Below are 452,957 nucleotides of genomic sequence, written 5' to 3'. Positions count from 1 at the left end.
GAGCAGAGCGTCTCGGGCCTGCAGAGCATTGCGATCCGGAGATGCCTCGGGAACGTAGCGTTCGTCGCTCCACCAGAAATGCACGCGCGACCAGTCGACGAGCTCGACCCCCGGATGGCCCGAGATCGCGGAGAGAACGCTGACCCCCGCACGTCCACCGGTGATCGAGACATGCACGAGAGGGCGTTCGACGCTCAACACGGCAAGCTTCTCGACGATGCGGCGCGCGACCGCGGCGAAAACCGTGTCGCGGTCCGCGCTGACGATGACGCGACGGTCGGTGAGGTTCTCAGTCGACATGCGGCTCCCGGCTGACGGGCGGGTCCAGAAGCTCCCAGCCCTCGGTGATCACACGACCATACAGCAGGTCGGGATCGAGCCGACGAAGCTCCTCGGCGAGGCATTCCCGCAGGGTGCGTCGCGGCAGAACCAGGTCGTGCTGCGGCTGACCCTGTTGCGTCAGGCAGGCGACCGTCGGGGAGGAACGTTCGAGCAGGATGTCTCCGCCCTCGCGCTGCAGGTCCACCGACTTGATACCGTCCACCCACTCGTCGGGCGGCATGTATTCCCAGGTCACGGGGACGTTCAATTTGAGACGTAACCACGCTGCGAGGAGTGCCGTCGAGGGCGACGTGCTCGCACCTCGCACGACGGCACCCGTGATGGGGGTGAAAGGCGGTTGGTCGAGAACCGCGGCGAGCTGCTCGCGCCAGTGGGTGAGACGGGTCCACGCGAGATCGGTGTCTCCCGGAGCATGGTTCGCGCCCAGGATGGAGAGGCGATCGGCGGCCTGCGGCGCGGTCGAGGCATCTGTGATCCTGCGCTGAGCCATCCGCCCGAGCGGCGAATCCGACGGCTTTCGCGGCGGCTGATCCGGCCACCACACCACCAGAGGCGCGTCGGGCAGGAGCAGACCGGTGACGAGGCTCTCTTCGTTCGACGCCGCGGCCCCCGAGGCGCGCAGCACGATGACCTCGCTCGCCCCGGCGTCGCCGCCGACACGAATCTGCGCATCCAGTCGAGGTTCTCCCTGAGTGTCCGCCATCAGCACGATGACCCGCATCGGATGCTCGCGCGAGGCGTCGTTCGCAGCCTCGATGGCGTCTTCTTCGAGACCGTGCCGCGTTGCGATGATGAGCGTGAGTACACGGCCGAGCGCGACCACACCGCCCTCTTCGCGGGCGTTGACGAGGGCCTTGGCGATTTGACTGACGGTCGTGTCGGGCATCTCGATGATCATGGGCGTCTCCAGACTCGTCCATCGCGGGCCAGGAGTTCTTCCGCGGAAGCGGGGCCCCACGACCCGGGACTGTACTGCTCCAGCGGTCCACCCTGGGCGGCCCAGAACTCCTCGACGGGGTCGAGGATGCGCCACGAGAGTTCAACCTCTTCGTGACGCGGGAACAGCGGCGGCTCGCCGAGCAGGACATCGAGGATCAGGCGTTCGTATGCCTCGGGGCTCGCCTCGGTGAAAGCATGCCCGTAGCCGAAGTCCATCGTGACGTCGCGCACCTGCGTGCCGGCGCCCGGAACCTTCGAGCCGAATCGGATGGTGACGCCCTCGTCGGGCTGGATCCGGATCACGAGGGCGTTCTGCCCGAGTTCGAGGGTCTGGCTGCGCAGGAACAGATGCTGCGGCGCCCTCTTGAAGACGACGGCGATCTCGGTGACACGACGGCCGAGGCGCTTGCCCGTGCGGAGGTAGAAGGGAACACCTGACCAGCGGCGGGTCGCGATCTCGAGCTTGATCGCCGCGAACGTCTCGGTCGTCGACGCCGAGTCCATGCCGTCCTCTTCCAGGAACCCGGCGACCTTGTCGCCGCCCTGCCATCCGCCGGCGTACTGACCGCGAGCGGTCGCCTCCGCGAGATTGGCGGGCAGCTGCACGGCAGCGAGGACTTTCTCCTTCTCCGCGCGCAGGTCGTGTGCCGACAGCGAGATGGGCTCCTCCATCGCGGTCAGGGCGAGCAGTTGCAGGAGGTGGTTCTGGATGACGTCGCGTGCCGCGCCGATCCCGTCGTAGTAACCTGCGCGGCCACCCACGCCGATGTCTTCGGCCATCGTGATCTGCACGTGGTCGACGTAGTTGCTGTTCCAGAGGGGCTCGAACAGCTCGTTGGCGAACCGGAGGGCCAGGATGTTCTGGACCGTCTCTTTGCCGAGGTAGTGGTCGATCCGGAAGATCGAATCCGCCGGGAACGCAACCTCGAGAGCGTCATTGAGCGTCCGCGCCGAGGCGAGGTCGTGCCCGAACGGCTTCTCGATGACGACACGGCGCCACGCGTCGTCCCCGTTCGCATTCTCGTTGACCAGTCCCGAGTCCCGGAGCTGCTTCGCCACCATCGCGAAGTCTTTCGGGGGGATGGAGAGGTAGAAGGCATGGTTGCCCATCGTCCCGCGTTCGATGTCGAGTCGTTCGACGGTCTCGCGCAGGCGACGGAACGCATCCGCGTCGTCGAACTCGCCCGAGACGAATCGAATCCCCTGCAAGAGCTGTCGCCAGGTCTCTTCGCGGAACGGCGTGCGCGCATACTGCTTGACGGCCTCGTGGACGACGTTCGCGAAGTCCTGGTCTTCCCAGTCGCGACGCGCGAACCCCACCAGGGCGAACCCGGGCGGAAGCAGGCCGCGATTGGCCAGGTCATAGACCGCCGGCATGAGCTTCTTGCGGGACAGGTCGCCTGTCACGCCGAAGATGACGAGGGCGCTCGGACCGGCGATGCGGTTCAGACGACGATCGTCCGGGTCGCGCAGCGGATTGTGCCCGCGCGAGATCTCGATGGGCATACGGGTGTGCCTCTCTGGTGTTACTGGGCGGCTTCGAAGAGCGCCATGACTTCGACCGACGGGTCGGTGAGCGTGAGCGTCACGACCGGTCGCTTGTGGTCGGCGAGCACGGACGCGTCGCCCGATGCCTGCGCTTCGATCAGCTGGCCGAAGGTGAAGGGGAGTCCCGGGATCTCGAGGTCGACATCCGTGCGCTCGGTGATCTGCAGGAAGACGCCGACCGCGGGGCCACCCTTGTGGAACTGCCCGGTCGAATGCAGGAAGCGCGGTCCCCATCCGAATGTCGTCGGGCGACCGCAGTCGGCGGCGACGAGTTCGCGGAGCCCGGAGAGCTGCGGGATCGACAGGCGATCGACGTAGGCCTGCACGGCGACGTAGCCGTCCGCGGGCAGCCGCGACCACAGCGCGTCGAGGACCCCGGCGATCGTGCCGGATGCCGCGAGCTCGGGGTCGCTGACGCGCACCTCGACGCCGTCCACCACGAACGCCGGCGGAGCGGGTTCGGGACGCGCCTCGAGCAGGGCGCGCGTGGCGATCTTGGCCGACTCGACGTCGGGCTGATCGAACGGGTCGATACCGAGAAGGCGACCGGCGATCGCCGTCGCGTACTCCCACACGATGAACTGCGCGCCGAGCGAACCGCTGACGAGAACCTCGCCCGGGTGCCGCTCGAACAGGTGGAAGTGCTGGGCGTCGTCGACGAGACGCACGATCTGCAGATCGGGCAGGTCCTCGTCGAGTTCGGGCGAGACGGGCAGGAGGACGACGGGCAGGATTCCCGTGCCCTGCTTGCCAGTCGACTCGGCGACGAGCTGCTCGATCCAGTCGGGCAGCCCCACGATGTGGGTTCCATCGCTGATCAGGCCCATCTTGTCGCGTCGGGGGTTCGTGCCGGCGATCGCGGCGGCGAGAACCAGTGCGGGGTTCTCGGGGCTGTCGATCGCGACCTCGAGGAGGGTCGCGTCGGCCTCGTCGAGCAGCTCGCCGATGTCCACACCGGCCAGACCCGAGGGGACGAGTCCGAAAGCGGTGAGGGCCGAATAACGTCCGCCGACGTTGGGGTCGGCGTTGAAGACGCGGTAGCCCGCGGCGCGAGCCGAGGCATCGAGGGGCGACCCCGGGTCGGTCACGACGACGATGCGCTCGGCGGGGTCGATGCCGAGGTCGCGGAAGGCGGCCTCGAACGTGCGGCGCGCGGAGTCCGTCTCGACCGTGGAGCCCGACTTGGACGACACGATCAGCGCGGTGCGGTCGAGGCCACCGGTCTCGGAATCGCCGTCGAGCGCCGCGAGCACCTGGCCGGGGGCCGTGGAGTCGAGGATGACGAGGGGCACCCCGGACGTCTGCGTGATGACCTCGGGTGCGAGCGACGAGCCGCCCATTCCGGCAAGCACGAAGCGGTCGACACCGCGGGCCAGGAGATCAGCGCGGAGCGCCTCGATCTCGGCGACCAGCGGACGCGAGACCGTGACGGCCTGCACCCAACCGAGACGCTTGGATGCCTCGGCCTCGGCGGCCGGACCCCACAGGCTCGCGTCACCGCTCGTGATCCCGGAGGCGACGAGGTCGGCGACGAGGGTCGGCACGACGCGTTCGACGGCCTCTCTCGGCGCACCCGAGACGTGGATCTCGAAGCTCATCGGGCCGACTCCGGGGCTCCGGCGAGGGCCTTCGCGACGGTCTCCTGCAGGTCGTGCCACGATGCGATGAACTTCTCGACGCCCTCGTCCTCGAGGACCTGCGTGACGTCGTCGATGTCGACGCCCACGGTCGCCAGCGCGTCGATGACCGAATGCGCGTCGGAGTAGTTCGTCGTGATCGTGTCGCCGGTGACGACTCCGTGGTCGAAGGTCGCCTGCAGCGTCTTCTCCGGCATCGTGTTGACGGTGCCCGCGGTGACGAGCTCGGTTACATAGAGCGTGTCGGGCAGGGCCGGGTCCTTGACACCCGTCGAGGCCCACAGGGGCCGCTGTGCGTGCGCGCCCGCTTCGAGCAGGGCCACCGCGCGCTCGGACGCGAACTTCTCCTCGTACAGCTCGAAGGCGAGTCGGGCGTTGGCGATGCCGGCTTTCGACTTGAGGGCGAGCGCCTTATCCGTGCCGATGGCGCCGAGGCGCTTGTCGACCTCGGTGTCCACGCGCGAGACGAAGAACGAGGCGACCGACTCGATCGACGCGAGGTCGATCCCGGCCGCCCGGGCCTTCTCGAGCCCGGCGAGGTACGCGTCGATGACGTCGGCGTAGCGCTCGAGGCTGAAGATCAGCGTCACGTTGACCGAGATCCCCGACCCGATGACCTCGGTGATGGCCGGAAGCCCGGCCTTGGTCGCCGGGATCTTGATGAGGGCGTTGGGGCGGTCGACCGCCGCCGACAGCTCCTTGGCCTGCGCGATGGTCGCGTCGGTGTCGTGCGCGAGGTCGGGGGATACCTCGATCGAGACACGGCCGTCGACGCCGTTCGTGGCGTCGAAGATCGGACGGAAAATATCGCACGCGTCGCGTACGTCGGTCGTGGTCAGCGAGAGGATCGCCTCGTCTGCGGTGGCACCGGCCGCGCGCTGCGCGTCGATCGCCTCTTCGTAACCGATTCCGGCCGAGATGGCGCCCTGGAAGATGGTCGGGTTCGTCGTCACGCCGACGACGTTCCGCGTGTCGATCAGTTCCTGCAGGTTTCCGGTCGTGATGCGCTGACGCGACAGGTCGTCGAGCCAGATGCTGACGCCGGCGGCCGAGAGATCTGCGGTGGGGGTGGTCATGCGTTCTCCTTGAGGGTCTCGCGCGCCGCTTCCACGACGGCCTCGGCCGTGATGCCGAACTTCTGGAACAGGGTCTTGTAGTCGGCCGATGCACCGAAGTGCTCGATCGAGACGGAGCGGCCGCGGTCGCCCACGATGCCGCGCCAGGGCAGGGCGATGCCGGCCTCGACCGACACGCGCGCGGTGACGGATGCGGGTAGGACGCTCTCGCGGTACTCCGCATCCTGCTCGGCGAACCACTCGAGCGACGGGGCCGAGACCACGCGTGCGTTGACTCCCTCGGAGGCCAGCGTCTGTCGTGCCGCCACGGCGAGCTGAACCTCGGAGCCCGTGGCGATCAGGATCACATCGGGCGTACCGCCGGGCGCCTCGGCCAGGACGTAAGCGCCGCGCGTCGCCAGTTCGGCCGACGCGAACGTGTCGCCGGATGCTTCGCCCGCACCGCGTTCGAACACCGGGATGTTCTGACGTGTCAGAGCGATACCGGCGGGGCCGGCGTGACGGCGCAGCAACTCGAGCCAGACGACGGCCGTCTCGTTGGCGTCGGACGGGCGTACGAGCGCGAAGTTGGGGATCGCCCGCAGCGTCGCGATCTGCTCGATCGGTTGGTGGGTCGGGCCGTCTTCGCCGAGCGCGACGGAGTCGTGCGTCCAGACGAACAGCGAGGGAACGTTCATCAGGGCGGCGAGACGCACCGGCGGGCGCATGTAGTCGCTGAAGATCAGGAACGTGCCGCCGAACGGGCGCGTCGGGCCGTGCAGCACGATGCCGTTGATGATCGCGCCCATCGCGTGCTCGCGGATGCCGAAGTGCAGCACGCGGCCGTACGGGGATCCGGTCCACTCGTGAGTGGACCATTCGGCGGGGATGAAGGACTTCGCGTTCTTGATGGTGGTGAGGTTCGACTCGGCCAGGTCGGCCGAGCCGCCCCAGAGCTCGGGAAGCTTCTCGGCGAGGGCGTTGATCACGAGACCCGATGCGGCGCGCGTCGAGACCTCTTTGCCGGCCTCGAAAGCGGGCAGCGCGTCCGCGATGTCGGCGGGCAGTTCGCGCGCCTGAAGACGGTCGAGCAGCGCCTTGCGGTCGGGGTTCGCGGCGGACCAGGCATCGAACGCGGTCTGCCATTCGGCGTGCGCTGCGGCCCCTCTGTCACGGAGTCCGCGGGTGTGGGCGATGACAGCGTCGTCGACCACGAAGTTCTTCTCTGGGTCGAATCCGAGCACCTTCTTCGTGGCGGCCAGTTCGTCGGCGCCGAGCGCCGAGCCGTGGATCTTGCCGCTGTTCTGCTTGCCGGGCGACGGCCAGCCGATGATCGTCTTGAGGATGATGAGCGAGGGCTTGCTCGTCTCGCCCTTCGCCGCCTCGATCGCCGCGTACAGCTCGGCGACGTCTTCGACGTACTGGCCGGTCTTCTTCCAGTCGACCGTCAGCACCTGCCAGCCGTAGGCCTCGTAGCGCTTCGCGACATCCTCGGTGAAGGCGACGTTCGTGTCGTCCTCGATCGAGATCTGGTTCGAGTCGTAGATCGCGATGAGGTTGCCGAGCTCCTGGTGGCCGGCGAGCGAGGATGCCTCGCTCGTGACGCCCTCCTGCAGATCGCCATCACCGGCGATGACGTACACGAAGTGGTCGAAGGGTGAGGCTCCGGCCGCGGTCTCGGGATCGAACAGCCCGCGCTCGTACCGGGCCGCGTACGCGAACCCGACGGCCGAGGCCAGGCCCTGGCCAAGCGGGCCGGTCGTGATCTCGACGCCATCCGTGTGGCCGAACTCGGGGTGTCCCGGGGTCTTCGAGCCCCAGGTGCGCAGGGCCTCGAGGTCTTCGAGTTCGAGGCCGAAGCCGCCCAGGTAGAGCTGGATGTACTGCGTGAGCGACGAGTGCCCCACGGAGAGGATGAAACGGTCGCGCCCGAGCCAGTGCGGGTCGGCCGGGTCGTGTCGCATCACGCGCTGGTAGAGGAGATACGCCGCGGGGGCGAGGCTCATCGCGGTTCCCGGATGGCCGTTGCCCACCTTCTCGACCGCATCTGCCGCGAGCACGCGGACGGTGTCCACGGCCTGCTTGTCGATCTCGTCCCAACGCAGTTCCGACACCGGACCGCCCTTCGTCTTGGGGAGCGCCTCAGCCGCCTCTCGAGCACACGCCGAATCGTTTTCGGGGGTGTTCACGGGGGAGGGCGCGAGGGCGCATGTCATGTGGTTCCAGCATAGCGAAGGGGCATCCCCGCGCGGCGGGTCGTGCGAGGCGCGGTGTTGCCGTGCCGCTGCTCGGGGAGGGACGCCGCGCCGATGCCATAGACTCGAGGCGTATTTGCGAGCGCCGAGCGGGGAGCGATGGACATCACGACGACGCCTGACATCCGGGCATCCGACGCCCCCGCGGCTCCGCGATCCTTCGGTCGCGCGCTGCGTGCCTACGTCGCTCTGACGAAGCCCCGCGTCCTCGAACTGCTGCTCGTCACGACCGTTCCGGTCATGATCCTGGCTCAGAACGGGCTCCCCAACCTGTGGCTCGTCCTCGCCACGGTGATCGGCGGTTCGCTGAGCGCCGGGTCCGCCGCGGCGTTCAACATGTACCTGGATCGCGACATCGACGCTCACATGCAGCGCACCGAGAACCGGCCGCTCGTGACGGGCGAGGTCTCGCCGCGCGGCGCTCTCGTCTTCGCCTGGTCGCTCGCGGTGTTCTCGACCCTCTGGCTCTGGGCGACGACCAACGCCCTGGCCGCGATCCTGTCGGCGACGGCCATCTTCTTCTACGTCGTGATCTACACGATGATCCTCAAGCGTCGCACCGAACAGAACATCATCTGGGGTGGGATCGCCGGGTGCTTCCCGGTCGTGATCGGCTGGTCGGCCGTCACCGGTTCGCTGAGCTGGACCGCGCTCATCCTGTTCGCGCTCGTCTTCCTCTGGACGCCGCCGCACTACTGGCCTCTGTCCATGAAGTACAAGGCCCAGTACGACAACGTGGATGTGCCGATGCTCGGTGCCACCCGCAGCGGGGCTCAGGTCGGCCTCCAGGTCATCCTGTACGCCTGGGCGACGGTTGCGTGCTCGCTGCTGCTCATCCCCGTTGCGAACATGGGGATCGTCTACACGGCATCCGCGCTCGTGTTCGGCGGGTGGTTCATCTACGAATCGCACCGGCTCTACAACCGTGCCGTACGCGGCACCGAGCCCGCGCCGATGCGTGTGTTCCACGCGTCCATCACGTACCTGACGCTGCTGTTCGTCGCGATCGCGGTCGACCCGCTGCTTCCGTTCTAGCCGCAGAACGCCGATCGCCGGGCCGCTGAAATCCTCAGCTTCCCGGCGATCGGACGTGCGGCGCGCCCGCGCTCAGTTCTTGGGCGGGGCGACCTGTTCGCCGGGCACGGCGGCCGGGTCGGCCTGCACGGCAGCCTCGTCGGCGGTCACACCGTCGACCACGACGGTTCCGTTCGGGCCGGGCTCGACCTCGTCGACACCGTCGTCGAGCGTGTCGGCGACGATGACGAGAGGCTCATCACGCTTGACCAGTGATGCGGCGACGGCGAGCGTCAGCGCGAACGCGAGGCCGATCAGGCCGGCTCCGATCAGGACGGATCCGAGAACGGCCCACGACTGACCCGCGTAGACCTCGACGCCGGTTGCGCTGCCATCGAGGATCGAGGAGGTCATGACGCCGAGCTTGTCGAGGGTGAGCCACAGACCGACACCGCCGGCTGCTACGGAGCCGACGATGAGGGCCCAGTAGGGAATGCTGCGGACGAGGCGGGGACGGGCGGTCATAGGTTCTCCTTGTTCGAGGCGCGGCGTAACGAGCCGCGGGAGAGACTATTCCGGGCTCGGTCGTGCGGGACCTATCCGAAGCCTATGTGTTCGCTGTGCGTGCGACCGGGTCTGCGACGGGCGTGCGGCTCTATCGCGCGGATACGGATGTCGCGGGCGCGGCCTCGTCGGCTGCGATACCCGCCCCGCCCGATACCTTCAGGTGCATGATGACCGCGGTCATCGCCGCCACCAGCAGCACCGCCAGCACCATGTGGATGTTCACGAGCGCGACCGGAAGGCCCGTTCGCGCCTGCCACAGGCCGACGGCGATCTGTACAGCTTCGACGGCCAGCAACATCAGAACCCAGCGCCGCAGCGGAAGTCGCCAGCTGCCCACCAGCAGGAGCAGGGTGAGCGCGAGGGTCGCGTATGCCGGCCAAGAGTGCAGGTGCTGCATGAGCTCCGGGTCGAGTCCGTTGCGCGCGGCACCCGCGTCTCCGGCGTGCGGTCCGGCGCCGGTGACCACGATCCCGACCAGCACGGTGACGAGCACGACCACCGAGGTCAGGTGGGCGAGCATCGCGAGCCCACGAGGCACGACGGGTATGCGTCGGCCGGGCGTCGAATACACGCGGACGACGAACACGGTCGCGAAGGCGACCAGCACGACCGACGCGAAATAGTGGAGGCCCACGACGTAGGGGTTGAGGTTGGTCAGCACCGTGATGCCGCCGATGACAGCCTGGATCGGCACGTACAGACCGATGATCAGCGCGAGCCAGAACAGGTCGGGCCGGGCGCGACGCATCCGAACGACGAACAAGAATGTCACGATCGCGACCGCCACGAGCACGAACGTCAACAGGCGGTTGCCGAACTCGATGATCCCGTGGATACCCATCTCGGGAGTGTTCACGAACGACTCGGGCGTGCAGCGCGGCCAGGTGGGGCAGCCCAGCCCCGAGGCGGTCAGCCGAACCAGACCGCCGGTACCGACGATCGCGACCTGCACGACGAACGTGGCCCAGGCGGCGACGATGACGCGCCGATCGACGGTGTCGGGGAGCATCCGCCAGATTTTCTGCGCGCGACCGGGTTCCTGCGACAAGCGGATCGCCTCCTGGGGGCATGCCGCGTCGGGTCGGGCGCGGGCGGTGGTCGGCCCGCCGGTCGGGTCGACCCTGTAGAATCGAGGGGTTGCGGTGCGCGTGCGAAAGCACTCGACGCGCTGCCAACAGTTTAGGCGCGCGAACCGTGTGCCCCTGAGCCTGGCCCGGAAACGGCGGACCCCGTTCTCGCACACAGAGAACGAATGGATCGCCGGGGCGGATGAAACCGTTGCGGCCAAGAGGAGAGTGTGACCATGTCTGACGTCCTGATCGATCGCCCCGAACTGGCGGGGCTCGGAGTCTACGAATTCGGCTGGCACGATCCCGACGCTGCGGGGGCCGCCGCCAAGCGCGGCCTCAGCGAAGCGACGGTGCGTGACATCTCGGCGCTCAAGGCCGAACCCGAATGGATGCTGCAGCGCCGTCTGAAGGCGCTCGAGCTCTTCGGCCGCAAGCCCATGCCGACGTTCGGCGCCGACCTCAGTGAGATCGACTTCGACAACATCAAGTACTTCGTGCGCTCGACCGAGAAGCAGGCGCAGTCCTGGGAAGACCTCCCGGAAGACATCCGCAACACGTACGAGCGCCTGGGAATCCCCGAGGCCGAGCGCCAGCGCCTCGTCTCGGGTGTCGCGGCGCAGTACGAGTCCGAGGTCGTGTACCACCAGATCCGTGAGGACCTCGAGGCGCAGGGTGTCATCTTCATGGACACCGACACCGCGCTCCGTGAGCACCCCGAGATCTTCGAGGAGTACTTCGGGACGGTCATCCCGTCCGGCGACAACAAGTTCGCGGCGCTCAACACCGCGGTGTGGTCGGGTGGCTCATTCGTCTACGTCCCGAAGGGCGTGCACGTCGAGATCCCACTGCAGGCGTACTTCCGCATCAACACCGAGAACATGGGCCAGTTCGAACGGACCCTGATCATCGCGGACGAGGGCAGCTACATCCACTACATCGAGGGCTGCACGGCTCCGATCTACAAGAGCGATTCGCTGCACTCCGCCGTCGTCGAGATCATCGTGAAGAAGAACGCCCGCGTTCGCTACACGACGATCCAGAACTGGTCGAACAACGTCTACAACCTCGTCACCAAGCGTGCGGTCGCGCACGAGGGGGCGACGATGGAGTGGATCGACGGCAACATCGGCTCCAAGGTGACGATGAAGTACCCGGCTGTCTATCTGATGGGCGAGCACGCGAAGGGCGAGACGCTGTCGGTCGCTTTCGCCGGTCCGGGTCAGCACCAGGACGCCGGCGCCAAGATGATCCACATGGCCCCCTACACGCAGTCCTCGATCGTGTCGAAGTCGATCGCTCGTGGCGGCGGACGCGCGGGATACCGCGGTGAGGTTCGCGTCGACGCGAATGCGCATCACTCGGCCAACACGGTCCGGTGCGATGCCCTGCTGATCGATACGATCTCGCGCAGCGACACGTACCCGGCCATCGACATCCGCGTCGACGACGTGCAGCTGGGCCACGAGGCGACCGTCTCGAAGGTCAGCGAGGAGCAGCTGTTCTACCTGCAGTCCCGTGGCATGGCCGAGGACGAGGCGATGGCCATGATCGTGCGCGGATTCATCGAGCCGATCGCCCGCGAACTGCCCATGGAGTACGCCCTCGAGCTGAACAAGCTCATCGAGATGGGCATGGAAGGAAGCGTCGGATGATTCTTCGACCGACGACGAAAGGACGAGTCGGAGCGTGACGACGACAACGACCACCCCCCGCCAGGTGCCCGGAAACGTGCCCCACACCGACGGAGGATGGGGGCAGACGACTGCGCGCACCATCCCCGTCCAGACGCGCTCCGCGCGCCCCCGTTCGTTCGTGCCCGCCGACTTCTCGCGGCCCACGGGCCGCGAGGTGAACTGGAAACAGACGCCCGTCGCGCGCCTCGCCGCGCTCTTCGACGACGTCGCCGGTGACGAGGGCGCCGTGGGCATCACCGTTACGGGTCCGCTCGCCGCCGCCGGGCTGAAGGTCGGCCAGTCGCCCCGCGGCGAGGTCTTCGAACCCGAAGACCTGCCGAGCGCCATCGCCTGGTCGCGTACCGCCGAGGCCCTCTACCTCGCGGTGCCCGCGAACGACGAGCTCGCCGAGCCCGTCGTCGTGGAGTTCATCGGCGCCGGTGCGGGCCTGCGTGCACACGCGCACGTGGTGATCGAGGCGCGCGAGAACTCCAGCGCGACCGTCATCCTGCGCCACGAGGGCTCCGCGGCGTTCGCTCAGAACGTCGAGATCATCGTGCGCCAGGGCGCCCGGTTGAACGTCGTGTCGGTGCACCGCTGGGACGACGATGCCGTGCACGCCGCGGCTCACCAGGCGCGCGTCGAGCGCGACGGAAGCCTGCGGCATTCGGTCGTCAGCTTCGGCGGAGGCGTCGTGCGCGTCAACCCGTCGGTCGACCTCGCGGGCGCAGGCTCCGAGGGCGAGGTCTACGGTCTGTCGTTCGCCGACGCCGGCCAGCATCTCGAGAGCCAGGTGTACGTCCACCATCGCGGACCGCAGACGCGCGCTGACGTGCTCTACAAGGGCGCGCTCCAGGGCGTCGGCGCTCGTTCCGTCTGGATCGGCGACGTGCTGATCGGGCCGGATGCCACGGGCACCGATTCCTACGAGGCCAACCGCAACCTGGTGCTGACCGAGGGCGCGCGCGCCGACTCGATCCCGAACCTCGAGATCGAGACCGGAGACATCCAGGGCGCCGGGCACGCGAGCGCCACCGGACGTTTCGACGACGAGCAGCTCTTCTACCTGCAGGCCCGCGGCATCAGCGAGGACGAGGCGCGGCGCCTCGTGGTCATCGGCTTCCTCGCCGAGATCGTCCAGAAACTCGGTGTCCCGGCCCTGGAAGAAGAGCTCACCGCCGCGATCGAGGCGGAGCTCGCCGAGGGCGTCGCGTGACACTGCAGCGCGCCTGCGCCCTGAGTGAGCTCGAACAGGACACGGCCAAGCGCGTCGAACTCGACGGCGTCGCGATCGCCGTCGTCCTCGACGGTAATGGCGAAGTCCACGCGATCGGCGATGTCTGCACACACGGAGACATCTCGCTGTCGGACGGTTTCGTCGAGGGTGAGACGCTCGAGTGCTGGGCCCACGGCTCGGCGTTCTCGCTGCGCACCGGCCGTCCCCTCAACCTTCCGGCATACGAGCCGGTACCCGTCTTCGTCGTCCAGATCGACGGTGACGACGTTCTCATCGATCCCGCTTCCACCGTGGCCGTCTGACCGGCCGAGTCCGTTAGGAACCCCTTCACATGTCTGTCCTCGAAGTTCGCGACCTGCACGTCACCGTCGAAACGGATGCCGGCGTCACGCCCATCCTGAACGGCGTCACCCTCACCATCCGCACGGGCGAGACCCACGCGATCATGGGCCCCAACGGCTCAGGAAAATCGACCCTGGCGTACACGATCGCCGGACATCCGAAGTACACCGTCACCTCGGGTTCGATCACGCTCGATGGCGAGGACGTCCTCGCGATGTCCGTTGACGAGCGGGCGCGGGCGGGGCTGTTCCTCGCGATGCAGTACCCGGTCGAGATCCCCGGGGTCACCGTCAGCAACTTCCTGCGCACCGCCAAGACCGCGATCGACGGCGAGGCGCCCTCGATCCGCAACTGGGTCAAGGACATCCGCGTCTCGATGAAGAACCTGCGCATGGACCCGAAGTTCGCCGAGCGCAACGTCAACGAGGGCTTCTCGGGCGGCGAGAAGAAGCGTCACGAGATCCTGCAGCTCGAGCTCCTGAAGCCCCGCATCGCGGTGCTCGACGAGACCGACTCGGGCCTCGACGTCGACGCGCTCAAGATCGTGTCGGAGGGTGTCAACCGCGCCAAGGCCGAGACTGATCTCGGCGTCCTGCTGATCACGCACTACACGCGCATCCTCCGCTACATCGCGCCGGACTTCGTGCACGTGATGGTCGCCGGTCGCATCGTCGAAGAGGGGGGTCCCGAGCTCGCGGACCGCCTCGAGAACGAGGGTTATGACCGGTTCCTGGACACCGCTTCCGAGCCCGCCGCACCCGCGGGCGCTTAGGATATATCCATGACCGCGACGCTCGCTCCCGAGAAGTACGACGAGGTCTCCGAGGCGCTCAAGGACGTCATGGATCCCGAACTCGGGATCAATGTGGTCGACCTCGGCCTGATCTACGACCTCGGCTGGGACGACGAGAACGACGCCCTGGTGATCCACATGACGCTCACGAGCGCCGGATGCCCGCTGACCGATGTGCTCGAAGAGCAGACGGCGCAGGCCCTGGACGATGTGGTCGAGCGCTTCCGGATCAACTGGGTGTGGATGCCGCCCTGGGGTCCCGAGAAGATCACCGACGACGGACGCGACATGATGCGCGCCCTCGGGTTCTCGATCTAGCCGTACCTCGCTCGGCCGCCTGACGGCGCGCCGCGCCGCGGTCGGTAGGCTCTCAGGGTGACCGTCGTGCCCCTCGAAGCGCTTCCCCTCGATCGGTTGCGCGAGCGTTCGAGCGTCAAGTGGCGCCGCTACCCGGCCGACGTTCTGCCGATGTTCGTCGCCGAGACGGACTATGCGCTCGCTCCCGCAATCACCGCGGTGCTTTCGCGGGCGGTGGAGCTGGGCGACACGGGGTACACGTCACCGGCTTCGGGGATCCGCGAGGCGTACGCCGCCTTTGCCGCACGTAGATTCGGATGGGATGTATCGCCCGACGCTATTCGCTCGACCGGTGACGTGATCATGGGTGTCGTCGAGATCCTGCGCCGCTCGATCTCGCCCGGTGACCGGGTCATCGTAACACCGCCGGTGTACCCGCCTTTCTATGAGGCGATTCCCGAGGCCGGTGGCGAGGTCGAGCGTGTTCCGCTGCTGCAGCGCGACGGGGGGTTCGAGCTGGACCTGGCCGGGATCGAGGCGGCACTACGCGACGGGGCGCGGGCCGTGTTGCTCTGCAATCCGCACAACCCGACTGGCACAGTCCACTCGAGGGAAGCGCTCGCGCGCCTCGCCGAGATCGCCGAGGCGGCCGGAGCCATCGTCGTGAGCGATGAGATCCACGCCCCGCTCACCCAGCCGGGCATCGGTTTCACGCCGTTCCTGGACGCATCCGATGCCGCCGCCCGCGTCGGTTATGCGGTGACGAGCGCGAGCAAGGCGTTCAACCTCGCCGGGCTGAAATGCGCACTCATGATTGCCACCGATCCGCGGCGATTCGACGTCGTTCGGGGACTCCCGGAGGAGGTCGAGTGGCGTACGGGTCTATTCGGGGCACTCGCGGGCGTGGCGGCATTCCAGCCCGAGAGCGATGCCTGGTTGGATAGCCTGCTCGCGGCGATCGACCAGAACCGGCGCTTGCTCGCCGCGCTGCTGGGGGAGTACGTGCCCGGCGCGCGCTATGACATGCCGGCCGCCGGATATCTGGCCTGGGTCGACCTGTCAGAGCTCGGGTGGGGCGAGAATCCCGGTGTGAAGATCCTGCGTGACGCGAAGGTCGCCCTGCATTATGGACGGGCGTTCGGCGCGGAGGGTGCAGGGCGCGTGCGCATCAACATCGGCTGCTCACCCGCGGTGCTCACCGAGGCCCTCCAGAGGATCGGAGCTCTGATCGAGAGGTGAGCGGCGCGGTCCCCACCCCGCCGGTCGCTGCAGAGCCGACTTCGATCTGGCATCCCCGTCTCGTCTGGGTCACCCTCGGCGCCGTTGCGCTCATCTTCCTCGCGGCGACCCAGTCGCTCGCGATGACGACGGTCATGCCGATCATCAGTGACGACCTGTCCGGCGACTCGCTGTACGCCTTGGCGTTCGCGGGGACTCTCGCGACCGGGGTGATCGGGATGGTCGTGACCGGGGCGTGGTCGGATCGTTCGGGGCCCAAACCCGCCCTCTACGCCTCTATCGCTCTGTTTCTGATCGGCCTGATCGTGGCGGGCGTGGCGCCGAACATGCAGACGCTCGTGGTCGGGCGTCTGCTGCAGGGACTCGGAACCGGGGGACAGACGGTCGCGCTCTATGTCGTGGTCGCCCGCATCTACCCGCCTGCCATTCACGGCCGGGTGTTCGCCGCGTTCGCGGCAGCATGGGTCGTGCCCTCGCTGGTCGGGCCGCTGTTGGCCGGCGCCGTGACCGAGCACCTGCACTGGCGCTGGGTCTTCTTCGGTGTCGCGATCTTGACGGTCCTCGCCTTCACGGCCGTCGCCCTCCGTCTGCATGCGCTGGATCTGCGAACGCTGCAGCCGACACGCATCGGCTTCCTGCGGCGGCTCGGTCTTGCGCTGCTGGTTGCGGCATCAGTGCTGCTGCTCGGTATGTCGGGCGGGTTCGGGGTCGCGAGTCCGTTCGTCGCCATCGCCGCCGCCGTGGCGATCGGTTTCGCGGCACGTCCGCTTCTGCCGCCCCGGACGCTTCGTGCGGGACGCGGCCTGCCCAGCGTGATTCTGCTCCGCGGCCTGATCGCCGGGGCGCTCTTCGGCGCCGAGATCTATGTGCCGTATCTGATGATCGACCGCTACGGGTTCTCGCCCACGTGGGCAGGGCTCGGGCTCACGACGGCCGCTCTCGCATGGGCTATCAGCGCCGATATCCAGGGGCGCTTCGGTGATCGCATCGGAAATCGCCGAATCGTGCTCATCGGTAGCGCGCTGCTGACGGTCGCGACGGTCACCGCTGCGGTCTGCGCCGTGACGTTCGCGCACCCCGCCATCTTGATCGCCGGATGGACGTTATCGGGTGCGGGGGTCGGTCTGGTCTATTCGCGGCTCACAGTGCTCACGCTGGCTTACTCGAGTCCGGGGAACCAGGGCTTCAATTCGTCGGCGCTGTCGATATCGGATTCGACGGGCGCTGCCGTCACCATCGCCGTGATGGGACTCGTGTTCACCGGACTGTCGGGCACGGGATGGGAGTTTCCCGCGGTCTTCGCGTTGGCGGCGGGGATCGCGGTGTTCGCGCTGGTTCCCGGGTTGCGTCTCGACGCGCGTGATACAACCGGCGAGGACTCGCTCCCCGTCGGCTCTCCCGTCCGGTAACGGGGTGCGCGCGAGTTCCGGCTCGTATCCGTCTCAGGGGGGAGGCGGTCGGTCGTTGGAAACCCGAATAATCGGAGCATGAGCAAGACGATTCGCACGCCAGGAGCCGACGTGCTCACCACCCGGGGACGCGGCACAGTCGTCGATGTTCGGGCTACCCCTTCCGGCCAATTCGTCATCGGGGTCGAAGACGCAACCGGCGAGGTCGGTTACTTCACAGAGAGGGCGCTTCGTCTCGCGGACTGCTAGGACGTGGCGCCGACACGGAACTTCGGGCCGGGACGGGTCCGCGGTCGAACATCCCCTTCTCAGAAGGGTGGTGGGTCGGTGTTGGGGGTGAAGTGGACGGCGGGTGGTGGTTTGTCGATGTAGACGTGGCCGCCCGGGGAGGTCCATTCGAGGATTCCGCCGCCGAGTTGTCGGACGGTCCAGCCTGTTTCGCCTTTCAGGGTGTGGTGTCTCTTGCAGAGGCAGGCGAGGTTGCAGGCATCCGTGGGGCCACCCAATGCGTAGTCGTGGGTGTGGTCGCGGTCGCATCGGTGTGCGGGTTGCCGGCACCCGGGGAACCGGCAGTGCCGATCCCGTGCGCGCAGGAACCGTTTCATGTCCGCCGACGGTGTGTATCGGTCGACGGCGAGAACGCATCCGGTGATCGGGTCGGCGAGGACCCGTTCCCACCCCGTCGCGTGTCCCGCGAGCTGGCGGGCGGTGGCGGGGTCGATCGGGCACCGCCCGGCGAGCTCGGCGGGTTCATCGGTCACCCCGGCCAGAGCGAGGGCGGGGACGGTGACGTTCACGATCCCCCGGATCGCCCCCAGCCCACCGAACCCGTCCGACATCCCGGGCCCGGTTTCGACGGTCGGTGTGGTGGTGAGCAGCATGTCCGCGACGAGGTCCGCACGGATCTGATCCAGGGTCCGGGCGTCGGTCGGGTCGGCGTTCTTGATCGCCCGCGCTTGTTGTGTGATCCGGTCGTGCATCGCATGCGCCAGCACGGCGGGTTGGATGGTGCTGAACTCCGCCATCCCGTCCCCGAGGTCCCGCACACACGCACCCCGCGACGCACGCGCCTCCCGGTGACGCTCCGTCAACGTCCTCGGCTGCAACGATTCCGCGAGCCGCGCCAACGCAGACCCCAAACGGCCGGGCGTGGTTCCCTCCGCCCGGACCAACGCCTCGCGCTCGAACACGGCCCGCGCTTCGGCATCCGTGAGCGGCAGTCCGTGTTCCATGATCACCGCAACATGCCCCGCACCGATACGGCCTTCGTCCCACGCGTCGAACGTCGCGGGAAACGCCTCGGCAAGGGTCGCGGCGTCGTTCATGCGGCGTTGCACCGTCCGGTCGGACATGTTCGCCGCGACACCCAACTCCGCCGCCAACGCCCGCACCGGCAACTCCGCCTCACGCGACGAGACCGACACCAGCTCGGCAACACGGCGCATCCCGAGGCCGGCCGCATCCGCCAACACCCGCGCCTGCGCGGCCTGCGCCCGCGCCACCGCCCGCGACGCCTCTGCGAACCGCACCGCGAGATCACGCGCGGCAACATCGACATCGTCACCGGACGCGACACGTATGTTCGAATGCATGTTCGAAACTCTACGGACGACCACCGACATCCAACGCCCGAAAAGCACCGAAATCACGCCAAAACCGAGCGCGAAAGATGAGAGTCTTCACATGCTCAGACACGCCCGGCCGTGTCTCCGAACACTCGGAGCACACGGTGGCCCGGCAGCGAGGACGGGCCGTCAGCCGCGCGTGCGACGATCCGCGGCGCGCACGAGCATCCACGCGGCGGGAACCAGCAGCGCGGCGAAGGCCGCCTTGATCAGGCCGGGCACGATGAACGGCAGCACTCCCGCGCCCATGATCGAACCGACGGACACGTCGGCACCGAGGACGGTCGCCAGGATGAGTGCCATGTACGGCACACCGATCAGGAACGGGATGATGCTCGCCGCCACGAATCCCACGAATGCGAGGACCGGACGACGGTCCCACGCGCGCTGAGCGAACCATCCCGCGACGAATGCCGCCGGGATGAAGCCGACGATGAACCCGAACGAGGGAGCCAGCACGTAGGCGGGACCCGCGATCGGCCCGGCGAAGATCGGCAGGCCCGCGAGGCCGAGCAGCATGTACGACGTCAAGCTCACGGCACCGCGCCGGGCGCCCAGGGCGGCGCCCACCAGGATGACTCCGAGCGTCTGGCCCGTTATCGGCACCGGGCCGATGTAGAACGACACCTTCGCGAGCAGCGCGACGACGGCGACGCCGGCCAATACCAGGGCCGCGTCCATCGTGAATGCCCGCGCACGGGTCGAGGGACGGGAGATGATGTCGGCGAGGACGCGGCGAGATCCAGCGGCGGGGGCGACGGCGGTCATGAGGACTCCTTATGCAACGGAACGACAGGGTGCAACGGAACGACAGGACGACGGCGCGTCGGGGCGACAGTGACTCTCGTCGTCTGGGCGGTGGTGCTCGATCGCGATGGGTGCGCGCTCCCGACTTATACTAGGGGGCTGGCACCTCTGCCCCCTTTGTACCCACCCCACCGACGGAACGGACATCCGCTGTGCTCGCCGTGCACGATCTCGAGATCCGCGTGGGCGCCCGAATCCTCATGTCGGGCGTCACCTTCCGCGTCTCTCCGGGCGACAAAGTCGGGCTCGTGGGACGTAACGGGGCGGGCAAGACGACGCTGACCAAGGTTCTCGCGGGCGATCTCCCGCCCGCGGACGGACGCGTCGAGTCGACGGGCGAACTCGGGTATCTGCCGCAGGACCCGCGCTCGGGTGATCCCGACATGCTCGCCCGCACCCGCATCCTCGATGCCCGCGGCCTCGGCACGCTCGCGATCGGCATGCACGAAGCCACGCTCGCGATGGCGGACGAGGATCCGGATGTCTCGGCCCGAGCGATGAAGACGTACGGCCAGCTCACCGAACGTTTCGAGGCTCTCGGTGGCTACACGGCCGAGGCCGAAGCCGCGACGATCTCGCACAATCTCTCGCTGCCGGACCGGATTCTCGACCAGCCGCTGCGCACCCTGTCAGGCGGTCAGCGTCGCCGCATCGAGCTCGCGCGCATCCTGTTCTCGGATGCCGAATCGATGATCCTCGACGAGCCGACGAACCACCTCGACGCCGACAGCGTGGTGTGGTTGCGCGAGTTCCTCAAGAACTACAAGGGCGGGCTGATCGTGATCAGCCACGACGTCGAGCTCGTGGGCGAGACCGTCAACCGAGTCTTCTACCTGGACGCGAACCGCCAGGTCATCGACGTCTACAACATGAACTGGAAGAACTACCTGCGCCAGCGGGTGGCCGACGAAGAGCGCCGCAAGAAGGAGCGCGTCAACGTCGAGAAGAAGGCGACGGCCCTGCAGCTCCAGGCCGCGCGCTTCGGTGCGAAGGCCTCCAAGGCCGCGGCTGCGCATCAGATGGTCGCCCGTGCCGAGAAGATGCTGTCCGGCCTCGACGAGGTCCGTCAGGTCGAGCGCGTCGCGAAACTCCGCTTCCCGAAACCCGCGCCGTGCGGCAAGACGCCGCTCATGGCATCCGGGCTCTCCAAGTCGTACGGTTCGCTCGAGATCTTCACGGATGTCGATCTGGCCATCGACAGAGGGTCCAAGGTCGTCATCCTCGGCTTCAACGGCGCGGGCAAGACCACGCTGCTGCGAATTCTCGCGGGTGTCGACAAGCCCGACACGGGACAGCTGGAGCCCGGCCACGGGCTGAAGATCGGCTACTACGCCCAGGAGCACGAGAATCTCGACGTGAACCGTTCGGTGCTCGAGAACATGATGTCGGCGGCGCCCGACATCACCGCGACCGAGGCGCGCAAGGTGCTCGGATCCTTCCTCTTCACCGGTGACGACGTGTTGAAGCCCGCGGGGGTGCTGTCGGGTGGTGAGAAGACACGCCTGTCTCTCGCGACGCTCGTCGTCTCATCCGCGAACATGCTGCTGCTCGATGAGCCCACGAACAACCTCGATCCCGCCTCGCGCGAAGAGATCCTCGGCGCCCTCTCGCACTACGAGGGCGCGGTCGTGCTCGTGTCGCACGACGAGGGAGCGGTCGAGGCGCTCAACCCCGAACGTGTGCTGATCCTGCCCGACGGGGTCGAGGACATCTGGAACCGCGAATACGCGGACCTCGTCTCGCTCGCCTGACGCTCAGCGCGAGGCCGAGTCGAGAATCGCGTCCTCGGCATCGGAATCGGCGTCGCGTCGCCGGGCGGGAGCGCGCGGGGTCCGGGGCGACGGGGGAGCGGATGCATCCGGTTCCGCATCCTCACGCGCGATATCCGCGCGGTCTTCGCGACGCTGCGCGATCTCGGTCTTGATCACATACCCGATGAAGATGAAGCCCATGATGGCGAAGAGGATCCACTGGATCGCGTACGACAGGTAAGGCCCGGGATCCTCGGTCGGCGAAGTGAGTGGCGTCGGCCGTTCGGCCGGTGCGGGGTCCTCGGAGATCATCAGACCGTAGGCGGCGGTAATCGTCTCGCCCCCGGTCTGCTCGGCGATCGCGGGGAGGTCGATCACGGGCACCTGCCCCTCCGGCGCACCACGACCGGACGCAGGCGTCGGCTCGCCCGGACGCAGACGCACGGTCACGCTGACCTCACCGGACGGGGGTGCGGGCACGACCGCGGGATCCGAGCTGTCGGAAGCCGGCGGAACCCAGCCCCGGTTCACGATGAAGATGCGTCCGTCCTCGAGCCGCAATGGCGTCAGCACCTCGAACGCGCTCGTCCCGCCGTGCGGTCGGTTTCGCGCGAGGAGCTGCTCGTCGGGCAGGTACCGTCCCTGGAGCAGGACCGGCAACCACTCGGTGCCGGGGTCGAACTCGGTCGTGCCGGAGAGCACGGATGCCACCGGCACCGGCTCGGCGTCGTAGTTGGACTCGATCAGCGCCAGATCGGCGGAGCGCTCTTGATTGCGCGAGAACTGCCAGTTCGACAGGAATGCGCACGCGATCGCGAAAACGACCGCGAGAGCGACATAGATGGCCCAGCGGCCCGCGCGAGGCAGGTTCTGCATGCTGCGGTTCTGTGCCATCACGGGCCCTCGATGGAAACGGGCGAGCTTGGCGCGTGCTCTGCATCCGCGGGGAACGGGGAGAGCTCGACGGGGAAGTCGCGCGCGGCCAGATAGTCGCGCAGGTATTCGGCGTGCTCGTCGCATGCGAGCCAGATCTTGCGGCGGTCGGGCGCGTGGATGCGCGGGTTGCGCCAGATGACCTGCCACGAGGCTTCGGTTCGGCAACCGGCGCGCGAGCAGGGATCAGAGCCGGGCTCGAGCCCACCGCCCAGCATCGACATCAGTTCGTGTCCTCGGGACGAGGAGTTTCGGTGAGACGGATCACGCCCGGTGTCGTTTCGGCGGGCGCGGATCCGGCCGCGGCGGCGGGGGGAACCGGAGCCGGCAGCATCCGCTGCACGGGTTCCGCCCGTGGGCTCGTGTCGAAGCCGACGTTCGCAACGATCACGGCGATGTACGGCAGGAAGATCGCGCCCGCGGCGAAGACCCACGTGTACCAGCCGTAGGGGGTGACGACGGCCATGAGCACGAAGCACGAGATGCGGATCGCCATCGTCCACATGTACCGCCGCACCCGTGCGGCCGCCTCGTCGCGCGGAGCGCGCGGCAGAGAGGTCGAGGACAGGGACGCGGCGGGTTTCTTCACGGTGCTTCCAGCGTACGCCGCTGAAAGCGTGCCATGCCCGTTCAGGACACGCTGGAGGAGTACTCGATCGCCGTCAGGAAGAACGGCAGGAACGCCAGCAGCGCGATGACGCTCAGGACCGTAAGTCCGATGCCGACCCAGCCGATGATCGTGCCCGCGAGCGCGAGGCCGCGTCCCTGCTCTCCGGACTGCTTGAGCTGGTTGAGCGACATGTGACCGGTGATCACCGCGACGATCGACGCGATGAACGGAATCAGGACGAACCCGACGATTGCGCTCACGAGAGAGACGATCGCGAGCGTGTTGGTCTTCGCGGCGGGCGGGTACGCACCATAACCCGGGGCGGCCGGGTATCCGCCGGCCGGGGGAGCGGCCGGGTACCCCTGCGAGACCGGGGGTGCGGGCGGGTAGCCCTGCGACGCGGGGGGCGCGGGGGGATAGTTGCCGGGTTCGCCTGCGGGCGGGGTGGAAGTCATGGGAAAGCCTCTCGTCGGTAGTGCTCAGACTCTCAGCGGTGCCGCCCGCATGTCAACGCGACGAGCGGTGGGTAGGGTGGAGCGGTCTCATCCCGACCCTCAGGAGTGCCATGACCACCGAACGTGTCGTCCTCGTCACCGGCGGAAACCGCGGAATCGGTCGCGCCATAGCCGAGCGATTCGTCGCCGAAGGCCATCGCGTCGCTGTGACGGCCCGATCGGGCGAGGGGCCGGAAGGGACTCTCACGGTTCGCGCCGACGTCACCGACGCGGCCTCGGTGGATGCCGCGTTCACGGAGGTGGAGGCACAGCTCGGTCCCGTCGAGGTGGTTGTGGCGAACGCGGGCATCACCAAGGACACGCTGCTCATGCGGATGTCGGAGGACGATTTCGACTCGGTCGTCTCGACGAACCTGGGCGGCGCGTTCCGTGTCGTCAAGCGGGCGTCGAAGGGCATGCTGCGCGCGCGCTGGGGTCGGGTCATCCTGATCTCGAGCGTCGTCGGACTCTATGGATCTGCCGGGCAGGTCAACTACGCCTCGTCGAAGAGCGGACTCGTCGGTTTCGCCCGCTCGCTCACGCGCGAACTCGGCGGCCGGGGAATCACCGCGAATGTCGTCGCCCCGGGGTTCATCGAAACCGACATGACGGCGGCGCTTCCCGATGAGACGCAGGCCGAGTACAAACGCAGCATCCCGGCGGGCCGCTTCGCCACCCCCGACGAGGTCGCCGGTGTCGTCGCCTGGCTCGCCTCCGACGATGCGGCCTACATCTCGGGTGCGGTCATTCCCGTCGACGGTGGTCTCGGGATGGGCCACTGACGCTCGGTTCGGTCGACGCGATCAGCGTGTGATGGAGTCGAGGATCGCCTGACCCAGAGCAGCCGGCTGCGTCACCTGCGGCCAGTGCCCGGTGCCGAGGTGGACGACGCGCACGTCCTCGATCGCGTTGAATTCGGCGCCCCACTCCGGCCATTGCTCGAGCATCGCGCGCAGGGTGGCCTCGTCGTTCGCGCCGCTCAGCACGGTCATCGGCCGCGCGCGGCGGCGAGGATCGTGCAGATGGATCGGATCCATCGGCACGCCCCGCGGCACCGGCAGGGCACGTGCGGCCCAGACCTGCCGCGTGGCCTCGTCGATGTCGGCGACATCGGGTTCGTCGAAGGTGTCCCATCCGGGGAAGGGGATGACACCATCCACCACCTCGAACTCCGAGATGATCGAGCCATCCGGTGGCGGTACGGTGTCGACGAGCACGAGGTGCGCGACGCGATCCGGTCGGGCGTCGAGAGCGCCGTAGGCGACGTTGCCTCCGCCGCTGTGACCGACGAGCACGACTTCTCCGGGTAGCGCGTCGATCCGGGCGACGACCGCCGCGACCCAGTCGGCGATGCCGATGTCGGCGGATTCGGTTCCGGGGGACCCGGTGCCGGGCATGGTGAGCGCGTGGGTTCGGTGGCCAGCCTCACGCAGGGCGGGAACGACGTCGTCCCAGGAGGACGCATCGAGCCAGAGACCGGGTACGAGGATGATGTCCATGCCGCGACGCTACGCCGTGGTGCCGGCACGGCGCGAGCAGGTTCCGCCTATCGCGGCAGGAGGGGAATGACCTCGCGCAGGTCGACGCGCCCGATCACCAGCGGCGCCGCGGCGCGGACCGCGGGCTTGGCGTTGAAGGCCAGCCCCAGCCCGGCGGTGGCGAGCATCGCCAGGTCGTTGGCGCCGTCGCCGATGGCGACCGTGCGCGTGAGCGGCACCTGGTGTTCGGCGGCCCACTCGCGTAGACCGGCCGCCTTCGCCGCGCCGTCGACGATGGGTCCATCGATCGTGCCGGTCAGCATGTCATCCGCCTGCACGAGGCGATTGGCGCGCCACATGTCGACGCCCAGGGCAGGCGCCACGGTGTCGAGGATCTCGTGGAAGCCACCCGACACGACGCCCACCAGGCCGCCGAGGGCGTGTACGGTCTCGATCAGCTCGCGTACGCCGGGAGTCGGTTCGATACGCGAGATCACGCGGGAGAACGCCGAAACCGGCACCCCAGCCAGCGCATGGACACGCGACCGCAGGCTCTCGGCGAAGTCCACCTCGCCCCGCATCGCTGCTTCGGTTGCGGCGGCGACCTCGGGCCCGCGGCCCGCCTCGTCGGCGAGCAATTCGATGACCTCGTTGCGGATCAGCGTGGAATCGGCGTCCAGGACGACGAGCAGGCGGGTGACGTCTGAACTCACCTCACGAGGTTAGCGCGGCCAGCGCGCACCGCTCGGCAGCGCGAGGTCGGGCGCGGGCCCGGTCGAGCGGGTGCCGGTCACGGGCATCCCAGATCACGCGTCGACGCGGACGTTCTTGCCGACGACCGTCAATCCCGAATCGGTCACCGTGAACCCGCGCGCAAGGTCCCGCTCGCGATCCACCCCGACGGTGGCGCCGGGGGCGAGCTCGACGTTCTTGTCGAGGATCGCGCGATGGATGCGTGCGCCCGAACCCACGCGGACGTAGTCGAAGAGCACCGAGTCGGTGATCGTCGAGCCACCGCCCGCGAGTGCCCAGGGTCCGACGACGCTCCGCTCGAGGTGAGTGCCCGAGAGCACGGAACCGAGCGACAGGATGGAGTCGATCGCGTTGCCGATGCGTCCGACCGAGTCGCGTACGAACTTCGCCGGCGGGGAATTGACCGTCTGCGAGTGGATCGGCCAGTCCGTGTTGTAGAGGTTGAAGATCGGCAGCGTCGAGATCAGATCCATGTGCGCGTCGAAGAACGAATCGATCGTCCCGACGTCCCGCCAGTAGGCGCGGTCGCGATCGGTCGAGCCGGGCACGTCGTTGCGCTTCATGTCGTAGACGCCGGCCTCGCCGCGGCCCACGAAGTAGGGCACGATGTCGCCGCCCATGTCGTGGTTCGACGTCGTCAGCTCGCCATCCGCCTCGACGGCCTCGATCAGGGCATCCGCGTCGAAGATGTAGTTGCCCATCGAGGCGAGCACCTCGTGGGGCGCGTCGGAGAGACCCTCGGGGTTCTGGGGCTTCTCGAGGAAGTCCCGGATGCGCGTCGGGTCGGCCTTGTCGACGTCGATGACACCGAACTGGTTGGCGAGCGCGATCGGCTGGCGGATTCCGGCGACCGTCGCCCGGGCGCCGGACTCGATGTGCGCGTCGAGCATCTGACGGAAATCCATCCGGTACACGTGATCGGCGCCGATCACGAAGACGATGTCGGGCTTCTCGTCGTTGATGAGGTTGAGGCTCTGCAGGATGGCGTCGGCCGACCCCGAGAACCACCGTTTGCCCAGGCGCTGCTGTGCGGGAACGGAGGTCACGTACGAGTCGAGCATCGGCGACATCCGCCAGGTCTGCGAGATGTGGCGGTCCAGGCTGTGCGACTTGTACTGCGTCAAGACGACGAGTTGGCGCAGTCCCGAGTTCACGAGATTCGAGATCGCGAAGTCGATCAGTCGATACTGCCCTCCGAAGGGCACGGCGGGCTTCGCGCGATCCGCCGTCAAGGGCATCAATCGCTTGCCCTCGCCGCCCGCGAGGATGATTCCGAATACCTTCGGCGGTGTAGCCATGCCGACAGACTATGCCCGACTTCCTGCGGCGACTAGCGTTGCACGCATGCGCGTCGACATCGTCACCAAGGAATATCCGCCCGAGGTATACGGGGGTGCCGGGGTGCATGTCACGGAGCTCGTTCGAGCCCTTCGAACGCGCATGGATGTGCGCGTTCGCGCCTTCGGCGCCGAGCGCGACGAACCGGGCACGACGTCATATTCCGTGCCGGGTGAACTGGCCTCGGCGAACCCTGCCATTCAGACGATGGGAGTCGATCTCGCGATCGTCGGGGATGTTGCGGGCGCGGACGTCGTGCACTCCCACACGTGGTACGCCAACTTCGCCGGCCATACCGCGTCGCTGCTGCACGGCATTCCGCACATCGTCTCGGCCCACAGCCTCGAGCCGCTCCGTCCGTGGAAGGCCGAACAGCTCGGCGGTGGGTATGCCGTGTCCAGCTGGATCGAGAAGACGGCCTACGAGTCCGCCGCCGCGGTGATCGCGGTCAGCGGGGGTATGCGTGCCGACATCCTGCGGAGCTATCCGGCGCTCGACCCGGCGAAGGTGCACGTCATCTACAACGGCATAGACGTCGACGAGTGGGCGCCGCTCGATGACCCCGATCTCGCATGCAGCCTGGGCCTCGATCCCGGCCGCCCCTCGGTCGTCTTCGTGGGGCGGATCACGCGTCAGAAGGGTCTGCCTTACCTGCTGCGTGCTGCCGCGCTGCTCCCGCCTGAGGTCCAGTTGGTGCTGTGTGCGGGTGCGCCCGACACGCCTGAGATCCTGGCCGAGGTCGAGTCGGCCGTGCGGGGTCTGCAGCAGGAACGCGGTGGCGTCGTCTGGATCGATCGCACGCTGTCGCGGCGTGAGCTTCGTGCTCTGCTGAGCGCTGCGACGACGTTCGTATGCCCATCGGTGTACGAACCGCTCGGGATCGTCAACCTCGAGGCAATGGCTTGCGGTGCGGCGGTCGTCGGAACCGCGACGGGTGGTATCCCCGAGGTCGTCGAGGACGGCGTCACCGGTCGCCTGGTGCCGATCGAACAGGTGCAGGACGGCTCGGGCACTCCCGTCGACCCCGATCGCTTCGTACGCGATCTCGCCGACGTGCTGACCGAGGTCGTCAGCGATCGGGCGCGCGCCGCCGACTACGGGCGAGCGGGTCGCGAACGGGCTGCGGCATCCTTCAGCTGGGATCGGATCGCCGCCGAGACGCATGACCTCTACACGCGCGTCATCGCCGGGTAGATGGTCCCGGGTATCGCCGCCGGGCCGGTTGTCGCTGCCCGACAGTGCGCGGCTGGCCCGATAGGCTGGGGCCATGGCCGGGGTCCTGCAGTTCCATGATGTAGTCGTACGCAGAGACGGTCGCGACATCGTCGATCACCTGAACTGGAGCGTCGACGACGACCAGCGTTGGGTGGTTCTCGGCCCCAACGGCGCCGGCAAGACGACTCTGTTGCAGCTCGCCGACACCGTGATGTACCCCACCAGCGGTGAGGTCCACGTGCTGGGGGAGCGCCTCGGGCGGACGGATGTCTTCGAGCTCCGCCCGCGCATCGGATTCGCATCCTCGGCGATGGCCCGTCGGATGCCCGCCGACGAGCGCGTGATCGACGCGGTGATGACCGCCGCTTTCGCCGTGATGGGCCGCTGGCGCGAAGACTACGAAGACATCGACGAGCGCCGCGCCCTGCGCGTGCTCGCCGAGTGGGACCTCGATCACCTGGCCGACCGCACGTTCGGAACGCTCTCGGATGGCGAGCAGAAGCGGGTGCAGATCGCCCGGGCCGTGATGACCGATCCCGAGCTGCTGCTGCTCGACGAGCCGACCGCGAGCCTCGATCTCGGCGCCCGCGAAGAGTTGCTCACCCTGCTCGGTGGCTACGCTCAGGCACCGACCACGCCCGCCATGGTCATGGTGACCCACCACGTCGAAGAGATTCCGGTCGGATTCACCCACGTCCTGTTGATGCGGGATGGCTCGGCCGTCGCCGCCGGCCCGCTGGAAGAGGCTCTCACGGCCGAGAACCTCACCGAGACTTTCGGTCTGCCGATCACCCTCCGTTTCGAGGAAGGTCGGTATACGGCCCGCGCCGCGGGCTGATGCCGCCGGCTCAGACCAACTCTGATAAGATCGGTCCTTGGTGCCAGCGCAGGATCGGCGCACCAGAGACTTCTTCTTCCGCAATCGCCGCAAGGAACACCCCATGAAGACTGCTATCCACCCCGACTACCAGGCCGTCGTCTTCCGCGACCTCGCATCGGGCGAGACCTTCCTGACCCGCTCGACCGTTACGAGCGACAAGAGGATCGAACTCGACGGCGTCGAGTACCCGGTCATCGACGTCGAGATCTCCTCCGCTTCGCACCCGTTCTACACGGGCAAGCAGCGCATCATGGACTCGGCCGGACGCGTCGAGAAGTTCAACCAGCGCTTCAAGGGCTTCGGCAAGTAAGCCGAGATCCTTACCGACGAAAGGCCCCGCTTCGGCGGGGCCTTTCGCGTCGTGGTCATCACCCCGCGGGGGAGCCACAGGGTCATTCGCAACCCGTCTTCGGGCAGGTGCAATACCTCGTAGCGACGAACGGTCGTGCCGCCATCCGCAGCGCGAAGGTGTGTGTTCGCGGCGCGACGTCGTTCGACGATGTGCTCGCCCCACCAGTCGAGGAACTCCGGGCTCGCATCGCTCAGCTCCGAGACGAGGGCCTGCAGGGCCGGGTCCTCGAGCGTGCCGGCGTTCGCTGCGCGAAGGTGAGCCACGGCGCCGCGCGCGATCTCTTCCCATTCGCCGAAGACGGCACGGGCTCGGGGGTCCAGCATGAGGTACCGACAGGTGTTCCGCTCTCTCGGGGCGAGATCGGCGAAGCCTTCGAAGAGAGCGAGCCCTTCGGGGTTCGCCGCGATCATGTTGCTGAAGCGGTCCAAGATGTACGCGGGGTTGGGTCTCACGGCCTCGACGATCGCCGCCGTTCGCCCGCTGGGGAGAGCTTCGTCTCACTCCGGAACGGGACCGTCGGCAGGATTCGCATCGCGCAGGCGGCAGAGATGCTGTGTGGCGTCAGGGGTGAGCCGGAGTGCTCGAGCGAGCGCGAAGCCCACGGATCGTCTGCTCGACGTCGGCGCGGGCGCGGGGACGATCACGGTGGATCTCGCGGGGATCGTCGCCGAGGTCACCGCGACGGAGATCGGGTCCGAGGGATTGGAGCTGACACGTTCGACCGTCGCGGCACGAGGCGTGACGAACATCGAATTGCGGGTCGCTGATATTCATGCGCTTCCGTTCGACGACGCGACCTTCGACGTGACCCACGCGCATCAAGTGCTGCAGCATGTCGCCGACCCTGTGCAGGCGCTTCGCGAGATGGCCCGCGTCACGCGGCCGGGCGGGATCGTCGCGGTACGCGACAGCGACTACGGCGGGTTCACCTGGTGGCCGCGGATCGCACGTCTGAACACGTGGCTGGATCTCTACCGATCCATCGCCTTTGCGAACGGCGGTGAACCGGACGCCGGGCGCCGCCTTCTGTCGTGGGCCCACGCCGCCGGACTGCGGGATGTCGTTGCGACGTCGAGTACCTGGTGCTACGCCGACCCGGTCTCGCGCGCGTGGTGGGGAGGGATGTGGGCGGACCGCATGGTCGACTCGGCGATCGCTCAGCAGATCACGACGTCAGGACGCGCGACCCAGGAGGATCTGCGGAGCCTGAGAGACGCATGGCGCGAATGGGCATCGGATGAGGACGGGTGGTTCTCGGTGCCGCATGGTGAGATCATCTGCCGCGTGCGGTGACGCCGGCTGAGAGCCGCCACGCAAGCCGCGTCGTCAGCGGATGGGCCAGGCGCCGTCGAGGGTCTCGGTCGAATCCAGCCGACCGACCTTGATGAAGTACTCGGTCAGGCTCTCGGCCTGAGCGCGCGCCCAGGAGATCTGGCGCGTGTGCAGTTCGTCTTCGGTGCGCGGCAGGCGATCGGCGTAGCGGGCGGCAATGGCCTGCGCGACGCGCCCCGCAGCGATGGCGTCATCCGCCGCCGTGTGCGCGGCCTCGAGGAGCACGTCGTAGTGCGCGGCGACCGCATCGAGGGTGCGCTTGCCGCGCCGGTAGCGATCGAACGTCTTGTCGACGACGAGGGGGTCGATCACGGGCGATGGTGCCAGGATCGGTTCGATGCCGTTGCGCAGGGCCTCGTACTTGAGCAGGGAGAAGTCGTACGGCGCGTTGTACGCCACGACGGGGATACCGGCGGCGAAGATCGCGCGGAGTTCGGTGACGATCTCGGCCACGACCTGCTCAGAGGGCAGGCCGTTCGCCCGGGCGAAAGCGGTCGTGATGCCGTGCACGGCGGTCGCGCCCTCGGGGATCTCGATTCCGGGATCCGCTATCCACGACCGCTGCCGCGTGACGGTGCCGCTGGCGTCCAGCACGCCGACGTGGGCGGTGACGATGCGGTCGGTCTCGACATCCACGCCCGTCGTCTCGAGGTCGAACACGCCGAGCGTGTTCGACCAGCGGGGAACCTCTGGTGCGAAGAAGTCGTCGCCGAAGAGCGGCTCGGGAAGGACCTGCGACATGTCAACACGCTATGGCCCAGCGCCGACATCGCGCGCCAGGCGCACCGCGGGGCATCCGTAGACTCGCAGGGTGACCGCCCCGCAGCCGTACGCCGAACTCCTCGCCGCGACCCCCGTCGTGCGACGCGAGGTGCCCGTGGGCGGCGGCGTCACCGCGTACTGGGAGTACGGCCCGGCGGACGCCGACACCAGCGTGATCGCGGTGCACGGTTTCCGTGGCGAGCACCACGGTCTCGAGCCCGTCGTCGCGCACCTGCCGGGCATTCGCGTGATCTCGCCCGACCTGCCCGGCTTCGGCGAAACGCCGGCGCTTCCGGGACTGACGCACGACCTCGACGCCTATGTCGGGTGGTTGCGCGGCTTCGTCGCTGCGGTCGCTCCGGGCGCCATCATCCTCGGCCACTCCTTCGGTTCGATCGTCGTCTCGGCGGCCGTCGCCGAGGGGATGCCCGCGCCCCGGGTCATCCTCGTCAATCCGATCGGCGCCCCGGCCCTCGAGGGCCCGCGTGGCGTGCTGACGCGCCTCGCGATCTTCTACTACTGGGCCGGCGCTCGTCTGCCGGAGCGACTCGGCGACGCGCTGTTGCGCAACAAGGCCATCGTGCGCGTCATGAGCATCTCGATGGCGAAGACGAGGGATCCGGTGCTGCGGGCGTTCATCCACGATCAGCACGACACGTACTTCTCGCGGTTCGCGGACCGCGACATGCTGCGCGACGCGTTCGTGACCTCGGTCTCGCACGATGTGTTGGAGTTCGCCGAGCGCATCGCGCAGCCCACGCTGCTCATCGCGGCCCAGCGCGACGACATCACGCCGATCGAGGCCGAGCGGCGCCTCGCGAAGCGGTTTCCCGATGCCGAGCTCGTCGAGATCCCGGACGTCGGACACCTGATCCACTACGAAACCCCGGCCGTGGCGGCCGAGGCGATCAGGCGCTTTGTCGCTCGGCCTGACGCTTCCGATACGCGATGACGTTCATGCGGTTGCCGCAGTTGCCGGTGTCGCAGTAGCGCTTCGAGCCGTTGCGCGACATGTCGATGTAGACCGATCGGCAGTCATCCGCGTCGCAGAGGCGAACACGCGCGTACTCGTCCGAACGGATGACGTCGACGAAGGCCATGGCCGCCTCGACCAGGATCCGGGTCGCGAGCGGCGCGTCGTCGGACGTCGCGTGCACGTGCCAGTCGTAGTCGTCGTGGATGACGAGCCGGGGGAGTGCGCCGCCATCGTGCAGCATGGCGTTGACGAGGGGAACGGCGCCCGCTCGATCGACGTCCCACAGCGCGCGCAGCCGACCGCGGATGTCGCGCATCTCTTCCAGCTCGCCCTCGTCGTGGCGAATGCTCCCGGTGTACGGGTGCACACGAAGGAAGTCGTCGAGGTCGGCCACCGTGGTCAGGGCGTCCGCGCCCTCGCTCGATGTGCTCGGGTGGGTGTTCACCAGGTCCACGGTGGCGAGGAGAGCGGATCGGGTGTCATGGATGAAAACCATGTTGACTCCTGACGGTATTGTCTGAGAACATCAGTCAACCTCGTCATAAGTGTATGGCAGGTTCACTCCTGACACTCCTTTCGCGAATCGGACGCACATGGTCCAGAGTCTGACGGCCCCCCTCCCGGCGGCACACGCCGACCACCGCGCGATCGGCATCGTGACGGGTCTGGCATCCGCCCTCGCCTTCGCGTCGAGCGGGCCGCTGCTCAAGCCGCTCATCGAGGCCGGCTGGTCGACGGGGGCCGCGGCGTCGGTACGGATGGGCGGGGCAGCGCTGGTGATGCTGCCCATCCTCATCCTGGCGCTTCGTCGCGACCCGGGCATCCTGCGCCGCAACGCGGTCATCATCGTGGGATTCGGGGCGACGGGTGTCGCCGGGTGCCAGTTGTTCTATCTCGCCGCCATCCAGCGGATGCCGGTCGGCGTCGCACTTCTCGTGCAGTACCTGGCGCCGGTTCTGCTCGTCGGGCTGGCCTGGGTTCGGACGCGTCGGGCACCCGGCCGCCTCGTGCTGCTCGGCTCGGCCGTGAGCATCGTCGGACTCGTCTTCGTGATCGACATCGGCGGAGCGACGTTCGACGCCCTCGGTGTTCTGTTCGCCCTCGGCGCGGCAGTCTCCCTCGGCGGCTATTTCCTGCTGAGCGAACGCGCGGGCGACGGCCTGCCCCCGCTCGTCCTCGCGGCAGCGGGGCTCGTGGTCGGCGCAGTCTTCTCGGGGGGTCTCTCGCTGCTCGGAGTGCTGCACTTCGTGGCGCCTCCCGTCGATGTCATCCTCGCCGGGGTGACGGTCGCCTGGTATGTGCCGCTGGTCTGGGTCATCGTGATCGCCACCGCACTCGCCTACGGATTGGGGGTGCTCGCCGTGACGCAGATCGGCTCGCGCGTCGCCTCGTTCGTCGGACTGTCGGAGGTGCTCTTCGCGATCCTGATCGCGTGGCTCGTGCTGGGCGAGCAGCCGACGTTCGTGCAGGTTATCGGCGGCGCGCTGATCGTGGCCGGTGTCGTGTTCGTTCGTGTGGGAACGCCCGCGACGGTCGTGCCGGTGCCTAACGTGCCTGTCGTGCCAAGTCCATGAGCGGACGCAGCCGGTAGGGGATGACCTCGCCCATGACGAGGGATGTCTCGGTGCGCTCCACGCCAGGAATCGCGAGAATGCGCGCGTCCACCTCGAACAGGTGGCGGGCGTCGCGACACGCGACGTGCACCAGCAGATCGACCTGACCGCTCAGGCCGTATGCCTGGATGATCTCGGGAATCTCGACGAGCCGCGGCGCGATCTCGGGCAGCTCCTTCTGGCGCAGCATGACCGAGATGGCAGCCTGCAGGGGGTATCCGATGGTGTGCGCGGCGATCGTGCGCTCGTACGAGAGGAAGACGCCAGCCTTTTCGAGCTTCGTCATCCGGGCCTGAACGGTGTTGCGCGACAGGCGGAGGCGCTCGGCCAACGCGACCACGGTTGCGCGCGGGTCGTCGGCGAGAGCGCTGAGGAGCGCGAGGTCGGCGTGATCGAGCTTGCCCATAGACGGTGACTTTACCCGAATCTGGCGACGGGGTTTACGCATCCTGCTCAGCCGCCTCTGGTGGGGCTGAGCTAGCTGACAAGACGATCGCGGATGAGTGAGCTAAGCCTCCGACGGGATCTTCGGGTAGAAGAGCCCGAGACCGTGCGTCGTTGCGACGCGATAGGCGTCCGCGTATGTCTCCGGCTCGGGTTCGGAGCCGTCGCCGTATTTCGCGAGGAGCAGTCCGAGCAGCCCCTTGCCGGGAGGGCTCAGCGGCTTGCCCTTCTGCGAACCGTGCGCCAGGTCTTCGAGCTCCTCCTCGTCGATCTGGCGCGGCAGATACATCGGATGCACCGACGGCCAGGACCGCGGATCGCGCGGCACGTCGAGGTTCACGACGGGGAAGAGGGTGTTGGCACCCGCATCGCGCCGCGTCAACGGCTCGAGCCCGTGCAGACGGCACAGTGTCGCGATGACGGATCCGTGGTGCATCTCGTCGTGGACGATCGTCCCGGAGCGGGTGTAGGCAGACACGGCGATCGCGGGAACACGCGCGCCGAGTCGGTCGAAACGGAAGCCCATCTCGCCCTCCGGCGCGTCGGCATCCGGGGGAGTGGCCGCGGGGGGCGGCACGTGGTCGTAGGTGCCCCCGTGCTCGTCGAACGTGATGAGCAGGAGCGTGTTGAGCGCGTTCGAGCCCTCGGGGGTCGCGCTCTTCTTGATCGCGTCGTACACGTTGGCGACGAGCGCCTCGCCCGCGCGAACGTCGGAGACGGCGGAGTCGACGACGGGTTCGCCGTCGACCTCGCTCGCGCGCAACGCGCCGAACGGCGGGTGGAAGTCGTTGTGGTTGTAGATCATGCGCGGTTCGATGAACGCGTACGCGGGAAGAGTGCCGTCCTGGGCGTCCTTGTAGAACTCTGACATGTGCGCGAAGTGCTCGGTGCGCCAGTGCGACTCCAGCACGGGTGCATGCATGACGCCCGTGAGGGAGACGAGCTGCATCTCGTCGAAGTAGATCTTCCAGCTGATGCCCGCCTTGTCGAGGTGGTTGAAGATCGTGTCACGGGGCGCCGCATCCAGCCACTTCTCGTAGCCGCCCCCGCCGCGGTTCGTGACGAAACCGTGCGACGTCGACGCGTGGAAGAACGAACGGTTGCAGTAGGTCTGGCTCGGGACGGCCGCGAACCAGTGGTCGAAGACGGCGAACTCGCGGGCCAGGGTCGACAGGACGGGCAGCATCTCGGGCGAGAAGCCGCCCATGATCTGGTTCGCCTCGTCCGGCGTCGGCTTCTTGCCCCGATGAAGCTGCTGGTAGTTGACGTGGTAGTCCTTCAGAAAGCCCTCCATCGTGGGCTTCGCCCCCGGCTTCGGCGCATTGAAGGGCGCGCTCATCTGGTTTCGCCAGAGTTCGGCGTTCGTCGGCGGATCGACCGTCCCGAAGAGCTGGGTGTTCACGTGCGGGAAGGCTTCGCCCGGATCGGGGTTGGGTTGGCCCATGATCACGTCGGTCGGACCGGAATAGACGTGCGCGGCGACACGATTCCCCTCGGGATCGGGGTTCGAGTAGTTACCGAACGCGAGGCCCTCGAACGTCTCGCCCGCGGGGAGGTTCTCGGGCGTGTACAGCCAGCCGAGCAGGTTGTCGAACGAGCGGTTCTCGCCCATCAGGACCACGACGTGATCGAAGCCGGGCACCTCGCGCGGGTCCAGCGAACCGAACTCGTTCTGCGACTTCGCGATCGAGCTGCCGATCGCCGCACCCGCGGCCCCGCCGGCGACGCCACCGACGAGGAACCCGGCGGCCGCGATCCCGCCGGCACGCAGGAAGTCGCGTCGACTCCGGCCACGGTTCTCGGGTGCGGGGTCCTCGGGTGCGCTCCCTTCGCGTGCACGATCCGCGGGAGCCCTTGCGTCTGGCAGGGGGCCGGGCTCGCTCTCGGGCTCGCGGGTGTCAACAGAATCGGTCACGGGATCCTCCGCGTTCAGGCTATCGGCGGCCGTGCCGTTCCCGGCTCAGACGAGCGTCGCGCTGTGGAATCCGTCGAGCGAGGTGCCGGCGGCATCCGTTGCGAGCTGGATCGCCGCCGGGCCGAGGCGGAACCGGAATGGGTAGCCGTTGGGGATGCGTGCGCCCGGGAGGGGGAGCGCACCCTGGCTCGCGTGGCGTACGATCTCGGCGATGAGCGCCCCGTGGGCGACGGCGACGACGGCTGCTCCGGGCGTTTCTCGCGCGACGTCCGCCGCGATCTCGTCCAGCGTGCGCAGGGCGCGTTCCCGCAGATCGACGGATGATTCGGCGCCGGGGATGAGGTCGCGCTCGGCCGAGCCGAAGAGAAGCGGGACCTCGTCCACCAGTGCTCCCTCGGCCTGGCCGTAGCCTCGTTCGCGCAGACCGGGATAGTGACGCGGCCCGGACGATCCGAGTGCCTCGGCGATGATCTCGGCCGTCTCGATCGCCCGCGACAGGTCGCTCGAGACCATGACCACGGGTCCGCCGTTCGCGAGTTCGACGCGCAGGAGCGCACCCGCCTCGCGTGCCTGCGCCCGGCCGGTGTCGTTCAGGGGGATGTCGCTCAGGCCCTGGATGCGCCGCTCACGGTTCCAGTCCGTCTCGCCGTGGCGCAGCAGGATCAGTTCGGTCACGCCTCCGAGCCTACGGGCAGTCGTCAGCGGGCAGACGCGAGCCCGGACGCGAGGGCTCCGAGCACTTCGCTGGTGCCGGCGTCGATCTTGATCGTCGCACGGTTGTCGGCGCGTGTGACGCCGCGGTTCACGATGATGACCGGGAGGCGGCGCCGTCGCGCTCGCTCCACCAGGCGGATGCCGGAGTTGACGACGAGGGAGGAACCCGCGATGAGCAGCGCCTGGCTCGTCTTCAGCAGCTGCTCGGCCTCGCGGAACTTCTCGGTGGGGATGAACTCGCCGAAGAACACCACATCGGGCTTGAGGAGCCCGCCGCATACCGAGCAGTTCGGCACGATGAATCCGTCGGTCGACGACGGCAGCACGTCGCCGTCGGGCCCGAGCGGAATGTCCTCGGGCACCGCGACCCACGGGTTGTCGATCTCGATGCGCTCCGAGATGTCGCGTCGGTCGAAGACCTGGCCGCAGTGGGTGCAGAAGACGCGACGCATCGTGCCGTGCAGTTCGACCACGCGCCCGCTGCCCGCGCGCACGTGCAGCCCGTCGACGTTCTGGGTGATGACCCCCGCGGCGAAGTCTTCGGATTCGAGCCGCGCGATCGCCTCGTGTCCCGCGTTCGGCTGGGCGCTCGAAAACGCCTGCCAGCCGAGGTGTCCGCCGAGCCAGTAGCGGCGGCGGGCGGACTCGTCGGCCAGGAATTGCTGCGCCGTCATGGGCGAGCGCACGGGGGCGCCATTGCCGCGATAGTCCGGAATCCCGGAGTCCGTCGAGACGCCGGCGCCCGTGAGCACGGCGATGCGGCGGCCGCTCAGCGTCGCGACCGCGCGGTCCACCAGCGCGGTCGTCGCGGAATCCAACTCCGAGACAGACGTCATCGTGCCTCCTCGCCGCAAGTGTAGGCGCCGCGGTTTTCCGGGATGTTACGCGGGCGGCCTCGGACGAACGACCGCCCGTCATCCGGCGCGGTGCGAGGATGGATGTCGTGAGCACAAGCACCTCGGATGTGAACCCCGTCGTCCCCTACGCATCGCCGGCCGCGGCCGATGGTCCGGAACACGTCGAGGTGCCCGTCGCCTATGACGCCCTCCTGCTCGCGAGCTTCGGCGGTCCCGAAGGTCAGGATGATGTGATCCCGTTCCTGCGCAATGTGACGCGCGGGCGGGGCATCCCCGACGAGCGTCTGGAAGAGGTCGCGCACCACTACCGCCACTTCGGCGGGATCAGCCCGATCAACGCCCAGAACCGCGAGCTCAAGGTGCAGATCGAGGCCGAGCTCGCCCGGCGCGGCATCGACCTGCCCGTCTACTGGGGCAACCGCAACTGGGCGCCCTACCTCGACGAGGCCGTCCTCGCCGCGGAGGCCGCGGGCAACCGCACTCTGCTCGCCCTCGCCACGAGCGCCTACAGCTCGTTCTCGAGCTGTAGGCAGTACCGCGAGGACTTCGCCCGCGTGCTCGACGAGACCGGTCTCGGCGGAACGGTCACGATCGACAAGATCCGCCAGTTCTTCGACCACCCCGGCTTCGTCGCCCCGTTCGTCGCCGGCGTGCGCGACGCGGTTGCGGGCTTCGTCGCCGACGGCATCGCGCCAGCAGACATCCGTGTCCTGTTCTCCACGCACAGCGTCCCGATGGACGACGCCCGCCGGTCCGGTCCGCGTGATCGCGAGTGGGGCGATGGTGGTGCCTACGAGGCGCAGCATCTCGCCGTCGCCGCGTACGTCATGTCGCAGATCGCCGAGGACGTCCCGGACGCCGCCGATGTTCCGTGGCAGCTGGTCTATCAGTCCCGCTCCGGACCGCCGTCGCAGCCGTGGCTCGAACCCGATGTGTGCGACGTGATCGAGGGCCTGCCCGCCGAGGGCGCTCGAGCCGTCGCGATCGTTCCCCTCGGCTTCGTGAGCGACCACATGGAGGTGCTCTGGGACCTCGACACGGAGGCCATGGATGCGGCCGCGGAGGCGGGACTCGTCGCCGTACGGACCCCGACCCCCGGAATCGATCCCGCATACGTCGCAGGGCTCGTCGATCTGATCGAGGAACGCCTGAAGGGCACCCCCGCCGCGGATCGCCCGCACGTCACGAAACTCGGACCGTGGTTCGACGTGTGTCGCCCGGGCTGCTGCGAGAACGTGCGTGCGGGTTTCAAGCCCGCGGCATCCGGAATCGCGCCGTGACTCAGCCTCGCTCGTCCCGCATACCCGACGCGTGCCCCGACCATCGCGAGCGTGTCCTGACCCGTCCCTAGGATTGAGTCCATGCGCATCCATATCGCCACAGATCACGCCGGCCTGGAGTTCTCCACCCGCCTGCAGCACCACCTGAGCGACCAGGGCCACGAGGTCGTGGACCACGGGCCGCTCGAATACGACGCGCTCGACGACTACCCGGCGTTCTGCATCCGTGCGGCGCAGGCCGTCGTGCGTGACCAGGCGTCCGGCGTGGAGACGCTCGGCATCGTGTTCGGTGGCTCCGGAAACGGTGAGCAGATCGCGGCGAACAAGGTGCAGGGCATCCGGGCCGCGCTGGTCTGGAACGTCGCGACCGCGGAATTGGCCCGCGAGCACAACGACGCCAACGTCATCGCGATCGGTGCGCGTCAGCACACCTTCGACGAGGCCGCGAAGTTCATCGACATCTTCATCGCCACCCCCTTCACGTTCGAAGAGCGGCACGTGCGACGCATCGGCCAGATCGCGGCCTACGAGGCGGATGGATCGCTGCTGCCCGACCCGCGCGCGACCCCGCCCGAGGACGGGCGCGCGGTGGGCCACGGAGGCGAGGACGTCGACGCGTTCGATCCCGAGGCGGGCTGATGCCCGAGGGGCATTCGGTCCATCGCATCGCACGCCAATTCGAGCGGAACTTCGTCGGTCAGCGCGTTTCGGCGTCGAGTCCGCAGGGCCGTTTCGTCGAGGGAGCCGCGGTGCTGGATGGGCGGACCGCGACGGATGTGCGGGCGGTCGGCAAGCAGATGTTCCTCGACTTCGAGGACGATGTGTGGTTGCGGGTGCACCTCGGCATGTACGGAGCGTGGGACTTCGCGGGAGAGATCGTCGTCGACCCGACGATCGCCGCGGCGAACGGTCGCATGGGACAGACGAATCAGCGGGGAACCGACCTCGACGCGCCGCTGCTGGACGTCCCCGTTTACGATGCCGCCGGTGAGAACTCGCTGACCTCGATCGGAGCGCCGCGTCGTGCCCGCGTGCACGTTCGCATGTCGGAGCAGACCACCGGCCTCGCGGATGACGGATCGGAATGGCCACCGCCGGTCGTCGGGCAGGTGCGCCTGCGCCTTCTCACCGAGACCACCTGCGCGGATCTGCGTGGCCCGACGGCATGTGCGTTGCAGACGCCCGACGAGGTTGCGGCGACGATCGCGAAGCTCGGCCCCGATCCTCTCGTGGACGATCTGGCGGAGGGCGAGGAACGTTTCGTCACCGCGGTCCGCCGGAAGCCCACGCCGATCGGACTGCTGCTGATGGACCAGTCGATCGTCAGCGGAATCGGCAACGTGTACCGAGCCGAGTTGCTCTTTCGCGCTCGTCTGAACCCGCACACCCCCGGCCGCGACGTGCCCGAAGAGATCGTGCGGGGGCTCTGGCGTGACTGGGCGCACCTGCTCGCGATCGGCGTCGAGACCGGCCAGATGATGACGATGGACGACCTCGACCCCGAGAGCTACCGCCGCGCGATGGCCCATCGCGACGACAGGCACTGGGTATACCACCGCGCGGGTCTGCCGTGTCGGATCTGCGGCACCGAGATCGTGGTCGAAGAGGTCGGGGGCCGCAAGCTCTACTGGTGCCCGAAAGACCAGCGCTGAAGCCATCCGTACCGCTTGATCGTAGGCTGGGCGGGTGCGCCAGAATCCTTCCTTCGCGATGACGGATATCGGCGAGCTGCGCCGACTGATCGACCGTAATCCCTGGGTGACGCTCGTCAGCGATACGCCGGACGGGCTGGTCGCGTCGCACTACGCCGTGATGCCCGATCCGGCACGTGACGACCTGACGATCGTGGGCCACGTCGGCAAGCCCGATGACCTGATCCACGGCCTGGGGGAGCGCGAGCTGCTCGTCGTGGTGCAGGGACCGCACGGGTATATCTCGCCCTCCTGGTATGGCAGCGTTTCCTCGGGACCTGTCGCGAGCGTCCCGACCTGGAACTTCGTCTCGGCGCACCTGAGCGGTGTTCCCGAGCTGCTCGACACCGACGAGAACCTGCGGGTGCTCGACGCGCTCGTGGAACGCTTCGAATCGCGGATGCCCGAGCCTCGCGGCATGTGGCAGGCTCCGAACGACGCGGTCTTCATCGAACGACTCGAGCGCGGCACGGTCGGGTTCCGTCTGACGCCGACGCGCGTCGTGGCGAAGCGCAAGCTCAGCCAGAACCGCCCGGGCGACGTCGTCGACACGATCATCGCCGAGCTGTCGGCGGACGGCGCACACCCGAACCCCCCGCTCGCGGCCGAGATGCGGCGCGCGCGGGACGCCCAGATCGCGGCGGCCGCCGCTGTGAACGGCGCGAACGGCGGATCCCAGCCGTGAACGTCGGCGAGACGGTCGGGATCATCGCCAACGTGCGCATCGTCGGCGCCGCGATGCCGCTCCCGGTGGGTGACGAGCCCCACGACGTCGTCCTCGAGGGTGGACGCATCGTCGACATCGCCCCGGCCGGAGCGCTCCGGCATCCGGCGTCTGCGGCCGTGCTCGACGCGGACGGCGGATGGCTCATGCCCGGGCTCTGGGATCACCACGTGCATCTCACCCAGTGGGCGCTCCGGGCCGCGCGAGAGCCGCTCGACCACGCGCGGTCGGCGACCGAGGCGGCGCGGATCATGTCGTCGGCACCGGTGCATCCCGATGGGCGCCGGGTGGGCACGGGGTATCGCGACGCGCTCTGGGCCGACGAACCCGCACGCCTGTTGCTCGACTCCGTTACCGGCGACGTGCCGACCTATCTGATCAACGCCGACGTGCATTCGGTGTGGCTCAACACCGCGGCACTGCGCCGCGAGGGTCACGACCCGTTCGGCTCGGGCGTGCTGCGCGAGTTGCCGGCTTTCGAGATCTCGCGGCGTCTCAACGCGATCGACGCGGATCGCGGCGATGTTCTCGTCGCCGCGGCCGCGCGGGGTGCCGCAGAGCGCGGCATCGTCGGGCTCGTCGACCTCGACATGGCGTGGAACGAGGATGCCTGGGCGCGCCGTCTCGCGGCCGGGTTCGACACGCTGAGGGTGCGCTTCGGCATCTACCCGGCCGATCTGCCACGCGCCCTGGCCGAGGGGCTCCGCACCGGCGATGTCGTCCGGGGCGCTGCATCCGATCTGGTGCGTGTCGGTCCGTTCAAGGTCATCACGGACGGATCGCTGGGTACGCGCACGGCGGCTTGCTCGCATCCGTACCCGGGGACGCACGGCGACCACGGCGTGATGACCGTCCCGCCCGAGGAGTTGCTCGCGTTGATGACGAGCGCAACGGCCGGGGGCCTGGAGTCTGCGGTGCACGCGATCGGCGACGTCGCCAACTCGCACGCGCTGGACTCCTTCGCCCGGACGGGTGCGGTCGGCACGATCGAGCACGCCCAGCTGGTGGCGCACGCCGACCTGCACCGTTTCGCGCGACTCGGCGTCGCCGCGAGCGTGCAGCCCGCGCACGCCGTGGATGACCGCGATATCGCCGACCACGAGTGGTCCGCACAGACGGCGCTGGCGTACCCGCTGCGCGCGCTGGCCGATGCGGGCGCCGAACTGCGATTCGGATCGGATGCTCCGGTCTCGCCGCTCGACCCCTGGACCGCGATCGCGGCCGCCGTCTACCGCACGAACGATGACCGGCCCGCATGGCACCCCGAGCAGGCGGTCGCCTTCGATCTCGCGCGCGCCGCGTCGACCGAGCGCGGGTCCGGCGCGGATGCCGTGGGCATCGAACCCGGGGTCGTCGCCGACCTCGCCTTGTGCGAGTCCGACCCGCGCGCCGCGGACGCCGTCGGGCTGCGCGGGATGCGCGTCGCCGCGACGCTGATCGAGGGCCGGCTCACGCACCGGGCCTGAGGCATCCGCTCGCCGTCTCGCGTTCGCAACCTCATCGAACGGTCGCGACTCGCCGTGCCACCTCGCGCGTGCACGGCGAGTCGCGACCGTTCGGTGGGGTAGCTGACGACGTTCGTCGGGGTAGGTAGCCCAGGCACGAAGAAGGGCCCCCGGTTTCCCGGAGGCCCTTGCATCTGCGCCAGAGCGCGGGTTCTACTCGCTGACGTGGGCGAACAGGAACCAGCGGTCCTTCTCGAGGCCGCGCTTGATCTCGATCGCGACGTCCTGGCTCGTCAGGTCGACCTCGTCGAGGCCCTCGATCGCGGCCTGCACGTCGAGCAGGATGGCGTCCATGTCGGCGATGATCGCGGGGATCACGACATCCGAGTTGGCGAACCCGGCGGGAACGCCGGTCGCTCCGGCCTTGGTGGCGACGGATGCTACGCGCGCATCGATCGGCAGACCCAGGGCGACGATCCGCTCGGCGGCGAGGTCGGCCCAGCCGCCCGCGTTCGACACGACGGTGTCGAGGAGTTCGTGGACACCGATGAAGTTGCTGCCCCGCACGTGCCAGTGCGCCTGCTTGCCGTTGATCGTCAGGGCCTGCAGGCCGAGGACGACGGGAGAGAGGAACTGGGCGGCGGCAGCCGACACATCGGGGTCGCTGACGGTGGTGGAAACGGTCTGTGTCTTCGTCATAATGGTCCCTCCGGCCGCGATGTTCGCGGCGACTCTGGGGTAAACGCTACTCAGACTCAGACATTCCGCAAGCAAGCTGAGGCTCGGCTTAGTGGCGGAATCACGCGGCAAAATCACACGACGATGCGGGCATCCCGCGCGCGAGCGGGTAGCGTCGTCTGGTGCCCTCCGCAGACCATGAACTCGGCCCGCAGAATCTGGGCGCCCCCTCGCAGATGCTCCGACGCGAACGGCGTGATCGTTCACCCGAACACGCGGAGCCCTCGCGCTTCATCCCGCACGTGCAGGGGCTGCGCGCGATCGCGGTGCTGTTCGTGGTGCTCTATCACTTCTGGCCCGGTCGCCTGTCGGGCGGGTACGTCGGCGTCGACGTGTTCTTCGTCATCTCCGGGTTCCTGATCACGGGGCACCTCATGCGCGAGCTCGAGGCGACGGGCGGGGTGCGTCTGGCGCAGTTCTGGGCTCGCCGTGCCCGACGTCTGCTCCCTGCCGCGCTGCTCGTGCTGTTGTTCAGCGCCGTCGTGGTGGCATCGCCCTACCTGTTCCCGCTGTCGGCGCTCCCGAACGAGGTGCGCGAGATCATCGCGTCGACGTTCTACGTCGAGAACTGGTACCTCGCGTTCTCCGCCACGGACTACCTGGCTCTCTCGGGTGAGCCGACCACGGTTCAGCACTACTGGTCGCTGTCGCTCGAAGAGCAGTTCTACGTGCTGTGGCCTCTCATCATGCTGCTCGCGGCATGGATCGGCGTGAGGTTCTTCCGGGGTGGACGTCGCCGCGCGATCATCACGACGCTCGGTGTCGTGACCCTCGCGTCCTTCGTCTTCTGCGTGATCTTCACGATGACGAACCCCGCGCCGGCCTACTTCGTCACGTTCACGCGCATGTGGCAGTTCGGCGTCGGCGCGATCATCGCCCTCCTGCCGATGCTGCGGATCCGCAACGCGATCGGCAGCTTCGTCCTCGGGTGGGCCGGTATCGCCGCGCTGCTGTACGCCGCGTTCCGCTTCGACGGGCTCACGCCGTACCCCGGCTACATGGCGCTCGTGCCGACGCTCGGTGCCGCCGCCGTCATCGCCGCGTCCAACACCGCGCGCTGGTGGTACCCGACGCGCATCCTCTCGATCCGTCCCGCGCAGTTTGTCGGCGACATCTCGTACAGCCTCTATCTGTGGCACTGGCCGCTGATCGTGATCGCGCCGTCCGTGCCGTTCTGGGGACTGACGATCTACCACCGTGTCGCGTTGCTCGCGCTCTGCTTCGTGCTGGCGTGGCTGACCAAGAAGTTCGTCGAGGACCCGGCCCGTGCCTGGAAGGTCCTGACGACCCGTCCGCCGCGCGTGACCCTGTGGGCCTCGCTCGTCGCCATGATCCTGGTCGGAGCGACCGCGGCCGGCGCCTGGGCGATCAACGCGCCCGCGTACCGCGAGGGCGTCGCGGCGATCGAGCAGCTCCGGTCCGACCCGCCCGAGTGCTTCGGCGCGGCGAGTGTGCTCGATCCGGCCTGCGCCGATGTCGACTTCGGCGACCAGGTGCTGCCCGCGCCCGGTTTCGCCGCCGCAGACATGCCGTCCGATGAGCAGTGCTTCGTGCAGCTCAACGACTCGCGCGCCGTCACGTGCGAGTTCGGATCGGATGCCGCGGATGCTCCCCGCGTCGCCCTCATCGGCGACAGTCACGCGTTCCAGCTGCTGTCGACGTTCCAGCGCATCGCGGACCAGAACGGATGGCACCTCACGACGCTCTTCAAGGGCGCGTGCCCGTGGAGTACGACCCCGCTGTCGACGCCGGGCGCGTTCGGTGAAGCGTGTGCGCAGTGGCGCGAGAATGCGGTCGCGGTGCTGGCCGACGGCGACTTCGATGTCGTCTTCACATCGGGGCTCTCGACGACGCCGTACTCGTCCGCGGGCTTCGATAGCCGCCACGACGCCGCGGTGGCCGGATATCGCGAGGCCTGGAGCGGGATGCTCGACCGCGGCATCCCGGTCGTCACCGTCGTCGACAACCCGGTGTGGGAGAACGACCCGAACAAGTGCCTGCGCACGAAGGGCGTCGGCAACTGCGACGGTGCCCGCGACGAACTGCTGACCGACCAGGATCCGTTGAAGGATGCCGCAGAGGGCATGGCTGGGGTCACGCTGCTCGACTTCACCGACGTGTTCTGCGACGACACGACGTGCTTCCCGGTCGTCGGCGGGGCCAACGTGTACCGCGACGAAGATCACCTGACCGTGTCGTTCCTGGACTCGCTCGTACCGCAGTACACCGTGGCGCTGCGGGATGCGATCGCGGCAGGTGTGCCGGGGCGGTAGGACCCGCGGGCCCGCGAGCTGGGCTCGGGGGTCATAGGGTCGGATTCATGACCGTTTCACCCGAAGCATCCGTCCTGTCCGTCGCGGGGACCACCCCCGCACTCGATGAGTCCGCATTCGTCGCGGCTGGTGCGCGCATCGTCGGCGCCGTGCGCCTCGAAGCCGGCGCGAGCGTCTGGTACAACGCGATCCTGCGCGGCGACCGCGACAGCATCACGATCGGCGTGGGAAGCAACATCCAGGACAACGTCTCGGTACACGTCGACCGCGGGCATCCGGTGACGATCGGACGTGACGTCTCGGTCGGTCACAACGCCGTCGTGCACGGCTGCACGATCGGGGATGGCTCGCTCATCGGCATGGGCAGCGTCGTGCTGTCGGGCGCGGTGATCGGCGCCGGATGCCTCGTCGCGGGCGGCGCTGTCGTGCTCGAGGGCATGGAGGTCCCGGATGGCTCGCTCGTCGCGGGTGTGCCGGCCAAGGTTCGACGCGCGCTGACCGACGAGGAACGCGCTGGACTCCGGCGGAACGCCGAGGTGTACCTCGAGCTCGCCGCGGAGCACGCGGAGGCCGCTCCGGCCTGAGCAGGGCCCCGGTCGTTGAGCCGGCAGTCACGGTCGCTGAGCCTGTCGAAGCGACGCGCCGTCACGCGATGGCGCCAGTTCTCCGCATCCGCGCCACCGATCGACGTAGCGGATGTCGGGGAGGGTGGCCGACGCGTCCCGTGGACAGGTTCGACAGACGGGCACGGAGGCAGCGGCCCGGAGCAGTGGGCCGAGCAGACGCATATGGAGGGGCTGACGAGAATCGAACTCGCATCATCTGTTTGGAAGACAGAGGCTTTACCACTAAGCTACAGCCCCGAATTTCAGCGGAATGACGCCGAAAACGGTGGATTCAGTTGTCGGTCGAGCACACGCGGCGAGCCGCGGCATCCGAAAGTCTAACCGAATCTGCGGCCGCCCCCGAAACGGGCGTGCGCGGCGGTCGTGCACATCGTCGCAAGCGTGGCGCGGCTCGGTGATGCCACGCCGCGCAGCGGGCCGGCGGAGCAAGGATGTGCGTCGTTGTGCACGGCGCGACGGGCTACGGCGCCGCAATCCGGGTCGCGACGGCGCGGCGAGCGACTCGGCTAGACTCTTGGGGGTCGTTTCGTACCCGCGCTGACGCGTGGGGCCACCCGGGGCGTAGCTCAGCTTGGTAGAGCGCCCGCTTTGGGAGCGGGAGGCCGCAGGTTCAAATCCTGTCGCCCCGACGGACGATCCACACAGACCCTGACCCGCAGCGCAATCGCGCGTGCGATCAATCACGAGGAGAACAACCAGCATGGTGAATAGCACCGTCGAGCAGCTCAGCCCCACGCGCGTGAAGCTGCACATCACGGTCACGCCCGAGGAGCTGAAGCCCAGCATCTCGCACGCCTACGAGCACATCGCCGAGGACATCCAGGTGCCCGGCTTCCGCAAGGGCAAGGTGCCTGCTCCGATCATCGACCAGCGCGTCGGTCGCGGCGCGGTCATCGAGCACGCCGTGAACGAGGCGCTCGACCGCTTCTTCCGCGAGGCCGTGACCGAGAACAACGTGCGCGTCGTGGGTCGTCCCTCCGCCGACATCATCGAGTGGCCGAGCGACAAGGACTTCTCGGGAGACCTCAAGGTCGAGGTCGAGGTCGACGTCCGCCCCGAGGTCACCCTGCCCCCGCTCGAGGGCATCACGCTGACGGTCGACGCCGTCGAGGTCGACGAGTCCGCCATCGACGAGGAGCTCGACCGCCTGCGCGGCCGCTTCGGCACGCTGATCACGGTCGACCGTCCTGCCAAGACGGGTGACTTCGTCGAACTCGACATGGTCGCCACGATCGACGGCGTCGAGATCGACCGCGCCGGTGGCGTGTCGTACGAGGTCGGCTCGGGCGAACTGCTCGAGGGGATCGACGAGGCCATCGATTCGCTGACCGCGGGTGAAGAGACCACCTTCCGCTCGAAGCTCGTCGGCGGCGACCACGCCGGCGAAGAGGCCGAGGTCGTCGTGTCCGTCACCGCCGTCAAGGAGCGCGAGCTGCCCGAGGCGGACGACGACTTCGCGCAGATCGCGAGCGAGTTCGACACCATCGCCGAGCTGCGCGAGAGCCTGAGCGAGCGCGTCGGTCAGCAGTCGGCCTTCACGCAGGGCTCTGCCGCGCGCGACAAGCTGCTCGAAACGCTTCTCGACCAGCTCGACATCCCGGTCCCCGCTCAGCTCGTCGAAGACGAGGTGCACGCGCACCTCGAGGGCGAAGGCCGCCTCGAGGACGACGCGCACCGCGCCGAGGTGACCGAGGCCAGCGAGAAGCAGTTCCGCACCCAGGTCGTGCTCGACAAGCTCGCCGAGGACGCCGATGTGCAGGTCTCGCAGGACGAGCTGAGCCAGTACATCATCCAGTCGGCCGCGCAGTACGGCATGGCCCCTCAGGACTTCATGCAGGCGCTGCAGCAGGGCAACCAGCTGCCCGCGCTCGTCGGTGAGGTCGCGCGCAACAAGGCCCTCGCGGTCGCGCTCGGCAAGGTCACCGTCGTCGACACCAACGGCAAGTCCGTCGACCTGTCCGGCTTCATCGCCGTCGACGATGAGGACGACGAGCTCGAGGCCGAGGAAGAGGTCGTCGAAGAGGCCGAAGAGATCGCGGATGCCGCCGCCGAGGCGGACGTCCTGATCGAGGCAGAAGAGGCCGAGGCAGCCACGAAGCCCGCCAAGAAGGCGCCGGCCAAGAAGGCGCCCGCGAAGAAGGCCGCGGCCGACAAGGCGTAGTCGCCGAAGCGTTACGAAGAGGACGGATGCCCCGCAGCATCCGTCCTCTTCTGCTTTCTGCGCCCTTTCCGCGCTACCCGGGGTGTCGGGGTCCCTGTGGGGCGCGGAGTCTCACGCCCCACCCGCGATCCGGGGCGCCGGAGAACCGTTCGGGCACGGAGTCCCACACCCTCCCCGCGACCCGGGGCGCCGGGGAACCGTTGGGGCGCGGAGTCCCACGCCCCAACGGGATCGCGACGCCCCAACCGATCTGGTGCGGTGAGGCCGGCGGCAGGGGTGTCTGCATGGACCCCGAATCGACCCGTTCGGGCGGATGCGGGGGAGCGCTCAGCGACACCCGCTCTGCCGAGGGCGAACACGGGCGAAGGCGCCGATCCGCGCCGGTAGATTCGTCGCAGACGTACAACGAATGGGAGCAACGATGGCCGAACCATTGATGGCAACGAGTGTCTTCGACAGGCTGCTGAAGGACCGCATCATCTGGCTGGGATCCGAGGTGCGCGACGAGAACGCCAACGAGATCTGCGCCAAGATCCTGCTGCTCGCCGCGGAAGACCCGGACAAGGACATCTTCCTCTACGTGAACTCGCCCGGCGGATCGATCACGGCAGGCATGGCGATCTACGACACGATGCAGTTCGTCCCCAACGACATCGTCACGGTGGGCATCGGCATGGCGGCCTCGATGGGTCAGCTGCTGCTCACAAGCGGCACCAAGGGCAAGCGCTACATCACGCCCAACGCCCGCGTGCTGCTGCACCAGCCGCACGGCGGCTTCGGCGGAACGTCGAGCGACATCCAGACGCAGGCCCAGCTCATCGTCTCGATGAAGAACCGCCTGGCCGAGATCACGGCGGCCCAGACGGGCAAGTCCGTGGAGCAGATCAACGAAGACGGTGACCGCGACCGCTGGTTCACCGCCGAGGAAGCCCTCGAGTACGGCTTCGTCGACCACATCCGTGCGCACCTCTCCGACGTCACCGGCGGCGGCGGAACGGCCAACTGAGGCTCGAAGGCGAAAGACAAGGAAGCATGACTATGGACATCCCCACCTTCGGTTCAGCCGCGGCAGAGGGTCTCGCGCACCGCGGACTCCAGGCCCCCGGATCGCGCTACATCCTGCCCCAGTTCGAGGAGCGCACGGCCTACGGCTACAAGCGCCAGGACCCGTACAACAAGCTGTTCGAGGACCGCGTCATCTTCCTGGGCGTCCAGGTCGACGACGCCTCGGCGGATGACGTCATGGCCCAGCTCCTCGTTCTCGAGAGCCAGGACCCCGACCGCGACATCATCATGTACATCAACTCGCCCGGTGGATCGTTCACCGCGATGACGGCGATCTACGACACGATGCAGTACGTGTCGCCCCAGATCCAGACCGTCGTGCTCGGTCAGGCGGCCTCGGCCGCGGCCGTGCTGCTCGCGGCCGGCGCGCCCGGCAAGCGTCTCGCCCTGCCGAACGCCCGCATCCTGATCCACCAGCCCGCCATGGGCGAGGCCGGTCACGGGCAGGCGTCCGACATCGAGATCCAGGCGGCCGAGATCCTGCGCATGCGCACCTGGCTCGAGGACACGCTGGCCAAGCACAGCCACAAGACCCGCGAAGAGGTGAACCGCGACATCGATCGCGACAAGATCCTGAGCGGGCAAGAGGCCGTCGCATACGGTCTCGTCGACCAGGTGCTGACGAGCCGCAAGCGCGTTCCCGCGGCACTGACCAAGTAGTCCGTAACCGGCTCGCCCCGGCACCCTGTCAATACGACCGGATGTCGGGGCGAGTTGTTAGGCTCGCACTATTGTCCCGCCCGGTCGTCCGGGCACGCATGAGGAGGAGCCCGATGGCCCGCATCGGCGAAAGCGCAGACCTGTTCAAGTGCTCCTTCTGTGGCAAGAGCCAGAAGCAGGTCGTGCAGTTGATCGCCGGTCCCGGCGTCTACATCTGCGACGAGTGCGTCGAGCTCTGCAACGAGATCATCGAAGAACGGATGGCCGAGGCCGGCACCGGCGTCGTCTCGGACTTCGACCTTCCCAAGCCGCGTGAGATCTTCTCGTTCCTCGAGGAGTACGTCGTCGGGCAGCAGGATGCCAAGCGCGCCCTGTCCGTCGCCGTCTACAACCACTACAAGCGGGTCCGCGCGCACGGCACGATCCAGTCGGCCGAGCAGCGCGCCGAAGAGGTCGAGATCGCGAAGAGCAACATCCTGCTCCTCGGCCCGACCGGTTGCGGCAAGACGTACCTGGCCCAGACCCTCGCCAAGAGACTGAACGTGCCGTTCGCCGTCGCCGATGCGACCGCCCTGACCGAGGCCGGGTACGTCGGAGAAGACGTCGAGAACATCCTCCTCAAGCTCCTGCAGGCCGCGGACTTCGACACGAAGCGCGCCGAGACGGGCATCATCTACATCGACGAGGTCGACAAGATCGCCCGCAAGGCCGAGAATCCGTCGATCACACGGGATGTATCGGGTGAGGGTGTGCAGCAGGCGCTGCTGAAGATCCTCGAGGGCACGGTCGCCTCGGTCCCGCCGCAGGGTGGACGCAAGCACCCGCACCAGGAGTTCATCCAGATCGACACGACGAACGTGTTGTTCATCGTCGCGGGCGCTTTCGCGGGTCTGGAAGACATCATCTCGTCGCGCGTCGGCCGTCACGGCGTCGGCTTCGGCGCCCGCCTGCACGAGAAGGACGACGACCAGAACCTCTTCAGCGAGGTCCTGCCCGAAGACCTGCACAAGTTCGGTCTGATCCCCGAGTTCATCGGACGTCTGCCCGTCGTGGCATCCGTTTCGCAACTCGATCGCGAGGCGCTCATCGAGATCCTCACGGGACCGCGCAACGCGCTCGTGAAGCAGTACCAGCGGATGTTCGAACTCGACGGTGTCGAACTGGACTTCGAACTGGACGCGCTCGAAGCGATCGCCGAACTCGCGGTCGGCCGCAAGACGGGTGCCCGCGGGCTGCGCGCGATCCTCGAGGACGTGCTCGGTCCGATCATGTTCGACATCCCCTCGACCGAGAACGTGAGGAAGGTCATCGTCACCCGCGCCGCGGTGGACGACGGAGCGGCCCCCACGCTCGTCATGAACCGGGCGAAGAAGAGCGCCTGACCCCTTCCCGGCAGAGCGCGACGGCACTCAGTTCACCGTGATCAAGACCCCGGCCGCCTAGATACGAGCGAGCGCTCCGTCGCGCAGGTGCACGACATCGTGCATCGTGGGTGTCAACGACAGGTCGTGCGTGACGAGCAGTGTCGCCGTCGAGCGCTCGGCGGTGAGGTCCGCGATGAGCGCCATGATCTGCGCACCGCGTTCCGAATCGAGCGCGCTCGTCGGCTCGTCGACGATCAAGACCGACGGATCGTTCATCAGCGCCCGCGCGATGTTCACGCGTTGGCGTTGTCCGCCCGACAGCTGGTGCGGCCGCTTGCCGCGGTGCTCGGACATCCCGACGGCGTCCAGGAGCGACGCCGCGCGCTCGCGCCGTTCCGTGCGAGCGTGTCGTCCACGCTCGGCGCTGCGACCATGCTCGGCACGACGGCCGCCCAGCTCACCCATGACGAGCAGCTGCTCCTCGGCGGTGAGCGAGGGCAGCAGGTTCGACTGTTGGAAGACGATCCCGATCGAGGTGCGACGCAGCTCGGTCGCCTCGTCGTGCGAGAGAGCGGATGCCTCGACATCGCCGATCATCACGCGCCCGCTGTCCGGGCGGATCAGCGTCGACGCGATCGCCAGCAGGCTCGACTTGCCAGACCCCGAGGGGCCGGTGATCCCGGTGATGGTGCCTGGCTGAACGACGAGCGACACATCGTCGACGGCACGGACGCGCGAGGTTCCGTCGGGGAAGGTGAGGGTGACGTTCTGCATGCTGATCATCGGTTGCTCCCGAGTGCGGTGAGGGGGTCGGAGGTGGTGACGGTGCGGAGGGCGAACGCGGCGCCGATCACGCCCACGACGACCATGAGGATCGCAGGGGCGACGGTGGTCCACGGGCTGAGGAGGAACGGTAACGATCCCGAGACGGCGATACCTGCAGCCACGACGATCCCCGTGCCGAGCGCCGTTGTGGCGATGAGCACCACGAGGGCCTGGCCGAGCGCGTCGCGAACCAGGGCGCCCGTCGTCGCTCCGAGCGCCTTGAGGATGGCGACGTCGCCACGGCGCTGCATGGTCCATACGGTGAAGAAGGCCCCGATGACGAGCGCGGAGATACCGAAGAGCAGCGCCACGATGAGCAGCAGGGATCCGATCTCGGATCGGAACGCCGGCAACAGGGTGAGAGAACCGAGGGTGGACGTGGACACGGTGCCAGCCTCTGCGTCGAGCGCCGACCAATCGGCGTCGCCGGACACGAGCAGTGCCGTTACAGCATCCGCTCCGCCTCCGACCTTCGACTGTTGCGCCTGCCAATCCGCGAGCGTCAGCCAGACGACGGGAGTGTGGCTGTACCACTCGTCGCCACGGATCCCAGCGACGTGATACGGGGTATCGGCGATGGTCACGGTGTCACCCACGGCCGCCTGGAGTGCCGTCGCGGCCGGCGCGGACAGGGTGATCGCGCCCGCCGCGGTCGGAGCGCCCCGTTCGCCGGGGGTCGTCGCAAAGATCGCCACGGCCGTGCGGTCCGCGTCGGTCTGGGCGCGGGTTTGCGACAAGCCGAACGGGATGGCGGAGGTCACGCCCGAGGAGTCTTTCCACTCCTTCTGCTGAGCGGGGGCAACGGAGGAGTCCGCGAACGTTGGTGTGGCACCCGCGACACTCGGTCCGAGCACGATGCGATCCGCGCCGAGGTTCAAGACGCCAGAGACGTTCTGCTGCGCGAGCCCGCCGGTCAGGCCGCTGAGAAACCCCACGAGCACACTGATGAGTGCCACGACCGTGCCGATGAGGGCGAAGCGGCCACGAGCGAATCGAAGATCGCGCCAAGCGACGAACATGAGGGGTCCTTTCGTGGAATGAGTCCAGCCTCGTTGCAGCCCCGCACGGGAGCATCCGCGCAGCGGATGGTTCTGCGCGCGAGAAAGGTGGAGCGTCCTCTCCACCTTTCGGACGACGTGCGCGCCGCCGGGGGCGCGTAGCGTGAGGAGCGTCATGTCTGCTCAGCACCCGCCCGTCAACCCCATCGTCGTGGGCCTTCAGGTCGGGCTGCAGGTCTTGTTCGTCGCCCTGCTGGCGTTCTCGGTCGTCATGGGGTTGCTCGTCCCGGGCGCACCCGCCCCCGCCATCCTGATCCTGGCCATCGTGATGATGCTGACCTACGGCGTCGCTCTCCTCGGCCACGCGATCGCCGACGCTCGCCGACGCCGCGCGCTGCAGTGGGCCTGGATCGCGATCCTCACGGTCGAGTGGATCGTGCTGATGAGTCTCACGCCGTTCGCGGCGTATCTCGCTTTTCCGCTCTTCTTCCTGTACCTCGATCTGCTGCCCGAGCCCATCGCGACCGCGTCCGTCGGGCTCGCGACGATCGGTGCGGTTGTCGCTTTGGGAATGCACGGTGAGTGGACCGTTGGTGGCGTGATCGGGCCGATCGTGGGGGCGGGGGTTGCGATATTGATCGGCCGCGCTTACCGGGCGCTGCGGGTCGAGAGCGCGGAGCATCAGAGGCTCTACGAAGAACTTCTTGCCGCGCAAAGTCGGCTTGCGGCCGTGGAGCGCGAGGCCGGCATGATGTCGGAGCGCGAGCGGCTTGCCCGTGAGATCCACGACACGGTGGCGCAGAGCCTATCGAGCATCACGCTGCTGCTGAACGCGGTCGAACGGATGGACCCCGACGCTCAGACGATCACCCAGGTGCGTCTCGCGCGCCAGGCCGCCACGGAAAGCCTCTCCGAAACGCGCAGGTTCATCCGCGAGCTGACACCGCCGCTGCTGGATGAGCGCAGCCTCGGCGGAGCGCTGAGACGCCTCGCCGAGACATGGCGACGTCCGGGCCTGACCGTCGAGGTGCGTGCCGCAGACGCGCTCGACTTGCCCATGACCGTGCAGACCGCACTGTTGCGGGTCGCGCAGGGTGCGATGGCGAACGTGATCTCGCACGCGGACGCGACGAAGGCGACCGTATCGCTCTGGCGCGACGGCACCTCGGTGCTGCTGGTCGTCGTCGACGATGGGGTCGGGTTCCCCATCGACGAGCTCGTTCCTACGGGTGGTGGTGAGTCGTTCGGCCTGCGGGCTATTCGTGCACGGGTCGAAGAGCTCGATGGCACGCTCGACCTGCAGAGCACGCCTGGCGCAGGCACGCGACTCAGCGTCGAACTGCCCGTGGGGACCCCGTGAGCGTGCCTGCGATCACGGTGCTCATCGCCGACGACCACCCCGTCGTGCGGGCCGGGATCCGCGCGCTCATCGGCACCGACCCGGGGCTGTCGGTGATCGCGGACGCGGCGACGCCGGACGACGCCGTGCGGCTCGCCGTCGAGCTCCAGCCTCACGTCGTATTGATGGATCTGCAGTTCGGTGGTGCGCCCTCGGGCGTGGAGGCGACCGCGGCACTCAAACGTCAGAGCCCCGCGCCCGCCGTGCTCGTTCTGACCAACTACGACAGCGACTCCGACATCCTCGGGGCGGTCGAGGCAGGAGCCAACGGCTATCTGCTGAAGGACGCCCCGCCGAACGAGCTTCTCGCCGCCATCCGCGCGGCCGCGGCAGGCGAGAGCGCGCTCGCGCCGACGGTGGCCGGACGTTTGCTCGATCGGATCCGTACGCCCGCCACCTCGCTCACCGTGCGCGAGCTGAGCGTGCTGCAAGCGGTTGCCGCTGGCCTGTCGAACCTCGAGATCGCGGCATCGCTGCACGTGACGGATGCGACGGTCAAGTCACACCTGGCGCACATCTACACCAAGCTGGGCGTCCGGTCTCGGAGCGCCGCCGTCGCCGCCGGGCGCGAAAGCGGCATCCTGCGCTGAGGTCGGACGGTGCTCAGCGTTAGGCGTCGAGGCCCCGGCGCGACAGCAGCGGCTGGATGTCCGCGTCACGACCGCGGAAGTCGCGATACGCCTCGAGCGGATCCTTCGACCCGCCCACACCGAGCAGGCGCTGGCGGAACCGGTCGCCGTTGTCGCGGCGCAGTCCGCCGTGCGTGCGGAACCACTGCACCGTGTCGGCGTCGAGCACCTCGCTCCAGATGTAGGAGTAATAGCCGGCGCTGTAGCCGCCCGAGAAGACGTGGGCGAAGTACGTCGAGGCGTAGCGGGGCGGTACGGCAGCAAGGTCGAGACCGATGTTCGCCAGCGCCTCGCGCTCGAAGTCGGCCACGGAGGTCACGGATTCCGCGGCGCTCTCGGACAGCGAGTGCCAGGCCTGGTCGAGCCAGGACGCCGCGAGGTACTCGCTCGTCGCGAACCCCTGGTTGAACGTCTCGGTCGAGCGGAGGCGATCGACGATGTCTTCCGGCAGCGGTTCGCCCGTCTCGACGTGCCGCGCATAGTTGCGCAGAACCTCCGGCCACAGGATCCACATCTCGTTGACCTGGCTGGGGAACTCCACGAAGTCGCGGTGCACGTTGGTGCCCGCGAAGTGCGGATAGGTCACGGTCGCGAACAGCCCGTGCAGCGCGTGCCCGAACTCGTGGAAGAGGGTCGTGACCTCGTCCAGGGTCAGGAGTGTGGGGAGCCCCGCGCCGGGCTTGGACACGTTGAGGTTGTTCACGACGACCGCGCGCGTTCCGCGCAGGGCGGACTGCGACACGATCGAGTTCATCCACGCCCCGCCGCGCTTGGAGTCGCGCGTGTACAGGTCGAGCACGAAGAGCCCGACGGGGGAGTCATCGGCGTTGAGAACCTCGAACACCCGGGCCTCGGGGTGGTATGCGCGCAGATCGGGGCGCTCGACGAAGCGCACGCCGTACAGCTGCTCGGCGGCGTAGAAGACGCCGTCCTGCAGGACACGCTCTGCCTCGAACCAGGGGCGAAGCGCAGCGGTGTCGATGTCGAAGTTCGCCGTCCGGACCTTCTCGGTGTAGTACGCCCAGTCGTGGGCTTCGATCGCGAAGGGTTCCGCTTCGGCATCCGCGAGCACCTGCAGCTCGGCGCGCTCGCGTTCCGCGTTGCGCGCGGCCGGAACCGCGAGTCGACGCAGCAACTCGTGCACGGCCTCGGGCGATCCCGCGGTCTCGTCGGCGGTGATGTACGCGGCGTGGGACTCGTACCCGAGCAGCGCGGCGCGCTCGGCGCGAAGACGCACGATCTCGGTCAGCACGGAGCCGTTGTCGTTCGCGTTGCCGCGGTTGCCGCGTGAGCGGGAGGCATCCATGATCCGGCGGCGGCTCTCGCGGTTGGTCAGGAGCGAGAGATACGGATGTCCCGTGAACAACGTGAGCGTGATCGCGTACGCGCCCTCGCGCCCTCGGTCGGCTGCCGCCTGTGCCGCTGCCGAGATCTCCCCCTCGGTGAGGCCGTCGAGTTCGGCGGGTTCGTCGAACACGACCGCGAGGTCGTTGGTGTCGGCGAGCAGGTTCTTCTCGAACGTGGTGGTCAGGATCGACAGGCGCTGGTTGAGCGCGGTGAGTCGCTCCTTCGCCTGCGCGTCGAGGCCCGCTCCCGCGTGGTTCATCTCGCGGTGGTGGCGCTCGACGAGAAATCTCTGCTCGGCATTCAGATCGAGGTCCTCGATCTGCTCGAGGATCGTCGAGATGCGGGAGAAGAGCTTCGCGTCGAGCTGGATCGCGTCCTGGTGGGCCGCCATGAGAGGCGCGAGCGCGTCTTCGATCTCTTGAATCTCGGGTGTGGCGTCCGCGGACGACACCGTGTAGAAGGTCTGGGCGACCCGGCCGAGCAGCTCTCCGCTCTGCTCCAGCGCGATCAGCGTGTTCTCGAAAGTGGGCTCTTCGGCATCCGCCGTGATGGCGTCGATCTCGGCCCGCTGCGCGGCGAAACCCCGCTCGAACGCGGGCAGATAGTGCTCGGGGCGGATGGCCGCGTAGTCGGGCAGTTCGTACGGCAGAGTGCTGGGGGAGAGCAGGGGATTCGACACGTCGGAGAGCATCTAGCCAGCGTATCCCGGAGGCCTCGCCCGGGTGTCGGCGAGGGTCAGCCGAACTCGTCGTCGGGGTCGTGCCGCACGATGGCCTCGCCGTCCGCGTTCAGCTCGACGATGACGCCGGTGTCGAGCTCGGCGATCGGGCGGCCCTCGAGCCAGGTGAGAGTCCAGCGCGGTTTCGGCTGACCGGGCATGTCGCCCGGGGTCGCCTCTTCGACCTCGCTGATCGCGGGTCGAAGCGCGGCGGGAACGGCCGCGGGCGGCTGCTCTCCGGCGGTCCAGCGGGTTCCGAGTTGCATGTCAGGCCTCCGGTGCCAGTTCGATGGACGAGACGCGCGTGGATTCCCCCACGACGAACTCGATGTTTGCGATGCGTCCGACGGCGCGCAGGTCGCCCTCGACGAGTCGCAGGGCGGCGACGGTCGCATCCGTTCCCTCGATCGTCGCGTGGGCGACGGGGGTCTTCTGCGAGGCCTTCGCCTCGGTCTTGGCGCGCCGGATGCCGATCAGCGCCTCGCTCGCGGCGATCAGCACGGCGGGGTCGCCGGGGCGGCCCACCACGGTCGGCCACGCGCTCGTGTGCACCGAGTCGTCGTGGAACCACGACCATGCCTCTTCGGCCGCGAACACGAGCACGGGCGCGAGAAGGGCGAGCATCGTCTCGAGCGCGATGCGCAGGGCAAGCGCAGCGGATGCCTGGCCCTCGTTCGTGCGGTCGTAGGCGCGCTCCTTGACGAGCTCGAGGTAGTCGTCGCAGAAGGTCCAGAAGAACGCCTCCGTGAGCTCGAGCGCGCGGGCGTGGTCGTACGCCTCGAGGGCCTTTGTCGCGTCGCGGACGACCCCGTCGAGGCTCGCGAGCATCGAAGCGTCCACCGCGTGAGTGACCTCGGCGTCTTCGGGCACCGGGAACGAGAGCACGAACTTCGCGGCGTTCAGCACCTTGATCGCGAGGCGTCGGCCGATCTTGATCTGCGTCGGGTTCTGCGGATCGAACGCGGCGTCCGTGCCGAGGCGGCTCGACGCCGCCCAGTACCGCACGGCGTCGGAACCGTGCTGCTCGAGGATGTCGGCGGGCGTGACGACGTTGCCCTTCGACTTCGACATCTTCTTGCGGTCGGGGTCGACGATGAATCCCGAGATCGCCGCATCCGTCCACGGGGTACGGTCGTCCTGCAGAGCGCTGCGGAGGAGGGTGGAGAAGAGCCAGGTGCGGATGATGTCCTGCCCCTGGGGTCGCAGGTCGAACGGTGCGACGAGGTCCCAGAGCTCCGGGTCGCGCTCCCAGCCGCCCGCGAGCTGCGGGGTCAGCGACGAGGTCGCCCAGGTGTCGAAGATGTCGAGCTCGGGGGTGAAGCCGCCGGGCACGTCGCGCTGGTCGGCCGTGTACCCGGGCGGCACATCGGTGGACGGATCGACCGGAAGCTGCGAGGCATCCGGCGTCAGCACGCGGTCGTGGTCGCGCTCACCGTTCTCGTCGAGCGGGTACCAGACGGGGATCGGCACGCCGAAGAAGCGCTGGCGCGAGACCAGCCAGTCGCCCGTGAGCCCGTTCACCCAGTTTTCGTAGCGCACCCGCATGAAGTCGGGGTGCCACGAGATCTCGTTGCCGAGCGCGAGCAGGCGGTCGCGCAGCTCGGCGTCGCGGGCACCGTTGCGCAGGTACCACTGACGAGTCGAGACGATCTCCAGGGGTCGGTCGCCCTTCTCGAAGAACTTCACGGCGTGCGTGAAGGGCTTCGGGTCGCCCTCCATCTCGCCAGACTCGGCGAGTAGCTCGACGATGCGCTTCTTGGCGCTGAACACGGTCTTGCCGGCGAGCTCCGCATACGCGGCTTTCGCGGCATCCGTCGTCAGCGCGTCGGGCGCCTCGGCGATGATGCGTCCGTCGCGCCCGATGATCGTGCGGTTGGGCAGGTCGAGTTCGCGCCACCAGATGATGTCGGTCACGTCGCCGAACGTACAGATCATGGCGATGCCCGAGCCCTTGTCCTGCTGGGCGAGCGGATGCGCGAGCACCGGAACCTCGACGCCGAACAGCGGGCTCGTGACGGTCGTGCCGAACAGGGGCTGGTAGCGCTCGTCATCCGGGTGCGCCACGAGCGCGACGCACGCGGCCAGCAGTTCGGGGCGCGTGGTCTCGATGAAGACGTCGTCGCCGTCGGGCTTGTGGAACGCGAGGCGATGGTACGCGGCGGGCTGATCGCGGTCTTCGAGCTCGGCCTGTGCGATCGCCGACCGGAAGTCGACATCCCACAGCGTCGGGGCGAGGGCACGGTACGCCTCGCCGCGCTCGAGGTTCTTCAGGAACGCGAGCTGGCTGGTGCGGATCGTGTCATCCGAGATCGTGCGGTAGGTCTGGGTCCAGTCGACGCTCAGGCCGAGGCTGCGCCAGAGGTCCTCGAACGCCTTCTCGTCCTCGACCGTGAGGCGCTCGCACAGCTCGATGAAGTTGCGGCGGCTCACCGGGATCTGGTCCGCTGCCTTGCTCGACTTGTTGTCGCCGCCCTCGAACGGGGGCGTGAAGTCGGCGTCGTACGGCAGGGTGGGGTCGCAGCGAACGCCGTAGTAGTTCTGCACGCGTCGCTCGGTGGGCAGACCGTTGTCGTCCCAGCCCATGGGGTAGAACACGGTCTTGCCGCGCATCCGCTCGAACCGGACCTTGACGTCGGTGTGCGTGTAGCTGAACACGTGCCCGATGTGCAGGCTCCCGCTCGCTGTCGGCGGGGGAGTGTCGACGCTGTAGACGCCCTGGCGACCGGATGCCTCGGCCGCTGCGCGATCGAAGAGGTACGTGCCCCGTTCGCTCCACGCGGCATCCCACTTGTTTTCGAGGCCCTCGAGAGCCGGCTTGTCGGGTACTTCGGCCATGGGTGTCTCCTCGATATGTGCGGCACGGTGTGTGCGTGCCTGAGTGTGGGATGTCCGGCGAGTTTATCGCGCGGCCCGCGGCTCAGGCATCCGGTCGGTCCCATATCAGCCTCGACCCCGCCCCGCCCGACATGGGAGGAGATCCCGGTTGCGGAGGATGCTTCCCGCCGATTCCATCCTCCGAACGCGAGATCTCCTCCGAAACGGAGGCCAAGGTGGTCCCCGCAACACCTCCTCCACAATGCGACGTGGTGTGGCGCCGCGCGCGAAAGCGCGCAAACACCATGTGGGGTTCTGCGGCGGCGCATCAAACTCGACGGGTGGGTGTGGCGGACCAGGTTCGGGCGCGTGGAGGCGTGATGCGGGTGCGCGCGCTGCGCGAGCTCGGCGTCAGCGATCACGTCCTGCGTTGCGCGCTCGGAGCGGGGCATATCGAGCGAGTGCGCAGGGGCTGGGTCGCGGCGCCTGGGGCGGATCCGATGCTGATTGCGGCGGCGCGACGCGGAGTCGTTCTCACCTGCGTGACCGCTGCTCGAAGACTCGGCTTGTGGGTTCTGGATGAGAAGCAGCCCCATGTCGCCGCGCCTCAGCATGCCGGACGGATCGACATCCCGGGCGCCACCGTGCACTGGCACAAGGCGCTGGTGCCGAGGCATCCGGATGCGCTCGTCGACCCGATCGAAAACGTGCTCGCGATCGTCGCGGCCTGTCAACCTCGCGAAGCGGCGCTTGCGGTCTGGGAATCGGCGCTGCGTCAGCAACGCGTCGAACCCGAAGCGCTCAGACGGATGGCTCTGCCCGCCGCCGCTCGCGAAATGCTGGAGTTGGCGAGCCCATGGTCGGATTCGGGGCTCGAGACCTTCGTCGTGCCCCGTCTGCGGTGGCTGCGCCTTCCCTTGCGGCGGCAGACCTGGATCGCGGGCCACCGCGTCGACCTGCTGATCGGGGACCGGCTCGTGCTGCAGATCGACGGCGGGCATCATGTCGGGGTTCAGCGGGAGGAGGACATCGCCCACGATGCCGCGTTGCGCCTGCTCGGGTACCACGTGATCCGCGTCGGGTACGGGCAGGTCATCGACCGGTGGCACGAGGTGCAGGACCTCATCATGCGCGCCGTGGCCCAGCGGCTGCATCTGGCGTGAGGGGCCGGACGCGTCGAGCACGACGCGGAGCACCCGACCCATACGCGGCCCGCGGTGTCGTCCCGCGGGCGCCGCCTTCCGGCGAACCACGACGAACGCGACACGGCGAACGCCAGGTGCGGCATGTCGATTCCGTGCGAGCGGACGACGAAGCGGCGGCGCACGGTTATCCCGAGTCGGATCGCGACGTTCATCGACGCGAGGTCCGGGTGTCGCGAAAGCCCAGTCGACGCACGACCGTGCGGCTTCCCCCGCATAGCCGCGATGCCACGCGCGATGCGGCGGGCTCTGCCCCACGGATCCTCCCGGATGTTCACCTCATGGCCGAACCCAGGATGCCGAGGCCCGTTAGACTGAACCCACGAGCATCGATCCGGCCATCACCGGGGAGCTCTCGGAAGAACGGGTCCCCGGCGTCAAGTCGGGTCCTCACTAGAACCGAGCGGGGCAGGCCCGTCACAGCCGCTGTGAAAGTGGCTGCGCATAGCGGCAAGCAGGGTGGTACCGCGGCTCGTCCGGATCAGATCTCGTCACAGATGTGAACCCAGAGGGTCGTCCCGGCAGGAAGCACACGACAGCACCTGCGAGAAGCCATGACCTACCCCCAGCCCTCAGCGTTCGGACCCGCCGCCGATGCGGTCCCCGCGAGCCCCCGCTTTCCCGAGATCGAGCGCGAGGTGCTCGACTTCTGGCGCGACGACGACACGTTCCGCGCGAGCATCGCCCAGCGCGACGGCAGCGAAGAGTGGGTGTTCTACGACGGCCCGCCGTTCGCCAACGGTCTGCCGCACTACGGCCACCTGCTCACGGGATACGCGAAGGACCTCTTCCCGCGCTTCCAGACCATGCGGGGCAAGAAGGTCGACCGCGTCTTCGGCTGGGACACGCACGGCCTTCCCGCCGAGCTCGAGGCGATGAAGCAGCTCGGCATCACCGAGAAGGCGCAGATCGAGGCCATGGGCATCGACACCTTCAACGCCAAGGCGCGCGAGTCGGTGCTGGCCTACACCCGCGAGTGGCAGGACTACGTCACCCGCCAGGCCCGCTGGGTCGACTTCGACAACGGCTACAAGACGCTCGACACGACCTACATGGAGAGCGTGCTCTGGGCCTTCAAGACGCTGTACGACAAGGGTCTCGCCTACGAGGGCTACCGCGTGCTGCCGTACTGCTGGCGCGACGAGACGCCGTTGTCGACGCACGAGCTGCGCATGGACGACGACGTGTACCGGATGCGTCAGGACCCGTCCGTCACCGTCACGTTCCCGCTCGTCGGGCTGAAGGCCGAGGCGCTCGGGCTGACCGGCGTGCGCGCGCTCGCCTGGACCACCACGCCCTGGACGCTGCCGACCAACATGGCGCTCGCCGTGGGCCCCGACATCCGCTACGTCGTGCTGCCCGCCGGCCCGTCGGGCGCCGCGGACGTACACCGGACGCCGGATGGCGCGTCGGATGACCCGATCGAGGCGTCCGCGCACCGCTACCTGTTGGCGGCGGACCTGCTCGGCAACTACGCGAAGGACCTCGGCTACGAGAACGCCGCCGCTGCCTCGGAGGCCGTCGAGCGCGAGGTCGCGGGCGCCGAGCTGGCGGATGTCTCATACGACCGCCTCTTCGACTACTACGCCGACGCCGAGGTGTGGGGCACGCAGAACGCGTGGCGCATCCTCGTCGACGACTACGTCACGACGACCGACGGAACCGGCATCGTCCACCAGGCCCCGGCCTACGGTGAGGACGACCAGCGGGTCAGCGAGGCCGCCGGCATCCCGACGATCCTGAGCCTCGACGACGGCGGACGGTTCCTTCCCGCCGTGACGGATGTCGCGGGCGACCTGTGGATGGACGCCAACACCCCGCTCATCCGCCTGCTGCGCCAGGCCGGGCGGCTCGTGCGCGAGGCGAGCTACGAGCACTCGTACCCGCACTGCTGGCGCTGCCGGAACCCCCTCATCTACAAGGCCGTGTCGAGCTGGTTCGTGCGCGTCACCGAGTTCCGCGACCGCCTGGTCGAGCTGAACGAAGACATCACCTGGGTGCCCGAGAACGTCAAGCACGGCCAGTTCGGCAAGTGGGTCGAGGGCGCGCGCGACTGGTCGATCAGCCGCAACCGGTATTGGGGTTCGCCGATCCCGATCTGGAAGAGCGACGACCCCGAGCACCCGCGCGTCGACGCGTACGGCTCGCTCGAAGAGATCGAGCGTGACTTCGGCCGCCTGCCACGCAACGATTCCGGTGAAGTCGATCTGCACCGTCCTTTCATCGACGAGCTGACCCGCCCGAACCCCGACGACCCGACCGGACAGAGCACCATGCGCCGTATCGAGGACGTCCTCGACGTCTGGTTCGACTCGGGCTCGATGCCGTTCGCGCAGGTGCACTACCCGTTCGAGAACCGCGACTGGTTCGACTCGCATTCGCCCGCCGACTTCATCGTCGAGTACATCGGGCAGACCCGCGGTTGGTTCTATGTCATGCACGTGCTGTCCGGCGCGCTGTTCGATCGCCCCGCGTTCAAGGCGGTCTCGGCCCACGGCATCGTGTTGGGCAGCGACGGGCAGAAGATGTCGAAGTCGCTGCGCAACTACCCGGATGTCTCGGAGGTGCTCGACCGCGACGGATCCGACGCCATGCGCTGGTTCCTGATGTCGAGCTCGGTGCTGCGGGGCGGCAACCTGGTCGTCACCGAAGAGGGCATCCGCTCGGGTGTGCGCGAGTTCCTGCTGCCGCTGTGGAGCTCGTGGTACTTCTTCTCGACGTATGCCAATGCCGCTTTCGCTGGTGGCGCGAATGCCGCTTTCGCCGGTGGTTCGGGAACGGACGGCGAAACCGATGCCGCGGGCTACACGGCCTCGTGGCGCACCGACTCGACCGACGTGCTCGACCGTTACATCCTGGCGCTGCTCGGCGAGCTCGTCCGCGATGTCGCGACGGACCTCGAGGGGCTCGACTCGACGACGGCCGCCGCGCGCCTGCGCGACTTCGCCGAGGTGCTGACCAACTGGTACATCCGGCGCTCGCGCGATCGGTTCTGGGTGGGGGTCACCGACGACCCGGCCAGCCGCGAGGCGTTCGACACGCTATACACCGTGCTCGAGACCCTCACACGGGTCGCCGCACCGCTCATCCCGCTCGTCAGCGAGCGCGTGTGGCAGGGACTGACAGGTGGGCGGAGCGTCCACCTGCAGGACTGGCCCGACGCCGAGGCGTTCCCGCAAGCCCCCGACATCCGGACGGCGATGGATGCGGTGCGCGAGGTTTCGAGTGTCGCCAACGCGCTACGCAAACGCGAGGGCAAGCGCGTGCGTCTGCCGCTCGCGCGTCTGACGGTCGTGGTGACGGATGCCGTCGGTCTCGCGCAGTTCGACGAGATCCTGCGCGACGAGCTCAACGTCAAGTCCGTCGAGCTGATCGAGCTCGAGGCCGATACGGCCGCGAGCTACGGGATCACGCACCGCCTGACCGTCAACGCCCGGGCGGCGGGCCCGCGCATCGGCAAGGACGTGCAGCGTGCCATCCAGGCCGCGCGTTCGGGCGATTGGTCGGAGACGGGTGGTGCCGTCGTCGCGGGCGGAATCGCCCTGGAACCGGGGGAGTACGACCTCGCGCTCGAGACCACGGGCCGTCCCGAGGGGGAGGCGCTTGCGCTGCTCCCCGCCGGTGGTTTCGTGCTGCTCGACACCACGACGACGCCCGACCTCGAGGCCGAGGGCCTGGCGCGCGACGTCATCCGTGCGGTGCAGGACACGCGAAAGGCTGCGGGGTTCGACGTGAGCGACCGCATCCACCTCATCGTCACCTTCGAAGACGAGGCGGACGCGCAGGCCGTCTCGGAGGGCTTCGAGACCGCGGATGTCGCGGGCGAGACCCTCGCGGTCGAGTACCTGCTCGGCACGAAGGGCGAGACCCTCCGCGGCTCGACGCGTAGCTTCGCGGGCGACAATCCTCGAACCGACAAGGCGAAGGCGGAGCACAAGGCATCCTTCGCGGCGGGCGCGTTCGCGAACGCCGGAGCATTCACCGTGGCCGTGACCCGAGCGGAGGGACGCGCATGAGCGAGATCCAGAGCGACGACAACGGACCCGTGGAGAGCACGCCGGAGGACGTCGAACGAGCGGATGCCGTGTACTCGGCTCTGCTCGCGCGCGCGGGGGAGCGGTGGGTGCAGCCGCGCAAGGAGCGCACAGCGCGCCTGCTCGACTACCTGGGCGACCCGCAACGCACCTATCGTGTCGTGCACGTCACGGGCACCAACGGCAAGACGAGCACGAGCCGCATCATCGAGAGCCTGCTGCGCGCCCACGGGCTGCGCACGGGACTTTTCACGAGCCCGCACCTCGAGCGCTTCACGGAACGCATCATGATCGACGGGTTCCCGGTGCCCGACGCCGCGGTGGCGGACGCCTGGGACGAGATGACCCCGTTCGTCGGGCTGGTGGACGCGGAGCTCATCGAGGCGGGCGAAGAGCCCCTGACGTTCTTCGAGTTGCTGACCGCACTGGCCTTCGTCGCGTTCGCCGACGCCCCGATCGACGTGCTGGTGCTCGAGGTCGGGATGGGCGGGTCGTGGGACTCCACGAACACGGCGGACGGGGACGTCGCGGTGTTCGCGCCGATCGCGCTCGACCACGCCGATCGGCTCGGCGACACGATCGCGAAGATCGCTGAGGTCAAGTCCGGGATCATCAAGGATGGCGCTGCGGTCGTGTCTGCCCGCCAGCCCGCCGAGGCCGTTGCGGTGCTGCGGGCCGCGGCCGCCGCGCGCGGCGCGACGATCGCCTTCGAGGGAGAGGACTTCGCGCTGACCTCCGACCGGCTGGCGGTCGGCGGGCAGCTGATCTCGGTGCGTGGGCTCGTCGGCACGTACGACGACGAATACCTGCCCCTGTACGGCGTTCACCAGGGCGCGAATGCCACCCTGGCCATCGCGGCGGTGGAGTCGCTCATCGGTGGCGCCACGCAGGCGATTGCGGGGGACATCCTGGCGGATGGCCTCGGCGCCGTGACCTCGCCCGGACGTCTGCAACTGGTCGGCACGAACCCGACCGTGCTGGTCGATGCGGCCCACAACCCCCACGGCGCGCGCGCCCTGGCCGACGCCCTGCGCGCCTCGTTCGACTTCGACGAGTGGGGCGTCGTCCTCGGTGTCCTCGGCGACAAGGATGCCGCGGGCATCGTGGCGGCCCTCGCGCCCATCGCGACCGAGGTCTTCGTGACGGCACCCGATTCCGACCGGGCCGACAGCCCCGACGCACTCGCCGACATCGTCGAGGCGGCGGGCCTGCACGCGAGCGTGCACCCGAACCTCGACGACGCGGCGGAGTCCGCGCGCGCCTGGGCCGGAGAATCCGCTCGTCGCGCCGTCGTGATCGCAGGGTCCGTCGTGCTCGCGGGTGAAGCCGTAGCCCTGTCCTCGAGCGAGGGCTGGAAGTCCGGGGGCACGTCGTGAATGCAGCTCGCGAACGCCGCCCGCGCCGCAAGCGCAGCCTGACCGCGCAGCTCGCGTCGATCGTGCTCGGGTTCGAAGCCATCATCGTCTTTCTCGGCGGTCTCGTGATCTTCGGCCTCAAGGTGCTGCCGGCGGGAATACCCGACTGGGTGGGCATCGTCGCGGGGGTCGTCGTCGCGGTCGCGATGGTCGCGACCGCCGGATTCGTCCACAAACCTGCGGGCATCGCCACGGGGTGGGTGCTGCAGGTCATCGTCGCGCTGTCGGCGTTCCTGGTGCCCGCCATGCTGCTGATCGCCCTGATCTTCGGCGGCATGTGGGCGTACGCGACCATTCAAGGACCGAGAATCGAAGCACGAACGCGCGCTGCGGCGCCGGAAGGAGAAGCACAATGACCACGGAAGAGACGCTCGTCCTCGTCAAGCCGGACGGTGTCGCACGCGGCCTGACCGGAGATATCCTGGCGCGCATCGAACGGAAGGGCTACGCCCTCGTCGACATCAAGCTCGTCGAGCCGGATCGCGACCTGCTCGAGCGCCACTACGCCGAGCACGCCGGCAAGCACTTCTACGAGCCGCTCGTGGAGTTCATGATGTCGGGGCCGTCGGTCGCGATCCGTCTCGCGGGCAACCGCGTGATCGAGGGCTTCCGCTCGCTCGCGGGCACGACCGACCCGACAGGCGCCGCTCCGGGAACGATCCGGGGCGACTTCGGCCGCGACTGGGGCCTGGCCGTGCAGCAGAACCTCGTACACGGGTCGGACAGCCCCGAGTCGGCCGCGCGCGAACTCGACATCTGGTTCGGCTGAGCCACAGCCCCGAACTCGAACCGCGAACGGTCGTGACTCGCCGCGTGCGTCACCGGACGCACACGGCGAGTCGCGACCGTTCGTTCGCGTGCGTGGCGACCGGCGGCGCTCGCCCGACCGGTCGCGATCAGAACAGGTTGTTCAGCGCGTCCAGGCGCACCTGCGCGAGCACGGCGATGATCGCGTAGCTGACGACGGCCATGACCGGCACCCAGCCCATCAGCGTGTCGGCGACGCGTCGGACCCCGGATGGCGCGGGCACGAGCCCCGACCGGAAGAGGTGGAGGGTCACGGCGTAGAACGTCGGGATCGTCACCAACCAGGTGACCATGCACCAGGGGCACAGGGTGCCGAGGACGAAGATGCTCTGGCTGATCAGCCAGATCACGAATGCGATCGCGAAGATCATTCCGGCCTCGAACAGCCACCAGAACCAGCGTGCGAACCGGGCGCGCGCGAGGATCGCCACGCCGACCACGATCGGGGCGACCCACGCGCCGAGCCCGATCAGCGGGTTGGGGAACCCGAACACCATGCCCTGCCAAGACTCGAGGTTGGCGCGACACTGCACCAGGATGCTGAAGTCGCAGGACAGCGATGCGTTGGGGTCGGCGAGGAGGTGAATGCGCTCGAGGGTGAGCTGGAAAGCCGCCCACCAGCCGATCACTCCCGCGATGATGAGCCAGACGGCGAGGGCTACGGGGCGGGTGTGCGTCTGGGAGGGCGTGGGCATGCCTCGGATTATGGCACCGGAAACTGCACGATCGGCGTGCGCGCGACCGGGGATAACGCGGTTCGCGGGGCGACTCGCGGGCAACGCATGCGGCGAGGGGCCCACATTCGGTCCCGGATGATGCGATAATGAGATCTAGATGCCTCGCCGGCCGCGCCGGACGGGTATCGACGAAGACTTCGGGCGATGATCGCCCTTCGCAGCACGAGCCACGGGCCTGCTGCAGACCGAGTGAGTTCGCGGCACCGCAGGTGCGGTGCTGCACGAGAGTTCGCCGGGTGACGCGCGGATGTCGCCCGCCAGGGAGTGCGCCAGCGATGGCTGATGACAACAATGACAATGACCGCAACGACCTTCAGGAAGCGTCACCGGCCGAACCGCCGTTGACGCCGACGGGGAACGTCCCGCAGAGCGAGGGTGCACCCTCCGTTGACGAGGGTGCCGCTTTCGAGACCGAGGGTGCCGCGTCTGCGGACGTGAGTTCCGCGGCCGACGAAGGCGCGCCCGGCCTCGAGCCGCCTTCGGCCGAGCCGGAGAGCCCCGTGAGCGAAGAGCCTGTGGCTCAAGACGCTGTAGGTCAAGACGCTGCAGCCGAGGAGGCTGCGGCCGAAGCGCCGGAGTCCGCGGCTCCTGAGCCCGAGGTCTCGGCGGCAGAGGCATCAGTGCCCGACGCTCCCGAGCCCGAGGTCTCGGCGAACGAGGCCCCCGCTGCCGACGCGTCGGTGCCTGAGGCATCCGAAGCTCCCGCGTCCGCAGCCACGCCTGAACCCGAGCCGCAGCCGGACGCCACGCCCGAGCCGGACGCCGAGCCGAAGATCCCGACCGCCGTAGCGCTGGGTCTGCTGCCCGAGGTGTTCGTGTCGCAGGTCTCGACACAGCTGATGTTCTATGCGCCCGAGATCGTGCCGCTTCCCGCGGCACCCGCATCGCGTGACGACCGGGACGAGCCCGAAGAGCGCAACGCACGCGAGTCTCAGGGCACGTCGCGTCGGCGCAACCGTCGCCGCGCGGGCGAAGAGTCGAGCGAACCGCAGGATCCTTCCACGGTCGTCCGGGTGCGCCAGCCCCGCGCCGTCGAGGTCATCACCGAACCGCAGCGCATCAAGGGATCCACGCGTCTCGAGGCGAAGAAGCAGCGTCGTCGCGACGGTCGTGAGGCCGGTCGACGTCGAGCCGTCGTCACCGAGGCAGAGTTCCTCGCCCGCCGCGAGGCCGTCGACCGCGACATGATCGTGCGGTCGAAGAACGGGCGCATCCAGATCGCCGTGCTCGAGGACAACGTCCTCGTCGAGCACTACGTGGCCCGCAATCAGGACGCATCGCTCATCGGCAACGTGTACCTCGGCCGCGTGCAGAACGTTCTGCCCAGCATGGAGGCGGCGTTCGTCGACATCGGTCGCGGGCGCAACGCCGTGCTGTACTCGGGCGAGGTCGACTGGGACGCCGTCGAGACGGGCAACCAGCCGCGCCGTATCGAGCTCGCGCTCAAGTCCGGCGACCGCGTTCTCGTCCAGGTCACGAAGGACCCGGTCGGACACAAGGGCGCCCGGCTGACGAGCCAGATCTCGCTGCCCGGCCGCTACCTCGTGTACGTTCCGGCGGGGTCGATGAACGGTATCTCGCGGAAGCTCCCCGACACCGAGCGGGCGCGCCTGAAGCGCATCCTCAAGGAAGTCCTGCCCGAGTCATCCGGTGTCATCGTCCGCACGGCGGCCGAGGGCGCGACGGAAGACCAGCTGACGCGCGACGTGCAGCGGCTCACGAGCCAGTGGGAGCACATCTCTTCGCAGCTCGAGACGGTCCAGGCCCCGGCCCTGCTGCACTCGGAACCCGACCTGCTGGTGAAGATCGTGCGGGATGTCTTCAACGAGGACTTCCGCAAGATGCTCATCCAGGGCGAAGAGGCGCAGCGCACGATCGAGGCGTACCTCGAGTCCGTCGCGCCCGACCTGCTCGAGCGCGTCGAGCCGTACGAGGGCGATCGCGACCCGTTCGACGAGTTCCGCGTGACGGAGCAGATCGAGAAGGCCCTCGACCGCAAGGTGTGGCTGCCCTCGGGTGGTTCGCTCGTGATCGACCGCACCGAGGCTATGACGGTCGTCGACGTCAACACCGGCAAGTTCGTCGGCTCGGGCGGAAACCTCGAAGAGACCGTCACGAAGAACAACCTCGAGGCGGCCGAAGAGATCGTCCGCCAGCTGCGCCTGCGCGACATCGGCGGCATCATCGTGGTCGACTTCATCGACATGGTGCTGGAGTCGAACCGTGACCTCGTGCTGCGTCGCCTGGTCGAGTGCCTCAGCCGTGACCGCACGAAGCACCAGGTCGCCGAGGTCACGTCGCTCGGCCTCGTGCAGATGACCCGCAAGAAGCTGGGCCTCGGGCTGCTCGAGACGTTCAGCGAGAACTGCGAGGTCTGCGCGGGGCGCGGAGTGATCGTGCATCACGACCCCGTCGTCAAGCACCGTTCGTCATCGTCGGCGCCGTCGGGCAGCGGCGGCGGCTCCAACCGTCGCCCCCGCGGCGGCAACAACGGATCGAACGGCGGCAGCACGGGCAACGGCGGCAACGGTGGCACCCACGTGATCACCGAGGGCGTCAAGTCGGCCCTCGCGCAGATCGCCGCCTCGACGCTCGGCGCGGCATCCGATGCCGAAGCGACGGATGCCCCGGCCGCGGTCGCCGTGCAGACCATCGAATCCCTCGAGATCGTTCTGCCGGAGGGCCCCGTGGCCCCGGCCGCCGAGGGCGAGCGGACGAAGAAGCGTCGCAAGCGTCCCGACCAGCGGGGCGAGCGCCGGGACGACCGGGGCGAGCAGCGTCCCGAACAGCGTTCGGCCGCACCGAAGTCCGAGAAGGACCAGCTGCTCGACTCGGTACTGCAGGCTCTGCCCGAGCCGAAGGCTCCGGGACAGGGACGTCAGCGTCGTCGCGTCTCGACCGGGATCGTGACGGGTACGCCCGTCACCATGCCGAGCGCGGACGAGTAGGCCCTCCGACGCTCGCGCTCGCTCGATTCCCACTGGGTCGTCGAGCGAGCGCGGCGAGTCCAAACGCCGGGTGCGTCAGCTCAGCGCTCGCGGCGTTCGCGCGCGGTGACGCGCAGCCCCGAGTCGCGCAGCGCGTACACGAGCTCGCGCGCGGTGACGTGCCGCGCTCCCGCCGCGATCAGACGCTCGATGGACTCGGCGGGCACGTCGTAGTGGTCGAGATCGAATCCGCGGCGCGGGATGTCGTGGGCTGCGGCGAAGGCGTGCAGCTCGTCCAGGTTGTCGTCGCTGATGAGGTGCCCCCAGAGTCTGCCGTGGGCCGGCCACCGCGCCGTGTCGATCAGGATGGCCATCCGCAGATCCTAACTCCGCGCCGCGAGGTCGCGGCTGGCCGCGCAGAGTCCGCCCGTCGGCCCGAGTCCGCCGGTTGCGTACGGGACACAGGCGGCGGGCCCGGCGACACAGGGCGGTGTCGGCGAGGTGCGAGGCCGCGGGGCTCGCGGGGCGGGACCGCGTCCCGACGCGCGGGGCGGATGCTTTTGCCGCATCCGGTTCCGTCGGGTAGACTCGACCCTTGGTGCGTCACGTGCTGCCGCTCTGCGTGCGGCGCGACGAGAGCGAAGCTTCCGCACCGCACCACGGGTAGTTCGGAATCTCACGGGATGCCGCGCCCCGTGGAGCAGAGTCTTCCGTGAGATTAGGAACCACAAGGTTCCCCAGAGAAACAGGTGTGAAGTGGTTTACGCAGTAGTGCGCGCCGGTGGCCGCCAGGAGAAGGTCGAGGTCGGCACGATCGTCGTCCTCGATCGTCAGAAGGCCAAGCTCGGCGACAAGATCGAGCTGCCCGCGGTGCTCCTGGTCGACGGAGACAACGTCACCACCGACGCCGACAAGCTGGCTCAGGTGACCGTCACCGCCGAGGTTCTCGGCGAGCTGCGCGGCCCCAAGATCATCATCCAGAAGTTCAAGAACAAGACCGGTTACAAGAAGCGCCAGGGGCACCGTCAGGACCTCACGCGCGTCAAGGTAACCGGCATCAAGTAAGCGCGGGAGATTCGAGATGGCACACAAAAAGGGCGCAAGCTCCACCCGTAACGGTCGCGACTCCAACTCCCAGCGGTTGGGCGTCAAGCGCTTCGGCGGCCAGGTCGTCAGCGCCGGCGAGATCATCGTCCGCCAGCGCGGAACGCACTTCCACCCGGGTGCCGGTGTGGGTCGCGGTGGCGACGACACGCTGTTCGCGCTGCAGGCCGGTTCGGTCGAGTTCGGCAAGAAGGGCGGCCGCAAGGTCGTCAACATCGTCATGGCCGCGGAGTAGTCGCACGACTACCGCAGTTTAGTTTTCGGTCAGGGGGCGGGCTTCGGCTCGCCCCTTGATCATTCCCGGAAGGAGTTCACGATGGTCTCATTCGTTGACCGGGTGACGCTCCATCTGCGCGCCGGAAAGGGCGGCAACGGCTGCGTCTCGGTCCGTCGCGAGAAGTTCAAGCCGCTTGCGGGACCGGATGGCGCGAGTGGCGGCAACGGCGGTGACATCGTTCTCGTCGCCGATCCGCAGGTCACGACCCTGTTGTCGTACCACCACTCACCGCACCGCACGTCGAACAACGGTGCCTTCGGCGCCGGTGACCTGCGCCAGGGCGCGGCCGGCGAAGACGTCGAGCTGCCCGTTCCCGTCGGCACCGTGGTGAAGGATGCCTCGGGCGAGACGCTCATCGACATGGTCGAGCCGGGTATGCGATTCGTCGTCGCACCGGGGGGGATCGGGGGCCTCGGAAACGCGGCCCTTGCCTCGCCGAAGCGCAAGGCGCCCGGTTTCGCGCTGCTCGGCACGCCCGGGTGGGAGGGCGATGTCCTCCTCGAACTCAAGGTCGTCGCCGACGTCGCGCTGGTCGGATTCCCGTCCGCCGGCAAGTCCAGCCTGATCGCCGCGATCTCGGCCGCGCGCCCGAAGATCGCCGACTACCCCTTCACGACGCTCCACCCGAACCTCGGTGTCGTCCAGGCCGGTGACGTGCGGTTCACCGTCGCCGATGTGCCCGGACTGATCGAGGGCGCGAGTGAGGGCCGCGGCCTGGGGCTTCAGTTCCTCCGCCACGTCGAGCGCTGCACCGCGCTCGTGCACGTGCTCGACTGCGCCACGCTCGAGCCCGGACGCGACCCGCTGTCCGACCTCGACGTGATCCTCGCCGAGCTCGCCGCGTATCCCGTACCCGAGGACCAGCTGCCGCTTCTCGAGCGTCCGCAGCTGATCGCCCTGAACAAGATCGACGTGCCCGAGGGTCGCGAGCTCGCCGCGTTCGTGCGGCCCGAGCTCGAGTCGCGGGGCTATCGCGTGTTCGAGATCTCGACGGTCGCCCACGAGGGCCTGCGCGAGCTGACGTTCGCGCTGGGCGAGGTCGTCGCCGAGCACCGTGCAGAACTGGCCGCCAAGCCCGCCCCCGAGCGCATCGTGCTGCGTCCCCGCGGCGACAAGGAGAAGGACTACACGATCCGTGTCGAAGGCGGTACGTACGGCAACATCTACCGCGTGCTGGGCGACAAGCCGGTCCGCTGGGTGCAGCAGACCGACTTCCAGAACGAAGAGGCCGTGGGTTACCTGGCGGATCGCCTCGCCAAGCTGGGCGTCGAGGACGGTCTGGTCCGTGCCGGTGCCGAGCCGGGCTCGACCGTCGTCATCGGCGAGGGCGACGGCGTCGTCTTCGACTGGCAGCCGACGCTCAGTTCCGCCGCCGAACTCATGACCGCGCCGCGTGGCATGGACCCGCGCCTCGACATGAACACCCGCCGGACCACGTCCCAGCGGCGCGAGCGTTATCACGACCAGATGGATGCCAAGGCGGAAGCCCGCGCCGAGTTCGAGGTCCAGCGGCTGGCCGCGGCGGAACGTCGCGAGGTCGAGGGGGACGAGTGACCGCCCTGCACCGCGCCGATATCGCGACAGCGAAGCGCATCGTCGTCAAGGTCGGCTCATCGTCGATCAGCGGTGACCAGGCCGCAACCATCGACGCCATCGTCGCCGCCCTCGCCGAGGTACACACCCGGGGCACGGAGGTCGTGCTGGTTTCGTCCGGTGCCATCGCGACCGCGCTGCCCCTGCTGAGCCTCGAGGGCCGGCCCACGGATCTCGCGACGCAGCAGGCCGCGGCGGCGGTGGGGCAGAACGTGTTGATGTGGCGGTATCAGACGAGCCTCGACCGCTACGGCGTGCTCGCCGGACAGGTTCTGCTGACCGCCGGCGACCTCGAGAACTCCACGCCCCGCTCCAACGCGCGCCGGGCGATGGAGCGGCTGCTGGGCCTGCGCATCCTGCCGATCGTCAACGAGAACGACACCGTCGCGACCCACGAGATCCGCTTCGGCGACAACGACCGTCTCGCGGCACTCGTCGCCGAGCTGATCGGTGCCGATGCGCTCGTTCTGCTGAGCGACATCGAGAACCTGTACACCCGGCCCCCGGGCCAGCCCGGCGCACGGGCTATCGAGCGCGTGACCTTCGGGGATGACCTGAGCGGGTACGAGTTCGGCTCCGTGGTCGTCAACAGCGTCGGCACCGGGGGAGCGGCGACCAAGGTCTCGGCGGCCCGCCTCGCGACCGCTGCCGGTGTCGGGGTGCTCGTCACGAGTGCTGCGCGTGTCGCCGATGCGCTGAGCGGTGCCCCGATCGGCACCTGGTTCGAGCCGGACCCGCGCGCGACCCCCGTCACGCCGACCGGCCCCGTGCGCACCGCGCCCACGAGCGCGACGCTGCCCGCGAGCACCGATGCTCCCGCCGGTAGCGCCGAGCCCGTCGATACACTGGGCTGATGACCAGCACCGCCTCCCGCGCAACGCCGAGCAACCCCGCGGTGGGAGAGTCTCCCGATGCCTGGGGTGCCACGACCGCGCGCGACCGGATGCGTCTGGCGAAGTCGGCCTCCCGCAGCGTCGGGCTCCTCGGCGACGGCGACAAGGCCGGAATGCTGCGGGCCATCGCGCACGCCATCGACGCGGCATCCGATCGGATCATCGCGGCCAACGACGAAGACCTGGCGCGCGGACGTGCGACCGGTCTGTCGGAGTCGCTGCAGGATCGCCTGCGACTGGATGCTGCGCGCGTCGCCGCCCTCGCCGATGCCGTGCGCGCGGTGGCCGAGCTGCCGGACCCCGTCGGTCGCCTGCTCGACGAGCGCGTCCTGCCGAACGGCGTCGTTCTGCAGAAGGTCAGTGTGCCGTTCGGCGTGGTCGGGTCGATCTACGAGGCGCGCCCCAACGTGACCGTCGACATCGCGGCCCTGGCGCTGCGGTCGGGAAACGCCGTCGTGCTCCGCGGCGGGTCGGCGGCCGAGAAGTCCAACGCCGCGCTCGTCGAGATCATGCGGACGGCCCTGGCCGACCGAGGAATCGACGCCGAGGCGATCCAGACCGTCGACGATTTCGGTCGCGAGGGTGCGCGTGAGCTGATGCAGGCACGTGGGCTCGTGGACGTGCTCGTACCCCGGGGCAGTGCGCAGCTGATCGAGACCGTGGTGACCGAGTCATCCGTCCCCGTCATCGAGACGGGCGCGGGCGTCGTGCACATCGTGCTCGACGAATCGGCCCCGCTCGAGTGGGCGCGCGACATCGTGGTGAACGCCAAGGTGCAGCGCCCGAGCGTCTGCAACGCTGTCGAGACGGTCCTGGTCGTCGGGAGCGCCGCCGAGCGCGTGCTGCCGACGGTCGCCGCCGCGCTGCAGCAGCAGGGCGTGACGCTGCACGGCGACGAGCGGACCGCCGCTCTCGTGTCGGATGTCGTTCCCGCGACCGACGAGGACTGGTCGACCGAGTACGGCACCCTCGACGTCTCGATCCGCGTCGTCGACGACCTGAACGAAGCGCTCGCGCACATTCGCGCGTACTCCACGGGACACACGGAATCGATCATCACGGACGACGACGCCAACGCCGAACGATTCCTCGCCGAAGTCGACGCGGCCGTCGTCATGGCCAACGCATCCACGCGATTCACCGACGGCGGCGAGTTCGGGTTCGGCGCCGAGGTCGGCATCTCGACCCAGAAGCTGCATGCACGTGGACCCATGGGCCTGCCCGAGCTGACGAGCACGAAGTGGCTCGCGCGCGGCGCCGGGCAGACCCGCCGATAGTTCTCTAGACTGGGTCTCCACGCCCATACCCGAACGGAGCACGAGAATGACGCTTGTCACGACGATCCTGGCCGCGGCCGAAGAGGGTCACCACGGCAACGTCGCGCTGGAGACGGTGATCTTCTTCGTCATCGCGCTGGCGGTCTTCGCGGCTCTCGCTCTTGTGGTCTTCTCGTACCGCGACGTGGCCAACCGTCACGCGGGCAAGGCGCAGGCCTACGCCCAGAGCCACGGTGCGGCGGTCGAGCACGGGGCGGTCGAGCACGGGACGGCGAGCGGCCACTAGGTCGGGCATGACGACAGACGCAGGGGAGCGGCCCCGAATCGGGGTGATGGGCGGCACGTTCGATCCCATCCATCACGGTCACCTGGTCGCCGCCAGCGAGGTCGCCAGCCATCTGGGTCTCGACGAAGTCGTCTTCGTCCCCACGGGTACGCCCTGGCAGAAGCAGAGGGTCAGCGATAGCGAGCATCGCTACCTGATGACCGTCATCGCGACCGCATCCAACCCGGGATTCACCGTCAGTCGCGTGGATATCGACCGTGCCGGTCCGACGTACACGATCGACACGCTGCGTGATCTGCGGACGCAGCGGCCCGACGCCGATCTTTTTTTCATCACCGGCGCGGACGCGGTAGCGCAGATTCTCAGTTGGAGGGACCATGATGAGCTGTGGAACCTCGCGCACTTCGTCGCCGTGAGTCGCCCCGGACACGTCCTGGACACCGGGGGACTTCCGAGTGAGGTGGTGAGCCAACTCGAGATTCCGGCGCTCGCGATTTCGTCGACGGACTGTCGCGAGCGGGTGCATCGGGGCGACCCGGTGTGGTATCTCGTTCCTGACGGGGTCGTCCAGTACATCAGCAAGCATCATCTCTATCGGAGCAACGCATGAGCACACCCGAGCAGCCGCTGACGCGGAAGAAGCTCCGCGAACTGCACGCCACCGGATCCGTGCCCGTTCAGGGCGAGACGGCCTCCGCAGACGACGAGATCGACGAAGACACGTATGTCGCGGCCACCCCGGCGCCTTCGGCCCCGCTCGCGCGTCCCGCCACCCCCGCTTTCACCCCTCCGGCGCCCATGCCGGACGCGCACGTCGATCTGGGCGTCTCGCCCCTGACCCGCCGTCAGGCGCGCGAGCAAGAACGCATCCGCACCGCTTCGGTGCCGGTCATCACCCCCGACGTCGTCGCCGCTCAGATGCCCGTCTCGGCTCTGGGCGAGCCGACCGCTCCGCGTTACGCGCCGTCCGCGGCGCCCGCGGTTGCCGAATCGGAGGCTTCTGCGACCAAGGCTGCCGAGTCCGAGGTCGAGGGGAAGAAGTCCGGTCGTAAGAAGGCTGACGCCAAGAAGGCGGATGCCGCGAAAGCGGATGCTCAGAAAGACGAGCTCGCCGAGGCATCCGGATCTGTCCGCGACGATGCGTCGAGCGAGAACGCGCGCGGCATCGACGCGGCCCCCGTCGTGACGGTCGACCCGCAGTTCGGCGCCCACCTGTTGAAGGACGACGAGGTTTCGACGAAGCTGCCGGCATCGTTCGACGAGCTCATCGTGCGCAACGCGTCCTCCACGGGCGCGATCGGTGCGTCGAGCGCGCTGATCCTGTCGCAGACGCCGAACATGCCGCCGCTTTCGGGCCCGGTCAACGCGACGGGTGAGGTGCTCATCACGGGCACGTTCCACCTGCCCGACGGCCTCGGATCCGCCGGGGGCGACCCCCGTTCCACCGACGGCAAGGACGTCGACGCCGTGCTGGTCGACGGGGAGCTTCCCGCTTCGTCGTCCCCGACGCCGATCGCCGCCAGTGCCGCGATCAGCACCGTGCGCGGCACGGGCGAGATCATCCGTCCCCCCGCGCCGGAAAAGGGCGGTCGACTCCTTTTCTCCCTGGCGATCACGGCGGGCGTTCTGGCGCTCGCACTCGTGGGCGTCCTCATCCTCGCTTTTGTGAATGGTGCTCTCTGATGACTGCAACCGACCGGGCACGTGAACTCGTGCAGATCGCGTCGGCCGTCGCCGACGCCAAGGGTGGCGAGGATCTGGTAGCCCTGGACGTCTCGGGCCCGCTTCCGCTCGTCGACGCTTTTTTGATCGTCACCGGGCGCAACGAGCGCAACGTGGGTGCGATCGCCGACGCGATCGAAGACCGCATGCACGAGGCCGGCGTCAAGCGCCTGCGTCGGGAGGGTCGCCAGGAGGGGCGCTGGGTGCTGCTGGACTTCGGTGACCTCGTCGTCCATGTCTTCCACGAGCAGGAGCGCGTGTATTACGGGCTCGAGCGCCTGTGGAAGGACTGCCCGGTCATCCCGATCGAGCTTCCGGCCCCGGCCGCCGCGGGCGCCGAGACGGGCGTCTGAACGGCGCTTCGCCGTGACATCCGTCTCGATTCGAGTGGGCGCTCCGGATGTAGTAATCTAGCGGGGTTGCCCTCGCTCGTTCGGGGCGATGTTTGGGCCTGTGGCGCAGCTGGTAGCGCACCTGCATGGCATGCAGGGGGTCAGGGGTTCGAGTCCCCTCAGGTCCACCGAAAGAACCCTCGATACGTCGGGGGTTCTTGCTTGTTAGCACGTCGGCGCGGGGCGGACCGCCTGGGCGAGCCGTCTCGGGCGCCACGATCGGGTCGTCCAGTATGCGCCTGCTTGCGTCACGCATCCGACGGGGGTTACTATCGCGGCTCACGCGTGCCCGCGTGCGGTAGTTTTCCAGGCCTCGGTCGCAACCCACCGACGGTTGCGGCTTCCCGTCTCACAGAGGGGCTGTGCACGCGCTCATGGCACCGTTCACCCACTTCCACCCGCAGGGAACCCATCCGTCCGCAGCGACCGTGCTGGCGCAGAGGCAGGCGCGCATGGCCCTGCCGTTCAGCGATGAGCGCGATTTCGAGGAGGCGACGCGTGGCTTCATCGCGAAACCCGAGGCCACGCGCATCATGGCCGAGGCGGGCAACGTCGCGTGGGATTTCGGCGCATATTCTTTTCTGACCGAGTCCGAAGAGTTCGACAGCATCCATCCTTCGCTGCAGCGACAGGCCGTGCTCAACGCGAATTACGGGCTGTTCGAGGTCGTGCCCGATCGGATCTGGCAGGTGCGCGGATTCGATCTCGCCAATATCAGCTTCGTCCGCGGAGACACGGGCTGGATCGTGATCGACCCCTTGACGACGAAGGAGACTGCCGCGGCCGCCTTGGCGCTCGTCACCGAGCACTTGGGCGAACGCCCCGTCGTCGCTGTGATCTTCTCGCACTCGCACGGCGATCACTTCGGGGGAGTGCGGGGAGTGGTCGACGAAGAAGACGTCGCGAGCGGCGCCGCTCAGGTGATCGCACCAGCGGGCTTCCTCGAACACGCCGTCGCCGAGAACGTATACGCCGGCAACGCCATGTCACGGCGACTGTTCTACCAGTACGGCGCGCTGTTGGCCGCGAGTCCATTCGGGCATGTCGACCAGGCCATCGGAAAGAGGATCGCCGCCGGGTCGATCGGGCTCATCGCACCGACCGTCTCGATCGTCGACGACTTCGAGGAGCTCGTCGTCGACGGCGTGCGGATGGTCTTCCAGAACACCCCCGGCACGGAGGCTCCGGCCGAGATGAACACCTGGTTCCCGGACTTCAAGGCATTCTGGGCGGCCGAGAACATCACGGCGACGATCCACAACATCTACACGCTGCGCGGTGCGCTCGTGCGCGATGCCCTCGAGTGGTCCCGGCAGATCAACGCCGCGCTCTACCGGTTCGGAACAGAGGCAGAGGTGATGTTCGCCTCCCACAGCTGGCCACGGTGGGGCAACGATCGGATCCAGGAAGTCATGCGCGCGCAACGAGACACGTACGCGCACCTGAACAACGCTGTGCTCCATTACGCAAACCAGGGCGTCACCGTCAACGAGATCCACAACGTCTACCGGGTTCCCGATTCTCTCCAGCAGCAGTGGGCCGCCCGCAGCTATCACGGGTCGGTGCAGCACAATGCCCGTGCCGTCGTGAACCGCTACCTCGGCTATTGGGATGCGAACCCGACGACGCTCATCCCCCTCTCGCCGAAGGACTCCGCCCCGCTCTACGTCGAGCTCATGGGAGGCGCGTCGCCGATCCTCGAGAAGGGTCGGCAGCTGATCGCCTCTGGCGACTACCTGCTGGCTACGGAGATCCTGAACAAGCTCGTCTATGCCCACCCGGACAACGACGATGCACGCATGCTGTTGGCCGAGGCCTTCGAGCAGATCGGGTACCAGCAGGAAAGCCCCAGCGTCCGGAACAGCTTCCTCGCGGGCGCGCTCGAACTGCGCTCGGGGCTTCCGGCGGGTGTCACGCCGACGGCGACGGGACCGGACCTGGTCAGGGCGCTCACCACCGTTCAGTTCCTCGATTTCCTCGCGATCCGTCTCGACCCGACGAAGGCCGAGACGCTCTCATTCGTTGCGAATCTGATCACACCCGACACCGATCAGCACTTCGTCGTGGAACTGTCGAACGGCGCTCTCACGACGTTGGAGGGCGGACGGGCGGAGAATCCAGACCTCACGATCACGATCGACCGTGCCGACCTCGAACTCGCGATGACGGGGGAGACGACCCTCGGAGCGCTGCTGGCAGGTCGGCATGCGCGCGTCGACGGTGACATCGACATCCTGAAGCGGCTGAGTGAGCTTCTCGTCGAGTTCCCGCTGGGGTTCGAGATTCTGCCGGGAACAGTCGGGGCCGTGCCGGTTCCGGGGCGCTGAGAACGGAAGACGTCGCGGACTCGAGCGATGTCGTGTCGCTCATCCGTCCGGCTGTGGCGATCGTCGCTTCGGGCGGGGCCGTTCGCGCTAGCGTCGGGCTGTGACGATCCTCTCGAACGACGCCGTGACCCAGTTCGCCGTGCTCGACGCGCTGTTGGCGGGGGCATACGAGACGGGGATGCCGGTGGCCGATGCGCTCCGCGCCGGCGACGTCGGGATCGGATGCTGCGACCGCCTCGGCGGCGAGGTGGTGATCGTCGACGGGCGGGCGTACGAGTGCACCGTCGACGGCCCGCCGACGCAGATGGCCGAGTCGGACATCCTGCCGTTCGTCGACGTCGCGCCATTCTCGGACGCGCCGTCATCGGCGGTCGAGAACCTCGATCTGGCGGCGTTGAGCTCGTGCGTAGAAGGGCTCCTGCTGAGTCGGAACCTTTTCCATGCCGTGCGGGTGGACGGGGTGATGGCCGCGGTGCGCGTGCGGGTGACACCGCGGCAGCACCATCCGTTACCGCCTCTGACCGCGGTCACCCGCGAGCAGGTCGAGACGGTGCTGACCGATCGGGCCGGAACGCTGATCGGATTCTGGGCACCACGGATCTACCAGGGCATCGCCGTCGCGGGACTGCACCTGCACTTCTTGGCCGCCGACCGACTCGCGGGCGGGCACGTGCTGGATGTCACGATCGGCTCCGGTGACCTGCGGATGCGCGCCTTCGCGCGGCTCGACCTGCACCTGCCGGTGGACGACCTGTTCTTGCGCACCGAGCTGACCCACGACGCCGACCACCGGATCGTGGCGATCGAGGGTGGCGCCGGCGGCTGAGGCCGGGCCGCGCCGCGCCGCGCCGCGAACGGACGCGACATGCCGTTCCCTGGGCGTGTGGAACGGCGAGTCGCGCCCGTTCGGCGCGTCGTCTCGCCGCGGTCGCTCAACGCCCGTGTGGTGCGTTTCGCGTCAGACGGCGACGGTGCGGTCGAGCGGCGCGAGTGCCAGGATGCCCGAACGCGCCAACTCGATGGCTGCCGAGACCGCGCCGGTCGACACGATGTCACCGCCCAGCTGCGAAGCGACCAACTCGGGCGGCGGAATGTGCAGGGCGTCGGACAGGCGGGCACGTGCGGCGACGAGCACGTCCGCGACTCCGGCAGAAACGGCGCCCGAGATCACGATCATCCGTGGGTCGAGAAGGCTCGCGAAGACGCCGGTGACCTGCGCGAGCATCTGGCCGACGCGGTCCACGATCGCCAGGGCGAATGCGTCGCCTTCCGCGGCGAGTTCGAACACGAGACGCCCGGAGATGTCGTCGACGGGTACCGCCGCCAACGGATGCTGCGGCGGCAGTTCGCCCGCGGCGATGGCCTCGCGAGCCCACTGTGCGGCGCGATAGCCGAGGCCCCATGCGCCACCCACACCCGAGACCTGATCGAACGCGATCATCTCGCCCACGCCGCCGTGCGCGCCCCGTAAGAGCCGCCCGTCCACGACGACTCCGGCGCCGAGCCGCTCGCCGGCGAGAAGCGTCACGTAGTCGCGGCACCCGCGGGCCACTCCGATGCTGCCCTCGGCCACCGCGGCGAGAGAGGCGTCGTTCTCGACGCGAACGAGCGGTACCCAGGCGCCGAACATGTCTTTCAGGTCCGGGTTCATGCGTTGCCAGAAACCCTCGTGATGTGTGGGGGAGATGCCCTCGGCGTCCACGGGCGCCGGCACTCCGGCGCACAGCGCGATCACATCGGAACGATCGCGACCGGCGACCGCGAGCGCGGCGTCGACAGCCCTGGCCATGATGGCGCGGCGCCCGGCGACCGAGTCATCGTCCAGGGTGAGGTGCTCACGGGCCAGGACCTCGCCGCTCAGGTCGGAGACGGTGGTCGTCGCGTGGGCGCGTCCTGCGTCGAGGCCGACGACGATCCCGGCGTCGGCACAGAACTCGAAGCGGCGCGCGGGGCGACCCTTGCTGTAGTCGCCGACTTCGCGGGCGTTCGGCAACTCTCGAATGAGGCCGCGTTCGACGAGCTCATCGAGCGCGTCGATGGTCGTCGAACGGGTGAGCCCGACCGCCGGCATCGCCTCGCCCGCGGTGAAGATCCCCGCGTCCCAGGCGTAGTCGAGCAGCGCGTCGAGGCTCGCGCGGCGAGGCGCGGAGATTCGCTCAGGCGGGTGAGGCAAGGGTCTTGACCTTTCGGGTGCTTCCCTGCATTATGGTCCACGTCGAGTTGATTCGATAGATAAATCTAATCGGTCTACAAAATATGTGTACAGAGACGTACGACCGCCCACGGGCGGGAGAAGGGACGATGACGTGCCGAGACTACGATCACGGGTGCTGCGCCTGACGGCCGCCGCGCTGGGAGCCGCGTTATTGGGCGGGACACTCGCGGGCTGCTCGTCGGGCGGGCCGACCGAGATCCGTTTCCACCTGAGCAAGCCCGAGGCGATCCCGTACTTTCGTGAGTTGATCGCCGAGTACAACTCGTCGCAGGATGACGTGCGTGTCGTGTTCGACACATCCTCGAACCTCCAGGCGGGCTTCCTCCGCGGCAATCCGCCCGACCTCGGCCTGCTGAACTACAACATGGAGATGTCGCGCTTCATGGAGCGCGGTGCGCTGAGCGATCTGAGCGACATGCCGGAGGCGGACCGGATCCTGCCCGAGGTGCAGGACCTCGTCGATCAGTACGCGACCTATCCCGGACGCACGAGCGTGCTGCCGTACTCGGTGATGGCGGCATCCGTCATCTACAACGTCGACATCTTCGAGCAGCAGGGCCTCGAGGTGCCGCAGACCTGGGATGAACTCATCGCGGTCTGCGACCAGTTGCAGGCTGCGGGGATCACCCCGTTCTACGGCACCTTCAAGGACCCGTGGACCGTCGCGCAGGGATGGTTCGACTACACCGTCGGCGGCACGGTCGATGTCGCCGAGTTCTACGACGAGATGAACGAACTCGGCACCGAGGTCGGTCCGGATTCGCCCGTCTCGTTCGAGCGCACGCTGCTCGAACCCGTAGACCGCATGACCATGCTGGCCGAGACATATACCAACCCGGATGCCGCGAGCCGCGGCTACGGCGACGGCAACCTCGCCTTCGCGCAGGGTCAGGCCGCGATGTACCTACAGGGCCCGTGGGCGTTCGGCGAGATCGCCAAGACGTCGCCGGACCTCAAACTCGGCACCTTCCCGCTCCCCATGACGGATGATCCGGAAGACCTCGAGGTTCGGGTGAACATCGATCTGGCCGCGTGGATCCCCGAGGCGTCTCGCCACCAGGAAGAGGCCCGCGGATTCCTGTCGTACCTCTTTCAGAAGGACGTGATGGACGCGTACAACGCCGCCCAGCTCGGCTACGGGACGACGACGGATGCTGCGCCCGTGACGGACCCGCGAATCGTGGGCATGAAGGAGTTCTACGACGAGGCGCGCTTCTACCAGGGCGCCTCCAAGGCGATCCCGCTGACCATCCCGACCGAGAACTACATGCAGGGCATCGTGACGGGCGGCAGCGCCGAACGCACCCTGCGGGTCATGGATGCCGACTGGGCGCGTCTCGCTCTGCGTCAGTAGCCCGACACTTCACGCGAGACCCAACGAAGGGAAGCGACACACATCATGGCCACGACAACGGCGACATTGATCACGCCGAAGACTCGCGGGCGCACCGCCGCGCCCGCGCTCACCAGGAAGCGGCGCAAGGTCGAGGGGATCTACTACGTCTTCCTGCTGCCGAGCCTCATCCTGTTCACCCTCGCGATCACGGTGCCGGCAGTCATCGGAATCTTCTTCAGCTTCACCAACTCGATCGGGTTCGGCGACTGGGAGTTCATCGGCCTGATCAACTACATCGCGCTCTTCTCCGACCCCGCGATCCTGCAGAGCTATCTGTTCACCTTCGGCTTCGCGGCGGTGACGGTGCTCGCCGTCAACGTGCTCGCGTTCCTGCTGGCGGTGGGGCTGACCTCGCGCATCCGATTCAAGACGGCGCTCCGAACGGTCTTCGTCATCCCGATGGTGATCTCGGGAATCGTCATCGCGTTCGTCTTCAACTTCCTGTTCTCGAACTCGGTTCCGGCCCTCGGGCAGGCCGTGGGAGTCGGATGGCTCAGCGAGAGCATCCTCGCGAACCCCGACCTGGCCTGGGTTGCGATCGTGATCGTGACCGCGTGGCAGGCGATCCCGGGAACGCTGCTGATCTACATCGCCGGACTCCTCTCCATTCCCGGCGACGTATACGAGGCCGCCGAGCTCGACGGGGCGGGGAAACGTCAGCAACTGCTGCGCATCACGCTGCCGCTCGTCGCGGGCTACGTCGTGATCAATGTGATCCTCGGCTTCAAGAACTTCCTGAACGCCTACGACATCATCGTCGGCCTGACCAACGGCGGTCCCGGCACCTCCACCCGCAGCATCGCCATGACGATCGTGACGGGCTTCACCGGCGGCGACTATGCCTACCAGATGGCGAACGCGACGATCTTCTTCGTCATCGTCGTCGTGATCTCGCTCATCCAGCTGCGGCTGACGCGCGGAAGGAACGTGTTCTGATGACAGTCCAACCAGCCCTCATCGCCGAGGACATCGACGCCGAACGGACGCTCGCGGGCGACGCTCCGCGCAAGACCGGCCGGGGCCGATCCGCGATGGAGCGCGTCAACTGGTCGACCACGATCATCCTTCTGCTGTGCACCGTCACGGTGCTCATCCCGCTGTACGTCACCCTGTCGATGGCGTTCAAGACGCAGTCGCAGGCCGTGGATGGCAACGCCTTCTCGCTGCCGAGTCCCTTCAGCATCGAAGGGTTCGTCACGGCCTGGAACCTGACCAACTTCCCGCTGGCCTTCACCGTCTCGGTGCTCATCACGGCGGGAACCGTCGTCGGCACCATCGTGTTGGCCGCATGGGCATCGTTCGCCATCTCTCGGAACTGGGATCGCAAGCTGTTCCGCTACTCGTTCTACTACCTGCTCGCCGCGATGTTCCTGCCGTTCCCGGTCGTGGCGCTACCGCAGATCCAGCTGACGGGACTGCTCGGCCTAGACAACCCGGCCGGCGTTGCGATCCTGCACATCATGTTCCAGCTGAGCTTCAGCATCCTGCTCTTCACGGCATTCCTGCGCTCGATTCCGGCCGAGCTGGAAGAGAGTGCACGGATCGACGGCGCCTCGACGTGGCAGACGTTCTGGCGGCTGATCTTTCCGCTGCTCGCGCCGATGAGCGCTACGGTCGGCATCTTCGCGTTCCTGGCCTCGTGGAACGACTTCATGATGCCGTCGCTGATCATCTCGGATCCCGGGTTGCAGACTCTCCCGGTCGTGCAGAGCATCTTCCAGACCCAGTTCAGCAACAACTACAACGTGTCGTTCGCGTCGTACCTGATGGCCATGGCACCCGCGATCGTCGTATACCTCTTCACCCAGCGATGGGTGATGGAGGGTGTGACCCAGGGCGCCGTCAAGGGCTGAGGCCCGTGTCGCGCGCATACTGCACAACCGCATGACCGCCCCCGAAGAAAGGACTCGCTCTCTGATGAGTCACGCAGTCTCCCCGGCCCCCGAAATCCGTCGAACGGCGTCAGCCGAGGCCGCGCCCTGGTGGCGCCAGGCGGTCGTGTACCAGGTGTACCCACGGAGCTTCGCGGATCTGGATGGGAATGGGCTCGGTGACATCGCGGGGATCACCTCCCGCGTCGACTACCTCGACGAACTCGGGATCGATGCCGTGTGGTTGAGCCCGTTCTATCCGTCGGCGCTGGCGGACGGCGGGTACGACGTCGCGGACTACCGGGACGTGGATCCCAAACTCGGGACTCTCGAGGACTTCGACCACATGGTGGCGGCGTTGCACGAGCGGGGCATCCGGGTCGTCGTGGACATCGTGCCGAACCACACGTCCGATCTGCACGAGTGGTTCCAGGAAGCGCTGCTCGCGGAGCCCGGGTCGCCCGCCCGAGATCGCTACATCTTCCGTGAGGGGACGGGACCGGATGGCTCGCTCCCGCCAAGCGATTGGGTCTCGGCCTTCGGCGGATCCGCCTGGGAACGAGTACCCGACGGTCAGTGGTACCTGCACCATTTCGCGGTCGAGCAGCCTGATCTGAACTGGGCGAACCCCGAGGTGCGCGCCGACTTCGTGCGGACCCTGCGATTCTGGTCCGACCGCGGTGTCGACGGATTCCGTATCGACGTTGCGCACATGCTCACGAAGGACCTCGCGGACGTGCTGCCCACGCAGGCCGAGCTCGACGCCATGCCCCGTGATGGACAGCACCCCACGATCGACCGCGACGACGTGCACGAGGTGTATGCCGAGTGGCGGGCCGTGTTCGATTCGTACGACCCTCCGCGTACGGCCGTCGCGGAAGCGTGGGTCGACCGATCGCGCGTGCCGCTCTACGCCAGCTCGGAGAGCCTGGGACAGGCATTCAACTTCGACCTGCTCGAGGCCGACTTCGACGCGTCGCAGTTTCGCGAGATCGTGACCGCGAACCTCGAGCTGGCGCAGTCGTCGGGGTCGTCCAGCACCTGGGTGCTGTCGAACCACGACGTCGTGCGCCACGCAACCCGATACGGTCTCCCCGACGCCGAGCGAGGCGCCGATGGCCGTCCCGCGCGCAAGCACGGCCAGGAGTGGCTTCTCTCCGGGGGCACCGACCCGAAGCTCGACCGTGAACGCGGGGAGAGACGCGCGCGGGCGGCGACGCTGTTCGTCCTCGGTCTTCCGGGATCCGCATACCTGTACCAGGGCGAAGAGCTCGGCCTGCACGAGGTCGCCGAGATCGAGGACGGGCAGCGCCAGGACCCGACATTCTTCCGGAGCCCCGGTGCCGACCTCGGACGGGACGGATGCCGGGTGCCGCTGCCCTGGGAGGCATCCGGTCCGTCATTCGGTTTCGGCGCGGGCGAAGCGCACCTGCCGCAGCCGGCGTGGATGGGGGAGTACGCGGTCGAGCGCCAGGACGATGATCCCGACTCGACACTCGCTCTGTACCGTCGGGCCCTCGCCGTGCGCGCACGTGTTCAGGCGGACGAGGGCCTCGAGTGGATCGAGACCGGGCGGCCCGATGTACTCCGGTTCGCGCGGCCGAACGGGTGGCAGGTCGTGACGAACTTCGGGGATGCACCCCACGCGCTGGACGCGGCCGGGTCGTCGGTCGTCCTTTCGAGCGATCCGGGCGCGGCGCCGGGTGTGGTCCCGCCCGCATCCACCGTGTGGTTGGCGCCGTAGCACCACGTTGGGCCCGGCGTCGCGCGCCGAACGGTCGCGACACGCCGTTCCAGCAACATGTGGAACGGCGTGTCGCGACGTCTCGCGCCCGGAGGGGAGGGCGCGCGGGTCAGCCGGCGACGATGCCCTGCCAGATGCCCGCCGCCCAGCCGAGCTGAGCCGGGCCGCATCCGCCGGCCGCCTGCGTCGCACCGCGCGTGGCGGCCATGCAATTCGCGAGCAGTTCGGGGTTCTTGTTGAACAGCGTCTGGTACGACGGCGATGCGGTCATCTGCTTCCACACCCGGAACTGGTACTGGTGCGCCAGCTCGTGCGTCATGCCCCAGACCTTGGTCACGTACGGCCAGTTCGCCACCGCCGACGACACCATGATGGTCCCGCCGCTGCTCGCGCAGGCCGGGGCCGTCACGCCGCCGCAGTTGCCGTCGTACTCGACCAGGGCGTAACCGCCACCGCCGACGTTGTTCAGGATGGCGCGCATCTCGGCGAACCAGCCGCCGCCGCCCCCGCCACCGCCACCGCCCCCGGTCGACGGGGCAGAGCCCGATCCTCGGGCGATGGGCGCGGAGTATGAGCGCGCCGCGGCCGCGGCCGCCTTGCGACGCTGTTCGGCCTCGTACGCGTTGACCTTCGCGTCCACCTCGCTCGTCGCGCGCTGCACGGCCGCGGTCGGTTCGACGTAGGTTTCGGGCTCAGCGGGGGCCGCGGCGACCGTGGCCTGCGCATCGAGCGCGGCCTGGCGCTGCGAGCCCACGTCGACCTTGTTCGCGGCCTTGTCCAGCGCCGTCCGCAGGGCGCCGACCGCCTCGACGAAGGCGACTCGCTCCTTGCCCGCTTCGGCGAGGACGGATGCCTCGGCGTTCTCGCCGTCGATCGTGGTGCGCAGGTCGGTCAAGGACGATTCGGCATCGTCGATCTTCGTCTCGAGCGCGAGCAACCGTGACTCGCGGGCATCGGCCACGGTGTTGAGTTCCGCGACCTTGATCGTCCCCATCGTGATGGTGAAGACCGCGATTCCCGAAACGACGATCAGGGTCCATGACGAGGCCCTCACTGAAGAAAACCTTCCGTCGAGTCCAGTGCGGCGCGGGCGTCGTCGTTCTTGGCCTGGCGTTCTGCCGCGCGTGTGGTGAGCTCGTCGACCTGGTCGAGGTGGTTCTGCAGGCGCAACTGGAGCAGGGTGATCCGCCCATCGAGTTCGACGACCCGTGCCTCGGCGCGCGTCTGCGCGGTGACACCGACCCCGAACGCCGCAAGCGTGCAGACGACGGCGACGGCCGTCAGGAGGGCGACGAGTCGACGCCCCCGTGCGCGCCGACGTTCGCGATCGTGCGGGCGTGTCGACACGGACGGCTGCGCTTCGCGCATGTCCTTCGTCTGTTGGAACACGATTCCCCTTTTTCGTGATCTCTGCCTGCCCCTGATTCACCGGATTGCGCCGGTCAAAGCTCCCCGGTCGGGAGTCTAGGTCGGACCCTCGTGCGAATCGCGGAGGCGCGGCGGTGCACTCGTGACGTATATTCGGCGCGCTTCCGCGTCAACCGCGGGGCGTTCCGCGAGGATTTCGAGGTGGCGAGAAGTTCCGTTCAACGTGCGCTCGGCGTCGTCGTATTGACGGCTGTCGTGACCGCGATGCTGGGTGTCGCCGTCGTGGCTTTGTTACCCCCGATCTGGGTAGCGGCGACGACGCTCGTCGCGGAAGACGACACGACGACGACGATCCGTGCCGAGCAGGCCGAAGCATCCGTTCCCGTGCCCGCGGGATGGGCGATGCGGCCCACATTCGCCGACGAGTCACGCGTGACGCTCACGAGTCCGGACGGGCTGATGCAGGTCGATCTGACGCTGCGCGACGGGGGCGACCCGGTGGTCGCGCTGGGCGACATCGCGCCGCGCCCGCTCGATGCGCTCAGCCGCGAAACGACGGTCGCGGGTCAGGAACTGGTGCACGCGAACACACAGGACGGTGAACTCGTTGTGGGGGTGGTCGTCTCCGGAAATGCGCTGCTGACCTTCGTGTCGGGCCCGCGCGCGGGCTACGACGCCGAGCTCGCCGAACTTCTCGCACAGATCGACGTGACGTCCTGATGGCGCGCAGGGTTCTGGCGGCGGTGCTCGTCGCCGTGGGGGTCGTCGGATTGTCGGCATGCGCGCCCGATACCGATCCGTCGTGGACGCCGGCGCAGTGGCCGGTCGTGGGACGGATGCTGACGGCACCACCACCGCCGGTCGACCCCGCCGGTATCGCCCTGGCACCGCAGCGAATCCGGAACGACTCCGTCCGCGTGGAAGCGCGCTGGGCGTACCTGCCCGGGTCGCAGCCGCTGAACGATGCGGTCGAGGCGACGGTGCGTGCCGCGATCGGCGAACAATCCACCGCGTCCGGGGTCGGCTACGAACCACAGGTCTTCGGTGTCGAGGCGGCGCTGCGTGAGCGTGGGTGTGTAGCGGGGGTTACTGCACTGCCCGCCGCAGACCTGCTCGGGGCGGCGACCGACTCGCACACCGTCGTCGTCTGTGAGATCGTGCACGCCGCGGGATCGACGTTCGGAGAGCGCCTGCGTGTCGTTCGCGGTTCCGCCGCGGCGGTCGAGTCCGACCAGATCGTCACCCTCTATGCGGATGTCGCGACCGGCGCGGTCGGCGACGGTGCTTCGTTGATCGGCCAGAACGACCTGCTCTGGGAGGACGTCGTGTCGGTCGCGCGCCGTGCCGCGGGCGGCCTCAGCCTGAGCCAGGTTTCTCCGCCGTCGGACGAGCAGCGAGCGGCTCTGAGCAGGGCGCTCCAAGATGCGTCGTTCGTCGACGGCGAGCTGGTCGTTCCGCTGCCGGTCGGGTTCACGGCGCCCGAGCTCGAGGGGCTCGCGGGTTGGCAGACGCCCGACCCCGAGCATCCGGTGTGGGTCTCGCTGCCCCGAACGTCCTACGATCCCGCGCTCACGGAGTTCGGGCGTGTCATCGCCGATGCGCAGGGTGCCTTCGCGGGCCCGACGACCGCCGGAGCAGCATTCGACCGGACATCGTGCGATCTCGTGCCGTGCATGGCCCTGACGATGGATGACGGACCGAGCGGACTGACCGATGGCATCCTCGACGCGCTTCGGGACCGGCACTCGGCGGCCACCTTCTTCATGCTCGGTCGCAACGCGCAGAATCGGCCCGACACCGTGCGACGGGTTTCGGCCGAGGGCCACCAGATCGGCAACCACACCTGGAACCACCCCGACCTGACGACGCTCTCGGACGAGCGGATCGCATCCGAGCTGCGGTCGACGGCGGATCTGCTGCGTTCGCTGTCGGGTCAGGCCGTCTCGACCTTCCGTCCGCCGTATGGTGCGCTGAACGAACGTGTGCTCGGCGTCGCAGGCATGCCCGCGATCCTGTGGAGCGTCGACACGCGTGACTGGGCGGGCCCGTCCGATGCCGACCTGCTCGCGTACTCGGTGAGCGCGCCGCGGATCGGCACGATCATGCTCATGCACGACATTCAGGAGGGCACGTCACGCATCATGCCGCAGCTCCTGGACGGTCTGCTCGATCGCGGTTTCAGCCTCGTGACCCTGTCGAAGCTGTTCGACGGCCAGATTCCCGGCGGAATCGTCCGCTACGCCCCCTGATCCCGTGGCTCAGGAGGCGGGTTCCGGGCGCTACGGTGAACACGTGAGTTCTGCCCCGCGTTGTCCGCACTGTCGCCACTTCGTCTTTCTCGGCACGCTCGTGTGTCCCAACTGCGAGGGCGAGCTGGGTTTCAACCTGCTCGACCGCTCGTTCTACGGCATCCGTCAGGGTCGCACCGTGATCGAGGGCGTGACCTGGTACACCTGCTCGAACCGGGGGTGGGGTTGCAACTGGTTGGTGCGCGAGGATGCGCCGGCGGGAAAGTGCTTCTCGTGTCGACTCACCCGCCGCCAACCCGACAGCAACGACACGATCGCCCTCGAGAAGCTCGGCAAGACCGAGGAGGCGAAGCGGCGGCTGATCCTGCAACTCGGCGAGCTCGGTCTGCCGATCGTGCCGTGGGATCTGCGTCCGGGCGGACTCGGCTTCGACCTCGTCTCGAGCCTGTCGACGGGGGAGCGCGTCGTGATCGGCCATGCCAATGGCATCATCACGATCGATCTGGCCGAGAGTCTCGACGACCGCCGCGAGGCGCTGCGGGTGCGGCTGGGCGAGCCGTATCGCACGATGCTCGGGCACTTGCGGCACGAGGTCGGGCACTACTTCCAGAACGTGCTTCTGCAGAGCGACGAAGCCTGGGACCGTTGCCGGGCCCTGTTCGGCGATGAGCGCGCAAGCTATCAGGACGCGATCGCACGCCACTACTCGCGCGGGGCGCCCGAGGGGTGGAGCGCGTCGTTCATCTCGGAGTACGCCACGATGCATCCGTGGGAGGACTTCGCCGAGACCTTCGCGCATTACCTGCACATCACCGGAACTCTGCAGACGGCCGCGGCGATCGGCATCCATCTGGATGCGGACGTCACCAACCGCGACACCGATGTCGTGCCGCTCGAGAGCTATCGGGATGAGCCGATCCAGCGCCTGCTGACCGACTGGGACTGGATGAGTCAAGCGTTCAACCGGATCAACCGGTCGATGGGTTCGGCCGACCTCTACCCGTTCGAGCTGGTCGGTCCCGTGCGCCACAAGCTGGCGTTCGTGCACGACATCGTCACGAAGACGCCGCTGACGCTCCCCGAGCAGATCGCACTGGCCCTGCCCCGCGGCACCGAGCGCACCTGATCCAGGTCCGGTCGGATTCGTCGTCGATCAGGGATATTTCGGCGGCTGACACCACAGCACGATCAGCGCGATCCCGCCGAAGGGCAGCAGCGCCAGGAAGATCCAGGCCCAGTGCAACCCCGCGTCGCGCAGGCGTCGTACCGAGAGCGCCAGGGTCGGCAGCAGGATGCCGAGGCCCCAGACGAAGAACCCGAGCCCCGCGAGATAGCCCAGGATCGGGACGATGCTCAGGAACACGAGCCCGATCGTCACGAGCGCAGAGAACAGCGTGAAGTACCAGAACTCGGCGCGCGTGGCGCGTCCCTCGAACATCGCGTAGCGCGAGAAGACGGCGCGGATGGCGTCGCCCATGCCACGCACGAGCGGCCGGGTGTCGACCGGCGATCGCCACACACCGACGGGCGGGGGCGTGTAGCCGGAGCCGAGCTGGCCGCCCGTGCCGGGCACGAGTGGGCGGTATGCGGGCGGGGGCGATGCGGGTGCTGTCCGAGCCAGTGCGTATGGCGCTGCGACGACCGGAGCGGAGGACGGCGAGGACTCCGCGTGCAGCAGCGCGAGCGGTTGCGCGCCGGGGGCGGCGGGTGAGGGTGAGGTCTGGTTCGACCATGAGACCCCATCCCACCAGCGTCGCTGGCGAGCGTTGGAGGGGTCGGGATACCAGCCTGCGGGCGGCGGGGGTGAAACGGACATGGAGCTCCCGATTCGGTGGAGATGTATCGACTATTCAACAGCACCGCGTGGAGCGTTTCCGCCGCGCCTAAGCTGGACGGGTGAGGCACTGGCGCAGGGCCGTTTCCGCCGTGGGCGCGGTGATCGTGGTGATCGCGATGGCGGGCGTGGCGCCATCCGCCTCTGCCGTCGTCGCGCCCGCTTCCTCGGCGGCCGCGGCGTCGGCAGCCGATGATCCCTCCGCCGCGATCCGCGTCGTCGCGGGGGACGATGCTGCCCGGGCCGAACGCGCGGCCGCCCTCGTCGCCGCGATGACTCCACGCCAGAAGGCCGGTGCCGTCGTGATGGGACACGTGCCTTCGACCGATCCCGCCACCGTTCGCGCGTACATGGAGCAGACGGGTGCGGGTGGGTTCATCGTGATGGGAGCGAACGTGGCCGGTTCGGAGTCCGCTCTGCGCGCGCTCGCACAGTCGGCCACGCTCGATCCTGCGCTGCCCGCGCTGGTGGCCGTGGACCAAGAGGGCGGTGACGTGCGCCGCTTGAAGTGGGATGAGTTTCCGTCGTCGCTCACGCTCAAGTCCGCGCCAGCGGAGGCCACGGCGGTCGCGTTCTCGGGGCGGGGTTCGCTCGTCGAGCGCGCCGGCATCGACGTCAACTTCGGGATCGTGGCGGACTACACCGACGACCCCGGGTCGTTCATCTATCGCCGGTCGCTCGGAACGGATGCTGCGGCCGCAGCACCGCGCGTCGCCGCTGCTGTAGCGGGCGAGACGCCCTTCGTCGACTCGACGCTCAAGCACTTTCCGGGCCACGGTGCGGCGCCGGGGGATTCGCACCGCACCATTCCGTCGACCGACATGTCACTCGACGCATGGCGCGCGGGGGAGGCACTGCCGTTCCGGGCCGGCATCGACGCGGGCGCTCAGTTGGTGATGTTCGGGCACCTCGCCTACACATCGGTCGATGCGTCACCGGCCTCTCTGTCGGTTGCATGGCACGACATTCTGCGCGACGAGCTGGGCTTCACCGGGGTCGCGATAACGGACGACATGGCGATGCTCGAGGCATCCGGAATCGCGGCGTACCGGGACCCGGTGGCGAACGCCGTCGCGGCCCTCGTTGCCGGGAACGACATGGTGCTGGGCGTGGCGTACTCGTCGGTGGACCGTGCGAACGCGGTGATCGACGGAATCGTGGATGCCGTGGCATCCGGCACTCTGTCGTCCGAGCGACTGGACGAGGCCGCGACGCGCGTCGTGGCGCTGCGTCTCGCTTCCGCGACGCAGGGCGCCCTGCCGTGCTCGGATTGCTGAGCGGTTCGCTTGAGTGAGGACCGCGAGCGCGGGGGCGGCTTGCTGCGGACGCTCGATGCTCACGGTGTGGGTGGGCACGTTGCGCTGCGCTGCGCTGCGCTCGCTCGACGAGCACGGGGTGCGTGGGTCCGTTTTGATGGGCTCGGCGACCCGCGTGGTCAGAACGGGATGAGGTCGAGCGGGTCGAACTGCAGCTCGTCGAGTGCGAGCTCGACGTCGAAGTCCACATCGACCTCGTCGGGTGTCGCTCTGACCGCATCGAGGACGGGGTCGTCGGGTATTTCGTGTTCGGGGTCGGGGGCGAATTCGATGGTGCTGATGGGTGTGTCGGTGTAGACGCGTCCGGTGGGGCTGGTCCATTCGAGTACCCCGCCGGGGAGTTGTTTGACGGTCCAGGCGGTGTTGTGTTTGAGCGTGTGGTGCCGTTCGCAGAGGTGGGCGAGGTTGTGTTCGCGGGTCACCCCGCCGTGGGCGTGGTCGAGGGTGTGGTCGATGTCGCAGCGTTTGGCGGGTGTGCGGCAGCCGGGGAACCGGCAGTGTTGGTCTCGGACGGTGAGGTGTCTGCGTTGGTCGTGGTTGGGTCGGTATCGGTCGACGGCGAGGACCTGGCCGGAGATGGGGTGGGTGAGGATCCGGTCCCATCCGGGTGCTCCGGCGGTGAGCATGCACGCCGTTTGTGGGTCGATGGGGGAGTGTCCGACGAGGAACGCGGTTTCGTAGGGGTCGGTGATGCGTTTCTCGATCAGCGACATGACGGGGACGGTGATCTGAGCGGTGGCGCGGATCGCGCCGAGGTCGGTGGGTCTGCCGTCGTGCGTGGTGGGAGCGGCGGTGAGGAGCAGGTCGCCGAGGATGTCGGCACGGATCTGGTCCGTCGTGCGCAGGTCCGCCGTGTCGGTAGCTTCGCCATCCGTCTGAGCCTGTGTCTGCGCGGCCGTGTCTGTGTTGGACTCTCTCATGCCATCGGGCTCAACCCGGCGGGCGTCGATGACGGTGCGGGCCATTTCGCTGAGCCGGTCGTGCACGCCGTGCGCGACCACGGCGGGGAGAAGCGCGCGAAGCTCGGCCATGCCGTCGTCGACATCGGTGACCCAGACGGCGCGGTCTTCGACCGCGCGGCGGTGGCGTTGCTCGAACGTGGTTTCCGCATACCACTCCGCCCGCCGCTTCGCGAGCGGTGTCAGCCGCGTCGCGGACTGGGCGCACGCGATGTGCAACACGTCTTGTTCGAACTCGGCCCGCATCCCGGGGGTTTCGATGATGGCCCCGGCGGTGACGATCGCCCGGACGTGCGCGGCCGAGATGAGCCCCGCAGCCAAAGCGTCGAGGGTTCCCGCGTAGTCGGTGACGAGTGTTGCGGCGTCGCTCATCTGGCGTTGCACGGTGCGGTCACTGACCCGCCACGCCGCACCGATCTCCGCCGCGACCGACCGGTACGGGAACCCCGCATCCGACCCGACCCGCCCGTACTCCGCCTCGTCGGTCCAGTCCGAAGCGATCGTGTCCGACTCGGCCAGCAGGCGTGCTTCTTCCGCATCGAGGCGCGCCTTCGCGGCCCGCACCTCGATCAGTTTCGGCAACAATGCGTTCATCCGCTCATCAGCCCGAAGTCGGGCAATCAGTGCGGTTTCGGTCATGCATCCATCATCCGACCAACCACCGACATCCCCACCCCGAAAAGCACGCCGACCAGCCCTTCCCAGATGAGAAGAACATGAGAAAACCGACCCTTCTGAGTGTGTGCTCAGGCCGCACAGCCCGAGCGAGCCAGATCATCCCGCGCTGACAGATGCGAAGTGCTCGACCACCGGGAAGGGGTCGTAGAAGTGATGCAGCAGGGCTTTCCACGACTCGTATTCGCGAGACATCCGAAAGCCCTCTGTGTGCGCCTCGACCGAGTCCCACTCGATCAGGAGCAGATAGAGACTCGGGGAGGTCAAGTCCCGTGTTGTGGTGTCAATCCGGCTGCTTCCTTGATGGGTGAGGGTCAGGCGGTGAGGAACAGGTCGGGGCGCTCAGGCTCGGCGTGGTCTTGGAGTGTGTGGACGAGTTTGCGCATGGAGATGTCGGAGAGGTAGCGGCGTTCACCGTATTGCCATTCCTCGTGCTGCTCCTGCAGGACGGCGCCGATGAGGCGGGTGACGGAGTCGCGGTCGGGGAAGATCTGCACGACGTCGGCGCGGCGTTTGATCTCACGGTTGAGGCGCTCGATCGGGTTGTTGGACCAGACCTTCTGCCAATGCTCACGCGGGAGCGGCGCGAATCCGGTGAGGTCTGCTTCGGCAGCATTGAGCATGTCTGCGATCTCCGGGAACGACCCGCGGAGGGACGTGGAGACCTGGTGATACTGGGCGATCACGGCCTCGGGGGTGGTCTGCGCGAAGATCGTCGAGATCAGCGCGTTGACGGGCTTGGAGCGTGCCGATCCGAGCTTCTGGGTGACGTTACGAGCGAAGTGGACGCGGCATCTCTGCCAGCCCGATCCGGGGAGGATCGCTTTGACGGCGGCTTTGATGCCGGCGTGAGCGTCGGACGTGACGAGGGTCACGCCGAGCGGGTCTGTGTCGGTGGAGACTTTCAGACCGCGGTCGCGGAGGGAGCGGAGGAACTCGGTCCAGAAGTCCGTCGTCTCCGCGTCGCCGAGAGCCATCCCGAGGATCTCCCGACGGCCGTCGCCGCTGACCCCGGTCGCGACGATGAGGGCTTGGGAGAGAACCCGGCCACGGTGGCGCACGTCGAGGTAGGTGGCGTCCAGGAACAGGTACGGGAACCAGGTGTGATCGAGCCGGCGGTGCAGAAACTCGTGCACCACCTCATCGATCTCGGAGCAGATGCGGGAGACGGTGGACCGGCTGATGCCGGTGTCGTTGCCCAGCGCGCGGACGAGCTGGTCGACCTTGCGGGTGGAGACTCCGTCGATCCAGGCCTGGCAGATCACCGCGTAGAGCGCCTTGTCGACACGGCGGCGTGGGCTGAGCAGGCTCGGGAAGAACGACCCCTCCCGCAGCTTCGGAATCTGAATGTCGACCTCCCCCGCGGGCGTGGCGAGCGTCTTCGCGCGAGCACCGTTGCGACGCGTGGTGCGCTCCGCCGTGCGTTCGTAACGGGCCGCGCCGATCTTCGCGGTCGCTTCCGCGTCAACAAGGTCCTGCAGCCCCGCCTGCAGCATCCGACGGAACACGTCGGAATGGGCGAGGTCAGGATCGGCGAGGACTTCTGCGATCAGGGTCGTCAAGGCAGACTGATTCTGGGTCATCGTGGGATCTCTTCTTTGCTTCTTGGCGGAAACAACTGGTCATCCCACGATGGCCCTCCTACGTCAACGACGACGAGAACCCCGCAGGAATTGACACCAAGCTACGAGACGCACCCCTCGGGGATTCGATCGACCGCGACAGGGACACGGAACGGCAGCCCGGTTGGTTCGCAACGACAGGCCGCGCCTCTGCAAACGCCGCCTCGAAGTCAGCCTCGGTACCGGCGCGGACGGGAAGGATGGCGTGCTCGAGTATCACGGGGCCAGCTTCGCATGCCGTCGACCCGTCACGAACCGCTCGATCCGGACGACGGATGCAGCGGTTCGTGACAGGTCGACGGGCCGAGGTGGCGCTGGGCGGAGGTGCCCGTTAGCATCGGCGGGATGATGACCAGCCAGGCCGTTCGCGGCCGCTCCCGGATCGGCGAACTGGTCGATCGCTGATCCGCGCCCCTCCCGTCGTCTGTGCGACCTCGACCCACTCACACAGACGAAGGAGCATCATGACCGCGCGCTTCAACCACACCATCATCGCGTCCCAGGATGCGGCCGAGATGGCCGACTTCTATCGGGACCTGCTCGAAGCCGACGAGGCCCCGTCCTGGGGACCGTTCACCAACATCCTCATCGGCGACGGGGTATTGCTGCAGTTCGCGGCTCCGTCGATCGAATTCCCGCCCCAGCACTATGCGTACCTCGTCGACGACGAACACTTCGACCGCGCCTACGCGAAGATCGGCGGCAGCGGTCGTGAGCACTGGGCAGACCCGCAGCGCACCCGCCCGGGAGAGATCAATGACGAACACGGGGGACGCGGCGTATACCTGCTCGATCCGTCCGGCCGCTACCTGGAGCTCATCACGCGCCCGTACCTGTGATCCGGGATCGAACCGTTACGAATCGCTCGATACGGACGATCCATGCAGCGGTTCGTGACGGTTCGGCGGGCGGAAAGACCCTGTCGAGCAGCGGAAAATCGGGCGCACGGGCGATACGGCGTGAACGCTCAGCGTACTCCTAGGTGCCAAAGCGTACATCGAGGAGTAGCCTGTCACGCATGACGATGGCGCCAATGAAGGTCCTCGACCCCGATGCCGGGTCGCGCTCGGTCGTAGATCGCGCACTCTCGATCCTGGCCACTTTTCAAGGTACTCGCTCGCGTCAAGCGCTTTCCGACATCAGTCGCAACAGCGGCCTCCCGATCGCGACCTGCTACCGCATCGTGCAACGCCTGACCGAATGGGGAGCGCTCGAGCGCGACACGGATGGCCGCTACCGCGTCGGCCTGCGACTCTGGGAAGTCGCATCGCGTGCACCGCGCTCGGTCGGACTGCAGCGTTACGCGCGGCCCTATCTGCTCGACCTGTACGAGACGACCGGATTCGCGACCCATCTCGCTATCCGCGAGGGCATCGAACTCGTCTCGATCGAACGCTTCCACAACCCCAGAAAGAACCCGCGCCGCCCGATCATCGGCGACCGCTACCAGATGCACATCAGCGCGATCGGGCAGGTGCTTCTCGCCTACGCGCCCCGGCACATCCAGGAAGAGGTCCTGTCGGGCGACCTGCCCGCCTTCACCGCGCACACCTACACCGACCGCGAAACGCTCGAGCGGGTGCTGGTCGACATCCAGCGGAGCGGCTACGCCGTCAGCGACCGGCAGACCGACCTCGAGAACGTCGCGGTCGCGGCACCCGTGCGCGGATTCGACGGCTCGGTCATCGCCTCGGTCTCGCTCGCCTACCCGCCCGGTACGGGCGATCTCCGCGGGATGGTGCACCTGATCCGCCTGACCGCGACCTCGATCTCGCGTACCCTCGCGGCCGCGGGCTACGGCGACGCGGCCAACTGAGCCAGGCCGAGGACCCGAGATCCCGGCTAGACGAACCCCTCGGGTCGACGCGGCGTGTACGGCGCCTCGATACGCGCGACCTCTTCGGACGTGAGCTCGAGATCGAGCGCCGCGACCGCGTCGGACAGGTGATTCGGCTTGGTCGCCCCGATGATCGGCGCCGAGACCGCGGGCTTGGTGAACTGCCACGCGAGCGTGACCTGAGCCCTGTTGACGCCCCGCTCGTCGGCGATCTGTCCGACCGCGTCCGAGATCGCGCGATCGGATGCCTCGTCCTGGCGGTAGAGCTTCGCACCGGTCTCGTCGAGCCCGAGCCTCTCACTCGCCTCACCGTGCGCACGAGACAGGCGGCCCCGGGCGAGCGGGCTGTAGCTCAGCACCCCGACCCCGGTCGCGGAACAGAACGGATGCATCTCGCGCTCTTCTTCGCGCATGATCGGGTTGTACTGGTCCTGCATCGAGACGAACGGGGTCCAGCCGCCCAGCTCGGCGACGTGCTGCATCCGCGCGAACTGCCACGCCCACATCGACGACGCACCGATGTAGCGGACCTTGCCCGCCCGCACGATGTCGTGCAGCGCCAGCATCGTCTCTTCGATGGGCGTACGCGGGTCGTGGCGGTGGATCTGGTACAGGTCGATGTAGTCGGTGCCGAGGCGCGCGAGCGACGCGTCGACCTGCGTCATGATCGCTCCCCGCGACAAGCCCCGATCGTTCGGGCCCGGGCCCATGGGAATGGCGAGCTTGGTCGCGATCACGACCCGGTCACGTGTCGTGAACTCGCGCAGCATCCGTCCCGTGATCTCCTCGCTCGAACCGAGCGAGTACACGTTCGCGGTGTCGAACGTCGTGATACCGGCCTCGACGGCGGCGCGGAAGAAGGGCCGCGAGTCGTCCTCGGCGAGCGACCAGCCGTGCCCACCGCGCCCGGGTTCGCCGTAGCTCATGCACCCCAGCACGAGGCGCGACACGGTCAGACCGCTCGCGCCGAGTTTCGTGTACTGCACGATCGCCTCCTGGATGGTGAACCCTGGTGAACCCTGGTCTACGTCGGGGAAGAGCGGGTCAGCGCGTGAACGCCGACAGCCCCGTGATCGCGCGCCCGACGATGAGGGAGTTCATCTCGTGCGTGCCCTCGTACGTGTAGACCGCCTCGGCGTCGGTGAAGTAACGGGCGAGGTCATTGTCGACCCGGATGCCCTCGGCCCCGGCGATCTCGCGACCGAGCGCGACGGTCTCGCGCACACGGTCGGCGGCCCAGGTCTTCGCCAACGCGGCGACGGTCTCGGTGAGCTCGCCCCGCACCTTCAGGTCGGTCAGGCGAACCGCGAACGACAGTGTCGCTGTCGCATTGCCGAGCATGCGCGTGAGCTTCTCCTGGATCAGCTGGAAACCGGCGATCGGCCGCCCGAACTGCTCTCGACCGAGGGCGTAGCGGAGCGCCGCCTCGTACGCGCCGATCTGCAGGCCGGCCGCGTTCCACCCGATGACGTAGCGCAGCTGGGCGAGGATCGCCGAGACGTCCCGGAACGAGTCGATGCGCTGCAGCCGCTCGGACTCGGGCACCACGACGTCGTCGAGCGTGATGTCGCCGTTCCGCACCATGCGCAGCGCGATCTTGCCGCGGATGTCGGTGACGGTCACGCCGGGCGCATGGCGTGGCACCAGGAAGGCCTTGGCGGCCCCATCGGCGACGTCCTTTGCGACGACCAAGATCAGATCCGAGAGTGCGGCGTTGCCGATCCAGCGCTTGTGCCCGGTGATGCGCCACGAGTCGCCTTCGCGCGTCGCGATCGTCTGCATGCCGGCCGCGACATCGGAACCGTGCTCGGGTTCGGTGAGGGCGAAGCATCCGGTCAGCTCGAAAGAGGGAATGAGCGGATCGAGGCGCGCAACCTGCTCGGGACTGCCGCCCTCGCGCACGACCGTGCGGAACATGCCGACCTGGCCGCCGTAGAGCGTGCCGATGGATGCGTCGAAGCGCTGGAACTCGAAGTGCTTGAAGCCGATGTAGTACGGGTTCGGGGCCCCGTCCGCATCGAGGAGCGCCGGGTCGTCCTCGAGGCGCAGGGCCGCGAGCTCCGTGCGCAGGTGCGCGGGGGATTCGCCGGCCTCCCACCACTCCGCCAGGTGCGGACGCGCCCTCTCTTCGAGCAGATCGCGCAGGGCCTGCAGCTTCGCGCGTTCCGTCGTGCTCAGCAGATCGGCGGCATAGCCCAGCAGGTCGGTGGGCGGCCCGCCCCGTCGCGGTGCGGTCGCGGCAACCCGCGCCAACGGTGAGGTCGGCTCGTTCATCGGCCCAGTCCGAGCAGTCGCACGGCGTTGTCCTTGACGATCGCCTGGCGGGCCGCATCCGGGAGTTCGAGCGCGTCGAAGTCCCTCAGCCAGCGGTCGGGGGTCAGGGCCGGAAGGTCCGATCCGAAGAGCGTCCTGGCGTTCAGGTAGGTGCGGGCCGCGCGGACGAGCGAGGGCGCGAAGTACTTCGCCGACCAGCCCGAGAGCTCGATCCAGACGTTGCTCTTGTGGGTTGCGACCGACAACTGTTCGTCCTGCCACGGCACACTCGGGTGGGCCATCACGATCTGCAGGTCCGGATGCCGCGCCGCGACGTCGTCGAGCAGCATCGGATTCGACAGGCCGAGCCGGAACCCGTATCCGCCCGACAGTTGCGCACCAGCGCCGGTCTGCCCGGTGTGGACGATGATCGGCAGCGAGAGCTCTTCGATCGCGTCGAACAGAGGGGTGTAGGCGGGGTCGGACGGATCGAACGCCTGCACGGTCGGGTGGAACTTGAAGCCGCGTACGCCGATCGACGCCTGTCGGCGGGCCTCGTCGACGGCTGCCTCACCCTGCAGAGGGTCGACGCTGCCGAAGGGGATGAGGACATCCGCGTTGCGCGCCGCGCCCTCGACGATCTCGTCGACGCTGTTCGGCGCATGGTCGAGGTTCGTGCTCGCGTCGACGGTGAAGACGACCGCGCCCATCTGCCGCTCGCGATAGTAGGCCGCGGTGGCGTCGACATCCCGCGGCTTCTCGTCGCTCTTGAAGTACTTCGCGAGCGCCTCGGTCAGCGCGGGCGGCGACGCCGTACGACCGGTCGAGTCGATCGAGACGTGCACGTGCACGTCGATCGCGGTCAGTGCGTCGGGGTCGAATCCGGGGATCGGGCTCATGCGTTCGCCTCCTGCAGTTCGCGCAGCGCGTCCTCTTTCACCCGCGCGAGTTCGACCTTGCCCGTGATCGAGCGGCCGAGCGTCTCGCGGACGAAGAGGTGCCGCGGCTTCTTGAATCCGGCCAGTCGCGACGCGACGAACCCGAGCAGTTCGGCGCTGTCGATCTCGGCGCCCTCCGCGGGTGCGACCATCGCGCTGACGGCCTCTCCGAATCGCGGATGCGGCAGGCCGAATACGATCGCGTCGCCCACGCTCGGGTGCGCGAGCAGCACCTCTTCGACCTCGGACGGGAACACCTTCTCACCGCCGGTGTTGACCACGGCCGAGAGGCGCCCGAGCAGATCGATCGTGCCGTCGCCGTTCGAACGCGCCCAGTCGCCCGGCACGACGTAGCGGTGCCCGCGGATCTGGAGGAAGGTCTTCGCCGTCTTCTCGGGATCGCCGTAGTAGCCCTTGGGTAGCACGCCGCGGTAGCCGAGGATGCCGAGGGCTCCGGCCTCGAGCGAGATCTCGTTGTAGTCCTCGTCCAGCAGCACGGCGCCGGGCGTCAGCACGAGCCGGGCCGGCAGGTCGTCGACGCCCTTCGTGATGCCGAACGCGTAGGGACCGCCCTCGCTCGACGCCAGCAGGTCGATGATCTCGAGGTCGCCGATCGAGTGCAGGCGACGCTTCACGTCGTCGCTGAACCGCATGCCGGACGAGAAGATCCACTTCACGTGGGGGAGTCCGTGGTGCTGCTCCGCCATCTCGGCGAGCGGCAGCGCCAGGGCATCCCCGGCGACGATGAGCCGCGTCGCCCGGTGTTCGGTCAGCAGCCGATAGGCCTCGTCGAGGTCCATGCTCGCGAACGCGTGCAGCACGATCGTGCCGCCGAGCGAGAGCGTGCCCATCGTCATCGACTGGGCCGTGCCGTGCAGCATCGGGCTCATCGGCAGGGTCACGACTCGCGGGGTCGCCGGGTCGATGGCGATCTCGATCGCGCGCTCGAGGGTCGTCGGCGGCTCGATCCCGGTCACGGCCCAGGTGGACTGGCGGCGGGCCTCGAGCAGGGTGTCGAGATCCCACTCGACCGCCTTGGGCGCGCCCGTCGTGCCGCCCGTGTAGAGGCGCAGCACGGCGCCCGCGGGAGCCTCGGCCGGCATGGAACCGCCCGTCGCCACGATGTCGTCGTAGCGGATGGCGCCGGGGATCGAGGAGCTGTCGAACATGCCGTCCGTGTCGTCGACCAGGACGATCGGGATGTCGAGGCCCGCCGCGGCCTCGGCGGCGATCGCGCCGAACGACGCGGGCGCGAAGAGCACCTTCGAGTCCGAATCGATCAACAGCGCCCGTACCTCGCTGGCCGTGTAGCGGTAGTTGAGGGCGACCGGCGCGACACCCGTCGCCAGACAGGCCCACGTGAACGTGAGGTACTCGGGCCGGTTGTAGAGCAGCGTCGCCGCGGCATCCCCGATCTGCAGCCCGCACTCGTCGACCAGGTAGCGGGCGAGGGCACCGGACTCGGCGGCGAACCGCCCCCATGTCATGTCACCGTGACGCGTGATGATCGCCGTGCGCTCCGGCGCCTCGCGCGCGATGCCCTGCCAGAGGTCGGAGTAGTGGATGCGGATCACGTACGTCACCCCTCCGCGCGAGAGGGGGGACCGGATGTCTGCGCCTGAGGGGCGAAACGCTCCTGCCAGCTGGCGTCGATCCCTGCGGCGCTCCAGCCGCCGTCGGAGAAGTCGACATCGAGCACGGCGGGGTGCGCGTAGAGGGTCAGGCGGTCTCCGCCGATGCCGATCGCCTGCCCGGTGACCGTCCGCGAATTCTCGGAGGCGAGCCAGACGATGAGCGGTGCGACATCTTCGGGCCCGCCCAGCCCGTTGTCGCGGCGGATCTCGCGAGGAATGGGCTCGCCCGCGAGATAACGCTCGTACAGTTCCGCGTACGCGGGGATCGTGCCGGTCATGGGCGACATCGCGATCGGGATCACGGCGTTTGCCGTGATGTCGGCCCGGGCGAGCTCGAGCGACCAGGTGCGCGCCATCGCCACGAGCCCCGCCTTGACGGCGGCATAGTTGGTCTGCCCGAATGACCCGAACTGACCCGCGGGCGAGCCGATCACGATGATGCGTCCGCCCTCGCCCTGCTCGCGCATCCGGATCGCCGCCGCTCGTCCCGTCGTGAACGTTCCGCGCAGGTGAGTCGCGACCACGGCGTCGAAGTCGTCGTCGGACATCTTCCACAGGACGCGGTCGCGCAGCACCCCGGCGTTCGCGACGAGGACGTCCAGGCGACCGAAGGCGGCCACGGCGTCGTCGACCAGCTGCTGCGCGGTCTCGGCCGACCCGACCGGGCCGACCGACGCGATCGCCCGCCCGCCGCGGCCCTCGATCTCGGTCACGGCGTCGGCCGCGGAGCCCGCGTCCACGTCGTTCACCACGACCGCGGCGCCCGCGTCGGCCAGGGCGATCGCGTAAGCGCGCCCGAGGCTGCGCCCCGCGCCGGTGACGATCGCGACGCGACCGTCGAGACGAATGTCTTCGAGACCTCCCGCATTCATGCCCACGCCGCTCACCTGTAGTGCCTCAGGACGAGCTCGGCCGCGACGGCCGGCTTCGTCGCGCCCTCGACCTCGAACACGAGCGCCAGGGTCACCTGCCAGCCGCCGGGGATCTCCTCCACCTTCGCGACCGTCCCACGCACGCGGATGCTCGCGCCCGAGGGCACGGCGTTCGGGAACCGTATCTTGTTGAAGCCGTAGACGATGCCCGTGCTCGTGCCCGACACCTTGTAGATCTCGCGCAGGTGCGGAACGACCATACTGAGCGTCAGCATCCCGTGCGCGATCCGCCCGCCGAACGGTGACGTGGCGGCGGCCTCGGCATCGACGTGGATCGGGTTGTCATCGCCCGAGAGCTGCGCGTAGAGGTCGATGTCGTCCTGCGGGATCGCGCGCCAGGTCGAGGGGCCGAAAGCCCGGCCCTCGATGCTGCCGACCTCGTCGATCGTCGTGAACACCTGCAGCTGCTCGGAGGCTTCCGGCGTGCTCGCCGGGGAATTGTCGGTCATGCGGGCTTCCTTGCCTGATCGGGTACCCGTGATGGGGTACCTGCGCCATCCTGCCGTGTGACAGTCACCCTGAGACGCGGCTTTTCGAACAGTGAAACCACCGGCGGTGGCCCGCGCGGCCCTATGCGACATTGCTTGCGGCCCCCCGGCGCGGCGGGTCAGCGCTCACATCAGCGGTTACAGAGGAGTTCCACGCATGTCTGTCACGGTGTCCAGCACGCCCGAAGTCGATTCCCACGAGATCATCGACGCCGTCGAGTACTACTTCCAGAACGAGTGGACGGACGGACTGCCCGTCGTTCCCGTCACCGAGTCGTATCTCGCAGAGTTCCTGGCCACGGTCGACCGGGATCCCGCCGAGGTCCTCTTCACGGTCGCCCACCTCAACCGCAGCATCACGGTGCGCCTCGCCGCGCTCAACGCGGCTCTGGCCGGCTGCAAGCCCGAGTACCTGCCGACCGTGATCGCCGCGTGGGAGTCGGTGGCGAAAGAGCCGCACCCCGCCCGCGGCATCTGGCAGTCGACGACCGGCACGGCGCCGTTCCTCCTGGTGAACGGACCCGCGCGCACCGAGCTCGAGATCAACAGCCGCGGCAACATCTTCGGCGGGGGCTTCCGCTCCAACGCCACGATCGGGCGAGCCATCCGCCTCGGCTTGATCAACGTCTTCGGCCTTCACCCGCACGGGCTCGACCAGGCAACGCAGGGCAACCCGTCGAAGGTGACGGCGGTCATCGCCGAGAACGAGGAGCAGAGCCCCTGGCCCTCGTTCTCGGTCGAGCACGGCTTCGAGCCCACCGACAGCGTCGCGACGATGTTCGTCATCCGCTCGGTCGTGCACATCGAGGCGCGACACACGATGATCCCCGAGCAGCTCGCCCTCGACTTCGTCGACACGATCTGCCGCACGGGCGCCCTCATCCACGAGTACACCTCCACGCTGCTCGTGCTCGTTCCCGAGCACGCCGAGCTGTTCGCGAACGCGGGATGGAGCAAGGACGACCTGCGGAACTTCATCTTCGAGAACGCTGTCCGCGATCGGGCCGATCTGGCACGGGTCGGCAAAGATGCGCTGTCGAACAAGAGCCGCTGGCGGCTGCCCGCGGATCACCCCGACTCGACACCGGACACGGCAAGCGGGAGCGACACCCCCGACCGGGTGCGGCTGCTCAGTCATCCGACGAACGTGCAGATCGTCGTCGCCGGCGCAGACAACGCGGGTGTCTCGGCGGTCGTCGAGGTCTTCACCCTGAACCCGCCTCGCGCGATCCCCTTCTCATCCACCAAGGTCGACGGGTAGGGCGCCGCGGGCGGGACGCGCAGCCGCCCGCGGTGCGGATGCGGCGCCTCGGCCGGCGCCGGATCGCCGTCGGTGCTCCGGCGGTGAACTCTCGGCCACCTGGGCGTCGCGAAGACGTGGTAGACCCGAACTCATGAACGCACGCGCCACCGAGCCGCCCGTCGGGGGGACGATCGATCACATCCTCGCGGTTCTGCCGTCCCTGATCCCGAGCGCCCAACGCGCGGCACGTATCTGCGCGGAGCGCCCGGAGGACGTGGTGAACATGTCCGGCGCCGATCTCGCGGAAGCTGCAGACACCTCGGCAGCCGCCGTGACCCGGATGAGTCAGGCGCTCGGATTCCGCGGGTTCCAGCACCTGCGCCTTCTGCTCGTGCGCGACCTCGGCGCTGCGGTCAGGGACGGCGGCATTCGAGCCGAGGGCACGGCGGGGTGGCTCCATGCTCTCGCCGAGGGCGCGTCGGACGTGATCCAGACCTCGCTCGCCTCGGTCGATCCGGACGTGTTCGACGCCGCGGCGGAGGCGATCGCTCGCGCTCCGCGTTTGCTCGTCGCCGGCACCGGGGCCTCGGGACCAGCCGCTCAGTCGGTCGCGGTCGCCTTCGTCATGAACGGTCGATCCTGCGAGGCGCCCACCGATGGCGTCGTGCAGCAGCTGACGGCCAGCGTCCTCTCGCCCGGGGACGTGTGCCTCGTCGTCAGCTCGAGCGGCGCGAACGCCGCGACCCTCGCGGTCGCGGCGGCGGCGGCGGAGGCCGGAGCCACCGTGATCGGCGTGACGAGTTTCACGCGTGCGCCGCTCGCGGAGAACGCCGCCCTCCTGCTCATCGCCGGGGCGCGCTTCCAGGCCTGGGACCAGGGCATGGTCGGCAGCGGGCTCGTGCAGCACCTGGTGCTCTCGGCGCTGCAGATGGCGGTCTCGGAGCGCATGAAGGAGACGGCGGAGCGGGCTCGCGCCGCGGTCCGGGATGAGGTGCTCGGCATCGTCACGGAGGACGCAGGCGCGGAGCGGGATGTTTCCGGAGCCACCGGCATCCGTTGACGTCCCATTTCCTTGCAATTTACTTTCGCTCCCTTGAATCTGGGTGCAAGCGAATTTCACGGGAGATTCCCGAGAACTGAGACGCTTGCGGGGAGCGTCTCATGGGCACGATCCAGCTCACCGGGATCGGACGCAGCTTCCGGAACACGGCGGCCGTCAGCGACATCGACCTGACGATCGAGCGCGGCGACTTCGTCGTGCTGCTCGGTCCCTCGGGTTGCGGCAAGACCACGCTGCTGCGCATGATCGCCGGGCTGCTCGAGCCGACGACCGGACGCATCCGGCTCGACGGCGCCGACATCACCGACCTTCCGTCGAAGAAGCGCGACCTGGCCATGGTCTTCCAGAGTTACGCGCTGTACCCGCACCTGAGCGTCCGGAAGAACCTCGCGTTCCCGCTCCGCGTGCAGAAGATCTCGAAGAGCGAGATCGCCCGACGCGTACAGGAGGTCGCCGACTCCCTCGAGATCGGACATCTGCTGGATCGGAAGCCGAAGGAGCTCTCGGGCGGACAGCGTCAGCGCGTCGCCGTCGGCCGAGCCCTCGTCCGCAACCCGAAGGCTTTCCTGATGGACGAGCCGCTGTCCAATCTCGATGCGAAGCTGCGCACCCAGACGCGCCACGAGCTCACGGCCCTGCACCAGCGCCTCGGCGCGACGTTCGTGTACGTCACCCACGACCAGGTCGAGGCGATGACGATGGCGACCAAGATCGTCGTGCTGAACGCGGGGCGGATCGAGCAGTACGGCACCCCCGAAGAGGTGTACGACCGTCCCGAGTCGGTCTTCGTCGCGGGTTTCCTCGGAAGTCCGGCCATGAATCTCCTCGACGCTCGGGTGACGACCATCGACGGCACCGTGGCCGTCACCGCCGACGGTGTCGCCGGTGATCTCTGGCCCGGGACGACGGATGATCTGGATGTCGTCCTCGGCATCCGCCCCGAGCACCTCGCCGTGACGCGCGGACCGATCGACGGCAGTGGCATCACGCTCGTCGGTCGCGTCGACATCGTCGAGAACCTCGGCGGCGAACAGATCCTGACCTGCAGCACGGGCGCCGGTCGGGTACACGTGCGCACCTCGCGCGACGTCGTATGCACCCGCGGCGACGAGGTGACCCTGCACGCGGACGCCTCGCACGCCCACCTGTTCGAGCGCTCTTCGGGCCGCCGCCTCGAATGGGTCGACGAGCCCGCCCCCGCGCCGGCAATCGATCGCACGGTCGCCCTCGCCCCCTGACGTTCGAACCCAGACCCCCATCCCGAACCCGAATCCCACACCACAGGAGAAACACCCCTCATGAACACCTCCGTTCGTCGCGCCTCGATCGCCTCGCTGGCGCTCCTCGGCATCACCCTCGCAGGCTGCGCCACCGCCGCCGGAACGGATGCCACGGCATCCGGATCCCTCACCGAACTCGCCGACGACCAGCAGGTCGAGATCGTGTTCGAGTCGTACAACCTGGCGAACGTCGGCACCTGGTCGGACGCGATCAACACGCTGCTCGACGAGTTCATGGTCGAGCACCCGAACATCACCGTCGTGGGGCAGCCCAGTTCGTCCGCCAGCACGGCGGCGAGCGTGCAGCAGCAGGTGCTCGCTGGCAACCCGCCCGACGTGGCACAGCTGACCTTCAACGAGCTCGACTTCGCCGCCACGACCCTCGGGGCGCTCGACCTCACCCAGCTCGTGGGCGAGGAAGGCCTCTCGGAGCAGTTCGGCGGCGAGTACCCCTACCACGAGCGCGCACAGGTGCTCGCGGACTGGGAGGGAGCGACGTACGGCCTGCCGTACGTGTTCTCGACGCCGATCCTCTGGATCAACGAGGAGCAGTTCGAGGCGGCCGGGCTCGACCCCGCCACGGTCGACCTCTCGACGTGGGACGCCGTCGCCGAGGCCGCGGCCCAGATCACCGCGACCACGGGAGCGCCGTCCATGAGTGCGTCGTGCGTCATCACGGGCGGGAGCTGGTGCATGCAGGGACTGTTCCTGTCGAACGGTGGGCGCGTGCTGAGCGACGACCGCACGACGATCGAGTTCGGCTCGGACGAGGCGATCGACACGGTCGAGACGTTCCGCGCGATGTGGGACGACGGGATCCTCACGAACGAGGACGCCACGACGCAGTACGAGGCCTTCGCCCAGGGCAAGACCGCGATCCACGTCAACACCTCGGCCCTGCAGGGTGCCTTCATGGGCGGTGCACAGGCGGGTGGCTGGACGCTGGACGCTCGCCCTCTGCCCGCGTTCGGCGACAAGCCGGTCGTCCCGACCAACTCCGGCTCGTTTCTGGCGATGTTCGCGAGCGACCCGGCCAAGCAGGCGGCTTCGTGGGAGCTCATGCAGTGGATGACGAGCCCGAGGGCGTACGAGGTCATCTCGACCGAGATCGGCTACCTGCCGCTGCGTGCGAGCATGACAGAGGAGGGCGGCCCCCTCTACGAGTGGGTCCAGGCGAACCCCCTCGTGCAGCCGAACCTCGATCAGCTCGACGCGCTCGAGCCGTGGGTGTCGTACCCGGGCGACAGCTACGCGCAGGTCGACCAGGTGCTGGCCACCGCGATCGAGGAGTCGATCTTCTACGGCGCCGACCCGGCCGAGACGATGACCGCGGCCGCCGAGCGCGCCCAGGGACTCATCGAATGAGCGGCGGTACGAATCGAATGAGCGGCGGGACGAGTCGAATGAGCGGCGGGACGACGGATGCCCCGACCGCCGAGCAGCGGGGCCCTGTGCGCCACCACCGCGTGAGCGGCTTGTACAACCTGCGCGACACGGGCGGCTACCGCGCCGGCGACGCCACGTCTCGCTGGGGCAAGCTGTTCCGCTCCGACGCCCTGCACCGTATCGACGAAGAGGGGCGTGCGCGCCTCGCGGACCTCGGCGTCGCACATGTCGTCGACCTGCGCGGCGGCGACGAGAGGCTCACGGCGCCGAGCGCGCTCGACGGCCTCGCGGCACGGGTGCACCACCTGCCCGTGTTCGACGACGCCGCCCCGGCCCGCCAGGCCGGCGCACGGATCGGCCTGGCCGAGGTGTACGACCACATGGTCGACGAGCGGGGCGCCCATCTCGCCTCGGCGATCCGCGTGATCGCCGAGGCGGGGGACGACGAAGCCGTGCTGGTGCACTGCACCGCAGGCAAGGACCGTACGGGCCTCGTCGTCGCCTTCGCCCTGCTGGCGGCGGGTGTGGACCGCGACGAGGTGGTGGCCGACTATGCCGCCACGTCGGCGAACCTCGCGGGGGAGTGGGCGGACGCCATGCTCACCGCATTCACCGGCCGCGGACAAGAACTCACGCCCGAGATCGTCGAGCTCGTCACGGCGAGCCCGGCGCCGGTCATGGAGGCTGTGCTGGAACGGATCGATCACGAGCACGGATCGATCCGCGAGTACCTCCGCCGCCAGGGACTCACCGACGGTGAACTCGATCGGCTGACGCGCGCACTCGTCGGCTGACGCATCCGTCCACGCGCAGATCGCGCCCTCATCACACACGACAGGAGCAATCATGAACCGCATCCAGGGGCAGCACCCCGAACCCGAGCACTTCATCCTGCACGTCTCCGACACCCACTTCGTCGGCACGGGAGAACTGCTCCACGACAAAGTCGACTCCGACGTCTATCTCGCCGAGCTCTTCGACGGCTTCGCGAAGTCGAACGCCCGTCCCGAGGCGATCGTCTTCACCGGTGATCTCGCCGACACCGGACGGCCCGACGCGTACGAGCGCCTGCGCGCCCTCGTCGAACCCGCCGCGGAGCGGCTCGGGGCCGAGGTGATCTGGGTCATGGGAAATCACGATGAGCGCGTCGCGTTCCGACGCGGCCTCCTCGACGAGGACGGCGACCAGTCCCAGCCCGTCGACCGCGTGTACGACGTCAACGGCCTGCGCATCATCGCCCTCGACTCCACGGTGCCCGGAAGCCACCACGGCGAGATCAGTGACGCGCAGCTCAAGTGGCTCGCGCACGAGCTCGAGGTGCCCGCGCCCGACGGCACCCTCCTGGCGCTGCACCACCCGCCCGTGCCGAGCCCGCTCGGCCTCATCGCCCTCGTCGAGCTGCGCGACCAGGATCGCCTCGCAAGGGTCATCGAGGGAACCGATGTCCGGGGCATCCTCGGCGGTCACCTGCACTACTCCACGCACAGCACGTTCGCCGGCATCCCCGTGTCGGTGGCTTCGGCGACCTGCTACACGCAGGACCTGAACGTCGTGTACCCCGGAGCGCGCGGTCAGGACGGCGCGCAGTCGTACAACCTCGTGCACGTCTACGGCGACCGGGTGCTCCACTCGGTCGTGCCGATCGGCCAGTACCCGACGGTGTACGAGATGACGCCCGAGATGCTCGAGGCCTTCATGAAGATGACGCCGGCCGAGCAGGTCGCCGCTGTCGACGCATCCGTCGCCACGGGCGCGGAGTAACCCGTGTTCCTCGCCGTCACACCGCCCGCGCGAAGCGCCGCCGCGCACGCGACGGCGAGCACGGACGCGGATCCGGCGCCGACATCGCCCCGGCGGCGTCGGATCCGTCCCGGCACCCTCGTGCCCTACCTGTACGTGCTGCCGGGTGTCGCATTCCTCATCGTCTGGACGTACAGCCCGTTGGCACAGACCTTCGGACTGTCGTTCTACGACTGGAACCTGTTGCCGACCAGCCCGAAGACGTTCGTCGGTATGCAGAACTACGCCGAGGTCGTCGCCCTGCCGGAGCTGCACACCGCTCTCTGGAACACCGTCGTCTACATCACGGCGTTCTTCGTGTTCTCGCTCGTCTTGCCGATCGCGATCGCGCTCCTGGCACGACAGGTGCAGGGGCGGCTGCGCACGTTCTACCAGGCGCTCATCTTCGTGCCGTTCCTCATCACCCCCGTCGCCACGAGCGCCGTCTGGCGGTGGCTCTTCGCCGAGCAGGGGGCCGTGGCGACCGTGCTCGCGAGTGCCGGTATCGACATGCCCAACGTGTTCCGCGACGCCGACCTCGCGATCTGGGCCGTGATCGTCATCGTCGGATGGCAGATGCTCGGATTCGGCGTGCTCGTCGTCGCCGCCGGATTCGCCGGGATCAGCCCCGAGTACGGCCAGGCGGCGTCCCTCGACGGGGCCGGCACCGGCACGATCACCCGTCGCATCACGCTGCCGCTGCTGTCGCCGACGATCGTCTTCCTCGCGCTGATGACGATCCTCCTGGCGGCCCAGTGGACGTATCCGATCATCGACCTGCTCACCCAGGGAGGGCCGACGAACTCGACCACGAACATCTACTACCTGCTGTATCAGTTCGGGTTCCAGAATTTCGACGCCGGTATCTCCGCGGCCGCCGGTGTCATCTTCTTCGCGGGTTTCGGTGTGATCGCGTTCATCTTCCTGGAGTTGCAGGATCGCCTCAGCTTCTACGACAACTAAGGATCCCGATGTCTTTCGTCACCGTGACCGCACCCGCCATCGCATCGCGGACACCCGTCACCGACGCCCCGGTCGGAGCTGTATCCGTCGCGCGATCGCGGAAGGCAGTCGACGACCGCGCCGTCGCGTCTCGCACGCGCTCGGGTGTGGTCGTCGGGCACGTCGTGCTGGTCGTGCTCGCGCTCTTCAGCATCTTTCCCGTGTACTGGATGTTCGCGACCGCGCTGCGCGCACCCGAGAACGCCCTCGACCAGACTCTGCTGCCGTGGCCCCTGAGCCTCGAGAACTTCGCCTATGTGTGGGAAGCGATCCCGATCGGCAACATGCTGTTGAACACGTTCGCGATGTCCCTCATCCTCGCCGCAGCGCAGCTGTTCATCGCCGTCCTCGCAGCCTACGGTTTCGCGGTGTGGGACTTCGCGGGCCGCAAGCTCTTGATGTTCCTGTTCATCGGCTCGTGGCTCGTGCCGTTCCAGGTGACGATGATCCCGAACTATCTGCTGGTGTCCCAGCTCGGGCTGCTCGGCACGATCGGCGGGGTCGTCGTGCCCCAGCTCGCCGGCGCGTTCGCCGTGCTGTTGATGGTGCAGCACATGCGTGCATTCCCCCGCGAGCTGCTCGAGGCCGCCCACCTCGACGGGCGGTCGAGCTGGTCGACGCTCTGGAGCGTGGTCGTGCCGAACATGAAGCCGGCTCTTGCCGCCCTCGGGATCATGGCGTTCATCTCGGCCTGGAACGAATACCTGTGGCCGACCCTGATCATGCGTCAGGGCGACGCACTCGTCCAGGTGGGGGTGCGCAGCTTCCTCTCTGCCGAGGGCAACAACTGGGGTGCGACCATGGCGGCGGCCGGGCTCGCGTGCGTCCCGGTGCTGCTGATCTACATCTTCCTCCAGCGGTATGTGGTCGACGCCTTCGTCCGGTCGGGTTTGAAGTAGCAGGTGTGGCACTCGGACGGCGCGTCCTCCAGCCCCGGGGACGTGGATGTGTGACCGCAGCCAACCGTTCAGCCTGCGGCGGGAGGCAGACCACGACGATGGGGCCTTTCGGCCAGTGAAACCGCCGCCGCGGTTCTGCTCGCTGCTGTGCGACATTGTCATCGGCCCCCGGCGCGGTGGGCCAGCGGACGCAGAGGAGCTCCACGCATGTTTCTGATTCTCTCCGAGACGCATGACGGCCTTCCGCGCGGGACAGAATGAATCTCACCGACGAAGAGATGCGGATGCGCGACGGCGCCGAGGGTTCGGCGGTCGCCGCGGCGATGGACCTGCTCATCCGGTACGGCGAGGCGCTCGGGGCGGAGCGCCTCGTCGACACGCGCAACGTCGCCGGCACGATGACGCAGCCCTCGCCCGCGAAGGCGCAGCTCGTGCGCGAGGGAGGGTGGGCGAAGGCCTACGCGGTGATCAACCTCGACTGCGACGACGACATCGAGATCCCGCGCATGAAGGTGCCCACCTGCCAGCTGCAGCACGGATTCTCGGACGACGCGGAGGGACTCACGGCGTACTCGCCCCAGTCCATCGAGCTGCAGACGGATGCAGAGAACTACTACTCCGAGCGCGGCGTGAACATCCTGGCGACCTGCACGCCGTACCAGGTCGGCAACCTGCCCGTCCGCGGCGAGCACGTCGCCTGGATGGAGTCCTCCGCCGTCGTCTACGCCAACTCGGTGCTCGGCGCCCGCACGAACTGCGAGGGCGGCGCGTCGACGGGTGCGGCCTCGCTCACGGGCAAGATCCCGTACTGGGGCAACCACATCACCGAGAACCGGTACGCCACCCACCTGCTGCAGGCCGACGCGCGCATCGACACGTTCCAGGAGTGGGGCATGCTCGGCTACTACGTGGGCGAGCTGGTGCAGGAGGCGCGTCCGGCGATCGTCGGATCGCTCGCCCAGCCCGACCTCGCCGACCTCAAGCACTTCGGCGCCGCGACCGCGACCTCCGGCGGCGTCGAGATCTTCCACATCCCGGGCATCACCCCCGAGGCACCGACGCTGGAGGCGGCGTTCGGCGGGGGAGCGATCCCCGAACCGATCCGGTACGGCGCCGCCGAGCGGCGCTGGGTGTACGACACCCTCAACGCGCAGGGCCAGAGCGACGAGGTCGACTTCATCCTGCTCGGCTGCCCGCACGCCTCGCTCGACCAGATCGCGTTGGTCGCGCACCTGCTCGAAGACAAGCGGCTGAACGACGGCACGGAGCTCTGGGTCATGACGCCCCGGGCCCTGCGCACGATGGCGGACCGCAACGGATACACCCGCACCATCACGCGCGCAGGCGGCAAGGTGCTGACCGACTCGTGCCCGGCCATGTCGCGTGCGGCCCCTCCGGGCACGAAAGTGTTCGCGACCGACTCCGCGAAACAGGCGCACTACCTGCCCGCGATCCTCGGCATCGAGGCCTGGTTCGGCACGCTCGAGGAGTGCGTCGACGCGGCCGTCACCGGGCGCTGGCGCGGTGGGCTCGCATGAGCGCCGACGGCGACGCACAGAGCGAGCCGATCATCGAGTTGCGCGGACGAGGCATCGTGCCCGGGACCGTTGAGGCCGAGGCGCTCGTGACCCGCGATCCGGTCTCGGGCTTCGGCGGAATCGATGTCGCGACGGGCACGGTGATCGAGCCGCGCCATGAGCTCTTCGGCGTGTGCTTCACCGGCAAGGTCCTCGTCTTCCCGGGCGCGAAGGGTTCGTCCGGGTGGTCGGGATTCTTCCAGTCGACGCGCCTGATGGGTACGGCGCCCGCCGCGATGGTGTTCAACGTCGTCACGACCAAGGCGGTGCTCGGGGCCATCGTCACGCGCATCCCGACCGTCGTCGAAGCCGCACCCGATCCGCTCGATGTGATCCGCACCGGTGATCTGCTCCGCGTCGATGGAGACAACGGCGTCGTCACGGTGCTGCGCCGCGCGACGACGGCACGAGTTCACCCGGTCGCTTCCATCCAGTAAAAAGAAGCGTTTCTTTCGCGGGCTAGGCTCGGCACACTCGTTGGACCGTCCCGCACAGTCGCGGGCGGGACCAGCCGACACAGGAGTCGAAATGTCCACAGCAATGCAGAAACAGAGCCCCTGGTCTTTCCGCCGCGACATCCGGATCACGGTCACGGCGCTCGCCGCGGCCGCCGCGCTTGCTCTCGCCGGATGCTCGGGCACGGCCACCGCACCCTCGACGGACGGAGAGTCGGCCCCCGCCGAACTCAACGACATCGTCGTGGTGTCGTTCCTCCCGCTCCAGTCGTTCACTTTCACGCCCGAGATGTACGCCTACTCGTCCGGGATCTTCGAGGACTACGGCCTCGACGTCCAGCTGCAGCCCGTGCAGGGCACCTCGGCGGCGATCCAGACGCTCCTCGGCGGCGCCACCCCGATCACCCGCGTCAGCACCGTCGATGTCATGCCGGGCATGGAGTCCGGTCAGCCCATCATCGGTGTCGGCACCATGGCGTACCGCAGCAACCTGCGGGTCATCTCGACCGAGGACAACCCGATCGAATCCGCCGCGGACATGGAGGGCAAGGTCATCGGCCTCGGCTCGGTCGGCGGCACGAGCGAGAAGATGCTCAACTTCGCCCTCGATGAGGCCGGCGTGCCGCGTGACTCGGTCACCCGCCAGGCCGTCCCCGTCACGTCGGCGACGTACGAGCTCGTCAAGCAGGGTCAGCTCGACGGCTATGTCGTCAGCCTCGACACCTCGATCGGCATCACGGAGCAGAACTCGGACGCCGTGTCGAGCCCTGCCGGACTCGTGGACGCCCCCGAGCGTCAGGTGTGGATCACGACCCAGTCCAACCTCGAGAACCCCGAGCGGGTCGAAGAGATCGAGCTGTTCCTCGCCGCGATCAAGGAGGCGACGCAGGAGATCATCGACGACAGCGAGAACGACTTCGCGAACGTCCTCGCAACCCTCCGCGACAGCGGCGATTGGGACTTCGCGGCGCTGAACGACGACGCGATCGCCGTGGAGGCCCTCAAAACCTACACCTCCGAGACCTGGATCGACTCGAGCGGCACTGTCGGGCTGCTCGAGAACGACGAGGACTACTGGACGACGATCTACGACGCCTACGTCGAGGGCGGTCTGCTCAAGGGCGGCGCCGACCCGTCGGCCTGGATCACGAGCGATCTGCTGCCCGCCGACTGAACCTCGCATCCACCCGGTGGTGGTCCCGCGGACTCCGCGGGGCCACCACCTTCCCCTGAAACGAGAGCGATGATGCCCCTATGAGCACCCCGATCCCGACTCCGTCCCCCAGCGGGAGCACCCCCTCGACAGGATCGACGGACGCGGTCCCGCGTCTGAAGATCGCAGGCGTCGGGCGTGACTTCGTCACGCGATCCGGAACCACGCACGCCGTCTCCGGCGTCGACCTCACCATCGAGCGCGGTGAGTTCATCGCCCTGATCGGACGGTCGGGCTGCGGAAAGACCACCCTGCTGCGCATGATCGGCGGTCTGCTCGCACCGAGCGCCGGAACGATCCAGGTCGACGGCAACAACCTGTGGCGCGGAACGTCCGTCGACGAATCGGCCATCACCAAGCTCGGTTTCGTCTTCCAGGAGAGCAACCTGTTCCCGTGGCTTTCCGTTCTCGACAACATCGCCCTGCCGATGAAGCTGCGCGGGGCGAGCAAACAAGCCAGGCGGGCCCGTGCCACCGAACTGGCGGCGCTCGTCGGGCTCAGCGGATTCGAGAAGTCCTATCCGCGTGAGCTCTCGGGCGGGATGCGTCAGCGCGCCGCGATCGCCCGCGCGCTGTCGACCGAGCCGGAACTGCTGCTGATGGACGAGCCTTTCGGTGCGCTCGACGCACTCACCCGCGAACGGATGAACCTCGAGCTGCAGCGCATCGTCCTCGAGACCGCATCGACGGTCGTCTTCGTCACCCACGACATCCCCGAGGCGGTGTTCCTCGCCGACCGCGTCGTCCACATGACGCCGCGTCCCGGGCGTGTGCGGCAGATCCTGCCGGTCGCCGAGCCGAAGCCCCGCACGATCGACACGACGACGACCGCCGAATTCAACGAGATCGTGCGGAAGCTCCGCCACGACATCGACGAGGAGAACTGATGAACCGTCAGAAAGTCATGCGGATCCTGCCCTGGATCGTGACGCCCGTCCTCGTCGTCGTGATCATCGTGATCTGGCAACTGGTCGTCACGATCGGACAGGTCAACCCGTTCCTGTTCCCGCCCCCCGCGGCCGTGGGTGAGAAGTTCATCGGACTCTTCTCCACCCCGGGCATCTGGGGGCACACCCTCACGACGCTGTCGGAGATCCTCATCGGATTCGCGATCGCGGTCGTCACGGGTGTCGTCGTCGGCGTGCTGCTCGGCAAGCTGCCCTGGCTCGAGGCGAGCGTCCGCCCGCTCATCGTGATCACGCAGGTCGCTCCGAAGGTCGCCTTCATCCCGCTGTTCGTCATCTGGTTCGGGTTCGGCATCACGTCGAAGATCTGGCTGTCTGCCCTGCTGGCGTTCTTCCCGATCATGCTGAACATGCTGCTGGGCGTCCGCTCGGTCGAGCAGGGTCAGCGCGAGGTCATGAAGAGCCTCAACGCCACGCGCACCCAGACCCTCTTCCAGCTCGAGATGCGCAGCGTCCAGCCCTACCTGTTCGCGGGCATGGAGGTCGGCATCGTCCTGGCCACCACGGGTGCGATCGTCGGTGAGTACATCGCCGGCAGCCAGGGACTCGGATTCCTCGTCGTGTCGAGCATGAACCAGCTGGATGCCGCGCTCACGTTCGCGCTCATCCTGTGGCTGTCGCTCCTGGGACTCGCGCTGTACCTGATCGTGAACGAGCTGAAGCGCTTCTTCATCCCGTGGCACGAATCGGTCTACGGCCTGCGCAACACGACCGCGTAGGCAGTTCTTCGCGGCGCATCCGTCGACGGATGCGTTCGGTCGGCCTACTCGCCGCCGCGCACGACCCTCGGTCGGAGCGCGGCGGCGGACCGTCCCCGCAACGACGACCACCAGACACCCGCACCGTAGGCGATGTCATCGAGGCGACGGGCGAGGGTGAAGCGCACGGGATCGAGTCGCGGCCGCAGACGCACGTACTCGATGGCCGCATCGGCGAGCGCCGCGACGAGTGCGGCTCGGCGCACGCGCCGCGAGAAAAGGGCGAGGACGATCGTGAGCGGCCACCAGTGCCGCACGAGAAGCGCGGAGCCCTGCACCAGCGTCGTGACGGTGCCCTGCGCGGCGAGCAGCGCTGCGAGGCGACGCCGATGCGGGACGTGAGGGATGCTGCGGGCGATCCGCGCGGCGAAAACCGCGACGATGCCCACGCCGACCGGGAGCGACCAGCGTCGCTGTGCGAGCGTGGTCGCGAGCAGGGCGATGCTCCAGGGTGGGAGGGCGACGGGGGCGATGTCGCGGGGGTGCCGCACGCCGAGCCCGTACGCCCCGGTGCCGTAGTCGAACTTCCGCCGCATCCAGGCCCCGAGTGTCGCGCGATGCTCGTGCCGGACGATTGCCGTCGGGTCGTAGGTCACCCGATGCCCGGCGCCGACGAGTCGCCACACGAGGTCGACGTCCTCGCCGACCCGGAGCTCGGCGTCGAATCCTTTCCCGAGCGCCGAAACGCGGGCGACGAGGCACGTGCTCGAGACCCACGACACGCGGCTGCGCGGCCGGACGGTCGAGGCATCCGGACCCAGATCGAGCGAGGACCGGGCGTCCTCGTACCTTTCGAGCCAACTCTCGTGCTCGCGACGCAGTCCGCGCACGGCGGGCGCGACGAGCGCCACCTCGGGGTCGACGAGATGGCGCAGCAGGGTGTCGAGCGCGCTTTCGTCGAGGACCACATCCGAGTCGACGAAGGCGACGAACGGCGTCTGCACGACGGCGAGGCCCGCGTTGCGGGCGGCGGCCGGGCCGAGATTCTCGGGCAGGGCGACCAGTCGCGCGCCGTGCGTCGCGGCCACTCCCGCAACGTCCGGGGGATGGAGCGAGCCGTCGTCCACGACCACGACCTCGGCGACGCCCTCGGGAACGCTCGCGAGCAGACGCGCCAGCTGCGACGGACGGTCCCGTACGGGGATCACCACCGTGAGCAGGGCGCGCGACACATCGGGGAGGGAGGCCGCGACGAGTTCGCCCATGCCGGTCGCGTGCAGGTACCGGGCGAGTGCTCGGCTCGTTTCGTCCTCGACCGTGAGGTCGCGGCCATCCAGGCGCTCGGCGGCGGCGGCGCTGATGCGCGAGACACGGATGGGCGCGCCGCCCACCAGCACCCGCCCGGCTCCGCTCGAGGTCGGGCGTGAGCGCCGTGTGTGGGTGTTCAGCCGCACGACCGTGCCGTCGGGCGGGAAGGTCGGGTCAGTCATCCGCGCCGCCTTGCTCGCCCCGGGGCGCGGGGTGCGCCACCAGCAGCCCGTCGGTCGTGGGTTCGCCCGTCAATCGACGCCATGCCGCTTCGGCGATCGCCGCCAGAAGTCGCTCGCCCGCCGCGGACGATGCCCCTCGGGGGTCGCCGAGCACACCGTTCGGCGACACCGCGCGCACGCCCTCGGTGCGGAGACGGGGGAGGAGCTCGCCGATCGGTGCGGTGGCACCGGGCTCGATTCGTTCGACGCGGATGGCGGGGGCGCGGAGCCGGGCGAGCATCGAGGTCTCGTCGTAGCCCGCGTGGGCGTCGTGTGACCCGCCGTCCTCCGGCACGCAGGGCAGCCACGCGGCGTCTCGGCCCTCGGAGCGCAGCACCCGGACGGCGGCGATCAGGGCCTCGAGATTGCCGCCGTGGGCGTTGACGAACACGAGCCGCGGCGCCCAGGTGCTCGCCGACCGGCCGAGCTCGACCAACAGGAACTGCAGGGCCGCCGTGCCGATCGACATCGTCCCGGCAAAGCCCTGGTGCTCGCCGCTCGAGCCGTAGGCGATCGCGGGTGGGACGACGGCGTCGTCCCCGCTGTCGCGCACGCGTGCGGCGAGCGTGTCGGCGATCGTGACCGCGATGGTCGCGTCGACGTCGAGCGGCAGGTGCGGCCCGTGCTGCTCGGTGGCACCGAGCGGCACGAGCACGAGCGGTGCCCCGACCGTCGGCCACGTTCGGTCGACGAGGCGCACCGCATCATCCAGCGGGTGCGCGTCGAGCGCGTGTTCGTCCGGGTCGCGGGTGCCGCGCCGAGGGGAGTCGTCTCGTTGGGGGTCGGCGGGCATCAGCTGGTCGGGGTCGACGGAACCCCCAGCCGACGTTCGAAGCTCGGCGGAATCCAGAGGTCGGCGCGGCTCAACTCGTCGATCGAGGAGTGACCCAGACCGAGCACGGCCGAGTCCAGCCCGCCGCGCAGGATGTCGAGCACGTTCTCGACACCCGCCTGCCCGTTCGCCGCGAGCCCCCACAGGTATGCCCGGCCGATCATGACCGCGTCGGCGCCGAGCGCGAGGGCCTTTGCCACGTCGCCGCCACGGCGCACGCCGCCATCGAGAAGCACCTCGATCTGCGAACCGACCGCCTCCGCGATACCCGGGAGCATCCGGATCGGTGCGGGGGTGGAGTCGAGGTTGTTGCCACCGTGGTTCGAAACCGAGATCGCCGAGACGCCGGCGTCCACGGCGCGGAGCGCATCATCTATGCGCGAGACGCCCTTCAACAGGAACGGTCCGCCCCACTGCTCGCGAAGCCAGGCGACGTCTTCCCAGCTGGGCGGCGGCGTCATCATCCACTCGCCGTACGCGCCGAAGAAGGTCGGTGCCTTCCCCGATCCGACGGCCAGGTTCGGGGCCGTCAGGTCGGGGACGCGGCCGGAGCGCAGGAAATCTGCCAGCCACTGCGGCCGGACGAGCGCGTGCGGAGCGAAGCGAGCCGCCGCGCGCAGCGTCAGCTTCTCGGGGATCTCGGGGCTGCCCCAGTCGCGGCCGTGCGAGAACGACCAGTCGAGCGTCGCGATGAGTGCCTTCGCTCCGGCCGCACGCGCCCGGTCGAGACGCTCGAGCATCGTGTCGCGGGTGCCCTGCCAGTAGACCTGGTAGAGAAGGTTCTCGTTCGCGGCCGCGACCTCCTCGACGCTCTTGCTCGCGAACGAGCTCAGACCGATCGGGATCCCGCGGTTCGCCGCCGCGCGGGCGACCGCGACCTCGCCATCGGGATGAACGGCCTGCACGCCCGTGGGAGAGATGAGCACGGGCATCGCGATATCGATGCCCAGGACTTTCGTCGACAACCGTCGTTCGGCCTGGTGCCCCGCGACCTTCGGTGCGAAGGCGAGCTCGCCGAAGGCCGCCATGTTGTCCTTGTACGACAGCCCGCGCTCCGAGCCCGCGATCAGCGCACCGTAGACGGGCGCGGGTAGACGCTTCTTCGCGCGCCGTTGCGCCTCGGCAACCGACTCGAACCAGGGATTGGCCATATTCGTCTCCTGAAGGGGGGGTGTCGCGGAAGGGTGGTGCGCCGACTCAGGCCGTCGGCGGCACGAATCCGGCGAGCGGGCTCGCGGCACACGCGCTCACGGGCATCGCTTCGATGTCGTCGCGGCGGCGCAGCGTGAGCGGAACAGGCTTGGCGGATCGCGGTCGCGGGGGCGACGTGCGGTGCGAGTGATCGCCGCTCGGGCGCGGGGAGCCCGCGGGATCGTTCCGAGCCGCGAGCAGCTCTTCGCCGTAGCCCTGGACGCACTCGGGGTCGGGTCCGTCGAGCGGCAGACCCGTGAAGAACTTCGCCGCCATGCATCCGCCCTTGCACGTGTCGAAGAATGCGCAGGACGCGCAGGCTCCGCCGGTCTGCGGTGCCCGCAGCTCCTGGAACAACGCGGACTCGCGCCAGACATCGGTGAAACCGCCGGGCGTGCGCACGTTGCCGGCCAGGAAGTCGTCGTGGATCGCGAACGGGCACGCGTAGACGTCGCCGATCGGGTCGATCAGGCAGACCACGCGGCCCGCGCCGCACAGGTTGAGCCCGGGGAGGGACTCGCCGTACGCGGAGAGGTGGAAGAACGAGTCGCCGGTGAGCACCTCATCGGCGTGCGCGAGCAGCCAGGTGTAGAGCTCGCGCTGCTGCTCCTGTGTGGGGTGCAGCTCGTCCCAGACGTCGGCGCCGCGGCCCGAGGGACGCAGGCGCGTCAGGCGCAGCTGCGCGCCGTACTCGTCGGCGATCCTCTTGAACTCATCGAGCTGCGGGATGTTGGTGCGCGTGCACACGACCGAGAGCTTGAAGTTCTTCATGCCGGCGTCGCGTAGGTTCCGCATCGCCGTGATCGCGGTCTGGTACGAGCCGGGGCCGCGGATGTCGTCGTTGACCTCGGGGGTCGCGCCGTCGAGCGAGATCTGCACGTCGACGTAGTCGTTCGCGGCCAGCAGTGCGGCGCGGTCCGGCGTGAGCTTCACGCCGTTCGTCGAGAACTTCACGCCGACGTGGTGCCGGGTGGCGTAGTCGAGCAGCTCCCAGAAGTCCGATCGCACGGTCGGCTCGCCGCCGCCGATGTTGACGTAGAAGACCTGCATCCGCTCGAGCTCGTCGATGACGGCCTTGCACTCGTCGGTCGAGAGCTCGCGCGGGTCGCGTCGGCCCGAACTCGACAGGCAGTGCACGCACGAGAGGTTGCACGCGTAGGTGAGCTCCCACGTGAGGCAGATCGGCGCATCGAGTCCGCGCTCGAACAGATCGACGAGGCGTTCCGGACGCGGTGCCGCGGCGCGGGGCGGATCCAGTGTGATGCTCATGCGGCGTGCTCCTCGAGACGTCGTCGTTCGATCATGCGGGAGTCGGCGAGGGTGCCGAGAGCCCGGAAATAGCGTGGTCGATCTTCGTCGGCGACCCCGACCGCGTCGCACGCGGCGCGTGCGCTGGGGGAGTCGGACAGAGATGTGACGATGCTCAGCAGCGTGCGGTCCTTCAGGAACGACAGCTTGCGCGTGCCGAAATGGTAGAGCAGAGCGCCGAACGGCTCCGGACGCACCGAGACCTGTTCGCTCAGACTCCACCCCGCATCGGGGTCGAACACGTCAGTACACGCCGCACATGCCGTCGATGGACACTTCCTCGACGAGACTGTCGGCTTCGACGGCGTCGTTCGACGTGGCGGGCTTCACGGTTTGCGGATCCATGGGATGCTCCTTCACAACGCCACGGCTCCTTCGCCGTGCGCGGTACGCTCGACTCTAATGGCACCGAGTGCCGAATGGAAGACAGAAGGCGAACAAACACGCCGTGACGATATCCTCACGAATCGGTCGCGCTCCGGCAACGACGCACGGAGAGCTCAGCGCGATCGCGCTCGAGCTGTTCCTCGAGCGCGGCTACGAAGAGACGACCGTCGATGACATCGCCGCCGCCGCGGGGATCGGTCGCCGCACGCTGTTCCGCTACTTCCCCTCGAAGAACGATCTGCCGTGGGGTGATTTCGACGCCCTGCTCGCGATCATGCGTGCCCACCTCAGCGATCTGCGACCGGACCTTCCGATCATGGAAGCGCTGCGCGAGGCGATCATCGAGTTCAACCGCTTTCCACCCGAGCAGATCGCGCTGCACCGTGAACGGATGCACCTCCTGCTCGAGGTGCCCGCGCTCGTCGCGCATGCCTCGCTGCGCTACCGGGACTGGCGTACCGCGGTCGCCGAGTACGTCGCACGCCGCATCGGCGGCGACGTGAACGATCTCGAACCGCAGGCGGTTGCATGGGCGTGCCTCGGCCTGTGCCTCTCGGCGTATCAGGAGTGGCTGCACCACGACGGCGAAGACCTGCTGGTGCTGATCGATCGCGCCTTCCGCCACCTGGAAGCCTCGTTCGAACCGCCGGCGAAGCGGACGGCAGGATGACCGGGCCCGAGGTCGACGTCATCGTCGTCGGCTCGGGCGGGGCGGGAGCGCCGCTGGCCGCCCGACTGAGCGAAGACCCGGCGCGACGGGTGCTGGTGCTCGAGGCGGGCCCCGTGCCCCGCACCCCGCGTGATTACCCACCCGAACTCCTCGATGCGTCCACGGTTCAGGGGGCGATGCCGGGCTACCCGTACAACTGGGCGTACCTCGGCCATCTCACCCCCCAGTTGCCCTATCTCGTTGCGCGCGGACGGATCCTGGGCGGTTCCACCGCCCTCAACGGCGCGTACTTCGTGCGCGCGACGCCCGACGATTTCGCCGCGTGGGCCGAGGCGGGCGGACCCGACTGGAGCTACGAGGCCGTCCTGCCCGCGATGCGTCGGCTCGAGCACGATCACGCTTTCGGCGGCGACCCGCGCCACGGTGATTCCGGGCCGATCCCCATCGAGCGCTCGACTCTGACCGATCGGCTGGGCGCCGCCTTCCATGCGGCGGCGATCGACAGCGGCTACCCCGACGAACCCGACAAGAACGTGCCCGGCCCGCCCGGCGTCGGCCCCGTCCCCTCCAATCTCCACCGCGGCAGACGCTGGAACACCGGCATCGCCTACCTGCAGCCCGTCTTCGACCGCCCGAATCTCGAGGTGCGCGGCGATGCGCGCGTCGCTCGGGTGCTGATCGAGCGGGGGCGGGCGATCGGCGTCGAACTCGCGGGCGGCGAACGCCTCCGCGCACGCGAGGTCGTGCTGGCCGCGGGCGGCATCGCGAGCCCGCACCTGCTGCTGCTCTCGGGGATCGGACCGCGCGCTCAGCTCGAGAGCGTCGGCATCTCGGTGGTCGCGGACCTGCCCGTCGGTGTCGCGTTCTCGGACCACCCCGACATCGCGGTCGGATGGCGCCCGCGAACGCCCCTCGGCAGCCCGAGGGATCGGGTCGCTTTCCCCGCCTCCCTCAATTTCGCCTCGACCGCCGGGACCGGTCGTGCGGATCTCGAGATCCTGCTGTCGGTGAAGTCGCTCGGCTACCTGCTGACAGGTTCGGCGCATCCGCTCGGCAGCGGAGCGTGGGCGGCCCTGCGGCATCCGTGGCGAACGCTCCGCGCCCTGTTCGGTGTTTCGGCCCGACGGATGGCTTCGCAACTGGCGCATCGCGACGACCTGCAACTGATCGTCGCCCTGCAGCAGCCCGAGGGACGGGGCACGATCCGCCTGGCCAGTGCGGATCCCGATGTCGGGCCCCGCATCGACTACCGCTATCTCGAGACGCCCGGAGACCGGGCCCGCATGCGCGAGGGGCTGCGGGTGGCCGTGGGGCTGTTGCGCTCGGATGCCCTTGCGCCCCTCGTCGACCGGCTGACCGAGCTCGACGACGCGACGCTCGGCGACGACGACCGCCTCGACGCCTGGGCGCGCGGCCACCTCGGTACGGCGATCCACATGTGCGGAAGCGCACCTCTGGGGCCGGCGGGCGCGCCGGGCGCCGTCGTCGACGGGCACGGGCGCGTGCACGGCGTGCCGGGATTGCGGGTGGCGGACACATCCATCCTGCCCACGGTGCCGTCGCGGGGACCCGCGGCGACCGCCGTCCTGATCGGCGAACGGATCGCCGAGTTCATCGCGCGCGGTGACTGACGGCGCGCGGCGAACCCGGCGACCCGACTAACGCCAGATCGACTTGACCTCTTGGTAGTTGCGCACCGCCTGTGCGCCGAACTCGCGGCCGAGGCCCGAATCCTTGTAACCGCCGTAAGGGGTGTTGAAGTCGGGGCGGTAACCGTTCAGCCCGATGGAGCCCGTGCGGACCCGCCGGGCGACACCGAGGACCTCGTCGTCGGCCCCGTACACGGCGCCGGCGAGGCCGTAGTGCGAATCGTTGGCGATGCGCACGGCGTCGTCGACGTCGCTGTACGGAAGGAGCGTCACGACCGGCCCGAAGACCTCCTCCTGCACGATCTCGCTGTCCTCTGCCGCGCCGGTGATGACGGTCGGTGCGTAGAAGTAGCCGGAGCTCGGCAGCGACTGGCCGCCCGTCACGACCGTCGCTCCGGCGGCCCGGGCTCGATCGACCATGCCCGAGACGCGCTGGTGAATGCGCTGTGAGACGAGGGGCCCGAGCTCGGTGTTCTCGTCCCAGGGGTCGCCGACCGTGAGATCGCTCGCGAGAGCGACGAGCCGGTCGTGCACCTCGTCGTAGATGCCGGCCGGTGCCAGCACCCGCGACATCATGGCGCAGACCTGGCCGCTGTTGTCGAAGATGGCGTGCCGCAGGCTGGCGAAGGTCGCGTCGAGGTCGGCCGATTCGAGGACGATCGCCGCGGACTTGCCCCCGAGTTCGAGCGTCACGGGGATCAGCCGCTGACCGCCCGCGGACGCGATCTGACGCCCCGCCTCGGCCGAGCCGGTGAAGCTGATCTTGTCGATGCCGGGATGCGCGACGAGGGCCTGCCCGGTCTCGCGCCCGCCCGGGACGATGTTGATGACTCCCGGCGGCATGCCGATCGCGAGGCTCGCCTCGGCGAATGCGAAGACGTCGAGCGCGGTCTCGGCGGCCGGTTTGATGACCACCGTGCACCCCGCGGCGAGCGCCGGGCCGAGTTTGAGCGTCAGCGCGGCCTGCGGGTGGTTCCATGGCACGATCAGCGCCGCAACGCCCAGGGGTTCGTGCCGCACGATGGAGTTGCCCGTGCCGTAGATATTGGGACGTTCTTCTTCTTCGAGGTCCGGGGTGCGCGCGACCTGGGCGTAGTAGCGCAGGTGCGTGATCGGCCGCACGCTCGCCCACGGCCGCGAAACCGAGATCGGCTGACCGATTTCGGCGGTGATGAGCGCGGCGGTGTCGAGCCCGCGACGCTCCATCTCGTCGGCCAGCTTGTCGATCCAGTCCGCGCGTTCCGCTCCGGTCAGACGCGGCCACGGGCCGTGGTCGAACGCCTCGCGTGCCGCGCGGACGGCGCGGTCGACGTCGGCGGCGATCGCGTCGGGAGCCCGCCCGACCTCGCTCAGGTCGATCGGGCTCTCGATGACGAGCTCGGCGGTGGTGGCGGGCGAGACCCACTCGCCGCCCGCGAAGATGCTGTCGCGCGAGACGGAGCGAGCTGTCGGGGTGATCGTGGTCGTCATGATTCCTCCGTGGTGCGCGTCGTGTCGGATGTGGGGTGCGCGATACCGCCGCGCATGTTGCGGCCTTCGAGCAGGTCGATGTACCCCTGCCCGATGTCATCGAGCGCGTAGGTCGCCGAGATCAGCTCATCGAGCTTCAGCTGCCCGGTCTTGTACATCGCGTACTGGCGGGGGATGTCGGCGCGCGGGTTGCTCGCGCCGTAGATCGCGCCCTGGATGCGCTTCTGGAAGCGCGTGATGTCGAGCGGCGAGATCGGGATGCTGATCTCGGAGCTGGGGGCGATCGCCGTGACGACGACGGTGCCCGCCTTGCGGATCGCGTAGAACGCATCGGCGACGTCCTGGCCGCGCAGACTCCCGACCGTGATGATCGCGCTGTCGGCGCCCTGCCAGTCGGTGATGCTGCGGGCGAACTCGGCGGCGTCGGCGATGTTGTCGAACGCGTGTGTGGCGCCGACCTCGAGGGCCTTCTGACGTTTGAGTTCGACCGGGTCGACCGCGATGACGGCCAGAGCCCCGGCGTGCGAGGCGCCCTGGACCGCGTGGATGCCGACGCCGCCGACACCCATCACGATCACGACGTCGCCCGGGCTGACGTCGGCGGCGTAGACCGCCGAGCCCCAGCCGGTGCCGACACCGCAGCCGAGCAGCCAGACCTTGTCGAGGTCGGCGTCCGCGGGCAGCTTCACGGCCGAGTTGACGTCGACGACGGTGTGCTCGGCGAAGGTGCCGAGTCCGCACATCTGGCCGACCGGCGTGCCGTCCTCGAGCGAGAACCGGAAGCTCTCGGTGTCGGTGAAACGGCTTCCGCGCATCAGGAACGCGCCGAGCTGGCAGAGGTTCGTCATCCCCTCGTTGCACCAGCGACACTTGCCGCAGCTGGCGATGAACGAGAACACGACCTTGTCGCCGACCGACCAGTCGGGCGTGTTCGGTCCGACGGCTTCGACGATCCCGGTGCCCTCGTGTCCGCCGACCATGGGGAGATGCCCGGCCTCGCTGTCGCCCGTGACGAGGTGGTAATCGGAGTGACAGAGCCCGCTCATGGCCATCTTGACGCGGATCTCTCCCTGACGAGGGTCGTCGAGCAAGACATCCATGACCTCGAACGGGCCGGGCTGCTCTCGAACGACGGCCGCACGCGTGCGAATCGGCATGGTTTCTCCTTTGAAACAGGGGGTGTGCCGCACGTTCGAACCGACGTGGGGCGTCGCGACAACGATAGCTCGAAACGGCCTCAGTGCACCACTGTGCGTACAGAAGTACGCAATGTGTTGAAATGACCCCCGTCGGTGTGACACCATCGCCATCGTCGGGCAACGTCGAAATCGACCTGCGCGGCCATACCGGACGGAGTGCATTCACCCCGGGCCCGGGCTCCGCGCAGTGGCGCACGGAGCAACCCGACTGGCAATGGAGGCAGTAATGAAGTCCCTACGCACCCGAACACCCCTCACCCTGGGGGTCAGCGTCCTCGCCGTTCTCGGCCTCGCCGCGTGCGGCGCCCAGACCGACGCGGGCGGCGGCAGCAGCGCCGGCACCAGCGACGCACCGGCCGAGATTCAGCCGCTCGTCGCGGGCGTCATCCCCGTCACCGACATCGGCCCCGTCTACATGGCGCAGCAGAACGGCGTCTTCGAAGAAGCCGGTTTCGACCTGACCCTGCAGCCCGCCGGATCGTCGACCGAGATCATCCAGGCCATGCAGTCCGGCCAGGTGCAGATCGGCTACGGCGGCTCGACCGGCGTGTTCCAGGCGGTCGAGAACGGTGTCGACCTCGTGATCATCGCCGCCGCGAGCGCGACGCCCGATGACCCCGAGAACGGCATCAACGACCTCCTCGTCACGGCAGACAGCCCGCTGAAGTCCGCGAAGGACCTCGAGGGCAAGACCGTCGCGGTCAACGCGCCTGGTGGTTACACGCAGCTGCTCGCCGACATCGCGATCACGGACGACGGCGGAGACCCGAGCAAGGTCAACTACGTGCAGATGGGCGTGCCCGACCAGCCGGCCGCGCTCGCGAGCGGCGCGATCGATGCATTCGTCGCCGGTGAGCCGTTCGGCACCCTCGGCCGGGAGCAGAACGGATTCCGCACCCTCGCGAACCCGTTCACCGCGCTCTCGGACAGCGCGGTCGTCGCGGGTGTCTGGTACGCCCTCCGCAGCGATGTCGAGGAGCGCCCCGACTACTACGCGAAGGTCGCCGCCACCATCGACGAGGCGAACGCCTACGCGCTCGAGAACGACGAGGAGCTGCGCGAGAACATCGCCGAGTTCACCAAGATCGACCCCGAACTCGCCGCCCGCATCCGTCTCGGCTCGTACGGCAAGCTCCCGCTGACGGTGGACAACCTTCAGGCCATCGCCGACTGGTCGTACGAACTCGGCTACGTCAAGAACAAGGTCGACCTGGAAGAGCTCGTCTGGGTTCCCTGACCTGCTGACGGCGCTCGCGCGCTGACGGCGCTTCATCGCTGACAGTGCGGGTCCGTGGCTCCCGGATGCTCCGGGGGCACGGACCCGCACTGGTCAGCCCACCGACCACCACACCCTCACGGAGGATGCGCATGCCGACACGTGCGGCGCCCGCGGAACGCACTACCCGCATAGCGTTCAGTCAGACACGGATCTCGACACCGATTCTCGGACTCCTCGGGATCCTCGCGTTCATCGCGGTCTGGGAGTTCGCGTCCCGGCTCGAACTGGTCAATTCGACCTACCTGCCGCCCTTCAGCGAAGTGGCGGTGACGGTCGTGGAGGTCGTCTTCGGCGAGCAGTATCGCGCGCAGTTCTGGACGGCCCTCGGCAACACGATGCTCGGCTGGAGCGTCGGACTCGCCATCTCACTCGTTCTCGGAATCGCCGCGGGCCTCGTGATCGGATCGAATCGGTGGGTGCGCGAGTTCACGCACTCCACGGTCGAGTTCCTCCGGCCCATTCCGTCGGTCGGTCTGATCCCTATCGCCATCGTGATCTTCGGAGTGCGGCCCACGGCGACGATCGCGATCGTCGTGTGGGCGTGTTTCTGGGTCATCCTCATCCACGTCATCTACGGCGTCAGCGATGTCGACCCGGTCGCCGCGTCGACCGCGCGGAGCTACGGTTTCGGACGGTTCGCCCGCGCCCGTTACGTCGTCTGGCCCACCCTGCTGCCGTACCTCATGACCGGCGTGCGTCTCTCCGGCACCATCGCCCTGGTCGTCGCCATCACGATCGAGATCGTCGTCCAAGCCCCCGGAATCGGTCAGATGATCGCGCAGTACCAGTCGGCCGGCAACGCTCCCGTGGTCTACGCCCTCGCCCTCCTCGCCGGTGTTCTCGGCCTCGTCATCAACCTCGTGTTGCGGCAGCTGGAGAACTCCGTGCTCGCCTGGCATCCGTCCGTTCGGGGGGAGGTCATCCCGTGAACGCACGCACCGTCACACGACGCGTCTTCATGGCGCTGGCTCTGCCGATCATCATCATCGTGCTCTGGTGGCTCGGCACGCTCAACGAGACCAACCCCTTCGTTCCCAAACCCGTCAACATCGTCAACGACCTGGTCACCGTGTGGGCGGGCCCGCTGCTCGTCGAGCAGGTCGTGCCGTCGCTCTACCGTCTCGGTGTCGGACTCGGCGGAGCGATCGTCGTCGGCGTGCTGCTCGGCATCCTCGTCGGTATGAGCCGTTTCGCGCGCAAGCTCACGGGACCGCTCTTCGAGTTCATCCGCGCCGTGCCGCCGCCGGTGCTCCTGCCCGTGCTGCTTCTGGTGATCGGCATCGATGACCGCTCGAAGATCTTCCTGATCTTCCTCGGCTGCCTCTGGCCCGTCCTGCTGAACACGATCGACGGGGTCCGCTCGGTCGACCAGGTGCTCGGCGACACGACGCGCACGTATGGGTTGCGCGGCTGGTCGCGGCTGCGCTACTTCGTGCTTCCCGCATCGATGCCCCGCATCATGACGGGCATCCGACTCGCGCTGCCGATCGCCATCATCCTGATGGTCGTCTCGGAGCTGTACGCGGCCCTCGATGGGCTCGGATACCAGATCATGCTGTTCAAGCAGACCTTCCAGACCGGGCCCATGTGGGCCGGAATCTTCATCATCGGCTTCATCGGCATCCTGCTCGCCTTCATCTTCCGGGTGATCGAGCGGCGAGTGCTGGCTTGGTATTACGGACAACGAGAGGTGGAAACCAGTGAGCGCTGACGTGAAGGGGGCCGAGGCTCCCGTACTTCTCTCGGTCCAGGGAATCCAGAAGATCTACTCGACCACCGGAGGTCGGGGCGTCGAGGCGGTCCGTGACCTCACCTTCGACCTGCGCAGGGGCGAATTCGCGTGCCTGGTCGGGCCGTCCGGTTCGGGCAAGACGACGCTCCTCAAGGTCATCTCGGGACTCATGGCTCCGACGAAGGGTCAGGTCGTGCTGGACGGCAAGGTCGTGGATGGGCCGCCACGCAACATGGCCCTCGTCTTCCAGGAGTACGGGCGCTCGCTCTACCCCTGGATGCGTGTCGCCGAGAACGTCGAACTACCGCTCAAGGTGGCGGGCGTCGGGCGTGACGAGCGCAAGGCGCGCGTCGCCGAGGCCCTCGAGGCGGTCGGTCTCGCGCACGTGCCCAAGTCGTACCCGTGGCAGCTCTCGGGAGGAATGCAGCAGCGCGTCGCCATCGCACGCGCCGTGGCCTATCAGCCCGAGGTGCTGCTCATGGACGAGCCGTTCGCGGCGGTCGATGCGCAGACGCGTGCGGACCTCGAGGACCTCGTGCGTTCGGTGTGGGCCAAGCTCGGGCTCACGGTGCTCTTCGTCACGCATGACATCGACGAATCGGTCTACCTCGGTGAGCGCGTCATCGTCCTCTCGTCCTCGCCGACCGTCATCCTCGAGGACCTCGCCATCGACCTGCCGGCCGAGCGCGATCAGCTCGAGACGCGATCGGACGCGAGATTCGTCGAGCTGCGGCATCACGTGTACGAGCAGATCCAGAAGGCCAAGACCTACACGGGCGACACCGAGACGGTACGGACCGTTGCCTGAACCGCGTGGATGACACGCGCGACGCGACCTCGTTGCGCAACGGATGGATGCCCCCTATCTCTAGGATGGTCCCGGTGGACGCAGAGCGTCCACGCGGCGAAGGGGCAGACATGTTGGACGAGAGATCGCGCGATCGTATCCAGAGCATCGAACGTGGGGTGGAGGTGCTACGCGCCTTCAACGACCGCCAGGGGCCGCTCAGCGTCGCCGACATCGCGGCGCGCGTCGACCTCGCGCGGCCGGTCGTCCGGCGCATCCTGCTGACGTTCGCTCACCTGGGGTACGCCGAGTCGGCGGGCGGACTGTGGAGTCTGACGCCGCGCATCCTGGAGCTCGGCTCGGGGTATTTCGCCTCGTCATCACTGCCCGAGATCTCGTACGGGTACATGATGGACCTGGTCGAGCGCACGGGAGAGACGTGCAGCATCGGCGTGCTCGACGGCATGGACGTGATCCACGTCGCCCGTGTCGAGGACCGGCGCCCGCTGCCCGATTCCATCCGCATCGGCAACAGGTTGCCCGCGCACGCGACCGCGATCGGCAAGGTGCTGCTCGCGCGCCTGTCGGATGACGAGCTGGACGGTGTGCTCGCGACCGCCCCGCTCGAGGTCCACACACCGGCGACGGTCACGGATGCGGCGAGCCTGCGTGCGCGCCTCGACGAGGTGCGTGCGAACCAGTACGACATCTCGATGGAGGAGTTGCACCCCGGACAGGTCGCGGCGGCCGTGCCCATCGTGATCGACGGCAATGCCGTGGGCGGGCTCGCCGTCTCGTCCACGACGGTCCGCGAGACCGTGGAGAGCCTGCGTGACGTGATCATCCCCGTGCTCTTCGCGACGGCCGCCGACATCGCCAGCGCCTATCGCAACGCCAACCCGCAGCTGTTCCGGACGGGCGGCCGCTGACCCCTCGGCTCGACCCCGGGCTCAGGGCACGGGGACGGTGATGCCCTCGGGCAGGCGCGTGCCGAGGTACGCGCCGTCGGACTCGAGGCGCTGCTGCAGCGTCGGTACGTCGACTCCCGTCGCGGTGCCGTCGCCGGACAGCGCGAGGTCGGCCGCCGTCCCCGCCGCCTGACCCATGACCCAGCACGGGCCCGTCACGCGACCGGACGACTGTCCGCCCTGCGTCATCGATGCCGCGCGTCCCGCGACGAAGAGGTTGCCGACGACCTGCGGCACGATCATCCGGTAGGGGAGCTGGTTGTACCCGCGGGATTCGACCGGGGCGAATTTGAAGACCACATCGCCGACGACATGCGCCTCGACGGGCCATCCGTTCACGCCGATCGTGTCGTCGAAGTCACGGCACTCGAGCACGTCCTCCTGCGTCAGCTGGTAGGCGCCGACGATGCGACGCGTCTCACGGATGCCGATGGACGGGGCGATGTCGACGACGTACGAGTCCTGGAATCCGGGTGTGACCTGCTTGATGAAAGCGAACGTGTCCTTGACCTGCTGGCGTCCCTGCAGCTCGCCACGGGTCAGCTGGTCGACGTCCGTGCCGTCGATGGCGGAGCCGTCCTCGTTCGAGAGCTGCGTGAGGTTCGAGCGCCACTCGAGCGGGTTGCGCTGCGGACGCACGATCGGCTTCTTGCGCGGGAAGTGGTGCGTTCCCGCGGCCTCGGCCTCTTCCATGAGGCGGCGCACGGTCTTCCAGGCCTCGCCGGCCTCTTCCGGGTGCACGCCGTTGATGCGGAACATGAGCGAGGGGTACATCAGGTGCTCGCTCACCTCGAACGGAGCGCCCGACCAGGCGGCCAGGTCGCCGTCGCCGGATCCGTCGATGAAGAACCTGCCGCGGACGGCCGCACGCCCCGACTTCGACTCGACGATGACGGCGTCGATCGTCTTCTCGTCGCGCATCACGACATCGACCACGGATGTGTGGAAAAGCAGCTCCGCGCCGCCGGCGATCACGAGCTCGTCAGCGGCGATCTTGAGTGCCGAGATGTCGTACGACAGGGCCTGGATGCGGTTGTCGACCGAGAGATGCACGTCGTTCAGGCCGTCCATGACGCGCATCCGGTCGAGGAGCTCGTCGGCGAACCCGTGCACGGACTGGAAGTCCGTGCCGTACGCGCGCGCGTGCATGCCGCAGAAGGTCGCGAGGCCGCCCATCGTGCCGGCGCCGCCGAGGAATCCGTACTTCTCGATCAGCAGGGTCGATCGGCCCGCACGCGACGCGGCGGTCGCGGCCATGAGACCGGCGGGGCCACCGCCGACGACGACGACGTCATACTCGCCGATCACGGGGATGTCGCGCTCGGGCTCGCGGATCGTCCGCTGGTGCGTGGGGGAGGTGGTCATGCTGTCTCCTTGACGGTGGAGGGGTTCGTGGAACAGGGGCGCGCGCACAGCACGGCGCCGCACGACAGGGGCTGGACGAGTGCCTCGTACTGGTCGAGGTACCCGTGGCCGGTGTCGCGATCGACGGGCGGAACGTAGTCCGGCCGGGCGGCGAGCTCGGCCTCGTCGACGAGCAGGTCGACGGTTCCCTTCTTGACGTCGATCTCGATGAGGTCGTCGTCGCGGACGCGGCCGAGGGGGGAGCCCGGTGCGGCCGCTTCGGGCGACACCTCGCCGACGGTCATGCCCTGGTTGACGAGCCCCGAGAACTGCCCGTCGGTCACCAGGGCGACGCTGTGGGCGAGCCCGCGCGCGTGCAGGGCGAAGATGAACGCCGAGGTCAGGCCGAGACCGGGCGCACCGGTGACGCCGATACCGCGGATCACCGCGACATCGCCCTCGCGCAGGCGTCCGCTCGAGATGGCCGCGATGGCCTCTTCGCGCGTTCCGAAGATGCGCGCGGGTCCGCGGAAGGTGTGCGGCCCGGGGTCCGGCACGGGCCGCTTGGCGACGGCACCGCCCGGGGCCAGAGTGCCCTTGAGGACGCTGATTGCGGGGTCGGTTCCGAAGGGATCGTCGATCGACCGGATGACGTCTCCGTCGGCGGGCTTCGCGAGCGCCGCCTTCTGGGCGAGGGTCGCGCCGGTCACCGTGAGTTGATCGCCGTCGAGCAGGGGGAGGAGTTCGCGGATGATCGTCGCGCCGCCCCCGGCATCCTCGAACTCCTCCGTGATGCGCGGGCCGTTGGGGCGCACCGAGCAGAGCAGCGGCGTCTCGCGTCCGAGCTGGCGGAACATCTCCCAGACGTCGACGTCGAGGCCGGATTCGATGGCGATCGCCTGCAGGTGCTTGATGGTGTTCATCGAGCCGCCGATGGCGAGCATCGTGCGCACCGCGTTGCGTACCGAGCCCTCGGTGATGATCTGGCGCGGGCGGATGTCGCTCTCGATGAGTGCGGCGAGGGCATGGGCCGAGCGGCGAACCGTGTCCCACATCGGCTCGCTCAGCGCGCGGACGGGCGCCGATCCGGGCATCGCCATCCCCAGCGCCTCGGCGAGGATGTGCATCGAGTTGGCGGTGGCGAGGCCCGCACACACGCCGGGACTGAGGATGGCGTCCTCGGCGAGCAGTTCGAGGTCGTCCGTCGACTCGCCGGTCACGGCGGCCTTGGACGCGTGCAGGAAGATCTCTTCGATGTCGGCCGTGCGCCCCTCGGCGAGGCCGGAGTGCTGGTAGCCGCAGGGGATGATGATCGTCGGGATGTCGAGCCGACCGGCCGCCATGAGGTGCCCCGGTGTCGTCTTGTCGCACGACGAGAGGCAGATCATCGCGTCGAGCTTCGCTCCCTCGACGGCGGCCTCGATGTCGTCGACGATCAGGTCGCGGCTCGGCAGGATGTAGCGTCCCGCCCGTCCCGCGCTCGTGACGAAGTCGCTCGGCGCCGTCGTGCGGATCTCGAACGGGAGCAGGCCCGCATCGCGCAGCTCGTGCTTGAGTCGCGCGGCGACCTCGTCCAGGTGCGAGAAGCACGCGGCGAGGTCGGACGAGGTGTTGACGATCGCGACCTTCGGCTTCTCCCAGTCGGCTTTGGGGATTCCGAGGGCCGTGTAGTGCGCGCGGCGAGCGATCGCGAGCGCTGACGTCGGTGGCAGGTTGCTGCGTAGTGCGGGCATCGTTGTCCTCTCGTCGCGGTGGGGCGTCCGGGCATGGCCGGACGGATGCGACGCCTTCGAGTGTACGCATTGCGGACGATAGGTCGCAATGCGTAAATTGATGGCGCGACGAGGAGGTGCGCGGATGGGCACGACCGACCGACTCGGCAGAGGTCACGGTGACGGCAATGGTGACGGCGATGGTGACGGCGATGGTGATGGGAGCGCGAGCGGCGGGGGACCGCGCCTGACTCCCGGACTGCTCGTCGTGCTCTGCGTCCTGATGACTCTCAACCCGATCGTCGCCAACATGTACCTGCCGGCCCTCGGCATCATGGCCGACGACCTCGGCACGAACATCGTCGGCATCCAGCTCGCGCTGACGGCATTCTTCCTCGGCGTCGCGGTCGGCCAGCTCGTCGTCGGCGCGCTCTCCGACAGCCTGGGTCGGCGCCGCGTGCTCGTGCTCTCGTTCGTCGTGCTCACCGCCGCGAGCGCGTTCGTCGCGGCCGCCCCGACGCTCGAGGTGATGATCGTCGGGCGGGCGTTGCAGGGGCTCGGGGCGGCGGCGAGCGTCGTGATCGTCCGCGCCATCGTCTCGGATGTCGGCGTGGGCGCGCAGGTCTCTCGGGCCTACAGCATCCTGATCGGCACGCTGGCGGTGGGGCCGCTGCTCGCGTCGCTCTCGGGAACCGTGCTGCTGCAGGTCTCGGGATGGCACGCGATCCTCGTCGGCACGGTGGTCGCGAGCGTCGGATACCTCGTCCTCGCGGTCGTGGCGATCCCCGAGAGCCTGGCCGCCGCGCGGCGCGCCCCGTTTCGGCTCGGATCGATGGTCGGCGCCTACGGTCGGTTGTTTCGCGACCCCGCCTACGTGGGCTTCGCCCTCACGATGGCGTTCGTGTTCGCGGGGCTCACCGTCTACGTCAACGCGACATCCTTCGTCGCGCAGGACGTGCTGGGCCTGAGCCCCTGGGGCTTCTGGCTCATCTTCACGGCGTACGGGCTGTCGGTCTTCGCGGGCGGATGGGCCAACGCGCCGCTCTCGGCCCGGTATGGCCCGCGGCGGATGCTGACGGTAGACCTCGGGGTCGCGATCGTCACAGCCGCGGCGCTCGTGGTGATCACCGCGACGGAGTCCCTCACCGTGCCCGTCTACGCCGTGCTGATCGTCGTGAGCTGCGCGGCGGTCGCCGGTGTGATGGCGAATGCGACGACCCTGACGCTCGGCCGGGTGTCGTTCTCGGCCGGGTCCGGCGCCGCGCTCATGGGTTGCGTGCAGTTCGCGCTCGGTGCCTTGGCGGCTCCCATCGGCGGGCTCGCGGGCCCGGATACGGCACTCCCGATGACGCTCGGGATGCTCGGATGCTTCACGCTGAGCCTGGCCGCGAGCATGTTCGGTCGATTCCACGAGGGGCGAGCCCCGCGTGCCTTTCCGGCAGATGAAAATCCCCCTGCGCTGCCGGGAGCTGGCGCGGCACCGTAGAACGCGGCGACCGATGGCGGATCGCCGAGACCTACGGAGGAACCGGATGACCACCTCGACCCGCGAAGCGCTCCTCGACCCGACCGGGGCAGCCGAGGGTGCCGATGACGGCACCCTGTCGCCGCGCCCCGTGACCCTGAAGGGGTTGACGGTCGGACTGCTCGACAACACCAAGCCCAACTCGACGCTGTTGCTCGACGAGATCGCCGCCGACCTCAAGCGCGACTACGGCATCGGCGAGGTCAAGCACTACGTCAAGGACTACTTCGGCACGCCGGTCAAGGACGAACTGTTCCAGCAGATCGTGTCGGAGGTCGACATCGTCATCACGGCCGTGGGCGACTGCGGGTCGTGCAGCGCCGCGACCGTGGCCGACGGCATCATGTTCGAGCGTGCGGGCATCCCGACCGTGAGCATCACCTCCGACTCGTTCGCGATGTCGGGGCGTGCGATGGCCGAGGTCCAGGGATTCCCGGGCTTCCAGTTCGTCATGGTGCAACACCCCGTCGCGAGCCTCGACACCGAGCACATCCGCGGTCGCGCCGACCAGGCCGTGCCCGACGCCCTCCGGATCCTCGGCGTCACCGAGATGGCCTGAGCCAGAGTCCGCCGCACCCCCCCCGGCCTTCGCGCTCACCTGTCGCAAAACGCTCGATCCGGACCTCGGATGCAGCGTTTCGTGACAGGTGAGCGTGCGGTCGGGCGCCACGAGCTGTGGCAGACGATCAGTGAGTTCACAGGCATCTGGGTATCGAAACCGCCCTCAGCGACATATCGTTGACTATCGTTGGATAGGCGGCAATGGACACCGCACGGAGGTCATCATGAGCGATTCATTCGGAACGAACGGCTTCGGATTCGGCGGCGGCTCGGGTCTCGGATCCGGCTTCGGCAAGACCGGCGCGGGGATCTGGGACGCGATGGAGCAGCTGCGCGAGGAGTTCGAGCGGCGCGTCATGCCCCGCGGCGGAGCCCGCATGGGCCGCGGCGACGTGCGTGCGGCGGTCATCGCCCTGCTCGCCGAGAGCCCGATGCACGGCTACCAGATCATCCACGAGATCGAAGAGCGCAGCGGGGGCAGCTGGAAGCCGAGCCCCGGCTCGGTCTACCCGACCCTGCAGCTCCTCACCGACGAGGGACTCGTCACCGCGGAAGAGGCCAACGGCCGCAAGACCTACGCTCTCACCGAGGCGGGTCGCGCCGAGGCTGATGCCGCGGGCGAGCGTCCGGCGCCGTGGCAGGCATCCGGCACCGGAACCGGCGGCCGCGAGAGCAGCGGGCGCGCGACGGCTCTGCCCAAGGCCGGAGTCGAGCTGGCGCAGGCCGCCGCTCAGGTCGCGCGCACGGGCACGACCGAGCAGGTGCAGCAGGCGGTCGTCGTGCTCGAAGACGCGCGCCGTAAGCTCTACTCGATCCTCGCCCAGGACTGACCGGAGTGCCCTCGGCGCGAAGGCGTCACGAGGGAGCAGTGTTGGTTCGAGGTGCAGAGAGCGGCAGGGTCGTCAACAAGGCCGCTGCGTACGATGCCGGAGCCATGCGCTCCCGCTACCGGCGCATTCTGCGGTTCGCCGCGCGCTTCCTCGTTCAGACGTGGTGGTTCGAACTCGTCCTGCCCCGCATCGGCCTGACCCGCATCGCGGTGCGCACGCGCAACGCGCGCATGAAGCGATTCGCACGCGCCTTTCACGGGCTGGCCGTCGACCTCGGTGGCCTGATGATCAAGGTCGGACAGTTCATGTCCTCGCGCCTGGACGTCCTGCCGCCCGAGATCACGAAAGAGCTCGAGGGGCTGCAGGACGAGGTGCCCCCGGTGCCGTTCGCCCACATCCGCTCCGCTGCCGAGGCCGAACTCGGCATGCCGCTCGACCGGGCCTTCTCGTGGTTCGAGGAGACCCCGGTGGCCGCGGCATCCCTCGGCCAGGCGCACCGCGCCCGGCTGTCGGCCACCGACGCCGCCGAGACCGGGCTCGATGCCGTCGTGGTCAAGGTTCAACGGCCCGGCATCCAGCAGATCGTCGACGTGGACCTCGCGGCGCTGCGCAAGGTCGGCGGATGGCTCAGCCGCATCCGCCTCGTCTACACCCGCGTGAACGCCCCGGCGCTCGTCGAAGAGTTCGCGGTCACCAGTCTGGAAGAGATCGACTACGTCCACGAGGCGGGCAACGCCGAGCGATTCGCGCGCGACTTCGAGGGCGACCCGCGCGTAGCCGTGCCCGAGGTGGTGTGGGAGCGCTCGACCCGTCGGGTCCTGACCCTGCAGGACGTCACCGCGATCAAGATCAACGACTACGACGGACTCCGCGCCGTCGGTGTCGACCCCGACGAGGTCGCCCGCGAGTTCGCGTCGGTCATGTTCGACCAGCTCTTCGACCACGGCTTCTTCCACGCCGATCCGCACCCCGGCAACGTCTTCGTGACGTTGCTGCCGGATGCCTCGGGCTCCGGCGCCGGGGGAGCGGGCGTCGTGGCGGGGTCGGCTGCCGGGGTCGACGGATCCGGTTCGGTTCCCTCGTCGCCCGCCTGGCGCTTCACGTTCATCGACTTCGGGATGATGGGCGAGGTTCCGCCCGGGCTTCGCCGCGGGATGCGCCAGCTGCTCATCGCCGTGGCCTCGCGCGACGGGCGCGGGCTGGTCGACGCGATCCGCGAGGTGGGGGTGCTGCTGCCCTCGGCCGACACCGGCGAGCTCGAGCGGGCGATGACCGCCCTGTTCGCGCGGTTCGGCGGCATGGGCTTCGCCGAGCTGCAGGAGGTCGATCCGCGCGAGTTCCGCGACTTCGCGATCCAGTTCGGCGATGTGGTGCGGTCGCTGCCGTTCCAGCTGCCCGAGAACTTCCTGCTGATCATCCGCGCCTCGTCCCTCACCTCGGGCGTCTGCAGCGGACTCAACCCGGCGTTCAACCTGTGGGACTCGGTCGAGCCCTACGCCGCTCAGCTGCTGCGCGATGAACGCGGCAACATCGCCCAGGCCGTGGGCAAGGAGGCGCTGTCGATCGCGGCGCTGGCGGTGCGGCTGCCGCGTCGCGTGGACGAGCTCGTCACCCGGATCCAGGACGGCGAGATCGCGGTCGACACCCCGCGGCTCGATCGCCGGATCGCGCGGCTCGAGCGGACCGTGCGCCGGGTCGTCTCGGCGGTGCTGTTCGCCGGGTTGTTCATCGGCGGGGCCGTGCTGCGGCCGGAGGATCCGCTGTTCGGCACGGTTCTGATGTCGGTGTCGGCGCTGCCCCTCCTGCACGCGTTGTTCGCCGGGATGCGGCGCGGGCCCGGGCAGGGCTGAGGCTGCGTCACCCCGCGAACGGTCGCGACTCGCCGTGTCGCGCGGCTGGTGTGCGGCGTGTCGCGACCGTTCGGTGAAGGATTCGTCGGGCCCCGGGGAGCGCCGGCCCCAACGGGGAGGCGAGTGTTGTCGGGCGATGACACGGCTCGCTAACGTCGTGCTGTGACGACCGCTCAGCGATCCCCGTCCGAATGGCCGATCGTGGCCCGTGCCGCGCACGCCGAGGGCGCGGTGCGGCGGCTGCTCGCACGCCCCGCCCGGGCGCAGCTGATCACGGGCCCCGCCGGCATCGGTAAGACGACGCTCGCCCGGGCGATCGCCGCCGACCTGTCGCGGCAAGGACGCACGATCGTGCCGATCATCGGTGTCGCCGAACTTCGGGCCGTGCCCGCTGCCGCGCTCGCTCCCGTGCTGCTCTCGGCGTCCCGCGGCCGAGGCGAGCGGAACGCCACTGGCGCCGCTGGCGCTGCTGCCACCGCCGACACCGCGGACGTGGCGCACGAACCGATCGCGGACACGCCGGATGCTGTGGGGGAGCGCGTGCACCGCTTCGTCGCGGCCGTGGGGTCGCACGCGGGGGAGCATGCGCTCGCTGTCGACGATGTGTCACTGCTCGACGACGTCACGGCCGGCGTCGTCTACCAACTCGTCCGCGTGTTCGGCGTTCCGGCCATCCTCACCGACCGTTCCGGCCGTCGTCTACCGGGACCCATCCTGCGGCTGGTGAACGAGGGTCTGCTCGACCAGATCGAACTGCCCCCGCTCGCCACGGGTGAGCTGGTGGAGGTCGTCGAGCGATTCCTCGGAGGCCATCTGCATCCCGACACGACGACGCGACTCGAAGCGGCGAGCCAGGGCAATCCCCTCGTGCTGCGCGAACTGATCCTCACCGCCGAGGCGCGCGGATGCGTCGTGCCCGGGGCCCTCGGAATCGAGATCGACACGGTCAGTCATGCCACACGGTTGGTCGACAGCGCACGGGAGCAGCTCACCGTGCTCACGGACTCCCAGCGGCAACTCGCGGAGCAACTGGCGCTCTCGCAGCCCTGGCCAGAAGACCTGGCGTTTCGCGCCGATGAGGCGGCGCTGCGCGGACTCGTTCGCCACGGAATCGCAACCGTATCGACCGTCCGCTCGCGAACGCTCGTCCGGATCGCGCACCCGCTGCTCACGGAAGCGCTCATCGCGGACATCGGCCCCGATCGGCGAGTGGATCTCGCGCGGCGCGCCGCCGCGGCCCTGCTCTCGACGGGCGATGACGATGATCGCCGGAGGGCCGTTCACCTCCTGCCCGAAGACGAGGTGGAAGCGTCTGAGCTCGAATGGGCGGCGACCGCCGCCGCGTCCGCCGGAGACCCCGCGGCCGCTTTGCGGCTCGCGCGCGCGGCAGAACGACGGCGACCGACCGCCTCGAGTGCCCTCGTGCGTGCCGTCGCGCTGTCGGCGCTCGGGCGGGACGCGGACCAGGCCTTTCTCGACGCCGCCGAACGGGCGGAGGACGATCCGCGTCGTGCCCTGGTCGCGCTCCGGCACGGCCAGCACCTGGCGTACAGGTGCCGAGACCCGCGCGCCGCGGCGGAGCTGGCGCGCGGGGTTCGGACCGGACTCGATCCGTCCGCGACGGCTCTGCTGGACGCCGAAGTCGCCAAGTGGCTCGCCATGGTCGGGGAGTCCTCGGGCTACGAGCCCGCGGACGGCGTCCCGCCCATCGCACGTCTGGGCGGGTTCGTCACCGAGGCCATGTTCGCGACCATGGCCGGAGACGTCGAACGAGCGACGGAGGCCGTCACACTCGGCCGCCCCCTCGCCGAGGCGCATCGAACCGAGCTGCCGCACGCGGAGAGCCTGCTCGAGCTGTCGCAGTTCCTCGTGCACGTCGCCTCCGCCGACATCCGCCCGGCTCGAGAACTCGCCGAACGGGAGCGCCTCGACGGTGATGCGGATGCCGCGGGCATGTGGGCCTATACGCTCGCGCTCGTCGAGTTCCACGCCGGGCGCGCCGACCGGGCACACGATCTCGCGCGCCTCGCTGTCCGGCAGCTGCAATGGCGGGATTTCACCGGGTTGGTGGACGTGGCGCTCTCCCTCGAACACACCTGTGCCGTCGTCGGCGGAGACGAGACGGCGATCGCGCTCGTCCGGGAGCAGGCGCCCTCGAGCGATATCAAGGTCGTACTGCAGCGCGCCGAGGCCGAGGCGTGGGCGCTCGTCGGCGACGGCCGAACGGATGACGCGCTCGGGGTCGTCTGCGCCGCGGTGGAGGAGGGGCTGCGTCAGCGGCACCATCTGCTGGCGGCGCTGACGGCGACCACAGCCATCCGCTTCGGTCGCGCTCGCGCCGTGTCGACGCTGCTCGATCGTGCAGCCGACGCGAGCGGGTCACCGCTCTGCGACCTGCTCGCGCGGACCGCGCGGGCGCGGTCGCGCGGCGAGTACGGCGAGTGCCTGGATCTCGTTCCCGCGTTGACCCGGGCCGGCATGGTCGCCGTCGCGGCACGGATCGCGAGGGACGCCGCCGTCCGAGCGGGAGCGGGGGCGACCCGCACCCGGGCGCGGGTCGCCGCCGCGCACCTCGCAGCGCGGACGTTGCCGGACCCCCCGCGCACGCCCGACGACGACGAGGCGCTTTCCCCCCGTGAGTGGCAGATCGCGCGGGCCGCGGCGGCGCGCCACCGCAGCCGCGAGATCGCAACCGATCTCGGGCTGTCGGTGCGCACCGTCGACAACCATCTCGCGAGCGTCTACCGCAAGCTCGGCGTCTCCGGCCGCGACGAGCTGGCCGCCGCCCTCGAGGGGCGGGGTGATTCCCCGCCCCCATCGGCGCCCCCACCCCCGCCAGCACGACGGTCACCATCACCTGAGGTTCCCCATCCTCACGCGGCGACCGGGGACACCGTGTACGAAACCACGATCCCCTCGTCCGACGCCGTCCACCCGTAGACGACGTTCCACTCGGGCGAGGTCAGCATCGCCCCCTTGAGCTCGCCGTAGTCGGTCTCGCCCATCATGTCGAACCCGGATGCGGCCAGCTCGTCCACCACGGCACGTGCCGCATCCTCACTCGTGACCTCGATCGAGATGCTGTAGCTGTCGCCCATCTTGATGGCGGAGACGATCCGCCCCTCGGGGACCGGGAGCCCGGGCCATCCGTCCGGCAACGACGCCCCGTCGCCCGACGTGTCGACGTCGAGGTCCACGTCCTCACCGCTCTGCGCGGCAGCCTCTTCCACCAGGCCCTCGACGATGTTGTCGGGTGAGGGCACGAGCGAGCAGCCGACGAGGCCGATCACCACGAGGGGGGCGATGAGGACGAGTGGAATCGTCCGCAGGGAGAGACTACGGCGAAGACGGGCGTGGGGAGGACGGAGCATTCGGACATCCTTCGTGAAGCGACAGGGTCGCGAAGATCATCCCGACAGTCGCCCTGCGCGGGCAATGAGTAGAGATTGCTCAGCGGAGCGGATCCGGAGTGCTGCTCACCATCCGCCGCGCGTCGGGGTGTGGTCGTCCCGCGCGTCCTCGGGGATCGCCATCTCGGCACGGATGCCGAGCAGCCGCACGGGCCGGTCGGGCTCGATCTTCGCGACCAGGGCCATCGCCTCTGTCATGATCGCCGGGACATTCGTCGTCTCAGCGATCTTGCGGGTGAAGGTCTTCGTCACGAACGGGGCGTACCGGACCTTCAGGCCGAGCCCGATGACGGGTCGCGCGTCGGCCGAGACATCCGCGAGAACCTGGGCGAGCAGCGTCCGTGCCGCGTCCTCGATCTCGTCCCGCGTCTCGAGATCCCGCTGAAACGTCGTCTCGCGCGAGTGCCCGCGCGGCACGTAAGGCGTGTCGTCGACCTCAGCGGAGCCCTCGCCGCGACCGAGCTGCGCGTACCAGGGGCCCATGCGCGGTCCGAACTCGGCGGCCAGGACGGCGTCCTCTGCGGCCGCTAGTTCGACGACGGTGCGGATGCCGAGGGTCGCGAGCCGCTTCGAGATCTTGCTTCCGACGCCCCACAGCTCGATCGTCGGGCGGTGCCCCATGACCTCGAGCCAGTTCGCGGCGGTCAGGCGAAACACCCCGCGCGGCTTGCCGAACCCCGTCGCGACCTTCGCGCGGACGAGCGTGTCGCCGATGCCCACGCTGCAGTGCAGGGCGGTACGCGCGAGGACGGCGGACTGGATGCCTCGTGCGTAGCCCTCGGGATCGTCCGTCGTGACCCCGACGAACGCCTCGTCCCACCCCAGCGCCTGCACGACCGCGCCGGGTTGCGCGCGTAGTTCGGCCATGACCTCCGCCGACACGGCGTCGTAGGCCTCGCGATCCACGGGCAGAATGACGGCATCCGGAGCCTTGCGTGCGGCGATGCGCAGGGGCATCCCGGATCCGACGCCGAGCTCCCGTGCCTCGTACGACGCGGTGGACACGACGGCACGCTCGGTCGGGTCGCCGCGCCCGCCGACGATGACCTGCTTGCCGGCGAGTTCGGGGTGACGCAGCACCTCGACCGCCGCGATGAACTGATCGAGGTCGACGTGGAGAACCCACGGGGTGGCGGACATGCTGCCAGTGTGCGCCGTGTCGGCGGTTCGTGACTAGGATCACGGCATGCATCGGGTCTTCACGACGGCGGTCTCGGCCGTGTATCCGCACTACCTCACGAAGGTCGAGCGCAAGGGCCACACGCGGGCCGAACTCGATGAGGTCATCGCGTGGCTGACCGGCTACGACCGAGCCGACCTCGAGCGGATTCTGGCAGACGGGACGACGTTCGAAGAGTTCTTCGCGGGCGCGACGCTCAACCCGAACGCCGCCCTGATCACGGGGACGATCTGCGGCGTGCGGGTCCAGGAGGTCGAGGATCCGCTGATGCAGAAGATCCGGTATCTCGACCTGCTCGTCGACGAAGTCGCGCGCGGTAAGAAGATGGAGAAGATCCTGCGCCAGGCGTAACGCGCCCGCCCCGCGTTACGCCTCAACGCGTGATCAGTACCAACCGACCGACTGCGAGTGCGACCAGGCACCACAGGGGGTGCCGTAGCGACCCGAGATGTAGCCGAGTCCCCACGAGATCTGCGTCGCCGGGTTGGTCTGCCAGTCGGCACCAGCCGAAGCCATCTTGCTGCCGGGCAGCGCCTGCGGAATGCCGGTCGCACCGCTCGAGCGGTTGTACGCCTGGTAGTTCCAGCCCGACTCCTTGTTCCAGAGCGAGACGAGGCATCCGAACTGGTCATCGCCCCACCCGTATCCGGCGAGCATTCCGCGAGCCGTCGCCTGCGCCTCGGCGGCACTCGTGCCGCTCGCGGCCAGCGCGGGCGCGCCACCGGACGATGTGCGCGGAGCGGCTTTCGCGGCGGCAGCGGCCGCGGCCTGCTCGGCGGCCACACGCGCCGCCTCGGCTGCAGCGGCCTCTTCGGCGGCTTTCTTCGCGACGGCGGCGTCGAGGCTGCCGCGCAGACCCGCGACGCGCTCGTTGACGGGTGTCACCAGCTCGTTCACGTCGGAGATCAGACCCAGCACGAGAGGGGCCGGCAACAGAGTCGCGCTCTCCAGACGATCCGCCGCCTTCTGGAGCTGGACCGTGTCGATGGTCGTGACGGGCTCGCCGATGTCCAAACCGGAAGCCTGGATGTCGGTGGTGACCGTCGTCGCGGCAGCAACGGAAGCATCCGCTGCCGCGAGCGCCTCACGCATGTCGGAAGATCCCGCATCCGTGCCGTTCGCCGTGACGATCGGCGCTACCGCAGCCGACGTCGTGAACGATGCGCGCGTCATCGTGAGAGCCGTATCGGACACCCCGGATGCGCGAGATGCCTCGGCCTGCGCGGCGGGAACCGTCGCGAATCCGACGGCGCCGACGAGAGCGAGAGCGAGCCCGGCCGAGACGAGCGTGGGGCGCCGCCGAGCTCTGCGAGCGCTTCGCTCGGCGAGTCGCCGGGTGCGGCGAGCGGGCAGATCTGAAGAGGCAGAAATCGGGGCAGAGCGCATGAAGACCAGTTCCGTATCGGTGAGCCGCGCCCTCGGGTGGGCGCTTCGCATCCGCGCCTGCGGACACAAAGCAACGACTTTGGCACACCCCACCTGGATGCTTCCGGTACGTTTCCTGGACGTCCGGTGAGAACCGGACACAAGAAAAGGCCAGATCGGAGGCATCCGTAGCCGCTCGCGAAGCCCCGCAGACGGGTCCGCCCGAACCGCTCAGCGACCTCGGATCACAGTGAGGCGAAGGCCTCGAACGTCGTGTCGGCGGGAAGCACATCGAAGAACATCGCCTCGAACTGCACCTTCGTGCCGTCGCTGGGCAGCCGGTCGACGTAGGCGGATTCGGCGCCCAGGATCCGCCCATCGGGCGCCCGCGCGACGACCACCACGCTCACGAACTCCTGGTCGCTCTCGAACGTGCCGCTGACGGTTCCCGTGACGGTCGTGGAGAAGTCGTCCGAAGCCGCCGTCACGCCATCGATGAGGAACGATCCGGTCTCGTCGAACGGTGACGGGATCGCCTCAGCGGCGTCCGGCCCCCGGCCGTCGAGTTCCACGATCTCGCCCTGTCCGACGTCCGTGAAGATACCGCTGATGGCGGTCGTGCCGCTCAGGATGGTCGGGTAGCTCGATGAGGTGTCGAGGATCGTGCCATCGGCGCTCAGCGCTTCGACGTCGATCGCGGCGAAGTCGAACACGTAGTCGGTGTTCGGGTTCTCGATGATCAGGACGTACCACCAGATGGTCGGGTCGTAGGACGTGCGACCGAATGCGGATTCCACGACGACCAGGTCTTGTGCGTCTCCGGCAGGATCGGATGCCTCGTCGTCATCGACGGGCGGCTCGCTGACCCCGATGCCGGGCCCCGGGATCATCTCGTCGGTCGTGGCGTCCGCGAGGATCGCGAACGATGCGATCGACATGACGACGGAGACGATCCATCCGACGACCGAGATGACGAGCGCCGCGATGCTGAGACCGTTGGCACCCTGCGTCTTCTTGATCAGCGCGATGAGCGCCACCACGAATCCCGCGAGCAGCACGAAACCCGAGAACCATGTGACGAAGGGGATGAAGGCCATCACCAGACCGATCACCGCCAGCACCAGGGCGATGATGGCGAGAGCCTTCGGCCGACCGCCCGGCGGCGGAACCGCCCCCGGCATCGGTGGCGGCATGTGTCCCGCGCCGTACGCCGCGGTCGGCGGCGCGCCCGGGTACGGCTGCACGAGCGGAGCGCCCATCGGGGGGCCCGCAATCGGTGCGCCGCCCGGGTAGCCGGCTGCCGCCCCCGGGTACCCCGCCGCGGGGCCGGAAGCCATCGCGTACGGCGGCAGCGGGGGAGCGGATGCGGCGGGCGCGGACGGTGCAGGCCCGGACGCCGCGGGATCGGATGTTGCGGGGCCACCTGTCGGCGTCGCGGGCTCGGCTTCGGCCTCTGCCGTGGCGGATTCGGGCTCGGGCGCGTTCGCGTCGATCCGATCCGGATCGAGGGGATCTGACATGGGATTCTCCTGACGGTGGTGCCGAGCGTGCCGACCGGGAGCCGGAAAGAGGAAAGGCCTGACAAACGGATGGTATCGGGGAACCGCCCCCGAAATCGATGCGTCCCGTCGCTGCCATAATCGGCGCATGTACGGACCTCGAATCGAACGCTGGCAGAGCGCGACCGGATGGGCGCTCACGACCGCCGCCATCCTGTTCCTGGTCGCCTATGCGACCCAGATCCTCGCCGAACCGACGGGCGCGATCGCCGCCGCCTGCGAGGTGATCCTCTACGTGACCTGGGCCGCATTCCTGATCGACTATCTGGTGCGGCTCGTGATCGTCGAGAACCGGAGCAGATGGTTCGTGCGCCACCTGCTCGACTTGGCGATCGTGGTGCTGCCGATGCTGCGTCCCCTGCGTCTGATGCGGTTCCTGGCGATCCTCGCGATCATCCAGCGCGGCGCCGGCAACATGCTCCGGGGGCGCGTGGTGGTGTACACGGTCGGGGCGACGATCCTCACGGTCGTCGTCGCCGGGCTCGCGGTGTACGACGCCGAGCGGACCAGCGGCAACATCGACTCGTTCGGCGACGCGATCTGGTGGGCATTCGTCACCATCACGACGGTCGGCTACGGCGACTACTATCCCGTGACGGTCACCGGTCGGATCGTGGCCGTCGGTCTGATGATCGGCGGCATAGCCCTCATCGGCGTCGTGACCGCGACGCTGGCCTCATGGATCGTCGAGCGGGTTTCGGATGCCGCGTCGAAGCAGAAGCCGGCCGCGACCGAGGAGCACGTCGAGACCCTCCGTCGCGAGATCGCCGAGCTCAAGGAGATGGTCCGCGGTCTGATGCCCGCGAAGTGATGATTCCCCGGCCCGACCGGGGCGCGTCGTACGCTGGGCGGGTGCCCGCCTCGCCCACGCCCCGGAACGCGCGATCCCAGCTCGCCGCGTTGGCCGAGGTCGTCGCGTCCGGCAGGTTCGCGCCGCAGATCGCCGCCCGGTTCGGACCGCCCGTCAACGACGCGCGAGCGGCAGCCGTGCTCATCCTGTTCGGCGTGCTGGATGCGTTGCCGAGCGATCATCATGCCCACCGCACCGCAGTATCGCGCGACCTGGACGTCCTCCTGCTCGCGCGTGCCGTGACCCTGCGCTCGCACCCCGGGCAGGTGGCGTTCCCCGGCGGACGCGTCGATCCGGACGATGACGGCCCGGTGGGCGCGGCGCTGCGCGAAGCACGCGAAGAGACGGGCCTCGACCCGGCGGGCGTCGAGGTGCTCGGTTCGCTCGGCACGATTCCGCTCTCGTTCTCACGGCATGCCGTGACGCCCGTGCTCGGATGGTGGCGGGAGCCGTCTGCCGTGCACGCCGTCGATCATGCCGAGTCGGCGGAGGTGTTCCGCGCGCCGGTGGCGGATCTGTTGAACCCCGCGAACCGCGGCACCACCGTCATCCGTCGCGACGGTCAGGAATGGCGCGGGCCGGGGTTCCTCGTTCGGCATGCGACCGGCGAGCATCTCGTCTGGGGATTCACGGGCACGCTGCTCGACGGGCTCTTCGATCTGCTCGGCTGGACCGAACCGTGGGACGCCGCACGCGAGCTGCCGCTGGAGCCGTGATCCAGACCGAGTGCGCAAGCGGGAGAGCTCAGCGCAGGGCGCGCAGATACCGTCGCCGCGCGATGCGTTGCGCGACACGCGCGGCCGGGTGAAGGATCCGCCACGGTTGATGCGGTGCGGGGGCCGTGAGCGAGCGGACGGTGAACGTGATGCCGGCGCCCTCCGACGTATCGTCGCGACTCACGATGAAGGCCTCTTCGCCGAGCACCGGGTGTCCGGGAAGCGTGCGATAGGCGAAGCCGACGCGCGTCGGTTCGCTCACGACGGCGACCACTTCGACGGGCTCCGTGACGGTGATCCCGAGGACCCGCGCGCGAATCATCAGGCGGTCGCCGACCGCGACAGGACCGGGGGAGCCGACGACGAACCCGCTGCGGGTCTTGACCGACCAGCTCAGCACCTCTCGTGTCGTCCGGGCCCAGGTCGCGGCTCCGCGGCCGATGCGGGCGGATGCCTCGGCCCGGCGGAACCCGGGATGCGACGCGTCCGGCCAGTCCGCGAGCGCCGGGTGGGTGTGCGTCGGCGGGGTCGGCGCGACGGCCGCGACGAGGTGGGCGTTCCGCTGCCGGATGAGTCGGCGCAGGTAGGGCACGAGGACGAGACGCTCGGCGAGCACGCCGAAGATCGGTGAGCCCACCGTGAGCGTGTCGACCATGATCGTGGCGGACCCCGCAGCGCGGAACACGTGCTCGTGTCGAAATACCCGGAAGGGCCCGCGCACCTGCTCGTCGACGAAGCGATGCGGGCGATCGAGCGCCGTGATGCGGCTCGTCATCGTGAAACGGATGCCGAAGTGCCGGGCCCGCCAGGTGACCGACTCGCCGAGCCCGATCTGACCGCTCGTGACCCCCGCGACGGCGCGCTCGCCCGAGCTGCGCATGGAGTCGAGGTGATGGTCGATGCTGAGCGATGCATCGAACATCTCCTCGACGCGGGCGGTGGTCCGAGTCGTCACGGAGAAGCTGCGGGGCACGGCACGATCCTCGCAGAGGGGCCGGCCACTCGTCGCCACGGTTCGTGTGTCTGCGTTTCAGCCCTCGGTGCGGCTCGCCCGCGCCCGCGCTCGCGCCACGAGAGCAACGACGACCCGCCACCCGACCAACAGGAGGAGCAGCGTCGCCGACGCGACGACGATGAACGCGAGGGCCGTGCCCTGACCGCTGACGGCGCGCAGCAGCATCCCACCCGCGACCGTGACGACCCACACCCCGAGTCCCGTGCGCAGCGGCGCGAACGGGCGTCGCCACGCGAGGGTCACCAGCCACCCGAGGACGAGCGCGACGAGGAAGGGCCAGGATGTCTCGACCAACCCGGTTCCGCCTGGGCCGAGGACGCCCTCGTCGTGGCTCGCCCGCCCGATCGCGGCGAACACGATCACCAGGACGACATCCGCGAGAAAGGCGGCGACGACGGCGCGAACCACGAGAACTCCTCTCCGTGCCGCGAACAGGCGACGATCAAGCATCGCACCGATCCACTATCGCGCCATGTCTCTCACATGCCAGGATGGGCATGTGCCCGCGGAGCTGCACATCGTCGTCGGAGCCGGCCCGGTCGGTACTACGGTCGCGCACCGGCTTGCTCGCGCGGGACACCGGGTGCGTCTCGTGACGCGGTCGGGCTCCGGACCCGAGCACCCGCTGATTCAGCGGGTGAGCGCCGATGCATCCGATGCCGGCACCCTGGCGGCCATCGCCAAACGTGCCACCGTCATCTACAACTGCGCGAACCCGGGCGCGTATCCGCAGTGGAAGCGCGTGTGGCCGCCTCTCGCGGCGTGCATCCTCCAGGCCGCCGAGTCGTCGGGAGCGGTGCTCGTGACACTCGGCAACCTCTACGGCTACGGTCCCGTTTCGGAGCCGATGACCCGCGATCTGCCGCTGCGACCGAGCGATCCGAAAGGCGCCCTGCGGGCCCGTATGTGGGAGGACGCGCTCGCCTCCCACAACGCGGGGCGAGTCCGCGCCACCGAGGCACGGGCATCCGACTACATCGGACCCACCGCGCCGGCCCGCAGCTCGATCCTCGCCCTGTACGCCAACGCGACACTGGCGGACCGGGTCGCCTGGGTCTTCGCCGACCCGGATCAGCCGCACGCGTGGACGGCCGTGACCGACATCGCGGCGACCCTCATCACCCTCGGCACGGACCCTCGCGCGTGGGGCTCGCCCTGGATCGTGCCCTCGAGCGAGGCGATCTCGACACGCGCGGTGCTGAGTCAGCTCGCACAGATCGCTGGCGCGGGCGAACCACGGCTGCGTCGCATCCCGCGCGGCGCGCTGCAGGCGGCGGGGCTGGTGGTGCCCACGATTCGGGAGCTGTGCGGCATCCTCTACCAGTTCGACGCGCCCTTCGCCGTCGATGCGTCGGACACGATCGAGATCCTGGGCGTCACCCCGACCCCCTGGGGCAAGGTGCTCGCGCGGACGGCGCCGATCTGGCGCGAGCGTGCCCTCGTCTCCCGGGCGGCCTAACGCGCGGGTCTTCGCGCGGCGCAATGAGCCGGGCTCCGTAGCGACGCGGACGGGATTGCGCAACCCCGGTTCGGATGCGCCATGTCATCCGTACCGTTGCTCGCGTCGGACGACAGACGGATTCGCGCCGGGAGTCTTCGCACCGTGAAACGACCGGCAGGAGCTCGCGGTCCGCGCACCGTATCGAGACGTATCGAGAGGACGCACAACGCATGTCACGAGATCAATACACCCTCACGGATCCCGCCGCACTGTATGCCGACATCGAGCCCGAGAAGCAGCGGATGGCTGAGCCCGGCCTCGACGCGGATCTGACCGACAAGGCCGACCTGGGCGAAGACTCGTACCGTGGCACCGGCCGTCTGACGGGGCGCAGGGCGCTCATCACCGGCGCCGACTCCGGCATCGGGGCGGCGACCGCGATCGCGTATGCCCGGGAGGGCGCCGACGTCGCGATGTCGTATCTGCCCGAAGAGAAGGAGGACGCCGATCGCATCGCCGGAATCCTCGCCGACGCGGGTGCGACGGTCCTGCAGCTGCCGGGTGACCTGCGCGACCCGGCGTACTGCCGCGACCTGGTGGCGAAGGCGGTGGAGAAACTCGGTGGCCTCGACATCCTGGTCAACAACGGCGGTAAGCAGGTCGCCGTCGACGATCTCACCGACATCACCGACGAGCAGTTCGACGACACCTTCAAGACGAACGTCTACGCGATGTTCTGGATCACCAAGGCGGCCCTGCCGCATCTGAAGCCCGGTGCGACGATCATCAACACGACGTCGATCCAGGCGTACAGCCCGTCGGAGACGCTCGTCGATTACGCGTCGACCAAGGCGACGATCAACAACTTCACGAAGGGGCTCTCGCAGCAGCTCGCCCCGAAGGGGATCCGCGTGAACGCGGTCGCGCCGGGCCCGATCTGGACCCCGCTGCAGCCGAGCGGCGGACAGCGGCAAGAGAAGCTCCCGTCCTTCGGTGAGCAGACGCCGCTCGGACGCATGGGGCAGCCCGCCGAGCTCGCACCGGCGTACGTCTTCCTGGCATCCGCGGAGTCGAGCTACGTCATCGGCGAGACGCTCAACGTCAACGGCGGCATGCCGACCCCGTAGCGACCGTCGGATCGAACGGACGCGACATGCCGTCTGCCCCTCGTGATGGACGGCATGTCGCGTCCTTTCACGGCGCTGTGCGGCGTGGGACGACGACGGGATCGCGCGCCGCGGAGGCGTGAACGGGGGGAGCGGCATCCGCACGCCTAGGATCGGGAGCGGGCGCCCGCGTCCGATCCGGAGCCGACCGAGGAGCCACCGTGAACGACAACGATGCCCGCACGACCTGGGTGCTCGTCGATGGCGAGAACATCGACGCGACCCTCGGCGGCTCCATCCTCGGACGTCGCCCGCAACCCGACGAACGTCCCCGCTGGGATCGCCTGCTCGACTTCGCGGAACGCCAGTGGGCCCAGTCCGCGCGGGGCGTGTTCTTCTTGAACGCTTCGATGGGTATCCCGATGCCGTTCGTCCAGGCGCTGAAGGCCATGGACTATATCGTCGTGCCGCTGTCGGGATCGCCCGACGAGAAGGTCGTCGACATCGCCATCCAGCGCACCCTGCGTGCGCTGCTCGCGCGTCCCGAAGACGTCATGCTCGTCAGCCACGACGGGGACTTCCTGCAGGATCTCGGATCGCTGCTCGCCGCCGACCGCCGCGTCGGGGTCGCCGCGTTCTCGGAGTTCCGCAACGCCGGCTTCGGCACGCTCACGGGCCTGGAGAAATTCGACCTCGAGTACGACGCGCACGTGTTCGATGCGCCGCTCCCGCGCATCCGGGTCATTCCGATCGACGAGTTCGACCCGAGCGACTTCCTGCGCTGACGGGTACGCGGCAACGGTGTCTCACGCGAATCCGGTGAGCGTGTTCACCGGGCATCTGCCCGGCACTCGGGAGTACCGGCGCCTTCTGGCGGGACTGTTCTTCGCCGGCGTCGCGACGTTCGCTCAGCTCTACGCACCGCAGGCGGTGCTGCCTCAGATAGCGGCGGAAGCGGATGTCTCGGCGGCGACCGCTGCGCTGACGGTCTCGGCCGCGACGCTCGGACTGGCGGCGGCGGTCATTCCGTGGTCGATGGTCGCCGACCGGATCTGCCGGGTGCCCGCGATGGTGATCGGCATCAGCGCGGCGACCGCTCTCGGCGTCGCGGCGCCGTTCAGCCCGGACATCACGGTGCTGCTCCTCGTGCGCCTGCTGGAAGGCATCGCGCTCGGGGCGGTCCCCGCTATCGCGCTCGCCTACCTCAGTGAAGAGGTGGACGTGCGCCACGCGGCTGCGGCGGCGGGCAGCTATATCGCGGGGACGACGGTTGGTGGGCTCTCCGGCCGGATCGTCGCCGGGCCCATCGGGGATGTCGTGGACTGGCGAACGGGCGTGTGGGCGACCGCCGCGCTCTGCGCCGTCGCGGCCGTGCTGTTCGTCTGGCTCGTCCCGCGGGCGCGCGGCTTCGCGCCCGGACGATCCCGAAAACCCGGCGCGCGAGCACTCGGTGGCACGCAGTCCCGTGGCCCGGCGAGTGAGCCTCCCGGTGTCGCCTCGGCGGGAGCCCCCGGCATCCTCGTCCGCCTCTGGGCAGCCTTCCGGGCACCGGGGCAACTCGCCCTCTACGCGCAGGGCTTCCTGCTCATGGGCGCGTTCGTCGCGGTCTACAACTACCTGGGGTTCCAGCTGTCGGCGCCGCCTTTCTCCCTGTCCCACACCGTCGTGACGCTGCTGTTCCTGGCCTATCTGGCCGGCACCGTTTCGTCGCCGTGGGCGGGGGCCCTCGCGACCAGACACGGTCGGCTGCCGGTTCTGCTGGCGGGGATCGGCGTGATGGCGGCGGGCACGGCCCTGATGCTCGTGCCCTGGGCGCCCGCCGTGCTCGTCGGGTTGGTCATCATGACGGCCGGGTTCTTCGCCGCGCACGCCATCGCCTCGGGATGGGCGCCCGCGCGGGCGGATCCGATCACCCGCGCACAGACGTCATCGCTCTACTACCTCGGCTACTACGGCGGTTCGAGCCTGTTCGGCTGGTGTCTGGGGCTCGTCTTCGCGGCTCTCGGGTGGGCTGGACTCGTGGTCGGCGTCCTCATCATGTGTGCGGTCGCGGCATCGAGCGCGCTGCTCTCTCTTCGCGCGGGCGGCACGACGGATGCGGCCCGGTGAACGTCGGTCGATGCGTGCCCGGATGTCGGGTGGCGGCGGGGGTCGACGGGGTGTCAGGATGAGCACAACACCCCTATCTGGAAGGCGCTGCCATGGTTGCGTTCGCATACGGTCCCGTCGAGTTGTACCTCGTCGGTCTCGAGGATGAACGTCCCGCGCCGGGCGTCGTGGACGCGTTGGCCGAGGTGCTGGATGCGGGACTCGTGCGCCTTCTCGACCTCGTGCTGATGTCGCGCGATGACGACGGCAACCTCACGGTCGTCGAGATCGAGGAAGAGACCGACGACTACGGATTCGGGGGAGTCGAACTCGCCGCGGTCGGCATCGTCGGGGACGAGGACATCGCCGAGCTCTCGGAGCTCGTCGAACCCGGAACATCCGCGGTTCTGGTCGCGCTCGAACTCGCGTGGGCGCGTCGGCTCTCCGAAAAGCTCGCCGCTTCGGGCGGCCAGCTGCTGAGCGTCGAGCGCATCCCCGCGCCGGTCGTCAACGCCCTCATCGAATCGATCGACGAGGACTGACGGCGACCCCGGCGCGTTCACTCGACCGCGCCGATCACGAATGAGCAGATCGACCAGTCGTGTCGATCGACAGTAGGAACGGATGCTTGTGATGAGAAGAATGGGACGCCCCGGACTGCTCGGACTCGCCGCCCGCACGGCCGTCGTCGCGGGTACCGCGTCGGCCGTGAGCGGTGCGATGTCGGGGCGCCAGCAGCGTCGCGCGCAGGACCAGTACGAGCAGGACCAGTACCGGGCCGCGCAGCAGCAGGCGCAGATCGACACCGCAGCTCAGGCGGCCGCGGCCCAGGTCGCCGCGCAGGCTCCGGCAGCTCCGGCCGCCGCGCCGCCGGCAGTTGCCCCGGCAACCGCGCCGACGATCGACCTGGTGGGTGAGCTGCAGAAGCTCGCCGCTCTGAAGGACGCGGGAGTCCTGAGCGACGCCGAGTTCCAGGCCGCGAAGGCCAAGCTCCTCGCCTGAGCTCTCGGTAGACTCGCTGGTTCCCGCGCGGGCGCGGCGACCGTGCGCGCGCGGGAGCGAACGAACTCGATACGAACGAACTCGATACGAACGACGAGAGGCGACGATGTCGGACAGCACCCCCACGAACGTCCCCGCAGGTTGGTACCCCGATCCGAGGGACTCCTCGTGGCAGCGTTGGTGGGATGGCCTGGGCTGGACCGAACACGCGGTGCCCGCGGCATCCGGATCGGTGCAGCCGGCCCAGACGGACGCGGCGCAGTACCCCCAGGCACCCGCCGCGCCCAGCACACCGCTGCGGCCCGACATCCAGACCAACACGGTGTGGATCTGGCTCGTGGTGCTGCTGCCGTTGGTGATGCTGCCGACGATCTTCCTCATCGACTGGCGGGGATACCTCGAGTCGAGCCTCGACATGTCCTCGCTCGACACAGCCAACCCGATGCTGCCGTCCGTCGGCATGACGCTCACATCGGTGGGCCTGAGCATCGCGGGCTTCGTCGTGGCCGGGATCGGCGTCCTGTTCGCCTGGCTCGACTGGCGTGAGCTGAAGCGCCGCGGCATCCAGAAGCCGTTCCACTGGGCCTGGGCTTTCCTCGCCCTCGTCGTCACGAACGGTGTCTACGTGATCGGCCGCGGCGTGATCCTGCGTCGGCAGACGGGCAAGGGCTTGGCGCCGGTGTGGGTCTGGATCGCCGTCTCGGCGCTGAGCGTGATCGTCGGAGTCGTCTACGCCGGCATGATCATGGGCGAGATGTTCGACATCATCTTCGAGCAGACTGGCAACCTGCAGGTCTCCTAGTCGAACTCGCCCCGGGCGTGGGCGAGGATCATCCGAGCCACCGGATCCGGCTTCGTGATCATCGCCTCGTGACCGCGGCCGGGAATCTCGCGCATGTGCGCGCGGGGAAGCAGCCGGGTGACCTCGGCCACCCAGTCGTGCGGGCACACCCGGTCGTCGGCGCCGCGTAGCACGAGCGCATCCGCGCGCACCTCGGGCAGCGTCTGCTCGAGCCGGTGGTCGAGCATCACGCGCAGTTTGCGCAAGAACCAGCGCGGCCCGGTCTTGATGTAGTTGACGGCACCGAGCCAGATCACGCGGGGGTTCTCGTCGATCAGATCCTGAAGCATCCGCCACGCCTGGATCCGAGCGGTTCGTTCGGCGGCGTTCACCGTTGGAGCGATCAAGACGATGCGGTCGGAGACGGCCGGATGCCTCGCCACTGCCCCGCGACGACCTGCGTACCCATCGAATGCCCGACGAGCACGGGCTCGTCGATGCCGAGCTGTTCCACGAACGCGACGATCAGGTCGCCCGACTCCGCCATCGAGCGCGGGGTCGATGGCTCGGGGGACTCGCCGAACCCGGGCAGGTCGAGGGCGAACACGCGCCCGACGGTGCCGAGTTCTCTCGCGAGGCCGCGGAAGACGGTGTGACCCATGCCGATGCCGTGCACGAGGACGAAGTCCGGGCCGCCGAGCGTGCCCGTCGCCTCGTAGACGATCACCTGGTCTCCGAGGCGGACCGTGCGGTCGCGCGGCTCGGGCACGTCTTCACCGTCCGGCAGGGCATGATTCCTCGGCACCCCGCGAGCCTAGCCGCGGCCCAGCGTCGTCTGCTCGTCGCGGCTCAGCCGTCCTCGGACCGCTCGGTCGAGGCCGCGGCAGCCTCGCGAACGCGCTGCTCGGCCCGCCGCGCCCTGCGACCCTTGATGCCGCGACGAATCCCCCACACGAGGACCCCCGCCACTGCGACCACGGCGATCCACGGCAGCAGGAATCCGAGTCCGATCACGATGCCGTTCAGCGTCGCGATCAGGCCGTTCCAACCCGCGACCAGCCCGTCGCCGAACCCCGCCGGGTCTGCCGTGACGGTCTCTCGGTCAAGCATCAGCTCGACGCTCAGGCTCGACATCGCGACCTGACTCTCGAGCATCTCGAGCTGCTGCTGATACGACTCCAGCGTCGCCTGGCGCTCGGCCAACGCCGATTCGGCGGCGATCAGGTCGGCGACCGTCGCGCTCTGCGACATCAGCTCGGTCAAACGGGCGACGGATGCCTCCGCAGATGTGATTCGCGCGCGCAGATCCACGGCCTGATCGGTCACGTCCTGCCGCGAAATACTCGACGCGGTCACCTCGCCCAGCGCCCCGAGCTCGTCCATCGTCTCGGTCAGTTGATCAGCCGGGATCCGGACCTGAACCCATGCCCCGTTCGGCGACGCGGGGATCGTCGTGCCGTCGGCATCCATGACCCGGCCGTTCGACCCGACGTTCAGGCTCTCGACGTAGCCGCCGCGGGCTGCGGCAACATCGGCGACCGTGGCCGCCGCCGCGTCGATGTCGTCCACGCGCAGGCTGAGCGAGCCGGACGCGATCAGTTCGCGGGCGTCGGATGCGTCGGCGGCGCTGTCCGCGCCGCCGCGCGCGATCATGCCGCCGGATGTCGCGTTGCCGTCGACGGCGCCCTTGAGGGCATCCCCGTCGAGCGTCACGTCCTCCGCGGACTCGGGAACGACGGACATATCGCCCTCCTGGACCTGTCCGATGAGCGGCTGCCCGGCCTCGTTCGACGCCCCCGAGAAGCCCGGGAGTCCGCCCGTGATCGAGGACCCGACCAGCGCCGCGATGACGACCACACCGGCCGCCGCGCCGACTCCGGCCCACACCCGACCCCGACGAGCGCTGCGCCGACGTCTGTCCGCACCGATCTCGGCGAAGATCGCCGATTCGATCCGCGCGATGGTTTCGTCCGTCACCTCGGGAAGTGCGTCTCGGTCCGAGGCATCCTGCGTCGTGTTCATGTGGTCTCTCCGATCGCCGTCCGCATGCGCGTGCGGATTCGCGAGAGACGATTGCGGACCACGCCGTGCGGCACGCCCAGCTCATCCGCGGCGGCTTGGTAGGCGTACCCGCCCGAGGCGCACAGCACGAAGATCTCGCGGTCGAGCGGCGAGAGCCCCTCGACCTCGCGCAGGATCCGCTCGGCCACCTCGGCGTCGATGATCTGCTGCTCGACGTCGATCGTGTCCGGCAGCGTCTCGTCGGCCACGGCACCCGCGTGCTCACGATCGCGCCGACGGGCACGCATCCGATTCGCCGCCTGGAAGCGACAGATCGTGCTGAGCCAGGGCAGCAGCGAATCGCTCGCCAGTTCGAGCGCCGGCAGCTTCCGCCAGGCCACCACGAACGTCTCTTGCGTGACGTCCTCGGCGTCCGAGGCATCCTGCAGCAGGCGGTGCGCGATCCAGTACACGGGCTTCACATACGTCGCGTAGAGGGCACGGAAAGCGTGCTCACTGCCCGCGGCGGCCTGTGCCACCAGCATCCTGTCGCTCACGTCCACCATCCCGGCCATGTCGTCTCGGTGTGCCGCTCCTCGCTCCCTGCTCGTCGGCGTGGCGCGGCTGCCGCTCATTGTCTCTCACCCTGCAGGTGTCGACATCTCGCGGATCGTCTCAAAGAGATTCAACGGGGGCTAGGCTTGCCGACGCGAGAGGGAGTATCCCGACAGCGCGCATCCGTCATCACGGGCCCCGACGACGCGGCCCCGGGTGTGCGCCGCCCGGCACGATGGGGGCGAGGGAGAGACTTTCGTCTTCGAATGACCCTCCCTTTTTCTTGAAAGGCCCTCCATGGACCTGGAACTGCCCCTGTGGTTCGAGATCGGCTCGCTCGTCGCGCTGACGCTGATCTTGGCCGCCGACCTGCTGCTGATCCTCAAGCGCCCCCACATCCCCTCCACACGTGAATCGACCCTGTGGGTCGTCTTCTACGTCACGCTCGCGCTGATCTTCGCGGGGCTGATGTGGGTCTTCGCGGGCGGCGAATACGCGGGCCAGTTCGTGGCCGGCTGGCTGACCGAGTACAGCCTGTCGATCGACAACCTCTTCGTCTTCGTGCTGATCATGAGCCAGTTCGCGGTGCCTCGTCGGTACCAGCAAGAGGTCCTGATGGTGGGCATCATCATCGCGCTCGTGCTGCGTGGCGCGTTCATCCTCGTCGGCGCCGCGGTGATCGAGAACTTCAGCCCGATCTTCTACGTCTTCGGCGCCTTCCTGGTCTGGACGGCGATCCGTCAGGCGTTCCCGGGCGACCACGACGAAGAGGTCAAGCGCGAGAACTTCATCGTGCGGATGCTCCGTCGCACCATCGACATCAGCGACGAGTACGACGGCAAGAAGATCCGCACGGTCGTGAACGGCAAGAAGATCTGGACGCCGATGATCATCGTGTTCGCGGCGATCGGTGTGACCGATCTGCTCTTCGCGATCGACTCGATCCCGGCGATCTTCGGCATCACGACAAGCCCGTTCATCGTCTTCACGGCCAACATCTTCGCCCTGATGGGACTGCGGCAGCTGTACTTCCTGCTCGGCGACCTGCTGGATCGCCTGCGGTACCTGCATTACGGAATCGCGTTCATCCTGGCGTTCATCGGCGTGAAGCTCGTGCTGCACGCGATGCACGTGAACGAACTGCCGTTCATCAACGGCGGTGAGCACATCGAGTGGGCCCCCGAGATCTCGACCTGGACGTCGCTCGGCGTGATCGTCGCGTCCATGGTCGTCGCGACCGTCGCGAGCCTCATCGCCTCGGCGCGCGACCGTCGCGTCGTCGCAGCGGGCGGCGCGGGGACGACGGATGCGGGGACTCCTGCTGTCGCGGACGGGCCCGCCGGCACGCCCACCGCGGCGGCCGCGGTCGTTGCGGACGAGAAGGGCACGCCGCCCACGGTCGAGCAGCCCCCCGCACCCGACGCCCGCTGACCCGGTCGGCCCGCTGACCCCGACCAGTCCCCGAACGGTCGCGACTCGCCGCAAGCGATACACCTCAGGCGGCGAGTCGCGACCGTTCGTCATGGCTCCCATCCGCGTGAGATCAGTGCACGCCTTGTGCGGGTGGCGAGGCCGATGTCGCTCAGCTTCTTGGACGCTCGGATGACGAGCCATCCGGCCTCAGCCAGATCGTTGTAGCGCTCGAGATCATGCGCCCATTGCCACGGGTCTGTGCGGTGCTGATCGCCCTCGTACTCCAGAAGCACGCGCCACGGACGGTAGGCCAGGTCACCGTGAAGGGTGCGCCCGCGCACGGGTATCGGAGCGTTCAGTTCAGGTTCCGGAAGCCCCGCGCGCACGAGCGTCAGCCGAGCGCGCGTTTCGCGGGGTGAGCTCGAACCGGCGCGCACGAGAGTGAGTGCCTGAGCGAGATTTCTCCTGCCGCGCTGGCCCGAGGCATCGGCGACCGCGTCGTACATCTCGGTGGGTGTCGCGAGCGCCCCCGGCCGCCCGAGGAGTCGATCTCCCGCGATGACGAGTTCGTCGACGGTGAGCGGTGCGGCCAGATCCGCCCAGGTGCGGGCTGGATTCGTCACGCGGAGACGTCCGAGTAGGCGGGTGGACGGAGTTCGGCCTGTCGTGTGGCCCACTACTCCGGGCCCCCGTGGTGCACGTCCCCGCACCAGCGTGACGTGCACCCGTTCGTCGGTCTCGAGTCTCGTCGGCAGCGGGATGGCGTGGAGTCGGGCAGCGCTGAGGTGTGAAAAAACGTGCGAGCCCGACATCAGCGCGGCGTAGGCGAGGTGGGGAGGAACCCGCACCCCTCGTCCGGTCTTCTGCGAACGGTCGCGACTCGCCGCACGCCAGCGGATTCGCACGGGGAGTCGCGACCGTTCGGGGGAAGAGGTCAGGAGAAGCCCGGGGCCGCGCGCGACGCCGGGGGAGCGCGCCGCGGTGGTAGCCTGGCCGAATGCTGATCGCTCGCCTTCTCCTTAGCGGCCGCGACGAGTCCTAGTTCCAGGCCTCACTCGTCGCGGAGTCTGTCGCGGGCTTGATCACCCTCACAGGAGAGAACGACTGTCATGACAAACCCTGAATCCACGTTCACCGCGTCCAGCTCATTAGAGCCGTCGGCCGCCCAGATCGCCGCCCGAATTCCGGATGCGCCGCGCACCCTGGCCGAGAAGGTCTGGGACGACCACCTCGTCGTCAAGGGCAACGACGGTGAACCCGATCTCATCTACATCGATCTGCACCTGCTGCACGAGGTCACGAGCCCCCAGGCATTCGACGGCCTGCGCGCCGAGGGGCGCCCGCTGCGACGCCTCGATCTGACGATCGCGACCGAGGACCACAACACCCCGACGCTCGACATCGACAAGCCGATCGCCGACCTGACCAGCCGCACGCAGATCGAGACCCTGCGCCGCAACGCCGAGGAGTTCGGCGTGCGCCTGCACTCGCTGGGCGACAAAGAACAGGGCATCGTGCACGTCGTCGGCCCGCAGCTGGGCCTGACGATGCCGGGCATCACCGTGGTGTGCGGCGATTCGCACACGAGCACCCACGGCGCTTTCGGCGCGATGGCATTCGGGATCGGAACGAGCGAGGTCGAGCACGTCATGGCGACCCAGACGCTGCCGTTGAAGCCCTTCAAGACCATGGCGATCACGGTCGAGGGCGAACTCAAGCCCGGCGTCACGGCCAAGGACATCATCCTCGCGATCATCGCGAAGATCGGTGCGAACGGCGGCCAGGGCTACGTGCTCGAATACCGCGGCAGCGCCATCCGCGCCCTCTCGATGGAGGGCCGCATGACGATGTGCAACATGTCCATCGAGGCGGGTGCGCGCGCCGGCATGGTCGCCCCCGACGAGACGACGTTCGCGTACGTCAAGGACAAGCCGCACGCGCCGCAGGGCGCGGACTGGGATGCGGCGGTCGAGTACTGGCGAACGCTGCCGAGCGACGAGGGCGCCGTGTACGACGCCGAGGTCTTCCTCGACGCGAACGAGCTCGAGCCCTTCGTCACATGGGGCACGAACCCGGGCCAGGGCGTGTCGCTGAGCGACGTCGTGCCCACGCCCGCCGACATCGCCGACCCCAACGAGCGTGCCGCCGCCGAGCGAGCGCTGGAGTACATGGACTTGAAGGCGGGAACGCCGATGAAGGATGTCCCGGTGGACGCCGTCTTCATGGGGTCGTGCACGAACAGCCGCATAGAGGATCTGCGCGCCTTCGCATCCATCATCGAGGGTCGCAAGAAGGCCGACGGGGTGCGGGTCATGGTCGTGCCGGGCTCGGCGCGCGTGCGGCTCGAGGCCGAGGCCGAGGGTCTCGACAAGATCATCACCGACTTCGGTGCCGAATGGCGCTTCGCCGGCTGCTCGATGTGCCTGGGCATGAACCCGGATCAGCTCGCCCCGGGCGAGCGGTGCGCCTCGACGAGCAACCGCAACTTCGAGGGACGTCAGGGGAAGGGTGGGCGCACCCACCTGGTCTCGCCCCTCGTGGCAGCGGCAACGGCCATCCGCGGCACGCTGTCGAGCCCGAGCGATCTGGAAGACGACGTCATCGCCGTCGAGGACACACCGATCTATGCGCGCGTCGAGGCGGGAGAGGCCTGACATGGAGAAGTTCGTCACGCACACCGGGATCGCCGCGCCGCTGAAGCGGTCCGCCGTCGACACCGACCAGATCATCCCGGCCGTCTACCTCAAGCGCGTCACCAAGACCGGTTTCGAGGACGCTCTGTTCGCCTCGTGGCGCCAGGATCCTGATTTCGTGCTCAACCAGCCCGCGTACCAGGGAGCATCCATCCTCGTCGCCGGACCCGACTTCGGTACGGGGTCGAGCCGCGAGCACGCCGTCTGGGCGCTCCGCGATTTCGGCTTCAAGGTCGTCTTCAGCCCCCGGTTCGCCGACATCTTCCGCGGCAACGCGGGAAAGCAAGGCCTACTCACAGGTCTGGTCTCCGAAGCCGACATCGAGCGCATGTGGGCAGCGATCGAGGCGGATCCCGGTGTGCGGATCACGGTCGATCTCGAGGCGCGCGAGGCGCAGATAGCCGATATCCGGGTCCCCTTCGAGATCGACGATTACACTAGGTGGCGTCTCTTGGAGGGACTCGACGACATCGGGCTGACCCTCCGGAACGAAGACAAGATCGCCGCCTACGAAGCGCGACGCGAATCCTGGAGGCCACGCACTTTACCGGTGCCGCCGCTTCCCGCACAGTGAGGCTGCACCGCATGACGACTCTCCTGAACGACACGGCGGGCAACAAGAAGTCGGGACCAGGACGGAGCGCCAAAGTGAGCGCAGAGGTGCTCGCGATCAGGGGTGGCAGGCCGCTGCGCGGCACGATCGAGGTCAAGGGCGCCAAGAACCTCGTCACCAAGGCGATGGTGGCGGCGCTGCTCGGTGAGAGCCCCAGCATCCTGCGCGACGTCCCCGAACTCAGCGACGTCGCGGTCGTCCGTTCGCTGCTCGAGGTGCACGGCGTCACGGTGACGGACGGCGAAGAGCCGGGCAGTCTCGTTCTCGATCCGAGCGGTGCGGCCTCGGCGCACTTCGAAGAGATCGACGCGCACGCCGGTGCCTCGCGCATCCCGATCCTGTTCTGCGGTCCTTTGTTGCACTTGCTCGGCGAGGCGCTCATCCCGGATCTCGGCGGATGCCGTATCGGCGACCGGCCGATCAACTTCCACATGGATGCGCTGCGTGCTTTCGGCGCGATCGTCGACAAGAGCTACGAGGGCATCCGCATCACGGCCCCGAACGGCCTGCACGGCGCGAACATCGAGTTGCCCTACCCGAGCGTGGGAGCCACCGAGCAGGTGCTGCTCACCGCCGTCAAGGCGAAGGGCATCACCGAGCTGAAGAACGCGGCCATCGAGCCCGAGATCATGGATCTGATCGCGGTGCTGCAGAAGATGGGCGCGATCATCTCGTACGAGCCGAATCGCGTCATCCTGATCGAGGGCGTCGAGTCGCTGCGCGGTTACGACCACCGTTCGATCTTCGATCGCAACGAGGCCGTCTCGTGGGCCTGCGCCGCCCTTGCGACCGATGGCGAGATCTTCGTGCAGGGTGCGAAGCAGCAGGATCTGCTCACGTTCCTCAACGTGTTCCGCAAGGCCGGGGGATGGTTCGACATCCGCGAGGACGGCATCCTGTTCCGTCGCGACGGATCGATCACGCCGGTCGTCGTCGAGACGGACGTCCACCCGGGATACATGACCGACTGGCAGCAGCCTCTCATCGTCGCGTTGACGCAGGCCGAGGGCGAGTCGACCGTGCACGAGACCGTGTACGAGAACCGACTCGGATTCACGCAGGCCCTGGTCAAGATGGGCGCCGACATCGTCGTGCACCCGAACGGGCTCGAGGGGGGTAAGCGCCGCGTGCCGCGCCGTGCTCTCGAGCAGGCCGCGGTCATCAACGGACCCACGCCGCTGAGCGGGGCGGTGATCGAGGTGCCCGACCTGCGCGGCGGATTCTCGTACGTCGTCGCGGCCCTCGCCGCGCAGGGCGAATCGCGCGTGTCGGGCGTCGGCATCATCAGCCGCGGCTACGAGAAGTTCTTCGACAAGCTCACCGCGCTCGGCGCCGACTTCGACATCGTCGGGTGACGCGGTGAGCCGGACCCGCCCGCGATCGAGCGAGAAGTCACGACCGAGCGTCTTCTGGCTGCTCGGCGGCATCGTCGAGCCGTTCACGAAGTACTTCGCCCGCATCCGGATCCATGGTGCCGAGAAGATCCCGACCGAGGGATCGTTCATTCTCGCGCCGAACCACTACAGCGAGTTCGACCCGCTGGTCGTCGCCGTCACCGTCTGGGACATCGGCCGCGCGCCGCGCTTCCTCGTCAAGGAGAGCCTGTTCCGGGTGCCGGTGCTCGGCTGGGCGCTGCGGGCCACCGGCATGATTCCGGTCTCACGCGACTCGACGTCGTCATCGGCGAAGTCGACCCTGTCGGGCGCCGAGCGCCTGGCGACGACGGGGAGCAGCATCATCGTCTACCCCGAGGGCACGCTCACGCGAGACCCCGACCTCTGGCCCATGCGCGGCAAGACCGGTGCGGTGCGCCTGGCCTTCGAATCCGGGGCACCTCTCATCCCGGCGGCGCACTGGGGCGTGCAGGAGATCATGCCGAGGTACGGGGGCAAGCTCCGCTTCTGGCCCCCGCGCAAACAGGTGGACTTCGTGATCGGTGATCCCGTGGATCTGTCGGACTTCGAGGGGCGCCACCATCAGCCCGGCGCGCTCGTCGAGGCGACCGAGCGCCTCATGAACGCGATCGCCGCCCTGCTGGAAGAGCTGCGCGACGAGAAGGCGCCCCCCGTCCGGTGGAATCCGGCCACACACGCGCAGAAAGAGACGGGTCGCTTTGAGTCGTAAAGCTCCGGATGGTCCCAAGGTTGCCGTCGTCGGCGCGGGCAGCTGGGGCACGACCTTCGGCAAGATCCTCGCCGACGGGGGTGCGTCGGTCACCATGTGGGCGCGTCGCCCCGAACTCGCCCACGAGATCGCCGAGGGAAAGCGCAACAGCGAATACCTGCCGGGCGTGAACCTGCCCCGCTCGATGACGGCGACGGCGCACCTCTCCGAGGCCCTGCACGGGGCCACTCAGATCTATCTCTCGGTGCCGAGTCAGGCTCTGCGCGAGAGTCTGAAGGCCGTGCGTCCGCTCGTGACCGACACCGACGCCCTGCTCATCAGTCTGATGAAGGGTGTCGAGCGCCGATCGGGAATGCGGATGAGCCAGGTCATCGAGCAGGAACTCGCGTGCGATCCCGATCGCATCGCCGTGGCATCCGGTCCGAACCTGGCGCTCGAGATCGCGCGGGAGCAGCCCACCGCGGCCGTCATCTCATCCACGAGTCAAGAGACCGCCGACGCGGTCGCACGCCGGGCACGCAACGCGTACTTCCGCTCGTTCGTGAACACGGATGTCATCGGCACCGAGTTCGGCGGGGTGCTCAAGAACCTGATCGCCGTAGCGATCGGCATCGTCGACGGTGTCGGCTACGGCGAGAACACGAAGGCATCGATCATCACGCGCGGCCTGGTCGAGATGACCGACTTCGCCGTCGCCTACGGCGCGCAGCCCGAGACCCTCCAGGGTCTCGCGGGACTCGGCGACCTGATCGCGACCTGCCAATCCCCGCTCTCGCGCAACAACACCGCGGGTCGCCTGCTCGGTCAGGGATACTCGTTCCAGGATGTCGTGAAGCAGATGCAGCAGACGGCCGAGGGCCTCGCATCCGTGGCTCCCGTGCTCCAGCTGGCCCGAGAGGTCGGTGTGGAGATGCCGATCGTGGAGCAGGTGAAACGCGTGCTCGATGGAACGATGAAGCCGCAGGAGATCGCGCCACACCTGACCACCGACGATGACACCCCTCGGGGCGAGAGGACGCAGAATGCACAAACCGGCGGTGGCGGTGCTCTTTGGCGGTCGCTCCAGCGAGCACTCGATCAGCTCCGCAACGGCGGGCGGGGTGCTGCGGGCGATTGATCGCGAGCGGTACCGGGTGATCCCGGTCGGCATCACCCGCGACGGCGTGTTCGTGCTCGAGGACGATGATCCCGACAAGTTCGCCCTCGACGCCGCGATGCTGCCGGAGGTCGTCGACAACAACACGCGCATCGTCTGGCCCGAGGGCGGGGGCGCGCGCGAACTGCGTGTGCGCCGTGCCGACGGGACGGTCGAAGACCTCGGTACCGTCGACGTCGTCCTGCCGATCCTGCACGGTCTGCACGGCGAGGACGGCACCATTCAGGGCTTCCTCGATACCCTGCAGCTGCCGTACGCGGGCGGTGGGGTGCTCGATTCCGCACTGTGCATGGACAAGCACTTCATGAAGATCGCGCTGCAGGCCGAGGGTGTGCCCGTGGCCCCGTGGGTCACGGTGCGTCGCGCGCGCTGGGATGTCGATCCCGAGGGCGTGCGAACGGATGCCGCGGCGCTCGGCGACATCCTGTTCGTCAAGCCTGCTCGTGCCGGATCGAGCGTCGGCGTCTCGAAGGTGCATCACCTCGGCGAACTCGACGCCGCGCTCGCGCTCGCCTTCGCCGAAGACGACAAGGTGCTGATCGAGTCGGCCCTGGTCGGGCGCGAGATCGAGGTCGCCGTGCTGGAGGGGCGCGGAGGCGCGTCCGCCCGGGCGTCGCTGCCGGGCGAGGTCGTGCTGACGACCCGTGAGTTCTACGACTTCGAGGGCAAGTACCTCGGCGGCGACGGTGTCGACGTGCGCTGCCCGGCCGAGCTCGAGGCATCCGATATCGAGGCGATCCAGGCGCTGGGTGCTCGAGCCTTCGAGGCCGTGGACGGCCGCGGGCTCGCGCGCGTGGATTTCTTCCTGAGGGCCGACGGGCTGGTCGTGAACGAGCTCAACACCATGCCCGGGTTCACGCCCATCTCGATGTTCCCGAAGTGCTGGATCGCGTCGGGCATGACCTACGCCGAACTCATCACCGAACTGGTCGATACGGCTCTCGAGCGCGCCTGACGCGCGGACGGTACCCGGGCACGGCCCTCGCTACGGCGCCGGGATGTCCGTGCAGGCGCCGTCGATCGGAAGTCGCCCGACCGGCGCGGCGAGGGCCTCGAGCACCGCGGCGCTCGACACGCCCGTGTCCACGTTCGTGTCGAGGTAGAGCTGAACCGCGGGGGAACGCCCGAACGTCGTGACACGGAATCGGAAGTCGCCCTCGTCCTCGATGATCCAGTCGACACCGCCGACGGACGTGCACGGGATCGTCGTGGGTCCCGGCGGCTCGACGCCGCAGGTGAGGAGCACGGCCGCCGGATCGCCCCACGCGCCTGTCGCCTGTGCATCCGTCTGCCGCCGTTCCTTGCCGTCGAGCGTGTCCGGCAGCCGCACGGACACCTCGGCGCACAGCGGGTCGTTCGCGTCCGGGCCGGGTTCCATGGCCACGGGCGCGGTGCAGCCGCTCAGAACGCCCGCGGCCATGATGGCGGTGGCCGCTGCGGCGAACAGACGTCGGACGGACATCCCTCCAGCCTACCGAGGCCGTCCGCGGCCGAGATGCGGCGCGGAGCGTTCGCAATTCGGTCTCTCCGGACGACCCCCCCCCCGGACGACCCGCCCCCGACGATCCGCGCGTGTTCTCCGGAGCGGGTTCGGGTCGCGCCCGCGGCGGGACTGAATACGGAACGGGATAGCGTGGACGTATGACCGACCCCGGCGATCCGCGCGTGGGCGACCTCGCCGAGGCCGCCATCCTCCGCGTGATCCTCGACCGCATCGGCACGGCCGAGGGTTCGGAGGTCGGGCCGGGCGATGACGCGGCCGTGCTGCGCGCTCCCGACGGTCGTGTGGTGGCCACGACCGACACCCTCGTGCACGGTCCGGACTTCCGCCTGGCCTGGTCGTCCGGCACGGACCTCGGCTGGAAGGCCGCCGCGGTCAATCTCGCCGACGTCGCCGCCATGGGGGCGCGACCGACGGGCCTTCTGGTCGCCCTCGCGATGCCGGCGGATACTCGGCTGTCCTTCGTTCGCGACTTCGCCGACGGCCTCGCGGCGTGCTGCGACGCGCTCGCGCCGGGATGCGCGGTCATCGGTGGTGACCTGACGATCTCGTCGACGCTCACGATCGCCGTGACGGCCCTCGGATCACTGGAGGGTCGTGCGCCGGTGCTTCGCTCGGGCGCGCGACCGGGCGACATCGTGGCGCTGGCCGGCGCGGCGGGTCTCGCCGCGCGCGGGATCGACCTGCTGTTCTCGAGATTCACGGATGCCTCGGGCCCGGTCGCCGTCGACCGGGCGAGCTTGGACGCCGCAGACCTCGAGGCGCTCGACGCTCAGTTGCGCCCGTCGCCGCCGATCGCGCTGGGCATCGCCGCGGCGGACGCGGGGGCCACGGCGATGATGGACGTTTCGGACGGCCTCGCGCTCGATGCGACGCGCCTGGCCCAGGCATCCGGTGTGACGCTCGCGATCCGCTCCGCATCGGTCGGCGGGGTCGCCCGCTGGGCGATCGACGGCGGCGAGGACCACGCCCTGCTCGCGACCTTCCCGCGCGACGCGGATCTGCCCGAGGGCTTCCGGGCGATCGGTGAAGTCACCGCGGCGGGGGCGAATCCGTTGCTTCTCGACGGCGAGCCGCGCGAGCCGCACGGGTGGGACCCGTATCGCGACTGGGACGCGGGGCGAGGCTGAGGCCGGTCGCGAACGCCCGCCAGTGTCAGTGCGCCTGCCAGATGACCGTGTCGCCGTATGCCCGCTCGCGCGCGAGTTCGATCCCCGCGGGCCAGCTCGGCTGCGGCGAGTGTCGCGAGCGTTCGACGACGACCAGGCCGTCGTCCGCTCTGCGCGGCGCGAGCAGCGCGAGGGTCGCGGCCAGGTCCGCCTCGCCGAGTTCGTAGGGGGGATCGAGGAACACCAGATCGAAGGTCGCGACCGAGCCGCGCAGGAACGCGTCGGCAGAGACGGCGTGAACCCGTCCGAGCCCTGAACCGCCCAGGGATCGCTCGACGCGGCCGATGTTGTCGCGGGCGATCGCCGCGGCCGGGCGGGACAGTTCGACGAGGTCGACGGAGGCAGCGCCCCTCGACAGCGCCTCGAGCCCGAGCGCGCCCGACCCCGCGTACAGGTCCAGGACGCGCGCGCCGTCCAGCGCGCCGGCCGACTCGAGTCCGGCGAACAGCGACTCGCGCACGCGGTCACTCGTGGGGCGTGTTCCGCGTGCGGGAACGGCGAGCCGGATGCCGCGGGCTCCGCCGGCGATGATCCGGGTCATCCCCTCACCCTACAAACCGCGAGGCCCGCGGGTACACGTCGGCGGGTCTGCACGCCCGTCCGCGTCCGAGAACCCGACCGGAACGGCGACGTCGTAGCCGCGAACTAGAGTCGTGGCATGTCGTCGGTGCATCTCGAAACCCGCCTCGAGGGCGTCGTGGGGGGGAAGACCGCCACGGCCCTCGAGCGCGCGTTCGGCATGCGCACGGTCGGTGACCTGCTGGCGCACTACCCGCGGCGTTACGCCCATCGTGGTGAACTCACACCCATCCGCGATCTGCCGGTGGGGGAGTCGGTCACGATCGTCGCCGAGGTGGTCAGCGCCGGTGAGCGTCGCATGCAGGCGCGGCGCGGTTCGATCCTCGAGGTCGTGATCAGCGACGGTCGCGGACATCTGACCCTGACCTTCTTCAACCAGTCCGGCCGCCTCAAGGAGCTCCGGGTCGGTCGACGCGGTATTTTCGCGGGCAAGGTCGGCGAATACCGCCACACGAAGCAACTGGCGCATCCCGACTACGAGCTCTTCGACGACGAAGAGGCCGCCCGCCGAAGCGCTCAGGAGTATGCCAACCTGCCGATACCGATCTATCCCGCCACGTCGACGATTCCCAGCTGGAAGCTCGGCAAGATCGTCGCCACGGTCCTCGATGTGCTGGGCGCCGTCGAGGATCCGGTCCCCGACGCGTTGCGGCTGCGTAAGGGCCTGGTGCCGGCGCGGGATGCGCTCGAGAAGATCCATCGGCCCGCATCGGACGCGGACGTCCACATCGCCCACGAGACGCTGCGGATGCACGAGGCTCTCGTGCTGCAGACCGCACTGCTGCAGCAGCGCGCCGCCGTGCGGGCTCTGTCGGCGCGTCCGCGCCCCGCGCAGAGCGCCGGGTACCTCGAGCGCTTCGACGCGACGCTGCCGTTCGCGCGCACGCCGGACCAGCACGAGGTCGGCGACCGGATCGCCGCGGATCTGGTGGGCGAGTGGCCCATGAACCGGCTCGTGCAGGGAGAGGTGGGGTCGGGCAAGACGCTCGTCGCCCTGCGCGCGATGCTGCAGGTGGCGGAGTCGGGCGGACAATCCGCCCTCATCGCGCCGACCGAGGTGCTCGCCGGTCAGCACCTGCGGTCGATCGCCCGGATGCTCGGGCCCGATCTCGCGCCCGAGCTGATGCCCACGCTGCTCACCGGACAGCAGGGCGCCGCCGATCGTCGCCGTGCCGCCCTTCGTGTCGCGTCGGGGCAGGCGCTCATCGTGATCGGCACGCACGCCTTGCTGAGCGACACGACGACCTTCGCCGATCTCGGCCTGGTCGTCGTCGATGAGCAGCACCGCTTCGGCGTGGAACAGCGCGAGACCCTGCGCGCGAAGGGGTCCAGTCCGCATGCCCTGGTTCTGACGGCGACACCGATCCCGCGCACGGTCGCGATGACGGTCTTCGGCGACCTCGATGTCTCCACGATCCGCACGATGCCCGTCGGACGCGCCGGTATCGAGACGTTCGTGGCGCCCGTCGGGGAGCGCCCGGCCTGGTTCGAGCGGGTCTGGCAGCGCGGAGCGGAAGAGGTCGCGAAGGGCCACCAGGTTTTCGTCGTCTGCCCCGCGATCGATGTCGAGGCCACCGGCAAGGCCGCAACCGACGACACGGTCGAGGCTCCGCCCGTCGAAGGCGAGGCGGCGCGCCAGCGTTGGGGCGTGGTCCAGGTGGAGCGACTGCTCGCCGCCCGGCCCGATTTCGCCGGCCTTCGCGTCGCGATCCTGCACGGACGCATGCCCGGCGACGAGAAGGACGCGACGATGCGGGCGTTCGCCGAGGGGCAGATCGACGTGCTCGTCGCCACCACGGTGATCGAGGTCGGCGTCGACGTGCCCAATGCCTCGACCATGGTCATCCTCGAAGCCGACCGGTTCGGTGTGTCTCAGCTGCACCAGTTGCGAGGTCGCGTCGGCCGCGGCGAGGTACCGGGGCTCTGCCTGCTCTTGACCGAGGCGCAACAGGGAACACCCGCCCGTGCGCGCGTCGAGGCCGTGGCGCGAACGCTCGACGGATTCGAGCTGGCCGAGGTCGACCTGGAGCTGCGCGGCGAGGGCGACGTGCTCGGCGACATCCAGTCGGGCGCGCGCTCGTCTCTGCGACTGCTGCGCGTGGTGACGGATGCTCCGCTCATCGCCGAGGCGCGCGCCGAGGCCGAGTCGATCCTGGCCGATGATCCCGACCTGAGCGCGCACAGCGGGCTCGCCCGCGCGATCGATCGCCGTCTCGACGTCGAGGATCGCGCCGCGATGGCGCGCAACTGACCGGGGAGCCCGCCGCGAAGCGTGTCCGGACACCGGTTGGCTCGGTAGGACGGCGCGCCCGGATAGGCTGGCTGGGTGAACAACAGGATCGCGGTCGTACCGGGGTCGTTCGACCCGCCGACCCTCGGCCACCTCGACGTCATCCGTCGCGCGGCATCGCTCTACGACTCCGTGCACGTGCTCGTCGTGCACAACCCCGACAAAGAGGCGATGCTGCCGATCGCGCATCGCCTGGAGCTGCTCGAGCAGTCGATCGCCGAGAGCGAGATCGAGGGCGATATCGTCGTGGCGTCGTGGAGCATGGGCCTTCTGGTCGACTACGCGACCGATGTGGGGGCGGGCGTGCTCGTCAAGGGCATCCGCTCGCAGATCGACGTCGTGTACGAAACGCCCATGGCAATCGTGAACCGGCACCTGGCACACGTCGAGACCGTCTTCCTGCTGCCCGATCCGTCGCACGCTCTCGTCTCGAGTTCGCTCGTACGCCAGGTCGCGGGCCTCGGCGGGGATGTCTCCCCCTATGTCCCCGCGCCGGTCGCGCGTTTTCTCACCACCGGTTCCAGCACGACCTGATCGGGCCCGATTTTCGGTACGTCCGCGAGCTGCGCGGTGGGCCTCGCCCCGGCGCGCCGTGGCGCGGGTAGCATGGTCCCCCGTGAGAAACCGTCGGCCAGGACCATTCGCCATCAATGTTCGAGACATCGAGCTCCGCCCCGGCGAGATGCGCGAGCACGAGTTCGATGTGACACTCGCGGAGCGGTGGGGCGAAGGACTCGTCTACCTGGAGCAGGGCGGCACCGTCGAGGTGGACGTGCGTCTGGAGTCCGTGCACGAGGGCATTCTGGCCAGCGGCGAGGCGAACGCGGAGTACGTCGGTATCTGCGGACGCTGCCTGATCGACATCGCCGCACCCCTCCAAGTCGAATTCCAGGAGCTTTTCGCGTACCCTGGAGACGAGACATCTGACTTCGAGGTTCAAGACGATCACGTGGATCTTGAAACTCTGGTCAGGGATGCGGTCATTCTGTCGCTTCCGTTTCAACCGGTATGCCAGCCGGATTGCCCCGGGTTGGACCCGGTAACGGGCGAGCGACTGGCCGATTCGGACAGTACTTCACTGAGCTCCAACCTCGATCCTCGATGGTCGGCGCTCAGTCACCTGGGCCAGGACGACGCCTCGGCGAGCGCCCGCGAGCCAGATCAGAACCCCTAAGACTCGAACGAAAGAGATAGAGCCATGGCAGGTAACCCCCCGAAGCGCAAGGTTTCGCGCTCCAACACCCGTTCGCGCCGCGCGCAGTGGAAGGCCGAGCCGATCGCGCTCGTCAAGACGGTCGAAAACGGCAAGGTCGTCTACAGCCGCCCCCACCAGGCCAAGGTCGTCACCGACTCGCAGGGAACCGAACTCTTCCTCGAGTACAAGGGCCGCAAGGTCGCAGACGTCTGATCGGCTCACCGTAGCCGTGGCAGTGCTTCCGGGGGGGAGACGCGCTCTCGTCCAGCGACTCGGGGTCGTCATCGATCCTGGGTTGCTGACGCTTGCCCTCACACATCGCTCGTACGCGTACGAGAACGGTGGCACGCCGCACAACGAACGTCTCGAGTTTCTCGGGGATTCGATCCTCGGGCAGGCCGTGACGGTCATGCTGTTCACCCGGCATCCGGAACTCGATGAGGGTTCGCTCGCGAAGCGACGGGCGAGTCTCGTTTCCACGGTCGCGCTTGCCGAGGCGGCGCGCTACATCGATCTCGGACGCCATGTGCTGCTGGGCCGCGGTGAAGAGCAGACCGGCGGACGCGACAAGGACTCGATCCTCGCCGACACGACCGAGGCGATCATCGGCGCCACGTACCTGTCGGCCGGCGCGGACGCCGCCACCGACCTCGTGCTTCGTCTGATGGAACCACTCCTCGACGATCCCGAGCGTTACGGCGCGGCGATGGACCCGAAGACGAGTCTGCAAGAGCTCGCCGCCCGCCGTCAGGAATCCCCGCCGGCGTATTCGGTGCAGGCCGCGGGCCCGGATCACAACCGCATCTTCACCGCCACCGTGCGCGTGGGTGCGACGGCCGCCCAGGGCGTCGGATCCAGCAAGAAGGCCGCCGAGATGGCCGCTGCTCTCGCGGCATGGCGGGACATCACGACCCGAGATGTCGGGAGCGACGACATTTCGGCACGTGCCTGAGCTCCCCGAGGTTGAGGTCGTTCGCGCGGGGCTCTTCCCGGCGGTGACCGGGGCCCGGATCGTGGCCGTCGACGCACGTGATGCTCGCGCTCTGACCCGGCATACGGGCGGACCTCTGGATTTCGAGACGCGCCTCCCAGGACGCCGGATCATCGGGGCCGCGCGGCGCGGCAAATTCTTGTGGTTGCCGCTCGCGGGAGGTATGCCCGAGGGCGACGGTGACGCGACCGACGGCGCCGAGGCGATCCTGGTCCACCTCGGCATGAGCGGGCAGATGCTGCTTCGTGCCGATGGCGCGCCGATCGAGCGGCACGAACGCATCCGACTCTCGATAGATCATCCCGAGCACGGGCCGCTCGACGTCGTCTTCGCAGACCAGCGAACGTTCGGGTCACTCGCGATCGACCCGCTCGTTCCCACCGCGGACGGCGAGGCCGCGGGGTGGGGAGCCGCGGATCCGCTGCTGCCGAGCCAGGTCTCGCACATCGCGCGGGACCCCCTCGACCCTGCCTTTCGCGACCGGGCGTTCGTGCACGCGCTGGCGCGCAAGGACTCGGCCGTCAAGCGGGTGCTGCTCGATCAGACCGTCGCGAGCGGCATCGGCAACATCTACGCCGACGAGGCGCTCTGGGCCGCGCGCATCCATCCCGAGACATCCGCTCGTACGCTGTCGACGCGGGCCGCGGGTCGGCTGCTCACCGAGGTGCGAACCGTGTTGAACCGGGCACTCGCCGAGGGGGGCACGAGCTTCGACGCGCAGTACGTCAATGTCAACGGACAGGCCGGCTATTTCGCACACAGCCTGCGGGCATACGGTCGCGCGGGCCAGCCGTGTGAGCGGTGCGGTCGCCCTATCGTCCGCGCCTCGTTCATGAACCGGTCGAGCCACTTCTGCCCGCGCTGTCAGCGCGTCCCGCCGCCGCGCTGACCCCGACCATCGAACCTGGCGCGGTGCTCCGGGCGCCGAGACAACCCTTCGTCGACGAATCACCCCGTGGCGAGGGTGTTTTCGTGGCATCAGGGGTGTTTTCGGCGAAGGTGCCGGAGGGGAGCGAAGGTGGTGGGAGCGGACGGGGGAAACGGATGCCCGGGGTCAGGGCTCGAGGATCTTCTTCCACGCACCCTCGTAGGCGATCGGCACGAACCCGATGGCCTCGTTGATGTCGAGCATCGGGCGGTTCTCTTCGGCGTTGTACGTGAGGACGCGTGGCGAGGCGGGCACGAGATCCCTCCAGGCGCGCAGGCCCGCACACTTCACGAGCATCCCCAGGCGGTGCCCACGGTGCTCCCTCAGCACGAGGGTGTCCTCCTGGTGAGACGCGGCGGTCCGGTCCGGCCCGATCGCCAGCTCGTTGAACGCGCACAGCTCGCCCGTCGCGATGTGCTGGGCCGCCGTCACCCGGAGCAGGCGGCCCCCGTCGATGGCGCGCGCATCGTTCCGTGCCACGCGCTCCGCGTCCCAGGTCTCTTCGTCGTACTCGATGGCCGCGGACGGGGCATCGGTCACCATCCGTGACTTCATCCAGGCGTAGCCTTCGACGAACTCCGGGGGAGTGGGCGCCTGCCACGACACGAGCCGATAGCCGTCGGCCGCTGCCGACGCCCGCTCGAAGAGTCGGTCGATCTCGTCGAACGGTGCCCGCAGGTCGAAGGCGCTGTTCCGGTCGATCTGCTCCAGTGAGAAGCCGTGCCTCACGAAGAACCGGGCGCCCGGATCGTCGGCCGGGATGCTCCCGAACCCGGTCGGCGGTTCGAGCCTCGGACCGGGTCGGTCGGGGTGCTCCGCCCACGATTGCAGGACGGTTCGCCCGTGCTCGCGCGCGGCGCGCTCGACCAGCTCGAGCGCGCCGGTGCCGATGCCGCGGCCCCGGACATCCGGAAGCAGCTCGATCAGCATGTACGCGATACGCGAGTCGGTCTCGATCGGAAGATCCAGGCCGACGCGCCCGACGGGACGGTCATCGTCGAGGACGAGCCACGACAACCGGATCTCATAGGGTTCGGGACGGTAGCTGGGCAGCAGCTCGGCGGCCGACATCGAGTGGTCGTCGTGGCCGGAGGTGTGCCGGTAGACAGCGTTTCGAATGTCGGTCATCGCGCGGAAGTCCGCGGCGTCGTCCGAGTCGACGGACTCGGGGATGACGAGGGGTCGGTATTCGATGTGATCACGGGTTGCGCTCATCGGAAGTCTCCTATGTGGGTGGGTGATGCGTGCGGATGCACGACGCCGGGTCAGGCGCCGTGCATCCAGAGCCGCGTCGCGTAGGCCGCGTCGGCCTCGTGACGCTCGCGCTGTTCGGCGTGGAAGGTGCGACGCCTGTGACGTTCGAGGGCATCGGCGTCGCTCGCGGGGCGTGAGCCCCACAAAACGAGCCAGAGCCCGACGCGCATCGCCGTGCGGTCGAGCAGGGACGTGCGGGCGATGCGGTTCGCCACGGGTGCGAGCGGGGCGAGTTGCGCGAGCGTATCGGGCGGATGGGACAGGGACGTCTGCGGCTGGGTCAGCTGCGTATTCATGGGGTTTCCTCGGAAAGGTGTCGAACGAGAAGGGTCTTTGGGGATGCCTGTGAGAAGGCATCCGGAGCCGCGTCCCGCTCGTCGACGCATGCGCGAACGGAGCGGTGAGGCGGGAGGATGCGGGTCAGCCGAAGCAGGGCTGTCGCAGGCGTGGAGTTGCCCCGCCCGGATGCGGGCGGAGTGCTCCTATGCGGCGGTCAGCGGCCGGTGTGGACGCGGCCGCGCGAGAAGGCGCCGAGGGAAGCGGTCACCAGGGAGAACGCGACGACTCCTCCGCGAGCGGAGCGAGTGGCGGCGACGCCTGTGCGTGTGATGTTCATCAACATGGTGACCTCCTTTCAAACCTCTGGCGCGAACAGCGACGAATCTATCTCTGACGCGAAGAGTGACGCTAGCGCGCGCTCGCCCACGGCGTCAAGCCGATTCACAGAATTCGAGCGGGGTCGGGCGTTGCCTGACGGGCGGGACGCCTCGGCTCGGGTAGCCTGAACCGCACGGTAATGCTGGGTCGGAGGCTGAATTCATGCACCTGAAGAGCGTGACGCTCAAGGGGTTCAAGTCGTTCGCCCAACCCACGACGTTCGCGTTCGAGACCGGCGTGACGGCGATCGTCGGGCCCAACGGATCCGGCAAGTCGAATGTCGTCGACGCCCTCGCATGGGTCATGGGCGAGCAGGGTGCCAAGACGTTGCGCGGCGGCAAGATGGACGACGTCATCTTCGCCGGGACCTCGACGCGCGGGCCGCTCGGCCGTGCCGAGGTCCGGCTCACGATCGACAACGCGGACGGCGCTCTGCCGATCGAGTACTCCGAGGTCACGATCAGCCGCACGCTGTTCCGCAACGGCGCGAGCGAGTACGCGATCAACGGCGACACGTGTCGGCTGCTGGACGTGCAGGAGCTGCTGAGCGACTCCGGCCTCGGGCGCGAGATGCACGTGATCGTCGGACAGGGCCGTCTCGACACGGTTCTGCAGGCGAGTCCCGAGGACCGGCGGGGGTTCATCGAAGAGGCCGCAGGCATCCTGAAGCATCGTCGTCGCAAGGAGAAGACCCTTCGCAAGCTCGAAGCCATGGAGGCGAACCTCACCCGCCTGAGTGACCTCGCGGGTGAGATCCGTCGGCAGTTGAAGCCGCTCGGGCGCCAGGCCGAGATCGCGCGCGAGGCGCAGACGATCGCCGCAGTCGTCCGCGACGCGAAAGCGCGACTCGTTGCGGATGAGCTCGTCGGGCTGCGGAACGAGCTCGCGGCACACGTGCGCAGCGAGCACGAACGCCATTCCGAGCGTCTGGTGCTGCAGGAGCGAGCGGACGACGTCCGCAAAAGGATCGAGATTCTGGAGTCCGAGCGCCGCGGATCGGATGCGGTCGACGCCGCGCGCAGCGTGCTGTTCGAACTCGAGCGGGTGCGGGAACGCCTGCGCGGGCTCTTCACCCTCGCGAACCAGCGCATCGCGCTGCTCGGCTCGGCCGAGGAGCAGACCGAGATCGGATCGAGCGTTTCGCAGGCCGATATCGACGAGGCGCGTGCCGAGATCATCGAACTGCGCGACGCCGTCGACGCCGCGGCCGAGATCGCGACCGACGCGGGACGTGCCGTCGCGCACGCGAGGGCGGAACTCGACGCGCTCGACACCGACATCGCCGCCCAGAGCGCCCTGGTCTCCGAACATGAGATGCGCATCACGGCGCTGCGCGGATCCGCGGATGCCGCGGCATCCGCTCTGGCGGCCGTGCGCGGTGCCGTGCTCCGTCAGCAGAACGCCCTCGACGCCGCTCTGGCTCGGCGATCCGCCGCCGCCGAGGCGCTGGAGGCGCTGGAGCCCCTGCCACTGCCCGCGGGGGACGTCGATCATCCGGCCGCCTATGACCGGGCCCAGCGGGCCGTCGCGGACGCCGATGCCGAGCTGGCGGGCATCCGGGACAGGTTGCACGCGGCGGAGCGTGAGGCGGGAGCCCTGACGGCGCAGACGGCCGCGCTCACCCGGGCGCTCGATGTGCGCAACGGTGCATCGGCGTTGATCGAGCGGGGCATCGCGGGTGTCCAGGGTCTGGTGGCGGATGGCATGCAGGTGCGCCCCGGGTACGAGGCCGCGATCGCCGCCGTGCTGGGATCGATCGCCGAGGGTCTTCTCGTGGACTCGCGAGACGCGGCGTTCGATGCCCTGTCCGAGGCCGAGCGCGCGGACCTCGGGGCCGTCGAGATCGTCGTGGGCGGAGCGGATGCTCCGGCATCCACTGATTTCCCGTCGCTTGACGGAATCGTGCCGGCTCTCGACGTCGTCACCGCACCGGGCGGTGTGCTCGGCATGCTCGCGCACGTCGCGATCGCGGACGACCTCGATGCCGCACGTGCCGCGTGGCCGCGCCTGCAGGCCGCTGTCGGCTCGACACCCCTGACGCTGGTGACGCGCGCCGGAGAGGTCGCGACCGCCTACCTGTTGCGCGGGGGGAGCGGCGGCTCTCCGTCGCGCTTGGCGCTCGTCGCCGAGCGGGATGCGGCGGCCGATCGCCTGGGCGAGTTGACCGTCATCGTCGACTCGTTGCGCGATGCCTCGGCGGATGCGAAGAAAGCCCTTGCCGAGGCCCGCCAGAAGGCCGCGACCGCGTTGCACGACATGCGGGCGTACGATGCGGCCCTCGCGGCTCGCGCCGAACACGTCAACCGCGTCACGGTGCAGCATGAGGCCGCCGTTGCCGAATGCGAGCGCCTCGAGGCGGGTCTGGCGCAGGCTCAGTCCGCCGTCAGCGATGCGGAAGCCGCGGCCCACCGCACCGCGAAGGAGCGCGACACGGCGCTCGAGGCTCCTCGCCCCATCCTCGACGCTTCGGCCCGCGAGGGTGTGCTTGGCGAGGTGGAGGCGGCCCGCGAGTCCGAGATGCGTGCGCGGCTCGAGGTCGAGACGCTCCGAGAACGCGTCCGCGCGCAGGAGGCGCGGGTCGTGTCGCTCGAGCGGCGTCGAGAGAGCGAACGCGCCGCCGCGGAAGAAGCCGCGCGTCGCGCCGTCATCCGCCGCGCCCAGCGCGAGGCCGCCGCGGGAGTGATCGCGCGGGTGCCGCACGTGCTCGACGCGGTGGAGAGGTCCGTCGCTCAGGCGGGACTCGATCTGGCCAACGCGGAACGCGAACGCACCGAGCAGAACGCCGAACTCACAACGCTCCGCGAGCAGGACATCGGACTTCGTGAGCGTCTGGCCGCCCTGACGGAGGGCGTGCACTCGCTGGAGTTGAGGATTCACGAAAAGCGCCTGCACGTATCCGGCCTGCTCGATCGGGCGCGGTCCGAGCTCGGACTCGAAGAAAATATTCTCATCGAGGAATATGGTCCGGATCGCGAGGTGCCGACCCCCGAGGCGGGCGAAGACGCATTCGAACCGTTCGATCGAGCACGGCAGCAGCGCCGACTTCAGCAGGCGGAGCGCACTCTCGCGCAGCTCGGTCGAGTCAATCCGCTCGCGCTCGAGGAGTTCGCCGCGCTCGAGCAGCGGCACGCGTTCCTCGTCGAGCAGCTCGGCGATCTGACGCAGACCCGCAAGGACCTGATGACGATCATCGGCGACCTGGACGAGCGGATGCAGACGATCTTCGCCGCGGCCTTCGACGATACGAAGGCCGCGTTCGCGGAGGTCTTCCCGGTGCTCTTCCCCGGAGGCGCGGGGAGCATCTCGTTGACGGATCCCGCGAACATGCTCACGACGGGTATCGAGGTCTCGGTGCGACCGGCGGGCAAGAAGATCGAACGGTTGTCACTGTTGTCGGGCGGCGAGCGGTCCCTCGCCGCCGTCGCCCTGCTCGTCGCGATCTTCAAGGCCCGCCCGAGCCCGTTCTACATCCTCGACGAGGTCGAGGCGGCGCTCGACGACGCCAACCTCGGTCGTCTGCTGACCGTGTTCGAGCAGCTCCGTGAGAACAGCCAGTTGATCGTGATCACGCACCAGAAGCGCACCATGGAGATCGCGGACGCGCTGTACGGCGTCTCGATGCGTCAGGACGGCGTGTCAGCCGTCGTCGGTCAGCGTGTGGGCGAGCGCGCCTCCGCGTAGGCTGGACGGATGGCGGAAAGCTCCTGGTCGCTCGGTCGTGCCCTGCGCGGCATGTTCGTCAAACCCACGATCGACGAGACGACGTGGGATGACCTCGAGACGGCGTTGATCCAGGCCGACTTCGGCCCCGAGATCACCGAACGCATCGTCGACGAGTTGCGCGGAAAGGTCGAGCGTTACCGCACGACCGATCCGAAGGATCTGCAGCGGATGCTCCGCGAAACGCTCGAGGAGCACTTCGCCAAGTTCGACACGACGCTGAAGCTGACCGAGCGTCCCGCCGTCGTGCTGGTGGTCGGCGTCAACGGCGTGGGCAAGACCACGACGATCGGCAAGTTCGCGAAGTTCCTGCAGCGCTACGGTCGCTCGGTCGTCGTGGGTGCGGCGGACACCTTCCGCGCCGCGGCCGTCGACCAGTTGGCCACGTGGGCAGAGCGCGGGGGAGCCGCGATCGTGCGCCCCCAGCAAGAGGGGCAGGATCCGGCATCCGTCGCCTATCAGACGGTCGAGTACGCGCAGCGCACCGGGACCGAGATCGTGCTGATCGACACCGCCGGACGCCTGCACACCAAGGGCGGGCTCATGGACGAGCTCGGCAAGATCAAGCGTGTGATCGAGAAGCAGGCTCCGATCAGCGAGGTGCTGCTCGTGCTCGACGCGACGACCGGCCAGAACGGCGTCATGCAGGCGCAGGCATTCCTCGAGCACGCCGGCGTGACGGGCCTCGTCCTGACCAAGTTGGACGGCTCGGCCCGCGGGGGCTTCGTGCTCGCCGTGCAGGAGCGCACGGGCATCCCCGTGAAGCTCCTCGGCCAGGGCGAGAGCATCGGCGACCTGACGGGCTTCACCCCCCACGTGTTCGCGGCGGCGCTCGTCGACTGAGCCGCGGCCCTACGCTGTCAGCGGATGCGCCGCAATAGCGTCGTGTTGGCTACCGGACGGTGCCGCGTGCTGGTTTCATGGAGACATGGCGATCGAGCACGACTTCTTCGGGGTACTCGAGTCCGGACCGGATGGATCGATCTTCTGGTCCGAGAACATCGAACTGGGCGACCAGTCGGTGACGGTGGACCTCACCGCGCCCGACCAGGACGACGTGTCGTCGGCGGCACTCGACATGGCGGCGACCCTGGTGTCATCGATAGAAGAGGTCGACCGCCGCGCGCGCGACGCGATGCTGTCTCTGTTCGATGACCGGACGAGCGAGGTCACCGAGTACATCATTCAGCAGCAGGAAACGCTGGGCGACGACATCGAGGGGATGCTCACCGACATCTCGGGCGACATCGCCGTGGACGTCATCCGTTCCCTGCAGTTGATGAGCATGACGATCCTCGCGGACGAGATGGGCACGGGCGATCCTTTCGCCGTCCTCGAGTACGCGCTCGATCCCGACGCGACCGACGACGTGCTGCTGGTGAACATGAGCAGCGACGGCGACGTGCAGTCGGTGACCAGCGCCGAGTAGCGCCGTCGCGCGCGCTAACGGAGGAGATCCCCGGTTCGGAGGATGCTGCCGTGAGTTGCGATCCTCCGAAGTGGAGATTCCCTCCCGAGCGGGGCTCGGGCGCGGCTCAGACTGCCTGAGCGAACCCGAGGTCGGCGGCCTCGGCGATGTGCGACAGGTGCGCGGGGATCTCGCGGCCCTTCGAACGCATCGACTGCGCCCAGAGGCGTCCGGCGCGGTACGACGAGCGCACGAGCGGGCCCGCGAGCACGCCGAGGAATCCGATCCGCTCCGCTTCTTCCTTGAACTCCACGAACTCCGCGGGCTTCACCCAGCGCGCGACCGGCAGGTGCCGCGGCGTCGGTCGCAGGTACTGGGTGATCGTGATGATGTCGGTTCCGGCGTCGTGCAGGTCCTGCAGGGCCTGCACGACCTCCTCGGGCTCTTCGCCCATGCCGAGGATGAGGTTCGACTTGGTGATGAGTCCGGCGTCGTGCGCCTGGGTCAGCACGTCGAGCGAGCGTTCGTACCGGAACGCCGGGCGGATGCGCTTGAAGATGCGCGGAACGGTCTCGACGTTGTGCGCGAAGACCTCGGGGCGCGCGTCGAACACGACGTTCAGCAGGTCCGACCGGCCCGAGAAGTCCACGGCGAGGATCTCGACTCCCGTGTTCGGGTTGGCGGCGTGGATTCGCCGAACGGTCTCGGCGTGCAGCCAGGCGCCCTCGTCGGGCAGGTCGTCACGAGCGACTGCCGTGACGGTCGCGTAACGGAGCCGCATCTGCGTGACGCTCTCGGCGACGCGGCGAGGCTCGTCCGTGTCGTAGTCGGCGGGTTTGCCCGTGTCGATCTGACAGAAGTCGCAGCGCCGCGTGCACTGCGAGCCGCCGATCAGGAACGTGGCCTCGCGGTCCTCCCAGCACTCGAAGATGTTGGGGCAGCCGGCCTCCTGGCAGACGGTGTGCAGGCCCTCGTCCTTCACGAGCGAATGCAGCGCCGTGTACTCGGGGCCCATCTTCGCCTTGGTCTTGATCCACTCGGGCTTGCGCTCGATGGGGGTCTCCGCGTTCCGGATCTCGAGCCGCAGCATCTTGCGGCCATTGGGCGCAGTCGCGGGCGTCGAGCTTGCTCCGTGCGAGTGGGAGCCCGACCCGCAGGCCGGTCCGCAGCCGCTCACGCCAGAACTCCCGCGTACTCGGTCTGGAACGTTCGGCTGACGGTGTCGAGGATGTCGCGGGGTGAGACATCCGCTCCCACCACCTCGCTGACCGTGGTGACCCCGGCATCCGTGATCCCGCAGGGCACGATGGCGCGGAAGGCGGCGAGCGAGTTGTTGCAGTTGATCGCGAAGCCGTGCATGGTCACGCCGCGCTGCACGCGAACGCCGATCGCGGCCACCTTGTCTTCCGAGAGGGGCCGACGCACCCAGACGCCGCTCCGGCCCTCGACGCGGTAGCCGTCGACACCGTGGGCGCTCAGGGCCTCGATGAGGATGCCTTCGAGACGCCGCACGTGCGCAACCACGTCGATCGGCTCGGGCAGGCGCACGATCGGGTAGCCGACGAGCTGGCCGGGTCCGTGCCAGGTGATCTTGCCGCCACGGTCGACATCGACGACGGGTGTGCCGTCGATCGGACGTTCGTGCGCTTCTGTGCGCTTGCCGGCGGTGTAGACGGCCTCGTGTTCGAGCAGCAGCATCGTGTCGGGGCGGATGCCCCCGAGAACGTCGGCGTGGACCTGCCGCTGCAGCTCCCACCCCTCCACATACGGGACGTAGTCGGGGGCGAGCCCGACCGTCTGCACTTCGAGCACGCGCACTCCCTCGTTCGTGGAACGTGTTTATGGATCGCGTCCAACAATACCCCCGACCGCCGGAGAAAGGGCGCGCCACCCCTACCCTGGAGGCATGTCGTCCGAGCCCCGCAGCGGTAGGCCGCGCGCGTCGTCGCGCGAGGTGCTCGCCGAGGCCGCGTGCGAGCTCTTCCTCGAGCAGGGGTATGCCGCGACATCCGTGTCGGACATCACCCGCCGTGCTGGGGTGAGCCGCTCGAGCTTCTTCAACTACTTCCCCTCGAAGGCCGATGTGCTGTGGGGTGGTCTCGATGAGAGGATCGCCGAACTCGGCGAAGTGCTGGCGGGCGCGCGGATGGCGGAGGCCGACGCCGATGTGCGCCTCGCGCTCACGGCGATGGTGCACGGATTCGCCCCCGACAGCCTCGCGCTCGCGCTCATGAACGCGCGTCAGATGGGCCTCGACGACGAACTCGAGCGCGAGGCATCCGTCCGTCAGGCGCGGATCGCGCGACTCGTCGCCGACAGGTTGCGCCGGGCCGGCGTCGATGAGTTGCGTGCCGCGGTCCTCGGGTCGGCCTTCGGGGGAGCGGTCCTCGCCTCGGTCGAGGAGTGGGCGCGCCTCGGGCCGGGACGCGCCTCGCTCCGCGATGTGCTGGATCGCGCCCTCGCGGTCATCGACCTTCGCTCCGCCTGAAGGCGTCGACGGGATCCGACGCTTCAGCGAACGGACGCGACATGCCGTCGGCGGGGCAGCGCGCACGGCATGTCGCGTCCTCTCGCGGCCGGACCGAGAGGATCGGCCCCGAGCATCGGCCCCGGCATCCTCTCGCGTAAACTCGACGCATCATGGCTACCTTCGGCACCCTCTCCGATCGGCTTACCGATACGTTCCGCAACCTTCGCAAGAAGGGACAGCTGACTCCGGCGGATGTCGATGGCACAGTTCGCGAGATCCGGCGCGCCCTGCTCGAGGCTGATGTCGCGCTCGTGGTCGTCAAGGAGTTCACCGCGAAGGTCCGCGAGCGCGCGCTCGGCGACGAGGTCAACAAGGCGCTCAACCCGGCCCAGCAGGTCGTCCAGATCGTCAATGAAGAGCTCATCGCGATCCTCGGCGGCCAGCAGCGCCGTCTGCAGTTCGCCAAGACCGCGCCGACCGTCATCATGCTCGCGGGCCTGCAGGGTTCGGGTAAGACGACGTTCGCGGGCAAGCTCGCGAAGATGCTCGAGAAGGACGGCCACACGCCCCTCCTCGTTGCCGCCGACCTGCAGCGTCCGAACGCCGTCAACCAGCTCCAGGTCGTCGCCGGCCAGGCGGGCGCCGCGATCTACGCGCCCGAGCCGGGCAACGGCGTCGGCGACCCCGTGCGGGTCGCGCGTGACGGTGTCGAGACCGCGCGCCGCCAGCAGCACGACGTCGTCATCATCGACACAGCCGGACGCCTCGGCGTCGACGCCGAGATGATGAAGCAGGCCGCCGACATCCGTCGCGGGACGAACCCGGACGAGGTCCTGTTCGTCATCGACGCGATGAGCGGTCAGGATGCCGTCAACACGGCCAAGGCCTTCCAGGAGGGCGTCGACTTCACCGGCGTCGTGCTGTCGAAGCTCGACGGCGACTCCCGCGGTGGCGCGGCCCTGTCTGTGGCCTCCGTCACCGGCCGCCCGATCATCTTCGCGTCCACGGGCGAGGGCCTCGATGACCTCGAGGCGTTCCACCCCGACCGCATGGCCTCGCGCATCCTCGACCTCGGTGACATCCTCACCCTCATCGAGCAGGCGCAGGGCGCCTTCGACGAAGAGGAAGCCCGCAAGGTCGCCGAGAAGATCGCGACCGACAGCTTCACCCTCGAGGACTTCCTTCAGCAGATGCAGCAGCTGAAGAAGATGGGCTCGATGAAGAAGATGCTCGGGATGCTCCCGGGCATGGGCGGAATGAAGGATCAGCTCGAGAACTTCGACGAGCGCGAGATCGACCGCACCGAGGCCATCATCCGTTCCATGACGCCGGGCGAGCGCCGCAACCCCAAGGTTCTGAACGGCTCGCGGCGCCTGCGCATCGCGCGGGGATCCGGAATGACGGTGACCGACGTCAATCAGCTCGTGCAGCGTTTCGACCAGGCCGCCAAGATGATGAGGACCGTCGCCCGCGGAGGCACCCCCCAGATTCCCGGCATGGGTCCGATGCCGGGCGCGCGCCCCGGCGCGTCGTCGAAGCGCGGCAAGCAGCCCAAGGCCAAGGGTGGATCGCGATCGGGCAATCCGGCCAAACGCGCGGCCGAGTCATCCGGTGTCGTCGCGAAAGCGCCGACGGGCTCGGGCTTCGGTCTGGGCGGCGGTGGCGCGGCCAAGGAGCCGACCGAGGCGGATCTCGCCGAGATCCAGAAGCTGTTCGGCCGCGGGTGATCGGTGCGGAGCCGGGGCCGAACCGCGCGGGTCAGCCCCGGCGTCGCCCGGGAAGCACGAGCGGCGTGCGCGCCGCGTAGTCGAGGTACTCCGATCCGAATGCCGCGCGCAGGTACCGCTGTTCGACGCGTGCCTTCGCGACGAGCAACGCGGTGAGCAAGAGCCACACGACGATGAGCTCAATGCGCGCTCTCCAGAGCACCCAGCCGGCGGAGGCCACGATCAGACCGAGGTAGACCGGATTGCGGGTGTAGCGATAGGCGCCCGTCGTCCTCAGCGGCGCTCCCGGTTTCGGTGCCACCCACGGCACGATGTCCCGGCCCAGAGCGGCGATGCCGGCGATCGACACGGCCAGGCCGGACAGGCCCACGATGGCGGCGATCGCCGTCACGATCGGCGTGCTCCACAGGGGCCCGCCAGGCAGAAGCAACAGGAGCAACAGCGCGAACTGCACCACAACCATCCACGCGTGGGGAGCTCGCACGATCAGCTCCCGCCCTGCGCCAGATGTTCGCGCAGGGTCGGGCCCGCGCGAAACTCGCGGATGAGGTGCTGCACGACCGCGCGCAGATCCCCACCCGCAGCATCCGCGACGTGCAACTGGCGCGAGTAGCTCGCACCACCGGTGAGGATCGCGTCGAGCCCGGCGAACTCGCGTGCGCAGTGCAGTTCTTCGGCGATCGTCTCGAGGCGCTCCATGGTCTCGCGGATGTGGTCGGCGACCGCCACCTGGGTGCCCTGGCGGTCGACGATCACGCGCGCGTCGAGGCCGTAGCGGGCGGCACGCCACTTGTTCTCGCGCACGAACCAGGGCTGGATGATCGTGAGATCCCGGCCCGCGTCGAGTTCGCGCGAAAAATGCTCGACCAGGGTCTGAACGAGCGCGGCGACCGCTGCGAGCTCGGGAAGAGTCGACATGCCGTCGCAGGCGCGCACCTCGATCGTGCCCCACCTCGGGGCCGGACGGATGTCCCACCGGACCTCGGTCGCATCCTCGATGACCCCGGTGCCGACCATGTCCGCGAGGTACTGCTCGTACTCGGCCCAGTTCGCGAGGGGCCAGGGGAGACCCGCGGTCGGCAGCTGCTGGAAGACGAGCGAGCGGTTCGACGCGTACCCCGTGCGCTCTCCGGCCCAGAACGGACTCGACGCCGAGAGAGCCTGCAGATGCGGCAGATAGACCGCCAGCGCGTTCACGATGGGCAGCACCTTGTCGGCATCGTTGACGCCGATGTGGACGTGGATGCCCCAGATCATCATGTTGCGTCCCCACCACTGGGTCCGCTCGATGAGGGTGTTGTAGCGGGTCTTGTCCGTGACGCTCTGCTCGAACCACTGGGCGAACGGATGGCTGCCCGCACAGAGCAATTCGACACCGAGGGGGTTCGTGATCTCGCGCACCGCCGCAATCGCGTCGGCGATGTCGTCGACGGCCGCCGCGACGGTGTCTCCCACGCCGCTGGTCACCTCGACGGTGTTCGTGAGCAGCTCTTCCGTGACGGTGTAGCGCTCGTGCTTCGTGGCTTCGCCGACGGGTCCCACCACCTCGGCCGCACGCCCGACCAGATCGCCCGAGTCCCCGTCGGCGAGCATGATCTCCCACTCGAGGCCCACCGTGGACCGACCGGAGGACGCGAAGGTCACAGTCATGCGCTCAGTCTGACACGCGGTCCGCGCCGGGCCCGTGACATCCGGATGGTTCGCGACGCACCCCGTCATCTGGCAGAATGGTGGGTCGGGTGGGCGCTCGACCCTCTATCCAGCGCCCGGTCCCTTCCATTTGAGCTTCCGCCGGGTGTGCACCCCACTCTCCAGGCGATCGGTTCGTCTTTTTCGTAATTCACATTCAGGAGAATCGTGGCTGTCAAAATTCGTCTCAAGCGCATGGGCAAGATCCGGGCGCCGTACTACCGCATCGTCGTCGCGGACTCGCGCACCAAGCGTGATGGCCGTGTCATCGAAGAGATCGGCAAGTACCACCCGACCGAGGAGCCCTCGTTCATCGAGGTCGACTCCGACCGTGCACAGTACTGGCTGAGCGTCGGCGCGCAGCCGACCGAGCAGGTGGCCGCGCTGTTGAAGCTCACCGGTGACTGGGGCAAGTTCAAGGGCGACAAGAACGCCGTGTCGACCGTCAAGGTCGCCGAGCCCAAGAAGCCGTTCGAGGCGGATGCCGCCAAGAAGGCCGTCCTCGTGCCGAAGGCCGAGAAGAAGGCTCCGAAGGCGGAAGAGTCCGACGCTCCCGCCGCTGACGCCGACGTCGACGCGAACGCGGCTGAGTAGTACGTTGCTTTCCGCCGCTCTCGAACACCTCGTGAAGGGCATCGTCGATCACCCCGACGACGTCCGGATCACGTCCGCAACCTCTCCTCGCGGGGAGGTCCTCGAGGTGCGCGTGCACCCCGACGATCGCGGGCGGGTGATCGGGCGCGGCGGACGCAACGCCAAGGCACTGCGTACCCTCATCGGCGCTCTCGCGGGAAGCCGACGCGTCCGCGTTGATGTCGCGGACGACTGACGTGGCCGAGAAGGCCACGCCGCCCGAGGGCGCGAAGACGCAGTTGCGAGTCGGACGCCTTGTGAAGGCGCACGGCCTCAAGGGCGCACTCAAGCTCGAGCTGTACACCGACGATCCCGCCGGTCGGTTCGCGCCCGGAGCATCCTTCACGCTCCAGGTGCCCGAATCGTCGGCCTGGCACGGGAAGACGCTGACCGTCCGCGAATTCCGCTGGATGAACACGCACCCCGTCGCGTTCTTCGAGGGCGTCGACGATCGTGACGCAGCCGAGGGCCTCGTCAAGGCGATCCTCTGGATCGATGCGGATGCCTCGGCTCAGCCGACGGAGGATGACGCCTGGTACGACCACCAGCTCGTCGGACTCGATGTGGTCCGCGACGGATCCGTCGTCGGGACCATCGTCCGCGTCGAGCACCTACCCGCCCAGGACCTGCTGATCGTCAAGGCGGGCGACAACGAGATCATGGTGCCTTTCGTCGCGGCGATCGTTCCCGAGGTCGACGTACAGGCGGGCCGTGTGACGGTCACACCGCCCCCGGGACTCTTCGAGGAGCTCGTCGACGACGATCAGGCCGATCGAGAGCTGCCCGAGCACGAGCCGAACGAGCACGCAGCACCGGATGCATCCGCCGACAGCGACGCAGCTGACGAGGACGACAAGCCGGAGGCCTGACGTGCGCATCGACGTCGTCTCGATCTTCCCCGGCTACTTCGATGCCCTCGAGGTCTCGCTGCTCGGCCGTGCACGAGGCGCTGGCCTTCTCGACATCCGTGTCCACGACCTCCGTGAGTGGACGCACGATCGCCATCGCACCGTGGACGACACCCCGTACGGTGGCGGCGCGGGAATGGTCATGAAGCCCGAACCGTGGGGTGCGGCGCTGGATGCGATCGTCGCGGAGTCCGCGACGACTTCGGGCGATGCCGCTGACCCCGAATCGGATGCATCGCGCCGACCCGTATTCATCTTCCCCTCGCCCGCTGGCGAGCTCTTCACCCAGGCCACGGCGCGCGAGCTGTCGCAGCGTCCTCACCTCGTGTTCGGGTGCGGCCGCTACGAGGGCATCGACGAGCGCGTGTTCACGTACGCCGCCGGCCTCGGTGAAGTCAGGCTGGTGAGCCTCGGCGACTACGTCCTGAACGGTGGTGAGGTCGCCGCGATGGCCATGATCGAGGCCGTGGGCCGTCTCATCCCGGGCGTCGTGGGCAACCCCGAGAGTCTCGTGGAAGAGTCGCACGAGGACGGGCTGTTGGAGTATCCGTCGTACACCAAGCCCTCGTCCTGGCGGGGTCTCGACGTGCCGCCGATACTCCTCAGTGGACACCACGCCGCCATCGAAGCGTGGCGGCGCGAACAGAGCGTCGAGCGCACGCGCGAGCGACGTCCGGACCTCCTGCCCTGACCCAGCGGCCCGAGCGCTACAGGCCCTCGATTCCCTTGCCGATCAGGACGAAGCCGAATACGAGCAGCAGCACGGCCATGATGGCGGCGTTGTGCTGGGTGAGCCAGTCCCGCAGCCGCGTCAGCACCTTTGCCGTCCTGTGCGGCGCGAGGGCGGCGGCAAGGACGATGGCAAGCACGGCGACCGAGGCGACCAGGACGTAGACGACACCGCTCGTGAGGGCGACGTCCGCAGCGACTCCGGCGGCGCCGATGGAGATGCCTGCAGCGATACCGAGCAGGGCATTCTTGGGGTTGGCGGCCGAGAGCAGCAGTCCGAGCCCGACGCTGCGGACCGGACCGGCCGACATGAGCCCCGACATCCATGCGGGCAGTTCGGCGTCGGCACCGCGCGTCGTGATCGCCTTCCGCACGGCGAGGAAGAGCAGAACGACACCTAAGACGATCCGAAGCCATCCGAAGATCGCGGGCGTGCTCCCCGCGCCTGCTCCGCTCAACAGACCCGCCGCGAATGCTCCGATCAGCACCACGACCCCGCAGCCGATGATCCATCCCGCCGCGAACGCGCTGCCGCTCAGACGGGGTCTGACGGACATCACGATGAGCACGGCGGCGATCAGGGGGATCGGGCTGAGGCCTGCGGCGACAGCGAGGGGCAGGATGTCGCCGATGACCTCGTTCATGCCCCGATCCTGACAGATGCGAGCATCCGGGCGCACAGCCACAGTTCGTTACGTGCCGTTCATCTCACGCAGCGCCAGTCACGCAAGAATCGAGCGGTGCCCGAGGTGCGGGCTCGAAGGGACACACATGCGCCGCGCGAAGATCGTTGCCACCCTGGGACCCGCCTCGTCGTCGTACGCGGTGATCGAGGGGCTCGTACGGGCGGGGATGGACATCGCTCGCCTGAACCTCAGTCATGGAGCATACGCGCAGCACGAGGAGTCGTACGCGAACGTTCGACGCGCTGCAGACAGCACGGGTCGAGCGGTGGGGATCCTCGTCGACCTGCAGGGGCCGAAGATCCGCCTCGGCCGTTTCGCGGACGGGCCGCACGTGCTCGATCCCGGCGACGTCTTCACGATCACGACCGAGGATGTCGTGGGCACCCGCGAGATCGTCGGCACGACCTTTGCGCCGCTGGCGCGCGACGTGCAGGTCGGGGATTCGATCCTGATCGACGACGGCAAGGTGCGGCTGCGCGTGCTCGAGACCGATGGCGTGAGCGTGCGCACCGAGGTCGTCGTCGGGGGAGCCGTTTCGAACAACAAGGGACTGAACCTGCCCGGCGTGGACGTCAAGGTACCGGCGCTGAGTGAGAAGGACGAGGCCGACCTGCGGTGGGCTCTGGCCCTCGGCGCCGACATGATCGCGCTGTCGTTCGTGCGCTCGGCGAAGGACGCCCATCCCGTCCGCCGCGTGATGGCGGAGGAGGGGAGGTTCATCCCGGTCATCGCGAAGATCGAGAAGCCCGAGGCCGTCGCCGTCCTGCACGAGATCGTCGACGCGTTCGATGGCGTGATGGTCGCGCGCGGTGATCTCGGGGTCGAGCTGCCGCTCGAGCAGGTCCCGATCGTGCAGAAGCGCGCGGTCGAGGATGCGCGGCGATGGGCCAAGCCCGTGATCGTGGCGACGCAGATGCTCGAGTCGATGATCGAGAATCCGGTGCCGACCCGCGCCGAGACGTCCGATGTCGCCAACGCGATCCTGGACGGAGCCGACGCCGTCATGCTCTCGGGAGAGACGGGCGTCGGCGCGCATCCGATCACGGTCGTCGAGACGATGGCGCGCATCATCGCCTCGACCGAGGAGCAGGGGCTCGATCGGATCGTGCCGCTCGGCACCAAGCCGCGCACGCAGGGCGGAGCTCTGACACTCGCCGCGGCGAGCATCGCCGACTTCGTCGACGCGAAGTACGTCTGCGTCTTCAGCCAGTCCGGGGACTCCGCGAGACGGATGGCCCGGCTGCGTTTCCGTTTGCCGACCCTGGCGTTCACCGATCTGGCGGCGACCCGTTCGCGGCTCGCCCTCTCGTGGGGCGTCGAGACGTTCCTCGTGCCGCGCGTACCGACGACGGACGAGTTGATGCGCATCGTCGACGAGGTCCTTCTGCAGGCCGGTCGCGCTCTGCCGGGCGACCGGGTGATCGTGACGGCGGGTTCGCCTCCGGGCATCGCGGGTTCGACCAACAACGTGCGGGTGCATCGCGTCGGCGACGGAGTGGGACCGGCTCTCGCGGCCGATCTCGCGGCGCGCGCTCCCGCGGCACCGCTCGCCTGAGCTGAGGCGCGCTCAGCGCGGAGGGCCTGGTTGCTCCGGAGGATCCTCCACCGCGGTGCGATCCTCCCGAGCAATCAGATCCTCGGAACGAACGAGGACGTGCGTGCCCTCAGCGCACCCCGAGGAACGAACGGTCGGTGAGCACGATCGGGCCGTCCGCGGTCAGCGCCACCGTGTGCTCGGCGTGAGCACCGCGCGAGCCGTCCGCGCTGCGCAGCGTCCAGCCATCCGGATCCGTGATGAGCTCGTCGGTCGTCTGCAGGAACCACGGCTCGAGCGCCACGACCAGGCCGGCGCGCAGCGGGTAGCCGCGTCCCGCCTTGCCGTCGTTCGGAATGTGCGGGTCGCCGTGCATGATGCGTCCCACTCCGTGTCCGCCGAAGTCCGTGTTGATCGAATAGCCCTCGCCGTGCGCGACGGCGGCGATCGCCGCGGAGATGTCGCCGATCCTGTGCCCGACGGTCGCGGTCGCGATCGCGGCATCCAGCGCACGCTCCGCGGTGTCGATCAGACGCAAGTCCTCGTCGCGCGGCGTGCCCACGACGAACGAGACGGCGGAGTCTGCGACCCAGCCATCGACCGAGACCGCGAAGTCGAGCGACACGAGGTCGCCGTCGCGCAGGACGTAGTCGTGGGGGAGTCCATGCAGCACGGCATCGTTGATCGACGTGCAGATGACCTTGCCGAACGGGCTCGCGCCGAACGACGGGTGGTAGTCGATGTAGCAGGATTCCGCTCCCGCGCGCGTGATCAGGTCGTGCGCGCGACGGTCGATCGCGAGCAGGTTGGTGCCGACTTTCGTCTCGTCGCGCAGTGTCGCGAGCGTTTCGGCGACGAACCGTCCCGCGGGACGCATCGCTTCGATCTCGGCGGGTGTGCGCAGTTCGATCATCGTGTTCCTTTCCTGCCGTCACGTCCATTGTGTCCGACTCCCGGGCCGTCCTTCCCCGTGAGCGCTGGGAGGTTGCCCAGCGCAGCGGTCTGAGCGCCCTCGCGGCACCCGTCGAGGCGTACCATCGTTCACATGTGGCTGCGGCGTGCATTCTTCCACTGGCTGATCCCAGCCGCTTTTCTGCTGCCCGTCTGGCTGCTGGTCGGCTGGGGTGTCTTCCAGGGCGGGGCCGGTCCCTTCCTCTGGGTGCTGTTCATCGCCGTGCCATCCGTGTTCCTCGGTCAGCTGCTTCTGACGCTGCTGGTTCGCGCTCGTCCGACCGTGCGCGCCCAGCGCGCCGTTTCGTGGTGGGATGTCGCGGGCTTCACGCTCTGGCATGCGCTGACGATCGCCGTCGGCTTCTTCGGCGCGTGGTTCGTCCCGCTCCTCGTCGGCGCCATCGTGGTGGCCATCACGCTGTTCTGGCTGAGCCTCTGGCAGCTCTGGAGTGAAGCTCGCTCCGGAACCGGCCGCATCGTGCTGCGTTATTCGAGTGCTTCTGGCGCCGCTGCAGCTGACGGCACAGCCTGGGACGGTGTACGCGCGGCGCGCGAGTCCGCGAACAGCGATGGTGAGGTCATCGTCCTCTCGGAGGTCAGCCAACCCGGTGAGGGTCGCGTCTCGCGCTGAGGCTCGGCGCGAAGCGTCCATCGCCCTCGCCGTCTGCCGGGTGACCCGACTGGTTTGGTCACCCCCGGCATCCGTGGCAGAATGGTCCCTTGTGCCGTGACCGACTCTGCCGCAGGGGAGTCCGCGGATCGCACCGATCCCGCACCGCACGTCTTTCATCCTTTTCACAACCTTCACCCGCGCCCGACCTGTGGCGGACGCAGAGAGACAGATCATGCAGATCCTCGACGCCGTCGATGCAGCATCGCTGCGCACAGACATTCCCGAGTTCGGCCCCGGCGACACCGTCAAGGTGCACGTCAACATCACGGAGGGCACCCGCTCGCGTATCCAGGTCTTCCAGGGCTTCGTGCTCGGTCGGTCGGGCGACGGTGTGCGCGAGACATTCACGGTCCGCAAGATCAGCTTCCAGGTCGGCGTGGAGCGTACGTTCCCCGTGCACAGCCCGGTGATCGACCACATCGAGGTCGTCACCCGCGGTGACGTTCGTCGCGCGAAGCTCTACTACATGCGCAACCTGCGCGGCAAGAAGGCGAAGATCAAGGAGAAGCGCGACAACTGAGTCGCCTTTTCCGAGAAGACCCCGTGGCTCGCGCTGCGGGGTTTTCTCTTTCGCCGGGTGATCAATCGATGCACGGATGTGTGCGCGCCCGCCACCCGCATGCCCCCGGATGTGCGACGCTTGAGGCACGGGCGCACGACACTTGCGAGCCGTGAAGGACGAGACCGTGAGCAGCCCCGCAACAGACACCCCTGAACCCGCGCCGCTCGTGCGCAGTCGTAGCCGGCGCCGCGGTGCGTTTGCGCTGCTGCGCGACATCGTGGTGATCGTGCTCGTCGCGGTGCTCGTGTCGTTCCTCGTCAAGACGTTCCTCGTGCGGTCGTTCTACATTCCCTCGGGGTCGATGGAGAACACGCTCCTCATAAACGACCGCATCCTCGTCGACGAGATCACGCCGCGGTTCGGCGGCTACGACCATGGCGATGTCGTTGTCTTTCGCGATCCGGGCGGGTGGCTGCCGCCCTCGACGCAGCCCGATCGTCCGCCCGTCGTCGAGGCGTGGGAATGGGTGCTGTCGCTCGTCGGTCTTGCCGCTCCCGATAGCGAGGACCACCTGATCAAGCGCGTTATCGGTCTGCCGGGCGACCATGTCGCGTGCTGCAACGCCCTCGGTCAGATCACGGTGAACGGCGTGCCGATCGACGAGTCCGAGTACCTTCTGATGCCTCCGGGCGAGACCGCGGCGTCCAGAGACGCCTTCGATGTCGTCGTCCCCGAGAACAGCCTGTGGGTGCTCGGAGACAACCGATACCGATCGAAGGACTCGCGCTACAACCAGGAGCAGCCGGGGCGCGGTTTCGTGCCTCTCGACAATGTCGTGGGCCGGGCGTTCCTCGTGACGTTCCCGTTCTCGCGCTTCGGCCCGATCGACTTCCATCACGGGGTTTTCGCCGGTGTTCCGGATCCCACGGATACCGCGGGGGCACTCGAGCGATGACGGTGATCGAGCCGCGTCTGACGCTGGAGCGTCGACTGCTGCGCGAACGGCCGATCGTGATCGCGTGCGACGAGGTCGGGCGTGGGGCCCTCGCGGGGCCGGTCGCGGTGGGTGCGACCGCCGTCGATGCAGCCGGCGCGCGCAAACGAGTACCGCAGGGGCTACGCGATTCGAAACTCGTTCCCGAGGCACGGAGAGCGGATGTCGCGGCGCGGGCGGAAGGGTGGGTCTGCGCGAGCGGGGTCGGTTGGGCATCGGCGGGAGAGGTCGATCAGTTCGGCATCATGCGAGCTCTCGGCCTCGCGGCTATGCGCGCACTCGACGATCTGCGGACGCACGGCATCGCCGTCGAGGACGGGATCGTCATTCTCGACGGCAACTACGACTACATCACGGCGGCCGGAGCACGAGGCCTGACGGTGCAGCCCGTCATCAAGGCCGACCGGGACTGCGCGAGTGCCGCCGCGGCATCCGTCATCGCGAAGGTCGCGCGCGACGCCGTGATGACCGGGCTGCACGACGATCTGCCGGCTTACCAATGGGCGCGGAACAAGGGCTACGCGAGCGTTGAGCATCGCCAGGCGATCGACCTCCATGGGCTCAGCGCCCACCATCGCGCGTCGTGGGCGATCGCACCCGCAACGCTCTTCTGAGACCCGAGGCGCTCGCCGACCGCGCGCCCTCAGCCGACAACGCCCCTCCGGCGAGCGCGGCCCGGCACGATCCGGACGCGGGGCGCCGGGGTAACTAGGATGGAACAACCATGGATGACGATGTCTTCGAGGATTACGACCGCGAACTCGAGCTGGCGCTCTTTCGCGAATACCGCGACGTCGTCTCGCAGTTCCAGTTCGTGATCGAGACCGAGCGGCGCTTCTATCTCGCCAACGAGGTCAATGTCGTGCGCCGCGACACCGAGCACGACTTCTACTTCGAGATCACGATGAACGACGTGTGGGTGTGGGATATCTACCGCGCCGACCGGTTCGTGAAGTCGGTGCGCGTTCTGACCTTCAAGGACGTCAACGTCGAGGAGCTCTCGCGCCGCGACTTCGAACTGCCGCAGGAGCTCTCGCTCGACGGCGAGTAGTTCGCTCGATCCTCCACAGAGGCTCCTGTCTCCGGTGATCCCCGGATCGTCCCTGCGTGCGTTGCGGGGCGCCTCCGCCCTGCGAGGGTTGACCCGCATCGACCGCCGGTCGAGCGGAAGGGGCGGTCAGTGGCGCAGAAGGACGAGCGCGGAAAAGCCGGAGAGCAACGTGCCGCCGAGTATCTCGAGCGCCTCGGCTACGCCGTGGTCGATCGCAACTGGCGTTGTGATCAGGGCGAGCTCGATATCGTCGCGTGTCAGGGCGACGACCTCGTCTTCATCGAGGTCAAGACCCGTCGCGGAATCGGCTACGGGCATCCGTTCGAAGCGATCACTCCCGAGAAGTTCGCGCGACTGCATCGACTCGCTATCGCGTGGATCATCGCGCATCCGGGTTCCGGGTGGGGACGAAGCATCCGGATCGATGCGATCGGCATCGTGGGAGACGACCCGACGACGGGCACGCTCGAGCACCTCGAGGCGCTCCGTTGACCATCGCGCGCACGTGGGGCGTCGCGCTCAGCGGAATCGACGGATCGCTCGTCGAAGTCGAGGCAGACCTGTCGAGCCAACTGCCGGAATTCCGGCTGATCGGGCTCCCCGACAAGGCACTCGGTGAGGCGCAGCTGCGCGTTCGCAACGCGACGGCGAATTGCGGGATGCCCCTGCCCGCCCGTCGATTGACGGTGAACCTCTCGCCCGCCAGCCTGCCGAAGCACGGATCCGGATTCGACGTGGCGATCGCCGTCGCAGCGCTCGCGACGGCCGGAGGTTTCGATCCCGCGTCTCTGACCCAGACCGTGCATCTGGGCGAGCTCGGGCTCGACGGTCGGCTGCGCCCGGTGCCCGGGATTCTGCCCGCGGTGCTCGCGGCCGCACGAGCGGGTATCCGCCGCGTCGTCGTGCCCCACGCGAACGTCGACGAAGCGCGGCTGATCGAGGGAGTGCGGGTGCTCGGTGCCGTCTCGCTCGTCGATGTGGCTCGCGCCCACGGCGTGGACGTGCCCGAACTCGACCTGGCGCCCGTGCCGCGCACCGCGGCGCCGGTGGCCTCGCATCGACCGCCCGAACTCGCCGAGGTTGTGGGTCAGCGCGAGGCCGTCGAGGCGCTGATCGCCGCTGCGGCGGGAGGGCACCATCTGCTGATGTCGGGCCCGCCCGGGGCGGGAAAGACGATGATCGCCGAACGGCTGCCGGGAATTCTCCCTCCGCTCGGTGACGCCGAAGCCCTCGAGACCGCGGCGCTGCGTTCGCTCTCCGGCGAGGCCGTCGACGCGCTCAGCCGCACACCTCCCCTGGAAGCCCCGCATCACAGCGCCTCGATGGCGGCCCTCGTCGGGGGCGGCAGTCGGCTCGTCCGCCCCGGCGCGATCGCGCGGGCTTCGGGAGGCGTGCTGTTCTTGGACGAAGCCGGGGAGTTTCCCGCATCCGTCCTCGATGCGCTGAGACTTCCGCTCGAGAAGGGACAGATCACGATCCATCGCTCGGGTGTGTCGGCGACCTTCCCCGCACGGTTCCAGCTCGTGCTGGCGACCAATCCGTGTCCGTGCGGGCATCACGGCGTGCCGGGCGGGTCCTGCACGTGCCCGCCGCAGGCGATCCGCCGGTACGTCGGACGCCTGTCGGGCCCGCTGCTCGATCGGGTCGATATCCGCTTCGGTCTGGTGCGGGTCTCGCGCGTTCCGGGCCGAGCCGAGGCCGACACGATCACGACGGCGGTCGCGCGGGAGCGCGTCGCCGAGGCACGGGATCGTGCGCGGCGGCGCCTGAGCGAGACTCCCTGGCAGACGAATGCGCAGGCGTCCGGATCGTGGCTGCGCCAGGGTCCGCTCGCGCTCGCGCCCGAGGTGCGCCGCCCGCTCGATGGGGCGCTGCAACGAGGAGCCCTCACGCTTCGGGGGTATGACCGCACCCTCCGCGTCGCGTGGACCTTGGCCGACCTCGGCGGACGTGATCGTCCCACGCTCGACGACATCGGTCGGGCGCTGTTTCTGCGCAAGGGAGTTCACGCGTGAACGCGGAGCTGCCGGAGCACGCCGATGATCGCCGCGCTCAGCTCGGCGCGATCGTCTCGCCGGGCCGAGACGACCAGGGAATATCGGATGCGTGGGCGCGGGCGATCTGGAGCCGGATCAGCGAACCGGGCGACGGCGTTGCGGGGCACCTGGTGGCTGCTCTGGGGGCCGAGGGCGCGCTGCGCGAGGTCCGAGCTCGGGCATCCTCACGATCTCGCCCACGATCGCCTGCGTTCACGGCGGGGCTCAAGCGCTGGCTGCCGCGCCTGAACCCCATCGCGGTCGAGGGGATGTTCCGCACGGCACGGTTCGCACGGCTCCGGCTGATCACGCCAGCCGATCCCGAGTGGCCGCGTGGTCTCGCCGATCTCGGCGCGCATTCCCCGCTCGTGCTGTGGGTTCGGGGGTCGGGGCGCGCCCTGCTCACGGGCGAGCCTCGCGTTGCGCTGGTGGGAGCGCGCGCGTGCACGGCATACGGTGAGCTCGTCGCGGGGGACCTCGCCGCTGATCTGGCGGACCGTGGGGTGAGCGTGGTGTCCGGTGCAGCCTTCGGTATCGACGGGGCTGCGCATCGCGCCGCGCTCGGTACGGGCGGAACCACGATCGCTGTGCTGGCAGGTGGCGTGGACCGGCCATACCCGTCGAGTCACTCGGACATGATCGAGAGCATCGCCGAGACCGGTGCCGTCATCGGCGAGATCGCGCCCGGCGCCGCTCCCACCAAGTCACGCTTCTTGCAGCGGAACAGGGTTATCGCCGCGATGTCCGAGGCGACCGTGGTCGTCGAAGCGGGTTGGCGCAGCGGATCGCTCAACACGGCGGGTCACGCGGCGGCCCTGGGGCGCCCGCTCGGCGCCGTGCCGGGGCCGATCACCTCCGCGACCTCCGCGGGCTGTCATCGCCTGCTGCGGGAGTTCGACGCGACGTGCGTCACCTCGGCGGCGGACATCATCGAGCTGACCGGCTGGGATGCTGCGCCGAATCGGTTCCCGGCACCGGCGGGCGGGGTCCCCGCCGATGGGGCACCCGGTGCGGTCGCCGGGGCTGGAGAGGTCGTTGCGGCGGCCGCGGGCAGCGACCGGAGCGCCGAACAAACGCGTGTGCTCGAGGCGACCGACAGGCGGGCACGCAGATCGAGCGACGAGATCGCGCGGAGGGCCGGCACGACGCCCGCGCATGTGGAGGCGCAGCTCGGTCTATGGGAACTCGAGGGGCTGGTGGTGCGTGAGGACGACGGATGGCGGCGCGCCGCCGCGCGGTCGGCCCGGGGATGAGCGCATGCTGGGCGGGTGGACTGGCACGATGCATCGGAGGCGTTCGAGACGCACCTGCGAACCGTGCGCCGCCTGTCTCCCGCAACGACGCGTGCGTACCGCGCCGACCTGCGCGACCTGATCGAGGTCGCGCTGCTCACCGGAGTGCAGACGCCCGCCGAGACCGACCTGGGACTGCTGCGCGAATGGCAGGGGCAAGCGAGCGAGCGCGGCGATGCGCGGGCGACCCTCGCGCGTCGTACCGCGGCCATCCGGTCGTTCTTCGCGTGGGCGCTGGAAGCGGGGATCGTGACGCAGGATCCGAGCCTGCGCCTGGTCGCGCCCAAGCGCGGACGGACGCTGCCGACAGTCGCGACCGCTCCTGCCGTCGCCGAAATGCTCGACGGGCTGGCCGCTCTCGCCGAGGGCGGCGACCCGCTTCCGCTCCGTGATCGGGCGATGCTCGAACTGCTGTACGGCGCGGGTATCCGTGTCTCGGAGCTGTGCGGTCTGGACATCGGTGACCTCGACCTCGATCGGGGCACCGCGCGAGTCCTCGGCAAGGGCTCCAAGGAACGCGTCGTGCCGTTCGGCGTTCCCGCTCGGCGCGCGATAGAGGCCTACGTGACGCGAGGGAGGCCCGAACTCGTCGTGGAGCACTTCGGTGACGGTGCGGCGGCGGCCCGGGGGAGCGGTAGCGCGCTGTTCCTCGGCTCACGCGGGGGCAGGATCTCACCGCGGACGGTCTACGACGTCGTCTCGCACCGCCTGGCTCCCACCCTCGGCGTGGAGCACATCGGCCCCCACGCACTCCGCCACTCGGCGGCGACTCATCTGCTCGACGGCGGTGCTGATCTGCGGACGGTGCAAGAGATCCTCGGGCACGCGAGCCTCGGTACGACGCAGATCTACACGCACGTCTCGAGCGAACGTCTGCGCGCGGCCTACCGCCTGGCGCACCCGCGCGCTTGAGGGCCGGCATGTCGCGACCGGTCGCGACTCGCCGTGCGCTGGTCGTTGGCGCGGCGAGTCGCGACCGTTCGTGGGTGCCCGACGGCGGGCGTTGCCTGCCGGGGGCGTCGCCTCGACAGGATCGGTGACCGCGGTGCCCGGCCGGGCTCAGCGGTCGGCGTAGGGGAGCAGCACGGCCCGGGGCATCGCCCCGAGCAGCACGAGCGGATTGAGGTACTCGCCGTCGAGCCGTGCGCCGAGGTGCAGGGCCCCGGGCTCTGCGTGTCCGCCGACCGACAGCACCCCGACCACCTCACCGCGCATGACGCGCTCGCCCGGCACGACCAGCGCCTCGACGGGTTCGAGTGTCGAGACGATCCCTTCGCCGTGATCGATCGTCAGTACCCTCCGATCGACCACGCGCCCCGCAAATGCGACGACCCCGTCATCGGGCGCACGAACGGATGTCTCACCGCGAAGGGCGATGTCGATGCCCCGGTGTCCCGGACCATAGGCATGGGCCGGAGCCAGATAGTCGCGGACGATCCCGAACGGTGGCGCCACCGGCCATGACCAGGCAGCCACGCCGCCGTTCGCCCCGCCGCCGCCCGTCTCGCTTCCCGCCGCGGCGGCACCCAGCGACCCGGCGAGGAACGCCGCGGCCACCGCCGCCACCGTGGCCCGGCCAGCCGCGCGCGCGAAGCGAAACACGACGGTACGAGGCATCCGATCAGCATGCGCCGATCCGAGCGACACCTCGCGTCGCGCACCGATGTCGGGGGACGCCGTCCATCCGCCGCAGCGGGGGAGGAGCCATCCGGGTTGGCCACCATGCCCCCGTCGGTGACTGATACACTGGCAGAGCACCTCGTTTACGGGGTGACTTCGCGTGCCCAGAGCGTTGCGATCCGAGGATCGCGCGTGGCATCCCTCCCCACGGTCCCGCCTCACGGCGGGTGGGAGTGTGCCGGTCACCAGGACACGTCGCCCGACCGGAGCGACGAATCACACAACCGCAAGAGGCACCGCGTGGTGCCAAGACAGGAGTCGGCCATGGCCGTCGTTACCATTCGCCAGCTGCTCGATTCGGGCGTGCACTTCGGACACCAGACGCGTCGGTGGAACCCGAAGGTGAAGCGCTTCATCCTCACCGAGCGCAGCGGCATCCACATCATCGACCTGCAGCAGTCGCTGTCGTACATCGACAAGGCGTACGACTTCGTCAAGGAGACGGTCGCCCGCGGGGGCACGGTGCTGTTCGTCGGCACCAAGAAGCAGGCCCAGAGCGTCATCGCCGAGCAGGCGACCCGCGTCGGCCAGCCCTACGTCAACCAGCGTTGGCTCGGCGGTCTGCTCACGAACTTCCAGACGATCTCCAAGCGCCTCGCGCGCATGAAGGAGCTCGAAGAGCTCGACTACGAGGTCCCCGCGAACAGTGGCTTCACCAAGAAGGAACTGCTGATCAAGAAGCGCGAGCTCGACAAGCTGCACAAGTCGCTCGGCGGGATCCGGAACCTGACCAAGACGCCTTCGGCGATCTGGGTCATCGACGCCAAGCGCGAGCACCTCGCGATCAACGAGGCCAAGAAGCTCGGCATCCCCGTGATCGGCATCCTCGACACGAACGCCGACCCGGACGAGTTCCAGTACCCGATTCCCGGCAACGACGACGCGATCCGCTCGGTGGGCCTGCTCACGCGCATCATCGCGGACGCCGCAGCCGAGGGTCTGATCCAGCGCCACCAGCCCTCGGGTGAGGCCGAGACGGCCGAGCCCCTCGCCGACTGGGAGCGCGAGCTTCTCGAGCAGGCTGCCCCCGAGCAGTCCTCCGCCGACACCGCGAAGGTCGCCGAGCCCGCCCTCGCCGAGGCCGTCGCCAACGAGCTGGTCGCGGACGAGCAGGCCATCGAGGGTGCTTCCGCCACCGAGTCCGCCGCTGACGCCGAAGGCGCCGCCGCTCATGACCAGACGATCGCCGAGGCCGCCGGCCTCGACGCCGCGGACGTGAAGGCCGCCGAAGACGCAGCCGCCCCGGCATCCGCCGAATAAGCGCATCGGCTCGCCGGGCGGTACTGCGTCCGGCGAGCCCTCACCCCGCCACACACGACACATCGAAAGACACGCAAGGGGTTTACACACCATGGCAAACTTCACGATCGCCGACATCAAGGCGCTGCGCGAACAGCTCGGCACGGGCATGGTCGACACCAAGAAGGCACTCGAGGAGGCCGACGGAGACGTCGAGAAGGCCGTCGAGATCCTCCGCCTCAAGGGAGCGAAGGGCAACGCGAAGCGTGCCGACCGCTCCACGAGCGAGGGACTCGTCGTCGCCCGCGAGGTCGGCGGCAAGGTGACGCTCGTCGAGCTCGCCTGCGAGACCGACTTCGTCGCCAAAAACGAGCGCTTCATCGCCCTCGCGGACAAGGTCGCGGATGCCGCGGCCGCTGTCTCGGCCGACTCGGTCGAGGCCGCTCTCGCCGCCCCTGCGGGCGACGGCACGGTCGACCAGCTCATCTCGGACGAGGCTGCGATCATCGGCGAGAAGGTCGAACTGCGCCGCGTGCGCACGCTGACGGGTGACCACTTCGAGATCTACCTCCACAAGACGAGCAAGGACCTGCCGCCGCAGATCGGTGTCGTCGTCGCCTACTCGGGTGACGACGCCGAGACCGCGCGCAGCATCGCCCAGCACATCTCGTTCGCGAACCCGAGCTACCTCGCGAAGGCGGATGTCCCCGAGGCCGAGGTCGAGCGCGAGCGCGACATCGTCACCAAGATCTCGCTCGAAGAGGGCAAGCCCGAGGCGGCTCTGCCCAAGATCGTCGAGGGCCGTGTGAACGCGTTCTTCAAGCAGGTCGCGCTGCTCGAGCAGGACTATGCGAAGGACAACAAGCTGTCCGTCGCCAAGGTCGCGCAGGACGCGGGCATCACCGTGACCGACTTCGCTCGGTTCAAGGTCGGCGCCTGACGCTGTGACGTGAGGGGTCCGGTGCATCGCACCGGGCCCCTTTTCTCTGCGTCCGTCCCCCGCAGGGGGACTCTGGGCGCGCGACACGACGCCTCTGCCGTTAGGTTGGAGGCTGACGGAAGGATGCTGAGTGATCGACGAGGCTACCGGGCGCCGACGCGTCCTGCTCAAACTGTCGGGTGAGGCGTTCGGCGGTGGATCGCTCGGAGTGAATCCGGATGTCGTCAGCCAGATCGCGCGCGAAATCGCCGAGGCGGTGGATCGCGTCGAGATCGCGATCGTCGTCGGCGGCGGCAATTTCTTCCGCGGTGCCGAACTCAGCCAGCGCGGCATGGATCGCGGCCGGGCCGACTACATGGGCATGCTCGGCACCGTGATGAACGCCCTCGCGCTGCAGGACTTCCTCGAGCAGGCGGGGGCCGCCACGCGCGTGCAGTCCGCGATCTCGATGATGCAGGTCGCCGAGCCCTACATCCCGCGTCGCGCCGAGCGCCACATGGAGAAGGGGCGCGTCGTGATCTTCGGTGCCGGCGCGGGCCTGCCGTATTTCTCGACCGACACGGTGGCGGCGCAGCGCGCGCTCGAGATCGGCGCAACCGAGGTGCTCGTCGCCAAGAACGGGGTCGATGGCGTCTACACCGCCGACCCCCGCACGGATCCCACCGCGGTACGCCTCGACCGCGTCACCTACAACGACGCGCTCCAGCGCGGTCTGAAGGTCGTCGACTCGACCGCCTTCAGCCTGTGCATGGACAACCACATGGACATGCGCGTGTTCGGCATGGAACCCGCCGGCAACGTCACGCGAGCGCTTCTCGGTGACGAGATCGGCACGCTCGTCACGGTCTGACCGCGACCCCGCGGCTAGACTGAGCGAACGCTTCAACCCCTGAAGGAGTCACCGTGATCGCGGACGTCTTGGCGGATGCCGCCACCCGCATGGACCGTGCCGTGGAGGCCGCGAAGGATGATTTCGCGACCGTTCGGACGGGTCGTGCGAACCCCCAGCTGTTCCAGAAGATCCTCGTGGACTACTACGGCACACCGACCCCGCTCGCGCAGCTCGCGTCGCTCAACAACATCGAAGCGCGCACGATCGTCGTCACCCCATACGACAAGTCGGCACTCAAGGCGATCGAAGAGGCCATCCGCAACACGCCCAACCTCGGCGCGAATCCGACGAACGACGGAAACCTCGTTCGCGTCACGATGCCCGAGCTGACGGAAGAGCGCCGCAAGGAGTTCGTGAAGATCGTCCGCACCAAGGGCGAGGACGCGAAAGTCCACGTGCGAGGCATCCGCCGCAAGTGCAAGGACGACCTGGACGCGCTCAAGAGCGACGTCGGCGAGGACGAAATCGCCCGCGGCGAGAAGGAATTGGACGCGCTGACGAAGGCACACGTCGACCTGATCGACGATGCCCTCAAGCGCAAAGAGGCAGAGCTGCTCGAGGTCTGAGCCGCATCCGACCATGAGTGACGCACCCGACGAGTCAGAGCTTCGAGAAACGCCGTCCCCGCCGACGCGCGCGGGCCGGGCGGGCGGACACGAATCCGCCGCCGCGTTCCAGGAGCACGTTCGTCAGGCGCGCAGCGACCTCGAACAGCAGGTCGCACACGCCCGCGATCAGTTCGGCGAGGCGAACGAGCGCATCAAGCAGCGCACCGGACGCGACCTGATCGTCGCGATCATGATCGGTCTCGCCATCGGTGCCGTCGTGATCGCCTCGCTCATCTTCCTCAAGTGGGTCTTCGCGATCTTCGCGCTGGCTGTCGCGGTCCTCGGAACGTTCGAATTCTGTCGCGCTTTGCAGGTCTCCGGCCGCAAGGTCGACATGGTTCCGCAGATCGGGTTCGTCTTCGTGCTCGTCGCGGGCGGGTTCTTCCTCGACCTGTGGGCGCTGTGGGTTCTCGTCTTCGTCGACGTCGTCGTCGTGGTCGTCTGGCGTGTGCTCGGACAGATGATCGCGCAGGACGGCCGACGCTACGGTGATGTGCTCTCGGACGTCTTGATCGGCGCGCTCGTGCAGCTCTACGTCCCCTTCCTCGGCAGCCTGGCAATGGTGCTGCTGCGGCAAGAGGGCGGACAGTGGTGGGTGCTCGCGTTCATCATCATCGCCGTCGCCTCCGACACGGGCGCGTACGCGACGGGTCTCGCTCTCGGTCGCACCCCGATGGCCCCCCGCATCAGTCCGAAGAAGACGTGGGAAGGCTTCGCCGGCGCCGTCGCCGCTGCCCTCATCGCGGGAGTCCTGCTCGCCTGGCTGATGATCGGATTGCCCTGGTGGGCCGGCCTGATCATGGGAGCGGTCATCGTGGTCACGGCCACTGCCGGTGACTTGGGTGAGTCGATGCTCAAGCGCGACCTGGGTATCAAGGACATGAGCTCGTGGCTGCCGGGCCACGGCGGTGTGCTCGATCGGCTCGACTCGATCCTCCCGTCCGCCGCCGCAGCGCTCGCCCTCTTCTACCTGCTTTCGCCGCTGGGAGTTGCATGACCGACCCGACCACGCCCGCAGAGCCCGACGCATCCGTGGATGTCGCCGACATGGCCGCCGCCGGTGCTGATCAGACCGAGACGCGGGGCACTTCCTCGCTTTTTCCCGAGGCGCCGCGTCGCGTCCTGGGGTACGACAAGGCTGCCGTCGATGCGTTCCTGGAGCGCGCCCGGCAGGAGTTCGAGGGTGAGCCGTCCCCGGATGGCACGCCGTACCTCGATGCTGCGTCGGTGCGTACCGCAGCCTTCCCCCTGGTCAAGCGCGGCTACGCGATCGAGCCCGTCGACGCGGCACTCGCGCGCATCGAGGACGCCTTTGCCGCACGCGACCGCGAAGCGGCGGTGGCGACGACGGGCACGAGAGTGTGGGTGGAACGGGCACGCGATGATGCGCAGGTCCTGCTCGATCACCTCTCGCGGCCGCGGCGGCGACGGTTCGCCCGCGCCGGGTGGTTGCGCTTCGGCTATCGCACGGACGAAGTGGATCTCGTCGCCGACCGTCTCGTCGAGTACTTCGAAACAGGCCGCCCCATCACTGTCGATCAGGTGCGGGCAGTCGCATTCCGGATGCAGCGTCGCGGGTATCAGGAAGAGCAGGTCGACGCGCTGCTCGACGCCGTGATCGACGTCATGCTCGCCGTTCGCTGAAAGTTCGTCCGCCGGATCCGTGCCGAGCGCGCCGGTAGCGTGGCACGTCGCCGGGGTCGCGGCTAAACTCGAAGCACTGTGAGCCAGGGCAACGAGATCATTCCGGCGCCGACCCGCACGTCTGTGGGTCGCGTGTCGTCGACCCTCGCGCGTCGTACGCCCGCTGCTCGGCCGGTGCGCTGGTCCCGGCGTCGCGGGGTTCTCGGTGTCTTCGCGACGGTGGCCGCCGTGGGGTTCCTCGGTGCATATGTCGTCGTTCCGACCGGGGCCGCCCTCGCCGAGGCATCCGCGCAGGATGCCGGTGCAACCACGCTCTACGCGGCTGCGCGGAGCGACGCCCAGTCGCTCATCGTCGACATCGCGGGTGAGACGAGCGCGCCCGAGCTGTCGCGGGGCAGCTATCAGGTGTTCGTCAAACCCAAGCCGAAGCCGGTACCCGTCGCGGCAAGCAGCACCAAGGCCGCCAGCGGGTGGGCGCCGCCGAGCGTCGTTCCCGATCCCGGCTCGGCGCAGGCGATCGCTTTCGACATGGTCGCGTCGCGCGGGTGGGGGACGGGCGAGTTCGACTGCCTCGTCGCCCTCTGGAAGAAGGAGTCGGGTTGGCGCGTGAACGCGCACAACAAGTCCAGCGGTGCCTACGGCATCCCGCAGGCTCTACCCGGCACCAAGATGGCGTCTGCGGGCGCCGACTGGGAGACCAACCCGGCGACGCAGATCGCCTGGGGACTCGGATACATCGGTGGCCGGTACGGTACGCCCTGCGGTGCCTGGGGCCACTCGCAGGCCCGCGGGTGGTACTGACCGCGATGCCGCGGTCGAACCGACGCCGACCCGACCCTCCCGGTGACGGGCTCGAGCGCCTCATCGGCGGCTGGAAGAGGCCCGAGACGCGACGAGGCGTCGAATACACCGTCCAGCCCGTGTCTGCTCATCAGGCCGTCAAGTCGTACACCTGTCCCGGCTGCGGGCGCCCGGTTGCCGCGCACACCGCGCACCTGGTCGTCTGGCGCGCGGACGGCGTGCTCGGTGAGGCGGCCGATCTCGCGGCCCGCCGTCACTGGCACACGCACTGTTGGAGGATCGCATGACCGAGATTCGTGGACCGATCCAGCTGCCCGCCCGGCGCGAAGACATCGAGCTGCACACGCTCGACGACGTGACGCTGGTGGGGGAGTTGGCCCAACCGCTCGAGACGGAGCCGGTCGCAACGCTCGTGACGCTGCATCCGCTTCCCACGGCGGGCGGGTTCATGGATTCGCACATCCTGCGCAAAGCGGCCGGCCGTCTGCCCGCCCTTGCCGATCTCGCCGTGCTGCGCTTCAACACCCGTGGCACCACGTCACCGCGCGGGACGAGCGAGGGGTCGTTCGACGGCGGGCACGACGAGGCCTTCGACGTTGCCGCAGCGCTCGATTTCGTCCGGGAGCGGGGTCTGCCGAAACCGTGGCTGGTGGGCTGGTCGTTCGGCACCGAGCTGGCCCTGAAATACGGTCGAGATCACGACATCGCGGGAGTCATCCTGCTCTCGCCGCCGCTGCACCGCACGACCGACGAAGAACTCGCCGCGTGGGCGGGCGACGACCGGCCCCTGATCGCCGTGATTCCCGAGTTCGATGACTACCTCCGTCCGGATGCTGCGGTCCAGCGCTTCGCGCAGATCCCGCACGTCGTCGTCGTTCCGGTCGAGGGCGGGCGGCACCTGTGGGTCGGCGAGACGCAGACACGGCGGGTCTTGACCGAGATCGTCGCCGCGGTCAACCCGGCGGCGTTGCCGCTGCCGACCGAGTGGGACGGCCCGCTCTAGCCACGAATCGTGAACCCCGACGGTCCCGTACGGGCGCGGTCCGATCGTTGAGCAGCGACGCCGAGGCTGGATTACAGCTCGTTCATCCGCGGGATGATGACCTGCCGATAGATGATCAGGATGCTGGCTGCCACGGGGATCGCAACGAGCGCGCCGAGGAGTCCGAGCAGCGAGCCACCCGCGAGGGCCGCGATCACGACGACGGCACCCGGCACCGACACGGCTCGGTTCATGATGCGCGGCGCCAGCACGTACGCCTCGATCTGCATGTAGATCAGGTAGTAGATACCGGCGATCAGGGCGGTTCCCGGACTGCCGAGCCCCGGGATCAGGCAGGTCAGGACGATGATCGTCGAGCCCGTCAGCGTGCCGACGAGCGGGATCAGCGAGAAGAAGAACGCGATGACCGCGAGGACGGCGGGGAACGGCGCCCCGATGATCGTGAGCAGGATGGCGCTCAGGATGCCGTTGACGATGCCCAGCGTTCCCTGGCCCATGACGTAGTAGCCGACCGAGTCCGTGATCTGCTCCGACAGGTCGATGAAGCGGGCGCGACGCGATGCGGGAACGAGCTGGTACACGGCGGCCTTGAGGTTCGGCGTGGACGCCGTGAAGTAGATCGTCAGGATCAGGACGATGAATGCGCCCGTCAGGCCGGCCACGATGGCCGCGCCGAACGCCAGCACGCTCTCTCCGATCGCGGCGAAGTCGAGCGAAGTCAGCCAGTCATTGACGTAGGTGAAGACGTCATCCACCTTCAGCGTTGGGAATGTGGTCTGGAGCCAATTCCGGAGATCGTCGATGAACGTGCCCCGGGTGATGATCGTCTCGATCGCGGCCACGAGCTGACTGATCTGGGCAGCGATGATTGGCAGCACCATCAGCACGATTCCGGCGAAGGCCGCCAGCACGACCAGGATCACGATGAGGACCGCGACCCAGCGCTTCATCCGCCGACGTTCGAGGAACGAGATCGCGGGCTCGAGGCCGAGCGACAGGAAGAGCGCCGTGCCGACGTACAGCAGAATCGTCGAGAGCGTCTGAATACTCGAGATCAGGACGATCCCGAGCCCCACACCGAGCGTCGCGATGAATGCGACGCGGAACGGGTTGTGAATCTTCACGTGCACCTCCGGCTGCGACGCGCCCGACGCGCGTCACGTCAGAATACGGGCGGACCACCCTGTTCACGCGCTTCACGCGCGTGGGGCTGACATTCAGGCGTACTTCGGTAGTCTGGGATGTCCGCTTCCGCGCCGAAACTCTCCCGGGCGCGTCGATGGAGGAGTTTTCGTTTGCGTTTTGTCTGGGCTGTCGCGGCATTCGTGCTCGCCGCCGTACTGATCGGCGCGGGTATCGCGCAGCGGACGGTGTTCGTGGGCGCCGATACGACCGAGACCAAGATCAGCGCTTCCGACGGTCTTCCGTACACGCTGATCGATGGCGCGGTCCTGACAAGCGCACCGGGTTCGCAGACGCTGACGGCATCGGTCGACACCGGCCCCGTGTACGCCGCCTACGGGCGCACGGCGGACGTCACGGCCTGGCTCTCGGATGTCTCGTATACGCGTGTCACGCTGGATGACACGGGCGAGATCGTCACCGAAACGGTTGATCCGCAGAAGGAGGGCCCCGCAACCGACGGTCCCGCCGCGGATGGCGCTGCGGATGCAGCGACCGAGGGCGACACGACGTCAGACCAGGCCGCGACGGGGACCGCCGTAGGGCGCAACCCTGCCGGGTCCGACCTGTGGCTCGATGAGTTCACCGACGAGGGAACGCTCACGGCCCAGCTGCAGCTGCCCGACACGATGAGCGTTCTGCTCGCCGCGGATGGCACGGCAGCGGCGCCGGAGTCGATCGAGATCCGCTGGCCCCTCGACAACTCGACCCCCTGGGCGGGTCCGCTCATCGTGGCCGGAAGCATCCTGATGGTGCTCGGCGTGCTCCTGTACCTGTTGGGCATCCGGCACGCGCGCCGCTCGCGTGGTCCGCGGCGCAAGGGGCTGCCGCAGCCCGTGACGCAGCCCCTCGACACGATTCCCGCCGGAGATGCCGAGGCGAAGGGCGTGATCAGCTCGGGCGCTCCCTCCCGTCGTGCACTGCGTGGCGGCACCCGCGGCTTCGTCGTCATTCCGAGCATCGCCATCGCCGGGCTGCTCTTCACCGGCTGTACCGCCGAATCCTGGCCGCAGCTGGCGGCGTCGGCCACCCCCTCGCCGTCCGCGAGCGTGATCGCGGCGGACGAGCAGGACGCACCGGCCGTCACCGAGACGCAGGCGAAGCGCATTCTTGCGAAGGTCGCGCAGACGGTATCCGAAGCGGATGTCGCGGCCAACGGCGATCTCGCGGCGACGCGACTCGCGGGTGCCGTACTGGATGAGCGCAAGGCGAACTACCTGATCCGCAGCAAGGTCGCCGATCACCCGGCGCTGCCGGCGATCCCGACCGAACCGCTGCAGATCGTGCTTCCCCAGGCATACGACCTCTGGCCGCGGACGATCATGACGGTCGTGGGCGAAGAGGGCGAGACGACGGTTGCCCCGACCGTGGCCGTCCTGACGCAGCAGGATGCCTGGTCGGAATACAAGCTCACTTACCTCGCGAGCCTGGCCGCATCCGCTGAGTTCCCGGGTGGTGTCGCGCCCGCCACGATCGGTGCGGCGCTCGTGCCGCCAGACTCTCCGTTCCTGATTCTGGAACCCCAGGAGTTGGCCGCGGCGTACGCGGACGTGCTCAACAACGGAGAGAACAGCAGCTATGCGTCCCTGTTCGAGGAAGAGGGCGATCAGTTCCGCGTGAAGGTCGCGGAGGACCGCCGGACCCGTCTGGATCAGTTCAACCAGACCGGCGCGGAGACGGGCAGTCTGACCTTCTCGTCGGCCGCCGGCGCGTACCCCGCGATCGGCCTGGCGACTCTCGAATCCGGTGCGATCGTCGCCGTCAGCCTCACCGAGACCGACACCGTCAAACCGACGAACAGCGACGCCGTGATCAAGCTCGACGGCAACCCGACGGTGGAGGCCCTCGCCGGCACGGCCAGCTCGGCGTCCGGCTTCCAGACGAACTTCTCCGACCAGCTCTTCTTCTACGTACCCAATCAGGCCGACGGCGGACAGATCCGGCTGCTCGGCTATGCCTCGAACATCCTCAGCGCGGGAGTCATCCAATGAGTCTGAACGCCAATCCCGGCGCCGTCCTCCGCGGCGCCGTCGACCTGTCATCGCTGCGCAACCGCCCGCAGCCGCCCGCTCCGGGCGCCGCGGCCGCCGCGGCTTCCGGCGCCGGGGGCCCCGCCGCTGCGAGTGGCGGTGCCGGGCTGGTGCGAGACGCCACGGACGAGACGTTCGGTGAGATCCTCGAGCTGTCGCGTACGGTCCCCGTCGTCATCGATCTGTGGGCCGAGTGGTGCGGGCCGTGCAAGCAGCTGAGCCCGATCCTCGAGTCCGTGATCACCGAGCTCGGCGGACGCCTCGTCCTGGTGAAGGTCGACGTGGATGCGAACCCGCAGCTCGCCCAGGCATTTCGTGCACAGTCCATCCCGCTCGTCGTGGCCCTGGTCGGCGGACAGCCGGTTCCGCTGTTCACCGGTGCGGTTCCCGAGCAGCAGGTGCGCGAGGTGTTCGCCCAGCTCCTGCAGCTCGCAGCCCAGAACGGCGTGACGGGGACACTCTCCGTGACGGATGCCGAAGCCGGCGACGCCGACGGTGAGGCCGTCGAGCCGTCCGAGCCGCCGCTCCCTCCGCTACACGCCGCCGCGTTCGCGGCCATCGAAGAGGGCGACTACGACGCCGCCGTCCGGGCTTACGAGCAGGCGCTGGTCGAGAATCCGAGGGATGAGGACGCGCGCGCGGGCCTCGGTCAGGTTCGCCTGCTGAGTCGGGTGTCGGGTCTCGAGCTCGAAGCGGCGCGCGCCGCCGCGGCGGCCGCCCCCACGGATGTGCCAGCGCAGTTCGCGGTCGCGGATCTCGACATCGCCGGGGGACACGTCGATGACGCGTTCGGACGACTCCTCGACCTGTTCGCGGCGCTGCCCGACGACGAGCGTGCGCCCGTGCGCGAGCGTCTGCTCGAGCTGTTCGGGCTGATCGGCGATCCGGACCCGCGCGTCATCCGCGCGCGTGGCCGCCTGGCGTCGCTGCTCTTCTGAGAACGCGCCACGTCCGGGGCGGCGGGTCGATACGCCGCACCGGACGCCGTGCACTCACCGCGAGTGATGGAGCCAGATCACGCCGAGCGGCGGCAGCGTGATGCTTGCGCGAGCGGCACCGTCGCCCGCGGGCGCGGCGTTGACGATGCCGAAGTTGCCGACGCCCGAGCCGCCATACTCGACGGCGTCCGAGTTGAGGATCTCGGTCCAGACGCCGGCTTCCGGCATCTCGAGCTCGAAGTCGTGGACGGGCACGCCCGAGAAATTGCACAGCACAGCGACCGTGTTGCCGTGCCAGTCCGTGCGCGCGAAGGCGACGACGTTCGGGTTGTGCTGCGGACCGAACAGCCGCCGGAACGCGGCGCCGTCGTGATCGCGCGACCAGAGCGGTGCGTGCTCGCGGTAGGTCGCGTTGAGCACCGACACGAATGCCTGAAGCTGGGCGTGCAGCGGTTGGTCGAGAATCCACCAGTCGAGCGAGCGTCCCTCGGACCACTCCGAGATCTGCCCGAACTCCTGGCCCATGAAGAGCAGTTGCTTGCCCGGATGGCCCCACTGGAACCCGAGGAATGCGCGGGCATTCGCGAGCTTCTGCCAGTGGTCTCCGGGCATCCGTGACACCAGAGTGCCCTTGCCGTGCACGACCTCGTCGTGACTGATCGGCAGCACGAAGTTCTCGCTGAACGCGTAGACGAAGGTGAAGGTGATCTCGCCCTCGTGGTGCGCCCGGTACATCGGGTCTCGCCCGAAATACTGGAGCGTGTCGTTCATCCAGCCCATGTTCCACTTCAGTCCGAAGCCCAGTCCGCCCTGGCTGGTCGGGGCCGTCACACCGGGGTAGCTCGTGGATTCCTCGGCGATCATCGCGATACCGGGGTAGCGCTTGTACGCCGTCGCGTTGACCTCCTGCAGGAAGCCGATCGCCTCGAGGTTCTCGCGCCCGCCATGGATGTTCGGCGTCCACTCGCCTTCGTTGCGGGAGTAGTCGAGGTAGAGCATGGACGCGACGGCGTCGACGCGCAGACCGTCGACGTGGAACTCCTCGAACCAGTACAGGGCGTTCGCGACCAGGAAGTTGCGGACCTCGCGGCGACCGTAATCGAAGATGTACGTCCCCCAGTCCTTGTGCTCGCCGCGGTGGGGATCGGCGTGCTCGTAGAGCGGCCGTCCGTCGAATCGGGCCAGCGCGAACTCGTCCTTGGGGAAGTGCCCCGGGACCCAGTCCATGATCACGCCGATTCCCGCCTGGTGCAGCCGATCGATCAGGTGTCGCAGATCGTCCGGCGTGCCGAATCGGCTGGTCGGGGCGTAGTACCCCGTGACCTGGTAGCCCCACGAGCCCCCGAACGGGTGTTCCGCCAGCGGAAGGAATTCGACGTGGGTGAAGCCGAGTGAGGTGACGTGGCCGATGATGTCGTCGGCGGCGGTGCGGTACGTCAGGCCGGGGCGCCATGAACCGAGGTGGATCTCGTAGACCGACATGGGCTGGTCGACGGGCGTCGTGCGCGCGCGGCGTTCCATCCACTCGTCGTCCCGCCACTCGTGGCGCGCCTTGGTCACGACCGAGGCGGTTGCCGGCGGAACCTCGGCCCAGCGTGCCATCGGATCGGCTTTGATGATCCAGCGTCCGTCTCCCGTGAGGAGTTCGTACTTGTAGGCGGAGCCCTCGCCGACCGCCGGGACGAACAACTCCCACACGCCCGATCCACCCATCGAGCGCATCGGATGACTCTGGCCGTCCCAGCCGTTGAAGTCCCCGACGACCCGCACGGCCTGTGCGTTCGGCGCCCAGACGGCGAATGAGGTGCCCGCAACGCCCTGGTGATCGCGCAGGTGCGAACCGAGTACGCGCCAGAGCTCTTCGTGCCGCCCCTCGGCGATCAGGTGCAGATCGAGATCGCCGACGGTCGGAACGAAACGGTAGGGGTCATCGGCGGTCCACGCGGGTGCGGAGGCGTAGGTCGCCTCGATGCGGTACGGCACGGGGGCGCCGGGATGCGTGCCCTCCCAGATCCCGCTCCGCACGTGATCGAGAGCCGTGCGACCGCCGTCCGTGATCGCGGTCACCGTCTCGGCGAGGGGACGACGAACGCGAATCGTCGTGATCGCGTGGCCCGACGCATCCTGCCCGGCGTGATGCCCGAGCACACTGTGGGGCGAATAGTGCGAGCCCGTCGCCACCAGGTCGAGGTCGTTCTGCGACACGGTGTGTACTCCGTGCCCACGTGTCTCGTGCTCGGTCATCGGGGGCTCCTCACCATCAGAATGTGCACCGGCTCGGAGAAAGCATCGAGACGGACGTAGTTGCGGTCGCTCCAGGTCCACACGGCTCCCGAGACCAGGTCTTCGACCTCGAAGGTCTCGCCGGGCACCACGCCCCACTCCCGGGTGTCGAGATAGACGGTCGTTTCGCGCGCGGAGTGGGGGTCGACGTTCGCGACGACGATGAGCGTGTCGGACTCGCCCGTGGGGGTGAGCGCCGCATCGAGGTGCTTCGAGTAGACCAGGATCGCCTCGTCGTCGCTCCAGTGGATACGGATATTGCGCAGTTGCTGCAACGCGGGATGCTCGCCACGGACGCGATTCAGCATCCTGAGATACGGCGCGAGGGAATTGCCGGATGCCTCGGCACCGGCCCAATCGCGCGTCTTGTATTCGTACTTCTCGTTGTCGATGTTCTCTTCCGAGCCCGGTCGCGCAACGCTCTCGTACAGCTCGTATCCCGCGTAGACGCCGTAGGTCGGGGCGGCGGTGGCGGCAATGGCGGCACGCGTCTTGTAGGCGGCCCGGCCCCCGTATTGGAGGTACTCGGTGAGGATGTCGGGGGTGTTGACGAACAGGTTCGGACGCAGGAAGTCGGCCGTCTCGGTCGCGAGCCCCGTCAGGAACTCCTCGAGCTCCTTCTTCGTGTTTCGCCACGTGAAGTAGGTGTAACTCTGCTGGAATCCGGCCATCGCGAGTCCCTGCATGATCGCGGGGCGCGCGAAAGCCTCGGCGAGGAAGACGACACCGGGGTGTTCGGCACTCACAGTGCGGATCAGCCACTCCCAGAACTGCAGGGGTTTGGTGTGCGGGTTGTCGACGCGGAAGATCTCGACGCCCTGCGCGATCCAGTGCCGAAGCAGCCGCAGGGCTTCGGCGCGGATGCCGGGTCCGTCGTTGTCGAAGTTGATCGGATAGATGTCCTGATACTTCTTCGGCGGGTTCTCCGCGTACGCGATCGAGCCATCGGGCAGCGTCGTGAACCATTCGGGATGCTCCGTCACCCACGGGTGATCGGGCGAGGCCTGCAGCGCGAAGTCGATCGCGACCTCGATGCCCTCGGCGCGTGCCGCGCGCACGAACGCGCGGAAGTCGTTGAGCGTCCCGAGATCGGGGTGGATCGTGTCGTGCCCGCCCGCGGCGCCGCCGATCGCCCACGGCGAGCCCGGATCACCCGGTTCGGTCTCGAGTGAGTTGTTGCGCCCCTTGCGATGCGTTTCGCCGATCGGATGGATCGGCGGCAGGTAGAGAACGTCGAAGCCCATCGCGGCGACATCGGGCAGGCGCTTCATCGCGGTGCGGAACGTACCGCTCTTGACGCGTCCGTTCTTCAGGCGCTTCGCGCCCTCCGAACGGGGGAAGAACTCGTACCAGGCGCCCACCCCCGCGCGGCGGCGTTCCACGAGCAGCTCGCGCGTCGCGCCGATCGTCACGAGCGAGGCGACGGGGCGGGCCGCGAAGGATGCCGCGATCGAGGCGTCCTCGACGATCTCGAGCGCTTCGACATCCGTCACATCCGTGTCGCGAAGACGGGCAGCGGATGCCTGGAGCAGACGACGCTCGCCGGCCGGTCGGCTGCGTTCCGACGCGGCCCGCTCGAACAGGTCCGAGCCCATCCGACGCATCAGCGGTGCGTCGACGCCCGCGGCGATCTTCAGCCCGGCCGCATGGTGCCACGTCGCGTACTCGTCGGCGAAGGCCTCGAAACGGAAGGTCCACACGCCCTGTTCGAGCGGCGCGACGAGAACCCGCCAACGGTCGAAGCCGTCGTCGAGAGCCGTGAGCCGGTGCAACGACTCGTCACCGCCGGGGGAGAAGAGGCGCAGGTGCACGCCGATGCGATCGTGCCCCTCGCGGAACGCGGTCACGACGAACGGGACGGCCTCTGTCGCATAAGCCTTCGGCCGGTACAGGTCGCCCGGAACCGCCGGGTGCGGGTGGAACATCGGGATACGACCAGCCGCGGTCGTGCCCTCATCGGGCCACGCGACGGCGGGGCGGACGGGCAGGGCGGCGGCGCTCCGCCACGCTCGGGGGACAGCATTTGCAGAAGGGGCAGCCACACCCCGAACCTACCGTGCGTGCCCAGGCGACGATACGCCTTGCGCCGCCCGGCGAACGGTGTTATTCGGCGCGGAAGAGCCGCATCGACGTACCGGGCAACGGCACGAGATCACCCGGTTCGTAGGTCTCGGCGATCTCGGCCGGACGCTCGTCGATCGACGACCAGAGCTCGACGTAACGCGTCACCCCCTCGATGTCCGGCAGCGTGACGTCGATGGGCGACTCGTTGCCGTGGACCATGAGCAGGATCCGATTGAACGCCTCGTGCTCGGGGGTCGACGCCGCGACGTACTGAAGCGTCCGGTGCGCCGGGTTCGTCCAGCGATCGATCGACATCATGGCGCCGCTCTCGTCGTACCAGTCCATGACCGACGCGGAGGGGGTCGGCCGGTCCTGGACCGCGAAGCGGATCGGACGGAGCGCGGGGTTCTCGCCACGCAGCGTGATCAGACGACGGACGTGCGCCTGCAGGTCCTTCTGCCAATCGGCGTGGTCCCACGACAACCAGGTGAGGGTGGAATCGTGGCAGTACGCGTTGTTGTTGCCGCGCTGCGTGCGCCCGAACTCGTCCCCGGCGGTCAGCATCGGGATGCCCGAAGAGAGCAGGAGCGTGCCCAGTAGGTTTCGCATCGCCTTGCGTCGCGTCGCGAGGATGTGCGGATCGTCGGTCGGGCCTTCGGCGCCGTGGTTGAACGAGCGGTTGGTGTCCGCGCCGTCGCGGTTCTGCTCGCCGTTGGCGAGGTTGTGCTTGACGTCGTACGAGACGAGATCGCGGAGTGTGAACCCATCGTGGGCCGTGACGAAGTTGACGCTCGCGAGGGGCCCGCGCTCGTGCGAGAACGTGTTGGACGAACCGGCGAGGCGTGTCGCGAAGCCACCGATCCCGACAGGTGCCGTCGAGGCGCGTCTGGCGTAGTCGACGTCCGAGAGCCAGAAGTTGCGGACCCGGTCGCGATAGCGGTCGTTCCACTCACTCCAGCCGGCGCCGAAGTTGCCGGTCTGCCAGCCGCCCATGCCGACATCCCACGGCTCGGCGATCATCTTGACGTCGGCGAGCGCGGGGTCGTCCAGGATGGTGCGCAGCAGCGGGTGGTCCGGCGTGAAGTGATGCTGCGCGTCGCGGCCGAGGGTCGCGGCGAGGTCGAAACGGAACCCGTCGATCTGCAGGTCGTTCGCCCAGTAGCGGAGGGAATCGAGGATGAGGCGCGCCGAGGCATCCGTCGCCGTGTTCACGGCGTTGCCGCAGCCCGTCTCGTCGACGTAGGTGCCGTCATCGAGCTGGCGGTAGTACGAGCGGTTGTCGATGCCGCGGAAGCTCGACCGCGGTCCGCCCACGCCCTCTTCCGCCGTGTGGTTGTAGACGACGTCGAGGATGACCTCGAGTCCGGCCTCGTGCAGCAGGCGCACCATGCCCTTGAACTCGCGCAGGATCGCCTCGGGGCCCTCGCGTCGGCTGGCCTCGGTGGCGTACGCGGCGTGCGGGGTGAAGAAGTTGAGGGTGTTGTATCCCCAGTAGTTGCTGAGCCCGAGCTGGTGGAGGCGGGGTTCGCTCGCGAACGCGTGGACGGGCAGCAACTCGACGCTCGTGACGCCCAGGCCCTGGAGGTACTCGATCATCGCCGGGTTGGCGAGGCCCGCGTACGTGCCGTGGAGTGCGGGTGTGATCGCGGGATGGCGCTTGGTCAGACCCTTGAGATGTTCCTCGTAGATGACGGTGCGGTCGAGAGGTACGCGGGGTTTCTGGACTCCGCCCCAGTCGAACGATCCGTCGATTGCGACCGAGCGCCAGTCGCTGAACCCGCCGGACACCAGGCCACGGGCGTAGGGATCGAGCAGAAGGGTGCGGGGGTTGAAGGTGTTGCCGGGGCCGGTCGGGCCGCTGACGCGAATCGCGTAGCGCGTGCCGGGTCGGAGCAGCGGCGTGGTGACCTCCCACACCGAACCGCCGACGAGGCGCAGGGGAATCGTGTCAATGATCCAGTCGAGGTCGGTGTCGTCGAAGATCACGAGCTCGATGCCGTCGGCATGCCCCGACCACACGCGCAACCGACCGCCGTCGGACGTATACGTGACGCCGAGGTCATCGAGCGCGGGCGAGAGAAGTCCGGCGGGCGCGTCGGTCGTCGGTGTCGGGCTGACCATGGGGACAACCCTAACCAGCGCGTGAGTCCTGCGCGTTACGCGGAGGGGGACGTCCTCTCGGCGCACAGGCGTTCGTCGGGGCTCGGCGCGCACGCGTGCGTCTGAAGCCGCCGTGCCGCCGATATGTGAGAGTTGTGGGGTGAACGCCTACCTCGACCACGCGGCGACGACCCCGCTGCGGGCCGAGGCGCGTGCGGCGTGGCTCGAGGCATCCGCGGTCGTCGGCAACGCGTCGTCGATCCACGGTGCCGGCCAGTCCGCGCGGCGCCTGCTCGAGGACGCCCGTGATCGGCTTGCCGCCGCCCTCGACTGCCAGCCCATCGAGGTCGTCTTCACCTCGGGCGGGACCGAATCGATCAACCTGGCCCTCACGGGACTGCTGCGCGCCCGGCGTGCTGCGACCGGGCGCAACCTCCTCGTGGTGCCCGAGGGCGAGCACCACGCGACCCTCGACACGGTCCGCTGGCTCGAGACGAGCGGCGAGGCGGACGCGCGGTCGGTGCCGATCGACGCCGATGCCCGCATCGACCGGGACGCATGGAGCGTCGCTCTCGCGGACGAGCGGGTCGCGGTCGCGACGCTGCTCGGTGCCAACAACGAGGTGGGCTCGCTGCAGCCGGTGGCCGAGGCATCCGTCGCGGCATCCGATGCGGGCGTTCCCCTGCACGTCGACGCGGTCGGCACCTTCGGGCATGTGCCCCTGTCGTTTCGGGAGCTGCGCGGCGGGGCAGAGGGTGGCGCGGGGCTCGTCGCGCTGAGCGCGTCGGCGCACAAGATCGGCGGGCCGGTCGGGGTCGGGGCTCTTGTCGTGTCGCGGCACGTCACGCTCGAGGCGCTGCTGCATGGCGGCGGGCAGCAGCGGGGGCTGCGGGCGGGCACGCAGGATGTCGCGGGCGCCGTGGCCTTCTCCGTTGCCGCCGAGCTCGCGGTCGCCGAGTTGTCGGCGGAGGCCGTCCGGATCGGCGCGTTGCGTGACGAACTGGAGGCCGGTCTGCGGGCCACGATTCCCGATGTGGTCGTCTCGGCGAGCGGCGCGGATCGTCTTCCGGGGCACGTGCACGTCGTGCTGCCGGGCGCGCAGGGCGACTCGCTGCTGCTGCTGCTCGACGCCGCAGGCGTGGCCGTGTCGACCGGATCGGCATGTCAGGCCGGCGTGCCCGAGCCATCCCACGTCCTGCTGTCCATGGGCGTCGCGCCGGACATCGCGGCGGGTGCGCTCCGGTTCACCCTCGGCCGAACGTCGACGCCGGCAGACGTGGCGGCGCTGCTCGCGGCGCTCCCGTCGGCGTACGACCGCGCCCGGCGCGCGGGTCTGTCGTCCCGCACTCCGCGCGGCTGACGCGCGCGCATCGTGCTCGGCTGTCACACAACGGTGCTCCCGACCCGGCCGGGCGTCGATGTTCGACGAGCGGAGCGGCCCGCGCACAGGAGGCCCGCGTAGAATCGACGAATGCGTGTTCTCGCGGCGATGAGCGGTGGTGTCGACTCCGCGGTGGCCACCGCGCGCGCCGTCGATGCCGGACACGACGTCACGGGCGTTCACCTCGCCCTCTCGCGCGCCGGGGGGACGCTGCGCGCGGGGAGTCGCGGATGCTGCACGATCGAGGACGCGATGGACGCCCGTCGCGCGGCCGACCGTCTCGGCATCCCCTTCTACGTCTGGGACTTCTCGGAGCGCTTTCGCGACGACGTCATCGAGGACTTCGTCAACGAGTACGCCGCGGGTCGCACGCCGAACCCGTGCATGCGCTGCAACGAACGGATCAAGTTCGCCGCGGTACTGGAGAAGGCGCTCGACCTGGGTTTCGACGCCGTGGTCACGGGTCACTACGCGATCGTTCGGACCGGGGCATCCGGTGAACTCGAGCTGCACCGCGCGAGCGACGCCGCGAAGGATCAGTCCTACGTGCTGGGCGTGCTGACGGCGGAGCAACTGCCGCACACGCTCTTCCCGCTGGGTGAGACCCCCTCGAAGGCGCTCGTGCGGGCCGAGGCCGAGGCGCGCGGGCTGACCGTGGCGCAGAAGCCCGATAGCCACGACATCTGCTTCATCCCCGACGGCGACACGCGCGGCTGGCTGGCCGACCGCGTCGGCGCGGCGCCCGGCGACATCGTCGACGCATCCGGTGCCGTCGTCGGCGCGCACGAGGGCGCTCATGCGTTCACGGTCGGGCAGCGGCGCGGCCTCGCACTCGGTGTGCCCGCGGCCGACGGCAAGCCCCGGTTCGTGCTCGAGGTGCGTCCCGTGTCCAACACGGTCGTCGTCGGGCCGCGCGAGGCGCTGGCGATCGGCGAGATCTCCGGCGCACGGTTCACCTGGGCGGGATCCGCGGCGTTGTCCGTCGGGTCGGATCTGGCCTGCCATGTGCAGATCCGCGCCCATGCCGACCCTGTGCCCGCGACCCTGAGCTTCCTCGAGGGGGACGAGATCGACGGCGAGCCGATGCCGCGTCTCGTCGTGCATCCGGATGTGCCGCTCGACGGCGTCGCTCCCGGCCAGACCGCTGTGCTGTACAGCGGTACACGCGTGCTCGGGCAGTTCACGATCGACCGAACGGTTTCGGCGGTCCCCGCGGGCGTCTGACCCGCTTCGGCTGCGCATTCTCGCATCCGCTCCTTCGATCGATCGCGCGGATGCCGCGAACCGTAGCCGTCGTGTGGCCCGGGCACCCGAGACGCCGCGAACGGTCGCGATTCGCCGTGTGACGTCGCCGTGTGACGTCGTATCGCGACCGCTCGCGGAGCGCGGGCTGGGGTGGTCTGGCGGGACGGGACGCGAGACGGGCGGGTCGCGCCGGGCGGAGGACGGATGTCGGGGGCCGAACCTAAACTGAACCGGTGGCATCCGATATCTCCGAGCAGCCCGAAGCATCCGAGCTTCCCGATCTGACCCTCGAGCAGGCGCGTGACGCGTCGCGAGACCTCACCGAGCGGATCATGGGGGCGCGCGACGCGTACTACGGACGGGATGCGGAACTCGTCGATGACGCGACGTATGACGCCTGGATGCGTCGGCTCGAGGAGATCGAGCGGCTGTACCCCGAACTGCAGGGCCAGGATTCGCCGACCCTGACGATCGGAGCCGCGCAGGGGACGCAGTTCGCGCCGGTCGAACATGCCGAGCGGATGCTGAGCCTCGACAACGTCTTCTCGCTGGACGAGCTCCGCGAGTGGTGTGCGAAGGCACAGGCGGGGGCCGGTCGTGCGGTGAGATGGCTGACCGAGCTGAAGATCGACGGCCTGGCGGTCAGCCTGCGCTACGAGAACGGCGTCCTGACGTCGGCGGCCACACGCGGCGATGGGCGCGTCGGCGAGGATGTGACGTTCAACGCCGTGCGGGTGCACGGCATCCCGATGCGTCTCGCGGGCACCGGGCATCCGCCCCTCGTCGAAGTCCGCGGTGAGGTCTTCATCCCGGTCGCTGCTTTCGCGGCACTCAACGCGTTGCAGGCCGAGATGCGTGATCGCGCGGTCGAAGAGACACGCGCGCGTTCGCGCGCCTTCGACGAAGAGAAGGCACTCGTCAGCGCGGAACGGCGGTTTCCCTCCTTCGCCAATCCGCGCAACGCGGCCAGCGGCGGACTTCGTCAGCAACTCGACAAGAAAGACGGACTCGAACTCGAGGCGGGTCAGGCACGCCTGGACTCTCTTCGCCTCTTCGTGCACGGCATCGGGGCGTGGGCCAGCCCGCCCGTCGGCTCCCAGAGCGAGATCTACGGCCTGCTGAAGGAGTGGGGGCTTCCCGTGAGCCCCTATTTCCGGACGACGGATTCGATCGACGGGGTGACGGCCTTCGTCGAGCACTACGGCGAACACCGCCACGACGTCGAGCATGAGATCGACGGCATCGTCGTGAAGGTAGACGAACTCGCGCTGCATGACGAGCTCGGCGCCACGAGCCGCGCGCCGCGCTGGGCGATCGCCTACAAGTACCCGCCCGAACAGGTCAATACGAAACTGCTCGACATCGTCGTCTCGGTCGGACGCACGGGCCGGGCGACCCCGTTCGCGGTGATGGCCCCCGTCCGCGTGGCGGGATCCGTCGTGCGTCAGGCGACGCTCCACAATCAGGATGTCGTCCGCGCGAAGGGTGTTCTGATCGGTGACACCGTCGTTCTGCGGAAGGCGGGCGACGTCATCCCCGAGGTGCTCGGGCCCGTCGTCGAACTTCGCGACGGGTCGGAGCGCGCGTTCGTGATGCCCCGGGAGTGCCCCGAGTGCGGCTGGCCGCTCGCCCCGGCGAAGGAGGGTGACGTCGATCTGCGCTGCCCCAACACCCGGGCCTGCCCCGCGCAGGTCCGCGGCCGGGTGGAGCACATCGGATCACGGGGGGCGCTCGACATCGAGGCGCTCGGTGAGGTGACGGCCGCCGCGCTCACGCAGCCGTCGAAGCCGAGAACCCCACCTCTGGAGACCGAGGCGGCCCTGTTCGACCTCACCCTCGAGCAGCTCGTGCCGATCGAGGTGATCGTCCGGGATGCCGAGACGGGCGAGCCGCGCGTCGACGAGAGAACGGGGAAGCGGGTCCGCCGCGCGCCGTTCCGCCGCAATCCCTCTCCCGCCGAGAAGAAGCAGGGACTCACCGGGCCTCAGCCATCCGCTCAGGCGATCACGCTTCTCGAGGAGCTGCAGAAAGCGAAGTCGAAAGATCTGTGGCGCTTCCTCGTGGCGTTCAACATCCGTCACGTCGGTCCCGTCGCAGCGCGTGCACTGGCGCAGTGGTTCGGCTCGGTCGACGAGATCCGTGCGGCCTCGCACGAAGAGCTCGCTGCCGTCGAGGGCGTCGGCGACATCATCGCGGACGCACTGATCGACTGGTTCGAGGTCGACTGGCACCAGGAGATCGTCGAGCGGTGGGCGGCCGCAGGCGCCCAGTTCGCCACGCCGGGTCACCCCGGTCCCGGCGCCGCGGTCGCGGCGGGCGGGGTACTCGAGGGCATCACCGTCGTCGCGACGGGGTCGCTCGAGGGTTACACCCGCGAGGGCGCGCAAGAGGCGATCATCGCGGCCGGAGGAAAGTCCGCCTCGAGCGTTTCGAAGAAGACCGACTTCGTCGCCGCGGGTCCGGGTGCGGGCTCGAAGCTCGGCAAGGCCGAGGAGCTGGGCGTGCGCATCATCGACGCCGAGCAGTTCCGGCTGCTGGTGACGCAGGGGCCGGCGGCGCTCGACGCGCTCGATCCCGACGCGGGGTAGCGGGTCTAGCGCCCCGCGTTCAGCTTCAGGAGCGACTCGCGCACCTGTCGGCGGAGCACCTTGCCGATCAGGGACTTGGGCAGCTCGTCGACGACGAAGATCCGGCGCGGCACTTTGTAGGGCGTCAAGATGCCGCGCGCGAACTCGCGCACGGATTCCTCGTCGATTGTCGCGCCCGCGACGGGCACGATGGCGGCGACGACCTCTTCCCCCGAGCGCTCGTTCGGCAACCCGACGACGGCCGCATCCTCCACATCGGGGTGCTGACGCAGCGCGATCTCCACCTCGGTCGGCGCCACGTTGAAGCCGCCCGTGATGATGAGCTCCTTGATCCGGTCGACGATGCGGACGAACCCCGCCTCGTCGATCGTCACGATGTCGCCGGTGCGAAACCATCCGTCGACGAACACTCTGCCGGTCTCTTCGGGCTTGCCGTAGTAGCCCGAGAAGACCTGCGGTCCGCGCACGAGCAGTTCGCCGCGCTCACCGGCGGGCACATCGCGCGTGGGTTCGTCCGGGTCGACGACCCGGCACTCGGTGCCCGGGAGCGGGAGGCCGACCGTGCCCGGGACGCGGTTGTCGGCCACCGGGTTGGCCATGAGCACGGGGGAGCACTCGCTCAGCCCGTATCCTTCGACGAGGTACCCGCCGGAGGCTGCCTCGAAGGGCACGACGAGCTCATGGGGCAGGGCCATCGCGCCCGAGATCGCGACCTCGGTGCCGGCGAGTGAGACGCCCTTCTCGAGGGCGGCCTTCAACAGACGCTCCGCAATCGGCGGCACGAGCGGCAGGAAGGTGGCCGGATGCTTCTTGGTGACGGCCAGCACCATGTCGGGATCGAAGCGCGGGAACAGGACGAGCCGCGCGCCCATCGACATCGCGAATGTCAGGCACAGGGTCAGACCGTAGGCGTGGAACATCGGCAGGACGGCGTAGACGACGCATCCCTCTCCGCGTCGGATCGACGGGACCCACGCGCGCGACTGCGCGGCATTCGAGAGCAGGTTGCGGTGCGTGAGCGAGGCGCCCTTCGGGGTCCCCGTGGTGCCGCTCGTGTACTGGATGATCGCGAGGTCGTCGGTTTCGGGCTTCGGGACGGTCGAGGGCAGCGGATCGGCCGACACGAGGGTCTCCCACGGCACCGTGCCGCGAACACGTGTCGTGAGCGCCTCGCGTGCCTCGCGTGCCTTGCTGATCGGAAGCCTGAGAGCGATCCGGGTGCGCGCAGGCATCGCGCGCGTCACATCGACCGAGACGATGGTCTGCTGCTCCAGGTCGGCGGGAAACTCCTGCAGGGTCTGGACGACCTTGTTCCAGGCGATGGTGTGCACCGCGCCGTGGTCTTCGAACTGTTTGCGCAGCTCGCGCGGTGTGTACAACGGGTTGTGCTCGACGACGACCGCGCCGAGGCGCAGTACGGCGTAGAACGCGACGATGTGCTGCGGGCAGTTCGGCAGCACGATCGCGACGGGGTCGCCCCGCTTCACGCCCCGGGCGCGGAGTCCCGCGGCGGCGCGCTCGATCTGCTGCTGCAGCTCCCGGTAGGACGTGGTGCGTCCGAAGAACTGCAGGGCCGGAGCATCCGGATAGTCCCGTGCGGACGCCTCGACGATGTCGACGAGCGAGCCCGATACGGGTTCGAGGTCGTGCGGGACTCCGTCGGCGTAGCTCTGGATCCACGGCCTGGGCGGCTCATATGTCGTCGTCACGTCGCCAGCCTATTGCGGTGCGTGCGTCGATCGGGTGGGCCGCGCGGTGCGGTCCGGCGACACACCCCATGTGCGGCGCGATACCCTGTGGCGCGGGGTGTTTTTGCCGCGGGATGGGTGTTTCGCTGGGGGATGCGGGGTCAGGGCACCGGTACTAGCGCAGGCGCAGGGGAGCGGCAGGCCCGACGCCTAGAATGGGGCAGTGTCTGAAATCACCCCCGAACTCGTGCGCCATCTGGGCGTGCTCGCCCGGATCCAGCTGACAGACGAGGAGGTGGACCGCCTCACGGGCGAACTCGACGTCATCGTCGACAACATCGCCAAGGTGTCGCAGGTCGCCACCCCGGACGTCCCCGCGACGAGTCACCCCGTTCCCCTCGAGAACGTCTTCCGTCCCGACGTCGTCAGCGAGACGCTGACCCTCGAGCAGGCCCTCCAGAATGCCCCGGATGCAGCAGACGGGCGTTTTCGCGTGACCGCGATCATGGGGGAGGAGCAGTGAGCGATCTCACGCGGCTGAGCGCCGCGGCGCTGGCCGACGCCCTCGCGAAGGGCGAGGTCTCGAGCGTCGACGCGACCCGCGCACACCTCGATCGGATCGCCGCCGTCGACGGTGACGTTCACGCGTTCCTCCACGTCAGCGATCACGCCCTGGACGTTGCCGCCGACATCGACCGCCGCCGCGCGGCGGGTGAGGAGCTCGGCCCCCTCGCCGGTGTGCCCCTCGCGATCAAGGACGTGCTCGTCACGACGGACATGCCCTCGACCAGCGGCTCGCGCATCCTCGAGGGCTACATGTCACCCTTCGATGCCACCGTCGTCGCGCGGTCGCGCGCCGCGGGACTCGTGCCGCTCGGCAAGACCAACATGGACGAGTTCGCCATGGGGTCGTCGACCGAGCACTCCGCCTACGGGCCGACGCACAACCCGTGGGATCTCGAGCGCGTTCCGGGCGGCTCGGGTGGCGGGTCCGCCGCGGCCGTCGCGGCGTTCGAGGCGCCTCTCGCGCTCGGCTCGGACACGGGCGGCTCCATCCGCCAGCCCGCACACCTCACCGGCACCGTGGGCGTGAAGCCGACGTACGGCGGGGTCAGCCGGTATGGCGCGATCGCCCTCGCCTCGAGCCTCGACCAGGTCGGTCCCGTCACGCGCTCGGTGCTCGACGCGGGCCTGCTCCACGACGTCATCGGTGGGCACGACCACCGTGACTCCACCTCGCTGACGGATGTCTGGCCGTCGTTCGCCGAGGCCGCTCGCAGCGGCGCCCGCGGTGACGTTCTCAAGGGTTTGCGCGTCGGCGTGGTCCGCGAGTTGCCCGACAGCGGATTCCAGGCAGGTGTCTCGGAATCCTTCCGCGCATCGCTCGCGCTGCTCGAGGCGAACGGGGCCGAGATCGTCGAGATCAGCGCCCCGCACTTCGAGTACGGTGTGGCCGCCTACTACCTGATCCTGCCGGCCGAGGCGTCCAGCAACCTGGCCAAGTTCGACTCGGTCCGCTTCGGCATGCGGGTCACCCCGCACGCCAACTCGACGGTCGAGGATGTCATGGCCGCGACCCGCGAGGCGGGCTTCGGCGATGAGGTCAAGCGCCGCATCATTCTCGGCACCTATGCGCTCTCGGCGGGGTACTACGACGCATACTACGGCTCGGCGCAGAAGGTCCGCACGCTGATTCAGCGCGACTTCGACGCGGCGTTCGGCACCGTCGACGTGATCGCGACCCCGTCGGCCCCGACGACCGCGTTCCGCCTCGGGGAACGCGTCGACGACCCGTTGCAGATGTATCTGAACGACGTCACGACCATTCCGGCGAACCTCGCCGGTGTGCCCGGCATCTCGATCCCGTCGGGCTTGGCAGAAGAAGACGGCCTGCCCGTCGGCATCCAGTTCCTCGCGCCCGTCCGCGAGGACGCGCGTCTGTACCGCGTCGGCGCGGCGCTCGAGGCGCTGCTCGAGGATGCCTGGGGCGGACCGTTGCTCGATCGGGCGCCCGCGCTCACCACCCGAGGAGGGGTTTCCTGATGGCCAAGGCCCCGCTGATGGACTTCGACAAGGCTCTCGAACTGTTCGAGCCCGTACTGGGCTTCGAGGTGCACGTCGAACTCAACACCGCGACCAAGATGTTCTCGACCGCACCGAACTCGTTCGGTCGCCCCGCGAACACCGACCTGGCACCGGTCGACCTGGGACTGCCCGGTTCGCTGCCGGTCGTGAACGAGCAGGCCGTCCGCTACTCGATCAGCCTGGGTCTCGCCCTCGGCTGCCAGATCGCTCCATCGAGCCGCTTCGCGCGCAAGAACTACTTCTACCCCGATCTGGGCAAGAACTACCAGATCTCGCAGTACGACGAGCCGATCGCCTTCGAGGGCAGCGTGACCGTCGAGCTCGAGGACGGTACCGAGGTCGTCGTGCCGATCGAACGCGCGCACATGGAAGAGGATGCGGGCAAGCTCACCCACGTCGGGGGCGCGACCGGACGCATCCAGGGTGCCGAGTATTCGCTCGTCGACTACAACCGCGCGGGCGTCCCGCTCGTCGAGATCGTGACCAAGCCGATCTACGGGGCGGAGCACCGCGCGCCCGAGATCGCCAAGGCGTACGTGCAGACGATCCGCGACATCGTGCTGGCGCTCGATATCTCGGACGCGAAGATGGAGCGCGGCAACCTCCGCTGCGACGCGAACGTGTCGCTGCGCCCGCGCGGTCAAGAGAAGCTCGGCACGCGCACCGAGACGAAGAACGTCAACTCGATGCGCTCGGTCGAGCGTGCCGTTCGGTACGAGATCCAGCGTCAGGCCGCGATCCTCGCCTCGGGCGGCACGATCAGGCAGGAGACGCGACACTGGCACGAAGACACCGGCACGACGTCGCCCGGTCGTCCGAAGTCGGATGCCGACGACTACCGCTACTTCCCGGAGCCCGATCTGCTTCCCGTGGTGCCCGCGCCCGAGCTGATCGAAGAGCTGCGTGCCGCGCTGCCCGAGGCTCCGCCCGCTCGGCGCCGTCGGCTGAAGGCCGAGTGGGGCTTCACGGACCTCGAGTTCCAGGATGTTGCCAACAACGGTCTTCTTGCCGAGGTCGCCGCGACCATCGAGGCCGGCGCTTCGCCGACCGCGGCACGCAAGTGGTGGACGGGCGAGATCACGCGTCTCGCGAACGTCGCCGGGCGAGAGGCATCCGATCTGATCGCACCCGCGGATGTCGCGGCCGTGCAGGCTCTCGTGGATGCCGGAACCCTCAATGACAAACTTGCGCGCCAGGTGCTCGAGGGCGTCATCGCGGGGGAGGGGGGCCCGCAAGAGGTCGTGGACGCGCGTGGCCTGGCCGTCGTCTCGGACGACGGCGCCCTGATCGCCGCCATCGACGAGGCGCTGAAGGCGCAGCCCGATGTTCTGGAGAAGATTCGCGACGGCAAGGTTCAGGCGGCCGGTGCGGTGATCGGCGCGGTCATGAAGGCCATGCGCGGTCAGGCCGACGCGGCCCGCGTGCGCGAACTGGTCCTGGAGCGCGCCGCCCAGCTGTAGCGATCATGCCTGCCGCTCGAAGGCGGCCAGGTGGTTCTCGGAGGCGGTGAGCAGCCGTTTCAGCAGGGCGGCGATGTCAGCGGGCGCTCCGGGGATCGTGGCGGAGAGGTCGGCGATGTCGGTCTTCTCGATCGTGATGCCCACCTGGATCGCGTCCGCCAGCGACCGCGATCCGAGGGCGATCAGGTCGTCGTACATCGCCTGGAGCGATGCGTCGGTGAAGACTGCGAGCTCGTCGGTACGAGGGTCCGCGAGATCGTATGCGGGGAGGATTTCGGCGACCGCACCCTCGTGAGTGGTCTCGGATGCGGCGATGTTGGAGAAGACCCTGACGTCCCACATCTCGCCGAGCGCGGTGTACACGTCGTGTGCGAGCTTCTCTTCTTCGATCAGGTACGGCAGCCGTGATTCGGCCGACGCGGCCGGATCTGTCGGTTCGCTGGGCGCGGTGTCCTGCGCGGCACACTCGACGCGCTCCTGGGTCGCTGCGACCGTCCCTTCTGCCGCGGTGTCGTCTGCTGAGCAGCCCGCCAGGACGAGGGTGGACAGGGCGACGAACGACAGGGCGAGTGTCGTCAGCGACCGCGTTCGGGTGGGTCCGGTGTTCATCTCATTACCTCCGTTGCAATACCCCCGAGGGTATGTACGGCGCGTGATGGTTGTCTCTTCAGGGCCTATGGAAACGGTGAGAACGCCAAGCAGGCGAGCGAGTGTCGGTGCCCCAGGCGAGAATGGGAGCATGGGACGCGGCGACGGGAGCGGGCGGATCGTCTCCGCCGACGACGCCGACGACTCGGGCACGGGAATCCTGCATGTCGATATGGACGCGTTCTATGCAGCAGTCGAGGTGCTCGACAATCCCGCGCTGCGCGGCAAGCCCATCATCATCGGCGCGCCCGAGGGGCGGTCGGTCGTCTCGAGCGCTTCGTACGAGGCACGCCGTTTCGGTGTCCGATCCGCGATGCCCGTTTCACAGGCGCTGCGCCTGTGCCCCCGCGCGATCGTCGTCCCGCCGCATTTCGACCGCTACCTCGCGCTCTCGGCGGATGTCATGCGGATCTTCCACGACGTCACACCGCTCGTGGAGCCGCTGTCGATCGACGAGGCGTTCCTCGACGTCCGCGGCGCCCGACGACTCTGGGGGAGCCCCGGCGAGATCGCCCGGATGCTGCGCCAGCGCGTCAAGGAACAGACGGGCCTGACCTGCAGCGTCGGGGTCGCCGCGACCAAGCACGTCGCGAAGATGGCGTCGACCATCAGCAAGCCCGATGGCATGCTGATCGTCCCGGCGGCAGAGACAGCGGCCTTCCTGGGACCGCGGTCGGTGCGCGCCATGTGGGGTGTCGGTCCCAAGTCCGCCGAGGCGCTCGAGGCGCGAGGCATCCGCACGATCGCCGACATCGTCGAGACCCCGCGCGACGTCCTCGATCGGATCGTGGGCGCTGCTTCGGGCGAGCGGCTCGCACAGTTGGCTCGAGGGATCGATCCCCGCGAAGTGTCCACGACCCGGGTCGAGAAGAGTATCGGCCACGAAGAGACCTTTCACGAGGATGTCTCGGACCCCGCATTCCTCCGTTCCGAACTCCTGCGCCTGTCCGATCGCGTTGCCCGGCGGCTGCGCGCGGGGGGATGGGACGCCGCGACCGTGGCGATCAAGGTCCGCTTTGCGGATTTCACGACGATCAGCAGGTCTCGCACACTGTCCGAACCGACGGACGTCGGTCAGCGAATCGGTGACGAGGCGCGTGATCTCTTCACCTCGATCGACGCACGGCAACCGATTCGCCTGCTCGGTGTGCGCGCCGAGAACCTCCGTCCAGCGGCGCGAGGGCAGTCGTTGTGGGATGACGACGAAGATCGTCGAAAGCTCGAAGACACCCTCGATGCGGCGTCCGCGCGATTCGGCGGCGCCGCCGTCATGCGTGCCACCTTCGTCGGCCGGTCGGAGCGGCCGACGGCCCTTCCGTCGCACCCCCGTCCACCCGCGTCCCACGACTGATCGCATCCGCAAACCTCTCGTCACTGACGGGATCGCGCGCTAGCGTGGGGGGATGCCCAACATTGCACAGGAGCTCGCCAAGCAGTCCGTTCACTTCGGCGTCAGCAGCGCCTACGGCGATCAGCAGGACGTCGACGGCGTGCGTATCATCCCCGTCGCCGCGACGTGGCACGGCTTCGGCGGCGGGTCGGACGAGAAGGGCAACGAGGGTGGCGGCGGTGGCGGCTACTCGATGCCCTTCGGCGCGTACATCCGCCGGGGTGACGACCTGCGTTTCGAGCCGAACATCATCGCGCTGCTCGGCGTCGGTATCCCCTTCTTGTGGGTCGCCGGCCGGGCGCTCAGCCGTGTCATCCGCGCCCTCAAGAAGTAGGCAGACGCCGGACGACCCTCTCGTCGCGGCGTCCGAAGCCGCGGTCGCGCGCATCGTGCGCGACGTGCGCGGCCTCGACGCCCTCAACCCCGTCGTGCTCATCGATGGTCAGAGCGGTGCAGGGAAGTCGCGCTTGGCGGCGGCACTCGTGCGGCAGTGGCCATCCGCGGGTCGAGTGCAACTGGTGGCGCTCGATTCCATCTATCCCGGGTGGGACGGCCTCGGGTCCGGGGTCGAGATCGCACGCCAGGACATCCTCGTGCCCCACGCCCGAGGGCTGATGGGTGTGTGGCGTCGCCATGACTGGGAGATGGATGCGCCGGCCGAGGCGCACGCGGTCGATCCATCGCTCCCGCTCATCGTCGAGGGCTCGGGCATCATCACCGCCCAGACACGGCGTCTGTGCGATATCGCCGTCTGGGTCGACGCCCCTGTCGAGGCCCGCAAGCGACGCGCACTGCAACGCGACGGTGATACCTACCGACCCCACTGGGACCGGTGGGCGGCTCAGGAGCGTGCGCACATCCTCGCGGACGATCCCGAGGGGCGGGCGACGCTCATCGTCTCGATGCCCTGAGCGACCGCTCCGCGAGAGCATGGCGGGCGGTCATCCCGTAACGAGCACTCCGCGGTCCGTCAGTCGGCGGTCTCGAGAGCGCGGACGATCCCGTCCAGGCGGAAGCCGATCCAGTCGTACACGGCGAAGCGGTCATCGTTCGGATCGTGGTCGTCGTCGTCGCCCACTACGCCGAGTCGTGTGGCGATCACGAGCCGAATGGCGGTGAGAGTACGCATCCAGGCCCACCCGGCGTCACCCTCGATCGCGAGATCGATCGTGTCGTCCTGCGGGGCGATGGTCGGATGGAGCGCGTGCGGGTCGCCGGAGGCGAACGACGGCGCCAGGTCGGCCAGCACCCGAAGGGCGTCGTGCTGGCGGCGCTCGAGCAGATCGTGGCGCGTCGCGTCGTGGAACTCGGCAGCGGCCTCTTCGTCGTCGGGGTAGGGGTTAGGCGCCAGGCGGGCGAGCGCCGGATCATCGGCCGCGTCGGACGCCTCGGCATCCGCGACGGCGTGGGGCTCGAGCAACTCCGAGAACTGGGCGACGAGGTCGGCGAGTTGCTGAGCCTCGAGGCGCGAGATCGTCAGAATGAGCGCATTGTCGGTCATTGGGGAACCCTCCGAACGGTGGCCCACAGGCCGTAGTCGTGCATCGCCTGCGCGTGCAACTCCATCTGCTCGCGTGGGCCCTCGGCCACGATCGCGTGTCCACGTTCGTGGACATCCATCATGAGTGCGGTAGCGCGATCGACCGAAAAGCCGAAGTAGGTCCGGAACACGTGCACGACGTAGCTCATCAGGTTGACCGGGTCGTTCCAGACGACGGTCTGCCAGACGGCCGGATGCTGGGGGTTCTGCTCTTGCCGCACGTCTCGGTCGATGTCGGGGAGGGCGGTCGACATCATGCCCAGCCCAATTCGTGCAGACGCTCATCATCGATGCCGTAGAAGTGGGCGATCTCATGCACGAGGGTCGTATGCACCTCGTCGCGAAGCTCGTCTTCGTTCTCGCAGGCCGCGAGGTGGGGCTCGCGATAGACGATGATGCGATCGGGCAACTCGCCGATCCCGTAGCGGTCCCGCTCGGTGAGTGACGTGCCGTCGTACAGTCCGAGCAGATCGAGAGTGCCGTCCTCGGGGCGGTCCTCCACCACGAAGACGACATTGTCGAGCCCCTCGACCATCTCGTCGGGGAGCGCATCGAGTTCTGAGACGACCAGCGCCTCGAACGCCTCGGCATTCAGATCAATCATTGGGGTGCCTGAGTAGTACGTTCGGCAACTCCGCCCCCAAGACAAAGACCCTGGTCAACCGCCTAGACCGTGGGGTCTACGAGGTCTCTCGACGCCCCCAGGATACCGCTCCGAAGGACGATCGTGGCCCCGTTGTGAGGACTGTCGAGACGGCTCAAACTTTCCTCACCGCCGCTGAGGTGGACGCGCTCGTCGGCGACTACCTGGCAGGGATGAGCGTCAAGGCACTCGCCGAGAGGTATGGCATCCATCGCGCCACGGTGTTCGCGCACCTGCGTCGCCGCAACGTGCCTAGCCGCCGCCCGGGGCTGGGGATCGACGAGAAGGCGGAGGCGGTGCGACTCGCCCGAGCGGGCGTCTCGATGCGCGCGATCGGTCGCCGGATGGGCGTGGATCGTAAGGCCGTACGTGCGGCGCTGGTCGAGGCCGGACTCATCGTGGACGAAGCGAGCGATGACTCCTAGCTGCGGTTCCGAGTTGCTGATCCGTCGGTAGCGCTCTGCGCACCTCGTCGGTAACGAGCGCCGAGAGGAACCGATGATGGCCAGCTTGAGTGATGTCGCGAGCGATGAGCGCACTGCGAGGATGGTGCTGTCGATGCTCGTCGAGCCCAATGACCCGGTGACAGGACGCATCTTGGCCCGGCTCGGCGCAGTTGAAACGCTTTGGCTCGCTGAACACGACGGTGCAGTAGTCGGGCTGAGCCCTGTGGACGCGCAGGTCTGGCGCGACCACCTCAGCGTGCCAGACGCGAAGGAACTCGCCGCGCGTATCGACCAGGTGCAGCAATCGGGAGTTCGAGCACTCGTCCCAGGCGATAGCGACTGGCCTACCGCCGTCGACGATCTTGGTGAAGTTGCGCCCTACCTGCTGTGGACTCGCGGCGCGTCATCCTTCCTCTCCCGTCCGATGAGCGATTTCGTCACGATCGCCGGCGCTCGGGCATGCACGTCCTACGGCGACTACGTAGCTCGGGAACTCGCCAGTTCCGTTGCCGCAGACGAACGAGTTGTCGTTGCGGGAGGCGCCTACGGGATCGAAGGCGCGTCACATCTGGCAGCCCTCGCGGCGGGTGGCGACACGATCGCCATCCTCGCCAACGGAGTCGATCGTCCGTACCCCGTCGGCCATCGCGACCTGCTTGATCGCGTCGCTGATGTCGGTCTTCTTGCAAGCGAGGTTCCGCCCGGCGCCGTTCCGTCTCGGCACCGGGTCATCGCCCGCGCCCGGCTGATGGCTGCGCTGTCCTCTGCGACGGTCATCGTCGAGGCAGGCGGTCGGTCAGGTTCACTTGTGGTTGCCCAGCGAGCCGCCGAACTCGGCCGACGTGTCGGAGCCGTCCCTGGCCCGGTCACGAGTGCCGCGAGCGTTGGGCCGCATCGTTTGCTGCGCGATGGCATAGCGTCCCTGGTGGCGGATACTTCGGACCTCGCGAGTCTGGTTGGACCAGGCCAGGTGTCACGAGAGCGACTCGACATGGAGCAGGTCCGCCCACCTTCGCCTGCTCCGACGCGCACGCTGTAGCGCGCCGGGTCGGCACAGGCCGCCTGGCACTTGAACTCAGCGAGGGCTTCGAGTGAGTTCGCGCAGTGTCATATCGGAGCGTTCCTGCCGCTGCGCGCGGTACGCACGGGCGCGAGCTTTCGTGAGGAGAACGACGCTCACAGGGCCGATGGCCAGCATCTTGAGAGCGTTCCAGATGCAGAGCAGGACTACGAGGTGGAGCCACCCCGGGCCGCCACTCTCGATGAGCGTGGTGCACCAGAAGGCGACGGCCAGGTAGGGGCCGGCAAGAAGCATCGCTGGCACGCCCCACTTCAGTCCCTTCCGGGTGCGGATCAGGTCGAGCAGGACATTGCTCGGCATGTAGCGGCGCAGGAAGTAGCGAACCTCGGCGCTGGCCGTCCACAGTAGGCGGATCATGATGGGCTCCTCTCAACACGCGAGTCATTGTCGAGACGGTGCGTGGAGAGTGACCCGAAGGTCTGCCGCGAGCGGCCCAAAGGTAAGGAGAAATCCGCCTCGCCTTCCAGGGTACGCCGAGGTGTCGACATTTGGAAGGCTCCGAAGGGCCCGGGCGCGACCCGCATGTGGGAAGCCTTCAGCCCCTGCGGCGTGCTGAGAGGTGGCGGCTTCGTTGAGCGCCGGGAGCGCGCGGAGGGCGCTGTCACGACTCCGACCCTGCGGTAGTGGAGCCCCGGTAGGCCCTCGCCTCAGACGGTCAGAAGGGTGTCGGCTAGCGACTCGGACACTACGTCGATAGCGCCGGTCACGACAGCGAGGCGCTTCAGATTCGTCCAAAGCTGATGGCGAGTTTCCTGGTTCGAAGCCCGCCACAGGGTAGCAAGGCGTTTCTCCAATGCGGTCGTCTCACCGGGTGTCCGCGCACGTACCTGCCGTGCCGGGAAGTCGGTCTCGGGCAGCACTCGGTCACGAGGCATAGCCGTTAGCAGAGCGTCACTCATCGCGCTGTTCACCGAGAAGTAGGTCCCAAGTCTCATTGCCTCAGTCAACTCGCTAGACGTACCAAGAAACCAGTGGAGAATGACGCCGGGATGGGCGCGTTGCTTCACCAGGTCGAGGACTTCGCGTGTGCGCCCGGTGGAGTGGATGGAGATCATGACTGGCTTGCCGTCGCAGGCGTCGAGGACGTCACTGAGTATTTGCTCTTGCTCGTCGCGAGCGCCGCGACGGTCCAGACCGACCTCTCCCACAAGCGCAAACCGAGGAAGGAGCTGACGAAACACTTCTGGGTTGTACTCCGCACGCGCAGTCGCGACCGCTGGGTGGACGCCGATACCCCAGGTAAGACCGCGGTCGTCGCGGTTCATGACAAGTCGTGCCTCGGAGAGACTGCGGGTAACCGCGAAGACGTGAGAGTGACCGAGAGTGGCGAGTTGGCTGTGAGTCACGTCTGGTGCGACGTGGGCATGGCAGTCCAGAGTCGGGAGTCGGTCTTGGCGATTGCTCATGGGAGCTCCAACATCGCGAGCTCATCCAGTCCCCGCTGAACAAGGCCCTCAACGCGATCGAGATCGTAGTCGGGTGGCCAGGTTCCGGAGTCGATTGCGTCCGCGTCCGCTCCAGCCTCGATTGCATATCGGACGGCCTCGATATCGCCCCGTCGGGCGTCAATGAGTTCGGCGAGGTGGGTTCCGGATATCGCGTGACAGAGGTACTGAGTCTTGTCCGGAACCTCGGCCTTGATGAACGTTGCGCGGCGCACCATGCAAGGCACACAGAGACCGCAGTTGAGATTGGGCGATCCTCCGAACCAGTTGCCGCCGAGCTTGCTACACGAGAGCGTGGCGGCTGCAGTCTCCTGCCAGCCGGACGGTGGGCGGAGGCCACGGATGCTCTGCATCATTTCGCCCTTCGTCATCCATTCGAACGGGTTCGTGACGGTGACGTCGATGTTCAGTGCGGTCAGAATCTCTGCGACGCGCCTGAACGTCTCGGGATGGGTGGAGCGGGTTGACAAGGCGCCGCCTCGATTGGGTCTCAGTGGCAGATTGATTCCTGTGTAGCCGTTCTCGGGGATAATCAAGCTCCGTGAACCAAGGCTGCTCGCGACAGCGACGCCCAGGCTCAGAAACATGAAGGCCCTGCTGCGACTGCTCGGCTCACGGCGCCTGATTGCTTGTGCGAGTTGGACTCGCGTGTAGGACGGTGCAGGAGCGAAAGACTGGCCCAGCCAGGTTCCGACAGTGGACTGCGCACCGCGGATCGACGTGGCGCTGTCCTTGTGCCCAACGAAGATCGTCTCGGCGCCCGACATCAGCAGTTGGATCGCACCGAGGAACGAGTCCAGCCCGCCGCTCAAGAGCGCAACCGAGCCGTTCTCGCCGACCTTCAGGGTCTCCTCGAAGTCGACCTCGGCTCCTCCGGCCACGGTTAGGTTCCAGGTGTCGCCGGTAAGCCAGCCTAGAAGCTCCGAGGTCGTGTCGAGGAGCTCCTCGGTCCACAGTTCTGGGGCCACGACCGTAACGTGGAGCGCGATGTCTCGGCTGAAGCGGGCTCCGCGCCTGGTGCTGCGATCGGCCATGTATGCGCCGGCGGCGATGTGGACAAGGTCCGCCACTGCGGGGGCAACGTCTTGCAGAGGTGCGAGGTTCCAAGCGAGGTCTGACACGACGGACTTCGTGTGGCCGGGCGCGGTTGGCCACTTGAGGGTGTCGTATCCCTGGAGCCGTGACTTCTTGTCGCCTTGAGCCCTAACGACATAGGCCCCGGATGCTGTCACGATCGCTCGCCTTTCAGGAGTCGCAGCACGTCGGCGCTCATCTGGCGTGCGACTTGGTGGAAGTCTCGCGTCGTGACGGTGCCGTAGCTGCCGAGGTCGAGCTTGTTGACCTTGGCTTTGACCCACTGTCGAAGTCCTGTTTCGCGCTGGTGCGCCTGCTTTGCCGTAACGGAGTTAGCGAGTATCTGGTCTCGTAGTTCTATCAAACCGAGTCGGACGGTCAGTTCACCTATGAAGTTGCGGATCGCCTCAAGCCCTGAGAGATTGCTGGACTCGGGGCCGCTTGCGAGCAGGACTTTGATCTGTTCCAGAGACGCCTGGCGCATCGCTTGCTCATCTGGGTGCCCGGCCTGCCCGATCGCGACATCGAGAATCCGCGCGCACCGCATTCGCGGTGACAGCGCGTCCAACTCCTCCAACGTCAGTCCGTAGCCAGCGAGCGTTGCGGAGTCGCGATCTCGGTACGCCGTTGCGGCACCGATAGCGCTGCCGCCCCGAGCTGCCTGTGCCGTGACCCGGCGCCCACCACCCGATGAGCCGCCACCTCCTGAAGCACCCCCGCCGCCTGACGAGCCCCCGCCGCCTCCTCGGCCACCACCGCGACGCGGCAGGGTATCCGACAGTGCGAACGACGGGACAGAGGGACGGCGCGCATCGGGGTCCTCGCCAATCAGAGCTCCAGCGATTGCAGAGAGGAGTGCGTCGTAAGCCGGGTCGCCATCGATTCCCGGGGCGTCATTACTCGGTGCATCAGTGGACTGGCCCCCCAATGAGGTCCATTCGTCACGTACCTGATCCCAAGCGGCGGCGCCACTCCCGCCAAACGCTCCGTTAGTGCCCATTGGTGCTCTCTATCTCCATCTTGGCCGCTTGTGCCACCATGTCGTCTATGCCGTCTTCGGTGGCAAGTCGTTGGAGGATCGGCTGGTACTGAGCTTTCAGTGTGGCGCCGTTCATGTTGACTACCGTTCCCGTGGTCAGCCGACGGAGTAGTTCGCCGGCGGCCTCGATGACGAGTTCGACGAGGCTGGGTGTCTTGTCGGCCCACTGGATTGTCATCTCGAACAAGACGTCGAGGTCGTCGAGTCGTCGGCCTTGCCTGAGGCTCAGCTCCATCGCTGCTCGCTGTTCGGCTTCACCGAGCGCAGTCAGCTCGACGAGTGCTGCTTCGCGAGCTGCGGTACCCGTGCCAAGGAGGTCCGTGACGAGACGGATCACTGTGTCACTTGTGTCCTCGCCAGCGCGGACGTTTAGGAGCGATGCGGCGAGGTCCAGGTAGAGGCTTAGGTCAAGCTCCGCGAGCGATGGTTCGCTCGCCGCCCAGTGGTGGGTGTCTTCGCCGATTTTGTCTGGGCGGGTCACACCGTCTTCACCGTGCGCCCACCCTTCCCATGCGGTAAGTAGCGCAGTCCTCTCAGGTCTCGGAGTTGCGGCCAACGTCTCGAAGGAGGATCGGTGGAGGTCCTCCAGTAGCAACATCTTCATGAGAACTGCGGGAGCGATGGAGACCTTCCGGGAGTGAGCCACCATCGACCGCACCCCGAAGGCGTTGAGGAAGCGCTTGATCTGACGAGGGTTGGCCAATCGGTCGGCGGACAGCCCTTCGGCCAACTGGGCAGCCAAGCTCAGGCTCTCCTCGCTCGGCTTCGGGCTTAGCTTGCCAAGGTCTCCCAGCAGCGGCGATAGACCCAGTTGACGGCGACTGGAACAGTGGTTTGCGAGTGCTTCGATCTCGTCTGGGGTTGCTCCCTCGGTTTGAGTGAGCAGCAGGCCGATGTATGCCTCGGCGTCGGCTGTTGCCAACCTCGGTAGGGTCACTGGAAGTTGAACGATCTTCTCTAGATAGCGGGTGGCAAAAGCCCCGCTGCGGTTGGTCTCGCCGAGGCTGACCGCGATGGAGTCCCGGACCATCTCTTGGTCGGCAGCCACGACGAACACCATCTTGGGCACAGCGAGGAACAGCTTGATTCCTTCGAGTGTTGCCATGACGGCAGGAGGCAGGCAACGGTCCAGATCGTCAACCATCACGACTACTCGATCAACGTCTGGTAGCCCGCCTATGAGCTTGCCGAAGGAGTCCTTGAATCCGCTCATGGACTTGTCATCCGAGCGTGCCTTCGGGGTGAACGCGTCAATCAACTCGTCCGGTTTCCACTGCATGGTGAGGGCGCCCTTGCCAAGGGCGAGCCCAACGCGGGTCCAGCTGATGCGCTTCAGGAGGTCCGCGACGCGATCCTTCACGGTGCTATCCGCTTGGAATGCGGCCCCAAGTTGGTCGAGCACTTCGGCAATCAGTGAGCCGCGTACGTCATCGTGGTTGTCGTACTGCCAAGGGTCCGTTCGTATGACGACGTACCGCCCCGCGGCTTCCAAGCGACTCTCTAGAAGATTGAGCACCGTGGACTTGCCGCCGCCCCAGGGGCTGTGAACGCCGATCGCGAGCGGATCGACGTTGGCCGTACCGATCGCCTTCACGATTGGGTCGACGACAGCGTCAAATCCGAGGAAGTCGTCGAGGCTAGGGTTGTCGTCCCAGAGCCGCAGTGTCGCGGAGTCAGTCATGGCGTTGGCTCCTCGCTGGTCAGCCGCTTCACGGCGTCGAGTTGACGATGGACATAGGAGAAGAAGGAGAAGGCGTCGTAGAAGTCAGCGAGCTCTTCGTCAATCAGGATTCTGTTGGAGTGCGCTCGCGGGTTTCGAAAGTGCCCGTGGATGCCTACCAGCAGGTTCTTAAATCCTCGGTGCGCACTGATCTCGGATTCCGATCCGTGACCATTGATCGACCAGATGGGTCGTTCGCGATTGGTGCCGAACACCCCGTCGTAGAGCGTTGCGCCGTCGCCGGCGAGCCCTGTTATCGCCCGGACCCTGGCCGGGATGCTCTTCGACGCCTCAGACATCGCGTGGAACAGCGAGCGATTGACAAGTTCCTCATCGCAATAGCGGAGCAGTTCGGAGTGACAGCCGCGACGCTTCAGCTCGGTCTGAAGACGCCCCGCGAGCGCTGCCCCTTCCTCGATTGTGGATGCCTTCTTCCCCGTCACGAGCTTGCCGGTCTCGTTGATCGAATAGCCATAGAACACGAGGAACTCATTGAGCCGATCGCGCAGATCGTTGAACCGGTTCGGCTGAGTCACGTACCTGCCTGGACTCATGGCCCTGGCGATGAAGGCACCGACAACGTTGCCTGCCTGCTGTCGGGCCTGAACATTGTGCAGAGTGACGTACAGACTCTCGCGCTTGTTCGCGCCAGTCTCCCGCTGATCGACTCGAACCATGCGAAGAAGGGAGTCGATCTCTGAACCTGTGAGGCCAGGAAAGTCCGTCTGCGCGAGCACATCACACACGCCCTTGACCATCTCCGTGGGGAACGGCGGTATCTTCTTGGGTCTCTGAGTGGTGGTCGTCACCGAGCGTCCCTGTTCTCAGGCGACCGACCAGAGTGCTGCGCCTAGTGAGTAGTTGTCATGACGCCTCAATGGTCCCACGCTCCTCCAGGTCGGCGGAGGCGACGCACCGACACCGAGCAAGCTCGTCGACCTTCGACGGTCGGGTCTCGATGGCGAGGTCAGAGACTCCTAGGTGCATCGCGCTGCACTGAAGTGGCGGAGGCGATCATGCTCTCCACGCCCCCAACTTGTCTGCGCATTCCTTCGTAGGCGGATCGCGCTCGCGCGGCGTCGATCTTCTGGGCGGCTGACTCGGGCGGAGCACCGAGAGGTGCGTCGTCGGTGATGCGGTAGCGGTCTCGGTAGGCGGCGACCGCGCGGGCGGCCTTGCGCCAGGTGGCGGCTCGTCGCCGGTCGTTCGGCTGCGCTCCAAGAGCGTCCGTCCACGGCGCGTTCTCGGCGAGCGCAGCTTCGAGCGCGGCATCGGCGCGCGCCTCGATCAGCTCCTCTCGCTCGTCGAGCGCCGCGTACATCTCGGGGTCGATGACTCCGTGCGCCTGTGGGATGAGGCCGGCGATGAGTCGCGGTGGCTTGCGAGTCCTGCCCGAGCCTGCGGGCCGGGCGGTCGCCCGTTCGACCCGGTAGTGGAGTACGGCGGCGATGTCGTCGGCGTCGTCGAACCCGCGCGCTGCGACGAGGCGTGGCAGCAGTACGTCGACGTTGTGATGGTTGGCCTCGGCGCGTCGGAGTTCGGCCGTGAGCGGGCCGAACGCTTCGGACTCGATGGCGTTCTCGGCCTGTTCGTCGGTGAGTCCGGAGCAGCGGATGAGGGTTGCCCAGCGGTCGTGTTGGGCTGCGGCGGCGATGGTCTCGTACTCGGCGGCGAGCTGGGCGATCGAGCCCCACTGTTCCTGTTCGGCGACGATGGTCTCGTGCGCCGAGAGTTCGGCTCCGCTGTGCTGGAGAACGCCGTAGAGCACGCTTCGCGCGGTGGCATGCGGGTCGTCGCCAGGGTGCGGCTGGGCATGGTCGTCTGCGCGGTCGAGAGTCACGTAGGCGTGGTTCGAGTGCCGTCCTCGGGTCATCGCGACGTAGAAGGTCTCTCTCGTCGAGGTCGGTTCGACCAACACGTGTGCGGTGTCGGTCGTGATGCCTTGCGCTCGGTAGGCGGTGACTGCGTAGCCGAGATCGACATGCTCGGCCACGTACGAGGCTGGGAGGACGATGCTGCCGCCGAACCTGCTCCTTCGCTTCCGAGCCCTGCTGGTGCCGTCGTCGCGAACAACGGTGCCGGTTCCGTAGTCGCGTGCGATGGTGATGGTCCCGTCGTCGCCGACGGCGGTGATGGTCCAGATGTCGCCGTTGCGCACCCAGTCCCGCCCGGCCAGGGTGCGCAGTTCGCGCTTGTTGAGTCGCGTGATGATGGTGTCGCCGACGCCTGCGGCGGTGCCGTCGCGCAGCTCGACTTCGCGGTCGGGGTTCAGCGTCTTGTTGAGGATCAGGTCGGCGCGGGCGCGACGGTTCAGCGTGGTCACGTCTTCGTGGGTTTCGGCGATCAGCACCGAGACGAGTCCGGCGTCGCGGTCGGCGCGCCAGGCGTTGTAGGCGGCGTCGGTCATGGCCTCGGAGTCGCCGTCGGTGATGCGCTCGTGGGCGAGGTAGGTGTCGATAGCCGCCGTGCGTCCGTGACGTAGCTCGAGTGAGGCGGTCTTCTCCCAGGTATGGGTGAAGCGGTGGACGTCGACCAGTTCGGGGGTGTCGGCCCGGTCTCTGGCGATCATTGCGAAAGCGCCGCCGGCGTCCACGGATTGCAGTTGGGCGTAGTCGCCGACCAGCAGCACCTTCGCGCCCGCTTCCTGGGCGAGGTGGGTGATGCGGTCCAGTGACAGGGTGCCGGCGAGGGAGGCTTCGTCGATGACGACGAGCTGACCCGCCTCGAAGGTGGTGCCGTGGAGGAGGTGGTTCTGCCACCACTTCGCCGTGTTCTCAGTCTCGATCCCGAGATCGTCGGCGAGGACCTGGGCGGCAACCGCTGACGGGGCCAGGCCGACGACCGAGCCGGGGCCGTGCTCGGCTTCCCAAGCGCGACGGAGCGCATTCATGGCGGTGGTCTTGCCCGCCCCGGCGGGACCGACAAGCACGTCGAGCACCCGTCCCGACACCGCGATGCGGGCCAAGGCGTCGGCTTGGTCGTCGCCGAGCATCAGGCCGTCCGCGTCGGGTCTGGCGGTGATCTTCTCGACCGTGGCAAGCGGCACCGTCGGCCCGGCCAGGTTGGCAGCTCGTTCGAGGAGTCTGTCCTCGGCAGCAAGCTGGGACTCGGAGGTGAACACGGTAGAGCTCTTCGGACGGAACACTGAGGTGCCGTCAGGCCGACGGAACACGACCGGCGAGGCCGCGAGTTCGGGCGGGGTCAACCGAAGCGAGACGAGCTCGGCGGCGTCGGTGACCATCGCGACGATGGCTTCCCGATCCTGCATGGTGGCGAATCGCCAACCCATTGTCTGCCGGGATGCCTCGGCCATGAGATTCCACCGTCGCCAGGTCGAGCGCTTCTCGCCGACCACCTCGACGACTGAACGCCCAATCTCGCCGATCACGTCGAGCGGCACGTCGTCGGCGCGCAGCAGGAGCGGTTTGTCGTTGTCGGTCATCTCGCGTGCCCACGTCGTCGCGTCCCGATCGAGGGTCTTGGACGCGCGATCCCGCCACTCAGCGGTCAGGTCAGCCAAGGATCGGACCTGCTTCTCAGGCCTCGTAGCCAGCGTGGCCTGGGCTCGCAGTTTGAGGATCGTCGCGTTCGATGGTTGGTGTCCGTGCTGGGCAACGTACTCGGCGATGAGCCGGTTCTTCTCGGCGTCGATGTGGCGAGCGCGGGTGGAGAACTCCGCGACCAGTTCCTCCGGCACGCCGGTGATAGCCCACGCTGGGTTCCGGTCCCGCCCCATCTCGCGGGCCTCCCACGAGACGCCGAAGGTGCGCGTCATGTGGTCGGCGAACGCAGCTTCGTGCAGTTCGGAGAGCGCGACGACGGCGGCGTGCATCGGTCTGCCGTCGAGCGATCGCCATTTCCCATCGAGGACGGTCTTGGCCTTGTTGCTGATGACGACGTGCGTGTGGAGGTGGGGGTCGCCGGCGCGGGAGTCGAAGTGATCGAAGGCGGTTGCGATGAGCCCGGTGACATCGACCTGTGCAACCGCGCCGTCACCGGCGGTTGCGCCCGTGCGGGTGGCTGCAACCTCGCGTTCCATGAACGCAGCCACCTCCGCAACCGCTCGATGATGCGCCTCCGCGATCAGCGCTTGGACCCCGGCGTCTGCGACCGCCCACAACACTGACGCGGACTTCGGGATCGAGAAGGTGAAGTCGAAGCCAGCTACCGCGCGTCGTGTGCTCCGGGCAGTCTCCTCGGCAACGATCTGCGCGACGGCCTCGCCCTTGGCGCCAGGCGTCATCGTCGGTTCGAGGTCGGCGATGCGCGCCTCGATCCGCTCCGCCTGGCTCCTGTAGGTCGGGAAGGAACGACCGAGCGGCTGGTCGGTGATCGGATCATGGCCAGTCCCCATCAGTAGCTGGAGTTGGTGTTCTGATACTCGGTCGCCCAACTGAATCTCGCCCTTGCCGAGGGCCGCTACGCCCGCGCCGACCCAGCGGCCGGGCGGGGTGCCTACTTCCATGTAGTAGCGAGTGAGTGGCGTCGAGAGCGGCCTGTTGCCGTCGGCTGCCGCGACGGTCTTGAGCAGGTACTTATAGCCGTCACCTGCCGACATCACGCGCATCGAAACCGTCATGCTCACCTCCGCTCCTGCCGGGCAGGTGAGCACCCTCACCCGGTGACCTCTGCCGCGGTAATGCCCGGCTACCTCGATCTGCAAGACGCGTGTGACCTCGGATGGCGGTCAGAGCGAAGGCCGGAGATGGGGGCGTCGGGCGGTGTCGCTCGCGTGGCTCGACGAGCTGCGGGCGTGCCGGAGTTGTGCACCTGACAGTTGGCCAGCTCGGCATCAGTGCTCAACGAGGCACGGATGCCGGGGACGACCTTCACCGGAGCAGACTTTATGCACGACCTCGACATCAGCGGCGAACCACGACTCAGGATCGGGTCGCTGTTCAGCGGCTACGGCGGCCTCGACCTCGCCGTCGAGCACGTATTCAACGCCACGACCGTGTGGTTCTCCGAACTCAACGCGCCCGTCGCCCGCGTCTTCTCGCACCACTGGCCCGAAGCTCCGAATCTTGGCGACATCACGGCCATCGACTGGAGTCAGGTCGAGCCCGTGGACATCCTCATCGGCGGATTCCCGTGCCAAGACGTTTCCACGGTAGGCAAGCGCGCCGGCCTTGCTCCGGGTACGCGCTCGGGTCTCTGGGCGCACATGGCCGTAGCCATCGACGCGCTCCAGCCCGAATGGGTCGTCATCGAGAACGTCCGCGGGCTGCTGTCCTCACCCGCGACGCGGCCATCCGCAGAAGGAGATAACCATGACCGACGCAACCCAGGCGATGCATCCCCCGACGGCGCAACCCTTCGCAACGTGGAACCCGACCCGTGGCATCTGGGAGACTACGCAACTCGACCTCTTCGGGCTCTCGGCGCCGTTCTCGGCGATCTGGCCGACTTGCGGCTGGATGCAGGATGGATCGGCTTACCGGCTTCCCTTGTCGGCGCTCCTCACCAACGCTTCCGCATCTTCGCCCTCGCCCGGCGCACTGTTCCGCACCCCGCTGGCGACGGACTCATCGCGCGGTGGAGAGACTCTCGACCAGGTGCGAGCGAGACGAGGGACGATTGCGCTGTCGCACCAGATCATCGACTTCGCCCTCCACGGACCGGGTGGCTCATCGAACAGGAGAGCCGAATCGGAGACGCTGTGGTCGCTGATCGACGGACTGTTCAGCGATGGGGACGCTACGCCGACGCCATCACTCGTTGGGAACACATCACCGGGCGACCCGCGCAAGCGCCAGCCCTCCTGAACGACGCCGACGGCCCCCGCCCAGCACCGGCATTCGTCGAATGGCTCATGGGCCTGCCGACTGGATGGGTCACCGATAGCGGCGACCTGACGCAGAATCAACAGATCACCGCCCTCGGCAACGGAGTGCTACCCCTCCAGGCTGTGTCCGCGCTGTCACTGCTCGCCGCGTGAACATGGGCTACGCGAGAGCGGCGTCCTCCGGTGCTCCCGGTGTCGTTCCCAGAGCGGCGAGCAGGCGGACCCGGACTCGCTGCTTGCGCTGCTCGAAGAACGAGGTGAAGTCGGCCAAGTCGAGCGGAAGGCCGTCGAGGTCGTCCTCGGCAAGGTACGTAGCTCGCTTGTTCTCGCTCGGGAAGGCGGTGTCCATCCACTCCGCAGGCAGTCCATCCTGCTTCTCGATGTTGGCGGCCCCACCCAGCAACTGAAGGTTCGGCAGCAGGCATGCGGCGGCCAAGTAGTCGTCGACCTTAATCGAGCGGGACGCCGGCACCGAGGAACGGGACATATTCTCCACGACGGATCTTCGAGCACTTCGCCACGCTCGCTGGTAGGGAGCTGTCAACTGACTCGCCGCTCGTGAGGACACCTGGCGCCGAATATACATCGTACAGTGTATAGTCATCGTATGCTGACTATTTCCGATCGACTCGACGTGATGAACCGGCTCGGCCGAGCTATGGCCGACCCGACCCGCTCCCGCATTCTGCTGACCCTGCTGGCCGGGCCGAGCTACCCGGCGGTGCTGTCCCGCGAGCTGGGGTTGTCGCGCTCGAACGTGTCGAACCATCTGACATGCCTGCGCGGGTGCGGGATCGTGGTGGCCGAGCCCGAGGGCCGACAGACCCGCTACGAGGTGGCAGACCCGCACCTGGCCCGCGCGCTGACGGCGCTGGTGGATGTCACGCTTGCGGTCGACGAGAGCGTGCCGTGCATGGACCCGGACTGCGGGGTCGAGGGTTGCCAGGCGGGGGAGGTGCGGGCGTGAGCGCGGTCACAGGTTCGCAGGTCGAGCACGTCGACCTCGACGACCACGATGATGACGATGACCGGCCGTGGTATCGGAGCCCGAGCGTTCTGATCCCGATCGCCTCCGGCGTCGCGTTCGCCGCCGGCCTGGTGTGCGAGTGGACCGGCGCGGAGACCGCGGGCCTGGTGCTGTTCTGGATCGGCCTGCTGCTGGGCGCTTACACGTTCGTGCCGGGCGCGCTGCGCAAGCTGTTCACCAAGGGCAAGTTCGGCATCGGGCTGCTGATGACGATCAGCGCGACCGGCGCGGTGATCCTCGGCTACGTCGAGGAGGCCGCCGCGCTGGCATTCCTGTACTCCATTGCGGAGGCGCTGGAGGACAAGGCGATGGACCGCGCCCGCGCAGGGTTGCGGGCGCTGTTGAAGCTCGTGCCCGACACCGCACTCGTCAAGCGCGGCGACGCCACCGCCGAGGTCGAGGCGAAGGAGCTGCGCGTCGGGGATGTCCTGGTGGTCCGGCCGGGCGAACGGATCGCCACCGACGGCACCGTGCGGGCCGGGCGAAGCAGCCTGGACACGTCCGCGATCACGGGTGAATCGATCCCGGTCGAGGTCGAACCGGGCACCGACGTCTCGGCCGGGTCAATCAACACCACCGGCGTGCTCGAGGTCGAGGCCACCGCCGCCGGCACCGACAACTCGCTCACCACCATCGTGGAGCTGGTCGAGCAGGCGCAGGCCGAGAAGGGCGACCGTGCCCGCCTGGCCGACCGGATCGCCCGCCCGCTGGTGCCCGGCGTGATGATCCTCGCCGTGCTGGTCGGCGTGCTTGGGTCGCTGTTGAGCGGCGACCCTGAGCTGTGGATCACCCGCGCTCTGGTGGTGCTGGTCGCAGCCTCGCCGTGCGCGCTGGCGATCGCCGTCCCGGTCACCGTTGTTTCCGCGATCGGCGCGGCGTCGAAGTTCGGTGTGGTCGTGAAGTCCGGGGCCGCGTTCGAGCGGTTCGGCGGCATCCGCCACCTCGCCGTCGACAAGACCGGCACGCTGACCCGCAACGAGCCCACGGTGACCCGCGTCGTCACCACCGGCGCGACCGAGAATGAGGTGCTGGCGTGGGCGGCGAGCCTGGAAGGTCACAGCACGCACCCGCTGGCCGCCGCGATCACGAAGGCCGTCCCCGACGCCCCGACCGCGCACGACGTCACCGAGACCGCCGGGCGCGGCATCACCGGCACGCTCGGTAGTGCCCGTCTCGCCGTCGGTAGCCCCCGCTGGCTGGATGCCGGATCACTGGCCGACCAGGTGCGGGCGATGGAGTCCGAGGGGATGACCGTCGTCATCGTGCACCGAGGCGACCAGCCGGCCGGGGCGATCGGGGTGCGTGACGAACTGCGCCCAGAGGTTCCCGAGGTCATCGCCACGCTGAACCGCCGCGGGATCGGGGTGACGATGCTCACCGGCGACAACGCCCGCACCGCCGCAGCGCTGGCCGACCAGGCCGGCATCAGGGACGTGCGCGCCGAGCTGCGCCCCGAGGACAAGGCCACCGCCGTCGCGAAGTTGTCGAAGTCTCAGCCCACTGCCATGATCGGGGACGGCATCAACGACGCTCCCGCGCTGGCGGCCGCGGATGTGGGGATCGCTATGGGAGCCAAGGGCGCCGATGCTGCGATCGAGTCGGCCGACGTCGCGTTCACCGGCCACGACCTGCGCCTCATCCCACAGGCCCTCGCCCACGCCCGCCGCGGCCGCAACATCATCAACCAGAACGTCGTGTTGTCGATCGCGATCATCGTGGCGCTGCTGCCGCTCGCGATCACCGGAGTCCTCGGGCTCGCCGCGGTCGTGCTTGTACACGAGGTCGCTGAAGTCGTCGTCATCCTCAACGGGCTCCGCGCGGCGCGGCGCACGAAGGCATGACCGATCCCCTTGACGGCTCCGCTCCCTCCCCGGGAAAAGCGGATGCCGTGGAAGCGAGTTCTGCCGGCCCGGCGGCGGCGCGCGTCCGGCTCCGCTGGTTCCTGCTCGCGTGCGCCGTCGCCGCCGGCGCGGTGCTGATCGACCAAGGCAGCAAGGCACTCGCCCTCGCTCAGCTCAGCTCAGCGAGGATGACCGCAATCCCGCTCTTGGGAGACTGGCTCGGCTTACAGCTCGCGTTCAACCCCGGCACCGTCATGTCCTTAGGGTCCGATTCAACGTGGCTGCTCACCGTCATCGCGACCGCGGCGTCCATCGCCCTGCTCATCGCCGCCGCGCGCGCTCCATCGGCCGGGTGGGCGGTCGCGATCGGCCTGGTGTGGGGCGGCGCAGTCGGCAACCTCCTGGACCGGCTGTTCGCCCCTCCCGGATTCGGCCGCGGTCATGTCACCGACTTCCTCGCCTACGGCAACCTGTTCATCGGCAACCTTGCCGACGTCATCCTCGGTTTCGGCGTCGCCCTGGGCGTACTGCTTTACCTCCGAGGCCCAAACCACACCAGGAACGGACAATGATGGTCGCAGAGTATCAACGGCACGCGGCTGCCGGAACCGCTGGGCCGCCAGGCGGCTGTAACGCGGCGGTGGGCGCATGATCCTGTCCTCCGTCCTGCAGGCGATCGGCCTATTCATCGCCACGAACATCGATGACATCATCGTGCTCTCCTTGTTCTTCGCCCGAGGCGCGGGCCGGCGCGGGACCACCGCCCGAATCCTGGTCGGACAGTACCTCGGGTTCGCTGGCATCCTGGGCGCTTCCGTGCTGGTGACGCTCGGGGCGGGAGCGTTCCTGCCGCCGGAGGTCATCCCCTACTTCGGACTCATTCCGCTGGGGTTGGGACTTTGGGCTGCGTGGCAAGCCTGGCGCAACCGCGGTGCCGACGATGACGATGAGGCAAAGGTCGAGGGCAAGAAGGTTGGGGTGTGGACGGTGGCCGGGGTGACCTTCGCCAACGGCGGGGACAACATCGGCGTCTACGTCCCGGTCTTCCTCAGCGTGGGCCCAGCGGCCGTGGTGGCGTACTGCATCGTGTTCCTCGCCCTGGTCGCCGCCCTCGTCGGCCTGGGCAAGTTCGTCGCCACCCGCCGACCGATCGCCGAACTCCTGGAACGCTGGGAACACATCCTGTTCCCGATCGTGCTCATCGGCCTGGGCATCTTCATCCTCGTCAGTGGTGGTGCCTTCGGCCTCTGAACTCGTAGCCGACTGCGTAGATGGCAGCGTGCTGTGGTTGCTACCTGGCGGCTGAGTGTCCCGGTGCGCTCCGCGTGTGAGCGGCCCAGACGACGTGCTCGGCGCCGCTGCCTCAACTGAGCCCACGCTGACCGCGTAGGCGTCGATCACGCGGTCGGTGCCGGTGTTGAAGGCGTCGCGGATATCACTTGGATCACCACATCGCTGGGCCCGGCTCTTGTGTCAGGCGCAGCAGGAGGTGGGGAGTTCGTTGCGGAAGAGGTTCGCGGTGAGGCGGATGCCTTCGGCCATGGTGAGGTAGGGGGCCCAGGTGTCGGCGAGTTGGGTGACGGTGAATCCGGCGGTGATGGCGTAGGTTGCGGCGAGCATCATCTCCCCAGCGGTGTCGGCGAGGGCGTGGATACCGAGGACTTTGCCGGTGTCGGCGTCGGCGACGACCTTGATGCCGCCGCGTGTGTCGTGGTTGGCGATGGCCCTGGGCACGTCGGAAAGTCGTAGGAATCGGCAGGCGCACCGGTATCCGGCGGCGATGGCGCTGGCTTCGGTGATCCCGGCGGAGGCCAGTTGGGGTGAGGTGAACAGCACAGACGGCAACCCGGTGTAGTCGACTCGCTCGTCGTGACCCAGGGCGTTGTGCGCGGCGATCTTCCCAGTCCTCGCGGCGACGTACACGTACTGGGGCACGTCAGTGACGTCACCGGCGGCGAACACAGCCGGGTTCGTGGTCCGCTGCTGCTCGTCTACGATGACGAAGCCGCGCTCGTCGGTCGCGATACCCGCAGCAGGAAGGTTGAGCCCTTCGGTGCGCGGGGTGCGACCGGTGGCAACGAGGACACGTTCACCGGTCGCGTCCTTCCCGTTGCGGGTCGTCACCTGGACCAGGCCCTCGTGCTGGGTGATCGTGGCTGCGCGGTCGCCGATGACGCTGATCCCCTCGGCCAGGAAGGCCTTGCGGAGCTCGGATGACAGTTCCGGTTCGGCGTGCGGGGCGAGCCGACCGATGACGGTGACCTCTACTCCGAGCCGGGCGAACAGCTGCGCCTGTTCCAGGCCGACGAAGCCACCGCCGATCACCACGAGCGACGCGGGCAGTTCCGTCAGTTCCATCGCTGTGGTCGACGTGAGGTAATCAACCTGCTCAAGCCCAGGGATTGCCGGCACGTGCGGCTCGGCGCCGGTGGCGACGAGATACGACTTCGCGCGCACCGGTCGTCCATCCACGAGCAGGGTTCCCGCGTCTGTGAACGTTGCAGTGCCCGGGAGGATGTCAAACCCGTAGGCAGCGGCGATGTCGGCGTACTTGGTCTGGCGGAGCATCCCAACCAGATCATCCTTCTGCTCGATGAGCGCGCTGAGATCGACCATCCCAGCAGAGCTGGGGGCGCCTGAGAACGGGTTCGTGAGGGCGGAGTGCCGGGTGTGCGCGGCCGCGAGAAGCGTCTTGGACGGCACACAACCCACGTTCACGCAGGTACCGCCGAGGGTTCCCGATTCGATGGCGACCACGCTGGCCCCCTCGAGGCGCGCGTGGATCGCTGCGGACATCGCCGCCCCGCCCGTCCCGATCACCACGAGATCAACCTCTGTGTGCTGTGTCACGATGCCTCCTCAAGTTCGAACCGGCCACTCATGCGGCCACTCCTGAAAGAATGGACCTTAAAGTATGCTTGAAGGTCAAGTCGGTGGCGGAGGTGACGATGCGGATCGGAGAACTCGCGGGGAAGGCGAAGACGAGGGCGTCCACGCTGCGGTATTACGAGGAGCGCGGGCTGCTCCAACCTCCGGAGCGTACCCCGGCCGGGTACCGCAACTACGGCGACGAGGCGGTGCAGCGGCTCGAGTTCATCGACCGGGCCCGCGCAGCAGGGGTCACCCTCGCGCAAACCGCCGAGATCCTCGAAGTACGTGACGCGGGCGGGTCGCCGTGCGGTCATGTTCGAGACCTCCTCGACCGGCGACTGGTCGAGATCGACGAGCAGCTTGAGCATCTCCGCCTGCTCCGTACCAGCGTCGCCGAGCTCCGCGCGAACGCAGCACAGACGTCGCCGGAGGCCTGCACACCCGAGTCGATCTGCCGGTACCTCTGACCAATCGGCTGAAGGGTCTTGCTGCCCGGAGGGAACCGTTGTCTTGTCCGCGTAAGGTTGTCGCGCTCGTGGTAGTTCGTCAGGAACTCGTAGAACGTGTACGACTGCGCGGTCTCGGGCTTGAAGTTCCAGAGCAGGAAGGAGCCGACAGGGTATCCGTGCTTCAGACAAATTCACGATGGATAGCTGGCATCAGATACTCGCGCTTGTGGATGGCGGTGAGCATCTCCTCGATGCTGCGCCGGGTCTGGAAGGACATGCGGCTCTCTCGATACGGGCTGACGGGTGGTCAGACTACGGTCTCGTCGTTGACGGCGACGACGGTGTCGTAGAGGCCGTAGCGACGCAGGCCCTTGTGGGACTCGATGCCGGTGTAGGACAAGGAGGAGTCCTCGTAGCGGCGGAAGGCGAAGACGGCCTGGTTCATATGGGTGGCGTTAAAGACGCCGAGATTCACGAGGAGGTGGAAGTCCTCGACGGTCAGTCCGGTGACGGTGCGGAACAGGCCGGGTTCGAGCTTGGTGATGACGTCGGTAAGAGTGTTCTCACGGAAGTCGGTCAGGTACATGAATGCAGGGATGCGGGTGGCGAACTTGACCAGCTTCTCCTGAATCTGCTTCCGCTTGGACTTGTACTCCTTCTCCTCCGCCGTCAGCTCCTTCTTCTCCGCCGGAGTGATGTCCTCGCCCTTCTCCTTCTTCACCTTCTTCACGGCGTCACTCTTGTTCACGACGGTCTCGAAGATGTCGTTGCCGAGTGCACGGAAACCCTCGATGTTCATGACGGCGTTGAGGGCGTCGGGGCTGTTCATGATCTTGCGCAGGGTTTCGTTGTCGACGTTGACGAGGATCGCGGACTCCCACTTGCGGGCCAGGAGGGTCGCGGAGGTGCCCGACATGGCGATATCGAGGATGCCGCCGGCATCGACCTGGGTCATGTTCGACCCGTCGTAGGCCAACACGGGCAGGAACTTCACGAGTTCCTCTACGGCTTGCTCGGGGTTCGGCGTCTCCGGTGAGAGGCCCGCGCCGTAGTCGGCGATCTGACGCAGCGCGCGGGTCGGCGCGAAGTCGAACACGAAGCACACCGGCTTGAGGACGGCTTCGGCGCTTGGGTTGTCGCCGTCGGGGTTCTTGATCGACCACGGTGACTGCACACGGAAGGCTGCCTGGAAGTAGGTCTCGGGTGAGTTGAGGTTGCGCAACATCAGGATCGAGGACCACTGCTTGACGGTGACGCCCGTGGTGAGCTTGCCGCACGACAGGGTGATCGTCTTCGTGTCGTGGCCGTCGCCGATCGCCGCCCGCACTGGCGGGAGAGCATCCAGCCCGATGCCCGCGCCGGGACCCGCGACGACGAGGACCTTGTAGTCGTGCCAGAACACGTTCTGCTTCTCCGCGAGCAGGTTCGACATTGCCTCGCAGGCAGCAACGTTGGGCAGGAACCAGAACGAGTGCTGAAGGTACGGCAGGAGTCGGACATCGGAGTACGGGAATGGCGGGCGGGTGCCCATTCGCATCGCGTCGACCTGGGTGGGCAGGTGAGCGCCGCGGACGAGATCGAGCCACTTCTGCACGTCGGTCTTGCGGGTGAACTCGGCGTCCTTGCCGGCGCCCTTTGCCTCGAAGAACTCGTTGAGGTCGAACTCGTCGAACTCTCCCTGATTCGCAACGGCAATCAACTCGTCAGGCATCTGGTACGTGAACAGACGCATCTCCGGGAGTGCCCCGTACGGGTTCCAGGCGTCCGGTTGCGCGACGGCGTACTCGGCCTTGGCGCGCTGCTCATCGGTGTAGGTCCAGTTGAAGATTTGCTCCTCGATAAACTCACCGGTTGCCAGCGCCTTGAATGGCGTGCCCGACAGGTACAGGTAGGCGCGGGTGGTGATCGGCAGGAAGTCGTCCTCGTCGTTGCCGAGTTCGTCAAGCTCCTCGTCGAAAGCCACGAGGCCGTCGTTGTACTCCGCGGCCAGTTCCTTCTGCTTGACTTTCTCGTCCTCGCCCTCGAACAGCTCCTTGGCGGACTCTCGCCACGCACCGAAGTGGTATTCATCGAAGATGACGAGGTCCCAGTTGGTGGTGTGGACCCACTCGTTCTTCGCCTTGATGAGGCCGGTCTTCCGATCTCGCCCGAGTAGGTCCTGGAACGAACCGAAGTAGACCAGTGGCCGAGTCTTGTCCGCCTCATCTGGGTTGCCCCCGGCGGCCGAGGAGAGGTACTGCCAGCCGTCGAAGTCGGCGTGAGACTCCAGGTCGGTCTGCCAGGCGTCCTCCACTGCGGGCTTGAAGGTGACCACGAGGATGCGTTTGGCGCCGAGCCGCTTCGCGAGTTGGTAGGAGGCGAAGGTCTTCCCGAAGCGCATCTTGGCGTTCCACAGGAACCGTGGCACCGCGTGAGAGTCCTCGGCCCAGATGGACTCGTAGTAGCCCTCGGCCTTGTCCACGGCGCTGGCTTGCTCCGGGCGCATCGGAAACTTCTCATGATGGGTTCCACTGAGCTTCACGCCTGTGCGAAGCTCAGTGATCGCCGTGCGCACATCGTCTGGGGTGCACCGCATCCACTCTCGCGCTGAGCCGAAGATCGGGTTCTCGAAGCCCTTGTCGATCAGCCGTTGGCGCACATCTGAGTCGCGAAACACCGTCCCGTCGCCTCGTTCGGCGAGCTCATCAACGTGCAGCGTGTATGCCTGTTGCATCTGCCCCTGAGACTCGCGGATGCGCGCGTTCACATCCGCCTTCGTCGTCTGTCCCACCTTGAGAAGGCCCGCGTAGCCGACTGGTGGATCGTTCGGCGACCACGCATAGATACGCAGTCGTGCCTCGGGCTTCTCCGGGAGAAGCTGATCGATGTCTCTACTCATCGCCGTCCTCATCGGAACCAGGCACGTCGTTGCTCGGACGCTCGGCGATCAACGACTCTATGAATGAAACCTGCTCACTATCGATGTCGTAGCGCTCATAGAGGTCACGATCAGTCCAGACTCGATCCATCGAGAGCCTTGGGACAAACAGGTAGGAGTCGCGAGTGATGTTCTGGGTGATCTTGCGAAGCGAGACGAGGAATCGAACGAAGCGCGTCCGCATGTAGATGGCCAGATTCCGAGCCTCTGTTTCGGAGTCCACAACCCCGATCACGAGGTAGGTCTCGGTACACGCGGTACCTGGGCCGGCCACGACCGGTTCGCCCAGAATCGTAACGTCATCGCGGCCACTCGTTCCGTGGGCCTTGACCAATAAGACCTTCCACTTGTCGACCCATTCGACGTTGCTCGTAATCGCAGATCGCTCCATGTACGACTCAGTCTGGTTTCCATACACCAGGACTGGATCATTCAACCCGACCGGAGTCGCCTTGCCCCTTTGGTTCGTCAGCCCAAATGGCTTCCTGGCAGACACCACATCGCCGAGGAGAGGCTCCGACTCTCCGTCAACTCTGTGCGCCCTCACCTTGTCCAGAATCCGCACGCCCTCGTTGCGACGCACGAGCACGTCATAGGCGTCAAGCATCCGAAGTGCGGGTACGCCGATAGCCTCGTCTCCGATCTTGGTGGTGACCTCGCACGGTCCCTCATGGTCTCGACTCCACAACCAGTACGACACGCCGCCTCGAATCTTCACGCCAGGAAAGACGTCGTACAGCTGCGGATAGTCGATGAGTTTCGCAAAGCGGTGGTCGGCGAGCATCCGATCCCGGAAATCGTCCAGACCCTTCCCGCCCGAGAACCATCGCGACGGGGTGATCATCACGGCATAGCGAGGGTCGAGCGCGAGTGCCTTCTCGACGAAGAGATTGTAGATGGGCGTGGCCGACGCGCCGCCACCACCGCCTCCATCCCCAACTGATAGGGCGGGTTGCCGATGATGACGTCGAACTGCATGTTGTCTCCGAACAGCTCGGCGATCCGAGCTCTGATGTCGTCGGTATGGATGAATGCGTAGGCGTGAGTTTCCAAGTCGTCACCGCGTGCGTAGCTGCCTTCGCTAGCACCGCAGTAGGTGCACTTGCGGTTGGTATAGACGGCGATCTCTTCGCGCGTAAGCGGATCAACCCGAAACTCGCGTTTGCCACCGCCCCAGGCGTGGTCCGTGCGATCGAACCAGATGTTGCCGTCCTCGGTCGTGAACGACCTGGCGATCGAGTGCGGGCCGTTGGCGAACTTCGAGCAATAGACACTCCGGCGAGCCAGCAGTGCAGTGAGCTGTGTGATCCCGATGCCGAAAACCTGACGGGTGAGGATGTGATCGACGCGCTGGGCGAGGTCAGGGAACGTCAGGATCAGTCCGTCGGTGAGGCGGCGAGTGATCTCGCGAAGGAAGACCCCCGACTTGGTGAAAGGATCGAGGAACGTGACATCGGGGTTGGTCCAGATGTCGGCGCCGTCGTTGGCGTCTGCCCACGCGGCGGCAAGCGTGTCGAGCATCTGGTTCGCGAACTCCGGCGGGGTGAAGACCTCATCGTTGGAGAGGTTCGCGATGCACGTCAACACATCCGGGTTGTGCCCTCGGATGGTGAAAGGTGCAAGGGTCACGCGGCGGCCTCGGCGATCTGACTGACGGTCATCGTCGGGTAAGTCTGCGCGGGGACGAACAGGTCCTCGTCATCGAGCTCGCCGAATAGGGTTCCCTCGTACGAGGCGCGCTGAGTGAGGTCGTCGTAGCGAAAGTCGCGCCTCTGGAACTTGCCTTTGCCGAGGTAGCCCCACTCAGGAAAGGTGATCGGCTGGCCGCTTGGCACGGTCATGGTCAAGGCATCGCCCTGGACGATGTTCACGGCGAGAACCGCGCGGGCCGCTCGCGCCCACTGGTCATCGTTGCCGATACCCAAGAATGTGTTGAACACCTCGGCGAGATTGTGGCGGCACTCTTCGGCGTTGTCTGCGAGAAGTTCGATACCGTAGGTGCACATGAGCGCGAACAATGCGTAGTGGCGCTTCTCGAACTCGCTCTTGCCGTGCCGAAGCTCGACCGTGGCGAGCTTGCGAGCCAGGACGGGGATGAGGAAGTTGCCCGAGCCGCAGGCGGGTTCGAGTACGCGGGAGTCGATCCGCTCAGACTCGTGCTTAACGAGGTCGAGCATGTCCTCGACCATCCACGCCGGCGTGAACACCTCGCCGTGGTCCGCAACGCGTTGCTTGGACTTCACCAAGCGCTGGGCGTCTTTCAGGTTCATCTTCCCCCCTCCCCGTGCTCGTCGTTGTCATGAGCGTAGGAGCGTCCACCGACACCGGGATGGGCTACGTGGAGCTCTTGGTCACTGGCCGCCGCACCCGCGCGCACCCAGTCGTCTATCTCGCTGGCTTGGAACTTCCAGAGGCGTCCGACCTTGTGGGCGGGCATGGCCTTCTCGGCGATCCAGGTGTAGACGGTGTCCTTGGTGACCCCGAGGTGGGCGGCGATGTCGTCTGCGGACAGCCACGGCTCAGCCACGTTGGTCCTCCCTCGCTCAATGGCCCAGGCAGGCCAACACCCACGATGATACCGGCTGAGGTACGGCTTGAGTTGGGTTTCTCCGGGCGTGGCCGAACGAGACGGGTTTCGAGAGTGGCCGCTGCGTTCTGCCGATCAGCGTGGGATGCGCACCTTGAGCCAGGCGGTCACCGTGTTCCGCCAGCGGTCCAGATCGCTGTTCCAGCAGAGGGTGTGGCCGGCATCGAAGGTCTCAAGCTCAACGAGGTCCGGGCGAGCGTCTCGGAGTGCTTGTGAGAGCCGGATCGGCACGGAGTCGTCTCGGGTGCCGTGGAGGATCAGGGTCGGCGTGTTGAGCTCTACGGCTCGGGATGTCCAGTCGAAGGTGGGAAGTGGGATGCGTCCTGGCAGGCCGACTGTGCGTGCCAGTGGGTCGAGGGTGAGCCACGGGATCGCGAGGTGCCCGGCTGCTGCAGGCCATCCGCTGCGGGCGCAGTTGGACTTGATGACTTCGGTCCAGTTGAGGACTGGGGAGTCGAGTACGAGCGCGGCGATCAGTCCCGGATGTCGCGGGTGGTCGGCGAGCTGGAGAGCGACAGCGGCACCCATCGACCAGCCGAAGATCACGACCTGTTCGGCTCCTCGTCGGACGGCGTACCCGATGGCCTCGTCAACGTCGCTCGTCTCTGCGTAGCCGAAGGTCGTCCGGCCGGTGCCAACTCGCGGCCCTTCTGCTGTGTTGCGGTAGCTGACGACGAGGGAGGTGTAGCCGAGTTCGGTTGCGGCGAGGACGCCGCGGAGGGTGCCGGCGCGGGTGCTGCCGAGGCCGTGGATGTGGATGGCCCAGGTCGCGAGGTCGCCGTCGATGCGCCAGGCCGGGCATGGTCCTGCGGGGGTCGTGATGGTGATGTCGCGTGTGTGGAGTCCGGCGTCGGCTGGGGTGGCGTAGTAGATGCCGCTCCAGGAGGCGCAATCGCCGGTCTTCGGAGTGAAACCCGATGTGGTGCCCGTGATCCTGCGAGCGACGCGGGTGGGTCCTCGATCGACGGTATCTGTGGCGAGCTGCGCCCAGCCGCCGTGCTCGAACCAGAGATTGTAGATGCCTGGCGCGGCGGCCTGGTCGGTGCGGTCGAGCACGATCAGGTCGCCGTCGTCGGTGTACTCGACGCCTCGAACGGTGAGGTCGAACATTCGTGGGCCGACGGGTGCGGTGAGCCGCCGCGCGATGGCCCACCCGACCCCGGCAACCGCTGCCGCCGCGGCCCCAGCGCCGAGAGCGATGCGGCCTATCACGACTCCCGCTCCTCGACGTAGGGAACGGGCGAGGTCGTCGCGAGGGCACTGTCGCTTCCGACGAGGTGGCTCTCGGCGCGTTCGAGCAGGTCGCGGTCGTCGGTGCTGATGTCGAAGGTGATGCGAGGGTCGATCATCGCGTCGCGGATTTCGACGATCACTCGGTGGAGGTGCCCTTCGGGGTCTTCGCTACTGGCGGCGAGGGGGTCGGCCTGGCTCAGCCCGGGCCGTGCGCGCGTCGCCTGGTGCCAAAGCGACTCCAGCTGCGCTGTGAGGGCGACGGTCTGCCTCTGCCGGGCGCGGTGCTGAGCGCGACGGACGGCAGGCTGGATCGCGAACCCGGCACAGAGGAACACGAAGGTCAGGACGGAGAGCGGATCGTAGGCGGACTGGATAGTGTGCATGAGGTCGAGGTGGCCCGTGGCGTGGGCAACGTCCATGACGATCACGGCGAGGCAGAGCGCGACGCCGAACGCCGACCCCAGGCTCAACAGTGCCGCGGGGAGGTGCTGGATGCCGGTGTTGTGCCGGTACTGCCTTATGGCGAGGACGAGCATCGCCACGACAATGACGAGGCAGTAGGTGAAGTTGATGATCGAGTAGACCGCCGCCGCTGGCTGTGCGCCGAGGTCGATCATAAATCGTGTGGTAGTGGTGCCGCGGTCGATGAGCAGGAACGATGCGGTGATCGCGAGCAGCGCGACGAGCAGGACGGGGATGCTGACGGCGGCTCGGACGAGCCTGGGCCGGTACTCGCCGGTCTTCATGACGCCGCGGCCGAGGAAGAACAGCCCGGTCATCAGGAGCGCGTCCGCGATCAGGGTGGCGAGGTTGGTGCCACCGAGCAGTCGATCGACGGCGCTGTAGGCGGCATCCACGTTGAGCGTCATCGCGATGGCGATGGTGAGGGCGGCGTAGGTGATGCTTCGGTCGGTGCGTTTGCGTCGGAAGATGAGCAGGCTCGCCACGAGCGCCCACATGAGCGTTGCGACGAGCGTCTGGATCATCCGAATATCTCCGAGTATCTGGACTCTGCGAACACCGACCCTCGGATGCCGGCGGCGAGCCGGTCGGCGAGGGACTCGGCGGCGATCTCGGTTTCGCTGTCGAGGTCTTGCCGCCTGAGCAGGCGACCTCTGGTGTACGGCGGGATGTTGGGCAGCAGTACCTCCCCGACTGCACAGCCGTCGCCTTCGCCGTGGCCAAGGATCATGTGGGCGAGCTCGTGGAGCACGAACTGCTGGCGATGCAGCGCGGAGTCGCTGCGGGCGTGAAGCACGACGTCTTCGGCATCGGTGGAGAGCCAGAGCGCGCAGAGGCCGTCGTGGGTGTCGAGGTCTGCGAGTTCGACGACGCGGAGCCTACGGTGCCGCCGGTCTTGGACGGTGTGGAGGAGATCGTCAAGGGCGAAGGTATTGCCGAGCTCAAGGCCCGCGACGGCCGCCGATACGGTCTGTTCGATCTTCACGGTTCGCCCCTTCTCTGTAGGGAGCAGGGACCGGTGGCGGCTCCATCGTGCGGTACCGGTCAGTGCTCGGGCATGTGTGTCATTTCCTCGTCCAGGAACTTGGTGATGGCGTGGAGTGCTTTCGGCGAGATATCGCCGAGGGTGCGGGCAGCGTAGGACTTCACCTTCGCGGCACGCATGGACCGAACCAGGTCGAGCTGCGCAGAGACCTTCTCGGGAGTGGCAGCACCGTCCTCGCCGAGCAGGAACGCGGCGTCCACGTCGAAGAACTCCGCGAGCCCTTCGAAGACGGCGGGGTCTTGGACGTAGCGGTGGCCGTTGACCATGTACGTCCAGCGCGACCGCGACAGGTTGGTGCCTCGTTCTTGGAGGTAGCCGGCGATCTGCGAGTAGGTCGGCTCCGTGCCGGACTCGGCGACGGCGACATCCATCAGGAGCCGCAGACGTTTGGCGAGGTCTTCGGCCGCAGCCTGGCTCTCGTCTTCGGTCATGACGGTGACCCCCTTCCCTTCGCAACGGGCAAGGCATCGATGTAGTCCACCCAGAAGGTGGTTGTGCATGCTCAACCGTACTCGTTGAGCATGCACAAATCAAGGCTTGCGCATGCTCAACGGTCAGTGTTAGAACAGGACTCCGGGGCATTTTGAGCATGCTCAATGTTGCGTCCCGGTCTCGGCTCGGGCTGCCTCAAGGAGGTGAACGATGTCCAGCTCACGGTCTGGGCGCGGGTGTTCGCGCCTACCTGCCAGGTGTACCGCCGCGCGCAGCCGCGTCGCGGCCCGCCGAAGAGGAGGCCGGAGCATGGCATCGAACGAGGACGCCCGCGCGGCGCGAGAGGCGAAGCTCGACGAGCTGCACGAGAAGCTGACCGGCGCGGTCGAGTCGCTGGTCTCGGGTGACGACTGGCGCCAGGCGCTCGCCTTCGCGGCGCGGTTCCGGTCGCGGTCGTTCAACAACACGATGCTGATCTGGGTGCAGCACGAAGCCGCGTTCGAGGCAGGCCGCGTGCCCGAACCCTTCCCCACCCTGGTTGCCGGGTACCGGCAGTGGCAGGGGCTCGGTCGGCAGGTGATGAAGGGCCAGCCGGGCTACATGATCTTCGCGCCCGTGACGGGCCGGTTCGCCACCGCGACCCCTGCCGATGCGGGCTCGTGGCGGCGGCTCGGGCCGAGGGAGACGCCGAAGGCCGGCGAGGTGGTGCGCTCGCGGATGGTCGGAGCCCGGCCGGCCTACGTGTGGGATGCCTCCCAGACCGACGGAGAACCATTGCCAGTTCCGCCCGCTCCGACGCTGCTGGAAGGCGAAGCACCCTCGGGGCTGTGGGACGGGCTGGCCGGGCAGATTCGCGGCGCGGGGTTCGAGGTGCTGCGGGTGCCACACGAGGGGATGATCTCCGGCGCGAACGGCATGACCGACTATGAGGAGCGCACGGTAGCGGTGCGGGAGAACATGGACCCTGCTGCGCAGGTCAAGACGCTCGCGCACGAGCTGGCGCACGTGCTGATGCACGATCCCGACGACGAGGAAGCACGTCAGCATCGCGGCATCCGCGAGGTCGAAGCCGAGTCCGTCGCGCTGATGATCGGTGCCGCGCACGGCATGGACACCACCGGGTACACGATCCCGTACGTCTCGACCTGGGCCGCCCGCGTGGACGGCCAAGAGCCCGTCCAGGTGGTGCAGTCCACCGGCGAGCGGGTGCGGAAGACCGCGCTGGCGATCCTCGACCAGCTCGACACGCTCCAGGTCGGCGACGGCACCCCGCCCGGACTCGAACGCGACGCTCCCAGTCCGCGCACCTCCCGTACGGCTGCGAACTCGGTGGAGACCGATCGTCCGCGTGCTGCGTCGGCGCCAGCGCTGGCAGGGCGGAGGCTGTGATGCCCGAAGCATTCGATGTCCTGGCGGCGCTCATTCGCGTGGATCGTTCACCGAGCCTGGGGCTCGCGGCGCGGAGCCTCGCGGCGGCTGGCGTGCCCGTGTTTCCGTGCGTCGTCGAGGGGAAGCGTCCGCTGACCCGCCGTGGGTTCCTCGATGCGAGCAGCGACCCGGAACAGGTTGCCGCGTGGTGGTCGCGCACACCGAACGCGAACATCGGCATCCCGACCGGCGCTCCATCCGGCGTTGTCGTCGTCGATGTCGATGTCCACGGCCCCCACGACGGCCGCGCGGCGTTCCAGCGCGCCACCGACGCGGGGCTCGTCGATGGCGCGGGTCTGCTCGTGCGCACACCCACCGGAGGCGCGCACGTGTACTTCCCGGCGACCCCGGGCCGCGAGCAGCGGTCGTGGCAGGCAGCCACCGCGGGCGTCGACTTCCGGGGCGACGGCGGCTACATCATCGCTCCGCCTTCCCGGCGAATCATCGACGGCAACGTCCGCCGCTACGAGGTCGCCGACATCGCCGCTCACTCGGTCGGCACCGTGGATGCGGCCCGGCTGCGGGACTTCATCGATCCGCGCCCCGTCGCTCCACCACGCGCGAGCAGCGGCTCGATGGATCTGGATTCTGAGCGGTTGGCGGCCTGGGTCGCTGGACGGGGTGAGGGCGAGCGGAACCGGGGTCTGTTCTGGGCCGCCTGCCGCCTCGCCGAGAACGGCGTCTCGCTCTCCGACGCGCTCGATGCCTTGGGTGCTGCGGCGCAGTCGGCGGGTCTGGGCGATCGCGAGATCACCACGACCGTGCGCTCGGCCTACCGAGCCACCCAGCCCGCGCACGAGGCCACGTCAGGCGGCCAGACCCGGAGCGCGGGGCGGTGGTTCGGTCGCGCGGCGAGCCCACCGTCCGCAGCCTTCGGGAGGGCAGCGCTGTGAGGCGAGAATCGGACGGGCGGCGCTGGGCAGCGATGACAGCGGCCGCGGGGACGGTGTTCATCGCCGCCGGAGCGTTCTGGCTATCGTTCACGTCGTTGGCCGATCTGGCCGCTCGCTCCGGGATCGGGGCTGGGCAGGCGTGGGCGTGGCCGCTGATCGTGGACGGCATCATCGTCGTCGCCACGGTCGCCGTCGTCGCCCTCGCCGGGCAACGCTCGGCCTGGTACCCGTGGGCGCTGCTGGTCGGCGGCGCACTCGTCTCGGTCACGGCAAATGCCATTCACGCCGTCGTCGCCGCAGACGCCGACGTGCCAAGGATGCTCGCGGCCTCGGTCGCCGCAGTGCCGCCCGTCGTTCTGCTGGCCATCACGCACCTGACCGTGATCCTCACCCGCACCACCGACGTCGAATCTGCCGCCGCCGCAAGCGGGGCCGTCACCGTCGAGTCCATGCCAGAGCTGCCCGCTGGCGAGCCGGAGACCACCGGTCGCGATGACGGTGTGGCGGATCGGCGCGCGATGGGGTGGGAGCTGCGAGAGGCGGGCTGGTCGAACAAGCGGATCGCCCGCGAGCTCGGGGTGCATCCCTCGACCGTGGGCCGCTGGTTCGCCGTCGCGCACCTCACTGACACCACCGACACCGCCGCCGAGCGGGAGGAGACCACCCCATGAACACCACCGACAACCCACAGCACATCGATCCCGCGAGGCCCGATCCGGCACGGCTGCTGTCCGAGGAGACGCGGGAGCGCCCCGAGCCCGTCGAGGTGACGAGTACGCCGGAAGCGGTGCGGGCCGCGCAGGTCGCCCGCGACGACAAGCAGCACGCGATCGTTCGCGGGCGGGGCGTGGAGTGGGTGCGCCCCACCGACCTGATCGCCCGGCACTCGGCGCACGCGGCCGGTCGTGGCCTCGACTTTCAGGCCGAGCTAGCACGCCGCACGCGCACCCCGATTGGGGCAGGCTTTCGTCGTCTCGGGGATCGTGCCCGGCGGTTGCCGCCGATCTCGGCGTTCGGACGCAGCACCGCACCGGCGTCGCAGATGTCCCGCCCTGGGGTCTCGATGAGTTGACGGTGGTGACAGGTCATGGCTGCGAAGGCATCGGCATGCGAGACGCGCTCGTGGGAGCGAGTGCGCACCTGCCTGCCAGGAGGTGCCGACACCATGACCACACCAACCCGCACCAGCACGAACACCGCTCCGATGGCCGACGGGGCTGAGGACTTCACCACCGGCGAGGGCCTACGCGCCCTGCTCAACCGCCTCGCCGAGGGCGGCGAGGATGCCTGGGTTCACGACCCGGTAGCCCGCGACCTGATGGAGTTCGCCGCCGACAAGTACCGCGCTCTCGCGAGGAAACACAAGCTCGACACCTGGGAAGCAGTGACGGCGGCGTTCGACGCGATGCAGAACCGCTCGACCCGCGAGGCCAACGACCCGTGGGCGATCATCACCCACGCCGTGCGGATCACCTGCGTCTACGAGGAACGCGCCCAAGGCCTGCTCTGCTCCGTGCACCAGGCCCGCCGCGCGCACGTCTCGGCGTTCCACGACCCCGAACGATTCTCCGAACGCGACACCGCACTGGCCGACTACCACCCCGCGTTCCACACCACCGACCTGCGTCCCAGTGACCTCGAACCGGAGCCGCGCGACAGTCTCGGGTCGGCGCAGGCGTGCATGTCCGCCGGGTCGGCGGCCGAGGACGCAATCGCGATGCTGTGCCTGCTCGACTGGCCGACCGACACCGCACGGGCCGCGGTCGAGCACATCTGTGGAGCGTTGATGAAGGCCGGCACCCGCCAGTCCGCCTACGAGACGCTTCGCCGCGACCGGCACGCGCGGGCACTGCTCGACCTCCCGCGCCGCTCCTGGGCCGCCCTGCTGAGAGCGCTACTCGGGAACCCGCACCCGGCCTACGTGGCTACCAGCAGCGGTCGCGGCGTCCTGCTCCGGCTTCTGTTGGGCGAGACGCTCGACCTGCTGCTCCGCGACGACGATCTGATCCTCGCGCTCGCTCTGGCCGCGCCGAGTAGTGGAGGCGGTGAGTCGTCGTGACCGAGCCACTGATCGGCAGCATTCAGCTCGACCGCACCGTCGATTCGATCCTCGTCGGCACCCGGCACCGCGCCGACCTCGGCGACATCGACGCACTCGCCGCGTCCATCGGACGCGACGGCCTGCTGCAACCGCTCACGATCACCATCGACGGCGTGCTCGTGTGCGGAGCACGACGCCTGGCCGCGATCAAGAAGCTCGGCTGGCGAACCGTTAACGTCTGGGTTCGCAGCGGCCTATCCGACCGGCTCGGGCAGCTCCTCGCCGAGCAGGACGACAACATGCTCCACAAGCCCTACACCCAGCTCGAAGCCGCCGGCCTCTACCGCGAACTCAAGCAGGTCATGGCCGAAGACGCCGCCCGACGGAAGTCCGCCACGCAGTTCAGCAGCGAGAACCAGCCCGGAAACGACGGTGCGGGAAAATTTCCCGCACCGTCAGACACCCCGCGCGGGCGAGCCGACGAGCAAGCCGCAGCGATGATTCCCGGTGGCGCGTCGTACAAGACACTCGACAAGATCGGCTACCTCGAAGACATCGCCAACAACCCCACTCAGCCCGAGACGTTGCGTGCGGAGGCCGCTGCAGGGCTGGAGCGGATCGAGGCCGGCGATCCGGTGCACCCGATCTATCAAGCGATCCGCGATGCCGACACCACCGCACGGGAGCGGCGCGAGGCCGAGATGCACGCCCGCGCCGAAGCCGCCGTGGCCCACGCGAAGTCGATCAAGAAGGGCAAGCGCACCCCACCCAAGCCGTTGCCGCTCGTCAGCGGTGACGGGCAACCCGTCCGCTACCCCCTGCGCGCGTTCGTCCAGACCTGGGGCGAACTGACGAACTGGTGGACCCACTATGACGCCGACACACTCGCGCGTGAGCTGACCGACGAGCAGTTCGAGAACTTCCTCGCCACCACCGACGGCACCCTCCGATTCGCCGACGCACTCCGAGCCGCCCGCGAAGGCATGACGGAGCGGCCACGCCTCCGCGCACTCTGACGACAACACCCGGTGCATGGTGCGCACCTGCTCGGCATGAGCCCTGCACCCACCGATCCCCGCCACCGCCGCCGACTCGTCGCCCTCATCGCTGTCGGCATCGTCCTGCTACTCCTCGCCAGCGTCGGCGTCTACGGACTCCTCACCGGCCCCCGAAGCAAGACCAGCCCCGATCCCGACCCGGAGCCCGGCCCAGTCACCACAGCACCGCCGACCGTGGCACCGAGCACGCCCACGCCGCCGCGGGTTCCAGCAGTTCCACGTTCGGCCGATCCTGCGACTTTCGCTCAGGGCGTCGCGTCCACGCTGTTTGCGTGGGACACGGCGTCGGGGCTGTGGCCGCTGGACTACACCTCGGCGATCCTCGCAGTCGGTGACCCCAGCGGGGACGAGCAAGCCGGGCTGGCCTCCGACGTGGCCGTCTACCTGCCGACCCGCGACGCCTGGATCGAGCTGCGGCAGTACGCCACCCGCCAGCACCTCACCATCGACAGCGCGTACGTCCCCGACGCCTGGGCCGACGCCGTCGCGCAGGCTCAGCCGGGGCAGCTCGCGGCAGGAACGACGGCCGTCACGATCGAGGGCACCCGCCGCCGAGCCGGGGTCTGGAACGGCCAGCCGGTCACCAGTGAGCATCCGGTCGCGTTCACCGTGTTCGTCGTCTGCGCCCCGACCTATCCGACCTGCCACCTGCTGCGGCTGTCGCAGCTCGACAACCCGCTGCGATGAAGGGGTTGACGTCGTGTTCCGCAAAGCCGCCATCGCAGCCCTGGCGCTGCTGTTCTTCGCACCTGCCGCAGCCCTCCTCGGGATCGGGGTGCTGATGAACCCCGCTGCCGCCTACTGCGCCATCCCCGCCGGGACCGTGAATCTTGGCCCGATCCCGGACGCGCTCACCGTGACCACCGCGAACGGCGAGACCTTCACCCTGAATCGTCAGCAGCTCACGCACGCGGCCACGATCATCACGGTCGGCAACGGCATCACCGACGTGGGCCGGCCAGGAATCAAGATCGCGCTGATGGCCGCGCTCACCGAGTCCACGCTGCGGATGCTCACCAACACCGGCACCTACCCCGAGTCGGCCAACTACCCGAACGACGGCAACGGCGGCGACCACGACTCCCTCGGCCTGTTCCAGATGCGCCCGCAATCCGGGTGGGGCACGGTCGCCGAGTTGATGGACCCGCAGTATCAGGCGCGCGCGTTCTTCGGCGGGCCGACCGGACCGAACTACCCCTCACCGCGCGGCCTGCTCGACATCCCCGGCTGGCAACAGATGGACCCCGGCGAAGCCGCCCAAGCCGTCGAGGTGTCCGCCTACCCTGACCGATACCGCAACTACGCGGCCATCGCTGACAGCATCCTGGCCGCCCTCACCAACGTCGGCAGTGCCGCTGGTGGCGTGGGTGGCCCGGCGGTCTCGTCGTCGCGGGTGGTGTTCCCGCTGCCCGAGGGCACCTGGGTGCTGACCTCGCCGTTCGGGATGCGCGTGCACCCGATCACGGGCGAACGGAAGATGCACACCGGCACCGACTTCGCCGCCCCCGACGGCACCCCGATCCTCGCCGCCGCAGACGGCACCGTCACCGTCGCGGAGTTCTCCGGCGGATACGGCGGCCTCATCGTCATCGAGCACACCATCGAAGGCCACACCGTCGCGACCGCAACGCCCACATGTGGCAGAGCGGCATCCACGTCCGCGCCGGCGACCGCGTGAGCGCGGGCCAGCACATCGGCGATGTCGGCTCCTCGGGCATGTCCACCGGCGCACATCTGCACTTCGAGGTCCGGCCCGGCGGCACCAACGGCGAGGCCATCGACGCCGCAGCCTGGCTCAACGAGCACGGGGCCGCGAACCTGCCGACGGCGACCAGCGGATCACCCACCGCCTGCAACAACGCCACTGCGGGCACGCCGACCGGTGTCGATGGAGACCCCGACCGGCTCGTCGACGATCCCACCAGCTCGGGCAAGATCACCGCCCGCATGCTCCACCTCTACCAGCAGACCCTCGCCGCGTTCCCCGACACCGGCTGGGGCTGCTACTCGCCCCGCCCCGGCACGAAGTCCGAGCATCCCCTCGGCAGGGCGTGCGACATCACCTTCGGCAACCGCATCGGCCAGCGCCCCACCCCGGCCCAGCTCGACGCCGGCTGGAAGGTCACCAACTGGATGAAGGACAACGCCGACGTGCTCGGCGTCGAGTACCTGACCTGGCAAGGCCAAATCTGGTCCGTCGCCCGTGACGCCGAGGGCTGGCGACCCTACAACGGCGGAGGGATGCACGACCCCGCCTCCATCACCGGAGGCCACTACGACCACCTCCATGTCACCGTCAAGGTGGGGTGATCGACGATGGGTGTCTTCCCCGACTTCGACGGGCTCGGCGGCATCGGCGACCTCCGCGCCGTCGTCGGCGCGCTCCTGACATTCGTCCTGATCGTCGCAGTCCTCATGCTCATCGTCTCCGCGATCGTCTGGGCCATCGCGACAGCCCACGGCAACTACGCCACAGCTAGCAAGGGCCGCATCGGTGTCCTCGTCTCCGTCGGCGCGGCAGTCCTCGCCGGAGGTGGCGTGGCCTGGATGAACTGGCTACTCACAGTCGGTTCAAGTTTGTAGCTGCGGCGTCGCGGTCATCGGTCCGATTCCTCCGCGTCGGCGCTCGCTGTCTCGCACTGGTCGAGCAGGCGCGCGAGGTAACTGTATGCCGCGAGGCGCTCCATCGCTTCCTGCTCGGACAGTTCGGTGCGCGTGTGCGTCGTCACGTTGCGGACCGTGAGGTTCAGACCAGTGGCCAGCGCGTTGAGGGCCTTAGCGAGCGGTTCAAGACCACCGCGCATGCTCTTCACCGTCTTGTCATCCGACCTTCCCGGCCAGGTGAGCTTCGGCTTGCCCGGTTCAGGAGCGCCCGGCGATAACGTCTGCTGCCAGAAGACCGTGTCATCGACATCGTTCCGGCCGAGACGTTCCTTCCAGTGGACCGTGAGGCCTTCGGCCGCTTCACGAACTGCAACTCGGTACTGATGCGTCGTCCAATGGGCGGAAGCACCAGCCCAGACCACGGGGTGAAACTGTGCGGGAGCGAAGGTCGGAATGTCAGAGTCCGTACGTGACTCGGCGTCGACGATCATCGCGTCGAGCCTGCCCTTGACGTTGGCGGTCGTAGTCCGAATATCCCGAGGCGCGATGGGGGCCTTGGGCGCAGACATAAATGACCAGTTGGAGATCGGGTCGATCGCTCCGAGTCCAGCGATCCCAATGTAGGCGCCGGTCACTGACACAGCGCTCGCCGCCAGGCCAGCAGCCTCCGCGACACCGAGTTCGAGCCGTTGAACCTCGCTCTGATCCTGGCCTTCCTTTGTCCACACAGTGGGAAAGAGTCCGCGCGCCGACATGTGATCCGACTCAACCTGAGTGCTCATCCAGGCGTCGAACGCTTCCTCGAACTTCTCAACAGCGGCACGCAATCGCTGGAGGTAATCCACCCCGTACTGACTCATGTTCCTTGCACCTCTCGTCCGGCGGTCCCGTGCGGGCGAGCGACGCACAGATACTCCAAGGCTACGGGCGGCCACCGCGGGGACGGGACGGCGACGAGCGCGCACCTGTCGCGTGTACCCCGTCTGCGAGTTCGTGGGCGGGCCGCCCGTCGCCAAGGAGACCTACCGTGTTCGATCTGCTCACTACCGTCATGTCCGCGCCGTTGCTGGTGCCGATGGACATCAACATCGACCCCAATACCAATGGCCTGCCGGGCATCAACCAGCTGCGCACCATCGTCGGCGCGGTGATGACCATCGGCCTGATCCTCAGCGTGCTCGCGCTGATCGTGTCCGCGATCGTGTGGGGCTTCGGCGCGAACTCCTCCAACCCGCACCTCGCCTCGCGCGGGAAGATCGGCGTCCTCGTTTCCTGCGGCGCGGCGGTGATCTGCGGCGCGAGCGTGACGCTCATCAACTTCTTCTGGAACGTCGGCCAGTCCGTCTGACCCCGCCTGTCGTCGAGAGCTGGTGTCCGTGATGGGCGTGTGCGACGTTCCCGTGATCTCCTCGGTCTGCGATGCCGTCGGCGAAGGAGCCGCCTCTCTGGTCGCGGCCCCATTCGACTGGCTCGCCCAAGCGATGGGTGCCGCCGCCGGGTGGCTGTTCGAGGCCGTCTGGTCGGTCTTCGACACCACGACCCTCGTGGATGTCACCAAGCCCGGCTACATCGCCGTCTACAACCTGCTGTTCGGCATCGCGGTCTTCGTGATGCTGATCTTCTTCTGCCTCCAACTCATCACCGGCCTGATCCGACGCGACCCCACCGCCCTCACCCGCGCCGCACTCGGGCTGGCGAAGTCCGTCCTCGGGTCGTTCGTCGTCATCACGCTGACCGCGCTGCTGCTGGAAGTCGTCGACCAGATGTGCATCGGGATCGTGCAGGCCGCCGGCGAAACCACCGAGTCGATGGGCGACAAGATCGCACTCCTCGCCGCAGGACTGGTCGGGATCAACATCGCCGCACCCGGCGTCGGTGCCATCATCAAGATCTTCATGGCCGGCCTCGCGATCACCGCCGCCGCGATCGTGTGGCTCTCCCTCCTCGTCAGGAAAGCACTCCTGCTGGTTGCGGTCGCGTTCGCGCCGCTCGCCTTCTCTGGTGCCTCGTGGGACGCCTCGCGAGGCTGGATCGGGAAGTGGGCGATGTTCGTCGTCGCGCTGATCTGCTCCAAGCTCGTGCTCGTCGTGATGTTCCTCGTCGCGATCACCCAGGTCTCCGCACCGATCGACGCCGACCTCGCCTCGGTAAGTGATCCCATCGCGGGGATCGTGCTGATGGCGATGGCCGCGTTCGCCCCGTATCTCACCTACAAGTTCATCGCGTTCGTCGGGTTCGACATGTACCACGCGATCGGTTCCGAGCAGGACGCCAAGAGCGCCCTCAACCGCCCGATCCCCGTCCCGACCAAGCCGCAGGGCGGCGGCGACCCGAAGAAGGTGCTCGACGGAACCGGCGGCGGGAGCGCGGGCGGAGGCTCCGGCGGAGGAAGCAGCGCACCGCCACCGCCGAAGACCCCGGCACCGGCACCCGCCGCGAGCGGCGGAGGCGCGGCTGGTGGAGGTGCCGCAGCGAGCGGCGGCGCAGCCGCAGCCGGTCCCGTAGCCGCAGGGGTGGTAGTCGGGGCGAGCATCGCAAAGGGTGCCGCGACCGCCGGGCCGAAGGCCGGAACCGCGCTGGGAGCCCAGGGTGAGCACGCCGCCGACGCAGCCGCGCAGACACCGCCACCGCCCGCAGCCGCACCTGCGGCACCTCCGTCGAGCCCGGCACCACGACCGCCGAGCACCGACCCGTCACCGCCACCGAAGCAGCCCCCGCCGCCCGCGCCACGCCCACCGAAGGAGTAGACGATGAGCAGCACGAACCACGACCGTCCCACCGCGGGCGAACTCGTGCCGGTGAAGTTCTCCCGCCTCACCCGCCGCGGCATCCTCCTCGGCCTGTCGCTGACCCAGCTCATCACGCTCGCCATCGGCGGAGCCACACTCATCGGCGCGTTCTACGCCGGCGGCGGCATGCTGCTCGCCTACACCGCCCCCATCTGGGTACTCGCCGCCGCGCTGACCTGGATACCCATCGCAGGCCGGCCGATCGTGGAGTGGCTGCCCATCGCCTGCTGGTGGCTGTGGCGCACCACCGGCGGACAACTGCTGTACCGACGCAGGATCGTCATCCCACGCCCCGTCGGAACCCTCGCACTGCCCGGCGACATGGCGCGACTGCGCGAGTACACCGACCCCGAGACCGGAGTCGGGATGATCCACGACCCCCACGCCGCCACGTTGACGGTGGTGTGCGAGGTCACGCATCCCGCGTTCGTGCTCCTCGATCCCGGCGAGCAGGAACGCCGCGTCAGCTCCTGGGGCCGGGTGCTGGCCACCGTCTGCCGCTCCGGGCGGATCGCGACTCTTCAGGTCTTGGAGCGGACTCTGCCGGACTCCGGCACCGGACTCGCGGAATGGTGGGCCACCCACGGCACCCCGGACGGATCATGGGCGGCCGACACCTACGCAGAACTCATCGACCGCGCCGGACCCGCCGGCGAACGCCACGCCACCACACTCTCGCTGTCACTGGACATGAAGACGAGCGCTCGGCAGATCAGGACTGCGGGAGGCGGGATACGCGGTGCTGCCGCCGTGCTGCGCCAAGAGATGAACACCCTCGTCGCCGCGCTCCGCTCTGCCGACCTCTCGCCGTCGGGATGGCTGACACCAGGGCACATCGCGGTGATGCTGCGCTCCGCCTACGACCCGGCCATCGCTGCCACGCTGGAACGGCACGGGAGGCTCGGCCAGTCGCTTGCGACCGCGGGGCCGGTTGCGGTCACTGAGACCTGGGGCAGACTACGCACCGACTCCGCTCACCACGCTGTGCTCTGGGTCAGCGAGTGGCCGCGATCGCTGGTGTATCCGGGGTTCCTGTCACCGGTGTTGCTGTCCACCGGCATCCAGCGATCGTTCTCACTGATCTGCACCCCTATGCGGTCCGACGCTGCTGCTCGTGACATCCGCAAGAAGAAGGTCGAGCACATCTCCGACCAGGCCCAGCGCGCGAAGATCGGCCAGATCGAGGACGCCTCACAGACCGCCGAGTACCACGACGTGCTCCAGCAAGAAGCCGACCTCACCGCAGGCCACGGCATCCTCCGCTACACCGGCCTCATCGCCGTCTCCGCACCCACCATCGAAGAGCTCGATGCCGCCGTCGCCGCCATCGAGCAAGCCGCGATCCAAGCCTCCTGCGAAACCCGGCTCCTCGTCGGCCAGCAAGCCGCCGCCTTCACCGCCGCCGCGCTCCCGCTCTGCCGGCGGGTCTGAGTTCAGCCTTCAGGGCTGACGAGGATCGTGGCTGATGGATCGACATCGGGTGCCCAAGCAAGGGTCGGCAGGTCAGCGCTTTCCAGTCCCGCGAGTTCGAGCGCAGCCTGTCCCGACAGATGCGAAGAGTTGATGGACTGCCCGTTTGCGACTGCCGCGTAGAACTGTGCGGCGTAGTTGATCGCATCGGCGTCTTCGATGCTGTCGGCCATCCCGATCGCGAACGGCACGACTTGAGCCACCAGGTCGTCGATCTGGGCTGCGGAGCGACACGAGTTCAGCAGCACGAGGAGCGGAGGATCGTCGGTTGCGCTGATCGCCCGAGCGAAGGCTCGCGCCGTCACGATCACTCCCTCGTGGGGTTCGTCTGCTTTCAATTCCTCAAAAAAAGAACGATCAGGTCGTCGTTTGCTGTGGCCCGAGAAGTGGACCACGTGAGGGCGGAAACTTTCGTGATGCCGTCCAGCAAAGTCAGCCGTGGTTTGCTGCTGGCCGCACATCGAGTTCGATCTGGTCACGATGCAAAGCCGACTCGACCGCTGCCCGGATGCGCTTCTGCTCCCTTCCAACGCGGAGGTCACCTTCGGCCGAAGCACCCAGCATGAGCACTCTGAGCTTCTCCGGCTTGGGCGCTGGGAGCTGACGCAGCGCATGGCTGACGGCTACCTCGGCACCGCTGATCCGCGACTCAAGCTGGGCACGTTCAGCCGCCGCCCGCCGGTCGGCACGCTGCTGCTCGCTCTTTCGGCGTCTCTCGGCGGCATCGGCCTCCGACTGTTCGGCGCGGGAGAGCTTGGTCTGTAGCGCGGCCTCGTCCTTCGCGTAGCCGGCTGCCCGTGTCTGCCAGCGGCTGGCCTCCTTGCCCACAGTCTCCGCTTCCTTCTCTCGGCGCTCGGCGTCCCGCAACTTGCTGCTGCGGGTGGAACTGCTCGTCGTCTTTGCGGCAGCCTGCCGCGCCTTGGCGGCATCGGCTCGCTTCGAGGACTCCTTCGACCGGTACTCACCCGCCTTCTTGTCCGCGTCGATCCGCTGTTTGCGCTTGCGGTCAAGCTGTCCTCGGTACTGACTTGCGCTCACTCTGTCGTGCTCCTGCCTCGTTTGCCCTCGTGTCATCTACAACGCTAGGCCGCACCACCGACATTTTCCGTTCGCTGGTGCGCACCTCCCCGTCATACGGCACCAGGAGGTCACCATGCCTACGTTCTTCGATTCGACTGCCGACGCCGCCGAGGCGTCCGAAGCCTTGCGCGGCCTCGCGCACGCGAGCCGGGGCTTCCATCAGCCCGCCGAGATGTACGGGGTGATCGGTGATCTGTCCTCGGGCATGCGCTCGCTGCGGCAGGCGCTCGACCAGATCGCCGATGTTCACGAGCGCAAGGCCGCGCACGCGTTCAACGACGCCGGAAGCCACGAGGCAGGCGTGCGGGAGGCGCTCGCTGCTGCGGAAGAGTTGCGTCAGGCCGCGAACCTCGTCGACCGGGCCCACGACCGGCTCGCGGAAGGCTTCATCGCCGCGGGGCGGATCGCCTGGCACCCCGAGCCCGCCGTCGAGGAGGTCATGCCGTCGCGGTGGGTCAGCGTGGTGTTCCTCCAGGGCGAGGAGGCCGACCGGCCGTTGCACATCCTGGGCGAGCTGGGACACGTGGATGCGGTGGACTTCCTCGCGCAGTGGGACTACGGCGACGAGACCACGCAGGCCGCGCTGGAGAACGGGTATGTCTACGACAAGCCCGGCGAGGGCACCAACGATCGGGTTGCGCTCTCGGGCGACTACGCGCTGGTCGTCAACCCGCATATCGGCTACGTCTCGCTGCTGCGCCGCTACACCGAACCAGAGGCCGAGCCCCAGGATGCCGAGCTGGTCGAACCGGCTCCGGTGCAGCCGGGGCCGGAGCTTCTGGTGTCGTACTCGTCGCCGGGCGCTCCGAAGCGAGCCGACCCGCCGACCCCGAAGCGGGATGGGTCGTGGTTCGAGCCGGCCAAGATCACGGCGGTCAAGCAGTCGCGGGGGCTGGTGCGGTGACCGAGGATCGCGCGCGGCTGCATACCGCTGTCCTGGTGGCACCGTCGAAGGAGCGGCGGAAGCTCCGCAAGCAGCGCCGCAAGGCAGAGGCCAGGCTCCACGCCGAGCAGCGAAAGACCGCGCTCGTCGCAGCGAAGGCGAAGGCCGAGGATGAGCGTGCCGAGCGGCGCTCCACGGTCTACTTGCCGAAGGCGGGTGAGCCTGGTGCTGCGCGACTACGCACTCCGGGCCGGTTCCATCTGACGCGGCATCAGGACACGTCGGCGACGCTGGCGGGTGCGTATCCGTTCGTTGCTGAGGGCGGTCTCGGCGCGGATGGCGTGTTCGTCGGTCAGGACCTGTACTCGGGCGGGAGTTTCGTCTACGACCCGTGGGTGCTTTACGCACGCGGCATCATCACCGCACCCAACGTGGTGCTGGCCGGGATCGTCGGTTCCGGCAAGTCCTCGCTGGCCAAGTCGCTCTACACCCGGTCGTTGCCGTTCGGGCGGCGCGTGTACGTGCCCGGCGACCCGAAGGGCGAACACACCGCCGTCGCCAACGCCGTCGGCGGACGTGCCATCGTCCTCGGTCACGGACTCAACACTCGCCTGAATCCGCTCGATGAAGGCCACCGGCCCAGCGGTCTCTCGGATGAGCAATGGGCGTCCACTGTCGCAGCCCGACGGCGTGACCTGATCGGCGCACTCGCGGAGACCGTGCTCGCGCGGGGTTTGTCGCCGTTGGAGCACACCGCGATCGACATCGCCCTGACCCAGACGGTGCGGGAGAACGATGTGCCGATCCTGCCGATGGTCGTTGACCGCATCCTCGCCCCGAGCGCGGATGCCGACGGCCGGTTGGCCGAGGACGGCCGGCTCGTCGGTCACGCGCTGCGTCGCCTGGTGGCAGGTGACCTGGCCGGGCTGTTCGACGGCCCTTCGACGGTCGCGTTCGATCCGTCGTTGCCGATGATCTCGCTCGACCTCTCGCGCGTCACCGAGAACTCGACGCTCATTTCGGTGTTGATGACGTGCTCGTCGGCGTGGATGGAGTCCGCGCTGCTCGACCCGAACGGAGGGCAGCGGTGGGTGATCTACGACGAGGCCTGGCGGCTCATGTCCCATCCCGCGCTGCTGCGGCGGATGGATGCGCACTGGCGACTCGCGCGGCACTACGGGATCGCGAACATGCTGATCTTCCACAAGCTCACCGACCTCGACAACGTGGGCGACCAAGGCTCAGCCATGCGCTCCCTGGCGAACTCACTACTCGCGAACGCGGAAACGCGGATCGTGTACCGGCAGGAGTCCGACCAGCTCGGACCGACCGCGACCGCCCTCGGTCTGACCGGCACGGAGCAGCAGCTCTTGCCGAACCTTGGCGTCGGCCAAGGGCTGTGGCGGATCAAGGCCAGGAGCTTCGTCTGCCAGCACCAACTCCACCCCGACGAACTCGCCCTGTTCGACACCAGCAGCCGCGCCGCAGGAGGACACCGATGAACCTCACCGGCCCGCGCCGATCCACCCCGAACGAAGACGATGCCGCGGCTCCCGTCGAGCTGCCGCACGTCCTCGTCACCGTCGCCGCAGACGGCACCCTCACCGCCACGGTCGATGGAACACCGTTCGCGTCGCCGGACGCGGGCGACTGGACGCGCGCGACGTTCGGGCCGCTCATGGATGCCATCACCAACGACCGCACCATCGCAGTCCGAGTCGAGGTGCGCGAGAACGACGGCAGCGTCTTCACCGACATCCTCCGCACCCGCAAACCCCGACGCGCAGTCGCACCGTCCGAGACCCCTGCGCCGGAGACACGTCGGAGTCGCCACGCCCGACGACTGCCACGTCTGGCGGAAGTCACCGCCGATGGGTTCGTGCCCGGCGAGGATGTCGCCGTCGCGACGATCGTGGCACACACCGACGCCACCGGGACCGGCGAAGCGCGGTCGCTCATCGACCTCGACGAGCTATCGGACGGCACACACGAGGTGGTCCTGTTAGGGCGCATCTCGGGCACGCTCGCGGTGCGGCGGCTGACATGAACCAGCGGCAGGCCGGGGGCATGGGCGACGAACTCACCAACGCCGCCCTCATCGGCCTGATGGGCATGTTCGGGATCGCCCTCGTCCTCCGCGCCGCTGGCAGCGTCACCGCGTTCCTCACCGGCACACCGCAGCCCGACGCCGGCGCAGCGGCGGGGCTTGCCGTGCTGTTCAACCCCGCCGACCCGGCGACCGCGCTCGGTGCCGACGGGCTCAACCCGGTCGTCTACTGGCTCGTCAGCACGGCGCTGCTCGGCGGACTCGCCGCCGGGATCGTCTGGGTCTGGATCGTGCTACGGCGACACACGCGGAAGACAGAGACCGACCCGCACCGACTGGCCGGGATCGCGACCAGCCACGAGGTCAAGACCGCAGCATCCGCCAAGGCGCTACTGCACCGCGCGGCCACGCTGCGACCCTCCTTGGAGTCGCCCGCACCGCAGGATGTCGGCTACCTCCTCGGTGCCAGCCGTGGCACGAAGGTCTGGGCATCGGTCGAAGACTCGATCCTGCTGATCGGCCCGCCCCGCTCAGGCAAGGGCCTGCACGTCGTCATCAACGCGATCCTCGACGCACCCGGCGCGGTCGTGACCACCAGCACGAGGCCCGACAACCTCACCGCGACCCTCCGCGCCCGACGCCGTAAAGGCGGCCCGGTCGCGGTGTTCGACCCTCAACACCTCGCCGCAGGCATCCCGGCTGGGCTGCGCTGGTCGCCCATTCGCGGCTGTGACGATCCGCTGACCGCGATGATCCGCGCTAACGGCCTCGCAGCCGCCACAGGACTCAGCGCCGGAGGGGTCGAGTCCGGCGGGTTCTGGGAAGGCAAAACCCGCACCGCACTCCAAAGCCTGCTGCATGCCGCCGCGCTCGACGGCCGCCAGCCAGCCGAGCTGTTCAGATGGACCCTCGACCCCAGCGCCGCGTCCGAAGCCGTCGCCATCCTCAACTCACACCCGAACGCCGCGATGGGCTGGGACGACTCACTGGCCGCGATGATCGACGCCGACCCCAAGACCCGCGACAGCATCTGGCAAGGCGTCTCCCTCGCCCTCGCCGCCCTCGCAGACCCGCGCGTACTCGATGCCGTCACGCCAGGCCCGCACGAGCACTTCGACCCCGAGACCTTCCTCACCGAACAAGGCACCCTGTACCTGCTCGCCACCGGAGCAGGAGCAGGAGCCTCGGCATCGCTGGTCGCGGCATTCGTCGAAGACCTCATCGAAACCGCCCGCCGACTTGCCGCCCGCTCGCCCGGAGCACGGCTCGACCCGCCGCTACTGCTCGCGCTCGACGAGATCGGGAATCTCGCCCCGCTGCCGTCACTTCCGACGCTCATGGCCGAAGGCGGTGGCACCGGGATCACGACAATGCCGGTCTTGCAGTCCCTCGCACAGGCTCGCGACAGGTGGAGTGAACACCAGGCCGGCGCGATCTGGGACGCTAGCATCGTCAAGATCATCCTCGGCGGCGCATCCAACAGCCGCGACCTCCAAGACCTCTCCACGCTCATCGGAGAGCGCGACGAGTACACCGACAGCGTGACCCTCGGCGACCACGGCACCCGCTCCAACCAGCGCTCGATCCGCCGCGTCCCGATCCTGCCGCCAGACCGCATCCGCACCCTGCCATTCGGCACCGGCATTGCGATGCTGCGCTCCGCGCCGCCCATCGTCACCGACCTCCGCGCCTGGCCGACTCGCCCCGATGCCGCGCAACTCCGCAGCGACCGCGACGAACTCGAAACACTGCTGCGCCACCGCCCCGTCACCTGACGCTGCGTCTGGGTGCCGAAGCGCACCTGCCTGACACAGCGGCCACACACGGCTGGTCGCTCGAGTTCAGGAGGACGCCATCATGGCCATTCGTACCCACCAGTCCATCTCCGGCTTTGTCGCCTCGGACCCGCAGCTCAGCTACACCGACCGCGGCGACGCACGGCTCTACATGAAGGTCGGCATCGAGCACTACCGCAAGGAGCCCGACAACTCCTTCACGCAACTGGAGACGACGTTCCACGACCTCATTGCGTATCGCGGTGCTGCCGAGCAGGGAGCCGAGCGGCTCGCCAAGGGCGACAACATCATCGCCGACGGACGGGTGCGCGACTACTCCTACGAGCGCAACGGCCAGCGGTACGAGGGCGAGGAGTTCATCGCGACGCGCATCGGACACGACCTCGCCCGCACCCGCTACGAGGTGGACCGCAGCGAACGCACTTCCGGCCGAGACGCCGCGGCGTTCACCGGACCTCAGCAGGCCGCGCCGTCCACCGCGGCTGCCATCGGAATGTGAGCGATCCCGCCATGAGCGATCAGTTCCACCCTGAGCACGACGACATGCCACCCGAGGCAGGTCTCGCGTCCCCGCGTTTCGACGTGCCCGAGCCGCCGCATCCGGTCAACTGGAATCTGCTGACCGCCAACGATCTCGAAGCCGAGTTGCTCGAACTGAACCGTTGGGTGGACTGGCTTCGCCACACCTACGGACTTCCGGCCAGCGTCGTTCCGCCCTACTGGCACCGTCACCCCGAGCTCCTCTGGGAACTGTCGGCGCTGCACCTGCACTGGCTGTGCGCATACGACCCCGAGCAGAATGGGTCGGCACCGCTCGGCTGGCACCGCGACTTCGCCGATGCCCGTGCCCGCCTTCGTGATTGGGTGTCGGCCTGCGGTACGCGGCTCGACCGAGACCGCCCGACTCGCCAGACGAGCTGGCCCGGTGAAGACCCCACTCAGCCCATCGAGGACTCACCGATCACGGATCGCGACGAAGACTTCGTTCGGTTCGTGATCGACATGGTGGATGCGCGCCAGGAAGCAGAGGATGCCTTCTTCGCGGGCATCGACCCGGAGACGGGCGAGGTGTGAATCGTGGCGCGCCGCTATGAACGGAAGACCGGGCAGCGTCAACAGAGCGAGCGCGAGCTGACGATCCGCGCCGAGTTCCACGAGCCGCCCGACCTGGACAAGCTCTGCGAGCTGCTGATCCGCCTGGCGCTCCAACAGTCGGGAGCGTGCCGTTCGGAGGGATCGACGCGACCGAAGCGCCCTCGTGCCTCCGCGAGCGCGTCGTCGTAGAATGGAGGCATCCGTCGCGGATGGCGGATGTTGTGGTCCTAGCGCTTCGCCGTCACGGCGAGGCAAAGTAAACGTGGCCGACTCGGCCTAGTCCTACAGCCTTCGGGCTCTTCTCACGATCAACATCCGCTCTCACAAGTCCGCGTCGGCAGGACCAGTGACTGTGGAGAAGAGCCATGACGATCATCGACGCGGACCGAACCGCGATAGACAGCCTCGTAGCGCCCACCCCGTTCCCCGGATCATTCGCCGTCTCCTACCTACGGGTCTCCACGAAGGAGCAGGCGGAGAAGGGCGGCCAGGCGGAGGGCTTCTCGATCCCGGCCCAGCGCGAGGCGAACCAGCGCAAGGCCGACCAGCTCGGAGCAACGATCATCGAGGAGTTCGTCGACGCGGGCGAGTCCGCGCGCAAGGCCGACCGGCCCGAACTGATGCGGATGATCCAGTACGTCGCGAAGCACAAGACGAACTACTGCATCGTCCACAAGGTCGACCGGCTCGCCCGCAACCGAGCCGACGACGTGACCATCCACCTCGCCCTCAAGGACGCCGGCGTCACGCTGGTGTCGGCCACGGAGAACATCGACGAGACCCCGTCCGGGATGCTGCTGCACGGCATCATGTCCTCGATCGCGGAGTTCTACTCCCGCAACCTCGCCACCGAGGTCGTCAAGGGTCTGTCGCAGAAGGCCGCGCAGGGCGGCACCGTGACGAAGGCACCCATCGGCTACCGCAACGTCGGCGTGCGCGACGAGTTCGGGCGGGAAGTACGCACCGTCGAGATCGACGAGGAGCGAGCCCCGTTGGTGCGGTGGGCGTTCCAGGTGTTCGCATCCGGCGACTGGACGACGAGCCAGCTTCACCAGGAGCTCGTAGCGCGCGGGCTCACGACAGCGGCGTCGCCGCGGCGACCGTCCCGACCCATCGGGAAGTCGTCGGTGCATCGGATGCTGACGAACCCGTACTACAAGGGCAGCGTCCGCTACCAGGGCGTGACCTATGCCGGAGCGCACGAGGCCATCGTCCCCAACGAGGTGTGGGACCAGGTGCAGACCGTGCTCGGCACGCACCGCTCGGCAGCAGATGCAACGCAAGTCCACGAGCACTACTTGAAGGGGACGGTGTTCTGCGGCCAGTGCGGCTCGCGGCTACTGGTGTGCAACGCCAAGAGCAGCCAGGGCACGATCTACCCGTACTTCGTGTGCGCGAGCAGGCATGGTGGCAGAGGCGACTGCACCCGGCAGGCGATGCTCATCGAGCAGGTCGAACGGCTCATCGAGCGCTTCTATGCCAAGGTGCAGCTCGATCCCGAGACGACGCAGGCGGTCTCGGCGATGATCCATGCCCGGTTCGACGAGATGATGGCCGAAGGAGCCGCCGAACTTGCCGACCTCGCGTCCCGGAGAACCCAACTCGAAGGCGAGCAGCAGAAGTTGCTGCAAGCCCACTACGCCGGAGCCATCCCGCTCGACCTGCTCAAGAAGGAGCAGGACCGGATCACCGCGTCGTTGGAGACCATCGAGCACCGGATCACCGCTCACCACGGCCACTATGCCGACGCGCGGGCGAACCTCGACGACTCGCTGAAACTGCTGTCCAACGCAGCCGACCTCTACGAGCACGCCGACGACGCGAACCGCCGACTGTGCAACCAAGCACTGTTCAGGGCGATCTACATCGACGAGGACAACGACGTGCGCGTCGGCTACCGGAACCCGTATGACGGACTGAGCCTCTCCGGCCTCCACGCCGACGCCCTGAGCTGGGCCGCCGAGGCGAAGAAAATGGGCCAGGCGCGAACCGCGACCAAGGGTGGCCCCTTGGTCGCAAGTTCACACCTGACCCGTTTGGGGTGAGTAACGGGACTTGAACCCGCGGCCCCCTGGACCACAACCAGGTGCTCTACCAACTGAGCTATACCCACCATGTACCCACATCTGCGGGCAACCCACCAATTGTATTACACGCCCGGGGCGAACGCGGACACGGCGGCGGAGGCGGCGGCCCGTGCGCCGTCGCTGGTGGGCCCGGGCTGCGGCACGAAGACTGCCTGCCGGTAGTAGGCCAGTTCGCGGATCGATTCGCGAATGTCGGCCAAGGCACGGTGACCGCCATCCTTCGCGGGTGCGTGGATGTAGGCGCGGGGGTACCAGCGGCGCGCGAGCTCTTTGATGCTGGACACATCGACGCTGCGGTAGTGCAGGAAACGATCGAGCCGCGGCATGTACTTGGCGAGAAAGGCCCGGTCGGTGCCGATCGTGTTGCCCGCGAGGGGCGCCTTGCCCTCGGTGGCGAAGCGCTGAACGTACTCGAGTGCGAGGAACTCGGCCTCGGCGACGCTCACCCCGTCGGGGATCTCGTCGAGTAGACCGGAACTCTGATGCATCCCCGTGACGAAGTCGTTCATATGCTCGAGCGCAGAGGGGTCGGGCTTGATGACGATCTGGAATCCCGGGTCGAGCACGCGGAGCTCGAAGTCGGTGACGACGACCGCGATCTCGACGAGTTCGTCCTGGTCGAGGTCGAGTCCCGTCATCTCGCAGTCGATCCAAACGAGCCGGTCGTTCTCGTGCGCTGACATTTCGTCATCTTATCCATGGGTATGGACCGTCTCCGCGTCCTCGGCGGCGAGGCGATAACCTGAATGGGCGCCCTCGTAGCTCAATGGATAGAGCATCGGCCTTCTAATCCGACGGTTACTGGTTCGAGTCCAGTCGGGGGCACCCGGGCAGAGGGTGCACGATGCCGGTGCCCGTGAGGCTCGCCCTTCCATTGTGAAGCTCGACCAGAGGGTGGTGTCGGGCCGCGCGCGGGCGTAACGTCGTGGGTGTCGGAAGGAGCTCGATGATGAGTCAGGCGACAACAACGCGCACGATCTGGGTGGCGTTCGGTGCATCCGGCGTGGTCGGCACGATCCGCAAGGATGTCGACGGATACACGGTCACGATGGCCGGGGCCGAGGCATCTGCCGGTGTCTATCCGTCGATGGATGTCGCGAAGTCCGCGCTCTACGCGAGAATGCGGCCGGGGAGCGACTGGCCGCGCTTCCAGGAGCACTGACCCAACCGAAGTCATGTCCGCCCGATGCGGACCGCACCTCGGGTGTCGAACACGCGCAGCGCCGCGTGGCTCGCGGGGCCGATCGACAGCGCGTAGACGACGGTTCCCACGCCGACCGTTCCGCCGAGAGCCCAGCCGATCGTCAGGACCGTGATCTCGACGGCGGTACGGGCAAACCACAGCGGCCATCCCCAGCGCCCCGAAATACCGGTCATCAGGCCGTCGCGAGGTCCTGCGCCGAAGCGCGCCCCGATGTAGAGGCCGCCCGCGACACCGACGAGCGCCACGCCGGCGAGGAGCATCCCGCTCGCCTGAAGCAGATTCTCCGGCGTCGGCACGAGCGGCAGCGCGAACTGGAGTGCCGTGCCGACGACGAGGATGTTCGCGACGGTTCCGACTCCCGGCTTCTGATGCAGGGGAATCCAGAGGGCCAGGACAGCAAGTCCGATGATGTTCGTCATCCAGCCGAGCCCGATGCCCGTTCGGAGCGCCAGTCCTTCGGCAAGAACCGTCCAGGGGTCGACCCCGAGTCCGGCCACCACCACGACAGCGACCCCGACGCCGTAGAGAATCAGGCCGATCATCAGCTGGGTGACACGGCGCACCCCGAGGGGCATCGGCGACGCCGATGAGTCGTGTGGCCCGGTCGACGTGCGCGAGGGTCGGCCGGTAGACAAAGAAACATGAGTGGGAGCCAATCGGAAGATTGGACTTTTCGGTAGAGTCCAATCCTCGTAAAAAGTGGATGGATGGCTGACTCTCGACTCTCTTCGCGCGCGCTCGTTCAGTTGCTCGGCGAGTGGCGGGACAGTGCCCCCGCATACCGGGGGCTCGCGGATGCCGTCCGCATGTTGTGCCTCGACCGCCGCATCGCGCCGGGTACCGCTCTGCCCGCCGAGCGCGACCTCGCGATGCGTCTCTCGCTGAGCCGGACCACGGTCGCCGCGGCCTATCGGGATCTTCGCGAGTCCGGCCACATCGCGAGCTTGCGAGGGTCGGGCAGCGTCGTCCGCGCGGTCGGCCCGATTGCGGATGTCCCCGAACCGGGTGATGAAGACACGATCGACTTGCACCGCGCGAGTCCCGCGGCATGGCCCGGTCTGAGTTCACTTTTCGTCGAGGCGGCTTCGGATGCTCCGCGCTGGGTCGGCCGCTCGGGCTACGACCTGGTGGGCGCCGTCCAGCTCCGCACCGCGATCGCCGACCGCTACGCCGCGCAGGGGCTTCCGACCATTCCCGACCAGATCGTCGTCACGACGGGCGCGCAGAGCGCCATCTCTCTCGTGACCGATGTGATCGTGCGCCGCGGGGATCGTGTCGCGATCGAGACGCCGACGTATCCCCACGCCGCGGATGCCCTTCGCGAGGCGGGCGCGCGGCTCGTCGCGATTCCCGTGGATGCGGCGTATGGATGGGATCTCGAGCGCGCCGATCACGTGCTGCGGCGCGCGGCACCGAGCATGGCGTACCTGATGCCGGACTTCCAGAACCCGACTGGAGCGACGATGGACGAGCACGCACGTCGCCTGCTCGCCGAATCCGCGGCGGACGCCGGGGCCATGGTTCTCGTGGACGAGACGACGGCCGACCTCGACATCGACCGGCCCCGTGACAGCGTGCCGTTCGGTGTCGGACTAGGGCCGGCGGTGCAGCGCAACATCGTCACCATCGGGTCGCTGGGCAAGACCGTGTGGGGCGGCCTGCGGATCGGATGGATCCGCGCGGACCTGGACCTTGTGCCGAGACTTATCGCCGCCCGACCGCGGAGAGAGCTGGGCACCCCCGAACTGGAACAGCAAGTCGCGATCCTCGCGTTCGAGCGTCTGCCCGAGATCCTCGTACAGCGAGCGCAGCTTCTGCGGGTCGGGCGCGACACGCTGGTCCGTTCACTCGCCGAAGCCCTTCCCGAGTGGACGGTGCCGACCGTGCACGGCGGAGTGTCGCTCTGGGTCGGGCTTGGTGCACCCGTCAGTTCGCCACTGGCCCTCGCGGTTCGCAGCCGCGGCCTCATCCTCTCTTCCGGTCCCCGTTTCGGTGTGGATGGCGGGCACGAACGCCACATGCGCATCCCGTTCACCGCGCCGGTGACGGAGCTCGAGCGAGCGGTGCAGATCCTCGCCGAGGCTTGGCCCGAAGCGCGTGACCGCGGGCGCCCCGTGACGGAGACCGTGTTGGCCGCGGTCGTCTGATCGGCGCCGACCCGCGCGCCACTGTCGTGGACGCTCGCCACATCGTCGGACCGCTCAGCCGTTGCGCAGCGCGCTGACTGCTTCGTCGACGGTCCAGAACTCGCCGACGGTGCGGAACCCGCCGACGCCGTCGCGATAGCGGCGCGCCGCCCATCGCGAGCCGAGCGCATGATCGCGGTGCTGTAGATGACCGATGATGCGCCCCGTCATGTCGACGACACGCCAGAGCGTCGGGCCGACGGGGATCAGGTGTACCCGAAGTCCGGACGAGGGCGCCGGGGGCGGGACAGCGGGGTGAAGCGTCTGCGTGGTTCGGGTCGCGTCGGTTCGCAAGACGGTTCGCGTGTCGGTGGGCACGGCGTCGGTCATGGTGGGAACTCCCTTCTGCAACGAATTTATGTTCGACGTCCGACATTCGCCCGAGGTGTTCCCTCCAGTCCGTGGCCCGTCCTCCCCATCCGCGACCGCGAGGAACTTCTCCCCGGAAGGCGGCCCTGTCTCGTCCGGCGTCGCGTCCGCACAGCAGGCTGGGAGCAGAGGGCACCGTGCCCTCCGCGGGGAGGGCGAACTCCCCTACGAAAGGAGTCGGGTCATGAGCGACCACATCACGATCGTCGGCAACATAGCGGGGGATCCGCGGCACACGCACACCCCATCGGGGATCCCGATCACGATGTTCCGCGTCGCGAGCTCTCCGCGACGATTCGATCGCACCGCCGAGAAATGGGTGGACGGCGAAACCAACTGGTACTCCGTGTCGGCGTTTCGCGCCCTGGCCCTCAACGCGGCCGCATCGCTTCAGCGCGGCGAGCGCGTCATCGTGAGCGGTCGGTTGCGGATTCGCAACTGGGACAAGGGCGACCGCAGTGGGACGACCGCCGAAATCGACGCAGAAGCGATCGGTCATGATCTGCTGTGGGGAACGTCGCGCTTCGAGCGGTCCGGCGCGCGCGACGCGGCACCCGCCGCATCGAATTCCGGCCCGGCGGAACAAGCGGGGTGGTACGCGCCTGGCACGCAGGGCGGATCCGTCGGAGCGGGAGCGGGGCTGGCAGGCGAGGAATCGGTGGGCGACGAGGCGCTCATCGCCCGCGACCGCGAACAGGAGCCGGTTCCCTTCTGACTATTCGGCTGCGTTCCTCCGACACGCCGCGGCATTGGTGACACGCTGCGGCACTCGCGGCACAGTGCAGCACTCGGGACACGGTGCAGCACTCGCGACACAGTGCGGCACTCGCGACACGGTGCGGCACTCGCGACACGGTGAAGCGCTGGTGATGGCCCCGGTGCTGGGACGTCGAGCGGTCCAGCAGGCGTGCTTGCGTCCGAAGGCGGGAGGATCGGGGGAGCGGCCCAGAGGATCGGCGTAGGCACGTGCGAGGTCGGCCCGGCGCCCGCGCTTAGACTTTGCTCGTGCAGCCGCGTCGATCCTTCCTCGTCATCGGCGGCGGACTCACCACGGTCGTCGCTGCGCTCGTGCTCGCGGCGTGTGCGCAGGCCCCGAAGCCGGAGGACGTCCCGACGTCGGCCGTCCCCAGCGCGTCGGTGTCCGCGTCGCCGACACCCACGACGCCTCCGGCTCCGGCCCTGCATCCCGACGGGACGGCCGACGAGAACCTGCCCTACTTCGCGCTCGTGACCCAGCAGGTCTGGGCAGGCCCCGAGCGCATGGCGGGACGCGCCTACATAGACGCGCTCGTGGCGGCGGGGTTCGACAAGAGTCGGATGCAGGTGACGCGAGACCAGACCGCGATCGGCAACGCGGCAGATAGCATCCAGTTCTCGGTGGTTTGGGATGACCAGTGTCTGATCGGCCAGGCGGGAGCCGCGTTTCCCGAACCGGCCACTGTCGTGCTGCCGATCCTTGAGGGTGGCACGTGCCTCATCGGCGATACGCGCCCGATCGATTGGTGAGAGCGCCGCTGGTGAGAGCACCGCTGGTGAGAACGCCGCTCGTGAGAGCGCAGCGGTGAGAGCGTCACTGTCGAGGGCGCGCCCGCGCCGCCACACACCTTCGCGCTGAGCGCGGGCGTCGGCGCGGAGCGCAAGACGCAGCGCTGACCGAGGGGCGCACCGCCCGTAGACTGGACGGGACATGGCTGAATATATCTACCAGATGGTGCGCGCCCGCAAAGCGGTCGGCGACAAGGTAATCCTCGACGACGTCACGATGGCGTTCCTCCCCGGTGCGAAGATCGGCGTGGTGGGCCCCAACGGCGCCGGTAAGTCCACGATCCTCAAGATCATGGCTGGGCTCGACCAGCCATCCAACGGTGAGGCACGGCTGTCGGCCGGCTTCAGCGTCGGGATCCTGATGCAGGAGCCCGAGCTCGACGAAGACAAGACCGTGCTCGAGAACGTGCAGCAGGGCGTCGGGCCGATCAAGGCCCAGCTCGACCGGTTCAACGAGATCTCGGGCCTGATGGCCGATCCCGATGCCGACTTCGATGCGCTGCTCGCCGAGATGGGAACCCTGCAAGAAGCCATCGACGCCGCCGACGCATGGGACCTCGACTCCCAGCTCGAGCAGGCCATGGATGCTCTCCGCACACCACCGTCCGAAGCACTCGTCTCGAACCTGTCCGGTGGCGAGAAGCGCCGCGTCGCACTCTGCAAGCTGCTGCTGCAGAAGCCCGACCTGCTCCTTCTCGACGAGCCCACCAACCACCTCGACGCCGAGAGCGTGCAGTGGCTCGAACAGCACCTGGCCAAATACCCCGGTGCCGTCCTCGCCGTGACACACGACCGGTACTTCCTCGACCACGTCGCGGAATGGATCTGCGAGGTCGACCGAGGCCGCCTCTACCCGTACGAGGGCAACTACTCGACCTATCTCGAGAAGAAGCAGGAACGTCTGCAGGTCCAGGGCAAGAAGGACGCCAAGCTCGCGAAGCGTCTGGCCAGCGAACTCGAATGGGTCCGCAGCAACGCCAAGGGGCGCCAGACGAAGTCCAAGTCGCGTCTCGCTCGTTACGAAGAGATGGCCGCCGAAGCCGATCGCGCCCGCAAGTTGGACTTCGATGAGATCGTCATCCCGCCGGGACCGCGACTCGGGCAGATCGTGCTCGAGGCGAAGAACCTCCAGAAGGGCTTCGACGGCCGCAGCCTGATCGACGGCCTGAGCTTCTCACTGCCGCGGAACGGCATCGTCGGAATCATCGGCCCGAACGGTGTCGGAAAGACGACGCTCTTCAAGACGATCGTCGGTCTCGAACCGCTCGACGGGGGTGAGCTCAAGGTCGGTGAGACCGTCGAGATCTCTTACGTCGACCAGACCCGTGGCGGGATCGACCCGAACAAGTCGCTCTGGGAAGTCGTGAGCGACGGCCTCGACTGGATCCAGGTCGGCAAGGTCGAGATCCCCTCGCGCGCCTATGTGTCGCAGTTCGGCTTCAAGGGCCCCGACCAGCAGAAGAAGGCCGGTGTGCTCTCCGGTGGTGAGCGCAACCGCCTGAACCTCGCGCTCACCCTGAAGCAGGGTGGCAACCTGCTGCTGCTCGACGAACCGACCAACGACCTGGACGTCGAGACGCTCGGCAGCCTCGAGAACGCTCTGCTCGAGTTCCCCGGCTGCGCCGTGGTCATCACGCACGACCGGTGGTTCCTCGACCGGATCGCCACGCACATCCTCTCCTACGAAGGCACGGAAGAGGACCCCGACAAGTGGTACTGGTTCGAGGGCAACTTCGAGGCGTACGAAGAGAACAAGATCGAACGCCTCGGCCCCGACGCGCTGAACCGGTCGAGCTCGACGTACCGCAAGCTCACGCGTGACTGACATCGACGCGAGCGCGGGCCGCAAACGGCTGCACGTCCCGATGCCGCTCCGCTGGGGAGACCTCGACGCGTTCAACCACGTCAACAACACCTCGATGCTCAAGCTGCTCGAAGAGGCACGCATCCGCGCGTTCTGGCGCGCGAACGGCCAGGATGGTCAGGATGCTCCGGCCACCGCGGTACTCGATTCGGGCATCGAGCACGGTGTGCTCTCATTGATCGCCCGCCAAGAGATCGAGTACCTGCGACCGGTGCCGTACCAGCGCCGACCGCTGGACGTGCAGCTGTGGTTCGGTCGCATCGGTGGCTCGAGCATCGAGATCTGCTACGAGGTGTACAGCCCTCTCGACGTTGACTCTCAAGACGTCGAACCTCAGGAGTTGTATGCCCGTTCCACGGCGGTGCTCGTGCTTGTCGATGCCGAGACCGGCCGACCGCGGCGGCTCACGGACGAACAGCGCGCGGCCTGGACGCCATTGCTCGACGATCCGATCGTCTACGCGCGCCGAGGCTGACGCAGACGAGCCCGGCTTCTCCCTGTGGCGAGCTCAGGGAGCGCGTTTTCGCTCAGGTTTCTTGCGTCGGCTCAGGGAGCGTGGGCTCGGTCGCTGAGCCTGTCGCAGCGGTGAGTCAGGGCTCGGCCGGGACCCGGATGACGATCTCTTGCGCACATGTCGCCACGAGGAGCCCGTCGCGTGTGTAGATGCGCCCGGTCGCGAGTCCTCGGCCGCTGCTCGCACTCGGCGATTCCTGCACGTACAGCAACCACTCGTCGACGCGGGCGCGTCGATGCCACCAGAGTGCAGAATCCAGGCTCGCGATCTTGATGCCGGGCCGCGTCCACGCGATTCCGTGGGCGCGCAGGACCGACTCCTGAATCGTGTGGTCGGAGATGTAGGCGAGCGCCGCGCGGTGCAGCGCGGGGTCATCCGGCAGTCGTCGACGAATCCTCACCCACGCGGAGTTCTGAGGCCGTGCGTCGGGATCCGCCTGCGCATAGATCGCGGGCAGGACGTGCCGTACCTCGACCGGGCGATCCGTCAGCATTCGCGTCGACATCGGATGAACCAGGTCGGCGCCGGGCGGAAACTCGGTCAGTGATTCCGGTTCTGGAACGCCCTCGGGCATCGGGGTGGCGTGTTCGAGCCCGGCGTCGGGCGTCTGGAACGATGCGATCATCGAGAAGATCGGCTCGCCCTCCTGAAATGCCTGGATGCGGCGGGCAGAGAACGACCGTGCATCGTTGATGCGATCGACAGAGAAGGTGATGGGCCTGAGCGAGTCGCCCGGCCGCAGAAAATAGCCGTGCAGGGAGTGCGCGACCCGCTCTTCGGGAACCGTGCGCTGCGCGGCGATCACGGCCTGACCGAGCACCTGCCCGCCGAAGACGCGGCCGCCGGGCATCGGCTCCGATTGCCCGACGAAGATGTCCTCGGTCGTCCGGGCCTCGCCGCCGCGCAGCGACATGACGCTCAGGAAGCGGTCGACCGGGTCGCCGGTGGATGGTGCGGTAACGGCGGGATCGGTCACGAGAAGTCCTCCGGCGGCCGGGGCGCCGCCACGTTGATAGCTTAGAGGGGATGCCGCAGACCCTCAGATTCCCCGACTACGAGGCGCGCGACGACTTCCTCACCTTTGCGTCTCGTGCCTCTCGCCTGAGCGACCCCGAGGTGCGGCTCGAGGCATCCGGCGGCAAACTCGCGATGTGGGCGCCGATTCTGGTGCCGCGCGGTCTGCTCGACCGGACGCCGACGATCCTCGCGCTGCGCGCGCTCCCGGTCGATCCCGAACTCGTGTGTGATCTCGTGGTCACGGCGTCGAGCGTCACGGCAGACGGGGCCGACGCAACGGCGGCTCAGCTGCCCCCGACAGCCGTGCGCGCCACGTGGGCGGGCATCTCGGCCCCGCGCGGCGGATGGACGCCCGTGCGAACGATCGAGAGCGCGGATGTCGCGGCTCGTGCACACGAGGGGATGGCCCGGGTCGCCGAGCTCGTGCCGACCGACGCGGGCGCCGAGGCTATCCAGCGCGTCCGTTCGTCCGTCTGGGGCGAACCTGTCGAAGCCTGGGCGGGCGTTCCGCTCGGCGCGGGTTTCGCCGCCGTCGCGCTCGGCTTCATCGTGGGATCCGAACAGGTGCAGCTGCTCTCGTCGGGCGCATGGGCTCGACTGAGTTTCGCGCGCGGCCACGTTCTGGTGCGCGGCGCGACGCTCGCCGTCTGACGAAGCAGCGTTCCGCGGCGGCAGTGTCACACGGACGCCGCGGCCGCCCGACCCGCCGCGCGCCCCGAGAACAGGCATCCGCCGAGGAACGTGCCCTCGAGCGCGCGGTACCCGTGTACGCCGCCGCCGCCGAACCCGCTGGCCTCGCCCGCGGCGAACAGGCCCGCAACCGGTTCGCCGCTCGCTCCGAGCGCCCGCGACTGCAGATCCGTCTCGATCCCGCCGAGTGACTTGCGCGTCACGACGTGCAGCTTGACCGCGACGAGCGGCCCGGCGGCGGGGTCGAGGATGCGGTGGGGTGACGCCGTACGGATCAGCCGGTCGCCGCGATACGCGCGGGCGGACCGGAGCATCGCGATCTGAGCGTCCTTCGTGAATTCGTTGGCGATCTCGCGGTCACGCGCCTCGATCTCGTTCTTCGCGTGAGCGAGGTCGAGAGCATCTCCGCCCGGCAGAGCATTCATTCCGGCGAGCAGGCGATCCAGTGTGTCCGCAACGACGAAGTCCGCGCCCCGATCCATGAACGCCTGCACCGGATCTGTTGGACCCTTCGCGAGGCGCGAACGCACGAGCAGGCCCAGATCCTTGCCCGTGAGGTCCGGATTCTGCTCGCTGCCCGAGAGGGCGAATTCCTTTTCGATGACGCGGCGCGAGAGCACGAACCAGGAGTGATCGTGTCCCGTGGCGCGCAGGTGGGCGAGCGTTCCGAGGGTGTCGAAACCGGGAAACAGCGGTGCGGGGAGTCGCCGACCCGTCGCATCCAGCCACACCGATGATGGTCCGGGAAGGATCCGGATGCCGTGATCGGGCCAGATGGGATCCCAATTCTGGATCCCCTCGACGTAGTGCCACATGCGATCCCCGTTGATCTGGCGGGCACCGACGCGCTCCGAGACCTCGAGCATTGCGCCGTCGACGTAGACGGGGACGCCGGAGAGCATGTGGGCCGGGGGAGCGCCGAGGCGTTCCGGCCAGCGGCTGCGGACGAGGTCGTGGTTGCCACCGATTCCGCCCGAGGCGACGATCGTCGCACCCGCGGTGATCTCGAACGATCCGGTCACCTCTCGGGACGTCACCACGCCTCGCGGGGAGCCCGAGGGCGCGAGGACTTCGCCGGCCGCGCCGACGATGACGCCGTCGTGCGCCACCAGGTCTGTGACTCGGTGGCGCGCGAAGACCGTGGCGCGTCCTTCGGCTTCGGCACGCTCGATCCGCGTCTGGAACGCGGCGACGAGGGCCGGGCCGGTACCCCAGGCGATGTGGAACCGGGGCACGGAGTTGCCGGGACCGAGGGCCGTGTAGCCACCGCGCTCCGCCCAACCCACGACCGGGAAGAGCCCGATGCCGAGCTCGCGCAGCCATGAGCGCTTCTCGCCGGCGGCGAACTCCACGTAGGCCTCGGCCCAGCGCCGCGGCCAGGCATCCTCATCACGGTCGAACCCGGCCGTGCCGAACCAGTCCTGGCGCGCGAGCGCGAGCGAATCCTTGATGCCCATGCGCCGCTGCTCGGGCGAGTCGACCAGGAACAGGCCACCGAACGACCACCAGGCCTGGCCTCCGAGATTGCTGCGCGGCTCTTGATCGATGATCGTGACGCGCTTTCCCGCATCCAGTGCCTGTGCCGCCGCGACCAGCCCGGCGAGTCCCCAGCCGATCACCAGAACATCGGTTGTGTGGGGTGTCCCGGCCATGGCGACTCCTTCGTCGATGGGTGAGCGGGGTGGTGGTGGATCAGTCTGTCGCGGGCGGTTTCGGGACGGGCGGATGGTGCGGGCCCGCAACGCTCGCGGTGAGCCCCGTGCGGCCGCCGCTCGGCGGCCCGATCGGTGCGGCCTCGAATGTGTTGACCATAGCCATCGCGGCGCGCTCGAGGTAGTCCCACAGGGTTGCTTCGTGCAGCGGCGGCAGGTCCAGCGCGTCGAGCGAGGCCCGCATGTGGCGCAGCCAGCGGTCGCGCGCGTCCGGGTTGACGTGGAAGGCGTTGTGGCGGGCGCGCAGGCGCGGGTGCCCGCGACGCTCACTGTAGGTCGTCGGTCCGCCCCAGTACTGCTCGAGGAACATCGTGAGACGCTCCGCTGCGGGGCCGAGGTCTTCTTCCGGATACATGGGCTTGAGGACGTCGTCGGTGGCGACACCGCGGTAGAAGCCGTCGACCAGGCGCACGAAGGTCTCGTGACCGCCGACCTCGTCGTAGAAGCTCAGGGGTGGAGCATCCGTGTCGTCCGTCATATCGTGCCGCCTGTCTTCGGGTTCGTGTCGTCGTCGGGGTTCGCGCCATCCGGGAGCGCGCTGTCGCCCGGCGACGGCGCGGACGGCGTCTCGGTGGCGGGCGCTGACTTGCGCGTGCGCTTCGGCTTCCACACGGGCCGCTCCGGCACGGGGGCGGCTTCGCCCGCGATCGGGGTCGGACGGGTCTTGGGCGGGTTCGCCCCGCGCACGCGCTGCGCACCCTCGAGTCCGGTCAGCACGATCGAGTTGAGCTGCGGCAGTGTCAGGCCCATCGCGTCGATGGCGCGCTTGAGCCGAACACGCAGTTCGCGCGCGACATCGTCCTTCGCGTTGGCTCGCGTCTTCATCACGAGCCGGATGACGAGGGCATCGCCGGACACCGACTCGAGTCCCCACACCTCGGGCTTCTCGATGATGCGGGTGCGCCACTTCGGTTCCTTCGCGAGGTCCTTGGCGGCTTCGAGCATGGCCGTCTCGACCTCGTCGATGTCCGCGTCGACGGGTACGGCCAGGTCGATGATGACACGCGACCAGCCCTGCGACATGTTGCCGATGCGCGTGATCTCGCCATTGCGGACGTACCAGAGCGTTCCGTTCACATCGCGCACGTGCGTGATCCGGACGCTGACGTACTCGACGATGCCCGTCGCGAGACCGAGGTCGACGACATCGCCGATGCCGATCTGGTCTTCGGCGACGATGAAGATGCCGTTCAGGACGTCCTTCACGATGTTCTGCGCGCCGAAGCCGAGTCCCGCGCCGATGGCCGCCGTGAGTAGGGCGATCGAACCCAGAACGCCCGGCGCCAGGATGTTGATGATCAGGACGATCGCGACGATTCCGATCGCGACATTGACGATGTTCTGGAGAATCGATCCGAGCGTTCGCGTGCGTTGTACCACGCGCACGGCGGCGAGCGGCGACCGCTCGAGCGCCTGGGTGTCATCGACGTTCGCCTTGTCCTTCGCGCCGTTGACGATCCGGTTCACCACCCGCCGGATGACGAGTCGGAGGAGCCAACTTAGGACGAGCGCGCCGACGATGACCCCGGCGACCGCGAGGAGGTCCAGCCCGATGTCGCGAAGGAGGATCAGAAGATCCGCCAGGATGTCTGCCCACGGGCCGGTGGCAGATTCGTCGACTGAGGTGAGCATCGTCCCGATTCTATCGACGGCCGCTCTCCCGATTCGGGATCAGATCGCCGTGACACCGAGACGGTGCGCCAGGATCACGGCCTGGACCCGGTCTCGGGCGCCCATCTTGGCCAGCACCCGCCCCACATGGGTCTTCACCGTCGATTCGCTCACGAACAGCGCGGCGGCGATCTCGGTGTTCGTCAGCCCGGCGCCGATTGCGGCGAATACATCGCGTTCACGGTCCGTCAGGGTAGCGAGTGCCGCGTCATCGGCACCGGCGCCGACCGCGTTCGGCAGGCGTCGCCCGAACAGTTCCAGCATCCGGCGTGTCACGCGAGGCGACAGGGTCGCGTCGCCCGAATGAACGGCCCGGATGGCGGCGGTCAGCTCGGTCGCCTGCACGTCTTTCAGCAAGAACCCGCTCGCCCCCGCGGCGAGCGCGCCGAAGGCGTATTCGTCCAGGTCGAAGGTCGTCAGGACGATGATGCGCGACGCCGGGTGCTGCTGAACGATCTGGGTTGTCGCGGCGATGCCGTCGAGCCGAGGCATCCGTACATCCATCAACACGACGTCGGGGGAGAGATCGCGTACGGCCTCAATGGCCTCCGCGCCGTTGGAGGCCTCGCCCACTACGGCGAAGCCGGGATCGGCCTCGAGCACCATGCGAAAGCCCATCCGGATGAGTTGTTGATCGTCGACCAGAAGGATGCGGATGGGCGCGCGGTCACTCATGTGTGGGCTCCAGGGGATGCAGCGGTATGCGGGCGCGGAGGCGCCACTGGTCGGGTGAGTTCATGCCGGCCTCGAGCCTTCCGCCCAGGTGTGCGAGGCGTTCGCGCAGGCCGATCAGCCCCAGGCCGCCGCCGCCCGAGGGCTCGTCGGGGCGTGAGCCGTCGTTGTCGACCGTCAGGGTGAGTTCATTCGGGGTATGCACGACCTCGACGCGGATGAACCGGGGGTCGTGTGCGTAGCGCATCGCGTTGGTGAGCCCCTCTTGAACGATGCGGCGCACCGCCTGACGCACCACGGGCGGGCAGTCGGGCGCGCCGGTCACCGAGAGACTCACGGGGAAGCCCGCGTTGCGTGCCGATTCGACGAGGTCATCGAGCGACCCGTCCTCGATCGGCGCGAGGGGAGCGGAGCCGGGGCGTTCGTCGCGGAGCACGCCGAGCATCATCCGCATCTCGACGAGTGCATCGCGCGCGGTTGCGGCAACGGCGCGCGATGCCTCGCGCGAGCGCTGCGGGTCGGCGGTCACGCTCGCGCCCTCGGACAGGGCGACGATGACGGTCAGGGAGTGCGAGACGACGTCGTGCATCTCTCGGGCGATGCGGGTGCGCTCGGCGGCGGCGGCGAGTTGCGCCTGCTGGTCGCGTTCGACGAGGAGTTGTCGCGAACGGTCGATCAGCGCCTCGAGATAACGCTTGCGGTTGCCGACGTTCACGCCGATCAGCGTCCCGAGCAGCAGGCTCACGCCGAAGCTGATCGCGATATTGAGCAGAAGCGTGAAGTCGCTGTAGCCCATCAGCGAACGCAGGAACATGTTCAGGCCGAGCGCGATCGCGGCCGATCCGAGCGCGATCCAGGCCGCGCGTGAGCTGCGGTACACCGCCACCGAATAGATGGCGACGACGGTCGCCGGACCGTTGATCGTGTTGATCTCGTCCGGACCGAGGAGCAGCACGGGGGTCAAGGTCACGATGAACACGGCGACCGGCCAGCGCCGGCGCCACAGCAGAACGACGCATCCGAGGATCGCCAGCGCGATCATGAGTGCGAGCAGGGCGCCCGTCGGCGGGTCGGCGCGGGCCGAGCGGATCGTCAGCGTCGGCACCGACAGCAGGAAGGCGACGATCGCGATCAGGATGTCCGCGAACAGCGGATGCCTCGCCCAGAAGCGACGGAAGACCCCCGGCGGCCGTGGCAGACGCAACTCGTCCTCGGCCGGGCGGGTGCCCGGGCCGAGGACGAGTTCGCGTGCTGCGGGCATCGATCGACTCTACGCGTCGCGCATTTTCAGGACGGCGATTCCGCCGACGAGCGCGGCAACCGCCCACGCCACGATCGTGATCAGCGCGGGAATCGTCTCGAGCGCGGTGCCCGACATGCCACCCGTCAGGAACAGCGACTGGCCTGCGTTCGAGGGGAGGTAGCTCGCCAAGTCGTGGATCCAGGCGAAGTTGTCGACCCGGGGGAAGAAGCTCACCAGCAGCGGAGCGACGAAGATCAGTCCGATGCCGACGGCGAGCGCGCCGGGGCCGTTGCGGATGACGAATCCGATCCCGACACCCATCATCGCGACCAGGCTCAGGTACAACGCGGCGCCCAGCAGCGGCATCAGCGAGGTGTCGGGCTGGCTCAGGTCGAGCGCATTGGTGGTCAGGATCGGTCCCGTCACGATGGCCGTGATGGCGAACACGACGACGCTCGTGACGAACATCGTCACGCCGACGACGAGAGCCTTGGCGAGGATCGCGCCGTCGCGCCCGGGCGCAGCCGTCAGGGTCGAGCGGATCATCCCGGTCGAGTATTCGCTCGTGACGGTGATGGCGCCGAGGATCACGGCGAGCAGCTGCGTCAGAACCGTGCTGAAGACGATCACCTGGACGGCGATGGCATTGCCCTGTGGCATCCTGGCCTCGGCGTTGTCGGTCGCGAAGCTCGCGAACGACGCGGCCATCAGCAGGCTCAGCCCGACCGAGAGGACGATGACGAGTGCGATGGACCACCAGGTGGAACGCACAGTCGTGAACTTGATCCACTCGGAACGCACGAGTCGCACGAAGCTGAGGTGGAGGTGGGGATCGGCCGCCGCCGGGGTCTTCACGGACGGGGTGGTGTTGGTCAGCGTGCTCATGCGAAGTCCTTGCTCGTGCTCTCGGATGCGTCGTACCCGACGGTCTTGTATTCGACGGAGTCACCCGTCAGGCGCAGGTATGCGTCTTCGAGCGTGCCGGAAGCGGGGGTCAGCTCGTGCAGCGCGAACCCGCGGGCGGCCGCGAGATCGCCGACCGTCGATGCCGTGACGCCGACGATGTCGAGCAGCCCGGGCTCGGAGGTCGTGATGGTCACGCCGTCAGCGGCGAGCGCCTCGGCGAGTGCGGTGGCGTGGGGGCTGCGCACGCGAACGGAGTGCTGGGTCCACTGTGCGACGAGGTCGGCGACGGGAGCATCTGCCAGCACCTTGCCGCGACCGAGCACGATGATGTGGTCGGCCGTGACGGCCATCTCACTCATCAGGTGGCTCGAGAGCAGGACGGTCCGCCCCTCGGACGCGGCGTGGCGCACGAAGCGCCGTACCCACAGGACACCCTCGGGGTCGAGGCCGTTCACCGGCTCGTCGAGGATCAGCGTGTGCGGGTTGCCGAGCAGTGCCGCGGCGATACCGAGGCGCTGCCCCATGCCGAGCGAGAACCCTCCGGCGCGCTTCTTGGCGACGGACGCGAGACCGGTGATCTCGATCACCTCGTCGACGCGCGAGCGGGGGATACCGTGGGTGGCCGCCATGGCACGCAGGTGGTTCTTGGCGCTCCGGCCCGTGTGCACGGCCTTCGCATCGAGCAGCACGCCGACCTCGGTGAGCGGCGAGTGCATGCCCGTGTAGGCGTGCCCGTTGACGGTGACGCGACCATGCGTGGGGCGGTCGAGCCCGACGATCATGCGCATCGTGGTGGACTTGCCGGCGCCGTTCGGCCCCAGGAATCCGGTGACCTTTCCGGGCTGGACGGTGAAGCTGACATCCGAGACGGCGTGCTTGGCCCCGAAGTCTTTGCTGAGATTCTCTGCAACGATCATGTGCTCCACGCTACGAAAGAACCCTCCCGCGGCGCGTCAGCCGGGCGAGGGTTCTTCCGAGCTGCCGAGTGGTACCTCGGTACCGCACGGCCTCAACCTGGGGGCGCCAGAACTCCACACCCGGGGCGCGAGAACTCCACACCCGAAGCGCTTGAAGGACGAACTTGGGGCGCGAGAAGTACGTCCCTGGGGCGTCGAAATCCCGTTGGGGCGTGGGATCCCACGCCCCAACGGTGCTTCGACGCCCCGAGTCGCGTGTTGACGCCCGGTGACGTGCGTGACTCGCGTGACGTGCATCAGTTGCGTCAGTTGCGTCAGTTGCGTGAGTGGGCGACCTCAGGCCGCGTCGCGCTCCTGCACCGCGATGGCGCGCTCGACTCCGGCGAGGTTCTCCTGCACCAGACGCCGCAGCGCCGCCGGGGCATCCGCATTCGTGTCGAGCCAGGCGACGGTCGCATCGCGCAGCGCGGCGTTCGCCAGCGGTGCGGGGTACAGACCCGTAATCAGGTACTGCGCGATCTGGTAGCTGCGGGCGTTCCAGATGGGCAGCAGCATCTCGAAGTACGGCTTCACGAACTCTTCGAGAAGCTCGACGCCGGCCGGATGCGTGAAACCGAGCGCCGTCGAACGCACGATCGTGTTCGGCTGGTCCGAGCGCACGACGAGCGAGTCCCAGGCCGCGAGCTTCGCCTCGGCGTTCGGCAGGGCGGCCTTGGCCTGCGCGGCCAACTCGCCCCCCTTCGACGTGTTGTCTTGGGCGAGAGCGTCCTCGATGTGACGCGCCGTGGCGAAACCTCCGGCCGCGAGCGAGATCAGCAGCTGCCACGACAGGTCCGTGTCGATCTCGAGTCCCTCGAGCACGGTCTCGCCGTCCCGCAGACGGCGCACCTGCTCCCACTGCGTCGCCGTCGAGGCCGCGGTGGCGAATGCCGTCACGAACTGCAGCTGGCTGTCGCTGCCGGGCTCGGCCTGACCTGCGAGCGCCCACAGACCGTCCGCAACCCGCTCGCGGGTCGCCTTCCGCTTCGACGGTGCGACGTACGAGTTCGCGGCGAGCTGCAACTGGGCGAGCGTCGTGCGCACGGTCGTCGACTCGGTCTCGGATCCGATGTTGAGCAGGACGAGGTCGACGTAGTCGGTCGCGGAGGCCTCGGCATCCCGCGTCTGATCCCACGCCGCGCCCCACACGAGCGAGCGGGCGAGGGGATCGGCGATGTCGCGCAGATGGGCGATCGCGGTGCCCAGCGAACGCTCGTCGAGGCGGATCTTGGCGTACGCCAGGTCGTCGTCGTTCAAGAGAACGAGGTCGGGACGCGCGAGCCCGGCGAGCTCAGGAACCTCCGTGAGTTCGCCGTCGACGTCGAGCTCGACCTTGTGCACCCGCTTCAGCGCGCCGTTCTCGAGCGCGTAGAAGCCGACGCCGAGGCGGTGCGGGCGAATCGTCGGGTAGTCGGCCGCGGCGGTCTGCGCGATCGCGAAGCGCGTGATGGTGCCGTCCGCGTCCTCCTCGATCACCGGGGTGAGCGTGTTGACACCGGATGTCTCGAGCCACAGCTTGGCCCACGATCCGAGCTCGCGACCACTGGTCTTCTCGAGCTCGACGAGCAGGTCGCCGACCTCGGTGTTGCCCCACTGGTGCTTGTCGAAGTACGCCGCGACGCCCGCGAAGAACTTCTCGATGCCGACCCAGGCGGCGAGCTGCTTGAGGACGGACCCGCCCTTGGCGTAGGTGATGCCGTCGAAGTTGACCTGCACGTCGTCGAGGTCGCGGATCTCGGCGACGACGGGGTGCGTCGAGGGCAGCTGGTCCTGGCGGTACGCCCAGGTCTTCTCCATGGCGTTGAAGGTCGTCCATGCCTCGGTCCACTCGGTGGCCTCGGCCGTGGCGATGGTCGACGCCCACTCCGCGAACGACTCGTTGAGCCACAGGTCGTTCCACCACTTCATCGTCACGAGGTCGCCGAACCACATGTGGGCGAGCTCGTGCAGGATCGTGACGACGCGGCGCTCCTTGACCGCATCCGTCACCTTGCTGCGGAAGACGTACGTCTCGGTGAAGGTGACGGCCCCCGCGTTCTCCATGGCGCCGGCGTTGAACTCGGGCACGAAGAGCTGGTCGTACTTGGCGAACGGGTAGGGGAAGTCGAACTTCTCCTCGTAGTAGGCGAAGCCCTGGCGCGTCTTCTCGAAGACGTAGTCGGTGTCGAGGTGCTGCCAGAGGCTCTTGCGGCCGTAGATCCCGAGCGGGATGACCCGGCCCGAGGCGCTCGTCAGCTGCGAGAACGTCGACTCGTAGGGGCCGGCGATGAGGGCCGTGATGTACGACGAGATGCGAGGGGTCGGCTCGAACGACCACGTGGCCGTGCCGTCGCCGTGCCGCTTCGGTTCGGGGGTGGGGGAGTTCGAGACGACGGCCCACGGCTCGGGCGCCGTGACCGTGAACCGGAACGTGGCCTTGAGGTCGGGCTGCTCGAACACCGCGTACATGCGGCGCGAGTCGGGGACCTCGAACTGCGAGTAGAGATAGACCTCGCCGTCGACCGGGTCGACGAATCGGTGCAGGCCCTCACCCGTGTTCGTGTACAGGCAGTCGGCGTCGATCACGAGCTCGTTGTCGCGCTCGAGACCCGTCAGTGCGATGCGCGAGTCGGCGAAGGCCGTGGTCGGGTCGATCGAGCGGCCGTTCAGGGTGATCTCGCGGACGTCCCGCGCGATCAGGTCGATGAACGTGCCGGCGCCCTCCGTGCCCGTGAATCGGACGACCGTGCGGGAGCCGAAGACCTCGGCTCCGCGCGTGAGGTCGAGCGTCACCTCGTACTCGTGCGTTTCGACGACGGCGCGGCGCTCCTGCGCCTCGATGCGGGTGAGGTTCTCTCCAGGCACAGCGTTACTCCCGTGGGTCGTGGGCGATGGGTGCCGCACGCGCGGCTGGCGCCCGCGGCATCCGTCCAGCCTACTGACGTGCGCGACGTGACCGCTCCCCGGCGGTGTGGGGCCTCAGGACTCGCGGAGCACGTGGCTGCGCGCATGGGCGATCGCCGAGGGAAGGTCGACGAACAGGTGATTCTGGTGGCGGAGCGACCCCAGCACGCCGACGGTGCGGAACAGTTCGACATGCCCTTCGCGGACGCCCTTGATCAGCACGGTGACGCCGCGGCGCTCGAGCTGCTGCACGATCTCGCCGAGCACGTGGGCGCCGGTCGCGTCGACGAGCTCCAGCTGCGACATCCGCAGCACCACCACCGAGACATCGTCGAGGGACGTGACCTCTGCCAGCACCCGGTCGGCGGCCGCGAAGAAGAGCGGACCGTCGAGGCGGATGACGGCGATGCGCTCATCACCCGGTTGCGGCTCTCCGGCGATGGGTTCCCGACTGACCCCCGTCGCCCGCGACAACCCGCGGAGGGCGAAGATCGCGGCGACGATCATTCCGATCACGACGGCCACGATCAGATCGACCGAGACCGTCACGACCGCGGTGACGATGTACGCGATCGCATCCGCGCGCGTCGAACGCAGGATCGAACGCGCGGTCGCCAGATGGATCATCCGGATCGCCGTGACCATCAACACACCCGAGAGAGCGGCCAACGGGATGGCTCCGACGGGACCGGCGACCGCGACCACGACGAGCAGTAGCACGAGCGCGTGGGTCACCGCGGCGAGTCGCGAGCGTGCCCCTGCCCGAACATTGACGGCGGTACGGGCGATGGCGCCGGTAGCGGGCATCCCGCCGAAGAGTCCCGATCCGATCGACGCCAGACCCTGTCCGACGAGTTCGCGGTCGGGGTCGTACGGGCCGGTGTCTGCGAGCGAGGCCGCGACGCGCGCCGAGAGCAGCGACTCGATCGCGGCGAGTGCGGCGACCGTGAGCGCGGGCAGCAGCAGGCTCGACAAGACGCCGGGGTCGAGGCTCGGCAGGCTCGGTGCCGGAAGGGATGCGGGGAGCACGCCGATCACGGCGAGCGGATCCGCCACGACGAGGGTGAGGAGCGTCACGACGAAGACACCCACGAGCGATCCGGGGATCGCCGGATGCAGCCGGGGGAGGACGAGCATGCAGGCGGCGACGATGACGACGGCTCCCAGCGCCCAGACCAGGTAACCCAGATCCGCTGAGGCGAGGGAGTCGAACGCCGCGAGGATGACGTTCGTGTGCGATCCACCGTGCGTCGCGGGTCCGGTCAACGCGGGTACCTGCTGCACGAAGATGATGACGGCGATGCCGAGCGTGAAGCCCTCGATGACCGGCCATGGGATGAACGAGACGGCGCGCCCGAGCCGCGAGATACCGGCGACGACGACGATGAGGCCCGCCATGAGGCTGACGACGGCGACGGCGCCGATGCCGTGTGCGGCGACGATCGGCGCGAGGACGACCACCATCGCGCCGGTCGGTCCCGACACCTGGACGTTCGAGCCGCCGAAGACCGCCGCGACGACGCCGGCGACGATTGCCGTGATGAGTCCCGCCGCGGCGCCCGCACCCGACGAGATCCCGAACCCGAGAGCGAGCGGCAGGGCGACGATGCCGACCGTGACCCCCGCGAGCAGGTCACGCCGCCAACTGGTCCGCACACCTCGGTAGTCATCGCGCGTGGGCAGCAGGGAGCGGATGGCTCGCAACGCTCGTCTCATGCGGACGCGCCGAACGCGGGCAGGTCGGCGACATCGTCCGCACGCGCGCCGTCCTCGGCGACCAGCGTCGCCAGGAGCCGGCGGGCAACGGCCAGGAGTTCGGCGACCTCGGGGTCCGCGAGGCGGTAGTAGACATTGCTTCCCCGGCGTTCGGACGTCACCAGGCGGTGGCGGCGCAGGACCGACAGGTGTTGCGAGAGGTGGGATGCCTCGAGGCCCGTGCTCGTCTGCAGATACGCGACGGTGTGTTCGCCGCCGTCGGCGAGGAGCTCGAGCATCCGAATCCGGAGCGGGTGCGACAGGCCCTTGAAGAGCCCGGCCTTGACCTCGTAGAGCGGGCGCTGTGCGGGGGATAGTGGCATGATGAATCCATCATATCGAGGGCAGAGCTTGAGCAGGACAGGGTCCACACGGTCGGTAGGTTGGGATCGTGACAGTCGAGCGCGTGACGGATGCTTCGGACCCGCGCCTGGCGGACTACCGCGATCTGACCGACGTCGCTCTGCGCAGGGTGCTCGAGCCCGCGGGTGGGCTGTACCTGGCGGAATCCGCGAAGGTTCTGGCGCGCGCCCTCGCCGCCGGGCATCGACCCCGCTCGGTGCTGACCCAGGAGAAGTGGCTCGATGAGGTCGAGCGCCTGCTGCGTGACGAGCTCGGTGCGGAGTCTCTGGCGACGCCTGTCTACGTCGTCGATGCCGAGCTGGCCGAGGCGGTCACGGGCTATGCCGTCCACCGCGGTCTGCTCGCCTCGATGCATCGGCCCGTCACCCCACCGGTGCGCGAGCTCCTCGCGCAGGCCCGCCGTGTCGTCGTGCTCGAGGACCTGGTCGACCACACGAACGTCGGGGCCGTATTCCGGGCGGCGGCGGGTATGGCAGCGGATGCCGTGCTCGTCTCGCCGCGATGCGCCGATCCGCTCTACCGACGAAGCATCCGGGTCAGCATGGGGACCGTGTTCCAGGTGCCCTGGACCCGCCTGCCGGCCTGGCGCGAGGGGGCCGAGCTGCTGCACGAGGCCGGGTTCCACATCGCTGCGCTCGCTCTGGCGGACGACGCCGTCTCGCTCGATGACTTCGCCGCCGATCCGCCCGATCGTGTGGCCGTCGTGCTCGGCGCGGAGGGCGATGGTCTCTCGCGTCAGGCGATCGCGGCGGCCGATTCGATCGTGACGATCCCCATGGCCGGGGGCATCGATTCGCTCAACGTCGCGGCCGCGAGCGCGGTCGCGTTCTGGGCCCTGCGCATCCGCTCCTGACGGCCTCGACGGCGGCTCCGACCGAATCCTCGACGGGTTAGACGGTCTGCCTCGGCTGGGCGTCTGGATCCTGCCCCGGCGCGAGAACCGTCATCGGCAGCGGTTGGGGGCGTTTCGCGCTGATGTTGTCGCCCGAGGACTGGTGTCGCAGGCGCCGCAGAACCCAGGGAACCAGGTGCGTCCGCGCCCACACCAGGTCGCCGACGCGAGCCGTCCGCCACGTCGTCGTCGGCAGCGGGTCGGGCTGCATGTGCACGAGGTCGTTCGGCACGTTGAGCGTCCGCAGCACCATGCGTGCGACCTCGTGGTGCCCCAGGGGATTGAGGTGCAAGCGATCCGCGTCGAAGAACCGCGCGTCCTGGATCTCCTTCAATCCCCACTGATCGGCGACCACGCAGTCGTACCTGTCGGCGATCGCGCGCAGATTCTCGTTGTAGATCGCGATCTTGCCGCGCATGGTGCGGAACACCGGTTGCCAACGCACATCGATCCCCGTGAAGATGACGATCGTCGCGCCGCTCTGCGACAGACGCGCGACAGCGTCCTCGAACTGTGCGGCAACCGCGTCCGGGTCGGCCCCCGGGCGGATGATGTCGTTGCCGCCCGCGCAGAACGTGATCAGGTCCGGCTTGAGGGCGAGGGCGGGTTCGACCTGTTCGGCGACGATCGGGGCTATCAGGCGTCCGCGCACGGCCAGGTTGGCGTACGCGAAGTCGGGGACCTGCGATCCGAGCACCTCGGCGACGCGATCAGCCCATCCGCGGTAGCCCCCCTCGAGCCGCGGTTCGGGGTCGCCGACACCCTCGGTGAACGAGTCGCCGATCGCGACGAATCGCCTCCACGGATGCGTCGGCTGACCCGCTGCGTCGGTTGCGTTCTCGGATGTGCTCTCGTGATCGGGCATCGAACCTCCTCGCTTGTCGGCCGTTCCCGACCATACCGCGCGGTCCTGACACCACCCGCCTGTCCACGCGCAAGCCGTGGAGGGCGGGTGTCCGCGGGGTCGTCTATCGTGGTCAGTCGTGCGTTCGGGCGAGCGGATGCCGACGCGGGAGGGGTGTGCAGGTGAGCGAGGAGCAGTCCGGCGCGCACGTCGGCAGTTTCGCCGCCGAACACCTGTCGCCCGCGTACCCGCAGCGGGCTCCGTGGGGAACGGCCCAGGCGCTGCGTGCGTGGCAGGCCGAGGCCCTCGACATCTACTTCGCGCTCGACGGGCCCGACGGCGTCGGCAACGGTCCGCGTGACTTCCTCGCCGCCGCAACTCCGGGCGCAGGCAAGACGACCTTCGCGCTCCGCCTCGCGACCGAGTTGCTGCGGCGCCGGGTCATCGCACGGATCGTCGTGGTGGCGCCCACCGAGCACCTGAAGACGCAGTGGGCGGATGCCGCGGCCCGCGTCTCGCTGCGGCTCGATCCGAACTTCAGCAATCGCCACGCGATGCCCTCGCGCCAGTACCACGGGGTCGCGGTGACCTACGCGCAGGTGGCGGTCAAGGCATCCGTCCATGAACGCCTGATCATGGATGCCCGCACACTCGTGATCCTCGATGAGGTGCACCACGGCGGCGATGCGCTGAGCTGGGGCGACGCCCTGCGCGAGGCGTACGGACGAGCCACGCGTCGGCTGCTGCTCTCGGGCACGCCGTTCCGCAGCGACACGGCCCCGATCCCGTTCGTGGAGTACGCGCCGAACGAGAAGGGCATCAGGCTCTCGCGCACCGACTACAACTACGGCTACCGCCGTGCTCTCGAGGACGGCGTGGTGCGTCCCGTCATGTTCCTCGTCTACGCCGGCAAGATGCGGTGGCGCACGCGCGCGGGCGACGAGATGGAGGCGTATCTCGGGCAAGACAACACGAAGGACATCACGGCCCAGGCGTGGCGGACCGCACTCGACCCCAACGGCGACTGGATCCCCGCTGTGCTGCGGTCGGCGGACCGGCGCCTGACCGAGGTCCGCGAGCAGATTCCGGATGCCGGGGGCCTGGTCATCGCGACCGACCAGACCGCGGCCCGGGCCTACGCGGCGATCCTCGAGGGACTGACCGGCGAGACTCCGACCGTCGTGCTGTCGGACGAAGCCGAGGCATCCTCACGCATCGAGCAGTACGCCAGCTCGACCTCGCGGTGGCTGGTGGCGGTGCGCATGGTGTCGGAGGGTGTCGACGTGCCGCGCCTCGCGGTCGGCGTATACGCCACGTCGGCTTCGACCCCGCTCTTCTTCGCGCAGGCGATCGGGCGCTTCGTGCGGGCCCGGCGTCGCGGCGAGACAGCAAGCATCTTCCTGCCGAATGTGCCGCAGCTCATCGCGCTGGCGGGCGAACTCGAGCGCGAACGCGACCACGCGCTCGACCGCGACAGCGATGCCGACGACGAGTGGACGCTCGATGAAGACGCCATGGATGCGGCCGAACGCGAAGAGTCCGCCTCCGACGCCCTGACTCAGGAGTTCACCTACCAGGCGCTCGGGTCGCTGGCGCACTTCGATCGGGTCATGTTCGACGGACGCGAATTCGGTCAGCTCGCGGTACCGGGGACGCCCGAAGAAGAAGAGTTCCTGGGCCTTCCGGGCCTGCTCGAGCCAGAGCACGTGCACGAACTGCTGATGCAGCGGCAGACCCGCCAGGGCAAGCACAGGAGCGTGCGCGAGGCCGCAGAGGCGACCTCGCGCGAACAGCCCGGAGCGGATGCGCCGCCGCCGGCCTTGCACAGAACGCTCCGCGAGCAGCGCCAACTGCTGAACAGCCTGGTCGGGCTGTACGCCCGTCAGGCGGGCGAGCCGCACGGACTCGTGCACGCGGAGTTGCGCCGCATCTGCGGTGGTCCCGCCGTCTCGCACGCGACGGTGGCCCAGTTGCAGGCGCGCATCGAAGTGCTGCGTCGGCGCGTTCACTCGTGAGCGGTTCGGGCCAGCTCGAGAGTCGTCTCGGGAACCTGCTTCGGAGGCCCGAAATGCTGGCAATACCGACGATCTGAGGCTCACCGCTCGCCCCTGTGGATAGCGTTGACGGGTCCCCGCCGCATCCGCTCCATCGTCCCCGTCGCCCTGGAGGCCCTATGAGCGCGCCCGCGCCCACCCCGACCGCCACCGATCGCCGACGATGGATCCGCTACCTCGTCAACGAACGGGCGGAAGCGAGCGTCTACCGACACCTCGCCGCGCGTCGCGAGGGCGAAGAGCGCGCTATCCTGCTGGCGCTGGCGGAGGCCGAGGGGCGGCACGAGGCTCACTGGCTGACGCTGCTCGGCGGCGAGCCCGCCCGGCTTCCGAAGGCCGACCTCGAGACGCGCGTGCTCGGGTGGATGGCCCGGCGCTTCGGCTCGATCTTCGTGCTGGCGTTGGCGCAGAACGCCGAGGGCCGCTCGCCCTACGACAGCGAGGTCTCGGCGACGGCCGCGATGCGCGCCGACGAGAAGATCCACCACGAGGTCGTGCGCGGGCTCGCAGCCCGGGGACGTCGGCGACTCTCGGGTACGTTCCGCGCCGCCGTCTTCGGCGCCAACGACGGTCTGGTCAGCAACCTCGCCCTGGTCATGGGGATCGGGGCCACGGGCGTCGCGCCCCAGTTCGTCCTCTTCAGCGGGATCGCCGGCCTGCTGGCCGGTGCGCTCTCGATGGGGGCGGGGGAGTTCGTCTCCGTCCGGTCGCAGCGCGAGCTCCTCGCCGCGACCGAGCCCAACGGCTACGCCGATGACGTGCTGCCGGACCTCGATCTCGACGCGAACGAGCTCGCGCTCGTGTACCGCACGCGGGGCATGCCGATCGGCGCGGCGCTCGAACGTGCCCGCAAGACGGTCGAGGCCGCGCGTGCCGCGGACCGGTCCACGCCGTTCTCGGTGCCGCGCGAGGCCGCGGGGGAGCACGAGGTCGTGGGCGGTGCGTGGGCCGCCGCGGGCTCGAGCTTCCTGTTCTTCGCCTCGGGAGCGATCATCCCGGTGCTCCCGTGGATCTTCGGTCTGTCGGACGTGGCCGCGGTCGTGCTGGCCCTGGCTCTCGTCGGGATCGCGCTGCTGGCGACGGGCGCCATGGTGGGCCTCCTCTCGGGCGGACCGCCGCTCCGGCGCGCGCTCCGGCAGCTGCTGATCGGATTCGGCGCGGCGGCCGTCACCTACGTGCTCGGTCTCGCGTTCGGCGTCTCGATGGGCTGAAGCCCTATCGGCCGACGACGACGCGTTCCGCGTCGAGCGCGAGCCCCGGGACTTCCTTCTCGAGCGAGCGCAGCTGCCACTCCGTGCGGAAGAGGGCGAGACGCTGCGCCTTGCGCATCACGATCTCGCAGTCGCGGCGGGATGCGAGCGCGGCAGCGGTGTCGGTGTCGACGAGCCGGGCGACGGTATACGGCAGATCGGTCAGGCGGATCTCGACGCCGAACTCCGATGCCATCCGACCCGACAGCACCTCGAACTGCATGGCACCCACCGCGCCGAGCACGGGGTTCTGGGGTCCTCGCTTCTCCGAGTCGAGCAGCTGCACGACACCCTCCTCGGAGAGCGCGGTGATTCCCTTGCGGAACTTCTTCGCGGTACTGACGTCGACCGGCGACGCGAGGGCGAACAACTCCGGGGTGAAGGAGGGGATGCCCTCGAACTCCACCTTGTCCTCGGAGTAGAGCGTGTCTCCGGGGCGGAGGTGCGTCGCGTTGACGAGTCCGACGATGTCACCCGGCCAGGCCGTGTCGACCGTGTCGCGTTCCCGCCCGAACATCTGCAGGGCGTACTTCGTTGCGAACGGGCGCCCCGTCTGCGCGTGCACGACGGACATCCCTCGCGTGAACACGCCCGAACAGATGCGCATGAAGGCGACGCGATCGCGGTGGGCGGGGTCCATATTGGCCTGGACCTTGAAGATCTGTGCCGAGAAGGGCGCGTCGACGGGCCGAGGCATCCCGTTCACGCTGACGCGCGGGGTTGCCCAGGGCGCGGCACGGCAGACGAATCGCAGCAGCTGCTCGACACCGACGTTGCGGACGGCCGCACCGAAGAACACGGGCATGCCGGTGAGATCCTCGAATGCCCCGGCGCGGAAGTCCCCGCCGTCGAGTTCGACGAGCTGGGCCTCTTCGACCGCGGTCCGCCAGTCGTCGCCGAGCAGGCCCGCAGCATCCGTCGCAGGGTGGAGCCGGGTCTGGGGAAGGTGCGCGTTACCGTCGACGTGATCGAACGTCATGAGCTCGCCGGAGGTGACGTCCCGCAGCCCGAGGAAGCGTCCCGCCTCGCCCACGGGCCAGTTGAGGGGCATCGGCTGGCGCGACGTGACGCGCTGCAGTTCGTCGAGCAGATCGAGCGGATCGCGGCCGGGGCGGTCCCACTTGTTGATCATCACGATGATCGGGATGCCGCGGTTCGCGCAGACCTCGAAGAGCCGGAGCGTCTGGGCCTCCATGCCCTTCGACGCATCGATCAACATGACGGCCGTGTCGACGGCCGAGAGAACGCGGTAGGTGTCCTCCGAGAAGTCGGCGTGCCCGGGGGTGTCGACGACGGTCACGACGGTGTCATCGACGGTGAACTGAATGGCGGCGGAGCTGATCGAGATTCCGCGCGCCTTCTCCATCTCCATCCAGTCCGAGACGGTCGAGCGTCGGGTGGACTTGCCGTGCACGGCGCCCGCCTCGGAAACGGCGTGCGCGTTGAGCAACAGGGACTCCGTCAGAGTCGACTTGCCGGCGTCGGGGTGGGAGATGATCGCGATCGTCCGTCGCCGCTTCGCTTCTTCGACCACGCGATGGTCGGCCCGGCCGGTGTTCTCTTCAGATGTCACGATGCTCCGATTTTAGGCGACGCACGGGTGGTGCGCGTCGCGCATCGGCCGACAACCAAGAAGGCCCCGGATCTGAAATCCCAGATCCGGGGCCTTCTCTACCGCTGTGCGCGAGGGGGGACTTGAACCCCCACGCCCGTTAAAGGGCACTAGCACCTCAAGCTAGCGCGTCTACCTATTCCGCCACCCGCGCATGGGTGAATTGCTTTCGCAACCGAGGATCGAGACTATCACGACTCGGCCGTCCACCTGGACCCCGGTAGCCTGGTCGGCATGCCCGGAGCTGACGCATCCTCATCGTCGCCGGTCTCGGGGCGCGAATTGCCCGAGGTCGCGCGGATCGCGCGCGATCTGATCCGCTTCGACACGTCCAACTGGGGCGGCGGCAAGGCGAACGGCGAGCGCGAGGCCGCCGAGTACGTCGGCGCCTACCTCGAATCCCTGGGGTTGGTGGTCGACTACTTCGAGCCGATCGCGCGGCGCACCAATGTCCACGCGCGCATCGTCGGCCGGGATTCGTCGAAAACCGCCCTGATTCTGCACGGTCACCTCGATGTCGTACCCGCCCCGCAAGAGGGGTGGAGCGTCGATCCGTTCGCCGGCGAGGTGCGCGAGGGCATGCTCTGGGGCAGGGGAGCGGTCGACATGAAGGACATGGATGCCATGATCCTGACCTCGGTCGCCGAGTTGCTGCGCGCGGGGGAACAGCCCGAGCGCGATGTGATCGTGACGTTCTTCGCCGACGAGGAGAACGGCGGGGTCGAGGGCTCACAGCTCGTCGTCGCCCAGCGCCCGGAGTGGTTCGCGGGTGCGACCGAGGCGATCAGCGAGGTCGGGGGATATTCGATCTCGGTCGACGACCGCCGGGCCTATCTGCTGCAGGTCGGGGAGAAGGCCCTGATCTGGATCCGGCTGATCGCCCGAGGCCGTGCCGGGCACGGTTCGCGTCTGCATCCCGACAACGCCGTCACGCGTCTGGCCGAGGCCGTCGCCGCCCTCGGCCGCACACGATGGCCCGTCCGGCTCACGGCGACGACGCGGCAGTTGCTCGACGGCCTCGCGGCACTCACCGGGGGTGACACGGCCGACCCCGATGCCCTCGCCGCGCACGCTGGACCCGCCGAGGGGTTCCTCCGGTCGACATTCCGGACGACGACGAACCCGACCGGACTCACCGCCGGATACAAGCACAACGTGATTCCCGATCACGCCGAGGCTCTGATCGACGTGCGGGTTCTCCCGGGCACCGAGGAAGCGGCACTGGCGGACATCCGTCGCATCATCGGCGACGACGTCGAAATCGAGATCGTGCACGCGGACATCGGCCTCGAGGTTCCCTTTGCGGGAGCCCTGGTCGATGAGATGGTCGCGGTCCTCGGCGAGCACGATCCGGGCGTCCCCGTCATCCCGTACCTGATGGGTGGCGGCACCGACAACAAGGCCCTCGCGGCTCTGGGCATCGCCGGGTTCGGTTTCGCGCCGCTGCGGCTCCCTGCCGATCTCGACTTCACCGGCATGTTCCATGGCATCGACGAGCGCGTCCCGATCGAGTCCCTCGAGTTCGGGCAGCGCGTGCTCACCGATCTGCTTCGCCGATACTGACCTACGGATGCCTCGGTCAGGGGCCATCCTCATCCCCCCGTCACGAACCCGCACCGGAAGCTGCCCATGCAATTCATCGAAGCCCTCATCCTCGGCGTCGTGCAGGGACTCACTGAGTTCCTGCCCATCTCGTCGAGCGCGCACCTGCGCATCCTCGGCGAGTTCCTGCCGTCGGCGACCGACCCCGGTGCGACTTTCACCGCGATCACGCAGATCGGTACCGAAGCGGCCGTGTTGGTGTATTTCTGGGGGACGATCGTGCGGATCATCTCGCGCTGGGCGCAGTCGCTCGCGGGCAAGGTGCCGCGCAACGATCCGGACGTGCGGATGGGTTGGCTCATCATCATCGGCTCCGTGCCGATCGCGGTCCTCGGCTACCTGTTTCAGGACACCATCCGCGGCACCTTCCGCAACCTCTGGCTCGTCGCGATCGTGCTGATCGTGTTCGGTCTGCTGCTCGGTGCCGCGGATTACTGGGGTCGCCGCACGCGGGAGCTGAAGGACCTCACGTACCCGCACGGTCTCGCGCTCGGGTTCGCGCAGGCGCTCGCGCTCATCCCGGGCGTGTCGCGCTCGGGTGCGACGACGACGCTGGGCCTCGCGCTCGGCTACACCCGACCCGCGGCAGCCGAGTACGCCTTCCTGCTCGCCGTACCCGCCGTGTTCGGGTCCGGACTCTACGAGCTCGTGCAGAGCTTCGAGGGGCCGAGCGGTCCGTACGGCCTCATCGACACGGTCGCGGCAACGATCGTCGCGTTCATCGTGGGACTCGCGGTCATCGCGTTCCTCATGCAATACCTCAAGCGCGGCAGCTTCCTGCCGTTCGTGATCTACCGTCTGCTGCTCGGCGGCACGCTGATCGTTCTGCTCTCGATCGGCGTTCTGCAGCCGTACTGACCCCGGACCCGCGCTAATCCAGCGTGGGCATGAGGACCAGGACGATCTCTTCGACCTCGCGACCGACGCCCGGAGCGAACTCCGCGTTGCGGGAGAGTTCGGTGAATCCCGCTCGCGCGAGCACCGCACGGGATGCCGCATTGTGCGACGCGACACGGGCGAACAGCGGCCGCTCGGGTTCGCGTGAGACGAGGATGCCGAGCGTCTCGGTGGCGACGCCGCGACCCCAGGCATCCCGGGCGATCCAATAGGTGACCTCGCGGTCACCGTCGGTCGTGAACAGGCCGGCGGTACCCGCGAAGGCGCCGTCCTCGGTCACGACCCAGGCGAGGGCGTCGGGGTACGCGCGCAGCCGGGCGATCCACGCGTCGAAGCCGGCGCGATCGTCGGGGTCCGCGGCTGTGAAGGCCGCCATCTCGACCGCCTGCGGGTCGCGCATCATCTCGAAGACGGCGTCGAGGTCGTCGTCCCGAAGATCGCGCAGCTCTATGTGTCCCACGGGTCAACGGTATCCGTTGCCGTCCTGTCGGGCCCGAGCGATCGTGGCTGTCGGGCGTGCCGTGGCCGTCGGTCGCGCCGTGGGCTGTGGGATCTCGCGCAGTTGACCGGGGTCTCAGCGGCGCGGGTCGTCGCGACCGGGCTTCGACGGCCCGTCGCCGCCGCGCCGCAGGTAGCGCTCGAACTCCTGGGCGATCGCGTCACCGGACGCCTCGGGTGAGTCCCACGTGTCGCGCGTGCGCTCCAGCTGGCGGATGTACTCGGTCATCTCTTCATCGTCGGCGGCCGCGGCGTCGATCGATGCCTCCCATGTGGCTGCCTGGGTCGGCAGGTCGCCACGCTCGATGGGCGCGCCCGCGACATCCTCGAGTTTGTCCAGCAGCGCGAGCGTCGCCTTGGGCGAGGGCGTGTGCCCCGCGACGTAGTGCGGCACGCTCGCCCACAGACCCACGGCGGGGATCCCCGCCTCTTCCGCGGCCGCGGAGAGGACGGACAGGATGCCGACCGGACCTTCGTAGGTGCTGCGCTCGAGGCCGAGGCTCTCGCGGACACGCTCGTTCTCGGTGCCGGCGAAGACGGAGATGGGTCGCGTATGGGGCACGTCGGACATCATCGATCCGAGACCGACGATGCCGGTGATGTCCTCGCGGAGGGCGACGTCCACCAGCTCTGCGGCGAAGGCCTGCCACGCTCGCGCCGGTTCGACGCCCGTGAGCAGCCACAGCTGCGTGCCTCGCGTTCGCTGCGCGGGGCGCAGGAGCGTCGCCTCGGGCCAGCGCAGCGAGCGGCGTCCCTCGGCATCCATCGCGACCTGCGGGCGCGTGTACTGGTAATCGAAGTAGAGCTCCGGATCGACCGAGTGGACAGGTTCGAACTCTCCCGCTCCACGCAGTACCCCGAGGGCAGCCGAGGCCGCCTCGCCCGCGTCGTTCCAACCATCGAATGCGACGACGAGCACTCTGCGTCCGAGACCTTCCACCGCGCCTCCTCCCACCGCGCCTCCTCGGCGTGCGGTCCGTGCGAGGACGGATGTCGCCGCGCGGAATCTCTCCAGGATAGGCGTTCGCGCTCGGGCGCGGTCCAGGTTCGGCGGGATGCCCTCGGTAGCATGGGGCGGGTGACTCATCCCCATCCGCGTGCAGTCCTCTGGGACATGGACGGAACACTCGTTGACACCGAACCCCACTGGATGGCGGCCGAGACGCCGCTCGTCGAGAGCTTCGGGGGAACCTGGTCGCACGAACAGGCACTCCAGCTCGTGGGGCTCGGGCTCGAAGATTCGGCCCGCATCTTCCAGGCCGCGGGTGTGCGGATGAGCGTTCCCGAGATCATCGATCGGCTGACCGACGATGTGCTCGCCTCCCTGGCGAGCGGCGGGGTGCCGTTCCGGCCGGGGGCCCGCGAGCTGCTGATGGCGCTGCGTGAGGCAGGCATCCCGACGGCGCTCGTGACGATGTCGATGCACCGGATGGCGGCATCGATCGTCGATCTGCTCGAGTTCGAGGCATTCGACCTGATCGTCGCGGGCGACGATGTCGAGCGGCCCAAGCCCTTCCCCGACCCCTATCTCCAGGCGGCCGAATTGCTCGGCGTAGACATCCGAGACACGGTCGCGATCGAGGACTCCCCGAACGGGGTGCGGTCGGCGGTGGCCGCCGGGTGCACGGTCATCGGTGTTCCGAACCTCGTCTCGCTCGCGGGAACGGGCACCTCGGTCATCATCGAGACTCTGGCCGGGGTGGACGTCGTGGACATCGCGCGGATGCATGCCGAACGCGGTCTGCACGCCGGGCACGTCGCATGAGCGGCACGGAAGAATACGAGGGTCCGCGGACATCCGGACCTTTCGGCGCGGGCGACCGCGTGCAGCTGACGGGCCCCAAGGGTCGCCTGCACACCATCACCCTGCGGGTCGGCGGCGAGTTGCACACGCACCATGGGGTGCTCCGCCACGAAGCGCTCATCGGTTTGCCGGATGGCTCGGTCGTGGAGAACAGCGCCGGTCACGAGTACCTGGCGCTCCGTCCACTGCTGCGCGATTTCGTCATGTCGATGCCGCGCGGCGCGGCGATCGTGTACCCCAAGGATGCCGCGCAGATCCTCGCCCAGGCGGATGTGTTTCCCGGTGCGACGGTCGTCGAGGCGGGCGTCGGATCGGGCGCCCTGTCGCTCTGGCTGTTGCGTGCGATCGGCCCGGCCGGTCGGCTGACGTCGTTCGAGCGCCGCGCCGACTTCGCCGAGGTCGCCCGGGCGAATGTCCAGACCTTCCTCGGTGAGGAGCCTCCGACCTGGCAGGTCGTCGTCGGCGACCTGGCGGATGAGCTGCCGGCCGCGGCCGAGTCCGCGACCGTCGACCGCGTGGTGCTCGACATGCTCGCGCCGTGGGAGTGCATCGATGTCGTCGCGGAGGCTCTTCGACCCGGCGGTGTGGTGATCTGTTACGTCGCGACGGCGACACAGCTCTCGCGCGTGGCCGAGTTCGTGCGCGGAACGGGGCTGTTCACGGAACCCGAGTCATCCGAGACCATGGTGCGCGGATGGCACGTCGAGGGCCTTGCGGTGCGGCCCGACCACCGGATGGTCGCGCACACGGGCTTCCTGATCTCGGCTCGCCGACTCGCGCCGGGCGCGGTCGCTCCCGAGCAGAAGCGTCGCGCGTCGAAGTCGAGCTACGGCGATGAAGACGTCGAACTGTGGACGCCGGGGGCCGTCGGCGATCGTGAGATCACCGACAAGAACCTGCGCAAGCGCGTGCGCGAGGCCCAGCGCGCCGCCGACGCCCGACGTATCGGCGACGGCGGAGAAGACGACCTTCCGGATGCCGCTGCCGACGGTGCCCCCGACAATCGTGCCGAAGCGCCGACCATAGACTGATGCCCGTGCGTAAATTCCTCGTTGCCGCGATCGCGGTCGGCCTCGTCGGCGTCGGACTCGTCGGATGCTCCTCGTCGGGATCCGCGGATGCCTCCTGCGTGCGGCCGGTCTCACCCGAGACCGAACTGCCCGCCAGCGTGACGGGGGCGTTCGGTTCCGAGCCCGAACTCGATGCGTACACGCCCGTGCACGCCGACGAGACGGTCTGGACCGACGCCATCGAGGGCGAGGGCCTCGCCCTCACGGCGTCCGACCAACTCGTGCTCGCCGACATCGTGCTGTTCGACGGAACGACGGGGGAGCGCCTGGGCGGGACCCTGTTCGACGGCGACGTCAAGCAGGCACGACTGCTGTCCGAGTGGACGAAGACCTTCCCGGGGCTCGAGGAGTCTCTCGAGTGCGCGCGCGAAGGCAGTCGCGTGCTGACGCTGCTGCCGAGCGGCTCCCTCCCCGCCGAGGCCGCCGATGGCCTGGGCCTCACGAAGGACGCGACGGCGATCCTCTCGGTCGATCTGCAGAAGGTCTACCTCGCGAAGGCCGACGGCGCCGACCAGTTCGTGACGGACAACGGCCTGCCGAGTGTCGTGCGGGCGCCCGACGGTCGACCCGGCATCATCGTCCCCGACAGTGCGCCCCCCACCGAACTCAAGGTCGCGGCGCTCAAGAAGGGCGGCGGCGCCGAGGTCACCGGCGACGTTCCGGTCCGTGTTGCGTATACGGGCGTGCTGTGGGACGACAAGTCCGAGTTCGACTCGTCGTGGGGCAAGGCTCCCGTGTCGTTCTCGCTCGACAACGTGGTCACGGGCTTCGGCGATGGCCTGCGCGGCCAGACGGTCGGGTCACAGATCCTCATCGTCGTTCCGCCCGAACTCGGCTATGGCGACACGGCGAACGGCGCGATCCCCGCGAACTCCACGCTCGTATTCGTGGTCGACATTCTCGGGCTCGACGAACTGCCGGAGTGATTTCGCGCCCCGTCTGGGGATCCGTGTCCGCGCCTAGGATGGGTCCGTGCCGGAGAAGATTGCGCCCGAGGAGCGACTGCTCAGCCTGACCGTCGCGCTCATGGCGCATCGGTACGGTTTGACGAAGGAGCAGATCCTGTCGTCCGTCTCGGGCTACCGCGAGGCACGCGCCGAGGGTCGCAGCTCGGACGCCCTCGAGAAGATGTTCGAGCGCGACAAGGACGCTCTCCGAGACCTGGGCGTACCAATCCACACCGTCGGCGATTACGCGGATCCCGATGATCTGCGGGAGGCGCGCTATCTGATCCCGAAGGCCGAATACCTGCTTCCGGAGGACATCACTTTCACGCCCGCCGAGGTCGCCGTCCTGAACGTCGCGGCCGCGGTATGGGGCGAGAGCTCGATGTCGGCGGATGCGAGCGCCGCACTGCGCAAGATCCGGGCTCTGGGGATCGAGGTCGACGAACCGATCATCGGGTTCGCCCCGCGCGTTTCCGCCCGGGATCCCGCCTTTGCGCCGCTGCGCCAGGCGAACGATCAGGCGCGGGTCGTGCGCTTCACGTACGTCAAGCCGGGAGACGACGTGCCCCGCCTGCGCACGGTCGAACCGCACGCACTGATCGAGTTCGAGGGTCGCTGGCACGTGCACGGAATCGATCGCGACCTGGGCCAGACACGGACCTTTCTGCTGTCGCGGATCGTCGGAGACGTGATCGTGACGAAGGACGTTTTCGACCCGGCGGTGCGTGTGGGCGCGGGGGAGCGAGCCCGTCTCGGTCTCGAGGACGTCTCCGCGCAGAACGTCGCTGAGCTCCGCGTTCAGGATGCGACCGAGGCCGCCGTGCGGTTGCGGCGGCGGGGAACACGTGACGGGGGAGTGCTGCGCGTGCGGTTCGTCGATATCCACGTTCTGGCCGACGAACTCGCCTCGTATGGTCCCGAGGTCCTGGTCGAGGGTCCGCCCGCCCTGCGGGCCGAGGTCATCGCTCGGCTGCGGCGAACGCTCGAGGCGCATGGGGTGAGCGCATGACGCCTGAGAAGCCGCTGCTCGCGATCGACCGTGTCGCGATCGTCATGAACCTCGTGCCGTACCTGGTCGAACGCGGGCCCGTTTCGGTCGCCGAGGCCGCACGCGAGCTCGACGTGGCACCCGACGTGCTGCGACGGTTGGCCGAGGGGCTCGTCGTCATCGGCCTGCCCGACGGCATGCACAACGACCTCTTCGACATCGACTGGGACCTGCTCGACGAGCACGACGAGCTGCAACTGCTCAACACCGTCGCCTTCGAGCGCGCCCCGCGGCTGACGGCTCGCGAGGCCGCGGCGTTGCTCGCCGGGCTGCAGCTCGCGGGCGCCGCTCCCGGCGTCGCCGCTCAGGGTGTCGTGCCGGGGCTCATCGCGAAGCTGTCGCGCGGTGCGAGCGCCGCACCGGCCGAGTTGACCGTCACCGCGAACCCGGGTGACGAGGTGCGTTCCGCGGTGATGGACGCGCTCGACCGCGGCATGGCCGTGTCGTTCACGCATCAGAAGCCGGATGCCTCGCCCACCACGCGCACCGTCGACCCCGTCAAGATCTTGGTCAAGGACGACCAGTGGTACCTGCGCGGCTGGTGCCACATGCGCCGCGACATGCGGACGTTCCATCTCGATCGGATCAGCGATGTCGTGGTCACCGATGTCCCGGCCGGTGTCCACGATGATCCCGAGGCCAGCATCTTCAGCGGCGCGGACGGACCGCTCGAGGCGACCATCCGCTTCACGTCGCACGTGGCGCCCCTGCTCGGGCAGTTCCTGGATCATGCGGTCGTGACGTCCGAGGGAGCCCGATCGCGTGCGGTGCTCCGCGTCGCGGACCCGACGCAGCTCAAGCGCCTGGCTGCCCGTCGCGGGGGCGAAGTCGAGATCGTCGCCCCGGACGAGGCGCGCATCGCCGCGGTGGAGTGGGCACGCGCGGGTCTCGCGCAATACACGTAGGACGCCGCGCCTTCAGGGCTGCCCCAGCGTGCCGGGGGTAGACTGAAATCTGCGCACGTTCTGGCGATACGACGGAGAGAGCACATGCTAGGCAACCTTCAGGGGTGGCACTTCCTCATCCTTCTTGCAGTGATCCTGCTTCTCTTCGGCGCCGCCAAACTCCCCGCTCTGGCGCGCAGCATGGGCCAGTCGGCCCGCGTGTTCCGCGGTGAGATGAAGGCCATGAAGGAAGAAGATGCGGCCTCGGATTCCGCCAAGGCGGATCAGAGCGCGGCTCCTTATCCGCCGGCGGCCACGGGCCTCACCCCGCCGCCGCCCGCATCGGGCGGAAGCCCCGAACCCAAGCCGTAGCAACGCGTGGCCACGACCGACGCGGGCGTGACCGTCTCGGAGGACGAACCACGCCGCGAGAAGCGGATGTCCCTCGCCGGGCATCTCGTCGAGCTACGTCGGCGTCTGATGATCGCCGCGCTTGGCGTCGTCGTCGCGATGGTCATCGCGTTCTTCATCACGGACGGCGTCATCTCGCTGTTGAATGAGCCGATCCTGGCCGCAGCGGAGCGCCGCGGTCAGACGATGGACGGCCAGTCGCTCACGGCACTGAATTTCACGACGGTCACGAGTGGATTCGATCTGCGGATCCGCATCGCCTTCGCTCTCGGTCTCCTCATCTCCGCACCGGTTTGGCTCTGGCAGATCTGGGCATTCATCATGCCGGGGCTCACACGCAAAGAGATCCGCTACACCTGGTCGTTCGCCGCGGCGGCCGTGCCTTTGTTCTTCGCCGGCTGCGCCGTCGGGTTCCTGATCATCCCGCACGTGATCGACCTGATGACCTCCTTCGTCCCGAACGGTGCAGCGCTGCTGTTCACCTACGACACCTACTACGACTTCGTGTTCAAGTTCTTCATCGTCCTGGGAGTCGCATTCGTGCTGCCCGTCTTCCTCGTCGCGCTGAACGTCGCGGGGGTCATGAGCGGCATGGCAATCCTGAAGGGATGGCGTGTCGCGGTGCTCATCGCGGCCGTCTTCGCGGCGCTCGCGACCCCGGCGGCGGACGTGACCTCGATGCTGCTGCTGATGGGCATCATGATCGTGCTGTATCTGGCCGCGGCGGCGTTCTCGGTGCTCTTCGACCGTCGTCGTCGGCGGCGTGAGCCACCCCTGCTCCCCACTCCCGGGATCGACGGGTGAGTCCCTCGGCCGAGGTTCCCCGTCCCGCCGAGCGATTCGCTGCCGCACGCGAAGCACAACGCCACCCGGTGACGTCCGCCTTCGCCGAGGCGCAGCCGTTCGACCTCGATCCCTTCCAGATTGCCGGATGCCAGGCGCTCGAGGAGGGCCGGAGCGTTCTGGTTGCGGCGCCCACCGGCGCGGGCAAGACGATCGTCGGCGAGTTCGCCATCCATCTGGCGATGCTGTCGGTGCGCGGCAAAGCCTTCTACACGACGCCGATGAAGGCGCTGTCGAATCAGAAGTTCCGCGAGCTCCAGCAGGTCTACGGTGCCGACCAGGTCGGGTTGCTCACGGGTGACACCAACATCAACGGCAACGCCCGCGTCGTCGTCATGACGACCGAAGTGCTGCGCAACATGCTCTACGCGGACTCGCCCGCGCTGCGCGATCTCTCGTTCGTGGTGATGGATGAGGTCCACTACCTCGCCGACCGTTTTCGAGGCGCCGTGTGGGAGGAGGTCATCATCCACCTGCACCGCTCGGTGAGACTCGTGTCGCTGTCCGCCACCGTCTCGAACGCCGAAGAGTTCGGCGACTGGCTCGACACCGTGCGCGGCGACACCGAGGTCATCGTCTCCGAGACGCGGCCCGTGCCGCTCGAGCAGCACGTGCTAGTGCGCAGCGATCTCCTCCCCCTCTTCGACGACCGGGCCGGTATCGCGACCGCGCAGGTCAACCAGGAACTCATGCGCATCAGGTCGGTCAAGGGACCGAACTTCGAGAACAATCGCCGCGCTCAGAGCATGAACAGCGGTCGCCAGGCCGGTTGCTACGAACCGACGCGTGGCCGCCCGCACAAGGCTGGCCAACGGTCCGGCGGTCAGCGCCCGGTCCGCCCGAGCAACGTGCAGCGCATCGAACGGATGGACCGTCCCGACGTCGTCGAACTGCTCCGCCGGAACAACCTGTTGCCCGCGATCTTCTTCATCTTCAGCCGTGCCGGATGCGAGCAGGCCGTTGCACAGGTGCGGCGTGCGAATCTGCGGCTCACGACACCCGAAGAGCGCGCCGAGATCCGTGCCGTGGTCGAAGACCGCACGCGTTCGCTCCCCGACGAGGACCTCGCCGTGCTCGGCTTCTGGGAGTGGCGCGAGAACCTCGAGCGCGGCGTCGCGGCCCACCATGCCGGCATCCTGCCCGCCTTCAAGGAGGTCGTCGAAGAGCTCTTCCAGCGCAAGCTCGTGCGCGCGGTCTTCGCGACCGAGACCCTCGCGCTCGGCATCAACATGCCGGCGCGAACCGTCGTGCTCGAGAAGCTGGAGAAATTCAACGGCGAGGCGCGCGTGGCGATCACGTCGGGGGAGTACACGCAGCTGACGGGGCGCGCGGGCCGGCGCGGAATCGATGTGGAAGGCCACGCGGTCATCCAGTGGACCGAGGGGCTCGATCCGCAGGCCGTAGCCGCTCTGGCATCGCGGCGCACGTACCCGCTGCACTCGAGCTTCCGCCCCACCTACAACATGGCCGTGAACCTGATCGATCGGTACGGCCGGGCACGCGCTCGGGAGTTGCTCGAATCCTCGTTCGCCCAGTTCCAGGCCGACCGTGCCGTCGTGGGCCTCGCTCGCCAGGTGCGTGAGCAGGAAGAATCGCTCGCCGGCTACGAGAAGGCGATGACGTGTGATCGCGGCGACTTCTCCGAGTATTCGCGGATCCGGCGCGAGCTGAGCGATCTCGAGAAGCAGAACCGTGGCGAGTTCCTCGGGTCCAAGGCCGCGCGCGAACGCCGACAGGCGCAGATCCGTGACCTGCGCACGCGGATGCAGCGGCATCCGTCCCACACCTGTCCCGATCGCGAGGCGCACGCGCGGTGGGCCGAGCGGTACTGGAAGCTCAAGCGTCAGGTCGACAAGACCCGGCGTGAGATCGACACCCGTACCGGCACGGTCGCGCGCCAGTTCGACCGAGTCACGGACGTGCTCGCCGCGCTCGACTACCTGCGTGTCGGTGAGGACGGCGGCACGGCACTGACGGATGCCGGGCGCACGATGCGCCGCATCTACGGTGAGCGCGACCTGCTGGTCGCCGAGTCGTTGCGGCGCGGGTTGTGGGATCGGTTGGATGCGCCGGCGCTGGCCGCTCTGGCGAGCTGCCTGGTGTACGAACCGCGCCGCGACTCCGCGGGGCCGGGCGAGCACGGGTTGCCGGGCGGTGAGTTCCGCGTCGCTCTGAGCGCGACCGAGGAGCTCTGGTCGGATCTGGACGACCTCGAGCGGGAACACCGGCTGCCGGGTTCGGAACCGCTCGCGACGGGTCTCGCGCGAGCGATGCGGGCCTGGGCGCGGGGGATGCCGCTCGACCGTGTGCTCGAAGACGCCGACATGGCCGCGGGAGACTTCGTGCGGTGGTGCAAGCAGACGATCGATCTGCTCGATCAGCTGTCACTCGTCGCCGAAGGGGACCTCGGACGCACCGCCCGTGCCGCGCTCGACGGGGTCCGTCGCGGCATCGTCGCGTACAGCGCGGTCTGATCGCGTCCGCGTAGGGTTGTCGGATGCCCCTGAAACGCGTCGAGGTGCGCCCTGTGCTGCCCCTCTGGGCCGCCGTGCCCGCCTCGATCGCCGCCGGGTTCTGTCTCGATCTGGCCTTCCCGGATGTCGCCTGGTGGCCCCTCGCCTTCGTCGCGGTCGTTCTCGCACTCGTGTCGATCATCGGGCGTCGCGCCTGGAGTTCGGTCCTGGTCGGGTTCGCTTTCGCGGCGCCGTTCTTCCTCACCAACCAGGTCTTCACCGCGCGCTACCTCGGGCCGGTTCCCTGGCTCGCTCTGTCGCTCTTCGAGGCCGTGATCACGGCCGCGCTCACGGTGACGATCGCTTTCGCGTACCGCTGGGTGCCGCGGGCCGTGCCCTCGCTCTGGGCGCGGCTCATCGTTCTGCCGCTCATCGTGGCGGGCCTGTGGTGCGTACGCGAGCTGGTCGTCGGCTCGTGGCCCTACGGCGGTTACCCTTGGGGGCGTGTGGGGATCACCCAGACGAACGGGCCCTTCGCCGAGCTGGCGTCGTGGGTGGGGGTCACCGGCCTCAGCTTCTTCGTCGTGGCATTCTGCGCGGCCGTCATCGAGTACGTGCGTGCCGCACGATTCACCGACCTGCGCACGGCCCTGCCTGCTGCATCGATCCTTGTGGTCCTCGCGATCGCTCCCCAATTCCCGACGTCGGATGCCGGGACCATGCGTGTCGGCTCCGTGCAGGGCAACGGTCCCTCGGGGTATTTCGACCGTGCCCCGGCCGGTGCCGTGCTCAACGCTCAGCTCGCCGCGACCCGGCCGCTCTACGGGGAGCAGCTGGACGTGCTGCTGTGGCCCGAAGGCGGCGTCGACTCAGACCCCCGGAACAACGCGGACACCGCGCGCGTGCTCGATGCCGTCGCCGAACGTGCCGGCGCGCCCCTGATCATGAACGCGGCATCCGAGCGGGACGGACTCTTCTTCAACTCCTCGATGCTCTGGGAGGCGGGGGAGGGCGCTGTCGCGACCTATGACAAGAGGCATCCCGTACCGTTCGGTGAGTATGTGCCGGATCGCTGGTTCTACCGCCTGTTCGCGCCCGACCTGATCGATCTGATCCAGCGCGAGTACACGCCCGGCACAGCGACGCCGATGTTCGACGTCGACGGCGTCGGGGTGGGTCTGGCCATCTGCTTCGACGTGATCTACGACGAGGTGATCTGGACGGGAGCGCGCGATGGCGCGCAGGTATACATGTTCCAGACGAACAACGCCGATTTCCGCGGAACCGATGAGAACCTTCAGCAGCTCGCGTTCGCCCGCATGCGCGCGATCGAGACGGGCCGTGCGGTGGTCAACCTCTCGACAGTCGGCACGAGTCAGGTGATCGCACCTGACGGGAGCCAGATCGACGGCCTGCCGGTGGACGTGGCGGGGCACATGCTCACGGAGGTGCCGCTCCGCACAGGACTCACCCCGGCCGTCGTGCTCGGCGAGGCCGTTCCGATCGTCATCGCGGGTGGCAGCCTGCTCGCTCTGCTTGCCGCGGGGATCGTCGTGCGTCCCCGGCGGCGCATCGCCTGAGGGGTCGACGGGCCCGGTTTCTTGTCGGGACATGCGAGAGGGGCCGGATGCCTCGGCATCCGACCCCTCTCTTCGTCGTGTGGGCTCAGGCCCCGAGCAGCAGGCTGTCGGGGTTCTGGCCGGCGCCGCGGCGTGCGCGCAGGTACGCGAGACGCTCTTCGAGGAGCTCCTCGAGTTCGGCGCGCGAGCGGCGCTCGAGCAGCATGTCCCAGTGCGTGCGCGGGATCTTGTCGGCGCTGTGATCGATCGTCACGGCCTCGTTGTCGACGACCAGTGCGGCCTCGGCACCGCAGGTGCGGCACTCCCAGGCCTCGGGTGCCTCAGCATCGGCCGCGAACACCAGCTTGGTCTGTCGTTCGCACACGGTACACGCGTAGGTGTACTCCGTGCGTTCCATGAATACGACGCCCTCTTCGCTCTGTAGGCTCTGGGCGCCGAGACGCATGCCCCGTAGGCTGCGATCTGCCATCGTGTGGTCTCCTCGGCGTGTGTATGACGGAGCCTTCGTGACTCCTCCTTCCGGTATAACGCCCTGACCTGGATGGTTCATCCGAACGGGCCGTACGGGCCCGGCATTCCCAGTGAACGCACAGTGTTGCGGATGTCAGAATGGTCGGTTCATGCCAGGGCGTCGAGAGCCACATCCGTCCGGTCCGTGACGATCCCGTCCACACCGAGCGCCACGAGGCGGCGCATCTCGTCCGGATCGTTCACCGTCCACACGTGCACCTCGACCCCGGACCCGTGCGCCGCGCGGATGAGGCGCGGCGTGAGCACGCGAAACCGGCCCTGACGCTCCGGGATCTGGATGGCATCGATGTCGGCGAACAGGCGGCGGGCGGCCCGCGCCGAGCCGAGGGCGACCGCCGCGAGCAGCCTGGCGATCGTGCCGGTCCCGGCGGACGTGGCAGGGCGCACGCCCGTCGTGGCACCGCTGGCAGCGGCGAGAGCCGTGAGGCGGCGCTGATCCGAGAAGCTCGTGAGCAGCACGCGTGCACCATGCTCGGCGACTGCGTGGCCGACCGGCACGGCCGCTCCGGGTGCCTTGACATCGAGGTTGAAGCGCAGCGTCGGAAAAGCGTCGAGGGTCTCGTCGAGCGTCGCCAAGCCACCCCGCGAGGCCATGAGCCGGCTGAGTTCACGAGCGTCGACGTCCGCGATCGGACGAGGATCGCCCGTAACGCGCCGCAGATCGTCGTCATGGAAGAGCACCACGACGCCGTCGCGGGTGAGGTGGCAGTCGGACTCGACGTATCGGACCCCCGCAGCGTGGGCCTGCGCGATCGCCGCAATCGAATTCTCTGCAATGCCCTCGTCCGCCATACGTGCAGTGACATGGCCGCGATGTGCGAGAACGCGGGGCGTGCCCGCATCCGAGAACCAGGGATGGCTCACGGGAACGCCGCCCACCGGATCACTCTCAGGGGAGCGGAGGAACGGGACTGGGCGCGGGCGGGGCCGCGGTCGGGTTGTCCGCGCCGCCGGGTGCCCTCACGCCGAAGGCGTTGGTGATGCCGCTCAGCGCCGCGGTGAACTCGCTCGGAATGATCCAGAGCTTGTTCGACGCTCCCTCACTGATCTTCGGCAGCGTCTGCAGGTACTGGTAGGCCAGCAGTTTCTCGTCCGCGTCGCCGACGTGGATCGCGTGGAAGACGGTCTGGATCGCCTGGGCCTCACCCTCTGCACGCAGCACTGCCGCCGCCTTGTCGCCCTCGGCGCGGAGGATCTCGGCCTGTCGTGCACCCTCTGCCGTCAGGATCGCGGACTGCTTCGTTCCCTCGGCCGTCAGGATGAGCGCCCGCCGGTCACGCTCGGCGCGCATCTGCTTCTCCATCGAATCCTGGATCGACGCGGGCGGGTCGATCGCCTTCAGCTCGACACGTCCGACTCGGATGCCCCACTTGCCTGTCGCCTCGTCGAGCACGATGCGCAGCTGGCCGTTGATCTCATCGCGGCTCGTCAGGGCTTCTTCCAGGTTCAGGCCACCCACGACGTTGCGGAGCGTGGTGGTCGTCAGCTGCTCGACGGCGCCGAGGTAGTTGTTGATCTCGTACGTCGCCGCGCGCGGGTCCGTCACCTGGAAGTAGATGACCGTGTCGATCGAGACGACCAGGTTGTCTTCGGTGATGACCGGTTGTGGCGGGAAGGACACGACCTGTTCGCGCAGGTCGATGAGCGGGCGCACCCGGTCGATGAAGGGAACCAGCAGGTTCAGCCCCGGCATCAGGGTGCGGTGGTATCGCCCGAGGCGCTCGACGACGCCAGCGGATGCCTGCGGAATGATCCGGATCGACCGAACGATGATGACGACGACGAAGATGAAGACCGCGAGCGCGAGCGTCCAGCCGATCGCCGTGGGGATGATGTCCTCGATCATGCGGGGGAGTCCTCCTGGATGACGTTCGTGGGCTCTGCGGGCTGAACGACGGCGGTCGCTCCATCGATCTGGGTGACGGTGACGCTGATGCCGGGGGTGATGTCGATGTCGGCATCGGCGCGGGCCGTCCAGATGTCGCCGTTGGCCAGACGCACCTGCCCGCCCATCGGACCGACGGTCGAGACGACGACCCCGCGCATCCCGCGGAGTGCGTCGATGTTGCTGAGTACCGGGTCCTCACCGCGGCGCAGGCGCCGCAGGAGCGGTGGGCGCAGGACGAGAAGCAGGAGTGCGGCGACGGCCGCGGCGATGATCACCTGCAGCCAGAGCGGTGCACCCGCGAGGTCCGACACGAGACCGGCGGCACCGCCGAGACCGAGCATCAGGAAGGTCATCTCGAGCGTCAGCGTCTCGATCGTGAAGAAGACCAGGATCAGGACGATCCATCCGATCCACGCGAACTGATCGATGTTCTGGATGAGTTCCACGGTAGGCCTCCTCCTCATCGAACCTAGCACGCGGGTGGTCCCGGAAGGCGGGGGGAATGCGCCGGAACGACGGGCGAACCACGCCCGCTTGGTAGGGTCGAGACGTCTCACCCCGCCATCCCAGGAGTACGCATGTCACAGCCCCTCGCACCCGGTTCTCTCGCAGGAAAGCGGGCGCTCGTGACGGGCTCATCCCGCGGTATCGGTGCCGACACAGTCCGCTACCTCGCCGAGGCGGGAGCCGATGTCGTCATCAACTTCCGCAACAAGGCTCCCCGTGCCGAGAAGCTCGCCGCGCAGGTGCGTGAGCTCGGCGTCCGAGCCCTCGTGATCGGTGCGGATCTGACCGACGCCGACTCGGTGGGCACCATGTACGCCGAGATCGAGCGCGAGTTCGGTGGCCTCGACATCCTGGTCCTGAACGCTTCGGGGGGAATGGAGAGCGGGATGGGCGAGGACTACGCCCTCCTGCTCAATCGCGACGCGCAGGTCGGGGCGCTGCAGCGCGCACTGCCGCTGCTGGACGCCGGTTCGCGCGTCGTCTTCGTCACGAGTCACCAGGCGCACTTCATCCGGACCACGCCGACGATGGCCGAGTACGAGCCCGTCGCGTTGTCGAAGCGCGCGGGTGAGGATGCTCTGAGGGAGCTGATCCCGGATCTGACCGACCGAGGCATCGAGTTCGTCGTCGTCTCCGGAGACATGATCGAGGGCACGATCACGGCGACCCTGCTCGAGCGCGCGAACCCGGGCGCGATCGCGTCCCGCCGCGAGTCGGCCGGCAAGCTCTACAACGTGGGCGAGTTCGCGGCAGAGATCGCGCGCGCGACGATCGACCCGATCCCGGCGGACAACACGCGTCTGGTCGGCGATACGAGCGATTTCATCTGATCCACGGCACGAAAAAGCGCGCATCCCGGTTGTTCGGGATGCGCGCTCTCTCGTGCCAGCGGCCGCCTAGAGCGACTTGAAGGTGAAGGCGCGGATGATCTGGATGATGCCGAGCACGACGAGCGAGATGGCGAGCAGCCACCAGAGCACGAGTGCACCCCAGAGCGGCGAGAACAGCAGGATGATGCCCGCGACGATGCTGAGGATCGCGAAGAAGATCGTCCACCCCTTCGACGAGGAGCCACCGAGCGTCGTGAGCGCCACGACGCCCTCGACGATCCACATGATGCCGACGAGGATTCCGAGGAACAGCGCGAGCCAGGCGGCCGTCATGCCGAGGTTGAAGAAGGCGATGATGCCCGCGACGACGTAGATGAGGCCGAGCACGATGTGACCGACCCGCGACCATCCGCCCATGGACTTGGAGAAGATGCCGAGACCGGCATATACGAGGCCGCCCACGATGGCGTAGACGGCGATGATGGCCGTGACCACGATCGCGGTGCGGCCCGGCCAGACGAGGATGAGGACACCCACGATGAGCGCGATGGCGCCGCTCAGACCGAGGGCAGTGCGGATGCCGTTGACGGCAGCCTTTTCGACGGGGATGTCGGTGGACATGGCAGCGTCCTTTCTGGGAAATACCTGTGAGACACCAGGTTAGCGCTGTCGCGCGCTCGGCGCAGGTGCTCCGCGAGGCGTGTCTGGTGCGACTACGAGAGCAGGAGCGCGACGACGATCAGCACCGGGATGCATCCGATCGTCGTCAGGAAGATCGTGTCGCGCGCGATGCGTTCGCCGACGTCGTACCGTTGCGCGAAATTGAAGACGTTCTGCGCGGTCGGGAGCGCCGCGAGGACGACGACGGCAAGCACCTGATCGCGGGGGAGCGCGAACACGAACTGGCCGAGCGCCCAGGCGACGAGCGGCATCGCGATCAGTTTGAGCCCGCTCGCCAACAGGATGTCGCGACGGCGGCCCTTCGCCGTCAGCACGCGCGCTCCGGGCAGCGACAGACCGTACGAGATGAGCAGGATGGGCACGCACGCACCGGCGATGAGGGCGATCGGTTCCCAGACGACGGGCGGGAGTTGGATGCCGGTCAGCGCGACGACCACGCCGAGCGCAGCGCCGATCAGCATCGGGTTGCGTGCCGTCTGCTTCAGGATGCGCCCGACAGACGGTGCGGAGGTGCTGGTGGAGGCATCCAGCAGCACGAGCGCGATCGGCATGAAGACCAGCAGCTGCGCAAGGATCACCGGGGCTGAGAACGCGGCGTTGCCCAGCAGATACAGCGCGATGGGGATGCCGATGTTGTTCGCGTTGACGTAGCCCGAACCGAGTGCGCCCACCACGGTGTCGCCGAGCCCGCGGCGCCAGAGCAGACGGGCGAGCATCGCGTAGACCGCGAACATCGACACCGCGGTGAGGGCCGAGACCGGGAGCAGCGCGGAGAAGAGCGTCGGGATGTCGGCTTCGGCCAGCACGACGAAGAGCAGGAAGGGGGAGAGGACGAAGAACGTCAGGCGCGAGAGGACGAAGCGTGCGTGCTCGCCGAGGAGTCCCTGTCGGCCGAGGACGTAGCCGAGCGCTATGGCGAGTCCGACGACGGCGAACCCCGTGAGAACCCCGTTCATCGCGCACGGCCCGAGCATGGGGGGCGCTGTGCGCGGGGAGGGATCACGTCTCGAGCGTAACGATTTGCGACAAAGCGATGCGTCCTCGGACCGACCTGCTCGGATACGCTGTGGCACGGAGTAGCCCGTATCGGGCGTGGTTCGAGAGCCCGATTCGGGCGTGACGGGAGGCTGACGTGGCGATCTTCTCGCGAGGGTTCGGCGAGCGACGACGCGAGAGTGATCCGCGGTTGCCTCCCGGCCAGTACCTGACGGATGACTTTCCCGTTCTCTCGGCTGGACCCACGCCGCAGATCGACACGGGGGAGTGGTCCTTCTCGATCGCGACCGAAAAGGGCGTCGTGTCGACCTGGACGTGGGACGAGATCCACGCTCTCCCCATCGAAGACGTCGACACCGATATCCATTGCGTTACCCGGTGGTCGAAGCTCGGTACGAACTGGCGCGGTGTTTCGCTCGACACGCTGTTCGCGGGCGTCGACACAGTGGACGAGTACGTCATGGTGCATTCGTACGGTGGCTACACGACGAACCTCGCACTCGAGGATCTGCTGGGTGGCAAATCCTGGATCGCATTCGAGTTCGGCGGCGAGCCGCTCGACCCCGAGCACGGCGGCCCGGCCCGTCTTCTCGTGCCTCACCTGTATTTCTGGAAGAGCGCGAAGTGGGTTCGTGGCATCACCCTCCAGGCCCACGACGACCCGGGATTCTGGGAGCAGAACGGCTATCACACCCACGGTGATCCCTGGACCGAGGAACGCTATTGGTAACGCCCCGGACCTGGGCTGTCGCACAGGTCGCAGATGTCACGGCCGTTACGCCGAACGCCCGAGTCCTGGGCGTCGAGGTGCCCGGATGGCCGGGAAACCTGCCCGGGCAGCACGTCGACGTCCGCCTGACCGCGGAGGACGGCTACCAGGCAGTGCGTTCGTACTCTCTCGGTTCCTCCGGCACGGGGGAGCGTATCGAGCTCGCTATCGACGAGCATCCCGAGGGTGAAGTCTCGCCCTATCTGGTGCGCGAGGCGCAGCCGGGGGACCACCTCGAGATCCTCGGCCCCTTGGGCGGCTACTTCGTCTGGCGCGGCGAGGATGCTTCGCCCGTGCAGCTCATTGCGGGAGGTTCGGGCATCGTCCCTCTGCGCGCCATCGCACGCGCCCGGGCCTCGGCGGGAACCGGGCAACCGTTCCGGCTGCTGTACTCGGTGAAATCCCCGGAGGATGCGATATATCGCGATGATCTGATGGCGCTGGGGGAGCAGGGGATCGAGCTCACCTGGGCCTTCACACAACACGCGCCCGAGGGCTGGCCGGGCGTCGTGGGACGCCTGAACGCCGAAACGATCGCCGCCGCGGTCTTTCCGGCCACGGATGCGCCGACGGTCTATGTCTGCGGGCCGACGGCATTCGTCGAAGTCGTCTCGCGCAGACTCGTCGAACTCGGACACGATCCGGCGCGGATCAAGACCGAACGATTCGGAGGCGGATGATGGATCCACACAGGCGTGCGGCGCACGCGGACCACGTCGACGGAAACGTTCTGGCGGGCGCCCTCAGCCGACTTTTCGGTGGCGAGCCGACCGACATGGTGGCGGTTTGCGGCTCGTGCGGCGCGGCGGCGCGCATCGCGCAAGCGTGGGTGGAAATCGACGAGACCGCGGCAATCGTCCGGTGCAACTCGTGCACACACACGCTGGTGACGATCATGTTCGCCGAGGAGCCTCCCAGACTCGTCGTCTCGTCGCTGGGTGAACTGCGCGGTTCCTGATCCGCTGCCGGCCGTGACCGACGGAGTGTAGCAATGGGTTATCCCCGATAATGCACATTATGTCAGTTAAGGTCGAATCCACTCGCCCGTACGCTCAGGCGCACGCGCGAGGGTCAGCCCGACGGGGCTGTCGTGGTTCCGCTACGGAGCGCCGCCGAAACGAGTGCGAGCGCCTCTTCCGTGTCGAGGCGCAGAGCGCGCATCTGGTCGGCAAACACCGTCGCCGCCCGCTGTGCTTCGCGGTGTGCAGCATCGCCGTGCGGTGAGACGAACGTGCCGTTGCGTCCACGCGTTTCAATGACTCCGGATGCCTCGAGCTCTCGATAAGCGCGCGCGACCGTTCCCGCAGCAATGCCGAGATCCTCAGCGAGCCGCCGGACCGTCGGGAGTCGGGTCCCGGGTGCGAGTTCCCCCTCTGTCACCGCATCGAGGAGTTGGGTGCGCAGCTGCTCGAATGGCGGCACGGGTGATCGAGGATCTATGACGATCATGTGAGCTTCCCCTCCCCCGGCATCCCCTGATTCACACCCACATTGTGCCATCGTATGTATTACTGTGTCAATACATAACTGGGCCTGGTCATGGGGCCGCGTGGTGCATGAGGAACGGAGCCGACAGTACCGCGACCGTCGCGCCCAGGGCGATCGAAATGATCGCCCGCATCGAGGGCAACTCGTATGGCGGTTTCACACTCACACGCTACGTCGATCGCTCGCGGCGGGTCACAAGTCGTCCAGGTCTGTCCAATCGTATTTCGGCTCGACGGGCACCACGCCCGCTGTCGGTGTATCCCAGCCGAACTGCCGGAGTCGGCGTGCTTCTGCGGTCATCCGCTCGACGAGTTCGTCGTCGACCACGTCCTCGTCTTGTGAGCGCACCTCGTGCGCGATGAGTTGACTGGCCGGACCGATCAGAAGCTCTACGTTCCCCCTTCGGCCGTCGTCCTCGAGCGTGGGTACTTCGACGGTGGCCGATGCACTCACCTGTGACAGCGCCTGCGCATAGTCCAACAACGCGCGCGCGATCTCCGAGCCGGTCACGATCGAGTCCCCTGCGTAGTGGATCCTGTGCATGCTCCATGTGTATCAACCGCGGCTGTTGGCTCCCACCCCCTTTCATCCCGCGGTCGAATCCGCTACGCACCTGCTCGTGAGGATCACGAGCTGCTGGGTTGCGCGGGTCATCGCAACGTAGCGGTCGACCGCACCCGTGACTCCGGCACCGAATCCGTGCGGATCGACGAGCACGACAAGATCGAATTCGAGCCCCTTTGCCAACTCGGGAGTCAGCCAGCGCACTCTGTCGGACGAGGACTCCCGGGCGACAGCACCGATGACGCACGCGATCCCCTCCGCATGATCGGACAGCCAATCATCGAGGACTACTCCCAGCTCGGATACGTCGCCGCGCACAACCGGGATACTGCTCGATCGGATGGATTTCGGGACATTCGCGTCGGGCAGGACCGCACGGATGATCGGTTCTGCCTCCGACATGATCTCTTCGGGCGTGCGGTAGTTGACCGTCAGAGGTGCGACTCGGATGTCTCGGAATCCGACGCGCTCGAGCCGCTTCGCCCAGCTCTCCGCGAATCCGCGACGAGCTTGGGCGCGATCGCCCACGATCGTGAAGCTCCGCGAAGGGCAGCGGCTGAGCAACATACGCCACTCGGAATCGGTCAGTTCCTGCGCCTCGTCGACGACGACATGCGCGAAGGGCCCCACGAGTCGATCCGGGCGCGTTGTGGGCACGCGCGAATCGTCGATGAGCGATTGACGCGCATCGGCACCGCGCAGCATCGTTACGAGCCCCTCGCCATCGTCATCGGCGGCGATCAGATCGTCGACGACCTGTGTCATCCGCTCTTGCTCCGCCGCGAGTAGACGGTCGCGCTCGCGGGCCCGACGTGGACCCTCTGGGTCACCGATCCGTCGGCGCGCCGCGTCCAAGAAGGGCAGGTCGGGCGCCGTCCAAGCGTGTGGGTCTGGCCGCTGCAGGCGCGCGACCTCGTCCTCGGTCAACCACGGCGCGCACTGGTGCAGGTATGCCGGCGACGACCAGAGGTCCGCCACGACATTCACCGGATCGAGCACGGGCCATGCATCCGAGAATGCACGCATCAGCGCCTCGTCTCGTGCAAGAGTCCGACGCAACGCGGTGGGCGGCGCATCCTCCGCCTCGACGACGTCGACGAGCACATCGAGTAGTGCGTCCCAGACCTCGTCCCGTGCATCGTTGTGCGGCGTTGTCGGGTCCGCTGCGGCGAACGCATCGTCCCAATCCGCGGGTCCCACGGGGATGTCGCACCACGGCGTCTCGACGATCAGGTTCACGACCGGCGGATGCTCGTAGTAGCGCACGGCCGCCTCGACGGCGTCGAGCAGGCGACCCGACTCCTTGAGCATCGCCGTCCGGTGATCAGGTTCCGGTCCCGCGGTCGCACCCTCGACGACGAGATCTCGTAGCGTGCAGATCTGCACGCCTTCTTCGCCGAGGCTCGGCAGCACACCCGCCACATATGACAGGTACGGGCCGTGCGGACCGATCAACAGAACACCGCCGCGCCTCTCGGTGACCAGGGGATCGGCGTACAGCAGGTACGCCGTGCGGTGAAGAGCGACGACGGTCTTGCCCGTTCCCGGTCCCCCATCGACGACGAGCGCACCCCGGGAGTCTGCGCGGATGATCGCATCCTGATCGGCCTGAATCGTGCCGAGAACGTCGCGCATCTGTGCCGACCGGCTGGAGCCGAGGCTGGCGATGAAGGCCGACTCGTCGTCGAGTGCGACGTTCGCGACATCGGCGTCGCCGGATAGCACTTCGTCCCAGTAGTCGACGATGCGCGCGGCGTTCCACCGATACCGGCGGCGCGTCGTGACGTCCATCGGTTGCGCGCGGGTCGCGGCGAAGTACGGGGCGGCCGCCGGAACACGCCAATCGATCAGCAGACGACGACCCTCGCCGTCGGCCAATCCGAAGCGTCCGATATACACGGGGCTCACGGCATCCGTCCGCAGGAATCTGCCCAAGCACAGGTCGAGACGCAGGCGCTCGAGCGCGGACATCTCTGCCGTCAGACGGCGTACCCGTAGGTCGCGGTCGACGGCTTCCCACCCCGGGCGGACGATCTGAGCGCGAGCGGTATCGAGCCGCTCCCGCAGCACGACCAACGAGGAGTCGATCGTGGCAGCGACCGCGCGAAAGTGATCCGCGTCGGCACCGATCAGGCGCGCATCGGCTTTCGCTGAGAGATGGGAGGGAAGGGCGAAAACACTTGGGTTCGGAGTCACGATCGATGATTCTCCGCCGCCAGGGGGGCCTTGCCGCAAGCCCCCCTCGGGGCCATATCCTGGTAGTGGAAGGAAGTCGCGTGTCGGAGGTCACCCCTAGTCTCTGGTGCATGACTCGCGTCGTCTACTACACAGCAACCACGTTCGACGGGTTCATCGCGGACCCCTTCGATTCCCTCGGCTGGCTCTTTGCGGTGCCCGACGCGGCCGAGGCGGAGGCTGGCATCGCGTCGTTCATGGATCGGATCGGCGTGCTCGTCGAGGGTTCCACGACGTACGAATGGGTCGTCCGGCACGATCAGCTGCTCGATCATCCCGAGAAGTGGGCGCAGTTCTACGCGGACCGACCGACTTTCGTCTTCACCAGCCGCGAACGGACTGCCGTACCGGGAGCCGACATCCGATTCCGATCGGGTTCAGTAGCGGACGCATGGCCCCAGATTCTCGAGGCCGCCGGCGACAAGGACGTCTGGGTCGTCGGCGGCGGCGAGCTCGCTGGCCAGTTCGCCGACGCTGGGCTGCTCGACGAGATCGTGCTGAGCGTCGCGCCCGTCGCGCTCGGGTCCGGTCGGTCGCTTCTCCCCCGTCGGCTGGAATCCGATCGCCTCACGCTCACGGCGGTGCGACGCGTCGGCCAGTTCGCCGAGCTGACCTACTCTGTGGATAACTCGCGGCGCTGATCCGCGACGCGCGCTAGCGTGTGGGCGTGCAGCGGCCTGTTCGGATACTTGTCGTCGCGGCTCTTGCCGTCTTGATCAGCGGATGCGCCGCCGCGCCGATGCCGCAGCCCACCCCCACTCCGACTTTCGCGTCGGAGGCCGAGGCCTTTGCGGCGGCTGAAGCGACCTATCGCGCATACGTCGACGCGCTGAACCAGGTCGACCTCGCCGACCCCGAAACCTTCGAGGCCGTGTATGCCTGGACGACCGGCGAGGCGAACGCGGGTATTCGCGAAACGCTTACTCAGATGCATGCTGACGGATGGGCCGTGACCGGTCGCTCTGTACCGACCCTCGTTGAACCACTCGTACTCGGCGCGAGCGGCTTGGAGCTCGCTGTCTGCCTGGATGTTGCTGAGGTGGCTGTACTCGACAGCAGCGGCGCATCCGTGGTATCCGATACTCGGGGAGACGTCCAGACAATGACCGTAGTCGCTGTGCCAAGTCCCAGTTCCGCTACGGGCGCAGCAATCGCCTTGATCGGGGGGCGATCGAGCGGACCGCAATGTTGAGGGCAGCAGCCGTTCTGGTTCTGGCTTTTTCATTCTCAGCGTTTCCCATGGGAGCGTCACCCGGCAGCTGCAACGAGCTTGGATGGCTTGATCACTGCAGCGCGACAACCGATGGCAGTCAGGTCGATGTGGGAGCCGGGACGACCACACCCGGCGGTTCCGGGTCCTCGAACGGGTCGGGTGGACAGAGCGGCGGCGGAACCAAGGGCGGCGGCGGATCGAGCACCGCTCCCCCGGCACCCGAAGAGGAGTGTGAGACGTCGCTGTGCCGCCCGCTCTACAGCGTCGTCACGCTCCCGGACGTAACGGCGGAAGATCTTCGCTCGTTCGTGCCCGCCGTGCCGACCGTGACGGGTGAGCCGCTCGGCCTCGGCGTCGTCGGGATGCCGACGAACCTAGTGGCTGCGGCATCCGTCCAACTGCTGAGCGGACCGCTCCTGGGATATGACGTGACCGTACGGTTCACGCCGACGGGCTACCGATTCGACCACGGCGACGGTACGAGCCGCACGGCCGCGACGGGCGGGGCGACCTGGGCTCGTCTGGGCGTCCCCGACTACACGGCCACACCGACGAGCCATGTCTACGGTGCGCCGGGCTCGTATCGGGCCGGAGTTCGCGTGGTCTACAGCGCCGCCGTGAACTTCGGAACGGGCTCCTGGCGACCGGTGACGGGCTCAGTCACTTCTGCCACGTCGTTCTACGACGTGCGTGTTGTCGAGGTGCGAACCGGGCTCGTCCAGCGAACCTGCGCCGAACAACCGTCGGGCCCGGGCTGCTGACGCCGCTCGCGTTCATCCGAGCGGCGGGACCAGGAGCCAGTCCGGGTACTTCGCGACCCGACCATCACCGGACGACGTGCGCGTGATGCGGCGGCGCATCCACGGGCCCACGTGCGTGCGGTAGTAGGCCAGGCCCTTCGGGCCACCGGCAGCGAGAGGAGGAAGGTCCCACCACTCGTGCGGGGCGGCGAGTCCGAGCGCGTCGAGCACCCGAGCCGCGACCCGGTGGTGGCCGCGCGCGTTCATGTGTAGGCGGTCCTCCGCCCAGAACGGCGGCGTTCCGAGATCGGCATCCGGCCAGTTGAGCGCCCGGATGACATCGGTGCGTCCCTGCGCGCGCCGGAGCACAGCGCGCGACAGCGCGTCGCCGCGGCGCCGGATCATGCGGCCCAGCGGCAGCTGCCGCGACGGGTCGGCACCCGAGAGCAGGATCAACGCGACCCCCTCCTCGTCGCACCGACGGAGCACCTGGGTGAAGGCGTCCGCGATGTGCTCGATGTCTGCCCGCGGCCGCAGCATGTCGTTGCCGCCGCCGTTGAAGGACAGGTGCGTGGGCTTCAAGGCCAGCGCGGGCTCGAGCTGTTCTCGGACGATCGGCCAGATGAGCTTGCCGCGAATCGCGAAGTTGGCATATTCGACGGGCTCAGCCGTCGCGTTCGCCCAGCCTTGCGCGACCAGGTCGGCCCAGCCACGCGTCGTACCGTCTGGCAGCTCATCCCCGACACCCTCGGTGAAGGAATCGCCGATGGCGACGTAACGCACGGAAGACACCCGTTCAGCCTAAGCGGCGGCACACGCAGCTGATCGCAACAGAGCCGGGGTCCTGGGCTCGGGCCGACATGCCCGCACCGCCCGGTCCCGCGCAACGTCAGTAAGGGAGCGCCGCGTACATCCGAAAGGAACGAATGGGCCGGATGCCCGGAGAAGCGGTCCGAATGGGCCACTCATGCCGGAGAAGACCTCTCCCATGTACGCGGACGCGATGTCACGCCGCGCTGCCGACGGGTCCCGGATCTTCAGACAGCAGCTCGTGGACACGAGGAAGGACGCGCGTGCCGTACAGCTCGATGCTCGTCATGAGCTTGTCGTGCGAGATGGATCCGGATGCGTACTTCATGTCGAATCGCGCGATCCCCAGCGTGCGCGCGGTCTGCGCGATCTTCTGGGCAACCGTTTCGGGCGATCCGACATACGCAGCCCCCTCGGGCCCGACGTCGTGCTGGAAGCGCATGCGGTTGTACGGGGGCCAGCCGCGTTCGCGACCGATCGTGTTGTTCAACTCTTCGAATCCGGGGTAGGCCTCCTCCCAGGCCTGCTGGTCGGTCTCGCCGACGTGACCTGGCGAATGCACGCCGATGGGCAGCATCTCGCTTCCGAGCGCGGTCAGCGACCGGTGGTACAGGTCGACGAAGGGGCGGAACCGGTCGGCCGGTCCCCCGATGATCGCGAGCATCAGCCCCAGGCCGTGGCGGGCGGCGCGTACAACGGACTCGGGGCTGCCGCCGACACCGATCCACGCCTTCAGACCGTTCTCGGTCTTCGGGAAGACATCGGCGTTGTTCAGCGCAGCACGTGTCGTGCCCTGCCAGGTGACCGGCTTCTCTTTCAGGAGCTCGGTGAACAGCCCCAACTTCTCTTCGAAGAGCACCTCGTAATCGCTCAGTTCGTATCCGAAAAGAGGGAACGACTCGATGAACGAACCACGGCCGAGAATGATCTCGGCACGACCGCGCGAGATCGCGTCGAGCGTGGCGAAACGCTCATACAGGCGCACGGGGTCGTCGCTCGAGAGGACAGTCACGGCGGTGCCGAGGCGGATCTGCTCTGTGCGCGCCGCGATCGCGGCCAGCACGATCTCGGGGCTCGTGATGGCGAAGTCACGGCGGTGGTGCTCCCCCAGGCCGATGAACGAGATGCCCACCTGATCCGCGAGCACCGCCTGGTCGACCACATCGCGGATCGTCTGTGCATCGCTCACGAGGGATCCATCGGATCCGCGGCTGATGTCTCCGAAGGTGTCGAGACCGAGTTCGAGCGTCATGAACACGCCTTTCTATTCACGCGTATGTAACAGGATGCCTCACTCGGCCATTCCCGTTCTCGAAAACCGCTCCGGTTCAGTCTCGCAGCAGCGCCGTACGAAGCGTGTCGAGACCGACCCCGCCCATGTCGAGCGCCCGCTTGTGGAACTCCTTGATCGAGAAGTCCGTGCCACGCGCCGTGGCGTAATCGTCGCGGACCTGCTCCCAGATGCGCTGACCGACCTTGTACGAGGGAGCCTGCCCCGGCCATCCGAGATAGCGATTGACCTCGAAGCGGACGAACTCGTCGGGCATGTTGACGTTGCGCCCCATGAACGCCAGTGCGTACTCGGCGTCCCAGATGCCCGCGCCGTCGGGACGCTGCTTGCCGAGGTGCACACCGATGTCGAGCACGACACGGGCCGCGCGCATCCGCTGCCCGTCGAGCATGCCGAGCCGGTCGGCCGGATCATCGAGGTATCCGAGGTCCTGCATCAGCCGTTCCGCGTAGAGCGCCCATCCCTCGGCGTGCCCCGAGGTGCCGGCCAGCAGGCGCCGCCACGAGTTCAGCTGCGCGCGGTTGTACGTCGCTTGGCCGATCTGCAGGTGATGCCCGGGAACCCCCTCGTGGTAGACCGTGGTCAGCTCGCGCCAGGTGTCGAACTCGGTGACGCCCTCGGGCACCGACCACCACATGCGGCCCGGGCGTGAGAAGTCATCCGTCGGCCCGGTGTAGTAGATCCCGCCCTCTTTGGTCGGCGCGATCATGCACTCAAGGGTGCGGATCTGTTCGGGAATGTCGAAGTGCGTGGCGCCGAGCTCGGCGATCGCGCGGTCACTCGTCGCCTGCATCCACTCCTGCAGAGCCTGCGTGCCGTGCAGCTTGCGCGACGGGTCCTGCTCGAGCAGCGCGACCACCTCTTCGACGCTCGCGCCGGGGCTGATCTCGTTCGCGATGGACTCCTGCTCGGCGACCATGCGCGCGAGCTCTTCGATGCCCCATTCGTAGGTCTCGTCGAGATCGATCACAGCGCCGAGGAACCGGCGCGAGTGCAGCGCGTACATGTCGCGCCCCACGGCGTCGCCTTCGCCGGCGGCGGGCGCAAGCTCCGTGCGCATGAACTCGGCGAGCTGATCGTACGCGACGCGCGCTGCCCCGGCCTGGTCTGCGAGTTCGCGCGCGAGTGACGCCGGCAGCTGGCCGTCGGCGGGGGCCGCTTCGCCGGCGAACTCGGTGAAGAACCCGTTGTCGGCCGTGTACCGGCCGATCTGCGTGATGACTTCGACGACTTGACGGCGCGCGGGCACGATCCCCTGGCGTACGCCCTCGCGCAGAGACTCCATGTAGCCGTCGACAGCGCCCTTCACGGCGCCCAGTCGCCGAGCGACGACCTCCCAGTCTTCGGCCGTGTCCGTCGGCATCAGATCGAAGACCTCGCGGATCTCTTGGGCGGGCGATGCGATCACGTTGAGGTCCCGCAGGTTCCATCGGATGTCGTGCAGCTCGAGCGCGAGGCGGAGCTCGCTCGACAGGTCGGTGCGGGTGATCTCGTCGATCGGATCGGTCGGCGTGGCGGCCTCGAGTGCGCTCAGGGCGCTCCGGGCTTCGTCCGCGAACCGCGCGTGGCCCGCGGGCGAGAAGTCATCGAACCGGTCCGCGTGCTCCATGCGGCCGATGTACGTGCCCAGCGTCGGCGACAGTTCTACGAGCGTGTCGACCCAGGATTCGGCGATCGCGTCGATCTGCGTGGGCGTGCGAGTTGCTTCGGTCATCCTTCGAGCCTAGTGAGCCGCCTCGTTCCAGTCCGAACCGCGCCCGATCTGCACGTCCAATGGCACGGAGAGTTGCGCCGCGCCCCCCATGCGGGTGCGCACGATCTGTTCCGTGGCTTCCCACTCCCCCGGTGCGACCTCGAGCACGAGTTCGTCGTGAATCTGCATCAGGACGCGAGAGCCGAGCCCCTGCTCGCGCAGGGCGGCATGGATGTCGAGCACCGCGATCTTCATGATGTCGGCGGCGCTGCCCTGAATCGGCGCGTTGAGCGCGGCCCGTTCGGCGTTCTCGCGCAGGACCCGGTTGGGACTCGACAGGTCGGGGAACGGTCGGCGACGGCCGAAGATCGTCGTGGTGTAGCCGTCGATCTTCGCCTGTTCGACCGACGCGCGCAGGTAGTCGCGCACGGCGCCGAAGCGCGCGAAGTACTCCATCATCAGCTGCTTCGCCTCGCTCTGCTCGATGCGCAGCTGCTTCGACAGGCCAAACGCCGACAACCCGTAGACCAGGCCGTACGACATCGCCTTGACCTTCGTCCGCATCGCGGGGGTGACCTCGGAGGGCTCCACTCCGAAGACACGAGCGCCCACGAACCGGTGCAGGTCTTCACCCGAGTTGAACGCCTCGATCAGCCCCGGGTCCTCCGACAGGTGGGCCATGATGCGCATCTCGATCTGCGAGTAGTCGGCCGTGAGAAGCGCCTCGTACCCCGGTCCGACCTCGAACGCGCTGCGGATACGACGCGATTCCTCGGTGCGGACGGGGATGTTCTGCAGGTTCGGGTCTGTGCTCGAGAGCCGACCCGTCTGGCTGCCCGTCTGCAGATACGTGGTGTGGATGCGCCCGTCGTCCCCGATCGCGGTGTCCAGCGACTCGATGATCTGGCGGAGCTTGGTCGCCTCGCGATGCTGCAACAGCAGACTCAGGAACGGATGCGGTGCCGTCTCCTGCAGATCCGCGAGAACGGCGGCATCCGTCGAGTAGCCCGTTTTCGTCTTGCGTGTCTTCGGAAGCGCAAGCTCTTCGAAGAGCACTTCTTGCAGCTGCTTCGGCGAGCCGAGGTTGACCTCGCGGCCGATGGTTCCGTACGCCTCTTGCGCAATCGCCTCCGCGCGGGCGCCGAGCTCTGCCGAGAACTCCGACAGCTTGGTGTGCGAGACCGCGACACCGGCGAGTTCGAGGTCTGCCAGCGCCGTGAGCGTCGGGAGTTCGATGTCGTCGAGAACCGCTCGAACAGGCTCGGGCATGTCGTCGCCCAGCGCATCCGCGACGCGCAACGTATACCAGGCCAACTGCGCGGGGGTCGCGCCCTCGGTCTCGGGCACGAGCTGCGTCGGATCGGACTCCGGCAACTTCTCATCGAGGTATCGATCCACCAGGTCCGCGAGGGTGCGGTCGGGGAAGCTCGGGCGTAGCAGCCAGCCCGCCAACAGGGTGTCGAACGCGAGACCGCCGAGCGAGAAGCCCGCGCGGCGAAGCGCCTTGACCTGCGGCTTCGCGTCGTTGGCCACCTTGGCCGCGGGACCGGCGAACCACTCCCCCAGGGCTTCCCAGCCGGGAGCATCCGCTGTCCACGTCAGCTCGACGGCATCGTCCAACGTTGCGAGCCCGACCCGGTACGGCAGACCCGACTGCAGCGTGATCGTGACGCCGACGGGTGTCTCGGGCGCGAGTGAATTGGCCCACTCCGCGGCCTCGACCGCGGTGACCTCCCGCACCGTCGGCGCGGCGACACCGGGCTCACGCGCGGCCGCGGCGGCGGACTCTTCCGCATCCAGCCCGACCGCCTCGAAAACGCGAGGCAACAGGGTGCGGAATTCGAGACGCGCGAAGATGTCGCGAACCGCCTGCGCGTCCATCGGCTGCATCGCGAGATCCGCCGGCCCGAGGGGTAGTTCGAGGTCTCGCACCAACCGGTTCAGCGTGCGGTTTCGGCGCACGGCCTCGATATGCTCGCGCAGGTTGTTGCCGACCACGCCGCCGACCTTGTCGGCGTTGCTGAGGAGCTCATCGAGCGAGCCGAATTGGTTGAGCCACTTCACGGCCGTCTTCTCGCCGACCTTCGGCACGCCCGGCAGGTTGTCGCTCGTCTCACCCACGAGCGCGGCGATGTCGGGATACTGCTCCGGGCGCACGCCGTAGCGCTCGATGACGGCCGCCGTGTCGTATCGCTTCAACTGCGAAACGCCCTGCACCGACGGGTACAACAGGGTCACGTCTTCGGTCACCAGCTGGATCGAATCGCGGTCGCCCGAGACCACCAGCACGTCGAAACCCTGCTCAGCACCCTGGGCCGCGAGGGTTGCGAGAACGTCGTCGGCTTCGTAGTCCTCTTTCGTGACGATCTGGACGCCCATCGCCTCGAGCGCGTCACGCAGCAGCGGGATCTGACCCGAGAACTCGGGTGGTGTCTCGGACCGGTTCGCCTTGTACTCCGCGTATTCGCGGGTACGGAACGAGGTGCGAGACAGGTCGAAGGCGACGGCGATGTGCGTCGGCTTGTGATCCTTGATCAGATTCACGAACATCGAGAGAAAGCCGTAGATGGCGTTCGTATGCTGGTGATCTTTGGTGGTGAAGTTGTCGACCGGGAGCGCGTAGAACGCGCGGAAAGCCAGCGAATGGCCGTCGACGATCATGAGAGTAGGCTTTTCGGAGTCCGGCACCCCCTCAGCCTAGCTACCGGTGCGGACACTCCCCACGGGCGCGATGGTGCCCTCGCCCCTGAAGGAGGCCTCATGTCCGATGCCGTTGCCGTGGACCCGCTCGAGTGGGTCAACCGTCGCGGATTCGGCGCCCTCGGAAACAAGATGGGGATGGCCTGGGTCGAGTTCACGCGTGAACGCGCCGTGGCCACCATGCCCGTCGAGGGCAACACCCAGCCCGTCGGGCTGATGCACGGCGGCGCGTATGTCGTGCTGGGCGAGTCGCTCGGCTCGATGCACGCGAATCTGCTCGTCGGGCCTGGACGCCTCGCCGTCGGCGTGGACATCAACGCGACTCACACCCGCTCGGCCACGCAGGGCTTGGTAACCGGCACCTGCGTACCGATCCACGTCGGGCGCAGCATGACCGTGCACGAGATCGTCGTGACGGATGATCAGGGCCGACGGCTCTCGACGATCCGCATCACGAATCTCATCAAGGACATGCCCGCGTCCTGAGGCTCGCGTGGCCTCTTCGACAGGCCCCCGTTCGCCGGGCGTGTCGAAGAGGCACACTCGGGACTCGGGCTACGCCTTCTTCGACGCCAGCTGCTCGATGATCGCCTTCGCGACATCCTGCATCGTCAGACGACGATCCATCGACGCCTTCTGAATCCAACGGAAGGCCTCGGGCTCCGACAGCCCCATCTTCTCGTTGAGCAGACCCTTGGCTCGGTCGACGAGCTTGCGCGTCTCGAAACGCTCGACCATGTCGGCGACCTCGGCCTCGAGCGTGAGGATCTGTTGGTAGCGGCTCAGCGCGATCTCGATCGCGGGAAGCAGGTCGTTGGGCGTGAACGGCTTGACGACGTACGCCAGCGCACCCGCCTCGCTGGCCCGCTCGACGAGCTCCTTCTGGCTGAACGCGGTCAGCAGCACGACGGGCGCGACGTGGTTCTTGTTGAGCTTCTCGGCGGCGCTGATGCCGTCCATGATGGGCATCTTGACGTCCATGATCACGAGATCCGGACGCAGTTCGGTCGCGAGCTGAACGGCGGTTTCGCCGTCCCCCGCCTCTCCGACGACGTCGTATCCGTTGTCACGGAGAATCTCGACGATGTCGAGTCGGATGAGCGACTCATCCTCCGCGACGACGACGCGCCTCGGGGTTGAGGGCGTGGGCGCTGCGGTCTCGTCTAGCTCGGTCACGTTTGAATCCTACGGTATGGTCATTCTCGGACGTGCGGGCCGGTGTGGCGGAATGGCAGACGCGACCGACTCAAAATCGGTTGCCCGTGAGGGCGTGTGGGTTCGAGTCCCACCACCGGTACTTTTATCGGCCGCCCCGCCCGTCCCCCGACTACTCCCGGATCTGGTAGATCGGGGCGGCGCCGTGGACGGCGTCTCCGACCTTGTGGACACGGATGTCGTTGGTCGAGCCGACGATCCCCGGAGGGGATCCCGAGATGACGACGACCTTGTCGCCGACCGAAGCCAGGTCGTTCGACAGCAGGTAGTCATCGACCTGGATGAACATGCGGTCCGTGTGGGCCACGTGCTCGACGAGCGCGGACTGGATGCCCCAGGTCAGCGCCATACGGCGACGGATTGCCGGCTCGGGCGTGAACGCGATCATCGGGATGTTCGGGCGCAGGCGCGACATCCGGCGAGCCGAGTCTCCCGACTCCGTGAAGATGCAGAGGTACTTGGCGTCGACGAATTCGGCGACCTCGATGGCCGCGAGAGTGATCGCACCACCCTGCGTGCGCGGCTTGTTCGTGAGCTTGGCGATCCGGTCGAGACCGTGCTCCTCGGTCGAGGCCACGATCCGTGCCATGGTCTCGACGACGACGACGGGGTACTCCCCCACACTCGTCTCGCCCGAGAGCATGACGGCGTCGGCGCCGTCCAGGACGGCGTTGGCGACGTCGGATGTCTCGGCCCGCGTCGGCACGGGGCTGTTGATCATCGACTCGAGCATCTGTGTTGCGACGATGACGGGCTTCGCCATGCGCCGCGAGAGCTCCACGGCGCGCTTCTGGACGATCGGCACGGCCTCGAGCGGGAGTTCCACGCCCAGGTCGCCACGAGCGACCATGATGCCGTCGAACGCGTCGATGATCTCTTCGAGGTGCTCGACGGCCTGCGGCTTCTCGATCTTGGCGATGATCGGGACGCGGCGGCCCTCCTCGGCCATGATGACGTGGGCGCGCTGGACGTCCTTTGCGTCACGCACGAAAGACAGCGCGATCAGGTCGGCGCCGATGCGCAGGCCCCACCGCAGGTCCGCCTCGTCCTTTTCCGACAGAGCGGGGACGTTGACGGCGACACCTGGCAGATTGATGCCCTTGTTGTTCGAGACGGGACCGGCGACGATCACCTTGGTCGTGACGACCGTGTCGGTCTTCTCGACGACCTCGACCTTGACCTTGCCGTCATCGATCAGCAGGAAATCCCCGGGGTTCACGTCTTGCGGCAGACCCTTGAAGGTCGTCGACACGATCTCTTTCGTGCCCGGGATGTCGTCGATCGTGATCTTGAAGATGTCACCGACCGCGAGCTCGTGGGGGCCATCGGCGAACTTGCCGAGGCGGATCTTCGGTCCCTGCAGATCGACGAGGATCGCGACGGGGCGACCCGCATCCTCCGCTGCCTTGCGCACGTTGGCGAAGTTCGTCTCGTGGACGGTGTAATCGCCGTGGCTGAGGTTCATGCGGGCGACATCCACCCCCGCGTCGATGATCGCGCGCACCGACTCGTAGGTCGAGGTGGCGGGGCCGAGGGTGGCGACGATCTTGGCACGTCTCATCGTGTGATGCTCCGGTGGGGTTCGGGGTTCGGGGTCGAGTCGAGATGGGACCGGTCTCACAGTCCGGGGTAAGCCTACGCGGGCTGCAGACCGATCGCGATGTCGGTGGGATGCACGGGGAATGGCAGTTCGGTGGACCCCATCAGGTAGGCGTCGACGCGAGCGGCCGCAGCGCGGCCCTCGGCGATCGCCCAGACGATCAGGGACTGGCCCCGACCCGCGTCACCCGCGGCGAAGACGCCCGGCGCCGTGGTCTGGTAGTCGCCGTCGCGCTCCACGTTGCCGCGGCTCGTGAAGCGCGCGCCCAGCTGGTCGGCGAGCTGAGTCTGCTCGGGGCCCGTGAAACCGAGCGCGATCAACACGAGGTCCGCGGGGATCTCACGCTCGGTCCCGCTCTTGGGTACGCGACGCCCGTCGACGTACTCGGTCTCGGCAACACGCAACGCGCGCACCTCGCCCGCGTCGTTCGAGAGGAACTCGACGGTGGAGGCGAGGTAGACACGCTCGCCGCCCTCCTCGTGCGCGGAGGAGACCTCGAAGAGCGTCGGCATCATCGGCCAGGGCTGGTCGTCGGTACGCGCCGTGGGCGGCTGGATGCCGATAGCGAGGTTCGTGACGCTGAGCGCCCCCTGGCGGTGCGCCGTGCCGATGCAGTCAGCTCCGGTGTCGCCACCGCCGATGACGATGACGTGCTTGCCCTCGGCCGAGATCTGGTGCGGCACGGAATCCCCCGCCACGGCCCTGTTCGACTCGATCAGGTACTCCATGGCGAAGTGGATGCCCGCGTGGTCGCGACCCGGAATGGCGAGGTCGCGCGGCACGGTCGATCCGGTGGCCACCACGACCGCGTCGTAACGCGCACGCAGGTCGTCCCAGGAGATGTCGACACCGATCTCGACGCCGGCACGGAAACGGGTGCCCTCGTCCTGCATCTGACGGAGGCGCATTTCGATGTGGCGCTTCTCCATCTTGAAGTCGGGGATGCCGTAGCGCAGCAGACCGCCGATGCGGTCGTCACGCTCGTACACCGCGACCGTGTGGCCAGCGCGGGTGAGCTGCTGAGCCGCGGCGAGGCCCGCGGGGCCGGAGCCGACGACGGCGACCGTCTTGCCGGTCAGGCGTCCGGGGGGCTCGGGCTCGACCCATCCGTTCGAGAAAGCCTGGTCGATGATGCCGACCTCGACCTGCTTGATCGTCACCGCGGGCTGGTTGATGCCCAGCACGCAGGCGCTCTCACAGGGCGCCGGGCACAGGCGACCCGTGAACTCGGGGAAGTTGTTGGTCGCGTGCAGACGCTCGATGGCGTCGCGGCCCTCACCTCGCCAGAGCAGGTCGTTCCACTCGGGAATCAGGTTGCCGAGCGGGCAGCCCTTGTGACAGAACGGGATGCCGCAGTCCATGCAGCGGCCGGCCTGGCGACGCAGGACGGCCTTGTCGCCCGGCTCGTACACCTCTTTCCAGTCCATGATGCGCACGGGCACGGGACGACGGGGCGCGAGTTCGCGCTCCGTGACTTTGAGGAAACCCTTCGGGTCAGCCACCGGTCACCTCCAGGATGCGAGTCCAGACGACATCGCCGTCGGGGTCGAGCCCCTCGGCCACCGCCGCCTGACGGGTCTCGAGCACGGCCGCATAGTCGCGCGGAAGAACCCGCGTGAAGCGAGCGGTCGCCTCGTCGAAGTTTTCGAGCAGGTCGGCCGCGAGGGTCGAACCGGTCTCGGAGACGTGGAGCTTGAGCAGATCGCGCAGGATCTCGACATCGCCCGAGCCGAGTTCGAGCAGCTCGAGTTCTCCCGACGCGAGAGCCTCGCGGTTCACGAGCGTACGGTCGAGGTCGTAGACGTACGCGGTGCCGCCCGACATACCGGCGCCGAGGTTACGTCCCGTGGCGCCGAGGATCACCGCGAGCCCACCCGTCATGTACTCGAGCGCGTGGTCGCCCACTCCCTCGACGACAGCGGTCGCGCCGGAGTTGCGGACGAAGAAGCGCTCGCCCACGACGCCGCGCAGGAACATGCTGCCCTGCGTTGCGCCGTACCCGATCACGTTTCCGGCGATCACGTTCTGCGACGCATCGAAGGATGCTCCGCGGGGCGGCCGGATGACGATCTGTCCGCCCGACAGGCCCTTGCCGACGTAGTCGTTGGAGTCTCCTTCGAGACGCAGGGTGATCCCCGCGGGCATGAAGGCGCCGAAGGACTGTCCGGCCGAGCCGCGCAGGTTGACCACGATCGAACCGGACGGGAGTCCGTTCTCGCCGTGGGCCAGCGTGACGCGGTTGCCGAGCATCGTGCCCACGGCGCGCGCGGTGTTGCGGATCGGCAGGTCGATCTCGACTCGACCGCCGTGCGCAATGACGTCCTGCGCGCGTTCGATCAGCTGCACGTCGAAGTGCTCGTCGAGCTCGTGCTCCTGTTCGCGCGCGTTTCGCCGCGGCTCGTCCTCGGCGAACGGCGGCCCCACGAGAATCGGCGTCAGGTCGAGCCCGCTCGCCTTCCAATGCTCCACGGCACCGTCGACATCCAGGAGCTCCTGGTGACCGATGGCCTCGTCGAGCGAGCGGAAGCCCAGCTCGGCGAGGATCTCGCGCACCTCTTCGGCGATGAACTCCATGAAGTTCACGACGAATTCGGGCTTACCCGTGAAGCGCGCGCGCAGAACGGGGTTCTGGGTCGCAACGCCGACGGGGCAGGTGTCCAGGTGGCAGACGCGCATCATGACGCAGCCCTCGACGACCAGCGCCGTGGTGGCGAAGCCGAACTCCTCGGCGCCCAACAGCGCTCCGATGATGACGTCGCGGCCGGTCTTCAACTGGCCGTCCACCTGCACGACGACGCGGTCACGCATGCCGTTGAGCATGAGAGTCTGCTGCGTCTCGGCGAGGCCGAGTTCCCACGGCGTGCCGGCGTGCTTGAGCGAGTTGAGCGGGCTCGCACCCGTTCCGCCGTCGTGGCCGGACACCAGGATGACGTCGGACAGCGCCTTCGCGACGCCCGCCGCGACCGCACCGATACCCGACTGACTGACGAGCTTGGTGTGGATGCGGGCCTTCGGGTTGGCGCGCTTCAGGTCGAAGATCAGCTGCTTGAGGTCTTCGATCGAGTAGATGTCGTGGTGCGGCGGCGGCGAGATCAGGCCGACGCCGGCGGTCGCGTGTCGCGTGCGTGCGATCCACGGGTACACCTTCGTCGGGGGCAGCTGACCGCCCTCGCCGGGTTTGGCACCCTGGGCCAGCTTGATCTGGATGTCTTCGGCATGCGTCAGGTACAGGCTCGTCACGCCGAACCGTCCCGAAGCGACCTGCTTGATGGCGCTCCGGCGTTCGGGGTCGAGCAGGCGGTCGACATCCTCGCCGCCTTCGCCCGTGTTGGACTTGCCGCCGATGCGATTCATCGCGATCGCGAGGGTCTCGTGCGCCTCTTTCGAGATCGAGCCGTAGCTCATCGCACCCGTCGAGAAACGCGTCAGGATCGCCGAGATCGGCTCCACCTGATCGATCGGCACGGGGGGCCGGACTCCCGAGCGCAGGCGGAACATGCCGCGCAGCGTCTTGAGTTCGGCGGCCTGATCGTCGACGAGTTTGGTGTACTCGCGGAACAGGTCGTAGCGGCGCGAACGGGTCGCGTGCTGCAGCTTGAAGACGGTGTCGGGGTTGAAGAGGTGCGGCGAGCCGTCCCGCCGCCACTGGTACTCCCCGCCGGTCCACAGCCGTTCGTGCGCGTGCACCGCCGCGTCCTCGGGGTACGCGTAAGCGTGGCGCGAGGCATTCTCGGTCGCGATGACATCGATGCCGACACCGCCGAGCTTCGTCTCCGTGCCGGTGAAGTACGCGTCGACGAAGGACTGCGAGAGTCCGACGGCCTCGAACACCTGTGCGCCGGCATAGGACGACACGGTCGAGATGCCCATCTTGGACATGATCTTGAGCACGCCCTTGCCGAGCGCGTAGATCAGATTCTTGACGGCCTTCTCCGGCGTGACGTTCGTGATGAACCCCGCGCGGACGAGGTACTCGACGGTCTCCATCGCCAGATACGGGTTGACGGCGGATGCACCGTACCCGATCAGCGTCGCGACGTGGTGTACCTCGCGCACGTCGCCCGCCTCGACCACCAGACCGACCTTCATGCGCGTCTCTTCGCGGATGAGGTGGTGGTGGATCGCGGCGACCATGAGGAGCGACGGGATCGGAGCGAGGTCCTTGTTCGAGTCGCGGTCGGACAGCACGATGAACTCCGCGCCGTCCTCGATCGCCTGGTCGACCTCGGCGCACATCTGGGCGATGCGCTTCTCCAGCCCCTTGCGTCCGGCTTCGACGCGGTACAGGCCGCGGATCGTCACGGATGAGCGGCCCGGCAGGGCCGTGTCGACGTGCTGGATCTTGGCGAGCTCGTCGTTGTCGATCACCGGGAAGTCCAACGTCACGGTGCGCGCGTGGTCGGCGCCCCATGACAGCAGGTTCGGCTCGGGGCCGAGGCCGATCCTCAGACTCGTGACGACCTCTTCGCGGATGGAGTCGAGCGGCGGGTTCGTGACCTGCGCGAACTGCTGCACGAAGTAGTCGAAGAGCAGGCGCGGCCGCTCGCTCAGCACGGCGATCGGCGTGTCCGATCCCATCGCGCCGAGCGGCTCGGCACCGTTCTGACCCATCGGCGTCAGAAGGATCCGCACCTCTTCTTCCGTGTACCCGAACGTGCGCTGACGACGGGTGATCGAGGCGATCGGATGCACGATGTGTTCGCGCTCGGGAAGGTCCGACAGGCGCACGGTGCCCTTGTCGAGCCATTCCTGCCATGGGTGCAGGTCGGCCAGCTGCTGCTTGACCTCTTCTTCCTCGATGATCCGGCCGGCGGCCGTGTCCACGAGGAACATGCGTCCCGGACGCAGGCGTCCGCGACGCTTGATGCGCTCGGGTTCGAAGTCGAGCACGCCCGTCTCGCTGCCGATGACGATGAGACCGTCGGTCGTCTCGGTCCAGCGCCCGGGGCGCAGACCGTTGCGGTCGAGGGTCGCACCGACGAGCGTGCCGTCGGTGAAGATCAGGGCGGCGGGCCCATCCCACGGCTCCATCTGCATGGAGTGGTAGTCGTAGAAGGCGCGCAGCTTCGGGTCGATGTCGGCCTGCTTCTCGTAGGCCTCGGGCACCATCATCATGACCGCGTGGGGCAGGCTGCGACCCGTCAGGGTGAGCAGCTCGAGCACCTCGTCGAAGGACGCGGAGTCGGATGCGCCGACCGTACAGATCGGGAGCAGGGGCTTGATGTCACCGAGCAACTCGGACTCGAGCTGCGACTGACGCGCGCGCATCCAGTTGCGGTTGCCGTTCACGGTGTTGATCTCGCCGTTGTGCGCGAGCATCCGCAGCGGCTGCGCGAGCGGCCACGACGGGAACGTGTTCGTGGAGTAGCGCGAGTGCACGACGGCCAGCTCGGACGCGAAACGCTCGTCCTGCAGGTCGGGATAGAAGGGCTCGAGCTGGAGAGTCGTGACCATGCCCTTGTAGCCGAGCGTTCGCGCAGACAGCGACACGAAGTACGCTCCGAGCTCGTGCCGTGCGCGCTTGCGCAGACGATACACACGCCGGTCCAGGTCGATGCCGGAGAGCGGCGGTGCGTCGCCGACGGCGGGACGCGAGATGAAGAGCTGCTCGAACGCCGGGCGTGCCGCGTGCGCGAGCTTGCCGAGGTGACGTTCGTCGGTGGGAACCTCGCGCCATCCGAGCACGATGAGGTTCTCGCTCACCGCGATCTCGGCGATTCCGTCCTTGAGCTTCGTCCGCTCGTCCTCGTCCAGGGGCAGGAAGGCCATACCGACGGCGTACTCGCCGACCGGCGGCAGGTCGAACTCGACGACCGCGCGGAGGAACTCATCCGGGATCTGAGTCAGGATTCCGGCGCCGTCGCCCGTACCCGCGTCGGAGCCGATGGCGCCGCGGTGCTCGAGGTTGCGCAGCGCCGTCAGAGCTTGGGCAACGATGTCGTGCCCGGGCGTGCCTCGGAGCGTGGCGACCATCGCCAGACCACAGGCATCCTTCTCGAATGCCGGGTTGTACATCCCCTGCTTTGCCGGGAATGAAGCGTTGTCGCCGTAGTTCGGGCTCACGGCCATGTCAACCGTCCTCACTGGTGGATCTCATGGGACGACGTCGGCCCGGAAGCATTACTTCGTGGCGGTCTATTTACTGGCGACTGTGCTTGTGGCCGTTGCCCCGCCCTGGAGTTCGTTCGCGGGCGGCTCGCTCACGTCCACGAACTCAGTGGTGTCCTGCGATTGTACCCCAGCACCTTCGCCCGGCTCCGCGACGACCGGGCCGCGGCCGGGCATGTACGGGCTCGGCTCCATGCCGGTGTGGCGACGCTTCTGGACGATCATGATGGACAGGCCGACGACGACGCCGAGGATCGCGGCCCACACGTTCGTGCGCAGGCCCAGGATGATCTCACTCGGGTCGATGCGGATCGATTCCCACACGATCCGGCCGGCGCTGTACCAGATGAGGTACAGACCGAACAGGCGACCCCACTGCAGCTGCAGCTTGCGGCCGGCCCAAAGCAAGACGATGACGCCCGCGACGTTCCAGATGACCTCGTACAGGAACGTGGGGTGGAAGAGCGTGTCGGGCGCCAGGCCCGGGGGGAACGCCGCGTTGTCGGGGTCGATCTCCAGACCCCACGGCACATTCGTGGGAAGACCGAACAGTTCCTGGTTGAACCAGTTGCCGAAGCGTCCCATCGCCTGAGCGAGCAGCAGGCCCGGTGCCAGGGCATCCGCGTACGTCCAGAACCGGATGCCGCTCCAGCGACACCCGAGCCAGGCACCTATCGCGCCCCCGATGAGGGCGCCGTAGATCGCGATGCCGCCCTCCCAGATGTAGAACACGGCGAGCGGGTCGGTGCCCTCGCCGAAGTAGAAACCGGGGTGCGTGAGCACGTGATACGCCCGCGCGACGATGATCCCGAGCACGACCGCCGGGAGCGTCACATCGAGCACGACCCACGGCTCGGCACCCTGTTTGGTGAGGCGGTGGTTCGTCATGATCGTCGCGACGATGATGCCCGCGATGATGCAGAGCGCGTAGAAATGGATGCGCAGCGGGCCGAGCTCAATGAAGCTGATCGACGGGCTCGGGATGCTCGCGACAACACTCGCGTGCACGCTCAGGGCGAAAGAAGGCATGAGCGGAAGTCTAGATCAGCGCGGCGACGTGCCCGAGTCGGGTCCGGGCGGCACGACGCCGGGTATGCGCCTGCATCGGGGTCAGGGGCTCGCGATCGGCTCAGCGACGAGGCCCTGCGTCAGGTACCCCCGACACCACGTTGGCGCCAGTTCGCGGCATCCGCTACGTCTGTGGGTGGCGCGCATGCAGGGAACAGCCGCCGACGTGGGGCTCGCCGAGCTGACGGCCGACGGGACGGGCCCGAGGGCACCGGTCGTGCGGCGCGACACGGGTCAATGTGCGGCGGTGCGGAACGGCGAAGTGCGGCGCGGCGCGGCCGGCTAGGCCGTCTGGGGGCGTGACGTCCCCGCCGAGAGCGCGCGAACGACTTCGCCGAGGCCCTCGACGCCGCCGTCGCGGAGCGCGCGCACGAGAGCCGTGCCCACGATCGCGCCGTCCGCGTACTCGATCACGCCCGTCACCTGATCGGGGGTGGAGATTCCGATGCCGACGCAGGCGTACTTCGCGCCGCGTTCGCGGAGCCGCGCGACGAGTGTGCGGGCCGCGGCATCCAGCTCCGTGCGCTCGCCCGTGATGCCCATCGTCGAGACCGTGTACACGAAACCGGTCGAGTTCTGAACGACAAGGTCGAGCCGCTCGTCCGTCGAGGTCGGTGCGGCGAGGAAGATGCGGTCGAGCCCGGTGCGGGTGCTCGCGGCGATCCACTCCCCCGCGGCCTCGGGCGTGATGTCGGGCGTGATGATGCCCGCACCGCCCGCGGCGAGCAGGTCATCGGCGTAGCGGTCGACGCCGTACTGCCAGATCGGGTTCCAGTACGACATGACGAGCACCGGGATGTCGATGCGCTCCGTGATCGCACGGATCGCCGGGAAGAGGTGCTTCAACCGGAACCCGGCGGCGAGGGCCGCCTGTGTCGCTTCCTGAATGACGACGCCGTCCATCACCGGATCGCTGTACGGGGGGCCGAGTTCGATGATGTCGGCACCGTTCTCGGCCAGCGCGACGGCGGCCTCGATGCTCGTCTCGAGATCGGGGAAGCCCACGGGCAGGTAGCCGACGAGTACACCGCGGCCCTCGGCGTGGGCGCGCGCGATCGCCTCTTCGACGCGTGAACTCACAGCTGGATCCCCTCGCCCGACGCGGCGTCGTCGGTGCCGATGACCTCGTCCGGGATGACGGGAGCTGCCGCATCCGCGTCGTACAGCTCGAAGTAGCGTGCTGCGGTGTCCATGTCCTTGTCGCCGCGCCCCGAGAGGCAGATGGCGATGATGCCGTCGGGTCCGAGCTCCTTGCCGATGCGCAGCGCACCGGCGAGGGCATGCGCCGACTCGATGGCCGGGATGATGCCCTCCGTGCGGCTCAGCAGGCGCAGGGCCTGCATCGCCTCGTCGTCGGTGGCGGGGATGTACTCTGCGCGACCGATCGCCGACAGCCAGGCGTGCTCGGGACCGACACCCGGGTAGTCGAGTCCGGCGGAGATCGAGTGCGACTCGGTCGTCTGGCCGTCTTCGTCCATCAGCACGTAGGTCTTGGCGCCGTGCAGGATGCCGGGGCGTCCGCGTTCGATGGACGCCGCGTGGAACGGGGTGTCGACGCCGTCGCCGGCCGCCTCGACGCCGTACAGGCGCACGTCGGCGTCGTCGAGGAACGCATCGAACATCCCGATCGCATTGGATCCGCCGCCCACGCAGGCGACGACCGCGTCGGGGAGGCGTCCGAGCTCGTCGAGCAGCTGCGCGCGGGCCTCGTCGCCGATGACCTTCTGGAAATCGCGGACCATCGCCGGGAACGGGTGGGGGCCGGCGGCCGTGCCGAAGATGTAGTTGGTCGTCTCGACGCTCGACACCCAGTCGCGGTACGCCTCGTTGATCGCATCCTTCAGCGTCCGCGAGCCGGTGGTGACGGGGATGACCTCAGCGCCGAGCAGACGCATCCGCGCGACATTGAGCGCCTGGCGTTCGGTGTCGACCTCGCCCATGTAGATCGTGCACTCGAACCCGAACAAGGCAGCGGCCGTTGCGGTGGCGACACCGTGCTGACCCGCTCCCGTCTCGGCGATGACACGCGTCTTGCCGAGGCGTTTGGTCAGCAGAGCCTGACCCAGGACGTTGTTGATCTTGTGCGATCCCGTGTGGTTGAGGTCCTCACGCTTGAGGAAGACACGCGCGCCGCCCGCGTGCTCGGCGAAACGGGGCACCTCGGTGATGATCGAGGGGCGACCCGCGTACGTCGCGAGCAAGTGGTGGAACTCGCGGATGAACTCGGGGTCGGCCATGGCGGCCTCGTAAACGCCTGTCAGCTCATCGATCGCCGCGATGAGCGACTCGGGCATGAATCGCCCGCCGAACTCGCCGAAGAACGGCCCCGTGGCAGCGCGCAGGCTCATGCCGGCACCGCCAGGAAGTCGCGGAGTGTTGCAACGGGGTCGCCCGTCACCAGCGCCTCGCCGACGAGCACCACGTCGGCGCCATCGTTCCGGTAGTGCGCGACGTCCTCGGGGCGCAGCACAGCCGACTCGGCGATCTTGATCGCGTCGGCGGGGATGTGCTCGGCCAGGCGACCGAACAGGTCGCGGTCGAGCTCGAATGTGCTCAGGTCACGTGCGTTGACACCCACGAGGCGTGCTCCGATCTCGCTTGCGCGGCGGACCTCGTCGAGGTTGTGCGTCTCGACGAAGGGGGTCATGCCCAGTTCGATCACGAGTTCGTGCAACGTCGCGAGCGTGGGCTGGTCGAGTGCCGCGGCGATCAGCAGGACCAGGTCGGCGCCCGCGGCGCGCGCTTCGAACACCTGGTACGCCGTGGCGATGAAATCTTTGCGGAGGACGGGCACCGACACGGCCGCGCGCACCGCTTCGAGATCCGCGAGGCTGCCCTTGAACCGGCGCCCCTCGGTCAGGACGCTGATCGCCGACGCGCCGCCCTGCTCATAGAGCCGTGCCTGCAGCGCCGGGTCGGGGATGTCGGCAAGATCGCCGCGCGACGGACTGGCGCGCTTGACCTCGGCGATGATTCGCACGGTGCCGCTCGGGGCCAGCGCCGCGAGGACGTCGATCGCGGGTGACGCGGCCAGGGCCTTGCGCTCGAGCGCGGGAAGAGGGAGCTCGGCCTCACGAGCGCGCGCATCTTCCACCGCGCCGGACGTGAGGTCGGCCAGCATGCTCAATGCGCTTTCGGAGCCGACTTGGCGCCGCCGACGCCGTATCCGGTGCGCTTCATCACCCAGCCGACGAGCAGACCGACGACGAGCAGACCCGCGGAGGCCCAGACGATCCATGGCACGTCGACAACGAATGCGACGGTGCCGATGGTGACGGCGAGCAGCATGATCACCACTGCTGTCCAGGCGGCCGGCGAGTGTCCGTGACCGGGGTCGTCGATGTCGTGGCTCATGGGGGCTCCTTCGGTGGAATGCGCACCCCAGTCTATCGGGAGCGCGCGGGGCCCCAAGTCCGACTCCGCGGTGTCGGCAGGCGCCTGCGGTGGTCAGCGCGTGGGGTCGGACCCGTGGCTGAGGTCGTCCCACGAGTCGATCGCGTCCAGGGGGGCGGAGGAGGTCGCGGATGTCTCACCCGAGGCCGCAACGGACTGACCGCGCTCGGCGCCGCGACCTGCGGCGTCGGCACCACGCGGGCGAGAGCTCGTCCGGTAGCGGCGTCCCGTTCGGGGCCACGCGTGGGCCGTTACCAGGGCGAACAGCCCGACGACGAGCAGCACAACGGACAGCACCAGCGCGATGATCGGCCACGCCGTGGTGTCGACACGCCGGACCAGGGCGGCGATCGCATCCGTTCCGGCGATCCCCGTTGCCTCGGTGACCGTGGGGGCGATCGCGGCCGCCGTATGGCCCGTCGAGGGCGCCCAGAGCAGGACGGTGAGGGCTGAACCCAGCAGGACCGCGAGGACCGCGGCGGCATAGGACAGGAAGCGGCCCGCGATGGAGGTCGCCGCTGCGACGGCCAGCGCAGCCAGGGCGAGCGGTGCGAGGACCGGCATCGCGGCCGATCCGCTCACCTCGAGCGGTGTGTCCGGGCTCTCCCGCAGCACGACGACGAACCACGTCTGCGTCGACGCGATCAGGAGCAGGGCGCCCGCCGCGAGAAGCAGGAGGACCGTCGTGGACCGCGCCCGACGGATCCTCACGCGCCGTCCGCCGCAGCCGTGTCGGTGACCGCGGCCGTGTCGGTGACCGCGGGCGCGAGGTCGTCGGCGTCGAAGCACGTGCGCGTGCCGGTGTGGCACGCGGGGCCGACCTGCTCGACGCTCAACAGCACGGCATCGCCGTCGCAGTCGAGCCGAGCCCCGCGAACCAGCTGGATGTGGCCCGAGGTGTCGCCCTTCCGCCAGTACTCACGGCGCGAGCGCGACCAGAACGTCACGCGACCGCTCGTGAGTGTCCGGCGGAGTGCCTCCGCATCCATCCAGCCGAGCATCAGGACCTCGCGGGTGTCGTGCTGCTGCACGATGGCCGCGACCAGTCCGTCGTCGTTGAAGGCGACGCGCGCGATGCGCTCGTCGGTGTCGGCAGTGGATGACTCTGCGTCGCTCATGCGCGCACCTCGATCCCGTCCGCGGACATGGCCGCCTTGACGTCCCCGACGGTGAGCTGCCCCGAGTGGAAGACGCTCGCGGCGAGGACCGCATCTGCCCCGGCGCGTATCGCGGGTGCGAAATCCGCCGCAGACCCCGCGCCGCCGGACGCGATCACGGGAACACTGGCGATCTCGCGCATCAGCCCGACGAGCTCCAGGTCGAATCCTTCCTTCGTGCCGTCCGCGTCGATCGAGTTGACGAGCAGTTCGCCCGCGCCGCGCTCGATGGCCTCGCGCGCCCACTCGAGGGCGTCGAGCGTCGTCTCGGTGCGGCCCCCGTGGGTCGTCACGACGAAGCCCGAGGCACTCGCGTCGGAGCGCTTGACGTCGAGCGAGAGCACCAGCACCTGCGCGCCGAAGCGATCGGCGATCTCGTCGAGCAGCGCGGGACGCGCAATCGCAGCCGAATTGACCCCGATCTTGTCGGCACCGACGGCGAGCAGGCGGGCGACATCCTCGGCGGTGCGCACTCCCCCGCCGACCGTCAGCGGAATGAAGACCTCTTCGGCGGTTCGACGCACGACGTCGTAGGTCGTCGCGCGCTCGTCGACGGTCGCGGTCACGTCGAGGAACGTGATCTCGTCGGCGCCCTGCGCGAAGTAGAGCCGTGCGAGTTCGACCGGATCGCCCATGTCCCGCAGGTTCGCGAAGTTGACGCCCTTGACGACGCGCCCCGCCGCGACGTCGAGGCACGGGATGACGCGGCAGACCAGAGCCACGTCGTCACAACCTCGCGGCGTGGATCGCGGTCACGAGGATGGCGCGGGCTCCGATCGCGTAGAGCTCGTCCATGACGCGATTGACGCCGTGACGCGGGACCATGACACGCACGGCCACCCACTCCGGGTCCCGGAGCGGCGAGATCGTCGGTGATTCGATGCCGGGGGCGACGTCGGCGGCCTTGTCGAGCAGGGCCGCGGGCAGGTCGTAGTCGACGAGGACGAATCGACGGGCGACCATGACGCCGCGCAGGCGCCGGAGGAGCGTCTCGGTGCCCTCCTTCTCGTCCGGCCCGGCGATCAGCACGGCCTCGGATTCGAGGATGATCGGACCGAAGATCTCCAGGCCCGCCTGGCGCAGGGTCGTGCCGGTCGAGACGACGTCCGCGACGGCATCCGCGACCCCGAGACGGACCGCGGACTCGACCGCGCCATCGAGGGGCACGAGGTCGACGGCCACGCCGTGTTCGTCCAGGAATCCGTCGACGAGGCCCGGGTACGCGGTGGCGACCCGCATCCCCTCGAGATCCTTGACCGAGTCGAAGCGACCGGGAGGACCGGCGAACCGGAACGTCGATCCGCCGAAGCCCAGTGCCTCGACCTCTCGGGCGCCGGGCATCCGGGCATCGAGCAGCAGGTCCCGCCCCGTGATCCCCACGTCGAGTGCGCCGGATCCGACGTAGGTCGCGATGTCCTTGGGGCGGAGATAGAAGAACTCGACGTCGTTCTGCGGGTCGATGACGTGCAGGTCTTTCGGGTCGCGGCGGCCGGTGTATCCGGCTTCGGCGAGCATGTCGGCGGCTGTGTCGGCGAGCGAGCCCTTGTTGGGCACGGCGATACGCAACATGGTGATGCGGGCTTTCGGGTCGAGGGTCGGCGGACGGGAGCGATCAGAGATGTCGGTAGACGTCGCCGGTCGTCAGGCCCTTCGCCAGCATGAGCACCTGCAGGTGGTAGAGCAGCTGCGAGATCTCTTCCGCCGTGGCCTCGTCGGACTCGTACTCGGCGGCCATCCAGACCTCGGCGGCTTCTTCGACGATCTTCTTGCCGATCGCGTGCACACCACGCTCGAGTTGCGCCACGGTACCCGAGCCTTCGGGACGCTCGGCGGCCGTGACCGTCAGCTCCGCGAACAGCTCGTCGAAAGTCTTCACCCTGTCAGGCTACCGGCTTCGCAGAGCCCGGCGGCATCAGCCTCCGCTCGACGGCTCGGGGCGCCAGTCGCATCGGTCAATGCATGTGACGGGCAGCGCCGGCGCGCAACGATGCGATCGCCGCATCCGGACGCTCCGCACCGAACACGGCGGAACCCGCGACGAAGGTGTCGGCGCCGGCCTCGGCGGCCTGCGCGATCGTGGATTCGGCGATGCCGCCGTCGACCTGGAGCCACACCTGCGACCCGCGGCGGCGTGCCTCTGCGGACAACAGCCGAAGCTTGGGCATCGTGTCCGCGCGGAAGGACTGACCGCCGAAGCCGGGCTCGACGGTCATGACGAGGATCTGGTCGAACTCGTCGAGCACATCGAACAGGCCATCGACCGGGGTATCCGGTTTGACCGCTACACCGGCGCGCGCCCCGATCTGGCGGAGCTTTCGTGCCAGAGCGACCGGATCGGTCGCCGCCTCGAGGTGAAAGGTGACGGATGCGGCGCCGAGCTCGGCGTACCCGGGCGCCCACCTGTCGGGGTCGTCGATCATCAGGTGCACATCGAGCGGGATGGGGCTCGTCGCCTGGATCCGCTCCACCATCTGGGGCCCGAACGTCAGGTTCGGGACGAAATGGTTGTCCATGACGTCGACGTGGACGAAATCGGCAGCGGCGATCCGCTCGAGGTCCGCCTGCAGGTTGACGAAATCCGCGGCGAGGATGCTCGGGTTGATTCGCGGGGCGGGGGGAAGCTCTGTCTGGGGCACCTGTTCATTATGCCGACGTGCCCCCGTGCCCCCGCGCCCAGCGAGGCGCCGTGCTGCGCGCCCGTCGAGCACACCAGTGCCCCGCGAGAGGACGCGACATGCCGTCCGTGCACGGGCGCGCACGGCATGTCGCGTCCTCTCGGTGAGCGACGGGCGCGGCGACGCGCCCGATAGGGTCAGGGCGTGGATCCCATCGTGCGCATGCTCGAGACCGTGCTGGACGACGTGCGCGGGCACGACGACGGACAGGTCGCCGACTACATCCCCTCCCTCGCCGCGGCCGACCCGGAGCGCCTGGCTTTCGCGGTCGTCGGGCCGCGCGGCCGCGTGACCTCGGTGGGCGACGATCACGTCGCGTTCACGATCCAGTCCGTCTCGAAACCGTTCGTGCTCGCCCTCGCCCTCGAAGAACTCGGTCGCGATGCCGTCTTCGCACGGGTCGGCGTCGAGCCGAGCGGCGAGCCCTTCAACGCGATAAGTCTCGAGGCGGGAACGGGCCGCCCCGCGAACCCCATGGTCAACGCGGGCGCGATCGTGACGTCGTCGCTGCTCGGAGAAACCGGACGTGCCGGCGACGAGATCTCACGCGCCGAGACGATCGTCCAGGGGCTCTCGCGCTTCGCGGGACGATCGCTCACGGTCGACGAAGAGGTCTACCGCGGCGAATCCGAAACCGGACACCGCAACCGCGCGCTCGCCTATCTGACACGCTCGCACGACATCATCCGGGGCGACGTCCCGACGGTCGTCGAGACATACTTCCGGCAGTGTTCCATCCTGGTCACCGTGCGGGATCTGGCCGTCATGGGCGCGACCCTCGCGTTCGGCGGAGTGAACCCCGTGACGGGCGAACGCGTCGTGCGCGAGGACGTGGCGCGCGACGTCGTGTCGGTGATGGCGAGCTGCGGCATGTACGACTACTCCGGTGAGTGGCTGCTACGCGTGGGGCTTCCGGCCAAGAGCGGGGTGAGCGGTGCGCTGCTCGCGATCGCTCCGTCGCAGTTCGGGGTCGCGACGTTCAGCCCGCGTCTGGATCGGCACGGCAACAGCGTCCGAGGCATCCAGATCCTCGAACGCATGTCGGGTGAGTTCGGGATGCACGTCTTCGAGCCGCACGAGGCGATCGCCGAACCGGGCATCCGCATCGACCGCGAAAAGGGTCGCGTCATCGTGCACCTGGGCGGCGAACTCGCCTTCAGCGGCGCCGAGCGGGTCATCGGGGTGCTGAGCGACCTTGCCGACGGAGCGGTCACCGACGACGCGATCCTGGTGGATGCGAGTGCGCTGGCCCGCGCGCATCCGGCCGCCCTGGAGCTGCTGCGGCGTCAGCTCGAGGCGCACGGCGGACGCCTGCACTTCCTCGACTGAGCCCGCGCGGTCGTCAGGCGGTGCGCTCGAACAGGGCGATGAACATCCCGTCGGTGCCGTGCCGGTGCGGCCACAGCTGGACGTGCAGGGCATCGTCGGATGCCTCGGGCAGATCGATCGGTGCGCGTGCCACGTCGCGAACAACCGCCCGGGCGTCGAGTTGCGTGAGCTCGCCCGCCCACCGCCGCACGCCCTCGCGCGTCACGCCGACCGTCTCGGCGAGATGCGGCGAACACGTCACGTAGGCCAGGATGCCGCCCGGCCGCAGCGCCCGCACCCCCGCGTCGAACAGCTCACCCTGCAGTGACGTGAGCTGCGGGACATCCTCGGGCCCCTTGCGCCACCGCGCCTCGGGCCGCCGGCGAAGTGCGCCGAGCCCGGTACATGGCGCGTCCACCAGCACGCGGTCGTAACCGCCCAGGTCGCGATCGACGCGCGTGCGACCATCCTCCTCTGTCACCTCGACCGTCGCCGGAACACCCTCGAGCGCACGACGCACGAGTCCCGCGCGCGCGGGCGAGACCTCGTTGGCGTCGACGGATGCCTCGCCCCGAGCCTCGGCGGCGAGCACCGCGGTCTTGCCCCCGGGCCCGGCGCACAGATCGAGCCAGCGCTCCCCCGCTCGGATCTCGCGGGCGCGGGTCAGCGCGAGTGCCGCGAGTTGCGAGCCCTCGTCCTGCACGCGCAGACGACCACCGGAACCGATGACCAAGGGCTCGGGATCCCCGCCGCCCGCACGGAAGCCGAGAGGCGAGTACAGCGTTCGCGTCGCATCCGCCGGGACGTCGGCGAGGCCGGTGAGGGCTGCCATGGTGACCGAGGGAGAGGCGTTGTCTGCGGCGAGCAGCGCCTCGAGTTCATCCCCGCGGCCTTCGGCGGCCAGAGCTCGACGGAAAGCGCGGACGATCCACGTCGGATGCGCGTGCTCCAGCGAGAGGCGCTCGTCCGTGTTCCGCGCCGTGGCCAGCACGCGTTCGCGCCAGGTGCCGGGATCTTCGCGCGCGATAGCGCGCAGCACCCCGTTCGCGAAACCCGTGGCCCCGCTGCCGCCATACACCCGGACGAGCTCCACACCCTCGTGCACGGCCGCGTGCGAGGCGACACGGGTCGAGAGCAGCTGATGCACGGTCATCCGGAGCGCGTCGAGCACGGGGGCGTCGATCGCGCCGACCTTCCGGCGCGAGGCCAGCTCGATCACGGCGTCGTAGTACCCGCGGCGCCGAAGTGTGCCGTAGGTCAGTTCGGTCGCGAGTCCCGCGTCCGCGGGGCCGAGTCCCGCCCGGCCGATGCCGACCGGAAGCAGCAGATTGGCGTACGCATCCGAATCCGAGACGGCCGTCAGAACTTCGTACGCCACGCGGCGTGCCGGTTGGATCTTCACTCGCCCGCCCTCAGCTCGGCGGTCCGAAGCCCCCGCCACCAGTCGCCCGCTGCCATCGCCTGTCGTCCCGCGGGTTGGACGCGATCGATCAGAATCGCATCCGTGCCGGTCCCGATCAGGATGTCTCGGCCCGCCGCCGCGATCTCGCCCGGCCGCAAGGCGATGTGCGCCTCGTGCGAGCGCGCCGTGAGCACCTTCAGCCGTTGCCCGTTGACCGTCGTGAATGCTCCGGGCTCGGGGGTCGTCCCGCGAATCCGCCCGAGAACCTGCCGTGCGGACTCTTCCCAGCGGATGCGTCCGTCATCGAGCGTGAGCTTGGGCGCGAACGTCGCCTCACCCACCTGAGGCGCGGCCGTCATCCGACCGGATTCGATGCCCGCGACGACATCGCGCAGTAATTCGGCACCGAGGCCCGCCAGGTCGACGAGGACATCGCCGGCCGTCGCATCGGCGGGGACGCGGTAGCTGCGCTCGGCGAAGACGTCGCCCGCGTCGAGTTCGGCGACGAGCTGGAAGACGCTCGCCCCGGTCAGTTCGTCGCCCGCGATGAGTGCGTGTTGCACGGGCGCGGCGCCCCTCCACCGTGGAAGGAGCGAGAAGTGGAGGTTGATCCATCCGTGCGTCGGCGTGCTCAGCAGCGGCTCCCGCACGAGACCGCCGTATGCCACGATGACGCCCAGCTCCGGCTCGAGATCGCGAATCTCGGCCGTGGCCGCATCGTCGAGACGAGCGGCGCGGATGACGCGCAGGCCCTGACTCTCGGCGGCCGACGCGATCGGTGACGGCGTCAGCTTGCGCGAACGCCCCTGAGGGGCGTCGGGCCGCGTCACGACTCCGACGATCTCGTGCCCTTCGGCCACGAGCACCCCGAGCGAGGGCACCGCGACGTCGGGCGTCCCGGCGAATACGAGCCGCATGACGCCTCCTAGAGCTCTGGGTCGGCCAGATCGACCCGCACTCTGAGTGTATTCCGCGAGGCAGCCGTGCCCGGTCCACCTGCCCTCGGTCCGCGGCGGCCGCGCAGTGCCGCAGCGACGACCGCTGCACGCAGGCTCGTCGTCACGGCGGGACCCTGCGCGTAGTCGAAACGCACCAGGACGCGCGCCGCCGGACCGGGCCGCGTCGCCAGCGGGTCGGCAGGGATCTCGACGGGCCCGATGACGGCGTCCGGGTCCAGCGCAACCGCTGTCCGCAGCTCGGTGACCGCCCGTTCCACCGCGACGAGATCACCCTCGAGGGACGCGACGCGGTAGGTCGGCGGCATCCGCAGCGGGGCGCGGTCCTCGAGCTCGGCACGTGCGTATGCCGCCTGTGTCCAGGTCGCGAGCGCACGGCCCACGGCACCCGCGACTCCGACGAGATGGACCGGGGCGCCGGGGGCGGCCAACGCCGCCGCATCCGACCACCAGCGCAGACACGCCTCGCCGATGCGCAGGGCATCCGACATCAACATGCGGTCGCCGTCGAGCAGGACGACCGCGCGGTATCCGCCGGCCGCGAAAGGCTCGGCCCCGCGGGTGGCGATGACCAGCGCCGGTCGATCGTCGACTTCGAGTACGGGATGCGTGCCATCGGCGACGATCACCCGCGTGTCGGGGAATGCCCGGCCGAGTTCGTCGGCGGTGCGGATGCTCCCCGCCGATGCGAGCCGGAACTTCGTCTGCTCGCAGTGCGGGCAGTGCCATCCGGTTGCGCCGCGCCCGCACCAGCGGCAGTTCGGCATCGCGCCGCGACGCTCGGCCTGCAGAGGCCCCGCACAGTGCGCGCAACGGGCGGCGCGGCGGCAGCCGTCGCAGATCAGCACGGGCGCGTAGCCGGGGCGTGAGACCTGCACGAGCACGGGCCCATGCGCCAGGGCTTCTCGCGCCGCCGCGAAGGCCGCCGACGGCACGCGCACACCGGGCCGCTCGCCCTCGCGTGTCGCGCTCAGCACGACGCGCGGTGCGGTCCGGCGCGTTGCGGGGATGTCTCGTACCCAGCCGATTCCGACGAGCCGCTCGACATCCGTCGTGCGGGTATGTCCCGCGAACAACAGCGCGCCACCCTCGAGGCCCTGCCGCACGAGCGCCGCGTCGCGCGCGTGGACGTAGGGAGCGAGCGGCTCTTCCAGCAGAGGATCGCCGTCGTTCCAGATCGCGACGAGACCGAGCCGCGAGACCGGGGCGTACACGGCGGAACGGTTGCCGATGACGATCACCGGAGCATCCTCGAGTAGTCGCAGATAGCCGCGGTAGCGTTCCGCCGCGCTGCGGGCCGAATCGTCGCGCAGGACGGCGTCCGCGGGCACGATGTCTGCCAGCGCCCGCGCGAGCTGGTCGAGGTCACGGTGATCCGGGGCGACGACGATCGCGCTACGGCCCGCGGCCAGGGTGCGTGTCGCGGCGGCCGCGAGCAGAAGCGCCCACTCGCCCACGGCTTCACCGGAGGCGGTACGCGTCGGTCGAGGCGGCGCGTCGAGCGCTATCCGCCCGCCCTCGTCGATCGCGGGCCAGAGCCCCGGGTAGAAGCCCAGGGTGCGTTCGGCCGCAGCCACGCGATCCTCGGCGATCTCGGGCACGGTCGGTCGCTCCCCCGCGACCCAGGTCTTCTCGACACGCACCTGTCGCTTGGGTATCGCGAGGCGCAGGATGTCCGAGGCCGACCCCGCCGCGCGGTCCGCCACGCGGCGGGCGAGCATATAGAGGCGTTCGGGCAGCAGACGCACATCCGAGACGACCGCGTCGATCTCTGACAGCGGGCGGTCGGGATCGACAGCCTCGCCGCGCTCGACGACATACGCATCGACCAGGCGTCCGACCGTGCGGAGTGGTACCCGCACCCGCACGCCCGGCACGACGGCGTCGTCCATTGCGGATGGGACCGCGTAGTCGAGCAGGCGGTCGAGCTGCGGCAGCGGCGAATCCAGCAGCACTCGAGCCACCGGAAGTCCTGCCATGGTCAGAGTCCGGCTGCTGTGCGCAGTTCTTCGACGCGGTCGAGCCGCTCCCACGTGAAGTCGGGCAGCTCGCGTCCGAAGTGCCCGTAGGCGGCCGTCTGCGCGTAGATCGGACGGAGGAGGTCGAGCTGCTCGATGATCGCGGCGGGACGCAGGTCGAAGACCGCGGTGATCGCACGGGTGATCTCGGCGTCGTCGACGCGCCCGGTGCCGAACGACTCGACATAGATGCCGACGGGGCGCGCCTTGCCGATCGCGTACGCGACCTGAACCTCGAGGCGGTCGGCGAGTCCGGCGGCCACCGCGTTCTTCGCGACCCAGCGCATCGCGTAGGCGCCGGAGCGGTCGACCTTCGAGGGATCCTTGCCGCTGAATGCACCGCCACCGTGTCGCGACGCTCCCCCGTAGGTGTCGATGATGATCTTGCGGCCCGTCAGGCCCGCGTCGCCCTTGGGCCCGCCGACCAGGAACGGTCCCGCGGGGTTGATGTAGTACTTCACGTCTGGCATGTCGAGACCCGTGCTGGCCAGTACGGGATCGATGACCTCGGCACGCACCAGTGCACGCAACTCCTCCTGAGAGATGTCGGGATGGTGCTGCGTGGACAGGACGACGGAGTCGACGGTCTTCGGCGTCGGTCCGTCGTAGCCGAGCGTGACCTGAGTCTTGCCATCGGGACGCAGGAAAGGCAAGCGCCCCTCACGACGAACGTCCGCGAGGCGCTCCGCCATGCGGTGCGCGGTCCAGCTGGCCATCGGCATGAGCTGCGGCGTCTCGGTGGTCGCGTAGCCGAACATGATGCCCTGGTCGCCGGCACCCTGCTCGTCGTGCGGGTCGACCGAACGCTGCTCGCGCTGCTCGAATGCCTTGTTCACACCAGCGGCGATGTCGGACGACTGCGCACCGATCGAGACGCTCACCCCGCAGGAGTCGCCGTCGAAGCCGGTCTCGCTCGAGGTGTAGCCGATGCGATTCACGACCTGGCGAACGATCGCCGGGATCTCGACATAGGCAGACGTGGACACCTCACCGGCAACGTGCACCAGGCCCGTTGTCACGAGGGTCTCGACCGCCACGCGCCCGAGCGGATCCTCGGCGAGGATCGCGTCCAGGATGCTGTCGCTGATCTGGTCGCAGATCTTGTCGGGGTGGCCCTCGGTCACGGATTCGGACGTGAACAGTCGCAGATCGCTCATCGGTGCTCCAGTCGGGTGCTCGCGCACCAGTGTGCCGGTCAGTATGACGCGGCCCGCCGACATCGCTCGGCGGCGTCCGCCCGGGACGGAAGGGTCTCTGCGGGCGGCCGGGATTGCTGCGGAGTCTTTACGCCTCGGTGCCGCGCAGGCGCAGCTTGTCTTCGTTGATCTCGTGCATCGCGATCGTGAGCGGCTTGTCCTCGACGGACGAGTCGACCAGCGGACCCACGTTGTCGAACAGGTTGCCCTCGTGCAGGTCTGAGTAGTAGTCGTTGATCTGACGCGCGCGCTTGGCTGCATAGATCACGAGCTGGTACTTCGAGATCGCGTCGCCGTTGGCGTCCTTCTTCTGCAGCAGCGCGTCCAGGGACGGGTCGATGATGCCTTCGCTCGTTCCAGCCATGGCGGATCCTCTCGATCGGGGCCCGGACGCAATCGGTCCGGAAGATTTCGGCACGCGCCTGAGCGCACGCATCCGTTCATTCTACGCGAGCACGATCCGTGACGGCACCACGCTCGCGGGGATCAGCGCGACCGCAGCTGCCGTTTCGAGCTGATCACCCCGGTGTCGAACCCCGCGAGGTGGAGCCCACCGTGAAAACGCGCGTGCTCGATCTTGATGCAACGATCCATCACGACCGAGAGGCCCGCGGCCTCCGCGATCGCCGCGGCATGCTCGTTCCATGAGCCGAGCTGGAGCCAGAGCGCGGCGGCTCCGACATCCACCGCCTCCTGTGCGACGCCCGGCAGGTCGTCGTGTCGACGGAAGACGTCGACGATGTCGGGTACGACGGGCAGATCGGCGAGCGACGCGTACACGGGACGTCCGAGGATGCTCGTGGCGCGCGGATTGACGAAGTACACGTCGTAGGGCGAGCTGCCGAGGAGGTACGTCGCGACGAAGTAGCTCGCGCGCGCGGGATTGTCGGACGCGCCGACGATCGCGATCGACTTCGCCGTGCGCAGGATTTCGTACCGGTCCTGTGCACCCGGTGCCGCCCAGGTCCGCTCGGGGGCTCCCGCGACGACCGAGCCGGGAAGCGCGCACGCGGCGCCGGTCTCGACGGCGGGAACCGCGGGCTCGGTGACAGCCGGTCGCTGCGGAAGTTCGCATGACGCGCTCATCGCTGCACCCCCGTCGCGGCCGCGAGGGCCTGATCCAGATCCCACAGGATGTCTTCCGGGTCTTCGAGTCCGACCGAGATGCGGATCAGATCCGCGGGCACGCCCGCGGCGACGAGCTGCGCCGAGCTCAGCTGCTGGTGGGTGGTGGATGCGGGATGGATGACGAGTGTGCGCGCATCCCCGATGTTGGCGAGGTGGGAGGCCAGGCGCAGAGCCTCGATGACGGCCTCCCCCGCTCCTCGCGCGGCGACGAGCCGCTCTTCCTCCGTGGCGAACTCGCCCGACGGCCGCACGCCGAACGCGAAGACCGACCCCGGCCCGAGCGGCAGGTACTTGGCCGCGCGTTCGCGATGGGGGTGCTCGTCGAGTCCCGCCCACGTCACGAACGAGACGCGGGGGTCGGTGTCGAGCCACTCGGCGACGATGCGGGCGTTGGCGAGGTGCGCGTCGATGCGCTGCGGCAGGGTCTCGACGCCCTGCAGCAACAGGAAGGCGGAGTGCGGGCTGAGCGCCGGGCCGATGTCGCGGAGCTGCTCGGAGCGCAGCTTGGTGAGGAATCCGTACTCGCCGAAGTTGTCCCACCAGCTGATGCCGCCGTAGGACGCGACGGGCTCGGTCATCTGCGGGAATTTGCCGTTGCCCCAGTCGAACGTGCCCTTCTCGATGACGACGCCGCCGAGGGTCGTGCCGTGTCCGCCGAGAAACTTCGTGACGGAGTGGATCACGATGTCGGCGCCGTGTTCGAGCGGACGCGCGAGGTACGGAGTCGCGAGGGTCGAGTCGACCACGAGCGGGATGCCCGCCGCGTGGGCGACCTCGGCGAGCCCTTCGATGTCGGCGATCTCGCCGGAGGGGTTGCCGATCGTCTCGACGTAGAGCACCTTCGTCTCGGGCCGGATCGCGGCGGCGTAGTCGGCCGGATCGCTCGAGGGCACGAACGTCGTCTCGACGCCGAAGCGGCGCAGGGTCACGTCGAGCTGCGTGACCGTGCCGCCGTACAGCTGGCCCGATGCCACGACGTGGTCGCCGTGACCGACCAGTGCGGCGAAGGTGATGAACTCCGCACTCATGCCGGATGCCGTGGCCACCGCGCCGATGCCGCCCTCGAGCGATGCGAGTCGCTCTTCGAGGGCCGCGACGGTCGGGTTGCCGATGCGCGAGTAGATGTTGCCGTACTTCTGCAGGGCGAACAGGTTCGCGGCATCCGTCGCGTCATCGAAGACGAACGACGAGGTCTGGTAGATCGGGACCGCGCGGGCTCCCGTCGAGGCATCCGGGGTCGCGCCCGCGTGCAGGGCGCGCGTCCGGAATCCGAACCGGTGATCTTCGGTCATGTCTTCTCTCTAGCTACGGTGGGGCTCAGGGCTGTGTTTACGGTGCGGCTCAGGGCTGTGCTCTGTTCCGTGCGGCTCACGCGGAGGTGAGTGCGGCCGCGATGTCGTCGACGGCCCAGGGGTTCTGCAACGACGTGGTGTCGCCGAGGGCGGCGGATGGGCGCCCCGCGCGGCGATCCTGCTCAGCCTCCCACAGCTGCGCCAGCAGGCGGCGCAGGATCTTGCCCGACCGCGTCTTCGGCAGCTCGGGCACGACGAGCAGGTGTTTGGGTTTGGCGATCGGGCCGATCTCACGCGCAACGTGAGCTCGGAGGTCCGCGGCGGACAGATCGCCCGCGCCGGATACGACGACGAACGCCGCGACCGCGTGACCCGTGACCGGATCGGGGACGGCTGCCACACCCGCCTCACCCACGGTGTCGTGCGAGACGAGGGCGGACTCGATCTCGATCGTCGACATGCGGTGGCCCGAGACGTTGAGCACGTCGTCCAGGCGCCCGAGGATCCAGATGTAGCCGTCCGCATCCACCGTCGCCCCGTCTCCGGCGACGTAGAACCCGCCGTACGCGCCCCGACCCGCGAACTGCGACCAGTACGAGTCCCGATAGCGCGTCGGGTTCCCCCAGACGGTGCGTGCCATGCCCGGCCACGGCCGCCGCACCACGAGGGTGCCCGACCGGCCCGCCTCGACGGGACGGCCGTCCTCGTCTACGACGCCGACATCGATGCCGGGGAGCCCGATGGATGCCGAGCCCGGCTTGAGCGTCGTGACGCCGGGCAGGGGCGCGATCATGGCGGCGCCCGTCTCGGACTGCCACCACGTGTCGACGATCGGCAGCTCGCCGCGACCGAACGTCTCGCGGAACCACACCCACGCCGCGGGGTTGATCGCTTCGCCGACCGTACCGAGCAGGCGCAGCGTCGACAGGTCGTGTCCGCCCGGCAGCGACTCGCCGAACCACGTCATGAAGGTGCGGATCAGGGTCGGCGACGTGTAGTACACCGTCACGCCGTACCGCTCGATGATCTCGAGGTGCCGTTCGCGATCCGGGGTGTCCGGAGTCCCCTCGTAGATCACTTGCGTGAGCCCGTTCGAGAGCGGCCCGTAGATCTCGTACGTGTGCGCCGTCACCCACGCGAGGTCGGCCGTACACCAGTGGACATCGTCGGGTTTCGCATCGAAGTGCGCCCAGTGCGCCCAGCTGGCGTGCGTCAGATAGCCGCCGCTCGTGTGCACCAGTCCCTTGGGCTTCCCGGTCGTTCCCGACGTGTAGATGATGAACAGCGGATGCTCGGACTCGAACGCCTGCGGTTCGTGCTGGTCGGAAGCGGCGTCGACGACGTCGTGCCACCACACGTCGCGACCCTCCGTCCACGGCACGTCCTGGCCCGTGCGCCGGACGACGAGGACGCGCTCGACGTGGTCGAGTCCCTGGACGGCCTCGTCGGCGGCGGACTTGACCGCGACGGCCGTCCCGCGCCGGAACTGACCGTCGCTCGTGACGAGCAGCTTCGCGCCCGTGTCCTGCACGCGGAATCGCACGGCCTCGGCCGAGAATCCGCCGAACACGAGCGAGTGCACGGCACCGATCCGGGCGCACGCGAGGGCGATGACCACCGTCTCGACGAGCACGGGCAGGTATACCACGACACGGTCGCCGGGTTCGATACCGAGCCCCAGCAGCGCGTTCGCCGCCCGCGAGACGCGGCGCTGGAGGTCCGCGTACGTCACGGTGACGTGATCGCCCGGTTCGCCCTCGAAGTGCAGCGCGACCTTGCTCCCGCGCCCGGCCGCGACATGCCGGTCGACGCAGTTGTGGGCCACGTTGAGGCGCCCTCCGACGAACCAGCTCGCACTCGGAACCGACAGCTCCCCCGAGGCATCCGGCACCGGCGGCTGCCAGTCGAGCACGCTCTGCCAGGGCTCGGACCATTCGAGGCGCTCGGCGGCCCGTTCCCAGAAGGCGAGCGGATCCGCCGCGGCATCCGCGTAGGCGGCCGCGGTCACATTCGCCTGCGCCGCGAAGGCCGCGGGCGGCGGATACTCGCGCGCCTCGATCAGACGTGCCTCAGAGATGACCGCCGCGTCGGCGGAAAGCGGTGCGCTCACGTCAGATCCACCGGCGGAGCAGATACTTCTGCACCAGGCTCAGGATGCCGTTGGTCAGTGTGCCGAGCAGGGCGAGCAACACGATCGCGAGCAGGATGCGGTCGACACGGCCGGTCGACTGCGAGTCCGTCAGCAACCAGCCGAGACCCATGGACGCGGCGATGAGTTCCGCAGCGACCAGGAAGAGCCACGACTGCGCGAGAGCCAGTCGCAGGCCCGACATGATCGACGGGACGACGGCGGGCAGCTGCACCGTGCGGAACAGGGCGAAGCCACGCAGGCTGAACGAGCGCGCCATTTCGACCGACTGCGGGTCGACCTGGCGCAGTGCGGCGCTGACCGTGGTGAAGACGGGGAAGAAGGCGCCGATCGCGATCAGGGTCACCTTCGAGTCCTCGCCGATGCCCATCCAGAGCAGCAGAAGCGGTACGAGAGCCAGGGACGGCACGGCGCGGATCGCCGCGAGCGTCGGGCTGAGCAGGATGTCTCCGGCCCGCGTGAGGCCCACGATCGCTGCACCCGCGAGTCCGATGCCCGAACCGATGGCGAACCCGAGCAGCACGCGCTGGACGGAGATCGCGATGTGGATCCACAGGTCGCCACTGTCCGCGAGTTGGATCGCGGCCTGCACAACGGTCACGGGTGGCGGCAGCCGATAGGACGGGATGAGTCCCGACGCCGTGACGGCCTGCCAGACGCCGAGGATCGCGAGGGGCACCAGCAGTCCCCCGACGATGCGGACGGATCGACGTTCCCAGAACGAACGCCGCGCTGAGCCCGGGCGCACGGCGGCGTCCGGGCTCAGCGGGGTACCGGTCGATGTGGCGGTCATCAACCCTCGGTCGCCTTCTTGGCGAACGTCGCGTTGATGATCGTGTCGAGCGCCTTGTTCACGTCTGCCTCGCCGCCCTGGACCGAGCCGGACGCCACGAGGACGGGCGCGATGACCTCGAGCACCGCGAGCTGAGCCTTACCGGGCACGCCGCTGACGTCGAGGTTGGAGCGTTCCTGGATGACCGTGTTCGCAACGTCCGGGTCGATGCCCGCAACCTCGGCCAGCAGTGCAGCCGTCTCGTCCGGGTTCTCGAGCGCCCATGCGCGCGCCTCTTCGTAGGCATCGACGACGACCTGTGCGACGTCGGCGTGATCCGTGATGAACTCCTCGGTCGCGTTGAGGAAGCCGTACGAGTTGAAGTCGACATTGCGATAGATCAGCTTGTCGCCGGCTTCGACTTCGGCCGCGGCCATGATCGGGTCGAGCCCCGCCCAGGCGTCGACGGAGCCGCTGTCGAGCGCAGCGCGCCCGTCGGCGTGCTGCAGGTTCTGCACCTCGATGTCGTCGACGGTGAGGCCCTCGGTCTCGAGAGCCTGCAGCAGGAAGAAGTACGGGTCGGTGCCCGCCGTCGCGGCAACGGACTTGCCCTTCAGATCGGCGACCGAGGTGATGTCGCTGTCGGCGCCGACCACGATCGCGGACCATTCGGGCTGCGAATAGATGTCGATGACCTGGATGGGCGAACCGTTGGCGCGGGCCAGGAGCGCGGCCGAGCCGGCGGTCGAGCCGACGTCGATCGATCCGGCGCGCAAGAACTCGTTCGCCTTGTTGGAACCGGCGGACTGCACCCACTCGACGGTCACGCTGTCGCCCAGCGCTTCTTCGAGAAGGCCCTGATCCTTGATGATCAGGCTGAGCGGGTTGTAGGTGGCGAAGTCGATCGACAGCGTGTCGGTCGACCACTCCTGCGTTCCGCTCGAGGCCTCCGCGTCGGAGGCCGCGGCGTTCTCGCCCGCGACGCACCCCGTGGCGAGCATCATCATCGCGCCGGCCACGATGATCGCGGGAACGGTGCGGCGGATGGTGGTACTCATCGGGTCTCCTCGGAGGGGTTGTTGTGGTGGTGGGTGTCGACGCCGAGCCCCTGGAGGAGTTCGGCGCGCAACTCTGTGAGCGCACGGTCGGCGCGGTCGCGGGGGCGCTCCCCCGGGACATCGATTGTTCGGGCGATCGAACCGGCGGATGCGGCAGTGTCCGATGTCGCGTCGAGGGAACGCAGAAGCAGGACGCGATCGGCGAGGAACAGGGCCTCTTCCACGTCGTGCGTCACGAGGACGACGGTCGTCGGTTGAGCCGCGTGGATGTCGAGCAGCAGGTCCTGCATGCGCAGCCGGGTCAGTGCGTCGAGAGCGCCGAAGGGCTCATCCAGGAGGAGGACCTCGGGGTTGCGTGCGAGCGCGCGCGCGAGCGAGGCGCGCTGGGCCATCCCGCCCGAGACCTCGCGGGGCTTCTGATCCGCGGCGTGCGCAAGACCGACCAGGTCCAGCAGTTGGCGCACCCGATCGGCGCCCGCGCGGGCGCTGCGGCGGGTCCCGCGCGGCAGCCCCAGCTGCACGTTCTGGGCGAGTGTTCGCCAGGCGAGCAGCCGCGGTTCCTGGAAGGCGACGGCGGTACGCGCATCCGTGTCGGTCACCGGAGCGCCGCCGACGCGGATCGAACCGCTCGTGGGGGCATCCAGGCCGCCGAGCATACGGAGCAGGGTCGACTTGCCGCAGCCGGAGGGACCCACGATCGCGACGATCTCGCCGTGCCGTACGTCGAGATCTACGTTGCGCAGCACCTCGCGCGAGCCGCGTGTCGTGGGGAACGTACGGGACACGCCCTCGAGCTGCACGCCTTCCGCCCGCGGGGCGGTTTCGGGAAGGCGCGCTGCAGCGAGGTCGAGGACGGTTGCGGGCACGTCATCATCGTGGACGACCGCGCAACAAAGGGCACATCCGGTCGTAACTTTCCGAAATCGAACGCCCCTGCGTGCTATATCGGGCCAGGATCTCGGCCGGATCAGGCCTGTGCGAGCGCCGCGACCTCATCGGCCGCCGTGGCGACGTCCTCGTTGACGACCAGGTAGTCGAATTCGGGTTGTGCCGCGAGTTCCCGCTTCGCCGTCTTCAGGCGGCGCGCGCGCTCTTCGGCGTTCTCGGTCCCGCGACCCACCAGACGGTTCACGAGTTCGTCCCAGCTCGGCGGCAGGAGGAAAACCAGCATCGCGTCGGGCATGCTGCGGCGCACCTGCCGCGCACCCTGCAGGTCGATCTCGAGCAACACCGTCCGGCCCTCGTTCAGCGCTCGCTCGATCGGCTCACGCGGCGTGCCGTAGCGGTACTGGTTGTGCACGGTGGCGTGCTCGAGCAGTTCACCGGCGTCGACCATCCGATCGAACTCCGCGTCGTCGACGAAGAAATAGTGGCGACCATCCTCCTCGCCCGGTCGCGGCGGACGGGTGGTCGCCGAAACGGACAGCAGGATCTCGGGGTGGTGCTCTTGGATGTGCGCGGCGACCGTGCCCTTGCCGACGGCGGTCGGTCCCGCCAGCACGATGAGCCGGCTGCGGCCCGGACGCGGTTCGGGCTCGGGGAGCCGCTCGTCGAGGAAGGCGCTCAGATCCTTGCGTTGCCGGGTACCCAGGCCGCCGAGTCGCTTGACCGGCGAAATGCTGAGCTGCGCCAGGATGCGGTCGCGCTTTCCCTCGCCGATGGCGGGGATCGACGTCAGGAAGTCCGGGGCGCGCATCGCGGCAGCGGCCGATTCGGGTGCGGCCCACGCGCGCCGCAGCAGCTCCTGCGGTGTGATGACGCGGGTGGTCACGTCACGCTTGAGTGCGGCGCGCTCGCGTCGTGCCGCGATCGCGCGTCGAGATGCCGCGGCGCGGTCCACCTCGGGCGGTGTTCCGCCGCGTCGTTCGACCGCCGCTTGCTCACCCGGGCGTCGATCGTCCCCTGCCGGCGCGTCAGTCACCGATCATCTCCTCCGTGCGTCGTCTGTCGTCTATCGCCCGCGCCAGATCCGCGCGTTCGGGTCCCGCTGTCAGAATGCTGCGGCTCTCGGCCACGATCACCGCCGGAGCCAGGCGCCCGAAGATCGTCTCACGATCCTCCGACCGTGCGCCCTGATGCCCGAACCCGGGCGCCAGAATCGGCGCGACCGGCTCGAGGCCGTCGGGAATACCGCGCTCGGCGAGGGCCACCGTGGCGCCGATCACCAGACCGATGCTGCCCCACGAGCCGGCCGGTGTCATCGCGGCGTTGAAGGCCGCCACGTCGTCCGCGACGGCACCCGCAACGGTCTGCCCACTCGTATCCTCCGCCAACCGAGCGCTTTGCAGACCGGATGCCTCGGGGTTGCTCGTGGCCGCGAGCACGAATGCCCCCTTGCCGTGCGAGACGGCGTAGCGCAGCGTGTCTTCGAGCGCGCCGACGCCGAGGTAGGGGCTGAGTGTCACGGCATCCGCCTCGAGGGGCGAGCCGGGTGACAGCCAGGCGCGAGCATAGGCGTCCATGGTCGAGCCGATGTCGCCGCGCTTGGCGTCCGCGATCACGAGCAGGTCGGCCTCTCTCGCGGCAGCCATGACCTCCTCGAGCGCGGCGAAGCCGGCCGAACCGAAGCGCTCGAAGAACGAGACCTGGGGCTTGACGATTCCGCAGCGGCCACGCGCCGCCTCGACCACACGCAGACCGAACGTCCGCACACCCTCGGCCGAGACATCCAGTCCCCAGTCCGTGAGCAGCCGCTCGTGCGGGTCGATTCCGACGCACAGGCGTCCGTGCACGCCGAACGACGCGCGCACGCGGTCGCCGAATGTCGCCGGGGCTGCGCTCACCCGCGTGCCGCCCGATCTGCCGCGTACTCCTGCAGGCTCTTGACCGAGAAGCCCTCTCGCACGGCGTCCATGGCGCTCACGGCGGCGCCCAGGACGGCGATCGTCGTGAACAGGGCCTTGTCCGCGGCCACGGCGGCGGCGCGGATCTCGTACCCGTCCGCGCGTGCGGAACGCCCGCTCGGCGTGTTCACGATGATGTCGATCTCTCCATCGTTGATCAGGTCGACGATGTTCCGCTCACCCGACGTCTGCGTGTCGCTGAACTTGTTCACGACCCGCACGGTGATGCCGTTGCGCGCGAGGATCTCGGCCGTGCCCTCGGTCGCCACGAGCGAGAAGCCGAGTTCCTGCAGCCGGTGGGCTGGGAGGATCACCGCGCGCTTGTCGGAGTCGGCGACCGAGATGAACACGGTGCCCGACAGCGGCATGCCTCCGTAGGCCGCGGCCTGGCTCTTGGCGAACGCGGTGGGAAAGTCCTTGTCGATTCCCATGACCTCGCCGGTCGAACGCATCTCGGGCCCGAGCACGGAGTCGACGATCTGCCCGTCCTTCGTCCGGAACCGTTTGAAGGGCAGCACCGCCTCCTTGACCGAGACGGGCGAATCGAGTGGCACCCGCGAGCCGTCGGAGGCGGGCAGCAGGCCCTCGGTCTTCAGCTCGTCGATCGTCGTGCCCGTCATGATGCGGGCCGCGGCCTTCGCGAGCGGGATGCCCAGGGCCTTCGAGACGAACGGCACCGTGCGACTCGCGCGCGGGTTCGCCTCGATGACGTAGAGGATTCCGGCGCTGATCGCGAACTGCACGTTCAGCAGACCCCGCACGCCCACGCCCTCGGCGATCGCGAGCGTCGCGGTGCGCACCCGATCGATCTCGGAGCGGCCGAGCGAGATCGGCGGCAGTGTGCACGCTGAGTCGCCGGAGTGGATACCCGCCTCTTCGATGTGTTCCATGACGCCGCCGATGTACAGCTCGGTGCCGTCGTAGAGGGCGTCCACGTCGATCTCGACCGCGTCGTCCAGGAACCGGTCGACGAGCAGCGGCATACCGGGCCCGATGATGACTTCCCCGGCGGTCCGCACGAAGTAGTCGTACAGGCTCGGGGTGTCGTAGACGATCTCCATGCCGCGGCCGCCGAGCACGAAGCTCGGGCGGACGAGCACGGGATACCCGATGTCTTCCGCGACCGCGACGGCGCCCTCGGCATCCGTCGCCGTGCCGTGCCGCGGAGCCACGAGACCCGCCGTGTCGAGGATCTCGCTGAACAGCTGGCGCTCCTCGGCCAGGTCGATGGCCGCGGGGCTCGTGCCGAGGATCCGGTAGCCGGCCTCTTCGATGCCCTTGGCGAGCCCGAGCGGCGTCTGCCCGCCGAGCTGGCAGACGACGCCGAAGATCTCACCCGACGCGGCCTCGGCGTGCAGGACTTCGAGCACGTCCTCGAGCGTGAGCGGCTCGAAGTAGAGCCGGTCGGAGGTGTCATAATCCGTCGAGACCGTCTCGGGGTTGCAGTTGACCATGACGGTCTCGTAGCCCGCATCCGAGAGCGCGAACGAGGCGTGCACGCACGAGTAGTCGAACTCGACGCCCTGACCGATGCGGTTCGGTCCGGATCCGATGATCACGACCTTCTGCCGGTCGGACGGCATCACCTCGGTCTCGAAGTCGTAGCTGGAGTAGTGATACGGCGTGAGGGCCGGGAACTCCCCCGCGCACGTGTCGACCGTCTTGTAGACCGGGCGGATCGAGAGCGCGTGACGGATGCCCCGGACCTCGATCTCGGGGATGCCCCGGAGCTGCCCCAGCTGCACGTCCGAGAAGCCGTGGTCCTTCGCGAGCATGAGCGTCGCCGCGTCGAGCTCGGGAGCGTCGCGGACGAGGTCGGCGACCTCGTTGATCAGCACGATCTGGTCGAGGAACCACGGGTCGATCCCCGTCGCTTCGAACATCTCGGGGACGGTGGCCCCGGCACGCAGCGCCTGCTGCACGACGACGATCCGGCCATCCGTCGGCGTCTTCGACACCTCGACGAGCTCGTCCTTCGTGCGCGCCTCGTCGCCCCAGTGGAAGCTCGAGCCGCGCTTCTCGAGCGAGCGCAGGGCCTTCTGCAGCGCGGTCGTGTAGTTTCGGCCGATCGCCATCGCCTCGCCGACCGACTTCATGGTCGTGGTGAGGGTCGTGTCGGCGGCCGGGAACTTCTCGAACGCGAACCGGGGAACTTTCACCACGACGTAGTCGAGCGTCGGCTCGAAACTCGCCGGGGTGACCTTGGTGATGTCGTTCGGGATCTCGTCGAGGCGGTACCCGATCGCGAGCTTCGCGGCGATCTTGGCGATCGGGAATCCCGTGGCCTTGGACGCCAGCGCGGACGAACGCGACACGCGCGGGTTCATCTCGATCACGATGATGCGGCCCGTCGCGGGGTCGACCGCGAACTGGATGTTGCACCCACCGGTGTCGACGCCGACGGCGCGGATGATGTCGATCCCGATGTCGCGCAGCTTCTGGTACTCGCGGTCCGTCAGGGTGAGCGCCGGGGCGACCGTGATCGAGTCGCCCGTGTGCACACCGACCGGGTCGACGTTCTCGATCGAGCAGACGACGACCGTGTTGTCGGCCGTGTCGCGCATGAGCTCGAGCTCGTACTCCTTCCACCCGAGGATGGACTCCTCGAGCAGCACCTCGGTCGTCGGCGAATCGCGCAGACCCGCACCGGCGATCCGGCGCAGATCCCGCTCGTCGTAGGCGAAGCCGGAGCCGAGTCCGCCCATCGTGAAGCTCGGCCGCACGACCAGCGGATAGCCGAGCTCCGCGGCGCCCGCGAGCACCTCGTCCATCGTGTGGCAGATGCGACTGTCGGCGACGTCCGCGCCCGAGTCCAGCACGAGCTGCTTGAAGATCTGGCGGTCCTCGCCCTTGTTGATCGCCTCGAAGTTCGCGCCGATCAGTTCGACGTCGTACTTCTCGAGGATGCCGTGTTTGTGCAGATCGATCGCGGCGTTCAGCGCGGTCTGACCGCCGAGGGTCGGCAGGATCGCGTCCGGCTTCTCCTTCGCGATGATCGTCTCGATGACCTGCCACGTGATCGGCTCGACGTAGGTCGCGTCGGCGAAGTCGGGGTCTGTCATGATCGTCGCCGGGTTGGAGTTGACCAGGATGACGCGCACGCCCTCCTCGCGCAGCACGCGGCAGGCCTGCGTGCCGGAATAGTCGAATTCACAGGCCTGGCCGATGACGATCGGGCCGGACCCGATGACCAGGACGCTCTTGATGTCGTCACGCTTGGGCATCAGTTCTTTTCCTTGCTCTGCTCGGCGAGCACCATGTCGCGGAAGCGGTCGAAGAGGTAGTTGGCGTCGTGCGGGCCGGCCGCCGCTTCGGGGTGGTACTGCACGCTGAAGGCGGGGATGTCGAGGGCCCGCAGACCCTCGACCACCTGGTCGTTCAGGCCGACGTGGCTGACCTCGACGCGCCCGTAGCCCTGGGGGCTGTCGAAAACACCGTCGAGGGGTGCCTCGACCGCGAAGCCGTGGTTGTGCGCCGTGATCTCGACGCGGCCGGTCTGCTTGTCGAGGACGGGCTGGTTGATCCCGCGGTGACCGAACGGCAGCTTGTAGGTGCCGAGACCGAGCGCGCGGCCGAGCAGCTGGTTGCCGAAGCAGATGCCGAAGAACGGCAGCCGGTCATCGAGCACGGCGCGCAGCAACTCGATGTGGTCGCCGGATGCGGCGGGGTCGCCGGGCCCGTTGGAGTAGAAGACCGCGACCGGCTCGATCGCGCGCAGCTGCTCGATAGTGACGTCCTGCGGCAGCACGTGCACCTCGAACCCGCGGTCGGCGAGGTTCTGGATCGTGGCCTGTTTGACGCCGAGGTCGAGCACCGCGAGGGCGCCGATCCGCTCTCCCGTGGCCGGGGTGACCTCTGCGGCCGAGACCGAGACCTCGGCCGAGAGGTTGAGACCGGCCATCGCGGGCGCCTCGCGCACGAGGCGGAGCTGCTCGTCGGGCTCGATCGCGGCGGCGGGGCCCGAGAAGATCCCGCCGCGCATGCTGCCCGCCGAACGGATGTGGCGGGTGACGGCACGGGTGTCGATGCCGCTGATGCCCACCACGTCGTCGTTCACGAGCGCGTCGTCGAGCGACTCGTCCGCGCGCCAGTTCGACACGACGCGCGAAGGATCGCGCACGATGTATCCCGACACCCAGATGCGGCGGGACTCGGGGTCCTCGTCGTTCATCCCGGTGTTGCCGATGTGCGGCGCCGTCTGCAGCACGATCTGTCCCGCGTACGAGGGGTCGGTGAGCGTCTCCTGGTATCCGGTCATGCCGGTGGCGAAGACGACCTCGCCCAGCGTCGTTCCGCGCGCGCCGTAGGCGCGTCCGGTGTGGCGGGTGCCGTCTTCGAGGACGAGGACGGCGGGGTCTGTCGTGAGGTGCGAGATCATTCGGCTTTCCCTGTCGGGGTGGGCATGGGAAGGATGCGGGTGACGGCGGCGACGAGTTCACCAGGGGTTTCGCCGGGTCCGTCACCCGTCATTCGGACGTACGAGTCGGCGATCGTCTCGGGATCGTTTTCCGGATCGCTGCCGGGTTCGACACGCCACGCCAGGCGAACGAGTCCATCGCGTTCGACGACCCGGTCGATCGTCCAGGTCGCGCGGTCGACGCCGACGATTCGGGATGCCGCCAGGAAGACCGGCGGCTCGCCCGTGATCGCCAGCAGGATGCCGGCGGGCGATATCTCGATCCCGACGCGTCCGCGATACCGCAGGTGGCGGATGGCGAGACGATCGAGCGGCTTCTCGTGCCGTGTCGTCGCGACGTACAGGCCCGAGAAGGATGCCTCGGCGACGAAGCGGGCCGGAACGTCCGTGGGGGCCGCGAGGCCCCTGTCTCGCCGGATCCGACGTGACCATCCCCACGCGATGCCGGCGAGCACGAGCACACCGAACCCGATCATGATCGCGAGAGCGGCACCGAGGGTCATGCCGACACCCCCGGGGCCAGGTCGGCGACGAGCGCGCCGTCGGCGAGCGTCGGGCGACCGCGGTGGATCGTCCAGAGCACCCGTCCCGGCAGCGCCCGACCGAGGTACGGCGAGTTCGCGCTCAGACCGTGCAGATCGGATGCGCCGAACACCTCGCGCGCGTGGGGGTCGTAGAGCGTCAGCTCGGCGGGCTGGCCGGCGGCGAGGGGCGTTCCATGTCCCTCGAGCATTCCGATGCGCGCCGGTGTGTACGACATGACGCGGGCGACATCGGCCCAGTCCAACAGGCCGGTCTCGACCATGGCGGTGTGCACGACCCGCAGTGCGCTCTCGAGCCCCACCATCCCGTTTGCGGCGGCCGCCCATTCGCAGCTCTTGTTCTCGGCCGGATGCGGGGCGTGGTCGGTCGCGACGATGTCGATCGTGCCGTCGGCCAGTCCCTCGCGGACGGCGAGCACGTCCTCTTCGCGGCGCAGGGGCGGATTGACCTTGTAGCGCGCGTCGTAGCCCCGGACGAGCTCGTCGGTCAGCAGCAGGTGGTGCGGCGTGACCTCCGCCGTCACGTCTATACCCCGCTTCTTGGCCCAGCGGATGATGTCGACCGATCCGGCCGTGGACAGGTGGCACACGTGCAGGCGCGAGCCGACGTGCTCGGCCAGCAGGACGTCGCGAGCGATGATCGACTCTTCCGCGACGGCCGGCCATCCGGTCAGTCCGAGTTCGGCCGAGACCGAGCCCTCGTTCATCTGAGCGCCCTCGGTGAGCCGCGGGTCCTGCGCGTGCTGCGCGATGACCCCGCCGAACGCCTTCACGTACTCGAGCGCCCGGCGCATGATCAGCGGGTCCCAGACGCAGAAGCCGTCGTCGCTGAAGACGCGGACGCGGGCGCGGGAATCGGCCATGGCGCCGAGCTCGGCCAGGCGCTCGCCCTTCTGCCCGACCGTGACGGCGCCGATCGGCTGCACGGTCGCGTAGCCGGCAGCCTCGCCGAGCGCAAGCTCCTGCTCGACGACTCCGGCCGTATCGGCGACGGGCGAGGTGTTCGGCATCGCGAAGACGGCGGTGAAGCCGCCCGCGGCAGCCGCCCGCGTGCCGGTGAGGATGGTCTCGGATGCCTCGTACCCGGGCTCGCGCAGGTGCGTGTGCAGGTCGACCAGGCCCGGCAGGGCGATGAGGCCGTCCGCGTCGATGCGCGTCGCGCCCGCGCGGCTGAGGCCCGCGCCGACATCCGTGATCCGTCCGTCTTCGACGATCAGGTCCGTGGCGTCGCCGCCCTCGATGCGGGCACCGGCGATGAGGAGGACTTCGCTCATCTCTCCTCCTTCGTCGTCATGGCAGTCGTCGTGCGTTCGTCCAAGCCGGGGCGCTCCCCCGCGAGCAGCAGGTACAGCACCGCCATCCGCACGGACACGCCGTTCGATACCTGTTCGAGAACGGTCGAGCGGGGCGAGTCGGCGGCGGCCGCCGAGATCTCGAGGCCGCGATTCATCGGCCCGGGATGCATGACCATCGTATCCGCGGGCAGGGACGCCAGGCGCCGCGGGTCGAGGCCCCAGCGGCGCGAATACTCCCGCTCGGTGGGGAAAAACGCTGCCCCCATCCGCTCGAGTTGAATGCGCAGCATCATGAGCGCATCCGGCCCGGCCGCGATGGCCTCGTCAAGGTCGTACACGATGCGCGCCGGCCAGGCCGAGACATCCTGCGGCACGAGCGTCGGCGGGGCGACCAGCGTGACGTCGGCGCCGAGGGTCGACAGCAGCCACACGTTCGAGCGGGCGACGCGCGAGTGCAGCACGTCGCCGACGATCGTGACCTTCAGACCCGCCAGATCGCGCCCGCGGCTGTCGTCGCCGAACGTGCGCTTGCGGATCGTGAACGCGTCGAGAAGAGCCTGTGTCGGGTGCTCGTGGGTGCCGTCGCCGGCGTTGACGACGCCCGCGGTGATCCAGCCGCTCGAGGCGAGTGTGCGCGGAGCGCCGGATGCTCCGTGCCGGATCACGACCGCGTCGGCTCCCATCGCCTGCAGGGTCTGGGCGGTGTCCTGCAGGCTCTCGCCCTTCGACACGCTCGAGCCCTTGGCGGCGAAGTTGATCACATCGGAGCTCAGGCGCTTCGCGGCGGCCTCGAACGAGATGCGCGTGCGCGTCGAATCCTCGAAGAAGAGGTTGACGATCGTCTTGCCGCGCAGCGTCGGCAGCTTCTTGATCTCACGCCGCTGTGTATCGGCCATGTCCTCGGCGACGTCGAGGATCTCGAGGGCGAGCGCGCGGTCCAGTGTCTGGGTGTCGAGAAGGTGCCTCATGAGCCGACCGTCACCTCTTCGATGCCGTCCGTCTCGGCGAGGCGCACGTTCACGCGTTCCTCGCGGGCGCTCGGGAGGTTCTTGCCGACGAAGTCGGGGCGGATGGGCAGCTCGCGGTGCCCCCGATCGATCAGGGTTGCGAGGCGAACCGCCGCGGGTCGTCCGATGTCCTGGAGTGCGTCGAGGGCGGCGCGGATGCTCCGCCCCGAGAACAGTACGTCGTCCACCAGCACGACCGTCTTGCCGTCGATGCCGCCCGCCGGGATCGACGTGGGCTGCGGCGTGCGTGTCGGGTTGCGGGAGAGGTCGTCGCGGTACATCGTCACGTCGAGCGCGCCGACCGGGACGGTCGTGCCGCTGAACTCCGAGACGAGCGTCCCGATGCGATGGGCGAGAGTCACACCGCGAGTGGGGATCCCGAGAAGGATCAACCCGTCCGCTCCCCTGTTGGACTCGAGGATCTCGTGAGAGATCCGGGTCAGGGCTCGTGCGATGTCGGCCTCGTGCAGCACGGTTCGCGTGCTCATGTGCCGCTCCCTTCTCCGCCTCACGGGACGGTGTTAAAGGTTGCTGTGCCTGTCTACCCTACCGGACCTCGCGCGTCCGTTGTCTCGCTCACGGCCCCACCGACGCCGAAACACCCATCGTGCGGCGAAACACCCTGTGTCGTGTGGTGTTTCGCCGCAGAAAGGGTGTTTCGCCGAGATGAGAGGGTCAGACGGCGGCGGGAGCGGATGCTCCGGGCCCAGAAACAGCGTCCGCGTCCAGCACATCGGTCGCGTCGGGGGTCGCGTGCGCCCGGATCGGGTGACCCTGCGACGTCAGGCAGCGACCCGACGTCAGGTCCCACTTCCAGTCGTGGAGGCTGCACGTGAGCACGCCGTCCTCGATCTTGCCCGTCTTGGTCAGGTCGGCGCGCAGGTGCGGGCAGCGGCGCTGCACGACCCAGTCGCCGAGCTGAACGTCCTCGGTCTGGTCCGACTGCTCGGCGTACCAGTTCTCGACGTACTCGATCCGGTCGCGCGAGAGGCACTTGAGGAACGTCGTGAGGAACTCGTTGAACTTGCCGCTGCGGCCGACCTCGAACTCCATCGACAGGAAGATCGAGTTCGACCAGTCGATCTCGTGATCGCGGATGTTCGTCGACACCAGGTCCGCCGGGATCGTGTACCAGTAGATGCACTCCTCGCCGGCGTACTCGCGCACCTTCGCCTTGGGGAAGTCCACGACCATGTCGAGGTCCCCGATGCGGAACCGGACGTTGCCGCCGACCCCGTCCCGGATCGTGCGGGCCCGGCGCAGCAGCGGTTCCCACCAGGACTTGATCGCTGCGAGCATCTCCTCGGGCGGCAAAACGGGGGCGCGGGACGCCTCCTCCGCGCGCACCTCGTCCTGGCGGGAGTCGCGCTGCTCGGCGAGGTAGTCCCACTTCTCGCCGTAGATGTGCTCGATCTCGGCCTCGCTGTAGAGCGTCTGCGTGACCTCGAGCTCGCCGTGGTTGAGGTCGACCTGCGTCCCGGGGATGAAGAGATGGCCCTTCTGCTCCGGACGGACCTCCGCCATGTGCTCGAGGAACTGGCGCGAGTCGGTGAAGATCGAGTCGTCCTGCTCGCCGTAGCCGTTGTAGCGGAACAGCTCCTCGCGCAGGAACATGGGCGGCCCCGCCATCGGGAACACGTGCGGGGCGTCGACCTTCTCGATGTAGTACATCGCGCGCTTGTTCTGCGCGTCGCGCTTGAGCTGCGCGAAGTGCTGCTTCGAGTCCTGCGGCAGGTCGTAGACCATGGGCCACCAGATCGCCCCCGACACCTGCGTGAAGTACGCCTCGGGCTTCGAGAACGACAGCAGCTTCTCGAGGTCGAGCGGGTGCGAGTCGTTCTGGTTCAGGATGCTGGCGGTGCCGTCGTCGACGCTGAGGGACGAGTCCCCGATGGGACCGTCGCTGGGGGCGCGCAGGGGCGTCACCATGATCTTCAGCTCACCGAACTTCAGTGTCTCCCCGTTCGGGGTGTAGACGATGTTCTCGTACCCGAGCGCGCGCAGATCGTTCTCGAGGTCGTCGGTCGGGTAGTCGGGCAGCAGGACCGCGATGTCCTTGCGGACGTAACGTTCGAGCATCCGCGGGTCGAAGTGGTCACGGTGCCGGTGCGAGATGTACAGGAAGTCGGCGGCGCCGAAGCGTTCCCAGTCCAGCGCCCGGTTGTCGGGGAACGGGAACCACGAGCCGAAGAAGCTCGGGCCGATCACCGGGTCGCAGAGGATGGATCCGCCGAGCGTCTCGATGAACATTCCCGCATGGCCGAGGCCCGTGATGCGCATGTCTGCCCTTCCTGTCCGACAGCCCTCGAGTCTACGCGCGGGGTCCTGAGACCCCGGTGAACGGCACCGTGACAAAACGACGCCGCGACAAAACGATGCCGTGACAAAACGACGCCGCGAGCAGGGCGGCACGATCACCCGTCGAGCAGAGAGCGGATGTCGTCTGCCGTCAGGTCCTGCGCGAAGAGCGCACCGTCATCGACCACGGCGTCGAAGAGCCGGGCTTTGCGCCGTTGGAGTGCGAGCACCTTCTCTTCGATCGTATCCGCGGCGATCAGGCGATAGACGATCACGTGCCGGTCCTGTCCGATGCGATGCGCGCGGTCGACAGCTTGCGCTTCCGCCGCGGGGTTCCACCACGGGTCGAGGACGAACACGTAGTCGGCCTCCGTGAGCGTGAGGCCGAACCCTCCGGCCTTCAGGCTGATCAGGAACGCGGGGGCGTCGCCCTCGCGGAACCGCTCGATGACGTCAGTGCGGTTCCGGGTCGATCCATCGAGGTAGGCATGGCCGATGCCGGCGGCGTCCAGCCGGTCCGCCGCGAGCCGCAGGAACGACGTGAACTGGCTGAACACCAGAGCCCGATGCCCCTCGGCGGCGACCTCGACGAGTCGGTCGAGCAGCGCATCGAGCTTGCTGGCCGGGATGTCGGCGTGACGGGCGTCGATCAGCGCGGGCGAGAGACTCAGCATTCGCAGCAGGGTCAGCGACCGGAAGACGATGACGCGGTTGCGGTCGAGGTCCTGCAGCAGCCCCATCACCTTCTGACGCTCGCGCTGCAGGGTCAGGTCGTACAGCTCGCGATGCTGCGGATCGAGCGTCACCCGCAGCTCGAGCTCCTGCTTCTCGGGGAGTTCGGGCGCGACCAGCGCCTTTGTGCGCCGCAGCAGCAGAGGACGGATGCGTCGGCGCAACCGCGCGAGCCGCGCGGCGCGGAACTGCCCTCCCTCCTCGTTCTCCGGGACCTTGCCCTGCTCGATGGGTTTGACGTACGCCTCGGCGAACCGCGGGGCCGACGGGAACAGGCCCGGGGCGGTGAGCGCCAACAGGGCCCACAGGTCCGACAGCCCGTTCTCGAGCGGAGTCCCGGTGGCGGCGAAGACGGAGTCGGCGCGCAGTTCGGCCACAGCTCGGTGGAGCTGGGTGCGCGGGTTCTTGACGAACTGCGCCTCGTCCAGGATCACGACCGACCACACGATGCCCTCGAACTCTTCGCGGTCGAGGCGGACCAGGGCGTACGAGGTCAGCACGATGTCGGCATCCGTCACCGCTTCGGCCAGAGACGAGCCGCGCTTCGCGCTCGTGGCATCGACGACCCGCACGCGCAGATCCGGGGTGAACCGTGCGGCTTCCGCGGCCCACGACCCGACCACCGAGGTCGGAGCCACGACCAGCAGGGGACGCCGCTCGCCCCGCTCGCGGGTGTGGGCGGCGAGAGCGAGCAGTTGCACGGTCTTGCCGAGGCCCATGTCATCGCCGAGGATCCCGCCCAGACGGTTGCGCCAGAGGAACACGAGCCAGTCGAAGCCCGCCTGCTGGTAAGGGCGCAGCGTCGCTTCGAGCCCGATCGGCGGCGGGGTGTGCGGCACGGTCTCGGTGCCGCGAAGTCCCGCGGCGAGCTCGCGCCAGGTGATGGCGGGCACGGACTGGTCCGCGAGGTCTTCGAACTCGCTCCACAGATCGGTCTGGTGCCGGTTGATGCGCGGCGCGGTCTCCCACTCCGCCAGTTCGCCGGCCTCGTCGATGAGGTCGCGCAGCCGCTGCAGCGCCGGGTGCGCGAGCGAGAAGTATGCCCCGTCCGAGAGCAGCATCTTCTTGCGTCCCCGCACGAGCGCGCGAAACAGCGGGCCGAAGGGCACCGCGCGCCCGTCGATCGTCACGAGTACCCCGAGTTCGAACCAGTCCGGATCGGTCGTCTCGAGCGTGCTGACACTGATCGCGGGATCCCCGGTCAGTTCTGTGTAGACGCGACGGGGCGCGTTCCCCTCGACCCGGACCCGGTCGAGCGCCGACCAGACAGGCAGGATGCTGGTCGCGAACTCGGCGGCGTCGACGCCCCGCAGGCGCCCGGTCGGTGCGAAGGGCGCATCGGATGCGCCGCGCCAGACGGCCTCCAGATCAGACCCGATGTCGACCTCCGCGTCGAGCTCGCGGTCGGGGTGCGGCGCGGGCGCGTACGTAAGGCGCGTGAGCCCGGGGTAGGACCATTCGATCCGGTACTCGACGTCATCGTCACCGAAGTCCGTCGTGATCACCGCGGTCGGTTTCGGCGGGGTCGGGACCGTGATGCCTCGGCCCGCGGTCACCCGCGCGCGCCGCACCAGGCGCGGCAGTCCGTCCGCGAGGAACTCCTCGCGCTCCTCACCGGGGATCAGCAGGCCCTCGTCCTGGCCGAGGAGGGCGCGCGTCGCCTCCGGCAGCCGGCAGGGGGCGAGCACGAGCGGCAGCGGGTCGCGATCGAGCCCGGCGACGTAGACGCCGATGTGCCCGATCGGGCGGATGACCGAGTCCTCGGCAGGAACGCCGTCGACGACGACCCGAGCGCGGATCCGCAGCGCCTCGCCGGCATTCGTCACGTCGATCGCCGCCGAGGCCTCGTGTGCAAGGAGCACGGTCTGCTGCTCGCTCGTCGAGACGAGGGGGATCCCGACCGCGCGTGCGGCCCGCAGGTGCGGCCAGAACAGGCTGGATTCGACAGGGTCGAGTGTCAGCCACTCCCCCGGGTCGGCGAAGGGCCCGACCGTTCGCACGCCGAGCAGGAGCGTCGCGAGCTCGGCGAACCAGCGGACGTGAGCGGCGTCGAAGTCCTGTCCGGGGCGCCGCACCGAATCCCACGAAACCCGTCCTTTGATCCAGGCACCCGTGTTCGCGCTGCGCATGAGCGGACGCACACCCAATGACAGATCGTCACGGCGGCCCATCAGGCCGCGCGGGTGGACGGTGTCGATGCGTCGTGGCGCCCAGTCGTCCGAACGATAGGGCGTGCGCTGGCGCAACTCGATACCGAGCGCGAGCGGAATACCGCCGGCGGCATCTCCCACCTCGACGAGACTGCGCCACGTGGACGCCGACGGCGCGTCGAATCTGGGACGATCGACGGAGGGAGAGGTCACGTCGTCGGATCTACCCGATCAGGCCGAGCGCGAAACTCGCGCGAGCACACCGTGCACGAACGAGCCCGAGTCGTCGGTCGAGAACTCCTTCGCGAGCTCCACGGCCTCGTCGATCACGACGGCCGTCGGAACCTCGTCGTTGTGCAGCAGCTCCCACACGCCCATCCGCAGCAGTGCACGATCGACCGCGGGCATCCGCTCGATCTTCCAGTCCTTGCTGTGCGTCGCGATCAGTTCATCGATCTCTTCGCTGTGGTCGATGACGCCGTCCACGATCTCGCGGGCGTAGAGCCAGGATGCCTCGCGGGCGGGCTCGCTCGCGGCTCGTTGAGCCTCGGCAGCCAGGATCACTCCGGGCGCGTCGCCGCGCACATCCGCCTGGAAGAGGATGTCGAGGGCGCGCTTGCGCGCCTTGGTCCGAGCGCTCACCCGGTCAGCTCACGCGGCCGAGGTAGTCACCCGTGCGGGTGTCGACCTTGACCTTGGTGCCGGTCTCGAGGAACAGGGGAACCTGGATCTCGTAGCCGGTCTCTACCGTGGCGGGCTTGGTGCCGGCCGATGAGCGGTCACCCTGCAGGCCCGGCTCGGTGTAGGTGATCTCGAGCACGACGGATGCGGGCAGTTCGACGTACAGCGGGTTGCCGTTGTTCAGCGCGATCTGCACCTGCTGGTTCTCGAGCAGGAAGTTCTTCGCCTCGCCGACGGTCGCTGCCGCGACCGTGAGCTGGTCGTAGTCGGCCGTGTCCATGAAGACGAAGTTGTCGCCGTCGCTGTACAGGTAGGTGAAGTCACGGCGGTCGACGTTCTCGATCTCGATCTTCGCGCCGGCGTTGTACGTGCGGTCGACGGTCTTGCCCGAGACGACGTTCTTCAGCTTGGTGCGCACGAAAGCGCCACCCTTGCCGGGCTTGACGTGCTGGAACTCGATGACGTTCCACAGCTGTCCATCGATGCTGAGGACGACGCCGTTCTTGATGTCTGCGGTGGATGCCATGAGAGAGGGATTCCGTTCGTATGTGGGGCGCGCTTCGTGCACGCTGAGCCCGCGACAGGCGAGCCGACATTCGATTCTACGGGATGAGGCTGCTCAGCCGTCCGCCGCGCCCGTGATGACGGCGATCAGCAGCCACACGGCCCTCGAGTACCCCTCGGCGCCCTCGCCGATCACGTGCACCGCGGCGACATCGCGCACATAGGAGTGATGACGGAATTCTTCGCGCTCGTACACGTTCGAGATGTGCACCTCGGCGACGGGCAGACCGACACCCGAGAGTGCGTCGCGAAGCACGACAGAGGTGTGCGTGAGCCCGCCCGGGTTGATGACGATGCCCGCACAGTCGTCGCGCGCCGCGTGGATGGCGTCGATCAGCACACCCTCGTGGTTGCTCTGGAGCGCGCGTACCTCGAAGCCGAACGCGGCCGCGGCGTCCGCGGTGATCCGCTCGACGTCCGCGAGTGTGGAGCTGCCGTAGATCTCCGGCTCACGCGTGCCGAGCAGGTTGAGGTTCGGGCCGTTCACGAGCAGGATGCGGCGGGGCACGGTCATGCTCACCAAACTAGCGGGCGCATCGCTTCCGCAGACTCATCGACCGGCCGCTCAGCCGCCCGCGACCTCCTGGTACGCGGCGAACAGGAGCGAGTCATCCGGAGCCTGCAGCACCGTCGGGCGCGCGATATCGTCCAGCACGATGAAGCGCAGCAGACCCCCGCGGCTCTTCTTGTCGCGCTGCATCGACGCGAGCAGCGTCGGCCAGGCGCCCGCCCGGTAGGTCGTGGGCAGACCCAACAGGTTCAGGATGTCCCGGTGACGTGCCGCCGCCGCATCCGGCAACCGTCCCGCCAGACGTGACAGTTCGGCCGCGAACACCATCCCCACCGAGATCGCCGCGCCGTGACGCCAGCGGTAGCGCTCGGCGTGCTCGATCGCGTGTCCGAGGGTGTGTCCGTAGTTGAGGATCTCGCGCAGACCCGACTCGTGGAAGTCCTCGCTCACGACCTTCGCCTTCATGCCGATGGCGAGTTCGACGCACTCACGGAAGACGGGGCTCGAGACATCCGTCGCCGCAGCGGGGTCGGCCTCGATCGCATCGAGAATCTGCGGATGCCAGATGAAGCCGGCCTTGACGACCTCGGCGAACCCGGCGACGGCCTCGTTCTTCGGCAGCGAGGCGAGCAGATCGAGATCGCAGATCACCGCGCGCGGAGCCCAGAACGCCCCCACGAGGTTCTTGCCCTCGGCCGTGTTGATGCCGGTCTTGCCTCCGACGGCCGCGTCGACCATCCCGAGCACCGTCGTCGGTACCTGCACCAGGTCGACGCCGCGCAGCCACGTCGCCGCGACGAACCCCGCGAGGTCGGTCACCGCACCCCCGCCGAATCCGATGACGGCATCGGTGCGCGTGAAGTCGGCCTGGCCCATGATCTGCCAGCAGAACGCGGCGACCTCGACGCGCTTCCCCTGTTCGGCATCCGGGATCTCGGCCAGCAGCACCTCGCGCGCGCCGTCGTCCATCAGGCGCTCACGGAGTTCGGCGGCACGGGCCCCCAGCGTCGGCGGGTGCACGACCAGTACCTTGCGCACGGTCGGGGCGAGGGCCGCACCGACGCGATCGAGGATCCCTCGACCCACCGTGATGTCGTAGCCGGGTTCGCCCGTGACGGTGATGGTGGTGACGTCGTTCATTCGTCTGCTTTCAGCCAGTCCAGAACGGCCGTCGCGACGTGCGCGATCGGGCCGGAGGATGTGTCGAAGGTCACGTCGGCGACCTCCTCGTACAGGGGACGCCGCTCGGCGTAGATGCGCTCCCAGGCGCCCACGGGGTCGTCTCCCGCGACCAGCGGCCGGTTGGCGTCACCGATGCGTGAGACCACCGTCTCCGGTGACACCGTCAGGTACACCACCCGGTGTTGCTTCAGCGCCGCTCGTGTGTCCGGGTCGAGCACAGCTCCCCCGCCGACCGAGACCACGGCGCCGCTCGCCAGGGCATCGGCGACCGCCTCCCGCTCGATCGCGCGGAAGTGCGCCTCGCCGAACTCCGCGAAAATCTTCGGGATCGGGCCGTGGTCGCGCACGATCACACGATCCGTGTCGACGAAGGGCACGTGCAGGCCGCGCGCGACGCGTCTTCCGATGCTCGTCTTGCCCGCGCCCATCGGACCGATGAAGACGATGGCTCGGTTGTCAGCCGAAGAGTTCATGCTCGACGAGAGCCGCCTCGGACGCGGGGGTCGTGCGGAGCGTCTCGGGAATCGCGGCCAGGTAGCCCTCGAGGTTGCGGCGCGTCTCGCCGACGCTGTCGCCGCCGAACTTCTCGAGCACGGCGTCCGCGAGAACGATGGCGACCATGGCCTCGGCGACGACGCCCGCGGCGGGAACCGCGCAGACATCCGAGCGCTGGTGATGCGCCGCGGCCGTGTCGCCCGTGGCCACATCGACCGTGCGGAGCGCGTGCGGGACCGTGGCGATCGGCTTCATGCCGGCGCGGACGCGCAGCACGGTTCCGGTCGACATGCCGCCCTCGGTGCCGCCCGCGCGGTCACTCGCGCGCGAGATGCCGGCCTCGGTGGCGAAGAGTTCGTCGTGCGCCGCCGAACCGCGGCGGGTCGTCGTCAGGAAGCCGTCGCCCACCTCCACGCCCTTGATCGCCTGGATGCTCATCAGCGCCTGGGCGAGCTTGCCGTCGAGACGCCGGTCCCAGTGCACGTGCGATCCGAGCCCCGGGGGCAGACCGTACGCCAGCACTTCGACGATCCCGCCGAGCGTGTCGCCGTCCTTGCGCGCGGCATCCACCTCGGCGACCATCCGAGCGGAGGTCTCGGGGTCGAAGCAGCGCAGGTCGTCGGCATCCAGGGTGTCGACGTCATCGGGACCGGGCAGGGCGGACCCCTCGGGAACCCGCACCGGGCCGATCGAGAGCGTGTGGCTCACGAGACGGATGCCCAGCTCGGCGAGGAATGCGCGGGCGACGGCACCGAGCGCGACACGGGCGGCGGTCTCACGCGCGCTCGCGCGTTCGAGAATGGGACGTGCCTCGTCGAAGTCGTACTTCTGCATGCCGACCAGGTCGGCATGTCCGGGCCGTGGACGCGTCAGCGCCGCACCGCGCCCGCGCGACATCTCGGTCAGGTCGACAGGTTCGGCGCTCATGACCTCGACCCACTTCGGCCACTCGGTGTTGCCGATGCGCAGAGCGATCGGGCTGCCGAGGCTCAGGCCGTGGCGCACTCCGGCCGAAATCGTCAGCTCGTCCTGCTCGAACTTCATGCGCGAGCCGCGGCCGTGCCCGAGCTTGCGGCGTTGAAGATCGGCCTGGATCGCGGCGGTCGAAACGGGGACGCCGGAGGGCAGACCCTCCATCATGGCGATCAGTTCGGGGCCGTGCGATTCGCCGGCGGTGAGAACGCGGAGCATCCTCCTAGTCTCCCATGAGCGCGGAGCGCATAGCGGCGAACACCGCGTGCTCGTCGGGCAGCACGGCCTCGACATCCCCCGCGACGAAGAACCGGACCTGCAGCAGGGCTTGGTGCAGCAGCATCGACAGTCCCGACATCACGCGCGCATCCGTCGCCGACCACGCCTCCGCCAGTGCGGAGGGCCAGGGGCTGTAGGCGACATCGAGCAGTGCTCCACCGCCATCCACGAGCGACGAGACGATCTCGGGAGAGAGCACGGTCCCGCCCGGCAGCGTGCTGATCGAGACGTCCGCGGTGCCGTGCGGTGTCGTGCCGAGTGGATAGGGATGCACGTCGACGCCGATGCGATCGCCCAGGTCGACGAGCGGCGCGATCGCCGCGAGGCGACGGGCGCACACGTCCACGCGGCGCGTGCCGCGTTCGCCCAGCGCGACGATGGCCGACGATGCGGTGGCGCCCGCGCCGACCAGACGTGCGACCTCGGGCGACGAGACGCCGAGTTCACCCAACGCGCCGACGAGTCCGCCGACATCGGTGTTGACCCCGTGCGGTCCGGCGTCCGGGCTCAGCCGCAGTGTGTTCACGGCTCCCGTGAGTTCGGCACGACGATCGCGACGAGCGGCGGCCGCGAAAGCGCGCTCCTTGAGGGGCATGGTCAGTGACAGACCACGCCACTCGGGACCGAGACCCGCCAGGGCCGCGTCGAATCCGTCGGCGTCCACCTCTCGTCGCGTGTAGCTCCAGGGCAGTCCCAGCACGGCGTACGCGGCCGAGTGCAGCTCGGGCGAGCGACTGTGCGCGACGGGGCTGCCCCACACGGCGAGCGTCGCGGGGCCGGCGGCATCCGTCACGTCAGCAACCGCCGTCGGGGTTGTCGGCACACCATTGCTGCCACTGCTCGACAGCCTTCTGATGCTGGGCATACGTGTCGGTGAACACCGTCTCGCCCGTCTCGAGGTTCACCGTCACGAAGTAGAGCCACGTGCCGTCGACCGGGTGCATCGCCGCGTCGATGGCGACATCGCCCGGGTTCGCGATGGGCCCGACGGGCAGCCCCTCGACCACGTACGTGTTCCAGGCGTTGTCGTCCGCCAGAGCCTCGGCAGATGTGCTGACGGTGCCGTCGTGCATCTCCTTGTAGCCGTACTGCGCCGTCGAGTCCATCTGCAGCTTGCCGTACGTCTCGGGGTTTCCCGGCTGCAGACGGTTCTGGATGACGCGCGAGACCTTGTAGAAGTCCTCGGTCTCGCGCGCCTCGCGCTGGATGATCGAAGCGATCGTGAGAATCCGCTGGCGATCGTCGACGGGCACCCCTGCCGCGTCCAACGAGCGGACGGCCTGATCCACCATCGCCTGGATGACCTGCGGCGCCGTGATGCCGGGGTCGAAGGTGTAGGTGGCCGGGAACAACCAGCCCTCGAGGCTCGCCGCGCTCACGCCGTAAGCGGCGGGGTCCGCGACCGCGGCCTGGAAGTCTTCGATGGGCAGGCCGATGCCCTCCGCAAGGTACGGGAGAGTCTGCTCTACCGTCAGCCCTTCACGGACGAGAGCCGAGTTCTCGAGCTTGTTCTCCGGGTTCTCCAGCGCCGCCAGCGCGGCGGCGGAGGTCATCTTCTGCTGCAGCTTGTACACGCCCGGGTAGAACGTCGGAACCGCGTCGAGGTCGAGTAACCACGAATAGAAAGCACCGGGAGTCTTGGTCACACCGGCGTCGAAGAGGGTCTGCGAGATCGCCTGTCCCCCGTCGCCCGACGCGATCGTGACGAGCGCCTCGCCCGTTGCCTCGCCGTCGGCGTAATCGCGCGGCTCTTCCCACCCCATCAGGGCCCGGATCGGGCCCTCGTAGTTGCTCCACGCCCAGGCGGCTCCCAGACCGATACCGCCGAACAGCAGGACGACGACGCCCAGTGCGATCCAGCCGCCGATGCGACGGTTGCGGCGCTTCTCTTTCTTCGACGGGACGATGCGCTTCTCCTCGGCGAACAGTTCGTCGAGGGTCATCGTCGAAGCGGCGTGACCGCCGGTCGCGACCTGCTCGAGTGTGGGAGTGCCCGAGCGGCTCGTGTGCCGGCGCGAAGCAGCCGCGGCATCCGTGGCGATGCCGCCCGGAATGCCCTCGGAAGCACGTGCGGCGCGCGACGTCGCCATCGGCTCGGGCGTGGCCTCGGACGCGGGCACCGGGTCGGGCGTGACGGGCGCACCGGAAGCCGGCGCAGAAACCGGCGCAGAAACGGGGTCCGCGCCAGCCTGCGCACGACGGGTGGGCGGTACGACGGTCGGGCTCTCGCCCGTGGCGGCGCGCTGACGCATCTCGCGGCGCGAAAGGGGAACCTGGCGCGCCGCGGCATCCTCCGCGGAGGACGAGGGCAGCGGCGGGGTTGCGGTTCCGCGCTCGGCCGCATCACGGGAAGCGGATTCCGTGGGCTCCTCGACCGCGCGCCGGCGCGGATCGGGCAGGCGCCCGAACAGGGCGGCGAGGTCGTCGTCGCCCGGATTATCGTCGGGACGCTTGTCGTCGGACATCAACTACTCCTCGGGCAGGACGGGTTGACCGGCCGGAAGCCCCGTTCGCTTCTCGACATCGAGGGCTTGCTGCAGGAGCACGACGGCGGCGACCTGGTCCACAATGCTACGTGAACCACGCTGTGAGCGCCCGGAGCGGCGCAGGGCGTCGTTTGCCGTCACGGTCGTCAGGCGTTCGTCGAGCAATCTGACGGGCAGAGCGGATGCCTCGGCCACCGCGCGCGCGAAGTCGCGGGCATCGATGGTCGATGCCGTCTCGCGCCCGGCGAGGCTGATCGGTAGCCCGACGACGATCTCGACCGCGTCGAGTTCGACCGCGATCGCGGCCACCCGGGCGACGGGATCACCGCTCGCGCGCGGGACCGTCTCGACCGGCGTCGCCAGCAGCCCGTCACGGTCGCAGCGCGCGACACCGACACGGGCAGTGCCGACATCGACTCCGAGTCGTACGCCCGGCCGGAAACCGCTCACGCGGGGCGAGTCTCGAGGGCGGAGCGAACCGCGGCAAGACCCGCGGGGATCGCCGAGGGATCCGTTCCGCCGCCCTGGGCAACGTCGTCGCGACCGCCGCCTCCCCCGCCGAGGGCCGCCGCAGCGCCCTTCGCGAGGGCACCCGCTTTGGCTCCCGCTGTGCGCGCGGCCTCGTTCGTGGCGACGATGACGACGGCCCGGCCGTCGACGTCTCCCCCGAGCGCGACGACCGCGGGCTCGGTCCCCAGGCGGTCGCGCACGGCCGTGACGAGCTGGCGCAGATCGTCCTGTGACGCGACGGAACCGACCGATTCGGCCACCAGGGCCGTGCCGGAAACAGTCGAGACGGTCTGGGCGAGCGCGGGAACCCGGTCGCGCAGGGCGCGGGTTTCGAAAGCCGCGATCTTCTTCTCGGCGGCCTTCAGACTTGCGGCCAGCTCGGCGATGCGCGTGGGCAGCTGGTCACGCGGGGTCTTGAGTGTCGATGTGAGCTGTGCGACGATCGCGCGCTCCGCGGCGAGTTCGCGGAACGCGTCGAGGCCGACCAGCGCCTCCACACGACGGTTGGATGCCCCGACCGACTGCTCGCCGACGAGGTTGATGAGGCCGATCTGAGCGCTCGTCGACACGTGGGTACCACCACACAGCTCGCGCGACCACGGGCCGCCGATGTCGACCATGCGCACGACGTCGCCGTACTTCTCTCCGAAGAGCGCCTGGGCGCCAGCGGCCTTGGCCTCGTCGAGCGAGAGCACCCGGGTGGTCACTTCGAGGTTGTCGCGCACCGCGTTGTTGGCGATCTCTTCGATCTCGGACTTCGTGGCGTCGGACAGGGCCTGTCCCCACGCGAAGTCGAACCGGAGGTAACCCGCACGGTTGAGGGATCCGGTCTGCGACGCGGACGACCCGAGGGTGTCGCGGAGCGCCGCGTGGATCAGGTGTGTAGCGGAGTGCGCCTGCTGGGCCGCGCGCCGGTTCACGGCGTCGACGACGGTCGTCGCGGCCTGGCCGACGCCGACCTCACCCGTCGTCACCTCGACCGTGTGGCTGATGAGCCCCGGCACCGGACGCTGGACATCGAGGACCTCGAGCTCGTAGCCGGGGCCGACGATCACCCCCTTGTCGGCGACCTGTCCGCCCGACTCGGCGTAGAGCGCGGTCTCGGCGAGGATCACCTCGGCGATCTGACCCGCGCCGGCTCGATCGGCGGGCATGCCGTCGATGAGGATGCCGAGCACGCGAGTCTCGGTCTCGAGATCGGTGTACCCCGTGAACGACGTCTCACCGAGCGCACGCAGTTCGCGGTAGATGCTCGTGTCGGCGAGCTGCCGCTTGCGCGACTTCGCGTCCGTCTTCGCGCGGGTGCGCTGTTCGAGCATGAGCGCATCGAACGCGGCGCGGTCGACCGACAATCCGGCCTCCTCCGCGATCTCGAGCGTGAGATCGATGGGGAACCCGTATGTGTCATGCAGCAGGAACGCCTCTGTTCCGGAGATCATCGTGCCCCCGGCATCCTTCATCTGAAGGACCGAGTCGTCGAGCAGGCTCGACCCCGCCGCGAGCGTCCGCAGGAACGTGGCCTCTTCCGCGAGGGCGTACTGCTCGATGCGCGGGTAATCGGTCGCGACGATCGGATACGACTCCTTCATCGCGTCGCGCGATGCGGCGAACAGCTCCGCGAACGTCGGGCCGTCGACGCCGAGCAGCCGCATGGAGCGGATGGCACGACGCATCAGGCGGCGCAGGATGTAACCCCGGCCCTCGTTCGAGGGCGTCACCCCGTCCGAGAGCAGCATGAGCGATGAACGGACGTGGTCGGCGACCACGCGGAAGCGGATGTCGTCCCGGTGATCCGCACCGTACGTGCGACCGGAGAGCTCGACGGCACGGTCCAGCACGGGACGCACCTGGTCCGTCTCGTACATGTTGTCGACACCCTGCTTGATGAACGCGACGCGCTCGAGTCCCATGCCGGTATCGATGTTCTTGTTCGGCAGTTCGCCCACGATGTCGAAGTCGTACTTCGAGCGCACGTTGGTGATCTCGTACTGCATGAAGACGAGGTTCCAGATCTCCACGTACCGGTCGTCGTCGGTCGCGGGCCCACCCTCGATGCCGTATGCGGGACCGCGGTCGAAGAAGATCTCGGAGCACGGGCCCGCCGGGCCCGGCAGGCCCGTCGACCAGTAGTTCGTGTCCTTGCCGAGGCGCTGAATGCGCTCCTCCGGCAGATCCGTCAGGGAGAGCCAGAGGTCGTAGGCCTCGTCGTCCTCTTCATAGACCGTGACCCACAGGTCCTTCGGGTCGAAACCCAGGCCACCCTCGGCGTCGGGGGTCGTCAGCAGCTCCCACGCGTATCGGATCGCGCCTTCCTTGAAGTAGTCGCCGAACGACCAGTTGCCGAGCATCTGGAAGAAGGTGCCGTGACGGGGTGTGTGACCGACCTCTTCGATGTCGAGGGTGCGGATGCACTTCTGCAGGTCCGCCGCGCGCCGGAAAGGCGCCGGGACGTCACCGCTCAGATACGGGATGAACGGCACCATGCCTGCCACGGTGAAGAGCAGCGCCGGGTCGTCGGTCACGAGCGAGGCACTCGGCACGATCACGTGACCGTTCTTCTCGAAATAGTCGAGGTAACGCTGAGCGATCTCGGCGGTCTTCATGAGCGGGATTCCTCGCAGGGGTGAGCGCGTGAATGATCGGCCACCGGGTCAGAGTGGCCGTGACACGGAACGGGGGTCAGTCTTTGGGCGTGTCGGCGACGTCTTCGGCCGCGTCGGAGACGGCCGCCGACGCACCGGACACGACATCGGATGCGGCGGCTTTCGCCGCGTCCACGGCATCCGAGGCGGCGGACACGGCAGTCGCCGCGGCATCCTTCGCGCCGCTCACGAACTCGTCGAACTTCGCCTCTTGGCCGCGGTAGGCCTCGCCGATGCGGTCGGTGAACTCACCGATGCGTGCGTCGACCTCGGCGAGAAGCTCGTGACCGGTCGGATTCTTGTTGATCACGTGGGCAGCGGCGAAACCGCCGGCGATACCGATCAGGAACCAGAGCAGGCTCTTCATGTCACCACTTCCTCGCGCTCGTGGGCCGCACGCGCGGCCCTGATACATCGTAGTGTCCGACGACGAAGGGCGCCCGGATCCTCGCGGATCGGACGCCCTTCGGTGATTTCGCTGTGCTGCGCGAAGTCGCGGTGCTCAGCGCGCCGCGTAGTACTCGACGACGAGCTGGACGTCACACGTCACGGGAACCTCGGCGCGCTTCGGGCGACGGACCAGGCGGGCCTGGAGTGTCGACAGGTCGACCTCGAGGTACCCCGGAACCGGGGGCAGAACGTCGGCGTGACCACCGGCGGCGGCGACCTGGAACGGCTCGGTGCCCTCGCTCTTGGGCTTGACGTGGATCATCTGTCCCGGCTTGACGCGGAACGACGGGCGGTCGACGAGCTGGCCGTCGACGAGGATGTGGCGGTGCACGACCAGCTGACGGGCCTGCGCCGTGGTGCGGGCGAAGCCCGAGCGCACGACGAGAGCGTCGAGACGCTGCTCGAGCAGCTCGACCAGGTTCTCACCGGTCAGGCCGGACTGGCGACGCGCCTCGTTGAACGTGTTGCGCATCTGCGCCTCACGGATGCCGTACTGGGCGCGAAGACGCTGCTTCTCGCGCAGTCGGACGGCGTAGTCGCTGTCCTGCTTGCGCTTGGAGCGGCCGTGCTCGCCGGGAGCGTAGGGGCGCTTCTCGAGGAACTTGGCGGCCTTCGGGGTGAGGGCGATGCCGAGCGCGCGCGAGAGACGGGTCTTGCTGCGGGTCCGTGACTTAGTGGACACGTTTACCTTTCGTGACGTACGAACGTGGAGTACCCCGGCTCGCGCGCAGCGGACCGAGGGAAGTGAAGAGGGGTGTGCCAGGGGCGTCCGGCTACAGGACGACACCCGTCGCTTCTTCTCGCGCAGCCGCACGCTCGACAGAAACTTAGGCCAGCGAGAATCCTAGCACGTCAGTCCTGGGAGCCCAGGATCCGGCGGATCTTGTCCAGTCGTGTCCGGATGTCGCGTTCCGCACCCCGCGGGGTCGGTTCGTAGTATCGGACGCCGCGCAGGGGGTCGGGCAGGTACTGCTGCGTCGCAACGCCCACCTCGGTGTCGTGCGGGTAGATGTAGCCCTTGCCGTGGCCGAGCTTCTTGGCTCCCGCGTAGTGCGCGTCGCGCAGGTGCAGGGGAACCGTGCCTGCCCGACCGCCGCGGACGTCGGCGATCGCCTTGTCGATCGCGAGGTACGCCGCGTTCGACTTGGCGGCGGTGGCGAGATAGGCGGTGGCTTCCGCCAGCGGAATACGCCCCTCGGGCATCCCGATGAATTGCACCGCGTCCGCCGCGGCGACCGCGATCGGAAGCGCCTGCGGGTCGGCCAGGCCGATGTCTTCGGCCGCCGAGATGATCAGGCGCCGCGCGATGAACCGCGGGTCCTCGCCCGCCTCGATCATGCGGGCGAGATAGTGCAGCGAGGCATCCACATCCGAACCGCGGATGGACTTGATGAACGCGCTGATGACGTCGTAGTGCTCGTCGCCCTGCCGGTCGTATCGGAGCAGGGCTCGGTCGACGGCTTGGGCCACGACGTCGTCCGTGATGACCGGCTTCTCTCGATCCGCCTCGTCGTCATCGCCATCATCGTCTTCGGCCGTGGCCTCCGCGCCGACCATCGAGGCCGCCGCTTCGAGCGCGGTCAGGGCACGCCGTGCGTCACCCGAAGACAGACGCACGAGTGCCGCCCGGGCGGCGGGATCGACGGTCACCGCCCCCGCGAGACCCCGGGCATCCGCGACCGCCCTGTCGAGCAGAGACCCGAGCTCGTCGTCCGAGAGCGGACGGAGCGTGAGCAGGAGCGAGCGAGAGAGCAGCGGCGACACGACCGAGAACGACGGGTTCTCGGTCGTCGCGGCGATCAGCACGACCCAGCCGTTCTCGACGCCCGGCAGCAGCGCGTCCTGCTGCGCCTTGGTGAAGCGGTGGATCTCGTCGAGGAACAGGATCGTGGATGTCCCGTACAGGTCTCGCTGCGTCAGCGCCTCTTGCATGACCTCGCGGACGTCCTTCACGCCCGCGGTCACCGCCGACAGCTCGACGAAGCGACGACCCGACGATCGTGCGATCGCCTGCGCGAGGGTCGTCTTGCCGGTGCCGGGGGGTCCCCACAGGATGACCGATACGGCACCGGTCGAGGCGCGATTCGGGTCGGCCAGCGCCACGAGGGGCGAACCGGGACGCAGCAGGTGTTCCTGCCCCGCGATCTCGTCGAGCGACGACGGGCGCATGCGGACGGCGAGGGGCGTCGACCCCTGGAACAGCGCTTGCGTACCCGTCACCGTCCCAGGCTAGTCGGGGCCTCCCCCACGCGTTCCGCCCGACCAGCCCGATCCCCTCCAGCGCCCATTCCGCCCGCCTCCGCCTGGCGACCCCGACCCCACACGAGCCGACACACTGCCGCGAGCGGTCGCGACATGCCGTTCGACGCTCCGACCACACGGCATGTTGCGTCCGTTCACGAGTTTGGTCGCCCGCCTCGCCCGTGCGTAGAGTTCAGGCGATCGACCTCGGGAGCATACGGATGGCGAAGCCAGACAAAGAGCGCGCAGAGCGCGAGCGAGCACGCGTCTACCAGGCACGCCTGCAGCTGCGCGAGTCACAGGTGCGTCGCCGCCGACGCGACACGGTCGTCGCATCCGTCGTCGGGGGAATCGTCATCCTGGCCGCGATCGGTGGCCAGTTCGCGTTCTACTCGGCGGGCCCTGGCGCCCTGCTCCCCGCGGACTCCCCCTCCCCGGCCCCGTCGTCGACGCCGGGCGTCTCGTCCGATCCGGTTCCCGGGCCGACGACCACCCCCTGACCCGTTCGGACCGTCGTACTAGGCTGGGGGAGTTTCCGCTCCCCACAGCAAGAGGTGCACCGTGTCCCCCGAGTCTGCTTCCACCCCTGACCTGGCGTGGGGCCGCGTCGACGACGACGGCACCGTCTCTGTCCGCGAGGTCTCTGCCGAGGACGGCACCGACACGTGGCGTGTCGTCGGTCAGTATCCCGACGGAACCCCTGACGAGGCACTCGCATACTTCGCGCGGAAGTTCAGCGACCTGGCCGACAAGGTGCGACTGCTCGAACAGCGCCAGCGCGGCGGCGGTGCTTCGGCATCCGATCTGACCACAGCGGCGAAGCACCTGCGCTCCGAGATCGACGGAGCTTCGGCTGTCGGAAACCTCGCGAACCTGACGGGTCGCGTCGACGCGCTGCTCGAGGCGCTGAGCGCCGCGACCGCCACCGAGGCCGCCGCGGCGAAGGAGGCCGTGAATGCGGCCGTCGTCGAACGCACCGAACTCGTCATCAAGGCCGAAGCGCTCGCGGCCCGCGACCCCAAGTCGGTGCAGTGGAAGCAGGCCACGCAAGAACTGAACGACCTGTTCGAGGCATGGCAGGCACACCAGCAGAACGGGCCGCGACTTCCCAAGCGCGAATCGCAGGACCTCTGGAAGCGATTCCGCGACGCGCGCGCCACGGTCGAGAAGCACCGCCGCGAGTTCTTCGCGGAGCTCGACGAGACGCACAAGGGCGCCCGCGACCGCAAGGCGCGTCTCGTCGAGCGCGCCGAGGCACTCCTCCCGAAGGGCGAGGACGGCATCCCGCTGTATCGTGCCCTGCTGGACGAGTGGAAGGCCGCCGGTCGCGCGGGCAAGAAGGTCGACGACTCGCTGTGGGCCAAGTTCAAGGCCGCGGGCGATGCGCTGTACGCCACGCGCGCGGAGAAGGAAGCCGCCGAGGTCGCCGAGTCCGCACCGAAGATCGAGGCCAAGCAGGCCCTGCTCACCGAGGCGGCCGCGGTCGCCGACGAGCGCGACCTGACGGCGGCCCGTTCGCTGCTCGCGTCGATTCAGCGACGTTGGGACGAGATCGGGCGCGTGTCGCCGCGCGAGCGGGACCGCTCGCTCGATGACGGGATGCGCAAGATCGAGCAGGCGCTCAAGGCACGTGAAGAGGTCGACTGGAAGCGCAACAACCCCGAGACCAAGGCCCGCGCCGGCGACATGGCGCGCCAGCTCGCGGATGCGATCGCCAAACTCGAGGCCGAACTCGCCGCCGCGACCGCCCAGGGCGATAACGCGGCCGTCAAGCGGATCTCAGCGGATCTCGACACCCGCCGCGCCTGGCTCCAGGTCGTCGACGGCTAGACCTTCTCCACAGATGTGCCCGCGGCATCCGTCGGCACACCGCGCGTGCGATTCAATCGGTGCCATGCATTGGCCCCTGGTCTACCTGCCCGACGAGCGCCTGTCGACTGCCGAGCTGTCGGCCGCGCGCCTGGATGGCGATCTCGTCGAGATCGGTGACGGGTACATGCCGGCGGATGCCGTCGAGAGCACCGCTATGCGAGCCGCGTCCCTGCGGTCGATCTGCGGAGGCCGACTCATCGTATGTTCGTGGAGCGCCGCGTGGGTCTACGGGGCACTGAGCGACCCGCCATCGCGCCACACGGTGATGCGCGGGGCTGCGCATCGCGTCGGCAATCTGATCGATCGCCGGGCGATCTTCCACGATGTCGGCGTCGAGGATGACGACGTGAAGGATGTCGCGGGTGTGCTCATCACGTCTCCACTACGAACCCTGATCGACGTGGCGCGGCGCATTCGCGAGCCCCAGCATCGCGAAAGCGCGAAGTTCGTCGTCGGGGCGCTGATCGAGTCCGGGCTGGTCGATCCCCGGGACGGGCTCGCCCGGATCGACGCCCACATCCGGCTCACCGGCTCGAAGGATGCGCGTCGCGAACTGGTCCACCACGTCGAGAAGAGGCTCTCGACCGCATGAACAGTTGAGCAGCCGCGCGAATGCGAATGTGCGGGCGTTCAGCCGGTCGTGACGCGGTAGACGTCGTAGACGGCGTCGATCCGTCGAACCGCATTCAGCACGCGGTCGAGATGGACGATGTCCCCCATCTCGAACACGAACTTGCTGAGCGCCAGGCGCTCGTGGGTGGTCGCGACGGTCGCCGACAGGATGTTGACGTGGTGCTCGGTGAGCACCCGCGTGACGTCCGAGAGCAGACCCGAGCGATCCAGAGCCTCGACCTGGATCTGCACCAGGAAGATTCCCTTGGTCGTGGGAGCCCACGACACTTCGATCATGCGATCCGGATCGGCCGTCAGGGAATCGACGTTGGGGCAGTCGGTGCGGTGCACCGACACACCGCTCCCCCGCGTCACGAAGCCGACGATCTCGTCCCCGGGGACGGGCGTGCAGCACTTCGCGAGTTTCACCAGGATGTCGGCGGCACCCCGCACGAGCACGCCCGTGTCGTTCGCGCGCGGCGTGCGGGGACGACCGAGGTGAGGCAGCTCGACCGGCCCGGTCGACGTGTCCTCTTCCGTCGCGACGAGCGCGGTGACCTTCTCGATGACCGACTGGGTGGAAACGTGGCCCTCGCCGACGGCGGCGTAGAGCGCCGAGACATCCTCGTAGCGCAGCTGATGGGCGACCTCGCCGAACGAGTCCTGATTCATCAGACGCTGCAGGGGCAGGTTCTGCCGACGCATGGCGCGGGCGATGGCTTCCTTGCCCTGCTCCACGGCCTCTTCGCGCCGCTCTTTGGTGAACCAACCGCGGATCTTGTTGCGCGCGCGGGTGCTCTTGACGAAGCTCAGCCAGTCCTGGCTGGGGCCGGCGTCGGGGTTCTTCGAGGTGAAGACCTCGACCACGTCACCTGACGACAGCGAGGAGTCGAGCGGAACGAGGCGTCCGTTGACCTTCGCTCCCATCGTGCGGTGTCCGACCTCGGTGTGCACCGCGTAGGCGAAGTCGACGGGCGTGGCCTCGGCGGGCAGCCCGATGACGCGACCCTTCGGCGTGAAGACGTAGACCTCTTTCGCGCCGATCTCGTAACGCAGAGAGTCGAGGAACTCGCCCGGATCGGCGGTCTCGGCCTGCCAGTCCGAGATGTGCGCGAGCCACGCCATATCGGCGTCCGGAGCCTTGGGGTCGGCCTTGCCGCCGTTGACGCGCTCCTTGTACTTCCAGTGGGCCGCGACGCCGTACTCGGCCTGCTGATGCATCTCGTTCGTGCGGATCTGGATCTCGACCGTGCGGCCGCCGGGGCCGATGACGGTCGTGTGCAGCGACTGGTAGAGGTTGAACTTGGGCGTCGCGATGTAGTCCTTGAAACGGCCCGGAATGGGGGTCCAGCGCGCATGGATCGCGCCGAGCACGGCGTAACAGTCGCGCACGGTCGACACCAGCACCCGGATGCCGATCAGGTCGTAGATGTCGTCGAACTCACGGCCGCGCACGACCATCTTCTGGTACACCGAGTACAACTGCTTCGGCCGCCCGGCGACACGGCCGCGGATTCGCAGCTCGCGCAGGTCTTCCTCGACCGAGCCGATGACATTGTCGACGTACTCCTCGCGCTGCGGGGTGCGCTGTTTGACGAGGCTCTCGATCTCGGCGTAGAGCTTGGGGTGCAGGACGGCGAAGGACAGGTCTTCGAGTTCGGCTTTGATGGCCTGGATGCCGAGGCGGTGCGCGAGCGGCGCGTAGATCTCGAGCGTCTCGGTGGCCTTCTTGCGGGCCTTCTCGGGAGGAACGAAGCCCCACGTGCGCGCGTTGTGCAGGCGATCCGCCAGTTTGATGACGAGCACGCGGATGTCCTTGGACATCGCGACGATCATCTTGCGCACGGTCTCGGCCTGAGCCGCGTCACCGTACTTGACCTTGTCGAGCTTGGTGACGCCGTCGACGAGCATCGAGACTTCATCGCCGAAGTCGGCGGACAGCTGGTCGAGGCCGTACGCGGTGTCTTCGACGGTGTCGTGCAACAGTGCAGCGGCAATCGCCTTCGGACCGAGCCCGAGTTCGGCGAGGATCTGCGCGACGGCGACCGGGTGCGTGATGTACGGCTCGCCGCTCTGGCGCAGTTGGCCCTGGTGCGCACGTTCGGCCACGACGTATGCGCGCTCGATCAGCGCGAAGTCACCCTTCGGATGATTCGCCCGCACCGTGCGAATCAGGTGCTCGACCCCGCCGCGGCGGGTGGAGCGCGAGAAGATCCGCGGGACGAGCCGACGAAGGCTCGATGCCTGCGGGGCGGGCGGCAGGATTTCGGTCATGCCGATACCCCCTCCGCCTCGATAGCGCGGTGTGGCACCACCCCGCCGGATCGGACCATCCTACGCCCGTGCACGGGCGCGATCGCCGGCATGGGCGCCGTGCTCAGCTCTCCACCGCGGCGAGTTCGCGGGCGGCGCGGACTCGCGCGTCGCGCTCGCGCAGCTGGGGCTCGCCCTCGCGGAACAACGAGTACAGCGGCGCCGCGACGAACAGCGTCGAATACGCCGCGACGATGATGCCGACGGTGATCGACAGCGAGATGTCGCTGAGCGTGTCGGCACCGAGCCAGAGCGCGCCGATGAACAGGATCGCCGCCACCGGCAGCACCGCGACGATAGAGGTGTTGATGGAGCGCACGAGGGTCTGGTTGACCGCCAGGTTGACGGACTCGCCGAAGGTCCGGCCCGTTGTGAGCCCGTCCTCACTCGTGTTCTCGCGAATCTTGTCGAACACGACCGTGGTGTCGTACAGCGAATAACCGAGGATCGTCAGGAAGCCGATCACGGCCGCCGGTGAGATCTCGAATCCCGCCAGCGCGTAGATGCCGACCGTGATCACGAGCACGTCGACCAGGCCGAGGATCGCGGCCGCCGACATCTTCCAGGTACGGAAGTAGATCGCGAGGATCAGGAAGGTCAGCGCGAGGAAGATCGCGAGCCCCCACAGCGACTGGCGTGTGACGTCCTGGCCCCAGGTCGGGCCGATGAACGAGGTCGTGACCTCTTCGGGTGCGACGTCATACGCGGTCGCGAGCGCCGCGCTCACCGCGAGAGTGTCGTCAGCGCTCATCTGATCGGTCTGCACACGGATCGCCGTCCCCCCGATCGTCGTGACCTTGGTCGTCGCATCGGGCACGACCGTGTGCACGGCGTCGGTCGCCACGAGCTGGTCGGGCTGTTCGAGACCCGAAACGGTGAACTGCGAACCGCCCGTGAACTCGATCGAGAACTGCGGCGGCTTCGCGAGCAGGCTCACCGCGGACCCGAGCACCAGCACGATGGCCAGGATGAACCACAGGCGGCGACGCGCGACGAAGGGGACGGACAGCTTGCCCGTGTAGAGGTCATTGCCGAACTGGCTCATCGAGCGCATCAGTCGTTCTCTCCCGGGTTCTTCGGCGCGGCTTTCGACGAGCCCGTGAGCTCGGCCCGCTTGCGTTCCGCGATCGTCTGTCGACGCTCGGCCTCGCCGCGCGAGCGGGCGACGCGCTTGGAAGCCTTCGCCCCCTCGGAGCTCGTCGGCGCCTTGAACTCCGACCTGTTGCGATAGACCGCACCGAGCGCCATCGGATCGAGACCCGAGAGCGGATGACCCTGACCGAAGAACCGTGTGCGCGCGAGCAACTGCATGACCGGATGCGTGAAGATCACGAAGATCAGGATGTCGATCAGGGTCGTGAGGCCGAGCGTGAAGGCGAAGCCCTTCACCGTGGCGTCGGCCAGGATGTACAGCACGACAGCGGCGAGGATGTTGATCGACTTCGAGATGTAGATGGTGCGCTTCGCCCGAGCCCAGCCATCCTCCACCGCGCCCGTGATGCTCTTGCCGTCACGCAGCTCGTCTCGGATCCGCTCGAAGTAGACGATGAACGAGTCCGCCGTGAACCCGATGGTCACGATCAAACCCGCGACACCGGCGAGCGAGAGGCGGAAGCCCATACGCCACGACAGGATGCAGAGCATCACGTAGGTCAGCACGCCCATGACGATGAGCGAGGCGATGATGACGAAGCCGAGCGCCCGGTACGAGATGAGCGAGTACAGGGCGACGAGCGCGAGGCCGATGAGCCCCGCGATCAGGCCGATCTGCAGCTGTTGCGAGCCGAGCGTCGCGGAGATCGTGTCGGAGCTGACGACCGTGAAGCTCAGCGGCAGGGCGCCGTACTTGAGCTGATCCGCGAGCGACTTCGAGCTCTCCTGGGTGAAGTTCCCGGTGATGCTCGGTCGACCGTCGAGGATCAGACCGTTCATCGACGGTGCCGAGATGACCTTGCCGTCGAGCACGAACGCGAACTGGTTGAGCGGCGCCGTGGCGCCGAAGAGCCGCTGGCTAACCTCGCCGAAGACCTTCGTGCCGTCCGCGTCGAGCGTGAGCTGCACCGACCACTGGTTGTTGGTCGTGTCGAGCCCGAAGGTGGCGTCGTCGATCGCGGTGCCGTCGATCTCGACGGGTCCGAGGATGTATTTCGCGCTCCCGTCGGCCTCGCAGGTGATCAGGGGCTGATCGGCCGGGGCGTTGGCCGGGTCGTTGTTGGGATCGGCACAGTTGTAGGCCAAGAACTGGGCCTGCAGCGCATCCGTGATCCAGGCCGGGTCGCTCGCGTTGGAGGGCTGCGTCGCCGGAGTGGACGGCAGAGCCGGGTCGGGCGTCGGGTAGGGCGTCGTCGCGCCGTCCTCGCCGACGAACTCCGTCGCGGGACTGCCGCTGAAGATCACGGGGCGCAACTGCAGCTGCGCGCTGGCCTGGATCCGCTCGCGTGTCTCTTCGTCGGCCGTGCCCGGAATCTGCACCACGATGTTGCGACCACCCTCGGTGGCGACATCCGCTTCGCCGACACCCGACGCGTCGACACGCTGACGCATGATCGTGACGGCCTGTTCGAGCTGCTCGGAGGTCGGCGCCGCGCCGTCCTCGGTCTGCGCCGCGAGGATGATCTGGGTGCCGCCCTGCAGGTCCAGCGCGAGCTCGGGGGCCCAGGTGCTCTGCTGGAACACGTACACGCCGAGCGCGTTGATTCCGAACAGGACGCCGATGATCGCCAGCAGGCCGATCAGGGCCCGCCAGGCGTGGCGGACAGGGGAAGAAGTCGCCACCGGGGCTCAGCTTTCTCGAAGAAGAACGGGGGTCCGCGCGGTGGGAGTCAGGCCTCGGGGTTGTTCTTTCGTTCGGCGGCACGCTGGTCGGCTTCGGCCTGCGCGCGCAACTCGGCCTTGTGGTCGTCGCTGAGCGACGAGATCTCACCATCCGCGACACCCGCGACGTACTCCGCCTCGGACGCCTCGGCCTCGATGAACTCGTCCTCCGACACGACACCCTCTGCGGGGTCGACGACGCGGAGGATCGCCTGGCTGTGCACCTTGATCTCGACGCCCGGGGCGATCTCGATCAGGGCGGGCTGGTCGAGGTTCTCGGGGTCGAACTCCACGATGGTTCCGTACAGACCGCCCTGCAGCAGCACCTCGGCGCCGGGCACGGTCTGGCGGGCCTTCTCGGCCTGCTCGACCTTGGCGCGCTGCATCCGTCGACGCGAGTTCCAGAACATGAAGCCGAGCAAGCCGACCAGGACGACGATGAGCAGGATGTCCATGAAGAGTGGTGCCTTTCGGGGGCGCGCGAGCACGCGAAGGGGGGCCGGGCGACAGGTGGCCGGAAGCCTTCAGCGATTATAGGTCATCGAGTCTGAGCGCGTCCTGCGCCTGAGGGGCGCCCACGTGCGCGTAGGCCGCGGGCGTCGCCACCCGGCCACGCGGGGTGCGGCCGAGGAATCCGATCCGCACGAGGTAGGGCTCGACGACGCTTTCGACGGTCTCGGACTCTTCGCCCACCGCGATGGCCAGCGTGCTGAGACCGACCGGCCCGCCGCCGAAACGGAAGACGAGGGCGTCGAGCACCGCGCGGTCGAGGCGGTCGAGGCCGATCGAGTCGACGTCGTACAGCTCGAGCGCGGCACGGACGGCAGCGAGGTCGCCGGCCTCGGCGTGCACGAGCATGAAGTCCCGGACGCGTCGCAGCAGACGGTTCGCGATGCGTGGGGTTCCGCGTGAGCGTCTGGCGATCTCGCCGCGCGCTTCGGGGCTGAGGTCCACCCCGAGCATCCCCGATGACCGTTCGATGACGCGTTCGAGATCGGATGCCTCGTAGAACTCGAGGTGCCCGGTGAAACCGAACCGGTCGCGCAACGGGTTCGGCAGCAGCCCCGAACGGGTCGTCGCGCCTACCAGCGTGAACGGAGCCAGGTCGAGCGGGATGCTCGTGGCCCCGGCGCCCTTGCCCACCATGATGTCGATCCGGAAGTCTTCCATCGCCAGGTAGAGCATCTCTTCCGCGGAGCGCGCCATCCGGTGCACCTCGTCGATGAAGAGCACCTCGCCGGGCGTCAGGCTCGACAGCAGCGCCGCGAGGTCACCGGCATGCTGGATCGCGGGTCCGCTCGAGAGCCGCAACGGACGCTCGCTCTCGTGCGCCACGATCATCGCGAGAGTGGTCTTGCCCAGTCCCGGAGGACCGGACAGCAGGATGTGGTCGGCCGGTCGTTGCTGAATCCGCGCGGCATCGAGCAACAACTGCAGTTGCCCGCGCACCTTCGGCTGACCGACGAAATCCGCGAGCGAACCGGGGCGCAGCGCACCCTCGATGGCCAACTCGGACTCTTCAGCGACCGGATCGACCTCGCGGAACGCGCCATCCTCCGCTCCGGGATCAGCCACGGACGCCACCCTGTCGTGCGGGTCCGAGCGCCGCGAGCGTGACCCGCAAGAGCGCCGAAACACTCGCCCGGTCGGCCTCGCTTGCCTCTTCCGCCGCCGTCGTGACGGCCTCGGCGGCAACCCGCTCGGGCCAGCCGAGCCCCACGAGCGCCTGCGCGACCTGTGTCACGATGTCGGTGCTGGGAGTCGCGGACGTAGCCGACCGGGGCGCGACCGGGGCGATCTTGCCCGAGAGCTGCAGGACGATGAGCTTGGCGGTCTTCGGGCCGATGCCCGATACCTTGCGGAACGGTGCGTCGTCTTCGGCATGCACGGCCTCGGCGATGCGCTCGACCGTGAGCTGAGACAGAACACCGAGAGCCGACTTCGGGCCGACACCCGTGACCTGCAGGAGCAGCGAGAACACCTCAAGCTCTTCACGCGTCGTGAATCCGAAGAGGGAGAGCGAATCCTCGCGCACGATCAGGCTGGTGTGGAGCGCCAGGGTCTGACCGGCGTGCGCGGTTCGAGCGATATCGACGGGCACCGCGACGCTCAGGCCGACTCCCCCGACCTCGATCACGACCGAGTCCGCACCGGCATGCAGCACGACGCCGCGCAGTGACGAGATCATGTGTCGATCCTAGATCGATAGTCGTAGGTATGTTCGAGCGACACGCAGAGGCGATGGCGGATGCGTCAGCGCGAGCTGCGGACCAGGCGCTCGGCGTCGGCCCACGCGCGTTGCGCCGGGGTCAGCGGCGTCGAGCCCTGACCCCCTGTGGACCCCCCGGATCGCCACGCGTGACAGAGCGCCAGGGCCAGGGCATCCGCCGCGTCCGCGGGCTGGGGCAGCGCATCGAGCCGCAGGACCCGCGCGACCATCGTCTGAACCTGCCGCTTGTCCGCCGCGCCGTAGCCCGTGATCGCGGCCTTGACCTCGCTCGGGGTGTGGGTCTCGGCGGGCAGACCGTGCTCGGCCGCGAGCAGCAGGGCGACCCCGCTCGCCTGCGCCGTGCCCATGACCGTCCGCACGTTGTGCTGCGCGAAGACACGCTCGACCGCGACGACGTCGGGCCGATGCTCGGTCAGCACCGCCCGGATCCCCGCCGCGATCGTCGCGAGGCGCTCCGGAAGGGGCATGTCGGAGCCGGAACGGATGACGCCGACGTGCACGAGTCGACCCGACCGATCGGGTTCCACGTCCACGACGCCCACGCCGCAGCGAGTCAGCCCGGGGTCGATACCGAGCACGCGAAGGGAACGGGTGCGCACTCCCCCACGCTAGGCGCGCTGGATGCAACGCGCGTCGAGGCGCGCCCTACTCGTCGTTCTCGAGCTCTGCCTGGACCTCGGGGGTCAGGTCGAAGTTCGAGTACACGTTCTGCACGTCGTCGCTGTCTTCGAGCGCGTCGATCAGCCGGAAGACCTTGCGTGCGGTCTCGGCGTCGACCTCGACCTTGAGACTCGGCACGAACTCCACGTCGGCGGATTCGTAGTCGATGCCCGCGTCCTGCAGAGCGGTGCGGACCTTGACCAGGTCCGTGGCCTCGGTGATGACACCGAATCCATCACCGTGCGGCTCGATCTCTTCGGCACCGGCGTCGAGCACCGCGAGCATCACGTCATCCTCGCTCGCGCTGTCGGCCGAAACGACGATGACGCCCTTGCGGTGGAAGTTGTAGGCGACGCTGCCGGGGTCGGCCATCGTGCCGCCGTTGCGCGTCATCGCCGTGCGCACCTCGGCGGCGGCGCGGTTCTTGTTGTCGGTCAGACACTCGATCAAGAGAGCGACGCCGTTCGGGGCATAGCCCTCGTACATGATCGTCGTGTACTCGATCGACTCGCCGGTCAGGCCGGCGCCGCGCTTGATGGCGCGATCGATGTTGTCGTTCGGAACAGAAGTCTTCTTCGCCTTCTGGACCGCGTCGACCAGCGTCGGGTTGCCCGACATGTCGGCGCCGCCCATCTTGGCGGCGACTTCGATGTTCTTGATGAGTTTGGCGAACGACTTGGCACGGCGCGAATCGATGATCGCCTTCTTGTGCTTGGTCGTGGCCCACTTGGAATGGCCGGACATTCCTCCAGTTTACGACGCGGACGGATCCTGCACCGAACCCCGCGAGGCGACGATCTTCTGGAGGGTGCGCAGGTTGCGGTTCGTGGTGCGGGTCTTGTACGTCGTCTTCGCGAGGAGCTTCGCGAACGGGGTGTCGGTCGAGCTGCCCTTCGGCGGGTTCCAGTACACGACACCCGGGCCCGCTGAAACCGGGTCGATCGCGGAATCGAGGGACGCCGCGGCAACCGTCAACTCATTCCGCGTCACGGAGTCGACGCAGAACACGACCCAGGGCTGCCGCGTGTCGTCGGTCGCATCGAAGGGGAAGGATGCGATGGCCGCTTCGATCTCCGCACGCGCCACCAGCACGATCCAGGCGTCGTAGCCGAACCGATCACCGAGAGCCGCCTCGATCGCCGGCTTGAGATCGTCGCGCGAGCGTTCCGATGCGAACGCGGCGTTTCCGCTCGCGAGGACGGTGCGCACCTCGGCCAGCCCGAGACCGGAGAGCACGTCACGCAGCTCGGCGCTGCGGATCGTGATCCCGCCGACGTTCACTCCGCGCAGCAGCGCCACCCATTCGGTCACGTCGTCACCCTAGCCTCGGGCCACGACATCCGTCCGTTCGGAAGGTCTTGTCACGACGGAGGGCCGGATGCCAGGCTTCGGCCCTCCCGAATGACCACGACCTCCCGGCCGAACGCACACCGCACCCCGATCACGCGGATCCGCGCACAGCCTCCAGGAACAGCTGGTGGAATCGGCGCTCGCCCGTCACCTCGGGGTGGAACGCGGTGCCCATCAGGGCCCCCTGGCGGACAGCGACGACGCGACCGTCGTGCAGCGCGGCCAGCTCTTCCACGGCCGGACCGTGCTGCTCGACGAGTGGCGCACGGATGAAGACGGCGTGGACGGGTGGCGCACCCAGCACGGGCACCTCGAGCTCCGTTTCGAACGACTCGGTCTGCCCGCCGAAGGCATTCCGGCGCACCGTCACGTCGAGCCCGCCGAACGTCTCCTGCCCGACGATCCCGTCGGTGATGCGATCGGCGAGCAGGATGAGTCCGGCACACGTGCCGTACATCGGCATCCCGGCCGCGATCGCATCCCGGATGGGCTGCTGCATCCCGAACGCCCGCGACAGCTTGTCGATCGCGCTCGACTCGCCGCCGGGCAGCACGAGTCCGTCGACGGCCGCGAGTTCGGCGGGGCGGCGGACGAGCGAGACCTCGGCACCCAGCTCGGTCAGGACGCGCGCGTGTTCGCGCACGTCGCCCTGGATCGCGAGCACACCGACGCGAGGACGGTCGTTCATGCCGCGGCGACTACCAGCCGCGCTCGGCGAGACGGTGCGGTGCGGGCAGATCGGCGACGTTGATGCCGACCATGGCCTCGCCGAGCCCGCGCGAGACATCCGCGACGACCTGAGCGTCGTCGTAGAAGGTCGTGGCCTTGACGATCGCCGCGGCTCGCTCGGCCGGGTTGCCCGACTTGAAGATGCCCGAGCCGACGAACACGCCGTCCGCGCCGAGCTGCATCATCATGGCGGCGTCCGCGGGAGTCGCGACACCGCCGGCGACGAACAGGACGACCGGAAGCTTGCCGGTCTCGGCAACCTCGGCAACGAGGTCGTAGGGCGCCTGCAGTTCTTTGGCGGCGACGTAGAGTTCGTCCTTCGTCATCGAACGCAGACGATTGATCTCGCCCGAGATCGTCCGGATGTGCTTGGTGGCCTCGGAGACATCCCCCGTGCCCGCTTCGCCCTTCGAACGGATCATCGCGGCGCCCTCGGTGATGCGACGCAGCGCCTCGCCCAGGTTCGTCGCACCGCAGACGAACGGAACCGTGTAGCCCCACTTGTCGATGTGATTGACGTAATCGGCCGGTGAAAGAACCTCGGACTCGTCGATGTAGTCGACGCCGAGTTGCTGGAGCACCTGCGCCTCGACGAAGTGTCCGATGCGGGCCTTCGCCATGACGGGGATCGACACCGCGGCGATGATGCTGTCGATCATGTCGGGGTCGCTCATGCGCGAAACGCCCCCCTGGGCGCGGATGTCGGCCGGCACGCGCTCGAGGGCCATGACGGCGACGGCTCCCGCGTCTTCGGCGATCTTGGCCTGCTCGACGTTGACGACGTCCATGATGACGCCGCCCTTCAGCATCTCGGCGAGGCCGCGCTTGACGCGGGCCGTTCCGGTGGTGGCAGAGGTCACAGTCGGGGTCCTTTCGCGGTGCAGCCGGCCGGAGCGGGTGCCGGCCGGTTTGGCATAGGCCAAAAGATAGCATGAGGTTGATACGGTCGACGCGCGAGCAGAGGATGCAGGTGGCACAACGGATCAGTGGCGGCACGGCGGCGGAGATCGCCGACAGCGTTCGCGCCCTGCTCGAGCGCGCGGACCTCGCGCCGGGCGACCTCCTCCCGCCCGTGCGCACTCTCGCCGACGAGCTCGGCGTCAATCGCAATACGGTCATGGCGGCCTACCGGCAGCTGGCCGGCGCCGGTTTGGTCATCACGCGCGGGCGGGCGGGCACGCGCGTCGTCGAACGCTCCCCCGTCGCGCAGGAGGGCTTCGCCGAACGCGGCTCGTTGCGCGATGTGGGCACGGGCAACCCCGACCCGCGCTTCATCCCCGATCCGTCCGCCGCGCTGGCCGCGATGGCCGGGCGTCCGATCCTGTACGGCGAGCCCGTCATCGACCCCGGCCTCGCCGCGTGGGCCGAGGAGTGGATGCGCGCCGACCTCGGCGATCGTCCGCATCGGCTCACCGTCACGAGCGGCGCGGTCGACGCGGTCGAGCGGATCCTGGCGCAGGCGCTCACGCGCGATGACGCGGTGGCGCTCGAGGACCCGTGCTTTCTCGCCAGCATCCAGACGGTGCGCCTGGGCGGCTACCGCGCCGTGCCGGTGCCCGTAGACGACGAGGGGATGACCGTGGACGGCCTCCGCGCGGCGCTCGAGCAGGGCGTGCGGGCCGTCGTCTGCACGCCGCGCGCGCAGAATCCGACCGGCACGAGCCTGAGCGCCACGCGAGCGGAGCAGCTGCGCGCGGTGCTCGCCGAGCATCCGTACGTTCTGATCATCGAGGACGACCATTTCTCGCTGCTCTCGCGCGAGCCCTTCCACTCGCTCGTCGGGCCGGACCATCGACGGTTCGCGCTGGTCCGCTCGGTCTCGAAATTCCTCGGGCCGGACATGTGCCTGGCGATCGTCGCCTCCGACCCGCGCACCGCCGATCGTCTCGCGCTTCGGCTCAGTCCCGGCACCACGTGGGTCAGTCATCTGCTGCAGCGGCTCGTCCTGGCCCTCGTCACGGACGACGGGGCGCGCGAAACGGTCTCGGCCGCCGCCGCGCACTACGCGGAGCGCAACGCCGCGTTCGCCCGCCTGCTGCGCGACGTCGGTCTGACCTCCGTCGGCACGGACGGCCTGAACCTGTGGGTGCCGTTGCCGGTACCCGCGTCATCCGTCGCGGCGGGGATGCAGGAGCGCGGATGGCTCGTCCGCACGGGCGATGAGTTCGTGCTGGGCGATCCCGCTGCGGCCCGGCACCTGCGTCTCACCGTGCACGATCTGTCCGATACGGACGCCGAGAGGCTCGCCGCCGACCTCGACGAGACGGTCTGCGCGGCTTCACGCACCGACGGAATGCGATGATCGTTCGATGAAGGTGCTCTCCATCCAGTCCGCCGTCGCCTACGGTCATGTCGGCAACTCCGCCGCCGTCTTCCCGCTCCAGCGCATCGGCGTCGAGGTGCTTCCGGTCTACACGGTGAACTTCTCCAACCACACCGGGTACGGCGCGTGGCGCGGGCCCCTCATCTCTCCCGATGACGTGCGCGACGTGATTCTCGGCATCGAGGAGCGCGGCGTGCTGCCTCAGATCGACGTCGTCCTGTCGGGCTATCAGGGCGGCGAGGGCATCGGCGACGTGATCCTCGACGCCGTGGCGCGGGTGAAGGCCGCGAACCCCGCCGCGATCTACGCGTGCGATCCCGTGATGGGAAACGCGAAGTCCGGATGCTTCGTCGCCCCGGCGATCCCCATCCTCCTGCGCGACCGCGTCGTTCCCGCCGCGGACATCATCACCCCCAACCAGTTCGAACTGGGATTCCTCACCGGCACCGAGCCGAGCGACCTGGATTCGACGCTTACTTCCGTCGACGCGGCGCGTGCGATGGGTCCCTCGACCGTGCTCGTCACGAGCGTCGAGCGACCCGACCGACCCGAGGGCACGATCAAGATGCTGGCGGTCACGGACGACGGTGCCTGGATCGTGCGGACCCCGCGCATCCCCATGAAGGCCAACGGCTCGGGCGACGTCACCGCGGCACTCTTCACGGCCCACTTCACTCGCACGGGCGACGCCGCGGACGCACTCGCGCGAACGACCTCGAGCGTTTTCGACCTGCTCCAGCTCACGCACGACGCCGGAGAGCGCGAGCTGCAACTCGTCGAGGCCCAGGAGGCCTACGCGCACCCGCGGATGCAGTTCGAGGTCACCCGGGTGCGCTGAGTCCGCACGTTATCGCACGCGATGCGTGCGGCGCGGCGGTGGGAGCAGCGGCTCAGGACGCAGCGGGCCAGGCATCCGCGATGGCCCGGCGAACGTCGCCGAGCAACTGCGGAAGCGCTTTCGTGCGCGCGATGATCGGGAAGAAGTTCGCGTCGGTCGCCCAGCGCGGAACGATGTGCTGGTGCAGGTGCCCCTCGACCCCCGCGCCCGCGACCCGGCCCTGGTTCATGCCGATGTTGAAGCCGTCGCACTTCGAGACCTCGCGCAGCACCCGCATCGCGGTCTGTGTGAGCGCGGCGATCTCGTCGACCTCTTCGCGCGTCGCCTCGTCGTACAGGCCGACGTGACGGTACGGGCACACGAGCAGATGACCGGAGTTGTACGGGAACAGGTTGAGCAGAACGTAGGCGGTCTCGCCACGCGCGACGATCAACCCCTCTTGGTCGCTCATCTGCGGGGCGGCATCGAACGGGCAGTCCAGGCGCAGCGGCTCGGGACCCGCCTGGATGTAGGCCATCCGGTGCGGGGTCCAGAGACGCTGGAACTCGTCGGGAACCCCCGCGAGATCGGATGCCGCGATCAGGTCCGGGTCATCTGCGCCCGGGAAAGGATCCGTCACGCGAGGTCCTCGGCCGTCGACACCTGGGCGTGCGACGCGATGGCCGCGACGATCCGCTCGATCGCCTCGTCCACCGGCACACCGTTCGTCTGCGTGCCGTCGCGGAACCGGAACGAGACCGTTCCGCCGGCGCGGTCGGCCTCGCCGACGATCAGCTGCACCGGCACCTTGGCGGTCGTGTGCGTGCGGATCTTCTTCTGCATCCGATCGTCGGAGTTGTCGACCTCGGCGCGGACCTCGCGTTCGCGCAGACGCGCGATCACGTCCTCCAAGTACGGCGCATAGTCCTCGGCGACGGGGATCCCGACGACCTGAACGGGCGAGAGCCACATCGGGAACGCGCCGGCGTAGTGCTCGAGCAGGATGGCGAAGAAACGCTCGATCGACCCGAACAACGCCCGGTGGATCATGATCGGCCGGTGCTTCTCACCGTCCGGCCCGGTGTACTCCAAGTCGAAGCGGTCGGGCAGGTTGGGGTCGACCTGGACGGTCGACAGTTGCCAGGTGCGGCCGATCGCATCCTTCGTCTTCAGGTCGATCTTCGGGCCGTAGAACGCCGCCTCGCCCGGGACCTCGGTCAGTTTGAGCCCGCTCGCCAACGCCACGTTTCGCAGGGCGTTCGTGGAGTAGTCCCAGAATTCCTGGGTGCCGATCCACTTCGAGCTCTCGTCGTCGCGCATCGACAGCTCGAGCTCGAAGTCGTCGAGGCCGAAGTCGCGCAGCATCGAGATGACGAACTCGAGCACGCGGGTGGCCTCGGACTCGAGCTGCTCGGGGGTGACGAACAGGTGCGAGTCGTCCTGGGTGAATCCGCGCACGCGGGTCAGGCCGTGGAGGGCGCCCGAGAGCTCGTTGCGGTAGACGGTGCCGTTCTCGGCCAGGCGCATCGGTAGGTCACGATAGCTGCGCGCACGCTCCTTGTAGATCAGGATGTGCATCGGGCAGTTCATGGGCTTCAGGTAGTAGTCGGTGCCCTGCTTGGTCACCACACCCTCGGCATCGCGCTCCTCGTCCATGCGGATGGGCGGGTACATGCCCTCGCGATAGGTCACCAAGTGGTTCGACTGGAGGAAGAGGTCTTCTTTGGAGATGTGCGGGGTGTACACGTAGGTGTAGCCGCCCGCGATGTGGCGGCGGCGCGCATGCTGTTCCATCTCGCCACGGATGATGCCACCCTTCGGATGCCACACCGACAGACCCGAGCCGATCTCGTCCGGGAACGAGAACAGGTCGAGCTCTTTGCCGAGCTTTCGGTGGTCGCGCTTCGCGGCCTCGGCCAGGCGCTCCTGGTAGGCGCGCAGCTCGTCCTTCGTCGGCCACGCGGTGCCGTAGATGCGCTGCAGCTGCGGGTTCTTCTCACTGCCACGCCAGTAGGCGGCGGCGATGCGGGTCAGCTCCCACCCGTTGCCGAGCATGCGGGTTCCGGGCACGTGCGGGCCGCGGCAGAGGTCCTTCCAGACCGTTACGCCGTCGCGATCGACGTTGTCGTAGATCGTCAGCTCTCCGGCCCCGACCTCGACGCTCGCGCCGTCGGCGGCATTCGACGCGCTCTTCAGATCGATCAGCTCGAGCTTGAACGGCTCGGATGCGAGTTCTGCCCGAGCCTCGTCATCCGTCACCACACGACGCACGAAGCGCTGGCCTTCGCGGACGATGCGCTGCATCTCTTTCGTGATGGCCTTGATCTTCTCGGGCGTGAACGGTTCTGCAACACCGAAGTCGTAGTAGAAGCCGTCCTCGATCGGCGGACCGATGCCGAGGTTCGCCTGCGGGTCGATGCGCTGGACGGCCTGTGCCAGCACGTGGGCGGTGGAGTGTCGCAGGATCGACAGGCCCTCCGGGCTGTCGATCGTGACGGGCTCGATCGCATCCGTCTCGGATACCTGCGTCGCGAGATCCTTCAGCTCACCGTTGACGCGAAGCGCCACCACGGAGCGGTCGGGGAACAGCGCGAAGCCGTCGGCGGGATAGGACACGTCGGGCGATGGGGCGACGTCGGTCACGGGAACTCTCCAGGTGGCTCGGATTTCAGGCTACTCAGCTTCGGGCGCACCGCGCCCCGCCCGCTCAGGCGTTCCGCGTTCGCCCGTCGAGATGCACGCGAACGCAGGCAGCGGCGTGGAAATCCATGGCCCGATTCTAACCGGGGCGGACAGACGCCGGTCCGCGGAGGCATCCTCCCGCGAACCGGCGCCCCGTCATCCGAACTCGGCGTCGCTCAGCGGAACATCATCTTCTCGTACAGCGTCCGCCCCGTGACGTGGTCCTTCAGGTCGACCAGATCGATCTTCAGGTCGAGATCGGCGTTGAAGTCGTAGTACATCGGATGTGAGCCTGCGTGCAGCAGCGCCGACAGACCGTGGCGGGGAGTGGACATGTCGAGCGATTCGATGAGTGTCGGGTTCGTGACGGTCATCGCGATGCTGCCGCGATCGGTCTGCCACGTCCATTCGAGCCGCTCGGGGTACGACTGGTGTCCCGGGCCGCGGACATCCCCGCTCGTCACCAGGCGCAGCGGCAGCAGGTCGTCCGTGATCACGGTCTCGCCCTTGGCCAGGAAGAAGGTCGGGATGTTCATCTCGCCGAGCCCGAGCAGGCCCTTGGTCGTCATCCGCACGTAGACGATCGTGTAGTCGCCGACGTGGGCACGGCCCCAGAACCAATGGTCGAGGAACGACCCCATCAGGTGATTACCCCAGTTGTGATCGTGATACGCGCTGCCCGACGTCTCGGTCGTCGTGCCGCCCTCGGTGATCCGCGCGGTGACCGTGCCGTAAGGCACCGGCACGACCCACGCGAGGTAGTGGGTGCGCTTCGAGTCGAAGTAGGTGATACCGGCACCCGGACGCCAGGACGGTGCGGCGCGCGTGATCGTGACGTCGGCGACCAGGTCGTCGGCCTCGATATGCAGCTCGTAGGTATCGAGATCTCCCGTCACCGTGCTGTTGCCGATCCGCACATCGCAGCGATCCTTCGACGCGCTGAACTGGTCGGCCGGGAACGTCGGGGTCAGGTGGCGGCGCGTGCCATCCGGGAGCTGACGGATCACGAGCAGCGTCGGCGTGAGAGGACCGGATGGGTCTGTGTGGGGCTTGTTCGAGAAGGTCACGACGAGAGTGGACCCGTCGTCGAGCTGGCAGTCGAAGTACCACCACTCGAACGTGCTGTCGGCCGCGTCGGCGGCGCGGTAGCCGTCCTCCCAGACCGCGACGGTGTCGCCCAGGCCGAGCGCGGCGAGGTTCTCTTTCTGGGACACCGCGAGGCTGTCGCGGAAGGCGTCGGTGTCGGGAAGGTCATGGGCCATGGTCATCCTCTCGTCGGGTCCACGTCTGACCCTCGGGGGACAGCCGGGGTCCCGAGGCGACGTGGCGAGTGTCACGCGATCCGCGGCGTTGTGCAGTGGATCGGGGAGCGTGAACGACCACAAGCTATCGCCCGCCCGCGCGCGGGGGAGACACGACACGGCGCGTGGTCGCCAACATCGGGTGACATCTCGGGGCCGCAAGATGGACCATGTGAAACTCGCGATCATGGGCGCCGTCCTGCTCGCGGCGGGTGCCCTCGCGATCGTCACCGGGGTGCTGCCCGCGGGCGACGCGTTCGAGATCTTCGACCGTGTCTGGCCGATCCTGCTGTTCGTCGTGGCCGTCACAGTCGTTGCGGAGCTGGCGTCGATTGCGGGCGTCTTCGACATCGCGGCATCCGTCCTCGCGCGGCTCGGACGGGGCAGAACCTGGGCGCTCTGGTTTCTCGTCGTCGCGCTCGCCGCAGCGGCGACGGCCTTCCTCTCCCTCGACACGACGGCGGTCCTGCTGACGCCGGTCGTGATCTCGGTCGCTCGAGCGCGACGCCTCGACCCCTTGCCGTTCGCCTTCACGACCGTGTGGCTGGCGAACACCGCGTCGCTCGTGCTGCCGGTCTCGAACCTCACGAACCTGCTCGCGGCGCATCGCCTCGGCGATCTCGGCACCCCCGCCTTCGTGGCACTGCTCGGGCCGTCCGCGCTCGTCGCGATCGTGGCATCCGTCGTGCTGCTGGGGCTCTTCTTCCGCGGCGGGCTCGCTGGGCGCTACGGCACCGCTCCCCCGCCACGCGTGCACGATCGGTCACTGCTCATCGCCGCCGGGATGGTCGTCGCGGTTCTGCTTCCGCTGCTCGTCTCGGGATTGGAGCCGTGGGTTCCGGCGGTAGGCGCAGCCGTCGTGCTCGGCGCCGTCTTCCTCTGGCGCTCGCCGCGAACGCTGCGCGTCGGCCTCGTTCCGTGGCAGCTCGTGGTGTTCGCGTCGGGCCTGTTCTTGACGGTCGGCTCCGTCGAGGCCCTCGGGTCGGGCGCGATCGTCACGGCGCTCACGGGAACGGGCGACGATCTGTTCTCGTTATGGCAGGTCGCGGGCATCGGGATGCTGGGGGCCAACGTCACCAACAACCTGCCCGCGTATCTCGCCCTCGAGTCAGCTGCCGGATCACCCGTTCGTCTCGCCGCGCTGCTCATCGGAGTGAACGCGGGGCCCCTGATCACTCCCTGGGCCTCACTCGCGACGCTGCTCTGGCACCAGCGGCTGCACGCACTCGGCGTGGACGTTCCCTGGCGCCGCTACGTGCTGCTCGGCCTCGTGGGCGCGCCCGTGATCGTGGGGCTGGCAGTCATCCCGTTGACGCTCCGATGACGATCACGGCGCGGCCCGGCGAGCTGAGGTGGTCAGGCGAGATCGGGTCGGACCGCGCCAAAACTTCCCCGCGGCTCCGCGTCCTGCTCGATGGGGTCCGCAGTTGTTTCCGCCGTCGCTTCCCTGTTCCCCGGGTCCGTTTGGTGGGGTGCGGTCGGCTCGGGTGCTGATTCGCGCTTGTTCGGATCTGTCATTTCGGGCTCGTTCGGATCTGTCATGTTGTCAGCCGATCAGAAGCCGCACCGAAAGTCAGGGGCCTTGACACGGTCCGCACGCGTGCTCGGGATTCGCCTCGCGCCAGCGAACGGTCGCGAACGGCTTCATCCGCGCCACGGATCGAGCGACATGTGACAGTTCGAGGACAAGCAACACCCCGAATGCAGAAAACCCCCGGAATTCCGGGGGTTTCTCTGTGCGCGATACTGGGATCGAACCAGTGACCTCTTCCGTGTCAGGGAAGCGCGCTACCGCTGCGCCAATCGCGCCCACAAGGGGATTCAGTTGTGAATGGAGTGCTTGGAGGTGGCGACGGGATTCGAACCCGTGTAAACGGCTTTGCAGGCCGGTGCCTAGCCGCTCGGCCACGCCACCGTGTGGTTTGACCCCACGTGCCGTACGCTCCCCTGGATTTCTCCGGGACAGAACACTGCACTCGAGCGGATGACGAGACTCGAACTCGCGACCCCAACCTTGGCAAGGTTGTGCGCTACCAACTGCGCTACATCCGCGTGGGCCCCATCGTGCGGGGCGCCTCAATGACTTTAGCTGATCGTCGACGCCTCGACAAACCAGACCGGCTACACGCGTGTCGCGGCGGCACGTTCGGTCGGGCGCACCGCGATCCGGTATCATCGTGAACCGGCCCCAAGAGTCCTGGGGCGATTGGCGCAGTTGGTAGCGCGCTTCCTTCACACGGAAGAGGTCGTCGGTTCGAGTCCGGCATCGCCCACGTCAAGCCCCCGATGAACTCGGGGGCTCTTTCGTTTGCCAGCACGCCCAGACCCGACGAACTACTGCGGCACCGTCCAGCCGTAACGCACGCGCAAGACGCCCGCGACCTTCGCGAAGCGCGCACGATCGAGCGCCGCGGCCTCGCGCCGCATTCCGTCCATGTGCACCGCGTACACCTTGCCCAGATCGAGCCACGACGGTCGCCCGCGCGCATCCCACGGTCCCGGCCCCAGCGCCAAGTAGCTCGCGTCACCGTCGCGCGGTGTGCCGGTCAGCCGAAGCGCGTAGAACCAGTCCCCCGCTGCCCGCGCGATGACGAGCACGGGCCGATCCTTGCCCCGCCCGTCGTTCTCGACGTACGGCACCCAGGTCCAGACGATCTCTCCCGCGTCGGGCGCGCCATCCGAATCCGGCGCATATTCCAGCACGAGCGTGCGGGGTGGCACGACTGCCCGTGTCGCGAACGCTCCTGCGCTCCCGGGGATCGCGTCTGGCGCCCCCACGCGGCCCGAGCCACTCCGCCCTGCCGGACGGTGAAAGAGACGCCTCAGCGCGCCCAGGATGCCTCTGCGCTCCGCCATCCGGGAACTCTACCGACACCGGGCACGCCGAAGGGGCGCCGCGATCGCTCGCGACGCCCCTCCGAATCGTGCTGTGTCAGACCGGAATGTCAGGCCCTGGTGTCGGCGAGGACGTAGCCCTCTTCGCCGTGAACGATCGTGTCGACGCCCGCGATCTCGTCTTCGTTCTTGATCCGGAAGCCCATGGTCTTCTGGATCGCGAAGCCGATGATGTACGCGAGAACGAACGAGTAGATCATGACCGAGAACGCGGCGATCGCCTGAACCAGCAGCTGCGTCGCATCGCCCGTGAAGAACAGGCCCGTGCTCGTGGCGAAGAAGCCGATGTACAGCGTTCCGATGAGACCACCGACGAGGTGGATACCCACGACGTCGAGCGAGTCGTCGAAGCCGAGCTTGTACTTCAGCTCCACCGCGAGGGCGCAGACGGCACCGGCGATGACACCGAGCAGGATTGCCCAGATCGGGTCGACCGCGGCGCAGGCGGGGGTGATGGCGACGAGACCAGCGACGGCACCGGAGGCGGCACCGACCGACGTCGGCTTGCCGTCCTTGATCTTCTCGACGATCAGCCACGCGAGCAATGCGGCGGCGGGAGCAGCGATCGTGTTGACGAACGCGAGCGCAGCGGTTCCGTCAGCGGCCAGTTCCGAACCGGCGTTGAAGCCGAACCATCCGAACCACAGCAGCCCCGCGCCCAGGAGGACGAACGGCGGGTTGTGGGGGACGTGAACGCCCTTCTGGAAGCCGACACGCTTGCCGAGCACCAGGGCGAGGGCCAGAGCCGCCGCACCAGCGTTGATGTGGACAGCAGTTCCACCGGCGAAGTCGATCGCGCCGACTCCGAACCAGGTCTGCATGCCGTAGGTGATCCAGCCGCCATAAGCGAAGCTTCCATCGTCGGCCAGGCCGAAGTTGAAGACCCAGCTCGCGACCGGGAAGTAGACGACCGTCGCCCAGATTGCGGCGAAGACCATCCATGCTCCGAACTTCGCGCGATCCGCGATGGCTCCGGAGACGAGTGCGACCGTGATGATGGCGAACGTGGCCTGGAAGGCGACGAATGCCAGCGGCGGGTACGCGGCGCCCTCAGGCGTCTCGAGGAGGCTGTCGAGGCCGATAGCCGACCAGTCGATGGCCCACGGGGCCACGATGCCCTCTGCACCGGGGAATGCCACGGCGTAGCCGTAGACCACCCACAGCACGCCAATAAGTCCCATAGCGCCGAAGCTGAGCATCATCATGCTGATGACGCTCTTGGCCTTGACCAGACCGCCATAGAAGAATGCAAGTCCGGGCGTCATCAGCAGGACGAGTGCCGCTGCTATGAGGATGAATGCGGTGTTGCCTTGATCCATCTCGAAGTGAACCTCTCTGCAGGGACGCAGTTGTAGCGTCGGGTGTCCCCAGTCTGGACAGAGATGGTTACGGCCGCGGTGGGATCGATGTTTCGCGCAGGTTACGCAACGCGCTCCCCGGTAAACATCGCGTTTCGCAGATCTTCCAGAAAACGGTGAATCGCCCTCCAGGGGCCCGTCTTTATGCCGCTGTGGAGGCGATGAGGCGCGAAACGGCCCTCAGATACTTCTTGCGGTACCCACCGGCGAGCATTTCGTCCGGGAACACCGTGTCGAGAGAGGCGCCCGTGGCCCGGATCGGCACCTGCGCGTCGTACACCCGGTCGATGAAAGCCACGAAGCGCAGCGCGGCCGATTGATCGGTGAGCGGCGCGACGTTTCGCAGGCCGACGACGTCGACGTTCTCGATGAGGCGGATGTACCGCGACGGGTGCACGCGAGCGAGATGCGCGACCAGCGCCTCGAAGTCGTCATCCGACACCACGCCGCTGCGCGAAGCATCCGCTATCGCCGCTTCGTACGCGGCATCGGCCAGCACCTCGGCGTGCCCGTCGAGCTTGCGCTGACGGTAGTCGACGCCGTCGATGCGGATCGTCTGAAAGCTCGCGGCCATGGCGTGGATCTCACGCAGGAAGTCCTGCGCCGCGAACCGACCCTCACCGAGCGCATTGGGCGGGGTGTTGCTCGTCGCGGCGAGTTTGGTGCCGGATGCCACGAGCTCTCCGAGCAGCCGCGTCATGACCATGGTGTCACCCGGGTCGTCCAGCTCGAACTCGTCGATGCAGAGCAGGTCCGCACCCCGGAACAGCTCGACCGTGTTCTTGTAGCCCATGGCCCCGACGAGTGCTGTGTACTCGATGAACGACCCGAAGTACTTCCGCCGCGCGCGCATGCCGTGATAGATCGCCGCGAGAAGGTGCGTCTTTCCGACACCGAACCCGCCATCGAGATAGACGCCGGGCTTGACCTCGGGCAGCTTCTTCGCCCGCGAGAACAGGCCCCCGCGCTTCGGTGCTTCGGACAGCCCCGAGAATGCGATGAGGGTGTCTTTGGCCTCTTGCTGCGACGGATAGTCCGGATCGACGCGGTACGTCTCGAACGTCGCCCGATCGAACTGCGGCGGCGGGACGAGGTGCGAAACCATCTCGGCGCCCGTCAGCGCGGGTTCGCGGTCGGCCAGGTGAACGATGCCCGTGGCGGTCGAAGCAGACATCCGGTCCTTGGTGTGTGTCAGAAGCGGCACGGCAGCATGCGTCGTGTCACATACCGACGAGGAGCATCCACGCCCCCGCCAGCCGATCTAGGGTTCTTGGAGACGGTTTCCACCCTATCCCCGCCGCGGCGGCCATCCGCCCCGCGACGATAGTGGTGCCCGTCCCCGAGACAGAGGAGACATGAGATGACTGCCGAGACCGACACGTCGAACCCGAAGTTCCAGGCGTACGCCAACCCCGGACGCCTCGTGACGGGTGACTGGCTCGAGCACCGCCTCGGGCAGCCGGGACTCGTCGTCGTGGAGTCGGACGAAGACGTGCTCCTGTACGAAACGGGTCACATCCCGGGAGCGGTCAAAGTCGACTGGCACACCGAGCTGAACGATCCGGTGGTGCGCGATTACCTCGATGGCGCCGGTTTCGCCGAGCTGCTCAGCCGCAAGGGCATCAACCGAGACGACACGATCGTGATCTACGGCGACAAGAACAACTGGTGGGCCGCCTACGCGCTCTGGGTGTTCTCGCTGTTCGGCCACGAAGACGTGCGTCTGCTCGACGGCGGTCGCGATCGGTGGATCGCCGAGGGCCGGCCCATGACGACGGATGCCCCTGCCATCACGCCGACCGACTATCCGGTCGTCGAGCGCGACGACTCGACGCTGCGCGCTTACAAGGACGATGTCCTCGCGCACCTCGGCAACCCGCTCATCGACGTCCGCTCGCCGGAGGAGTACTCGGGTGAGCGCACCTCGGCCCCCGCGTACCCCGAAGAGGGCGCGCTGCGCGCCGGACACATCCCGTCGGCGCAGAGCGTCCCGTGGGCGAAGGCCGTGGCAGAGGATGGCACGTTCCGCTCCCGCGCCGAACTCGAGGACGTCTACCTCGCCGGCGCCGGTCTGACGCCCGGCGACGAGGTCGTCGCGTACTGCCGCATCGGCGAGCGGTCGAGTCACACGTGGTTCGTCCTCAAGCACCTGCTCGGCTTCGAGAACGTGCGCAACTACGACGGTTCGTGGACCGAATGGGGCAGCGCGGTGCGCGTCCCGATCGCCACCGGCGCCGAGCCCGGAGAGGTTCCCGCGCGGCGCTGACCGGCCGCCCACGGCACACACCGTGGCAGACTTTCGGGGTGAGCGACGACAACCTTCCCGAGACCCTCGCCGAGATCCGCGAGGACTTTCTCGGGCTGCCCGAACCCGAGCGGCTCCAACTGCTGCTGGAGTTCTCGAACGAGCTCCCGGCGGTGCCCGAGAAGTACGACGGGCACCCCGAGCTCGCCGAGCGGGTCGCCGAATGCCAGTCGCCGGTCTACATCATTCTCGACATCGAGGACGACGGACTCGTGGCCATGCACGCGACGGCGCCGCAGGAGGCCCCGACGACACGCGGCTTCGCGAGCATCCTGGTGCAGGGAATCTCGGGGCTCACTCCCGAGCAGGTGCTCGCGATTCCGGATGACTACCCCCAGAGCATCGGGCTGACCCGGGCCGTGTCGCCGCTTCGCATCGCCGGGATGACGGGCATGCTGATCCGCGCGAAGCGCCAGGTCCGCGCGAAGCTCGCGGCGTGAACATGACCGAGACGCTGAACATGCCCGAGGGCGTGCCCCCATCCGAGAACGCGCTGGTCACCGAGCTCGTCCCTCGGACGCTCGCGGAAGCGGATGTCTCGACCGCCGATGGCCGCGCGTGGCTCGAGGCCGTCTACTCCCCCGAACCCGCCAACCGCGTGCGTCTGAACATGATCACGAGCCTCACGGGGTCGGCCGTCGGCTCCGATGGGACGAGCGAGACCCTCACCAGCCCTGTCGACCGCGCGATCCTCGGGATCATCCGGGGCGCCGCCGACGTCGTCCTGGTCGGTGCGTCCACCGTGCGCGCCGAGGGATACCTCGCGCCGCGCACCGCCGCGCTCGCCATCGTGACGACGACGGGACGCCTGGACGGGCACCGTCTCGGTGCCGAGGATGGCCGCGCGGGACGCATCCTGCTCGTCTGCCCCGCGGGCCGGAAGTCGGCGGTCGTGGCCGAACGTGACGCGCAGGGCGTCGACGCCGAGGTGATCGCGGTACCGGGCGACGCCGACCTCGATCCGAGCGCGATTCTGGACGCCCTGGGCACGCACGGGCTCGAGCGGGTCGTCTGCGAGGGCGGACCGACGCTTGCGTCGCGCTTCGTCGACGCGCGAGCGATCGACGAACTGTGCGTGACCGTGGCGCCCGTCGTCGGCCCGGCACCGAGCCCGTTCCTCCGCATCGAGAGCGGTGCCCAGGCATCCGTGCACGGGATGCTCGTGGACGGCGCCGGGTTCAGCTACCTGCGCCTGCGGCGGACCTGACGTCCAGAGCCTCGACCCACTCGGTGATGGCGCGCGTCCACCTGTCCTGGTCGTAGTTCCACAGCTTGGTGTGACGGGCCGTATCGAACACCTCGAGGGTGACGAGGTCCGGTCGCGCGAGCGCGAGCGCGTGAGACCCGCCCGACGGCACGAAGCCGTCCTCATCGCTGTGCAGGAGGAGGATCGGATGCCTGAGCTCGTCCGCCCTGCTGACGATGTCGAGACGATCCAGCGGAATGCGCTCGCTGGGGCCGCGCACGGGTCCGCCCCAATCGGAGGAGAGCGCGCTGATCGCGAAGCTGATCACGGGCTTCGGCACGTGCAGCAGACCGGCCTGGTAGCGCAGGACCTCCGGCCAGTCGATCGCGGGCGATTCGAGGATGAGCCCCACGATCTTCTCGCGGTGGGCCGAGTTCAGATCGAGCTGCAGCGCGATCTGGCCGCCCATCGACCATCCCATGAGGATGATCTCGCGCGCGCCCCGCCGGAGGGCGAAGGCCACAGCGGCGTCGACATCCCGCCACTCCGTCGCCCCGAGCGTGTAGGTGCCCTGCTTGCTGCGGGGCGCTTCTCCATCGTTGCGGTACGACACCGCGAGCGAGGTGTACCCGAGGTCGCGGAAGACCGGCACCGCGCGGAGCGCCTCGGACCGGGCCGAACCGCGTCCGTGGATCTGGATGACCCAGCGGTCCGTATCGCCTGGCGCGGGGAAGAGCCACGCCGGGCACGGTCCGATGGACGTGCCGATGACCTCGTTCGTGAACGGAACCTGGAGCTGCTCGGGACGATCGAAATACCACCCGCTGAAGGCGGCCTCGGCGTCCAGCTTCGCGTCCACGTCGATGTGGGTGAGCAGCTTGCGGGTGACCGCCGTGTCGGACTGCGCGAGAACCGTGCCCAGCTTGAGGTAGCTCTCGGTTCCCGAGGTGAACAGACCGTACCGCCCGGGCAGAGAGGTGTCGTCCGTTCGCGACAGGGTGATCGTCTGCGCCGCCGTGTCGAGCGAGAGGATTCGCGTGTCCGCGACGCGTGCCGCTGGCGTCACGACCCGACGAGCCAGGCGACTGGCGACGAAGGCGGATGCGACGCCCAGCGTGACGAGTGAACCCGTCAGAATCGCCGATACGATCCGCAGGGCCACTGCTAGGCGTCCGTTCGCGCGCGCGGCGCGCCTGGGGGTGATCATCGAGGCCCCACTCTAGTCTGTCGACGTGATCGCCGATCCCCCCGACCCCGGCGCTCCGCCCCTCTCGCCGCTCTTCGAACGTGCTGTGGCTGATGTGCGCGGAACGCTGTTCCGTGACGACCTGACGGTGCGTGAGATCCCCGCACCACAGGGCCTCGCGCCCGAGGCGATCGCCCTGTCCGGCGACGTGCGTCAGCAGGATCACGATGCCGACTCCCCCTACGGCACGGGTCGGCTCATCCTGCTGCACGATCCCACCGAGCCGCCCGCCTGGCGCGGACCGCTGCGCATCGTCTGCTTCGCGCAGGCCCCCCTCGAGACCGACATCGGCGTCGATCCGATGCTCGCGGACGTCACCTGGTCGTGGCTCGTGGATGCCCTCGACTCGCGCCACGCGCGCTACACGGCCGCATCCGGCACCGCGACGAAGATCCTCTCCAAGGGATTCGGCGGACTCGAGGATGAAGGGGACGGCGCACAGATCGAGCTACGTGCATCCTGGTCGCCCGAACCCGGCGACCTCACCGCGCACATCGAGGCGTGGGCTGAGCTACTCTGCATGCTTGCGGGCCTGCCTCCGGGCTCAGAAAACATCGAACTTCTCGCGGCGCACCGATTTCTCGCGAACGACAGGGGGTCACGTGACTGAACACGTGAGTGCCAGTACCTCGACGACCGCCGTTCATCGCGTGATCGACACGCCAGAGGGCCTTGCCGAGGCATCCGCGCTGCTCGCGCAGGGTCACGGTCCCGTCGCCGTCGACGTCGAGCGGGCGTCGGGCTTCCGCTACTCCCAGCGCGCCTACCTGATCCAGGTGTTCCGCCGGGATGGCGGGCTGCACCTGATCGATCCGCCGGCGGTCGGCGATCTCTCGTCCCTGCAGGATGCGATCGGTTCCGAGGAGTGGGTCCTGCACGCCGCGAGCCAGGACCTGCCGTCGCTGCGCGAGGCCGAGCTCCTACCGCCCCGCATCTTCGACACCGAGCTCGCGTCACGGCTGCTCGGGCGCGAGCGCGTCGGGCTCGGCGCCGTCGTCGAGGACGTGCTCGGTATCACCCTCGCCAAGGCGCACTCCGCGGCCGATTGGTCGACCCGGCCATTGCCGGACTCCTGGCTCGAGTATGCCGCCCTCGATGTGCTGCACCTGATCGATGTGCGTGACGCCCTCGTCGACGAACTCGCCGAACAGGGCAAGACCCGCATCGCAGAGGAAGAGTTCCAGGCCGTCCTGGATCGTCCCGCCCGACCTCCGCGCGAGGACCCCTGGCGTCGCCTCAGCGGCCTCCACACGGTTCGCGGGCGCCGTTCGCTCGCCGTGGCACGCGAACTCTGGCAGGCCCGCGAGGAGTATGCGCAAGAAGTCGACACGTCGCCCGGCCGGCTGCTGCCCGATCGAGCGATCGTCGCCGCTGTCATCGCGGATCCGGCCAGCAAGTCCGCTTTGGCTGCGCTGAAGGACTTCACCGGTCGCGCGAGCCGCAGCCAGCTGGACCGGTGGTGGGCGGCTTTCGAACGGGGACGCGCCGAAACCGTTCTGCCTGTCGAGCGCGTTCCCGGCGAAGGGCCTCCTCCCCCGCGCGCCTGGGCGGATCGCAACCCCGAGGCCGACGCTCGTCTCAAGGCCGCGCGAGTCGCGGTCGACGCGATCGCGACCGAGCTCGGCATGCCCGTCGAGAACCTGCTGACCCCCGATCTGCTACGTCGTGTCGCGTGGACTCCGCCCGACGTCGCCGACGCCGAGAGCATCGGTTCCGCACTGAGCGCGCTCGGAGCACGAGCCTGGCAAGTTGAAGAGACCGCACAGGCTATCGCCGATGCCTTTGTCGCTGCGGCACAACCGCCCGTCGAGGCACCGGAAGTCCCTTCGTAGATTCGGGCCAACCGATTCGGGTCGCTCGAGGCACATTCGTAGGCTGAGGAAAACCCCAAATCTGGAGGCAGTGTGGCCGTGAATTCGGACGTCTATTTCGTCGATGGTGTGCGTACCCCGTTCGGACGTGCCGGCGAAAAGGGCATGTACTGGAATACCCGCGCCGACGACCTCATCGTCAAGGCGATGATCGGTCTGATGGAGCGCAACCCCGGGGTGCCGGGCGAGCGGATCGATGACGTCGCGATCGCGGCGACGACGCAGCAGGGCGATCAGGGCCTGACCCTCGGGCGCTCGGCGGCGATCCTCGCGGGTCTGCCGCTATCCGTTCCCGGCTTCGCGATCGACCGCATGTGTGCCGGTGCGATGACGAGCGTCACGACCCTGGCCGGCTCGATCGGCATCGGGATGTATGACCTCGCGATCGCGGGCGGCGTCGAGCACATGGGTCGGCACCCCCTCGGCATCGGGGCCGACCCGAACCCACGCTTCCTCACCGAGCGCCTCGTTTCGGCGGACGCCCTCAACATGGGTGTCACCGCCGAACGCATCCACGACCGGTTCCCGCACCTCACCAAGGAGCGGGCGGACCGCTTCGGGATGCTGAGCCAGCACAAGGTGCAAGCGGCGTACGACGCGGGTCTGATCCAGCCCGACCTCGTCCCCGTCGCTATCAAGGACGCCGACGGCGCCTGGGGGCTCGCCACGGAAGACGAGGGACGCCGTCCCGAGACCACGATGGAGGGACTCGCGGCTCTCAAGACGCCCTTCCGCCCCCACGGCCGCGTGACGGCGGGAACGTCGTCGCCCCTGACGGATGGCGCCACGGTCAGCCTCCTCGCCGGCGGCGCCGCCGCGAAAGAACTCGGGCTCGAACCGAAGATGAAGCTCGTATCGTTCGCTTTCGCGGGTGTGCAGCCCGAGATCATGGGCATCGGTCCGGTGCCCTCGACCGAGAAGGCCCTCAAGAAGGCCGGGCTCACGATCGACGACATCGGTCTGTTCGAGCTCAACGAGGCCTTCGCCATTCAGGTGCTGTCGCTGCTCGATCATTTCGGCGTCGCCGATGACGACCCCCGGGTCAACCCGTGGGGCGGCGCGATCGCGGTCGGACACCCGCTCGCCGCATCCGGCGTCCGCCTGATGATCCAGCTGGCGGCACAGTTCAAGACCCGTCCGGACGTGCGCTACGGGCTGACGGCCATGTGCGTGGGACTCGGCCAGGGTGGCTCCGTCATCTGGGAGAACCCCTACTTCGACGGCAAGAAGCGGAAGTGACCGGAATGACCGACTACGACTCCATCGACTTCTCCCCGCTCGAGGCGCTGAGTGCCGACGAGGTCGTCACGCACTCGGTCGTGCGCGACGTGCGCCTCGCGAGCGGCAAGGTGCTCGCGCTGATCACACTCGACAACGGTCGCGATCACACCCGGCCGAACACGCTCGGGCCCGCCACCCTGGCAGAGCTCGACAAGACGCTCAACCTCCTCGCGCAGCGCGCCGCGGCGGGCGAGATCCAGGCGGTCGGGATCACCGGCAAGTCCTACATCCTCGCCGCCGGCGCGGACCTCTCCGAGGTCTCCAAGCTGCCGTCCCGCGAGATCGCCCTGCTGATCGCCCAGCGCGGCCACCAGACGCTCGGACGCCTGTCCGAACTCGGGGTGCCGAGCTTCGCGTTCGTCAACGGGCTCGCCCTCGGTGGCGGGCTCGAGATCGCCCTGAACTCGACGTACCGCACGGTCGACGCCTCCGCGGCGGCCATCGCGCTGCCCGAGGTGTTCCTCGGCCTGATCCCCGGATGGGGAGGCGCGTACCTGCTGCCGAACCTGATCGGCATCGAGAACGCCCTCGAGGTCGTCATCTCGAACCCGCTCAAGCAGAACCGGATGCTCAAGCCCCAGCAGGCGTTCGATCTCGGCATCATGGATGCGATCTTCCCGGCCTCGACCTACCTCGAGAGCTCGCTGCGGTGGGCCGATGGCGTGCTGTCGGGTTCCGTCAAGGTCGCGCGCAAGAACCAGCCCGGCAAGATGGAGCGGCTCACGAAGTGGCCCATCGCCGTCAAGGTCGCTCGCAACATGCTCGAGAGCCGGATCGGCACGGTGCCCCGCTCCCCCTACGTCGCGCTCGACCTGCTCGATAAGGCGAAGTCCGGCACGAAGGCTGAAGGCTTCGCACGCGAGGACGAGGCGCTCGCCGATCTGATCGCCGGCGACCAGTTCGCTGCCTCGATGTACGCGTTCGATCTGGTGCAGAAGCGGGCGAAGCGTCCGGTCGGTGCGCCCGACAAGGCGCTCGCCAAGCCCGTCACCAAGGTCGGCATCATCGGCGCCGGTCTGATGGCCAGCCAGTTCGCGCTGTTGTTCGTCCGCAAACTCCAGGTCCCCGTTCTGATCACCGACCTCGACCAGTCTCGTGTCGACAAGGGCGTGGCGCACATCCACGACGAGATCAGCAAGCTCGAGGCGAAGGGTCGCCTCGACGGCGACGCGGCGAACAAGCTGCGCAATCTCGTCCGAGGCACGACCGACAAGACCGAGTACGCGGACTGCGACTTCGTCATCGAGGCCGTGTTCGAAGAGGTCGGCGTGAAGCAGCAGGTGTTCGCAGAGATCGAGGCCGTCGTCGCAGACGACGCGATCCTGGCAACCAACACCTCGTCGCTGTCGGTGGCCGAGATCGGGTCGAAGCTGAAGCATCCGGAGCGTCTGGTCGGGTTCCACTTCTTCAACCCGGTCGCGGTCATGCCACTCATCGAGATCGTGCGAACCGAGGCGACCACGGATGCCGCGCTCTCGACCGCCTTCGTCGTCGCGAAGGGGCTCGGCAAGAACGCCGTCCTGACGGCCGACGCGCCGGGCTTCGTCGTCAACCGACTGCTCGCGAAGGTCATGGGCGAGGCCGCGCGCGCGGTCTACGAGGGAACTCCGATCCTCACGGTCGAGAAGGCCTTCGCGCCCCTCGGTCTGCCGATGTCGCCGTTCCAGCTGATCGACCTGGTCGGATGGAAGGTCGCGGCACACGTGCAGGACACCATGGCGGCCGCGTTCCCGGACCGCTATTTCGCCTCCGAGAACTTCCACCAGCTCGCCGAGCTGCCGGAGGTCGTCGAGAAGGACAAGAACGGAAAGGTCACCGGCTGGACGAAGGCCGCCCAGAAGGTGCTCGCCACGGGATCCACCCCCGTGTCGGAGGACGAGATCCTGAATCGGGTGCAGACGGGCCTCGCGCAGGAGATGAAGATCATGCTCGACGAGGGCGTGGTGCCCGAGGTCGAAGACATCGACCTGTGCCTGATCCTCGGGGCCGCGTGGCCGTTCATCGACGGCGGAGCATCGCCCTATCTCGATCGAGTGGGCGCATCCGAGAGCGCGTTCGGTGCGACGTTCCACCAGCCGCCCATCCGCGGCATCGCCTCGCGCTGAGCGCGGAGCATCTCGTCTCGACCAGAGGACAACAGCGCGAGGAGAGGACCGAATTGTTGAATCGGTCCTCTCCTCGCGCTTAAGTCCTCGGGGTGCGCGACCGCGCGGCGCGGTCAGGCGCCGCGGGTGTCGTCCCGCAGGCGCACGTCGCTGAGCCACACCGGCTGGTCCTCGGGCTGCCGCGCCACGGGGATTCGCGTGCCGAGCACCTGCGACACGACGTCCTGTGCGATCTTCGGCGCGGTGAGTCCAGCATCTGCCAGGATCTGCCCGCGGGATGCGTGATCGATGAACTCATCGGGCAGGCCGAGCTCGTCGACCGCGGTGTCGACCCCGGCCTCGCGCAGCACCTGACGAATCCGGGTGCCGATCCCGCCGACGCGGATGCCGTCCTCGATCGTGATGACGAGGCGGTGGCGCGCGGCGAAGTCCACGACGGACGGGGCCACGGGCACGACCCAGCGCGGATCGATCACCGTCGCACCGATGCCCTGGGCCGCCAAACGTGCCGCGACGTCCATCGCGATGTGCGCCATGGGTCCGATACCCACGAGCAGGACGTCTTCGCTCGCACCGCGCGCGAGGACGTCGGTGCCATCGGCCAGCCGCTCGAGCGCCGGCAGGTCCGCTCCGACCTCACCCTTGGGGAAGCGCACGACCGTGGGGGCGTCATCGACCGCGACGGCCTCGTCGAGCGACTCGCGCAACCGTGCCGCGTCGCGCGGGGCCGCGATGCGGATGTGGGGCACGAGCTGCAGCATCGCCAGGTCCCAGATGCCGTGATGACTCGGCCCATCGGGACCCGTCACTCCGGCGCGGTCGAGGACGAAAGTCACTCCCGCGCGGTGCAGACCGACATCCATCATCACCTGGTCGAACGCGCGGTTCATGAACGTGGCGTAGATCGCGACGACCGGGTGCAACCCGCCGTATGCGAGCCCGGCAGCCGACGCGACGGCGTGCTGTTCGGCGATGCCGACGTCGTAGACGCGATCCGGGTACTTCTGGGCGAAGGGCAGCAGACCGACCGGGCGAAGCATCGCCGCGGTGATCGCGATGACGTCCTCACGCTCGTCACCGATCTTCACCAGCTGGTCGGAGAAGACATCCGTCCAGGCCATCGCTGCCTCGCCGCCGAGCGTGACGCCCGTCAGCGGGTCGATACGACCCACGGCGTGGAACTGGTCGGCCTCGTCGTTGCGAGCCGGCTCGAACCCCTGGCCCTTCTCGGTGATCGCGTGCACGATGACCGGAGCGCCGTACGCCTTCGCCAGACGCAGCGTCTCGATGAGCGTCTCGAGATCGTGCCCGTCGACCGGGCCGAGGTACTTGATGTCGAGATTCGAATACAGCGCCGCATTGTTGGTGAAGCGCGAGAGGAACCCGTGCGCGCCTCCGCGAAGCCCGCGATACACGGCGCGCCCCGCGGGTCCGAGCCGCGAGAAGAAGGAGCCGGACGAACGGTACAGCGTCTGGTACGCGTCGTTGGTCCGGACGCGGTTGAGGTACCGCGCCATGCCACCGATCGTCGGGGCATACGAGCGCCCGTTGTCGTTGACGATGATCACGAGGTTGCGATCGTTGTCGTCCGAGATGTTGTTGAGTGCTTCCCACGTCATTCCACCCGTGAGAGCCCCATCGCCGACGACGGCGACGACGTGACGATCGCGACGGCCGGTTCGGGTCAACGCCCGCGAAACGCCGTCGGCCCAACTGAGTGAGCTCGAGGCGTGCGAGGACTCCACCACGTCGTGTTCGCTCTCGGAGCGCTGCGGGTAACCCGCGAGCCCTCCGCGCGTGCGCAGGCCGTCGAAGTCCTGACGACCCGTCAGGAGCTTGTGCACGTAGGACTGGTGCCCCGTGTCGAAGATGATCGGATCGTTCGGCGAGTCGAAGACCCGGTGCAACGCGACCGTCAGCTCGACCACACCGAGGTTCGGGCCGAGATGTCCGCCCGTCCGCGACACGTTCTCGATCAGGAACGTGCGGATCTCGGCCGAGAGCTCCGTGAGCTGTTCCACCGTGAGCGCGTCGAGGTCGCGCGGACTCGAAATCGTCTCCAGAAGACCCATGCCACTCCCTTCGCGGGCGTGCGCGGCCCTCTCGAAAGTCTAGCCCGGTGCCCGGCGAGCGGACGGGTGGTGACCCGCCGCTCGCCGGGAGCGAGAGTCAGACGAGCGAGCGCAGCACGTACTGCAGGATGCCGCCGTTGCGGTAGTAGTCGGCCTCGGCGGGCGTGTCGATGCGGACCACGGCCTCGAACTCGACGGTCGCCTTGCCCTCGGCCGAGAACTCGCTCGGAGCCGCGGTGACGGTGACCGTCTTGGGCGTGACGCCCTCGTTCAGCTGCTCGAGGCCCGTGATCGACACGATCTCGGTGCCATCGAGTCCGAGGGACTCCCAGCTCTCACCCGCGGGGAACTGCAGCGGAACGACGCCCATGCCGATCAGGTTCGAGCGGTGGATCCGCTCGAAGCTCTCGGTGATGACGGCCTTCACGCCCAGCAGGCTCGTGCCCTTGGCCGCCCAGTCGCGGGACGATCCCGAGCCGTATTCCTTGCCGCCGAAGATCACCAGGGGCGTGCCCTGCGCGGCGTAGTTCTGGCTGGCGTCGTAGATGAACGACTGCGGCCCGCCGGGCTGCGTGAAGTCGCGGGTATAGCCGCCCTCGACGACCGCACCATCGTTCACGGCGCTCACGAGCGCATTCTTGAGGCGGATGTTCGCGAACGTGCCGCGGATCATGACCTCGTGGTTTCCGCGTCGCGAGCCGTAGGAGTTGAAGTCCTTCTGGCGCACACCGTGCTCTTCGAGGTACTTCGCGGCCGGCGTACCGATCTTGATGTTTCCCGCAGGGCTGATGTGGTCGGTCGTGACCGAGTCCCCCAGCGTCGCCATGACGCGCGCGCCCTGAATGTCGGCGACCGGTGTCAGCTCCATCGTCATGCCATCGAAGTACGGCGCCTTGCGGACGTAGGTCGAGTCCTCGTCCCATTCGAAGATGGGGCCGGTGGGCGTCGGCAGGGTCTTCCAGCGCTCGTCACCCTCGAAGACGGTGGCATACTGCGTGATGAACTGCTCACGCGAGATCGAGGAGTCGATGACGTCCTGGACCTCGTCGGGCGTCGGCCAGATGTCCTTCAGGAAGACATCCTGTCCCGCCTCGTCCTTGCCGAGCGCGTCGGTCTCGAAGTCGAAGTTCATCGACCCGGCGAGGGCGTATGCGACGACGAGCGGGGGCGACGCGAGGTAGTTCATCTTCACGTCGGGGCTGATGCGGCCCTCGAAGTTGCGGTTACCCGAGAGCACCGCGGTAACGGCCAGATCGTGGTCGTTGATCGCGGCCGAGACCTCTTCGATGAGGGGACCCGAGTTGCCGATGCAGATCGTGCAGCCGTAACCGACCGTGTAGAAGCCGAGCGATTCGAGCGACTTGTCGAGTCCGGACTTCTCGTAGTAGTCCGTGACGACCTTCGACCCGGGGCCGAGCGTGGTCTTGACCCAGGGCTTGCTCTTCAGGCCCTTCTCGACCGCCTTCTGCGCGAGCAGACCGGCGGCGATCATGACGGACGGGTTCGACGTGTTGGTGCACGACGTGATCGCCGCGAGGGTCACCGCTCCGTTGTCGATCGTGTAGGGCGAGCCCTCGGCGGGAGTGATGCGAACGGGCTTGGATGCCGCGGCCGGGCCACCGCTCGAGATGTACACGTCGTGCGTCTCGACCTCTTCTTCGCCCGGTGCTCCGCCCGGGTCGGAGGCCGGGAACGAGCCCTGCGACTCGAGATCGACGATCGACTCCGAGGTCGAGGGCGTCGCGTAGTTGAGGATGTCCTTCGCGAACTGCGCCTTCGACTCCGACAGCAGGATGCGGTCCTGGGGACGCTTCGGACCGGCGATCGACGGGACCACCGTCGACAGGTCGAGCTCCATGTACTCGCTGAAGGCGGGCTCGCGCGAGGCGTCGTGCCAGAGCGACTGCTCCTTGGCATAGGTCTCGACGAGGGCGACGGCCTGCTCGTCACGGCCGGTCAGGCGCAGGTACTCGATCGTGACGTCGTCGATCGGGAACATGGCGGCCGTGGAACCGAACTCGGGGCTCATGTTGCCGATGGTCGCGCGGTTGGCCAACGGCACGGCGCCGACGCCCTCACCGTAGAACTCGACGAACTTGCCGACCACACCGTGCTTGCGGAGCATGTCGGTGATCGTGAGCACGACATCGGTCGCCGTCACTCCGGCGGGAATGTCCCCGGTGAGCTTGAAGCCCACGACACGCGGGATGAGCATCGACACGGGCTGCCCGAGCATCGCGGCCTCGGCTTCAATGCCACCGACTCCCCAGCCGAGAACGCCGAGACCGTTGACCATGGTCGTGTGCGAGTCGGTGCCGACACAGGTGTCGGGGTAAGCGCGGAGAACACCGTCGACGGTGCGGTCATAGATGACCTTGGCCAGGTGTTCGATGTTGACCTGGTGGACGATGCCCGTGCCCGGAGGGACGACCTTGAAGTCGTGGAAGGCGGTCTGGCCCCAGCGCAGGAACTGGTAGCGCTCGCCGTTGCGCTCGTACTCGATCTCGACGTTGCGCTCGAGGGCGTTCTCCGACCCGAACAGGTCGGCGATCACGGAGTGGTCGATGACCATCTCGGCGGGCGAGAGCGGGTTGATCTTGTCGGGGTTGCCCCCGAGCGTCGTGACGGCCTCGCGCATCGTGGCGAGGTCGACGATGCAGGGAACGCCCGTGAAGTCCTGCATCACGACGCGGGCGGGCGTGAACTGGATCTCGGTGTCGGGCTCGGCAGCGGCATCCCACGAGCCGAGAGCCTCGATCTGCGCCCTCGTGACGTTCGCGCCGTCCTCGGTGCGAAGAAGGTTCTCGAGCAGCACCTTGAGGCTGAACGGAAGCTTGTCGTATCCCTCGACCGCGTCGAGCCGGAAGATCTCGTAGTCGGTTCCCCCGACTGTCAGAGTGCTCTGCGCTCCGAAGCTGTTGACCGATGCCACGATGCCGTCTCCTTCAGGTAGCTGACCACTCACCGGCCTCCATCTTCCCGGGGCGTTCCGGGCGAGGCTAGCAAGGCGACCCTAACCAGTGTGCGCCGCTCTGGGGCGAGGGGGAAGGGGGTCAATTTATCTTGATGTCGAGATAAATCCTACCACCGGGTGGACGTCACTCAGAGATTTCGCCGTCCGATTTGGCGGCGGGCGGATAGAGCGCTCGCACCGCAAGGTACGTGACGGCGAGCAGCGGCGCGAAGAGCGGAATCCCCATCACGAGCTTGAGCGTGCCGAGCGCCGTGACATTGTCCGCGAGGTACAGGGGAAACTGCACGAGAAGGCGTGCCGCGAAGAGCGCGGCCCAGGCGATGGCGAGCCAGAAGAACGCGCGCCGCTTGCGTCGGTCGCGCCGCCAGGCCGTGCCCTCCCCCATCAGGAACCCCACGGCAAGGCCGATGATCGACCAACCCGAGAGGGCAGAGATCAGAAAGGCTGCACCGTAGACGACGTTCGTGATGAAACCGGGGATGAAGTTATTGCTCGCCTCGCCGGTGAACACGGCGAAAGCGGCGGCGACCGCGACCGCGAGAAGCCCGCTCACGGCGGAGGTCACCGGCTGACGGGCGATGAGTCGCGCGACGGTGAAGACGGCGGCGATGCCGACGGACAGTCCGAGCGACCAGCCCAGGTTGCCGTCGCCCGTCGAGGCATCCATCGTCAGCGTGTACACGGCGATGAACACGATGCCGGGCACGACGGCCTCGGCCATCCCTCGCCATCCGCCCATCGCGTGCCAGACGACATGCCCCGTCGAGCGCTCGGCGTTCGGATCGAGACCCGCACGGCGCGCGGCACCCGCCAGAGCAGCGCTCAACGCCTCGGACGCGGAGGGCGGCGTCAGCGCCGGATCCGGCTCCTGTGGCGAGGACTGCTGATCGGTCACGCCGACCCCGGGGTCGCGGGCATCTTCAGGGGAATGAACTCACGCGGCGGCATGGGCGTACCGCCTCGCACGACGACGATCGAACGGAAGAGATCCTCCACCTGCGCGGCGGCGGCGATGTCGGATGCACCCGCCCCGCCGATCACGCCACGCAGGAACCAGCGCGGCCCGTCGACACCCACGAAGCGCGCGAGGCGCTTGCCCGAGGTCCCCTCGGCACCCGCGATGACGGGAACCTCGGCGAGCAACTCGGGCCCGAGCGGCCCCTCGCGCTCCTCCACGCGCCCGCCCTGCTGGCGAACCTGCTCGCGGATCTGTGCGCGCGTCTCGTGCCACAGGCCACCGGTCCGCGGCGCGGCGAACGGCTGCACCTGCAACGTCGAGCCCGCGTAGTCGAGTCCGACCGCGACGATGCGCTTCGACTGCTCTTCGATCTCGAGACGCAGATTCAGGCCCTCGCGCGGCAGCACCTTGATGCCACCCAGGTCGATGTAGGGACGCACCGGATTGGCCTCGGACTCGTCGAACGGCCCACCGGTCGCGCGGTCGAGGGGCGCCGACTTGCCCGCGGGATCTCCGGTCGTGCTGTCATCGCTCATGCGCCGACCTCCTGTGCTCGGGGTGCCTGGTATCCGGTCGATCCGAAGCCGCCTGCTCCGCGAACGCTGTCGGGCAGTGACTCGACCGGGACGAAGTTCGCCCGGCTCACGGGCATGACGATCAACTGCGCGATCCGGTCGCCGACGGCGATGTCGTAGGGCTCGGAGGCATCCGTGTTCAAGAGTGTCACCTTGATCTCACCGCGGTAACCCGCATCGACGGTTCCGGGTGAGTTCACGATCGTGATGCCGTGCTTCGTTGCGAGGCCGCTGCGCGGGACGACGAAAGCGACGTAGCCGTCGGGAAGCGCGATGGCCACACCCGTTCCGACCAGCGCGCGCTGTCCCGGTTCGAGACGCAGGGACTCGGCGGAGACCAGATCGGCACCGGCATCGCCGGGGTGAGCGTAGGTCGGAGGTTCTGGAGCGATAATGAGAACGTCCACGGAATCGGTCACTCATCGAGGGTAATGCAGAAGCAACGCACGGAGTATCGCGAGCGGCTCACGCCCTCGCTCTGGATTCTGGTGTCCGCTGCGGTCGTCGGGCCGATGGCCGCGCTCGTTCTCGCGCCCCTCGACGCGACACTCGCGCTGATCGTGGGAGCCGTCGTCGGGGCACTGCTCATCTTCGCTCTCGTGGCGCTGTCACCCGTCGTCGAGGTGCGCGACGGGGTCCTGCGCGCCGGCCGGGCGCACATCGGCGCCGAGTGGCTGCGCGAACCCGTCGCCCTGATGGGCGACGAGGCGCGGCAAGCCCGTGGCCCGGGCCTCGATCGGAACTCCTGGCTCGTGATCCGCGGAGGAATCGCCGGACTGGTCGTCGTCCCCCTCGCGGACGAGGACGATCCCGTCGTCTCATGGGTCGTTTCGACCCGCACGCCCGATCGACTGGCCGCGGCGATCAACCGCGCGCGCGGTTACGCGCAGTCGCGGCAGATGAGTCCGATCGAATCTTCGTGATCGACCTGTGAGCGGTGCTTGACGAGGAAGCAGCTCACGCAGGTGAACTCGTCTTCCTGGGGCGGCAGCACGACGACATCGAGCTCGAGATCCGACAGGTCGGCGCCGGGCAGTTCGAAGCCCGAGGGGTTGTCCGCATCCTCGACGTCGACGGCACCGGAAAGCTTGTCGGGAACGCGCTCCTTCAGGGCCTCGATCGACTCGCTGTCGTCGTCGGTCTTGCGGGGAGCGTCGTAGTCCGTAGCCATGGGGTTGAGGTCACTTCTTTCATTCGTGCTGTGGAGCGGTGCCGAACAGGCGGCGCTAGTTTGCACGACCGCAGCTCATTTAGCAAATGCTGCGTTCCGACATCCGCTCGGAGGCAAACGGGCGGCGCGCGCCGGATATTCCCGGGACCGCCCCCCGCCCGTGTAAGCATGGCGGAACCGGAAACGCGGAAGAAGGCGTGTCGCATGAAAGAGCTCAAGGTCATCCGCACCGAGGATGAGCGACTGATCGTAGCGACGGACTCGGGCGAGACATTCGCCCTGGTGATCGATGATGTCCTGCGCGCTGAGGTTCGTCGCGCCCAAACGGCGCCCGAATCGAGCGGCGCACGACCCAGCCCTCGCGAGATCCAGGCTCAGATTCGCTCGGGGCTGTCCGCGCACGAGGTCGCGCAGTTGCTGGGCGCACGGCTCGAGGACGTCGTCCGCTACGAGGGCCCGGTGCTGGCCGAGCGCGAGCACATCGTCGGGCTCGCGCTCGCCGTGCCGGTGCTCCTCGGGGCCGTGGACGACGCCGAGGCACAGCCGACTTTCGGCGCGGCCATGCGCGCGAAGCTCGGCGAGGTCGCCGCAGCCGGTGAACGCTGGACGAGCTGGAAAGACCCGTCCGGATGGATCGTCAAGCTGCAGTTCCAGGTCGGCGACATCGAGCACGACGCGCGCTGGAGTTTCGACCCCCGACGGAGCGCGCTCTCGCCGGTCAACGCGGATGCCCAGCAGCTCTCCCGCCAGGGTTCGCTCCCCGAGGGCCTGATTCCACGCCTCCGCGCACTCGACTCCGCGCCGTCGATCAAGGACGAGACCCGCTTCGACAGCGGCGCATTCGGACCCCGTCGCGACTTCGACCCCACCGCCAATCCCGCGGCCGCCGAGGCAGCGGTCAACCGCGCCACCGAGAAGTCGAACACGAGCGCCGAGACCGCCGACCTGCTTGAGGCGCTGCGGCGCCGCAGGGGCCAGCGTGAGAGCGCCCCGGGCATGGCGGAAGAGAACGCGACCCCGGCTGCGCCGGTCGCGCTCTTCGATGCGCTCGAGCCCGGATACGACGATCCATCCGCTCCGACCGAGACGCGCGAAGAGACGGTCGTCGCGGATGCCCAGGGGCGTCGACGCGGGCGCAACACCATGCCGTCGTGGGACGAGATCGTCTTCGGCGCGCGGGGCGACGGAGACCAGTAGCCCCACGGCACTCGCCGCGAGCATTCGTCCAGCGGGTCAGTTCGTGGCGTACGCGCCGAGGCGAATGAGAGGAACGATCCTCTCGTCTGACGTCAGCGATCCGTGCTGCCCGATCATCCGCTGCGAGGCTTTGTCGGCCAAACGGTCGTCGTAGTACGCCACACGCCCGCGCGCCGCAACGAGGACGTCGCCGATGCGATCCCGTACCTCGGGGTCGACGAGGCCGAAGAGTCCCGCGGCGATGGCCTCGTCGCGAGCGAACACCCAGGAGCGGCGCGACTCGGATGCGCGCCAACGCTCGAGCACGCTCGCCGCGTGGCCCGGTTCGGCGTAGAGATGCAGCATCCGCGGTTCACCCGCGACCGCCGCAACGCCCTCGACGAGGGCATCGTCTTCGCGCAACAGCACGTGGCCGGTCCGCGGGACGTCGACCATCCCGTGATCGGCCGTGACCAGGACGCCGACGTCCGGGGCAAGCGCGGATGCCAGGGACCGGACAGCCGCGTCCGCGTCTTCGAGCGCCGCGATCCACTCGTCGGACTCCCATCCGTATCGATGACCGGCCGAATCGAGCTCGGGGGCGTATGCGTAGACGAGGCGGTTCTCGCGCGCCGTGGCGTACTCGAGGGCAAGCGCGAGGCGGTCCGTGAAGGATGCGGCCGAGTCGAACGTCGAACCACGAAACGCTGCGCGCGTGAATCCCGTGTGCCGGTACTCCTCACGGCTCACCACGAACCCCTCGACGCCTGCGGAGGCGGCGGTCTCGAAGAGCGTCGGACACCGCTGCCACGTGGCCGGATCCAGGCCGTCCGACTCCCAGCCCGTCAGCTGGTTCGAGAGCACGCCCGACTCGGGCACGCGCACGCGATAGCCCACGATGCCGTGGGCACCCGGATCGCTACCGGTCATGAGGCTCGTGAGGGCCGACGCCGTGGTCGTCGGGAAGACGGAGCGCGCGACATCCTTCTTGCGCATCGCGGATGTCATGAACCTGCCGTGCCCGGCCCGTGCGGCGAGGTTCGCGGCACCGAGACCGTCGATGACGACGACGATTGCGCTGCGGGCGGGCGGGAGCGCACGGGACGCGGACGACGAGCTCAGGGAGGCGATCGCATCCGGCACCAGAGCGGTGAGGCTCCGGGCGTGAGCGGGCTCCGCCGGTAGCATGGATGACATCGGGGCCAGTCTCGCACACGTGCGGACGGCCCTCGTTCTCGCCCGAAGGACCCCATGCCCGCACCTGTATCCGAGCCCCCCGCCGAGCGCATCGAGGATGTCGACGTCTCCAGCGAAATGCAGGGGTCTTTTCTCGAGTACGCCTATTCGGTGATCTACTCTCGGGCTCTGCCCGACGCCCGCGACGGCATGAAGCCCGTTCAGCGTCGCATCGTCTACCAGATGTCCGAAATGGGGCTGAGGCCCGACCGCGGCCATGTCAAGAGTGCTCGGGTCGTCGGCGAGGTCATGGGAAAGCTCCACCCCCACGGCGACGCGCCCATCTACGACGCGCTCGTGCGGCTCGCCCAGCCGTTCTCGCAGCGCGTGCCCATGGTCGATGGCCACGGCAACTTCGGCTCGCTCGATGACGGGCCCGCAGCATCCCGGTACACGGAAGCCCGCCTCGCACCCGCGGCGCTCGCCATGGCCGAGGGACTCGACGAGGACGTCGTCGACTTCATCCCGAACTACGACAACCAGTTCCAGCAGCCCGAGGTCCTGCCCGCGGCCTATCCGAACCTGCTGGTGAACGGCGCGAGCGGCATCGCCGTCGGCATGGCCACGAACATGGCGCCGCACAATCTGATCGAGGTCGTGGGCGCCGCCATTCACCTGCTCGAAAACCCTGACGCGACCCTCGAGGACCTCATGGCCTACGTGCCGGGGCCCGATCTGCCCTCGGGCGGCGTGATCGTCGGCCTCGACGGCATTCGGGACGCGTACGAGACCGGTCGCGGGTCGTTCAAGACCCGCGCGCGCACCTCGATCGAGAGCCTCGGCCCTCGCAAGACCGGCATCATCGTCACGGAGCTGCCGTATCTGGTCGGCCCCGAACGCGTCATCGAGAAGATCAAGGATGCCGTTCAGTCCAAGAAGCTCCAGGGCATCAGCGACGTCGCCGACCTGACCGACCGGACGCACGGCACGCGCCTGGTCATCGGCGTCAAGACCGGTTTCGACCCCCAGGCGGTGCTCGAGCAGCTGTACCGCCTGACCCCGCTCGAGGACTCGTTCAGCATCAACAACGTCGCACTGGTCGAGGGGCAGCCCCGCACGCTCGGGCTGCGCGAACTCCTGCGCGTGTACGTCGACCACCGCCTCTCGGTCGTCACCCGCCGCAGTCGGTACCGGCTCGATCGCCGGCGCGAGCGTCTGCACCTGGTCGAGGGCCTGTTGATCGCGATCCTCGACATCGACGAGGTCATCCAGGTCATCCGCGCGTCCGATGACGGCGAGCAGGCCCGCACGCGGTTGATGGAGGTCTTCGACCTCAGCCAGCTGCAGGCCGAGTACATCCTCGAGCTGCGCCTGCGACGCCTCACCAAGTTCTCGCGCATCGAGCTCGAGGCCGAACGCGACCAGTTGCTCGCCGAGATCGCCCAGCTCGAAGAGTTGCTGGGCAGTGACGCGCTGCTGCGCAAGCAGGTGGCGACCGAGCTCGATGCGATCGCGGAGAAGCTCGGGACACCGCGGCGCACGCTGCTGACGAATGCAGCTCCCGCCGTCGCCCGGCCCTCACGCAACGCGCCCGTGCTCGAGATCGTCGACGCCCCGACGATCGTCGTACTCTCCACGACCGGCCGGGCCGTGCGCGTCGACCTCTCCGAGGGCACCGAGATCGTCTCGCCGGCCCGTCGCAGCAAGCACGATGCGCTGTTGGCCGAGGTACGCACGACGGTGCGGGGCGAGCTCGGCGCCGTCACCAACCGCGGGCGG

Annotated in this window: 432 protein-coding genes, 11 tRNA genes and 1 pseudogene (2 of these 444 only partly in view); 224 read left to right on the top strand and 220 right to left on the bottom strand. The window is 68.4% G+C overall.

Going from position 1 to position 452,957, the window contains the following annotated elements; translation table 11 throughout:
- The 6 genes in view from pgl to tkt are tightly spaced (at most 20 nt apart) and all read right to left on the bottom strand, a layout consistent with a single transcriptional unit that may run on beyond the window.
- Positions 1-300 carry the 5' portion of a 6-phosphogluconolactonase gene (pgl, locus tag CGU35_RS08275; protein WP_100811021.1) on the bottom strand. Its footprint begins 492 nt before the window's first position, so only the first 300 of its 792 coding nucleotides appear in the window; its start codon is at positions 298-300; its stop codon lies beyond the left edge, outside the window.
- Positions 290-1,240 (bottom strand): glucose-6-phosphate dehydrogenase assembly protein OpcA, encoded by a 951-nt coding sequence (locus CGU35_RS08270; protein WP_100811020.1) that lies wholly within the window; start codon positions 1,238-1,240, stop codon positions 290-292. Before CGU35_RS08270 ends, pgl begins: the two co-directional genes overlap by 11 nt.
- Positions 1,237-2,787: a glucose-6-phosphate dehydrogenase gene (zwf, locus tag CGU35_RS08265; protein WP_100811019.1), complete on the bottom strand. Its 1,551-nt coding sequence runs from the start codon at positions 2,785-2,787 to the stop codon at positions 1,237-1,239. The genes CGU35_RS08270 and zwf overlap by 4 nt, the downstream gene beginning before the upstream one ends.
- Positions 2,788-2,807: 20 nt before the next feature.
- Complete coding sequence (locus CGU35_RS08260; RefSeq protein ID WP_100811018.1) at positions 2,808-4,427, bottom strand: glucose-6-phosphate isomerase; 1,620 nt, start codon at positions 4,425-4,427, stop codon at positions 2,808-2,810.
- Positions 4,424-5,542 carry a transaldolase gene (gene tal / locus CGU35_RS08255; RefSeq protein WP_100811017.1) on the bottom strand — a complete coding sequence of 373 codons (1,119 nt, stop codon included), beginning with the start codon at positions 5,540-5,542 and terminating at the stop codon, positions 4,424-4,426. The genes CGU35_RS08260 and tal overlap by 4 nt, the downstream gene beginning before the upstream one ends.
- Complete coding sequence (gene tkt / locus CGU35_RS08250) at positions 5,539-7,635, bottom strand: transketolase (RefSeq protein WP_100811369.1); 2,097 nt, start codon at positions 7,633-7,635, stop codon at positions 5,539-5,541. The genes tal and tkt overlap by 4 nt, the downstream gene beginning before the upstream one ends.
- Positions 7,636-7,875: 240 nt before the next feature.
- Between tkt and CGU35_RS08245 the strand changes: the two genes are divergently transcribed.
- Positions 7,876-8,811 (top strand): heme o synthase, encoded by a 936-nt coding sequence (locus CGU35_RS08245; protein ID WP_100811016.1) that lies wholly within the window; start codon positions 7,876-7,878, stop codon positions 8,809-8,811.
- 72 nt (positions 8,812-8,883) lie between these two features.
- Here the strand turns inward: CGU35_RS08245 and CGU35_RS08240 are convergent, their stop codons facing one another.
- Positions 8,884-9,315 carry a dinucleotide-utilizing enzyme gene (locus tag CGU35_RS08240; protein ID WP_100811015.1) on the bottom strand — a complete coding sequence of 144 codons (432 nt, stop codon included), beginning with the start codon at positions 9,313-9,315 and terminating at the stop codon, positions 8,884-8,886.
- Between the two features lie 130 nt (positions 9,316-9,445).
- Positions 9,446-10,366 (bottom strand): COX15/CtaA family protein, encoded by a 921-nt coding sequence (locus tag CGU35_RS08235; protein ID WP_100811014.1) that lies wholly within the window; start codon positions 10,364-10,366, stop codon positions 9,446-9,448.
- A 294-nt stretch (positions 10,367-10,660) separates the two neighbouring features.
- Between CGU35_RS08235 and sufB the strand changes: the two genes are divergently transcribed.
- From sufB to CGU35_RS18365, 8 genes are all read left to right on the top strand, one after another.
- Positions 10,661-12,079, top strand: coding sequence for a Fe-S cluster assembly protein SufB (gene sufB / locus CGU35_RS08230; RefSeq protein WP_100811013.1), 1,419 nt, complete (start codon positions 10,661-10,663; stop codon positions 12,077-12,079).
- 34 nt (positions 12,080-12,113) lie between these two features.
- Positions 12,114-13,316, top strand: a complete 1,203-nt coding sequence (gene sufD / locus CGU35_RS08225) for a Fe-S cluster assembly protein SufD (RefSeq protein WP_100811012.1) — start codon at positions 12,114-12,116, stop codon at positions 13,314-13,316.
- Positions 13,313-13,639 carry a non-heme iron oxygenase ferredoxin subunit gene (locus CGU35_RS08220; RefSeq protein WP_100811011.1) on the top strand — a complete coding sequence of 109 codons (327 nt, stop codon included), beginning with the start codon at positions 13,313-13,315 and terminating at the stop codon, positions 13,637-13,639. The genes sufD and CGU35_RS08220 overlap by 4 nt, the downstream gene beginning before the upstream one ends.
- A gap of 29 nt (positions 13,640-13,668) precedes the next feature.
- Complete coding sequence (gene sufC, locus CGU35_RS08215; RefSeq protein WP_100811010.1) at positions 13,669-14,451, top strand: Fe-S cluster assembly ATPase SufC; 783 nt, start codon at positions 13,669-13,671, stop codon at positions 14,449-14,451.
- A gap of 9 nt (positions 14,452-14,460) precedes the next feature.
- Positions 14,461-14,790 (top strand): metal-sulfur cluster assembly factor, encoded by a 330-nt coding sequence (locus CGU35_RS08210; RefSeq protein WP_036295934.1) that lies wholly within the window; start codon positions 14,461-14,463, stop codon positions 14,788-14,790.
- A 57-nt stretch (positions 14,791-14,847) separates the two neighbouring features.
- Positions 14,848-16,008, top strand: coding sequence for a MalY/PatB family protein (locus CGU35_RS08205; RefSeq protein ID WP_100811009.1), 1,161 nt, complete (start codon positions 14,848-14,850; stop codon positions 16,006-16,008).
- Complete coding sequence (locus tag CGU35_RS08200; RefSeq protein WP_100811008.1) at positions 16,005-17,417, top strand: MFS transporter; 1,413 nt, start codon at positions 16,005-16,007, stop codon at positions 17,415-17,417. Before CGU35_RS08205 ends, CGU35_RS08200 begins: the two co-directional genes overlap by 4 nt.
- A 78-nt stretch (positions 17,418-17,495) precedes the next feature.
- Positions 17,496-17,666 carry a hypothetical protein gene (locus tag CGU35_RS18365; RefSeq protein WP_181003348.1) on the top strand — a complete coding sequence of 57 codons (171 nt, stop codon included), beginning with the start codon at positions 17,496-17,498 and terminating at the stop codon, positions 17,664-17,666.
- A gap of 59 nt (positions 17,667-17,725) precedes the next feature.
- Here CGU35_RS18365 and CGU35_RS08195 read toward each other — a convergent pair whose 3' ends face one another.
- Together CGU35_RS08195 and CGU35_RS08190 are read right to left on the bottom strand one after the other, a co-directional pair.
- Entirely contained in the window at positions 17,726-19,009 is a 1,284-nt protein-coding gene (locus tag CGU35_RS08195; RefSeq protein ID WP_157813918.1) for an HNH endonuclease signature motif containing protein, read from the bottom strand.
- A 162-nt stretch (positions 19,010-19,171) separates the two neighbouring features.
- On the bottom strand, positions 19,172-19,810 hold the full coding sequence (locus CGU35_RS08190) for a biotin transporter BioY (protein ID WP_100811006.1): 639 nt from the start codon (positions 19,808-19,810) through the stop codon (positions 19,172-19,174).
- A gap of 191 nt (positions 19,811-20,001) precedes the next feature.
- Here CGU35_RS08190 and CGU35_RS08185 point away from each other — a divergent pair, with 191 nt between their 5' ends.
- Entirely contained in the window at positions 20,002-21,600 is a 1,599-nt protein-coding gene (locus CGU35_RS08185) for an ABC-F family ATP-binding cassette domain-containing protein (protein ID WP_100811005.1), read from the top strand.
- A gap of 3 nt (positions 21,601-21,603) precedes the next feature.
- Here CGU35_RS08185 and CGU35_RS08180 read toward each other — a convergent pair whose 3' ends face one another.
- From CGU35_RS08180 to CGU35_RS08165, 4 genes are read right to left on the bottom strand one after another with little or no spacing between them, the layout of a single operon-like run.
- Complete coding sequence (locus tag CGU35_RS08180) at positions 21,604-22,494, bottom strand: SURF1 family cytochrome oxidase biogenesis protein (RefSeq protein ID WP_100811004.1); 891 nt, start codon at positions 22,492-22,494, stop codon at positions 21,604-21,606.
- Positions 22,494-22,751 (bottom strand): hypothetical protein, encoded by a 258-nt coding sequence (locus CGU35_RS08175; RefSeq protein WP_100811368.1) that lies wholly within the window; start codon positions 22,749-22,751, stop codon positions 22,494-22,496. The genes CGU35_RS08180 and CGU35_RS08175 overlap by 1 nt, the downstream gene beginning before the upstream one ends.
- A gap of 5 nt (positions 22,752-22,756) precedes the next feature.
- Positions 22,757-23,122, bottom strand: coding sequence for a DUF3099 domain-containing protein (locus CGU35_RS08170; protein ID WP_100811003.1), 366 nt, complete (start codon positions 23,120-23,122; stop codon positions 22,757-22,759).
- A gap of 41 nt (positions 23,123-23,163) precedes the next feature.
- Positions 23,164-23,598 carry a DUF4190 domain-containing protein gene (locus tag CGU35_RS08165; protein ID WP_100811002.1) on the bottom strand — a complete coding sequence of 145 codons (435 nt, stop codon included), beginning with the start codon at positions 23,596-23,598 and terminating at the stop codon, positions 23,164-23,166.
- A 110-nt stretch (positions 23,599-23,708) separates the two neighbouring features.
- Between CGU35_RS08165 and fabG the strand changes: the two genes are divergently transcribed.
- Entirely contained in the window at positions 23,709-24,419 is a 711-nt protein-coding gene (gene fabG, locus CGU35_RS08160; RefSeq protein ID WP_100811001.1) for a beta-ketoacyl-ACP reductase, read from the top strand.
- Positions 24,420-24,440: 21 nt separating this feature from the next.
- Here the strand turns inward: fabG and CGU35_RS08155 are convergent, their stop codons facing one another.
- The 3 genes from CGU35_RS08155 to glgC all read right to left on the bottom strand — a co-directional run bounded on the left by CGU35_RS08155 (position 24,441) and on the right by glgC (position 27,166).
- Positions 24,441-25,136, bottom strand: a complete 696-nt coding sequence (locus CGU35_RS08155) for an alpha/beta fold hydrolase (RefSeq protein WP_100811000.1) — start codon at positions 25,134-25,136, stop codon at positions 24,441-24,443.
- A gap of 47 nt (positions 25,137-25,183) precedes the next feature.
- The gene (gene serB / locus CGU35_RS08150) at positions 25,184-25,828 is read right to left on the bottom strand and encodes a phosphoserine phosphatase SerB (protein WP_181003349.1); all 645 of its coding nucleotides are present in this window, start codon (positions 25,826-25,828) and stop codon (positions 25,184-25,186) included.
- 93 nt (positions 25,829-25,921) lie between these two features.
- Entirely contained in the window at positions 25,922-27,166 is a 1,245-nt protein-coding gene (gene glgC / locus CGU35_RS08145; RefSeq protein WP_100810999.1) for a glucose-1-phosphate adenylyltransferase, read from the bottom strand.
- 46 nt (positions 27,167-27,212) lie between these two features.
- Here glgC and glgA point away from each other — a divergent pair, with 46 nt between their 5' ends.
- From glgA to CGU35_RS08130, 3 genes are all read left to right on the top strand, one after another.
- Entirely contained in the window at positions 27,213-28,400 is a 1,188-nt protein-coding gene (gene glgA, locus CGU35_RS08140) for a glycogen synthase (RefSeq protein WP_100810998.1), read from the top strand.
- Between the two features lie 73 nt (positions 28,401-28,473).
- Positions 28,474-29,259: an ABC transporter ATP-binding protein gene (locus tag CGU35_RS08135; protein WP_100810997.1), complete on the top strand. Its 786-nt coding sequence runs from the start codon at positions 28,474-28,476 to the stop codon at positions 29,257-29,259.
- A 103-nt stretch (positions 29,260-29,362) separates the two neighbouring features.
- A complete protein-coding gene (locus CGU35_RS08130) occupies positions 29,363-29,611 on the top strand; it encodes a type B 50S ribosomal protein L31 (protein WP_100810996.1) in 249 nt (82 codons plus the stop codon).
- Here CGU35_RS08130 and CGU35_RS08125 read toward each other — a convergent pair.
- Positions 29,530-30,117, bottom strand: a complete 588-nt coding sequence (locus CGU35_RS08125) for an MmyB family transcriptional regulator (RefSeq protein WP_258034411.1) — start codon at positions 30,115-30,117, stop codon at positions 29,530-29,532. The two genes, CGU35_RS08130 and CGU35_RS08125, sit on opposite strands and share 82 nt — an antisense overlap.
- Before the next feature lie 16 nt (positions 30,118-30,133).
- Here CGU35_RS08125 and CGU35_RS08120 point away from each other — a divergent pair, with 16 nt between their 5' ends.
- Entirely contained in the window at positions 30,134-30,946 is an 813-nt protein-coding gene (locus tag CGU35_RS08120) for a class I SAM-dependent methyltransferase (RefSeq protein WP_374935761.1), read from the top strand.
- Between the two features lie 33 nt (positions 30,947-30,979).
- On the opposite strand, the gene CGU35_RS08115 is transcribed toward CGU35_RS08120, so the two are convergent.
- Positions 30,980-31,726 carry a 3'-5' exonuclease gene (locus tag CGU35_RS08115; RefSeq protein ID WP_100810994.1) on the bottom strand — a complete coding sequence of 249 codons (747 nt, stop codon included), beginning with the start codon at positions 31,724-31,726 and terminating at the stop codon, positions 30,980-30,982.
- Between the two features lie 70 nt (positions 31,727-31,796).
- On the opposite strand from CGU35_RS08115, the gene CGU35_RS08110 reads away from it, so the two are divergent.
- The gene (locus CGU35_RS08110; protein WP_100810993.1) at positions 31,797-32,699 is read left to right on the top strand and encodes an alpha/beta fold hydrolase; all 903 of its coding nucleotides are present in this window, start codon (positions 31,797-31,799) and stop codon (positions 32,697-32,699) included.
- On the opposite strand, the gene CGU35_RS08105 is transcribed toward CGU35_RS08110, so the two are convergent.
- The gene (locus CGU35_RS08105; protein ID WP_100810992.1) at positions 32,656-33,219 is read right to left on the bottom strand and encodes a CGNR zinc finger domain-containing protein; all 564 of its coding nucleotides are present in this window, start codon (positions 33,217-33,219) and stop codon (positions 32,656-32,658) included. The two genes, CGU35_RS08110 and CGU35_RS08105, sit on opposite strands and share 44 nt — an antisense overlap.
- A 97-nt stretch (positions 33,220-33,316) precedes the next feature.
- Here CGU35_RS08105 and CGU35_RS08100 point away from each other — a divergent pair, with 97 nt between their 5' ends.
- On the top strand, positions 33,317-34,297 hold the full coding sequence (locus CGU35_RS08100) for an EamA family transporter (protein WP_100810991.1): 981 nt from the start codon (positions 33,317-33,319) through the stop codon (positions 34,295-34,297).
- Here CGU35_RS08100 and CGU35_RS08095 read toward each other — a convergent pair.
- The 4 genes from CGU35_RS08095 to CGU35_RS08080 form a co-directional block, all read right to left on the bottom strand.
- A complete protein-coding gene (locus CGU35_RS08095) occupies positions 34,269-34,742 on the bottom strand; it encodes an Lrp/AsnC family transcriptional regulator (RefSeq protein ID WP_100810990.1) in 474 nt (157 codons plus the stop codon). The two genes, CGU35_RS08100 and CGU35_RS08095, sit on opposite strands and share 29 nt — an antisense overlap.
- Positions 34,743-34,844: 102 nt before the next feature.
- Positions 34,845-36,695, bottom strand: a complete 1,851-nt coding sequence (locus CGU35_RS08090; RefSeq protein WP_232711190.1) for an alkaline phosphatase family protein — start codon at positions 36,693-36,695, stop codon at positions 34,845-34,847.
- A 45-nt stretch (positions 36,696-36,740) separates the two neighbouring features.
- Complete coding sequence (locus CGU35_RS08085; RefSeq protein WP_157813917.1) at positions 36,741-37,370, bottom strand: histidine phosphatase family protein; 630 nt, start codon at positions 37,368-37,370, stop codon at positions 36,741-36,743.
- A 23-nt stretch (positions 37,371-37,393) separates the two neighbouring features.
- On the bottom strand, positions 37,394-38,245 hold the full coding sequence (locus tag CGU35_RS08080; RefSeq protein ID WP_100810988.1) for a Sir2 family NAD-dependent protein deacetylase: 852 nt from the start codon (positions 38,243-38,245) through the stop codon (positions 37,394-37,396).
- Positions 38,246-38,343: 98 nt separating this feature from the next.
- On the opposite strand from CGU35_RS08080, the gene CGU35_RS08075 reads away from it, so the two are divergent.
- The 5 genes from CGU35_RS08075 (at position 38,344) to CGU35_RS08055 (ending at position 43,427) form a co-directional block, all read left to right on the top strand.
- Entirely contained in the window at positions 38,344-39,546 is a 1,203-nt protein-coding gene (locus CGU35_RS08075) for a ferrochelatase (RefSeq protein ID WP_100810987.1), read from the top strand.
- A gap of 81 nt (positions 39,547-39,627) precedes the next feature.
- On the top strand, positions 39,628-40,185 hold the full coding sequence (locus CGU35_RS08070) for a ribose-5-phosphate isomerase (RefSeq protein ID WP_100810986.1): 558 nt from the start codon (positions 39,628-39,630) through the stop codon (positions 40,183-40,185).
- On the top strand, positions 40,185-41,198 hold the full coding sequence (locus CGU35_RS08065) for an Fpg/Nei family DNA glycosylase (RefSeq protein ID WP_100810985.1): 1,014 nt from the start codon (positions 40,185-40,187) through the stop codon (positions 41,196-41,198). Before CGU35_RS08070 ends, CGU35_RS08065 begins: the two co-directional genes overlap by 1 nt.
- A 34-nt stretch (positions 41,199-41,232) precedes the next feature.
- Positions 41,233-41,922, top strand: coding sequence for an FMN-binding negative transcriptional regulator (locus CGU35_RS08060; protein WP_181003350.1), 690 nt, complete (start codon positions 41,233-41,235; stop codon positions 41,920-41,922).
- Positions 41,923-41,975: 53 nt separating this feature from the next.
- The gene (locus CGU35_RS08055) at positions 41,976-43,427 is read left to right on the top strand and encodes an amidohydrolase (RefSeq protein ID WP_100811364.1); all 1,452 of its coding nucleotides are present in this window, start codon (positions 41,976-41,978) and stop codon (positions 43,425-43,427) included.
- A gap of 192 nt (positions 43,428-43,619) precedes the next feature.
- Here the strand turns inward: CGU35_RS08055 and CGU35_RS08050 are convergent, their stop codons facing one another.
- The gene (locus tag CGU35_RS08050; RefSeq protein WP_100810983.1) at positions 43,620-44,105 is read right to left on the bottom strand and encodes a Dps family protein; all 486 of its coding nucleotides are present in this window, start codon (positions 44,103-44,105) and stop codon (positions 43,620-43,622) included.
- A 161-nt stretch (positions 44,106-44,266) separates the two neighbouring features.
- Here CGU35_RS08050 and CGU35_RS08045 point away from each other — a divergent pair, with 161 nt between their 5' ends.
- The gene (locus CGU35_RS08045; RefSeq protein ID WP_100810982.1) at positions 44,267-46,417 is read left to right on the top strand and encodes an acyltransferase family protein; all 2,151 of its coding nucleotides are present in this window, start codon (positions 44,267-44,269) and stop codon (positions 46,415-46,417) included.
- A gap of 47 nt (positions 46,418-46,464) precedes the next feature.
- Complete coding sequence (locus CGU35_RS08040; RefSeq protein ID WP_100810981.1) at positions 46,465-47,001, top strand: gamma carbonic anhydrase family protein; 537 nt, start codon at positions 46,465-46,467, stop codon at positions 46,999-47,001.
- A 205-nt stretch (positions 47,002-47,206) separates the two neighbouring features.
- On the opposite strand, the gene CGU35_RS08035 is transcribed toward CGU35_RS08040, so the two are convergent.
- Positions 47,207-47,280, bottom strand: a tRNA-Gly gene (locus CGU35_RS08035).
- A 318-nt stretch (positions 47,281-47,598) separates the two neighbouring features.
- Between CGU35_RS08035 and CGU35_RS08030 the strand changes: the two genes are divergently transcribed.
- The 5 genes from CGU35_RS08030 (at position 47,599) to clpX (ending at position 52,311) form a co-directional block, all read left to right on the top strand.
- Positions 47,599-47,672, top strand: a tRNA-Pro gene (locus tag CGU35_RS08030).
- Between the two features lie 71 nt (positions 47,673-47,743).
- Positions 47,744-49,204 (top strand): trigger factor, encoded by a 1,461-nt coding sequence (gene tig, locus CGU35_RS08025; protein ID WP_100810980.1) that lies wholly within the window; start codon positions 47,744-47,746, stop codon positions 49,202-49,204.
- Between the two features lie 421 nt (positions 49,205-49,625).
- The gene (locus CGU35_RS08020; RefSeq protein ID WP_100810979.1) at positions 49,626-50,210 is read left to right on the top strand and encodes an ATP-dependent Clp protease proteolytic subunit; all 585 of its coding nucleotides are present in this window, start codon (positions 49,626-49,628) and stop codon (positions 50,208-50,210) included.
- A gap of 32 nt (positions 50,211-50,242) precedes the next feature.
- Positions 50,243-50,929: an ATP-dependent Clp protease proteolytic subunit gene (locus CGU35_RS08015; protein ID WP_100810978.1), complete on the top strand. Its 687-nt coding sequence runs from the start codon at positions 50,243-50,245 to the stop codon at positions 50,927-50,929.
- A gap of 113 nt (positions 50,930-51,042) precedes the next feature.
- Positions 51,043-52,311, top strand: a complete 1,269-nt coding sequence (gene clpX / locus CGU35_RS08010) for an ATP-dependent Clp protease ATP-binding subunit ClpX (protein WP_100810977.1) — start codon at positions 51,043-51,045, stop codon at positions 52,309-52,311.
- Between the two features lie 57 nt (positions 52,312-52,368).
- Here clpX and CGU35_RS08005 read toward each other — a convergent pair whose 3' ends face one another.
- Both CGU35_RS08005 and CGU35_RS08000 read right to left on the bottom strand, forming a co-directional pair.
- The gene (locus CGU35_RS08005; RefSeq protein WP_100810976.1) at positions 52,369-53,076 is read right to left on the bottom strand and encodes an ABC transporter ATP-binding protein; all 708 of its coding nucleotides are present in this window, start codon (positions 53,074-53,076) and stop codon (positions 52,369-52,371) included.
- Positions 53,073-54,137 carry an ABC transporter permease gene (locus CGU35_RS08000; RefSeq protein WP_100810975.1) on the bottom strand — a complete coding sequence of 355 codons (1,065 nt, stop codon included), beginning with the start codon at positions 54,135-54,137 and terminating at the stop codon, positions 53,073-53,075. The genes CGU35_RS08005 and CGU35_RS08000 overlap by 4 nt, the downstream gene beginning before the upstream one ends.
- A 154-nt stretch (positions 54,138-54,291) precedes the next feature.
- Between CGU35_RS08000 and CGU35_RS07995 the strand changes: the two genes are divergently transcribed.
- Positions 54,292-55,476 (top strand): sensor histidine kinase, encoded by a 1,185-nt coding sequence (locus CGU35_RS07995; protein WP_100810974.1) that lies wholly within the window; start codon positions 54,292-54,294, stop codon positions 55,474-55,476.
- Positions 55,473-56,105 (top strand): response regulator transcription factor, encoded by a 633-nt coding sequence (locus tag CGU35_RS07990; protein WP_198519534.1) that lies wholly within the window; start codon positions 55,473-55,475, stop codon positions 56,103-56,105. The genes CGU35_RS07995 and CGU35_RS07990 overlap by 4 nt, the downstream gene beginning before the upstream one ends.
- A gap of 19 nt (positions 56,106-56,124) precedes the next feature.
- Here the strand turns inward: CGU35_RS07990 and CGU35_RS07985 are convergent, their stop codons facing one another.
- The 3 genes from CGU35_RS07985 to valS are packed head-to-tail and all read right to left on the bottom strand — an operon-like array spanning position 56,125 to position 61,044.
- Positions 56,125-58,182 (bottom strand): M3 family metallopeptidase, encoded by a 2,058-nt coding sequence (locus tag CGU35_RS07985; protein WP_100810973.1) that lies wholly within the window; start codon positions 58,180-58,182, stop codon positions 56,125-56,127.
- A 44-nt stretch (positions 58,183-58,226) separates the two neighbouring features.
- Entirely contained in the window at positions 58,227-58,475 is a 249-nt protein-coding gene (locus CGU35_RS07980; protein ID WP_100810972.1) for a hypothetical protein, read from the bottom strand.
- A 1-nt stretch (position 58,476) separates the two neighbouring features.
- Complete coding sequence (gene valS, locus CGU35_RS07975) at positions 58,477-61,044, bottom strand: valine--tRNA ligase (protein ID WP_100810971.1); 2,568 nt, start codon at positions 61,042-61,044, stop codon at positions 58,477-58,479.
- A gap of 320 nt (positions 61,045-61,364) precedes the next feature.
- Here valS and CGU35_RS07970 point away from each other — a divergent pair, with 320 nt between their 5' ends.
- The 5 genes from CGU35_RS07970 to ndk all read left to right on the top strand — a co-directional run bounded on the left by CGU35_RS07970 (position 61,365) and on the right by ndk (position 68,443).
- Positions 61,365-62,186, top strand: a complete 822-nt coding sequence (locus CGU35_RS07970; protein WP_232711188.1) for a DUF559 domain-containing protein — start codon at positions 61,365-61,367, stop codon at positions 62,184-62,186.
- 593 nt (positions 62,187-62,779) lie between these two features.
- On the top strand, positions 62,780-66,241 hold the full coding sequence (ileS, locus tag CGU35_RS07965; RefSeq protein WP_100810970.1) for an isoleucine--tRNA ligase: 3,462 nt from the start codon (positions 62,780-62,782) through the stop codon (positions 66,239-66,241).
- Entirely contained in the window at positions 66,238-67,635 is a 1,398-nt protein-coding gene (locus CGU35_RS07960; RefSeq protein WP_100810969.1) for a bifunctional folylpolyglutamate synthase/dihydrofolate synthase, read from the top strand. The genes ileS and CGU35_RS07960 overlap by 4 nt, the downstream gene beginning before the upstream one ends.
- Positions 67,632-68,030, top strand: coding sequence for a DUF4233 domain-containing protein (locus CGU35_RS07955; protein WP_100810968.1), 399 nt, complete (start codon positions 67,632-67,634; stop codon positions 68,028-68,030). The genes CGU35_RS07960 and CGU35_RS07955 overlap by 4 nt, the downstream gene beginning before the upstream one ends.
- Positions 68,027-68,443, top strand: coding sequence for a nucleoside-diphosphate kinase (gene ndk, locus CGU35_RS07950; RefSeq protein ID WP_100810967.1), 417 nt, complete (start codon positions 68,027-68,029; stop codon positions 68,441-68,443). The genes CGU35_RS07955 and ndk overlap by 4 nt, the downstream gene beginning before the upstream one ends.
- Positions 68,444-68,570: 127 nt before the next feature.
- Here the strand turns inward: ndk and CGU35_RS07945 are convergent, their stop codons facing one another.
- A complete protein-coding gene (locus CGU35_RS07945; protein ID WP_100810966.1) occupies positions 68,571-69,176 on the bottom strand; it encodes a vitamin K epoxide reductase family protein in 606 nt (201 codons plus the stop codon).
- Positions 69,177-69,493: 317 nt separating this feature from the next.
- Here CGU35_RS07945 and CGU35_RS07940 point away from each other — a divergent pair, with 317 nt between their 5' ends.
- Entirely contained in the window at positions 69,494-72,166 is a 2,673-nt protein-coding gene (locus tag CGU35_RS07940) for an Rne/Rng family ribonuclease (protein WP_181003351.1), read from the top strand.
- Positions 72,167-72,246: 80 nt separating this feature from the next.
- Here the strand turns inward: CGU35_RS07940 and CGU35_RS07935 are convergent, their stop codons facing one another.
- The gene (locus CGU35_RS07935) at positions 72,247-72,519 is read right to left on the bottom strand and encodes a DUF4031 domain-containing protein (protein WP_100810965.1); all 273 of its coding nucleotides are present in this window, start codon (positions 72,517-72,519) and stop codon (positions 72,247-72,249) included.
- A 382-nt stretch (positions 72,520-72,901) separates the two neighbouring features.
- Between CGU35_RS07935 and rplU the strand changes: the two genes are divergently transcribed.
- The 12 genes from rplU to budA all read left to right on the top strand — a co-directional run bounded on the left by rplU (position 72,902) and on the right by budA (position 82,842).
- On the top strand, positions 72,902-73,210 hold the full coding sequence (rplU, locus tag CGU35_RS07930) for a 50S ribosomal protein L21 (protein ID WP_198517648.1): 309 nt from the start codon (positions 72,902-72,904) through the stop codon (positions 73,208-73,210).
- A 16-nt stretch (positions 73,211-73,226) separates the two neighbouring features.
- Positions 73,227-73,484, top strand: coding sequence for a 50S ribosomal protein L27 (gene rpmA / locus CGU35_RS07925; RefSeq protein ID WP_100810964.1), 258 nt, complete (start codon positions 73,227-73,229; stop codon positions 73,482-73,484).
- 81 nt (positions 73,485-73,565) lie between these two features.
- Entirely contained in the window at positions 73,566-75,080 is a 1,515-nt protein-coding gene (gene obgE, locus CGU35_RS07920) for a GTPase ObgE (RefSeq protein WP_100810963.1), read from the top strand.
- Entirely contained in the window at positions 75,077-75,973 is an 897-nt protein-coding gene (proB, locus tag CGU35_RS07915; RefSeq protein ID WP_100810962.1) for a glutamate 5-kinase, read from the top strand. Before obgE ends, proB begins: the two co-directional genes overlap by 4 nt.
- Positions 75,973-77,289 carry a glutamate-5-semialdehyde dehydrogenase gene (locus tag CGU35_RS07910; protein WP_100810961.1) on the top strand — a complete coding sequence of 439 codons (1,317 nt, stop codon included), beginning with the start codon at positions 75,973-75,975 and terminating at the stop codon, positions 77,287-77,289. The genes proB and CGU35_RS07910 overlap by 1 nt, the downstream gene beginning before the upstream one ends.
- A gap of 46 nt (positions 77,290-77,335) precedes the next feature.
- Complete coding sequence (locus CGU35_RS07905) at positions 77,336-77,575, top strand: hypothetical protein (protein ID WP_100810960.1); 240 nt, start codon at positions 77,336-77,338, stop codon at positions 77,573-77,575.
- 7 nt (positions 77,576-77,582) lie between these two features.
- Positions 77,583-78,185, top strand: a complete 603-nt coding sequence (nadD, locus tag CGU35_RS07900; protein WP_100810959.1) for a nicotinate-nucleotide adenylyltransferase — start codon at positions 77,583-77,585, stop codon at positions 78,183-78,185.
- Entirely contained in the window at positions 78,182-79,258 is a 1,077-nt protein-coding gene (locus CGU35_RS07895; protein WP_100810958.1) for a hypothetical protein, read from the top strand. Before nadD ends, CGU35_RS07895 begins: the two co-directional genes overlap by 4 nt.
- Positions 79,258-79,650: a ribosome silencing factor gene (gene rsfS, locus CGU35_RS07890; protein ID WP_100810957.1), complete on the top strand. Its 393-nt coding sequence runs from the start codon at positions 79,258-79,260 to the stop codon at positions 79,648-79,650. Before CGU35_RS07895 ends, rsfS begins: the two co-directional genes overlap by 1 nt.
- A gap of 94 nt (positions 79,651-79,744) precedes the next feature.
- Positions 79,745-79,817 (top strand) — tRNA-Ala (locus CGU35_RS07885).
- 246 nt (positions 79,818-80,063) lie between these two features.
- Complete coding sequence (locus CGU35_RS07880) at positions 80,064-82,016, top strand: alkyl/aryl-sulfatase (protein WP_100811360.1); 1,953 nt, start codon at positions 80,064-80,066, stop codon at positions 82,014-82,016.
- A gap of 100 nt (positions 82,017-82,116) precedes the next feature.
- Positions 82,117-82,842, top strand: a complete 726-nt coding sequence (gene budA, locus CGU35_RS07875) for an acetolactate decarboxylase (RefSeq protein ID WP_100810956.1) — start codon at positions 82,117-82,119, stop codon at positions 82,840-82,842.
- A 132-nt stretch (positions 82,843-82,974) separates the two neighbouring features.
- Here budA and CGU35_RS07870 read toward each other — a convergent pair whose 3' ends face one another.
- Positions 82,975-84,189 carry an ROK family protein gene (locus CGU35_RS07870; protein WP_232711187.1) on the bottom strand — a complete coding sequence of 405 codons (1,215 nt, stop codon included), beginning with the start codon at positions 84,187-84,189 and terminating at the stop codon, positions 82,975-82,977.
- A 133-nt stretch (positions 84,190-84,322) separates the two neighbouring features.
- On the opposite strand from CGU35_RS07870, the gene CGU35_RS07865 reads away from it, so the two are divergent.
- The 4 genes from CGU35_RS07865 (at position 84,323) to CGU35_RS07850 (ending at position 89,242) form a co-directional block, all read left to right on the top strand.
- Positions 84,323-85,585 (top strand): ABC transporter substrate-binding protein, encoded by a 1,263-nt coding sequence (locus CGU35_RS07865; RefSeq protein ID WP_232711186.1) that lies wholly within the window; start codon positions 84,323-84,325, stop codon positions 85,583-85,585.
- A 45-nt stretch (positions 85,586-85,630) separates the two neighbouring features.
- Positions 85,631-86,563 (top strand): carbohydrate ABC transporter permease, encoded by a 933-nt coding sequence (locus CGU35_RS07860; protein WP_100810955.1) that lies wholly within the window; start codon positions 85,631-85,633, stop codon positions 86,561-86,563.
- Positions 86,563-87,480, top strand: a complete 918-nt coding sequence (locus CGU35_RS07855; protein WP_181003353.1) for a carbohydrate ABC transporter permease — start codon at positions 86,563-86,565, stop codon at positions 87,478-87,480. The genes CGU35_RS07860 and CGU35_RS07855 overlap by 1 nt, the downstream gene beginning before the upstream one ends.
- 64 nt (positions 87,481-87,544) lie before the next feature.
- Entirely contained in the window at positions 87,545-89,242 is a 1,698-nt protein-coding gene (locus tag CGU35_RS07850; protein ID WP_100810954.1) for a glycoside hydrolase family 13 protein, read from the top strand.
- A gap of 109 nt (positions 89,243-89,351) precedes the next feature.
- Here CGU35_RS07850 and CGU35_RS07845 read toward each other — a convergent pair whose 3' ends face one another.
- Both CGU35_RS07845 and CGU35_RS07840 read right to left on the bottom strand, forming a co-directional pair.
- Entirely contained in the window at positions 89,352-90,296 is a 945-nt protein-coding gene (locus CGU35_RS07845; protein WP_100810953.1) for a hypothetical protein, read from the bottom strand.
- Complete coding sequence (locus CGU35_RS07840; RefSeq protein WP_100810952.1) at positions 90,293-90,631, bottom strand: hypothetical protein; 339 nt, start codon at positions 90,629-90,631, stop codon at positions 90,293-90,295. The genes CGU35_RS07845 and CGU35_RS07840 overlap by 4 nt, the downstream gene beginning before the upstream one ends.
- A gap of 180 nt (positions 90,632-90,811) precedes the next feature.
- Between CGU35_RS07840 and CGU35_RS07835 the strand changes: the two genes are divergently transcribed.
- Genes CGU35_RS07835 through CGU35_RS07825 form a run of 3 tightly spaced genes read left to right on the top strand, consistent with a single transcriptional unit; the run spans position 90,812 to position 93,985 of the window.
- A complete protein-coding gene (locus CGU35_RS07835; RefSeq protein WP_146048008.1) occupies positions 90,812-91,330 on the top strand; it encodes a hypothetical protein in 519 nt (172 codons plus the stop codon).
- Positions 91,330-92,859 (top strand): polysaccharide deacetylase family protein, encoded by a 1,530-nt coding sequence (locus CGU35_RS07830; protein WP_100810950.1) that lies wholly within the window; start codon positions 91,330-91,332, stop codon positions 92,857-92,859. Before CGU35_RS07835 ends, CGU35_RS07830 begins: the two co-directional genes overlap by 1 nt.
- 43 nt (positions 92,860-92,902) lie before the next feature.
- Entirely contained in the window at positions 92,903-93,985 is a 1,083-nt protein-coding gene (locus CGU35_RS07825) for a zinc-binding metallopeptidase family protein (protein WP_100810949.1), read from the top strand.
- Positions 93,986-94,012: 27 nt separating this feature from the next.
- Here CGU35_RS07825 and CGU35_RS18540 read toward each other — a convergent pair whose 3' ends face one another.
- Positions 94,013-94,675, bottom strand: coding sequence for a DUF805 domain-containing protein (locus tag CGU35_RS18540; protein WP_100810948.1), 663 nt, complete (start codon positions 94,673-94,675; stop codon positions 94,013-94,015).
- Between the two features lie 80 nt (positions 94,676-94,755).
- Between CGU35_RS18540 and CGU35_RS07815 the strand changes: the two genes are divergently transcribed.
- Complete coding sequence (locus CGU35_RS07815; RefSeq protein ID WP_232711185.1) at positions 94,756-95,970, top strand: glycoside hydrolase family 3 N-terminal domain-containing protein; 1,215 nt, start codon at positions 94,756-94,758, stop codon at positions 95,968-95,970.
- 158 nt (positions 95,971-96,128) lie between these two features.
- Here the strand turns inward: CGU35_RS07815 and CGU35_RS07810 are convergent, their stop codons facing one another.
- The 4 genes from CGU35_RS07810 to CGU35_RS07795 all read right to left on the bottom strand — a co-directional run bounded on the left by CGU35_RS07810 (position 96,129) and on the right by CGU35_RS07795 (position 99,485).
- Positions 96,129-97,607 carry an HNH endonuclease signature motif containing protein gene (locus tag CGU35_RS07810; protein WP_100810947.1) on the bottom strand — a complete coding sequence of 493 codons (1,479 nt, stop codon included), beginning with the start codon at positions 97,605-97,607 and terminating at the stop codon, positions 96,129-96,131.
- 135 nt (positions 97,608-97,742) lie between these two features.
- Positions 97,743-97,910 carry a hypothetical protein gene (locus CGU35_RS07805; protein ID WP_198519532.1) on the bottom strand — a complete coding sequence of 56 codons (168 nt, stop codon included), beginning with the start codon at positions 97,908-97,910 and terminating at the stop codon, positions 97,743-97,745.
- A 47-nt stretch (positions 97,911-97,957) separates the two neighbouring features.
- The gene (locus CGU35_RS07800) at positions 97,958-99,226 is read right to left on the bottom strand and encodes an IS256 family transposase (RefSeq protein ID WP_100809674.1); all 1,269 of its coding nucleotides are present in this window, start codon (positions 99,224-99,226) and stop codon (positions 97,958-97,960) included.
- Positions 99,227-99,284: 58 nt separating this feature from the next.
- Entirely contained in the window at positions 99,285-99,485 is a 201-nt protein-coding gene (locus CGU35_RS07795; RefSeq protein ID WP_100810946.1) for an antibiotic biosynthesis monooxygenase, read from the bottom strand.
- 244 nt (positions 99,486-99,729) lie between these two features.
- On the opposite strand from CGU35_RS07795, the gene CGU35_RS07790 reads away from it, so the two are divergent.
- Both CGU35_RS07790 and CGU35_RS07785 read left to right on the top strand, forming a co-directional pair.
- The gene (locus tag CGU35_RS07790) at positions 99,730-100,104 is read left to right on the top strand and encodes a VOC family protein (RefSeq protein ID WP_100810945.1); all 375 of its coding nucleotides are present in this window, start codon (positions 99,730-99,732) and stop codon (positions 100,102-100,104) included.
- Positions 100,105-100,283: 179 nt separating this feature from the next.
- Complete coding sequence (locus CGU35_RS07785; protein ID WP_198519531.1) at positions 100,284-101,081, top strand: IclR family transcriptional regulator; 798 nt, start codon at positions 100,284-100,286, stop codon at positions 101,079-101,081.
- A gap of 26 nt (positions 101,082-101,107) precedes the next feature.
- Here CGU35_RS07785 and CGU35_RS07780 read toward each other — a convergent pair whose 3' ends face one another.
- The 6 genes from CGU35_RS07780 to CGU35_RS07755 are packed head-to-tail and all read right to left on the bottom strand — an operon-like array spanning position 101,108 to position 107,308.
- Positions 101,108-102,088, bottom strand: a complete 981-nt coding sequence (locus CGU35_RS07780; RefSeq protein ID WP_100810943.1) for an aldo/keto reductase — start codon at positions 102,086-102,088, stop codon at positions 101,108-101,110.
- Positions 102,089-102,146: 58 nt separating this feature from the next.
- Positions 102,147-103,376, bottom strand: coding sequence for an acyl-CoA dehydrogenase family protein (locus CGU35_RS07775; RefSeq protein WP_100810942.1), 1,230 nt, complete (start codon positions 103,374-103,376; stop codon positions 102,147-102,149).
- Positions 103,373-104,254, bottom strand: a complete 882-nt coding sequence (locus CGU35_RS07770; protein ID WP_100810941.1) for an amidohydrolase family protein — start codon at positions 104,252-104,254, stop codon at positions 103,373-103,375. The genes CGU35_RS07775 and CGU35_RS07770 overlap by 4 nt, the downstream gene beginning before the upstream one ends.
- Positions 104,251-105,867, bottom strand: coding sequence for an AMP-binding protein (locus CGU35_RS07765; RefSeq protein ID WP_181003368.1), 1,617 nt, complete (start codon positions 105,865-105,867; stop codon positions 104,251-104,253). Before CGU35_RS07765 ends, CGU35_RS07770 begins: the two co-directional genes overlap by 4 nt.
- Positions 105,868-105,872: 5 nt before the next feature.
- A complete protein-coding gene (locus CGU35_RS07760) occupies positions 105,873-106,814 on the bottom strand; it encodes an SDR family oxidoreductase (protein WP_269800321.1) in 942 nt (313 codons plus the stop codon).
- Entirely contained in the window at positions 106,811-107,308 is a 498-nt protein-coding gene (locus CGU35_RS07755) for a MaoC family dehydratase (RefSeq protein ID WP_157813916.1), read from the bottom strand. The genes CGU35_RS07760 and CGU35_RS07755 overlap by 4 nt, the downstream gene beginning before the upstream one ends.
- A gap of 196 nt (positions 107,309-107,504) precedes the next feature.
- Here CGU35_RS07755 and CGU35_RS07750 point away from each other — a divergent pair, with 196 nt between their 5' ends.
- From CGU35_RS07750 to CGU35_RS07690, 13 genes are all read left to right on the top strand, one after another.
- Complete coding sequence (locus tag CGU35_RS07750; protein ID WP_100810938.1) at positions 107,505-108,608, top strand: hypothetical protein; 1,104 nt, start codon at positions 107,505-107,507, stop codon at positions 108,606-108,608.
- A 133-nt stretch (positions 108,609-108,741) separates the two neighbouring features.
- Positions 108,742-109,650: a MurR/RpiR family transcriptional regulator gene (locus CGU35_RS07745; RefSeq protein WP_100810937.1), complete on the top strand. Its 909-nt coding sequence runs from the start codon at positions 108,742-108,744 to the stop codon at positions 109,648-109,650.
- A 101-nt stretch (positions 109,651-109,751) separates the two neighbouring features.
- Entirely contained in the window at positions 109,752-110,888 is a 1,137-nt protein-coding gene (locus CGU35_RS07740) for an ABC transporter ATP-binding protein (RefSeq protein ID WP_100810936.1), read from the top strand.
- 60 nt (positions 110,889-110,948) lie between these two features.
- Complete coding sequence (locus tag CGU35_RS07735; protein WP_100810935.1) at positions 110,949-112,295, top strand: extracellular solute-binding protein; 1,347 nt, start codon at positions 110,949-110,951, stop codon at positions 112,293-112,295.
- Positions 112,296-112,333: 38 nt separating this feature from the next.
- A complete protein-coding gene (locus CGU35_RS07730; protein WP_181003369.1) occupies positions 112,334-113,110 on the top strand; it encodes a tyrosine-protein phosphatase in 777 nt (258 codons plus the stop codon).
- Positions 113,111-113,162: 52 nt separating this feature from the next.
- On the top strand, positions 113,163-114,077 hold the full coding sequence (locus CGU35_RS07725) for a phosphodiesterase (protein ID WP_100810933.1): 915 nt from the start codon (positions 113,163-113,165) through the stop codon (positions 114,075-114,077).
- A gap of 3 nt (positions 114,078-114,080) precedes the next feature.
- A complete protein-coding gene (locus CGU35_RS07720) occupies positions 114,081-115,058 on the top strand; it encodes a carbohydrate ABC transporter permease (RefSeq protein ID WP_232711184.1) in 978 nt (325 codons plus the stop codon).
- A gap of 8 nt (positions 115,059-115,066) precedes the next feature.
- Entirely contained in the window at positions 115,067-115,996 is a 930-nt protein-coding gene (locus CGU35_RS07715; protein WP_100810932.1) for a carbohydrate ABC transporter permease, read from the top strand.
- A 257-nt stretch (positions 115,997-116,253) separates the two neighbouring features.
- Positions 116,254-117,534: an aconitase X gene (locus CGU35_RS07710; RefSeq protein WP_100810931.1), complete on the top strand. Its 1,281-nt coding sequence runs from the start codon at positions 116,254-116,256 to the stop codon at positions 117,532-117,534.
- A complete protein-coding gene (locus tag CGU35_RS07705) occupies positions 117,531-118,010 on the top strand; it encodes an aconitase X swivel domain-containing protein (protein WP_100811353.1) in 480 nt (159 codons plus the stop codon). The genes CGU35_RS07710 and CGU35_RS07705 overlap by 4 nt, the downstream gene beginning before the upstream one ends.
- Before the next feature lie 91 nt (positions 118,011-118,101).
- The gene (locus CGU35_RS07700; RefSeq protein WP_157813915.1) at positions 118,102-119,202 is read left to right on the top strand and encodes an ABC transporter substrate-binding protein; all 1,101 of its coding nucleotides are present in this window, start codon (positions 118,102-118,104) and stop codon (positions 119,200-119,202) included.
- A gap of 80 nt (positions 119,203-119,282) precedes the next feature.
- Complete coding sequence (locus CGU35_RS07695; RefSeq protein WP_100810929.1) at positions 119,283-120,128, top strand: ABC transporter ATP-binding protein; 846 nt, start codon at positions 119,283-119,285, stop codon at positions 120,126-120,128.
- Positions 120,128-120,925: an ABC transporter permease gene (locus CGU35_RS07690; RefSeq protein ID WP_100810928.1), complete on the top strand. Its 798-nt coding sequence runs from the start codon at positions 120,128-120,130 to the stop codon at positions 120,923-120,925. Before CGU35_RS07695 ends, CGU35_RS07690 begins: the two co-directional genes overlap by 1 nt.
- A 44-nt stretch (positions 120,926-120,969) precedes the next feature.
- Here CGU35_RS07690 and mftF read toward each other — a convergent pair whose 3' ends face one another.
- From mftF to mftA, 6 genes are read right to left on the bottom strand one after another with little or no spacing between them, the layout of a single operon-like run.
- Entirely contained in the window at positions 120,970-122,394 is a 1,425-nt protein-coding gene (gene mftF, locus CGU35_RS07685; protein WP_100810927.1) for a mycofactocin biosynthesis glycosyltransferase MftF, read from the bottom strand.
- On the bottom strand, positions 122,387-123,226 hold the full coding sequence (gene mftE, locus CGU35_RS07680) for a mycofactocin biosynthesis peptidyl-dipeptidase MftE (protein ID WP_100810926.1): 840 nt from the start codon (positions 123,224-123,226) through the stop codon (positions 122,387-122,389). Before mftE ends, mftF begins: the two co-directional genes overlap by 8 nt.
- A complete protein-coding gene (gene mftD / locus CGU35_RS07675) occupies positions 123,226-124,416 on the bottom strand; it encodes a pre-mycofactocin synthase MftD (RefSeq protein WP_100810925.1) in 1,191 nt (396 codons plus the stop codon). Before mftD ends, mftE begins: the two co-directional genes overlap by 1 nt.
- 46 nt (positions 124,417-124,462) lie before the next feature.
- The gene (gene mftC / locus CGU35_RS07670) at positions 124,463-125,725 is read right to left on the bottom strand and encodes a mycofactocin radical SAM maturase (protein ID WP_100810924.1); all 1,263 of its coding nucleotides are present in this window, start codon (positions 125,723-125,725) and stop codon (positions 124,463-124,465) included.
- Complete coding sequence (gene mftB / locus CGU35_RS07665; RefSeq protein ID WP_100810923.1) at positions 125,722-126,006, bottom strand: mycofactocin biosynthesis chaperone MftB; 285 nt, start codon at positions 126,004-126,006, stop codon at positions 125,722-125,724. Before mftB ends, mftC begins: the two co-directional genes overlap by 4 nt.
- Before the next feature lies 1 nt (position 126,007).
- On the bottom strand, positions 126,008-126,109 hold the full coding sequence (mftA, locus tag CGU35_RS07660) for a mycofactocin precursor MftA (protein WP_100810922.1): 102 nt from the start codon (positions 126,107-126,109) through the stop codon (positions 126,008-126,010).
- 103 nt (positions 126,110-126,212) lie between these two features.
- On the opposite strand from mftA, the gene mftR reads away from it, so the two are divergent.
- Positions 126,213-126,821, top strand: a complete 609-nt coding sequence (gene mftR / locus CGU35_RS07655; protein WP_100810921.1) for a mycofactocin system transcriptional regulator — start codon at positions 126,213-126,215, stop codon at positions 126,819-126,821.
- Complete coding sequence (locus tag CGU35_RS07650) at positions 126,818-128,452, top strand: GMC family oxidoreductase N-terminal domain-containing protein (protein ID WP_100810920.1); 1,635 nt, start codon at positions 126,818-126,820, stop codon at positions 128,450-128,452. The genes mftR and CGU35_RS07650 overlap by 4 nt, the downstream gene beginning before the upstream one ends.
- 27 nt (positions 128,453-128,479) lie before the next feature.
- Here CGU35_RS07650 and CGU35_RS07645 read toward each other — a convergent pair whose 3' ends face one another.
- Both CGU35_RS07645 and CGU35_RS07640 read right to left on the bottom strand, forming a co-directional pair.
- Positions 128,480-129,940 carry an aldehyde dehydrogenase gene (locus tag CGU35_RS07645; protein ID WP_100810919.1) on the bottom strand — a complete coding sequence of 487 codons (1,461 nt, stop codon included), beginning with the start codon at positions 129,938-129,940 and terminating at the stop codon, positions 128,480-128,482.
- A complete protein-coding gene (locus CGU35_RS07640) occupies positions 129,937-131,097 on the bottom strand; it encodes an NDMA-dependent alcohol dehydrogenase (protein WP_219811464.1) in 1,161 nt (386 codons plus the stop codon). Before CGU35_RS07640 ends, CGU35_RS07645 begins: the two co-directional genes overlap by 4 nt.
- A 268-nt stretch (positions 131,098-131,365) precedes the next feature.
- Here CGU35_RS07640 and CGU35_RS07635 point away from each other — a divergent pair, with 268 nt between their 5' ends.
- From CGU35_RS07635 to CGU35_RS07615, 5 genes are all read left to right on the top strand, one after another.
- Positions 131,366-132,376 carry an ABC transporter substrate-binding protein gene (locus tag CGU35_RS07635; RefSeq protein ID WP_157813914.1) on the top strand — a complete coding sequence of 337 codons (1,011 nt, stop codon included), beginning with the start codon at positions 131,366-131,368 and terminating at the stop codon, positions 132,374-132,376.
- Between the two features lie 131 nt (positions 132,377-132,507).
- On the top strand, positions 132,508-133,347 hold the full coding sequence (locus CGU35_RS07630) for an ABC transporter permease (protein WP_100810917.1): 840 nt from the start codon (positions 132,508-132,510) through the stop codon (positions 133,345-133,347).
- Positions 133,344-134,129 carry an ABC transporter permease gene (locus CGU35_RS07625; protein WP_232711183.1) on the top strand — a complete coding sequence of 262 codons (786 nt, stop codon included), beginning with the start codon at positions 133,344-133,346 and terminating at the stop codon, positions 134,127-134,129. Before CGU35_RS07630 ends, CGU35_RS07625 begins: the two co-directional genes overlap by 4 nt.
- Positions 134,119-134,958 (top strand): ABC transporter ATP-binding protein, encoded by an 840-nt coding sequence (locus CGU35_RS07620; RefSeq protein ID WP_100810916.1) that lies wholly within the window; start codon positions 134,119-134,121, stop codon positions 134,956-134,958. The genes CGU35_RS07625 and CGU35_RS07620 overlap by 11 nt, the downstream gene beginning before the upstream one ends.
- Before the next feature lie 110 nt (positions 134,959-135,068).
- Positions 135,069-135,866 (top strand): IclR family transcriptional regulator domain-containing protein, encoded by a 798-nt coding sequence (locus CGU35_RS07615; RefSeq protein WP_181003370.1) that lies wholly within the window; start codon positions 135,069-135,071, stop codon positions 135,864-135,866.
- Positions 135,867-135,887: 21 nt separating this feature from the next.
- On the opposite strand, the gene CGU35_RS07610 is transcribed toward CGU35_RS07615, so the two are convergent.
- Positions 135,888-137,270 carry an FAD-dependent oxidoreductase gene (locus CGU35_RS07610; protein WP_100810914.1) on the bottom strand — a complete coding sequence of 461 codons (1,383 nt, stop codon included), beginning with the start codon at positions 137,268-137,270 and terminating at the stop codon, positions 135,888-135,890.
- Positions 137,267-138,982, bottom strand: coding sequence for a dihydroxy-acid dehydratase (locus tag CGU35_RS07605; RefSeq protein WP_100810913.1), 1,716 nt, complete (start codon positions 138,980-138,982; stop codon positions 137,267-137,269). The genes CGU35_RS07610 and CGU35_RS07605 overlap by 4 nt, the downstream gene beginning before the upstream one ends.
- Positions 138,983-139,106: 124 nt before the next feature.
- Between CGU35_RS07605 and CGU35_RS07600 the strand changes: the two genes are divergently transcribed.
- From CGU35_RS07600 to CGU35_RS07580, 5 genes are all read left to right on the top strand, one after another.
- Positions 139,107-140,447, top strand: coding sequence for a Bcr/CflA family efflux MFS transporter (locus CGU35_RS07600; RefSeq protein WP_157813913.1), 1,341 nt, complete (start codon positions 139,107-139,109; stop codon positions 140,445-140,447).
- Between the two features lie 46 nt (positions 140,448-140,493).
- Positions 140,494-141,045, top strand: a complete 552-nt coding sequence (locus tag CGU35_RS07595) for a UGSC family (seleno)protein (protein WP_100810911.1) — start codon at positions 140,494-140,496, stop codon at positions 141,043-141,045.
- 226 nt (positions 141,046-141,271) lie between these two features.
- Complete coding sequence (locus CGU35_RS07590) at positions 141,272-141,877, top strand: PadR family transcriptional regulator (protein WP_100810910.1); 606 nt, start codon at positions 141,272-141,274, stop codon at positions 141,875-141,877.
- Between the two features lie 104 nt (positions 141,878-141,981).
- Positions 141,982-143,727 carry an ABC1 kinase family protein gene (locus tag CGU35_RS07585; protein WP_100811350.1) on the top strand — a complete coding sequence of 582 codons (1,746 nt, stop codon included), beginning with the start codon at positions 141,982-141,984 and terminating at the stop codon, positions 143,725-143,727.
- 162 nt (positions 143,728-143,889) lie between these two features.
- On the top strand, positions 143,890-146,667 hold the full coding sequence (locus tag CGU35_RS07580; protein WP_100810909.1) for a LuxR C-terminal-related transcriptional regulator: 2,778 nt from the start codon (positions 143,890-143,892) through the stop codon (positions 146,665-146,667).
- Here CGU35_RS07580 and CGU35_RS07575 read toward each other — a convergent pair.
- Entirely contained in the window at positions 146,601-147,098 is a 498-nt protein-coding gene (locus CGU35_RS07575; protein ID WP_100810908.1) for a hypothetical protein, read from the bottom strand. The genes CGU35_RS07580 and CGU35_RS07575 overlap by 67 nt on opposite strands.
- 105 nt (positions 147,099-147,203) lie before the next feature.
- Positions 147,204-148,277 carry a DNA polymerase IV gene (locus CGU35_RS07570; protein ID WP_100810907.1) on the bottom strand — a complete coding sequence of 358 codons (1,074 nt, stop codon included), beginning with the start codon at positions 148,275-148,277 and terminating at the stop codon, positions 147,204-147,206.
- Between the two features lie 46 nt (positions 148,278-148,323).
- Between CGU35_RS07570 and CGU35_RS07565 the strand changes: the two genes are divergently transcribed.
- The gene (locus CGU35_RS07565) at positions 148,324-148,668 is read left to right on the top strand and encodes a DUF2200 domain-containing protein (protein ID WP_100810906.1); all 345 of its coding nucleotides are present in this window, start codon (positions 148,324-148,326) and stop codon (positions 148,666-148,668) included.
- A 33-nt stretch (positions 148,669-148,701) separates the two neighbouring features.
- Here CGU35_RS07565 and CGU35_RS07560 read toward each other — a convergent pair whose 3' ends face one another.
- Complete coding sequence (locus tag CGU35_RS07560; RefSeq protein WP_181003371.1) at positions 148,702-149,703, bottom strand: lytic transglycosylase domain-containing protein; 1,002 nt, start codon at positions 149,701-149,703, stop codon at positions 148,702-148,704.
- 224 nt (positions 149,704-149,927) lie between these two features.
- Positions 149,928-151,202, bottom strand: coding sequence for a hypothetical protein (locus CGU35_RS18715; protein WP_100810905.1), 1,275 nt, complete (start codon positions 151,200-151,202; stop codon positions 149,928-149,930).
- A 127-nt stretch (positions 151,203-151,329) separates the two neighbouring features.
- Between CGU35_RS18715 and CGU35_RS07550 the strand changes: the two genes are divergently transcribed.
- Together CGU35_RS07550 and CGU35_RS07545 are read left to right on the top strand one after the other, a co-directional pair.
- The gene (locus CGU35_RS07550; RefSeq protein WP_100810904.1) at positions 151,330-152,052 is read left to right on the top strand and encodes a potassium channel family protein; all 723 of its coding nucleotides are present in this window, start codon (positions 151,330-151,332) and stop codon (positions 152,050-152,052) included.
- Positions 152,052-152,807, top strand: a complete 756-nt coding sequence (locus CGU35_RS07545; RefSeq protein ID WP_100810903.1) for an NUDIX hydrolase — start codon at positions 152,052-152,054, stop codon at positions 152,805-152,807. The genes CGU35_RS07550 and CGU35_RS07545 overlap by 1 nt, the downstream gene beginning before the upstream one ends.
- A gap of 28 nt (positions 152,808-152,835) precedes the next feature.
- On the opposite strand, the gene CGU35_RS18765 is transcribed toward CGU35_RS07545, so the two are convergent.
- Both CGU35_RS18765 and CGU35_RS07535 read right to left on the bottom strand, forming a co-directional pair.
- Positions 152,836-153,780: a DUF1990 family protein gene (locus CGU35_RS18765; protein WP_308455392.1), complete on the bottom strand. Its 945-nt coding sequence runs from the start codon at positions 153,778-153,780 to the stop codon at positions 152,836-152,838.
- Between the two features lie 57 nt (positions 153,781-153,837).
- Positions 153,838-154,272, bottom strand: a complete 435-nt coding sequence (locus CGU35_RS07535) for a DUF3054 domain-containing protein (RefSeq protein WP_100810902.1) — start codon at positions 154,270-154,272, stop codon at positions 153,838-153,840.
- Between the two features lie 22 nt (positions 154,273-154,294).
- Here CGU35_RS07535 and CGU35_RS07530 point away from each other — a divergent pair, with 22 nt between their 5' ends.
- From CGU35_RS07530 to CGU35_RS07500, 7 genes are all read left to right on the top strand, one after another.
- Positions 154,295-155,281 carry an NAD-dependent epimerase/dehydratase family protein gene (locus tag CGU35_RS07530; RefSeq protein WP_100810901.1) on the top strand — a complete coding sequence of 329 codons (987 nt, stop codon included), beginning with the start codon at positions 154,295-154,297 and terminating at the stop codon, positions 155,279-155,281.
- A gap of 212 nt (positions 155,282-155,493) precedes the next feature.
- Positions 155,494-156,390 carry an SDR family oxidoreductase gene (locus tag CGU35_RS07525; protein WP_100810900.1) on the top strand — a complete coding sequence of 299 codons (897 nt, stop codon included), beginning with the start codon at positions 155,494-155,496 and terminating at the stop codon, positions 156,388-156,390.
- Positions 156,391-156,590: 200 nt separating this feature from the next.
- A complete protein-coding gene (locus CGU35_RS07520) occupies positions 156,591-157,154 on the top strand; it encodes an NYN domain-containing protein (protein ID WP_100810899.1) in 564 nt (187 codons plus the stop codon).
- Positions 157,155-157,188: 34 nt separating this feature from the next.
- Positions 157,189-158,478, top strand: coding sequence for an MFS transporter (locus CGU35_RS07515; protein ID WP_232711182.1), 1,290 nt, complete (start codon positions 157,189-157,191; stop codon positions 158,476-158,478).
- A 92-nt stretch (positions 158,479-158,570) separates the two neighbouring features.
- Entirely contained in the window at positions 158,571-158,999 is a 429-nt protein-coding gene (locus tag CGU35_RS07510; RefSeq protein WP_100810897.1) for a DUF6325 family protein, read from the top strand.
- A gap of 100 nt (positions 159,000-159,099) precedes the next feature.
- Complete coding sequence (locus CGU35_RS07505) at positions 159,100-159,459, top strand: SHOCT domain-containing protein (RefSeq protein WP_198519551.1); 360 nt, start codon at positions 159,100-159,102, stop codon at positions 159,457-159,459.
- Positions 159,460-159,565: 106 nt separating this feature from the next.
- Entirely contained in the window at positions 159,566-160,261 is a 696-nt protein-coding gene (locus CGU35_RS07500; RefSeq protein WP_100810895.1) for a DUF2510 domain-containing protein, read from the top strand.
- Here the strand turns inward: CGU35_RS07500 and CGU35_RS07495 are convergent.
- The 4 genes from CGU35_RS07495 to CGU35_RS07480 are packed head-to-tail and all read right to left on the bottom strand — an operon-like array spanning position 160,258 to position 162,816.
- Complete coding sequence (locus tag CGU35_RS07495; RefSeq protein WP_146048011.1) at positions 160,258-160,590, bottom strand: alpha/beta fold hydrolase; 333 nt, start codon at positions 160,588-160,590, stop codon at positions 160,258-160,260. The genes CGU35_RS07500 and CGU35_RS07495 overlap by 4 nt on opposite strands.
- A gap of 53 nt (positions 160,591-160,643) precedes the next feature.
- Positions 160,644-161,045 (bottom strand): alpha/beta fold hydrolase, encoded by a 402-nt coding sequence (locus CGU35_RS07490; RefSeq protein WP_146048012.1) that lies wholly within the window; start codon positions 161,043-161,045, stop codon positions 160,644-160,646.
- Between the two features lie 44 nt (positions 161,046-161,089).
- Positions 161,090-162,262, bottom strand: a complete 1,173-nt coding sequence (locus CGU35_RS07485) for a DUF4349 domain-containing protein (RefSeq protein ID WP_100810892.1) — start codon at positions 162,260-162,262, stop codon at positions 161,090-161,092.
- Positions 162,259-162,816, bottom strand: coding sequence for an RNA polymerase sigma factor (locus tag CGU35_RS07480; protein ID WP_100810891.1), 558 nt, complete (start codon positions 162,814-162,816; stop codon positions 162,259-162,261). The genes CGU35_RS07485 and CGU35_RS07480 overlap by 4 nt, the downstream gene beginning before the upstream one ends.
- Positions 162,817-163,093: 277 nt before the next feature.
- Here CGU35_RS07480 and CGU35_RS07475 point away from each other — a divergent pair, with 277 nt between their 5' ends.
- Positions 163,094-164,227 (top strand): TerC family protein, encoded by a 1,134-nt coding sequence (locus tag CGU35_RS07475; RefSeq protein WP_181003372.1) that lies wholly within the window; start codon positions 163,094-163,096, stop codon positions 164,225-164,227.
- Positions 164,228-164,316: 89 nt separating this feature from the next.
- Here CGU35_RS07475 and CGU35_RS07470 read toward each other — a convergent pair whose 3' ends face one another.
- A complete protein-coding gene (locus CGU35_RS07470) occupies positions 164,317-164,832 on the bottom strand; it encodes a hypothetical protein (RefSeq protein ID WP_100810890.1) in 516 nt (171 codons plus the stop codon).
- Positions 164,833-165,318: 486 nt separating this feature from the next.
- Between CGU35_RS07470 and leuC the strand changes: the two genes are divergently transcribed.
- The 6 genes from leuC to CGU35_RS07440 are packed head-to-tail and all read left to right on the top strand — an operon-like array spanning position 165,319 to position 171,750.
- Positions 165,319-166,863 (top strand): 3-isopropylmalate dehydratase large subunit, encoded by a 1,545-nt coding sequence (leuC, locus tag CGU35_RS07465; protein WP_232711181.1) that lies wholly within the window; start codon positions 165,319-165,321, stop codon positions 166,861-166,863.
- Position 166,864: 1 nt separating this feature from the next.
- Positions 166,865-167,476 carry a 3-isopropylmalate dehydratase small subunit gene (leuD, locus tag CGU35_RS07460; RefSeq protein WP_100810889.1) on the top strand — a complete coding sequence of 204 codons (612 nt, stop codon included), beginning with the start codon at positions 166,865-166,867 and terminating at the stop codon, positions 167,474-167,476.
- Positions 167,477-167,487: 11 nt separating this feature from the next.
- Complete coding sequence (gene murA, locus CGU35_RS07455) at positions 167,488-168,870, top strand: UDP-N-acetylglucosamine 1-carboxyvinyltransferase (protein WP_100810888.1); 1,383 nt, start codon at positions 167,488-167,490, stop codon at positions 168,868-168,870.
- 4 nt (positions 168,871-168,874) lie between these two features.
- Positions 168,875-169,639 (top strand): lysophospholipid acyltransferase family protein, encoded by a 765-nt coding sequence (locus CGU35_RS07450; RefSeq protein WP_100810887.1) that lies wholly within the window; start codon positions 168,875-168,877, stop codon positions 169,637-169,639.
- Positions 169,629-170,756, top strand: a complete 1,128-nt coding sequence (locus CGU35_RS07445) for an NAD(P)H-dependent glycerol-3-phosphate dehydrogenase (RefSeq protein ID WP_100810886.1) — start codon at positions 169,629-169,631, stop codon at positions 170,754-170,756. The genes CGU35_RS07450 and CGU35_RS07445 overlap by 11 nt, the downstream gene beginning before the upstream one ends.
- Complete coding sequence (locus tag CGU35_RS07440) at positions 170,662-171,750, top strand: D-alanine--D-alanine ligase family protein (protein WP_100810885.1); 1,089 nt, start codon at positions 170,662-170,664, stop codon at positions 171,748-171,750. Before CGU35_RS07445 ends, CGU35_RS07440 begins: the two co-directional genes overlap by 95 nt.
- Before the next feature lie 30 nt (positions 171,751-171,780).
- On the opposite strand, the gene CGU35_RS07435 is transcribed toward CGU35_RS07440, so the two are convergent.
- Positions 171,781-172,257: a DUF3515 family protein gene (locus tag CGU35_RS07435; protein ID WP_100810884.1), complete on the bottom strand. Its 477-nt coding sequence runs from the start codon at positions 172,255-172,257 to the stop codon at positions 171,781-171,783.
- A gap of 179 nt (positions 172,258-172,436) precedes the next feature.
- On the opposite strand from CGU35_RS07435, the gene thiL reads away from it, so the two are divergent.
- Positions 172,437-173,426 carry a thiamine-phosphate kinase gene (gene thiL / locus CGU35_RS07430; protein WP_100810883.1) on the top strand — a complete coding sequence of 330 codons (990 nt, stop codon included), beginning with the start codon at positions 172,437-172,439 and terminating at the stop codon, positions 173,424-173,426.
- A gap of 25 nt (positions 173,427-173,451) precedes the next feature.
- Here the strand turns inward: thiL and rsmD are convergent, their stop codons facing one another.
- The gene (rsmD, locus tag CGU35_RS07425) at positions 173,452-174,006 is read right to left on the bottom strand and encodes a 16S rRNA (guanine(966)-N(2))-methyltransferase RsmD (protein ID WP_181003373.1); all 555 of its coding nucleotides are present in this window, start codon (positions 174,004-174,006) and stop codon (positions 173,452-173,454) included.
- A gap of 117 nt (positions 174,007-174,123) precedes the next feature.
- Here rsmD and CGU35_RS07420 point away from each other — a divergent pair, with 117 nt between their 5' ends.
- From CGU35_RS07420 to mutM, 6 genes are all read left to right on the top strand, one after another.
- On the top strand, positions 174,124-176,295 hold the full coding sequence (locus CGU35_RS07420; RefSeq protein ID WP_100810882.1) for an ATP-dependent DNA helicase RecG: 2,172 nt from the start codon (positions 174,124-174,126) through the stop codon (positions 176,293-176,295).
- 75 nt (positions 176,296-176,370) lie between these two features.
- Entirely contained in the window at positions 176,371-176,868 is a 498-nt protein-coding gene (gene coaD / locus CGU35_RS07415) for a pantetheine-phosphate adenylyltransferase (RefSeq protein ID WP_100810881.1), read from the top strand.
- 148 nt (positions 176,869-177,016) lie between these two features.
- A complete protein-coding gene (locus CGU35_RS07410; protein ID WP_100810880.1) occupies positions 177,017-177,508 on the top strand; it encodes a YceD family protein in 492 nt (163 codons plus the stop codon).
- Between the two features lie 24 nt (positions 177,509-177,532).
- Complete coding sequence (gene rpmF / locus CGU35_RS07405) at positions 177,533-177,742, top strand: 50S ribosomal protein L32 (protein ID WP_100810879.1); 210 nt, start codon at positions 177,533-177,535, stop codon at positions 177,740-177,742.
- A gap of 16 nt (positions 177,743-177,758) precedes the next feature.
- Positions 177,759-178,481, top strand: coding sequence for a ribonuclease III (gene rnc / locus CGU35_RS07400; protein WP_100810878.1), 723 nt, complete (start codon positions 177,759-177,761; stop codon positions 178,479-178,481).
- Positions 178,474-179,409 (top strand): bifunctional DNA-formamidopyrimidine glycosylase/DNA-(apurinic or apyrimidinic site) lyase, encoded by a 936-nt coding sequence (gene mutM, locus CGU35_RS07395; RefSeq protein ID WP_100810877.1) that lies wholly within the window; start codon positions 178,474-178,476, stop codon positions 179,407-179,409. The genes rnc and mutM overlap by 8 nt, the downstream gene beginning before the upstream one ends.
- Before the next feature lie 165 nt (positions 179,410-179,574).
- Here the strand turns inward: mutM and CGU35_RS07390 are convergent, their stop codons facing one another.
- The 3 genes from CGU35_RS07390 to CGU35_RS18710 form a co-directional block, all read right to left on the bottom strand.
- Entirely contained in the window at positions 179,575-180,663 is a 1,089-nt protein-coding gene (locus CGU35_RS07390) for a GNAT family N-acetyltransferase (RefSeq protein WP_100810876.1), read from the bottom strand.
- A gap of 50 nt (positions 180,664-180,713) precedes the next feature.
- On the bottom strand, positions 180,714-180,998 hold the full coding sequence (locus CGU35_RS07385; RefSeq protein WP_100810875.1) for a hypothetical protein: 285 nt from the start codon (positions 180,996-180,998) through the stop codon (positions 180,714-180,716).
- Between the two features lie 197 nt (positions 180,999-181,195).
- Positions 181,196-181,324, bottom strand: a complete 129-nt coding sequence (locus CGU35_RS18710) for a hypothetical protein (RefSeq protein WP_258034413.1) — start codon at positions 181,322-181,324, stop codon at positions 181,196-181,198.
- Between the two features lie 197 nt (positions 181,325-181,521).
- On the opposite strand from CGU35_RS18710, the gene smc reads away from it, so the two are divergent.
- From smc to CGU35_RS07370, 3 genes are all read left to right on the top strand, one after another.
- Entirely contained in the window at positions 181,522-185,040 is a 3,519-nt protein-coding gene (gene smc / locus CGU35_RS07380) for a chromosome segregation protein SMC (protein WP_100810874.1), read from the top strand.
- A gap of 9 nt (positions 185,041-185,049) precedes the next feature.
- Positions 185,050-185,922: a signal recognition particle-docking protein FtsY gene (ftsY, locus tag CGU35_RS07375; protein ID WP_100810873.1), complete on the top strand. Its 873-nt coding sequence runs from the start codon at positions 185,050-185,052 to the stop codon at positions 185,920-185,922.
- Positions 185,923-186,007: 85 nt separating this feature from the next.
- The gene (locus CGU35_RS07370; protein ID WP_100810872.1) at positions 186,008-186,508 is read left to right on the top strand and encodes a DUF2004 domain-containing protein; all 501 of its coding nucleotides are present in this window, start codon (positions 186,008-186,010) and stop codon (positions 186,506-186,508) included.
- A gap of 106 nt (positions 186,509-186,614) precedes the next feature.
- On the opposite strand, the gene lipA is transcribed toward CGU35_RS07370, so the two are convergent.
- A complete protein-coding gene (gene lipA / locus CGU35_RS07365) occupies positions 186,615-187,577 on the bottom strand; it encodes a lipoyl synthase (protein ID WP_100810871.1) in 963 nt (320 codons plus the stop codon).
- An 83-nt stretch (positions 187,578-187,660) separates the two neighbouring features.
- Positions 187,661-188,305, bottom strand: coding sequence for a lipoyl(octanoyl) transferase LipB (gene lipB, locus CGU35_RS07360; RefSeq protein WP_308455393.1), 645 nt, complete (start codon positions 188,303-188,305; stop codon positions 187,661-187,663).
- An 88-nt stretch (positions 188,306-188,393) separates the two neighbouring features.
- On the opposite strand from lipB, the gene CGU35_RS07355 reads away from it, so the two are divergent.
- Both CGU35_RS07355 and ffh read left to right on the top strand, forming a co-directional pair.
- The gene (locus CGU35_RS07355; RefSeq protein WP_100810870.1) at positions 188,394-188,975 is read left to right on the top strand and encodes a TetR/AcrR family transcriptional regulator; all 582 of its coding nucleotides are present in this window, start codon (positions 188,394-188,396) and stop codon (positions 188,973-188,975) included.
- A 152-nt stretch (positions 188,976-189,127) separates the two neighbouring features.
- Positions 189,128-190,684 carry a signal recognition particle protein gene (gene ffh / locus CGU35_RS07350; RefSeq protein ID WP_100810869.1) on the top strand — a complete coding sequence of 519 codons (1,557 nt, stop codon included), beginning with the start codon at positions 189,128-189,130 and terminating at the stop codon, positions 190,682-190,684.
- Between the two features lie 31 nt (positions 190,685-190,715).
- Here the strand turns inward: ffh and CGU35_RS07345 are convergent, their stop codons facing one another.
- Both CGU35_RS07345 and CGU35_RS07340 read right to left on the bottom strand, forming a co-directional pair.
- Complete coding sequence (locus CGU35_RS07345; protein WP_146048013.1) at positions 190,716-191,168, bottom strand: methyltransferase family protein; 453 nt, start codon at positions 191,166-191,168, stop codon at positions 190,716-190,718.
- A 2-nt stretch (positions 191,169-191,170) separates the two neighbouring features.
- Positions 191,171-192,334, bottom strand: a complete 1,164-nt coding sequence (locus tag CGU35_RS07340) for a glutamate--cysteine ligase (RefSeq protein WP_100811344.1) — start codon at positions 192,332-192,334, stop codon at positions 191,171-191,173.
- Between the two features lie 207 nt (positions 192,335-192,541).
- Between CGU35_RS07340 and rpsP the strand changes: the two genes are divergently transcribed.
- From rpsP to trmD, 4 genes are read left to right on the top strand one after another with little or no spacing between them, the layout of a single operon-like run.
- Complete coding sequence (gene rpsP / locus CGU35_RS07335) at positions 192,542-192,967, top strand: 30S ribosomal protein S16 (protein WP_100810867.1); 426 nt, start codon at positions 192,542-192,544, stop codon at positions 192,965-192,967.
- Between the two features lie 4 nt (positions 192,968-192,971).
- Entirely contained in the window at positions 192,972-193,202 is a 231-nt protein-coding gene (locus CGU35_RS07330; protein WP_100810866.1) for an RNA-binding protein, read from the top strand.
- A complete protein-coding gene (gene rimM / locus CGU35_RS07325) occupies positions 193,186-193,875 on the top strand; it encodes a ribosome maturation factor RimM (RefSeq protein ID WP_100810865.1) in 690 nt (229 codons plus the stop codon). Before CGU35_RS07330 ends, rimM begins: the two co-directional genes overlap by 17 nt.
- A gap of 1 nt (position 193,876) precedes the next feature.
- Positions 193,877-194,605, top strand: coding sequence for a tRNA (guanosine(37)-N1)-methyltransferase TrmD (gene trmD / locus CGU35_RS07320; RefSeq protein ID WP_100810864.1), 729 nt, complete (start codon positions 193,877-193,879; stop codon positions 194,603-194,605).
- A gap of 16 nt (positions 194,606-194,621) precedes the next feature.
- Here the strand turns inward: trmD and CGU35_RS07315 are convergent, their stop codons facing one another.
- A complete protein-coding gene (locus tag CGU35_RS07315; RefSeq protein WP_100810863.1) occupies positions 194,622-195,287 on the bottom strand; it encodes a GAP family protein in 666 nt (221 codons plus the stop codon).
- Positions 195,288-195,414: 127 nt separating this feature from the next.
- Here CGU35_RS07315 and pyk (CGU35_RS07310) point away from each other — a divergent pair, with 127 nt between their 5' ends.
- On the top strand, positions 195,415-196,884 hold the full coding sequence (pyk, locus tag CGU35_RS07310) for a pyruvate kinase (RefSeq protein ID WP_100810862.1): 1,470 nt from the start codon (positions 195,415-195,417) through the stop codon (positions 196,882-196,884).
- 109 nt (positions 196,885-196,993) lie between these two features.
- On the opposite strand, the gene map is transcribed toward pyk (CGU35_RS07310), so the two are convergent.
- The gene (map, locus tag CGU35_RS07305) at positions 196,994-197,776 is read right to left on the bottom strand and encodes a type I methionyl aminopeptidase (protein ID WP_100810861.1); all 783 of its coding nucleotides are present in this window, start codon (positions 197,774-197,776) and stop codon (positions 196,994-196,996) included.
- A gap of 132 nt (positions 197,777-197,908) precedes the next feature.
- Between map and CGU35_RS07300 the strand changes: the two genes are divergently transcribed.
- The 9 genes from CGU35_RS07300 to CGU35_RS07260 all read left to right on the top strand — a co-directional run bounded on the left by CGU35_RS07300 (position 197,909) and on the right by CGU35_RS07260 (position 205,274).
- Positions 197,909-198,445: an MFS transporter permease gene (locus CGU35_RS07300; RefSeq protein WP_100810860.1), complete on the top strand. Its 537-nt coding sequence runs from the start codon at positions 197,909-197,911 to the stop codon at positions 198,443-198,445.
- A 214-nt stretch (positions 198,446-198,659) separates the two neighbouring features.
- Positions 198,660-199,007, top strand: a complete 348-nt coding sequence (gene rplS / locus CGU35_RS07295) for a 50S ribosomal protein L19 (RefSeq protein ID WP_100810859.1) — start codon at positions 198,660-198,662, stop codon at positions 199,005-199,007.
- Positions 199,008-199,173: 166 nt separating this feature from the next.
- A complete protein-coding gene (gene lepB / locus CGU35_RS07290; RefSeq protein WP_100811343.1) occupies positions 199,174-199,944 on the top strand; it encodes a signal peptidase I in 771 nt (256 codons plus the stop codon).
- On the top strand, positions 199,941-200,597 hold the full coding sequence (locus CGU35_RS07285; protein ID WP_100810858.1) for a ribonuclease HII: 657 nt from the start codon (positions 199,941-199,943) through the stop codon (positions 200,595-200,597). Before lepB ends, CGU35_RS07285 begins: the two co-directional genes overlap by 4 nt.
- Positions 200,598-200,707: 110 nt before the next feature.
- Complete coding sequence (locus CGU35_RS07280; protein WP_100810857.1) at positions 200,708-201,034, top strand: DUF2469 family protein; 327 nt, start codon at positions 200,708-200,710, stop codon at positions 201,032-201,034.
- Positions 201,035-201,163: 129 nt separating this feature from the next.
- A complete protein-coding gene (locus CGU35_RS07275; RefSeq protein WP_100810856.1) occupies positions 201,164-201,526 on the top strand; it encodes a YraN family protein in 363 nt (120 codons plus the stop codon).
- Entirely contained in the window at positions 201,523-203,049 is a 1,527-nt protein-coding gene (locus CGU35_RS07270; protein ID WP_100810855.1) for a YifB family Mg chelatase-like AAA ATPase, read from the top strand. Before CGU35_RS07275 ends, CGU35_RS07270 begins: the two co-directional genes overlap by 4 nt.
- On the top strand, positions 203,046-204,323 hold the full coding sequence (gene dprA / locus CGU35_RS07265) for a DNA-processing protein DprA (protein ID WP_232711180.1): 1,278 nt from the start codon (positions 203,046-203,048) through the stop codon (positions 204,321-204,323). Before CGU35_RS07270 ends, dprA begins: the two co-directional genes overlap by 4 nt.
- 15 nt (positions 204,324-204,338) lie before the next feature.
- Positions 204,339-205,274, top strand: a complete 936-nt coding sequence (locus tag CGU35_RS07260; RefSeq protein ID WP_100810854.1) for a tyrosine recombinase XerC — start codon at positions 204,339-204,341, stop codon at positions 205,272-205,274.
- A 147-nt stretch (positions 205,275-205,421) separates the two neighbouring features.
- On the opposite strand, the gene CGU35_RS07255 is transcribed toward CGU35_RS07260, so the two are convergent.
- A complete protein-coding gene (locus CGU35_RS07255; protein ID WP_100811341.1) occupies positions 205,422-205,979 on the bottom strand; it encodes a murein hydrolase activator EnvC family protein in 558 nt (185 codons plus the stop codon).
- Between the two features lie 327 nt (positions 205,980-206,306).
- On the opposite strand from CGU35_RS07255, the gene rpsB reads away from it, so the two are divergent.
- The 9 genes from rpsB to CGU35_RS07210 all read left to right on the top strand — a co-directional run bounded on the left by rpsB (position 206,307) and on the right by CGU35_RS07210 (position 213,169).
- Positions 206,307-207,302, top strand: coding sequence for a 30S ribosomal protein S2 (rpsB, locus tag CGU35_RS07250; RefSeq protein WP_100810853.1), 996 nt, complete (start codon positions 206,307-206,309; stop codon positions 207,300-207,302).
- 91 nt (positions 207,303-207,393) lie between these two features.
- A complete protein-coding gene (gene tsf, locus CGU35_RS07245) occupies positions 207,394-208,221 on the top strand; it encodes a translation elongation factor Ts (RefSeq protein ID WP_100810852.1) in 828 nt (275 codons plus the stop codon).
- 130 nt (positions 208,222-208,351) lie between these two features.
- The gene (pyrH, locus tag CGU35_RS07240; RefSeq protein ID WP_100810851.1) at positions 208,352-209,071 is read left to right on the top strand and encodes a UMP kinase; all 720 of its coding nucleotides are present in this window, start codon (positions 208,352-208,354) and stop codon (positions 209,069-209,071) included.
- A gap of 53 nt (positions 209,072-209,124) precedes the next feature.
- Positions 209,125-209,679 (top strand): ribosome recycling factor, encoded by a 555-nt coding sequence (gene frr / locus CGU35_RS07235; protein ID WP_100810850.1) that lies wholly within the window; start codon positions 209,125-209,127, stop codon positions 209,677-209,679.
- A 13-nt stretch (positions 209,680-209,692) separates the two neighbouring features.
- Positions 209,693-210,718 (top strand): phosphatidate cytidylyltransferase, encoded by a 1,026-nt coding sequence (locus CGU35_RS07230; protein WP_100810849.1) that lies wholly within the window; start codon positions 209,693-209,695, stop codon positions 210,716-210,718.
- Positions 210,715-211,365: a DivIVA domain-containing protein gene (locus CGU35_RS07225; protein ID WP_232711179.1), complete on the top strand. Its 651-nt coding sequence runs from the start codon at positions 210,715-210,717 to the stop codon at positions 211,363-211,365. Before CGU35_RS07230 ends, CGU35_RS07225 begins: the two co-directional genes overlap by 4 nt.
- Positions 211,366-211,443: 78 nt before the next feature.
- Positions 211,444-212,166, top strand: coding sequence for a lytic transglycosylase domain-containing protein (locus CGU35_RS07220; RefSeq protein ID WP_100810848.1), 723 nt, complete (start codon positions 211,444-211,446; stop codon positions 212,164-212,166).
- Between the two features lie 5 nt (positions 212,167-212,171).
- Positions 212,172-212,453 carry a hypothetical protein gene (locus CGU35_RS07215; RefSeq protein ID WP_100811339.1) on the top strand — a complete coding sequence of 94 codons (282 nt, stop codon included), beginning with the start codon at positions 212,172-212,174 and terminating at the stop codon, positions 212,451-212,453.
- Positions 212,450-213,169 (top strand): alpha/beta hydrolase, encoded by a 720-nt coding sequence (locus tag CGU35_RS07210; protein ID WP_100810847.1) that lies wholly within the window; start codon positions 212,450-212,452, stop codon positions 213,167-213,169. The genes CGU35_RS07215 and CGU35_RS07210 overlap by 4 nt, the downstream gene beginning before the upstream one ends.
- A 71-nt stretch (positions 213,170-213,240) precedes the next feature.
- Here the strand turns inward: CGU35_RS07210 and CGU35_RS07205 are convergent, their stop codons facing one another.
- Positions 213,241-214,293, bottom strand: coding sequence for an AI-2E family transporter (locus CGU35_RS07205; protein ID WP_100810846.1), 1,053 nt, complete (start codon positions 214,291-214,293; stop codon positions 213,241-213,243).
- Between the two features lie 171 nt (positions 214,294-214,464).
- On the opposite strand from CGU35_RS07205, the gene CGU35_RS07200 reads away from it, so the two are divergent.
- Both CGU35_RS07200 and CGU35_RS07195 read left to right on the top strand, forming a co-directional pair.
- Positions 214,465-216,342 carry a glycosyl transferase gene (locus CGU35_RS07200; protein ID WP_181003374.1) on the top strand — a complete coding sequence of 626 codons (1,878 nt, stop codon included), beginning with the start codon at positions 214,465-214,467 and terminating at the stop codon, positions 216,340-216,342.
- Positions 216,339-217,319: a tetratricopeptide repeat protein gene (locus CGU35_RS07195; protein ID WP_100810844.1), complete on the top strand. Its 981-nt coding sequence runs from the start codon at positions 216,339-216,341 to the stop codon at positions 217,317-217,319. Before CGU35_RS07200 ends, CGU35_RS07195 begins: the two co-directional genes overlap by 4 nt.
- A gap of 54 nt (positions 217,320-217,373) precedes the next feature.
- Here the strand turns inward: CGU35_RS07195 and glgB are convergent, their stop codons facing one another.
- The 3 genes from glgB to glgX all read right to left on the bottom strand — a co-directional run bounded on the left by glgB (position 217,374) and on the right by glgX (position 223,787).
- Complete coding sequence (glgB, locus tag CGU35_RS07190; protein WP_100810843.1) at positions 217,374-219,563, bottom strand: 1,4-alpha-glucan branching protein GlgB; 2,190 nt, start codon at positions 219,561-219,563, stop codon at positions 217,374-217,376.
- On the bottom strand, positions 219,560-221,527 hold the full coding sequence (locus CGU35_RS07185; RefSeq protein WP_100810842.1) for a maltotransferase domain-containing protein: 1,968 nt from the start codon (positions 221,525-221,527) through the stop codon (positions 219,560-219,562). The genes glgB and CGU35_RS07185 overlap by 4 nt, the downstream gene beginning before the upstream one ends.
- A gap of 178 nt (positions 221,528-221,705) precedes the next feature.
- Positions 221,706-223,787 carry a glycogen debranching protein GlgX gene (gene glgX / locus CGU35_RS07180; protein WP_100810841.1) on the bottom strand — a complete coding sequence of 694 codons (2,082 nt, stop codon included), beginning with the start codon at positions 223,785-223,787 and terminating at the stop codon, positions 221,706-221,708.
- 139 nt (positions 223,788-223,926) lie between these two features.
- On the opposite strand from glgX, the gene CGU35_RS07175 reads away from it, so the two are divergent.
- From CGU35_RS07175 to ligA, 3 genes are all read left to right on the top strand, one after another.
- Positions 223,927-225,126 (top strand): cysteine desulfurase family protein, encoded by a 1,200-nt coding sequence (locus CGU35_RS07175; protein WP_100810840.1) that lies wholly within the window; start codon positions 223,927-223,929, stop codon positions 225,124-225,126.
- 111 nt (positions 225,127-225,237) lie between these two features.
- The gene (gene mnmA, locus CGU35_RS07170; protein ID WP_100810839.1) at positions 225,238-226,371 is read left to right on the top strand and encodes a tRNA 2-thiouridine(34) synthase MnmA; all 1,134 of its coding nucleotides are present in this window, start codon (positions 225,238-225,240) and stop codon (positions 226,369-226,371) included.
- A gap of 353 nt (positions 226,372-226,724) precedes the next feature.
- Positions 226,725-228,980: an NAD-dependent DNA ligase LigA gene (ligA, locus tag CGU35_RS07165; RefSeq protein ID WP_232711235.1), complete on the top strand. Its 2,256-nt coding sequence runs from the start codon at positions 226,725-226,727 to the stop codon at positions 228,978-228,980.
- Positions 228,981-228,985: 5 nt separating this feature from the next.
- Here the strand turns inward: ligA and CGU35_RS07160 are convergent, their stop codons facing one another.
- Positions 228,986-230,689 (bottom strand): long-chain-fatty-acid--CoA ligase, encoded by a 1,704-nt coding sequence (locus tag CGU35_RS07160; protein WP_100810838.1) that lies wholly within the window; start codon positions 230,687-230,689, stop codon positions 228,986-228,988.
- Between the two features lie 202 nt (positions 230,690-230,891).
- On the opposite strand from CGU35_RS07160, the gene gatC reads away from it, so the two are divergent.
- Genes gatC through gatB form a run of 3 tightly spaced genes read left to right on the top strand, consistent with a single transcriptional unit; the run spans position 230,892 to position 234,213 of the window.
- Positions 230,892-231,191 carry an Asp-tRNA(Asn)/Glu-tRNA(Gln) amidotransferase subunit GatC gene (gene gatC / locus CGU35_RS07155; protein ID WP_100810837.1) on the top strand — a complete coding sequence of 100 codons (300 nt, stop codon included), beginning with the start codon at positions 230,892-230,894 and terminating at the stop codon, positions 231,189-231,191.
- Positions 231,188-232,711, top strand: coding sequence for an Asp-tRNA(Asn)/Glu-tRNA(Gln) amidotransferase subunit GatA (gene gatA / locus CGU35_RS07150; protein ID WP_100810836.1), 1,524 nt, complete (start codon positions 231,188-231,190; stop codon positions 232,709-232,711). Before gatC ends, gatA begins: the two co-directional genes overlap by 4 nt.
- Positions 232,711-234,213 carry an Asp-tRNA(Asn)/Glu-tRNA(Gln) amidotransferase subunit GatB gene (gene gatB / locus CGU35_RS07145; protein ID WP_100810835.1) on the top strand — a complete coding sequence of 501 codons (1,503 nt, stop codon included), beginning with the start codon at positions 232,711-232,713 and terminating at the stop codon, positions 234,211-234,213. The genes gatA and gatB overlap by 1 nt, the downstream gene beginning before the upstream one ends.
- Positions 234,214-234,216: 3 nt before the next feature.
- On the opposite strand, the gene CGU35_RS07140 is transcribed toward gatB, so the two are convergent.
- Complete coding sequence (locus tag CGU35_RS07140) at positions 234,217-234,822, bottom strand: DUF2202 domain-containing protein (protein WP_157813912.1); 606 nt, start codon at positions 234,820-234,822, stop codon at positions 234,217-234,219.
- A 130-nt stretch (positions 234,823-234,952) separates the two neighbouring features.
- On the opposite strand from CGU35_RS07140, the gene dinB reads away from it, so the two are divergent.
- From dinB to CGU35_RS07125, 3 genes are read left to right on the top strand one after another with little or no spacing between them, the layout of a single operon-like run.
- A complete protein-coding gene (gene dinB / locus CGU35_RS07135) occupies positions 234,953-236,212 on the top strand; it encodes a DNA polymerase IV (protein WP_100810833.1) in 1,260 nt (419 codons plus the stop codon).
- A gap of 52 nt (positions 236,213-236,264) precedes the next feature.
- Positions 236,265-236,585, top strand: coding sequence for a hypothetical protein (locus CGU35_RS07130; RefSeq protein ID WP_100810832.1), 321 nt, complete (start codon positions 236,265-236,267; stop codon positions 236,583-236,585).
- Entirely contained in the window at positions 236,560-237,162 is a 603-nt protein-coding gene (locus CGU35_RS07125) for a hypothetical protein (RefSeq protein WP_100810831.1), read from the top strand. The genes CGU35_RS07130 and CGU35_RS07125 overlap by 26 nt, the downstream gene beginning before the upstream one ends.
- Positions 237,163-237,221: 59 nt before the next feature.
- Here CGU35_RS07125 and CGU35_RS07120 read toward each other — a convergent pair whose 3' ends face one another.
- From CGU35_RS07120 to CGU35_RS07110, 3 genes are read right to left on the bottom strand one after another with little or no spacing between them, the layout of a single operon-like run.
- The gene (locus CGU35_RS07120; protein ID WP_100810830.1) at positions 237,222-237,752 is read right to left on the bottom strand and encodes a DUF2017 family protein; all 531 of its coding nucleotides are present in this window, start codon (positions 237,750-237,752) and stop codon (positions 237,222-237,224) included.
- Positions 237,749-238,054 carry an ATP-dependent Clp protease adapter ClpS gene (gene clpS / locus CGU35_RS07115; protein WP_232711234.1) on the bottom strand — a complete coding sequence of 102 codons (306 nt, stop codon included), beginning with the start codon at positions 238,052-238,054 and terminating at the stop codon, positions 237,749-237,751. Before clpS ends, CGU35_RS07120 begins: the two co-directional genes overlap by 4 nt.
- Entirely contained in the window at positions 238,045-238,395 is a 351-nt protein-coding gene (locus CGU35_RS07110) for a metallopeptidase family protein (RefSeq protein ID WP_100810828.1), read from the bottom strand. The genes clpS and CGU35_RS07110 overlap by 10 nt, the downstream gene beginning before the upstream one ends.
- Before the next feature lie 134 nt (positions 238,396-238,529).
- Here CGU35_RS07110 and CGU35_RS07105 point away from each other — a divergent pair, with 134 nt between their 5' ends.
- Both CGU35_RS07105 and CGU35_RS07100 read left to right on the top strand, forming a co-directional pair.
- Complete coding sequence (locus CGU35_RS07105) at positions 238,530-238,859, top strand: hypothetical protein (RefSeq protein ID WP_232212129.1); 330 nt, start codon at positions 238,530-238,532, stop codon at positions 238,857-238,859.
- 76 nt (positions 238,860-238,935) lie between these two features.
- Entirely contained in the window at positions 238,936-239,919 is a 984-nt protein-coding gene (locus tag CGU35_RS07100) for a DNA-processing protein DprA (RefSeq protein WP_082933605.1), read from the top strand.
- Between the two features lie 36 nt (positions 239,920-239,955).
- On the opposite strand, the gene CGU35_RS07095 is transcribed toward CGU35_RS07100, so the two are convergent.
- The 7 genes from CGU35_RS07095 to mobF form a co-directional block, all read right to left on the bottom strand.
- On the bottom strand, positions 239,956-240,318 hold the full coding sequence (locus CGU35_RS07095; protein ID WP_064862412.1) for a hypothetical protein: 363 nt from the start codon (positions 240,316-240,318) through the stop codon (positions 239,956-239,958).
- Between the two features lie 290 nt (positions 240,319-240,608).
- Positions 240,609-241,367, bottom strand: a complete 759-nt coding sequence (locus CGU35_RS07090) for a TatD family hydrolase (protein WP_064862411.1) — start codon at positions 241,365-241,367, stop codon at positions 240,609-240,611.
- Positions 241,364-242,638: a hypothetical protein gene (locus tag CGU35_RS07085; protein WP_064862410.1), complete on the bottom strand. Its 1,275-nt coding sequence runs from the start codon at positions 242,636-242,638 to the stop codon at positions 241,364-241,366. The genes CGU35_RS07090 and CGU35_RS07085 overlap by 4 nt, the downstream gene beginning before the upstream one ends.
- The gene (locus CGU35_RS07080; protein ID WP_146048014.1) at positions 242,635-243,057 is read right to left on the bottom strand and encodes a hypothetical protein; all 423 of its coding nucleotides are present in this window, start codon (positions 243,055-243,057) and stop codon (positions 242,635-242,637) included. The genes CGU35_RS07085 and CGU35_RS07080 overlap by 4 nt, the downstream gene beginning before the upstream one ends.
- Positions 243,058-243,469: 412 nt before the next feature.
- The gene (locus CGU35_RS07070; protein WP_064862408.1) at positions 243,470-245,200 is read right to left on the bottom strand and encodes a KAP family P-loop NTPase fold protein; all 1,731 of its coding nucleotides are present in this window, start codon (positions 245,198-245,200) and stop codon (positions 243,470-243,472) included.
- Positions 245,197-246,048: a TIGR02391 family protein gene (locus CGU35_RS07065; RefSeq protein ID WP_232711178.1), complete on the bottom strand. Its 852-nt coding sequence runs from the start codon at positions 246,046-246,048 to the stop codon at positions 245,197-245,199. The genes CGU35_RS07070 and CGU35_RS07065 overlap by 4 nt, the downstream gene beginning before the upstream one ends.
- Before the next feature lie 158 nt (positions 246,049-246,206).
- Entirely contained in the window at positions 246,207-249,818 is a 3,612-nt protein-coding gene (gene mobF / locus CGU35_RS07060; RefSeq protein ID WP_232711233.1) for a MobF family relaxase, read from the bottom strand.
- A 234-nt stretch (positions 249,819-250,052) separates the two neighbouring features.
- Here mobF and CGU35_RS07055 point away from each other — a divergent pair, with 234 nt between their 5' ends.
- Positions 250,053-251,177 carry a DNA cytosine methyltransferase gene (locus tag CGU35_RS07055; RefSeq protein WP_229745258.1) on the top strand — a complete coding sequence of 375 codons (1,125 nt, stop codon included), beginning with the start codon at positions 250,053-250,055 and terminating at the stop codon, positions 251,175-251,177.
- Between the two features lie 7 nt (positions 251,178-251,184).
- On the opposite strand, the gene CGU35_RS07050 is transcribed toward CGU35_RS07055, so the two are convergent.
- On the bottom strand, positions 251,185-251,520 hold the full coding sequence (locus tag CGU35_RS07050; protein WP_146048015.1) for a hypothetical protein: 336 nt from the start codon (positions 251,518-251,520) through the stop codon (positions 251,185-251,187).
- Between the two features lie 111 nt (positions 251,521-251,631).
- Between CGU35_RS07050 and cmtR the strand changes: the two genes are divergently transcribed.
- The 4 genes from cmtR to CGU35_RS07030 all read left to right on the top strand — a co-directional run bounded on the left by cmtR (position 251,632) and on the right by CGU35_RS07030 (position 255,143).
- A complete protein-coding gene (gene cmtR, locus CGU35_RS07045; RefSeq protein WP_026926287.1) occupies positions 251,632-251,991 on the top strand; it encodes a Cd(II)/Pb(II)-sensing metalloregulatory transcriptional regulator CmtR in 360 nt (119 codons plus the stop codon).
- Positions 251,988-253,892, top strand: a complete 1,905-nt coding sequence (locus CGU35_RS07040; RefSeq protein WP_100810823.1) for a heavy metal translocating P-type ATPase — start codon at positions 251,988-251,990, stop codon at positions 253,890-253,892. The genes cmtR and CGU35_RS07040 overlap by 4 nt, the downstream gene beginning before the upstream one ends.
- Positions 253,889-254,464, top strand: a complete 576-nt coding sequence (locus CGU35_RS07035; RefSeq protein WP_100810822.1) for a signal peptidase II — start codon at positions 253,889-253,891, stop codon at positions 254,462-254,464. The genes CGU35_RS07040 and CGU35_RS07035 overlap by 4 nt, the downstream gene beginning before the upstream one ends.
- A 76-nt stretch (positions 254,465-254,540) precedes the next feature.
- On the top strand, positions 254,541-255,143 hold the full coding sequence (locus tag CGU35_RS07030) for a cadmium resistance transporter (RefSeq protein ID WP_100810821.1): 603 nt from the start codon (positions 254,541-254,543) through the stop codon (positions 255,141-255,143).
- A gap of 222 nt (positions 255,144-255,365) precedes the next feature.
- On the opposite strand, the gene merA is transcribed toward CGU35_RS07030, so the two are convergent.
- Complete coding sequence (merA, locus tag CGU35_RS07025) at positions 255,366-256,688, bottom strand: mercury(II) reductase (protein ID WP_236021854.1); 1,323 nt, start codon at positions 256,686-256,688, stop codon at positions 255,366-255,368.
- A gap of 152 nt (positions 256,689-256,840) precedes the next feature.
- Here merA and CGU35_RS07020 point away from each other — a divergent pair, with 152 nt between their 5' ends.
- On the top strand, positions 256,841-257,230 hold the full coding sequence (locus CGU35_RS07020; RefSeq protein WP_100811336.1) for a heavy metal-responsive transcriptional regulator: 390 nt from the start codon (positions 256,841-256,843) through the stop codon (positions 257,228-257,230).
- Between the two features lie 289 nt (positions 257,231-257,519).
- Here the strand turns inward: CGU35_RS07020 and CGU35_RS07010 are convergent, their stop codons facing one another.
- The 9 genes from CGU35_RS07010 to CGU35_RS06975 all read right to left on the bottom strand — a co-directional run bounded on the left by CGU35_RS07010 (position 257,520) and on the right by CGU35_RS06975 (position 265,887).
- On the bottom strand, positions 257,520-260,090 hold the full coding sequence (locus tag CGU35_RS07010; RefSeq protein ID WP_100810819.1) for a DEAD/DEAH box helicase family protein: 2,571 nt from the start codon (positions 260,088-260,090) through the stop codon (positions 257,520-257,522).
- Positions 260,083-260,976 carry an Eco57I restriction-modification methylase domain-containing protein gene (locus CGU35_RS07005; RefSeq protein WP_442923036.1) on the bottom strand — a complete coding sequence of 298 codons (894 nt, stop codon included), beginning with the start codon at positions 260,974-260,976 and terminating at the stop codon, positions 260,083-260,085. The genes CGU35_RS07010 and CGU35_RS07005 overlap by 8 nt, the downstream gene beginning before the upstream one ends.
- Positions 260,973-261,758: an Eco57I restriction-modification methylase domain-containing protein gene (locus tag CGU35_RS18705; RefSeq protein ID WP_269800320.1), complete on the bottom strand. Its 786-nt coding sequence runs from the start codon at positions 261,756-261,758 to the stop codon at positions 260,973-260,975. The genes CGU35_RS07005 and CGU35_RS18705 overlap by 4 nt, the downstream gene beginning before the upstream one ends.
- Positions 261,755-262,399, bottom strand: a complete 645-nt coding sequence (locus CGU35_RS07000) for an N-6 DNA methylase (RefSeq protein WP_013601291.1) — start codon at positions 262,397-262,399, stop codon at positions 261,755-261,757. The genes CGU35_RS18705 and CGU35_RS07000 overlap by 4 nt, the downstream gene beginning before the upstream one ends.
- Entirely contained in the window at positions 262,396-262,656 is a 261-nt protein-coding gene (locus CGU35_RS06995; RefSeq protein ID WP_013601292.1) for a helix-turn-helix domain-containing protein, read from the bottom strand. Before CGU35_RS06995 ends, CGU35_RS07000 begins: the two co-directional genes overlap by 4 nt.
- A gap of 135 nt (positions 262,657-262,791) precedes the next feature.
- The gene (locus CGU35_RS06990; RefSeq protein ID WP_013601293.1) at positions 262,792-263,928 is read right to left on the bottom strand and encodes an alpha/beta hydrolase; all 1,137 of its coding nucleotides are present in this window, start codon (positions 263,926-263,928) and stop codon (positions 262,792-262,794) included.
- A complete protein-coding gene (locus CGU35_RS06985) occupies positions 263,925-264,935 on the bottom strand; it encodes an MAB_1171c family putative transporter (protein WP_026926277.1) in 1,011 nt (336 codons plus the stop codon). The genes CGU35_RS06990 and CGU35_RS06985 overlap by 4 nt, the downstream gene beginning before the upstream one ends.
- On the bottom strand, positions 264,932-265,396 hold the full coding sequence (locus tag CGU35_RS06980) for a hypothetical protein (RefSeq protein ID WP_013601295.1): 465 nt from the start codon (positions 265,394-265,396) through the stop codon (positions 264,932-264,934). Before CGU35_RS06980 ends, CGU35_RS06985 begins: the two co-directional genes overlap by 4 nt.
- A 59-nt stretch (positions 265,397-265,455) precedes the next feature.
- Positions 265,456-265,887, bottom strand: a complete 432-nt coding sequence (locus tag CGU35_RS06975) for a hypothetical protein (RefSeq protein WP_013601296.1) — start codon at positions 265,885-265,887, stop codon at positions 265,456-265,458.
- A gap of 310 nt (positions 265,888-266,197) precedes the next feature.
- Here CGU35_RS06975 and CGU35_RS06970 point away from each other — a divergent pair, with 310 nt between their 5' ends.
- The 9 genes and pseudogenes from CGU35_RS06970 (at position 266,198) to CGU35_RS06930 (ending at position 273,891) form a co-directional block, all read left to right on the top strand.
- A complete protein-coding gene (locus tag CGU35_RS06970) occupies positions 266,198-267,277 on the top strand; it encodes an ImmA/IrrE family metallo-endopeptidase (protein WP_026926276.1) in 1,080 nt (359 codons plus the stop codon).
- Positions 267,277-268,209, top strand: a complete 933-nt coding sequence (locus CGU35_RS06965; protein ID WP_100810818.1) for a bifunctional DNA primase/polymerase — start codon at positions 267,277-267,279, stop codon at positions 268,207-268,209. Before CGU35_RS06970 ends, CGU35_RS06965 begins: the two co-directional genes overlap by 1 nt.
- 32 nt (positions 268,210-268,241) lie before the next feature.
- Positions 268,242-268,880 carry a DUF2637 domain-containing protein gene (locus CGU35_RS06960; RefSeq protein WP_064862086.1) on the top strand — a complete coding sequence of 213 codons (639 nt, stop codon included), beginning with the start codon at positions 268,242-268,244 and terminating at the stop codon, positions 268,878-268,880.
- Complete coding sequence (locus CGU35_RS06955; protein ID WP_064862085.1) at positions 268,877-269,281, top strand: hypothetical protein; 405 nt, start codon at positions 268,877-268,879, stop codon at positions 269,279-269,281. Before CGU35_RS06960 ends, CGU35_RS06955 begins: the two co-directional genes overlap by 4 nt.
- A gap of 93 nt (positions 269,282-269,374) precedes the next feature.
- Positions 269,375-270,268, top strand: coding sequence for a hypothetical protein (locus CGU35_RS06950; RefSeq protein ID WP_100810817.1), 894 nt, complete (start codon positions 269,375-269,377; stop codon positions 270,266-270,268).
- On the top strand, positions 270,265-271,266 hold the full coding sequence (locus CGU35_RS06945) for a ParB N-terminal domain-containing protein (RefSeq protein WP_100810816.1): 1,002 nt from the start codon (positions 270,265-270,267) through the stop codon (positions 271,264-271,266). Before CGU35_RS06950 ends, CGU35_RS06945 begins: the two co-directional genes overlap by 4 nt.
- Positions 271,267-271,302: 36 nt before the next feature.
- Positions 271,303-271,995, top strand: coding sequence for a hypothetical protein (locus CGU35_RS06940; protein WP_100811334.1), 693 nt, complete (start codon positions 271,303-271,305; stop codon positions 271,993-271,995).
- 13 nt (positions 271,996-272,008) lie between these two features.
- Positions 272,009-273,618, top strand: a pseudogene (locus tag CGU35_RS06935) (M23 family metallopeptidase).
- Between the two features lie 6 nt (positions 273,619-273,624).
- Positions 273,625-273,891: a DUF6112 family protein gene (locus CGU35_RS06930; protein WP_026926270.1), complete on the top strand. Its 267-nt coding sequence runs from the start codon at positions 273,625-273,627 to the stop codon at positions 273,889-273,891.
- 14 nt (positions 273,892-273,905) lie between these two features.
- Here CGU35_RS06930 and CGU35_RS06925 read toward each other — a convergent pair whose 3' ends face one another.
- Positions 273,906-274,772, bottom strand: a complete 867-nt coding sequence (locus tag CGU35_RS06925; protein WP_100810815.1) for a TIGR02391 family protein — start codon at positions 274,770-274,772, stop codon at positions 273,906-273,908.
- Between the two features lie 191 nt (positions 274,773-274,963).
- Here CGU35_RS06925 and CGU35_RS06920 point away from each other — a divergent pair, with 191 nt between their 5' ends.
- Genes CGU35_RS06920 through CGU35_RS06910 form a run of 3 tightly spaced genes read left to right on the top strand, consistent with a single transcriptional unit; the run spans position 274,964 to position 278,132 of the window.
- Positions 274,964-275,260 (top strand): DUF6112 family protein, encoded by a 297-nt coding sequence (locus CGU35_RS06920; protein ID WP_227007205.1) that lies wholly within the window; start codon positions 274,964-274,966, stop codon positions 275,258-275,260.
- Positions 275,261-275,291: 31 nt separating this feature from the next.
- Positions 275,292-276,659, top strand: coding sequence for a conjugal transfer protein TrbL (locus CGU35_RS06915; protein ID WP_100811333.1), 1,368 nt, complete (start codon positions 275,292-275,294; stop codon positions 276,657-276,659).
- Between the two features lie 3 nt (positions 276,660-276,662).
- Positions 276,663-278,132: a PrgI family protein gene (locus tag CGU35_RS06910; RefSeq protein ID WP_100810813.1), complete on the top strand. Its 1,470-nt coding sequence runs from the start codon at positions 276,663-276,665 to the stop codon at positions 278,130-278,132.
- Positions 278,133-278,134: 2 nt separating this feature from the next.
- On the opposite strand, the gene CGU35_RS18350 is transcribed toward CGU35_RS06910, so the two are convergent.
- Both CGU35_RS18350 and CGU35_RS18345 read right to left on the bottom strand, forming a co-directional pair.
- The gene (locus CGU35_RS18350) at positions 278,135-278,650 is read right to left on the bottom strand and encodes a hypothetical protein (protein ID WP_198519530.1); all 516 of its coding nucleotides are present in this window, start codon (positions 278,648-278,650) and stop codon (positions 278,135-278,137) included.
- Complete coding sequence (locus CGU35_RS18345; protein ID WP_198519529.1) at positions 278,604-279,209, bottom strand: hypothetical protein; 606 nt, start codon at positions 279,207-279,209, stop codon at positions 278,604-278,606. Before CGU35_RS18345 ends, CGU35_RS18350 begins: the two co-directional genes overlap by 47 nt.
- Positions 279,210-279,324: 115 nt before the next feature.
- Here CGU35_RS18345 and CGU35_RS06900 point away from each other — a divergent pair, with 115 nt between their 5' ends.
- The 8 genes from CGU35_RS06900 to CGU35_RS06865 all read left to right on the top strand — a co-directional run bounded on the left by CGU35_RS06900 (position 279,325) and on the right by CGU35_RS06865 (position 287,117).
- Positions 279,325-280,155, top strand: coding sequence for a hypothetical protein (locus tag CGU35_RS06900; protein WP_100810812.1), 831 nt, complete (start codon positions 279,325-279,327; stop codon positions 280,153-280,155).
- Positions 280,152-281,636, top strand: coding sequence for an ATP-binding protein (locus CGU35_RS06895; protein ID WP_100810811.1), 1,485 nt, complete (start codon positions 280,152-280,154; stop codon positions 281,634-281,636). Before CGU35_RS06900 ends, CGU35_RS06895 begins: the two co-directional genes overlap by 4 nt.
- The gene (locus CGU35_RS06890) at positions 281,633-282,181 is read left to right on the top strand and encodes a hypothetical protein (RefSeq protein ID WP_100810810.1); all 549 of its coding nucleotides are present in this window, start codon (positions 281,633-281,635) and stop codon (positions 282,179-282,181) included. The genes CGU35_RS06895 and CGU35_RS06890 overlap by 4 nt, the downstream gene beginning before the upstream one ends.
- Positions 282,178-283,956 (top strand): type IV secretory system conjugative DNA transfer family protein, encoded by a 1,779-nt coding sequence (locus CGU35_RS06885; RefSeq protein WP_100810809.1) that lies wholly within the window; start codon positions 282,178-282,180, stop codon positions 283,954-283,956. Before CGU35_RS06890 ends, CGU35_RS06885 begins: the two co-directional genes overlap by 4 nt.
- An 82-nt stretch (positions 283,957-284,038) precedes the next feature.
- Positions 284,039-284,476 carry a single-stranded DNA-binding protein gene (locus CGU35_RS06880; protein ID WP_026926260.1) on the top strand — a complete coding sequence of 146 codons (438 nt, stop codon included), beginning with the start codon at positions 284,039-284,041 and terminating at the stop codon, positions 284,474-284,476.
- An 11-nt stretch (positions 284,477-284,487) separates the two neighbouring features.
- Complete coding sequence (locus CGU35_RS06875) at positions 284,488-285,051, top strand: hypothetical protein (protein WP_374935762.1); 564 nt, start codon at positions 284,488-284,490, stop codon at positions 285,049-285,051.
- Positions 285,052-285,054: 3 nt separating this feature from the next.
- A complete protein-coding gene (locus tag CGU35_RS06870) occupies positions 285,055-285,261 on the top strand; it encodes a hypothetical protein (RefSeq protein WP_026926258.1) in 207 nt (68 codons plus the stop codon).
- Positions 285,262-285,437: 176 nt separating this feature from the next.
- Positions 285,438-287,117, top strand: a complete 1,680-nt coding sequence (locus tag CGU35_RS06865; RefSeq protein ID WP_026926257.1) for a recombinase family protein — start codon at positions 285,438-285,440, stop codon at positions 287,115-287,117.
- On the opposite strand, the gene CGU35_RS06860 is transcribed toward CGU35_RS06865, so the two are convergent.
- Together CGU35_RS06860 and orn are read right to left on the bottom strand one after the other, a co-directional pair.
- Positions 287,110-287,185 (bottom strand) — tRNA-His (locus tag CGU35_RS06860). The two genes, CGU35_RS06865 and CGU35_RS06860, sit on opposite strands and share 8 nt — an antisense overlap.
- A 36-nt stretch (positions 287,186-287,221) precedes the next feature.
- Positions 287,222-287,842 carry an oligoribonuclease gene (gene orn / locus CGU35_RS06855; RefSeq protein ID WP_100810808.1) on the bottom strand — a complete coding sequence of 207 codons (621 nt, stop codon included), beginning with the start codon at positions 287,840-287,842 and terminating at the stop codon, positions 287,222-287,224.
- A 69-nt stretch (positions 287,843-287,911) separates the two neighbouring features.
- Here orn and CGU35_RS06850 point away from each other — a divergent pair.
- Both CGU35_RS06850 and CGU35_RS06845 read left to right on the top strand, forming a co-directional pair.
- Positions 287,912-287,984: transfer RNA gene (locus CGU35_RS06850), tRNA-Arg, on the top strand.
- A gap of 124 nt (positions 287,985-288,108) precedes the next feature.
- Positions 288,109-288,321, top strand: a complete 213-nt coding sequence (locus CGU35_RS06845; protein WP_100811332.1) for a methyltransferase — start codon at positions 288,109-288,111, stop codon at positions 288,319-288,321.
- An 11-nt stretch (positions 288,322-288,332) separates the two neighbouring features.
- On the opposite strand, the gene yczE is transcribed toward CGU35_RS06845, so the two are convergent.
- On the bottom strand, positions 288,333-288,938 hold the full coding sequence (yczE, locus tag CGU35_RS06840; RefSeq protein ID WP_100810807.1) for a membrane protein YczE: 606 nt from the start codon (positions 288,936-288,938) through the stop codon (positions 288,333-288,335).
- Positions 288,939-289,070: 132 nt separating this feature from the next.
- Between yczE and yczR the strand changes: the two genes are divergently transcribed.
- Complete coding sequence (gene yczR / locus CGU35_RS06835; RefSeq protein ID WP_100810806.1) at positions 289,071-290,510, top strand: MocR-like transcription factor YczR; 1,440 nt, start codon at positions 289,071-289,073, stop codon at positions 290,508-290,510.
- A gap of 54 nt (positions 290,511-290,564) precedes the next feature.
- Here the strand turns inward: yczR and CGU35_RS06830 are convergent, their stop codons facing one another.
- Positions 290,565-290,879, bottom strand: coding sequence for a hypothetical protein (locus tag CGU35_RS06830; RefSeq protein ID WP_100810805.1), 315 nt, complete (start codon positions 290,877-290,879; stop codon positions 290,565-290,567).
- A 223-nt stretch (positions 290,880-291,102) separates the two neighbouring features.
- On the opposite strand from CGU35_RS06830, the gene ssb reads away from it, so the two are divergent.
- From ssb to CGU35_RS06810, 4 genes are all read left to right on the top strand, one after another.
- Positions 291,103-291,633 carry a single-stranded DNA-binding protein gene (ssb, locus tag CGU35_RS06825; protein ID WP_100810804.1) on the top strand — a complete coding sequence of 177 codons (531 nt, stop codon included), beginning with the start codon at positions 291,103-291,105 and terminating at the stop codon, positions 291,631-291,633.
- A gap of 290 nt (positions 291,634-291,923) precedes the next feature.
- Positions 291,924-292,424, top strand: coding sequence for a DUF6993 domain-containing protein (locus CGU35_RS06820; protein WP_100811331.1), 501 nt, complete (start codon positions 291,924-291,926; stop codon positions 292,422-292,424).
- 181 nt (positions 292,425-292,605) lie between these two features.
- Entirely contained in the window at positions 292,606-294,288 is a 1,683-nt protein-coding gene (gene ettA, locus CGU35_RS06815; RefSeq protein WP_100810803.1) for an energy-dependent translational throttle protein EttA, read from the top strand.
- A 40-nt stretch (positions 294,289-294,328) separates the two neighbouring features.
- Positions 294,329-294,802, top strand: a complete 474-nt coding sequence (locus CGU35_RS06810; RefSeq protein ID WP_100811330.1) for an acyl-CoA thioesterase — start codon at positions 294,329-294,331, stop codon at positions 294,800-294,802.
- 115 nt (positions 294,803-294,917) lie between these two features.
- Here CGU35_RS06810 and CGU35_RS06805 read toward each other — a convergent pair whose 3' ends face one another.
- Positions 294,918-295,754: an acyl-CoA thioesterase gene (locus CGU35_RS06805; protein ID WP_100811329.1), complete on the bottom strand. Its 837-nt coding sequence runs from the start codon at positions 295,752-295,754 to the stop codon at positions 294,918-294,920.
- 113 nt (positions 295,755-295,867) lie between these two features.
- On the opposite strand from CGU35_RS06805, the gene CGU35_RS06800 reads away from it, so the two are divergent.
- On the top strand, positions 295,868-296,509 hold the full coding sequence (locus CGU35_RS06800) for a hypothetical protein (RefSeq protein ID WP_100810802.1): 642 nt from the start codon (positions 295,868-295,870) through the stop codon (positions 296,507-296,509).
- A 26-nt stretch (positions 296,510-296,535) separates the two neighbouring features.
- Here the strand turns inward: CGU35_RS06800 and CGU35_RS06795 are convergent, their stop codons facing one another.
- The 10 genes from CGU35_RS06795 to CGU35_RS06750 all read right to left on the bottom strand — a co-directional run bounded on the left by CGU35_RS06795 (position 296,536) and on the right by CGU35_RS06750 (position 308,669).
- Entirely contained in the window at positions 296,536-298,200 is a 1,665-nt protein-coding gene (locus CGU35_RS06795; RefSeq protein WP_100810801.1) for an FAD-binding dehydrogenase, read from the bottom strand.
- A 40-nt stretch (positions 298,201-298,240) separates the two neighbouring features.
- Positions 298,241-298,738 carry a globin gene (locus CGU35_RS06790; protein ID WP_100810800.1) on the bottom strand — a complete coding sequence of 166 codons (498 nt, stop codon included), beginning with the start codon at positions 298,736-298,738 and terminating at the stop codon, positions 298,241-298,243.
- Positions 298,735-299,892: a mechanosensitive ion channel family protein gene (locus CGU35_RS06785; protein ID WP_100810799.1), complete on the bottom strand. Its 1,158-nt coding sequence runs from the start codon at positions 299,890-299,892 to the stop codon at positions 298,735-298,737. The genes CGU35_RS06790 and CGU35_RS06785 overlap by 4 nt, the downstream gene beginning before the upstream one ends.
- Positions 299,893-299,931: 39 nt before the next feature.
- Positions 299,932-300,606: a response regulator transcription factor gene (locus CGU35_RS06780; protein WP_100810798.1), complete on the bottom strand. Its 675-nt coding sequence runs from the start codon at positions 300,604-300,606 to the stop codon at positions 299,932-299,934.
- A complete protein-coding gene (locus CGU35_RS06775; RefSeq protein WP_100810797.1) occupies positions 300,599-301,864 on the bottom strand; it encodes a sensor histidine kinase in 1,266 nt (421 codons plus the stop codon). Before CGU35_RS06775 ends, CGU35_RS06780 begins: the two co-directional genes overlap by 8 nt.
- A 9-nt stretch (positions 301,865-301,873) precedes the next feature.
- Complete coding sequence (locus tag CGU35_RS06770; RefSeq protein ID WP_146048016.1) at positions 301,874-302,731, bottom strand: ABC transporter permease; 858 nt, start codon at positions 302,729-302,731, stop codon at positions 301,874-301,876.
- Positions 302,728-303,669, bottom strand: coding sequence for an ABC transporter ATP-binding protein (locus CGU35_RS06765; RefSeq protein ID WP_100810796.1), 942 nt, complete (start codon positions 303,667-303,669; stop codon positions 302,728-302,730). The genes CGU35_RS06770 and CGU35_RS06765 overlap by 4 nt, the downstream gene beginning before the upstream one ends.
- Before the next feature lie 336 nt (positions 303,670-304,005).
- Positions 304,006-306,552: an aminopeptidase N gene (gene pepN, locus CGU35_RS06760; protein WP_100810795.1), complete on the bottom strand. Its 2,547-nt coding sequence runs from the start codon at positions 306,550-306,552 to the stop codon at positions 304,006-304,008.
- A gap of 114 nt (positions 306,553-306,666) precedes the next feature.
- Positions 306,667-308,307 (bottom strand): SulP family inorganic anion transporter, encoded by a 1,641-nt coding sequence (locus CGU35_RS06755; RefSeq protein ID WP_100810794.1) that lies wholly within the window; start codon positions 308,305-308,307, stop codon positions 306,667-306,669.
- Entirely contained in the window at positions 308,304-308,669 is a 366-nt protein-coding gene (locus CGU35_RS06750) for an ArsR/SmtB family transcription factor (RefSeq protein WP_100811328.1), read from the bottom strand. Before CGU35_RS06750 ends, CGU35_RS06755 begins: the two co-directional genes overlap by 4 nt.
- Before the next feature lie 68 nt (positions 308,670-308,737).
- On the opposite strand from CGU35_RS06750, the gene CGU35_RS06745 reads away from it, so the two are divergent.
- Positions 308,738-309,562: a TrmH family RNA methyltransferase gene (locus CGU35_RS06745; RefSeq protein ID WP_100810793.1), complete on the top strand. Its 825-nt coding sequence runs from the start codon at positions 308,738-308,740 to the stop codon at positions 309,560-309,562.
- A 37-nt stretch (positions 309,563-309,599) separates the two neighbouring features.
- Here CGU35_RS06745 and CGU35_RS06740 read toward each other — a convergent pair whose 3' ends face one another.
- Positions 309,600-310,466 (bottom strand): SGNH/GDSL hydrolase family protein, encoded by an 867-nt coding sequence (locus tag CGU35_RS06740; protein WP_100810792.1) that lies wholly within the window; start codon positions 310,464-310,466, stop codon positions 309,600-309,602.
- A gap of 161 nt (positions 310,467-310,627) precedes the next feature.
- Here CGU35_RS06740 and CGU35_RS06735 point away from each other — a divergent pair, with 161 nt between their 5' ends.
- Together CGU35_RS06735 and CGU35_RS06730 are read left to right on the top strand one after the other, a co-directional pair.
- Positions 310,628-312,460: a DEAD/DEAH box helicase gene (locus tag CGU35_RS06735; RefSeq protein ID WP_374935763.1), complete on the top strand. Its 1,833-nt coding sequence runs from the start codon at positions 310,628-310,630 to the stop codon at positions 312,458-312,460.
- Between the two features lie 158 nt (positions 312,461-312,618).
- Complete coding sequence (locus CGU35_RS06730; protein ID WP_100810790.1) at positions 312,619-313,710, top strand: VIT1/CCC1 transporter family protein; 1,092 nt, start codon at positions 312,619-312,621, stop codon at positions 313,708-313,710.
- Positions 313,711-313,714: 4 nt separating this feature from the next.
- Here CGU35_RS06730 and CGU35_RS06725 read toward each other — a convergent pair whose 3' ends face one another.
- Together CGU35_RS06725 and CGU35_RS06720 are read right to left on the bottom strand one after the other, a co-directional pair.
- Positions 313,715-315,322, bottom strand: a complete 1,608-nt coding sequence (locus CGU35_RS06725; RefSeq protein WP_181003375.1) for a peptide chain release factor 3 — start codon at positions 315,320-315,322, stop codon at positions 313,715-313,717.
- 107 nt (positions 315,323-315,429) lie between these two features.
- Positions 315,430-315,515 (bottom strand) — tRNA-Leu (locus tag CGU35_RS06720).
- 80 nt (positions 315,516-315,595) lie between these two features.
- Here CGU35_RS06720 and CGU35_RS06715 point away from each other — a divergent pair.
- Positions 315,596-316,924, top strand: coding sequence for a M20/M25/M40 family metallo-hydrolase (locus tag CGU35_RS06715; RefSeq protein ID WP_100810788.1), 1,329 nt, complete (start codon positions 315,596-315,598; stop codon positions 316,922-316,924).
- Between the two features lie 66 nt (positions 316,925-316,990).
- Entirely contained in the window at positions 316,991-317,821 is an 831-nt protein-coding gene (locus tag CGU35_RS06710; RefSeq protein WP_100810787.1) for an undecaprenyl-diphosphate phosphatase, read from the top strand.
- Between the two features lie 13 nt (positions 317,822-317,834).
- Here CGU35_RS06710 and CGU35_RS06705 read toward each other — a convergent pair whose 3' ends face one another.
- Both CGU35_RS06705 and CGU35_RS06700 read right to left on the bottom strand, forming a co-directional pair.
- Positions 317,835-318,320, bottom strand: a complete 486-nt coding sequence (locus CGU35_RS06705) for a GNAT family N-acetyltransferase (protein WP_100810786.1) — start codon at positions 318,318-318,320, stop codon at positions 317,835-317,837.
- Positions 318,321-318,434: 114 nt separating this feature from the next.
- Positions 318,435-319,298: a PAC2 family protein gene (locus tag CGU35_RS06700; RefSeq protein ID WP_100810785.1), complete on the bottom strand. Its 864-nt coding sequence runs from the start codon at positions 319,296-319,298 to the stop codon at positions 318,435-318,437.
- A 138-nt stretch (positions 319,299-319,436) separates the two neighbouring features.
- Between CGU35_RS06700 and CGU35_RS06695 the strand changes: the two genes are divergently transcribed.
- From CGU35_RS06695 to lnt, 9 genes are all read left to right on the top strand, one after another.
- A complete protein-coding gene (locus CGU35_RS06695; RefSeq protein ID WP_332870752.1) occupies positions 319,437-320,123 on the top strand; it encodes an HAD family hydrolase in 687 nt (228 codons plus the stop codon).
- On the top strand, positions 320,120-321,193 hold the full coding sequence (locus CGU35_RS06690; RefSeq protein WP_100810783.1) for a tRNA (adenine-N1)-methyltransferase: 1,074 nt from the start codon (positions 320,120-320,122) through the stop codon (positions 321,191-321,193). The genes CGU35_RS06695 and CGU35_RS06690 overlap by 4 nt, the downstream gene beginning before the upstream one ends.
- 5 nt (positions 321,194-321,198) lie before the next feature.
- Positions 321,199-322,158, top strand: coding sequence for an FKBP-type peptidyl-prolyl cis-trans isomerase (locus tag CGU35_RS06685; protein WP_232711177.1), 960 nt, complete (start codon positions 321,199-321,201; stop codon positions 322,156-322,158).
- 46 nt (positions 322,159-322,204) lie between these two features.
- On the top strand, positions 322,205-323,188 hold the full coding sequence (locus CGU35_RS06680; RefSeq protein ID WP_232711176.1) for a helix-turn-helix transcriptional regulator: 984 nt from the start codon (positions 322,205-322,207) through the stop codon (positions 323,186-323,188).
- A complete protein-coding gene (locus tag CGU35_RS06675; protein WP_100810781.1) occupies positions 323,185-324,132 on the top strand; it encodes a helix-turn-helix transcriptional regulator in 948 nt (315 codons plus the stop codon). Before CGU35_RS06680 ends, CGU35_RS06675 begins: the two co-directional genes overlap by 4 nt.
- An 84-nt stretch (positions 324,133-324,216) precedes the next feature.
- On the top strand, positions 324,217-324,483 hold the full coding sequence (gene tatA / locus CGU35_RS06670; RefSeq protein ID WP_100810780.1) for a Sec-independent protein translocase subunit TatA: 267 nt from the start codon (positions 324,217-324,219) through the stop codon (positions 324,481-324,483).
- Between the two features lie 66 nt (positions 324,484-324,549).
- Positions 324,550-325,326 (top strand): twin-arginine translocase subunit TatC, encoded by a 777-nt coding sequence (tatC, locus tag CGU35_RS06665; RefSeq protein ID WP_100811326.1) that lies wholly within the window; start codon positions 324,550-324,552, stop codon positions 325,324-325,326.
- Positions 325,323-327,839: a DEAD/DEAH box helicase gene (locus CGU35_RS06660; RefSeq protein WP_100810779.1), complete on the top strand. Its 2,517-nt coding sequence runs from the start codon at positions 325,323-325,325 to the stop codon at positions 327,837-327,839. Before tatC ends, CGU35_RS06660 begins: the two co-directional genes overlap by 4 nt.
- Positions 327,840-327,862: 23 nt before the next feature.
- Positions 327,863-329,398 (top strand): apolipoprotein N-acyltransferase, encoded by a 1,536-nt coding sequence (lnt, locus tag CGU35_RS06655; protein ID WP_100810778.1) that lies wholly within the window; start codon positions 327,863-327,865, stop codon positions 329,396-329,398.
- Between the two features lie 85 nt (positions 329,399-329,483).
- Here the strand turns inward: lnt and CGU35_RS06650 are convergent, their stop codons facing one another.
- From CGU35_RS06650 to CGU35_RS06635, 4 genes are all read right to left on the bottom strand, one after another.
- Positions 329,484-329,867, bottom strand: a complete 384-nt coding sequence (locus tag CGU35_RS06650; protein ID WP_100810777.1) for an RNA polymerase-binding protein RbpA — start codon at positions 329,865-329,867, stop codon at positions 329,484-329,486.
- Positions 329,868-330,016: 149 nt separating this feature from the next.
- Positions 330,017-330,793 (bottom strand): glycerophosphodiester phosphodiesterase family protein, encoded by a 777-nt coding sequence (locus tag CGU35_RS06645; RefSeq protein WP_100811325.1) that lies wholly within the window; start codon positions 330,791-330,793, stop codon positions 330,017-330,019.
- A gap of 25 nt (positions 330,794-330,818) precedes the next feature.
- Positions 330,819-331,775, bottom strand: a complete 957-nt coding sequence (locus CGU35_RS06640) for an SPFH domain-containing protein (RefSeq protein WP_100810776.1) — start codon at positions 331,773-331,775, stop codon at positions 330,819-330,821.
- Positions 331,772-332,263 carry an NfeD family protein gene (locus CGU35_RS06635; protein ID WP_232711175.1) on the bottom strand — a complete coding sequence of 164 codons (492 nt, stop codon included), beginning with the start codon at positions 332,261-332,263 and terminating at the stop codon, positions 331,772-331,774. The genes CGU35_RS06640 and CGU35_RS06635 overlap by 4 nt, the downstream gene beginning before the upstream one ends.
- 132 nt (positions 332,264-332,395) lie before the next feature.
- Between CGU35_RS06635 and CGU35_RS06630 the strand changes: the two genes are divergently transcribed.
- Positions 332,396-333,154 (top strand): SDR family oxidoreductase, encoded by a 759-nt coding sequence (locus CGU35_RS06630; RefSeq protein ID WP_100810774.1) that lies wholly within the window; start codon positions 332,396-332,398, stop codon positions 333,152-333,154.
- A 66-nt stretch (positions 333,155-333,220) separates the two neighbouring features.
- Here the strand turns inward: CGU35_RS06630 and CGU35_RS06625 are convergent, their stop codons facing one another.
- Positions 333,221-333,775 (bottom strand): HdeD family acid-resistance protein, encoded by a 555-nt coding sequence (locus CGU35_RS06625; protein WP_100810773.1) that lies wholly within the window; start codon positions 333,773-333,775, stop codon positions 333,221-333,223.
- A 92-nt stretch (positions 333,776-333,867) separates the two neighbouring features.
- The gene (locus tag CGU35_RS06620) at positions 333,868-334,791 is read right to left on the bottom strand and encodes an AEC family transporter (RefSeq protein WP_100811324.1); all 924 of its coding nucleotides are present in this window, start codon (positions 334,789-334,791) and stop codon (positions 333,868-333,870) included.
- A gap of 176 nt (positions 334,792-334,967) precedes the next feature.
- On the opposite strand from CGU35_RS06620, the gene CGU35_RS06615 reads away from it, so the two are divergent.
- From CGU35_RS06615 to CGU35_RS06605, 3 genes are read left to right on the top strand one after another with little or no spacing between them, the layout of a single operon-like run.
- The gene (locus CGU35_RS06615) at positions 334,968-335,561 is read left to right on the top strand and encodes a molybdopterin-dependent oxidoreductase (RefSeq protein WP_100810772.1); all 594 of its coding nucleotides are present in this window, start codon (positions 334,968-334,970) and stop codon (positions 335,559-335,561) included.
- Positions 335,555-336,280 carry an FAD-binding oxidoreductase gene (locus CGU35_RS06610; RefSeq protein WP_181003376.1) on the top strand — a complete coding sequence of 242 codons (726 nt, stop codon included), beginning with the start codon at positions 335,555-335,557 and terminating at the stop codon, positions 336,278-336,280. The genes CGU35_RS06615 and CGU35_RS06610 overlap by 7 nt, the downstream gene beginning before the upstream one ends.
- The gene (locus tag CGU35_RS06605) at positions 336,277-336,558 is read left to right on the top strand and encodes a DUF6510 family protein (protein ID WP_232711174.1); all 282 of its coding nucleotides are present in this window, start codon (positions 336,277-336,279) and stop codon (positions 336,556-336,558) included. Before CGU35_RS06610 ends, CGU35_RS06605 begins: the two co-directional genes overlap by 4 nt.
- A 113-nt stretch (positions 336,559-336,671) precedes the next feature.
- Here CGU35_RS06605 and CGU35_RS06600 read toward each other — a convergent pair whose 3' ends face one another.
- The 3 genes from CGU35_RS06600 to helR form a co-directional block, all read right to left on the bottom strand.
- On the bottom strand, positions 336,672-337,049 hold the full coding sequence (locus tag CGU35_RS06600) for a GntR family transcriptional regulator (protein ID WP_100810769.1): 378 nt from the start codon (positions 337,047-337,049) through the stop codon (positions 336,672-336,674).
- A gap of 231 nt (positions 337,050-337,280) precedes the next feature.
- Complete coding sequence (locus CGU35_RS06595) at positions 337,281-337,598, bottom strand: hypothetical protein (protein ID WP_146048017.1); 318 nt, start codon at positions 337,596-337,598, stop codon at positions 337,281-337,283.
- Between the two features lie 75 nt (positions 337,599-337,673).
- Positions 337,674-339,848, bottom strand: coding sequence for an RNA polymerase recycling motor ATPase HelR (helR, locus tag CGU35_RS06590; protein ID WP_100810767.1), 2,175 nt, complete (start codon positions 339,846-339,848; stop codon positions 337,674-337,676).
- 110 nt (positions 339,849-339,958) lie between these two features.
- Here helR and CGU35_RS06585 point away from each other — a divergent pair, with 110 nt between their 5' ends.
- The 3 genes from CGU35_RS06585 to CGU35_RS06575 are packed head-to-tail and all read left to right on the top strand — an operon-like array spanning position 339,959 to position 341,861.
- A complete protein-coding gene (locus CGU35_RS06585; RefSeq protein ID WP_100810766.1) occupies positions 339,959-340,528 on the top strand; it encodes a dihydrofolate reductase family protein in 570 nt (189 codons plus the stop codon).
- 26 nt (positions 340,529-340,554) lie between these two features.
- A complete protein-coding gene (locus tag CGU35_RS06580; RefSeq protein ID WP_181003377.1) occupies positions 340,555-341,079 on the top strand; it encodes a hypothetical protein in 525 nt (174 codons plus the stop codon).
- A 47-nt stretch (positions 341,080-341,126) separates the two neighbouring features.
- Positions 341,127-341,861, top strand: coding sequence for a hypothetical protein (locus CGU35_RS06575; RefSeq protein WP_157813911.1), 735 nt, complete (start codon positions 341,127-341,129; stop codon positions 341,859-341,861).
- Positions 341,862-341,873: 12 nt separating this feature from the next.
- On the opposite strand, the gene CGU35_RS06570 is transcribed toward CGU35_RS06575, so the two are convergent.
- From CGU35_RS06570 to polA, 4 genes are all read right to left on the bottom strand, one after another.
- Entirely contained in the window at positions 341,874-342,632 is a 759-nt protein-coding gene (locus CGU35_RS06570) for an SGNH/GDSL hydrolase family protein (protein WP_181003378.1), read from the bottom strand.
- 214 nt (positions 342,633-342,846) lie between these two features.
- On the bottom strand, positions 342,847-343,902 hold the full coding sequence (locus CGU35_RS06565) for an LLM class flavin-dependent oxidoreductase (protein WP_100811322.1): 1,056 nt from the start codon (positions 343,900-343,902) through the stop codon (positions 342,847-342,849).
- 76 nt (positions 343,903-343,978) lie between these two features.
- The gene (locus CGU35_RS06560) at positions 343,979-345,655 is read right to left on the bottom strand and encodes a DUF885 domain-containing protein (protein ID WP_100810763.1); all 1,677 of its coding nucleotides are present in this window, start codon (positions 345,653-345,655) and stop codon (positions 343,979-343,981) included.
- A gap of 9 nt (positions 345,656-345,664) precedes the next feature.
- Complete coding sequence (gene polA, locus CGU35_RS06555) at positions 345,665-348,322, bottom strand: DNA polymerase I (RefSeq protein ID WP_181003379.1); 2,658 nt, start codon at positions 348,320-348,322, stop codon at positions 345,665-345,667.
- A 72-nt stretch (positions 348,323-348,394) separates the two neighbouring features.
- Between polA and CGU35_RS06550 the strand changes: the two genes are divergently transcribed.
- Positions 348,395-348,820 (top strand): hotdog fold thioesterase, encoded by a 426-nt coding sequence (locus CGU35_RS06550; protein ID WP_100810761.1) that lies wholly within the window; start codon positions 348,395-348,397, stop codon positions 348,818-348,820.
- Between the two features lie 69 nt (positions 348,821-348,889).
- Here CGU35_RS06550 and CGU35_RS06545 read toward each other — a convergent pair whose 3' ends face one another.
- Positions 348,890-349,510, bottom strand: coding sequence for an ANTAR domain-containing response regulator (locus tag CGU35_RS06545; RefSeq protein WP_100810760.1), 621 nt, complete (start codon positions 349,508-349,510; stop codon positions 348,890-348,892).
- A 38-nt stretch (positions 349,511-349,548) separates the two neighbouring features.
- On the opposite strand from CGU35_RS06545, the gene CGU35_RS06540 reads away from it, so the two are divergent.
- Positions 349,549-349,631, top strand: a tRNA-Leu gene (locus CGU35_RS06540).
- Positions 349,632-349,661: 30 nt separating this feature from the next.
- Here the strand turns inward: CGU35_RS06540 and pyk (CGU35_RS06535) are convergent.
- The 14 genes from pyk (CGU35_RS06535) to rpe form a co-directional block, all read right to left on the bottom strand.
- On the bottom strand, positions 349,662-351,110 hold the full coding sequence (pyk, locus tag CGU35_RS06535; protein WP_100810759.1) for a pyruvate kinase: 1,449 nt from the start codon (positions 351,108-351,110) through the stop codon (positions 349,662-349,664).
- Positions 351,111-351,184: 74 nt separating this feature from the next.
- Positions 351,185-352,651: a glutamate synthase subunit beta gene (locus CGU35_RS06530; protein WP_100810758.1), complete on the bottom strand. Its 1,467-nt coding sequence runs from the start codon at positions 352,649-352,651 to the stop codon at positions 351,185-351,187.
- Positions 352,644-357,218: a glutamate synthase large subunit gene (gene gltB / locus CGU35_RS06525; protein ID WP_100810757.1), complete on the bottom strand. Its 4,575-nt coding sequence runs from the start codon at positions 357,216-357,218 to the stop codon at positions 352,644-352,646. The genes CGU35_RS06530 and gltB overlap by 8 nt, the downstream gene beginning before the upstream one ends.
- A gap of 66 nt (positions 357,219-357,284) precedes the next feature.
- Positions 357,285-358,286 (bottom strand): prolipoprotein diacylglyceryl transferase, encoded by a 1,002-nt coding sequence (gene lgt, locus CGU35_RS06520; RefSeq protein ID WP_100810756.1) that lies wholly within the window; start codon positions 358,284-358,286, stop codon positions 357,285-357,287.
- A 321-nt stretch (positions 358,287-358,607) separates the two neighbouring features.
- Positions 358,608-359,405, bottom strand: a complete 798-nt coding sequence (trpA, locus tag CGU35_RS06515; protein WP_100810755.1) for a tryptophan synthase subunit alpha — start codon at positions 359,403-359,405, stop codon at positions 358,608-358,610.
- Positions 359,402-360,673, bottom strand: a complete 1,272-nt coding sequence (trpB, locus tag CGU35_RS06510; RefSeq protein ID WP_100810754.1) for a tryptophan synthase subunit beta — start codon at positions 360,671-360,673, stop codon at positions 359,402-359,404. Before trpB ends, trpA begins: the two co-directional genes overlap by 4 nt.
- Positions 360,670-361,446, bottom strand: coding sequence for an indole-3-glycerol phosphate synthase TrpC (gene trpC, locus CGU35_RS06505; RefSeq protein WP_100810753.1), 777 nt, complete (start codon positions 361,444-361,446; stop codon positions 360,670-360,672). The genes trpB and trpC overlap by 4 nt, the downstream gene beginning before the upstream one ends.
- Before the next feature lie 2 nt (positions 361,447-361,448).
- Complete coding sequence (locus CGU35_RS06500) at positions 361,449-361,679, bottom strand: DUF6704 family protein (protein ID WP_100810752.1); 231 nt, start codon at positions 361,677-361,679, stop codon at positions 361,449-361,451.
- A gap of 93 nt (positions 361,680-361,772) precedes the next feature.
- Positions 361,773-362,429 (bottom strand): Trp biosynthesis-associated membrane protein, encoded by a 657-nt coding sequence (locus CGU35_RS06495; protein WP_232711173.1) that lies wholly within the window; start codon positions 362,427-362,429, stop codon positions 361,773-361,775.
- Positions 362,426-362,836, bottom strand: coding sequence for a phosphoribosyl-AMP cyclohydrolase (gene hisI / locus CGU35_RS06490; protein WP_100810751.1), 411 nt, complete (start codon positions 362,834-362,836; stop codon positions 362,426-362,428). The genes CGU35_RS06495 and hisI overlap by 4 nt, the downstream gene beginning before the upstream one ends.
- Positions 362,833-363,597, bottom strand: coding sequence for an imidazole glycerol phosphate synthase subunit HisF (gene hisF, locus CGU35_RS06485; RefSeq protein WP_100810750.1), 765 nt, complete (start codon positions 363,595-363,597; stop codon positions 362,833-362,835). The genes hisI and hisF overlap by 4 nt, the downstream gene beginning before the upstream one ends.
- Positions 363,598-363,601: 4 nt before the next feature.
- Positions 363,602-364,444, bottom strand: coding sequence for an ATP phosphoribosyltransferase (hisG, locus tag CGU35_RS06480; RefSeq protein ID WP_100810749.1), 843 nt, complete (start codon positions 364,442-364,444; stop codon positions 363,602-363,604).
- A 43-nt stretch (positions 364,445-364,487) separates the two neighbouring features.
- A complete protein-coding gene (locus CGU35_RS06475; RefSeq protein WP_100810748.1) occupies positions 364,488-364,751 on the bottom strand; it encodes a phosphoribosyl-ATP diphosphatase in 264 nt (87 codons plus the stop codon).
- A 76-nt stretch (positions 364,752-364,827) separates the two neighbouring features.
- On the bottom strand, positions 364,828-365,511 hold the full coding sequence (gene rpe / locus CGU35_RS06470; protein ID WP_100810747.1) for a ribulose-phosphate 3-epimerase: 684 nt from the start codon (positions 365,509-365,511) through the stop codon (positions 364,828-364,830).
- A 183-nt stretch (positions 365,512-365,694) separates the two neighbouring features.
- On the opposite strand from rpe, the gene glsA reads away from it, so the two are divergent.
- Entirely contained in the window at positions 365,695-366,879 is a 1,185-nt protein-coding gene (glsA, locus tag CGU35_RS06465; RefSeq protein ID WP_100810746.1) for a glutaminase A, read from the top strand.
- Between the two features lie 13 nt (positions 366,880-366,892).
- Here the strand turns inward: glsA and CGU35_RS06460 are convergent, their stop codons facing one another.
- From CGU35_RS06460 to CGU35_RS06295, 34 genes are all read right to left on the bottom strand, one after another.
- A complete protein-coding gene (locus CGU35_RS06460) occupies positions 366,893-368,254 on the bottom strand; it encodes an RsmB/NOP family class I SAM-dependent RNA methyltransferase (protein WP_100811320.1) in 1,362 nt (453 codons plus the stop codon).
- Positions 368,255-368,256: 2 nt separating this feature from the next.
- Positions 368,257-369,177 (bottom strand): methionyl-tRNA formyltransferase, encoded by a 921-nt coding sequence (gene fmt / locus CGU35_RS06455; protein ID WP_100810745.1) that lies wholly within the window; start codon positions 369,175-369,177, stop codon positions 368,257-368,259.
- Between the two features lie 8 nt (positions 369,178-369,185).
- Positions 369,186-371,195: a hypothetical protein gene (locus tag CGU35_RS06450; RefSeq protein ID WP_100810744.1), complete on the bottom strand. Its 2,010-nt coding sequence runs from the start codon at positions 371,193-371,195 to the stop codon at positions 369,186-369,188.
- Between the two features lie 2 nt (positions 371,196-371,197).
- Positions 371,198-372,391, bottom strand: a complete 1,194-nt coding sequence (metK, locus tag CGU35_RS06445) for a methionine adenosyltransferase (protein ID WP_100811319.1) — start codon at positions 372,389-372,391, stop codon at positions 371,198-371,200.
- Positions 372,392-372,518: 127 nt separating this feature from the next.
- On the bottom strand, positions 372,519-372,794 hold the full coding sequence (gene rpoZ, locus CGU35_RS06440) for a DNA-directed RNA polymerase subunit omega (protein ID WP_100810743.1): 276 nt from the start codon (positions 372,792-372,794) through the stop codon (positions 372,519-372,521).
- Positions 372,795-372,916: 122 nt separating this feature from the next.
- Positions 372,917-373,516: a CoA-binding protein gene (locus CGU35_RS06435; RefSeq protein WP_100810742.1), complete on the bottom strand. Its 600-nt coding sequence runs from the start codon at positions 373,514-373,516 to the stop codon at positions 372,917-372,919.
- Complete coding sequence (locus CGU35_RS06430) at positions 373,513-374,850, bottom strand: O-acetylhomoserine aminocarboxypropyltransferase/cysteine synthase family protein (protein ID WP_100810741.1); 1,338 nt, start codon at positions 374,848-374,850, stop codon at positions 373,513-373,515. Before CGU35_RS06430 ends, CGU35_RS06435 begins: the two co-directional genes overlap by 4 nt.
- Positions 374,851-374,926: 76 nt before the next feature.
- Entirely contained in the window at positions 374,927-376,960 is a 2,034-nt protein-coding gene (gene acs / locus CGU35_RS06425) for an acetate--CoA ligase (RefSeq protein ID WP_374935764.1), read from the bottom strand.
- Position 376,961: 1 nt separating this feature from the next.
- Entirely contained in the window at positions 376,962-377,792 is an 831-nt protein-coding gene (locus CGU35_RS06420; protein ID WP_100810740.1) for an ABC transporter permease, read from the bottom strand.
- Entirely contained in the window at positions 377,792-378,829 is a 1,038-nt protein-coding gene (locus tag CGU35_RS06415; RefSeq protein ID WP_100810739.1) for an aliphatic sulfonate ABC transporter substrate-binding protein, read from the bottom strand. Before CGU35_RS06415 ends, CGU35_RS06420 begins: the two co-directional genes overlap by 1 nt.
- Positions 378,826-379,695, bottom strand: coding sequence for an ABC transporter ATP-binding protein (locus CGU35_RS06410; RefSeq protein WP_100810738.1), 870 nt, complete (start codon positions 379,693-379,695; stop codon positions 378,826-378,828). Before CGU35_RS06410 ends, CGU35_RS06415 begins: the two co-directional genes overlap by 4 nt.
- Positions 379,696-379,796: 101 nt before the next feature.
- On the bottom strand, positions 379,797-380,669 hold the full coding sequence (gene gmk / locus CGU35_RS06405) for a guanylate kinase (RefSeq protein WP_269800324.1): 873 nt from the start codon (positions 380,667-380,669) through the stop codon (positions 379,797-379,799).
- Between the two features lie 73 nt (positions 380,670-380,742).
- On the bottom strand, positions 380,743-381,612 hold the full coding sequence (gene pyrF, locus CGU35_RS06400; RefSeq protein ID WP_100810736.1) for an orotidine-5'-phosphate decarboxylase: 870 nt from the start codon (positions 381,610-381,612) through the stop codon (positions 380,743-380,745).
- Positions 381,609-384,896 (bottom strand): carbamoyl-phosphate synthase large subunit, encoded by a 3,288-nt coding sequence (gene carB, locus CGU35_RS06395; protein WP_100810735.1) that lies wholly within the window; start codon positions 384,894-384,896, stop codon positions 381,609-381,611. The genes pyrF and carB overlap by 4 nt, the downstream gene beginning before the upstream one ends.
- The gene (gene carA / locus CGU35_RS06390; RefSeq protein WP_100810734.1) at positions 384,896-386,050 is read right to left on the bottom strand and encodes a glutamine-hydrolyzing carbamoyl-phosphate synthase small subunit; all 1,155 of its coding nucleotides are present in this window, start codon (positions 386,048-386,050) and stop codon (positions 384,896-384,898) included. The genes carB and carA overlap by 1 nt, the downstream gene beginning before the upstream one ends.
- Entirely contained in the window at positions 386,047-386,592 is a 546-nt protein-coding gene (locus CGU35_RS06385) for a PH-like domain-containing protein (RefSeq protein ID WP_100810733.1), read from the bottom strand. Before CGU35_RS06385 ends, carA begins: the two co-directional genes overlap by 4 nt.
- Positions 386,589-387,905, bottom strand: coding sequence for a dihydroorotase (locus CGU35_RS06380; protein WP_100810732.1), 1,317 nt, complete (start codon positions 387,903-387,905; stop codon positions 386,589-386,591). Before CGU35_RS06380 ends, CGU35_RS06385 begins: the two co-directional genes overlap by 4 nt.
- On the bottom strand, positions 387,902-388,894 hold the full coding sequence (locus CGU35_RS06375; protein WP_100810731.1) for an aspartate carbamoyltransferase catalytic subunit: 993 nt from the start codon (positions 388,892-388,894) through the stop codon (positions 387,902-387,904). Before CGU35_RS06375 ends, CGU35_RS06380 begins: the two co-directional genes overlap by 4 nt.
- Positions 388,891-389,421, bottom strand: coding sequence for a bifunctional pyr operon transcriptional regulator/uracil phosphoribosyltransferase PyrR (gene pyrR / locus CGU35_RS06370; RefSeq protein ID WP_100810730.1), 531 nt, complete (start codon positions 389,419-389,421; stop codon positions 388,891-388,893). Before pyrR ends, CGU35_RS06375 begins: the two co-directional genes overlap by 4 nt.
- A gap of 187 nt (positions 389,422-389,608) precedes the next feature.
- Positions 389,609-391,213 carry a Rieske 2Fe-2S domain-containing protein gene (locus tag CGU35_RS06365; protein ID WP_100810729.1) on the bottom strand — a complete coding sequence of 535 codons (1,605 nt, stop codon included), beginning with the start codon at positions 391,211-391,213 and terminating at the stop codon, positions 389,609-389,611.
- Positions 391,214-391,347: 134 nt separating this feature from the next.
- Complete coding sequence (locus tag CGU35_RS06360) at positions 391,348-394,326, bottom strand: DEAD/DEAH box helicase (RefSeq protein ID WP_100810728.1); 2,979 nt, start codon at positions 394,324-394,326, stop codon at positions 391,348-391,350.
- An 18-nt stretch (positions 394,327-394,344) separates the two neighbouring features.
- A complete protein-coding gene (gene nusB / locus CGU35_RS06355) occupies positions 394,345-394,755 on the bottom strand; it encodes a transcription antitermination factor NusB (RefSeq protein ID WP_100810727.1) in 411 nt (136 codons plus the stop codon).
- A gap of 4 nt (positions 394,756-394,759) precedes the next feature.
- Positions 394,760-395,320: an elongation factor P gene (gene efp / locus CGU35_RS06350; RefSeq protein WP_100810726.1), complete on the bottom strand. Its 561-nt coding sequence runs from the start codon at positions 395,318-395,320 to the stop codon at positions 394,760-394,762.
- Between the two features lie 93 nt (positions 395,321-395,413).
- Positions 395,414-395,872, bottom strand: coding sequence for a type II 3-dehydroquinate dehydratase (gene aroQ / locus CGU35_RS06345; protein ID WP_100810725.1), 459 nt, complete (start codon positions 395,870-395,872; stop codon positions 395,414-395,416).
- 51 nt (positions 395,873-395,923) lie between these two features.
- Positions 395,924-397,009: a 3-dehydroquinate synthase gene (aroB, locus tag CGU35_RS06340; RefSeq protein WP_100810724.1), complete on the bottom strand. Its 1,086-nt coding sequence runs from the start codon at positions 397,007-397,009 to the stop codon at positions 395,924-395,926.
- Positions 397,006-397,524, bottom strand: a complete 519-nt coding sequence (locus CGU35_RS06335; RefSeq protein WP_100810723.1) for a shikimate kinase — start codon at positions 397,522-397,524, stop codon at positions 397,006-397,008. The genes aroB and CGU35_RS06335 overlap by 4 nt, the downstream gene beginning before the upstream one ends.
- Positions 397,508-398,737, bottom strand: coding sequence for a chorismate synthase (aroC, locus tag CGU35_RS06330; RefSeq protein WP_100810722.1), 1,230 nt, complete (start codon positions 398,735-398,737; stop codon positions 397,508-397,510). The genes CGU35_RS06335 and aroC overlap by 17 nt, the downstream gene beginning before the upstream one ends.
- A gap of 4 nt (positions 398,738-398,741) precedes the next feature.
- Positions 398,742-399,590, bottom strand: coding sequence for a shikimate dehydrogenase (locus CGU35_RS06325; RefSeq protein WP_232711172.1), 849 nt, complete (start codon positions 399,588-399,590; stop codon positions 398,742-398,744).
- Between the two features lies 1 nt (position 399,591).
- Positions 399,592-401,262, bottom strand: coding sequence for an endolytic transglycosylase MltG (mltG, locus tag CGU35_RS06320; RefSeq protein WP_100810720.1), 1,671 nt, complete (start codon positions 401,260-401,262; stop codon positions 399,592-399,594).
- A gap of 3 nt (positions 401,263-401,265) precedes the next feature.
- The gene (gene ruvX, locus CGU35_RS06315; RefSeq protein ID WP_100810719.1) at positions 401,266-401,733 is read right to left on the bottom strand and encodes a Holliday junction resolvase RuvX; all 468 of its coding nucleotides are present in this window, start codon (positions 401,731-401,733) and stop codon (positions 401,266-401,268) included.
- Complete coding sequence (gene alaS / locus CGU35_RS06310) at positions 401,730-404,396, bottom strand: alanine--tRNA ligase (protein ID WP_100810718.1); 2,667 nt, start codon at positions 404,394-404,396, stop codon at positions 401,730-401,732. Before alaS ends, ruvX begins: the two co-directional genes overlap by 4 nt.
- Positions 404,397-404,472: 76 nt before the next feature.
- Entirely contained in the window at positions 404,473-404,802 is a 330-nt protein-coding gene (locus tag CGU35_RS18525; protein ID WP_232711171.1) for an ATPase, read from the bottom strand.
- A gap of 135 nt (positions 404,803-404,937) precedes the next feature.
- A complete protein-coding gene (rpsD, locus tag CGU35_RS06300; protein ID WP_100810717.1) occupies positions 404,938-405,567 on the bottom strand; it encodes a 30S ribosomal protein S4 in 630 nt (209 codons plus the stop codon).
- Between the two features lie 170 nt (positions 405,568-405,737).
- Entirely contained in the window at positions 405,738-407,105 is a 1,368-nt protein-coding gene (locus CGU35_RS06295; RefSeq protein ID WP_100810716.1) for a replication-associated recombination protein A, read from the bottom strand.
- 242 nt (positions 407,106-407,347) lie between these two features.
- On the opposite strand from CGU35_RS06295, the gene CGU35_RS06290 reads away from it, so the two are divergent.
- From CGU35_RS06290 to CGU35_RS06280, 3 genes are all read left to right on the top strand, one after another.
- Positions 407,348-407,626 (top strand): dioxygenase, encoded by a 279-nt coding sequence (locus tag CGU35_RS06290; protein ID WP_100810715.1) that lies wholly within the window; start codon positions 407,348-407,350, stop codon positions 407,624-407,626.
- Between the two features lie 61 nt (positions 407,627-407,687).
- Positions 407,688-408,956, top strand: a complete 1,269-nt coding sequence (locus CGU35_RS06285; RefSeq protein ID WP_100810714.1) for a DUF349 domain-containing protein — start codon at positions 407,688-407,690, stop codon at positions 408,954-408,956.
- Between the two features lie 64 nt (positions 408,957-409,020).
- On the top strand, positions 409,021-409,590 hold the full coding sequence (locus CGU35_RS06280) for a type IV toxin-antitoxin system AbiEi family antitoxin (RefSeq protein ID WP_100810713.1): 570 nt from the start codon (positions 409,021-409,023) through the stop codon (positions 409,588-409,590).
- A 38-nt stretch (positions 409,591-409,628) separates the two neighbouring features.
- On the opposite strand, the gene CGU35_RS06275 is transcribed toward CGU35_RS06280, so the two are convergent.
- The 11 genes from CGU35_RS06275 to pdxS all read right to left on the bottom strand — a co-directional run bounded on the left by CGU35_RS06275 (position 409,629) and on the right by pdxS (position 420,566).
- Positions 409,629-411,884, bottom strand: coding sequence for a RelA/SpoT family protein (locus tag CGU35_RS06275; protein WP_100810712.1), 2,256 nt, complete (start codon positions 411,882-411,884; stop codon positions 409,629-409,631).
- Between the two features lie 103 nt (positions 411,885-411,987).
- On the bottom strand, positions 411,988-412,977 hold the full coding sequence (gene secF / locus CGU35_RS06270; protein ID WP_100810711.1) for a protein translocase subunit SecF: 990 nt from the start codon (positions 412,975-412,977) through the stop codon (positions 411,988-411,990).
- Positions 412,977-414,698, bottom strand: coding sequence for a protein translocase subunit SecD (gene secD, locus CGU35_RS06265; protein WP_100810710.1), 1,722 nt, complete (start codon positions 414,696-414,698; stop codon positions 412,977-412,979). Before secD ends, secF begins: the two co-directional genes overlap by 1 nt.
- Before the next feature lie 47 nt (positions 414,699-414,745).
- Entirely contained in the window at positions 414,746-415,192 is a 447-nt protein-coding gene (locus CGU35_RS06260; protein WP_100810709.1) for a preprotein translocase subunit YajC, read from the bottom strand.
- 76 nt (positions 415,193-415,268) lie between these two features.
- A complete protein-coding gene (gene ruvB, locus CGU35_RS06255; protein WP_100811317.1) occupies positions 415,269-416,312 on the bottom strand; it encodes a Holliday junction branch migration DNA helicase RuvB in 1,044 nt (347 codons plus the stop codon).
- Positions 416,305-416,925: a Holliday junction branch migration protein RuvA gene (gene ruvA / locus CGU35_RS06250; RefSeq protein ID WP_100810708.1), complete on the bottom strand. Its 621-nt coding sequence runs from the start codon at positions 416,923-416,925 to the stop codon at positions 416,305-416,307. Before ruvA ends, ruvB begins: the two co-directional genes overlap by 8 nt.
- Positions 416,926-416,990: 65 nt before the next feature.
- Positions 416,991-417,566, bottom strand: coding sequence for a crossover junction endodeoxyribonuclease RuvC (gene ruvC, locus CGU35_RS06245; RefSeq protein WP_100810707.1), 576 nt, complete (start codon positions 417,564-417,566; stop codon positions 416,991-416,993).
- Between the two features lie 46 nt (positions 417,567-417,612).
- Positions 417,613-418,371, bottom strand: coding sequence for a YebC/PmpR family DNA-binding transcriptional regulator (locus tag CGU35_RS06240; RefSeq protein ID WP_100810706.1), 759 nt, complete (start codon positions 418,369-418,371; stop codon positions 417,613-417,615).
- Between the two features lie 9 nt (positions 418,372-418,380).
- Positions 418,381-418,938 (bottom strand): DUF1697 domain-containing protein, encoded by a 558-nt coding sequence (locus tag CGU35_RS06235; RefSeq protein ID WP_100810705.1) that lies wholly within the window; start codon positions 418,936-418,938, stop codon positions 418,381-418,383.
- Between the two features lie 130 nt (positions 418,939-419,068).
- Entirely contained in the window at positions 419,069-419,665 is a 597-nt protein-coding gene (gene pdxT / locus CGU35_RS06230; RefSeq protein WP_100810704.1) for a pyridoxal 5'-phosphate synthase glutaminase subunit PdxT, read from the bottom strand.
- 10 nt (positions 419,666-419,675) lie between these two features.
- Complete coding sequence (gene pdxS, locus CGU35_RS06225; protein ID WP_100810703.1) at positions 419,676-420,566, bottom strand: pyridoxal 5'-phosphate synthase lyase subunit PdxS; 891 nt, start codon at positions 420,564-420,566, stop codon at positions 419,676-419,678.
- Positions 420,567-420,670: 104 nt separating this feature from the next.
- Between pdxS and CGU35_RS06220 the strand changes: the two genes are divergently transcribed.
- Positions 420,671-422,008: an aminotransferase class I/II-fold pyridoxal phosphate-dependent enzyme gene (locus tag CGU35_RS06220; protein ID WP_100810702.1), complete on the top strand. Its 1,338-nt coding sequence runs from the start codon at positions 420,671-420,673 to the stop codon at positions 422,006-422,008.
- 7 nt (positions 422,009-422,015) lie between these two features.
- A complete protein-coding gene (pdxY, locus tag CGU35_RS06215) occupies positions 422,016-422,867 on the top strand; it encodes a pyridoxal kinase PdxY (RefSeq protein WP_100810701.1) in 852 nt (283 codons plus the stop codon).
- A 52-nt stretch (positions 422,868-422,919) separates the two neighbouring features.
- Here the strand turns inward: pdxY and CGU35_RS06210 are convergent, their stop codons facing one another.
- The 3 genes from CGU35_RS06210 to CGU35_RS06200 form a co-directional block, all read right to left on the bottom strand.
- Positions 422,920-423,486 carry an HIT family protein gene (locus tag CGU35_RS06210; RefSeq protein ID WP_232711170.1) on the bottom strand — a complete coding sequence of 189 codons (567 nt, stop codon included), beginning with the start codon at positions 423,484-423,486 and terminating at the stop codon, positions 422,920-422,922.
- A complete protein-coding gene (gene thrS / locus CGU35_RS06205; RefSeq protein ID WP_100810700.1) occupies positions 423,483-425,489 on the bottom strand; it encodes a threonine--tRNA ligase in 2,007 nt (668 codons plus the stop codon). Before thrS ends, CGU35_RS06210 begins: the two co-directional genes overlap by 4 nt.
- A 215-nt stretch (positions 425,490-425,704) precedes the next feature.
- Positions 425,705-426,790 (bottom strand): hypothetical protein, encoded by a 1,086-nt coding sequence (locus tag CGU35_RS06200; protein ID WP_100810699.1) that lies wholly within the window; start codon positions 426,788-426,790, stop codon positions 425,705-425,707.
- A gap of 202 nt (positions 426,791-426,992) precedes the next feature.
- Between CGU35_RS06200 and CGU35_RS06195 the strand changes: the two genes are divergently transcribed.
- Positions 426,993-428,153 (top strand): SLC13 family permease, encoded by a 1,161-nt coding sequence (locus CGU35_RS06195; RefSeq protein WP_100810698.1) that lies wholly within the window; start codon positions 426,993-426,995, stop codon positions 428,151-428,153.
- 413 nt (positions 428,154-428,566) lie between these two features.
- Here the strand turns inward: CGU35_RS06195 and CGU35_RS06190 are convergent.
- The 3 genes from CGU35_RS06190 to CGU35_RS06180 all read right to left on the bottom strand — a co-directional run bounded on the left by CGU35_RS06190 (position 428,567) and on the right by CGU35_RS06180 (position 428,881).
- Positions 428,567-428,638: transfer RNA gene (locus CGU35_RS06190), tRNA-Val, on the bottom strand.
- A gap of 32 nt (positions 428,639-428,670) precedes the next feature.
- Positions 428,671-428,744 (bottom strand) — tRNA-Cys (locus tag CGU35_RS06185).
- A gap of 64 nt (positions 428,745-428,808) precedes the next feature.
- A tRNA-Gly gene (locus CGU35_RS06180) sits at positions 428,809-428,881 on the bottom strand.
- A gap of 148 nt (positions 428,882-429,029) precedes the next feature.
- Between CGU35_RS06180 and CGU35_RS06175 the strand changes: the two genes are divergently transcribed.
- A tRNA-Val gene (locus CGU35_RS06175) sits at positions 429,030-429,102 on the top strand.
- Between the two features lie 61 nt (positions 429,103-429,163).
- On the opposite strand, the gene CGU35_RS06170 is transcribed toward CGU35_RS06175, so the two are convergent.
- The 3 genes from CGU35_RS06170 to zapE all read right to left on the bottom strand — a co-directional run bounded on the left by CGU35_RS06170 (position 429,164) and on the right by zapE (position 432,256).
- Positions 429,164-429,685 (bottom strand): type II toxin-antitoxin system PemK/MazF family toxin, encoded by a 522-nt coding sequence (locus tag CGU35_RS06170; RefSeq protein ID WP_100810697.1) that lies wholly within the window; start codon positions 429,683-429,685, stop codon positions 429,164-429,166.
- Positions 429,686-429,774: 89 nt separating this feature from the next.
- Complete coding sequence (locus tag CGU35_RS06165) at positions 429,775-431,043, bottom strand: ammonium transporter (RefSeq protein WP_100810696.1); 1,269 nt, start codon at positions 431,041-431,043, stop codon at positions 429,775-429,777.
- A gap of 181 nt (positions 431,044-431,224) precedes the next feature.
- Positions 431,225-432,256: a cell division protein ZapE gene (zapE, locus tag CGU35_RS06160; protein WP_100811315.1), complete on the bottom strand. Its 1,032-nt coding sequence runs from the start codon at positions 432,254-432,256 to the stop codon at positions 431,225-431,227.
- 186 nt (positions 432,257-432,442) lie between these two features.
- Here zapE and CGU35_RS06155 point away from each other — a divergent pair, with 186 nt between their 5' ends.
- From CGU35_RS06155 to CGU35_RS06145, 3 genes are read left to right on the top strand one after another with little or no spacing between them, the layout of a single operon-like run.
- Positions 432,443-433,348, top strand: a complete 906-nt coding sequence (locus CGU35_RS06155; protein ID WP_100810695.1) for a sulfurtransferase — start codon at positions 432,443-432,445, stop codon at positions 433,346-433,348.
- Between the two features lie 38 nt (positions 433,349-433,386).
- On the top strand, positions 433,387-433,827 hold the full coding sequence (locus CGU35_RS06150; protein ID WP_232711169.1) for a SufE family protein: 441 nt from the start codon (positions 433,387-433,389) through the stop codon (positions 433,825-433,827).
- Positions 433,828-433,829: 2 nt separating this feature from the next.
- Positions 433,830-434,594, top strand: a complete 765-nt coding sequence (locus tag CGU35_RS06145; RefSeq protein WP_232711228.1) for a dihydrofolate reductase family protein — start codon at positions 433,830-433,832, stop codon at positions 434,592-434,594.
- Here CGU35_RS06145 and CGU35_RS06140 read toward each other — a convergent pair.
- Positions 434,566-435,780, bottom strand: coding sequence for an alpha/beta hydrolase family protein (locus CGU35_RS06140; RefSeq protein ID WP_100810693.1), 1,215 nt, complete (start codon positions 435,778-435,780; stop codon positions 434,566-434,568). The two genes, CGU35_RS06145 and CGU35_RS06140, sit on opposite strands and share 29 nt — an antisense overlap.
- Before the next feature lie 25 nt (positions 435,781-435,805).
- Between CGU35_RS06140 and CGU35_RS06135 the strand changes: the two genes are divergently transcribed.
- The 4 genes from CGU35_RS06135 (at position 435,806) to CGU35_RS06120 (ending at position 441,076) form a co-directional block, all read left to right on the top strand.
- A complete protein-coding gene (locus CGU35_RS06135) occupies positions 435,806-436,429 on the top strand; it encodes a DUF3000 domain-containing protein (protein ID WP_258034418.1) in 624 nt (207 codons plus the stop codon).
- Positions 436,430-436,433: 4 nt separating this feature from the next.
- Positions 436,434-437,651: a ribonuclease D gene (locus CGU35_RS06130; protein WP_374935765.1), complete on the top strand. Its 1,218-nt coding sequence runs from the start codon at positions 436,434-436,436 to the stop codon at positions 437,649-437,651.
- Between the two features lie 72 nt (positions 437,652-437,723).
- On the top strand, positions 437,724-438,929 hold the full coding sequence (locus tag CGU35_RS06125; protein ID WP_100810692.1) for a thiolase family protein: 1,206 nt from the start codon (positions 437,724-437,726) through the stop codon (positions 438,927-438,929).
- 5 nt (positions 438,930-438,934) lie between these two features.
- The gene (locus CGU35_RS06120) at positions 438,935-441,076 is read left to right on the top strand and encodes a 3-hydroxyacyl-CoA dehydrogenase NAD-binding domain-containing protein (protein ID WP_100810691.1); all 2,142 of its coding nucleotides are present in this window, start codon (positions 438,935-438,937) and stop codon (positions 441,074-441,076) included.
- Between the two features lie 113 nt (positions 441,077-441,189).
- On the opposite strand, the gene dxs is transcribed toward CGU35_RS06120, so the two are convergent.
- The 5 genes from dxs to dut form a co-directional block, all read right to left on the bottom strand.
- A complete protein-coding gene (gene dxs / locus CGU35_RS06115; protein WP_100810690.1) occupies positions 441,190-443,148 on the bottom strand; it encodes a 1-deoxy-D-xylulose-5-phosphate synthase in 1,959 nt (652 codons plus the stop codon).
- A gap of 97 nt (positions 443,149-443,245) precedes the next feature.
- Positions 443,246-446,080, bottom strand: coding sequence for an aconitate hydratase (locus tag CGU35_RS06110; protein WP_100810689.1), 2,835 nt, complete (start codon positions 446,078-446,080; stop codon positions 443,246-443,248).
- A gap of 166 nt (positions 446,081-446,246) precedes the next feature.
- Complete coding sequence (locus CGU35_RS06105) at positions 446,247-447,017, bottom strand: DUF3159 domain-containing protein (RefSeq protein WP_100810688.1); 771 nt, start codon at positions 447,015-447,017, stop codon at positions 446,247-446,249.
- The gene (locus tag CGU35_RS06100) at positions 447,014-447,616 is read right to left on the bottom strand and encodes a DUF3710 domain-containing protein (RefSeq protein ID WP_100810687.1); all 603 of its coding nucleotides are present in this window, start codon (positions 447,614-447,616) and stop codon (positions 447,014-447,016) included. Before CGU35_RS06100 ends, CGU35_RS06105 begins: the two co-directional genes overlap by 4 nt.
- The gene (gene dut, locus CGU35_RS06095; protein WP_181003383.1) at positions 447,613-448,074 is read right to left on the bottom strand and encodes a dUTP diphosphatase; all 462 of its coding nucleotides are present in this window, start codon (positions 448,072-448,074) and stop codon (positions 447,613-447,615) included. The genes CGU35_RS06100 and dut overlap by 4 nt, the downstream gene beginning before the upstream one ends.
- Positions 448,075-448,086: 12 nt before the next feature.
- Here dut and CGU35_RS06090 point away from each other — a divergent pair, with 12 nt between their 5' ends.
- Positions 448,087-448,578: a DUF3093 domain-containing protein gene (locus CGU35_RS06090; protein WP_100810686.1), complete on the top strand. Its 492-nt coding sequence runs from the start codon at positions 448,087-448,089 to the stop codon at positions 448,576-448,578.
- Here the strand turns inward: CGU35_RS06090 and CGU35_RS06085 are convergent.
- Positions 448,536-448,826, bottom strand: a complete 291-nt coding sequence (locus tag CGU35_RS06085; RefSeq protein WP_100810685.1) for a DUF4193 domain-containing protein — start codon at positions 448,824-448,826, stop codon at positions 448,536-448,538. The two genes, CGU35_RS06090 and CGU35_RS06085, sit on opposite strands and share 43 nt — an antisense overlap.
- A 204-nt stretch (positions 448,827-449,030) precedes the next feature.
- On the opposite strand from CGU35_RS06085, the gene sepH reads away from it, so the two are divergent.
- Positions 449,031-450,023, top strand: coding sequence for a septation protein SepH (gene sepH, locus CGU35_RS06080; protein ID WP_100811310.1), 993 nt, complete (start codon positions 449,031-449,033; stop codon positions 450,021-450,023).
- A 36-nt stretch (positions 450,024-450,059) separates the two neighbouring features.
- Here the strand turns inward: sepH and CGU35_RS06075 are convergent, their stop codons facing one another.
- Positions 450,060-451,199 carry an alkaline phosphatase family protein gene (locus CGU35_RS06075; RefSeq protein ID WP_181003384.1) on the bottom strand — a complete coding sequence of 380 codons (1,140 nt, stop codon included), beginning with the start codon at positions 451,197-451,199 and terminating at the stop codon, positions 450,060-450,062.
- A 54-nt stretch (positions 451,200-451,253) separates the two neighbouring features.
- On the opposite strand from CGU35_RS06075, the gene CGU35_RS06070 reads away from it, so the two are divergent.
- Positions 451,254-452,957, top strand: the 5' portion of a protein-coding gene (locus CGU35_RS06070; protein WP_100810684.1) for a DNA gyrase/topoisomerase IV subunit A. 726 nt of this gene lie beyond the right edge of the window; the window shows 1,704 of its 2,430 coding nt (coding positions 1-1,704); it begins with the start codon at positions 451,254-451,256; the stop codon falls past the right edge of the window.

The organism is Microbacterium sp. BR1 (genome assembly GCF_002812725.1).
Taxonomy (GTDB): Bacteria; Actinomycetota; Actinomycetes; order Actinomycetales; family Microbacteriaceae; genus Microbacterium.
This window is presented reverse-complemented; position numbering and strand designations above follow the sequence as displayed.

Excerpts from the sequence above, each read along its gene's own strand:
- CGU35_RS08270 (WP_100811020.1), bottom strand. The coding sequence starts at position 1,240 with ATGATCATCGAGATGCCCGACACGACCGTCAGTCAAATCGCCAAGGCC.
- zwf (WP_100811019.1), bottom strand. The coding sequence starts at position 2,787 with ATGCCCATCGAGATCTCGCGCGGGCACAATCCGCTGCGCGACCCGGAC.
- CGU35_RS08260 (WP_100811018.1), bottom strand. The coding sequence starts at position 4,427 with ATGAGCTTCGAGATCCACGTCTCGGGTGCGCCGAGAGAGGCCGTCGAA.
- tal (WP_100811017.1), bottom strand. The coding sequence starts at position 5,542 with ATGACCACCCCCACCGCAGATCTCTCGGCCGCCGGCGTCAGCATCTGG.
- CGU35_RS08245 (WP_100811016.1), top strand. The coding sequence starts at position 7,876 with ATGGACATCACGACGACGCCTGACATCCGGGCATCCGACGCCCCCGCG.
- CGU35_RS08240 (WP_100811015.1), bottom strand. The coding sequence starts at position 9,315 with ATGACCGCCCGTCCCCGCCTCGTCCGCAGCATTCCCTACTGGGCCCTC.
- CGU35_RS08235 (WP_100811014.1), bottom strand. The coding sequence starts at position 10,366 with ATGCTCCCCGACACCGTCGATCGGCGCGTCATCGTCGCCGCCTGGGCC.
- sufB (WP_100811013.1), top strand. The coding sequence starts at position 10,661 with ATGTCTGACGTCCTGATCGATCGCCCCGAACTGGCGGGGCTCGGAGTC.
- sufC (WP_100811010.1), top strand. The coding sequence starts at position 13,669 with ATGTCTGTCCTCGAAGTTCGCGACCTGCACGTCACCGTCGAAACGGAT.
- CGU35_RS08210 (WP_036295934.1), top strand. The coding sequence starts at position 14,461 with ATGACCGCGACGCTCGCTCCCGAGAAGTACGACGAGGTCTCCGAGGCG.
- CGU35_RS18365 (WP_181003348.1), top strand. The coding sequence starts at position 17,496 with ATGAGCAAGACGATTCGCACGCCAGGAGCCGACGTGCTCACCACCCGG.
- CGU35_RS08195 (WP_157813918.1), bottom strand. The coding sequence starts at position 19,009 with ATGCATTCGAACATACGTGTCGCGTCCGGTGACGATGTCGATGTTGCC.
- CGU35_RS08190 (WP_100811006.1), bottom strand. The coding sequence starts at position 19,810 with ATGACCGCCGTCGCCCCCGCCGCTGGATCTCGCCGCGTCCTCGCCGAC.
- CGU35_RS08180 (WP_100811004.1), bottom strand. The coding sequence starts at position 22,494 with ATGGCACAGAACCGCAGCATGCAGAACCTGCCTCGCGCGGGCCGCTGG.
- CGU35_RS08175 (WP_100811368.1), bottom strand. The coding sequence starts at position 22,751 with ATGCTGGGCGGTGGGCTCGAGCCCGGCTCTGATCCCTGCTCGCGCGCC.
- CGU35_RS08165 (WP_100811002.1), bottom strand. The coding sequence starts at position 23,598 with ATGACTTCCACCCCGCCCGCAGGCGAACCCGGCAACTATCCCCCCGCG.
- fabG (WP_100811001.1), top strand. The coding sequence starts at position 23,709 with ATGACCACCGAACGTGTCGTCCTCGTCACCGGCGGAAACCGCGGAATC.
- CGU35_RS08155 (WP_100811000.1), bottom strand. The coding sequence starts at position 25,136 with ATGGACATCATCCTCGTACCCGGTCTCTGGCTCGATGCGTCCTCCTGG.
- glgC (WP_100810999.1), bottom strand. The coding sequence starts at position 27,166 with ATGGCTACACCGCCGAAGGTATTCGGAATCATCCTCGCGGGCGGCGAG.
- glgA (WP_100810998.1), top strand. The coding sequence starts at position 27,213 with ATGCGCGTCGACATCGTCACCAAGGAATATCCGCCCGAGGTATACGGG.
- CGU35_RS08135 (WP_100810997.1), top strand. The coding sequence starts at position 28,474 with ATGGCCGGGGTCCTGCAGTTCCATGATGTAGTCGTACGCAGAGACGGT.
- CGU35_RS08130 (WP_100810996.1), top strand. The coding sequence starts at position 29,363 with ATGAAGACTGCTATCCACCCCGACTACCAGGCCGTCGTCTTCCGCGAC.
- CGU35_RS08115 (WP_100810994.1), bottom strand. The coding sequence starts at position 31,726 with ATGTCGCAGGTCCTTCCCGAGCCGCTCTTCGGCGACGACTTCTTCGCA.
- CGU35_RS08105 (WP_100810992.1), bottom strand. The coding sequence starts at position 33,219 with ATGGTTTTCATCCATGACACCCGATCCGCTCTCCTCGCCACCGTGGAC.
- CGU35_RS08100 (WP_100810991.1), top strand. The coding sequence starts at position 33,317 with ATGGTCCAGAGTCTGACGGCCCCCCTCCCGGCGGCACACGCCGACCAC.
- CGU35_RS08095 (WP_100810990.1), bottom strand. The coding sequence starts at position 34,742 with ATGGGCAAGCTCGATCACGCCGACCTCGCGCTCCTCAGCGCTCTCGCC.
- CGU35_RS08080 (WP_100810988.1), bottom strand. The coding sequence starts at position 38,245 with ATGACGTCTGTCTCGGAGTTGGATTCCGCGACGACCGCGCTGGTGGAC.
- CGU35_RS08075 (WP_100810987.1), top strand. The coding sequence starts at position 38,344 with ATGGATGTCGTGAGCACAAGCACCTCGGATGTGAACCCCGTCGTCCCC.
- CGU35_RS08070 (WP_100810986.1), top strand. The coding sequence starts at position 39,628 with ATGCGCATCCATATCGCCACAGATCACGCCGGCCTGGAGTTCTCCACC.
- CGU35_RS08065 (WP_100810985.1), top strand. The coding sequence starts at position 40,185 with ATGCCCGAGGGGCATTCGGTCCATCGCATCGCACGCCAATTCGAGCGG.
- CGU35_RS08055 (WP_100811364.1), top strand. The coding sequence starts at position 41,976 with ATGCCGCTCCCGGTGGGTGACGAGCCCCACGACGTCGTCCTCGAGGGT.
- CGU35_RS08050 (WP_100810983.1), bottom strand. The coding sequence starts at position 44,105 with ATGACGAAGACACAGACCGTTTCCACCACCGTCAGCGACCCCGATGTG.
- CGU35_RS08040 (WP_100810981.1), top strand. The coding sequence starts at position 46,465 with ATGACCGTTTCACCCGAAGCATCCGTCCTGTCCGTCGCGGGGACCACC.
- tig (WP_100810980.1), top strand. The coding sequence starts at position 47,744 with ATGGTGAATAGCACCGTCGAGCAGCTCAGCCCCACGCGCGTGAAGCTG.
- CGU35_RS08020 (WP_100810979.1), top strand. The coding sequence starts at position 49,626 with ATGGCCGAACCATTGATGGCAACGAGTGTCTTCGACAGGCTGCTGAAG.
- CGU35_RS08015 (WP_100810978.1), top strand. The coding sequence starts at position 50,243 with ATGGACATCCCCACCTTCGGTTCAGCCGCGGCAGAGGGTCTCGCGCAC.
- clpX (WP_100810977.1), top strand. The coding sequence starts at position 51,043 with ATGGCCCGCATCGGCGAAAGCGCAGACCTGTTCAAGTGCTCCTTCTGT.
- CGU35_RS08005 (WP_100810976.1), bottom strand. The coding sequence starts at position 53,076 with ATGATCAGCATGCAGAACGTCACCCTCACCTTCCCCGACGGAACCTCG.
- CGU35_RS08000 (WP_100810975.1), bottom strand. The coding sequence starts at position 54,137 with ATGTTCGTCGCTTGGCGCGATCTTCGATTCGCTCGTGGCCGCTTCGCC.
- CGU35_RS07995 (WP_100810974.1), top strand. The coding sequence starts at position 54,292 with ATGTCTGCTCAGCACCCGCCCGTCAACCCCATCGTCGTGGGCCTTCAG.
- CGU35_RS07985 (WP_100810973.1), bottom strand. The coding sequence starts at position 58,182 with ATGCTCTCCGACGTGTCGAATCCCCTGCTCTCCCCCAGCACTCTGCCG.
- CGU35_RS07980 (WP_100810972.1), bottom strand. The coding sequence starts at position 58,475 with ATGCAACTCGGAACCCGCTGGACCGCCGGAGAGCAGCCGCCCGCGGCC.
- valS (WP_100810971.1), bottom strand. The coding sequence starts at position 61,044 with ATGGCCGAAGTACCCGACAAGCCGGCTCTCGAGGGCCTCGAAAACAAG.
- ileS (WP_100810970.1), top strand. The coding sequence starts at position 62,780 with ATGACCTACCCCCAGCCCTCAGCGTTCGGACCCGCCGCCGATGCGGTC.
- CGU35_RS07960 (WP_100810969.1), top strand. The coding sequence starts at position 66,238 with ATGAGCGAGATCCAGAGCGACGACAACGGACCCGTGGAGAGCACGCCG.
- ndk (WP_100810967.1), top strand. The coding sequence starts at position 68,027 with ATGACCACGGAAGAGACGCTCGTCCTCGTCAAGCCGGACGGTGTCGCA.
- CGU35_RS07945 (WP_100810966.1), bottom strand. The coding sequence starts at position 69,176 with ATGCCCACGCCCTCCCAGACGCACACCCGCCCCGTAGCCCTCGCCGTC.
- CGU35_RS07940 (WP_181003351.1), top strand. The coding sequence starts at position 69,494 with ATGGCTGATGACAACAATGACAATGACCGCAACGACCTTCAGGAAGCG.
- CGU35_RS07935 (WP_100810965.1), bottom strand. The coding sequence starts at position 72,519 with ATGGCCATCCTGATCGACACGGCGCGGTGGCCGGCCCACGGCAGACTC.
- rpmA (WP_100810964.1), top strand. The coding sequence starts at position 73,227 with ATGGCACACAAAAAGGGCGCAAGCTCCACCCGTAACGGTCGCGACTCC.
- obgE (WP_100810963.1), top strand. The coding sequence starts at position 73,566 with ATGGTCTCATTCGTTGACCGGGTGACGCTCCATCTGCGCGCCGGAAAG.
- CGU35_RS07910 (WP_100810961.1), top strand. The coding sequence starts at position 75,973 with ATGACCAGCACCGCCTCCCGCGCAACGCCGAGCAACCCCGCGGTGGGA.
- CGU35_RS07905 (WP_100810960.1), top strand. The coding sequence starts at position 77,336 with ATGACGCTTGTCACGACGATCCTGGCCGCGGCCGAAGAGGGTCACCAC.
- nadD (WP_100810959.1), top strand. The coding sequence starts at position 77,583 with ATGACGACAGACGCAGGGGAGCGGCCCCGAATCGGGGTGATGGGCGGC.
- CGU35_RS07895 (WP_100810958.1), top strand. The coding sequence starts at position 78,182 with ATGAGCACACCCGAGCAGCCGCTGACGCGGAAGAAGCTCCGCGAACTG.
- rsfS (WP_100810957.1), top strand. The coding sequence starts at position 79,258 with ATGACTGCAACCGACCGGGCACGTGAACTCGTGCAGATCGCGTCGGCC.
- CGU35_RS07880 (WP_100811360.1), top strand. The coding sequence starts at position 80,064 with ATGGCACCGTTCACCCACTTCCACCCGCAGGGAACCCATCCGTCCGCA.
- CGU35_RS07860 (WP_100810955.1), top strand. The coding sequence starts at position 85,631 with ATGGCCACGACAACGGCGACATTGATCACGCCGAAGACTCGCGGGCGC.
- CGU35_RS07855 (WP_181003353.1), top strand. The coding sequence starts at position 86,563 with ATGACAGTCCAACCAGCCCTCATCGCCGAGGACATCGACGCCGAACGG.
- CGU35_RS07850 (WP_100810954.1), top strand. The coding sequence starts at position 87,545 with ATGAGTCACGCAGTCTCCCCGGCCCCCGAAATCCGTCGAACGGCGTCA.
- CGU35_RS07830 (WP_100810950.1), top strand. The coding sequence starts at position 91,330 with ATGGCGCGCAGGGTTCTGGCGGCGGTGCTCGTCGCCGTGGGGGTCGTC.
- CGU35_RS18540 (WP_100810948.1), bottom strand. The coding sequence starts at position 94,675 with ATGTCCGTTTCACCCCCGCCGCCCGCAGGCTGGTATCCCGACCCCTCC.
- CGU35_RS07810 (WP_100810947.1), bottom strand. The coding sequence starts at position 97,607 with ATGACCGAAACCGCACTGATTGCCCGACTTCGGGCTGATGAGCGGATG.
- CGU35_RS07800 (WP_100809674.1), bottom strand. The coding sequence starts at position 99,226 with ATGACCCAGAATCAGTCTGCCTTGACGACCCTGATCGCAGAAGTCCTC.
- CGU35_RS07790 (WP_100810945.1), top strand. The coding sequence starts at position 99,730 with ATGACCGCGCGCTTCAACCACACCATCATCGCGTCCCAGGATGCGGCC.
- CGU35_RS07785 (WP_198519531.1), top strand. The coding sequence starts at position 100,284 with ATGACGATGGCGCCAATGAAGGTCCTCGACCCCGATGCCGGGTCGCGC.
- CGU35_RS07775 (WP_100810942.1), bottom strand. The coding sequence starts at position 103,376 with ATGAACGAGCCGACCTCACCGTTGGCGCGGGTTGCCGCGACCGCACCG.
- CGU35_RS07770 (WP_100810941.1), bottom strand. The coding sequence starts at position 104,254 with ATGAGCCCGATCCCCGGATTCGACCCCGACGCACTGACCGCGATCGAC.
- CGU35_RS07755 (WP_157813916.1), bottom strand. The coding sequence starts at position 107,308 with ATGACCGACAATTCCCCGGCGAGCACGCCGGAAGCCTCCGAGCAGCTG.
- CGU35_RS07750 (WP_100810938.1), top strand. The coding sequence starts at position 107,505 with ATGTCTGTCACGGTGTCCAGCACGCCCGAAGTCGATTCCCACGAGATC.
- CGU35_RS07745 (WP_100810937.1), top strand. The coding sequence starts at position 108,742 with ATGAACGCACGCGCCACCGAGCCGCCCGTCGGGGGGACGATCGATCAC.
- CGU35_RS07740 (WP_100810936.1), top strand. The coding sequence starts at position 109,752 with ATGGGCACGATCCAGCTCACCGGGATCGGACGCAGCTTCCGGAACACG.
- CGU35_RS07735 (WP_100810935.1), top strand. The coding sequence starts at position 110,949 with ATGAACACCTCCGTTCGTCGCGCCTCGATCGCCTCGCTGGCGCTCCTC.
- CGU35_RS07730 (WP_181003369.1), top strand. The coding sequence starts at position 112,334 with ATGAGCGGCGGGACGACGGATGCCCCGACCGCCGAGCAGCGGGGCCCT.
- CGU35_RS07725 (WP_100810933.1), top strand. The coding sequence starts at position 113,163 with ATGAACCGCATCCAGGGGCAGCACCCCGAACCCGAGCACTTCATCCTG.
- CGU35_RS07715 (WP_100810932.1), top strand. The coding sequence starts at position 115,067 with ATGTCTTTCGTCACCGTGACCGCACCCGCCATCGCATCGCGGACACCC.
- CGU35_RS07710 (WP_100810931.1), top strand. The coding sequence starts at position 116,254 with ATGAATCTCACCGACGAAGAGATGCGGATGCGCGACGGCGCCGAGGGT.
- CGU35_RS07705 (WP_100811353.1), top strand. The coding sequence starts at position 117,531 with ATGAGCGCCGACGGCGACGCACAGAGCGAGCCGATCATCGAGTTGCGC.
- CGU35_RS07700 (WP_157813915.1), top strand. The coding sequence starts at position 118,102 with ATGTCCACAGCAATGCAGAAACAGAGCCCCTGGTCTTTCCGCCGCGAC.
- CGU35_RS07695 (WP_100810929.1), top strand. The coding sequence starts at position 119,283 with ATGAGCACCCCGATCCCGACTCCGTCCCCCAGCGGGAGCACCCCCTCG.
- CGU35_RS07690 (WP_100810928.1), top strand. The coding sequence starts at position 120,128 with ATGAACCGTCAGAAAGTCATGCGGATCCTGCCCTGGATCGTGACGCCC.
- mftF (WP_100810927.1), bottom strand. The coding sequence starts at position 122,394 with ATGACTGACCCGACCTTCCCGCCCGACGGCACGGTCGTGCGGCTGAAC.
- mftE (WP_100810926.1), bottom strand. The coding sequence starts at position 123,226 with ATGCCCGCCGACCCCCAACGAGACGACTCCCCTCGGCGCGGCACCCGC.
- mftD (WP_100810925.1), bottom strand. The coding sequence starts at position 124,416 with ATGGCCAATCCCTGGTTCGAGTCGGTTGCCGAGGCGCAACGGCGCGCG.
- mftC (WP_100810924.1), bottom strand. The coding sequence starts at position 125,725 with ATGAGCATCACACTGGATCCGCCCCGCGCCGCGGCACCGCGTCCGGAA.
- mftA (WP_100810922.1), bottom strand. The coding sequence starts at position 126,109 with ATGGATCCGCAAACCGTGAAGCCCGCCACGTCGAACGACGCCGTCGAA.
- CGU35_RS07650 (WP_100810920.1), top strand. The coding sequence starts at position 126,818 with ATGACCGGGCCCGAGGTCGACGTCATCGTCGTCGGCTCGGGCGGGGCG.
- CGU35_RS07645 (WP_100810919.1), bottom strand. The coding sequence starts at position 129,940 with ATGACGACCACGATCACCCCGACAGCTCGCTCCGTCTCGCGCGACAGC.
- CGU35_RS07640 (WP_219811464.1), bottom strand. The coding sequence starts at position 131,097 with ATGCCGATTCGCACGCGTGCGGCCGTCGTTCGAGAGCAGCCCGGCCCG.
- CGU35_RS07635 (WP_157813914.1), top strand. The coding sequence starts at position 131,366 with ATGAAGTCCCTACGCACCCGAACACCCCTCACCCTGGGGGTCAGCGTC.
- CGU35_RS07630 (WP_100810917.1), top strand. The coding sequence starts at position 132,508 with ATGCCGACACGTGCGGCGCCCGCGGAACGCACTACCCGCATAGCGTTC.
- CGU35_RS07615 (WP_181003370.1), top strand. The coding sequence starts at position 135,069 with ATGTTGGACGAGAGATCGCGCGATCGTATCCAGAGCATCGAACGTGGG.
- CGU35_RS07610 (WP_100810914.1), bottom strand. The coding sequence starts at position 137,270 with ATGACCACCTCCCCCACGCACCAGCGGACGATCCGCGAGCCCGAGCGC.
- CGU35_RS07605 (WP_100810913.1), bottom strand. The coding sequence starts at position 138,982 with ATGCCCGCACTACGCAGCAACCTGCCACCGACGTCAGCGCTCGCGATC.
- CGU35_RS07600 (WP_157813913.1), top strand. The coding sequence starts at position 139,107 with ATGGGCACGACCGACCGACTCGGCAGAGGTCACGGTGACGGCAATGGT.
- CGU35_RS07595 (WP_100810911.1), top strand. The coding sequence starts at position 140,494 with ATGACCACCTCGACCCGCGAAGCGCTCCTCGACCCGACCGGGGCAGCC.
- CGU35_RS07590 (WP_100810910.1), top strand. The coding sequence starts at position 141,272 with ATGAGCGATTCATTCGGAACGAACGGCTTCGGATTCGGCGGCGGCTCG.
- CGU35_RS07585 (WP_100811350.1), top strand. The coding sequence starts at position 141,982 with ATGCGCTCCCGCTACCGGCGCATTCTGCGGTTCGCCGCGCGCTTCCTC.
- CGU35_RS07575 (WP_100810908.1), bottom strand. The coding sequence starts at position 147,098 with ATGCTCCGTCCTCCCCACGCCCGTCTTCGCCGTAGTCTCTCCCTGCGG.
- CGU35_RS07570 (WP_100810907.1), bottom strand. The coding sequence starts at position 148,277 with ATGTCCGCCACCCCGTGGGTTCTCCACGTCGACCTCGATCAGTTCATC.
- CGU35_RS07565 (WP_100810906.1), top strand. The coding sequence starts at position 148,324 with ATGCATCGGGTCTTCACGACGGCGGTCTCGGCCGTGTATCCGCACTAC.
- CGU35_RS07560 (WP_181003371.1), bottom strand. The coding sequence starts at position 149,703 with ATGCGCTCTGCCCCGATTTCTGCCTCTTCAGATCTGCCCGCTCGCCGC.
- CGU35_RS18715 (WP_100810905.1), bottom strand. The coding sequence starts at position 151,202 with ATGTCAGATCCCCTCGATCCGGATCGGATCGACGCGAACGCGCCCGAG.
- CGU35_RS07550 (WP_100810904.1), top strand. The coding sequence starts at position 151,330 with ATGTACGGACCTCGAATCGAACGCTGGCAGAGCGCGACCGGATGGGCG.
- CGU35_RS07545 (WP_100810903.1), top strand. The coding sequence starts at position 152,052 with ATGATTCCCCGGCCCGACCGGGGCGCGTCGTACGCTGGGCGGGTGCCC.
- CGU35_RS07535 (WP_100810902.1), bottom strand. The coding sequence starts at position 154,272 with ATGCTTGATCGTCGCCTGTTCGCGGCACGGAGAGGAGTTCTCGTGGTT.
- CGU35_RS07530 (WP_100810901.1), top strand. The coding sequence starts at position 154,295 with ATGTCTCTCACATGCCAGGATGGGCATGTGCCCGCGGAGCTGCACATC.
- CGU35_RS07525 (WP_100810900.1), top strand. The coding sequence starts at position 155,494 with ATGTCACGAGATCAATACACCCTCACGGATCCCGCCGCACTGTATGCC.
- CGU35_RS07510 (WP_100810897.1), top strand. The coding sequence starts at position 158,571 with ATGGTTGCGTTCGCATACGGTCCCGTCGAGTTGTACCTCGTCGGTCTC.
- CGU35_RS07505 (WP_198519551.1), top strand. The coding sequence starts at position 159,100 with ATGGGACGCCCCGGACTGCTCGGACTCGCCGCCCGCACGGCCGTCGTC.
- CGU35_RS07500 (WP_100810895.1), top strand. The coding sequence starts at position 159,566 with ATGTCGGACAGCACCCCCACGAACGTCCCCGCAGGTTGGTACCCCGAT.
- CGU35_RS07495 (WP_146048011.1), bottom strand. The coding sequence starts at position 160,590 with ATGCTTCAGGATCTGATCGACGAGAACCCCCGCGTGATCTGGCTCGGT.
- CGU35_RS07485 (WP_100810892.1), bottom strand. The coding sequence starts at position 162,262 with ATGAACACGACGCAGGATGCCTCGGACCGAGACGCACTTCCCGAGGTG.
- CGU35_RS07480 (WP_100810891.1), bottom strand. The coding sequence starts at position 162,816 with ATGGCCGGGATGGTGGACGTGAGCGACAGGATGCTGGTGGCACAGGCC.
- CGU35_RS07475 (WP_181003372.1), top strand. The coding sequence starts at position 163,094 with ATGGACCTGGAACTGCCCCTGTGGTTCGAGATCGGCTCGCTCGTCGCG.
- leuC (WP_232711181.1), top strand. The coding sequence starts at position 165,319 with ATGACAAACCCTGAATCCACGTTCACCGCGTCCAGCTCATTAGAGCCG.
- leuD (WP_100810889.1), top strand. The coding sequence starts at position 166,865 with ATGGAGAAGTTCGTCACGCACACCGGGATCGCCGCGCCGCTGAAGCGG.
- murA (WP_100810888.1), top strand. The coding sequence starts at position 167,488 with ATGACGACTCTCCTGAACGACACGGCGGGCAACAAGAAGTCGGGACCA.
- CGU35_RS07440 (WP_100810885.1), top strand. The coding sequence starts at position 170,662 with ATGCACAAACCGGCGGTGGCGGTGCTCTTTGGCGGTCGCTCCAGCGAG.
- CGU35_RS07435 (WP_100810884.1), bottom strand. The coding sequence starts at position 172,257 with ATGTCCGTCCGACGTCTGTTCGCCGCAGCGGCCACCGCCATCATGGCC.
- thiL (WP_100810883.1), top strand. The coding sequence starts at position 172,437 with ATGACCGACCCCGGCGATCCGCGCGTGGGCGACCTCGCCGAGGCCGCC.
- rsmD (WP_181003373.1), bottom strand. The coding sequence starts at position 174,006 with ATGACCCGGATCATCGCCGGCGGAGCCCGCGGCATCCGGCTCGCCGTT.
- CGU35_RS07420 (WP_100810882.1), top strand. The coding sequence starts at position 174,124 with ATGTCGTCGGTGCATCTCGAAACCCGCCTCGAGGGCGTCGTGGGGGGG.
- CGU35_RS07410 (WP_100810880.1), top strand. The coding sequence starts at position 177,017 with ATGCGCGAGCACGAGTTCGATGTGACACTCGCGGAGCGGTGGGGCGAA.
- rpmF (WP_100810879.1), top strand. The coding sequence starts at position 177,533 with ATGGCAGGTAACCCCCCGAAGCGCAAGGTTTCGCGCTCCAACACCCGT.
- CGU35_RS07390 (WP_100810876.1), bottom strand. The coding sequence starts at position 180,663 with ATGAGCGCAACCCGTGATCACATCGAATACCGACCCCTCGTCATCCCC.
- CGU35_RS07385 (WP_100810875.1), bottom strand. The coding sequence starts at position 180,998 with ATGAATACGCAGCTGACCCAGCCGCAGACGTCCCTGTCCCATCCGCCC.
- CGU35_RS18710 (WP_258034413.1), bottom strand. The coding sequence starts at position 181,324 with ATGTTGATGAACATCACACGCACAGGCGTCGCCGCCACTCGCTCCGCT.
- smc (WP_100810874.1), top strand. The coding sequence starts at position 181,522 with ATGCACCTGAAGAGCGTGACGCTCAAGGGGTTCAAGTCGTTCGCCCAA.
- ftsY (WP_100810873.1), top strand. The coding sequence starts at position 185,050 with ATGGCGGAAAGCTCCTGGTCGCTCGGTCGTGCCCTGCGCGGCATGTTC.
- CGU35_RS07370 (WP_100810872.1), top strand. The coding sequence starts at position 186,008 with ATGGCGATCGAGCACGACTTCTTCGGGGTACTCGAGTCCGGACCGGAT.
- lipA (WP_100810871.1), bottom strand. The coding sequence starts at position 187,577 with ATGCTGCGGCTCGAGATCCGGAACGCGGAGACCCCCATCGAGCGCAAG.
- CGU35_RS07355 (WP_100810870.1), top strand. The coding sequence starts at position 188,394 with ATGTCGTCCGAGCCCCGCAGCGGTAGGCCGCGCGCGTCGTCGCGCGAG.
- ffh (WP_100810869.1), top strand. The coding sequence starts at position 189,128 with ATGGCTACCTTCGGCACCCTCTCCGATCGGCTTACCGATACGTTCCGC.
- CGU35_RS07340 (WP_100811344.1), bottom strand. The coding sequence starts at position 192,334 with ATGACTGTGACCTTCGCGTCCTCCGGTCGGTCCACGGTGGGCCTCGAG.
- rimM (WP_100810865.1), top strand. The coding sequence starts at position 193,186 with ATGTCGCGGACGACTGACGTGGCCGAGAAGGCCACGCCGCCCGAGGGC.
- CGU35_RS07315 (WP_100810863.1), bottom strand. The coding sequence starts at position 195,287 with ATGAACGAGGTCATCGGCGACATCCTGCCCCTCGCTGTCGCCGCAGGC.
- pyk (WP_100810862.1), top strand. The coding sequence starts at position 195,415 with ATGCGCCGCGCGAAGATCGTTGCCACCCTGGGACCCGCCTCGTCGTCG.
- map (WP_100810861.1), bottom strand. The coding sequence starts at position 197,776 with ATGATCGAACTGCGCACACCCGCCGAGATCGAAGCGATGCGTCCCGCG.
- CGU35_RS07300 (WP_100810860.1), top strand. The coding sequence starts at position 197,909 with ATGTGGCTGCGGCGTGCATTCTTCCACTGGCTGATCCCAGCCGCTTTT.
- rplS (WP_100810859.1), top strand. The coding sequence starts at position 198,660 with ATGCAGATCCTCGACGCCGTCGATGCAGCATCGCTGCGCACAGACATT.
- CGU35_RS07285 (WP_100810858.1), top strand. The coding sequence starts at position 199,941 with ATGACGGTGATCGAGCCGCGTCTGACGCTGGAGCGTCGACTGCTGCGC.
- CGU35_RS07280 (WP_100810857.1), top strand. The coding sequence starts at position 200,708 with ATGGATGACGATGTCTTCGAGGATTACGACCGCGAACTCGAGCTGGCG.
- CGU35_RS07255 (WP_100811341.1), bottom strand. The coding sequence starts at position 205,979 with ATGCCTCGTACCGTCGTGTTTCGCTTCGCGCGCGCGGCTGGCCGGGCC.
- rpsB (WP_100810853.1), top strand. The coding sequence starts at position 206,307 with ATGGCCGTCGTTACCATTCGCCAGCTGCTCGATTCGGGCGTGCACTTC.
- tsf (WP_100810852.1), top strand. The coding sequence starts at position 207,394 with ATGGCAAACTTCACGATCGCCGACATCAAGGCGCTGCGCGAACAGCTC.
- CGU35_RS07230 (WP_100810849.1), top strand. The coding sequence starts at position 209,693 with ATGAGTGACGCACCCGACGAGTCAGAGCTTCGAGAAACGCCGTCCCCG.
- CGU35_RS07225 (WP_232711179.1), top strand. The coding sequence starts at position 210,715 with ATGACCGACCCGACCACGCCCGCAGAGCCCGACGCATCCGTGGATGTC.
- CGU35_RS07215 (WP_100811339.1), top strand. The coding sequence starts at position 212,172 with ATGCCGCGGTCGAACCGACGCCGACCCGACCCTCCCGGTGACGGGCTC.
- CGU35_RS07210 (WP_100810847.1), top strand. The coding sequence starts at position 212,450 with ATGACCGAGATTCGTGGACCGATCCAGCTGCCCGCCCGGCGCGAAGAC.
- CGU35_RS07195 (WP_100810844.1), top strand. The coding sequence starts at position 216,339 with ATGAGTCTGAACGCCAATCCCGGCGCCGTCCTCCGCGGCGCCGTCGAC.
- glgB (WP_100810843.1), bottom strand. The coding sequence starts at position 219,563 with ATGACCGAGCACGAGACACGTGGGCACGGAGTACACACCGTGTCGCAG.
- CGU35_RS07185 (WP_100810842.1), bottom strand. The coding sequence starts at position 221,527 with ATGTTCCACCCGCACCCGGCGGTTCCGGGCGACCTGTACCGGCCGAAG.
- glgX (WP_100810841.1), bottom strand. The coding sequence starts at position 223,787 with ATGGTCAGCCCGACACCGACGACCGACGCGCCCGCCGGACTTCTCTCG.
- mnmA (WP_100810839.1), top strand. The coding sequence starts at position 225,238 with ATGCGTGTTCTCGCGGCGATGAGCGGTGGTGTCGACTCCGCGGTGGCC.
- ligA (WP_232711235.1), top strand. The coding sequence starts at position 226,725 with ATGGGGGCGCGCGACGCGTACTACGGACGGGATGCGGAACTCGTCGAT.
- gatB (WP_100810835.1), top strand. The coding sequence starts at position 232,711 with ATGGCCAAGGCCCCGCTGATGGACTTCGACAAGGCTCTCGAACTGTTC.
- CGU35_RS07140 (WP_157813912.1), bottom strand. The coding sequence starts at position 234,822 with ATGAACACCGGACCCACCCGAACGCGGTCGCTGACGACACTCGCCCTG.
- dinB (WP_100810833.1), top strand. The coding sequence starts at position 234,953 with ATGGGACGCGGCGACGGGAGCGGGCGGATCGTCTCCGCCGACGACGCC.
- CGU35_RS07130 (WP_100810832.1), top strand. The coding sequence starts at position 236,265 with ATGCCCAACATTGCACAGGAGCTCGCCAAGCAGTCCGTTCACTTCGGC.
- CGU35_RS07120 (WP_100810830.1), bottom strand. The coding sequence starts at position 237,752 with ATGACCGACAATGCGCTCATTCTGACGATCTCGCGCCTCGAGGCTCAG.
- CGU35_RS07110 (WP_100810828.1), bottom strand. The coding sequence starts at position 238,395 with ATGATTGATCTGAATGCCGAGGCGTTCGAGGCGCTGGTCGTCTCAGAA.
- CGU35_RS07100 (WP_082933605.1), top strand. The coding sequence starts at position 238,936 with ATGGCCAGCTTGAGTGATGTCGCGAGCGATGAGCGCACTGCGAGGATG.
- CGU35_RS07095 (WP_064862412.1), bottom strand. The coding sequence starts at position 240,318 with ATGATCCGCCTACTGTGGACGGCCAGCGCCGAGGTTCGCTACTTCCTG.
- CGU35_RS07090 (WP_064862411.1), bottom strand. The coding sequence starts at position 241,367 with ATGAGCAATCGCCAAGACCGACTCCCGACTCTGGACTGCCATGCCCAC.
- CGU35_RS07070 (WP_064862408.1), bottom strand. The coding sequence starts at position 245,200 with ATGACTGACTCCGCGACACTGCGGCTCTGGGACGACAACCCTAGCCTC.
- mobF (WP_232711233.1), bottom strand. The coding sequence starts at position 249,818 with ATGACGGTTTCGATGCGCGTGATGTCGGCAGGTGACGGCTATAAGTAC.
- CGU35_RS07055 (WP_229745258.1), top strand. The coding sequence starts at position 250,053 with ATGCCGGGGACGACCTTCACCGGAGCAGACTTTATGCACGACCTCGAC.
- cmtR (WP_026926287.1), top strand. The coding sequence starts at position 251,632 with ATGCTGACTATTTCCGATCGACTCGACGTGATGAACCGGCTCGGCCGA.
- CGU35_RS07035 (WP_100810822.1), top strand. The coding sequence starts at position 253,889 with ATGACCGATCCCCTTGACGGCTCCGCTCCCTCCCCGGGAAAAGCGGAT.
- CGU35_RS07030 (WP_100810821.1), top strand. The coding sequence starts at position 254,541 with ATGATCCTGTCCTCCGTCCTGCAGGCGATCGGCCTATTCATCGCCACG.
- merA (WP_236021854.1), bottom strand. The coding sequence starts at position 256,688 with ATGTCCGCAGCGATCCACGCGCGCCTCGAGGGGGCCAGCGTGGTCGCC.
- CGU35_RS07020 (WP_100811336.1), top strand. The coding sequence starts at position 256,841 with ATGCGGATCGGAGAACTCGCGGGGAAGGCGAAGACGAGGGCGTCCACG.
- CGU35_RS07010 (WP_100810819.1), bottom strand. The coding sequence starts at position 260,090 with ATGAGTAGAGACATCGATCAGCTTCTCCCGGAGAAGCCCGAGGCACGA.
- CGU35_RS07000 (WP_013601291.1), bottom strand. The coding sequence starts at position 262,399 with ATGAACCTGAAAGACGCCCAGCGCTTGGTGAAGTCCAAGCAACGCGTT.
- CGU35_RS06985 (WP_026926277.1), bottom strand. The coding sequence starts at position 264,935 with ATGATCCAGACGCTCGTCGCAACGCTCATGTGGGCGCTCGTGGCGAGC.
- CGU35_RS06975 (WP_013601296.1), bottom strand. The coding sequence starts at position 265,887 with ATGACCGAAGACGAGAGCCAGGCTGCGGCCGAAGACCTCGCCAAACGT.
- CGU35_RS06970 (WP_026926276.1), top strand. The coding sequence starts at position 266,198 with ATGGCATCGAACGAGGACGCCCGCGCGGCGCGAGAGGCGAAGCTCGAC.
- CGU35_RS06965 (WP_100810818.1), top strand. The coding sequence starts at position 267,277 with ATGCCCGAAGCATTCGATGTCCTGGCGGCGCTCATTCGCGTGGATCGT.
- CGU35_RS06960 (WP_064862086.1), top strand. The coding sequence starts at position 268,242 with ATGACAGCGGCCGCGGGGACGGTGTTCATCGCCGCCGGAGCGTTCTGG.
- CGU35_RS06955 (WP_064862085.1), top strand. The coding sequence starts at position 268,877 with ATGAACACCACCGACAACCCACAGCACATCGATCCCGCGAGGCCCGAT.
- CGU35_RS06950 (WP_100810817.1), top strand. The coding sequence starts at position 269,375 with ATGACCACACCAACCCGCACCAGCACGAACACCGCTCCGATGGCCGAC.
- CGU35_RS06940 (WP_100811334.1), top strand. The coding sequence starts at position 271,303 with ATGAGCCCTGCACCCACCGATCCCCGCCACCGCCGCCGACTCGTCGCC.
- CGU35_RS06930 (WP_026926270.1), top strand. The coding sequence starts at position 273,625 with ATGGGTGTCTTCCCCGACTTCGACGGGCTCGGCGGCATCGGCGACCTC.
- CGU35_RS06925 (WP_100810815.1), bottom strand. The coding sequence starts at position 274,772 with ATGAGTCAGTACGGGGTGGATTACCTCCAGCGATTGCGTGCCGCTGTT.
- CGU35_RS06920 (WP_227007205.1), top strand. The coding sequence starts at position 274,964 with ATGTCCGCGCCGTTGCTGGTGCCGATGGACATCAACATCGACCCCAAT.
- CGU35_RS06915 (WP_100811333.1), top strand. The coding sequence starts at position 275,292 with ATGGGCGTGTGCGACGTTCCCGTGATCTCCTCGGTCTGCGATGCCGTC.
- CGU35_RS06910 (WP_100810813.1), top strand. The coding sequence starts at position 276,663 with ATGAGCAGCACGAACCACGACCGTCCCACCGCGGGCGAACTCGTGCCG.
- CGU35_RS06900 (WP_100810812.1), top strand. The coding sequence starts at position 279,325 with ATGCCTACGTTCTTCGATTCGACTGCCGACGCCGCCGAGGCGTCCGAA.
- CGU35_RS06890 (WP_100810810.1), top strand. The coding sequence starts at position 281,633 with ATGAACCTCACCGGCCCGCGCCGATCCACCCCGAACGAAGACGATGCC.
- CGU35_RS06885 (WP_100810809.1), top strand. The coding sequence starts at position 282,178 with ATGAACCAGCGGCAGGCCGGGGGCATGGGCGACGAACTCACCAACGCC.
- CGU35_RS06880 (WP_026926260.1), top strand. The coding sequence starts at position 284,039 with ATGGCCATTCGTACCCACCAGTCCATCTCCGGCTTTGTCGCCTCGGAC.
- CGU35_RS06875 (WP_374935762.1), top strand. The coding sequence starts at position 284,488 with ATGAGCGATCAGTTCCACCCTGAGCACGACGACATGCCACCCGAGGCA.
- CGU35_RS06865 (WP_026926257.1), top strand. The coding sequence starts at position 285,438 with ATGACGATCATCGACGCGGACCGAACCGCGATAGACAGCCTCGTAGCG.
- orn (WP_100810808.1), bottom strand. The coding sequence starts at position 287,842 with ATGTCAGCGCACGAGAACGACCGGCTCGTTTGGATCGACTGCGAGATG.
- CGU35_RS06845 (WP_100811332.1), top strand. The coding sequence starts at position 288,109 with ATGAGTCAGGCGACAACAACGCGCACGATCTGGGTGGCGTTCGGTGCA.
- yczE (WP_100810807.1), bottom strand. The coding sequence starts at position 288,938 with ATGCCCCTCGGGGTGCGCCGTGTCACCCAGCTGATGATCGGCCTGATT.
- yczR (WP_100810806.1), top strand. The coding sequence starts at position 289,071 with ATGGCTGACTCTCGACTCTCTTCGCGCGCGCTCGTTCAGTTGCTCGGC.
- CGU35_RS06830 (WP_100810805.1), bottom strand. The coding sequence starts at position 290,879 with ATGACCGACGCCGTGCCCACCGACACGCGAACCGTCTTGCGAACCGAC.
- ssb (WP_100810804.1), top strand. The coding sequence starts at position 291,103 with ATGAGCGACCACATCACGATCGTCGGCAACATAGCGGGGGATCCGCGG.
- ettA (WP_100810803.1), top strand. The coding sequence starts at position 292,606 with ATGGCTGAATATATCTACCAGATGGTGCGCGCCCGCAAAGCGGTCGGC.
- CGU35_RS06810 (WP_100811330.1), top strand. The coding sequence starts at position 294,329 with ATGCCGCTCCGCTGGGGAGACCTCGACGCGTTCAACCACGTCAACAAC.
- CGU35_RS06805 (WP_100811329.1), bottom strand. The coding sequence starts at position 295,754 with ATGTCGCTGCGCGGCGGCGAGGCCCGGACGACCGAGGACATCTTCGTC.
- CGU35_RS06800 (WP_100810802.1), top strand. The coding sequence starts at position 295,868 with ATGCCGCAGACCCTCAGATTCCCCGACTACGAGGCGCGCGACGACTTC.
- CGU35_RS06795 (WP_100810801.1), bottom strand. The coding sequence starts at position 298,200 with ATGGCCGGGACACCCCACACAACCGATGTTCTGGTGATCGGCTGGGGA.
- CGU35_RS06790 (WP_100810800.1), bottom strand. The coding sequence starts at position 298,738 with ATGACGGACGACACGGATGCTCCACCCCTGAGCTTCTACGACGAGGTC.
- CGU35_RS06785 (WP_100810799.1), bottom strand. The coding sequence starts at position 299,892 with ATGCTCACCTCAGTCGACGAATCTGCCACCGGCCCGTGGGCAGACATC.
- CGU35_RS06780 (WP_100810798.1), bottom strand. The coding sequence starts at position 300,606 with ATGAGTGACCGCGCGCCCATCCGCATCCTTCTGGTCGACGATCAACAA.
- CGU35_RS06775 (WP_100810797.1), bottom strand. The coding sequence starts at position 301,864 with ATGCCCGCAGCACGCGAACTCGTCCTCGGCCCGGGCACCCGCCCGGCC.
- CGU35_RS06770 (WP_146048016.1), bottom strand. The coding sequence starts at position 302,731 with ATGAGCACGCTGACCAACACCACCCCGTCCGTGAAGACCCCGGCGGCG.
- CGU35_RS06765 (WP_100810796.1), bottom strand. The coding sequence starts at position 303,669 with ATGATCGTTGCAGAGAATCTCAGCAAAGACTTCGGGGCCAAGCACGCC.
- CGU35_RS06755 (WP_100810794.1), bottom strand. The coding sequence starts at position 308,307 with ATGAGACGAGCGTTGCGAGCCATCCGCTCCCTGCTGCCCACGCGCGAT.
- CGU35_RS06750 (WP_100811328.1), bottom strand. The coding sequence starts at position 308,669 with ATGCCACTATCCCCCGCACAGCGCCCGCTCTACGAGGTCAAGGCCGGG.
- CGU35_RS06740 (WP_100810792.1), bottom strand. The coding sequence starts at position 310,466 with ATGCCCGATCACGAGAGCACATCCGAGAACGCAACCGACGCAGCGGGT.
- CGU35_RS06730 (WP_100810790.1), top strand. The coding sequence starts at position 312,619 with ATGAGCGCGCCCGCGCCCACCCCGACCGCCACCGATCGCCGACGATGG.
- CGU35_RS06715 (WP_100810788.1), top strand. The coding sequence starts at position 315,596 with ATGCCCGGAGCTGACGCATCCTCATCGTCGCCGGTCTCGGGGCGCGAA.
- CGU35_RS06710 (WP_100810787.1), top strand. The coding sequence starts at position 316,991 with ATGCAATTCATCGAAGCCCTCATCCTCGGCGTCGTGCAGGGACTCACT.
- CGU35_RS06690 (WP_100810783.1), top strand. The coding sequence starts at position 320,120 with ATGAGCGGCACGGAAGAATACGAGGGTCCGCGGACATCCGGACCTTTC.
- CGU35_RS06675 (WP_100810781.1), top strand. The coding sequence starts at position 323,185 with ATGACGCCTGAGAAGCCGCTGCTCGCGATCGACCGTGTCGCGATCGTC.
- tatA (WP_100810780.1), top strand. The coding sequence starts at position 324,217 with ATGCTAGGCAACCTTCAGGGGTGGCACTTCCTCATCCTTCTTGCAGTG.
- tatC (WP_100811326.1), top strand. The coding sequence starts at position 324,550 with ATGTCCCTCGCCGGGCATCTCGTCGAGCTACGTCGGCGTCTGATGATC.
- lnt (WP_100810778.1), top strand. The coding sequence starts at position 327,863 with ATGCCCCTGAAACGCGTCGAGGTGCGCCCTGTGCTGCCCCTCTGGGCC.
- CGU35_RS06650 (WP_100810777.1), bottom strand. The coding sequence starts at position 329,867 with ATGGCAGATCGCAGCCTACGGGGCATGCGTCTCGGCGCCCAGAGCCTA.
- CGU35_RS06640 (WP_100810776.1), bottom strand. The coding sequence starts at position 331,775 with ATGATCGAGGACATCATCCCCACGGCGATCGGCTGGACGCTCGCGCTC.
- CGU35_RS06630 (WP_100810774.1), top strand. The coding sequence starts at position 332,396 with ATGTCACAGCCCCTCGCACCCGGTTCTCTCGCAGGAAAGCGGGCGCTC.
- CGU35_RS06625 (WP_100810773.1), bottom strand. The coding sequence starts at position 333,775 with ATGTCCACCGACATCCCCGTCGAAAAGGCTGCCGTCAACGGCATCCGC.
- CGU35_RS06620 (WP_100811324.1), bottom strand. The coding sequence starts at position 334,791 with ATGAACGGGGTTCTCACGGGGTTCGCCGTCGTCGGACTCGCCATAGCG.
- CGU35_RS06605 (WP_232711174.1), top strand. The coding sequence starts at position 336,277 with ATGATGGATCCACACAGGCGTGCGGCGCACGCGGACCACGTCGACGGA.
- CGU35_RS06600 (WP_100810769.1), bottom strand. The coding sequence starts at position 337,049 with ATGATCGTCATAGATCCTCGATCACCCGTGCCGCCATTCGAGCAGCTG.
- CGU35_RS06585 (WP_100810766.1), top strand. The coding sequence starts at position 339,959 with ATGACTCGCGTCGTCTACTACACAGCAACCACGTTCGACGGGTTCATC.
- CGU35_RS06575 (WP_157813911.1), top strand. The coding sequence starts at position 341,127 with ATGGGAGCGTCACCCGGCAGCTGCAACGAGCTTGGATGGCTTGATCAC.
- CGU35_RS06565 (WP_100811322.1), bottom strand. The coding sequence starts at position 343,902 with ATGACGCTCGAACTCGGTCTCGACACCTTCGGAGACATCAGCCGCGGA.
- CGU35_RS06560 (WP_100810763.1), bottom strand. The coding sequence starts at position 345,655 with ATGACCGAAGCAACTCGCACGCCCACGCAGATCGACGCGATCGCCGAA.
- CGU35_RS06550 (WP_100810761.1), top strand. The coding sequence starts at position 348,395 with ATGTCCGATGCCGTTGCCGTGGACCCGCTCGAGTGGGTCAACCGTCGC.
- pyk (WP_100810759.1), bottom strand. The coding sequence starts at position 351,110 with ATGAGACGTGCCAAGATCGTCGCCACCCTCGGCCCCGCCACCTCGACC.
- gltB (WP_100810757.1), bottom strand. The coding sequence starts at position 357,218 with ATGGCCGTGAGCCCGAACTACGGCGACAACGCTTCATTCCCGGCAAAG.
- lgt (WP_100810756.1), bottom strand. The coding sequence starts at position 358,286 with ATGCCTTCTTTCGCCCTGAGCGTGCACGCGAGTGTTGTCGCGAGCATC.
- trpB (WP_100810754.1), bottom strand. The coding sequence starts at position 360,673 with ATGAGCCTGCGCGCTGCCACGGGGCCGTTCTTCGGCGAGTTCGGCGGG.
- trpC (WP_100810753.1), bottom strand. The coding sequence starts at position 361,446 with ATGCTGGCCGACCTCACGTCCGGCGCGGTGGAAGATGCGCGCGCTCGT.
- CGU35_RS06500 (WP_100810752.1), bottom strand. The coding sequence starts at position 361,679 with ATGAGCCACGACATCGACGACCCCGGTCACGGACACTCGCCGGCCGCC.
- hisI (WP_100810751.1), bottom strand. The coding sequence starts at position 362,836 with ATGAGCGACGCAGAGTCATCCACTGCCGACACCGACGAGCGCATCGCG.
- hisG (WP_100810749.1), bottom strand. The coding sequence starts at position 364,444 with ATGTTGCGTATCGCCGTGCCCAACAAGGGCTCGCTCGCCGACACAGCC.
- fmt (WP_100810745.1), bottom strand. The coding sequence starts at position 369,177 with ATGCGGCTCGTATTCGCCGGGACGCCCGACGTCGCGGTGCCCTCGCTC.
- CGU35_RS06450 (WP_100810744.1), bottom strand. The coding sequence starts at position 371,195 with ATGGCAGGACTTCCGGTGGCTCGAGTGCTGCTGGATTCGCCGCTGCCG.
- metK (WP_100811319.1), bottom strand. The coding sequence starts at position 372,391 with ATGAGCGATCTGCGACTGTTCACGTCCGAATCCGTGACCGAGGGCCAC.
- rpoZ (WP_100810743.1), bottom strand. The coding sequence starts at position 372,794 with ATGGCTGGAACGAGCGAAGGCATCATCGACCCGTCCCTGGACGCGCTG.
- CGU35_RS06435 (WP_100810742.1), bottom strand. The coding sequence starts at position 373,516 with ATGAGCGCGTCATGCGAACTTCCGCAGCGACCGGCTGTCACCGAGCCC.
- CGU35_RS06430 (WP_100810741.1), bottom strand. The coding sequence starts at position 374,850 with ATGACCGAAGATCACCGGTTCGGATTCCGGACGCGCGCCCTGCACGCG.
- CGU35_RS06420 (WP_100810740.1), bottom strand. The coding sequence starts at position 377,792 with ATGACCGCCACATCGACCGGTACCCCGCTGAGCCCGGACGCCGCCGTG.
- CGU35_RS06415 (WP_100810739.1), bottom strand. The coding sequence starts at position 378,829 with ATGAGTACCACCATCCGCCGCACCGTTCCCGCGATCATCGTGGCCGGC.
- carB (WP_100810735.1), bottom strand. The coding sequence starts at position 384,896 with ATGCCCAAGCGTGACGACATCAAGAGCGTCCTGGTCATCGGGTCCGGC.
- carA (WP_100810734.1), bottom strand. The coding sequence starts at position 386,050 with ATGATCTCGCACCTCACGACAGACCCCGCCGTCCTCGTCCTCGAAGAC.
- CGU35_RS06385 (WP_100810733.1), bottom strand. The coding sequence starts at position 386,592 with ATGACCCTCGGTGCCGCTCTCGCGATCATGATCGGGTTCGGTGTGCTC.
- CGU35_RS06380 (WP_100810732.1), bottom strand. The coding sequence starts at position 387,905 with ATGAGCGAAGTCCTCCTCATCGCCGGTGCCCGCATCGAGGGCGGCGAC.
- CGU35_RS06375 (WP_100810731.1), bottom strand. The coding sequence starts at position 388,894 with ATGAGGCACCTTCTCGACACCCAGACACTGGACCGCGCGCTCGCCCTC.
- pyrR (WP_100810730.1), bottom strand. The coding sequence starts at position 389,421 with ATGAGCACGCGAACCGTGCTGCACGAGGCCGACATCGCACGAGCCCTG.
- CGU35_RS06365 (WP_100810729.1), bottom strand. The coding sequence starts at position 391,213 with ATGCGCATCACGGGCCTCGGCCATGCGGGAATGTTCATCGAGACGCTC.
- efp (WP_100810726.1), bottom strand. The coding sequence starts at position 395,320 with ATGGCATCCACCGCAGACATCAAGAACGGCGTCGTCCTCAGCATCGAT.
- aroQ (WP_100810725.1), bottom strand. The coding sequence starts at position 395,872 with ATGACCGTGCCCCGCCGCATCCTGCTCGTGAACGGCCCGAACCTCAAC.
- aroB (WP_100810724.1), bottom strand. The coding sequence starts at position 397,009 with ATGAACGACGTCACCACCATCACCGTCACGGGCGAACCCGGCTACGAC.
- CGU35_RS06335 (WP_100810723.1), bottom strand. The coding sequence starts at position 397,524 with ATGAACTCTTCGGCTGACAACCGAGCCATCGTCTTCATCGGTCCGATG.
- aroC (WP_100810722.1), bottom strand. The coding sequence starts at position 398,737 with ATGCTCCGCGTTCTCACCGCCGGCGAATCGCACGGCCCCGAACTGATC.
- mltG (WP_100810720.1), bottom strand. The coding sequence starts at position 401,262 with ATGTCCGACGACAAGCGTCCCGACGATAATCCGGGCGACGACGACCTC.
- alaS (WP_100810718.1), bottom strand. The coding sequence starts at position 404,396 with ATGAAGACCGCCGAGATCGCTCAGCGTTACCTCGACTATTTCGAGAAG.
- CGU35_RS18525 (WP_232711171.1), bottom strand. The coding sequence starts at position 404,802 with ATGAAGAGCCTGCTCTGGTTCCTGATCGGTATCGCCGGCGGTTTCGCC.
- CGU35_RS06290 (WP_100810715.1), top strand. The coding sequence starts at position 407,348 with ATGGCGAAGCCAGACAAAGAGCGCGCAGAGCGCGAGCGAGCACGCGTC.
- CGU35_RS06280 (WP_100810713.1), top strand. The coding sequence starts at position 409,021 with ATGCATTGGCCCCTGGTCTACCTGCCCGACGAGCGCCTGTCGACTGCC.
- CGU35_RS06275 (WP_100810712.1), bottom strand. The coding sequence starts at position 411,884 with ATGACCGAAATCCTGCCGCCCGCCCCGCAGGCATCGAGCCTTCGTCGG.
- secF (WP_100810711.1), bottom strand. The coding sequence starts at position 412,977 with ATGCGCTCGATGAGCCAGTTCGGCAATGACCTCTACACGGGCAAGCTG.
- CGU35_RS06260 (WP_100810709.1), bottom strand. The coding sequence starts at position 415,192 with ATGGACATCCTGCTCATCGTCGTCCTGGTCGGCTTGCTCGGCTTCATG.
- ruvA (WP_100810708.1), bottom strand. The coding sequence starts at position 416,925 with ATGATCTCGTCACTGCGCGGCGTCGTGCTGCATGCCGGTGCGGACTCG.
- CGU35_RS06240 (WP_100810706.1), bottom strand. The coding sequence starts at position 418,371 with ATGTCCGGCCATTCCAAGTGGGCCACGACCAAGCACAAGAAGGCGATC.
- pdxT (WP_100810704.1), bottom strand. The coding sequence starts at position 419,665 with ATGAACGACCGTCCTCGCGTCGGTGTGCTCGCGATCCAGGGCGACGTG.
- CGU35_RS06220 (WP_100810702.1), top strand. The coding sequence starts at position 420,671 with ATGCAGGTGGCACAACGGATCAGTGGCGGCACGGCGGCGGAGATCGCC.
- pdxY (WP_100810701.1), top strand. The coding sequence starts at position 422,016 with ATGAAGGTGCTCTCCATCCAGTCCGCCGTCGCCTACGGTCATGTCGGC.
- CGU35_RS06200 (WP_100810699.1), bottom strand. The coding sequence starts at position 426,790 with ATGGCCCATGACCTTCCCGACACCGACGCCTTCCGCGACAGCCTCGCG.
- CGU35_RS06195 (WP_100810698.1), top strand. The coding sequence starts at position 426,993 with ATGGACCATGTGAAACTCGCGATCATGGGCGCCGTCCTGCTCGCGGCG.
- CGU35_RS06170 (WP_100810697.1), bottom strand. The coding sequence starts at position 429,685 with ATGGCGGAGCGCAGAGGCATCCTGGGCGCGCTGAGGCGTCTCTTTCAC.
- CGU35_RS06165 (WP_100810696.1), bottom strand. The coding sequence starts at position 431,043 with ATGGATCAAGGCAACACCGCATTCATCCTCATAGCAGCGGCACTCGTC.
- zapE (WP_100811315.1), bottom strand. The coding sequence starts at position 432,256 with ATGTCTGCTTCGACCGCCACGGGCATCGTTCACCTGGCCGACCGCGAA.
- CGU35_RS06155 (WP_100810695.1), top strand. The coding sequence starts at position 432,443 with ATGACTGCCGAGACCGACACGTCGAACCCGAAGTTCCAGGCGTACGCC.
- CGU35_RS06145 (WP_232711228.1), top strand. The coding sequence starts at position 433,830 with ATGACCGAGACGCTGAACATGCCCGAGGGCGTGCCCCCATCCGAGAAC.
- CGU35_RS06140 (WP_100810693.1), bottom strand. The coding sequence starts at position 435,780 with ATGATCACCCCCAGGCGCGCCGCGCGCGCGAACGGACGCCTAGCAGTG.
- CGU35_RS06120 (WP_100810691.1), top strand. The coding sequence starts at position 438,935 with ATGACCGACTACGACTCCATCGACTTCTCCCCGCTCGAGGCGCTGAGT.
- dxs (WP_100810690.1), bottom strand. The coding sequence starts at position 443,148 with ATGGGTCTTCTGGAGACGATTTCGAGTCCGCGCGACCTCGACGCGCTC.
- CGU35_RS06100 (WP_100810687.1), bottom strand. The coding sequence starts at position 447,616 with ATGAGCGATGACAGCACGACCGGAGATCCCGCGGGCAAGTCGGCGCCC.
- CGU35_RS06090 (WP_100810686.1), top strand. The coding sequence starts at position 448,087 with ATGCAGAAGCAACGCACGGAGTATCGCGAGCGGCTCACGCCCTCGCTC.
- CGU35_RS06085 (WP_100810685.1), bottom strand. The coding sequence starts at position 448,826 with ATGGCTACGGACTACGACGCTCCCCGCAAGACCGACGACGACAGCGAG.
- sepH (WP_100811310.1), top strand. The coding sequence starts at position 449,031 with ATGAAAGAGCTCAAGGTCATCCGCACCGAGGATGAGCGACTGATCGTA.
- CGU35_RS06075 (WP_181003384.1), bottom strand. The coding sequence starts at position 451,199 with ATGTCATCCATGCTACCGGCGGAGCCCGCTCACGCCCGGAGCCTCACC.